Origin of the sequence: Paenibacillus sp. GM1FR (genome assembly GCF_002803315.1) — a bacterium.
GTDB classification, from domain to species: domain Bacteria; phylum Bacillota; class Bacilli; order Paenibacillales; family Paenibacillaceae; genus Paenibacillus; species Paenibacillus amylolyticus.
This window is the reverse complement of record NZ_MKZL01000033.1, coordinates 115344-488391: the sequence shown is the minus strand read 5'-3', so window position 1 is coordinate 488391 and position 373048 is coordinate 115344. Positions and strand designations below refer to the sequence as shown.

At 45.5% G+C, this 373048-nt stretch carries 279 protein-coding genes, 1 pseudogene, 1 riboswitch and 1 other annotated feature (1 of these 282 running past the window's edge); of the genes and pseudogenes, 64 read left to right on the top strand and 216 right to left on the bottom strand.

The window, feature by feature from the left end; all coding sequences use genetic code 11:
* Positions 1 to 175: 175 nt before the first annotated feature.
* The 9 genes from PAEAM_RS22100 to PAEAM_RS22060 all read right to left on the bottom strand — a co-directional run bounded on the left by PAEAM_RS22100 (position 176) and on the right by PAEAM_RS22060 (position 18284).
* On the bottom strand, positions 176 to 2968 hold the full coding sequence (locus PAEAM_RS22100; protein WP_100528984.1) for an alpha-mannosidase: 2793 nt from the start codon (positions 2966 to 2968) through the stop codon (positions 176 to 178).
* 18 nt (positions 2969 to 2986) lie between these two features.
* Positions 2987 to 3811 (bottom strand): carbohydrate ABC transporter permease, encoded by an 825-nt coding sequence (locus PAEAM_RS22095; protein ID WP_036608291.1) that lies wholly within the window; start codon positions 3809 to 3811, stop codon positions 2987 to 2989.
* Positions 3812 to 3833: 22 nt separating this feature from the next.
* On the bottom strand, positions 3834 to 4700 hold the full coding sequence (locus PAEAM_RS22090; RefSeq protein ID WP_100528983.1) for a carbohydrate ABC transporter permease: 867 nt from the start codon (positions 4698 to 4700) through the stop codon (positions 3834 to 3836).
* Between the two features lie 67 nt (positions 4701 to 4767).
* Positions 4768 to 6147, bottom strand: coding sequence for an extracellular solute-binding protein (locus PAEAM_RS22085; RefSeq protein ID WP_100528982.1), 1380 nt, complete (start codon positions 6145 to 6147; stop codon positions 4768 to 4770).
* A 78-nt stretch (positions 6148 to 6225) separates the two neighbouring features.
* Entirely contained in the window at positions 6226 to 7527 is a 1302-nt protein-coding gene (locus PAEAM_RS22080) for a glycoside hydrolase family 125 protein (protein WP_100528981.1), read from the bottom strand.
* A 223-nt stretch (positions 7528 to 7750) separates the two neighbouring features.
* Complete coding sequence (locus PAEAM_RS22075) at positions 7751 to 8923, bottom strand: GntR family transcriptional regulator (protein ID WP_347707900.1); 1173 nt, start codon at positions 8921 to 8923, stop codon at positions 7751 to 7753.
* 253 nt (positions 8924 to 9176) lie between these two features.
* On the bottom strand, positions 9177 to 14423 hold the full coding sequence (locus PAEAM_RS22070; RefSeq protein WP_100528979.1) for a S8 family peptidase: 5247 nt from the start codon (positions 14421 to 14423) through the stop codon (positions 9177 to 9179).
* A gap of 688 nt (positions 14424 to 15111) precedes the next feature.
* Complete coding sequence (locus PAEAM_RS22065) at positions 15112 to 16620, bottom strand: exosporium glycoprotein BclB-related protein (RefSeq protein WP_083669681.1); 1509 nt, start codon at positions 16618 to 16620, stop codon at positions 15112 to 15114.
* 203 nt (positions 16621 to 16823) lie between these two features.
* Positions 16824 to 18284, bottom strand: coding sequence for an alpha-L-fucosidase (locus PAEAM_RS22060; protein WP_076317989.1), 1461 nt, complete (start codon positions 18282 to 18284; stop codon positions 16824 to 16826).
* 122 nt (positions 18285 to 18406) lie between these two features.
* Here PAEAM_RS22060 and PAEAM_RS22055 point away from each other — a divergent pair, with 122 nt between their 5' ends.
* On the top strand, positions 18407 to 19252 hold the full coding sequence (locus PAEAM_RS22055) for an AraC family transcriptional regulator (RefSeq protein ID WP_076317990.1): 846 nt from the start codon (positions 18407 to 18409) through the stop codon (positions 19250 to 19252).
* Positions 19253 to 19279: 27 nt separating this feature from the next.
* Here PAEAM_RS22055 and PAEAM_RS22050 read toward each other — a convergent pair whose 3' ends face one another.
* Together PAEAM_RS22050 and PAEAM_RS22045 are read right to left on the bottom strand one after the other, a co-directional pair.
* Complete coding sequence (locus PAEAM_RS22050; protein ID WP_100528978.1) at positions 19280 to 20365, bottom strand: glycosyltransferase WbsX family protein; 1086 nt, start codon at positions 20363 to 20365, stop codon at positions 19280 to 19282.
* Between the two features lie 61 nt (positions 20366 to 20426).
* The gene (locus PAEAM_RS22045) at positions 20427 to 21419 is read right to left on the bottom strand and encodes a CgeB family protein (protein ID WP_133120473.1); all 993 of its coding nucleotides are present in this window, start codon (positions 21417 to 21419) and stop codon (positions 20427 to 20429) included.
* 287 nt (positions 21420 to 21706) lie between these two features.
* On the opposite strand from PAEAM_RS22045, the gene PAEAM_RS22040 reads away from it, so the two are divergent.
* Positions 21707 to 22114: a hypothetical protein gene (locus PAEAM_RS22040; RefSeq protein WP_243391428.1), complete on the top strand. Its 408-nt coding sequence runs from the start codon at positions 21707 to 21709 to the stop codon at positions 22112 to 22114.
* Between the two features lie 113 nt (positions 22115 to 22227).
* Here PAEAM_RS22040 and PAEAM_RS22035 read toward each other — a convergent pair whose 3' ends face one another.
* The 6 genes from PAEAM_RS22035 to PAEAM_RS22010 all read right to left on the bottom strand — a co-directional run bounded on the left by PAEAM_RS22035 (position 22228) and on the right by PAEAM_RS22010 (position 28837).
* Positions 22228 to 23574, bottom strand: a complete 1347-nt coding sequence (locus PAEAM_RS22035; protein WP_100528975.1) for a glycoside hydrolase family 30 protein — start codon at positions 23572 to 23574, stop codon at positions 22228 to 22230.
* 22 nt (positions 23575 to 23596) lie between these two features.
* Positions 23597 to 25240 carry a type 2 periplasmic-binding domain-containing protein gene (locus tag PAEAM_RS22030; protein ID WP_207765591.1) on the bottom strand — a complete coding sequence of 548 codons (1644 nt, stop codon included), beginning with the start codon at positions 25238 to 25240 and terminating at the stop codon, positions 23597 to 23599.
* A 37-nt stretch (positions 25241 to 25277) separates the two neighbouring features.
* Positions 25278 to 26165, bottom strand: a complete 888-nt coding sequence (locus PAEAM_RS22025) for a carbohydrate ABC transporter permease (RefSeq protein WP_017688674.1) — start codon at positions 26163 to 26165, stop codon at positions 25278 to 25280.
* Between the two features lie 15 nt (positions 26166 to 26180).
* Positions 26181 to 27170 (bottom strand): ABC transporter permease, encoded by a 990-nt coding sequence (locus PAEAM_RS22020; protein ID WP_200868492.1) that lies wholly within the window; start codon positions 27168 to 27170, stop codon positions 26181 to 26183.
* A gap of 119 nt (positions 27171 to 27289) precedes the next feature.
* On the bottom strand, positions 27290 to 28312 hold the full coding sequence (locus PAEAM_RS22015) for a LacI family DNA-binding transcriptional regulator (protein WP_100528974.1): 1023 nt from the start codon (positions 28310 to 28312) through the stop codon (positions 27290 to 27292).
* Positions 28313 to 28492: 180 nt separating this feature from the next.
* Positions 28493 to 28837, bottom strand: a complete 345-nt coding sequence (locus tag PAEAM_RS22010) for a thioredoxin family protein (protein ID WP_100528973.1) — start codon at positions 28835 to 28837, stop codon at positions 28493 to 28495.
* A gap of 118 nt (positions 28838 to 28955) precedes the next feature.
* Between PAEAM_RS22010 and PAEAM_RS31925 the strand changes: the two genes are divergently transcribed.
* Complete coding sequence (locus tag PAEAM_RS31925; RefSeq protein WP_017688678.1) at positions 28956 to 29093, top strand: hypothetical protein; 138 nt, start codon at positions 28956 to 28958, stop codon at positions 29091 to 29093.
* A 79-nt stretch (positions 29094 to 29172) separates the two neighbouring features.
* Here PAEAM_RS31925 and PAEAM_RS22005 read toward each other — a convergent pair whose 3' ends face one another.
* Together PAEAM_RS22005 and PAEAM_RS22000 are read right to left on the bottom strand one after the other, a co-directional pair.
* Positions 29173 to 29466, bottom strand: coding sequence for a DUF3817 domain-containing protein (locus PAEAM_RS22005; RefSeq protein WP_036608336.1), 294 nt, complete (start codon positions 29464 to 29466; stop codon positions 29173 to 29175).
* A gap of 205 nt (positions 29467 to 29671) precedes the next feature.
* On the bottom strand, positions 29672 to 30640 hold the full coding sequence (locus PAEAM_RS22000) for a LacI family DNA-binding transcriptional regulator (protein ID WP_100528972.1): 969 nt from the start codon (positions 30638 to 30640) through the stop codon (positions 29672 to 29674).
* A 157-nt stretch (positions 30641 to 30797) separates the two neighbouring features.
* Here PAEAM_RS22000 and PAEAM_RS21995 point away from each other — a divergent pair, with 157 nt between their 5' ends.
* On the top strand, positions 30798 to 32222 hold the full coding sequence (locus tag PAEAM_RS21995) for a glycoside hydrolase family 1 protein (protein WP_100528971.1): 1425 nt from the start codon (positions 30798 to 30800) through the stop codon (positions 32220 to 32222).
* 205 nt (positions 32223 to 32427) lie between these two features.
* Here the strand turns inward: PAEAM_RS21995 and PAEAM_RS21990 are convergent, their stop codons facing one another.
* The 5 genes from PAEAM_RS21990 to PAEAM_RS21970 form a co-directional block, all read right to left on the bottom strand.
* The gene (locus PAEAM_RS21990; RefSeq protein WP_100529002.1) at positions 32428 to 33003 is read right to left on the bottom strand and encodes a sugar O-acetyltransferase; all 576 of its coding nucleotides are present in this window, start codon (positions 33001 to 33003) and stop codon (positions 32428 to 32430) included.
* A gap of 38 nt (positions 33004 to 33041) precedes the next feature.
* On the bottom strand, positions 33042 to 33608 hold the full coding sequence (locus tag PAEAM_RS21985) for a sugar O-acetyltransferase (RefSeq protein WP_036670756.1): 567 nt from the start codon (positions 33606 to 33608) through the stop codon (positions 33042 to 33044).
* A gap of 218 nt (positions 33609 to 33826) precedes the next feature.
* Entirely contained in the window at positions 33827 to 34990 is a 1164-nt protein-coding gene (locus PAEAM_RS21980; RefSeq protein ID WP_036608348.1) for an MFS transporter, read from the bottom strand.
* 127 nt (positions 34991 to 35117) lie between these two features.
* A complete protein-coding gene (locus PAEAM_RS21975) occupies positions 35118 to 35870 on the bottom strand; it encodes a TrmB family transcriptional regulator (RefSeq protein WP_036670754.1) in 753 nt (250 codons plus the stop codon).
* Positions 35871 to 35957: 87 nt separating this feature from the next.
* A complete protein-coding gene (locus PAEAM_RS21970) occupies positions 35958 to 37994 on the bottom strand; it encodes a catalase (protein ID WP_481856125.1) in 2037 nt (678 codons plus the stop codon).
* A gap of 206 nt (positions 37995 to 38200) precedes the next feature.
* Between PAEAM_RS21970 and PAEAM_RS21965 the strand changes: the two genes are divergently transcribed.
* The 3 genes from PAEAM_RS21965 (at position 38201) to PAEAM_RS21955 (ending at position 40844) form a co-directional block, all read left to right on the top strand.
* Positions 38201 to 38461: a hypothetical protein gene (locus PAEAM_RS21965; RefSeq protein WP_074094912.1), complete on the top strand. Its 261-nt coding sequence runs from the start codon at positions 38201 to 38203 to the stop codon at positions 38459 to 38461.
* A 336-nt stretch (positions 38462 to 38797) separates the two neighbouring features.
* Positions 38798 to 39463 carry a potassium channel family protein gene (locus PAEAM_RS21960; RefSeq protein WP_100528970.1) on the top strand — a complete coding sequence of 222 codons (666 nt, stop codon included), beginning with the start codon at positions 38798 to 38800 and terminating at the stop codon, positions 39461 to 39463.
* The gene (locus PAEAM_RS21955; RefSeq protein ID WP_100528969.1) at positions 39447 to 40844 is read left to right on the top strand and encodes a TrkH family potassium uptake protein; all 1398 of its coding nucleotides are present in this window, start codon (positions 39447 to 39449) and stop codon (positions 40842 to 40844) included. Before PAEAM_RS21960 ends, PAEAM_RS21955 begins: the two co-directional genes overlap by 17 nt.
* A gap of 136 nt (positions 40845 to 40980) precedes the next feature.
* Here the strand turns inward: PAEAM_RS21955 and PAEAM_RS21950 are convergent, their stop codons facing one another.
* The gene (locus tag PAEAM_RS21950; RefSeq protein ID WP_100528968.1) at positions 40981 to 44718 is read right to left on the bottom strand and encodes an alpha-L-arabinofuranosidase C-terminal domain-containing protein; all 3738 of its coding nucleotides are present in this window, start codon (positions 44716 to 44718) and stop codon (positions 40981 to 40983) included.
* 385 nt (positions 44719 to 45103) lie between these two features.
* Between PAEAM_RS21950 and abnB the strand changes: the two genes are divergently transcribed.
* Positions 45104 to 47521 (top strand): arabinan endo-1,5-alpha-L-arabinosidase AbnB, encoded by a 2418-nt coding sequence (gene abnB, locus PAEAM_RS21945; RefSeq protein ID WP_100528967.1) that lies wholly within the window; start codon positions 45104 to 45106, stop codon positions 47519 to 47521.
* A 202-nt stretch (positions 47522 to 47723) separates the two neighbouring features.
* Here abnB and PAEAM_RS21940 read toward each other — a convergent pair whose 3' ends face one another.
* On the bottom strand, positions 47724 to 48278 hold the full coding sequence (locus tag PAEAM_RS21940; protein WP_100528966.1) for a helix-turn-helix domain-containing protein: 555 nt from the start codon (positions 48276 to 48278) through the stop codon (positions 47724 to 47726).
* A gap of 130 nt (positions 48279 to 48408) precedes the next feature.
* On the opposite strand from PAEAM_RS21940, the gene PAEAM_RS21935 reads away from it, so the two are divergent.
* Positions 48409 to 48990: a LysE family transporter gene (locus PAEAM_RS21935; protein ID WP_100528965.1), complete on the top strand. Its 582-nt coding sequence runs from the start codon at positions 48409 to 48411 to the stop codon at positions 48988 to 48990.
* Positions 48991 to 49043: 53 nt separating this feature from the next.
* Here the strand turns inward: PAEAM_RS21935 and PAEAM_RS21930 are convergent, their stop codons facing one another.
* Positions 49044 to 50021 carry an MBL fold metallo-hydrolase gene (locus PAEAM_RS21930; protein ID WP_100528964.1) on the bottom strand — a complete coding sequence of 326 codons (978 nt, stop codon included), beginning with the start codon at positions 50019 to 50021 and terminating at the stop codon, positions 49044 to 49046.
* A 199-nt stretch (positions 50022 to 50220) separates the two neighbouring features.
* Between PAEAM_RS21930 and PAEAM_RS21925 the strand changes: the two genes are divergently transcribed.
* On the top strand, positions 50221 to 51198 hold the full coding sequence (locus PAEAM_RS21925; RefSeq protein ID WP_100528963.1) for an alpha/beta fold hydrolase: 978 nt from the start codon (positions 50221 to 50223) through the stop codon (positions 51196 to 51198).
* Positions 51199 to 51285: 87 nt separating this feature from the next.
* Here PAEAM_RS21925 and PAEAM_RS21920 read toward each other — a convergent pair whose 3' ends face one another.
* The 5 genes from PAEAM_RS21920 to PAEAM_RS21900 form a co-directional block, all read right to left on the bottom strand.
* Positions 51286 to 51933 carry a protein kinase family protein gene (locus tag PAEAM_RS21920; RefSeq protein ID WP_100528962.1) on the bottom strand — a complete coding sequence of 216 codons (648 nt, stop codon included), beginning with the start codon at positions 51931 to 51933 and terminating at the stop codon, positions 51286 to 51288.
* 311 nt (positions 51934 to 52244) lie between these two features.
* Entirely contained in the window at positions 52245 to 53726 is a 1482-nt protein-coding gene (locus PAEAM_RS21915; RefSeq protein ID WP_074096886.1) for a DHA2 family efflux MFS transporter permease subunit, read from the bottom strand.
* A gap of 68 nt (positions 53727 to 53794) precedes the next feature.
* Complete coding sequence (locus PAEAM_RS21910; RefSeq protein ID WP_047842796.1) at positions 53795 to 54382, bottom strand: TetR/AcrR family transcriptional regulator; 588 nt, start codon at positions 54380 to 54382, stop codon at positions 53795 to 53797.
* A gap of 262 nt (positions 54383 to 54644) precedes the next feature.
* The gene (locus PAEAM_RS21905) at positions 54645 to 57899 is read right to left on the bottom strand and encodes a bifunctional cytochrome P450/NADPH--P450 reductase (RefSeq protein ID WP_100528961.1); all 3255 of its coding nucleotides are present in this window, start codon (positions 57897 to 57899) and stop codon (positions 54645 to 54647) included.
* A gap of 299 nt (positions 57900 to 58198) precedes the next feature.
* Positions 58199 to 59119 carry an NAD(P)/FAD-dependent oxidoreductase gene (locus PAEAM_RS21900; protein ID WP_100529000.1) on the bottom strand — a complete coding sequence of 307 codons (921 nt, stop codon included), beginning with the start codon at positions 59117 to 59119 and terminating at the stop codon, positions 58199 to 58201.
* A gap of 462 nt (positions 59120 to 59581) precedes the next feature.
* Between PAEAM_RS21900 and cyoE the strand changes: the two genes are divergently transcribed.
* Positions 59582 to 60511 carry a heme o synthase gene (gene cyoE, locus PAEAM_RS21895; protein ID WP_036608378.1) on the top strand — a complete coding sequence of 310 codons (930 nt, stop codon included), beginning with the start codon at positions 59582 to 59584 and terminating at the stop codon, positions 60509 to 60511.
* A gap of 117 nt (positions 60512 to 60628) precedes the next feature.
* On the opposite strand, the gene PAEAM_RS21890 is transcribed toward cyoE, so the two are convergent.
* The 4 genes from PAEAM_RS21890 to PAEAM_RS21875 form a co-directional block, all read right to left on the bottom strand.
* Complete coding sequence (locus PAEAM_RS21890) at positions 60629 to 62398, bottom strand: ABC transporter ATP-binding protein (RefSeq protein ID WP_100528960.1); 1770 nt, start codon at positions 62396 to 62398, stop codon at positions 60629 to 60631.
* Positions 62395 to 64140 (bottom strand): ABC transporter ATP-binding protein, encoded by a 1746-nt coding sequence (locus PAEAM_RS21885; RefSeq protein WP_100528959.1) that lies wholly within the window; start codon positions 64138 to 64140, stop codon positions 62395 to 62397. Before PAEAM_RS21885 ends, PAEAM_RS21890 begins: the two co-directional genes overlap by 4 nt.
* Before the next feature lie 137 nt (positions 64141 to 64277).
* Entirely contained in the window at positions 64278 to 65009 is a 732-nt protein-coding gene (locus tag PAEAM_RS21880; protein WP_100528958.1) for a Stf0 family sulfotransferase, read from the bottom strand.
* A gap of 445 nt (positions 65010 to 65454) precedes the next feature.
* On the bottom strand, positions 65455 to 66690 hold the full coding sequence (locus PAEAM_RS21875; protein ID WP_100528957.1) for an MDR family MFS transporter: 1236 nt from the start codon (positions 66688 to 66690) through the stop codon (positions 65455 to 65457).
* A gap of 328 nt (positions 66691 to 67018) precedes the next feature.
* On the opposite strand from PAEAM_RS21875, the gene PAEAM_RS21870 reads away from it, so the two are divergent.
* Positions 67019 to 68785: an ABC transporter substrate-binding protein gene (locus PAEAM_RS21870; RefSeq protein WP_100528956.1), complete on the top strand. Its 1767-nt coding sequence runs from the start codon at positions 67019 to 67021 to the stop codon at positions 68783 to 68785.
* A 137-nt stretch (positions 68786 to 68922) separates the two neighbouring features.
* Here PAEAM_RS21870 and PAEAM_RS21865 read toward each other — a convergent pair whose 3' ends face one another.
* Both PAEAM_RS21865 and PAEAM_RS21860 read right to left on the bottom strand, forming a co-directional pair.
* Positions 68923 to 71550: a PAS domain S-box protein gene (locus tag PAEAM_RS21865; protein ID WP_165790009.1), complete on the bottom strand. Its 2628-nt coding sequence runs from the start codon at positions 71548 to 71550 to the stop codon at positions 68923 to 68925.
* A gap of 271 nt (positions 71551 to 71821) precedes the next feature.
* The gene (locus tag PAEAM_RS21860) at positions 71822 to 74203 is read right to left on the bottom strand and encodes a polyprenyl synthetase family protein (protein WP_100528954.1); all 2382 of its coding nucleotides are present in this window, start codon (positions 74201 to 74203) and stop codon (positions 71822 to 71824) included.
* Positions 74204 to 74245: 42 nt separating this feature from the next.
* On the opposite strand from PAEAM_RS21860, the gene PAEAM_RS31920 reads away from it, so the two are divergent.
* On the top strand, positions 74246 to 74416 hold the full coding sequence (locus PAEAM_RS31920; protein ID WP_155985036.1) for a hypothetical protein: 171 nt from the start codon (positions 74246 to 74248) through the stop codon (positions 74414 to 74416).
* Here the strand turns inward: PAEAM_RS31920 and PAEAM_RS21855 are convergent.
* The 3 genes from PAEAM_RS21855 to PAEAM_RS21840 form a co-directional block, all read right to left on the bottom strand.
* Positions 74391 to 75188 (bottom strand): sulfite exporter TauE/SafE family protein, encoded by a 798-nt coding sequence (locus PAEAM_RS21855; protein ID WP_100528953.1) that lies wholly within the window; start codon positions 75186 to 75188, stop codon positions 74391 to 74393. The two genes, PAEAM_RS31920 and PAEAM_RS21855, sit on opposite strands and share 26 nt — an antisense overlap.
* A gap of 488 nt (positions 75189 to 75676) precedes the next feature.
* Positions 75677 to 76432 carry an SDR family NAD(P)-dependent oxidoreductase gene (locus PAEAM_RS21845; protein ID WP_047842788.1) on the bottom strand — a complete coding sequence of 252 codons (756 nt, stop codon included), beginning with the start codon at positions 76430 to 76432 and terminating at the stop codon, positions 75677 to 75679.
* A 324-nt stretch (positions 76433 to 76756) separates the two neighbouring features.
* Positions 76757 to 77227, bottom strand: coding sequence for a DUF6376 family protein (locus PAEAM_RS21840; protein WP_133120472.1), 471 nt, complete (start codon positions 77225 to 77227; stop codon positions 76757 to 76759).
* A gap of 141 nt (positions 77228 to 77368) precedes the next feature.
* Here PAEAM_RS21840 and PAEAM_RS21835 point away from each other — a divergent pair, with 141 nt between their 5' ends.
* The gene (locus PAEAM_RS21835; protein WP_047842786.1) at positions 77369 to 78337 is read left to right on the top strand and encodes a bile acid:sodium symporter family protein; all 969 of its coding nucleotides are present in this window, start codon (positions 77369 to 77371) and stop codon (positions 78335 to 78337) included.
* 120 nt (positions 78338 to 78457) lie between these two features.
* Here PAEAM_RS21835 and PAEAM_RS21830 read toward each other — a convergent pair whose 3' ends face one another.
* Positions 78458 to 79309 (bottom strand): aldo/keto reductase, encoded by an 852-nt coding sequence (locus tag PAEAM_RS21830; RefSeq protein WP_100528951.1) that lies wholly within the window; start codon positions 79307 to 79309, stop codon positions 78458 to 78460.
* Positions 79310 to 79481: 172 nt separating this feature from the next.
* On the opposite strand from PAEAM_RS21830, the gene PAEAM_RS21825 reads away from it, so the two are divergent.
* Positions 79482 to 80000 carry a MerR family transcriptional regulator gene (locus tag PAEAM_RS21825; protein ID WP_047842784.1) on the top strand — a complete coding sequence of 173 codons (519 nt, stop codon included), beginning with the start codon at positions 79482 to 79484 and terminating at the stop codon, positions 79998 to 80000.
* A gap of 278 nt (positions 80001 to 80278) precedes the next feature.
* Here the strand turns inward: PAEAM_RS21825 and asd are convergent, their stop codons facing one another.
* The 6 genes from asd to PAEAM_RS21795 form a co-directional block, all read right to left on the bottom strand.
* Positions 80279 to 81364, bottom strand: a complete 1086-nt coding sequence (gene asd, locus PAEAM_RS21820; protein ID WP_100528950.1) for an aspartate-semialdehyde dehydrogenase — start codon at positions 81362 to 81364, stop codon at positions 80279 to 80281.
* Positions 81365 to 81533: 169 nt separating this feature from the next.
* Positions 81534 to 81811, bottom strand: a binding site (T-box leader).
* Between the two features lie 191 nt (positions 81812 to 82002).
* A complete protein-coding gene (locus PAEAM_RS21815) occupies positions 82003 to 82848 on the bottom strand; it encodes a class I SAM-dependent methyltransferase (RefSeq protein WP_100528949.1) in 846 nt (281 codons plus the stop codon).
* A 149-nt stretch (positions 82849 to 82997) separates the two neighbouring features.
* The gene (galU, locus tag PAEAM_RS21810) at positions 82998 to 83870 is read right to left on the bottom strand and encodes a UTP--glucose-1-phosphate uridylyltransferase GalU (protein ID WP_100528948.1); all 873 of its coding nucleotides are present in this window, start codon (positions 83868 to 83870) and stop codon (positions 82998 to 83000) included.
* Between the two features lie 57 nt (positions 83871 to 83927).
* Positions 83928 to 84320 carry a GtrA family protein gene (locus PAEAM_RS21805; protein WP_036670733.1) on the bottom strand — a complete coding sequence of 131 codons (393 nt, stop codon included), beginning with the start codon at positions 84318 to 84320 and terminating at the stop codon, positions 83928 to 83930.
* Positions 84313 to 85299: a glycosyltransferase family 2 protein gene (locus tag PAEAM_RS21800; protein WP_100528947.1), complete on the bottom strand. Its 987-nt coding sequence runs from the start codon at positions 85297 to 85299 to the stop codon at positions 84313 to 84315. Before PAEAM_RS21800 ends, PAEAM_RS21805 begins: the two co-directional genes overlap by 8 nt.
* A gap of 55 nt (positions 85300 to 85354) precedes the next feature.
* Positions 85355 to 87508, bottom strand: a complete 2154-nt coding sequence (locus PAEAM_RS21795; RefSeq protein ID WP_243391433.1) for a glycosyltransferase family 39 protein — start codon at positions 87506 to 87508, stop codon at positions 85355 to 85357.
* Positions 87509 to 87733: 225 nt separating this feature from the next.
* Between PAEAM_RS21795 and PAEAM_RS21790 the strand changes: the two genes are divergently transcribed.
* Together PAEAM_RS21790 and PAEAM_RS21785 are read left to right on the top strand one after the other, a co-directional pair.
* Positions 87734 to 88417, top strand: a complete 684-nt coding sequence (locus tag PAEAM_RS21790) for a response regulator transcription factor (protein ID WP_091031055.1) — start codon at positions 87734 to 87736, stop codon at positions 88415 to 88417.
* Positions 88417 to 89934: a sensor histidine kinase gene (locus PAEAM_RS21785; protein WP_100528945.1), complete on the top strand. Its 1518-nt coding sequence runs from the start codon at positions 88417 to 88419 to the stop codon at positions 89932 to 89934. Before PAEAM_RS21790 ends, PAEAM_RS21785 begins: the two co-directional genes overlap by 1 nt.
* Before the next feature lie 604 nt (positions 89935 to 90538).
* Here the strand turns inward: PAEAM_RS21785 and PAEAM_RS21780 are convergent.
* Positions 90539 to 91249 (bottom strand): SDR family NAD(P)-dependent oxidoreductase, encoded by a 711-nt coding sequence (locus PAEAM_RS21780; protein ID WP_036670728.1) that lies wholly within the window; start codon positions 91247 to 91249, stop codon positions 90539 to 90541.
* A 102-nt stretch (positions 91250 to 91351) separates the two neighbouring features.
* On the opposite strand from PAEAM_RS21780, the gene PAEAM_RS21775 reads away from it, so the two are divergent.
* A complete protein-coding gene (locus PAEAM_RS21775) occupies positions 91352 to 91711 on the top strand; it encodes a MerR family transcriptional regulator (RefSeq protein WP_036670727.1) in 360 nt (119 codons plus the stop codon).
* A gap of 116 nt (positions 91712 to 91827) precedes the next feature.
* Here PAEAM_RS21775 and PAEAM_RS21770 read toward each other — a convergent pair whose 3' ends face one another.
* From PAEAM_RS21770 to PAEAM_RS21750, 5 genes are all read right to left on the bottom strand, one after another.
* Positions 91828 to 92409: a GNAT family N-acetyltransferase gene (locus PAEAM_RS21770; protein ID WP_100528944.1), complete on the bottom strand. Its 582-nt coding sequence runs from the start codon at positions 92407 to 92409 to the stop codon at positions 91828 to 91830.
* Between the two features lie 44 nt (positions 92410 to 92453).
* Positions 92454 to 93029: a GNAT family N-acetyltransferase gene (locus tag PAEAM_RS21765; protein WP_100528943.1), complete on the bottom strand. Its 576-nt coding sequence runs from the start codon at positions 93027 to 93029 to the stop codon at positions 92454 to 92456.
* Positions 93030 to 93194: 165 nt separating this feature from the next.
* Complete coding sequence (locus PAEAM_RS21760; protein ID WP_100528942.1) at positions 93195 to 93494, bottom strand: hypothetical protein; 300 nt, start codon at positions 93492 to 93494, stop codon at positions 93195 to 93197.
* A 159-nt stretch (positions 93495 to 93653) separates the two neighbouring features.
* Positions 93654 to 95417 carry an ATP-binding cassette domain-containing protein gene (locus PAEAM_RS21755; RefSeq protein WP_100528941.1) on the bottom strand — a complete coding sequence of 588 codons (1764 nt, stop codon included), beginning with the start codon at positions 95415 to 95417 and terminating at the stop codon, positions 93654 to 93656.
* Positions 95402 to 96256 carry an ATP-binding cassette domain-containing protein gene (locus tag PAEAM_RS21750; protein ID WP_100528940.1) on the bottom strand — a complete coding sequence of 285 codons (855 nt, stop codon included), beginning with the start codon at positions 96254 to 96256 and terminating at the stop codon, positions 95402 to 95404. Before PAEAM_RS21750 ends, PAEAM_RS21755 begins: the two co-directional genes overlap by 16 nt.
* Positions 96257 to 96368: 112 nt before the next feature.
* Here PAEAM_RS21750 and PAEAM_RS21745 point away from each other — a divergent pair, with 112 nt between their 5' ends.
* Entirely contained in the window at positions 96369 to 96959 is a 591-nt protein-coding gene (locus PAEAM_RS21745) for a biotin transporter BioY (protein WP_100528939.1), read from the top strand.
* A 145-nt stretch (positions 96960 to 97104) separates the two neighbouring features.
* Here PAEAM_RS21745 and PAEAM_RS21740 read toward each other — a convergent pair whose 3' ends face one another.
* From PAEAM_RS21740 to PAEAM_RS21720, 5 genes are all read right to left on the bottom strand, one after another.
* Entirely contained in the window at positions 97105 to 98574 is a 1470-nt protein-coding gene (locus PAEAM_RS21740; RefSeq protein WP_100528938.1) for an Msr family ABC-F type ribosomal protection protein, read from the bottom strand.
* A gap of 488 nt (positions 98575 to 99062) precedes the next feature.
* The gene (locus tag PAEAM_RS21735; RefSeq protein ID WP_100528937.1) at positions 99063 to 100952 is read right to left on the bottom strand and encodes a beta-glucoside-specific PTS transporter subunit IIABC; all 1890 of its coding nucleotides are present in this window, start codon (positions 100950 to 100952) and stop codon (positions 99063 to 99065) included.
* A gap of 211 nt (positions 100953 to 101163) precedes the next feature.
* Positions 101164 to 101994 carry a BglG family transcription antiterminator LicT gene (gene licT / locus PAEAM_RS21730; RefSeq protein WP_047842771.1) on the bottom strand — a complete coding sequence of 277 codons (831 nt, stop codon included), beginning with the start codon at positions 101992 to 101994 and terminating at the stop codon, positions 101164 to 101166.
* Between the two features lie 292 nt (positions 101995 to 102286).
* Positions 102287 to 103729, bottom strand: coding sequence for a 6-phospho-beta-glucosidase (locus PAEAM_RS21725; protein ID WP_100528936.1), 1443 nt, complete (start codon positions 103727 to 103729; stop codon positions 102287 to 102289).
* A 428-nt stretch (positions 103730 to 104157) separates the two neighbouring features.
* The gene (locus PAEAM_RS21720; protein WP_100528935.1) at positions 104158 to 104988 is read right to left on the bottom strand and encodes an amidohydrolase family protein; all 831 of its coding nucleotides are present in this window, start codon (positions 104986 to 104988) and stop codon (positions 104158 to 104160) included.
* Between the two features lie 260 nt (positions 104989 to 105248).
* On the opposite strand from PAEAM_RS21720, the gene PAEAM_RS21715 reads away from it, so the two are divergent.
* Together PAEAM_RS21715 and PAEAM_RS21710 are read left to right on the top strand one after the other, a co-directional pair.
* The gene (locus PAEAM_RS21715) at positions 105249 to 106976 is read left to right on the top strand and encodes a cellulase family glycosylhydrolase (protein WP_100528934.1); all 1728 of its coding nucleotides are present in this window, start codon (positions 105249 to 105251) and stop codon (positions 106974 to 106976) included.
* 131 nt (positions 106977 to 107107) lie between these two features.
* The gene (locus tag PAEAM_RS21710) at positions 107108 to 108007 is read left to right on the top strand and encodes a manganese catalase family protein (RefSeq protein WP_100528933.1); all 900 of its coding nucleotides are present in this window, start codon (positions 107108 to 107110) and stop codon (positions 108005 to 108007) included.
* Between the two features lie 187 nt (positions 108008 to 108194).
* On the opposite strand, the gene PAEAM_RS21705 is transcribed toward PAEAM_RS21710, so the two are convergent.
* The 19 genes from PAEAM_RS21705 to PAEAM_RS21615 form a co-directional block, all read right to left on the bottom strand.
* Positions 108195 to 110177 (bottom strand): sucrose-specific PTS transporter subunit IIBC, encoded by a 1983-nt coding sequence (locus PAEAM_RS21705; RefSeq protein ID WP_100528932.1) that lies wholly within the window; start codon positions 110175 to 110177, stop codon positions 108195 to 108197.
* A 26-nt stretch (positions 110178 to 110203) separates the two neighbouring features.
* Positions 110204 to 111679, bottom strand: a complete 1476-nt coding sequence (locus tag PAEAM_RS21700; protein WP_100528931.1) for a glycoside hydrolase family 32 protein — start codon at positions 111677 to 111679, stop codon at positions 110204 to 110206.
* 147 nt (positions 111680 to 111826) lie between these two features.
* Positions 111827 to 112810, bottom strand: a complete 984-nt coding sequence (locus tag PAEAM_RS21695; protein ID WP_100528930.1) for a LacI family DNA-binding transcriptional regulator — start codon at positions 112808 to 112810, stop codon at positions 111827 to 111829.
* Between the two features lie 245 nt (positions 112811 to 113055).
* Positions 113056 to 114729: a ribonuclease J gene (locus PAEAM_RS21690; protein WP_100528929.1), complete on the bottom strand. Its 1674-nt coding sequence runs from the start codon at positions 114727 to 114729 to the stop codon at positions 113056 to 113058.
* A 158-nt stretch (positions 114730 to 114887) separates the two neighbouring features.
* The gene (gene rhaA / locus PAEAM_RS21685) at positions 114888 to 116159 is read right to left on the bottom strand and encodes an L-rhamnose isomerase (protein ID WP_074094867.1); all 1272 of its coding nucleotides are present in this window, start codon (positions 116157 to 116159) and stop codon (positions 114888 to 114890) included.
* Positions 116160 to 116178: 19 nt separating this feature from the next.
* Positions 116179 to 118248, bottom strand: a complete 2070-nt coding sequence (locus PAEAM_RS21680; protein WP_100528928.1) for a bifunctional aldolase/short-chain dehydrogenase — start codon at positions 118246 to 118248, stop codon at positions 116179 to 116181.
* A 179-nt stretch (positions 118249 to 118427) separates the two neighbouring features.
* The gene (locus tag PAEAM_RS21675) at positions 118428 to 119360 is read right to left on the bottom strand and encodes a glycoside hydrolase family 5 protein (protein WP_370739085.1); all 933 of its coding nucleotides are present in this window, start codon (positions 119358 to 119360) and stop codon (positions 118428 to 118430) included.
* 409 nt (positions 119361 to 119769) lie between these two features.
* A complete protein-coding gene (locus PAEAM_RS21670; protein WP_100528927.1) occupies positions 119770 to 122109 on the bottom strand; it encodes a beta-galactosidase in 2340 nt (779 codons plus the stop codon).
* Positions 122110 to 122160: 51 nt separating this feature from the next.
* Entirely contained in the window at positions 122161 to 125499 is a 3339-nt protein-coding gene (locus tag PAEAM_RS21665) for a DUF5107 domain-containing protein (RefSeq protein WP_100528926.1), read from the bottom strand.
* 173 nt (positions 125500 to 125672) lie between these two features.
* Positions 125673 to 126383, bottom strand: a complete 711-nt coding sequence (gene treR, locus PAEAM_RS21660) for a trehalose operon repressor (RefSeq protein WP_076249494.1) — start codon at positions 126381 to 126383, stop codon at positions 125673 to 125675.
* Between the two features lie 127 nt (positions 126384 to 126510).
* Positions 126511 to 134013, bottom strand: a complete 7503-nt coding sequence (locus PAEAM_RS21655; RefSeq protein ID WP_100528925.1) for a fibronectin type III domain-containing protein — start codon at positions 134011 to 134013, stop codon at positions 126511 to 126513.
* 155 nt (positions 134014 to 134168) lie between these two features.
* A complete protein-coding gene (locus tag PAEAM_RS21650) occupies positions 134169 to 135191 on the bottom strand; it encodes an SDR family oxidoreductase (RefSeq protein WP_100528924.1) in 1023 nt (340 codons plus the stop codon).
* 96 nt (positions 135192 to 135287) lie between these two features.
* A complete protein-coding gene (locus PAEAM_RS21645; protein ID WP_017688751.1) occupies positions 135288 to 135713 on the bottom strand; it encodes a cupredoxin domain-containing protein in 426 nt (141 codons plus the stop codon).
* A 205-nt stretch (positions 135714 to 135918) separates the two neighbouring features.
* Positions 135919 to 136872 carry an EamA family transporter gene (locus PAEAM_RS21640; RefSeq protein WP_017688752.1) on the bottom strand — a complete coding sequence of 318 codons (954 nt, stop codon included), beginning with the start codon at positions 136870 to 136872 and terminating at the stop codon, positions 135919 to 135921.
* Positions 136873 to 136978: 106 nt separating this feature from the next.
* Positions 136979 to 137089, bottom strand: a riboswitch (purine riboswitch).
* Between the two features lie 147 nt (positions 137090 to 137236).
* Positions 137237 to 139456: a DEAD/DEAH box helicase gene (locus tag PAEAM_RS21635; protein ID WP_100528923.1), complete on the bottom strand. Its 2220-nt coding sequence runs from the start codon at positions 139454 to 139456 to the stop codon at positions 137237 to 137239.
* Positions 139453 to 140796 (bottom strand): ATP-binding protein, encoded by a 1344-nt coding sequence (locus tag PAEAM_RS21630; RefSeq protein ID WP_036670698.1) that lies wholly within the window; start codon positions 140794 to 140796, stop codon positions 139453 to 139455. Before PAEAM_RS21630 ends, PAEAM_RS21635 begins: the two co-directional genes overlap by 4 nt.
* Positions 140797 to 140802: 6 nt before the next feature.
* Positions 140803 to 142350, bottom strand: coding sequence for a TerB N-terminal domain-containing protein (locus PAEAM_RS21625; protein WP_243391432.1), 1548 nt, complete (start codon positions 142348 to 142350; stop codon positions 140803 to 140805).
* 239 nt (positions 142351 to 142589) lie between these two features.
* Complete coding sequence (locus PAEAM_RS21620; protein ID WP_100528921.1) at positions 142590 to 145130, bottom strand: diguanylate cyclase domain-containing protein; 2541 nt, start codon at positions 145128 to 145130, stop codon at positions 142590 to 142592.
* Positions 145131 to 145446: 316 nt separating this feature from the next.
* The gene (locus PAEAM_RS21615) at positions 145447 to 146043 is read right to left on the bottom strand and encodes a biliverdin-producing heme oxygenase (protein ID WP_100528920.1); all 597 of its coding nucleotides are present in this window, start codon (positions 146041 to 146043) and stop codon (positions 145447 to 145449) included.
* A gap of 258 nt (positions 146044 to 146301) precedes the next feature.
* Here PAEAM_RS21615 and PAEAM_RS21610 point away from each other — a divergent pair, with 258 nt between their 5' ends.
* From PAEAM_RS21610 to PAEAM_RS21595, 4 genes are all read left to right on the top strand, one after another.
* Positions 146302 to 147099, top strand: coding sequence for a Nif3-like dinuclear metal center hexameric protein (locus PAEAM_RS21610; RefSeq protein ID WP_100528919.1), 798 nt, complete (start codon positions 146302 to 146304; stop codon positions 147097 to 147099).
* Positions 147100 to 147624: 525 nt separating this feature from the next.
* Complete coding sequence (locus tag PAEAM_RS21605; RefSeq protein ID WP_036608521.1) at positions 147625 to 148050, top strand: DMT family transporter; 426 nt, start codon at positions 147625 to 147627, stop codon at positions 148048 to 148050.
* 45 nt (positions 148051 to 148095) lie between these two features.
* A complete protein-coding gene (locus tag PAEAM_RS21600) occupies positions 148096 to 148794 on the top strand; it encodes a Crp/Fnr family transcriptional regulator (protein ID WP_036670692.1) in 699 nt (232 codons plus the stop codon).
* A gap of 14 nt (positions 148795 to 148808) precedes the next feature.
* Positions 148809 to 149297 (top strand): DMT family transporter, encoded by a 489-nt coding sequence (locus PAEAM_RS21595; RefSeq protein ID WP_100528918.1) that lies wholly within the window; start codon positions 148809 to 148811, stop codon positions 149295 to 149297.
* An 85-nt stretch (positions 149298 to 149382) separates the two neighbouring features.
* Here the strand turns inward: PAEAM_RS21595 and PAEAM_RS21590 are convergent, their stop codons facing one another.
* The 4 genes from PAEAM_RS21590 to PAEAM_RS21575 form a co-directional block, all read right to left on the bottom strand.
* Positions 149383 to 150099, bottom strand: coding sequence for a YebC/PmpR family DNA-binding transcriptional regulator (locus tag PAEAM_RS21590; protein WP_100528999.1), 717 nt, complete (start codon positions 150097 to 150099; stop codon positions 149383 to 149385).
* A 278-nt stretch (positions 150100 to 150377) separates the two neighbouring features.
* On the bottom strand, positions 150378 to 152099 hold the full coding sequence (gene cysI / locus PAEAM_RS21585) for an assimilatory sulfite reductase (NADPH) hemoprotein subunit (protein ID WP_100528917.1): 1722 nt from the start codon (positions 152097 to 152099) through the stop codon (positions 150378 to 150380).
* Between the two features lie 53 nt (positions 152100 to 152152).
* Positions 152153 to 153988, bottom strand: coding sequence for an assimilatory sulfite reductase (NADPH) flavoprotein subunit (locus PAEAM_RS21580; RefSeq protein ID WP_100528916.1), 1836 nt, complete (start codon positions 153986 to 153988; stop codon positions 152153 to 152155).
* Between the two features lie 219 nt (positions 153989 to 154207).
* The gene (locus PAEAM_RS21575; protein WP_051449752.1) at positions 154208 to 154585 is read right to left on the bottom strand and encodes a winged helix-turn-helix transcriptional regulator; all 378 of its coding nucleotides are present in this window, start codon (positions 154583 to 154585) and stop codon (positions 154208 to 154210) included.
* 189 nt (positions 154586 to 154774) lie between these two features.
* Between PAEAM_RS21575 and PAEAM_RS21570 the strand changes: the two genes are divergently transcribed.
* Positions 154775 to 155335, top strand: a complete 561-nt coding sequence (locus tag PAEAM_RS21570) for an NAD(P)H oxidoreductase (RefSeq protein ID WP_036608534.1) — start codon at positions 154775 to 154777, stop codon at positions 155333 to 155335.
* Between the two features lie 169 nt (positions 155336 to 155504).
* On the opposite strand, the gene PAEAM_RS21565 is transcribed toward PAEAM_RS21570, so the two are convergent.
* Positions 155505 to 160730, bottom strand: a complete 5226-nt coding sequence (locus PAEAM_RS21565; protein WP_100528915.1) for an S-layer homology domain-containing protein — start codon at positions 160728 to 160730, stop codon at positions 155505 to 155507.
* 450 nt (positions 160731 to 161180) lie between these two features.
* Entirely contained in the window at positions 161181 to 162737 is a 1557-nt protein-coding gene (locus tag PAEAM_RS21560) for an ABC-F family ATP-binding cassette domain-containing protein (protein WP_100528914.1), read from the bottom strand.
* A 197-nt stretch (positions 162738 to 162934) separates the two neighbouring features.
* Here PAEAM_RS21560 and PAEAM_RS21555 point away from each other — a divergent pair, with 197 nt between their 5' ends.
* Complete coding sequence (locus tag PAEAM_RS21555) at positions 162935 to 163408, top strand: SET domain-containing protein (RefSeq protein ID WP_100528913.1); 474 nt, start codon at positions 162935 to 162937, stop codon at positions 163406 to 163408.
* 230 nt (positions 163409 to 163638) lie between these two features.
* On the opposite strand, the gene PAEAM_RS21550 is transcribed toward PAEAM_RS21555, so the two are convergent.
* From PAEAM_RS21550 to PAEAM_RS21525, 6 genes are all read right to left on the bottom strand, one after another.
* Positions 163639 to 164259: a DUF1349 domain-containing protein gene (locus PAEAM_RS21550; protein WP_235193804.1), complete on the bottom strand. Its 621-nt coding sequence runs from the start codon at positions 164257 to 164259 to the stop codon at positions 163639 to 163641.
* Positions 164260 to 164304: 45 nt separating this feature from the next.
* Entirely contained in the window at positions 164305 to 165651 is a 1347-nt protein-coding gene (locus PAEAM_RS21545) for a dihydrolipoyl dehydrogenase family protein (RefSeq protein ID WP_100528912.1), read from the bottom strand.
* A 50-nt stretch (positions 165652 to 165701) separates the two neighbouring features.
* Positions 165702 to 167216: an osmoprotectant update ABC transporter permease/substrate-binding subunit OpuFB gene (opuFB, locus tag PAEAM_RS21540; protein WP_100528911.1), complete on the bottom strand. Its 1515-nt coding sequence runs from the start codon at positions 167214 to 167216 to the stop codon at positions 165702 to 165704.
* Positions 167209 to 168183, bottom strand: a complete 975-nt coding sequence (locus PAEAM_RS21535; protein ID WP_100528910.1) for an ABC transporter ATP-binding protein — start codon at positions 168181 to 168183, stop codon at positions 167209 to 167211. The genes opuFB and PAEAM_RS21535 overlap by 8 nt, the downstream gene beginning before the upstream one ends.
* Before the next feature lie 222 nt (positions 168184 to 168405).
* The gene (locus PAEAM_RS21530) at positions 168406 to 169266 is read right to left on the bottom strand and encodes an ergot alkaloid biosynthesis protein (protein ID WP_207765590.1); all 861 of its coding nucleotides are present in this window, start codon (positions 169264 to 169266) and stop codon (positions 168406 to 168408) included.
* A gap of 132 nt (positions 169267 to 169398) precedes the next feature.
* A complete protein-coding gene (locus PAEAM_RS21525; protein ID WP_100528909.1) occupies positions 169399 to 169983 on the bottom strand; it encodes a TetR/AcrR family transcriptional regulator in 585 nt (194 codons plus the stop codon).
* Between the two features lie 167 nt (positions 169984 to 170150).
* Here PAEAM_RS21525 and PAEAM_RS21520 point away from each other — a divergent pair, with 167 nt between their 5' ends.
* Both PAEAM_RS21520 and PAEAM_RS21515 read left to right on the top strand, forming a co-directional pair.
* Complete coding sequence (locus tag PAEAM_RS21520) at positions 170151 to 170513, top strand: iron-sulfur cluster biosynthesis family protein (protein ID WP_076214772.1); 363 nt, start codon at positions 170151 to 170153, stop codon at positions 170511 to 170513.
* A gap of 463 nt (positions 170514 to 170976) precedes the next feature.
* Positions 170977 to 171750, top strand: a complete 774-nt coding sequence (locus tag PAEAM_RS21515; RefSeq protein WP_100528908.1) for a M15 family metallopeptidase — start codon at positions 170977 to 170979, stop codon at positions 171748 to 171750.
* Between the two features lie 134 nt (positions 171751 to 171884).
* On the opposite strand, the gene PAEAM_RS21510 is transcribed toward PAEAM_RS21515, so the two are convergent.
* Entirely contained in the window at positions 171885 to 172124 is a 240-nt protein-coding gene (locus PAEAM_RS21510) for a hypothetical protein (protein ID WP_243391427.1), read from the bottom strand.
* 130 nt (positions 172125 to 172254) lie between these two features.
* Here PAEAM_RS21510 and PAEAM_RS21505 point away from each other — a divergent pair, with 130 nt between their 5' ends.
* Complete coding sequence (locus tag PAEAM_RS21505; protein WP_100528907.1) at positions 172255 to 172887, top strand: nitroreductase family protein; 633 nt, start codon at positions 172255 to 172257, stop codon at positions 172885 to 172887.
* A 268-nt stretch (positions 172888 to 173155) separates the two neighbouring features.
* On the opposite strand, the gene PAEAM_RS21500 is transcribed toward PAEAM_RS21505, so the two are convergent.
* Positions 173156 to 174316 carry a leucine-rich repeat domain-containing protein gene (locus tag PAEAM_RS21500; protein WP_100528906.1) on the bottom strand — a complete coding sequence of 387 codons (1161 nt, stop codon included), beginning with the start codon at positions 174314 to 174316 and terminating at the stop codon, positions 173156 to 173158.
* A gap of 166 nt (positions 174317 to 174482) precedes the next feature.
* Between PAEAM_RS21500 and PAEAM_RS21495 the strand changes: the two genes are divergently transcribed.
* Positions 174483 to 174941, top strand: coding sequence for an AraC family transcriptional regulator (locus PAEAM_RS21495; protein ID WP_100528905.1), 459 nt, complete (start codon positions 174483 to 174485; stop codon positions 174939 to 174941).
* 84 nt (positions 174942 to 175025) lie between these two features.
* On the opposite strand, the gene PAEAM_RS21490 is transcribed toward PAEAM_RS21495, so the two are convergent.
* The 3 genes from PAEAM_RS21490 to PAEAM_RS21480 form a co-directional block, all read right to left on the bottom strand.
* Complete coding sequence (locus PAEAM_RS21490) at positions 175026 to 176270, bottom strand: aminopeptidase (protein WP_036608587.1); 1245 nt, start codon at positions 176268 to 176270, stop codon at positions 175026 to 175028.
* 241 nt (positions 176271 to 176511) lie between these two features.
* Entirely contained in the window at positions 176512 to 178053 is a 1542-nt protein-coding gene (locus tag PAEAM_RS21485; RefSeq protein ID WP_100528997.1) for an acetate--CoA ligase, read from the bottom strand.
* Positions 178054 to 178370: 317 nt separating this feature from the next.
* Positions 178371 to 179375 (bottom strand): aldo/keto reductase, encoded by a 1005-nt coding sequence (locus PAEAM_RS21480; RefSeq protein ID WP_100528904.1) that lies wholly within the window; start codon positions 179373 to 179375, stop codon positions 178371 to 178373.
* Positions 179376 to 179576: 201 nt separating this feature from the next.
* Here PAEAM_RS21480 and PAEAM_RS21475 point away from each other — a divergent pair, with 201 nt between their 5' ends.
* Positions 179577 to 180422, top strand: coding sequence for an AraC family transcriptional regulator (locus PAEAM_RS21475; RefSeq protein WP_100528903.1), 846 nt, complete (start codon positions 179577 to 179579; stop codon positions 180420 to 180422).
* Positions 180423 to 180491: 69 nt separating this feature from the next.
* On the opposite strand, the gene PAEAM_RS21470 is transcribed toward PAEAM_RS21475, so the two are convergent.
* The 13 genes and pseudogenes from PAEAM_RS21470 to PAEAM_RS21410 form a co-directional block, all read right to left on the bottom strand.
* Positions 180492 to 180890 (bottom strand): Asp23/Gls24 family envelope stress response protein, encoded by a 399-nt coding sequence (locus tag PAEAM_RS21470; RefSeq protein ID WP_100528902.1) that lies wholly within the window; start codon positions 180888 to 180890, stop codon positions 180492 to 180494.
* Positions 180891 to 180918: 28 nt separating this feature from the next.
* The gene (locus PAEAM_RS21465) at positions 180919 to 181998 is read right to left on the bottom strand and encodes an AI-2E family transporter (protein WP_100528901.1); all 1080 of its coding nucleotides are present in this window, start codon (positions 181996 to 181998) and stop codon (positions 180919 to 180921) included.
* A 35-nt stretch (positions 181999 to 182033) separates the two neighbouring features.
* Entirely contained in the window at positions 182034 to 183491 is a 1458-nt protein-coding gene (locus PAEAM_RS21460; protein WP_100528900.1) for a sensor histidine kinase, read from the bottom strand.
* Positions 183469 to 184176 (bottom strand): annotated as a pseudogene (locus PAEAM_RS21455) (response regulator transcription factor). Before PAEAM_RS21455 ends, PAEAM_RS21460 begins: the two are co-directional and overlap by 23 nt.
* Before the next feature lie 234 nt (positions 184177 to 184410).
* Entirely contained in the window at positions 184411 to 185856 is a 1446-nt protein-coding gene (locus PAEAM_RS21450) for a 4-hydroxyphenylacetate 3-hydroxylase family protein (protein ID WP_100528899.1), read from the bottom strand.
* A 173-nt stretch (positions 185857 to 186029) separates the two neighbouring features.
* Positions 186030 to 187988, bottom strand: a complete 1959-nt coding sequence (locus PAEAM_RS21445) for an ABC transporter permease (protein ID WP_100528898.1) — start codon at positions 187986 to 187988, stop codon at positions 186030 to 186032.
* On the bottom strand, positions 187963 to 188733 hold the full coding sequence (locus PAEAM_RS21440; protein WP_076318070.1) for an ABC transporter ATP-binding protein: 771 nt from the start codon (positions 188731 to 188733) through the stop codon (positions 187963 to 187965). Before PAEAM_RS21440 ends, PAEAM_RS21445 begins: the two co-directional genes overlap by 26 nt.
* A gap of 313 nt (positions 188734 to 189046) precedes the next feature.
* Complete coding sequence (locus tag PAEAM_RS21435; protein ID WP_100528897.1) at positions 189047 to 190030, bottom strand: sensor histidine kinase; 984 nt, start codon at positions 190028 to 190030, stop codon at positions 189047 to 189049.
* Positions 190027 to 190731 carry a response regulator transcription factor gene (locus PAEAM_RS21430; RefSeq protein WP_047842720.1) on the bottom strand — a complete coding sequence of 235 codons (705 nt, stop codon included), beginning with the start codon at positions 190729 to 190731 and terminating at the stop codon, positions 190027 to 190029. Before PAEAM_RS21430 ends, PAEAM_RS21435 begins: the two co-directional genes overlap by 4 nt.
* A 41-nt stretch (positions 190732 to 190772) precedes the next feature.
* Positions 190773 to 192113, bottom strand: a complete 1341-nt coding sequence (nagZ, locus tag PAEAM_RS21425) for a beta-N-acetylhexosaminidase (RefSeq protein WP_243391426.1) — start codon at positions 192111 to 192113, stop codon at positions 190773 to 190775.
* A 398-nt stretch (positions 192114 to 192511) separates the two neighbouring features.
* Positions 192512 to 193615: an NADH:flavin oxidoreductase gene (locus PAEAM_RS21420; RefSeq protein ID WP_100528895.1), complete on the bottom strand. Its 1104-nt coding sequence runs from the start codon at positions 193613 to 193615 to the stop codon at positions 192512 to 192514.
* A gap of 334 nt (positions 193616 to 193949) precedes the next feature.
* On the bottom strand, positions 193950 to 195263 hold the full coding sequence (locus PAEAM_RS21415) for a hypothetical protein (protein WP_100528894.1): 1314 nt from the start codon (positions 195261 to 195263) through the stop codon (positions 193950 to 193952).
* A gap of 181 nt (positions 195264 to 195444) precedes the next feature.
* Positions 195445 to 196494: a 2,3-butanediol dehydrogenase gene (locus tag PAEAM_RS21410; RefSeq protein ID WP_100528893.1), complete on the bottom strand. Its 1050-nt coding sequence runs from the start codon at positions 196492 to 196494 to the stop codon at positions 195445 to 195447.
* Between the two features lie 386 nt (positions 196495 to 196880).
* On the opposite strand from PAEAM_RS21410, the gene PAEAM_RS21405 reads away from it, so the two are divergent.
* Complete coding sequence (locus PAEAM_RS21405; RefSeq protein ID WP_076249529.1) at positions 196881 to 197918, top strand: LacI family DNA-binding transcriptional regulator; 1038 nt, start codon at positions 196881 to 196883, stop codon at positions 197916 to 197918.
* Between the two features lie 177 nt (positions 197919 to 198095).
* Here the strand turns inward: PAEAM_RS21405 and PAEAM_RS21400 are convergent, their stop codons facing one another.
* Positions 198096 to 199064 carry a D-2-hydroxyacid dehydrogenase family protein gene (locus tag PAEAM_RS21400; protein WP_100528892.1) on the bottom strand — a complete coding sequence of 323 codons (969 nt, stop codon included), beginning with the start codon at positions 199062 to 199064 and terminating at the stop codon, positions 198096 to 198098.
* Between the two features lie 80 nt (positions 199065 to 199144).
* Positions 199145 to 199726, bottom strand: coding sequence for a TetR/AcrR family transcriptional regulator (locus tag PAEAM_RS21395; protein WP_100528891.1), 582 nt, complete (start codon positions 199724 to 199726; stop codon positions 199145 to 199147).
* A 241-nt stretch (positions 199727 to 199967) separates the two neighbouring features.
* Here PAEAM_RS21395 and PAEAM_RS21390 point away from each other — a divergent pair, with 241 nt between their 5' ends.
* Positions 199968 to 201188 carry an MFS transporter gene (locus PAEAM_RS21390; protein ID WP_100528890.1) on the top strand — a complete coding sequence of 407 codons (1221 nt, stop codon included), beginning with the start codon at positions 199968 to 199970 and terminating at the stop codon, positions 201186 to 201188.
* 1 nt (position 201189) lies between these two features.
* Here the strand turns inward: PAEAM_RS21390 and PAEAM_RS31915 are convergent, their stop codons facing one another.
* The 13 genes from PAEAM_RS31915 to PAEAM_RS21330 form a co-directional block, all read right to left on the bottom strand.
* A complete protein-coding gene (locus PAEAM_RS31915) occupies positions 201190 to 201351 on the bottom strand; it encodes a hypothetical protein (RefSeq protein ID WP_155985038.1) in 162 nt (53 codons plus the stop codon).
* A 32-nt stretch (positions 201352 to 201383) separates the two neighbouring features.
* The gene (locus PAEAM_RS21385; RefSeq protein WP_100528889.1) at positions 201384 to 201839 is read right to left on the bottom strand and encodes an SRPBCC family protein; all 456 of its coding nucleotides are present in this window, start codon (positions 201837 to 201839) and stop codon (positions 201384 to 201386) included.
* 162 nt (positions 201840 to 202001) lie between these two features.
* Positions 202002 to 203087, bottom strand: coding sequence for an HD-GYP domain-containing protein (locus PAEAM_RS21380; RefSeq protein ID WP_100528888.1), 1086 nt, complete (start codon positions 203085 to 203087; stop codon positions 202002 to 202004).
* A gap of 283 nt (positions 203088 to 203370) precedes the next feature.
* A complete protein-coding gene (locus PAEAM_RS21375; protein WP_100528887.1) occupies positions 203371 to 205206 on the bottom strand; it encodes a UbiD family decarboxylase in 1836 nt (611 codons plus the stop codon).
* A gap of 217 nt (positions 205207 to 205423) precedes the next feature.
* Positions 205424 to 206761 (bottom strand): sensor histidine kinase, encoded by a 1338-nt coding sequence (locus PAEAM_RS21370; protein WP_165790007.1) that lies wholly within the window; start codon positions 206759 to 206761, stop codon positions 205424 to 205426.
* 2 nt (positions 206762 to 206763) lie between these two features.
* Entirely contained in the window at positions 206764 to 207432 is a 669-nt protein-coding gene (locus PAEAM_RS21365) for a response regulator transcription factor (protein WP_100528885.1), read from the bottom strand.
* A 29-nt stretch (positions 207433 to 207461) separates the two neighbouring features.
* Entirely contained in the window at positions 207462 to 209426 is a 1965-nt protein-coding gene (locus PAEAM_RS21360; RefSeq protein WP_100528884.1) for an ABC transporter ATP-binding protein/permease, read from the bottom strand.
* A gap of 385 nt (positions 209427 to 209811) precedes the next feature.
* A complete protein-coding gene (locus tag PAEAM_RS21355) occupies positions 209812 to 211767 on the bottom strand; it encodes an S-layer homology domain-containing protein (RefSeq protein ID WP_100528883.1) in 1956 nt (651 codons plus the stop codon).
* Between the two features lie 90 nt (positions 211768 to 211857).
* Positions 211858 to 212916: a dockerin type I domain-containing protein gene (locus tag PAEAM_RS21350; protein ID WP_100528882.1), complete on the bottom strand. Its 1059-nt coding sequence runs from the start codon at positions 212914 to 212916 to the stop codon at positions 211858 to 211860.
* Between the two features lie 192 nt (positions 212917 to 213108).
* Positions 213109 to 214401: an amidohydrolase gene (locus PAEAM_RS21345; RefSeq protein WP_100528881.1), complete on the bottom strand. Its 1293-nt coding sequence runs from the start codon at positions 214399 to 214401 to the stop codon at positions 213109 to 213111.
* 77 nt (positions 214402 to 214478) lie between these two features.
* The gene (locus PAEAM_RS21340; RefSeq protein WP_036608638.1) at positions 214479 to 214772 is read right to left on the bottom strand and encodes a hypothetical protein; all 294 of its coding nucleotides are present in this window, start codon (positions 214770 to 214772) and stop codon (positions 214479 to 214481) included.
* Positions 214773 to 214846: 74 nt separating this feature from the next.
* Complete coding sequence (locus PAEAM_RS21335) at positions 214847 to 215944, bottom strand: saccharopine dehydrogenase family protein (RefSeq protein ID WP_100528880.1); 1098 nt, start codon at positions 215942 to 215944, stop codon at positions 214847 to 214849.
* On the bottom strand, positions 215928 to 216635 hold the full coding sequence (locus PAEAM_RS21330; RefSeq protein WP_100528879.1) for a class I SAM-dependent methyltransferase: 708 nt from the start codon (positions 216633 to 216635) through the stop codon (positions 215928 to 215930). Before PAEAM_RS21330 ends, PAEAM_RS21335 begins: the two co-directional genes overlap by 17 nt.
* Positions 216636 to 216764: 129 nt before the next feature.
* Between PAEAM_RS21330 and PAEAM_RS21325 the strand changes: the two genes are divergently transcribed.
* Positions 216765 to 217871, top strand: coding sequence for a helix-turn-helix transcriptional regulator (locus tag PAEAM_RS21325; RefSeq protein ID WP_243391425.1), 1107 nt, complete (start codon positions 216765 to 216767; stop codon positions 217869 to 217871).
* A gap of 237 nt (positions 217872 to 218108) precedes the next feature.
* Here PAEAM_RS21325 and PAEAM_RS21320 read toward each other — a convergent pair whose 3' ends face one another.
* The 6 genes from PAEAM_RS21320 to PAEAM_RS21295 all read right to left on the bottom strand — a co-directional run bounded on the left by PAEAM_RS21320 (position 218109) and on the right by PAEAM_RS21295 (position 225403).
* Entirely contained in the window at positions 218109 to 219122 is a 1014-nt protein-coding gene (locus tag PAEAM_RS21320) for a FecCD family ABC transporter permease (protein ID WP_100528877.1), read from the bottom strand.
* Positions 219119 to 220144 carry a FecCD family ABC transporter permease gene (locus PAEAM_RS21315; RefSeq protein WP_051447083.1) on the bottom strand — a complete coding sequence of 342 codons (1026 nt, stop codon included), beginning with the start codon at positions 220142 to 220144 and terminating at the stop codon, positions 219119 to 219121. The genes PAEAM_RS21320 and PAEAM_RS21315 overlap by 4 nt, the downstream gene beginning before the upstream one ends.
* Positions 220145 to 220261: 117 nt before the next feature.
* The gene (locus PAEAM_RS21310; RefSeq protein ID WP_100528876.1) at positions 220262 to 222229 is read right to left on the bottom strand and encodes an AraC family transcriptional regulator; all 1968 of its coding nucleotides are present in this window, start codon (positions 222227 to 222229) and stop codon (positions 220262 to 220264) included.
* 287 nt (positions 222230 to 222516) lie between these two features.
* Positions 222517 to 223404 (bottom strand): membrane protein insertase YidC, encoded by an 888-nt coding sequence (yidC, locus tag PAEAM_RS21305; protein WP_100528875.1) that lies wholly within the window; start codon positions 223402 to 223404, stop codon positions 222517 to 222519.
* Complete coding sequence (locus PAEAM_RS21300) at positions 223341 to 223691, bottom strand: hypothetical protein (protein ID WP_235193801.1); 351 nt, start codon at positions 223689 to 223691, stop codon at positions 223341 to 223343. Before PAEAM_RS21300 ends, yidC begins: the two co-directional genes overlap by 64 nt.
* Positions 223692 to 223783: 92 nt before the next feature.
* Complete coding sequence (locus PAEAM_RS21295) at positions 223784 to 225403, bottom strand: DUF4153 domain-containing protein (RefSeq protein ID WP_165790006.1); 1620 nt, start codon at positions 225401 to 225403, stop codon at positions 223784 to 223786.
* Between the two features lie 134 nt (positions 225404 to 225537).
* Here PAEAM_RS21295 and PAEAM_RS21290 point away from each other — a divergent pair, with 134 nt between their 5' ends.
* The 5 genes from PAEAM_RS21290 to PAEAM_RS21270 all read left to right on the top strand — a co-directional run bounded on the left by PAEAM_RS21290 (position 225538) and on the right by PAEAM_RS21270 (position 233462).
* Positions 225538 to 227343: an ABC transporter substrate-binding protein gene (locus PAEAM_RS21290; RefSeq protein ID WP_100528873.1), complete on the top strand. Its 1806-nt coding sequence runs from the start codon at positions 225538 to 225540 to the stop codon at positions 227341 to 227343.
* An 87-nt stretch (positions 227344 to 227430) separates the two neighbouring features.
* Positions 227431 to 228015: a P-loop nucleotide/nucleoside kinase family protein gene (locus PAEAM_RS21285; RefSeq protein ID WP_100528872.1), complete on the top strand. Its 585-nt coding sequence runs from the start codon at positions 227431 to 227433 to the stop codon at positions 228013 to 228015.
* Between the two features lie 310 nt (positions 228016 to 228325).
* Positions 228326 to 230362 carry a serine hydrolase domain-containing protein gene (locus PAEAM_RS21280; RefSeq protein WP_165790005.1) on the top strand — a complete coding sequence of 679 codons (2037 nt, stop codon included), beginning with the start codon at positions 228326 to 228328 and terminating at the stop codon, positions 230360 to 230362.
* 128 nt (positions 230363 to 230490) lie between these two features.
* On the top strand, positions 230491 to 232830 hold the full coding sequence (locus PAEAM_RS21275; protein WP_165790004.1) for a sensor histidine kinase: 2340 nt from the start codon (positions 230491 to 230493) through the stop codon (positions 232828 to 232830).
* The gene (locus tag PAEAM_RS21270; RefSeq protein ID WP_100528869.1) at positions 232827 to 233462 is read left to right on the top strand and encodes a response regulator transcription factor; all 636 of its coding nucleotides are present in this window, start codon (positions 232827 to 232829) and stop codon (positions 233460 to 233462) included. The genes PAEAM_RS21275 and PAEAM_RS21270 overlap by 4 nt, the downstream gene beginning before the upstream one ends.
* A gap of 135 nt (positions 233463 to 233597) precedes the next feature.
* On the opposite strand, the gene PAEAM_RS21265 is transcribed toward PAEAM_RS21270, so the two are convergent.
* From PAEAM_RS21265 to PAEAM_RS21215, 11 genes are all read right to left on the bottom strand, one after another.
* Complete coding sequence (locus PAEAM_RS21265; RefSeq protein WP_100528868.1) at positions 233598 to 234563, bottom strand: sugar phosphate isomerase/epimerase family protein; 966 nt, start codon at positions 234561 to 234563, stop codon at positions 233598 to 233600.
* Positions 234564 to 234854: 291 nt separating this feature from the next.
* A complete protein-coding gene (locus PAEAM_RS21260) occupies positions 234855 to 236573 on the bottom strand; it encodes a hypothetical protein (RefSeq protein ID WP_100528867.1) in 1719 nt (572 codons plus the stop codon).
* 243 nt (positions 236574 to 236816) lie between these two features.
* On the bottom strand, positions 236817 to 237689 hold the full coding sequence (locus tag PAEAM_RS21255) for a carbohydrate ABC transporter permease (RefSeq protein ID WP_100528866.1): 873 nt from the start codon (positions 237687 to 237689) through the stop codon (positions 236817 to 236819).
* A gap of 38 nt (positions 237690 to 237727) precedes the next feature.
* Positions 237728 to 238630 (bottom strand): ABC transporter permease, encoded by a 903-nt coding sequence (locus tag PAEAM_RS21250; protein WP_100528865.1) that lies wholly within the window; start codon positions 238628 to 238630, stop codon positions 237728 to 237730.
* Between the two features lie 110 nt (positions 238631 to 238740).
* Complete coding sequence (locus tag PAEAM_RS21245; protein WP_100528864.1) at positions 238741 to 240342, bottom strand: extracellular solute-binding protein; 1602 nt, start codon at positions 240340 to 240342, stop codon at positions 238741 to 238743.
* Between the two features lie 394 nt (positions 240343 to 240736).
* Complete coding sequence (locus PAEAM_RS21240; protein WP_133120471.1) at positions 240737 to 241111, bottom strand: hypothetical protein; 375 nt, start codon at positions 241109 to 241111, stop codon at positions 240737 to 240739.
* A 237-nt stretch (positions 241112 to 241348) separates the two neighbouring features.
* Entirely contained in the window at positions 241349 to 243592 is a 2244-nt protein-coding gene (locus tag PAEAM_RS21235) for a helix-turn-helix domain-containing protein (protein WP_100528862.1), read from the bottom strand.
* Between the two features lie 21 nt (positions 243593 to 243613).
* Positions 243614 to 244837, bottom strand: a complete 1224-nt coding sequence (locus tag PAEAM_RS21230) for an MFS transporter (protein WP_243391424.1) — start codon at positions 244835 to 244837, stop codon at positions 243614 to 243616.
* A 49-nt stretch (positions 244838 to 244886) separates the two neighbouring features.
* Positions 244887 to 245939: an ROK family protein gene (locus PAEAM_RS21225; protein ID WP_100528861.1), complete on the bottom strand. Its 1053-nt coding sequence runs from the start codon at positions 245937 to 245939 to the stop codon at positions 244887 to 244889.
* A gap of 36 nt (positions 245940 to 245975) precedes the next feature.
* Positions 245976 to 247181, bottom strand: a complete 1206-nt coding sequence (locus PAEAM_RS21220) for an ROK family transcriptional regulator (RefSeq protein ID WP_165790003.1) — start codon at positions 247179 to 247181, stop codon at positions 245976 to 245978.
* Positions 247182 to 247853: 672 nt separating this feature from the next.
* Positions 247854 to 248693, bottom strand: a complete 840-nt coding sequence (locus tag PAEAM_RS21215; RefSeq protein ID WP_017688839.1) for a YitT family protein — start codon at positions 248691 to 248693, stop codon at positions 247854 to 247856.
* 374 nt (positions 248694 to 249067) lie between these two features.
* On the opposite strand from PAEAM_RS21215, the gene desA reads away from it, so the two are divergent.
* The 3 genes from desA (at position 249068) to PAEAM_RS21200 (ending at position 251958) form a co-directional block, all read left to right on the top strand.
* On the top strand, positions 249068 to 250126 hold the full coding sequence (desA, locus tag PAEAM_RS21210) for a Delta(5) desaturase DesA (RefSeq protein ID WP_036608678.1): 1059 nt from the start codon (positions 249068 to 249070) through the stop codon (positions 250124 to 250126).
* An 87-nt stretch (positions 250127 to 250213) separates the two neighbouring features.
* Positions 250214 to 251362 (top strand): sensor histidine kinase, encoded by a 1149-nt coding sequence (locus PAEAM_RS21205; protein WP_100528859.1) that lies wholly within the window; start codon positions 250214 to 250216, stop codon positions 251360 to 251362.
* Positions 251359 to 251958 carry a response regulator transcription factor gene (locus tag PAEAM_RS21200; protein ID WP_036608692.1) on the top strand — a complete coding sequence of 200 codons (600 nt, stop codon included), beginning with the start codon at positions 251359 to 251361 and terminating at the stop codon, positions 251956 to 251958. The genes PAEAM_RS21205 and PAEAM_RS21200 overlap by 4 nt, the downstream gene beginning before the upstream one ends.
* 181 nt (positions 251959 to 252139) lie before the next feature.
* Here PAEAM_RS21200 and PAEAM_RS21195 read toward each other — a convergent pair whose 3' ends face one another.
* The 7 genes from PAEAM_RS21195 to PAEAM_RS21165 all read right to left on the bottom strand — a co-directional run bounded on the left by PAEAM_RS21195 (position 252140) and on the right by PAEAM_RS21165 (position 263995).
* Positions 252140 to 253051, bottom strand: coding sequence for a hypothetical protein (locus PAEAM_RS21195; RefSeq protein WP_076327843.1), 912 nt, complete (start codon positions 253049 to 253051; stop codon positions 252140 to 252142).
* Between the two features lie 44 nt (positions 253052 to 253095).
* Positions 253096 to 253836 carry a polysaccharide deacetylase family protein gene (locus tag PAEAM_RS21190; protein ID WP_100528858.1) on the bottom strand — a complete coding sequence of 247 codons (741 nt, stop codon included), beginning with the start codon at positions 253834 to 253836 and terminating at the stop codon, positions 253096 to 253098.
* A 469-nt stretch (positions 253837 to 254305) separates the two neighbouring features.
* Positions 254306 to 254809, bottom strand: a complete 504-nt coding sequence (locus PAEAM_RS21185) for a ferritin (protein WP_036608705.1) — start codon at positions 254807 to 254809, stop codon at positions 254306 to 254308.
* Between the two features lie 156 nt (positions 254810 to 254965).
* A complete protein-coding gene (locus PAEAM_RS21180) occupies positions 254966 to 255085 on the bottom strand; it encodes a hypothetical protein (RefSeq protein WP_017688846.1) in 120 nt (39 codons plus the stop codon).
* 100 nt (positions 255086 to 255185) lie between these two features.
* Positions 255186 to 255443, bottom strand: coding sequence for a YolD-like family protein (locus PAEAM_RS21175; protein ID WP_036608707.1), 258 nt, complete (start codon positions 255441 to 255443; stop codon positions 255186 to 255188).
* Positions 255444 to 255596: 153 nt separating this feature from the next.
* A complete protein-coding gene (locus PAEAM_RS21170) occupies positions 255597 to 257288 on the bottom strand; it encodes a DUF11 domain-containing protein (protein WP_100528857.1) in 1692 nt (563 codons plus the stop codon).
* Positions 257285 to 263995: a DUF7507 domain-containing protein gene (locus PAEAM_RS21165; RefSeq protein WP_100528856.1), complete on the bottom strand. Its 6711-nt coding sequence runs from the start codon at positions 263993 to 263995 to the stop codon at positions 257285 to 257287. Before PAEAM_RS21165 ends, PAEAM_RS21170 begins: the two co-directional genes overlap by 4 nt.
* A 232-nt stretch (positions 263996 to 264227) precedes the next feature.
* On the opposite strand from PAEAM_RS21165, the gene PAEAM_RS21160 reads away from it, so the two are divergent.
* Positions 264228 to 265367: a GGDEF domain-containing protein gene (locus PAEAM_RS21160; protein ID WP_047842681.1), complete on the top strand. Its 1140-nt coding sequence runs from the start codon at positions 264228 to 264230 to the stop codon at positions 265365 to 265367.
* Positions 265368 to 265470: 103 nt separating this feature from the next.
* Here the strand turns inward: PAEAM_RS21160 and PAEAM_RS21155 are convergent, their stop codons facing one another.
* Both PAEAM_RS21155 and PAEAM_RS21150 read right to left on the bottom strand, forming a co-directional pair.
* Positions 265471 to 265992, bottom strand: a complete 522-nt coding sequence (locus tag PAEAM_RS21155) for a hypothetical protein (RefSeq protein ID WP_100528855.1) — start codon at positions 265990 to 265992, stop codon at positions 265471 to 265473.
* Between the two features lie 71 nt (positions 265993 to 266063).
* Complete coding sequence (locus tag PAEAM_RS21150; protein WP_100528854.1) at positions 266064 to 267704, bottom strand: sensor domain-containing diguanylate cyclase; 1641 nt, start codon at positions 267702 to 267704, stop codon at positions 266064 to 266066.
* A 461-nt stretch (positions 267705 to 268165) separates the two neighbouring features.
* Here PAEAM_RS21150 and PAEAM_RS21145 point away from each other — a divergent pair, with 461 nt between their 5' ends.
* From PAEAM_RS21145 to mnhG, 6 genes are read left to right on the top strand one after another with little or no spacing between them, the layout of a single operon-like run.
* Positions 268166 to 271120, top strand: coding sequence for a Na+/H+ antiporter subunit A (locus tag PAEAM_RS21145; RefSeq protein ID WP_100528996.1), 2955 nt, complete (start codon positions 268166 to 268168; stop codon positions 271118 to 271120).
* Between the two features lies 1 nt (position 271121).
* Positions 271122 to 271460: a Na(+)/H(+) antiporter subunit C gene (locus PAEAM_RS21140; protein WP_036608715.1), complete on the top strand. Its 339-nt coding sequence runs from the start codon at positions 271122 to 271124 to the stop codon at positions 271458 to 271460.
* Positions 271453 to 272931: a Na+/H+ antiporter subunit D gene (locus PAEAM_RS21135; protein WP_036608717.1), complete on the top strand. Its 1479-nt coding sequence runs from the start codon at positions 271453 to 271455 to the stop codon at positions 272929 to 272931. The genes PAEAM_RS21140 and PAEAM_RS21135 overlap by 8 nt, the downstream gene beginning before the upstream one ends.
* 6 nt (positions 272932 to 272937) lie before the next feature.
* The gene (locus PAEAM_RS21130) at positions 272938 to 273414 is read left to right on the top strand and encodes a Na+/H+ antiporter subunit E (RefSeq protein WP_036608718.1); all 477 of its coding nucleotides are present in this window, start codon (positions 272938 to 272940) and stop codon (positions 273412 to 273414) included.
* Positions 273414 to 273698: a Na(+)/H(+) antiporter subunit F1 gene (locus PAEAM_RS21125; protein ID WP_017688855.1), complete on the top strand. Its 285-nt coding sequence runs from the start codon at positions 273414 to 273416 to the stop codon at positions 273696 to 273698. Before PAEAM_RS21130 ends, PAEAM_RS21125 begins: the two co-directional genes overlap by 1 nt.
* Positions 273682 to 274074, top strand: coding sequence for a monovalent cation/H(+) antiporter subunit G (gene mnhG / locus PAEAM_RS21120; RefSeq protein ID WP_017688856.1), 393 nt, complete (start codon positions 273682 to 273684; stop codon positions 274072 to 274074). The genes PAEAM_RS21125 and mnhG overlap by 17 nt, the downstream gene beginning before the upstream one ends.
* A 134-nt stretch (positions 274075 to 274208) precedes the next feature.
* Here the strand turns inward: mnhG and PAEAM_RS21115 are convergent, their stop codons facing one another.
* From PAEAM_RS21115 to PAEAM_RS21090, 6 genes are all read right to left on the bottom strand, one after another.
* Positions 274209 to 275324 (bottom strand): rhamnogalacturonan acetylesterase, encoded by a 1116-nt coding sequence (locus tag PAEAM_RS21115; protein ID WP_243391431.1) that lies wholly within the window; start codon positions 275322 to 275324, stop codon positions 274209 to 274211.
* A 108-nt stretch (positions 275325 to 275432) separates the two neighbouring features.
* Positions 275433 to 276452 carry a dienelactone hydrolase family protein gene (locus tag PAEAM_RS21110; protein ID WP_100528852.1) on the bottom strand — a complete coding sequence of 340 codons (1020 nt, stop codon included), beginning with the start codon at positions 276450 to 276452 and terminating at the stop codon, positions 275433 to 275435.
* Positions 276453 to 276643: 191 nt separating this feature from the next.
* Positions 276644 to 278890 carry an MMPL family transporter gene (locus PAEAM_RS21105; RefSeq protein ID WP_100528851.1) on the bottom strand — a complete coding sequence of 749 codons (2247 nt, stop codon included), beginning with the start codon at positions 278888 to 278890 and terminating at the stop codon, positions 276644 to 276646.
* 114 nt (positions 278891 to 279004) lie between these two features.
* Entirely contained in the window at positions 279005 to 280159 is a 1155-nt protein-coding gene (locus PAEAM_RS21100; protein WP_100528850.1) for a type III polyketide synthase, read from the bottom strand.
* A 233-nt stretch (positions 280160 to 280392) separates the two neighbouring features.
* The gene (locus PAEAM_RS21095; protein WP_076217035.1) at positions 280393 to 281013 is read right to left on the bottom strand and encodes a flavin reductase family protein; all 621 of its coding nucleotides are present in this window, start codon (positions 281011 to 281013) and stop codon (positions 280393 to 280395) included.
* A 169-nt stretch (positions 281014 to 281182) separates the two neighbouring features.
* Positions 281183 to 282181, bottom strand: coding sequence for an ABC transporter substrate-binding protein (locus PAEAM_RS21090; protein ID WP_100528849.1), 999 nt, complete (start codon positions 282179 to 282181; stop codon positions 281183 to 281185).
* 232 nt (positions 282182 to 282413) lie between these two features.
* On the opposite strand from PAEAM_RS21090, the gene PAEAM_RS31910 reads away from it, so the two are divergent.
* Complete coding sequence (locus PAEAM_RS31910; protein ID WP_165790002.1) at positions 282414 to 283064, top strand: hypothetical protein; 651 nt, start codon at positions 282414 to 282416, stop codon at positions 283062 to 283064.
* A 137-nt stretch (positions 283065 to 283201) separates the two neighbouring features.
* Here PAEAM_RS31910 and PAEAM_RS21080 read toward each other — a convergent pair whose 3' ends face one another.
* Positions 283202 to 284437, bottom strand: a complete 1236-nt coding sequence (locus tag PAEAM_RS21080) for a multidrug effflux MFS transporter (protein WP_100528847.1) — start codon at positions 284435 to 284437, stop codon at positions 283202 to 283204.
* Between the two features lie 6 nt (positions 284438 to 284443).
* Positions 284444 to 285187: a GTP pyrophosphokinase gene (locus PAEAM_RS21075; RefSeq protein WP_036608962.1), complete on the bottom strand. Its 744-nt coding sequence runs from the start codon at positions 285185 to 285187 to the stop codon at positions 284444 to 284446.
* Between the two features lie 245 nt (positions 285188 to 285432).
* On the opposite strand from PAEAM_RS21075, the gene PAEAM_RS21070 reads away from it, so the two are divergent.
* Both PAEAM_RS21070 and PAEAM_RS21065 read left to right on the top strand, forming a co-directional pair.
* On the top strand, positions 285433 to 286317 hold the full coding sequence (locus PAEAM_RS21070; RefSeq protein WP_100528995.1) for an alpha/beta hydrolase family protein: 885 nt from the start codon (positions 285433 to 285435) through the stop codon (positions 286315 to 286317).
* Positions 286318 to 286402: 85 nt separating this feature from the next.
* A complete protein-coding gene (locus tag PAEAM_RS21065) occupies positions 286403 to 287119 on the top strand; it encodes a YoaK family protein (protein ID WP_047842669.1) in 717 nt (238 codons plus the stop codon).
* A gap of 127 nt (positions 287120 to 287246) precedes the next feature.
* Here the strand turns inward: PAEAM_RS21065 and PAEAM_RS21060 are convergent, their stop codons facing one another.
* Entirely contained in the window at positions 287247 to 288143 is an 897-nt protein-coding gene (locus PAEAM_RS21060; protein WP_100528846.1) for a LysR family transcriptional regulator, read from the bottom strand.
* A gap of 138 nt (positions 288144 to 288281) precedes the next feature.
* On the opposite strand from PAEAM_RS21060, the gene PAEAM_RS21055 reads away from it, so the two are divergent.
* The 3 genes from PAEAM_RS21055 (at position 288282) to PAEAM_RS21045 (ending at position 291638) form a co-directional block, all read left to right on the top strand.
* A complete protein-coding gene (locus PAEAM_RS21055; protein WP_100528994.1) occupies positions 288282 to 288986 on the top strand; it encodes an O-methyltransferase in 705 nt (234 codons plus the stop codon).
* Positions 288987 to 289063: 77 nt separating this feature from the next.
* The gene (locus tag PAEAM_RS21050; RefSeq protein ID WP_100528845.1) at positions 289064 to 290374 is read left to right on the top strand and encodes an MFS transporter; all 1311 of its coding nucleotides are present in this window, start codon (positions 289064 to 289066) and stop codon (positions 290372 to 290374) included.
* A gap of 148 nt (positions 290375 to 290522) precedes the next feature.
* Complete coding sequence (locus tag PAEAM_RS21045) at positions 290523 to 291638, top strand: AbrB family transcriptional regulator (protein ID WP_243391423.1); 1116 nt, start codon at positions 290523 to 290525, stop codon at positions 291636 to 291638.
* A gap of 128 nt (positions 291639 to 291766) precedes the next feature.
* Here PAEAM_RS21045 and PAEAM_RS21040 read toward each other — a convergent pair whose 3' ends face one another.
* From PAEAM_RS21040 to PAEAM_RS21030, 3 genes are all read right to left on the bottom strand, one after another.
* Positions 291767 to 291970: a hypothetical protein gene (locus PAEAM_RS21040; protein ID WP_017688872.1), complete on the bottom strand. Its 204-nt coding sequence runs from the start codon at positions 291968 to 291970 to the stop codon at positions 291767 to 291769.
* Between the two features lie 77 nt (positions 291971 to 292047).
* On the bottom strand, positions 292048 to 292311 hold the full coding sequence (locus tag PAEAM_RS21035; RefSeq protein WP_100528844.1) for a YkgJ family cysteine cluster protein: 264 nt from the start codon (positions 292309 to 292311) through the stop codon (positions 292048 to 292050).
* Between the two features lie 100 nt (positions 292312 to 292411).
* Positions 292412 to 293260, bottom strand: a complete 849-nt coding sequence (locus PAEAM_RS21030) for a chemotaxis protein (protein WP_100528843.1) — start codon at positions 293258 to 293260, stop codon at positions 292412 to 292414.
* Positions 293261 to 294066: 806 nt separating this feature from the next.
* On the opposite strand from PAEAM_RS21030, the gene PAEAM_RS21025 reads away from it, so the two are divergent.
* Together PAEAM_RS21025 and PAEAM_RS21020 are read left to right on the top strand one after the other, a co-directional pair.
* Positions 294067 to 294918, top strand: coding sequence for a chemotaxis protein (locus PAEAM_RS21025; protein WP_100528842.1), 852 nt, complete (start codon positions 294067 to 294069; stop codon positions 294916 to 294918).
* Between the two features lie 674 nt (positions 294919 to 295592).
* A protein-coding gene (locus tag PAEAM_RS21020) for an IS5 family transposase (RefSeq protein ID WP_100528841.1) occupies positions 295593 to 296356 on the top strand; the annotation gives its coding sequence in 2 pieces (ribosomal slippage) (positions 295593 to 295934 and positions 295937 to 296356; 762 coding nt in all).
* Between the two features lie 152 nt (positions 296357 to 296508).
* Here PAEAM_RS21020 and PAEAM_RS21015 read toward each other — a convergent pair.
* The 23 genes from PAEAM_RS21015 to PAEAM_RS20910 all read right to left on the bottom strand — a co-directional run bounded on the left by PAEAM_RS21015 (position 296509) and on the right by PAEAM_RS20910 (position 328139).
* Positions 296509 to 296811, bottom strand: a complete 303-nt coding sequence (locus tag PAEAM_RS21015) for a hypothetical protein (protein WP_100528840.1) — start codon at positions 296809 to 296811, stop codon at positions 296509 to 296511.
* Positions 296812 to 297861: 1050 nt separating this feature from the next.
* A complete protein-coding gene (locus PAEAM_RS21005) occupies positions 297862 to 304224 on the bottom strand; it encodes an RHS repeat-associated core domain-containing protein (RefSeq protein WP_100528838.1) in 6363 nt (2120 codons plus the stop codon).
* Positions 304225 to 304293: 69 nt separating this feature from the next.
* Positions 304294 to 305466: a dockerin type I domain-containing protein gene (locus tag PAEAM_RS21000; protein WP_100528837.1), complete on the bottom strand. Its 1173-nt coding sequence runs from the start codon at positions 305464 to 305466 to the stop codon at positions 304294 to 304296.
* A 656-nt stretch (positions 305467 to 306122) separates the two neighbouring features.
* Positions 306123 to 306269, bottom strand: a complete 147-nt coding sequence (locus PAEAM_RS31905) for a hypothetical protein (protein WP_165790001.1) — start codon at positions 306267 to 306269, stop codon at positions 306123 to 306125.
* Positions 306270 to 306496: 227 nt separating this feature from the next.
* Positions 306497 to 306622 carry a hypothetical protein gene (locus PAEAM_RS32550; protein ID WP_279303099.1) on the bottom strand — a complete coding sequence of 42 codons (126 nt, stop codon included), beginning with the start codon at positions 306620 to 306622 and terminating at the stop codon, positions 306497 to 306499.
* A 95-nt stretch (positions 306623 to 306717) separates the two neighbouring features.
* Positions 306718 to 306888 (bottom strand): DUF262 domain-containing protein, encoded by a 171-nt coding sequence (locus PAEAM_RS32750; RefSeq protein ID WP_165790000.1) that lies wholly within the window; start codon positions 306886 to 306888, stop codon positions 306718 to 306720.
* A gap of 70 nt (positions 306889 to 306958) precedes the next feature.
* On the bottom strand, positions 306959 to 307975 hold the full coding sequence (locus tag PAEAM_RS31620; protein WP_165789999.1) for a VWA domain-containing protein: 1017 nt from the start codon (positions 307973 to 307975) through the stop codon (positions 306959 to 306961).
* A 45-nt stretch (positions 307976 to 308020) separates the two neighbouring features.
* Complete coding sequence (locus tag PAEAM_RS20980; protein ID WP_207765588.1) at positions 308021 to 308209, bottom strand: hypothetical protein; 189 nt, start codon at positions 308207 to 308209, stop codon at positions 308021 to 308023.
* A 55-nt stretch (positions 308210 to 308264) separates the two neighbouring features.
* Positions 308265 to 308606, bottom strand: a complete 342-nt coding sequence (locus PAEAM_RS31895; protein ID WP_100528835.1) for a hypothetical protein — start codon at positions 308604 to 308606, stop codon at positions 308265 to 308267.
* Between the two features lie 40 nt (positions 308607 to 308646).
* Positions 308647 to 308817, bottom strand: coding sequence for a hypothetical protein (locus tag PAEAM_RS31890; RefSeq protein ID WP_165789998.1), 171 nt, complete (start codon positions 308815 to 308817; stop codon positions 308647 to 308649).
* A 25-nt stretch (positions 308818 to 308842) separates the two neighbouring features.
* Positions 308843 to 309073 carry a hypothetical protein gene (locus PAEAM_RS20970; RefSeq protein ID WP_133120469.1) on the bottom strand — a complete coding sequence of 77 codons (231 nt, stop codon included), beginning with the start codon at positions 309071 to 309073 and terminating at the stop codon, positions 308843 to 308845.
* 183 nt (positions 309074 to 309256) lie between these two features.
* Positions 309257 to 311275, bottom strand: coding sequence for a PTS system trehalose-specific EIIBC component (gene treP / locus PAEAM_RS20965; protein ID WP_100528833.1), 2019 nt, complete (start codon positions 311273 to 311275; stop codon positions 309257 to 309259).
* A 28-nt stretch (positions 311276 to 311303) separates the two neighbouring features.
* The gene (gene treC / locus PAEAM_RS20960; RefSeq protein ID WP_100528832.1) at positions 311304 to 313025 is read right to left on the bottom strand and encodes an alpha,alpha-phosphotrehalase; all 1722 of its coding nucleotides are present in this window, start codon (positions 313023 to 313025) and stop codon (positions 311304 to 311306) included.
* 296 nt (positions 313026 to 313321) lie between these two features.
* Positions 313322 to 314677, bottom strand: coding sequence for a C4-dicarboxylate transporter DctA (gene dctA / locus PAEAM_RS20955; protein ID WP_036670619.1), 1356 nt, complete (start codon positions 314675 to 314677; stop codon positions 313322 to 313324).
* Positions 314678 to 314915: 238 nt separating this feature from the next.
* Positions 314916 to 315608 carry a metal-dependent hydrolase gene (locus tag PAEAM_RS20950; RefSeq protein WP_091016906.1) on the bottom strand — a complete coding sequence of 231 codons (693 nt, stop codon included), beginning with the start codon at positions 315606 to 315608 and terminating at the stop codon, positions 314916 to 314918.
* 98 nt (positions 315609 to 315706) lie between these two features.
* Positions 315707 to 317419 (bottom strand): glycoside hydrolase family 13 protein, encoded by a 1713-nt coding sequence (locus PAEAM_RS20945; RefSeq protein WP_481856122.1) that lies wholly within the window; start codon positions 317417 to 317419, stop codon positions 315707 to 315709.
* A gap of 310 nt (positions 317420 to 317729) precedes the next feature.
* Entirely contained in the window at positions 317730 to 318188 is a 459-nt protein-coding gene (locus tag PAEAM_RS20940) for a VanZ family protein (protein WP_100528830.1), read from the bottom strand.
* 45 nt (positions 318189 to 318233) lie between these two features.
* Complete coding sequence (locus PAEAM_RS20935) at positions 318234 to 319103, bottom strand: effector binding domain-containing protein (protein ID WP_100528829.1); 870 nt, start codon at positions 319101 to 319103, stop codon at positions 318234 to 318236.
* Positions 319104 to 319366: 263 nt separating this feature from the next.
* The gene (locus PAEAM_RS20930; protein ID WP_036608763.1) at positions 319367 to 321799 is read right to left on the bottom strand and encodes a glycogen/starch/alpha-glucan phosphorylase; all 2433 of its coding nucleotides are present in this window, start codon (positions 321797 to 321799) and stop codon (positions 319367 to 319369) included.
* Positions 321800 to 322227: 428 nt separating this feature from the next.
* On the bottom strand, positions 322228 to 323331 hold the full coding sequence (gene glgD / locus PAEAM_RS20925) for a glucose-1-phosphate adenylyltransferase subunit GlgD (RefSeq protein WP_036608765.1): 1104 nt from the start codon (positions 323329 to 323331) through the stop codon (positions 322228 to 322230).
* A 26-nt stretch (positions 323332 to 323357) separates the two neighbouring features.
* The gene (locus PAEAM_RS20920) at positions 323358 to 324527 is read right to left on the bottom strand and encodes a glucose-1-phosphate adenylyltransferase (protein WP_036608767.1); all 1170 of its coding nucleotides are present in this window, start codon (positions 324525 to 324527) and stop codon (positions 323358 to 323360) included.
* Between the two features lie 519 nt (positions 324528 to 325046).
* Positions 325047 to 326198, bottom strand: a complete 1152-nt coding sequence (locus PAEAM_RS20915; protein ID WP_036608771.1) for an iron-containing alcohol dehydrogenase — start codon at positions 326196 to 326198, stop codon at positions 325047 to 325049.
* Between the two features lie 246 nt (positions 326199 to 326444).
* Positions 326445 to 328139 (bottom strand): M3 family oligoendopeptidase, encoded by a 1695-nt coding sequence (locus tag PAEAM_RS20910; RefSeq protein WP_100528828.1) that lies wholly within the window; start codon positions 328137 to 328139, stop codon positions 326445 to 326447.
* A 666-nt stretch (positions 328140 to 328805) separates the two neighbouring features.
* Between PAEAM_RS20910 and PAEAM_RS20905 the strand changes: the two genes are divergently transcribed.
* Together PAEAM_RS20905 and PAEAM_RS20900 are read left to right on the top strand one after the other, a co-directional pair.
* On the top strand, positions 328806 to 329507 hold the full coding sequence (locus tag PAEAM_RS20905; protein ID WP_165789997.1) for a DUF3153 domain-containing protein: 702 nt from the start codon (positions 328806 to 328808) through the stop codon (positions 329505 to 329507).
* Between the two features lie 117 nt (positions 329508 to 329624).
* On the top strand, positions 329625 to 329837 hold the full coding sequence (locus tag PAEAM_RS20900; protein ID WP_017688899.1) for a cation:proton antiporter regulatory subunit: 213 nt from the start codon (positions 329625 to 329627) through the stop codon (positions 329835 to 329837).
* Between the two features lie 50 nt (positions 329838 to 329887).
* Here PAEAM_RS20900 and PAEAM_RS20895 read toward each other — a convergent pair whose 3' ends face one another.
* Positions 329888 to 332635: a PAS domain-containing hybrid sensor histidine kinase/response regulator gene (locus PAEAM_RS20895; protein ID WP_165789996.1), complete on the bottom strand. Its 2748-nt coding sequence runs from the start codon at positions 332633 to 332635 to the stop codon at positions 329888 to 329890.
* 210 nt (positions 332636 to 332845) lie between these two features.
* Between PAEAM_RS20895 and PAEAM_RS20890 the strand changes: the two genes are divergently transcribed.
* Entirely contained in the window at positions 332846 to 333670 is an 825-nt protein-coding gene (locus tag PAEAM_RS20890) for a protein-glutamine gamma-glutamyltransferase (RefSeq protein ID WP_100528826.1), read from the top strand.
* Between the two features lie 187 nt (positions 333671 to 333857).
* Here the strand turns inward: PAEAM_RS20890 and infC are convergent, their stop codons facing one another.
* The 17 genes from infC to PAEAM_RS20805 all read right to left on the bottom strand — a co-directional run bounded on the left by infC (position 333858) and on the right by PAEAM_RS20805 (position 353393).
* Positions 333858 to 334349 (bottom strand): translation initiation factor IF-3, encoded by a 492-nt coding sequence (gene infC, locus PAEAM_RS20885; protein ID WP_091031425.1) that lies wholly within the window; start codon positions 334347 to 334349, stop codon positions 333858 to 333860.
* 120 nt (positions 334350 to 334469) lie between these two features.
* Positions 334470 to 335402: a manganese-dependent inorganic pyrophosphatase gene (locus PAEAM_RS20880; RefSeq protein WP_100528825.1), complete on the bottom strand. Its 933-nt coding sequence runs from the start codon at positions 335400 to 335402 to the stop codon at positions 334470 to 334472.
* Between the two features lie 445 nt (positions 335403 to 335847).
* Positions 335848 to 336600: a metallophosphoesterase family protein gene (locus PAEAM_RS20875; protein WP_100528824.1), complete on the bottom strand. Its 753-nt coding sequence runs from the start codon at positions 336598 to 336600 to the stop codon at positions 335848 to 335850.
* A gap of 99 nt (positions 336601 to 336699) precedes the next feature.
* Positions 336700 to 337707: an LLM class flavin-dependent oxidoreductase gene (locus PAEAM_RS20870; protein WP_036670607.1), complete on the bottom strand. Its 1008-nt coding sequence runs from the start codon at positions 337705 to 337707 to the stop codon at positions 336700 to 336702.
* A gap of 234 nt (positions 337708 to 337941) precedes the next feature.
* Positions 337942 to 339879, bottom strand: a complete 1938-nt coding sequence (locus PAEAM_RS20865; protein WP_100528823.1) for an LTA synthase family protein — start codon at positions 339877 to 339879, stop codon at positions 337942 to 337944.
* A 115-nt stretch (positions 339880 to 339994) separates the two neighbouring features.
* Positions 339995 to 342370, bottom strand: coding sequence for a putative PEP-binding protein (locus PAEAM_RS20860; RefSeq protein WP_165789995.1), 2376 nt, complete (start codon positions 342368 to 342370; stop codon positions 339995 to 339997).
* Positions 342371 to 342631: 261 nt separating this feature from the next.
* Positions 342632 to 343666 (bottom strand): fibronectin type III domain-containing protein, encoded by a 1035-nt coding sequence (locus tag PAEAM_RS31615; protein WP_133120467.1) that lies wholly within the window; start codon positions 343664 to 343666, stop codon positions 342632 to 342634.
* Positions 343667 to 343899: 233 nt separating this feature from the next.
* A complete protein-coding gene (locus PAEAM_RS20850; protein ID WP_100528821.1) occupies positions 343900 to 344505 on the bottom strand; it encodes a hypothetical protein in 606 nt (201 codons plus the stop codon).
* A 219-nt stretch (positions 344506 to 344724) separates the two neighbouring features.
* Entirely contained in the window at positions 344725 to 346194 is a 1470-nt protein-coding gene (locus PAEAM_RS20845; protein WP_165789994.1) for an AraC family transcriptional regulator, read from the bottom strand.
* Positions 346195 to 346550: 356 nt separating this feature from the next.
* Positions 346551 to 347549: an ABC transporter substrate-binding protein gene (locus tag PAEAM_RS20840; protein ID WP_100528819.1), complete on the bottom strand. Its 999-nt coding sequence runs from the start codon at positions 347547 to 347549 to the stop codon at positions 346551 to 346553.
* Positions 347550 to 347727: 178 nt separating this feature from the next.
* The gene (locus PAEAM_RS20835) at positions 347728 to 348102 is read right to left on the bottom strand and encodes a hypothetical protein (protein ID WP_100528818.1); all 375 of its coding nucleotides are present in this window, start codon (positions 348100 to 348102) and stop codon (positions 347728 to 347730) included.
* A gap of 22 nt (positions 348103 to 348124) precedes the next feature.
* Positions 348125 to 348787: a 3'-5' exonuclease gene (locus PAEAM_RS20830; RefSeq protein WP_100528817.1), complete on the bottom strand. Its 663-nt coding sequence runs from the start codon at positions 348785 to 348787 to the stop codon at positions 348125 to 348127.
* Between the two features lie 60 nt (positions 348788 to 348847).
* Complete coding sequence (locus PAEAM_RS20825; protein ID WP_243391422.1) at positions 348848 to 349426, bottom strand: histidine phosphatase family protein; 579 nt, start codon at positions 349424 to 349426, stop codon at positions 348848 to 348850.
* Positions 349423 to 351645 carry a class I SAM-dependent methyltransferase gene (locus PAEAM_RS20820; RefSeq protein ID WP_100528816.1) on the bottom strand — a complete coding sequence of 741 codons (2223 nt, stop codon included), beginning with the start codon at positions 351643 to 351645 and terminating at the stop codon, positions 349423 to 349425. The genes PAEAM_RS20825 and PAEAM_RS20820 overlap by 4 nt, the downstream gene beginning before the upstream one ends.
* A 67-nt stretch (positions 351646 to 351712) precedes the next feature.
* Positions 351713 to 351889, bottom strand: a complete 177-nt coding sequence (locus PAEAM_RS20815) for an aminoglycoside phosphotransferase family protein (protein ID WP_279303100.1) — start codon at positions 351887 to 351889, stop codon at positions 351713 to 351715.
* Between the two features lie 158 nt (positions 351890 to 352047).
* The gene (locus PAEAM_RS20810; RefSeq protein ID WP_036608804.1) at positions 352048 to 352494 is read right to left on the bottom strand and encodes a RidA family protein; all 447 of its coding nucleotides are present in this window, start codon (positions 352492 to 352494) and stop codon (positions 352048 to 352050) included.
* On the bottom strand, positions 352491 to 353393 hold the full coding sequence (locus PAEAM_RS20805; protein ID WP_100528814.1) for an AraC family transcriptional regulator: 903 nt from the start codon (positions 353391 to 353393) through the stop codon (positions 352491 to 352493). The genes PAEAM_RS20810 and PAEAM_RS20805 overlap by 4 nt, the downstream gene beginning before the upstream one ends.
* A gap of 127 nt (positions 353394 to 353520) precedes the next feature.
* On the opposite strand from PAEAM_RS20805, the gene PAEAM_RS20800 reads away from it, so the two are divergent.
* Both PAEAM_RS20800 and PAEAM_RS20795 read left to right on the top strand, forming a co-directional pair.
* Entirely contained in the window at positions 353521 to 354810 is a 1290-nt protein-coding gene (locus PAEAM_RS20800; protein ID WP_036608810.1) for a Gfo/Idh/MocA family oxidoreductase, read from the top strand.
* Positions 354811 to 354980: 170 nt separating this feature from the next.
* Positions 354981 to 356636 carry an MGH1-like glycoside hydrolase domain-containing protein gene (locus PAEAM_RS20795; RefSeq protein WP_100528813.1) on the top strand — a complete coding sequence of 552 codons (1656 nt, stop codon included), beginning with the start codon at positions 354981 to 354983 and terminating at the stop codon, positions 356634 to 356636.
* Positions 356637 to 356794: 158 nt separating this feature from the next.
* On the opposite strand, the gene PAEAM_RS20790 is transcribed toward PAEAM_RS20795, so the two are convergent.
* Complete coding sequence (locus PAEAM_RS20790; protein ID WP_047842639.1) at positions 356795 to 357139, bottom strand: hypothetical protein; 345 nt, start codon at positions 357137 to 357139, stop codon at positions 356795 to 356797.
* Positions 357140 to 357262: 123 nt separating this feature from the next.
* Between PAEAM_RS20790 and PAEAM_RS20785 the strand changes: the two genes are divergently transcribed.
* Positions 357263 to 357685, top strand: a complete 423-nt coding sequence (locus PAEAM_RS20785) for a hypothetical protein (protein WP_036608832.1) — start codon at positions 357263 to 357265, stop codon at positions 357683 to 357685.
* Between the two features lie 199 nt (positions 357686 to 357884).
* Here the strand turns inward: PAEAM_RS20785 and PAEAM_RS20780 are convergent, their stop codons facing one another.
* The 13 genes from PAEAM_RS20780 to PAEAM_RS20720 form a co-directional block, all read right to left on the bottom strand.
* Positions 357885 to 361058 carry a bifunctional cytochrome P450/NADPH--P450 reductase gene (locus tag PAEAM_RS20780; protein WP_100528812.1) on the bottom strand — a complete coding sequence of 1058 codons (3174 nt, stop codon included), beginning with the start codon at positions 361056 to 361058 and terminating at the stop codon, positions 357885 to 357887.
* A gap of 299 nt (positions 361059 to 361357) precedes the next feature.
* On the bottom strand, positions 361358 to 361912 hold the full coding sequence (locus PAEAM_RS20775) for a glutathione peroxidase (protein ID WP_100528811.1): 555 nt from the start codon (positions 361910 to 361912) through the stop codon (positions 361358 to 361360).
* A gap of 215 nt (positions 361913 to 362127) precedes the next feature.
* Positions 362128 to 362853, bottom strand: coding sequence for a LutC/YkgG family protein (locus PAEAM_RS20770; RefSeq protein ID WP_100528810.1), 726 nt, complete (start codon positions 362851 to 362853; stop codon positions 362128 to 362130).
* Complete coding sequence (locus PAEAM_RS20765; RefSeq protein ID WP_100528809.1) at positions 362843 to 364363, bottom strand: LutB/LldF family L-lactate oxidation iron-sulfur protein; 1521 nt, start codon at positions 364361 to 364363, stop codon at positions 362843 to 362845. The genes PAEAM_RS20770 and PAEAM_RS20765 overlap by 11 nt, the downstream gene beginning before the upstream one ends.
* Positions 364360 to 365088 carry a (Fe-S)-binding protein gene (locus PAEAM_RS20760; protein ID WP_017688927.1) on the bottom strand — a complete coding sequence of 243 codons (729 nt, stop codon included), beginning with the start codon at positions 365086 to 365088 and terminating at the stop codon, positions 364360 to 364362. Before PAEAM_RS20760 ends, PAEAM_RS20765 begins: the two co-directional genes overlap by 4 nt.
* A gap of 145 nt (positions 365089 to 365233) precedes the next feature.
* Complete coding sequence (locus PAEAM_RS20755) at positions 365234 to 365995, bottom strand: DeoR/GlpR family DNA-binding transcription regulator (RefSeq protein WP_100528808.1); 762 nt, start codon at positions 365993 to 365995, stop codon at positions 365234 to 365236.
* 1 nt (position 365996) lies between these two features.
* A complete protein-coding gene (locus PAEAM_RS20750; protein WP_100528807.1) occupies positions 365997 to 367490 on the bottom strand; it encodes a rhamnulokinase in 1494 nt (497 codons plus the stop codon).
* A gap of 235 nt (positions 367491 to 367725) precedes the next feature.
* Positions 367726 to 368241 carry a DUF2500 domain-containing protein gene (locus PAEAM_RS20745; RefSeq protein WP_243391421.1) on the bottom strand — a complete coding sequence of 172 codons (516 nt, stop codon included), beginning with the start codon at positions 368239 to 368241 and terminating at the stop codon, positions 367726 to 367728.
* 110 nt (positions 368242 to 368351) lie between these two features.
* The gene (gene pepF, locus PAEAM_RS20740) at positions 368352 to 370154 is read right to left on the bottom strand and encodes an oligoendopeptidase F (RefSeq protein ID WP_100528806.1); all 1803 of its coding nucleotides are present in this window, start codon (positions 370152 to 370154) and stop codon (positions 368352 to 368354) included.
* A 321-nt stretch (positions 370155 to 370475) separates the two neighbouring features.
* A complete protein-coding gene (locus PAEAM_RS20735) occupies positions 370476 to 370835 on the bottom strand; it encodes a winged helix-turn-helix transcriptional regulator (RefSeq protein ID WP_062833989.1) in 360 nt (119 codons plus the stop codon).
* 267 nt (positions 370836 to 371102) lie between these two features.
* Complete coding sequence (gene hxlB / locus PAEAM_RS20730; RefSeq protein WP_036608850.1) at positions 371103 to 371666, bottom strand: 6-phospho-3-hexuloisomerase; 564 nt, start codon at positions 371664 to 371666, stop codon at positions 371103 to 371105.
* A gap of 4 nt (positions 371667 to 371670) precedes the next feature.
* A complete protein-coding gene (hxlA, locus tag PAEAM_RS20725; RefSeq protein WP_036670570.1) occupies positions 371671 to 372303 on the bottom strand; it encodes a 3-hexulose-6-phosphate synthase in 633 nt (210 codons plus the stop codon).
* A 380-nt stretch (positions 372304 to 372683) separates the two neighbouring features.
* On the bottom strand, positions 372684 to 373048 hold the final stretch of the coding sequence (locus PAEAM_RS20720; protein ID WP_076327805.1) for a lactonase family protein. 718 nt of this gene lie beyond the right edge of the window; only the last 365 of its 1083 coding nucleotides appear in the window; its start codon lies beyond the right edge, outside the window; the stop codon is at positions 372684 to 372686.

The window sequence follows — 373048 nt, the reverse complement described above, 5'->3', positions numbered from 1 at the left end:
TTCTTCGGTATACGTGTGAAATGTTTGTCCTTTTTTGGCCATAAAAATATCCCCTCCAAGTGTCACTTGAACCCTCATGATAACATGAAGGTTTTTTCAAATGTCTACTTAAAGGGGATAATACCACACTACCGTGAACAGAAGGTTTTTATAGTTATGATATTCAAAAATCAACTCACCGTAACGTATACCCTTGTGTAACAATCTTGTACCCCGATACCGTCTGGCTATGCCCCTCCAACTTGCCCTTAACCCGTTCCAGCACATCGCTCTCATAAACGGAGGCAGTTTCGAATCCAGTTTGCACGTTCAACTCAACGGGTTCGGAGTTTAGATTATACCAGCGAGCAATCAAATCTCCGGTTTCCTCTGCGATCTTCAATGTGGAGAAGGCTAGTGACGAACCTTGTGCATTCCATGCCAGCCATTGCTTCGACAGAGGCAGTTCCACCTTGTACCCATCGGCACCGGCATGACTTTCTCGCTCAAATGTATACGCAAGTGCCCCTTGCTGTACAGTCGTCCACGGAATCGGATACACGTATGCGGATGCACATGCACCTGACTGTGCAGCATCGCCCGCAAATGGAATAATCGCATATTCCACACTCTGAGGTCCCAGACATTGGGCTTCCGGTGTTTCAAACACACCCCAATCTCCCAGTTCCGAAGAGGCACGCAGCAGCGTAACTGCAATCGTACTGCCCTCTTCATGCTGTAAAATCTCGTATTCATTCAGCCCTTTGTTTGCAATCATCAAGCCATGATCACCATCGGTCACATGTACAAACGCTTGCTGATGCTGTGCATTACTTGGATTCACCCATTCCTTTGCCGGTGTATTGGAACGTTTGGCAATTTCAAAGATGGAATCTGCATAATGCTCCTCTGTCACCAGTCCGGATGGAAATAATGCACGCAGTCGATGATCCTTGGCCTGATTGTTAAAGTCAGATTTTACCTTGACCATATTACTGCCCGCTTCCAACGTATACGTTGTCGTAATCACCAAGGGAACAGTGTTCTCGACTCGCTGTGCCTTCCGTTCTGTAAAAGGAACCATTTGGCGCTTCTCCAGCTCAAACAGTTCATCTGCTCCAGCAGGAATATCCCAGCGTAATACACTTTGCATAACTGCCCGATACGGAGACTGCTCCACAATCCGCAGGTCCGCCTTCAGATGCTCCGTGGTCAGCGTTGTCTCTCCCTCGGGTTGACGGTAGACATATTCATTGCCGATATCACCGGTATTCTCATATGAATTCAATCCCTGGTATACAGCACCTGAGACCTTATCTTCAATCGTTGCCGTACCATTCTCTTCAACCGTCACCCGCAATTGACCGTTCTCCATCATCATTCCCTGAACCTGGATGAGTTCGCTCATATCGGGCACTTCAGCACTCTCTGCTTGTTTCTCCACTGGAATGAGAGCATACGTCTTATAGCCCAGAGAAGGTGCATCCACCACCTGGAAAGTCACTCTTACTTTACGAGCCATATAAGGCTGTCGGAAGCGATCCTTTGGAAGTTCATAGCCGAAATGCGCACCCAGATTCTTGATTTCTGCCGAATACGTGCGTCCATCTGAATCGACCAGCTGATACGCTGGTAACGCAGCCTCTTCCAACTTTTGCGCAAGGGCTTGAGGATGAGGACCTTCCGGGAAAAATGCTTTGTCCACAATCAGGTCCATCTCAATGATTCCATTTCGATTCCAACCACTCGTGTTGAACACAGTGAACGGCACCGCTTCCTCTCCCCAAGCCTCAGCAGGTTGCACATGAATGGACTCAGCAATCGCCTGCGCACTCTGGGAAACCAATTTCTCTGCAAGCTGTCTGCTCTTGGCGAAGCGGGTCACCATCTCACGGTGAACCTCATCCACACTGCATCCGCAGATGCTATCATGCGGGTGGTTCTGCATCAGCATCTTCCATGCATGTGTCAACAGATGGTGCGGATAATCCTTTACCCCAGCTATATGGGCCATGGCGGCGAGTGGTTCGGCTACTTTTTCAAGCAACGTCTGCCCCTGCTGATTCAACTGTTTCAGATAAACCCTGGCAGATGCCGTATTCACCAGTGTTCCCCAACCATCCGTGTGCTGACTGCGAAGCTCGCCTTCGATAGTCGCCAGATGCTCAGGAACATCTTTCGTAACCGCCTCAATGTAATCGTCAAAATTGGAGTGAATAAATTCAACATCAGGATACAACGCAGCCGCCGTACGTAAAGCCTCAGGCAGATCCGTCTGGATTGGCTGATGATCACAACCATTCATGAACAGCAGATGTGAAGTCGAGGCAAACTTCTCGGCATCCTCCAAATTTTTATCCCAATATACTTCGGCTTTCTCCCGATCAACCGGAACTTCCATCCCATTACAGTACCAGTTCGCGAACAAAATGCCGAGTACTTCCGAACCATCCGGCGAACGCCAGATCATCTCGGAATAGGGAGATTCGTAACTATCCGCATCAACCACGGCATTATTGAATCCGGTAGGCTTTACCCCGCGCCCGAAGATTGCGTTATGAATGTCCGCCTGTTGCAGAATCTGCGGTGCCTGTCCCATATTTCCGAACGAGTCTGGGAAGTATCCCGTCTTGGATATCACACCCAAAGGTCGAGCATCACGATGACCGATGAGCAGATTGCGCAAGTTGGCCTCGCCGCTGGTCAGAAACTCATCCTGTAACACATACCATGGACCAAAATGGATGCGTCCTTCACGAATATAACGGTCGAGCCTCTCCTGTTGTTCGGGCCGAACCTGCAAATAATCTTCACGAATAATCGTCTGACCATCCAGATGGAAATAGCGATATTCCGGGTCCTGATCGAGCGTATCCAGCAGTTTATCCATCAGCTCAATGAGCAGTACATGATGGTGTTCATAAGGCATATACCATTCGCGGTCCCAATGGGTATGCGAGATGAGATGTGCCGTCTTTTTGGTTGTCATGTTACGTACCTCCTGTCATTAACCTTTGGTTGCCCCGCCCATGCTGAATCCTTTGGACATGTAACGCTGGGAGAAGATATATAGCACAACCGAAGGCATTGTATAAAGTAGTGAAAATGCAGCCAACCTGCCGTATTCAACCATACCGTGGCTGCCGAAAAATTGATAAATCGTGACCGATGCCGGAAGTTTCTCCGGTGTCTGGAGCAGGATGTATGGCACGAAGAAGTTGCCCCAACTTCCCGAAAAGGTAAATATCGCTATCGTTGCAATACCCGGCAACATCAATGGCGCCACGATTCGTCTCAAACTACTCCACACGGACGCTCCGTCAATCCATGCCGATTCTTCCAAATCGATTGGCACCGAATCCATGAAGTTTTTCATCATCCAGATGCCGTAAGGAAGTGAGGATGCGGTCAGGAACAGCATCGTGGCGATGATGCTATTTTGCATTTTGAAGAACAGAAACATTTGAAATACCGGAACCATCACGGCAGTAATCGGAAGAGCTGTCATGAACAGAATCGATAACAAGAAGCTTTTTTTGAATCTCATTTCATAACGGGATAATGGATAAGCAGCAAGAACCGATACCAGAACAACCAATATCGCTTGCCCTCCCGACAGAATCAGGCCTACACCGAATGAACGAAGATTGCTCGAATCCCCGAGTACATCCTTGAAATTTTGAATGGTCCAGGTACTGGGCATTTTGATGCCCTGTTGCGCGTTTGGGTCAAATGAAGCCAGAATGATCCAGAGCAGCGGCAATAAAAAACAGAGCCCTAGAAAAACTAGAATCCCGTACTGGATTTTGCGTTGAAGCCCATGTTTGACCATAGGGATCGAACCTCCTTTATGGTTACACTTTCACTTTCATGGATCGCATGTAGAACAGGCTGGCGATAATACCGATGAACAACAGAACCAGAGATATGGCTGTGCCGTATCCAAACTGATAGTTCACAAAGGCCTGATTGTACATGAAGATCGGCAAGGTTTGTGTCGAAGTACCCGGGCCACCACCGGTCATCGTATAGATCAGCGTGAAAACACCCAGTGTCTGTAGAGTAACCAACATCATGTTGGTCACGATGGACCCTTTTACCATTGGAATCGTAATGTGTCTAACAATCTGGAACCCGGTGGCGCTGTCAATAATCGCAGCTTCTTCAACTTCCTTCGGGATATCATCCAGTGCCGACTGATAGACCATCATCGAAAAGGCTGTGCCGTGCCAGATATTTGCGATAATTACACTCACCATAGGGAAACTGAACAACCAGGAGACTGGATTCGCCCCAAACCAGCCGAGGATCTGATTCAATGAACCATTGTCACTGAAAAAGGCGACCATACAGAATGCCACAACAATCTCGGGTGTCACCCAACCGGCAATGACGATGATGCCGATGACCCGGCGGAACGTCACATTTTTCTCCTTCATTAGAAGAGCCAGGATGAATCCAAGCAATACCTGACCAATCACTGCGGAGAAGATGAGAAATACCATGGTGCGCCAGACACTAATTCGGAAGTCCGGATCATGGAACATATTAATGAAATTCTGGAATCCAACAAACTCCAAACTCTTGGCTGCCGCCCCGGTCAGAGCCATATTCGTAAAGGCAAAGCAGATCGTCAGAATGATGGGAACAATGAAAAACACAAGTAATAACAGTACGGAAGGCATTAGAAACAGAAATGAGCCTGGTGCTTTCCTTTTCATAAGTCACTCTCCATTCGAACCGGAAAAAGGGGAGATTATGCCTCCCCCTCCGAATATATCGATATCCTTATTTCTCTTCGATGCTGTCCGCGCCAAGGGAACGGGATACATTGTCCTTCAATTGCGTAACTCCCTCTTCCGGCGTCAGCTTGCCAGAGGCAATACTCTCAACAATGCTTTGCAATTGTGCGGATACCGCTGCATATTGATCGTTCGCTGGACGGAAGTGGGCCACATTCAAGAGTTCCTGTGCTTCTTTGGTATAAGGACGATCCGTATAACCTTCAACTTCTGTGGAATCATTACGTGGGCTGAGGCTGCCTTCCGCTACTACACGAGCAGTCGCATTTTCCTTATTCATCAGAAACTCGATAAATTTCCAAGCCTCTTCCTTGTTTTTCGCCTGTGCAGGAACAGACCAAGCCCATCCTCCAGACATCGTAGTTGCTCCAGGTTCTTCCCCATTTTGTGTTGGGAATGGTGCAAAGCCTATTTTCTCTTCAACGTTGGCGATTGGAGCAGCACCGTTCTCGGCCCATGTCGAACCTGCCCAGCTACCATCTACAGCCATCGCCAATTTGTCTTGCGGGAACTGTTGCTGGAATGCAATACTGCCAGCTTGTCCATTCAGGGAAACCTGCATGGTTGGACCTGTTTTATCCGTGTTAAACACTTGATCTATGAATTTGAAGGAATCCAGCAGCCCCGGGCTGTTCACGACCCATTTCTTGCTGGTGTCGTTATACAGCGTGTCCGCCGTACCATAGAGCAGCATTTCCAGTGTTTGCATGGTGACACCTTCACCGTTTGCTTTGCCCACGATCATATTAAGTGGTGTCACACCCGGCAGTTTTTGCTTGATCGTACGTGCTGCTTCGAGTACTTCTGCCCAGCTTGCAGGTTTGAACGGAACTTCAAGTCCCGCCTGTTGAAACAGTTCCTTGTTGTACCAGATTCCGCGTGTATCCGAGGTAGCCGGAACGCCGTACACTTTGCCGTCTTCTCCGGTAACCCCTGCCTTCAGGTTGTCGATGATGTGTTCTTCCCAATCGGGCCATCCCTGAACCTGTGTATCCAGCGGCTCCAGATATCCCGCAGCAGCATCGGATTTGATGATGGATGTATCTTCAGCAATGACATCCGGTGCCGTATCCGGGGATTTCATTTGCAGAACCATTTTGGACGTATAATCGCCTTCACTTGCCAGTACAGGCGCAATGTTGATTTTGATATCCGGGTTTTCTTTTTCAAATTGATCCACCAAGCCTGATTGGAAAAACTTCGTAAGTGTATCTTCAGATCCTGAAGAACGGAACGATACAGTTACTTCCTTCTTGCCATCACTGGTTGTGCCTGTGCTTGAGCTTCCGCCCGAACAGGCTGTAGTAAGAATGAGCAAGGATGTCATGACTGCTGCTACCGGCATTTTCAATGATATTTTTCTCATGATTCGCTCTCCTCTTGTCGGAATTTAACGAACTCCGAACGTTATAATGTACTCGCAGGTTATCTCTTGCTTCCCTATCTATTTCTGTACGCGGAATCCGCAATAATCCATAATCAGTTCACTAAAGAGCATGTTGGACCACGAAAACCATGGACGTGTATATTCATGTGGATTGTTGGCCGAAAAGCCTTCATGGGTCAGTCCGGTATCCGCATCCGTCTTATGGATAAGCTGAAGCAATCGTAGTTTTTCATTGCGATCCTCTGTAGTCAGCCCCTGCATCGATAAAGCGATATGCCAGATGTACCCTTCCGGTGTATGCGGACTACCGATTCCCGCTGCTGCTGTTCCCTCATAAAAATACGGGTTGTGCGAGGAAAGAATGAAACGGCGTGTATTCTGATACACCTCGTCGTTCTCCTCCACATATCCGAGATAAGGTAAAGACAGCAGACTTGGCACATTGGCATCATCCATCAGATTGTGATTTCCTTTCCCATCCGTTTCGTACGCATATATGGTTCCATATTCCGGATGTTCAACGGTGCCATAATCCTGAATACCTTTGTTGATCTCTTGCTCCAACTGCTTAGCAGTCGCTGCCAGCGTTTCATCCTCGAACACCGCTTTAGCAATTTCCTGTAGATATCGAAGCGCCACAACAGCGAACATATTGGATGGAATCAGATAACCATATTCACAACGATCGTCGCTGGGACGGAATCCCGACCAGGTCATGCCTGTGTAGGCTGTTTCAGTACCTCGTCCCTCTCGGGTGAGCGTATCGGTCTCGGGAGCATCCAGACGTTGGAACGTGTAGGGTGATTTCGTCTCATGATGTTGCTCCACTTGCCATAACTGCATGATGATCTGGGATGCTTTACGGAACGTATCATTGAATTGAGTTGTTCTTCCCGTGTTCTTCCACAAGAGATAACTGAGCTGAATCGGATAAGCCAGTGAGTCGATCTCATACTTCCGTTCCCAGATCCAATCATTCATCTGCGTCAGGTCTTCCTGATGTCCTTTTCCACTCTCCGTCTCATTAAAAGCGTTTGCATAAGGGTCCAGGAGAATATATTTCAGTTGACGTTCAACCAGTCCAGCGATCATGTCGGCAATATCTTTATCCTCTGAAGCGAGAAGCAGATAAGGTCTGACCTGAGCGGCAGAATCACGTAACCACATGGCAGGAATATCTCCCGTAATCACAAAAGTTGTTCCATCTTCTTTGCGCTGAATTGTAGTCGCCATCGTATTGGTAAAACAATTTTTGAACATTTGGTTGAGTTCCGGATGGTCCGGCATACGTTTGTTAACCTGATCAATCATGTCGTATATTGAGGGAGAAATTTCTTGATCATCTCTGGGTGTCAGCATGTTGTCCTCCTTATGTAATCCAGTTTGTTAACCGCTTTCATCATCCTAAAACGAATATAATGTTATGTCAATATATTTATTTGTATATTAGCATGTTATTTTAATTTAACGACACTAAATAATATACCATTTGAAGCAATTATCCCCATTTTATCCGCACCAAAAAGAGGCCTCGTTTATACGAAGCCCCTGATTGAACACAATGAATATTAAGTTGTTATAATTAACCCTTTTGTTTCACCATACTCGTTGACTTACCCTTCACCAATCGGGCAGGTAAAACAACTCTGTTCACTGTCATTTCGTTGTTCTGCATACTTTGAAGCACCATCTCGAATGCCTGTTTTCCCATATCAAACTGGCTTTGTCTCATATGGGTTACACGGCTTCCTTCGGCAGCGTTTGGACTGTCAAAGCAAATGATGGACATATCTTCCGGGATTCTCAGACCAAGCCGATCCGCTGCCTGTTCTGCAAGTAAAGCAATATGATACTCCGCAGCAAAGAGTGCAGTAATCTGGGGGTATTTCTGTAAATGTTCCACCAATGTCTCCACATCACGGACCTCGACTTGAGGATCAAACACACTTGGCAGTGTCGAAAGAAAAGATTCTAACCACAGTTCCCTGTTCACCAGCACCCCTTGATCATGATGAGCCTCAATGATTCCTTCAATTCGTTCTTCAATCGGTGTAGTGTTCGCCGGAGGCTGCGTCAGAAAAGAGATGTGTCGGTGACCGAGGTTGAACAGATAATTCGTCCCTTCTCGCGCCGCGCCTACATTATCCGTACTGACAGATGAAGCCGGAATTCCTTTCAAGTACCGGTCAATCAGGACAAACGGGAATTTGTTAACGACCAGTTTAAGAATCTCATCGCTGAAATATTCACCCTGTGCCGGGAAAATAATCAATCCATCCACACCCAGTTCCAGCAGTTCCTGAATGCTCTGTTCCTCCTGCTCGGGAATCCCGAAGGAACGTCTAAGTACGAGAAAACAATCATGCTCTCGCGAAGCTTCTTCCATACCATATAACAGTTCTGTACCATACATGTCACTGAAATTAGTAATGACCAGACCAATGAGCAGCTTCTTCTCTGGATCTTTAACCGAAGCACGCAGAGCAGGTCTGTTAGGTCTTTCCTGTAACATATCTGCTGTGTCGGCTACAAAAGAACCCCGTCCCGGCTGACGAACAATTAATTGTTCACTCGCCAGCATCTCAAGTGCTTTTTTAGTTGTAATCCGGCTCACTCCGAATTCATCACATAATTCCTTCTCCGAAGGAACACGCTCACCCACTTGATATTGATGAAGCTGTATCCGTTCGCGCAAGGATTCAAAGATCTGTTCATACATCGGCTTGGATGCCGAGTCTTTCCCCAATACAAGCACCTCCATAAATACCCATACTTCTCATGTTCTACATCCTAATATATCATGTTATATCATTAATGTGAAGAAAGAGGCAACTCACCTGCTGACATGTGAGAGCAAAAGAAAAAGCATCCCAATGGATGCTTCATTAATCTTAGGCTCAGATGTGAATCGAGACAACAAAAAGCCGACAAGCCCTGATACGTCGGCTTATCGGCTTCTTGCTTAGATGGTCAAAATGCAGTTATCGTCCAAGTCATACTTTGCATAATTAAGGTTGCAGACCCTCAGCGGACGGTGGACCTACTTCTGTTTCAGTCTCTTCAGGGCTCGAATCTGGTTCTGGAACGGATTGTTCTTGTGCTGCGCTGACGAACAATCGTCCAGCTGCTTCCGCCTCTACTTTGTTGCCTGCTGCATCCTGAGCTCGAATCACAATGACTCCACCATCCAGAACAAGGGATGAAGGTGTTGTGTACGTACCCGTGTAACGACCAGGTTCAGTCTCTACCAATGGAATCTCTCCTGCCCCTTGGGCATCCAGATTCAAAGGTAACTGAATACGGAAAGATGCTTGCAGACCAGGTTTACTATCAAATGAAACGGTAACACTCTCCCCTGATGTGATTCGAACATCCTCAGCCGGAGTAATATTCGTAAGTTCTGGCGACGCCGTTTCCACATAGACGGTGCGGGTTACGGTTGTTTTGTTACCAGCGATATCGGTTGCTGTAATGGTTATTGTGTTCTCGCCTTCATTGACCAATACACGGTGACTGAAACTTCTGTCTTTACCCACTTGTAGGGTTTGTCCGTTAACGGTTACCTTATCGAGGAATTGTTCCACGACATTACCCGTTACGTGAACCACTTCTGCATTGATACGATCCCCTTGAGCTGGCGTGAGAATCGTCAATTGTGGTTTGGTCTGATCCAGAATAATGACTACGGGGAGTGAACGGTCCGTTGTTTTACCGTCTACCACTGCCTCCGCAGTAATCGCATTAATGCCAGAACGGAGCTTCACACCGTATGAGAACTTCCCATTTGCCACCGTTGTGGTGCCAGCCAGATCCTTGCCGTTGTAGATCTTGATCTGAGCTCCAGATGCCGGAGACGTTCCCGACACAGTGAAGGTCGATTGATTCGTATACGTGTTTGCAGGTACTGTGAGCACAGGTGCATTTACCGGATATCTCACGACTGCACGAATCATGTAATTGCCTTCTTCTACCGGTGAAGTACTCCATGCTCCGCTTACACGCTGCCAGCTTCGACCAGCATTCGTGCCATTCTCATCGGTAGCGAGTCCCGGAGCACTTGTTCCGGCTACGCTTTGTACATACACGATATAGAAGTCACCCGTTACAATGACCGGTTCCGGGAATTCAACGGTTGTCCATTGATCGTTACGAAGTGCAGTACCGTCGAATGGTCCAGCCAGCTGTCGTCCTGGAGCTCCACCCGCACCCGATGCATCATATACGGCATATTGGAACGTTGTACCTCCAGGCACAGGCCACTCGGTGTTCCAGAATCGGAACGATGCACCTGTCAGTTGAGCGGTCTCCAGCTCTGGTGTCATTCGAACTGCCCAAGCGTTATCCGCAGCGTTAAAAGCTCGTGCGTTCTCTGCTGATCCATCATCATAAGCAATTTCCCCTGGGAAACCGATGAATGGTTTCAAGGCAACATTTGCCTCTGCTGTCCCATTACCAGGTACAGTTACAGTTACGGTTTTACTGTAATAATCCGCAGCCCGGATGGACAGGGTATAACTTCCTTCCAATACCTGAATATCGAAGCTGCCATCTGAACCTGTGCGAACTTCACCTACCTTGGCATCTTCCACCACGAGAACGGAAGCATCAGCCAGTGGTTGTCCTGTCCGCTCATCCGTTACTACACCTTCAATCTGTCCATGCGGGATTGCCTCCAGATTAAAGTTGGCTTTGGCACCATTGCCATCCGTGATCGTTACCTGCTGTGTTCGAGGATAATATCCATATGCTTCAGCTTTTAACGTGTAATCACCTGCTACGTGTGTGAAGTTATACTTGCCTGTAGCTGGATCTGTCTTCACCGAACGTCCGGTTTCCAGTACGGTAACCGTTGCACTTGCAGGCAGGCTTTGTGGATTAACCGAACCTGTTCCTGGTTTTTCAACTTCCGGTTGTTGCTGTTTCGTTTTGTTAAATTCCGCTTTGTCTGTCCGCGAAATTTTGTACCATGGATTATCATAGGACGGTTTCGGTTTGTCATTGTTAAGCACAACTGCACTGTCCTCCGTTACCGTCTCCGCAGCAACACCCAGTACACGGAAATCATCAATGAACCAGCCTGTCTTCACAACACTGTTATCTGAGGTCAGGCGGAACCGGAATTGAACTTCATTACCGGTAAGTGCATCCAGATCATAAAATACAGGTGTCCATTGTTTACCGTTGGTACTATGTGAGAATTTGCCCAGTTCTGACCATGTGGTTCCACCATCCTTGGTGACTTCCACATACCCGTAGTCATATCCACTCTCAATCTCGTACCAATGATTAAACGTAAGTGTTCCTTCGGACACATCCGTCAAATCAATGACCGGAGATACGAGTGAATAGTTGGAGCCACTCTCGTACGTATTGTCGAGATCAGTCGCCCAGACATTCGGTGGAGAAACCGCGCTGGCAGGTCCCGTTACCGGAATACCGCGTTCCCACTCATCTTTGGTTCCTGAATGAGTCCAGCCATTATCATCACTGCCATCGAAATGATCGATGTAGATATCCTGAGGCACCTCTACTGTAATGGAGACCTCATTCGATTTGTCGCTTTCATTGCCACTATAATCAAGTGCGGCAACAGTATAATAATACGTCGAATCTGTCACCGTAGCCGTATCTGTAAACGTTGTTCCTGTTGCAGTTCCAATGGATTCATAACCTGCACCTGCGGTTGTGGAGCGATATACGATATAGGATTCGAGATCCTCATCGCTCGGACCCGTCCAGCTCAAGGCTACATTACCAAGAATATCGGCCGTCGCAGATAATCCGGCAGGCGCACCCGGAGCAATCTCATCCAGTTCTTCTACAGCGAAATCATCAATGTACCAGCCAGCCTTTTGCAATGAATTATCGCTCGTCAGATTGAATTTGATGAACACCTGCTGTCCCGCGTATTCGCGAAGATCCACATATTGTGTCTTCCAATTGCCACCTGTACCCGTGAAGGTTAACAGTTCTTGGAACACATAATCGCTATCCTCGGAAGCGATGTATACCTTGCCGAAGTCGATGTTATTCTCCAAGTCATACCAGTGCTTGAAGGATAACAATGCCCCTTCCGGACTCTCGGTGAGATCAATTGGCGGCGCAAGCAGATATGCATTGCTATTCGCCACATAAGTTCCTTGCAGATTGGTTGCAATCACCTTGTCACCGGAGTAGGCACTTCCAGGACCACTGCTTGGTGCTCCCCATACCCAGGTACTTCCGGTTCCGCCAGTCGTGAATCCAAGCTGATCTTCTTCAAAATCCTGAAGGTATCCTGGCTGAACACCATTGGACACAGCCACTTTGTATACCTGACTTTCGAATCCGTTGTTACCGTAGTCGTTCACACGGATATAATACTCCACACCTTGCGGTTCAATAAGAAAAGCAGGGATTGTCGCTGTATACGTCCCATCTTTGTTATCTCCAGCAATCCGGTTCATCGGTAGATAAACGTACTGGTTGGTGCCTGTCGTTTTGGCAAAAGCCTCGACGGAGACTACTGCGACGTTATCTGTCACATGAGCCGTTAGTGGTATATCAATGCCTGTAAAGGCAGAATTAACAGGGGTATGTGCCAGTACCGGCTCTTCCAGATCATCTCCGGCCGTAACCACTCTGCCGGATACCGTGCCAATTCCTTCGAGTACAGACCCCACAGCATCAAGGGCATTAATAATGCCGTGACCGTAGCCGTTATTAGGAGATGTCGGATACTGACTATCCGTTCTCGGCGTGGCTGTATCTGTAATGATCTGCTCCAGCTGATCCACCGTAAGGGAATGATTGGCCTGAAGCAGCAGTGCAGCAAGTGCAGTTGTATGCGGGCCTGCCATGGATGTTCCGTTCCAGCCTCCCTCATATACTCCGCCCGGAACTGATGAACGGATATTCACACCAGGTGCAGATACTTCCGGTTTGATCTCACCATACGGGGATGGGCCCAGCAGGGAGAACGAAGCCAGATTTCCGTTGATATCGGTTGCTCCTGTAGCAAAACTTTCAGGATAGTTGGCTGGGTTAGCAACAGAACCAGGTCCGCCCGGGTTACCCAGTCTCACATTTCCTGCGGAGAATTCCGGGAAAATCTGAGCATCACGCCAAGCTTGGACCATAGGACGGAACCATTCATCCAATCCTGCGCCTCCGCCCCACGAGTTGTTAACAACATCCGGTGCAAGTTCAGGATGCAGATTGCCTTCCGCATCCACCGGAGCGATCAACCATTGTCCGCCATCCAGAATAATGGCATCTGTTGTTTCCGGATTGAATATCCGTACACCAATCCACTTCGCACCGGGAGCAACCCCGATCTGGTTGGTACCATCTGCTTCGGAGCCAACCATCGTACCCATCGTGTGCGTACCATGCCCGTCTCCGTCCGCAGGGAGGGAAGCATTACTGTGCGGATCATACCAGCTCAGTTCGGGATCAACGATATTGCCCGAAGCATCCAGTCCCCGCCATTTGCTGCGAAGCGCCGGGTGGGTATAATCCACACCGCTATCCAGATTGGCAACAACAATCCCTGTTCCATCGATGCCCCGATCCCACACGGCTGGCGCATTGATGTAATCCAGGTTCCATTCCACGTTCTCTGTCGCAAGCTTGTCCTTTGCAGCAGGCTCTTTGTCTTTGACTCCGACTGAAGAGTCTTTAGTTGGCGTTTGGACAACATCTTTGCCTGATGCCGCATTCGCTGGTTCTTTACTCACTTCGGCTTTCTGTAAGTATCGTGTCTCATTCGGTAGAATCTTCTCCACCTCAGGCAGCAGCGCAATCTGTTCCATGACTTCTTTCGTACTCGTTACTGCCAATGAATTGACAATAAAATAGCTTTTATATTCTTTGACCTTACCCAGGTCAACTTCCTTTTCCAGATAAGTTTCCAATGGATATTGTGTACGCGAGGCCGTTTCTCGCAGAGAGCTGACAACCGAATTACGAACGGACAGCTTTGTGGCTGAAGCCGTTTGTTTGGCTATGGTCGCCTTTTCAAGGGCCTGTTTGGAGACTGCTGCTGTATCCACCTGTTCCTTCATTTTCACCAGATAGGTCACATATTCACTACCATCAAATTCTTTGGTCAACTTTGCGTTTACTTTGGACTCCGTAACTTTGGCAAGTCCAGATTTCATATCCAATTTGGATGATGTGGAGTTTTCAGCTGAAACCGGATGAATGATCGAAAATGCAAGGAGAAGCGAGAGCCCCATGGAGATGGGCTTGCGTAACCGATTAATCTTTATCAGACTTTTCCACTCCTTTTACCCGGTTTTTTAATTTAGTCTGGTACATATGCCCTTCTCTGCAGAATGAAACGGTAAATTAACCTTTATTGCGGATGAAATAGATGCCCTGGATTTCACATAAAGCCTCACCTCCTTTACAGGTCTGGTTAGGGAACAATATGAGTCAGAAGAGATAACAGATCAGTCTATGTTTTTTTACTTGGAAGTTTAGGAGATTGAATGAATTGGATTAAAACATGTGAGTAAATAATTTGGGTGTTTGAATAATGCAATGAGAGTGAATGTCTATAAGCATTCATGTGGAAGGGTAATCTGGAGCGTTAGCAGAACGCTTGCTAAGGAGTGGTGGATATGACTTTCGATCCTGATTCGGGTGAGTAGTTAAATATTTTAATTACATATAATAGTCGATTAGGAATTTAATTGGATTTTATTGGTATAGTATAAAGTCATTATTCGATATACACAAGCACTATATTGAAAAATATAGAAAATAAGTCTATTTAATGCTTTTATGTGTCTGATGTCGCTTACGTATTTCAGCTTATTTTTCGTATTCATGCATTTTTTTGATGAATAATAGTTTGTAGTAGTTCTATACAACCAAGACCTGACACTCAAAATTTCAAATCAAGAAAAAGAACGACATGAGAACTCTCATGTCGTTCATCTCAAAATTTATATCTCATCATGTAATGTTCACGCCGCCACTTGCATACCCGACAACCGTATTCACAAGTGTGAGTCCGGCTGCCGTTGCCGAGAACACCAGTAGCAGACGTGTCTGTGCAGTCACAGGTATAGTCAATCCGGTTGTTATGCCATTGGAGATACTACCCAAAGCAATAATACCGGTGAGTGGAGGTGCCAGTGTAACGACCGCCCCCGGAACCGCAGTAAATGCATTATCAGGAGTAGGTGAACTGAATAATTGCGCAGTGATGGTCACTGTTGAACCGACCAAGGCCAAGGCTGCTGTGGTACTGAAATAGGCAGCAATCGAAGTTATAACGCCATCCCGTGGGACAGAGAACGCAAAGTTAATGAGTGGTCCGACAATCGTTCCCGTTAAATCAATCGTGCCACCCAGAATGCTGACTCCTGTTGCCGAGCTGCCGAAACCGATAAGGCTTGTCGTTCCAACCAGTCCACCAAGAATCGTTGTTAATATGGCAGGTCCGCCAGAAGCAAACGGTATGATGGCTCCAGAACCCGTAGCCCCAGTAACACCAGTGCTGCCAGTTACTCCCGCAATCCCAGTTGCGCCGGTAGCCCCAGTTACCCCTGCAATTCCGGCTGCACCCGTATCTCCTGTCACACCCGTTGCCCCGGTGACTCCCGCAAGTCCAGCTGCACCCGTATTCCCTGTGACTCCGGTGGCTCCTGCTACGCCAGGATCACCTGTTGCTCCTGTAACGCCCGCTGCCCCAACAGCTCCTGTACTCCCCGTTACACCTGTCGCTCCTGTTGCGCCACCTGCTGGGCCTGCCGCACCCGTTGCTCCAGTAACACCTGTTGCACCTGCTGGTCCCTGGGCACCAGCAGCTCCCGGTGTACCAGCTGGACCTACACCACCCTGAGCACCAGCAGCGCCAGCCGGGCCTTGTGGACCAGGTACGCCCTGAGGACCCGCTGGTCCTGCAGGTCCTGCCGGACCTTGACTGCCTATGTTTCTAAGCCCTGTTGTGATAGCCAATTCGGTCGCACGGATCAAAATGACCAGTTGATCTTTCTCAGCCGAATCGATATTCCCCTGTAAAATGACAGATAGGAGCACATCCAGCAATTGCTGCAAATTGGTTCCCACACTGATCGGAGAAAATGGAACGGCCTCTGCAGATACAATGGTAAGCTCCAAGATCGCTTCGAGATCTGCCTTGGTTCCCTTTTTCAAATCCGAGCAATGAACCAGAGCCAGTAATTTACGCAGTACCTCAATCAGAAGTGAAACATTGTGAGGCGAGGGATTGGCAAAAACCTGTACAATTGCTCCCTTCAACTCACCAATTAATTTGAGAAGGAATTCAGCTTCTTTGTCAAAACACTTATGATGGTGGTTATTGTGATGATGATTGTGGTGGTTATGATGGTGCTCGTGATGGTGTTCTTTGTGCTGCTCTTGGGGATGGTCACAGTCCTCAGCTTTTTTTTTCTTAAATCCGCTCCAACCATATCTGATGCGTTTCTTTGGTTTCATCTTTTTGCAGATCCTCCTTAGTGAGTCTCAATCAATCCATTACAGGCGAACATCACTGGTTTGATGATATCAGTATATTAGCAAGCAAGAATTTCGTGATTATTATATGAGTAATAGCCCAACCAAAAGAGCGCTATCCGATGAGTACAATACTCCTGGATGCGCCCTTTTTATATTTACAGTATTTAATTTATCTTTGTTGATTAGTCCAATTTAATTTTGAAAACAATAGGCGCATTACTTTTCACAGTTGTCGTTGTGATCATCAGTGCGTCCGCTGTTCTCTCCCATTTCGGTTGTTCCTCGTAACCAAGTACCTGAATATCTTGAATGACCCCTTGAAAATGGTGAGAATTTTCCTTCAGGGATTTAATCTGCACCACCCCGTTATCTGGATAGGCAAGAACCGTGGCATACAGATCGCTTTCTTTTAACGTAAACCGTATATCTTCACTCGTAAATATCTTCGTATCCCCATCCGTGAATTGCCCTTCCTTCACCTCTGTCGGACCCTCGCCAAACGTACGCCAGAATGACGTGTCATAGATCGCTTCCCCATTCACTTCCAGCCACTTGCCAATGCTCAGCAAAATCTCACGATCTTCTTCCGGTATGCTGCCGTCTGCTTTGGGTCCAATGTTCAGCAGTAAATTTCCGTTTTTGCTTACAATATCGACGAGATCCCGAATGATCTCTTCAGCCGTTTTATAGTTATTATTTTCCGTATAACACCATGAGTTTTTAGCAACAGCTGTATCCGTTTGCCAAAAATAGGGCTTAAGCTCAGCGAACTGTCCCCGCTCCACATCCGGAACGGCACTACCAAACATGTAGGCCTCATGTTTATAATTGATAGCTACAGGCACACCCCATTCTTCGCCTTTGTTATAATAATAGGCAGCAAATTTTTTAAGATAGGGTTTGAACGCAACCGTTTGAATCCACCAATCAAAATAAAAGACCTTTGGCTGGTATTGATCGACCAGTTCACAACAGCGAATCAACCAGTCCTCCAGATACTCCTCGGTTGGAGGTGAGTCATACAAGTCGAAGTGATCCTTGGGTTCAGGCATGGCAGGCCAATAGAAATCCCCACGCTCCAGAGGTTCCTTAATATCTGAATCAAACTCCTTCCCATGAGACATGAAGAACCAGTGCTCGGCGCGGTGAGACGACACGCATAATGTCAGCCCCTGCTTCTCGTATGCAACCTTCATCTCACCCAGAAGATCCCGTTTGGGCCCCATTTCATATGTGTTATAGTGAGAGATAGAGCTTTTGTACATCTGAAAACCATCATGGTGCTCTGCCACAGGCATAACATATCTGGCTCCAGCCTGTTTGAATAACGTTGCCCATTCGTCTGCATCAAACTTCTCTGCACGAAACATCGGAATGAAGTCTTTATATCCAAAGTCCTTATGAGGTCCATACACCTCAAGGTGATGTTCATAAGCTTTGGTGCCTTGTATGTACATATTTCGCGAATACCATTCGCTATCATAGGCCGGTACAGAATATAGCCCCCAGTGAATGAATATGCCGAATTTCGCTTTTGGGTACCATTCTGGAACTTGGAAGGTGCTAAGCGAACTCCAGTTGTCCTTGAATTTACCGCTCTCAATCGTTGCTTCAATATGTTGCAAATATTCGTTTTTGTCCATGAGATGTTCTCATCCCTTCTGTTATTGTCTGTAGTTGTATTGTAGTGCTACGGCCGAAAGATAGACATGCAGAACACTAACTTTTAGATGGACAATAATAACCTTGTATGGAGATGAAAAGTATGAATCACCAAACTTTGCTTACGAACTACCTGTCCAATCTCCAAGTCGAATTATTCATGGTCAATTACAATCGGTGCGATACGGATTGGCGGGATCTGGATTACACGCCCGATTACAGCAAGTTTTATTTCATATGCGAAGGTGAAGGTTGGCTCAAAATTGGGGATGAGGAGTATTATCCTGCGCCTAATCAGCTTATTTTAATGCCAGAGGGGATCAAACAGTCTTACTCTGCCATTAATGAGAGTCCTTTTCTCAAATATTGGTGTCACTTTAGCGCAAAGGTTGGGGGAATCAATTTGTTCCAAATTCTGAAATTCCCACACATCTGTACGATAGATCAACCTGAGTTGATTCAAGCAATCTTCAGCAGTATCCTTACATATGCAAAATCCGATGAAGTTTATGCCCATATGATGGCCAAGAGCAAACTGACCGAGTTACTATCCCACTATTTAATGAATCTGGATCTGGATCAGATCTCTTTTATTAACGTGCCTGTCATGGAGAAACTGTCCACCATTCTGGCTTATATTGATTCCAACATCGAAGAGAATATTTCGGTTCAGGATCTGGCCCAGATCGCCTACATGCATCCAAATTATTTCATTCGATTCTTCAAGCAGCAGATCGGAGTTCCTCCGATCCTCTATATTACTGGCAAAAAAATCGATAAGGCCAAGGAGTTACTGGCCTGCACCCCGAACACAATCACTGCCATCGCCGAGCATCTCGGTTTCAGTGATTTGTATTATTTCTCCAGACAGTTCAAAAAGCATACAGGGTTAACTCCAACGGAATACCGCAAACAACAAACGGTACTTACAACGAAACATGGTCTATAAATAAGCCAAAGCAAAGAGAGAGTTCCCTCATTCGGAACTCCCTCCTATAGACTTGTTTCTGTTCGATTCATGCTGAGTTACTTTCTTGAGTTCGCTCAAATAAGCATAACCATAGTTTTGATCCGGCTCAAGATATGCCCCTTCCGCCCACTCATTCCAGGCATTAACAAAAAGATATTCACTTTTGTACAGCGTCCTCGCTCGTTCCATCTGTCTGGACAGATACAGCCCAAACTTCTCTGGGGTGGCCCCGAGCGTACTCTGTCCGTCAACACCTCTCCGCGGTGTATTATCCCAATTGACAAAAGCACCTGGATAGACAATTTCTCCGTTACGGTGTGGTGTTCGTTCGAGAATGGAGGACCATACCTTGTCGTAATTCACAGCAATATGCTGCTGTCCCTTGATGTTCATTTCGATCCAGATTCCATTCATATGTCCATGTGCAAACGTATAATGCGGTTCAAATTCCATACTCGCATCAAAGACCTGACGATTAAATGTAGGGAATCCACCAGTGGTCTGCACAAAATGAATCCCTTTCAGGCCATGCTTCAAAGCCAATTCACGCCAAAACTGAATCATTTCCTCACATTGCGGAATACTGGCTGGTCGATAGATCACAAACAACGGCTTACCTTCCACTCGAATATATCGTTTGTCCTTAAATACTTTTACCAGATAATTAAAATGTTCTTCCCAATCCTCTCGATCCCCATAATTCTGGGCCATGAGAATATCGGATTCTTGCCCATCCCATTTTCTTGTCCATGTCTCATTGGCCCAGGACAAGCAAAAAGGAAAATCAGGCTCCCCACTATCCAAAATTTCATTCACTGGTTTTTCCAGCAAACGCTTGCCTTTGAACCAATAATGATAATAACAAAATCCATAAATGCCATGCTGTTTAGCCGTTTCCGCTTGCCACTTTCGTACATCTGGATCGGAAAGGTCATAATATTTCCCCTGAAATGGCTGTTTAGGCTGATGATGACCCGAATATAAAGGCGCGGCTTTTTTTACATTCGTCCATTCGGTAAAACCGTCCCCCCACCATCGGTCGTTCTCCTCAATCCGGTGAAATTGGGGCAGATGCAGAGCAATTACCTTCAATCAGAACTCCTCCAATGCAGCAACATGATGCAGCCTACGCTCCTGTGATTTTTGGGATGATTTATATGAAAATGATATCCAGCAGTCGCAATGTTTTTTGTAGATGGGATTGATTATATTTCATGTATGCCAGAGCATGGCTAGCGGCCAGTCTCCTTGCATCAACACTCTGCCAGTAATGTTCAAACTTCTGAGTGAGTTCTTCACAAGAGTTGTATTGTTGAAAGTTACTAAGGTCAATCCCGTTGCTCTGATTCACAGATGGTCCTATGAGTTGAAACGTCCCACATGCGGCAATTTCCATCACGTTTTTGATTGATTCGCCACGATGAATAACCAGTTTGCTTCCGTTATATAACATCTGACGAGCTTCATTCGTATGAACAGGCTTGAAATCCCCGATCTGTGCCCAACCCTTTCCATCTACCCGAACCTTTTTGTTATCCAAAAGACCCGATTTGGCAACAGCGGTGACGATGCCATCCGATTCTGCATCCCCGATGATATAAACATCCGATTCGTACTCCGAGGGAACAGCTTGCGGACAGAATATATGTGGATCAGGCGGCATGAACAGTTCATGACTACCAGTGCTTCCCAAATGATGCTGATCATCGCTTATTTGCGTTGAATGTTGTGTAAACACGTGATCAAAAATCGGTAGAATAGTTTCGCTTTGATTCACTTGTTGATCGGCAGACAACCAGATGGCCTTCTTCACGGTTGATGTCCTTAATGCTGTAATATTCTCATCCGGCAAGTTTTCTTCGCTTCCGATGACCATAATTAGGTCAACATCATTAGAAGACAAGCAGGCTGACACGGATTCGATATATTTAATCTCATTCACATTTCTCACGAGATGTTTCAGACTCTGTTCAATCAGGACGCAATGTGATGACATTTCTCGGTCATTACAAGGAGTAATAAGAAGCACATTTAACTCCTTATAGATCACTTTTGGTACTTCTCGGGTAGGTATGCTTCCCACCTGCATCATTTTCAGCCATTGCTGATTCAGTTCCAAATGCTGTACTTCCATATGTTTACGCATGGATTTGAGTTTCCTGTTCAGAACCACATTCATCTGTCTCAGGAATAACCGGTTCGCATCATGAACTGAACGTTTCTTTTTCGCGGACTTAACCTGCGTTCTTGACTTCTTTCGGATAACAAACCCTCCTGTTCCATGCGAAAACATTCTCTGCCTACAATATGCACGAAATAGTGTTTCGCTAACTCTTTATCTGCAAAAGGGGCTTTATCCCAAGTATATAATGTGTAGCCACCCGGATCATTCCAGATCTTGTCCTCATAAAATATAAGAATACTATATAGGAGATGATATCTTTGCCAACATTTGATAACATCCTTGTCACCGGTAATCAGACCATTAACCAAGATCTGCAAGTTAATGGTAATCAAACCGTTGGTGTCGATCTAAACGTCAATGGCAGTCAGACCATAACAGGCAGCCTTCAAATCAACGCCAGCTCCTCGATTGTCAACCATTTGGGTGTAGGCGGAGTGATTGAAGCTGGAGATAGCGTTAAGGCCGCTACACAATTAATGGCACTTAATCAACCTACTCTTCCAGTCTCCCTCCCCGTTTTGCAACAATTCAGATATTACAATCCTGGTGTTGCAGGTCAACCCGGTCTGGTCTTAACAGGGACAGCTGGCAACCAATATATACTGTTCGTTGATGAGAGTAGTGGGACACCCCATCTCGCTATTCAGCCCGTATAATATAACCCTGAATAGATGAATTTCACCAAAAGAAGCGATATCCGAGTACATTCCGGATATCGCTTCTTTTGGTTTCTTTTCTGATGAAGCCTACTTATAACTCCATCCATTTATTAATCTGTGATCAATACGGACATGACACTCTTGCTTTCCAGCTGGAACTTCATCAATACATCGTCGCGTAGCTTAACCTGTATGTTACCCGTCTTCTCCCCATCATTGAAGAGGACTAGAGCTACGGAACCATCGGCATTTTTAAAAGCCACAGAACAAATTCCATCATAACTGGATGTTGATTCGATCCGAACAGCCTTCGGACGGATCACAGCACTAAAATGAGCCAGAGCATAATAATCAAGTGTATACGTAAGTTCCTTTGTTTGCTGATTCACCTGTACGATGCCACGGCACGTACTTTGTCCAAAGCCAGGGACCGTAGGACCGTTGTTCTCATCAAGTGCCATATTCCAGAGTACAAATGACTTGCTGTAATTACGAAGAATGTGGATTCCCGTTCGCATCACATTCGAGAAGGCTTGCTCAAATGGCGGAATCCACTCCCCGCCTGAGCCTTCAGTGAAATGCACTTCTTTACCTGCAAAAGCTTCATAAACCTTCGTTTGAGCGGAAGCATCGCCCCCGTACCAGTGCCAGGCCACGCCGTCCACTTCATCTCCCGCTTGTTCAAGTACAGTCAGGGGATAGTCCGGTTGATCCCAGTTGTGATCGTAACAGAGAATCTTGGTTTGAATATTGTTTTGCACAAAGGCTGGTTTAAGATGGTTTTTGATAAAATCTGCTTGGGCCTCGGCTGGCATCAACATACCAGGATAGTGCCCGGGTTCATAAAGCGCCTCATTCTGTGGTGTAATGGCATGGATCGGTAATCCATGCTTGCCATACGCTTGAATGTATTTCACGAAATACTCAGCATAAACGGGATACCATTCAGTCTTTAATTGTCCGGTAATCATCGATCCGCTCGTTTTCATCCATCCCGGTGCACTCCATGGTGAAGCAAACAGCTTCAGTTCAGGGTTCAATGCCAACGCCTTTTGCGTTAAAGGAATAACGTCCTCTTCATCATGTGCAATGCTGAATTGGGTTAATTTCGGGTCTACCTTCTGTTCTGGCATATCGTTATAACTGTATATCGTTCTCGCATAGTCCGAAGCGCCCATCGGGTTTCGGAGGACCGAGAGCCCAATACCTTTCTCTGGATGGAACAGCCGGGTCATAACCTCTTCCCGCTGCTCCTCACTCAAGATTTGGTTGATCAAATAGGCAGATGAATCGGTAAAAGAAGCACCAAATCCGTCCATCTCCTGATACGTTAACTGATCATCCAGATGGATGGTCGTTGTCTCCTTATCAGCATCCAGTGGTTTCAATTGCTCCTGGGATAGAGATACGAACAACTCTTCTTCACCCGTGGATTTGTACATTTTGAAAGTTGTCATAGGATTCTCCTTTGTATTTCTATTATTGAATGCCTAGTTTCTCTTTGTTCAATTTCATCTTTTCACTGCGTACCTTAACAATCTCTTCCCAACGGTTCTCACCTAAAAATGACTTGTAAGAAGCCAGTGCATTGTCATACGAGGCATCATCTTTGGAACGTACCATACTGACCAATGTTGTATTCCACTTCGTATTGATTGCTGACAACGCACGAGCTTCAGGTGTACCTTGATCCGGGCTAATATTCTCCAGAATGAAGTGTGGTTTCAGCTTGCCTTTACCCCATTCCTGCATCTGTTTAATCGCTTCCGGAAAAGCATCTGCACTGATTGCTTTGTGGCGGTCATGACCAAAGAACATAAATTCACCCATCCGATAATCCTTTTTGAATTGATCCGCATTATTGAGTTGCAGGTCTTTCACTGCTGGCAGCAATTCTACACTACCGTCGGCTTTGGTTTGGTAGGTTTCCCCCTCGATCCCGTAATTCATAAGTGTCTGTCCTTCTTCACTCAGCAAATATGTGAATATCTGAATGGCCTTGGCCGGATCTTTACAGTCCTTAGAAATGAAATTGATCATCCACCCGGTTATTCCGGATTGATTCAATGTTGGTGCATTGCCTTTGGTACTCTGCGGTCCATCGATAGCAACATATTCTTTGCCTGGATTGGCACTCATGTAGATTTGCAGGTTTCCTCCTTGTTGAGGTGTACCGTCAAGCAGCATGGTCGCATATTTACCGGACTTTACTTTTTCCTCAAAAGCCGTACCATCATCCGCAAAACTGTCATCACTGATATTGCCGTCTCTATACACGGTGTTCAATGTTTTCAACCACGTGAGGTAATCTTCATCCAGATTACGATCATAGAATTCTCCTGATTCGGTCTCCAACGGAACGCCGATGAAATCTTGTAACGTATCCCCTAGTGAACCTGTTCCTTCACCAATGGAGTTGAATCCAAACGGGATCAGCGCAGGGAACTCTTGCTTAATTCGTTTCATCACACTCTGGAATTCTTCTGGCGTTCCAATGACCGGACTACCCAAAGCTTCGTACACATCTTTACGAATGATAAATGCAGTTTTGGCAGGAATGTTACCGCTATCATAATCCTCCTGTGTATTGGAATAGTTCGGGTAACCATAGGTTTTACCATCCGCCAATTGGAACCAGTTCAATGTATCGGCAGCCGCTACTTTATTGAAGTAAGGATCATATTTTTCCGCCAGATCGTTCAGCGGCATCGCCCAGGTTGCAGCTTTTTGTACCACAGGAGAATTGGAGTCAAATACAGTCAGCAAGTCAGGCATATCTCCACCGGCGAAAAAGGTATTTAACTTGGTATCATCACCTGTGATGAATTTAATATTGATGTTCAGATCCTCTTTGATTTTCTTGGTAACAATGTCCTTGCCAAAATCGGTGTTCCACCAGTCCGCATTGACGTACCATGTCAGGTCGGTAGCCTCTTCCTTTTTATCCAACTGCCAAGCTGGCTTTTCCGGGTCGACCGTATAACGATCTTCAATGGATACCCAGTTCCCTTCACTAGAGCCACCCGATCCACCACTGCAACCTGTAATCATAAGTACGGCTGTGAGCAGTGTTGCGAGCAATCTAATCCCTTTTTTGCCTGATGTCTTGTTCAACTTCAACATATTTTTGTTCCTCCTCAAAATGGGGTATTGGTTGCTCCTATTCCTTGACTGCTCCGAGCATCATTCCCGAGATAAAGTATCTCTGAACGATGGGATAGATCAGCACGATAGGGAGTGTTGTAATGACAATGGTGGCTAACTGCACGCCTTTGGTCGTTGTTTCAATAACAGCTGAACCCCCGACATTTTGCATGGATTGTGTCTGGGACTGTACGATAATCTCGTACAACATCATCTGGAGTGGATACAGTGACTGATCGGTAATGTATAACTTGGTTGTCATGAAGTCGTTCCATTGCCCCACCCCATTAAATAGCGCAATCGTAGCCATGGCAGGCATGGAGAGTGGAATGAAGATTTTCAGGAAAATATGCCAATCGCCTGCGCCGTCAATCTTGGCCGATTCTTCCAGAGAATCCGGGACATTCCGGAAGAAATTCATCAGAATCACGACATCATAGAAGCTGAATAACGCCGGGATAATGTACACCCAGAAGCTGTTAAGCAGGCCAAGTGATTTGATTAACAGATACGTCGGGATCATGCCACCGGAGAAGAACATTGTAATAACACCCATGGCAACGTATAATTTACGGCCTCTTATGTACTTTTTGCTCAGACCGTAACCAACCATGGCACAAAAGAACACATGTGTAACAACGCCAATCGTTGTTTTGGACACCGATATGAAGAAGGCCTGCCAGATGCCCTGATCATTGAATACAGCTCTGTAATTCTCCAGCGAGAATTCCGGTGACCAGAAGATGAACCCACCTTCCGCCAACGCTTTGCCTGAGCTAAAGGAAGAGATGATGACATTCCAGAGCGGAACCAGAATAACGATCGTACAGATGATTAACAAAATCATATTTAAGGTATCAAAGATCCGACTATCGAGATCTTCTTTTGCCACCTTTCCATTCACGCGGGATGCCTCCTTCTACAACACAGATTGATTATCGTTTAATTTGCTTGTGATTTTGTTTGCCGTGACGAGCAGAATGACAGAGATGATGGAGACACCCAAGCCAACGGCCGTTGCATATGAAAAGTCACCCTGAGACATCCCCATACGGTAGACGTACGAATTGATGACTTCCGCTTTATCGCGGTTCTGGGAGTTCATGAGAACCAGGGTCTGATCCAGATTTGACCCTAATAAACCGCTTACAGTTAAAATCAGATTTAGGCTTATGATTGATTTCATGTTGGGCAATGTGATATTCCAGATCTGTCTAAGACGGCTTGCACCATCAATTTTGGCAGCTTCATAATACGTTGGGTCAATCTTTGCCATGATCGCCAGATACAGAATCGTTCCCCAACCTGCTTCTTTCCAAATATCCGATAACGTAGCAATCCACCAATACTTGCCTGCATCCAGCAAGATGTTCTGCGGTTGCGAGATCACCCCCAGGCTAAGTAACAACTGATTAAATAAGCCCGTTGTTGAAAACCAGGTGATCAGCATTCCCCCAAGTACGATCCAGGACAAAAAGTGAGGTAAATATGAAACCGTTTGCACAAACTTCTTGAATCGTCCGCTGTTTAACTCGTAGATCATGATCGCGAGAATGATCGGAATGACAAACCCGATACCTAATTTCAAAAAACTGATCCCCAGCGTATTCACAACTGCATCCCAGAAGTATTTATCTGATAAAATGATTCTGAAATTATCGAGCCCTACCCAAGGAGCGGTAGCAAGCGTATCAATGACCGTGTAATTTTTGAAGGCAATTGTCAAACCGTAAATCGGGATGTAACAGAAAATAATCATAAAGATAATGCCTGGGATAATCATCGATTGAATCTCCCATTGTCTCCGATAATCGACTATGAATTCTTTAATCCGTTGCCCGATGGGTTTCTTCCCATTGGGACTGATCGCATTTTTACCGGTTGAAGTCTCTACGGCTAATTTATCCACGTTTTTTTACTCCCCTCCATCATGCATACATGTTTATAAAAACGTTTTTATTTTTGGACATAAAAAACCCCTTTGTTTTTATTTATGTAAAAAAAGACCGGAGAAGAAGCTGAGTCAACTTATGTGCGGTAGTCTTTCCGGTCGATCTTCACATGGCTTGAACCTCTCACCACCAGCTCACCCGTCAATTTCTGTGCAGCCCCTTGTTCTTTCTCCTTGATCATACCCACCAGTTGATTGATTGCCAGGATACCCTGTCTTGCAATTTGATTTCTTACCGTTGTAAGCGGTGGGGAAAAATACTGTGCGGTATCAATATCGTCAAAACCCACGACACTAACATCTTGAGGCACTTCAAAGCCCTCAGACTTCAACGCATGCATACAGCCAATTGCACTCAAGTCATTCCCTGCAAGAAATGCATCAGGTCGCTTGCCGGGGTGCAAATGAAGAAAAGATTTTATCGCACTATACGTGCTCTCCTCCTCAAAATACCCTTGTATAATGTAATCTTCATCGATTGGAAGCTGGTATTCATGCAAGGCAGCCAAATAGCCGTCTCTACGCTGCACACTGTCAAACATCGTGTCCACACCCGAAATATAAGCAATTTTCTTGTGCCCCAGCCCAATTAAATACTTGGTAGCTTCATAAGCCGCCACGTACGAGTCAAAAATGACACTTCCCATCGTATCGCTCTGATAGACCCGATCCAGAAAAACCGCCTTGATCTTGTCTTTCTCCATGGCGATAATATCTTGCTCATCAATCCGAAGCTCTTCGTAGATAATGACACCATCCACCCGACGGCCCAAAATATTACTCATAATAACGTGTTTATCCTTGGTCACAAATACATTCAAACCATACCCAAGACGATCACATTCGCGAGACATTGACTCAACCAGCTTATAGAAATACGGACCCGATACACTTGTAGTGAAAAAACCAAGCATTTTGGTTTGACCGGACTTCAACAGCTTGCCATTCAGATTGGGCACATAATTTAAACGCTCTGCCACCTTAAGAACATGTGATTTTGTCTCCGGGTTCAAGACATCCACACCATTTAAGGCGTTGGAGACCGTAGATATGGATACGCCCGCTTCCCTTGCTACATCTTTAATCGTTATCTTTGCCATAAGTTTTGTTCCTTTACTATAAAAACGTTTTTATAATGTTTAAATTATCATAAAACCGTTTTCATGGCAACACTTTAATTTGCGAGTTCAAACATTATGTACTTTATTCATAGCTATATACCGCTGCGGGCGCAAAAAAACGGCTCATGTATGAGCCGCCGTTCATGAAGGTTTAGCTTTCTATTCCTCATCCTGTTTATACATGGAGTAAATCTGTTGCAGCTGCTCTTCCAGACGTTCCAAGCGAACAAAACGATCCGCTCGAATATATTCCTTCTGCTCCACAAGCATGATCATTGTTGGAACGGTAAAAATAAGAAACTTGGATGCAACCTCTTCCACGTCGTTAGCATTAATGTGACCCAGGTATACCGATGGATAAGGTTCAAGCAACGCCCTGATCTTAGGAAGTAAAGCGTGACATACACTGCACTCTGGACGAGATACATACAAAAAAACCAATTCATGTTGTTGAATAACTTCTTCAACCATTTCTATGGATGTTAACTCATGAATGTCTTTCATAGAAGCTCAACCCTTTCAGTCATTCAATAGCTTGCTCATTTAAACTTTTTCTTTTCAAGTATAGCCTATGTGCGTTAGAATCAAATGGAATATATCCCCATATGAAAGAGGTTATGGTATGAAAAAATCATTCTTATTTCTGTTCACTGCCCTGGTTGTTGTTACTTCCTTCTCGGCGTATACACCTGTGTCGAATGCCTCAGGCGATATTGGAGTCAGCTTATTGTCCGATCGTCAGCAAGGTACAGTAAAGTAGAACTTGTACAGAAAGTAACAGGCGACAATTCGGATAACATCTGAATTAGTCGCCTGCTTTCATTTATTTTTATTGATTTTTATTTCCAATCTCTCTTTCGAAGATAAGATTCGAATACAAAAGTACCAAACGGCAGTAGACCGGCGAGTCCACCCATTAACCAGCGTGTTATCTTCCACTTTTTGACCAGAGCCAAATGCACTAGTGCAATAAGATACAAAGGAAATAAAATACCATGAATCATGCCCATTACGGCTACAGCGGAAGAGATATCTGCAAAATATTTCAGAGGCATAGCAATAAAAATCAACAGAAGTAAGGATACACCCTCCCATATGCCCGCAATTCTGAATCGGCCTGTCACTGTCTTCATAAAGTCCATTCTCACCTTTCATGCTAATCGTTTGTGAAATATGTAACTTGTAACATGATACAAAAACCTCACGCCACATCTCTGTACAGATATGTCGTTCTGAAGCTCATATTCAGTATAACGTATGTGTCAGATTCGAAGATGCTTCAAATTTGAATAATTATTGAATCCATAAAACCAGATTCCCACATCAGGTCTTACGGATTCAAGTCGTCTCACGCTCAATCAGCTGGTATGTCAGCTGTTCGGTCTGTAACTCCGTTTTACCCAATACGGCCCACAATTGATGAAAAGCCTGGGTGGCTTGCTCCGCAATCGGATTGTGTATGGTCGTGATTCCAAGAACACGGGAAAGCTCGATATCATCAAACCCCACAATGGAGAGTTGTTCCGGTACCTGAATTTTCCTTCTGCGTGCTTCACTAAGAATGCCGATGGCTGCATAATCATTTGAACATAATACGGCCTGTGGAAGTTCTGGCCCCTCAGCCATTCTTCGCATCGCTTCTTCGCCATCGGAGGAGCTAAATACGGAATATTGATATGCTTCAGTCCACACATGCAACCCTCTGCTCTTCATGAAAGATTCATAGGCTTCACGGCGGCTCTGGGTATTCAAACTTTCAGCCCTTCCAAATACATTTGCAATTCGGGTGTATCCTCTCGAAACCAGATGCTCCAGAGCTAACTTATACCCTTCTGCCTGATCCATAGCAACAGACGGAATCTCGTCATTCCCCATTCGCTGCCAGGAGACAATCGGACCGTATTCCATATACGCCTTTAATTTCCGAGGATCATTAACACAAGCAATAATAACTAGCCCATCGACTCGTTTACTGCGCAGATCTTCGAACGCCTGCAATTCAATCTCCGGATCTCCACGGGATGTATAGATAATCGTCTGAAACCCAAAATCCATGGCTGTATCAATGAATTGATTCATGAAGGTAAGAATGATCTCACCTGTGGTAGAGGTCACAATTCCAATCTGCTTTGTTTGCCCTGTCGATAACGATATCGCATTCCGGTTGGGAATATAATTCAACTGTTTCATAATATCCGTTATGATCTGTCTTGCTTCATCACTAACATGCGGAGAATGGTTAATCACTCGTGACACTGTCGCTTTTGAGTAACCAGACCGCTTCATAATTTCATCAAACTTGGACATCGGAGACTCCCTTCTTGCTAACGAACTATAGAATAATAGTATGCCTCAGATCTGGGTCAAAAGTAAAACTTGACGTGTAACCCGTTACAACGTTTAAGCTTTTTTTATGTCATATATGAATCATCTTAATATCAATTTGATGAATGGAGCGATACACATGAGTAATCATACTTATCAATTCCCGGAAAATTTCCTGTGGGGTGGCGCAATTGCAGCCAACCAGGCTGAAGGTGCATACAATCAAGGCGGCAAAGGATTATCTACTCAGGATGTAGCTCCCAAAGGCATCATGGGTCCAATCACGGAAGAACCAACCGAAGATAACATGAAACTGATCGGTATAGATCTGTATCATCGCTACAAGGAAGATGTGAAACTGTTTGCCGAGATGGGCTTCAAGGTATTCCGTACTTCCATCGCCTGGTCCCGTATTTTCCCAAAAGGGGACGAGCTGGAACCAAATGAAGAAGGTCTGCAATTCTACGACGATCTGTTTGACGAGTGTCACAAATACGGGATCGAACCACTGGTTACGCTATCCCACTATGAGACACCTCTTCACTTGTCCAAAGAGTACGACGGCTGGGTTAACCGAAAAATGGTTGGATTCTACGAGCGTTATGTAACTGCCGTATTTAAACGTTATAAAAACAAAGTAAAATACTGGCTTACTTTTAACGAAATCAACTCCATTCTCGAAGCGCCATTCATGAGTGGTGGTATCTACACACCTAAGGAGAAGCTTAGCAAGCAAGATCTGTATCAAGCGATCCATCATGAGTTTGTAGCCAGCGCTTCCGCTGTGAAGCTCTGTCATGAGATCATTCCTACGGCACAGATTGGTTGTATGATGCTCAGTATGCCTACCTACCCGCTGACACCGAATCCGGACGATATGATCAAAGTCATGGAATTCGAGCACAGCAACTATTTCTTCGGTGATGTACACGTAAGAGGTCGCTACCCTGGTTATATGAAACGTTACTTCCGTGAAAATGGAATCGAGATTCAGATGGAAGCTGGCGACGAGGAAATGTTGCTGAACACAGTAGACTTTATCTCTTTCAGTTATTACATGAGTATCTGTCAGACGGCAGATCCGGACAAACAAGTCGCAGGTGAAGGTAATCTGCTTGGGGGTGTACCTAACCCTTATCTGCCAGCAAGTGAATGGGGATGGCAGATTGACCCGCAAGGATTGCGTTATGTCCTTAACATGTTCTATGACCGTTATCAAAAACCACTGTTTATTGTAGAAAATGGTCTTGGTGCTGTTGATGAGTTGATCACGGGTGCTGACGGCGAGAAAACAGTTGAAGATGACTACCGCATCCAGTATCTAAATGATCATCTGGTTCAGGTTGGCGAAGCCATTGAAGATGGCGTTGAAATTATGGGTTATACTTCATGGGGTTGCATTGATGTTGTCAGTGCGTCTTCTGCCCAGTTGAAAAAACGTTATGGCTATATCTATGTTGATCGTCATGACGATGGATCAGGAACACTCGAACGTTATCGCAAGAAATCCTTCCATTGGTACAAAGAAGTGATCAGCAGTAACGGGAAAAGTTTGCAGCGTTAAGGCTTTTAAGCAAATGTAACAGATACCTTCTTCTATCCCTCAGACATATCACATGAAAAAGTGTCGGTCATACGATACCTTGGCATGTTTTCTGTCTGGGGATTTTATTTTTATTTTCAAAAAGAAATACCCAATGATACACATCGGGCATTCTTATTAGCGACTATCACGTTGTTCACTAGATGTTCTTCACTACATCCCTGCTCTACTTTGTTTTGTCTTCCTCCGTTATCTTGCGAAAGACCCTGCAAGGATTACCCGCAGCAATCACACCAGACGGTATACTCTTGGTCACTACGCTCCCTGCGCCGATGATCGTATTATCTCCAATCGTCACACCGGCAAGAACTGTCACACCGCCACCGATCCATACATTATTGCCCACCGTGATGGGCCCAACGATCTCCAGACCTTCATTGCGCTGCTCAACATCATAAGGGTGGCCTGCTGTATAAAATCCGCAATTGGGAGCAACAAAAACGTTATCTCCAAAACTGATTTTGCCTCCATCCAGCATGACAATATTATGATTGCTATAGAAGTTCTCACCAATTTCAATATTATAGCCGTAATCACATACAAATGGCTGTTCAATCAGGAAACGATCCGTCGTTTTCCCCAGCAGTTTCTTGATTAACGCTTCTCTTTCATTGATCTTGGCTGGATGAAGCTGGTTATAATCGTAACAAAGTCCTTTGGCATGTAAACGCTCTTCAATTAACTCTTGATCATAATTGGCGTTATACAAGAGCCCCAATTGAGATTTCTCTTTTTCAGTCATCATTTCGTAAGCACTTCCCATCTTCTATCTAAAATAAATTAAAGCTCAATCTCTCTAATAATTCTAGCAGGATTACCGCCCACAATCATATTATCCGGAACATCCTTTGTAACCACAGACCCGGAAGCAATGACCACATTATCTCCAATGGTAACCCCCGGATTAATAACGGCTCTGCCACCAATCCATACATTATTGCCAATCGTGACTGGCTTGCCATATTCTGCACCCGTATTGCGTTCATGCGGATGGAGTGGATGAGTAGCCGTATAGATATGTACATCTGGTCCCATTAAGCAATGGTCTCCAATACGAACTTCACACACATCTAATATCGTACAGTTAAAATTGCTATAAAAATGATTGCCTACATGAATGTTATATCCATAATCCACATGAATATTAGGTTCCATGCCCAGGTGTTCACCTGTAGATCCCAGCAGTTCCTTCAATAACTTGGTGCGAAGCTCACCGTCCGTTTCCGTCGTTTGATTGAACGTCCGCGTCATTTTCCTTGCATACTCTCTGTCCTCAGACAATTGAAGATCCGAAGCCATGTACAGCTCGCCATCCAGCATTTTTTGTTTTTCCGTCTTCGTAGTCATGATCACCGCTCCCTCATTACACATCATGTAATTCAACATTAAATAATACTTTTAAAAACTCTTTTAATTATATAGATTAGTATGAATAAAGCAAGTTTTGCTCGATATGAAAATGGTTTATTCTGCTGACGCGTACTCTAGCGAAACAGTAAAAAAACCTCTACACCCATTAGACTATGGGAATGCAGAGGTTCAAGCTTTTGTCCAATTTCTTTATTCTAAGCAACCGCCTGAACGGTTTTTTCCTTAACGCTAATGGCATAGATGGCAGACACCAAACCAAGCAGTATCAGAACAGAACCAACCCATCCAGTATTTAGAATCGATGAGTGATCGATCACCATGCCGCCGATATAGGTACCCAGTGCAATACCTGCATGGGCAATACCTGAGTTGGTGCTGATTAGCGTTTCGGCTGTTTCCGGCGAAGTTTTGATAATGAGACTATTCTGCACAGGCGTAACGGTCCAGCTCAGTGCACTCCAGATGCTTAACAATAACAAGAAGGCGATCAAAGGCAATCCCACACTGAACGGAATGACAGCCATACTCACGATAAAGGGAATCAGCACAATGATAATGGCTTTAGCAGGATGCAGACGATCGGATAACATGCCACCTATGCCTCCACCTGCAACAGCGGCGATCCCAAACATCATATATATAAAGGTAACCATCGTTGCGCTGGCACCCAGCGTTTCTTGCAAGAATGGCGTGAAATACGCATATAAAGTCAAATGACCCGCAAGCACAAGCAAAGTTGTAGCATGGATTGCCAACATTTTTGGATTCCACAGTGCCGTAAGCTGTTTCTTCAGGGATACAGCAGGAATAGGCTGTACACGATCCATCGCAATCCAGATGGCCACCATTACCACTGCTGTGAGAATAGCGATCAACATAAACACCTCACGCCAGCCTGCCAAGTTACCTACAAAGATTCCAAGAGGTACACCCAGGATAAGTGATGCACTACCTCCCATAGTAATGATCCCCACGGCGCGTCCTTTATACTGTGGTTCCACAATGCGAGCTGCAAGGGTCAGGGAGAGCACAAAAATAAGTGAACCCGTGGCGGCTCCGAGTGCTCTGCCCGCCATCAGCATATAAAAACTGGAACTAAATGCAGAGATCAGATTACTGATCAGAAAAACAAACAGCGTACACATATATACCTTTTTACGCTCGAATCTGGCCGTCATATTTAATAAAATCGGTGCAGACAACGCATAGACAAGTGAGAAAATAGAGATTAAATACCCCGCTTTGGCCAGGGAAAGATGAAGATCCGTAGCAATCAGGTCCAGAATTCCGCCCAAGATCAGTTCAACGGTTCCGACCACAAATGCTGCGATAGCGAGCACATATACTTTCTTATTCATTTTTGAATCCTCCTCAAAAAGTTACAACTACGATAGTAACCCATAAGAATGAAAGTTTCAATAGTTATTTTCATGATTGTTTTCAAACAAAGATATAACAAAAAAACTATCCTCCGAGAGAATAGTTTTAATAGATCAACCTGGTGAGCAGTTTCTCGATTTCAGCATCCTGTAACAGTTGGTCACCGTATTTTTTTGTAATCTGAGTAAGGGCAACATCATGGTAGAAATAATCAGTCATCGCTTTGACAATCGGTTTGGACATCGTCTTGATCGCTCGCCATGAATCGTGCTCCACACCGGCAAACAGCAAATACGCATGATCCACAATAAGCAGCTGTGAAGGTTCTGGCGCATCAAGCAATGGAATCAACGAGTATATCCGGTTTAAGGATGTCTCCATTCCCCCAACGGCAAGCACTTCAACGTACACGCCCTGCTTTTCCTTCTGCTCCAGCAGTTCACGATATTTCTCCATTCGCTCATTCCAGGCCAGAAAAAGAATTGATGAATCTGCTTCCTCGATCAGCTGTTCGATATTTGATGCGATGGACGACTCATCTTTTAACGTCCAGATATGTTCATCGGTGAATGTACGTTTGATTTTGTAACTCTTCAATTCCTCAATATCTTTCTCAAAATCAGCTTTGATCTTATGAATAATGGACTGAAGATCCACAGCCATATATAGTTTTTTCTTCCCATCCATCGTTGTCAGCACCGTTCCCTTGTCGATCAGACGGTTGAGCACTTCATAGATTTTGGCTTTTGGAACGTTGGAGTAATTTACAATCGATGTGGCATCAAGCGGTTCATCCTGCGCGAATATAGCCTCGTATACCTGACTTTCATATTGTGTAAACCCGAATTTCTGCAACATGGTTTGGATCGGCGCATCCCTTCTTAGTGTGTCTGGTCTATCTAGTTTAGACGCATGAACTTCCCATGTCCAGTTTATTCCACGTGGCTATGTCCGATCCCAAAAGCGCTGCTGGGTCATCGCTTGAATGAATTGCTCTGCAAACGCCGCAGGCTGCTGTTCCACAATGACGCCAGGTTTGCCTATAATGCCGACCGGCTGGATCACCGCTGCACCCGTCGGTGTAGCACCGATCGGTTTGAAATGATTGTACGTTTCGATCGCATAGGATCGGGTATATTTCTGAACATAATCGATTTCCTGCTGTCCTCCAACAATGAACAGACCATCATATACCAAGGGCGAGCCGGTCAAAAAGCTGTCGTCCACCTTGAGCTCCACATTCCCCGTTCCACGCACCACACCCTGTCTTTCATGTACAATGACCGATTGAAGTCCCGCTCCCTTAAGCTCTTCCAAAATGTATTGTGTGCTCGGGCCATCGAACCCTTCCCCAACAATCACTCCGACACGCAATGTCTTGGGAGAAAACACCGTATTTGCCATGCTGAGCGCAGGTGACGACTTCGTCACTGGAGATTCAGGGACGTTAGGTACATTGACTCCGAGTTCCACGGCCAGAATAGTCGCCAGCTCCGTGCTGATATGACCTAACATATTGACAACCTGCTGACGGATGGAAACGTCCTTTACCTTCCCAAGTTCAAACGTGAGTGCTTGAATAATATGGCTTCTCTCCAAGCCTGTCATGCTATTCCAAAAGAGACGTGCTTGCGAGAAATGATCCAGGAAGCTGGGTGCCGTTTTCCGTTCTTTAAGACCTTGCACTGGGGAAGGATATGTCACAAATCCCCCTTTTGTACCTGGTACAGTATGAGGCGAGTTATTGGCAAGCGAATTTTCATGATAGGCGACTCTCCCCCGATCAATCGTATACCGGGAAGCGCCGTCTCTCTGGTTGTTATGTACAGGGCATACAGGGCGATTGATCGGCAATTCCTGATAATTCGTACCCACCCTTGCCAATTGTGTATCCGTATACGAGAACAGTCGGCCTTGAAGCAGTGGATCATTGCTGAAGTCAATGCCACGTACAATGTTGCCTGGATGGAAAGCCGACTGTTCCGTTTCTGCAAATACATTCTCGACATTTTGGTTAATCGTCATTTTGCCAATGATTTGTACCGGAATATCTTCTTCAGGCCATAATTTCGTTGCATCCAAAATATCAAAATCAAATTTGAATTCATCTGCTTCTTCCAGTACCTGTAGTCCGAGTTCGAACTCTGCGAAGTTGCCTGCATTTATATTCTCCCACAGATCTCTGCGATGAAAGTCCGGATCTGCACCTCCCAGCTTTTGAGCTTCATCCCAAACAAAAGAATGCATGCCAAGTACGGGCCTCCAATGAAATTTCACGAATCTGGATTTGCCTTCATTGTTCACCAGTCGGAAGGTATGTACTCCAAATCCCTGCATCATTCGAAAGCTTCGCGGTATCGTGCGATCCGACATAATCCACATGACCATAGCAGCCGACTCCTGGTTATTCGCAATGAAATCCCAGAAGGTGTCGTGTGCAGTAGAGCCCTGTGGAATTTCATTGTTAGGTTCCGGCTTTACCGCATGAATCAAATCCGGGAACTTAACTCCGTCCTGAATGAAAAAAACAGGTATATTGTTGCCAACCAAGTCAAAATTGCCTTCCTCAGTATAAAACTTCACGGCGAACCCACGTACATCCCGATTCGTCTCGTTAACCCCTTTGGAACCGGCAACTTCGGAAAAACGCACAAACAGCGGTGTTTTCACACCGGGGTCCTGAAGAAAATGAGCCATCGTTAACTCTTCAAGTGATTCATATAACTCAAATTCACCGTAAGCTCCATATCCGCGGGCATGCACAACTCTCTCCGGGATGCGTTCCCGGTCAAAGTGAGACAGTTTCTCACGCATCAGAAAATCTTCAAGCAGCGTGGGTCCGCGATCCCCCGCTTTTAGCGAGTTGCTGTCATCTGATATTTTAACCCCTTCGTTGGAAGACATCTCTTTGCCGTTATTATCCCGTAGAAAGGTATTTCTTTGCTCAATCTTTTTATTCTCATCCATAGGTTCCTTGCTCATCCCAATCACCTCCAGAATATATGTATGGGATTGAAAATGCATTTATGAGTATCTGTTATACCTATGGATTGATGTGAATTCCACAGGCACTAGATATAAATGGAAGGTGTTAACCCCATTTATTGCTCATGACGTCTTTTGTCTAGCACCTTCTACATCACATTGTCATTTACTATAGAGAATCTAATAGAAAAGAGATGATTAGTATGGCTCGTGTCAATGCTGTTCCGCAACCGGATCTGGTATTAATCTATTGGTCAAGAAATCCGCTCGTCCCTGGTTCTGCGCGCAGAATCCAAAGTGTACGTGTGATTGGTAATACGTCTCCATGTACATTCACACTGGTTCCCGGTGCACGGCTAATCAATGCACTGAACTGTTTGCTGGACAATGATATTGGATTCAAAGTGGTCTATCGCCATAAAACGTCGGCAATCAGTGGCGTTCTGTTATTAAAACGCAGATAATCAGACCCGAAAAAATGGTGCCTCTCCTTATGGGAGCGCACCATTTTTCATTTTTTTGAATTAAACAGTTTAGTCTCTATCTTTATACAATCTAGCGATTTGTTGCCCACCTTAAACCGTTCAACAGCATATCCAAAAAAAGAAACGAATTAGTTGCAATTCTATTCTTAAGACATTAGAATGAACTCTTTTGGAGATATACATAGACGTAGACATTTTGGACCAAGGTTTGCTAACTACGTTATGAAACCTTACAATCCTGTGTACGTAATGTAATATTTACCTATTAAGATATAGAGGAAACCATTATTTATTTTGATTACAATGAGGGATATTATGAAAAAACAGTTTATGGTACTTGGTCTTGGACGATTCGGTTCAAGCTTGACACACACACTCATTAAAAATGGACATGAAGTGCTCGCTGTAGACAAGAGTGAAGCTCTTGTTCAGGAAATTTCAACAATAGCTACCCATGCCGTTCAGGCAGACTGTACTGACAAATCAGTCCTTATTGAACTTGGGGCAAGCAACTTCTCTCACGCCATTGTCGCGATCGGTGAAGATCTGCAAGCAAGTATACTGACCACTCTGTTATTGAAAGAACTTAATGTGCCCAAAGTAACAGCCAAGGCTAAAAATGACAACCACGGCAGTGTGCTTAGCAAGATTGGTGCTGATCAAATTGTTTACCCGGAACGTGATATGGCTACGAGGCTGGGGAATCAGCTTAGCTCAGACAACATTATTGATTCCATTGAATTGTCTTCAGATTATAATCTGGTCGAGATCAAAGCTCCCCAAAGTATGAGTCAGAAGACACTTCTGGAACTCAACATTCGAGCTGAATATGGATGTACCGTTATCGCCATCAAAACGGGGAATAACTTAAATATCTCACCCATGGCAGAAGACATAGTCCGTGCGGGAGATATGCTCCTGTTAATAGGCAGTAACGATGACATTCGGAATCTGGAGAGTGATTATGAACCAAAGAAATAAACGTGTAATGAAAACTTCAGCCCTAACGAACATTGAATCAATTGTGAACAAGTTGAAAAATAATATGAGCCCTCCTCAACTTATCATGATCATCTTCTTCGCTCTCATCTGGATTGGGGCCTTATTGCTTGCACTTCCGCTATCTTCTAGTACCGGGACATCCATTGGTTTACTTGATGCCTTGTTCACAGCAACCTCTGCTATCTGTGTAAACGGGCTGATTGTTCTGGATACAGGGACAGTCTTCTCTACATTTGGACAGATCATCATCATGGTTTTGATTCAGGTTGGCGGGTTGGGGTTCATGACACTAGGTGTAATGGTAGCCATTATTCTGGGGAAACGGATTGGCTTGAAACAGAGGCTCCTTATTCAACAAGCCACCAATACATCCTCTGCTCAAGGTCTGGTTAAGCTATCCATGTATATAGTGCTTATAGCCTTTGCTTTTGAAGCTCTGGCTACAGTGGTTCTTACACTGCGCTGGCAGAGCGATTTAGGATGGGGACAAGCTTTATATTATTCCATGTTCCATTCCATCTCTGCCTTCAATAATGCGGGTTTCTCTCTTTGGAGTGATAGCCTTACTCCATTTGTTGGCGACCCGGTCGTTAATCTTACGGTCATTACGCTCTTTGTCATTGGTGGCTTGGGTTACATTGTGGTTGTGGATATATTCCGCAAACGTTCATGGAGAAAGCTCTCCTTGCATTCAAAGATAGTATTAATCGGCAGTTTTTCTCTATACTTGTTCGGATTCATCACCATCTTCTTAATCGAGAGTTGGAATCCTGCTACGTTCGCTGATTTATCTTTCGGTGAACGCATATGGGCTTCTCTATTTCAGGGTACTGCTCCTCGAAGCTCCGGATTCAATACCATTGACATTGGAAGTATGTTGGCTACATCCCAATTTTTCATTATTATCCTAATGTTCATTGGGGCTTCTTCTGGCGGAACAGGCGGAGGAATTAAAATCAATACTTTTGTGGTTCTTGTTCTTGCAACCATTCAGACATTTCGGGGTGGTGGGCAAATTCATGCTTTTGAGCGTAAAATTGCGGAAGAAACAGTGATGCGCGCACTGGCTGTTGTCTTAAGTGCCCTTGCCTTTGTACTTGGAATCTCCATTTTGTTATCCATATCCGAAGGCATTCTTGAAAATCATTTTCTGGATGTTCTGTTTGAAGCCACTTCGGCTTTTAGCACTACAGGACTATCAATGGGTCTGACAAGTGAGTTGAGTGTTGCCGGTAAAATTATAGTCTCTATTACGATGTTTGCAGGACGATTGGGACCATTAACTCTGGCTTTTGCATTGGCACAGAAGAAACGCACATCCAAAATCGGTTATGCAGAGGATCATGTCCTCATTGGTTAACATACGACTGAGAACATGTTAATCCTATTGCGGAACAATGATTGCTTTTTATTTCCCAACCAAGTTTCCTAGCAAAACGCCCCCTTAAGCAAACGACAGTTGTCTGCTTAAAGGGGCATTATTTATATATTTTTCTTTACAGAAGATTCATAATAAGTACATTTACCGAATGAGCAGGCAAACATACAATCGCTGATTCACCATTCAGCTTGATCTCCTGTTCTTGGGGAACCACTTTCTCATCATTCTTCTGATTCACATTCGGAATATGCACCAAATGATCTTTTCCAGTAAGTGTGATCAGTCTGGCTGAAGCATTAACCTTCAGATCCTGAAGGCAAATCCGGGTTGATTTATCTACACCATCTGCATTCACCAGTTTCACATACACATGCCCTGCGTCCTTCGTAACAGAGTGGAATACTTCCCGGTTGTAAGCTTCCAGCTTGTAATCCAGAACCTTGCTGGTATTACGTCCGTCTGTATAGGAGCAAACCAGATTTTTTCCTGTATCTCCACCATAGTTAACCGTGATTGTATAATGGGTTCCATTCTCGAGTGGTTCATAGTTGGCCGCTCTCAGGTTACCTGCTGCCGAGCTGGATGAATAGTCTCCCAGTGTATAACCCTCAATCCCTTGTTTGTACACCTTCACGCCTGTTGCGTTCCCGCCGTAACTAATTGCGTACTCAATGACATCCTTGTTCTCAGGCGAGATATCCGTCAGTCCCACACCGATGTAAAAACCATCCTCACCTGAAATTCTTTCAGCCTCAACGTGAACTTTGTAATTGGTCCATTCGTCATTCAGCAGATACAATCCATTCAATCCACTTGATTGTGCCTTCAAAATGAGTCCTTTTCCTGCGGTTAACGCATATCCTTCCGATCCGGGAATCTGTCTCCATGCCTCACTAGGCTCTGTACGTTCCCTGAAATCTTCATCAAACATCAAACTGCCATCCACATTGGACGTCACTGTAACTCGTTTCACCACGATGTCTGCATGACCCGTTGCAATCTCGATGCCGCCACGCGGAATGAGATTCAGCGGTTTTCCTTTGCTATAGGTGGAGAATGAAGTCTCAAGCACCTGATCCCCTACATATTTTGCAAAAAGCTGCTGTACATAATAATTCGGTGTATACCACACGGTTTCATCATCAAACCAGATGCAGTCTGGCGTCCAACGGTAAGTACCGTCCGTTAGTACTTTGTTGAACAATGGCGCATAGGCAGCCAAACGAACAACGTCTGCATTATTTTCAAATCCAGTCATGATCGCAGCTTCTGCGACCGCTCCTGCCAGCGTGTTTTTGTCCGTGGAAGCATATTCTCCAACAAATACTTTGGATGTTTCTTTCCAATCGATACTTCCGTCTTCAAGGTAAGCCCGGTCATAATAGTTGTATCGATCTACGTTGTTCAGCAAATATTCATTGGAGCGGTAGTAGTGCTCATCTGCGATGGTGTCCATGTAATTGTCCTGATTCTCATACCAGGTTACGGTCTCCTCAATCACCTCAGCACCATCTGCAAAAGCAACCTGAGCTGACCCGGTGAGGTACCCACTAAGGAACTTCCATCCTTCCTGGTACGCATCATCATCCGCCTGAGCACCAACCGTCGAGATAATGTGCAGCTCATGATCAGGATAGTTCTGTTTCATGTACTCATCTATTGAATGTTTGAATACTTCGAAGTTGGCAAAAAATTCAGTGCCCCAGTTCTCATTACCTACACCCAGATAACGAAGATCAAACGGTTCAGGATGGCCCATCTGGCTTCGTACAGCCGCCCATTCGTTGTGTTCAGAGTCTGTACTGAGCGCAAAGTCAATCAGATCTGTAAAGTTGCGGATATAATAATCCCTTAAAGCGCCACCCGCAGGGTGAGCATAATCCGAGCGTGCCTGACACAACACACCGCAAGCCATGACTGGAACCGGAGCGGCATTCAGATCTTCCGCCAGTTGGAAGTACTCCATATAACCGAGGCCCATCGTCATCATGTAACCCCAGACATTGTAATTTTCTTTGCGGAGCTCAACCGGACCCACAGAATCCTTCCAGTCATATACGTTATCCCAGATAAAAGATCCCTCCGAGATACATCCTCCCGGAAAACGCAGGAACTTCGGATGCAGATCTGCGAGTGCCTGGATTAGATCTTTTCTCAATCGATAGTTCGGGTTACCTGTGTAGTTAGCATGTGCCGTAGCCGATATTCCCTCTTCTGTCGGATCAGCTCCCCATACATTCTGAGGGACTAGGGACACCATATCGATGGAGATGTCACCTGCAAACGTAAGTGCCAGTTGACCAAGTACAGTCTCCGTTCCGATCAGAGACAAACCGTATTTCTTCCATGTGTTCCCGCCTTCAACATGCAGCGTTACCGAATCACTGATGGAAGTGTCACTTCCATCCTGCAATTGAACAGTGATCGTTCCTGCCAATTCTGCTTTTGCCCATACGGTAAAGTCATATGATTCACCCTGCTTGATGGACATGGCACAATGCTGGTTGGAGTCTGAGAATCCACGATTCCGAATCGTAGCCCCATCCTGAACCGTTACATAATAAGCATTTACTTCAGGGTCTTCCACGTTACAGTGAACGTTTAGTCCATCCGTATGCTGTACGCGCATTTTCTCGGTGTCGCCTGACCAGGCAAACAAAGGTTCACGATTTCGTCCTGTCGAACAGCCACATTCTCCAGAGTCATGCGAGTATGTATCAAATGCAAAAGACTCAAATGATCGATTCTGAACAAGCTCTGCATAGATTCCGCCATCTGCCGCGTTGTTAATATCCTCATAGAAAAGCCCATACATGACTTCACTGATGTCAGCCACCTTCTGATCTCCATGGATGGTGACCGTATAAGGCGGAAGATGGGCTGGCACAACAGACACGTCAAAGCTTTGGCTCAGCTTACGATCACCTCTGTTCAGAAGCGCACGGAGCGTAACCTCTTGTGCTGATGTGATCACCTGAACCTCTCCGTTCTCAGACAGAACTTCTGGAGCACTGGAGCTCCATTCAACAGACACTTTACCACCCAGCAAGTCTGCGGGTAATGATACATCCTTGGTGATGATTCGGTTGGGGAAGGACAAGTACTTGTCCGCCGCAAGCTTCACAATCGCTTCATCTGTCAGTGATTCACACATCACTTCAATGACTTCATCCATGGTGAGTGCTGCCCCATAGATCCGAAAGTCGGATAACGAACCTGCAAAATCCACATCCGCTGCATACTGGGAACGTGCAATATAATTCTGGCTATAATTCTCAGGATCGGTGAACGTATCAAACCATTCGCGCAATTTGGCATAATTGCCACTGGATGTCTGACTGATCGAGCCGTCTGCGGCCTTCTCCCCATTCACATATACAATCGGACCCGCACTGCTCAACGTTCCCCCTTGGCTGCCTGCTACGGAGAGTGCGATATGCAACCATTCTCCGCTTGCAACTCCTCCACTTGGGTGGACAACCAGATTATCGCCGGCATATAACGTACCCAGAAGCTGACGTGTCAGAAATAAATACGGACCCTTCTCCCCTTTGCCAAAGTCAAAAATGCGTTCCCACACATTAGACCCCTTACCAAGAAACACCCAAGTGGCAATAGTAACTCCTGTGTTATCGCTTACATCACGAAGCAGATTCGAGGGTAATTGCAAATAAGAAGTTCCATTCGCTCCCCCGTTGAAAGTCACCGCCGTTCTGCCTTTCAACTCGGATATCACAGGCGGGATCTCGCCTTTGGTTATACCATCATGGCCCTTACCGGAGCTGTCCTTCCCGATCTGAACGTTATCTTCAAACCTGTATTGTGCGATTAGTTGATTTTGATATGTGCTCATGTTCTTACCTCCTATGTAGTTGGGAATTGTCGGTTCACGCTTTTCATTCGTATTAATATAAAATGATTGATAAATAGTTAAACACATTTCTTAAACGTAATAATATCGCATCACCGATCCCCATTTCAATCCTAAATTTGAGAAAGACAACTGGTTTATTTGAATGTAATGACCTTTATCGGCTCTTCCCGTCTCTTATTTATATTTAATTTTACTCTTATAAACATTACATTTATGGTTTACAAACATATAAATCAATTGATAATATAACAAATGAAAGCGCTTGATATAATGAAATGCTCAAAGGAGGTCTGCCGAACCTTTTATCGTGTGTTGCCAAGTATCGGTTGATTTTTCATTCCGGGAAATAGGAAAGGGGAAACGTATGAAACGTTATTGGGTTCGCGTACTTAACATTTCTGTACTAAGCACCACTTTACTTACTGCAACAACTTTGGCACCGGTCTCGGTGTTCGCAAATGGTTCAGGGGAAACCGTGGGTAACTCGCAGAGTTCCACCACACCTATCGCTAATCCTGCTCCAACATTTAAAAATGTTTCCGTTCATGACCCTTCTGTCATTAAGGTGGATGATACGTTTTATATTTTTGGTTCGCACCTGCAAGTAGCTAAGTCCAAAGACTTTCTGAACTGGGATCTGGTCGCCTCCGGCGTTACAGATAACAATCCTGTTGTCCCCAATGTAACCCAGGAATTCGCTGAAGCGTTGGAGTGGGCGCAGACGGATACGTTATGGGCAGCAGATGTCATTCAATTGGCGGACGGCAAATTTTATATGTATTACAATGCTTGTAAAGGGGACTCTCCGCGATCAGCGCTCGGCATTGCCGTCGCAGACAATATCGAAGGCCCTTATAAGGATCAAGGCATTCTGTTGAAATCCGGCATGTGGGATCAGATCAGTGAGGATGGTACCATTTACGATGCAACGATTCATCCCAATGTGGTTGATCCGGATGTCTTTTATGATAAAAACGGCAAGTTATGGATGGTGTATGGCTCGTATTCCGGAGGGATTTTCATTCTGGAGATGGATGCAACGACAGGTAAACCGCTGCCAAATCAAGGTTATGGCAAGAAGCTGACCGGGGGCAATCATAGTCGTATTGAAGCACCTTATATGCTCTATAGTCCCGAAACCGATTATTATTATCTGTACCTGTCTTACGGTGGACTAGGTGCTGATGGAGGATACAACATTCGTGTTGCTCGCTCCCAAACACCGGATGGGCCTTTCCTCGATGCGGAAGGAAACGATATGATCAACGTTAAAGCGGATAAGGATAAACCATTGTTTGATGATCGTTCTATTGAGCCTTTTGGAGTCAAATTAATGGGGAACTTCCTGTTCGAGAGACAGATCGGTGATCCGGGCACAGGCCTAGGTAGCGGCTATGTATCGCCAGGGCATAACTCTGCTTATGTTGATCCGGAGACTGGCAAACAATTTCTCATCTTCCATACCCGCTTTCCAGGGCGTGGCGAAGAGCATGAAGTTCGCGTACACGAGATGCATATGAATGCAGATGGTTGGCCCGTTGTTTCTCCGTATCGCTATGCGGCCTTGGGAGAAGATACAACGCAACTGACAACTCAGGAGATTGCTGGTCAGTACCAATGGGTGAATCATGGTAAGGACATCACGGCGGACATCAAGCCATCCCAGACCGTTCAGTTCACGGCAGATGGGCAGATTCATGGTGCCGTGACAGGAACATGGAGTCTTGGTGCAGACAACAAGGTTCAGATCACTTCGAATAACGTTGTGTACAAAGGCGTTTTCACACATGAATGGAATTCGGAATCTCAAAGTACGCTTCTGACCTTTAGCGCGCTCTCATCCTCCGGAATTTCCATCTGGGGAAGTCAAAGTGTTGAACGGAGTGATCAGGACATTGTAGATGCGGTGAAAAAGGACCTGAGCATTAGCAATACGGATCACGTGTTCTTCAATCTGTCTCTGCCTACCAAGGGAACAAGTGATGCAGACATTACGTGGAAAAGCTCCAACACTTCGGCTCTATCCTCTACAGGTGTAGTGCAGCGACCACGCGCTGGTAAGGGTGATGCCAAAGTGAAATTAACCGCAACGATTCGTAAAGGAACTGCGGTAAACTCCAAAACGTTTAACGTTATCATTCCACAGCAAGCGGTAAGCCCGTTGCTCGGGGAGTATACTTTTGAACACAAAAAACTTGCCAAAGTCGCACAGGATTCCAGTAAAAATGGATATCACGGACAAGCCTTTAACGTGGTCAGTTCTGCTGCAAGTGGCAAAAATCAGGCTGCTACATTCAATGGGGTAGACAGTTACATTCAGTTACCTGGACTCATTACAGATACAACGGATTTCACGTTTAGCGCCTGGGTCAATTGGGACGGTGGCGGGTCCTGGCAGCGTATTTTCGACTTTGGAAATGGCTTGACTAGACATATGTTCCTTACTCCCTCCCAACATAATGGGGCATTACAATTTACCATTCATAATGAGGGACGGGATCAGAGCCTGATTGCAGCAAAACCACTGCCTTCCAAAGAGTGGGTTCATGTCGCTGTAACCCTTCAGGGTGATGTGGGTACTCTGTATGTGAATGGTACATCGGTTGCAAGCAGCTCTGAGATTACTTTTAACCCAAAAGATCTGCATGTAACGGAAGCTTATGTAGGCAAGAGTCGTTATACGTCTGATCCGTTCTATAAAGGCAGCCTGGATAATGTAAAAGTGTATGATAAAGCATTAACAGCCAAGGAAATACAGCGTCAGGCCAAAGAAAAACCATAAGTTAGAGTCCCCTTCGCTAGAGGTTGGGGGCTCCATAGTGCACACATCAATAAAGCAGCCAATGTTTTGAACTGAACCCTTTGTGAGACACGACTAACGAGGGAGTTGCAGTTCATTACATCAGGTTGCTTTATTGTCATTCCTTTCATGTATGCATTTATTCGTTCATCGTTCGTTACATTCACAGATGGATCTTTGCATCTCACTTCGAATAATGAATGACCATGTTGAATTTGTTCGACTTAGCACCGGAGTTAACGTAGGCGTGAGGCTTGTCCGCTCCAAAACGGATCGACTCCCCTGAACTCACCGTATAATCTTCCGCCCCTACTCTAATCGTAACTTCACCTTCAAAGACCGTAATAAACTCTTCCGTACCTTCGATATGCGGTTCAGCTTTCAACTCAGACTTGGGGTCCATCTCCATCATATATATTTCAAAGCGGCGTCCTTCTTCAAAAGGAAAATGCGGATAAATCCGAACCCTTCCCTCATCCTCCATCAATACTTGAATATCATCCCCCGTTACAACGGTTGTATCTGACTTCGGCTCGTGAATCAAAGCAGTAAAGGAAGTTTTCAGGCCATTAGCAATCTTCCATACGGTTGCAATGGATGGATTGGATTCACCACGTTCAATCTGACCAAGCATGGTCTTGCTAATACCAGACATTTCGGCGACCTTGTCCAGACTGAGTTTTCTTTGTTCCCTAAGCTGTTTCAGGTTCTGAGCAAGAATACTATTAATGTTTTTCAAAAATCCATCCTCCTCATTTCATAATTTTGTTGTGCTATATAACGTACATATTGTACAATGATAAAGACCGTACGCTATAACGTACATTTGAGGTCATTATATCACACAACTAAGAAGACGTGGAGGAACCATGAACATTATACCTTTAGTGACCTATGCAATCATCGCTTCATTTACACCCGGACCCAACAACATCATTTCCATGACGCATGCCAGAAATCAGGGGTTCCGCAAGACCCTTCCGTTTATTAGTGGAGTTGCAGCCGGCTGCCTGCTAATTATGTTTCTGTCCAGTTATTTCAACCTTATTCTTCATCAATATATTCCACGGATCACACCCGTCTTAAACGTGTTAGGATGTGTGTACATGCTCTATCTGGCGCTCAAAATCATGCGAAGTAAACCTGCAGATGCGCAAGAAAACAAGGTCAATCATTATTCATTTCTATTTGGGTTCACTCTGCAATTCATTAATCCCAAAGTCATTCTGTATGGGCTTACTGCCATATCCGTTTTTGTTCTGCCTCTTGGGCAGTCCCATGTTCATTTAATTGTATTTTCCTTGCTGCTCACCTTCATCGGGATTAGTGCCAATATGACCTGGGCGTTCGGTGGCATGTTATTCCAGAGCTTTCTATTAAGATACGAGCGTCCTGTTAATATCGTCATGGGTATGTTGTTAATTTACAGTGCACTATCAATCCTGATGTAAAATGCAATAGAAAAAGCGTCCACTCATTTGATGAGCTGAACGCTTTTATTTTTTTATCCTAATTCCGGTCTCCACCATGGATGTGTAGGGTAATGCTCCGTATGAAGCACAACCTTCTCGCCGATTTTGGGAGTTGCAATCTTAACGTTCAAAGCATGTGCAGCCTTCGTGATTCGTTCAATCGGTTCATTCCAGGCATGATAGGCCAGCGTAAATGCGGCCCAATGAATCGGGATAAGCAACTTACCTCCTACATCCAAATGCGCTTGCACCGTTTCTTCCGGCATCATATGAATATTGGACCAACGCTCGTCATATTGCCCGCATTCCATCAACGTCAGGTCAAATGGACCATATTTACTGCCAATCTCCTTAAAATGAGGACCATATCCGCTATCCCCACTAAAGAACACCTTCGTATGTTGTCCAGCGATAACCCACGAACACCATAAGGTAGAATTACGGTCGAATAATCCTCTGCCAGAGAAATGTCTTGCTGGCGTGCAAGCGAATGTTAAACCTTTGAACGATAACTCATCCCACCAGTTATGCTCGGTAATCTGTTCCGAAGGCACACCCAGTTGAATCAGTCGACGACGTACCCCAAGCGGCACGATAAATCGCTTTGTTTTATCCTTCAATCTGCGAATGGAGTCATGATCCAGATGATCATAATGGTCATGCGATATAATGATTGCATCCAGTGTTGGGAAATCTTCCGGTTGAATCGGTAGATTGGTGCTGTATCGTTTGGTACCCACCCAGGATACGGGGGATGGACGATTGCCCAGCATCGGATCAAAGAGCAATCTGTGCCCTTCAATTTCGAGTAAAAAAGCCGAATGTCCGAACCATGTAACCTGTGGATTATCGGATGCACTGAAGGTTTCAGCAGGTTCACATATCTCCATAGGCATCGTGCCAGATGGCCTCCGCTCTACATTGCCTCGCATGGAATCTCTCAATATACTGATCAGGGACTTGAAGTTCATGCCTGCCGATGTCGGGAGCTGATTTTCGTATTTTGTCATTATACATACCTTCTGTTCTATATAATCAATCTAGGTTCAATATTTGGAAGAGAACTATTCATATCGTAGCTATATATTAATTCATTGGCTGTTGATATTCAATTTTTGGCTAATTAAGATAGAATTAAGACTCTGTTTTCTCTCCTATAAGATTGGGCATATATGATAGAGAAAATACATGGAGAGTATGTGAGAGAACATGAAGAAATGGCGCAAGAGATTAGTTAAGTTTTTGATATTCGACCTGGCGATAGTTCTGTTGCTTCTGGGTACTGGCGTGATCTACCAACAAGTGGGTCTAAGGCAGGATGCCAAAACACTCGTCCCCCCTGGTAAGCTGTACGAAGTCCATGGAGACAATATGCATCTATATACTGGTGGAGAAGGCGATGTAACAGTCGTACTCGCCTCTGGCTGGGGGACCGCTAATCCCTATGTAGATTATTATCCATTATATGAAAAGCTTGCTCCCAACACAAAATTCGCTGTATATGACCGATTTGGCTATGGATATAGCGATCAGACCGATAAAAAACGTGATGTCGATACCGTAGCTGAAGAATTACATGAGTTGTTGCAGGTATCTGGACAGAAGCCACCTTATGTATTAGTTGGACATTCACTCGGCTCGCTGGAAACCATTCGTTTCGCACAAAAATACCCGGATCTCGTCAAGGGTATCGTCATGATTGATGGCGGAAGCCCCGAATATTATTCGAATGACGATGACTCTTTGGCAGACACAATTGGTGGTTTTGCGAATAAATTCCGTATCCAAACCGGACTATTCCGCCTCTCCATGCAATCTGACATGGTTGTCGAAACTTCTAATGCCAATCGTAATGAACTGAAACTTGTACCCGATGATCTGAAAAAATTGGATACAACTGCGCTGTTGCACAACTATGGTAATGTGAACACGTTGGATGAATTACGTGAAATAGCTGCCAATGCCAAAGTGGTTGTAGATCACAAGCAAACCTTACCGTTTCCACTCACCATACTGACGGCTGATTACCTTGGTGCAAGTGAACCCGAATGGGATAAATCCCAAGTAGAATTCAAATCCTGGTCAGATGATTCTAAACAGGTAACCATTAAAGATACCGATCATTACATCCATCAATATCGCCCTGATATCGTTGCGGATGAGATATTGGCCCTGGTAAAGAAGTAACGTACACTCTGCAAAAGTAAGACTATGTTATATCATAAAAGAAACCCCAAAGATTCTCTAATATCTTTGGGGTTTTAAGTATATGATTTATTGTGCTATCGCTAGTCTTGGCCGTTGGGACCTGAAATCGCTGAAAGCTTGTTCGATCTCTAATGAAGTCAACTGGTGACGATAAAAGTACTGTTTCATCGCCTCCATTTCGGTACAATCGCCATTGTAGATGTTATCAATTCTTCGAATGACCTGGTTATATAAGTTCTCACGTCTGGAGTTTACAGGCTCACACAACCAAAAGTTCATTCTCTTCACATGACCTGTCTTGGTCCAGTGTAAATTCTCATATCGGATGACATCCCAGTCCCAATATCCAGCATGAATCTGCTGAAGTTCCGTCGTAAACATATCGTATATCAAGTTGGGAGGAATGTGTCCATAGGTTACACGGTACTCTTTCAGTTTGAATGCTTCAATCCACTCTGTCAGGGTGTACTCACCTGGTGAATACGCATACAATTTGGGTGCATAAGGATTACTCTGCAATGCCCTAAGTGCCTCACTTTCCATCTCCCCATCCAATCTTGCACGTGAAGCATATACCTTGAGACAATAGTCTTGCAATCTATATACAACCGAGCGATTACTAATAAGCGAAGCCTGTAGAGTGAGATGGCCGTTTTTTTCGTAGTGCAACAGCATCTTTTCAATGTTATTACCAATGGGATTGATGATGATCATAATGAAGTCTCCTTGATTAAAAATAAAATATAAACCGTTTTCGAATTGGTTAAAAATTGTACTATTACATTCTATATTACCCTTTTATATTAGTATGAACATATACAATTTTGCCGTAACATGAAGTATTTGCTCTGAAATTCATTCTTTAAACCGCCGTATTCCGGCTACATTTTTACTCTAAAGGCTGTAACCCGTTTCACGTCAACACCAAAAAAGATAGAATAAATTACGCAAAAAAGCGATGCGTCCTTAAAGTTAGGGGCACACCGCTCTTATACAATATCTAATTATTATTGTTAGTTAATGGATTAATGCATAGGACCTTGTTGTCCTGGCGTTGATCCTACTTTGACCCGTTTCACAAAGAGTGAAGTAATCAGACCGATAATCGACAGAACTAATGCGAATACAAAAGCATTCTGTACACCTGACGTGAAACCTGCCAGTTGATTTTCTGGACTTTCCGGATTCGCCACTCCGCTCAAAAAGCGGGATTGTCCTGCGCTCAGTATACTTACCGCAACAGCCGTACCGATCGCTCCGGATACCTGTTGCAATGTATTCATGATGGCAGTACCGTGAGGATAATACTCACGTGGCAATTGGTTCAGACCATTCGTCTGTGCAGGCATCATAATCATCGAGATTCCGACCATCATGAACACATGCAGCGTAATAATTTTGGCCAGTGTTGTTGTAGGTGTAATTCCAGTGTACATGAAGAGTACAACCGTTACGACAGCCAGACCAATAATCACAAGCCACTTCGGACCAAACTTGTCAAACAGTCGGCCCATGACCGGAGACAGTAAACCATTCAGCAGACTACCCGGCAATAGAACCAGTCCGGCAGTTAACGCTGTAACGGCCATACCTTGTTGCAGATACATTGGCAGGATCAGCATGGATGACAGCATCATCATCATACAGATGAATATCAGGATCAAGCCAATCGTAAACATCGGATATTTGAACGCTCGCAAATCCATCATTGGCTGTTTCATTCTCAACTGACGGATACTGAATAACAGCAAGGACAACACACCAATAACGAGAGTGGCAACAACGACCGGACTCGTCCAGCCTCCGCCAGTTTCTCCATGTCCCCCTGCACTACTGAAGCCGTATACGATACCACCAAAACCAAGGGTAGAAAGGATAATGGACAGTACGTCAATTTTGGGCTTGGTCAATTTCGAAATATTTGGCAAGAACAACAAGCCGCATACCAGTGAGATAATGAAGAACGGCAAGGAGATCCAGAAGATCCAATGCCAGCTCAGATTAGCCAGAATCAGACCGGAGATACTCGGACCGCTTGCTGGTGCAAACATAATAACCAAACCAATCAATCCCATGGCAGCACCACGTTTTTCAATCGGGAAAATAACCAATATGGTGTTAAACATCAGTGGCAACAATAGCGCTGTACCTATCGCCTGCAGTACCCGTGCCACCAACAGAATTTCGAAGCTAGGTGCAAGTGCAGCAACAAATGTTCCTGCAATCGAGAAAATCAAAGATGTTGTAAACAGCTGTCTTGTGGTAAACCACTGCAACAGCATACCGGATACCGGTACCAGGATTCCCAACACAAGCAAGTAACCTGTAGTTAACCATTGAATCGTTGTAGGACCTACTTCCAGTAGAGCCATAAGTGGCGTCAATGCCACGTTTAATGCCGTTTCTCCAAACAGACCAATAAAGCCGCTCAGCAGCATTGCGAACAAAATCGGAAATACCTTGTATTGCTTTGTTTCTTGTTGATTCTGTGCAGAACCAGCCTTCATGGAAACCTCCACGATCCCATCCTCCTCAAACGTATCAAACTTTCTTTTTCTCTGTCTCTTGGTATAAATTATTGAATCTGTTTGGCGTTCTTCGTCACAACCGACAAATACTCAGCAGCCGTCAGCAGAGGCTGTTTATCCTGATTCGTCAGGCTGATAATCAGTGCTCCCTCCATCAAAGAAATGATCAGAAGTGCCGTCTCCCGCGCCTTCTCTTCACCAACGCCATCCAGAATCAGATGTTTCTTAATGACATCCTGCCAATCTGCAAACACACCCTGACATGCAATACGCAACTGCTGACTAATACACGATGTCTCCACAGCTGCCCAGAAGCTGAATGGCAGAAATCCGGTAAACCCGGCTGCTTCTGTTTCATGAGCCAAATCATGAATAAATCTCTGAATGGCATCCCCCGTATTGTCGTGGGCTGCAAATGTTTTCTCAAATGTCTGCAAGATATGTTCATTGGCTTTTTGAATACACTCGTGCGCGAGCTCTTCCTTGCCTTGCGGGAAATAATGATACAACGACCCTTTCGGCGTACTACTCTCTTTGATGATCTGATTCAGACCGGTCGCATGATATCCTTGTGAAAAAAACAGTCTCGCTGCTGTGCTGACAATAGACTCTCTAGCATTAGACTTTTCACTCAACGAAAGCCACTTCCTTCAAATAATTATAACAATCGGTCTATATAATTAAACTCGTTCAGATAAGGACTGTCAATCATTTTTATTTCAAATTTTAATGTAAACGCTAACAGTTCAGGAGTGAGAAAATGAACCGAGCGACGGCTCATGGTCAGATCATCATAACAGCCGCTAATTTGGAGACAAAGCTCCAGATTAAGCGGCTGTTTGTTAGCTTGAGTATATTAAGGACTGTATATTAGTAGATATTGGAGTCATCTCCGTCTTAATGTACCTCCTCATGCACAGCTTTAGGAGTTTCACTTGTTCGTTTATTACCTGCCCACACGTCTTGCACGTAGCGTCCTTCGGCCTGAAGCTGAATGAGCCAGTCTTTCGCTTGCTGCATCGTTGCTCCCTGCACCTTCTGATATGCTTGCTGTAAAGTCTCTTCTACCGCAGGGGCCATCTGGCTTCCTTCCCCGCATACGTAGAGTTTTCCTTTGCTCATCAGCATGTGAATCAACTGTTCGGAATTCTCCTTCATCAGATGCTGTACATACGTTTTGGGCTTGCCATCCGCACGAGAAAAAGCAGTGTGTAGTTTAACGATCCCTTCTCGCTCGTATTGTTCAAGCTCCTGACGATATATGAAATCTGATTCATTCCTGCACCCAAAGAATAAATGCGCCTCACTCAGTGGCAAACCTCTCTGTTTCATGACCGCTCTCGCCTGGAGGAAACCTCTGAACGGTGCAACCCCCGTCCCTGGTCCCACCATGATCATGGGAACATCAACCTCTTCCGGCAGATAAAATTCGGATTCAGGTGTACGTACAAACATCAGAATATCTTCTCCGGATTGACAACCAGCGAGGTACGATGTAGCAACTCCCAGATATTCGCCCTTACCACTCCATGCAGGTTCTCTTACTACCGATACGGTTATACTCGCTTGCTCGGAATTCAGGCTTGGCGAGCTGGATATTGAATAATATCTGGGCTTAAGCGGAGGCAATAGTTCAAGGAACCTTTCGAAAGGCAGCTCACACGCCTCATACTTTTCTAGCAGGTCCAACATGGTGATTCGATTGGCAAGAATATAATCCCTGTAGCTGTTTTCGTCCAACATGCCTTCCAGTTCGCTCTTATGAGGTGGACATACCGTATGATTAGCTAACTCCTGCAACTGTGTTCTGGAGACTGGTGTCTGCAATTCCACACAATAAGCGAGCAACTCATGAATCTTGACGGGTCTGTTCAGTGGTAGGTGTGTAAGATGGCTGACGTCCGAAGTTAATTGGATCGGAGTATCCCCACGTAGTCCGAACCGACTGAGTATCCGATCCACGTTCTGCTTCTGATTGCTAGGCAACACGCCGAGATGATCGCCTTCTCTATAACTCATGCCTTCAGGCAGTAACACTTCGATGTGACGTGTGCTTCTTCCACTTCCCAGCGCCTGAAGCTCTTTATTAACTACAACCGTGGCATAGCTGGCATCATAAGTTCGTGCAAGAGGCATATCCGTTTTCTCACGGACAAACTCCATTTGAAGTCTGCTTGTGCTTGGCTTGGAGGATTTTATTGCTTCCTCGCTAATCCCCAAGACACTCAACACCTGTGGCCACAACATATGCTGCCACGCCTCGACTTGTTTCTCCATATCACCTCCGGCATCGGCTTCACCGCGGTATAACAGTCTTTTACCTCCCCATTCTTCAAGCCTCTCATCTATTATTCGAGGAATGCTCTGGTACGTCCCGGACCAACTCCGATCTCCACAACCCAGAACGGCATAGTTTACATCCCGTGCTTCCTCTGACTCTGCTCCCTTCAACCAGTCTACAAATGCCGTAGCATTTTGCGGAGGTTTACCGTTATACGAAGCAGTGACGATGAGAACGACACCTTGGCGAGGTATGCGGCCAACCCACTCATTCAGAGTGGCTGCTTCACTTGGGATTCCATACGAACGACCTTTTTCCACAAGCTCTCGGGCAATGCCTTCTGCCGTTCCCAGATTGGAACCATATAACACCAGGAGCGAAGGCTCAGCATCTGCTTCAACGGCCAGGATTTCTCCCATCAGGCTGTCACTTGCTATATTTTTATGAACAACAGGAGCAGGTTTCTCTTCCACAAATCTGGCAGACTTATTCACCTTTTGTGAGACTTCGCGCGCTTTCACCTGGATCCGGAAGTCTCCCGGCTTCAATGTCAGTGTCTGTTTAACATCTAACTCATAGTTGCTATAATCGATCAGTTCAAAATGTTTGAGGACCATGCCAAGCACAAGTGTTGCTTCATATAAAGCAAACTGCATGCCGATACACGCTCTCTCCCCATTACCAAAAGGTTTATACGCATGATGAGGCACTTTCGTCGTATCTTCAAATCGCTCTGGACGGAATAGTTCCGCATCCTCTCCCCAGGCCTCTCTGTCACGGTGTAGCTGGGGCAGAAGAATACTGCAACTTTCCCCTTTCTTCAAGGGATATTTGCCACCTATGACGGTGTCTTCTTTGGCATATACGTCAAATCCCGGGGCTGTTGGCCAGAGACGTAACGATTCACTGAGAATCATGCGAATATAGGAAAGCTGAAGAATTTCCTCGTACTGTGGTGAGTCACTGACCAATATCTGATCTACCTCGTCATACGCCTTTTGAAGCGAATCCGGATTTTTCAGTAGAAAGTAAAGAGCAAAAGATAACAAACCACTCGTGGTTTCATGTCCGGCAATGAGAAACGTAATAATCTGATACCGGATGTTCTCATCATCCAGCATTTCTCCAGTCTCCGGATCTTTGCCATTCAACATACGTGCGAGCAAGTCGACCTCTTCGGGTGCTGAACTCGCTTTACGTTCCTCTATAATCTGATCTACCAGAGAGAACATCGTCTGAATATCCTCCTGGAACTGTCGTTTGGTTTTCACCATAAGCAGATTCTGAATTTTCAAACGGGAACTTTTCTGCATAGCTTCATTTAATGCCCGAACCATGCTTTCAATAAAAGGACTGTGGTCCTGTCTGTAAAAACTGTTAAACCGATAATTGAATCCACATAGTCCAATGGTATCCAACGTAAGGCGTGTCATATCATCCGCAACATCAATCGTATCGTTGGAATTGAGGCGTGCCCACTTGTTGATCAACTGTTCGGCAATATCAACCATCATGGGATGATAACCTTTCATGGCCTGTTTGCTGAAGGTGGGAAGCAGGATGTTATGGGCTTTTTTCCAGTTGGGCTCCGAAGTTCTGCTTGTAAATAAACCATCGCCTCCAAAGGCACGTACATTTTCGAGTTCATTGTATACATATTTGTCAAAACGGGACACATCGCATAACTCCGCGACAAGATCTGGTCCAGATACGATTAAACCGGAATAACCAGGAACGGTAAGTCTATATATTGGTCCATGCTGTTCAGCCAGGACACCTAGCGACAGCGTTGGTTTATCTTTATCTATCAAAGGCAGATTGCCAAGGGGCCCATACATTTTGGGCTGTGGAATGTAAGTTGCATCACTCATGATGATCACCTCTTAACTGTACGCCGTGGAGCAAGGTATTCGTTAGCCATGTGATGGCTGTTCCGCTTTCATTCATAAGTGATCTCTCCTTTGTTGATTTTATAAATGATAGTAATATGTATCATTTGATAATACAATAAACCATAATTGATTTAATATCAAATTTTCTTCCGGCTGAATTACTTTTAATTGAACCGTTCAACGTTTAAATTGAATAACAACAAATAGAGGATTGCATATGCAATCCCCTACTGTATGAACCAATGACGCTATGATTTTATGACGCTTTTTAATGTATTCTAATGATGACTTGGCTCATCCCACTTCTCGAAATTCAATTCATTATTAATGCTTACCGCAGACAATGCCCCCAGAGACGCAGCCGTGATTGCCTGATACATCTCGGATGCTGCATCACCAGCACTGTATACACCCGCTACGGATGTTTTGCCCGAAGCATCAACGATAACCGTTCCTGACTCTGTAATTTCACAACCGATGGCCTTTGGCAGTTCTGATCCGGTAAATAGTTTCGGTTGGAAGAAGACAGCCGTGCATGGGATCACTGTACCGTCATTCAGTACAACTTGCTGTACCATCCCTTCTTCAGAGTTAATGGATTGAATCGGTGCATCGAATACAGTAACATGATGCTGCTCCAACTCTTCACGCTGCTCATCGGTTAAGGAATCTGATCCATTCGTACAGATCGTATAACGATCTGTCCAGCCGGATATGACTTTTGCCATATGTAATGCCTTATCTCCACTAACGATGATGACCAGCGCTTGGTCTCTTAACTCCCATCCATCACAATATGGACACACAAACGCACTTTTACCGTAAACCTCTGTTAATCCGTTGATATCCAAGGGCAGGTCTTTCTTACCTACTGCAAACAAAATCTTTTTCGTGCGATAGCTTACCCCCTGAGTAGTCTTAACTACAAAATCACCATCGCTACCTGTTATCGTTGTTGCTGTATCGGATGCAAATTGAACTGAAGGATACGCTGCAATCTGTTCTTTGGCAGCTTTCCGGAATTCACGTGGACTTGCCCCATCTCTTGTCACAAACCCATGAGTCTCCCTTGTAACCCAGTTACGCGGTGTCTCATCATCAATGACCACAACGTTCTTGCGGGCCCTGCCAAGTACTAGGGCTGCATTAAGCCCCGCTGGTCCTCCACCAATAATAAGTACATCCAAAAGTTGATTCATATTACTCATATTATACACCCTTTCCAGACATTTAATATCTCTAATTAAGATTTAAAAATAACCTCCGCTCTCTCTTAAGAAAGTAATATCGGAGATTTACAAGAACACATTTAAACAAGACTATTAAAGATATCTTATATCTACAATAAACAAAACCTAACCATTTTGCAACATATATCTTTAACTACCTTCTTCAATCCAGCCTGTGTGAGTTGAATAAAAGATTATTTACACTTACACTACAATGACAGAACAAACTTTAAATCACTGTTATACCCGGATTTTTGGATTCTCTCCTGTAACACAGAAATTATTATTTAACAATTAAAAACAACCTTGTTTTTAAATTGTTCACAATCAAATGACATTATTTTAAATACTAAAACGTTAATTAAATCACATAGTGTATTGAATGGTATAATAGCGACATAATATATAAGTATAGATATAGGAAGTGAGTTCTTGAAAACATTGAACAATGGTTCACAGACCAATATCAGCCTGGAGTATAGCTCGATTCCGAAAGTATTCTTCGATACGATCAAAATCGGAATCATCAAGTCCAACCTGATCGCCATGTTTGCGGGTTTAAGTTTGGCTTTATATGTATTTGATGCTTCAATCTTAGCTAATATTGTACCAATCATCCTTTCCTTTATTGGGTCTTCTCTCATTATTGGAGCTGCAGGAGTGTTTAACAACTTGTATGATCGTGATATTGATGCGATCATGGAACGTACGAAGAAACGTCCTACCGTTACGGGACGCGTAGATACCAAGTCGGGTCTAATTCTCGGTATTGCAATCACCATCATCGGGGGCATCATGTTGTACATCGCTTCCCCATCCGCTGCTGTATTTGGTATTTTGGGTCTGTTGCTTTACGTGTTCCCTTACACGATGTGGACCAAACGTACAACGATCTACAACACGGAAGTGGGAAGTCTTTCGGGTGCTGTGCCTCCACTCATCGGTTGGGCAGCCATTTCACCGGAACTGGGTCATTTCGAGATCTGGGCATTGGTCGTTACGATGCTCTTATGGCAAATGCCTCACTTCTACGGGATTGCGATTCGTCGTTTTGACGAATACAAAGCTGCTGGTGTTCCCATGCTACCCGTTGTTAAAGGCATCAGACGGACATACATTCAGACAAATGTGTATCTGGTACTGTTACTGATTTCCAGCTTTTTATTCTGGCCGATGAGTCCATTTGTCGCTATTGTGGCATTTCTGGTTAGCTTGGCCTGGCTCATTCTTAGTGTGGCTACCTTTGATAAGAAAGAAACAGAGAAATGGTCCAAACGGATGTTTATCTTCTCCATTAACCATATCACTATTATCTTTCTGGTCATCATTGCGTATTCCTTGATTGCTCAAATGATGAGATAAAAATATTACCATCGTTACACTCGTTATAACGATAAAAAGCCTTACAGACTGTACTCTTTCAAGGAGTCGTCTGTAAGGCTTTTTTGCTTTTTTATTATCTTTTCTAAATTTTCAAAGCTATCCAACTTTGGCGGGGGTTTGTTCCCCTTGCCACAGCAGCTGCATCTCTTCATTGGTGGCAAGCAATTCGGCTAAACTTCCCTCGGCTTCAATGCGTCCATCTTTCATCACGATAATGTGATCTGCTTTGGAAAGTGCTGCCCTGCGGTGAGAAACTGCGATGCATGTGACATCCGGCTCTTGGAACAGCCCTTCCCATACTTGTTGTTCTGTCTCCACATCCAGTGCACTGGACAGGTCATCAAAGATAAACAGGTCCGCCTCCGTCATTAACATGCGTCCTGTGGCCGCGCGCTGAATCTGCCCGCCTGACAGCATCACCCCTCTTGGACCAACCGGGGTCTCAAGCCCCTGATCCAGATGTTTGATATCCTTCTCCATCACAGCCAGACGAATGGCTTTTTCAAGGGCTTGCTCGGTGTTACCCTGTTTGCCCTGGACGATATTTTCTTTCAACGTATCACTGAACAATCTTGGCACTTGAGGGGTATACGCGGCTCTAGGCGGCATCAGGAATGTGGCTGGATCAACAGCTGCTCCATTCCAGTGAATGTCCCCTTTTTGTTTGGGTAACAGTCCAAGAAGTGTGCGTACAAGCGTTGATTTACCTGATCCGATCCGTCCCGTAATCACAAGAAATTGTCCGCGTTTCAGACGAAAACTGATCTCTTCTATGCCATTTTCAGAATTCGGATATTGATAAGTCAGCTTATTCACCTCAAGAGATTGCAACTTCTCCTTAGGGTCCCTCTGTTCACTTACAAGTTCCGGCGGATCTTCATACAGATAGATTTCCCTCGAATCCATGATCTGGTCTTCTTCCCCTGGGCGGAATAGCTTACGCATACGATCATAGGATACCTTGAGCCTTTTGTGCTGAAACACCATATAACCAAACAGTGAAATGCTAAATCCGATATTGGCCAGATAACTGGTGAATAAGGCAAAATCACCTACGGTAAAGTTACCTGCTTTCATCTCAGCTGCACACATCAGTAGAATCAATCCGGTACAGATACTTAGAACATACTGATTCATCGATCTCATCCACTGCTTGAACAGATTGTCTCGAAGTGCAGCCTGGCGACGATCTTCATTCAACTGATTGAAACGTAAAGAGACATTCTCTTCGGCCTGACCCAGTTTCAGAGCTTGCACAGCTCCAAATGTTTCCGCAATAAAACTGGTAATTCGCCCAGTCGCTTCACGATTAACCTGTGCATACTTCCGAGCCCGATTCCCGGACAGGTTGTTAAGTAAGGTCACGACCACCAATGGTAACACGGCAACCAATGTGATCTGCCAATTAATGTTCGCCATAATGACGATAGACACAACAGCAAATACAAGTCGTCCCCAGAAGTCCACCCATGATTCTACATACTCGACGACTTCATCGACATCATCCCGAAAGCGACTCATCGCCTCCCCTGGTGAAGCCGGAAGATTACGCCCAGGCCAGCGCATGATTGCTGCGAGCATGTTGGTTCGCAAAATCGCCTGAACATGATACAGATACGTGACCCATGCATAAAAGGCTACAAAAAATGTGCCTACCCGTGCCATTCGGACTAAAGCAATAAAGACAAGCGGCACAGCAAGCCACATGTAGTCATTAGAACCCGCTGTTGTCCGATCAAAAAACCACTGCATCCCAATACCAATAGCTAACGGCAAGGAATGAAATATACACCATAACAATCCGTTGATTACAAATAACAAAGGCCTGAATCGAAACAAACGGCCTATAAATCCTGCTACAGTCATGCCAATTCCTCCTCTCGGCCTGTAATCAGCAGTCTGGCATAGTGAGATGCAGGGTTACTGGCAAGTTCTTCTCTCGCTCCAAACTCCAGTACCTTCCCATCACCGAGCACCATAATCCGGTCAACTTTCTCCAGCGTAGCCAGTCGGTGAGCAATAATCACTCCTGTGGATTGTTTCATTAACTGGTCAATTGCAGATTGCAGCATACCTTCGGTCGCAGCATCTAGACGCGATGAAGGCTCATCCAGAATAACCAGACTCGGTTCGGTCAGGAATACGCGGGTTAAGGCAAATAACTGTGCTTCCCCTGCCGACAATGAAGCTCCGCCTGCAGCCAAATACGTATTAAGTCCTTCTGGTTGTGAATTAATCCATTGGCTAAGTCCAAGGCGATCCGTCGTCTCCTTGATCATCTGATCCGATACATCTCCATTGAACAGGGTCAGGTTATCACGCAGCGTGCCATCAAACAACTGCACATCCTGTGTCACCATTCCCACCCTGCGATAGAGCGCTTGTAGAGAAAGCTTCGTGATATCCGTCCCACCTACACGGATCGTACCCCGATCCAGATTGTACAGGCGGAGAAGAACACGACTAAGACTCGATTTACCGCTACCTGTGCGACCGATGATTCCCAGACGTTCACCAGGTTTGATAGCAAAAGTAATGTCCTGCAATACCGGTTTATCCTGGTTATAACTGAAGTGCACCTGACTGAATTCCAGACCAAGAGGTCCTTCCGGCAATTGCTCCTCTGTACCCTCTTCAATCACACTTTGCATGGACAACAGCTCTCTGGAGCGCAGCATGCCGGATTTTGCTTTTTGGAACTCCTGCACCTGATCTCCAAGCATTTCAATCGGATCATTCAGCATCTGCGTATATTGATAGATCAGAAATAATGTTCCGATACTAATTAGACCTTCCATATAATAATGCACACCCAGCAAAAGCACCGCAGTGACCGCCAGTGCGAACAGAACTACGGTGGTATTCCACGGAATAACTCGTAGCAGCCAGGCTTTTCTTCCCTTACGGAATACCGTGCGCATCGTGCGGTAAAAGCGGTTCATCACATACGGCACATGACCATTCGCTTGCACATCTTCAATCCCGGCAATACGTTCTTCAATTAATCCGAACAGAGAGGCACTTGCCGCCCGTTCATTTTTGGAAGAGTCCACGCCCAGATTTCGGATGAAGACCATGAACAGGATCGATAATAATGTGAACACGGTCATAACCAAAGCAATGGGCACATTGACGCTGAACATGAACCCGAGAATTCCGGCCAGCAGTACAAAACTCCCGATCACTTGCACAATGAACATTGCGAAAAAATTGGAGATACTCGTTACGTCACCATCCACACGTTCAATCATCTCTCCAGGTGTTTTCACATTATGAAAACGCATATCAAGACGCAGGCAGTGCTTCAGCAGATCTCCGCGCAGTTGATTCGTGGCCCGCCAGGCCACATCGTTCCCCAAATAACTGACCGCTACCGTGATGAGTTGATTAAACACGGCAACAACCAGAAATATTCCTGCAAGCTGAACAAGATTGGTGAGGACTCCACCACTTGCTGCTGTATCGATAAATCGTTTGATAATCTGTGGATTCAAGAGCTGAAGCCCCGTTGATGTGAGCAACATGATCAAAAGCACGGCCAGCCGTCCTTTGACTGGTTTTAGATAGCGCAGCAGCCAAGACATGGAGCGTTTCTCTGTTTTGGGCATAACCCCTCACCCCTTCGCATAACAATTCTATTCCGTTTTAGTAATTCAAACCACCTTTGTTCCTCACTATGATGAATCATACATAATAACAATAAATGCAACATTTCCTACCCGCGGATGAATCTTTCCAAGTGTGTTTACCATCTTACATTCTCCCATTCTCTCTGGCATTCTTCCCGAAATCGTTGTACCCATTGTTCAGAGATCTCATCTGCAATCGGGTCAAAGGAAGGGGCTGATACCGTAACGCCGTCCGATTGAACATCCAAAAACGCTAACACATCCATGACGGTCCCCTCATAATCTTGTATAAAATCCTCATAAACAATTGTCAGCGGTTCAATGCCTGATTCGGACAGGAAATCTTCGATTGCAGCTTCGCACATGTTACTCTCAACAAGCAGATGTTTAATCGCATCAAAGTTATATTGATCTGCAATATCTTGTATGTGAGGGCGATCTCCATGCTTGCGATGCCACTCCCCCGAAACAATGGCTCTCCACCACGACACCGCCAATCTGACTTTGTTGCGACGTGTCATGTATATATGCTTGTTACAATTCGGAAACCCTGTACTCCATACCTCAGCTCGCGATAACTCTGGTGGCAGATGATAGAGACTACGGAAAGCGTCAATCCATCGTTGTTCAAAATTAATCTTTATGCCAAACACACCGTTCGACGTTGTCCCATGGCTCCAAATATGCTCCAGATCTTCATGCTTCAAATTATCTGGACTTTTAAACTGATAATGCAGCCATTCGCTCGGATAACCGGCTACACCTGTAGAACTTAAAGCGTCACCCAACAGAGTACTGCCCGTACGTTGGGAGAACCAAATGGTATAACTTTGGGCAGGTTGCTTCATATGGTTACCTCTCTTTCTTCCCTTAAAGGTATTTTCATTGCAAAAACCAAAACAAATTCTCCTTTCCATGTGAACAAATTGGGTGGAATGCATGCAAAAAAGCCATAGATGAACTAATGTTCATCTACAGCTTGTAGCCAAAAGAGATCGAATGAAATGCAAAGCATTTCCCGTATCTCCTCTGCATCGCAATAATGATGAGCGTCCACGACAGAGGTGCACAAACATGACTGTCCCAACGCGATCATTGCAAAAAAATTGGATTAATGTCACTATGCTCATGCGTATTCAGTTATCGATTCGAAATCTGTATAGGCATAAACATAATCATCTTCCCACCCGTTTCACATATTTGTTGTTTATTGTATTCGCTGGACTAACATCCGTCAAGATAATTTTAACTGAATTGTTATTTAATTCATGCCATTAAACTTTTCAATTCTCGCTACATATTTAATGATGTAGGCTCTGTTTGTTTTTCTCTAACAACAAGACGTCGATGTGCGATCAGAAGAAAAGGTACTCCCAGGGCAGTCGTCAGTGCAATCGGTAGAAAAACAGCGAAACCATTCTCCGCTCCAAATTGACTTAATAACACCCCGCCCATGACAGGAGCAATGACACTACCGATATTATTGAATCCGATGGTACCGAAATACGTCCCTTTCCATTCCGGCTTTGCAATCCGGTCAATGAGCATATCCATCATGGTGAACAACAACACTTCCCCAATGGTAAATAGTATGACACTCATCATCATCATGAGTACACCTTCAGCGATTCCAACCATCATCAGACTGGTTGCCACCAGCAAGTTACCCACAATCAGAGGAACAAGCGGTGGGAAGTTTCGGAAGGTTCTCACAAGAGGATACTGAATAATCAGTACCGTCACGGCATTCAGGGATAGCATGTACGAGAACATCTGACTTCCGTTCTCAAAGATCGGGCTCCTCGCCAAGTACTGTGCCAACGTAGAACTGAAGTGTCCGTAACCCAGCACACAAAATGTGGTACCAATCAATACCGGCAGAAATACCCGGTCGCGACCAGTGGTCATAAGTGCTTCACGCAAACGTGGTGCGGTTGCCTGATGACGCTCTGGCAGATTGGCATGCTGTAGCTTGAATTGGAGAAATAATACAAGTCCATAGGCTATGTATACCAAGCCGGAAATCACAAACGGAAACGTTGATTCTGATGACCCCAGCTGAAATCCGATAATTGGCCCAAAGACCACACCGAGATTAATTGCAGCATATCTGAGGTTAAACACCAGCAATTTGTTCTGCGGAGAAGTAATATCCGATAACAGCGCTCTGGAGGTGGGCTCAAATACTGCGCGGCATAATCCGTTTAACGTATTGGCAACAAAAAACACCCATAGATGCTCTGCTGCTGAAAAAATAAAAAACACACCTGCCCAGCTAAATACCGAGATTAACATCACGATTTTGCGCCCGATCCGGTCCGAAATATAACCTCCATAAAAGCTGACCATTACACCTGCCAGCGAGCTAACCGCCACAGTAATACCGGTCTGGGTCGGTGTAGCATCTAGTACACGTGTCAGATAGATGGATAGAAACGGGATACTCATTGACGTCACAAGACGTCCAAACATGGTTCCGATAATGATCGTCCATGCCAAGGGGTGGATTTGCCTTAAATATTGCTTCATGCGAACTTCTCCTATTCTTTCTAAGTGCTTCAAAAGCGAACTTTTTGAACAACCTCTACTAATTCGTGTTCAAAAAGTTCGGTTTTCAGTACCGAGAAGATGGGATTAAGCTAGAAATGGAGTAGCGGAGCGTAGGGAAACTACGTGAGCAACGGACATTTCGGCTGAATTCCATATTCGATGCTGATGATGCCTTTAGGCATCTTTCGTAATCAAAAGCGGACTTTTTGAACAACTTCTACTAATGTATAATTGTAAGGATAAAAGGGGGAAAGAAAAGTGTAAACATATGATCACACTTTTCACCTTTAATAGAGGAGTCATGGCCATGGATACCCTGCATACACACTTTATAAGGCTCGCTGGGGCCGAACAACTTTCATTCAAACTTCATGAACCTGTAGCGGTAACGATCGATAGCCTGTCCGCTGCCTTGTGCTGCACCCCCCGCAATGTGAAATTCATTCTCAGAAAATTGGAGGAGCAAGGCTTCATCCACTGGCAACCCGGTCGTGGACGGGGACATCATTCGGAGTTAACGATGCTGCGTAGTATGAATGAAGCGTTGGAAGCGAGTTTTACCGAGCTTTTGGGTAAAGGCAAAATGAAAGATGCCATTGAACTCATCGGAACCGTTCAGATGGATGATACATTGCGAGAACAGCTCATGCTCTCCCTTCATCAACAGATGGGATTTCACGGCCACGATGAAACTGCCTCTGGTCAGGATATCCTGCGCATCATGAGGTCACGCCAGTTAGGTGGTTTGGACCCAGCCTTTGTTTATACTGCATTTGAAACCTACCTATTAAGCCAGGTCTGTAATACATTGATCACTTATGACGCCAAGACAGAATCATTCCTGCCAGCACTGGCGCACATGTGGGAGTGTAGCGAGGACCATCGCTTATGGACCTTCTATCTCCGGAAAGGTGTACGTTTCCACAACGGACGTATCATGACGTCCCGGGATGTTCAAGCGACATTGCAACGATTGATTGATGTACATAGTCCCTCCATCTGGTTATATCGGGATATCGAACGTGCGGAAGTAGCTGGTGATTACTGCATCAAGTTTGTTCTACATCGTCCTAATCGGTTTTTCTTGCATCTGTTCAGTTGTATTCGGATGACAATCCTGCCCTACGATTACAATGTAGCCAATACATTGGTAGGTACCGGTCCTTTTCAGATCTCTGAGCTGAATGAAGATGTGCTGGAGCTTACCGCTTTTGATGCGTACTACGGCATCCGGCCACATCTGGATCAAGTGCATTTCTGGTTTGTGCCTGACCTGAGTCCGAATGATCGCTATTATGATCTACCGGGTACAGATCGATTAAGTCTGGCAACAGGCTGTGATCAGACCAACAGTATCAATTATCCGGCGCTGGGTTGTCAGTATATGCTGTTCAATTTTCACAAGGAAGGCATCCATCATCATCCCTTATTTCGACAAGCCCTGCGTATCGTCTATGATTCGGTCGCACTTGTAAGAGATCTCGGCGGGAATCGGATCACACCGGCCAGCAGCTTTCTGCCTTGGAGAAGTGCAGCCCAAGACTGGACCGCTGCCTCTCTTGAGCATGCTCGTGAATTGCTGCATAACTGTGGGTACCAGGGTGAGAAGATAACATTATCGTATAAGCATAATAAGGATACAGACGTTGCGGAGTGGTTTCAGAGTCGTGCGCTGTCCATCGGAATGAACATCAGCATGCAAGCCGTTGTGGATTATTTCAACTCAGAGGAAACCACAAACGCGCAATTGATCCTCGCTGAAGAGATACTGGAGGAAGATTGGCAGTATGGCATGATTCATTTTTTCAAAAACCTGTCCAACCATTTTCATATGTGTATGTCTCCTGCATTCCAGTCTCTATTGGATGACAAGCTCGATCATTTTGCAAAGCTTCATCGGGCAGAACGTACTGCGCTCCTGGATGAAGCTGAAGCCTTGCTACGTGATCACTGCTGGATCTTGCATGGCTGTCACATGAACAAGCAGGCTGAACTGGATCAAAGCATCTTCGGCATGCAGATCGCAGAATTCGGATATATGGACATCTCCAAACTGTGGATCAAAAATCCTTAGGGATTTGTGCACAGTCGTATATGCGGCATACAGGAGTGGACCAAATCATGGAACAGCAAAAAAAGCCGGTAGCCTATTGACGATAAGCTAGCGGCTCTGTTGCCGATCCGTTTTTTAGTTCAATCAGAGATGAATATTTAGAGATTATTTTTGGTGTAATAGGTCTCCAGCACTTGCATAATGGACTCAATTTTAATTGGTTTGCTGACATACGCATCCATGCCTGCCTTCAAGCAGTTTTCCATGTCTCCTCTTACGGCATTTGCAGTCACCGCAATAATATATGGACAATCCTCAGAGGACTTTAAATCTTTAATCATTTTTGTCGCTTCGAATCCATCCAGCCTTGGCATATGCACATCCATGAAGACAATATCGTATGCATTGTGTTTGACCGCCTCAACCGCCTCAACACCGTCCGCCACATGATCCACGAAGTGCCCTTTTTTCTCAACGATTCTGCTAAGGACGAGTTGATTCACCTCATTGTCTTCTGCAATTAAAATCCGTAAGGCTGATGTTCTGCTCTTCTTCTGCTGTTGATCCAACCTGTTGCTCTCTTCACCGTTATTTAATTTAAATTGGGCGGTAAATATAAATATTGTACCCGGCTCATCGGATTCCTCGATCCAAATATCTCCCTGCATAAGCTCCACCAATTTTTTGCTAATGGCAAGACCAAGACCCGTGCCCTGAGGTTTGCGAGTCATGAAATTCTCCAGTTGGTAGAAAGGTTCAAATAATTGTTGTTTTCTCTCAACCGGAATCCCAATACCCGAATCCTTCACTTTAAAATAAAGTTGTACGGTATTGCCACACTGCTCCTTAATCCCAACGTCAATTTCGACGCCGCCCTCTGGAGTGAATTTAACCGCGTTGCCAATGATATTGGTAAGTACCTGTTTAAGGCGGTAGGCATCACCATACACCGGAGTTGGAATAGCATCTTCTACGCACATACGAACATCCAGCTTCTTTTCACGAGCCAGCGGTTTTACAATTTGCACCGTCTCGGTCACGATCTCTACGAGATCAAAAGGATCTTCAACCAGATCGGTTTTACCTGACTCAATTTTGGAAAAATCAAGAATATCATTAATGATGGCCAGCAAGGAATCTCCACTCTTCTGGATGATTTCGATATATTCCTTCTGTTCCCCGCTAAGTCCAGGAGTATCCAAAAGCAAATCCGTCATCCCAATTACACCGTTCATGGGTGTACGAATTTCATGGCTCATCATCGCAAGAAACTCACTTTTGGCCTTATTCATTCTCTCGGCTGTCTCTTTGGCCACTAGCAGCTTTTTCTGCTCCGTAATATCCTTTGCAATCAAGTAGTACCCGACATTAGAGTTATTAATAATAATCGGAGCAAGCGTAGCCAAGACTTCTGTCTCGGTTCCATCCGTATGGCGAACAGCATTGATTTCCTTTTCAGCCAACTCATTATTACTCCGCAGGATCAGACCCAGATTACTGGCTCCAATGAATCTACTTATGCTTGTGCCCATCATTTCAACCACAGGACAGCCCGTCATTTTCACCGCCACTGGATTCGCATTCATAATATTACCATCCATGTTAAACGAAATAATGGCGTCATGATTGTATTTCTTAAGCGAAGTATATCGCTCCACAGATTCCTGTAATTTAAATTCGATACGTTTCCGTTCAGTGATATCCTGTAGTGTTCCGTTCAGCTGAACTGGCTGCTGATATTCATCGAGCGTGATCAGCCCGCGTAAGTGGAGATACTTCTCATGTCCATCAGAGCTGATATGTTTGTATTCAAAATCGAGCGGTTCACCCTGTTTTACCCCTGTAATATGTTTTTGTAAAGAGGCTATATCTTCGGAATCCATAACATCAAAAACATCACTTATACGATATGGTTTGCAGGTGCGTTCAAGTTCAAAAATCTCAAAGATCTGATCTGAAAATGTAATATGGTCTTTGACCATGTCCCATTCCCAACTACCAATTAAGGCAATACGTTCAGCCTCTGCACTGATGTCTTTTTGTTTTTTTCGTTCGGATACATCTCGTCCAATCGAAAGAATCTGCTGTCCATGCTCAGCATCACCAAAGACCTTGTATGTGGTCTCGAACCACAGATAATGTCCCTCTTTATGACGGACCCTAATATTCAACAGATTTCCTTTAGTCAAGTCCATCTGTGAGATCCGTTCCAGATCTTGTGGGTGGAAATATGCATCATTTTTTTGACCAATTACTTCTTCTGGCGAATAACCCAATAAAAGTTGGACTGAGGGAGAGCAGAATCGACAAACGCCCTCCTGATCAGCAATATAGATGATTTCCTGAGCATGATCTGTAATAAGTTTGAACATTTCTTCACTATGCAGAAGTTTTTGTTCAGACATTTTGCGGTCAGTTATATCAACAATATGGCAAATGAAGTAAAGAGGTTCATCCGTAATTTCGCTACGAACTAATGAAACATGCAATGAAATCCATAAGATATTACCATTTTTATGGATATAACGTTTTTCATATTTATACTCTTTAGATTTACCTTCGAATAGCTCCCAGTTATACATCACATCTTGTGGTGAATCATCCGGATGCGTAATATCCTGGTAGGTGAGCTTCGTTAATTCCTCATAAGTAAAACCCAGCATACAGCAAAATGCGGGGTTCACTTTTCTCCATTCTCCTGTCGGAGCAACGAGTGCAATTCCAATAGGTGCTTGGTTGTAGATCTGCTCGAACAATTCGTGATGGTCGACCTTTTGAACCTGCATTGTAAACTCTCCTTTTGGCATATAAACTCATGTTATAAATAGTCGAAAGTTGATTTTTAATTGGAAGGAAGTTGTTCCACAAAGGATCGGTTCGTTTTAAAATCACAATACCAGCTTAGTACCCAAAAATTCAGTTATCGAAACATATCTTTTCAAAAGTTTGGTGTCTACAAAGTCAAACAAGGCCTGGAATCCATTCATATGGAATCCTGACCTTTGTCGTTATATATCATAATAAGTCATGTGTTGTAAGGGAATGCGAGAAAATGGGTCAGCGCTCCCGCCCAACGAGATAATCCAATAGGTGTCTCAGGAAGGGGATAGGTTTCGGCATCTCGTTCAATGCATCTGTAGCAAGACAATAATGCTCCCACATCGCTTTCTTCGCGCCTTCATCACCCAGAATAGACACAAAGGTTGAATTGTTGTTCCGCACATCCTGACCTGCAGGTTTCCCAAGAATGAGGTGATTTCCCTCGAAATCCAGCAAGTCGTCCTTGATCTGGAAGGCGATCCCCGCATGATAAGCGAACTTTTTCAGCGTAGCCATCTCCGGTTCCTTCACTTGGGCAAGTATGGCTGGCATGACCAGGGCAGCTTCGAAGGCAATGCCTGTTTTGTAAAAACAGATCATGTTCAACTGCTCCAGCGTCAATGCCTTGCCTTTGGAATTCAGATCCATGGCCTGCCCCATACACATATCCTCTGCTTTTTCAGCCGAATACTGAATGAGTCTGAGTACGGTCGCCGCATCAAAGCGATCCAATGAGGATTGCTCCCCAATCGCCTTCTGGATAAGAAATAGACCCGTAAGCTCTGCTGTGGCACTATTGTGCACCTGGTGCAGCGTAGAACGTCCACGCCTTGTCGAAGCATTATCCTGCGTTGGCAGATCATCAAAGATCAGGGAAGCGGTATGCATGTACTCCAGAGATCTTAGCAGCGGAACGATGGATGATTCATGAAGACCATACTCGCGCACGCCCATAACCCAAGTTAATATCGGACGTAACCTTTTTCCGTCGCCTTGCAAACTGTAATTGGCTGCATCGATCAGTGTTTCTTTCATCTCATGAAGGCCACCGGGCTTCGCAATCTGCAACTCCACATTAATCTGTTCGCGAACCGTTCGAATGGTCTGTTTGAACTCCTCTTTCTCCTGCTTGTCATTTTTCAATTGAAGCACAACCTGATCCCGTAACAATTTATCAAGGAAATCAACGTCATCTGCTTTTCGCACCATCTGTTGAACCAGTTGATTGAATTCAGGCTGCCCAGAGGCAAAGATCGTCATCACTTCATCATATTTCTGCTGCCCCAACCGTTCTTTACAACGTTTCAGACCGTTAATGGCACGATCCAGTATGACCTCGCGGGTCTTGGCGTCCGAGTTATATACATCATGGATTAGATGAGAGATGACTGCCCAATACAATTCATATGGATTAATCAAGTCGGGACGCAAATCTCGGTACTTCAAATAATACGTATACGGAGTTACTGCCCCTTCTTCCATATCGTCAAACATATCGGCAAAATCATCAGCCAACTGATTATATATCCCGTAATAGAACGTCCGCAGATCGAATCCTTCATCTACTGGTGCACTGAGAACAGACCGGACGATTAATCGGGAAGAAGAAGATTTGATAATAATCGGAATGTACAATTCTTCATTCGAATAATTCGCATTGGCTAATTTCTTGTTGCGATCGATCTCCTGAGACTGAAAGAACACATAGGATTGCTCTAAAAACGTGCGCTGTTTCTCTGGATGCTGGTAGTTCTTGATGTACTCAAATGCTTCCCGAAGCTCCGAATGTACATATTCAATTACTTCAAGGTTGCTGCCTTTCCACTCCCCCAGATCAGGGACGACCCCGGTAAGAAGTGCATCACGTATCATCAGGGAATATTGTTCTTTTTCCTGAACAGTCAAAGCTTGAGAATCCAACAGATCATCCACAAATGGATACGTCAAACCGTACGAATAACCAAGTCGAATCGCCGCATCAAATCTCCGGGCACGTTCTTCAGGTGGTGTCTGCTCATTCATCTCATCGTCCACATGAAGGACCACGCCGAGAATGATCTTGATGAGCTTCCGCTGTGCCTGCTCTGCATCCAGCTCCTTCGGGATGTTGGATGCTACGTTTTTTAATTTGTTCATCACCCAGATGACAGCGGATTCTATGTGCTCTTTCTGTCCCCACCGGTACAACGCAGCCAGACTGATATAATCAGTCTGTCCTTTGCGCCCAGTGGCAGAGCGCATAAAGTATTTTTTGGTATTCTGGACAACGTTCTGAATTCGGGTCTGCGTACCCGGAGAATCAAGGGCTTGCCCCAGATCTCGCATATAAATATAGGAGATACTCCGATCCAGGTAATCATCCAGCTTTCCTGTCGTATTCAGCCAGTGGATATATCTATGAACATCCCGGGGATCCGGTTTTCTTTTGGTAGGTGATAAAAGAGAAAGCCAGGCAAAACGATGAATATGTTTCTTTTGCCATACATGAATATCTTGGGTAAGTGCTGTCGTATACGTATTATCCATAAGTTGCTGCCTAAGAGAGGTGAAATACTGAGATGCTTTCTGCTCAGCTAGCCGATATCCTGCATCAGCCTGTTCTGTAAGTACGTTAATCATAGGGTGGATACCTCAACTTCTATTAATGTTAAACATGTATCCATGAAAGGAGATGAGGTGCTCCATGGACGAAAACTGAACTCATTTGATCGTGTATCCAACGCTTCAGCTCATGTTCATAACCTTTATACGGCGATCCAACCGTTTGGTTACGAAATCGTCATTGTTCATTCCCATATACGTGATTTTACAGAATGGATGACCAGACTTTGACCGCTGTGATGGCGATAAGTACGATTAATGCATATCGAAGTACCCTCACATTGATCATCGAACTAACCCGTGAACCAAGGGATGCCCCCAGCAGACTACCGATCACCGTATAGATGATGGGTTCCATCGGAATGTCTCCACCCGTAATTTTACCTATAACGCCGCCAATGGCGGAGATAAATACAATCGCCAGTGAAGAAGCAATCGTCGTTCGTACGGGAATGTTGAGAATCGTCAGCATGATAGGAATAAGGATAAAGGCACCACCCGCACCAACAATTCCTGATACAATACCTACTGCAAAAGCAGTGCCTGCTGCAATCCATCGGTTAAACACCAGTGGAGCTGAGGTATCAAGCTTTCCCTTTCCGGGAATCAGCATAAGCACAATCGCCATGATCGCCAGAATGCCATAGATCAGATTAATAACCCTTCCGTCCAGATGACCGGATATGAACCCGCCGATCAGACTGCCAGCAAGAATGCTGGAGCCCATGTATAGCACCAAACCGCGGTGAACGAACGCCCCACCACTTCTACCCGTTTTTACTTTTCTGCGGAATGCAATCACACCGGCAAGTGAAGCGAAGAACACTTGAAACATACTAATCGACGATACCTGATGTGCTGAGAACGGCTCCAGTCCCATCCAGGATGGAACATATAACAGCAGTGGATAATTGATAATGGCCCCACCAATACCCAACAAACCGGAGAAGAATGAACCGACCAGACCCAGTATAAACATGATGACAAAAAGCAGAAGATCCATCGGTTATGCGCTTCCTTTCGTGCAATATAAATCTCATTTCGATATCACTCAAAAGTGCTATACACAGCGAATATTATCCGTTATAATAAAAACCAAGTAAATTAATCCGAAATGAGTGATTAAGCATGTTTAACGTGTTGAAGACTCTTTTTGAAAATAAATGTCCACAGTGCAATGAAAAATTACAAGTTCATAACGATGCGTTATGTTCAACCAAAACTTGTTCTCAATGTCATTACAAAGAAGAGAGTTATGGCTCTCTCGGAGTTCGAATTGTATATGACACACCACAAAATGATAAAAAGATACAACCTTGCTAATTGTATCACGATCTCTGAATTTTCGGGATAATTCGACAAACTTATTTCCGTCTCATATGACAAAATTACTTTATAATGAAAACAAAAACGGTGCAAAACGAATAAATCGTTCTGCACCGTTTTTTTTCTGTTTTTTTGAGATGAGTTCTCTTAATTATAGAAGGTTATTTATTTGGTTTTGAAGCTGAGGAATCCATCATCTACGGCTACGGTTGTACCATTAACTGCACTGGCTGCATCACTGAACAGGAATGTAACCACACTGGCTACTTTCTCGGGTTGAATAAGCTCTCCACGCATATGTTGAGTAGCAAGCGCATCCTTCATGGCTTGGTCATCACCCAGAATCGGTGTTTCGATAAAACCAGGTGCTACACCAACTACACGAATTCCATGCTCAGCAAGTTCCAATGCACCGGATTTGGACATCATAACAACAGCAGCCTTGGCTGCGTTGTAGTTGAAGCTACCTACTGCAGCAACACTTCCATAGATCGAAGCTGTATTTACAATGGTACCCTGTACATTCAATTCAACCATTTTTTTCGCGCCATAATACATACCATAATATACACTGTGCTGATCTACATCAATGACTCTGTGATAGGATTCCGGGTCCATCTCCAGAAATGGCTTCACAAGTCCAATACCTGCGTTATTGAAAATACCGCTTAACGTACCATATTGCTCTACGGTCCAGTCGATCAGGGCTTTGATCTCGTCCCCTTTGGATACATCCACTTTGTACGCGCCCGCTGTTCCGCCTGCTGCTTCAATCTCTGCCGCAAGCTTCTTCGCTCCGTCTTCATTATAGTCAGCGACAACAATAGTCGCACCTTGATCCGAAAGTTGAAGTGCTGTTTCTTTACCAATACCACTTGCTCCACCTGTAATAATGATTACTTTTCCATTGTGTTGAGTCATGACTCAGCTCTCCTTTGGCAAAATAGTTTTAAGTGCAGCTCTAAACTTATAGTAAGTAACTATGTTTTATTAATCTATATGTTCATCATACGCCTCTGTCACAACCTTGTCAAACCATAGATCATCTTCACATCAATATGAGATTAATGTCATATACATTTCCTATTCACATGATATAGTCTAGCTCCTGTGATATTAAATATGCATGAGTTTTTGGAAAATAAAAAAGCGAGCATAACGGTAATTCAATCATTCCGATATCTCGCCCTTATAAATATGAAAATTTCAAACTGTGTTGTCTTCCATATTGAAAATTAATTCAACTTATTCACCCTGAAGTCCGCTTAGCGGATCTTTCAAATTATTGATGTTCGTGATCAGTTCAGGAATGCCTGTCTTCTCCCAATTTTCTGCCGTAAAACCTTGTTCTGCAATTGTATTCTCGAAATTGTCCACGACTTCTGTTAATTGTGTATTGTAACTAACCAGATTTTCATGAATACTCTCTCCTATTGCAGGAGCAGTCAACTGAGAAAATTCGCTTGCTTCTGCTTGGATCAGATCGATTTTCTCCTGAATCTGCGTTGTAATCTCCGGATTATTCACCGCACCCGATGCGAGCTCTTGCAGATCAGCCCCGGCGTTTGATACCTGTTCTATATAATCAGTAGCCCCACTCACATAATTTAAACTTTGATTAGCTTGTTCCACGACAGAACAGGCCGAAATCAAAAGAATACTTGATGCAATAAGGCCTGTCATCATTAATGTGTTCTTTCTTTTTCTTATAAACATGATCATCTCCCCTTCTCCTAATCGGAATCCTTGTTCCAAGTCCATGATACCTGTTCAGACTACTTCATTGCAAATGGGTCTGCAGCCAACGTTATTAACATGTATAATAGTAAAATCACACGGTAAAGGGATGTCATGATTATGCTTCAAGCTTTGAACCAACGCTTGAACCGCATCATGCCACTGATTACCCCAATCAGCATTATTATTGGCGTGTTATGCGGGAGTTTTCTTTCTTCTTATACCTTTTTATCCCCTTGGCTTTTTGCGTTCATGACGTTCGCTGGAAGTATCAGTCTTGGGATACGGGATTTTGTGAACGTGCTGAAGAAGCCGTTCCCCCTGTTTGTATGTCTGTTTATTTTGCATTTGGCGATGCCTCTAATTGCTCTTGGTATGGGTCATCTGGTTTTCCCTACAGATGCGTACACCATAACGGGCCTTGTTCTGGCAGCCGTGATTCCGACAGGAATAAGCAGCTTCATCTGGGTCAGTATCTATCGGGGCAATATCGCACTTACGCTATCCATCATCCTGATTGATACCATGCTTGCTCCTTTTGTAGTGCCCGGGGTGTTATCCCTGTTAATCGGCACCAGTGTTACACTGGACACAGCAGCCATGATGAGCAGTCTGTTTTGGATGATTGTTGTACCATCCCTGCTCGGTATGCTGCTGAATGAGTGGACAAAAGGCGCCATTGTCCCGGTCTGGGGACCAAGGTTGAACCCGTTATCCAAATTGTTCATGGCATCTGTCGTTGCGATTAACGGATCTGTCGTTGCGCCCTACTTGGCTGATTTCAACTGGAAGTTGGCTGGTCTTGCGGTCATCATCATTTTCCTGGCATCATTCGGTTATGCGCTAAGTTACTTCATCGCCCGATTGCTGGGCTGGAACGAGGCCGATCAGGTCGCTCTCGTATTCAATGGAGGTATGCGTAATATCAGCGCAGGTGCAGTACTCGCTGTTTCGTATTTTCCGCCACCTGTTGCTGTCCCGGTTGTGCTTGGCATGGTATTCCAGCAGATGCTCGCTTCCCTGACAGGTTATCTGCTCGGTCGTCGCTCTCAGCTTCTGCATAAGTCGGATAAGACATCCGCTGCCTAACAAAATATTGGAATGTTAAAAAACGCCGACATGATTGTCGGCGTTTTGATTTGTGTTGCTTTTATTACTTCAAGTGCTACGATAATGCTACGTTTCGTAAACCTAGCAATCAGTTCTTGGCTACAAATCCACTTTCATATTGCCCAGCATCTTGGCAACTTCAGGATTATCAATCTTCATGAATAGACTTTCCTTGGTATCCAGTGTGGAAATGGTTGCAATCTCTTCCGGGCTTAGTACAAAGTCGAAAATATCGAAGTTCTCGATAAGCCGCTCTTTGCGTACTGATTTTGGAATAACAACAACATCCCGCTGCACAAGCCAGCGCAGTACAACCTGGGCGACGGATTTGTTATGTTTCTCGGCAATGGAAACCAAGACTTCGTTGCTGAATAAATTGTTGCGACCTTCGGCGAACGGGGACCATGACTGGTGCTGTATCCCCTGTTCTTTCATGAAAACAGCGCTGTCGACCTGCTGTTGAAACGGATGCGTTTCGATCTGATTGATGACAGGCACAACTTCGTTGTGGACGATGAGGTCCATCAGGCGGTCAGGTAGGAAGTTACTGACACCGATAGCCCTGATCTTGCCCTCACGGTATAGTTCTTCCATCGCATGCCATGCGCCGTAGTAATCCCCAAACGGCATGTGAATAAGGTACATATCCAGATAATCGAGCTGCAGCTTACTTAACGATTTGGCAAACGCCCGCTTGGCACTTTCGTATCCTGCATCCTGAATCCAAAGCTTTGTCGTGATGAAAAGTTCTTCCCGCGCTATGCCACTGCGTTTAATTGCACGTCCAACCGCTTCTTCGTTTAGGTAACCGGCAGCGGTATCAATTAGGCGGTAACCGGCCTTCAGCGCCTCATATACCGTGTTCTCACATTCATCAGCATCGGGAACCTGGTAGACACCAAAGCCAATAATCGGCATTTTCACTCCATTGTTCAAGGTTACAGTTTGCATATTCAATTCCTCCTATGGTTCAATTGTGAATCGCAAGTGGTCACGTATTCCTGAAATTCAGCAACAAAGCGAGGATTCCACTTCCGGCCGACTTGCGTTACAATAACCCTAGCTCCTTCGTCTTACACGAAGTCAAGCGGTCTCCAATATTTTTTTAGAAGGAGGAGTACATATGTATACTGTCCAGGATGCTGCCCAGCTTACGGGACTCACAGAGCACGCTGTTCGCTTTTACACGGATAAAGGCTTGGTTCCGAGCATTCAACGCAATAAAAATAATATTCGGGTGTTTGATGAAGAATCCATCAATTGGCTACATGGCGTCAAATGCCTCAAGCAGACAGGTTTACCGATTGAAAATATTAAAACATACGTCGATCTCTGCCTCGAAGGTGATTCAACCGTTTCGCAGCGATTCGCACTTATGATGGAGTATAAGGAAGCGGCGCTGATTCAGCTTGAAGAGGCTAAGAGCCGCGTAGCCCATTTGGAAGAGAAAGCACGTCAATATCAGGCCATTTTGGAGCAGCGCATCCCGGATATGACCAACCCGGTCAATTGGGAAACCAAGCGTGACGAAGAAGGGAGTTGTCCTGCATCCCGTTTAAAAAGTCGCAGTCTTCCTGAAGCCGAGGTTTCGGCTCAGTGCCCAGCAGCTGCTATGAAGCAGCAAACTAGCATAGTATCTTAAACTTCACATGATATAGCTCACGTATGTTCTAAACATATAGGCTATTTCTTACATTATGTATATCTAGATGAGCCTGAGTAAAAAACGCCGACAATCATGTCGGCGTTTTTCGTCACTATAACCCTCTACTGTAATTTCTGCAGTAATCTCTGTAATTACTTTAATCTAATCCTACCCATTATACGCTCCCTGCCCACAATAGAAAAAAACCATCAACGAGTGATGGTTTTACTCTAATCATTTTCAGAAATCTGTTGCTGCTCATGATGCCTTTATGCTTATTTCGGTTGAATATATCCTTCGGCTTTAAGCAGTTCTGCGATCAGAACCGCACCACCTGCCGCTCCGCGGAGCGTGTTGTGGGACAATCCAACGAATTTGTAATCATAGAGTGAATCTTCGCGCAGTCGGCCTGTGGAGACACCCATTCCGCGTTCGATGTCACGATCCAGTTTTGTCTGTGGTCTGTTCTCTTCTTCAAAATACGTAATGAACTGTTTTGGTGCACTTGGGAGAGCCAGTTCCTGCGGACGGCCTTTGAACTGCAACCAACGTTCCAAAATTTCGTCTTTACTTGGTTTTTTCTCGAAGTTTACAAACACGGTCGCAAGATGTCCATCCGTTACTGGAACACGAATACATTGTGTTGTAATTAATGGAGCCGATGCTTTGACGATCTGATTGTTCTCGATGCTACCCCAGATCCGCAGTGGTTCCTGCTCACTCTTCTCTTCTTCGCCACCGATGTATGGAATGACATTATCAAGCATATCAGGCCAGTCCGTAAAGTTTTTACCTGCTCCGGAGATTGCTTGATACGTGGAAGCAACAACCTGAGTCGGGTTGAACTCACGCAAGGCGTGCAGTGCAGGCACATAGCTCTGAATCGAGCAGTTTGGTTTTACAGCAATGAATCCGGTTTTTGTGCCCAGACGTTTGCGTTGAGCTTCAATCACGTCCAGATGTCCCGGGTTAATCTCAGGGATTACCATTGGTACATCTGCTGTCCAGCGGTGAGCGGAGTTGTTGGACACGACAGGTGTGCCTGTTCTAGCGTAAGCCTCTTCGAGCGCTTGAATTTCATTCTTTTTCATATCAACCGCGCAGAAAATAAAATCAACCTGGCTGGCAAAAGCCTCAACCTGGGAAGCATCCTGAACAACGATTTTCTTCACAGCTTCCGGAATAGGAACTGCGAGTTTCCATCTACCTTGTACGGATTCTTCATATGTTTTACCTGCCGAATTGGCGCTTGCAGAAATAGCTGTTACTTCAAACCATGGATGTTGATCGAGCAGGTCCACAAAACGCTGACCCACCATTCCTGTTCCTCCGACGATACCAACTTTCAATTTTGCTGACATTCAATCATCATTTCCTTTCGGTTTAAGTGATTCTTCTCTTCAAATCAATTTCATTACTCACTAAAAACGTATTATGAAATTGACTTCCTAATTAACACTATTCAGACAATTCCAAAGCGTGTAGTCACACCCCGGAAAAACCAAAAAATCCCATCCCCAAGACAATAGTCTCAGGGACGAGATTGAACTCTCGTGGTACCACCCAGATTCGCCAATATGTCACCATATCCGCCTCTTCAAGTAAAGGTTTACAACCATCTTGCTAGCTGTAGACCGTTCATACTCTAGCTCTGTAACAGGAGCTCCTGTCACACCATCCCTTAAATGCTAAGTTCCGATGTGCTGCTCTGAGTCTTTATTCAATAAAAAGTTCTTTGCTCCTTTTCAGCTGCCGGAGCTCTCTTTGAAAGAATGATTTTTATCTACTCGTCTCTTCGTCGCATTTGATATTGCGATTATAATATCAAAATTACTGTGATGAAGTAAACACATTTTTTTAAATCATGGAATTTATATGTTTCCAGCGGAGCTGAACTATTCAATTACCGCAAGAAAAATTTCAGCTACATGCGGTCAATCTTCTGTGATAGCACGTCGATAGACATCTTTATTATAACATACTACAAATGGTTATTTCCTTACTGCTTTTTGGCAACCATCGCATACGTTCCCAGTGGGCTCCCGGGCCCCGAGGCATGATGTGTCTTAAGTAATTTCAGTTCGGAAAGAAGAAGTGTCTTTACTTTGTCCGGGATCGGAAGCATTTTCAGTTCCACAGGCGCTTCTGCCAGTGTCATTTCGGTTTCCCAGCGACCGTCCTGCAGCTCAGGAGAATGGATCGAAGTCTCTTCCTTAATCGTCCAGCCTGCCGCAGAGACAAGCTCTTGGATGTCCTCCGGTGTAAAGAGCGTGCGCACATTGGAGAAGCTGTTCTCCTTGTAACATTCGACCTGGGACTGAATCAGAACGGATAACCAATGTGAGAGCTGGCTCACATCTGTAACTCGGGCATCCCATTCTGCAAAACATAACTCATGTCCCCACGTCCTAACCTTGCTAAGAATCTCGGCGAGTTCGTCAAACGATTTCAAGTACCAAGAACAATGGGAAAGTACAATAACATCAAACTCATTCTCGGTGAATTGAACCTGATCACTTAAAATGTCAAAATCATAATCCATTCGAATTCGATCACCCAGTGGAGATCTCCGCAGCTTGGCTGCCGCTTCGCCTACGGTCAGCGGTGTACCATAATCCTCTGGTGCAATATCTACACCATGAACGTACCCGTTCTCCCCCACCAGATGTGCAAGCACGGCCGTTGTATCTCCCTGACCACACCCGATTTCCAGAACCCGGCTGCCTTCCTGTATCCCCCAAAAGAGTCCCAGTTTCATCCGATGCTCGGTCTGAATGTACTGAATGGCGGCGTTGTCCTCCACGTCCATATACTTAATAAGTTCCCTGATGATAGATTCATTCATGATTCCTCACTCCTCAAAGAGCAACCTAAACTTCTTGCTAATTGTAGCGTTACTGGAATAATTGTACAACACTAGAGTCTATGACAGAACCATGGCACGGAGGAGAACTCGTCCTATAGCAGATCTAAACCTCTGCTACATATCAATTCCTATGCCAACTGAGTTGCAAGCTTCTGAAGATAGGGTGTCAGCATGGGCTGTAATTCCTTGCGCAACAGCCCGATCTCCAAGATCGCCTGAATATATCCGAATTGATCGCCTATATCGTAGCGACGCCCCTCCAGTTCAAGGGCCAACAGTTCCTCCACCTGACTTACTTCTTTCAAGGCATCCGTTAACTGATATTCCCCTCCAGCACCTCTCTCGATCTGATCCAGAATAGGAAAGATGGAAGGTTTCAGAATGTATCGTCCCATTACAGCTGTTCGGGATGGCGCTTCTGCAAGGGAAGGTTTTTCGACCAGATTGGTGACTCGGTGAACCCGGTCCTCTGCACCATTCGAATCAATGATGCCATATTTGCTCACATTTGCCGCGTCTACCTGACGGACACCAATGATCTGGTTGCCTGTTTTTTCATAGAGATGAACCATCTGTGCAAGTGCAGGCGGATCAGACACCATAATGTCATCTCCGAGCAATACAGCGAAGGCATCATCCCCTACAAATTGCCGTGCACACCCAATGGCATGCCCCAGTCCCAGCGGTTCTTTTTGACGAATAAAATGAATATTTGCCATCTCGCTGATGGCCTGCACCTCTTCCAGTAAAGACTGTTTGCCCTTGGCATATAAAGAGTGTTCAAGTTCAACCGATTTATCAAAATGATCCTCTATGGATTTTTTGTTACGTCCAGTCACAATGAGGATATTCTCAATGCCTGATTGTACTGCTTCTTCAACAATGTATTGGATGGCCGGTTTGTCTACAATCGGTAACATCTCTTTGGGCTGTGCTTTGGTCGCTGGCAGGAAACGGGTTCCGAGACCCGCTGCCGGAATAACTGCTTTTTTAATTCGCATATCATCATACACTCCTTTCATTTGCTTCTTATAACCAATATTGCACGCTGTGGGCAGCTAAGTAGCGATACGAAACACCCAATATCTGCTGGCCATATAGTTCAGAACCATCCCCATCAAGGTCGCCAGGATTTTACTCATCACGAGACTCCAACCCAGCATATCTTGCAAAGTCATCAGTATGAGAGCGGATAACGCGAGAACGATAAGATTAGTGATTAGAAAACGAATAAGTTTCGCTCTATCGCCACCTCCTCGTGCCGTATCTCGAAAAGTCCACCTGCCGTTCAGCCAATAACTGTTCGCAACACCGCAGCTGTACGAGATTACTTGAGCCATCAGAACCGGTACACCGACCACCGCAAGTAAAGCAAACACCACCGCATCCACTGTCGTATTTGCAACACCCACAATACCGAACTTGAAGAGTGTCACCAGACGCTTAGTCATGATGAGCAACTCGGACTGTCAATTGGGATTTTGCTTGCTGGCCCTCGGCCTGCACCACATCTCTCACAATGTATAGCGGACGCGCCTTGGTCTCATCATAGATGCGGCCCACGTACTCGCCCAGAATGCCCAGCATGATCAGGATGAATCCGTTAAAGATCAGCATGATACTCACAATGGATGGCCATCCCTTAATCGTTGAATCCGTAAAGATGGCCGAAATAATAACCGTTAACATATAGATGAATCCACCAACCGACAGGATCGCACCTACATAACCTGCGAGCTTGAGCGGTTTATACGAAAATGAAGTAATGCCGTCCAGGCTTAGTTTCAACATGCGTTTCAGCGGATATTTTGTTTCACCTGCCAGACGTTCATCACGTTCATATTCAATCGCAGTCTGACGAAATCCGACCCAACTGACCAACCCCCGCACAAATCGGTTTTTCTCCGGAAGACGTTTCATCTCATCACATACTTTGCGGTCAATCAGGCGAAAATCTCCGGTGTCTACCGGGATATCCGTATCCGTTGAAGCACGAAGTACACGATAGAACAGACTTGCCGACCATTTCTTAAAGCGAGTTTCCCCACTTCGTCTGGTGCGACGGGCATATACGACTTCATAGCCCTCTTTCCATTTGGCGATCATATCCAGTATCAGTTCGGGAGGGTCCTGCAGATCCGCATCAATAATAACAACCGCATCCCCCGCTGCATAATCCATACCTGCTGTTATCGCAATCTGATGTCCGAAGTTACGGGCAAAATCAATCAGTTTCACACTCTCGTCCCAACGGGCGTAATCACGGATCATCTGTGCACTTCGATCCACGCTGCCATCATTAACAAACAACAGTTCATAACTCTCTCCTGTGCTGCCCATGACCTTCTTCAGACGCCGATAAGTCTCCTCGATCACCGCTTCCTCGTTATACATGGGAATAATAATGCTATATCGGTACGCGTGAGCCATGTTTGTCCCCTCCCTTTTCCAATGGACTTCGTTCATTCGAGATATTCATTTCAGTTTATAATTTCACTTCGTACAAGGTGGTCTGTCCGCCGAATCCAAATCCGGCTCTGTTTCCGGTGTCTCCGTTATCCGCAGATCCGTTGTCGGTGCCTGTCTGCCATTCTGACGTTGGAATCTCGGTTCCATGTTCTTTGATCCAATCGCTAATTTCCGAGTTTCCTCCTCGGCCACCCATGCCACCAACCATGAAGTATTTCACTTGCCCGCTCTTGACGAGTTGCTCCAGTTCCTCTGTTGTGTACACCGGGTCTGATCCGGAGAAACCTCCAAGCGTAATGATCGCTGCTCTTTCATCGATGATATAAGGTGCTGCCTGATTATAGTCCGTAGTGGCGAAGAGATACGTTTCGCCTGTATTGTGCTCTTTCAGATAATTCAGTGTAGCTGCATCGACTTCTTCGTTACGGTTGCCCATTCCGCCGCGTCCACCCGTTGAAGGCATTTCTGTGCTTCCTGCACCGTTACCCATCGGCATGCCCATTCCTGCTCCACCAAACATACCATTGGAACCAGTAGGTCCTGCTGCCGGAATCATGCTGTTGCCACCATAAGTTATTGGGGTGAATGCCCAGTAGATTGGACCGATCAGCATCACCATGAATCCCGCGATAATGAAGCCCTGTTTCCATTGATGTGTGCGATGAAGCATAACGATCAGGATGATCGTGACCAGAATGCCTGCGATCATTTCACTAATGGACCAGCCTGCACCAATCGTATCGTTGTACACCTGCATGATATACCAGCCGAACAGGGGCGTCAGCAGCACGGACACCGGAAGCAACCATGCCTGCCAACCATTGCGATCACGATATGACTTCCACATTGCTACAAATCCTGCGCCAGTCAGCGCCGCAATTGGAGGTGCAAGCATAATCAGATAATATTGATGGAAGAAACCTGCCACACTGAAAAAGGCAGCAACGGGAAGCAGCCAGGCTAGCCAGAACAAGGCTTCCTTGTGTTTATTGGTTATATTTCTCCGTCTTAATCCTGCAAATAGGGCAATGCATCCAAGCAGCACAACTGGCAACAGCCAGCTAGCTTGACCTGACAGTTCAGTCTGGAACAGACGCAGAGGACCTTTCTCCCCTGTACCAAACATGCCGCCCATGCCACCGCCGAAATCTCTTCCGTTTGGCATTTCCATATCATTTGGCATCTGCCCGTTCGGGAAATTGCCATTCGACCCATTCATGCCGCCCATGGCGTTCAAGCCGTTCGAACCATTCATATTATCGTTATCCGTTGCATTGACATCTTGCCCAGCGCCAGGAACACCACTGTCTGTCTGATTAGGACCTGAAGACAAGTCTCCTCGATTGCCACGATTATTTCCCTGTCCCATACCATTTGGCATACCTGCGTTACCTGCAGTATTCTGCTGACCCGTTAGGCGAGCCAGTCCATTGTATCCAAAGGCGAGTTCCATGACCGAGTTTGTCTCACTGCTGCCGATATAAGGCCGCTCGTCTTCGGGGATAGAATCCACAGTGACCGCCCAGGATAAGGAAACGACCGCCAGAACCGCTGTGCTGCCGATCAGCAGGATGATCTTCCTTCTCCATTTCGCCTGAAATGCCAGCAGATAGAACAAGTAAAAAGCCGGGAGAATCATGTAGGCTTGAAGCATTTTCATATTAAAGGCTACGCCTATTAACCCAAAAGCAACCAGAATGCGCCAAGTACTGCCTTGTTTGCTGCCTTTGAACAAAAACCATGAACCCAGCAGTAGTGTAAACACCAGCATGCTGTCAATATTGTTGGTCCGGCTGACTGCCGCCACAACAGGCACAGTTGCCATCGCAATTGCCGAAATTCGTGCTGCTGCAAGACCATATGTAGGTTTCACCATGAAATAGATCAGGAGCACCGAACCGATTCCCGCTAATACCTGCGGCAAAATAACGCTCCATCCGTGCAATCCAAAGACATAGGCAAAGACCGTCTGAATCCAGAAGACAACAGGTGGTTTATCTACAGTGACCGAGCCTGCCGAGTCTAGTGAAGCATAGAAAAAGTTATGGAAGTTGCTGAGCATACTCCCAACGGCAGTCGTATAATAGGAATTGGCATATTGATCGTTCCAGATGCCGTACCCATTCAGAAATGCCGCCAGTAATACAATCGGCAGAAGGACAAGATCCATCCTTCTTTTGGTGTTATTCAATGTTAATCACTCCTTCAAAGTTCTTCATGTCTAGTATTGTGACATGCCAAAATAAAGCTGGGATGAGTGCCCGCTGAATGTTGTCTGAGGATAATTCACAATCCTTTCAGCTAAATTTCAGTTTGGCAAGCGATAATACTACATACAGTCCCTCCGAAGTGAGGGAGAAGTCTAGATGAAACGGGCAAGGAGAGAAAGCACATTATGAAGCTTAGCAGCGGAATTAAAATACTATTGGCTGATGATGAACCACATATTTTACAATTTCTAGATCTTGGATTAAGCAATGAGGGCTTTGATGTGCGCACCGCACCCGATGGAGCGGCTGCGCTTGAGTTGGCGCTTGAATTCAAGCCACATATGGCTATTCTGGATGTCATGATGCCAGAGATGGATGGATTCGAAGTGGTCGAGCGTCTACGTAAGACCGGTGCCGAGGTTGGCGTAATTATGCTGACAGCGAAGGATGAAGTCGAGAATCGGGTTAAGGGCCTTTGGCTAGGTGCTGATGATTACATGATCAAACCCTTTGCCTTTGATGAGCTGCTCGCCCGTATTCAGGCCAGACTGCGGAATCAATTTCCTTTATTAATAGGAGCCGTCACCCACGGTCCTTTCCGAATTGATGATCAGCGCAAAGAAATCACCTATCAGAATCAGGTCTTGGAGTTATCTCCTACCGAATACGAACTGTTAAAATTTATTGTGCTTAATCATGGGATTGTACTGAGCAAAGCGACCATTCTGAGCCGGGTTTGGGGGTATGATTTTGGCGGGGAAGAAAATATTGTGGAGGTTTACGTTCGTTCCTTGCGCGACAAACTCGGGGATAAAGAGCATAAACTCATTCGCACGCTTCGGGGTGTCGGGTACAGGGTGGATCTCTGATGAACTCGCTGCCTAAGAAAAATAAACTTCGTATAAGACGTCTCCACCACTGGATATGGCCTCGTTCATTACGATCTCAATTGCTCTCACGTTCTCTGTTCGTGCTTGCTGGGCTGTTATTGTTAATCGGTATCCTGCAATTCTGGATCATGGAAAGCTTTCTCTACCGGAATCAGGCAAAAACCATGGAAGAACAGCTCATGTCCATGCCCCCGGTTTGGCTCGGAATGCAGTCACGTAACGGCTCTTCCAACAATCCTTTTGGTGGACAGGCAGGAAACGGGTCTGGTAATCGGGTGTTGTTTATTCCTGACCGTTCACTGGCCCTGTTTGATAACCAAGGTACGTTCGAGGATATTTTTGGAGAAGACGGTCTGAAAGCCCCTCAACTATCAACCGTTGAATATCAGGACATTACAGATGAGTTGAAAGAACAAAAACATATTCCCTACCGGATCGTCACGGATAGCCAAGGGAATGAGCAATTGATTGTATTTGCTTCACCCGGTCCACGCAATCGCGGTTTACCAATGGTCCAGATGGGCACGGCTACAAAGCCACTGAGAGACTTGATTATTAAACAGCTTCTAATCTTCCTCATGTTATCGCTGTTGGCCATGGTAGCCGGTCTGATTCTATACACTAAGGTATTACGCCGGACGCTGGTTCCCCTATCTAACATGGTGAATAAAGTACAACAGATCGATGCAGGTAGCCTCGCAGAACGCCTTCCCGTCGTTCAGGGACAAGAAGAAGTGGATCAGCTTGCAGTTTCATTCAATGGCATGCTTGAAAGACTGGAGAATTCGTTTGAAGCGGAGCGGGAATCGAAAGAGCAGATGCAGCGTTTCTTGTCTGATGCTTCTCATGAGCTTCGTACCCCGCTCACCTCCATTCACGGTTTCATTGAAGTTCTACAGCGGGGTGCAGCGACCAATCAAGATCAATTGTATAAAGCACTGGACAGCATGCACGGCGAATCCGTCCGAATTAACAAGCTGGTTGAAGATTTACTGTTACTAACCAAGCTGGATCAGGCTCCAAAGCAGGAGCGGGAGGTCATTCAGCTGGATAGTCTGCTTCTCGAAATGCAACCACAACTCGCCATGATGGCTCAGCAAAGATCCATTCATCTTGATCTGACGGCTGAAGTGTATGTACTTGCTGACGCTTACAAGATGAAGCAGGTGGTGTTGAATCTGTTCCATAATGCGGTGCAGCACACCGATCCTGAGCATGGAGCCATCTCCATAACGTTATATGCCACGCACCATAAAGCTGAATTGTCAGTGAAAGATAACGGCACAGGCATTGAACCTGCACATCTGCCCCATATCTTTGAGCGATTTTATCGCACAAGCAGTTCTCGTTCGCGCAAACAAGGTGGCGCAGGTCTCGGTCTAGCCATTACCCGCTCGATTGTGGAGTCGCATAGTGGGAAAATTACCGTACAAAGTCAGGTAGGCTTGGGAACTGAATTTATGATTTTGCTGCCGCTGCATAAGGCTGATGTCTAGGCTGAACTTCGGCTGCAAGCTGGCTATAAGTTGGCTATACGCAGCTTTGCGTAAGATCTACTTGATCATTACTCATGCTCTAGGCAGGCTCTCCAAACGATGCTCATCTTCCATTTTAATTCCGGCTTTTCATTGCATGACGAAATCCCCCACTCATTTCGGTTAAGAAATGAATGGGGGATTCTTTTTGTATCCGATTGATAGAGTGTAAAGTAGTAGCTCAATTGGGTTCAGGCTAACGAATCCGAGACGTCTTATTCAAGCATTTTAAGCGTCCGCAGAGATCTAATGAACCTGAGCCACGTTATATTAGAATAAACAGCCGTTTACTGCGTTTTTCTAAGGGGATTTCGGGAAATAGCGTGTCTGATGTTCTTTACAATTTAAGAAACGTACCTAAAGGCCGAATAAGACGTCCTGGGTTCGTTAGAAAATTGTCTAGGCATTGACTAAGATTAGCCAGGATCAGCTATCTTGGACCTCAAGACTTTTGAGACAATGGTATCAATCATCGAATAGCTTGCCTAAGTTTGAATTTGAGTTTGGGCTTGAAGGCATTCTCTAAAATTCATCCCGTTCTATCGTTGCTTTTGGCAACGGTGGATTACCAAGGGTATACGCCATTTTCATCTAGGAACTCCCCATTATGACGTTTACCATCCGTTGCATAGCCCACGATAATCGCAGCGCCGGCTTCTTTTGATTTACCGCCTTCGGCATTGCCGTTAAGATCTGTTGATGTGAATCCGGGCGTTACTGCAAAGACTTGCGCCCTGCTGTTTTTGACTTCATAAGCCATCGAAAGTGTCATGGCACTGTTGGCCGTTTTGGATGAATTATAGTCGAAGGCATTTAAAGTAAATTCCGCATTTTGCATATGGTCCAGAGAAGCCATGTCAGTTGATACATTAATGATTGTGCCTTCATTATCTTTGATTAATGGGAACAACCGCTGATTCAAACGGAAGGTGCCGAAAAAGTTCACTTCAAAGGCGTTCCGTAGATCCTCCTCTTTTGTATCCGTAAAGGAATGAGAGAAAGCACCCGGCATACCCGCGTTATTGATCAGAAGATTTATTGCAGGATAACTCTTGTGAATCGTATCGGCTGCCTGCTCAATGCTCTTCAAGTCGCACATGTCGATCTGTACAAATTCTACATCTAACCCCTTGGAAGTTAATTCTGAAACAGCTCTTTCAACCCGTTCAACACTACGTGCGCCGAGGATAACTTTCCAACCTGCTTCACCCAACTGCTTTACGATTTCATATCCAATTCCTTTATTCGCTCCGGTTACAAAGACAGTCTTTTTCATGCGAATCCTTCTTTCCATAATTTGATTTATATTTAACAATGTATAAGTTACTATGCTACACTTAGTGTAGGTCAAATTATTTTTATAAAAAGGGGGATTAACATGTTAACGATTGGAGAAGTAGCAAAAAAAGTTGAAATCTCCATTGGAGCGATCCGCTTTTATGAAAGAAAGGGACTGCTGAAACCTGCTGCACGAAATGATCAGAATAACCGTCTTTATTTGGAGGATGATCTGAACTGGCTGGTTTTTATCAAATGCCTTCGCGAAACCGGGATGAGTGTGGAAGACATCAAAAAGTATTATGATCAGGTCAATGAAGGAACCTCCACTTTGAAGGAAAGAACCAAGCTGATTGAGGATCAAAAGCAAAAGTTGCTGAATGATATTGAGGAGAAAAAAGCGCAGCTTGTTCATTTGGATAACAAACTGGAGCGCTATTATCGAGGGGAAAATTATTAACAGAAACCTTGTCCTATAAACTAAATGACAGAAAAAATCAGGCAGCCAGCAATAACTGTCTAACCTGATCCGAAATTTTCATATTATAGCTATTTTCAATGAGGATAAACGTTCAATCAAAAATGACCTTTGCCCTTACACAGTTGATAATGGTTATAGGATTCATTCTCGATCTCGATCAAATTTAACCGTTCAAAATTACATTTCTGTATCACCTTATTGGATGCTTGATTGGTAGTCAAAGCGATGGCATTTAATACTTCCACGTTTGTATATTCAAATAAATAATCTGTCATTCCTTTGAGCGCCTGCGTTGTGTAACCACGATTTCTGAAGTGTTTCGAAATACCGTACATAATCTCCCGATTGGGTGCTGGCAGTTCGTCCTTGATCCCTGAGCAGCACCATCCGATAAACTCATCATTTTCTTTGAGTACGATAGCCATACGTAAACATAACTCTCCGATATCCCCTCCCGCCACTACAGCTTGTTTAAAACGCTGATTCTCAGGGATTTCATATTCGGTGAGCCACAGGGTCCTATCTTCAATCGTAGCGTTCCATCCAGGTAGGAATTCATACACCTCAGGTTGCCACGTAATTTCTTGCAGTTTCTTCAAATCCTCGAGTCGATACTCACGTAAATAAATATCCTTGCAATTGATGATTAATTCATCGGTTAGTATGGGTTGGTTCATAGTTCCTCCTACTACACACTTAATTTCAGCTTATTAGCTTTACTTCAAACAAGCCCCTCTTTTTCCATAAACTCATCTTTGGTCAATCCAAAGAGGATCAGATCTTGGTATTTTCCATCCATATAGATCACCTGGCGACGCACACCTTCCTGAACACATCCAAGTTTTCTCATCATTGCTGCGGAAGGTTCATTTCCTTGGAGTACATAATCATTAAATTTGTTGAGCCTGCGCTCGAAGAAGGCATAGTTCAGCAAGATTCGAACGGCTCTGGTTCCGTATCCTTTTCCTCGATGATCCCTGTCAATTTGAATGCCAATGCTAAAGGTACCGTTCCTTTCATCAATGCTGTTCAGATTCACACCTCCGACATTTTCACCATCCATATTTACAATTGTAAACATGATCCTTCCTTTGGTTAAAGAAAAATCAGAGAAGTTTTCCGTGAAACTCTTCGCTTCAACATGGGTTGGCGGCAACTCTACTGCACACTCCAATAACCGACGGGCAGGTGTATCAAAGCGGTTATAATAATGATCCTCCCAATCTTCTTCACGCAAAGCACGTAGTCTGATCTTATCATCCTGCCAGAAATACTGACTATAATCGATCTCTCTCATTCCAAGTCCCCCCGCATATTCAACCAAATTTTTACTTCGAGTTACAAATATAATAACCCATATTGTGGAATTGGAGGAGATTTGTTTTCATTAAACACAACGAAAATAACCCCCGAACAGGAAAAACCTGTTGGAGGCTACGCTCTATTTTATATCAAAATCTCATTACGATTCTTCCGTATATTGAGGCTTGGATAAGTTGTCCGGAACCGTTTCGTCAAAAACATCCTGACCTGGATAATCCCGTACGTCTCCCTCGTGAAGGTCATGATTTTCATAATCAAAACGATGTGCAGACCGCTGGTCCACGCGCCACGGTGAACTTTTCCCAAGAGACTCGGATAGTAAAGATGAACCGTAAGGGCCCTCCGGGAATTCTTCGAGTGTGATATCGTTCCGCTGCGACTCCACCGTAGACACATCGGTATATTCTTGCCGTTCTTCACGCAAAAACTTATCTTTCATCGTTTATCCCTCCTGATCCACTTCTTATGATCAACGTCCACTTATTGTGAGCGAGGACAAACGCATTTATGCATCATTATTGGAAAAGACTGCGTTTATGGTTCTAATCCATCGTCTTATTCATTACCGGATCCATCACAATCATTATCGCCATCACAATTAGCGAATCCATATTAAAAGTACAAAAACAATGAGGCCAGCCATGCTAATCCAGGTATCACGTTTGGACCATACCAATAACGATGAACGTCCTCCGAGCGTAGAGTGCTCTCTAACTTTACGCATTTCCATCGCAATGGTCATATCCTCTGCACGTTGGAACAGTGCCATTAACAAGGGAATCACCATCGGACCAAGGTCGCGAATTCGCACGGTATTTGGTCTTAAAGCTGCCTTTCCACGTGCCCGCACGATCAGTGAGAATCGCTGCCACTCACTCCAGATCATCGGGATAAATCGAAAGATTAACGATACAGCAAGAGCAAACGAAGCTACGGGCAACCTGATCTTTTTACCGATACCGAGTACCCAGTTCAGCCCTTCTACCATTCGCCCATAAGGTGTCGTCAACGAAAACCAAAGGCTTGCCAATGTGACGATAAACAATCGATATACATTCAGCAAAGTACCCTCCGCCTGCATCAGGGAAAAGCCAAAGTGCAGACCTCCTCCCTCTGTTGAAAGAGTTGTCCCAGATAACGCCGTTGAGATGATGAAAAAGAATAATAATGGCTTCATTAACTTCATACATCCAGCCAAAGTCTGACGCGGGAGCACGGCAAGTGCTGCTACTACCGGCACCAGTGTTAACGTCAATCCCAGCCATCGCTGTTGAAGCATAGCTGCGGTGACTAACAAAATATACAAAATCCATTTCAGACGTGGGTCCATGACGCCATATAATCCGCCTGAATGAGTCAATGTGTTCGGAAGAAGCTTTGGATCATCCTCAATTTTAATGGACGACAGCATCCGTGCTTCTTTTTCATACTTCATTGCATCGCTCTTGACTTCCAGCGTTACCGTCCCTGCTACTTCTTTCGATTCGGTTTGAATCTGTAACTCAACTGACTTGGACTGAACAATACTTTCAGCCATCTCTTCTGCCGTCATCGCGGTCAAAGGCAGCTCAAGACCCGCTTCTCTTAACTGCTTTGCCAGTCTCATCGATGGTGGCAGTCCAATCCCTGTCTGCTCCAGCAGTTCAGGCCTTTTGTGAAGTTCTCTCGGCGTAAGATCAGCGATTAGACGGCCTTCCTGCAACAACAATACTCGATCCGCACAAGGCAAGAATGTATCCAGATCATGGGTTGCTACCACGCCCCCACCACCTGCCAGACGATGTTGCTCCAATACATCCAGCAAAAGCCCGACACTTTGCGCTTCCAACCCGGCGCTCGGCTCATCCAGCAGAAGCCAGTGTGGATTGGTCACACTTCCGAGAGCAAGTCCAAGCCTGCGCTTCTCTCCCCCACTTAGAGCAAATGGCGACCTGTCCAGATGAAAACGTCGGTCCAACTCCGAGGTTACTGGCGGGTCCCATTGCTTCAGTGCTTTTGTGATCTGCTCTTGTTGCTGTTTCTCTGAAAGTCGATAGGGATGCAGAGAATATGTGAATTCACGCTGAATACTTCGGGCAAACAGTTGTTGTTCCGGAAATTGAAACAATAGTCCCATTTGCAATAAAATCGACTGCGGCACTTTTCCTTCTTTCCAGAAAGGAGTGCCATCCAATGTGATACTTCCTGCATCGGGCGGTCTCAGACCAGCCAACGTCTGTAGTAAAGTCGTTTTTCCTGAACCCGTACAGCCCAGCAGCAAGGTGATTTCCCCACTGTTCAACTGTACACTCACATCTTCAAGCAGGGCACGTTTGCCCGATTCTGATGCTTCTATACTTATATTGGTCAGCTCAATCTCCAACGTGCGACCTCCTTAGCCAGTTGCTCGGGTCGCAGTGGCATGGCTTCTGGCATCATACCTTTTTGCTTGAGCAATAACGCAGTTTTTACAGTAAAAGGAGGGTCCAACCCTAACCGTTCACAGGGAGATAGCTGTACATTTTCCCAAGTAGCCTTCTCATTCGTCTCTTTTTCATAGTAAAAGGACTCCGGCTCCCCGTTGTACACACAACGTCCCCTCTCCATAGCAATGATTCGATCACACAGGGTTGCTTCCTCCAGATGGTGTGTAATCCAGATCACCGTTGTACCCCGCTGGGTAATCTTCTGAACGATGGCCTCGATACGGTCTCTTGCTCCCGGATCAAGCATGGCTGTTGGCTCATCCAGAATCAATATATCCGGTTTGGCTGCGAGTGCTACAGCAATATTAAGCAGTTGTTTCTGTCCACCGGATAATTGTGAGACAGCCTTCTCCGGGGGATATTGAAGTCCTACGGTATGTAATGCATCCTGCCGGCGCTCCAATTGCTCTCCTACAGAATCCATCAATGGTGACAGCGCAAAATGAAACTCCTCTTCAATCGTATCGCCAAGTACCTGTGCATCCGGTTGCTGCAATACACCCCGAACGGTAAGTTCATCCGAGATATCCCGTACCCCTCCAGATAGTGGAATGAATCCAATCAGTAGTCCAGCGAGTGTGCTTTTTCCACTGCCATTCGCCCCTACAATACTAATCCATTCTCCTTGGTGCAGCGTAAGTGAGACCCCATCCAGTGCTTTTCTCACCTGACTACCTTCGGAAGCATAATGCACTCGAACATCTTCTAATGTAATTATAGGCAGGTTGCCTTGCATCGTAAATTAGTCCTTTCCCTTTCTATTGTTATGTGGTACGATCCTAATCGTTAACCATATTTATATAATTGGTTAACAATCATATTACCAAAATGGAGAGGATTGTTCAAACATGAAATTATCTTTGCGAGGCATTGTATTCAGCGCACTTATGGCCGCAATTTTAGTACTTTTTGGTTACATAAGCATTCCCATTGGCTTCTCCCCAGTACCGATAACATTACAAACTTTGGCTGTCATGCTGGCCGGAGGATTACTTGGTCCACTCTATGGTTTTCTAAGTGTCACGATGGTTGTTCTGCTCACCGCTCTTGGATTCCCCTTGCTACACGGGACCGGAGGACTTGCAGTACTGCTTGGACCTACCGGAGGATATGTGATGATGTGGCCATTCTCCGCATTATTGATTGGATTGTTGCTTGCACGAATCAACATCAAAGGTGTCACAGGATTCATGCTCGCTTTTGTTGTATTTGAACTATTTGGTTCACTGCTCGTGTATGTATCGGGCGTCCCTTGGCTTGCTTATGCTTACAAAATGGACCTACCTGAGGCCATGATTCAAGGGTTTTATCCTTACATAATTGGGGATCTGATCAAAGCTGTATTTGCTGCCATCATCATTGCGCCCGTGCGCATGGTTTTCCCACCTCAACGCCTCACAGGTAACATGCATTCCACGGTTATAAAAGCGGACTCTTAATAGAAGCTCCATATCCTATTAGATCACAAGCCTCCATATTCTAAAACAAAAACAGCCAAAATCACTTTGGCTGTTTTTGTTACTTCTCTTCCTCGAAGGTTGTTCTGTCATCGGAGTGATCCGTGTAAATCTTCTTTAGTTCAACTTATATATTCACCTGAATTAATTGACGCTCTGTAATCTGAAATTGTTGATCCGCTGTATTTTCAATAAACCTCTGATCATGAGATACATACAGAATTGTTCCTTCATACGCCTTAATAAAACGCTCCAACGCTTCCAATGCATGCATATCAAGAAAATTCGTCGGCTCATCCAACAATAGAATGTTATATTGTCCAAGAAATAAGTGACATAATTGAAGACGAATCGCTTCTCCTCCGCTTAATGTCCCAACATTCTTCAGCAAGTCATTACCTATAAACTGCATCGCATGCAACGCACTTCTGAGCTCTGATTCCTCATATTCCGAACGATTTTTCAAGAATTGTAATACGGTCTCTTTTGTCGTAAAACGATAGCTCATTTGCTGAAAATAACCGAGCTTTGCTTTTGGAGACATTGTGATCTGATCTCCCACATGGAAAACATGGTTAAGCAATGTGCTTTTCCCGCTGCCATTGGCTCCGGTTATCGCTATTTTTTGTTTTAATGGAACCTGAAAACTTACATCCTCCAGCAATACGTTACCTTCCACTTCGAGTGTAAGGCGATCTGCCATAATCGGAAATCGATTGTGCAGCTCCAGTGTCTTTGGCTGACGGAAGATCATAGGCCGATCCTCTTGCACCGCTTTTACCTCGTGAAGTTGTTGCATCCGCTGTTCAATCGCTTTGGCTGCGCGGTGCACCGCTTTTTGACTGGTGCCTTTGGATTTGGTTTCAACCATACGGTTTGTTTTTGCCTTGGATTCTTTTTTGGACATGCTTCCGGCCTGCGTTATTTTCTCGGCTTTCTTCATCTTTTCCCGAGCGGCCAGCTCCAATCGTCTTTTCTCCTTGGAAAACTGCTCATGGGCCTGGTTTTGTTGTTCACGCTCCAGCCTCTTCTGTGCCTGATAATCACTATAGTTGCCGGAATATACGCGAACCTCACCTTGATGGATTTCCCAGATCGTGGTCACCAGTTCATCCAGAACCGCACGATCATGACTGATCAGCACAAGCGCTCCATAATAATAACGCAATTCATCCAGCAAAAATGTAATGCCCGCTTGATCCAGGTGTGTTGTTGGTTCATCCAGTAACAGTACTTCATGATAATGAGTGAACATTTGAACCAGTTTTAGACGGGTCTGTTCTCCACCACTCCATGGCTGATCGTGTTGAGGTATCGCTAATTTACTGAGTAAAGCCCCGTCAACTTCGATACTTTCGTTAGACTGGGGCGGTTCCACTTGTTCCAAATAACCAAACTCTGCAAAACGTTTTATCTTTCCGACTGTTGGCTGGATCTGTCCCGCAATGAGTTTCAACAATGTACTTTTACCCTGACCATTACCACCCACTACACCAATGCGATCCAGTTGATGCACAGCCAGTCGCTCAATGTTCAGTATTACTTTATCCATATAGGTCATCTCAACCTGTTCTAATTCAAAACATATCTTTTCCATATTCGCTACCTCCGAAATAAGATTTATTTCGTATCGATAGCGAAGCACGCTTCTATCGATACGAGCTTATCGTGCCAGCTCGTATCAATAGAACAGTAACGTCATCATAGCGGTTACCCCCAGTAGTCTGTATTGAGCGCCTGTACCTAATTATTTACCTGATTAAGATAATCAGAAGAAAAAACAAAGAATCACAGGCCACGGCCTGTGATTCAACGTAAACGGGAAAGCGAGTATAACACTTATTTTTAGGTCAGGATGATTGAAAATGACAGACTGATCCCGTTTACTCTGAACCAATAGTCAGAGCCTTTGAACGTATTCAATTACCGATTCAAAGGAAGGAAGCGCAGTCTCATTGCATGTGTCATATTCAATAATCCACCTTTCATTATCATGTATAGATGTACAATTCTAATTATAATTTTCCAATTCCACCATGTCAACGGAACGATGAAAACACGACACCATCGGATTAGTACATCAATCTACTTTTGTTCCTGGCTATTACCGCTACTTAATTTTAGTAGAAGCTCCTGGCTATGAACCTGACCTGTAGCCTGTGGAATCACTTCCTCGTAGTTGGCGGAATTCGTTACGATAATCGGCGTTACTGTGTGGTAACCAGCAGCCTTAATCTGTGCAATATCGAACTCAAGCAACAGATCTCCCGCTTGGACCCGATCGCCTTCTTTGATATGGGAAACAAAATGTTGCCCATCCAATTTAACGGTATCAACTCCCACGTGAACTAATATCTCAGCACCGGTGTCTGATACTACAGCCAAGGCATGTTTTTTCTTGAATGCAACGGTAACTGTGCCGTCAAAAGGTGCTACAACTCTGCCCACAGTTGGCTCAATCGCAATCCCTTTACCCATTGCTCCCGATGCAAAGGCCGGATCTGGAACTTCCGACAATTCAACAATCGTTCCTTCGATTGGGCTAAATACATTTTCGTCTGAAGCATTCGTTGCACGAACAGATTGCTGATCGGATGTCGTAGATTCGGTTTTTATTTCTTCTTCAACCGGATCTTTGAAGCCCATGATGTACGTCAGTACAGCCGAAACAACAAACGATACTACGATACCCAGAATCAATCCTGGGAAACCTTGTCCACCTGGTCCGTAGAAGATTGGCAGGGTCAGCAACCCTGGTGCACCGGATGCAAATGCCAATGTGCCCGCTTGACCAATGATAGCTCCACCAACTGCACCACCGATTACCCCTGCAATGAATGGGCGTTTCAGTGGTAATGTTACCCCATAGATAGCCGGTTCCGTAATACCGAACAGAGCCGTCAACGTGGATGATCCCGCCAGCGTTTTCAGTTTTTTGTTCTTGGTTTTCAACATAACCCCAAAAGCAGCGCCCGTTTGAGCAAAGATCGAAGCTGTCGCAGCTGGTTTAACACCATCCTGTCCATACACTGCAACGTTGTTGATAAATACCGGAATCAGACCCCAGTGTATTCCGAAGATAACGAGCAGCTGCCAGCTTGCACCCATAACGGCTCCTGCGAGCAATGGACTGAATCCAAATGCGGCAACCAGTCCAGCTGCAATTCCATTACCAACGTATACGCCAAATGGTCCGAATACAAGCAATGTCAGTGGTACCATAATCACTAGCAAAAACAATGGCGTAACAAAGTTTTTCACACTATCGTGAAGTGTCTTATTAAAGAACTTTTCCAACTTGCTCATAACAATGACAGCTAAAATGATAGGAATAACTGTAGATGAATAGTTCATCAAGATGACAGGGATACCGAAGAAATCCGTTGGTGTTCCCTCTGATTTCAACGTGACGATGGACGGATAGATCAGTGCTCCTGCAATCGTCATCGCAACAAACATATTTCCCTGGAATTTACGTGCTGTTGTAACCGCTAACAACAGAGGCAGGAAGTAGAAGAGACTATCTGCTGCTGCATACAGGATTGTATATGTTGTTTCTGTCGTTTCCAGCCATCCAATATTGCTTGCAATCAACAATAACCCTTTTAGAATACCGGCTCCCGCCATAACACCCAGAAGTGGTGCAAAGATGCTGGATATGATATCGATAATACCCCCGAGTCCTTTGGCTGCTTTGCGAGGTTTTTCTTTATCTGACGAATCGTCCAGAATGTTACTGATCTGTCCAATGGCACTATAGACTTCAGGCACCTTGTTACCAACAACCACCTGGAATTGTCCTCCATTTTCTTTGACTGCGATGATGCCTTCTGTTTTCTCCAATTTGGCTTTGTCTGCCTTGGCATCGTCCTTCAATACAAACCGTAATCGTGTTGCACAATGAACCAGCGATTCCACATTTTTCTCACCGCCAACCAGTTCTACAATCTCTTTGGCCAGTTTCTCTTGACTCATGATCTGCACCCCCACTTTTTCTCAAACAGGCCTCTTACCGATTTTTTTGCACGCAAAAAACCTAAGCCTTGAGCAAGGGGACACAATGGTCCTGACCTTCTCATGACTTAGGTTTTGCCTGCATAACCAGTAACAATCCCAGTTAAATCGTATTCAATTCCTGTTAATCACATATTATTATAATAAAACCATTTTTGTCAACATTTAAATATTATCGATTAACCACTCGTTCGATATGAACCGTCAGATACAACTTTTCTTCATTGGTCAACTCATGGTTGTATTCCTTTTTGACAAACAACTCAATTTTCTCCGTGCACGCTGCGGCATCCGGATGTTTCTCCTTAATCATGTCATAGAAATGATCATAGTTGTTGTCGTAATGCGTACCACTGAGCACACGCTGGGAGAAGAACTTCAGATGTGTGATAAAGCGAAAATAACTGAGAGAGTCCTCATCAAATTCCATTTTGAAATGATATTTCGCTATATTAATAATCTGCTGGATAAACTTCGTAATATTCATCGTTGTAATAACTTCTTCGTTCATCTCTGCGTTAACAATATGAAGAGCAATAAAAGCGGCTTCATCGGGTGGAAGCTCAATATTCATTCGGGTATTGATCTGTTCCAGCGTCCTCAGGCCGAGTTCGAATTCGGACTTGTACAACTGTTTGATCTCCCACATTAATGCGTTCTTGATCTCCACGCCTTCCCGATAACGTTCGATGGCGAAGTTAATATGATCTGTAAGAGATACATAGATGTTCTCATTCAGCTTTCGGCCCAGATTCTCACGTGCATACGTGATAATCTCTTCCACAATTTCAATCAGTTCCATCGGAACTTCCCGCAGTAGCATTTTGAAATTATCGGAAGTTTGTTTGTTTTTCAATGCAAATACTTTCTGGATGCGGGTCTCGTCTACTTTATCCCCCGGCTTTTTCTTAAAGGCAATCCCACGTCCCATCACCACAAGCTCTGCTCCATCCGCCTGATAGATGCTAATGACGTTATTGTTGATAACCTTTGCTATTTTCACTTCAATCCCCCCGTCACGTTCCACTCTCTTGGCAGTTATACATCGTCTTTTGGGCATACAAAAAAAACCTGAAGCATCACAAAATAAACAAGACATGGTGGTCTGCTTTTTTTGGTGCTTAGGTTTTGCCTACTTCGAGTAGTAACAATCCCAGAAACGATATAATTGCGTCAAGTATAGCGCGAACCTGACTATATGTCAACGCTTTCAATGTGAGGACAATCGGAAGTTCCGTGAATTTATGGTCCTTCCGATTGTTTGATGTCTGAACTAATCCAATTCACCTTTTTGACTACGCGTCACCCAAGTTTGTTCCGTTGGATTCGATCACATTTTTGTACCACTCAAAACTCTTCTTCTTCAGTCGTGTCAGCTCACCTTGACCTTCATTATTACGATCCACGTAAATGTAGCCATAACGTTTTCTCATCTCACCTGAGGAGGCACTTACAATATCAATAGGTCCCCAGCTGGTGTAACCGATGATGTTCACTCCATCCTGAATGGCCTCACCCATTTCAGCTACATGTCGTTTCAAGTAGTCAATCCGGTACGCATCATCCACTTCACCTTCCGGTGTAACCTCGTCATTGGCACCAAATCCATTCTCAACAACAAACAGCGGCTTCTGATAACGATCATGTAGTTGATTGGCGGTAATACGGAATCCTTTGGGATCAATCGTCCAGCCCCACTCGGACTTCGCCAGATATGGATTGGCTACCGAGCCAAATACATTACCACTGGTCATATTTTTGATAACTTCCGGATCGGTACTAGTTGTACGACTTGAATAATAACTGAATCCGATATAATCTACGGTATGATTCTTCAAGATTTCCGCATCACCCGGCTGCATAACAATGTTCAACTCGTGATCTTTGAAGAAACGTTTGGCATAACCCGGATATTCCCCACGTGACTGCACATCGATGAAGAAATAGGACTCTCTATCTTTTTCCATACCCTGGAACACATCTTCCGGATTACAAGTATACGGATAGAAGCTTCCTGCGGCGAGCATACACCCAATCATTGCACCAGGAATAATCTCATGACATGCCTTGACTGCCAGTGCACTTGCAACCAGTTGGTGGTGAGCAGCCTGATATTGAATTTCCTTGATGTTATCCCCATCATTAAACGCCAGCCCCGCTCCAAGGAACGGAAGATGTAACAGCATGTTGATCTCATTAAATGTCATCCAGTATTTCACCTTGTCTTTGTACCGAGTGAATACCGTTGTAGCGTAAGTCTCGAAAAGAGTTACCAGTTCACGACTTCTCCAGCTGCCGTACTTCTCGATCAGATGCACAGGCACATCGAAGTGAGCCAATGTAACCACAGGTTCAATGCCGTTTTTCAACAATTCATCAAACAGGTTATCATAAAATTGTAATCCGGCTTCATTTGGCTGTGCATCTTCTCCTGTCGGGAAAATTCGTGCCCAAGCAATGGAGACACGCAGTGCTTTGAATCCCATTTCGGCAAATAAAGCAATGTCTTCAGGGTAACGGTGATAAAAATCGATTGCTTCATGTGAAGGATAGAACTCGGTAGCAAGCGGCGTAAAAGCTGGAACATTGCCTTTCATAATACTTCTGCGGTTCTCTCCTGTCGGAAGCAAGTCAACGATACTCAGCCCTTTACCATCTTCCAGATACGCGCCCTCCGCCTGATTGGCAGCAATGGCTCCACCCCACAGAAAGTCTTTAGGAAATTTAAAATTCGTCATCATCATTCTCCTTCCAAATATGTAATTCAGCTATCCGCTCAAATCCTGAAAAATATTAAAAAGATAAAATATTTAAGTTGAACTACACAATTACACATAAACGGAGAGGACAGAAAAAATCTGGAGAAGCGAAGCGTTCGCCTTTATCACCGGATTTCCCCTTTAAAAAGGGATTCAAAAAATCTGGGGATAACAGCGATTGGAAGATTGTTCTGGCCGCGCAGTCGTCTCGTGTAAAATCGGTTGTTCAACTTAAATAGAAAAAACCCGAACCAGCCTGGGTACACGATTACGTGTAAACAAGCCAGCTCAGGTTATGCCCATATCGGTAACATTCCCAGATCATGATTATGCGGATTGGATAAAACTTTAGCAAGAATCAGAACAGTTGTCAACTTCTTGAAACCGGGTTAGGTTCGGATTGCCCACTACGATATTTGATAGAACGCAGCACATGTGCCCCCAAGAATCATCTGTTGATCTAGTATAGGTAAGGCATTAATGTGAGAATTAATAAGACCATATACTTCAGAATACGTAGCTGAAACGTTGCTCACAGGCCAGTCGGACCCAAACATTAACCGTTCTGCACCAAAGGCTTTTATGGCGATATTCAGATAGGCTGTAAAATCCTTTGGAGTCCAATTTGCCCAGTCTGCTTCCGTCACCATCCCTGAAAGTTTACAGTACGCATTGGGTTGTGCGGCCAATGACTCAAGCGCTTCTTTCCAGGGTGAGAGTATACCTGATTTTATGTCGGGTTTGGCTAGATGATCAAGTACAAATCGCTGTTCAGGAAACGCCTTAACCAGTTCAACGGCATAAGGCAGTTGCTCCTTGGACACCAACAGATCATAGGCCAAATCATACTCCTTAAGCAATGAAATTCCGCGCTGAAAGTCTTCTCTCAATACATACTTCAGATCAGGTTCATCCTGTATGACATGACGTACGCCCTTCAGATACGGATTGGACGCGAACAATTCAAGCTGATTCCGAACTTCATCCGAACAAAGGTCCACCCATCCGACAACACCTTTGATACATTCATGCCGATCTGCCAACTGCAGAAGCCACTCGGTTTCTGTCAGTGATTGTCTGGCTTGTACCGCAATACATCCATCCAGTCCGGATTGGACCAATAAAGGTTCAAGATCTTTTGGAAGAAAAGATTGACGAATGACTTTCATCTCTTCTCCAATCCATCCGTACTCGGCGACGTTGTATTCCCAAAAATGTTGATGTGCATCCAGCTTCATATTAGATCCCTCCCAGGGTATTTAAATCTAATTATCATTAAAAAGCAATCACTGATTTTCACATGATTTTTATTCCAATTGTGCAGGTATTGTCCAATATTAAATCATGATATAGTAAATTACGAAAACGCTTTCAGTACATAAATCGGTGGTGATTCTAGTATTAAAGAAGTGAATTTTTGTTTGCGTTGAGCTCTATTTCCACCCTGCTTAACCGCTATTCACGTTTAACCATTCTCTATTCGAAGGAGACTATATTAATGAAAAAAAACCGCAAATCAGTCCTTTCTCTTACGCTTGTGACTGCCATGATTCTATCTCTATTCTCCTCGGCTATGGCTTCAGCTGCAACTGACAACAGCGAACAGACCAGTGCATCACCCGCTCCAAGCAAAATGCAAACCTATGTAAACGCCATGGAGCCTGGCTGGAATCTGGGTAACTCTCTGGACGCCGTTGGTGAAGATGAGACAGCCTGGGGCAATCCGCGCATTACAAAGGAACTAATTCAATCGATCGCAGCTGAGGGCTACAACAGTATCCGTATCCCTGTGACCTGGGAAGCCCACATCGGTGACGCACCCGACTACACAATTGATTCCGCTTACATGAATCGGGTTCAGGAAGTAGTAGACTGGGCGCTTGATGCGGATCTCTACGTCATGATCAATCTTCACCATGATTCCTGGCGCTGGATCAGTTACATGGAGAAAGACCATGACAATGTGCTTGCACGTTACAACGCTGCTTGGACTCAGATTGCGGACAAATTCAAGGATTCATCCGATAAGCTTTTGTTCGAAAGTGTTAACGAACCACGTTTCTCTGAAGGCGGCACAACAGATGCAGCGATTGGATATCGCATGCTGGACGAGTTGAATACTTCTTTTCACAAGATCGTAAGAACTTCGGGTGGAAACAACGAGACACGTCCACTTGTGCTTCCAACGATGCATACCTCTTCCGCTCAGCCTGATCTGGATGAACTGAATAAGACCATCCAAAAATTGAATGACAGCAATATTATTGCAACCGTTCACTACTACGGGTTCTGGCCATTCAGTGTGAACATCGCAGGTTACACCAAGTATAACGAGGAAGTACAGAAGGACGTTACCGACACTTTTGATCGGGTATACAATGCTTTTACAGCGAAAGGCATTCCAGTTATCGTTGGTGAGTATGGCTTGCTTGGGTTTGACCAGCACACAGGTGTCATTGAGCAAGGCGAAAAACTGAAATTCTTCGAATTCGTTGGACAATATCTGCGCCAAAAACAGATGACAACGATGTTGTGGGATAACGGACAACACTTCGGACGCACAAGTTTTACTTGGTCTGATCAGGAATTATTTGATACCATGGAAGCCAGTTGGACAGGTCGCTCATCCACAGCCGAAACGGACCTCGTATATCTTAAACAAAATGAAGCCATTCAAGATAAGAAGGTAAAACTCAATCTGAATGGGAACAAATTCAATTCGTTGAAAAATGGCACCACGCCTCTTGTAAGAGGTAAAGACTATACGATCAAAAAAGATGTACTTACGTTAAAATCCAATCTGTTAACCAAATTGACAACCTCTGGTGATTTGGGCGTAAATGCTACACTCACGGCTGGATTCAATGAAGGTGCTGACTGGAACTTTAATATCATTAAATATGACACACCTAAGTTGAACGATGCAACAGGTACAACCAGTGCATTTGCCATTCCGACTACGTTTAACGGGAACCAACTGGCAACGATGGAAGCAACATATGCAAACGGAGAGAACGCTGGTCCACAGAACTGGACTTCATTCAAAGAATTCTCCTACACATTTAGCCCAGATTACGAACGTAATGTGATTGAGCTGAAACCTAACTTCTTCAATGAAACCAATGATGGCGAAGTCACGCTTAAGTTCCATTTCTGGAACGGAGATGTGCTGACGTACAAAATCACGAAAAATGGAACCAGCGTTGTTGGTGTAACTTCCAAATAAGAACTCATCTAACGTTCTGTTCAGAGCTTAAAGCTCTGGCAGAACGTTTTGTTTTTGCTTCACAATTGATCGAATAACGTACAAGTGGCCCTTCATACTTTTACAGTAACTAGGACTGAGGGGGAAATGTCATGTTTAAACGTGTAGACCGTCTTGCCATCGAACTACCCATATCCAATAATCCGGACCCTAATGGAGCTAGTGCAGTTCAGGAGTTGCTTGGTGGAAAGTTCGGGGAAATGTCAACATTAAATAACTATATGTTTCAGTCATTTAATTTCAGAGGTAGATCCAAGCTGCGTCCATTTTATGACATTGTTGCAAGTATTACTGCGGAGGAATTCGGCCATGTCGAACTTGTCGCCAATACGATTAACCTGATGCTTGAAGGTTCCACTTCACCAGGCGCCCCGGACTCTACCCCGCTACGTGTAGGCAAAGACGCACGGATGACGTCACATTTTATCGAATCCGCTCAGACAGCGCTCCCTTATGACTCCATGGGAAGACCCTGGAATGGTTCATATGTCGTGAGCAGTGGCAATCTGATCTTCGATCTGCTGCATAATTTCTTTCTTGAGTGCGGAGCCAGGACCCACAAAATGAGAGTCTACGAAATGACCGACAACAAAACAGCCCGAGAAATGACAGGTTATCTGCTTGTACGCGGCGGTGTGCATGTTCTTGCGTATGCCAAGGCACTGGAAATTGCAACGGGTGTGGATGTAACGAAGCTGTTCCCTATTCCGCGACTGGATAACAAAGCTTTTGAAACGACACGTAAGTGGGAAGCGAAGGGTGAGCACCGCAGGTTGTACACGTTCAGCGACAAGGATTATCAGGGCATTGCCCAGATCTGGAAAGGGACACACCCAACAGATGGCGGTAAACTGGAGGCTTTTGCAGGCTTGCCGGGGTATGGAGGGCCAGTACCTGAGCTACCTGATCTGCCGGAAGAATTTGCGCCAGGGATATCCGCGGAAGATCTAATGCAGATTGCAGAGCGACTGAAACGTCACGCTGGCCTGTAGTATCACGATTAACGTTTGTTTTTCATAGGGCGTCGATTGGATAACCGTAAACTGGTGCTGCCTCGTGTACTAGAACTTTTTATTTAATTATATTATTGATGATCTGTTTCTTTAATTTCATACGATTGTACACAAAAAAAGGGAAACGGGAGAGTTACATCTCTACCATTTCCCTTTTAATGTGCCACTATTGTGGCTCAGTAAATTTCACTATCAGTACCGCTTCTCCATTGGCTTGCACACGACCGGTTGAGGCTGCTGTAGCAGTTGCTATCGTTTCGTTTCCACTTGGGATCAACACAGGTGTAATCACCGGCAGACCCGCAGCCTGAATGACATCCATGTCAAATTCAATCAACAATTGTCCTGCAGTTACACGATCTCCGCTATTCACATGCGCGGTAAAACCGTTTCCTTTCAGTCCAACCGTATTAATTCCGATATGAACCAACATCTGTACACCCGTCTCATGCTCCAGAATCACCGCATGTTTACTCTTGTTCATGACATGTGCGATGACTCCATCAAACGGTGCGTACACTTTTCCTTCTGATGGCTCGATGGCAATGCCCTCACCCATGTGTTTTTCCGAGAACGCCGGGTCAGGAACCTGCTCCAGAGCAACGACGGTACCGTTCATTGGCGAAGCGATTTCGAGAAAATCTACCTTAGGACGATTGCTTGTAACGGCATCGGTAACTGAATTAATACGCGGATTAGAGTCCTCTGCTTTAACTTCAGTTGATGTTACTCCACTGTTCTCATGGCTCACCGATTCTTCTGCGACCGGTTGATCCTTATATCCGAAGAACCAGGTAAGTGCAAATGCAATCGCCATGGCAACTACGTTGGACAAGATATACAACAGCAGTTGGCTGTTCAGATAGAGCAGTGTACCAGGAATAACCGTTACAGCCATGCCTGTACCCTGCAGATGGAACAAGGAAGCGATGAAACCACCTACACCACCACCAACAAGTCCCATAATAAATGGTTTCATATAACGCAAGTTAACTCCGAAGATCGCTGGCTCCGTAATGCCCAGAAATGCGGACAAGGAAGAAGGTAATGCGAGTGCTTTGAGTTTCATATTTTTGGTCTTCAGACCGACTGCGAGACAAGCCGCTCCTTGTGCTGCCATGGCACAGGTAATGATGGCGTTGAACGGATTGAATCCCGTTTTCTCCAGTAGCTGAATCTCCAGGAAATTAAAGATGTGATGTACACCGGTAACAACAATAATCTGATGGAAGAATCCAATGATAATACCTGCGATGCCAAACGGAAGATCCAATACGGCAGTTGTTCCATGCAGCACCCACTCTTCCAGGGAATGGAACACGGGACCAATCGCGAATAGTCCAAGCGTAATCATGACTGTCAACGTAATAAAAGGAGTCAGAATTAAGTCCAATGCCTCGGGTACCCGTCTTCTTAGTACCTTCTCAAACTTGGCTCCAATCAAACCTACAAAGAACGCGGGCAAAACCGATCCCTGATAACCCACGACAGGTATAAAACCGAACATATGCAGCGGCTGTGCTGATCCATCTGCTACCGCGTAAGCATTGGGTAATGCAGGATTGACCAGCATTAACCCCAGTACGATACCAAGTACCGGACTTCCGCCAAATACGCGGAATGCGGACCACGCTACAAGTGCAGGCAGAAATGCAAATGCCGTATCCGTCAGGATCTGAGTGAACAACAGGAAATTGGCCGAGATATCATCCGGTGTTGCACCGAACAATGCCAGAATTTCATTCTGGGTAAGTAATCCGCGCAATCCCATGAACAGTCCTGTAGCTACCAGAACGGGAATGATGGGTACAAATACGTCACCAAACGTGCGGATAGCCCGTTGAAAAGCATTTCCTTCTTTTTTCCCCTGACTCTTCACATCGTCCTTAGACGTTCCTTCGATGCCCAGCTTCTCAACCTCTTCAAAGATTCGATTCACTGTTCCCGTACCAAAGATAATCTGATATTGACCTGAGTTGAAAAAGGCGCCTTTCACCTTCTCGATGTTCTCGACCGTTTTCTGATCAATCTTTTCTTTATCTTTCACCATGATGCGAAGACGTGTTGCACAATGTGCAAATGATGCGATATTCTCTTTGCCCCCGATGGCATGAATGACTTCCTGGGCAATCCGTTGATTCTCCGACATGTTATCTCATTCCTCTCACGTAATACTTAATAATGCCATTGAGTTGCTTCAAAATCAGCTTTGCCTCCGCGTGCAAAGAAACGAATGTCCACGCTGTCCCGGCTTGGGAAAATGCGGCTGGTAAAGACCTCTTCCCCATCGTTCACAAAGATCTCGACCGAGGACGAATCTACGAACAGATGGAACTTAATCACTTCCGCAGTAAGTGTGCACTGCCGTACAACGCCATTCTGCTCTGCCAGCTCGGTACCAGACATGGTACGATCCAAGACAACTTTCTGCTGAATCCGATCATACAGAAGAACCGTTTTTTCAGTTCCATTTGCCCGGAATTCGATGCCTACAACCTCTGCTTCTACATGGCTTATCTCACATATCAGCTCATAGGCAATCCCATTAATACCAGTGAAAGATCGACTCTCATTGTCAATTGTTGCGCGAATATGTGTGTCTTTATCCTGCTGACGTAATTGCACCATCTCTGCAACCGGTTGTTGGATTAACTTCCCGTCTCGGAGTGATAACTGCCGAGGAATGGTGAGGCAATGAGCCCAACCGTTATCGTCTGTCGGATATTCCAGATCGGGAAGTCCCATCCACCCAACCAGAATACGTCTTCCGTCCGGGCCCTGCATCGTCTGCGGCGCATAGAAGTCGAATCCACGATCCAGTTCCTGAAATTCACCATGATTGAACTCTCTCGTCTGGAGATTGAGCGGCTCACCGATCAGATAACCGGATTGAAAAATATTCTGATAATGATCTCCCGCAGCGTCTAAGCCTTGTGGGGAAAAGACAAGTACACCTTTCCCGTCTATCTCCATATAATCCGGGCACTCCCACATGTAACCAAAGGAGGTTAACTGCGTGCGAATTTCACCAAGAAACTCCCAGTTGTTCAGATCAATGGAGCGATACAGCACTGTACATCCCGTCTCATCTGTTCTCTGCGCACCAATTACACCATAATACGTGTCTCCTTGTTGCCACACCTTGGGATCTCTGAAGTGTTCCGTGTATCCGTCTGGCACAGACGAGATCACGGGATCATTCAGTTTGGTTACTGAACCGCTTTCATCCATAACTGCCAAGCATTGATACGGATGTCTGACCCAAGCCTCATCCCTCGTATTGCCTGTGTACAGCAAATGCAGCTTGCCGTCTTTTTCAATCGCACTGCCAGAATAAGCTCCGTGTGAGTCATATCTGCCACCCGGTTCGATTCCAATCCCGACATTTTCCCAGTTCACCAGATTCTTCGAGCGAATATGATACCAGTATTTCATGCCATGTTCTGTCCCAAGTGGAAACCACTGATAGAACAGATGATAATAGCCTTGATAATATGCAAAGCCGTTAGGATCATTAAGTAGACCTGTTATCGGCTGAATGTGATAACTTTGTCTCCAAGGACATACGGATATCTGTGCTTCAAGCTTTGCAATCTCTCCAGGCTCTGCTTGCTCAATTCGTCTGTAGCGTTGCTCTCTAGTCATTTTCATAGCTGTTCTCCATTCAAAATATAGGAACCGGTTCCATTAGGCGCAAAAAAATAATTCCATATGGCACTAATGCCTGCCCGTGTTCGCATATCCGCATTGGATATTCACAGTGGAACCGGTTCGATGGAATTATCATAAAGGATGTTTTTATAATTTGTCAACGCTTTCTCGAGGAATTAGTTCTACGTCCAGTGTTGTTCGTTCCTCCACCGACTCGCCTTTGACCAGTCGAATAATGTGATTCGCCGCTACTTTCCCTGCCTGTAAATAATGGTATTTTACAGTCGTCAGCGTGGGGTGAATCATCTCCGTAATATCATATCCGCCAAATCCCGTAACAGACAAATCTTGCGGTATGCGGATTTTATTGGAGAATGCAATCTTCATCACACCCAGTGCGATATTATCCGTGGCCCCCACGATGATCGTTGGTGTGGTCTCTTTCAGTATGGCTTCAGCGGTAACGATGGCTTCAGCCATCTTAAAGCTTGTCTCATAATACTTCACTTCACATCCACCACACTCGGCGATTGCTCGCTGGAATCCTTGTTTACGATAGATTCCTACCGCCCGATCCTTCTCGCTAACCCCCATATACACGATCTTGCGGTGACCCTGTTCGACGACATATCTGCCCATCTCATAACCTGCCTGATCATCATTGTGAACCAGACTGTGCAGTTGCTCATGCTGCTGCCCTACCAATAACACCGGAATCCGTATATCCTCAACGGCCTTCAGATGTGCTTCAGTCACTTCAGCAGCCAGCAGAATAATACCCGACACCTTCTGTCGTGCAAAATCATAGATGGCATCAATCTCGCGTTGCATATCCTGACTTGTATTTGCGATCAGCATCTGATACTGATTACTCCGCAGTTCTTCATCAATTCCAATCAATGTCTGGGATGTTGCAAACGAATCAAGACGTGGCACAACCGTACCGATGATACTGGTCTTCTTAGCCTTCAGACTCTGTGCAAATGTATTGGGAACATAGTTGTATTGTTTGATAATACGCTCAATCTTCTGGCGTGTATCCTCACTAACCGATCCGCCATTCAGGAAGCGAGAGACCGTGCTTTTTGCCACACCTGCCATCTGAGCGATATCAGAAATCGTTTTATTCATAAAGACTCCTCTTATTTCTATTAGCTAGTTTACCTTTTATTATACTTCGAATCGCAAACCCATGGCGAATTTGATTCAACTCCATTTATCGTACATCTATTGTACATTCCCAATGTAATAGCAAAAGCCCGATGGTAATGTGACGTACATACCGAAGTATGATCCGACATTCATCAGGCTGTTTAGCTTCCATATACATGTTTGCACAGACGATCAGGGCAAGGATAATCCCTATCTCTGTTGACTCAAACCTCAATAATAATAGGCAAGATCATTGGTCTTCTCTTTGTTTGAGCGTAAATATAGTGACCGATCTCGTCTTTCAGCTTTCTTTTGATCACATTCCACTGATTCACCCCAGCCCCGGTCAACTCATCCATCCGGTTTAGAACAAGCTCATGGATCTCATGCATGAATTCTTCCGAATCCTTAACAAATACAAACCCTCGGGAGATAATTTCGGGTGACGTGACCATCTGTTTCTCCGTTTTGCTCAGTGTAGTCACAATCACCAGCATGCCATCGGAGGATAGTTGCCTGCGGTCACGCAGTACAATATTGCCGACATCACCCATGATCAGACCGTCTACGAGACTATTTCCTGATGCAATTTTGGGACCCAGCGAAGCAATGCCGTCTTTGTACTGGACCATATCCCCATTATTCACGATAAACACATGATCACGCTCTATACCTACGGATTCAGCAAGCAGTCTGTGTTGATACAACATGCGAAACTCACCGTGGATCGGAATCAGATAATCCGGTTTCATCAGAGTAAGCATCAATTTGAGTTCTTCCTGACTGCCGTGTCCCGATACATGCATCCCAGCTGCACCACTTGAACCATATATCACACGTGCTCCAAGAACATACAGGTTATCAATTACATGTGCAAGATTTCGTTCATTGCCCGGAATGGCTCCGGCAGCAATAATGACCGTGTCCCCGGCGTTAATTCTTACGTGAGGATGTTTACCGGATGCCAAACGTGACAATGCTGCCATCGCTTCTCCCTGGCTACCGGTGCATAATACAACAACTTGTTCTGGTGGAAACTGATCCGAATCGATAGCTTCAATCAACAATCCGTCAGGAACTTTCAAATACCCCAATTCACTGGCCACCGATACCACATTCACCATACTTCTGCCCAACAGTGCCAGTTTGCGGCCCGTCTCGAATGCTGCATTCACAATCTGCTGTACCCTGCTGACATTCGACGCAAAGGTCGAGATGAATACTTTTTGTTTTGCACGGATAAAGGCATCCAGAATGTGGTCTCCCACAACACGCTCGGAAGGTGTAAATCCGGGTCTTTCTGCATTGGTACTCTCGGAGAGCAAAATATGGACACCCTGTTTGCCAATCTCGGCCATACGGTGCAGATCAGGGAAAGGTCCATGTACAGGCGACATATCAAACTTGAAATCTCCGGTATGCACAACATTGCCTGCTGGGGTCTGAAAAAAGATACCAAGACAATCCGGTATACTATGGCTGGTTGCAAAAAAAGAAACCTCGATCCCTCCCAGCGTAATGCTGGAATGAGCATCGATCGTATGCAAGTCGGCTTTGCGCAGCAACCCATGTTCTTTCAGTTTAAGTTCGATCAGCCCACGAGTGAGCCTGGATGCATACACCGGGATGTTCATTTGTTTTAACAAATAGGGAATGCCACCAATGTGATCTTCATGTCCGTGAGTAACCACAAGACCCCTCACTTTATCCAGGTTCTCCAGCAGATACGTTACATCCGGAATGATCAGATCAATACCAGGCAATGTCTCATCGGGAAACTTCGAACCACAGTCAATCACGATGATGTCCTGATGGTACTGGATGAAATACATATTCTTCCCTATTTCATTCACGCCGCCAAGTGCAGCGATATAAAGTTTGTTGTGGGCTAGATTCAACTCTGTTATTCCTCCTCTGCGTGGCAATCGTATACGATACGGATCTATATTCCTAGTATGGAAGCAATCGCCTCAGTTATGCATTTCAGCGTGATTATGCCAAAAAAACCACCATGGAATTTTCATTCCATAGTGGTTTATACGAAAAATAAATGCGGTTACACCAATGATTTATCACGCTGTAGTAATACGTCTTGTTCATAGGTTTTGATATCGGTGATCCACTTTTCACGAACTGGTACGCCTTGCTGAGCACAATAGTAGTCCCAGATCGCGCCAAACGGATAGGATTTGAACTCTTCCGTTAAGGCAAGACGCAACGTGTAATCCCCTTCCAATTCGGCTTGTTTCAAGGCATCCACTGGTTCGAGCATCGCTCGGAGAAGGGCTTTGATCGTGTTGCGAGTCCCCACAACCCATGCAGCTACACGGTTAATGCTTGCATCAAAGAAATCCAATCCAATATGTGTGGTCGCAAGCAGATCATGTCGAACCAGTTCACGAGCAATTTCCAGCAGCTCATCGTCCATAATTACCACATGGTCACTATCCCAACGCATCGGGCGGCTTACGTGAAGCAGAATGCCACTTGTAAACAAAGACAAGGACGACAGTTTATTAGAAATAACCTCTGTTGGATGGAAATGACCCGCATCCAGGCAGATTAACGTATCATTTTGCAAACCGTAACCCATATAGAATTCATGAGAACCCACCACATATGCTTCCGAACCGAGACCAAACAGCTTACTCTCTACCGCGTCCAGGTTGTGCTCAGGGTTAAGTGGTTCGCCGAATACTTCATCCAGCGATTCTTTGAGACGTTTGCGTGGTGTCAACCGATCAACCGGATTATCTTTGAATCCGTCCGGTACCCATACATTGGTTACACAAGTCTGACCAAGCTGTTCCCCGAAATAAGCACCAATCCGGCGGGACGCCTTGCAGTGATCAATCCAGAACTTGCGAATTTCAGGGTCTGGATGACTGAGCGTGAACCCGTCACTTGATTTTTCATGGGAAAAACATGTTGGGTTGAAGTCCAGACCGAGTCCTTGTTCTTTGGCCCATTTTACCCAGTTCTCATAATGCTTTGGCTCAATCTGATCCAGTTCAACCTGCTCGTCTGTATCCGTGTAAATCGCGTGCAGATTGACCTTATGTTTGCCGGGAATCAGAGCAAAAGCTTGCTCCAGATCGTTACGAAGTTCTACAGGTGTGGTCGCAGCCCCCGGATATTGACCTGTAACGGAAATACCACCTGTTAACTCTCCATCTTTGTTCAGAAAACCTTTGACGTCGTCGCCTTGCCAGCAGTGTACGGATACTTTGATCTCCGCGAGTTTGTTCAGTACCTCGTCCGTATCAATTCCGTGCTGGGCATACAATGCCTTGGCTGCTTCATACGCTTGCTTGACTTGGTTATCCATCCGCAAGAACCCTCCTAATTTAACGTGTAAATGCTGCCGGTACACCGCCATCAATGGTCATCATACAACCGGTTGTTTTTTCGGATTTCGAAGAAGCAAAGAATGCGATTCCTTCCGCAATATCTCTTGGATAGATATTCACGAGTAATGTCGTCCGTTTGCGATAATACTCTTCCAATTGATCCGGTTCAATTCCATATGCCGCTGCACGTTCGTTTCTCCAGGAACCGTTCCAGATCGCTGAACCCTGTAGAATGGCATCTGGAAGAATCGTGTTGACACGAATGCCATACTCTCCACCTTCTGCTGCAATACAACGTGCCAGATGCACTTCCAGCGCTTTCGCTGAACTGTAAGCAGAAGCACTCTTACCTGCATACACCGAGTTCTTGGACCCGATAAATACCATGCTTCCCCCAATACCCTGCTGTTTCATCAGCTTGAACGCTTCACGAGCCACGAGGAAATACCCTGTACCCAGAACATTCATATTCAGGTTCCATTCTTTCAGGGATGTTTCGTCAAATGGGCTGGATGTGGCTAATCCGGCATTGTTCACGATGATATCCACTCCGCCATACTGCACCACAACATCTGCATACGCAGATTGAACGGCTTCCTCATCGGTTACGTCCATTTTCAGCGCATAAGCACGATTCGCACCGTACTGATCATTGATTTCCTGTGCTACCTTCTGTGCGCCCTCCAGGTTGAGATCAGCGAGCACCACATGTGCGCCTTCTGATACCAATCTGCGTGCTGTTTCACTTCCGATACCGCCTGCTCCACCTGTGATAAACGCCACTTTGCGTGAGAATTCGGTTTCTGCCGGTGCCAAAGACAATTTGTACAATTCCAGCGGCCAGTACTCCACATTGTAAGATTCGTTTGCACTGAGTGATACGAATTGGCCCAGGCTAGTAGCTCCACGCATAACGGCAATGGCTCTGTGATACAACGCTCCGCTTACTTGGGAAAGCGCCCAGCTCTTGCCTGTATTGATCATGCCCACACCTGGAATCAGGATAACGCGTGGTGCCGCTTCGAACATGACATCACCTTCGTTTTTGTTGCTCTCAAAATAATGTTGATATTGCTCTTTGTAGGCCGCGACACCTTCTACCAGCTTGGTTTTTAAACCTTCAATATCTTCCGCATCCGGTGTCCAATCGATGAACAGAGGTACGACTTTGGTATGTACCAGATGATCCGGGCAAGCTGCACCCACCTGTGACAATTCCGGGGAATCTGCTCCGCCCACAAAAGCAAGTACGTCCTCTTGATCATCAAAGGACAAGATCATTTTTTTGCTATCCGATACCGCTCCACGAATCGTTGGCATTACACGTGATACGATCTGACGACGAACATCAGCGGCCAGTGCCGGGTGTTTCACACCACCAAACAAACTTCCTTCGTTCACCCGAGCTTCGATGAATGCTTCGGCTTCATTGATGATCTTGATGGTCTGAGCGTAACATTCCTCGGATGTTTCTCCCCAAGTGACAAGTCCGTGTTTTTCCATCAGTACGAGTTCGGCATTGGGATTCGAGAATACGCTTTCAGCAATCATTTTAGATAACGTAAACCCTGGACGTACATAAGGTACCCATACAAATCGATCACCGTAGATCTCTCTCGCCAATTCCTTGCCGTTATGTGCACAGCACAAGCTGATAATGGCATCCGGGTGCGTATGATCCACATGCTTATATGGAAGGAATGCATGCAGCAGAGTCTCGATAGAGGCACGTGGGTGCTTGGCATCAATCATGCAATGTCCCAGATATTCAACCATCTCTTCATCCGACATGGATTCACGTTCAATTAATGGTCGAATGTCTTCGAGCCCAAGTCCGGTAAAATGTTTCGCTTCCATGGAACCCAGATCAGAGCCGCTTCCCTTCACATACATTACTTCTACATCACGACCACGAAAATCCTTCACTGTCGTTTTGGTAGACGTATTACCACCGTAGATGTTACATACACTGCGATCAGTCCCAATCAGATTGGATCGGTAAACCAACTGCTCAAGTCCTGTTGTTTTCTCAGTTGCCTGCGATGCATTCCATAAACTCTGTACCATTTGTTTCCCTCCGATAATGTTTGTTTTATTCCTAATCCGAGTTTAACATCTTTGTTTTATTTTGAAAACAAAATATTTTAAAACCAAACGGAAATATTCAAAAGTCATTATAGATTGAACTATTTTATTAAAAAAACACCCTGACGTAACCGTCAGAGTGTTCCTGTTTCAACGGCGGATTAGAAAATCCCCGCTTTTTGAGAAGTGTTTTTAATACCATAGGTATCATTAACTACGGTGTTGCCAAAGCTCGTCAAACTTCCGTTCGGACCTGTAGCCATGTCCAGGTAGTTCAGACCAGAACTGTTTCCATACCAGGACCAGGCCAGCCAGCCCACCCCTTTTTCCTGACCATATCTCATGATGGCATACTCGTCCACATCACCGTTTGTGTGATATCCCCCGAATTCACCAATGATCAGAGCCAATCCTTTGTTCAGCACATTCTCCATATTGGCTTTGACCGTTGCAGCATCTTTGCCAGCATACTCATACATATGAATGGAGAAGACGGTATTTTTTTGAGAATCGGCTGCAAATACACTTTGTCCATAATCAACGATGGATTGAGGGAACTGTCCCCATCCGGCTGCATCCACAATTAGCGTATTTTTAATTCCCGCATTTCGGAGTTTCGGAATGGCTTTTTTGTAACCATCAGCCCACGCACTTCCATTCCACGTTCCATACCATTCATTGGCGATGTTGACGATGACCCGATCTTCTTTGCCAATCAAAGCTTCCTTAATACTAATCCAATAGTTCACCGCCGCATCCAACGAATTATAATCATCTTTCCCTGTGGCGTCATGGACCTCGAGTACAGCTATCATTTTATTTTGGTTAACCACATTAATAATATTTTTAACAGCGTTCAGATCATCTTTGGTGTACAGGCTACCATTCGAAAGAACAATGCGTACCGTATTGGCACCTGTTTTGGCGATTGCAGGGATAGCGGTATTCAAATCATTTTTGAACCAGGAATGTCCGTGATTAACACCTCTCATGACAAAAGCCTTGCCTGTGGAATCATACAACTTGTTACCGCTTACATAAAAACCTGTAGCAGCAGATGCTTTGGGTGCTGCACTCCCTAATACCATGAACATGAGAGCAGCAATAACCGTAAAGATTGTACACTTTTTCAGATTAACCATTCGTTTGGAACCTCCTGTATTTGTTTTTTTTATTTCAATCAACCCTGCTCTAGGCAAGAAGTTAACTAAAATCGTTGGTAATAGAAGTTTTTTTTTATTAAATAAATAACAATTAACTTTATCTAATTTACGTTAATTAGTTTAAATAAACTTTATCGTTAAGGTTATGAAGTTATAATAAATTGAAAACGCTTACCAGTCAAGATCTTTTTACCATGATTAGGAATCATTTGTTTTTACATAACACAGCAAAAAAGGCTCTCTCCCCTCACAATCGTTCGGAGAAAGAACCCTCTGTATTATTAACGAAAGTTAACTCTGGTTTAAGTCTTGTTTATCTGTTGTTTAACTCCTGATTTGACTAAGCATCTTCCCTAACACCCGTCAGTACCAACCCAACCCGATACTGTGGTCTCACCCGAATTTCATTAAACTTTCCAATCTCCACGCCCTCAAACCGCTCCACATAAGCCTGATTCACATAACTCTCAGTCGTCCCTTTTCGAATTGGGGTTATAGACAGACGAAGCGCGTGATCAGCCAACAAATGACGGGATTGCTTCAAACCAAGCATCCAGCTGCGTCCATAGTGAATATGATCCGTTAACATCTGATGATGAATATGTGCTGCTGCAACGTCTCCTTCATAATCAATCTCAATCCACACGTCATCTACTTGTTCCGGCCACGCTGTGTCCAATCTCAGTGTTGCTGCATACTCTTTCGGATAATCAACCTCTACAGCAGGCTCGTAAGGCGAAACTTGGAATGTATACGTACCGAATATTCCCTGCTTCAACTGGGATGACACAGCATATTTCGAAGCTGAAACATACTCTGGAGCCGGATAAAAGGATACCTCCATCTCTGGTTGCTCCACGGATGTACATAGGAGCATCTCATTCTGTACATACAGATGACTGCTGCTAATTACAAGTCTTTCTTCTCCGCCCACACGGAAACGGTAGGCATGTAATGCCTCTTCACGGGTCAATGTAATGATTCGTATGACCATACCGTCCGATGTTGTGATTCGCAGATGATGGTCCTTGCCAACAATCGGATGTATCACAACTTCATTCCCCTGCTCTGATACTGTACCTTCGGGCATATCCACATTTGTAACAGATGTTGCATCAACAACATACTCAGGCGCCATACCTTCATGGGCATAAAAGACAGCCGTAAGCTCCTGATTTACCATGAATCGGGTCAGTGGCTGAACGGTAGCACTAATGATCTTCATTCCATTCAGATTCATATGGAAAGGCAGAATGGCTGCCATGCCGGATTTCAGCTGTATCGTTCCTTCTCTTGGATAAAAAGCAGTCCCTTTGCTGGTATGCAGCTCCAATTGGATATCACGATCAGGCATCGCCACATGATCCTGATAATTATTCATGAACAGGAATCCGGAGCCAGCTTGTTGGCGAACAGACCAACGCATATCCATCGTGTTCTCCGGTGTTATCGCATGTTGACCATCCGGTACAACACAGCCCATTGGTGCAAGTAACTCACCATATGATTCCAGGAACATGGACAAGGTACGAATGCGGTCATACGATTCACCAACACGTCCAAATTCTCCGAGTGGCGATTGGTAATCATACGTCATTTTCGGCAATGCCTGCTCGTTCATATATGAATTTTTGCCTATCGGATTAGTCCCTCCGTGATACATATAATACCCAACCAGATTGCTGCCGTTCGCAAGTTTCACAATGGTCATCGCCTCGACACTGTCCGCATCAACAACCGGCCGAGCGTGATAACTGACCTGCATGCCTCCAGCAAGCTCGCAGTACGCAGCGGGGTACTCCAGACTGTCATAATCCACTTCTTCCACAGGATTCATATGCAGATCCCGGAATAAATACTCCCGGCTTGGAGGCTGATTGGGAATCCATGGTGTGTACGCATAACCCGCTAGCATAGGCAATGTTCCTTCTTCAGGCACCGCAGCATTGCCCCAGGCCGTGGCAGTATAGAACATCGGCTTCATACCGACTTCTTCGGCAATATCGCGAAGCATCTTCAGATGTTCTCGTCCATCCCGACCGGAGGTAATGTATTTTTCGCGGGTATATCCCCAGGCATCCATGGGTGCGCCAGCGTGCATATACTCATTTTCCAACTGTACCCCGATAACAGGGCCACCCTCCTGATAAAAACAGCCGTTGAGCTGACGGGCAATCTCCCGATATAATCGCTTAGCGTAATACAGATATCCTTCATCGTTCGACCTGACTTCGAATGGATAACTGAATAACCAATCCGGCATTCCACCATTACGCACTTCCCCATGACAGAATGGACCAATTCGCACGATCAGAGGCAGCTCATGTTTGCCACACAGATCCACAAAGTGCCGTAAATTCAGATTTCCTGACCAATTGAATTCGCCTTCCTGCTCCTCGTGAAAATTCCAGAAAACATAGGAAGCGACAATGCTCACCCCGCCTGCCTTCATCTTCAGTAATTCTTCTTCCCACTGCAAGTAAGCGAATCTGGAGAAATGAAACTCACCTACCACGGGAATATGGGGTTTAGCATTACGAGTCATATAATAGTTTGTAAAATCATACGATTCCCCTCGTGGGCTTTTGCCGCCACTGCCAGTCATGCGACCCACACGAATCTCTTTATCTTCCGCATCCAATATAAAGCGAATATGGCTACCTGCTATATTATCATTCATGGATTATATAACTCCTTCGATATAAATGGGATGTGTTGAAACGATTATCAATTATCGATGGATGATTGCCCCTTGATGATTCGGGTTTTTCTCCAGTACCCGCTCCAACTCAAGTTCAGCTTCACTTATCCGCCCCAACCCCAGAAGACCCAATGCCCGCATATACCGGCAATGTTCTTCATTTCGCTGATCTAAATCGTCGTCGAATACCAGAAAATCGGGCAGAGATACCGCAAAATAATCCATTCGGATATGATCATGCATATGTCTTTCCGCATAGTCAATGAGTTTGTTAAACCGTCGGTTTGCTTCCTTCACATTGCCAAGCTTCTGCCAAGCCAGACCCTGATAATAGATGGATTCCGGCGGTTGATCATTATAAAACATCGCGCTTGCCGGTTCATTCAAACCGATGGATGCTTTGTGGAAACTTTCCTCTGCCGACTGATTACTCTTCAGTTGCTGGTAGGCACAGCCAAGATAAAAGTAAACTGGGTTGTCTCCGGCTCCCTCCAATTTACCTTCACCTAAGTTCTCCGGGTAAACCAAAGCCTTCTTCAACAATTCCATTGCTAGTTCAGGTTGTTGTTTCTCCAGTTTTCGCTTCGCCAGTTCCGTCAGTGCCATAACATATTGTCCTGTTACCTTGCCTTCTCCACCCTCCCATGGATGAAACCGCCGGGTCTGAAGGGCATTCCATGCTTCTTGATGACTACCTTGCATATTCAATAAAGTCACCCACTCAATATAAAGATCATCACGGTGGTGAACCAACTCCATATGTTGTTCCAGCAATTTGACTCGATTCTCGCAGGAATACCCTATCTTCTTGTGCAATTGATCCAACTCGTAGAAGATTCGGGCATCCTGTGAATCCAACCGGAAAGCTTCCTCTAATGATGCCAGTGCAAGATCGGGGCGATTCAGCTTGTTATAATAAGCCAGTCCCAGATTCCGATGTACAGTCGAATATGTAGCATCCACCTCGCGTGAAGTTTCCCAATGGGTAATTGCTTCCTCGTAGCGTTTATGATCATATAACCAATTTCCCAGGTAATAGTGAGCACGCGCATCATTCGAATCCACTGCCAATGCATCCTGAAGCACCGTGAATTCAAATAACGTATTAGGAAAACAATAATCCGTTGGAGCAGCTTTTCCCTGCTTTTTACATTCTCGGGCCTGCTCCACATCCCCCAGCTGACGATACAAGTAAGCCTGAACATAACCAACCATAGGATACGGCTGTGCAATTTCGGATTCAACATAAGAGAGTACCGTCAGTGCTTCTTCCCACAATCCACAATCCGCGTAGTCTGCGGCTAGATTCAGATAATTATAAACGTCTCCTCGCATCAGACGATGGAAATGCTCACGTGTTTGCCCCGCTTGTTCTCTCTCTGAAGGTGCAGTTGCTCCGCTGTAGATCAGGACTAATTCATGTGCAGCTCCAAATTCAACCGGGTCCAGTTCCAATGTCTCACGCGCATATTGAATGGCCTGTTTATTTTGACCCAATCTACGTAACAGAGCCACCTTCAGATGGCGAGCCTTATAATTTCTGGTGTTACGAATCAGCGAACGTTCGATGTGATCCAAAGCTTCGATGTACCGATGTTGCCCCGTATCGATCTGAGCAAGCATGTAATAACCTGTATCCTGATACTGTGCAGACCATACGGCTTTATACAGGGCTGCGTAGGCTTCTTCCTGTTTCCCCTGTAATTTCAAACTTAGACCGAGTTGGTAAAATGCTTCACTATCATATGGATTCGTATTTTTCCACGTCAGCGATTGAATGGCCTGTCTGAAATGCTTCTCTGCATCTTGGAACAACCCTCTACGCAGCAGCAATGTGCCATACGCTATGTTTAGACGAATATCCGTTGCATCACGCTTTAACCCTTCCAGATAATAAGGTTCCGGTTCATACGTGGCATGCCGATATTGCTCCAAATGAAGACCAGCCAGATATAGTTGTTCATTCGTACGAATCTCGGATGGTAGCGGGAGTGGTGTGGCCGGATCTGGAACTTCCTGAATCTCAGAACGTTCAGGTTGATAGGCTACAAGTACTTTTCCTTCCGCAGTTCGAACACTTAACTTCACCTGATGCCATTCATCTTGTCCGCTCCACGGGAATGAAGATTTATATAGTTCCGTAGGTGAGATATTACATCTCTCATGGAGATATATCGTGGTTGGACCTATCGCTTCAACGGTCACTTGTTCAAAAACCGACGTCGCATATACCATTACGGTTACCCTTCCGGTCGTTTCGTCCATTTCCAGATTAACCGCTGCATCAATCGTTGCATTTTTGACCATACCAATTCCTTTATACGGCATAAAATACTGCGAGAATGATTTCGCTTCATAGGGCTGTAACCATGTAAAATCAGGCTGATTATCGGTATAGATCCCGGTCATTAATTCAATATAAGGTCCATCCTCGTCCGTTAACTGACGATCCCAGGCTTGCCCGAATTCCCCGTTCCCCCAGGTCCATTGCTTTTTGCCCGGAGAAGTATGATGATTGGCTACATGCAACAAACCAGCCTGAACCCCGTGGTCATATCCGCCTACAAAATTATAATCCGACTTATACGCCATGTAGGATGTTGGAACCGGTATATTTTTGTATCGTGAGATATCCACACCTTCGGAATAGTCCATCTTGTAATAAGTGCCGGTTGCGATTGGAAAGCGGGATACATCCCGTTTTCCATGGTCCAGCACAGCCGTTACATCAGGTGGAAACACGGATTGCGTATGATCGTTGACAGCTACAGCCGGGTTGGCCCACCATAAAAAAGTTTGGGGTGCGCTGGTGCGATTGTATACCTCGGCATGGATTTCAAGATAGGCTTTGCCGGGATGTAATGTGAAGCCAGCGGTCATTTTGGTACCATACATGCGGTCAATCTCACCCACCCACACGGTAGCGCTTCCATCTTCATTACTGCCAAATGTATAATCGACTGGACCAAACGTGTTGGGCCGATGATGCTGTGGCCAGTTGAATTCAATTCCTCCGGAAATCCATGGCCCTGCCAGACCCACGAGCGCAGGTTTAATCACTCGGTTATAATATACAAAATCGTAGTTGTTGGTCCGGTCCAACGCACGATAGATACGTCCACCCAATTCGGGCATCATCTCAATACGTACATATTCATTTTCGAGAATAACTAATCGATACGACTTCATTTGGGCTTCATCTTCAATGCTGTCGATCACGGGATGCGGGTACACCTTACCAGAACTCCCCTGATAGATTCGCTTTTCAAGAAACATCGGATTTTTGTCCGGTTTACCTGTACCATAGGTTGGAATATCTCTGGTTTCTTCCCATATGCGAACATTTGATTTCGCTGTCACGTGATTCAATTCCCTCACTCCTCGGCCTCGTATATATTGTGATCATACGCTCCGACATGCAGGAAGAACATTGACATTAAGCGGTTCTTGATGGACGATCTTCGGATTCCGCCATAACCAAAGAGAGTACCGATCCACTGAATAATGCAGTGAAAGGTACTCTCTGATCGATCTTGATTAACTTATCTGCGACGTGCAAAATCCACAAATCTGAACTTGTCCGGTCTGTGCCTCGACTCCGTATACTGAAATTGACTGGCATCCTCCAGGTACACCTGGCTCCTCACCACAACCACATTATGGAACCCTTCAAGGTCAAGTAGTTCCCTGTCCTCGGCGGTGGGTTCTTCCACCAAAATCTCTTTTTTGGCAAACGAAATGGAAAGTCCCAGCTCTTGCTCAATGTACTGATAGATGGAATCATTACAGATCTCTTTGCTGAGCCCAGGAACAAGCCGCTGGCTAATGTAATCTTTGTCCAGTATGACATGCTCTCCATCCACTTTGCGCACACGTCTGATCTCCCAGACCTGTTCATTCAGACCAAAGTTAATCTTCTTGTGCAACGCCTGATCCACCTGCTGCTCCTCGAAAACCTTCACATACGTTTGAGCACGATGTCCCATTTTTTTGGCCAATTCCTTGAAGCTAACCAGACCTGAGATGGGAAAATCGATCTTGCGTATATCCAGTACAATCGAGCCCTTGCCTTGAATCTTCTGAATATAACCTTCTTCATACAACATTTTCAATGCTTTGCGAATAGTCTCTCGAGACGTTTGATAACTTTCCGATAGATCCAGTTCCGATTGAAGTAACGTCCCTGCCTCAATCTCTCCGGTCCGAATACGATCTGCAATATCTTCATATATCCGGATAAATTTATTATTCATTATTCATCACCATTGTTCATTACCCTTTTTTTATCATATTGGCAACCATTATAGCATTAAAAACCAATCAAGCGGTAATGTCGTTACTGCCGATGATTGCAGTATCACATGTAAGAATCAATTCAATCTAGATATGACGATCGAACGCTGACGCTTTCTCCACTTGATCTGTACGATTCTCATCCATAACTTGAATCAGCTTATTTAAACGGAAGATCAGCGCTGCAGCTTCGGATCTGCTTAAGTGCTGCATGGGACGGAAGCTGCCGTCTTCATATCCGGTAATCATGTACAAACCTGCAAGTTCCTGCACTTCTTCTTTGGCCCAATTAGATACATCAGTCTGGTCGGTAAACGCTCTTGGGGAAGTCAGCGGTTCCGGTCTGATTTTACGAACAACATTTGCTATAATCTTGGATGCCTGTTCCCGTGTCACCAGCGCATGTGGAGCGAATTTGCCGTTTCCCATGCCTTGAACCATCTCATGATGAACGGCTGCCTTAATCTCAGGAGCAAACCAATCCTCATCGTTCACATCCTGAAATCCATGTTGTTCATTAACCGTTGTGTCCACACCCATCAGACGCACGATTAATGCAGTGAACTCCGCACGGGTGATCGGACGGCGTGGCTCGAAGCGAGTTTCACTTACACCTTGAATGATATTTTGTTCCGCCAGCCAGGTGATCTGATCTTTATTGAATGTTTGGCTGATATCAATAAATTTGATAATTTTTTTCACAGGTACATCAGGCTGCTCAGAGGTTTCAGGTTGTGAACTCACCTCATCGGTTTGTTCCGATGTACCGTTTGGACTCGGGGTTGCACCGCCACCGCTCCAGGCGGATGGTGGATACGGAAAAGTCATGGCTGCTGCCCGTTTTCTTTCACTTTTTTCACCTGCTGAATTCTCCGTCCATACTTCCACCTCATAATGCTGCTCGGCATTCAGTCCTGTCCATACATGACTGCGCTGCGTGCCACGGTAGATCTCACGATCTTTATGGGTGATCACAATCACCTCATTTATTGAATCCAGTTCCCAAGTTAGCTTAATCGCACTTGTGCCTTGCGCTACGGCTGCAACTGTCAGATCCTCGGAAGGCAACGTCTCGAATTCCGGAACCTGGAGCGCCTCACCCTCACCTGCCTCATTAAATGGAACGATTGCAAAGTCAGTATAACGCTCGGCACTGTTTAATTCAGACACATGTATGGATGTCTCCGTTGTTGTTCCCACAAGCTCTTCGTTTCGATAAACTCGATAACCCCCAGCACCAGGAATCAGTTCCCATACAATGTCTGCACCATACATGGAACGCCCCTCTACTACAGGAGATGAAGCAGCACTACCAGGCAAAGTCATTGCATGAAGGTAATAACCACCATCACTACTGCCGGAGGCATTCATGGCCTTCACTGTATAGATATAGTTCACGCCCGGTTCGAGTTCCTTGTCGTCATAGAACAGTTCGTCTGCAGGAACACGAGCAATCTCTACACCGTCACGCTCAATGATAAACTGCTCGGCACCTTCGACCCGGCTCTGTTCCAATAGAAGACGAATGTGGTCCTTCGCCGAATGATACTCCACTTTGACCGGAGCTGCTGGCTTGGTCAGGACAGAATACGCCAGCTTCTCCGATGCATCTCCTTGATCATTCTCTGTGTAGATTTCAATCGAGTACTGTTTGCCTGCATCCAGTTGATCAACAATAAACTCTTTTTGTTTGCCTCGGTATACTTCTGTACCATCCAGTAATATAACGAAAGTTTCGTTCCCATAAGGGAAGTTCCATTCCAGTTTGGCGTGATCTGTCTCCGGATATATCTTCATTTCCAGTGAATCCACATGAGGCAAGGTGTAAAAAGGAGTCACGATCATTGGACTTCCTGAACCAGCCGTATTATAAGGAATAATCTGTACCTGATCATATCGGGTTGCACTCTCCAGATGAGTTAATCTCACCTCTGTGATATCCCCTTCTTCAATCGTGGTGAACATCTGATCTCCGATACGTATGTTATTTCCCTCCGCACCTTGTACCTTTGGCCAAGAGATCAATCCCTCCTTTTCCCCAATCATGCTTGCATGTAAAGGTTCGTTTATGGTCGCAGGCAACGTTCGTAAGTAAACTTCGAAACCGGAATCACTCTCTCCCGTTGCATTGGATGTTTTGATGGTATACGTGTAATGCTCTCCTGGTGTCAGTCCCTGATCTTCAAATGAAGCTTGATCTGCTGGAACCTTTGCGACTTCAACGCCATCCCGCATAATAATGAATTGCTCTGCTCCCCGTGTGGAGCTTCCAGTCAGGTCCAGTACCGCAGTCTGATCTGTAATGTGGGTTATACCTGCCGTCTGAGGTGATATAGGTTTCGTTAAAACTTGAATCTGAATAGACTCTGACCGATGACCATCTTCATTAATCGCAACAAGTTCGAATTCATACGCTGTGCCATCCAGCATGCTATTGAGATGTACAGAGGGTTCAGACACGCTCTGTATATCTCCCGTTACCCGATTACGAATCTCATATGCAGCCGCTCCCTTAACAACATCCCAAGCCAGATCCACCGCATGTGTTCCGGCTTCAACTGTGATACCTTCTGCAACCAATGGCAACGTTTGAGTCATTATACTGAAAGTAAGCGGCGCACTCGTTCCACTCGCATTGACTGCCCGAATGACATAAGTGTATTTCGTTCCCGGCGACAGATCCTTGTCTACGAATTGGGTTTCACTCGAATCCATCTGAGCGATCTCTCTTCCATCCCGTTCAATGACGTAATGATCTACCCCTTGGACACCTGTGTTACTGAAATCCAGACCTAGGCTGTTTTTTGCCACATCATATACTGCAACCTTAACGGGTTTCTCAGGCAAAGTCAGTAGAGATACATCCGTCGCTTCAGAACGAGTCTCCTGTCTGTTGACTGCCCATAGTTGATAGTGATGCCACGTTCCATCCTGGAGCCCTGTAATCGTTGCTTCATTCTCCATTCCTCTATAGATCTCCTTGCCATTCTGCTCAATCACGTATTCAGCGGCACCTTCCACGATAGACCAGGAAACTTTTGCACGATGTACTCCTGGATCAACAAGTACTTCGGCAGGCGACACAGGTTTGGACAATCGGATGAGCTGCGCTGTCTCACCTGGACCAGAAGCATTTGTAGCCTGAACTTCCAAAGCGTACTCTGTACCTGGCAATAATCCCTCAACCGTGTAGGCTAGTTCTGATGTTCTGCCCACTTCTGTTCCATTGATTTTCACAATATAGAGATTTGCCGTACCTACAGCTTGCCATGCAAGTCCCATACTTGTCTCACCAGTCGATGTGACATTCAGTCCTTCCGGCCTGCTAGGTAAAGTAAGAATTGTACTACTGGTGGATGCACCGTACCCGGCAGCATTGCCCGCCTGTACTTCATAGGTATACTCACGACTGCTTGACAGGTGGTGAACTGCGAGTTGTGTATCTGATATCTCATGGCTCTGTCCATCGATGACCACCCGATATTTCGTTGCCCCAGCTACAGGCTCCCAGCTCAATATTGCTCCCTGTTCAGTTACTTGAACAACGTGAAGTCCCGACGGGCTCTCTGGTAGCGTTGTTCCTGATACCGAACTGTGCATCCCCTGTCCACTTCCGTTCACTGCTTGTACATCCAGTTGATAAGATGTTCCTGAACTCAGTCCCGCAAAGTTCCATTCTTGGGTTCCGGCAGGAACCGTTCCCGACTTCTCTCCATTCAACCATAACTCATAACGATCGGCTCCACGTACTGTTTCCCAATTCAGACGAAGACTCCCTGTGGAAGCATCTGATATCTGTAAGCCGGACACCTGCCCAGGTAAAGTCTTGAGCAAAGGTAATCCTGCCAACGGTCCTGGTCCTGTCTCATTTCCGGCAATTAACGTATAGCTGTACTCCGTTCCGCTATCCAGACCCGAGTCCAGATACTCCGTCTGCTCTCCTTCATATATGGCTGTTCCATCGCGTGTAAGACCATAATACGTTGCAGAAGTCACTGTTTCCCATTTTAATGAAATATCATGCTCCTGAATTTGAACGGCCATAAATTCACCGGGCACTGCCGGCAGTGTGAGAAATCCAGTTCTACTACTACCACCTGCTCCGCTTTCATTCATTGCCGTTACCGAGATGTTATGAATGGTTCCTGGAACGAGGTTACTGACATAGGGAAGGCTACCAGAATCAGATACCGTCTGATCAAATACGGTGGCACCGTCCGAAGTAGTCGCGATGATGCGGTAAGCATCTGCTCCTCGTACTGAATCAAATTGAATTTCGGCTAAATTGGGCTGTGAATCTACTTTTCGAATGTGCAACGTTCCGGGAGCTGCCGGGGTAGTTAACACTTGAGCGCTTACTGCATCACTTACTCCGGTATGGTTTCTCACTCTAACTTCATATTCATAGACCTGACCACCACTTAGGGAGTGATCGATTATACTGTGGTTAGGATAATCGAGTGTCCATGACTGCCCTGTAGTTTTGTTCGTTATCTCATACTGATATCCATCGGTATACCTTTCCCCAGTTGGCAAATCCACTGTAAGTTCAGCTGAAGTCTCAGCGATTTGTGTCGTTTTCACATGAGTCGGTTGCTGGGGCTTGCGTTGAATATGGTAAGGTGATGATGTTGTCTCATATGTATTCCCTGCTCTGTCCATGGTTTTCGCATGGATGTACCATATACCTTCCGATTCGATGAATATTTTATGCTGGTCAGAGCGAGCTTCAAGCCAATGCTCCGGTGATTCTGCACTGTTCGTAACTTGATAGAATCGTTCCAGTTCCTGAATGCCTGAGTGGGCGTCGGCATACTGAATGGTAGTGGATATATCCATGTCCGTCCAGCCATGTCCGTTCGGGGCAAATATTATCGTTGGAGCCATCTGATCCACATAGGCGATTCGACTCACTTCCTTGCTCACATTACCAACGGTATCTCTTGCTCGGGCCCGAATGGTGGTAGCGCCGTTTGTACTAACTGTACCGCTACTTCCTGTCATATACGGGGCATCATTCATGCTGTATTCATAGGATATCGCTTGTTCATCCACACTTCCAGCGATAGTGAATTGCACATGTTCTTTACTCCATCCAGAATGACTTATACTAATCACCGGCTCGGTTGGAGCTGTCGTGTCGATTCGAACTGTAGCCTGAGCGGACGTGCTTATGTTGCCTACACGGTCAATTGAGCGTGCATATACGATCGTTTCTCCCTCATCGGTAACCGCCACTTCGCCCGTGTAATCGATCCAAGGACCTTCTTTGTTAAGTCGATATTGACTCTTGGCAAGCCCACTGCCTGCATCTTCACCACTGTTTATTGCAAAAGTTACATCCTGATTCGTCCAATTCTCTTCATTTAACGTAATCGTTGGTTGCTCAGGCCCAGTCTTGTCGACTCTGGCTGTTGCCGAAGTGGAAGCACTGACATTGGCGGCCCGATCAACACTTCTTGCGTAAATCTCGGTTATCCCTTCTTCACTTAGTGTAAGAGGAGCCTTGTAGTCGATCCATTCTCCCTCACTTCCCAGCTTATACTGTGTCAGACTAATGCCACTTGCTTCGTCCGTACCCTCCGTTAATGTCACGATTACCGCCGCTTTTGTCCAATCGGGCGGATTCAGCGAGATGACAGGTGGCGTTGGTGCCGTCCGATCTACCCTAGCTGTCACAGCCGTTTCCTGTCCCGTATTACCAAATGCATCAATACTGCGTGCCATAACAGTTGTGTTGCCTTCACTGCTTACGGTAAACGGAGCGCTGTATTCACGCCATTCTCCTGCCGGACCAACTTTCACTTCAGTCTTCTGAGTTCCGCTCAAAGCATCCTTACCTTCTTCAACCGTGACCAGAACATCTTCCTTGGTCCAAGTGGATGGAGTGACTGTAACGGAAGGAGCAGTTGGACCCGTTGTATCCTTAATCATCTCTCCAGCGGATATATACGGGGTCTGTATCCCTTCGCCATTCAGCGCCGCCACAAACACTTCATATTTTCCGTCCGCGAGCCCGGTCAGGGCAAACGCTGTACGTGTGGACGTTGTTGTTCCTGTTACAAGGACTTGCCCGCCTGGACTGCGTATTTCCGTTTTGTATTGGGTGCCCGCAGGGTTACTATTATTATTCCAACTCGCTGTAACTGAGTTGCCTGATTGTGTCACAGCCGCAGCAGCGGGTGGATTCGCCAATGTATATTTGGTGGATGGACTGGAGTACCCCGTGAAGGAACCACTTGAATTTTTGGCCCGTACTGCAAAAGAATAACTGGTATTCGGAGTGAGTCCAGTCACCTGCCGACTGTTTGATGTACCTGTATCCACGATCTGATTCGTTGTCATATTTTTCAGTTCATATGTAACGGATGCATCATTCGCCTTCTTATCCCAGTTGACCGTCAAATTATTAGAATTAACCAATGTGTATGTCGGCGTTCCGGGCACAACAAAACTTCTTACTGTAAAGTTAATGGTTCCTGCTGAGGACACCCCACCTTTGTCATCCATGACCCATACTTGCAACGTGTGCGTACCATCTGGCAGGGTGTCAGGCAATTTGTAATTGGTGTTGAAAGACTGATTCGAACCCGTCGCGGTCATCTGGGTCAAAATGTTCTCAGACCCACCATCAATGGACCATTTCACGGTCAACAGGTCGCCTACATCCGTATCTCGTGTTGTACCAGAGATCTGAAGTTGCTCGCCTTTGTAATACGTTTGCCCCGAAGAAGGAGCCGTTAGTGTAAATGAAGGCGGAACGTTCTGAGGGCCGATTCCCACGATCGTTGAAAATTTGCGTGAAGCCTGATTCGCTGTTGCTTTGGCATTCCACCAGAATTGCGCGGCTGTATCACTAGCCGTAACGGTCTGGCCTGGAGTGAATGACGAAGGTGAAGAACCCCCTGTTAGCTGCGCATTGTCCGGACCACTGTACTGTCCCATGTATATGCGATCTGCATTCACAACATTGTACGTATTCGTATAAAAAGCCGTGACCTGTACACCGCCGCTGTAATTGCGCCATCCATTCTCGATGACTTCAAACGGAGATGCATCATTGCCATTCACCATCGTATCCCAATAAAATGTTCCACCCAAATTCAGTGCCGTTCCGCTACGGTTAATGGCTTCCAGTTCAACCTTCATGTACCCACCTTGTGAGGTAGCATTAACGATAGATACACGCAAAATATATTCCACATTGTCCTTTTGCCGGGACATTTCAATCACATTATTGTTAATTCGGTAATAATTCAGCGGCAATGTTTTGAAGTTCACGGGAGATCCGTTATGGTCGATAATGGTGGATACATTCCCTGTATCACCACCGTAAAATACATTTGTGTTTGGTAGTAATACAATTCTGTATTTACCATCACTGTTCATCTCTACTTTCACCTTGGATGACTGTACAGCCTTCATGCTGGACGTATCGGATACAATCCCGATTGTTTCAACTGTTTCAGCCATTACCGTGGCTGCACCCCAATCAAGCAACAGGGCTTGAGGTGATAATAACGCAAATGCCAGCACCACTTTGGTTAGCTGTTCCGCTTGTTTCTTCACACGTTTTCCTGATTTCTTCAACGTCTACTCTCCTTTTTGGCACACAAAAAAGGGAGGCACCCCAACAAAGGAACGATGTCCTAAGTTGGGGTGCCTCCCCTAACAAGTGTCATTTTTTCTTGATTATAACGATTAAGCGCATGAATGTAAACACTTGATCATGAACGCCTTACTTCTCATTTCTCATCTCTGATCTTTAATAACGCTTCGTCCAATGCGCCAACGACCTTGTCACACCATACATCAAATTCCGGATCTTCGGTCTGTAATTCAGGATGCGCCAGAATATGCTCAATCGTACGTCGAATGCCCTGATCGGCTCTTGTCGTTGCTACAAATTCCGGAACAAGCCGTTTCAGCTTGCTGTTATCAAACACAACGGTATTGGCTTTGTCACCCAGCAATCCGCCGCGAAGATCCTGATCACTGCATGCTGCCAAGAACTCGGAGGGTACATGTACCGCATGAAGCTTAACGCCCAACACGCCGGCTATAATCTCATGAATCTGATTCCAAGTGACGGATTCGTCCGAGGTGATATGTACCGATTCACCAATGGCATGGATATTACCCATCAGCCCGATAAACCCTTTGGCAAAATCAGTATTGTGCGTAATGGTCCACAGTGAGGTGCCATCTCCATGGATGATAACGGGTTTTCCTTCACGGATACGCTTGAGAACCTGCCAACTGCCTTGAGCACCATGAACACCGAGAGGTACCGATTTGTCGCCATACGTATGGCTCGGACGCACGATGGTCACAGGGAATCCATGCTCGCGGTATTGTTTCATCAGATAGTCTTCACAGGCAATCTTGTTGCGAGAATACTCCCAATATGGATTCGATAAGGGCGTACCTTCCGTGATCTGGTAATCAGCCAGAGGAGTCTGATACGCTGATGCTGAACTTATAAATATAAACTGCTTGGTTTTATCCTTGAACAAACGGTAATCTCGCTCCAATTGAGACGGTACAAAAGCGATAAAATCCGCCACAACATCAAATTCCAGATCAGCTATCAGTTCCGCTACACGTGCCTCGTCATTAATATCCGCTTGAAGTACGTTGACTTCACTAGGTAAGTCATCGTTATGATTGCCACGATTAATTAAATACAGTTCACAGCCTTGCTGTGCAAGCATCTCCGTAATGGCCGTACTGATGGTGCCTGTCCCTCCAATAAATAGCGCTTTCATTTCGCCACCTCCTGATCGATTTTACCCACTTTTCCATGATATCACGCACCAAAAAAAGGAGCAAAGCTCGGTGACCCGAAACCTTGCTCCTTCTGCTTATACGACCTTAATCGTTGCATATATCATGTACATGCCGCAATGGATCTCATATTCTCCCTTGGGCAGATCTTTGTCGACCGTATAATAATTGGGTCCCTTTTGCATGTATAGATCCATGCCAAGCTTTTGTGATCCCACTGATTTCACATGTGTCACCGACCGGGTCAGAATAAAGTTGATTTTGGTCGGTACGCCAGCTTTCACCTCGATAACGTCTGGTCCAAAACCATCGTTGCTCACGTCCACATCAATGACTTCATATCCCTTCAAATCCTCCGGAGTCTCAGCTTGTGCTGTTACTGCACTTCCCGATCCCGGGGATACGTCTTTGCCCATAAAATAAACCAAAAATGATCCAAGCAGTACAACAACGGTCAGACCCAGCGTTAACCAAGGCCATGTTTTTCCAAACCAGCTTTTCATATAAACACTCCTCATTCGATGTCCCATCAATATTCAATCAACAGACGGATGTATTCATTAAGCATACCTGATTCGCATGACAATGAAAATGACCCCTCTGGGCTATTGCGATTGAGCCATATTACCTCAATAGAAAAAGCCTGATTTCTCAGGCTTATCTACGGGTATTCCCGTTCATGCTTTGCAATATCCCTTTTTATATAACTCAGGAATAGATCGGTGTATTTCGACTTCGTCTCATGCGTAATTTATACAACTCTGGCAGGGCTACACCAATGAGCACAATAATAACTCCGAACCACTGCAATCCGCTGACATGCTCATGGAGCACGATTGAGGATAACAATACTGCAATTGGAAGCTCAACTGCACCAAGGATTCCGGCCATATCACCACCAATATGCGGAACGCCGATAGCGAACAGTACTGGTGGAATGAATGCCCCGAAGAATCCAAGTAGCAATCCAAATACAAGCAACTGGCTCCAGATCAATCCGTTAAAGAGGAATGTCGGTGGGAACAAAATGCACAGCAGGATCAATCCGCCTGTAACCATCCACGCACTGCGGAAGGCTGGATGCGCTGAAGGAACCGCTTTACCGCTGAACAAGACAAACAGGGAATAACTTACGGCTGCCATTAGTCCAAGAGCAATACCCAGACCGTTGAACTCACCCAATCCTTGTTCCAGGAAACCCGCTGCCAGCAAAGTTCCACCAAACAGAATGATCAACGTCAGGAACGTGACTTTGTCTGGACGTTGACGTTTGCTTATCGCCTGAATCAATACACTAATCCAAGTGAACTGGAACAACAGGATAATGGCAAGTGAAGCCGGAATGTAACGCAAAGACTGATAATACACGAGACCTGTAATTACGGTTGGTGTTCCAGCAGCCATCAATATCAGACGTTGTTTCCACGTCAACCGCTTGAATACCTGTGCCACGGCTCCTGATGCTTTGCCATTTGCCTGTGACTTACGTTTTGTTCTAAATTTTGTGTATAGCGCCAGCATCCAGGATAGAAGAAAACCCGTGATCAGCTGTGCTCCCACAACCTCTCCAAGTTTATATCCTTCGCCGTACGCCAGAACCACAATCGTGGATAATATGCCATAGCTCATCGCTCCCGCGAGAACGGACAGATAATATTTCATTGTGAATAAACCTCCTGATGATAAGAAAAATACGCCCGCATGTTGGTTCATGCCAAGGTCACAGACACCATCTAAATGCAAAAAATCCTAACTACGAGCAAGGAATACATTGATTCCTTGGCATCGTAGTTAGGAAGTATAGGCTTCCCGTAGAGACCCTCGCCCTGTGTACACTTTCGGCCTGCGAGGTTATACGAAATGATATATGCAATTTGATGTAATTCGTGTGTGACGACTTTTCATATATTACATGGGAGGTGAGATGGTGTCAACCCTATTCCGTATAAAAAGTTGAACTAAATTATTACACCGAGTCGCTTCGATCGCTGTACCATTCTTCGAGTACTCTGATTACGTAAAAACGTCATGTCCGATTGAAGCCTGAGGAGTCCCACTCCAATGTTTGCTGTAAACCTGCCTTCAATCCTTCCAGATCCAGCCCATCTACGGCAAAAGCCTCACGGATCAAAGGCGGCGCGACAAATTCATCATACTTGCCCAGATAAGGCGCTTCATCTTCAGCCAGTAACGCAGATGCGTCTTCAGCCGTTCGACATTCACTCATGATCTCGGCTAACAATGTTCGTTCGTCGACCTTGCCGGATACTACAAAATAATATGGCTCCATGGGCACAACCGAACGCAAGGCAAGTTTCTTGGACAGATTATGCTTCATCAGGCGCTCCAATGTACGGAATGATTTACTTCCCACCCAAGGAAGAACGTACATCGAATCTCCCCCTGCCGGAATCACGACCTGCTTTAACAGTCCGCTTTCACGAGCTAGGCGGCGCGCCCGTTCAAGTCGATTGACGGCTTGTGGTGACAGATAGGGATAGATGGTCGAGTCGGACAACACTTCACGCATTTTCTGTACTACCGACGTATGAATATCTCCTCCCGCTCCAAGCCATAACGTATCTACCTTACCTTTTGCAGACTTCACATACACAGCCTTGTGCTTGTGATCAACCTCTTCCACTTTCCACAGTTTTCCTGCGAGCGAGAAGCAATAGCCAGGTGGGGGCACGGTTGTAATTGAACCAATCTCTTCTGAGCCGTTTAATACTTTATGTTCCTCATCGTCTTTAAACACGGCGTAGAAGCGATAATTATTCACAATTTTCTCACCTGTCAGACCGATGATCAATGTTCGATCCTCTGTCCATTGCAGATGATCCGTCTCAATGAGGTAATTCAGGAATACCTGATATTGATCAGGTCTAATCAACGCAAATGGAGCCAGCGAAAGGATGGCTTCTGCAAGATCTCTCGGCTCCGCCTCCCCCATACTTTTCAACATGCTCATCGTCTGATGATAGAGCACACCTATGGGCATTTTGCGGGCTTCAAGCGGCTCGACCCATTTCGTTTTTACATAGAGTTCGATAACAGCAATCGCACGCATCAACGTCCACGGCATACGTGCTGGCAATTGCGCTTCCTCGTCCTCTTCCTCCGGACATACAAAAAGCATCTCCGAAGCCATGTCCTCTCGTCTCCCTGAACGTCCCAGACGCTGTACAAAGCTGGACGCACTATACGGTGCACCGAGCTGAACCACACGTTCCAGTTCGCCCAGATCGATGCCCAGTTCAAGCGTGACCGTTGCCGCAGCAACCGCGGGCCCCGATCCGGTGCGCAGGGCAGCTTCCGTCTCTTCCCTCAGCATGGCCGAGATACTTCCATGATGCACATGGAACACATCACGCTCTTGCCTGCGAGCCGCGACTCGCCGCATCTCAAGAATGGTGACTTCAGCATCCGTTCGGCTGTTGGTGAAGATCAGCGCTTTTTTACGATGTGTGCTCTCATAGATGAAGTCGTAGTACGCTTTACGTGCGTTATGAAGCTGCTCCGCCTGCTCCTCGTCCTGTGCATCTGGAAAGGAGAAATGTTCCACCCGCAGTCGCAGCTTGCGGCCCCCCGGTGAAGAGACCACATCCACCCCCTGCTGCGTTCCGGCAGCAAGCCAGGATGTAGCCGCATCATAGTCACTAAGTGTAGCCGACAAACCCACTCTTCGCGGTGCACAGCCAGCCATACGCTCGATTCTGGCAAGCTCGCTGAGTACTTGAATGCCCCGATCCGCTCCCATGAAAGCATGCACCTCATCGATGATGACATATCGCAAGTCATGAAACAGCGCCGGGATTGCATTCGGTCGATTCATGAGCAGACCTTCCAGCGATTCTGGCGTTATCTGGAGCACACCGGACGGATTTTTCATCAGTTTTGTTTTCTCCGCCTGAGGTACGTCCCCGTGCCAATGCCAAACCGGAATATTTCCTTCGGATAACAGATCCTTAAGACGTTCGAATTGATCGTTAATCAGGGCTTTCAGAGGTCCAATGTACAAAATACCAACCGACTTGGAAGGCCGTTCATACAGCTCGGTCAATGCAGGAAAAAAAGCCGCCTCCGTTTTGCCGGAGGCCGTTCCCGCCGCAATCAGCATATGATGCGGGGTATGAAAACAGATATTGCAGGCCTCAATCTGGGCAGGACGAAGCGACTCCCATCTTTTTTTATATATAAATTCCTGAACAAACGGCGCCAGCCGATAGAACGGATTATCACTCATAATTCAAACTCCGCCAGAAAGTCGTCCAGATCATCTGTATTCGCGGAAGCATCTGCCCCTTTACCCGTTTCCTGAGGTTTGGCAACCCGCTCGCCAAGTAATTGAGTATAAGTCACTTCAGGATTCTGGTGTAACGTATGCAGAACATCCATAAAGTCTCGTACTACTTCACGCGTGGTCAGCAATTCATCCGCACCCAGCCGGTTCACCGCCGTTTGCATAAAATCAACCAATTGTTCATCCGTCAGACTTGCGCTGTATCCAAAATGCAGGGCATGAATCTGCCGCAGCTTCTGGAGCAAAATCAGAATCTCTTCATGCGATAACATCGCCAGCTTCAGGATCGGACCTGTGTAATTCGCATACGCTTTGGCTGCATAACGACCATCAATAAGCCTGGAGCGAAGCGCTTCATAGCTGTATAGTCCGCGCCGTTCATCCTCCACAAATTGCGGGGTACCACCTACAAATATGCCCAGGTGCTCCGCTTTGCCCTGCATCGTATCATTGAACATGGTCAGCAATTTCTCATAGTTGCTTTGACGGGAGACACTGTTTGTAATTTTGTACAGATTCACCGCTTCATCAATGAACAACAACAATCCTTTGTAACCAATGCGCGCTGTGAATTCAGACCACAATTTGAAGTAGTCATACCAGTTATCATCGTCAATAATGACCCCAACAGCGAGTTCTTTTTTCGCTTCCGTTTTGGTTGCAAATTCTCCTCGAAGCCAGCGAAGGGCCGCCTGTTTGCGATCATCATCAGCCAGCTTGTACCCGTTCCAGTATGACGCCAGTACTTTGGCAAAATCAAAGCCGTGAACCAGATTCTGCATCTCCCCCGTCACTGCATAAATCTGTTTCTCTACCTCAAGCGGCAAAGCGGGATCATCCGGGCGCAGGTTCTGACTCTGCATCGTGGATTGTTGCAGCCCTGCGATCCATTTTTGCAAAATCGGCTCCAACGCTCCCCCATCCGGGCGTGTGCGTGTAGACAGACGAGTCATCAGTTCGCGATATGTCGCAAGTCCCTGCCCTTTGGTTCCCACCAATCGACGCTCAGGTGACAGATCCGCATCCGCAACAACGAAGTCACGATCCATCGCATAGTTACGAATCATTTGCAAAAGAAAGCTTTTACCGCTGCCGTAACGACCCGTAATGAGTTTAAACGCTGCGCCTCCCTCGGCAATATTATCCATATCCCGCAAGATGGCTTCCACTTCCGGTTTCCGACCAACAGCAATCTGCTCCAGTCCTATGCGCGGGACAACACCAGCTGTCAATGAATTTACAAGCGCGGTGGTCAGCCGCTTTGGTATTTTAAGTTCTGTCACTGCGTATCACCTCTTCACATGTTCGAACACATCTATATAATCAGGAACAATCCGATCACCATCAATCAGAAGATCACCGATCGTTTCCATAGCCACATCATTAATTTCATCCAGCAGAAGCGTAGGCATCGTTCCATATTGCTCAGCCAGACGCATCAGCTCCGTATCTGGACTTGCGCCAAGTAGAACATGAATCGTCTGTACCTGCTGAGGGGAGAGTTCCTTGGCAAAGAGCAGCCATTCTTCATCCAGATCAGCCTCAGCAGACTCGTCCCACTGCAACCTAATCGATTCTACTTGCGCTCCTGTTGCAATCTCTTCTGCGGATGGCTCCGACTCCATGGAACCTTCAGTTAGAGCAATCTCATCCCTTGCTTCTAGCGCATCGAATGGATTACTTGTAACAATTGCGTTGTTAACCTCTTCATCCTTCACTTCAGAAGGGTGATCATCCTCAATTGTAAGCGCCAATCGCACGTACTCACTTTCCTGCTGTAACGACGCCAATTTCTCTGTATCAATACGAATCATTGGTTGCTCCACAGTCTCAGCCTGCTCGATCGCATAAGCCTTGTCCAGGTAACGTTCAATCAGATTTGCAAGTTCGGGTTCAAGAGTCTGTCCTCGCAATCTGCCTCTGAATCCGAGCCGTTCACGAAGTTTATTTTCAGTACATCGATAGATCCGCGTAACCATCTGCACAAATTCAGCCTGTTCACCTATGGGCATATATCTGAACGATACCGATCTTCCATAGATCGAATCATCATAGACTGCTTTGCGAAACAGAATGCGCTCCATCGTGCGTTCATCGTTAGGATCACACTCAGGCAACAGTCCAACTTGTCGCGTACGTTCCAGGTACGAATCAACCAAGGCCATGACCCGCGGGATGTACTGCTCCATCACTTCTTTGCCGCCATCTCTGTAGAATTTACTGAGCGTAATATCGTAATCATAATATCTTTGCAGCATATTCAGCGATATATCCGATACATTATCCTGTAAAATGCGTTGCAGCTCCCTATCCAGCATCTCTGCTGGCAGGTATCCGCCCGAAAGGCCCATGACCTCGGATAAGGACATCTCCATCTGATGGACCAGCACATAATCGACCATCCACTCTTGCATATATATATTTAATTGGGGCAGCCGTTCACGGTAGTTCACCCATAGCTGCTTCAATTGATCATAACCATCCTGAGGATTCTGCCAGCCAATGCCGTTAATTAACTCGTAGATATGAACAAATAGATAGGACAGATCGGTATCCGGGTATCTCCCCTGACGTACTTCCTTCCTCCAAAACATATACCACTTGCGCTGGGCTTCATTCATCACGCCATACGTTGGCCAGTAACTCATAAAGGGAACCCACGGGGATACATCCCCCTCCATCTCTGCCCACTGCTTTGCTTCCTCTACAAAACGTTTCTCTGAGGACAATATGCCTCCACGATGCTGCATCGTATCATGTGCAGACTGCACAATGGTTGAACGATCGGGAACCGGAACTGTTGCTGTTTCAGGTTCTTCACTCAGATCTATCTCCATAAATTCCAATTGTCTTGAGTTGTCTTTCATAGAACGTTATCTCACCCTCCTCCAAGACAGAATACGAACAAGTGTATCCATAGGGATCATTATATCACTTGTCCTGTGTCTGCGGTGACGAAATTTAAACATTCCTGGACACAAAAAAGAAGGCATTTCTGCCCTCTTTTCATCATGTCTATTTAACTCTTTTCAAATAATGATTGTATCGTTTCAAATCGAACGTTGCACAGGCGTAATCACACGACAATTGCGCGATTTTTGCCTTCACTTTTGGCTTGAGCCAGCGCTCGACTCGCTTTTTCGATCAGTTCGGATGCATTGGAATTCTCATCTGGTACCTGTACTGCACCACCGACACTAACAGTGACGACTCCACTCGGACCGGATGATTCCCTTTGAATCTGTAGAGCCAGCACATGTTGTCTGATCTCTTCTGCAAGTTTAGCTGAATATTGTGACGTTGTGCTCTTCAATTTCAGCATAAATGTGCCTCCGCGAAGACGAGAGATCTGCGCCTCATGCTGTTCGCTAACCACCGTAAGCACCTCACCGATCCATTGCAGACACAAGTCGCCTCCTTGAAGGCCGTATGCTGCATTATACGAACGGAAATCATCAATATCTATAATGAGCAGTCCAAGACTGCATTTTTCCTGTAAACAGTCATCCCAGTCATCTTGAAGCTGTGACTTGAACACTGTCTGGATCGGCATATCCGTTAACGGATCAGTCCTCAGATAACTCTGCAGCTGGCTCGTCGTTTCGGTGTAATTGTCCTGTTCATGGTGAGACGTTCCACTGTGCAGTAGGACCATCACAGATGGCTTACCCGCATGCGTAACAGAAGCAAGTGTAATTTCAAGCAACAATGAGGTACCTGCTGCTGTGGTGAAATAGGACTGGCTGGTAATCAAACTTGTGTTATTGTGCTTTAATTCCTCAAAATTCTGTTGCAACGTCACTCTCGTTTGCTCAGGTACAAACGCCCTGAAGTCCTTGCCCATCAGGTTTTTGGAACTCTCGAACCCAAGCAGCTCGGCAGCCTTCGTATTACAGTAGATAATCTGACCGTCAGTCAAAGTAAAAAATGCCACGGGCGAGTAATCCATTAACTGCAAATAACGCTGTTCATTTTGTCGCAAAATACGAGCATTCTGCAGCGCTTGTTCTTCAGCCTGAACCAACTGGTTCTCTGTCTGCCGACGTACAATGGTTTTGAGTAAAGGTAACACGCTCAGCTCTTTGGATGTCCAAGGATACGAAGTTGATTTTACAACCTCACGCCATTTCTCGAATGATTTACGAGGAGATAACCGCATGCCATCATCTGTCTTTAACACTGCCTTCGCGGGGTCACCCGCCCAATCAACAACCTGGACGACCTCAGGTCGGAACCAGAGCATGTAGTTATGCTGTCCAGGCGAAATGGCAACATAAATAACTCCGGAAGCCTTATCCTGATAAGCTTTGGATGTTTCATACTCTGCACTCAGCTTCGACGTATGATAACTATAATCCTCGGACTTTCCTGCAAGCCAACCTGCCAGTTCACGAATCTGTCCGCTGTTCGGAGTTTCACCATACAACAACAACTTGTCCTGGTAACAGATTGCTGCTCCGGCAGCACCCATCAGGTTTAACACCGTCTCTTCTTCTCCCTGTAATTCCTCAAGGACTCGGGTAGGACTTGTGTTACCGATAAATATGTTGGCAATTCGTGAAGCGGCTTCACGTGATTGGATCTCTGCTTGATAATCATCGAGTTGCTGACGCTGGAACAATTCATTCGAGAAAAACGCACCCAGAAAATTGCACAGATTCCGTACGCGATGGGGTACATATCTGGCCGAATAATGATGGCATGTGATGAGTCCCCACAGTTGATTGTTATGAATAAGCGAGATCGTAACGGTCGCACCTACACCCATATTATGCAAATATTCGATATGAAGAGGAGATACGCTGCGCAGGACCGAAAGACTCAAATTTAGCGGTTTGCCTGTGAGCGGTTGGAGCATAGGTACAATCTCGACGGGTTTATAATCGACATTCACAATGGTTCGCAGCCAATTGCGAAGATACAATTCCCGAGCCTGTTTTGGAATATCCGAAGCCGGATAGTGGTGTCCAAGGAATGGTTCGAGTTCTTGTTCACGTGCTTCAGCAATTACTTTACCGTTCCATTGCTCGTCAAACTCATAGATCATCACCCGGTCATAACCGAGCATTCCCTCCACCTGTTCAGCCGCAATCTGACTTGCTTCCACGCGACTATCTGTACTTTTGATCCGACCAAAGAAACGGGATATCCATTCAAAGTCGGTAGTCTCCATGTCCTCTTTTTCATAAAAAGGCTCAATTTCCAGAATAAGCAGACCTTCACTTTCATGAAGAACAGAAGAAAAGATCCGGTCTTCACCGGATACCTTAATGGTCAGATCCATGTAATGCAAATCAGAGGTTACAGCTGCATTGAAGCTGCTAGCCAAAAGTTTGCGTACATCTTCCTTGCCAATCAGATTTTCCAAAGGCATGTCCAGAACGTCTTCATAGGCAATACCCAGATGGTCCTCCGTATTTTGGCTACACTGAACTATTGTTGGCGTATGACTGGTATTGATGGCCAAAAGAACACCATGAGGTTGAATAAAGCCGGGGATATGAATGGGTTCTTTATCACAGTTATTCAGATCTATAGGATCATTCGTGTAAGTCCCCTGATGAAGCAGTGTGCGGTTTAACAAATTTTGTTCTTTCTTGGACTTCGGTTCGGCCATGGCCAGGAAAATCCCCTCTCATGATGTTATATAAGTTGAAATAATGATTATTTACATTGCACTACGATGACAGAATAATCTTCCAATCGCTGTTATCCCCAGATTTTATCGATTCCCTTTTCTAGAGGGAAAAATCCGGTTATAAGCGTATGCTTCCGATGCAGCTTTCTTTCAGAAAGCTTTGGGCGAACGCTTCGCTTTTCCAGCTTTTTTCTGTCCTCTCCGTTAGGTGTAAATGTATTATTTCAACTTATATAGATACCTTTTAAATGTGAAAAAATCTGCCCTACAGGCGTTTGGGTTGATGAAAGGGATGTTACTTGTCCGTATTAATCCACTGGTCCAGTAGTCGGAAAGTCTCTGATGCACTATGCACCATATTGTCATGATCTTCTGGAGCACTGATGGACTGCTGCAGCAACCCCGTAAACTCGCTCCATCTTGTTCTTGTCTCTGAGCCGTAAGCATTGAAATATTCCAAACCACGATCAGCCTCAATGGGCAGGAACTGCGACAAACGCTTGGTCATGATTTGTCCACCGTTCGTGGACCCCTCAATTACATACAGGTATCCAAACAAACGGGCAGGTGTTGAAATATCCGGCAGTTCTTCACAGAGCGGAAGTTGGCTGATCTCTTCTTCACTGGCACCCAGATTTCGTAAATCTTTCTCCAACAGTCCAGCCTTGCCTCTAATCTCGATATCCAATCCCGTACTTCCCCAGAAAGGCTGTTGTAAAGCCTGATCTTCCAGCGGTTTCAGGAATCCATAAAATTTCTCTAAATATGTTCTATATTCTTCTATTGTCACAGTTTGATTCATAATGGCTTTTGCATAAGGGTTCTGTTCTACTTGTCTGTGATAATGAGCTGTCTCGCTCTTCAGACGTTCCATAATAGTTGTTGCTGTCATCGTAGTTATCCCCTTTCACAATCTGTTACAAGCAAAGACTCTATGTAAGTATACTTATTCTTGTTTGAGAAAACTATATGAATCCACATCCGTACTCAGCCAATACATTTCTCCGTTGTTATTTTAACTGACTGTAATCTGTATGTTTTAGTATTAACCGAAAACAATAAAAACGACCCTATAATCTGGAAAGCAGTAGATTTCAGATGTCAACATGGTACACTAACTTTATATCCTGTCATTGGAGGAATGCATTCTATGGATCTTACAGTTCAAGACGTTGTACTTCATCTCACAGATAACATTGAACTGCCGGAAAACACGGTAGATCAGCTCATTACGGGCTCACTTGATCGTAAGGTCAAAGGCATTATCATTGCTTTTATGCCCACACATTATGTTATTGAACAAGCCATACAGGAAGGTGCAAACTTGATCATTGCGCATGAATCCCCCTTCTACAACCATCACAGTTATACGGATTGGCTTGCAAATGATTCGGTTTATGTGGACAAAAGAAAGTTGATCGACGAAGCAGGCATTTCCATCTATCGATGTCATGATATCATCCACCGCTTCCAACCGGATGGCATTACTGAAGGACTGATTCAGGCCTTGGGGTGGTCCTCTTATGTGGAGCAACGACTACCGGAAGCAGACGTCCTTTCTTTTCCGGAAGGACGCACCGCCCAAGCTATTGCTCACCATGTGAAAAGTTCCCTGGGCATCGATTATGTACGCGTTGCAGGCAATGCGGAAATAGTCTGTAGACGCGCAGCGGTACTGGTAGGTTTTCGTGGTAATGGACATGTGACGATTCCTTTGATTCAGAATGAGCAATTGGATCTCATCATTGCAGGAGAAGGATTTGAATGGGAAACACCGGAATATATCCGTGATGCTGTGCAACAAGGCAAGTCCAAGGCAATGATCATGATGGGGCATGCCGAGAGCGAGGCTTCGGGAATGAAGCTATTAACAGACAGGTTGGCAGAACGTTTTCCCGAATTGTCTGTTCGTTTTATAGGCGAGAAGCCTGTGTACACTGTGATCTAATAGGATCATTTGATTTGTATGGAGAGGATCACGATCTTCTAGCTGATTGCTTCTAATTTTCATTGCCTATCCTACCCTGGAGCTTTGGATACTTTCTATGCTCCGGGGACGCTGGGCAGACTCTCGTTTCATTTCTTGGATAGCTAACGAACCTGACACCCTCTATTGAGCGAATATTTGCCGATTTTCAAAAGTAACGAATCTTAGACACCCTATGCCTCCATTCCCCCTGTTTTACCGCCCATTTCTACCCAACATAGCCCATTTAACGTCGCTGAGATTCGTTAGATTTCTCAATTCAATCGGATCAGTACAATAAGGTGTCACTGGTTCGTTAGATTATGATGAAAAATGAGTACTGAGCACATATGCCACGCATTTCTTCAAGCCCCATCTGGATTTCCCGAGTTCTTTATTGTACTCTAGATGCTGTGACTTCAAAGCTCAGGACATTTGTCCTTGGCGTTCAGAGTTAATTTATCATTTAATAATAGAAGTCGAAGTGATTGAATAAGGAGCGTACATATGAGAGGAATTATTTTTGCATTACTGGGCGGCGCGTGTATCACGCTCCAAGGGGTTGCCAATACTCGGATTAGCACCGACATGGGTACATGGCAGGCCGCTACGATTACACAACTGACGGGATTCATCTTAGCGGCGCTGATCCTAATGTTTGTTAGAGACACCAACCTTCAAGGACTCAAACAAGTAAAACCTATGTACTTGGCTGGAGGTGCTTTTGGCGCCGTCATTATTTTCAGCGAAGTGACGGCCATTCAGCAAATTGGGGTTACATTCACGATCTCGGCTCTGCTCATTGCTCAGCTGTTCCTGACTTTTCTGGTGGATAGTAACGGATGGTTCGGCGTGGTTAAACAAAAGATGAAACTGCCGCAATTTCTAGGCATTGCCTTAATGGTGACTGGTGTCATTATTATGAAACTATAGTTTTTGGAGAAGGATTGAAACATATCGTCGGGGGTGAATCACAGCGTGCAAGAGATCCATAACGAGCAACAATTAATACAATATCTGAAGCAATATCAACTCGAAACTGTATTTCACGAGCCCCTGCGTACACATATGACGTTATGCCACTTTGAGAAGTGTGAACTGATCTGTCGTGAAGGGGAAACTTCCGAATATTTGTACGTACTGGTCGAGGGTAAAATCAAGATTTTCACCACCTCCGCTCAGGACAAAACGCTGGTGCTTTGTTTCAAAACACCGCTTGAAGTTGTCGGTGACATAGAGTATGTCCGTGAAAGCGATATTGTTAATACGGTTCAGGCCGTGTCACCTGTGGTGATGCTTCGCATTCATTATCAATGGCTTGCTGAGCTTGCCAGCGATTATGCACCTTTACTTAAATTTTTGCTTAAAATCATCTCTCACAAATTCTACATTGACTCGAATTTTTCCAATTTCAACCTGATGTATCCCGTTGAGGTTCGTCTAGTCAGCTACCTGCTCTCCATCTCAACAGAAGAAGCGGGCAACGTCGTTCATGAAGAGCTGGACGCGTTCAATCTGACCGACATCGCGAATCTGATCGGCACCAGTTACCGACACCTGAACCGGGTCATCCAGAAGCTCTGTGCAGACGGGTTAATTGAACGACATCAGGGATTGATTATGATCAAGGACCGGGCGGGTCTACGTGAAATAACAGGTCACAACATTTATGAATAAGGAGTTCGACAACCATGTTAATCACAGGTATTTCGCTTGCACTACTGGCAGGTGCACTTGTCAGTCTGCAAACGATTTTTAATAGCAAAGTCAATGAACGTACCGGTTCATGGTCTACAACAACGATGGTGCTTTTCACTGGATTCATTGCTTCGTTCCTCATCTCTCTGCTGGTAGAGGGCAAGAATACATTCAGCTTTCAGCATATGCAACCCTGGTACTGGCTCAGTGGAGCCATCGGCGTTGGCGTGGTCTTCTGTCTCGTGCAAGGGATGAAGCTGCTTGGTCCCACGTATGCCATCTCAATTGTGCTAACATCCCAACTGAGCTTTGCTCTATTGTTTGATTCCATGGGGTGGCTCGGTCTGGAGCAAATTCCTTTTTCGTGGAATCAGCTGCTTGGTGTACTTGTCATTGTTGGGGGAATTATATTGTTCAAGTTCGGTGGGGGTAAATCGGAAAAATCAGAGCAGTCCCCTGGAACGTTGCAGTCTGACTCGTAAACGAACAAAAAAGAGTGTCCGTCCAATCCCATAGATTGGTCAGACACTCTTTTTATACAATCAAACCACGTATCGTCTCGTTATCTTAAACAAACTCTACGTTATGGTAAACCTGCTGAACATCTTCAAGGTCCTCAAGCGCATCGATCAGTTTCTCGAACTGAGCTTGTGCATCCTCTGGAAGTTCAATATGGTTTTGCGCGAGCATGGTCAGCTCGGCTACTGTGAATTCAGTAACACCCGCAGCTTTGAATGCTTCTTGTACAGCGTGGAATTGATCCGGTTCTGCATATACAATTACAGCTTCGTCTTCGTCCACGATATCACGTACATCCACATCTGCTTCAAGCAGAAGTTCCAGTACTTCCTCGGAGTTTTTGCCTTCTATACCGATAACCGCTGTTGGATCAAACATGTAAGCAACTGAACCACTGACACCCATGTTGCCAGCGTTTTTGTTAAACGCAGAGCGCACTTCCGGCGCTGTACGATTCACATTGTTGGTGAGTGCATCAACGATGACCATCGCACCATTCGGTCCGAAGCCTTCATAACGCAACTCTTCATAGTTCTCATCCCCGCTGCCTTTTGCTTTTTCCATCGCACGATCAATGATGGCTTTGGGTACATTATACGTTTTGGCACGTTCCAGCACGACTTTCAGTGCACGGTTCGCTTCCGGGTCGGGTTCGCCCTTCTTGGCAGCTACATAGATCTCAACGCCGAATTTAGCGTAGACCCGGCTCGTGTTTGCATCTTTTGAAGCTTTCTTTTCCTTGATATTATTCCACTTACGACCCATATCGTTTCCGCTCACTTTCAACATGTAATCTGCTTTCTACTATGCCATTATATCTTGTTGAGCGTACTTCAACAAGTTAATACACACGAAATAATGGGAATAACTGCGGTGATTATCCATCTCCATTTGAAGATTAACCTTAGTTTATCCTCTTATAAATCTCTCAGCAGAAACTAACGTTACCTCTATTCACTCCATATATAGCAGACAAGAAGCACCCCATAAAGGAATGCTTCCGCCCTAAATCAGTCCTAATTTCAGTTATCTTACCCGGTCAATTAAGCGTGAAATTGTCGACCATCCAACACTTCAGGAACATAACCTGCACGAATGACAAAGTCTCCGAAATGTTCCCCTTCATTGCGCTCTTTGGCATACTGGTTCACCATTGGAGTTAATGTGTCCAGAATCTCGGTTTCGCCAATGTTTTCTTTGTACAGCTTATTCAAGCGATGTCCGGTGAAGCTGCCACCGAGATACATGTTGTATTTACCCGGCGCTTTACCGATAAATGAAATCTCCGCCAGCATCGGTCTTGCGCATCCGTTCGGGCAACCCGTCATCCGAATGACAATCTCTTTGTCTCTCAGCCCGGCTTCGTCCAGTACAGGCTCCAGTTTGTCGATCAGGGACGGCAAGTAACGTTCGGACTCAGCCATCGCAAGGCCGCAGGTCGGAAACGCAACACAAGCCATTGAACTTCTGCGCAACGCTGAGTAATGCGCACCATCGGTCAGATTATACTGCTGAATCAGCGCTTCGATCTTTTTCTTCTTCTGGCTGCTAATATTACCGATGATCAGATTCTGGTTCGCAGTCAGACGGAAATCACCCGTATGCACTTTGGCAATTTCACGTAAACCCGTCATGAGAGGATATCCATCAACATCCTTTACACGACCATTCTGAATGAACAGCGTGTAGTGCCATCTGCCATTATTACCTTTTACCCAACCATATCGATCTCCGTTAGTCTCAAAATGATACGGACGTGCCGCATCCAGTTTCCATCCCAGACGGGTGGTCAGCTCTTCGACAAACCACTCCACACCACGATCATCCAGCGTATATTTGAAACGAGCATGTTTACGAACTGCACGATCTCCATAATCACGCTGAATCATAACTGTTTTCTCTGCAACATCAATCATTTGCTCCGGCGTACAGAAACCAATGACTTTGGACACCTGAGGATACGTTTTGGCGTCACCATGAGACATCCCCATGCCGCCTCCTACGGAAACGTTGAAGCCTTGCAACTTGCCGTTCTCCACAATAGCAATAAAGCCAAGATCCTGTGAATAGACGTCCACATCATTGGATGGTGGTACAGCAATACCGATTTTGAACTTCCGTGGCAAATACACTTTGCCATAGATTGGTTCAACTTCTTCGTCCGAGTCCTGGGAATCAACCACTTTCTCTCCGTCCAGCCACAGCTCATGATAAGCCCTGGTGCGAGGGTCCAAATGATTGCTCACCTGACATGCCCACTCATACACTTCAGCATGCACATCAGATTGATTCGGATTCGGGTTACACATCACGTTACGGTTTACGTCACCACATGCAGCCAGTGTGCTTAACAACGAATCGTTCACTTCGCGAATGGTGTTTTTAAGATCCCACTTCAGTACGCCATGCAGTTGGAAAGACTGACGTGTGGTCAGACGAATCGTCTCATTCGCATATTTATGCGCTACCCGATCCATCATCAACCACTGCTCCGGGGTTACAATCCCACCGGAAGCACGCACACGTAACATGAATTGGTATGCAGGCTCCAGCTTGGATTTGTGACGCTCGTTACGCAGGTCACGGTCATCCTGCATATAACTACCGTGGTGTTTCATCAGACGGTTGTCGTCCTCTGGAATAGCCCCCGTGATACGATCAGCCAACGTTTCGGTCAGACTTCCGCGCAAGTAATCACTTTTGATCTTTATATCTTCCACATCGCTATTCGTGCGCTGTGGGTTAAGTAAGTTATTATAAACCATGCTGCTTTCTCCTCTCGTCTCTGCGGGATGGTGCAATCCGGCTGGGCCGGTGATTAATAGACGTCCCGCTGATAACGTTTCTCCTGCTGTAACCGTGTCAGATATTCCGATGCCTGCTCAGGCGATAAACCGCCTTCTTGTTCAAGAATCGTGGTGAGCGCAGCATGCACATCATGTGCCATTTTTTTCTCGTCACCACAGATATATACGCTTGCACCTTCCTGAAGCCACTGGTACAGTTCTTTGCTGTGTTCCAGCATGCGATGTTGTACATACACTTTCTGTTCCGTATCACGTGAAAAGGCTACATCCATCTTAGTGAGCACACCATCTTTGAGCCAACGTTGCCATTCCGTCTGGTACAAGAAGTCCGTGGCGAAATGCTGATCTCCGTAGAACAGCCATGTCTTGCCCTCTGCTCCTGTCTCTTCACGCTCACCAAGGAAAGATCTGAACGGCGCAACACCTGTACCTGGGCCAACCATGATGATCGGTGTATCCGGGTTCTCAGGCAGCTTAAAATTCGGGTTATGCTGTATATATACAGGCAAGGTGTCGCCAGCTTCGATTCGTTCAGCCAGATGTACCGAGCATACACCATAACGTTCTCTGCCACGCGCTTCATAACGTACTGACCGAACGGTAAGATGAACTTCATCCGGGAAAGACTTCGAACTACTCGCTATGGAGTACAGACGTGCTGGAATTTTGCGAAGAGCAGCTACAAATTCTCCGGCAGGAATCCCTTTCAGATTATAATCCTGAACCAGATCCAGCAGATCACAGCTATTCATGACTGTACGGAATTCGGAATCATCTGCAAGTAATGCCGTTAGGCCACTCCCAGGATTCAGTTTCGCAAGTTGTTCCACGACCGGTTTCGTCACAGCTGTAATTTCAAAATAACGCAGCAACGCTTCGTGTACAGATACCTGATCGCCGTTTTTATTCACGGTCACGCGTTCATCGGCATTCCATCCCATGGCTGCAATCAATTCATCTACAAGGCGCGGATGATTCTCAGGGAATACCCCAAGGCTGTCACCTGGCTCGTAATCCAGGCTGGAACCTTCCAAAGACAACTCAATGTGGCGTGTTTCACGGTCCGATCCTCTGCCATTCAGATTGAGATTCTCCAACACTTCAGCCTTGAATGGATTCGTGCGATCATATTCGGATTCCCCGCCGCTCACCGCAGCTGTAACAGCCTCCGTGGTTACCGTACTCGCACCAGTAAATGTACTGCTTAAGGATGCCAGTACTTCATTCATCCACTCCGCAGCTGCTTCATCAAAATCAACATCACAGTCCACGCGTGGTACAAGGGCTGTACCACCCAACTCCTGCAACCGATTATCGAAGTCCTTACCTGTCTGGCAAAAGAACTCATAGGAGGTATCTCCCAGAGCCAACACCGAGTAACGAAGTCCTTCAAGCTTCGGAGCCCGTTTGCTGTTCAGGAATTCATGCAGCGGAATCGCATTATCCGGTGGTTCGCCTTCGCCATGCGTACTGACGATGATGAGGAGATTTTCAATTTTCTTGAGTCCGTTCGGTTTGAAATCTCCCATCGATGACAACGTTACCTGAAGACCTTGCTCTTCAAGTTTCTTGGCCAGCTTTTTCGATAGGCCACTGGAATTCCCGGTTTGTGAACCAAAAAGCACAGTAACTTCCCGGGATACTGGCGGAGCACTGACAGGTGCAATACCTGTAGCTGGTGCAGCCTGTACCAGGTTAGCTGGAGCCGCTATTGTCGCGCTTGCCTGAATTGCTGCAATATATCCGCTCAACCAAGTACGTTGTCCATCGGTCAATGTAGGAATAAGACGATTAAGCAGTTCAACTTGTTCTTGATTAAAAGGGCTGTTTGTCACTTGAAGTTCCACTGTTTGCCACCTCGCGCATTGCTTCGATTTTAATTCCGACTAAAATCATCACATTAATTTAATTTCTTCTCTCTAAAACCTAACACACCGGGTGTTGAGGGTCAATTTCAATGATTTTATAGCATTTATCAGTTTCGCTGATAAAGGACAAAAAACAACAAAAACCCTCCTTTTTAAATCAAGGATGGTTTTGTTATATTTTTAAATTTGACAGCCAGCTCAAGTTGAAGTTGAAAGTGGAGTATAGTCACTAAAATGATTTCCCAGCACTCTGCTTTTATCTCCGTATACTTTGTCCAAGTGATTCTCTCCCCATAGACATATGCGGTCAATGATGTCCTGCAGTGTCAAGCCGTACTCTGTCATCTCATACTCTACCTTGGGCGGAATCTGGGGATGAATGATCCGATGGATGATTTCATTCTTTTCCAGTTCACGCAGCTGCTGGGTTAAGACCTTCTGGGTAATGCCAGGAATGGCTCTGCGAAGTTCGCTTGTACGTTTTTTACCTGATATCAGCTGATGCAGAATAAGAATCCTCCATTTTCCACCGACCAATTCCAGCATCGCCTGCACACCACTCTCATATTTTTTCATTTCTTGTTCCACTTGTACTCCCCCATAATTCACATATATGTATATCCGTTATTAAAAGTAACCGAAGAACCCCAAAGTATCTACAGCACTCCCAGGTGCGTACTTCTCAAGAAGATGTCTTGAAACTTATAATAACATTGGTCAGAATGTTTAACCAAAATAAAAAGAAAAAAGGATGGTTACTCCTACATGAAAGTTAAACTGGTCGTTACTCACCCAAGACAGGATTCCCTAACATTTGCCGTGATGAATCGTTTTATAGAAGGTATGCAGGAGAATTCCCATGAAATCGATATCCTCGATCTATATCATGACGGATTCGATCCCCTATATCGTGTAGAAGATGAGCGAGACTGGCAAAATCCCGATAAACAGCATGCTCCTGTGATTCGCAAAGAGCTGGATCGTGTGCTTGCGGCTGATGCCATTGTATTTGTTTTCCCGATCTGGTGGTACAACGTTCCCTCCATGCTCAAAGCTTATCTGGACAAGGTATGGAACATGGGGCTGCTGAACAAGGCAAACTCCAAAAAGGCACTGTGGATTGCACTAGCTGGGGGAACGGAGGCTTCATTCCATAAATACGACTATTACAACATGATTTCCAACTATCTAAATAATGGGATCGCAGGCTATGCGAGAATGCAGGAATCCCGAGTCGAATTCCTCTATGAAACCATTTCAGAATCCAAAGAACATATCGAAGGCTTGCTTGAGCAAGCATATCAAATCGGCAAACATTACAATTAACAATTCGCAGATATTACAGATAACAACTGCAAAACGATAGGAGGTTACTCGTTCGTTGAGTAACTGACTTTTCGCCCATGACGGGCGTACAATCAAGAAGGCTTACTCCAACCTGGGTTCCAGGTCAAAGTAAGCCTTCTTTTTCACACGCTACGATTCTGATGTATCATCATTTATTCCATACCAGTTTGCCCATCATCGCATATAACAATGTAGCCGATTCGGCTCGGGTCGCTTCGGCAAGTGGTTTCACCTCACCGTTGTACCCGTGGGCGATACCCAGATTCACAAGTAATGCCACACTATCCCTGGCATAGGAGCGAATCTCGGAAGCGTCACGGAAACGAGTAAGGTTATCTGTTACAGTCGTCTCAGAGTCAACCAGTCCAGCCGCCGCAAGTGCTCTCACTGTCAACGTCATCATCTCCTGACGAGTGATCGTCGACTCTGGCAAGAAGCGCCCGTCACCGGTACCACTGGTGATACCTAGCGAACGTGCAGCTGTAACTGCTTCGTAGTACGGAGCATTTTCGTTTACATCAGAGAACGCATTCCCGGAAGAAGCATTCAAGCCCAGCGCATCCATCAACCATTGCATGTATTGGCCACGGGTCATTTCCTGTTTTGGATGTAACTGCGTGGAATCACCGCTTGCCTCTGTACCAATTACACCTCTAACAGCCAAAGCCTCCATTGCTTTCTTGGCCCACTGCACTTCTGCAAGATCTGTGAATGTCTGCTCCACAGGCACAACAGCATAATTTCCTGTGAGTGATGTGACGGAAAATACAAGCTGCCCGCTTTTTTGATCGTAGTAACTTTGCGGCAATGGGGTTGCCACACCGTTCGCTCCAATGGCAAATGCTACAATCCGATCCTGCTGAGCATTTTGTGAGGATTGGAAAGGCAGACGAAGTATTAACTGACTTTCCGATGGCCATGGTTTACCATCCAGTTGAAGTTCAAGCTGGACTCCATATTGCGTGCCAAGCAGATCTGAGACTGTTTTTGGCAGCTCCGTTCTGACCAGTCGGATTGATGCAGTCCCATCACCAACGATATCCTTCGTTAACAGTGTCGCAGGGAGCTCCAACATCCCCAGCTCTGTAACAATGTTGAACACATGTGACTCACCCTGATCTAACAACGCAGAGGCAGGCAGAGATACTTCATATGCCGTTGCTCCCGAAACCGGCTTCAGCCGAAGTTCGACCAAGCGCAGACCAGCATCCGTTGAAGGGGCAACTTTAAAAGCATCTTTAATCGTTGAAACATCTAAGTTGGAATGCACTACCCCCTTCTGATCAGACTGTCCCTGCAACTCCAGAACAGAACGGTCCTTCTCCGGTTTAGGTTGTGGTACCGCATTCTCTGCACTTGAGTTACCACTTCCGGATTGTCCACCATTGCTGGATGAACCAGAACCATTTCCTGGATTTCCACCGGAATTGCCACCTGAATTACCACCCGAACCAGGGTCCGTGCCTCCAGGGGAAGAAACAGATGCTGGCACCTTCACTGTCAACGGTATAGTCAGGGCTCTACTGTCGTCAGAAGTTCGAGTAATTTCCAACTCCAGTGTTACCGTTGTTTCCTTAGATGGTGGAACAATCGTTCCATCGGTTTGAATGACCGACGGTACCGAACTGGAAGCGATCTTCACCGTGAAACCTTGCGGCACGGAAGGGAACTTCAGTTTTTTTGCACCTGCGGAAGGCTGTTCCAACGCTGTAATGCTTGTGGCTACATCAGCAGCGCTCTGCTGAGCCGTGTGAACCTGATAAGTGGAAGATACACCTCTTAAAGATTGCCCCGTGGCATCCAAAGCTTCCACTTTGTAATAATATTCCGTGCCGGGGTTCAGTTCACTGTCCGTGTACTCCCGCCCATTGCCACTATAGACCACCTTGTACTCACCTTGCTCACGATCTGAGCGGTATAGCTTGTAGCTTGCTGCACCAAGATGAGCATCCCAGTGAAGCGTTGCGCTCGTTGAATCCAACGCATCAGCATTAAGACCAGCACTATCATTTGCAGGTGGCGCGGCGTCAGGTTTAACGATCATAATCCAGCTAATCATCGGGTCCTGCGATGCCGTATTGCGCACGGTCAACTCCAGTTTGTTGTCGGACACGCTGATGCCTTTGTGGGCTCTAACGCTGGCAGGCGTAAAAGTAACTGCACCGGTATTGGTGCCATTGATGATGAAATTCGCTCTGCGCGATGTATTGCTCCACGGATCGTTGAATCCGGCGTACACATCGTATGACCCGTTTGGCACATCAAAGCTATAGGTTAAGTCCGTGCCTTTAGGAGAATTGCTGACATTTCCACCGTTCAGATAACGTACGGTCGAGAATATATCCCCGCCATTCGAACCGGATGCCAGTGCATCTGCGCTGACATAACCCCAATTACGTCCCTCAGCCGGAGCGTACATCTGATCCGCCGTTTCCGGGTTCGCAAGCGTTCCCTTCATATAATCACCCATGAGACTGTAATCAGCCGTTTCGTAACCCCCGCTGTTCACAAAATAAATTGTATTCTCTGGAATGACATTTAGGCGAACTGCCTGCTTTTTGTTGTTATATTCCGGTGTGGTTACCTGTAATGTGAGCGGTCCTGGCTTGGCAAAATCTTCTGCCGTCATGGCCCGGTAATCAATCGTCCATACTGCTGGCGTTGATACCAGTGCTCCACCGTCGCGCACATTCAATGTTGTTGGCAGGGATGGTACTTTGCCTAGCGCCACGGCTTCTGGCAACGGATCAGCAATATCAACCTTGCCCATCGAATTCAGCAGATCAGGTGTCCAGCTGTTATACCACTTGATCGCGATGTCGGAGCCTATTCCAAACTCAATTGGCAAGAACACGTATTTTGCAGCATCATTCGAGAAATTGCCACCATTCCACGTATCCCCCACGTAAATGAATTTGCCTTTTTCCGGATCAACCGGTATGACGGAAGTCGTCTGTGTGCCAAATGCCTTGCCTGGATCAGGATCGGTTGGCAACGTGCGCACGAACGGATTGGTCTGTGTTGACCACGGGCCAAAAATGTTATCCGCCACCGTCACTTTGTTTTCGTTAGGGGCCCAACCGGAAGCTCCGGAAGTCAAAATATAATATTTCCCCTGATACTTGAACATCGCCGGTGCTTCACGTTGCCCTCCCGGGAACACACGCACGTAATCTACGCCGTATTCCGCCTGATAGGTGGAATCTCGTGCCGGATTGCCTTTGTCATCCGTTCGTCCTTCCTTATGCCACCCTGTTACGTCACTGTAGTCTTCATTCAGTTTGGAGATATAGAGCGTCAGGTTTTCCTCACTGGAGTAGATCAGATAGCCAGTGCCGTCATCGTCCTTGAACAACGTCATATCACGTGCCATACCCTTATCGGTTGGGAAGAAATCTTTCTCCCCTTCGGGAGCTCTGTCCATCCGGTAACTCTTCTGATACACAAAAGGCCCTGTTGGAGAGTCGCTGATCGCATAACCGGCCCGCGCCTTACCATAATTCGCATTATCGTTATAGGGGTCTTTGTCGCCGTCCATGTGGGCCCACATCACGTATTTCTTCGTTTTGTCGTTGTAGATGACCTTTGGTCGTTCAATAATCCGTCCTTTGCGGATATCTGCCCAGATATCCACGCGGTCTTCACGCCCCGCATACAATTCGGAGATCAACGGGTCATTGTCAAAATCATCCATGGATTGAAGCGTCGTCAGAGCCATGCCTCGGTCCGTCCAGTTCATCAGATCCTTGGATGAATACACACGCACACCAACAGCTGGCCATCCGCCCGTGTGGTATTCACCATACCAGTAATACATCTCCGTCTGTTCATCATAGAAAAAGCCTGCCCCATGCGCATCAATCGGCTTACCGTCCAGATCCGGCCACAGTTGCCCTGGTGTAATGCTTGTGCGAACTGTGGCAACACCAAGCGGTGCGGATGCTGGAGAAGTTACGCCGTCCACGGTCGCCTGAATGATGTAAAAATATCCTGTGCCCATCGTCAGACCACTATCGTTAAACGTGTTTTCATTGCCACTATAGACCTGCTGATACGTACCCGTAGCACTAGTTGAACGGGACACGATATACGTTACATCAGATCCAGGCAAGTCATTCCACCCCAGAGAGATTGATGTGTCCGTCACAGCTGTGGCAACGAACTCTGCTGGAGAGTCAATAGAGTATGTCGTGGCTTCTGCAACAGTAGCCGCTGACTCCCCAGCTGCGTTATAGGCCGTCACACGATAGCTGTAGCTGTTGCCAGGCTCGAGTGCATTATCTGTGAATGTGAGCCCTTTCCCTTCGTATATCTGCTCGTATTGCTCACTGCCAGATTCGGCCCGAACCACGCGATAACCAGTTGACTTGTCCACGGCGGGCCAAGATAGCTTCACACTCGTGGCATTGAGTGCTTCGGCCTTTAATTCGCCCGGAGCCTGTGGTGCTGCGGCTGTCGTCCGAACTTCCAGCGGAGCAGTCCATAATGATTCGGTTAGGCCTCCGTATTCATAAGCGAGCCTGTAATAATACACCGTATCCCCGCTCAATCCTTCATCCATGTGTTCCAAAGTTCCGGTACTGGTTACCAGAGAATAACCGCCTTCAGGCGTAGAGGAACGATACAAGCGATAGGCTGATGCTCCCGCGATTTCAGACCATTGCAGTGAAACCGAAGAAGCCGTCTGCTCAGCAATAGAGAGCTGAATATCGTTCCCTGGCGGCTGCTCGGCAATGGTCACGTCATCTGCATGTACCGACTGCCACTTATTTCGAATGCCAACTGTACCTGACCCGTATGTAGGATCGACCAGATCAAATACCAACCGATCGGAGCCGTTTTCCGCGATATACCCGCGAATGGTGGTACCTGATAACACCACTTTGAGCGTGTACCATGTATCTTTGGCAAAAGCATAGTCCACCGTTTTCAAAGTTGTGTCTGATCCGTTCACCCGTTTGGAGAAAACGAGTTTATTATTGGGAACCTGCATTTGAAAATAGTAAAAGTTGCTCTTATCCTGAAACCGCGGCAATATTCCGGGATACCCCTGACCGGCTCCCGTGTAAAAGCGCATGGACACGGTCATGTCCGACATGGAGTCTCCAGTAGAGATGATGCCTTCATTGGTATCGCTCTGGAAAAGCGTGAAGTTGGACGTATCTGTCGGGTCCGCGAGTACTTCCCAATTGCCTGAGCTTACGTTCCACGCAGGTGATTCCGTGTAATTACCATCCGAAAAATCGTCCTGCAACAACGTGGCGGGTATACTGCTCAGATCGGCATACGCCTTACTCGGCAGCATCAACGGTCCCGAAGACAGCGCAAGTGTTGCAGATAACATAAATATCATGGGTTTCCTGAGTTTATCCAATGTTCATTCTCTCCTTTGGCGTGAAAGATGAAAGCATGGTTCTTGTATGCGCGGTGTTGTTCAGCCTATCCTCAGCAACCAGTGGTCAGTAACGAGCTTTTGTCCACCTCCTTATTTTAATGAAACCGGTTTCATCGGAGTGTAAAAAAAGACCCGTCTTCCCTTCTAAGTGCAATGATACCCATACGGAATACCGTGTTTTCTTTGCCCCTATGCAGTGAAACAGGTTTTTAATATATAAATGTAATCGCTTTCCTGAATTATATTATTGCCTTATTCAAGCTGTCAACTGTGAATTGGGCTCAAACATTTTTCGTTAAAACCACGCAAAAAAGGCGCGAGTTCTGCTTGTTCTGCAAGCAAAATTCGCGCCTTTTCTCACGCTTCGAGCTTGTTCGCAAGCTCGCACATGATTCGTAATCAAAAGCGGACTTTTTGAACAACCTCTATTTAGAATACTTTTGTTGTCCACGACTCACAGTTCCAGGTCTCCGTAACGACATCACGGTAGAATTCCGGTTCGTGGGAAATCAGAAGAATACTGCCTTTGTAAGCCTTGAGCGCACGTTTCAACTCTTCCTTGGCATCAACGTCCAGATGGTTTGTTGGCTCATCGAGCACAAGCAGGTTGGTTTCATTATTGATCAGCTTACAGAGACGCACTTTAGCTTTCTCGCCACCACTCAGTACAGCTACCTTGCTCTCAATGTGTTTTGTAGTCAAACCACATTTTGCAAGTGCAGCACGCACCTCGAATTGGGTATACGAAGGAAACTCCTTCCAGATCTCTTCAATACACGTATTGTAGTTGGCATCCTTCATCTCTTGCTGGAAGTAACCAATCTCCAGATGTTCACCGCGTTGAACGGTTCCTTCCAGAGCTTGAATTTCACCCAGAATACTGCGCATCAGGGTTGTTTTACCAATTCCGTTCGCACCAACGAGGGCAATCTTCTGTCCACGCTCCATACGCAGATCCAGTGGTCTGGACAACGGTTCGTTGTAACCAATCACAAGTCCTTTGGTTTCAAAAATGAGCTTGCCGGATGTTCTTGCATCACGGAAGTTGAACTGCGGTTTCGGTTTCTCCTTGGCGATCTCAATGACATCCATCTTGTCGAGTTTCTTCTGTCTGGACATCGCCATATTACGTGTAGCTACACTTGCTTTGTTCCGCGCTACAAAGTCCTTGAGGTCAGCGATCTCTTGTTGTTGGCGTTTGTAAGCCGACTCCAGCTGCTGTTTTCTCATCTCATGCACTTCCTGGAAGTGATCATAATCGCCCACATAACGAGTTAGATTCTGGTTCTCCATGTGATAGATCAAGTTGATTACACTGTTCAGGAACGGAATATCGTGAGAGATCAGAATAAAAGCATTCTCATATTCCTGCAAATAACGTTTCAGCCATTCGATATGCAATTCATCCAGATAGTTCGTAGGCTCATCGAGCAGCAAAATATCGGGTTTTTCTAGCAGCAGCTTGGCAAGCAATACTTTGGTACGCTGTCCACCACTCAGGTCATTGACGTCTTTATCCAGACCGATATCCGTCAGACCCAGACCACGTGCGGTTTCATCCACTTTGGCATCGATCATGTAGAAATCCTGGTTTGTCAGTGTATCCTGAATCGTACCCACGTCTTCAAGCAGTTGTTCAAGCTCCTCCGGTGTAACATCGCCCATTTTGCCATACATATCATTCATTTCCTGTTCCATATCAAACAAGTACTGGAACGCGCCGCGAAGTACGTCACGGATCGATTGGCCTTTGTTCAATACAGCATGCTGGTCCAGATAACCAACACGCATCCGTTTGGACCACTCCACCTTACCTTCATCCGGCTGAAGTTTTCCTGTAATAATGTTCATGAAGGTGGATTTACCTTCACCATTGGCCCCGATCAGACCAATATGTTCGCCCTTCAACAGGCGGAATGAAACGTCGTTAAAGATAGCACGGTCACCAAAACCGTGACTTAATTTTTCTACATTTAATATGCTCATTCATGACACCTTTTCTATATAGACTTAATTCTTTGTATATTATAAGCGTTATATCCTGCACAACTCAACGCCATATTAAAAATTATTCCACCTTTTTGTCTGAAATTTGCCTTATATGAAAGTATGGGTTAAAATTTTGCCTTAACGAATTACTATTATATAGAACGGAGCTCTTCGAAGAGCATCAGGTGAAGATTATGATTGAAGTGAAACAATCCAAGTTGGGTGATGGTGGTGAGTTTAACCGCGGGGTATTTGCTACCGTTGATATTGCCAAAGGAACGCTTATCCATCAGGCACCCGTTGTGCCTTACCCAAATGAAGATCATGAGCATGTCGAAAAAACGATTTTGGAAGATTACGTGTTCGAATATGGGGCGAATCATACCGCAATTCTGCTCGGTTACGGCAGTCTGATCAACCACTCTTATGAACCTAACGCTACTTACGATATCAACTTTGATAACCATACCTTTGACTTCTACGCGTATACAGACATCAAAGCTGGCGACGAAATCGTAATCAATTACAACGGTGAGGAAGACAGCATGGACCCGTTATGGTTCCTGGACGATTACGAGGAGCGTATGCTTGAGTTCAATAAGTCCAATGATGATGAGGGTGAAAAAGAGACTGAACCCCATTCCCTGGATACGGACACGAGTAAATAAACGTTAAACTCAAGTAAAGTTCGCAAGCACTCTATTGTATGTGCGAAAAGAACTCACTGTACCCGGTGAATGATGAAATGAGTAACTGGAGACTTTTCACAGTCCAAAGTTTAAACACACAAATAAGCAAGTCCTCCGTTAATGGAAGACTTGCTTATTCATGTTGTCTTGCTTTTTAAGCCAGATACACCTGTTCATGTTTTATTGTTTATCGTGCATCTTAACTTGTTTTAATCCGTAATCGGCGGATCTGTATGCAAGTCTTGATCGGGTGTCGTGGATCTCCACTTGGTAAAGGCTACCTCGAACCCTGCACGCTTTGGTGAACACAGAAATGGACCTGCATGTTTGTTCGTTGGATAGGCAAACCGTGCAACCCGAATTGTACGCCAAGGATGCTCATCTGTGCGAGCACGAATGACAACAGCCTCATTACTGTAGGAGGCTCTGATTGTTACGATTCGTCCACCCCACTCTGGCACAGGAGAGAGTGACCAATCGGAATACGTATCCGTCACGACGGCTCCAACATGTGCCACACCATCATTGACCTCAACTCCGGCCTTGATCCATTGGTCTTCTCCGTACCATAACATTAATCCCGCCTGGTCATATAATTCGGTGAATGAGCTTAGATCAAACGATACCTCAATCGCTTCCGTTCCGTCCCATGGAGCAAGCATGGCGTGTCCATCCCGATGACAGAACCCGTAGAATGTGTTCTCCCAAAAGTCACTGCCTTCCCGAGCTTCCACAACGAAACGATCCCCATCCATCCGTGCAGCAACGGGTTCCTTAGTCCACTTGCCTTCATGAAGCCCAATAAAATCCGATGACATCGTTATTTTCATCCTTTCTTCCGTCCCAAAGGGGGGTTCATCCTCACTTCATCACTTCTAAATTAAAGAACCCAGATCCGATGCAGCAGTAGGATATGCAAAATTCATGGTGTTTAACTGATCAATAGTCAGATTGAACTGAATCGCCATTGCAAAAAGGTTGATCAATTCTTCTGTTTTGCTCCCGAGCACATGCGCACCCAGAATACGCCCGGTTGATTTGTCGATCACCACTTTGGCCATGGCAAATTTTTCATGAGTTCGCTTGTAAGTATACCATTTCGACATATCATTTACCTGCACCTCGTAGCCCTCTTTCTTGGCTTGTTCCGTGCTCATACCTACAGCTCCAAGGGCAGGGACAGTAAACACAATAGAAGGCATCACTTTATAATTTGGTTTGTGTTGATTTCCCTCCAACAAATTGAACGATACAGCCCGGGATTCCTGACCTGCTAACGGGGTTAAAGGCAACCCTTTTGTATCCGTTACATCGCCAGCAGCATACACTCTCGGATTACTTTCACTTTGCAAGTACTCGTTCACCGTAATCCCCTTTTTGCTGTAGCTGACGTTGGCTTTCTCCAATTCCAGCCCATCCACATTGGGAACACGCCCCGCTCCATGAACGACAAGTCCGCACTGCCACTGGTGATCTGCACCATTACGCGTGCCATGAACGACATAGGCGTTCCCCTCTTGCCGTATGGACTTCACCTCCGCGTTCAAGTGAACATGAATGCCGATCTCTTTTGATTTTTGCAACAAAGATTCTACAAGCTCCACATCAAACGACTTCAGAGGCTGTTCACTCCGATGCAGGATATGGACTTCCGTCCCGGCTCTGGCCGCAATATGCGCAAACTCAAATGCAATGTATCCACCGCCTACCAGAACTAATCGATCCGGCAGCTGTTCCAGATCCAGAAAGTCATCACTATATAGAAGATGCTCCGAGCCCTCAATCTCAAGTGGCGCAGGTCTTGCACCGGTAGCAATCAGGATGTGTTTGCCATGGAGCACTTCTTCTCCAACTTGAATATGGTCTTCATCAATAAATGAAGCTTTACCATGGAACGTATCCATTCCGGCCTGTTTGAATTGATCTTCACTTGCTCTAGGTATGCTCTCGGTAAAGGTGCGTTTAAAGGCCATAAGTTCAGACCAGTTGATGGTCGCCTGTCCCTGAATTCCTTTTCCTTGCATCCGTTCATTCCAGTCAATCAGCTCAGCCGCTCCAGCCAGCACTTTCTTGGGATCACAGCCACGCAGTGCACACGTTCCGCCGAACTCACGTTCATCAATTACAGCAACTCTCCAGCCAGCTTCAGCGCAACGGGTGATAACAGAGCTTGCCGCGCTTCCTGTGCCAATTGCAATCAAGTCATACGTTTCTTGTGTCATCATGGTTCCTCCTCATCCTTTTGGTGCATCTATTGCAGGGATGCCTGAAGTTACAGCAATCCAGCCTGTTTAAGGTACTCTGCTGCAACCTGTTCAGGATTCGCTCCCTCTACGTTCACGTCATAGTTCATCTGACGCATCTCGTTATCCGTAATTTTGCCAGCAAGCTGATTCAGCACCTCAACCAGTTGTGGATATTGATCTGCCGTTTCTTGACGAAGCATCGGCGAGCCTTGATACGGTGGGAATAACTCCTGATCATCCTCCAGCACAACGAGTTCATACTGTCTCAACTCACTGTCTGTGGAGTAAGCATCAACGAGATTGATATCTCCGCGCTGAAGAGCACCATAGCGAAGCTTGGGTTCCATTGTTGCAACGTTCGGGAATTCAATCCCATACTTTTTCTGTATGCCAAGGTATCCGTCTTCCCGATCCGAGAATTCCAGCGTGAATCCTGCCTTTATCTGCTGTTCCACCGGTTTGAGATCCGAAATGGTCTTGAGATTGTATTGATCTGCGATGTTCTTTGGAACGGCCAACGTATACGTATTGTTGTAATCCATAGGGTTCAGCAGCACCATGTTGAATTGGCTTAACATTCCGTCTCTTGCTTGTTCGTAGACCTCTGTTCGATCCGTACTCACAGCCGTTTCCTTCATAAATTCGGAGATGGCTGTCCCAGTGAATTCAGGATAGATATCAATATCACCCGACTTGAGTGCATTGAAAAGGAATGGTGTTTTGCCCAATCCGGGTTTTAGTTCAACGGTCAGGTCTGTGTCTTTTTCGATTAACAATTTGTACATATTAATGAGAATTTCGGGTTCGGCCCCCAATTTCCCGGAAATGACGAGATCCTTCTGTCCACCACGTGCCACGAAGGGAATGGTAATCACAAGTATCGCGATTATTGCCAGCGAACCAAGGGTAACCAATGTTTTCTTGAAGGATAACCGCTGGAACTGACGTAATAGTACATCAAACAAAATCGCCAGCAAGGCGGCCGGAATGGCTCCAAGGATGATCAATGCGGTATCGTTCCGATCAATGCCCAGCAAGATTAATGCACCCAAACCTCCTGCGCCGATCAAGACAGCAAGTGTCGCCGTTCCTACAATAAGCACCATAGCGGTCCGAATTCCGGCCATAATGACAGGCATCGCCAGTGGCAGTTCCACTTTGATTAGACGTTGCCAACTATTCATGCCCATCGCATTCGCTGCTTCCACCATGGAAGGATCAACTTCGGATATGCCTGTGTACGTGTTGCGGAGTACGGGAAGCAGTGCATACACCACCAGTGCAATGATTGCAGGAAGTGTGCCTATGCCGAATAACGGGATGAGCAGTCCGAGAAGCGCCAAGGACGGTATCGTCTGCAACACAGCCGTAACCCCGATAATGGGTTCAGCCACTTTTGGTTTGCGTGTCAGGTATATACCTAGCGGAATAGCGATGAGGACAGCAAAGAACAATGCGATAAATGAGATCTGAATATGTTCCAGCAGAGCAGACAACAACTGACCTTTGCGCTCACTGAACACCTCCGTGAATCTACTCATGTCCTTCACCTCGTTCCTGTAACTGAACAGACCAGTATTTCATCAGATCAACTCGACTGATCTCGCCAATAATCTGGCGGTTACGTTCAACCAGCAGATGGTCATGGTAAGCCATGATATCAACTAACTCCGTCAACGTAATGGATGCAGGAACGGCAGTTTTAGCTGATTTTGGCACATGACCCGGTGAGAGTGGTGACATGATGGATTCGAGATCAAAATCAGATTGTGAACTCGTATCGGTGTTAGGACTTCCAACAAATTCACGTACGAAATCATTAGCTGGCTGTCGGATCAGTTCTTCCGGGGTGCCTACCTGCAAAACCTGTCCATCCTTCATAATGCAGATGCGATCCCCCAGCTTCAACGCTTCCTGAATATCATGGGTGACAAACACAATTGTTTTTTTCATCTGACGCTGGATATCCAAAATATCATCCTGTAATTTCTCCCGACTCATTGGATCGAGTGCACTGAACGGTTCATCCATCAAAACTATCTCGGGATCGGCAGCGAGTGCACGCAACACACCAATTCTCTGCTGTTGTCCTCCGGATAACTCGGACGGTTTACGCTCACTGTACGTATCTCCGTGCAAACCCACCATGTCCAGTAACGTATGTACACGCTCCTTAATTTGATCTGACTTCCATTTTCGCAGTTCAGGAACAACTGCAATATTTTCGGCAATTGTCATATGCGGGAATAGTGCAATCTGTTGCAGCACATATCCTATATTCCAGCGCAATTCGTGAATGTTGTATTCATCGATTGGGCGTTCATTAATGCGCACTGTTCCATCTGTTCGTTCAATCAGGCGATTGATCATTTTGAGCATGGTGGTTTTGCCACATCCACTCGGACCAATCATGACGAACAATTCTCCCTTGTTAATGTTGAGGTTAACCTGACGCAAAGCCGTTGTTCCATCAGGATATTGTTTTGATACATTTTCGAACTGAATCATTCGCTCTCTTCGCCCCTTTATCTAGGGCGTGTTTCAGACACGCCCTAACATTCATCTTCATCTATTTCCCCAAAAGTGTGTTCGTATAATCACTGCTTTCCTTAGTGTCCTTTGTTAGGGAGAGATCCATATTCGAATTAACGATGTCAACATGCTGGTAGACATGCAAAAAGACGGGCACTAGGCACCGTCTTCTCATTGAATATGAAAATATTTCTTCTATTATTCCCATACTTCCATATGATTTTGAATAAATTGCTCGAATGAAATCGGGCTAGTCCCCGTTATTTTTGTCACCGTATCCGTCGTTTGATCTTCTCTCCCCTCCTCCCGGATAGGCACATCCAGTCCTGCGAGGGCAGCAGCGTATTCTTCTGACATTCCTGCGCGAATCATGCTGTTCCTCAATTCATCATCGGACAAAGATTCATGCTGGATAGACTGACCCACTATACGACTAATGATGTCGGAAACCTGTCCATAGGACAACGTCTCCGGCCCTGTAATGATATGCTCCGTATTATGAGGAACAACATCTGTCAGAGCATGGAAGGCCACCGCCGCGATATCATCTGCACTAACAAATCCAATTTTCCCGTCACCCGTAGCACTGTATATTTTCCCGAGTTGTTTCATCGTCTCCCGATGCGGCCCCTCCGTAAAGTTCTCCATAAAATAGGAAGGCTGTAATACCGCCCACTCAGGAGCATGGGCTTTTAAATACTGATGTACTTTGCCAAATATAGGACCATTCTCATCGATCGAAGCACTGCCAAGCAAGACAAATCGCTTAATTCCGCTCCATAATGCTTCCTTGATGAACGGAATGATGGCATCTTCTGGGTTCATATCCATGACTGGCATGACAAGGTACACCTGATTCACATTTTTCAGCGCCAGCGCATATGTCTCGGAATCATACCAATCAAAATAGACATAATTATCGGCAGAACCAGAAAGAGATGGTTTAGTTCTTCCTGCCAAACGCACCGGATAATGATGCTTTTGAAGTATGGCCGCAACACGGCTTCCTGTCTTTCCATTAGCTCCGGTAATAAGTGTCAACGGTTTATCATTGATCATGCTTGTTTCCTCCTTCAGTTTGTTTGGTGTTCTTTTTCCAGACCAATCGGTCTATAATAGTCAAAAAATAAACGCCTTAAGCGTCCATTTTCAAGAAAACGTAAATAATTCTTACTCAAATCATGTAAAACGTTAATCCAAAGCCCTTAGGGTCATCTGTACAAAATCTCGTAGCGCTTCTGCGCTTGCACCGCTCTTCGCTGTAAAGGTCAATGAGAGTCGGGAATAATTAAGAAAACGGGCAAGCCCGGGCAATTCTTCCTCAGCGTGCCTCAATTCGCCACTCCTCTGGCCTCGTAACAGCGCAGTATGGAAAACATCTTCCATTTGTTGGTTAGTGGTGTGAATAAAGACCGCGATTTCGTGATTTTGTGGTGCCTGTTCAACCGCGCTATTAATGATGAAACATTCATTACGACGTTCGTTGTCTGTCAACACGTTAACCGCTTCGTTGAACAACTCGGTCACGCCTTGCCTCACACTTGTACATTCATTTAATAGTCTGATTCCCGCTTCTGTCTTCTGCTGAATATAGAATTTAAGAGCAGAGACAAATAAATCATGTTTAGTTCCGTAGGTGTCATACAGGCTCTGCCTCGCAATGCCAAGTTCACTCAGCAGTAAGCTCAAAGATGTACCTTCATAACCGTACGCTCCAAATACAGACGTTGCTTTTCTTAGCACAGTCTCCGTGTCGAACTCCTTGGCTCTTCCCAATTTAAGACCTCACCTCCCTATTCATTAACTAAAGAATACCTTTTCCAGACTGATCAGTCAAGAAAATAAAGGCTTTGATTTTTGCCAAAGTGGTATAATGGGAATAGAAGCTGAATGAATTCTTTTACCACTTACAACCATGACCACATATAAAGGAGTGTACCTATATGTATATTCAAATTACAGATTTGGCTGCAAAACGATTAACGGAAAGCTTGAATGACCAACCTGGATATTTCAAAGTGATCTATGACTTGGAAGGTTGCGGATGTAACGGAGTTATCGCTATTATCATTGTTGATGAACTTGCGGCTCTCGACGCGCAGATTGAAACCAATCTGGTGCCATTCTATGTTGATCCGAAGCAGCAGCTAAACCTTGAACAACACATGAAGCTGGATACAGAAGAGAATTATCCTTCTTTCAAATTAAGCAGTGATTCTGGTGTGCTCAGCGCCAACGTTCGCGTCCGTGACACCCGTGCAGTAACTGCGGGAAGCTCCGGTGGATCCGACGCCTGCATGTTGTAATACACTCTCCAGCATACTTGAAGTAATCTAGCATTATCTCTCTTCACATCAAAAGCCGTTGCATCTAATGCAACGGTTTTTTTAACTTTCTTTTCCTTATATGCCTCTATCAGAGTTGCAAAAAAGACTCTATAAAAGATGAACTAAACATTTACACGAAACGGAGAGGACAGAAAGAACCTGAAGAAACGAAGTGTTCGCCTAAAAGCTTTCTGAAAGAAAGCTGCATCGGAAGCATACGCTATCACAAGATTTTCACCATTATAAAATTGAATCAAAAAAATCAGGGGATAACAGCGATCGGAAGGTTGTTCTGTCATCGTAGTGTCCAGTGTAAATATCTTTGGTTCAACTTATATAGCAAACTTTGTTTACAACTCGGAAACAATTGGAGAACCTATGGATATAATCCTCTAGTATACTCGGTATATAGATTCATATATTCCGAGGAGGAACACACATCATGAAATCTTTTACTCGTAAATCCATCATATCTACAATTCTCGTAGGCTCTGTTGTAGCAGGTTCTGCCTTTACTACGTTTCCCATCACTTCAAGCCTGAATTCCGTCGCGTCTGCGGCAAGCTCCAGCTTCACTCAATTTCTGCATGATAATGCACCTGGTCGTACGATCAAAACGATTAAAAATGTGGCAACTGTGACCAATGTGTCCAGTACGGTTGTACTTGTCAATAAAAAGAGAAATCTACCTTCAACTTATGCACCTCAAGATTTGGTTGTACCTAATATTCCTTTTAGCTTCTCAGGTTCCAGTCCGAAGAAACAAATGCGTAAAGTGGCTGCAACCGCGATAGAGAAATTATTTGCCGCTGCCAAAAAAGACGGCATCGATATCAAAGCGGTGTCGGGCTATCGCTCGTATGCGACTCAGAAATCGATCTTTGACCGTAATGCCAGCATCAAAGGTGAAGCTGTTGCCAATAAAACAAGTGCTCGGCCAGGACAAAGCGAACATCAAACGGGTCTAGCCATGGATATCTCCAGCGCTTCGGCTGGTTATGATCTTCAGCAAAGCTTTGGCAACACCAAAGAAGGCAAATGGCTGAAAGCCAATGCCCACAAATACGGCTTCATCATCCGTTATGGCAAAGATCAGGAGAAATTGACTGGTTACTCCTATGAGCCATGGCATGTACGTTATGTTGGGGTATATATTGCTGGTGAGATTACCAACCAGAAACTTACGCTCGAGCAGTATTTGGAACGTGCCAAATAAGGCAAGTTTGAACCCAAAGCTTAGACAGTTATGTGATTAGATAAAAGAAGCGTGACTATAGATAACATGACTGAAGGAGAAGATGGGGCCGCAACTGGCCCTCTTCTGCTTCAATTTTTCATTTACACACTTCATCATGTCCCAACGATTTTTCTAAAGACCAGTGGCAGTCTCTTCAGACCTTCTGTTCCAGCCCAAGAGCCTACTCCAGCAAGTATTACATTATGGCACAAATAAAGTGCGACATTGTACACGATAGGGCCTAGAATAATCTCCACGACTACAAAACGTTTTAACGTCGAAGATTGGATCACATATACCCGAAATTCATGAGGGTCATGTCCTCCCATATACTTTGCGATCAATGCTTTCATGAATCACCTCTAGTGCTTTATTTTAGCGTATGGCAGACAATCCTTGTCTTATTCTAAAATAATACTTACATAAAGTAACTAAGTGTGTTATAGTCAGTTTATAAATCATACATAAGCGAGGGAAACTACCATGAGTTCGTTGGAGAATCTAGTCAAAAACCGTAGATCGGCCGTTATTTTTGAAGAAGGAATTGAAATTTCGGATTTGGAACTGCAAGAAATGTTTGCCCTGAACAAATTTGCACCATCTGCCTTTAACCTGCAACACACGCACTATCTTGTAATTAAAGACGAGGAACAGAAAGAGAAAGTCTATGAAGCTTCCCAGCAATATAAGGTAAAAACAGCTTCTGCGGTCATCGTGGTATTGGGCGACGTCAACGCGCATCATCATATCCGCACGATTAACGAAGGCCTGCTGAACCTGGGCGCTCTTACTCCGTTCCAATACGAGCAGGAATCCCAAAGTGTCACCGAATTTTACGAATCTCGCGGCAGATTCTTCCAACGTGAGGATGCGATTCGCAATGCCAGCCTGTCTGCCATGCAATTGATGCTGATCGCTCAGGATCGCGGTTGGGACACTTGTCCAATGATTGGTTTTGACTCGGAAGAACTGCAACGGAGTCTGGAAATCCCTAACCATTACGTACCGGTTATGCTGATCACCATCGGCAAAAAGTCGGAAGCCAAACAGCGCCCACGCGGTTACCGTAAACCGATTAACGAATATGTTAGCTTTAACAAAATGCACGCTGAATAACATATAATATAACCAATTATATAAGTTGAACTAACATTTACACGATAACGGAGAGGACAGAAAAAACCTGAAAAAGCGAAACGTTCGCCTAAAAGCTTTCTGAAAGAAAGCTGCATCGGAAGCATACGCTATCCCCGGATTTCCCCTTTAGAAAAGGAATGGAAATAAAATCTGGGGATAACAGCGATTGGAAGGTTGTTCTGTCATCGTAGTGTCAGTGTAAATAATCTTTAGTTCAACAAAGCAAAAAAGCCACGATCTCGTGGCTTTAATACGTTTCATAGATCAACGTATCCAACATGTGAAATTCATCGTCAAACTCCGCATATATGTACAGTCGACCAGCAGGTGTATCCCCCGCATCATAACCCAATCGGAAATATTGATCTCCCTGAAATTCTGCATCAGCCAAAATCAATGCATTGATATCTTCGTCCGGATGACCCTCGGCAATGGTTTTAAGTGCCTGCTCACCTAGCATGTCCCACCGTTTCCACGTCTCTTCCATATATGGGGATAAGTCCTCCATCTCTGTCTTGGTTGAAACCTGTGCAGTGACTACCAGTTCTTTATCCTGAATAAGTAAGTTCATCTGATAGTTGGACATCGAGACGTCATACTGAAACAACCCCATACCGGGAACTTCATAATTGGATTCAAACATTAGATTATCTGCATACTGCAGTCTTTCCAGCTTGGGATTAGCGCTATAATCCAACTCGTTTAATTTGTTCTCGGAACAGTACAACTCTTTTAGTTGTACGTTATGGCGAATATCCAGCTTGCTAATATGGTTGTTAAAACAACGGACACTCTCTAAAACCATATTTGAACGAAAATCCAACTGTTTGATATGGTTGTGGTTACAACGAAGTTCAATCAAGTTTGGACAACTTGTTACATCAAGTTCCAACATATAATTGTTGGCGCAATCAAGTCGCCGCAGTTGCTTATTGTGTTCAAGTTCAAGTGAGAAAAGAGCGTTATAACTGCAACTAAGTTCCTCCAACTGCTCAAGGTGCTCCGAAGCCAGCTCCGATAACATATTCCAATGACACTCCACCATTACAAGCCTGGAATTATGAGAAAGATCCAATTTGCGAAGTCGATTAAAACTGCAATCCAGCACCTGCAATTCCGAATTGGAGCGGAGGTTCAGTGTAAGAAGCTGATTCTCTCTGGAACGTAATATCCTCAGCTTGTGATTCTGAGCTAGATCCAAACCGGTCAATTGATTATAGGCACAATCCAGCTCTTGAAGACCCCTGAAATACTCGATTCCATCAAGATTGCTAATATTGTGATTTGAGAGTTCTAATATCTCAACCTCACAAACGTCACTCTCCTGAATGAAATCCCGCTGCTCACAAAAACGATCCAACACAACTTGCCTGAAATGTTCATCCGTGAAGGCATAAGTAATATCCATGTCTAACGCCTCACCCTCTCGTTTTGCTCTATTGGAACAGTCTTCCAACATATTATCACTATTCTATGAGTTTCGTCACCGGGATTCAACAATTACCTAAGCAAATTTTTTTATACCATGTTAGCATCCAATATGTAAGAGAAATCGTACAGAGAGGAAGATTTTCATGGAAATGTATATCGAAAACCTCCCGTCATATCGTATCGCCTATGTGCGACAAGTTGGTCCGTATGGGCCTGCCAATGCTCAAGCGATGAATACGCTGAAACAATGGGCAGACAAAAAACAACTGCTTCATGAATCAGCAATTTTATTCGGTATTCCACAAGATGACCCGGCGAGCACACCTCCTCAGAACTGCAGATATGATGCCTGTATTGTTATCACTGAATCTGAACGTCTGGAAGATGAGTTTGTTGAGATAGGCGAGTTATCAGGCGGAGATTATCTCATCTGTAAAGTGAAGCACACGGCAGAAGCTATTCAGCAAGCATGGAATGTGATCATCCCTCATTTACAAACAAGTGGTTATCGGATGGACAACAAGCCGGTTATAGAACGATATCGTTGGGAGCTGCTCAATCAGCATTATTGCGAGATATGTGTGCCTGTAAGACCCGGGTAATCCATGTTACGAGGAAAAAAAGTGACTTCAAGTTGAAGTCACTTTTTCGTTCAGTAATATTACTGCTACTAACTAGATTAGAAATTAAAATGCCCAGTTGCCTTTACGGAATACCGGCTCGATTGTACCATCCTGTAACTCACCATCGATATCCAGCTCAGCGGAACCGATCATGAAATCAACGTGAGTCAAGCTCACATTACACTCATGCTTCAGCAACTCTTCGTTCGACATGGTTGTGCCATCTTTCATGTTGAATGGATACGCACTTCCCACAGCCAAGTGGCAAGATGCATTTTCATCAATACCCGTATTGTAGAAAATGCGATTCAGGTTGGAGATCGGAGAGTCATGTGGTACGAGTGCGACCTCACCCAGATAACGTGCTCCTTCATCGGTGGCAAACAGGTTCTTCAAATGCTCTTCACCGGATGCTGCCGTAAACGCTACAACCTGTCCATCCTTGAATGTGATTCTCATCTGGTCTACCAGTTGCCCGTTCAGGTTCAAAGGCATGGTACTGCTGACATATCCATTCACTCCGCTGCGCTTAGGCATGGTGAATACTTCTTCAGTCGGCATATTGGCGACCGTGTACACGCCTTGTTTATTTTCGCTACCACCGCCACCCCAGATGTGGTTGTGGACCAATTCAATTTTCAAGTCTGTACCTGGCGCACGGTAATGCAGGCTTTTATAGTTCTTTTTGTTCAGGAGATCACTCATGGTATTCAGGGTATCCAGGTGTTCTCTCCAATTTTGTACAGCGTCTCCGCCATCTACACGGTTCATTTTGAAAATCGTTTCCCACATCACGTTGATTCGGTCTTCTTCCGGGATGTCGGCAAATACTTTGTTCGCCCAAGCCTTGGTCGGTGCTTTGATCAGACACCAGCTAATTTCATGGTTGCGTGTGTATTTGGCATATCCGCGACGTGCGTGTGCAGCTGCCTTAGTAGCACGGGAAACGCTGTCGGAGTCAATTCCGTTATACAGTTCAGGATCTGGAACTTTGATCGTCAGGGTAGCGCCGCCTGCTTCTGCAAACTTCTCCATCATATCCGCTTTCCAGGCTGGATAGTAGTCAAAGCTGTCATTGGAACCATGCTCAAAACGACTGCGGGTAATGTTGTCGTCATCGAAGTCCACTTGTACATAGTTGGCACCAGCCGCATAGGCTTTTTGCACAATGAGACGTGTGAATTCAAGCGTTTCGATCGGTGCAGTAACGAGCAGATCCTGTCCTTTTTGAATATTCACGCCAACTTTAACAACTAGTTCTGCGTATTGTTCCAATGACTTTTCAAAGGTTTGTTCAAATTGACTCATGGTTGTGTTCACTCCTGTTTCATATATTATGACATGGTTTGCAAGTGACTTGGAATCTGCTGAGTGGCCGTTACAGCGAAGGATCGTTCTTTAGATCGTCGTTGTCTCCAAATTTTCTTCATCGTATTTTTCAAAGGTTAAAATTCGGAGACAAATACGACCGCTTTCGATTCTGCAGAATCGATTCCTTCTCTTTCACTACGCAGGCACAATCCCCAAAATTCCATCTATACAAAATGATCTAACTATTACGTTTTTCTTGTTCGCGCAGTTCGATCCGGCGGATTTTACCAGAGTTGGTCTTTGGCAGATCCGTAACAAATTCGATCTTGCGTGGATATTTATAAGGTGCTGTAATTTCCTTGACGTGGTGTTGCAGTTCACGCATCAGTTCCGGTGAAGCCAGTGAATCGTCTCTCAACACGACAAAAGCTTTTACAATATTGCCACGGATCTCATCCGGACTTGCAACCACCGCACATTCCTTCACACTGGCGTGTTTCATGAGTGCTTCTTCCACTTCAAATGGTCCAATCGTGTAACCCGAACTGATGATGATGTCGTCACTGCGACCTTCAAACCAGAAGTATCCTTCTTCGTCTTTGCGTGCACGGTCCCCTGTTACAAAATAATCGCCACGCTGACTCGCTTCCTTCCGTCCCTCATCCTGATAATAGGACCGGAACAAAGCTGGCATCTCTTTGTGTACCGCGATATCTCCTACTTCACCCGGAGGCACAGGTTGTCCCTCATCGTCAATAATTTCAATCAATCCAGGTGTAATTGACTGACCCATCGAGCCAATACGTACAGGCGCATCTTTGAGACTGCCGATTAACAACGTGCTCTCGGTCTGTCCATATCCGTCCCGAATAGTCAGGTCAAAATGACGCTGGAAGATTTCAATAACTTCCTGATTGAGCGGTTCACCCGCTGAAACAGCACTGCGCAGATGAGACAGGTCATAATGTCCAAGATCATCTGCTTTGGCCATCAACCGATATTCTGTTGGTGTACAGCAAAGGACATTAATCTGATGTTCCTGCATCAGTTCCAGATAACGCTTGGGCTGGAATGATCCATTGTAGACCAGTCCAGTCGCGCCTCTTCCGAGTACCGACAGGAACGGGCTCCAGATCCATTTTTGCCAGCCAGGTGCAGCCGTTGCCCATACGGTATCTGAAGGTTGAATATCCAACCATAATGAAGAAGCGATCCGCAGGTGGGCATATCCCCAACCGTGGCTATGTACAACTCCTTTGGGATTACCAGTTGTGCCCGAAGTATAAGCAAGGATAGCCGTATCATCACGATGAGTCTCCACCGCAGCCATCTCTTCGGGTTGATTCTGCATTAACTGATGCACATTGACCCAACCTTCAGCAGGTACGCTAACTTCTTCATTCGGTGATGCCACGATGCGATATGCCAGTGACGGCAGATCCGCGTCCATCTTTTCCACTTCTGAGGTCGTCTCGGACCATACAATAACAGCCCGCGCCTCAGAGTGACGCAGACGATATTCCAGATCTTTTGCCCGTAACATCTCGGAGGAAGGAATAACGGCAATCCCCAGTTTAAGACAAGCAATATAAATGACATAGGCAATAATACGGCGTGGTACCATGACCAACACCCGATCACCCTTCTCTAGTCCAAGTTCACGCAAACCTCCAGCAAGACGATTCGCCTGCTTGAATAATTCACCATACGTGATCTCTTCCAATTCTCGTTGATCGCTGAGCCATCTAAGTGCAATCCGGTCTGATGGATGATTCTCCATCTCGGATGTCAGGTTATAGCTTTCAGGCGAAATCCACTGTTCAAAGTTCAAATGGAGCCTCTCCTTCGTAGTTCAATTGTAAAGCTTCTATATATTATACCCTAAATCCTAGGACCAGGTGCTATGAACTAGGTTCATTCTGAAAAAATAAACATAGGTCAATTAATGAACTATTATAATAGATCTTATCCTATAAAGAAAATGACATATACAAAATGGCGCCTTCCTGATTGATCAGGTAGGCGCCATTTTCATTCTTCATTTATATTACATTAGTTTTACCTAACTATAATTTTCACACAGCTGTACTGTGTACGTTACCACGGATAATTACCCATTCCGTCCAAAATGCTTTCGATCTCATTCAACTCTTCCGTTGTCAGATCCGGTGCCTGAAGGGCAGCCATGTTTTCTTCAATCTGGGACACACGACTTGCACCAATCAGTGCAGAGGTTACACGGTTACCACGCAAAATCCAGTTCAGAGCCAGTTGAGAGATCGTCTGCCCTCTTCGCTCCGCAACCGCCTGAAGTGCATCGAACTTGGCAATCCGTTCGTCCGTATATGCTTCTTTTTTCAAATTTCCTGTTGGATTGACGCGTTCTTCCTTGATCTTATCGACATATTTATTCGTCAACTGACCGCGCCCGAGTGGACAGAACGCAATGGAACCTACGCCTTGCTCATCCAGTACGTCCTGCAAACCGTCTTCAATCCAGCGATTCAGCATCGAGTAGTTTGGCTGATGAACCAGACATGGCGTACCCAGACGACGCAGAATGGTTACCGCTTCTTGTGTCTGTTCTGCATTATAATTGGACAAGCCTACATACAGTGCTTTACCTTGCCGCACGATATGATCCAGCGCCGTCATCGTTTCTTCCAATGGCGTGTCCGGATCTGGACGGTGATGATAGAAAATGTCCACATAATCCAGTCCCATCCGACCAAGACTTTGATCCAGACTGGCAATCAGGTTTTTGCGGGAGCCCCACTCGCCGTAAGGTCCATTCCACATATGGTAACCTGCCTTCGAGGAGATGAGCAGTTCATCCCGGTAAGGACGCAGATGTTTTTTGTAAATCACGCCAAAGTTCTCTTCCGCTGATCCTGGAGGTGGACCATAGTTATTAGCCAGATCGAAATGGTTAATTCCGAGGTCAAAGGCACGCAAAATCATTTCTTCCTGAATATCCAATGTACGGTTGCCACCAAAGTTCTGCCATAGACCCAGCGCAATTTGCGGAAGTCTGATTCCGGATTTGCCGGAACGTACATATTTCATCTCATCATATCGTTGTTCACTCGCAGTATAGGGCATCGTTATTCTCACTTTCCTGTAAGGTTTGTTGAATTCCTTTTCATCTTAGACATTTTCCTGGATAAACGATATGGCATTTCACTTTGAACATATGGAATAATGATTGTTATCTATATATACTAATGTTAAATAATTAATCTTTTCAGCTATTTAGTATGTTAAAATGCAAGATGAGACGAAATCGTACAGGAGTGAATACCCTTGATTACGTATATGTTCAAAAACAATCATTTTCAGGAGCTTCAGCTCCTTCATTATGGAACCGAAGCCTGTACACCAGGTCACCACTTTGGCCCTGCCATGCGAGACTATTATAAAATTCATTATATTTTGAATGGCAAAGGCACCTTCGAAGTTGGTGGCAAAACGTACACCCTGCACAAAGGTCAAGGATTTCTGATCGTTCCACATTCCGTCGTGCATTACGAAGCAGATCAGGATGACCCATGGGAATACAGCTGGGTTGCTTTTCAAGGCAGCAATAGTCCAACCTTTTTACAGCAGGCCTGTCTGTCCGAGCATCACCCGATCTTTGAACTGGGTAATGAGGATGACGAGATGCGATCCTGCCTGCACCGAATGATCAATTCCCGCAATACCCATAAAGGCTGGGAGATTAGCATGACTGGTTTACTGTATCAATTCTTCTCTATTTTGATTGATCAGGCTAATTCAGAGCATCTTCAACCCATGCCGGATTATTCGAAGGAAACGTATGTAACGCAGGTAATGGACTTCATTGAAATGAACTATGCCAATGCCATTACCGTTCAGTCCATCGCCGCCCATGTCGGTTTGCAGCGCAGTTACCTGTGCTCTCTGTTCAAGGATCAGATGGGAAGCAGCATCCAATCGTATCTGGTCCTTTATCGGATGCGCAGGGCAGCCGAATTGACCCTTGATCCCGGTCTGACCATTGGCGATATTGCCCGTTCTGTGGGCTACACCGATCAATTGCTTTTCTCTAAAATGTTCAAAAAAGTGATGGGCGAAGCTCCCACCTACTACCGCAAACATAAAACAGCACCCTCCCAGTTAAGTTGTTAATTGGGAAGGTGCTGTTTTTGTTAATCGTTTATCCTTACAAACGTTATTCCTTACATTCTTTTCATTGGTTTATACCGTCTCCGGCATGGATATGCCAACAACTTGCACTTTGATTTCATCGACCATGACGCCGGCTATTTGTTCTACAGCCTGTTGAACATTATGTTGAAGTTCACGGCAAACCTCGTGCATCTTGTTACCATATTGAATGTTGATGCGCAGCTGGATGGTTGCCTGATCGTCTTTGACGTGTACGTCAATCCCTTTTTGCAGACTCTTGCCGCTGATACTCTTGGCAATGCCTTCAGTCAGTCCAACGGACATGGAGGATACACCAGCCGTTGATTGAGCGGCCATTCCCACGATCTTGGATAACACATCGTTCGAGATGTGAATGGTACCCATTTGAACAGATTGAGGTGCAATATATTCAGGTTCATTATATTGTTTTTCGATAATTTCAGACATGTGCTCCACTCCTTCGAATAATTAAATTCTATGCATTCTGCCATTTGTCCTTGAAGAACATGTTATAGATTCGAACCAAAAGAATTTTAACGATCATATAAACCGGGATAATAATCAGGATGGCAATAATTCCACCCAGGTCGCCTGCACCCAACACCAGAATGATGGTCGTGAGCGGGTGAATATCCAGCTTTTTGCCGAATACGTACGGTGCAACCAGGTTGTCCTGAATCTGCTGAGCGACGAGAATAATAATCAGAGACCAGATGGCAACCGATGGTGATACCACGAGACCCATGATCACAATAGGTACGGACGAGACAATCGCTCCGATAAACGGAACAAAGTTCATGATGACCGCAATTACCGTGAGCAGTAATGCGTACGGCAGTCCAATGATCAAGAAACCGATATACATCAGTACACCCAGCGCCAGATTGACCAAAACTCTTCCCACGATAAAACCACTCAACGCCTGATCAATCTCAATTACGACTTCACGGCTGTCATTCTGGAAACGTTTCGGTGCAATATGTGCCAATTTACGGCCAAATTTCTCGCCTTGTAACAGCATATAGAACAAAAGGATCGGTAGTGTAAACAAGATGATCGCAAAACTGGAAACAAGTGAGAAGAATCCACTTACGTAGTTGGTTACAAAGTTAAATCCTTTGTTGATATACTCCGTGATCTGGGAGAAAGGTGTCGAGCCCTCAGGGAACAAAGCCTGAATGGCACCATTTTGCTCCAGATCTCTCAGCTGGTCACTTAATGAATTAATTAAACTTGGTGCGTTATCGACCAGATTGAACAGTTGCTCACGTAACGATGGCCATAAACCAATGATGAAGAACACTCCCAGAATAGCAATAACCAGATAGATTAGCAAAATACTTAGCGTGCGATTTATTTTCTTTTTCTCCATATAATTCACAAGCGGCCTTAGCAGATAATAAAAGAACACCGACAACATCATCGGCACGGTAATAACCGTGATCATCGTGACGAGCGGCTGAAAGATGAAGCTTACACGTGATAATAAATAGATATTAACCAATATCAGCGCCAGTGCAATACTGAACCGGACAAACGTATTTACTTTGAACAAAATATTTCCCTCCACATGGACATTTCTTCTCTTATTTAATTTGGAATCTCAATGGTAAACACGGTGGTCTCTCGCCCACGCCGGGAAAGAATCAGCCGTCCGCCCATTTTCTCCGTATTACGTCGTGCGATGGACAAACCAAGTCCGGTGCCTCCGGTCGCTGTCCGCGCCTCATCCCCTCGTACAAACGGGTCAAAGATCGTTGACCATAGTTCTTGAGGTATGCCCACTCCGTTATCTGCCACCTCTATCACCACATGGGTATGAAGCGGAATGAGTTCGACGCGCAGTTCGGTCCCGATTGGATTATAAGACAGAGCATTGGTAATCAGATTCTGGATGACTCTGGATAACAGCTCCGGATCGTACCTCGCGTAGATCACCTCATCAGGAACAAGTACATGAAGGACAAACTGTTTCTGTTCAATCTCCCCATAGGTATCCGCCATAATCTCGCGCAGGAATTCTCCAATCTCTCTTCTCTGAATATGCATGCGAAAATCGGGCGAATCCACCTTGAGCAACTCCAGCATATTCTGTATCATACGTGCAACTTGAACGGACTTGTTATAGATGTATCCCAGATATCTTTGCTGCCTGTCCTTGTCCTCCCCACGTCCTTCCACCAATGCCTGCGCATATCCCTGTATAGATGTTATCGGTGTCTTCAGATCATGTGATAAATCTACAATCAGTCGCTGTTTGCTCTCTTCGGCGTAACGTTTCTCCGCAGAGGTGTTCTCAATGACATCCGCCATGTAGTTAAAGGTCTCACCAATCTGGACAAACTCTCTCTCAGCTGAAATCGACATCCGTGTACTATAATTCCCCTGTATCATCTGCGTAAGACCCGAGGAGAGGATACTGAGTGGTTTTTTGATTCTCCGTGCGACCCAGTAGCTGTAGACAAAGATCAACAATAAAACCAAACCGATGCCAATCATAATGTAAAAGGATAATGGATGCTTCAGATTGGTAATCAACTGATTATCATTAATCCTTACGCTGACCAGATCACGTGGGATCTTCAGCAACACATACGTTGCCGCTCCTTCTGTCGAAAACGGAGTGATGGAGTAATAGTACGGCTGGTCGCTTCGGTTCTCCAATCCAGCATACAGATCGGTTTCACTGTATTGCGTGAACGCATCTTGCTTGTCTCCCACATGATGAATGACATTGCGATTCGCATCCAGAATTTCAATCCAGCCGCCGCTATCCTTGAGACGTTGAATCTCTGTGTCTTTGCCTTTCGACACCGAACCTCCACCGGAATAAAATTCGTTCTCCAGCTCTGCTACATACACGTGGGCTTCAACATTCAGATCCGGATCAACCACCTGATCCGAAATGCGAAAATCCACGACATCAAGTGAAACCATAAGGTACACAATCAATACCAGTAATAGCAAAAAGAAGTTGAACAGCAAGAAGTCCAAAGTCAGGGATGTCTGCAACAGTCGCTTTTCTCTAGCTTTCCATGGGCGCTTCAATTTTGTATCCCAGTCCCCTTATCGTTTTGAGATATTCCGGTTGTCTGGAGTCACGCTCGATCTTCTCCCGAATGTTGCTGATATGTACCATAATCGTGCTGTCCTCGTGCGCATAATAGTCGCCCCAGACCGCTTCGTATATTTTTTTACGGGTGAACACTCGGCCAGGTTGATCAAGCAACAATTCCATAATTTTATACTCTGTAGAGGTCAATGTTACAGGACTTCCTGAACGAAAAAGGATACATTGGGATCGATCCAGCGTCAGATCACCTAATACCAGATTCTGTTCTTACGCTTCGGGGATCTCCGCTGCATCAAATTGATTAACTCTTCTGAGCAACGCCTCTACTCTGGCGACAATCTCAAGCGGGTTGAACGGCTTCGCTATATAATCGTCTGCCCCAAGTCCAAGTCCAAGGATTTTATCGTGATCCTGACTTTTAGCGGATAGGAACAGTACAGGCATGTGATATGTAGCTCTGATCTGTTTGATCAACTGCAATCCATCCATTACAGGCATCATGATGTCCAGTATGACCAGATCGATCTGTGTTGAACGTATGCTTTGTAATGCCTCGGCTCCATTCACCGCAGTTTTAATGGTATAGTCCTTCTCCAGATAGAGTTGAAGCAGTTCAACAATCTCTGGTTCGTCATCTGCAATTAATACGGTGTATCTCATGTTATTCCTCTCATTTCCTATACTCTATGCCTATCTCTACATTATTACTATATACTACGTCTCTTAATTCAACCTAAATCATTTCTAAAGATAATCTAAATAAATAGAAATAGAGCCCTGGCTCATGCCAAGGCATTAACTAAAAAAGGGCTGTTTTCAGCCTACATTCAAGCTTTTCGTTCTTCATTCAGGCTTTTCAATCTTCATTTGGACCATTTGTATTAGATCATCAGATCAGTCCTTAAGCGAACGTAGCCAAGGCTCCACTTTTCCGAATAAACGTTCCTTGTCATACTGCACATATTGGTTCGCCCGATTGCGCACGGGATCACCCGCGTAGAAACGTTCATATAGATCATGCCTTGCTCCGAGTGGACTTCCGGTCAGCTCCCATGCGAGTTGAAAGAGACGAATCTTCTCCGCGGCTTGCATCGTTACTCCACCAAGATATTTGCCTAACAAAGAACCCATCATTTCATTAGTCTCAAACGTACCTGAAGGAATCTGAATCAGACCACCCGCAGCAATGGTCTTCAAAATCTCCACCGCGCGGGGGTAATAGCGATTGCCCAGATTACGTGCGGTTTCAATATATTTGAATTCCGGCAACCAGTTGCCCAATGCATCCGGCTTAGACTGTGCTTCAGCAGCAATAATCAGTCCCTCGATAGTCTGCATCTGACTGATCAGCTCTCCAAGTTGTTCCTGCACATTCAGGAAAGAGTCCACCCCAATCTCCTTGGCAATGGATGAGGTCACGGCTGTAATAAACTCCAGTTTCGAGTGTAATCGAATGACACTCTGATGGTAGGCCAGACTGGCCGAAGCTGTATTGCAGCGAATCTGCCATACGGCTTCAGGGTTATTGTGCAGTAATACATGTTCCCAGGGCACAAATACATCGTCAAAAAATAATACGGCATCCATCTCATCATACTGCGCACTGAGTGGATGTGATTTATCTGTATCTTTTGTGGCAAAAGATTCACGACACATCATGTGCAAGTCCGGACTGTCCGCGGCTACAATTACCATATGGGCCAGCTCTGGCAGGTGGCCTGGAATTCGTTGAACGGGATAAGCAATGATATCATCGGCATAAGGCGCTGCTGTTGCCACCATTTTGGCCCCGCGGATCACAACGCCCTCTGTATTCCTTTTGACAATTCGCAGCATGGCATCCTCATCTTCTCCAACAGGCAAGGAACGATTAATCTGTGGGTCCCGCTGGACAATTGTCAGGAATGCATCTTTTCGTTTGGCTTGTGCAAAATAATCCGATATTTTGTCTGCAAATGCCGGGTCATGCGCTGTCATCTCATGTCGTGTTGCATACCAACCGGTCAGCCTGGATCGGGCATAATCAGACAATCGACTCATCACCCCATACGTCCGATCGGCCCACAGCCGAAAAGCATCCGCCCTGCTGTTCACGTCAGGAAGTGAACGAGGCACAAGAAAAGAGCGATGCACGTAACTTCCCGTCTGTTCGTCCCAATAGGCCACGGTTTCCCTTGTCTCCGGGTCATCCACCAGATTAAACAATCCTTCTATGGTTTGAAGTGTTCCCTGAAAGGCCTGATGCCCAGTTACCTGGATACGCTCTCCGTCCAGCCATACATTCCGCTCATCATTCAGACGCTGAATGTAAGCTTGTCCACGAGACATCGTGATACTCATGATATGTCCTCCCTCTCAGGCACCGGCCTGACATTTCTGTAACTCCATCCTTCTAACTGCTTGAGAAACTATGTAATGATACATTCTGTATCTAACAAAATAGTACTGTGCCAGAGATAGAAAAGTCAACAGACACCGAGCGAAGAGTCCGGTGTCTGTTGGGCCATGCTATTTTATACTAATTTGGAATACATGTGACGCAGATACCGCCAGCGAACGAGTGCAAAATACAAAATCTGCATGGAAGCAAACACCAAGAAGATGCGCAGGCTGTATCCAAAGACCGAGAAATCAACCAGTTGCTGCAACGCCACAAAGGCAACCGAACTGTGGATGACCGCCACCAGAATCGGCAGGAAGAACATAAGCAATAGCTGCCTTGTTACGATCTTACGGAGTTCGGGACGACTCAGTCCCATTTTGCCAATCATGCGATACTGCGCTTCATCCCGTTCTAGATCTGCGTAAAGTCTGAAATATGTGAAACTTGCTGCAAAGGTGAAGAAAACAATGCCGATCAGGCCGCTCAAAATTAGAATGATGCCATTGGTCTGCTTGGAATTAAGCCAATCCACCACAAGCGCGCTGACCTCGTAATAACCTTTTTCGGAATGATCATCTTGAATGGATTTGATCAATTCAGGAGCAAAGCTGCGTGTACTCATCCAATCTTTTACGACAAATTGCGTCGTTCGCATGGAATAGAAACCTTCAGGCATCCCCACTTCCTCGTTATACGCCGGTCTCAACTTCTCAAACAATTCGTTGGTTACAACGTAGAGATTAATTTCATTTTGAAAAGGAATCACAATATCGGTACCAGGTGTCACTAGCCGAATCTGTTTCGACCGATTATCAATCTCCAGATTGACCTCCGCCCCTGAGAATCCTTGTTCGGCCTGTTCACGGTACTTCTTACGAACCGCCAAATTGCTTGGTGTCATAAATGACTCATCGACCTGTTTCAACGTACGTTCTTCGTACCCAAGTGCCTTCGCCAGACGGTTATAATCACTCAGTTTGATAATCCTTCCATTATTATTTTCAGGTATATGAGCATAACTGCCCTTCACGTAGGGAACTTGATGATCAATCAACGCTTCTTCAATCTGCCGAATATGTCGCTCGGAGTTGGGAGTATCCCATATATTCATATAACTGAATGCGTACGGATTCGACATGGACGACAACCCCGGGTCAGCAATAGCAAGCATGGTGCCAATTCCCGTAAATGAAGAAGCTGAAATGATACTTACCATGAAAAACATGATGGCGTTATCTTTCATTCGATAGGTAAGTTCAGATAGGAAGAGCAGATTGGTTTTACGGAAAAACAACCTTGGATTTCTTTTCAGTGCCCGAATGATGTATACACTGAGCTGCGTGAACAGAAAGTACGTACCTGCAATAACAACCACGACACTTGCGAGTAATAACGGAAAGGAGAAGCTTATCCATACAAAAGTGAATACTCCTGCATAACCCCCGCCAATCAACAATACGGATAACAAGGCGAGTAGACGTGAGGCTTTGGGTTCCGGTTTCGGTTTTTCCTCTGATTTCACAAGGTCAATGAGAGTTCCTTTGCGGATGAGCAAGGATGATGACATCGCGATCACAACAAACAGCAGCAGAAATGCACCTGCCGTCAGGGCAATGCTTTTTAGCGGAAAATAGAATCGAAGACTGTTCTCAACAGCCAGCATGGAGCCACAGATCAGCAGGATCAATTTGCCGAAAATAATTCCGAGTCCAATCCCGGTAATGATGGAAGCTAATCCGATACACATGTTCTCCATAAACAGGAGCCGGTTCATCTGTTTACGTGTCATGCCTATGATCAGGAAGATACCAAATTCCTTCTTGCGCGTCTTCAGAAATGAACCAACGGAGTAGAGCAGGAACAGGAATGAAAAGATGAATATAATGATCTCTGCAATCACAAACCCCTGATTTGCAAGCAACGTAACCGTCCCACTTGATCCCTTTAACCCTGCTTTCAAATCAGGATGGAACAGGAGCAATGCGTAAGTAAAAAAGATCATAACGGAAAATGTACTGCTCAGAAAATGAGCCAGATAAATTCGTTTATTCCGAACAACGTTATTAATGGCGAACTGGCGAAAATTCATGTCCTGAACCTCCCATTAGGGATAATACATTAATAATCTTCTGGTAAAAGGCTGCGCGATTATCGCCGTAGTGAATTTCATTATACAGTTTGCCATCCTTGATAAAGACAACCCGACTGCAATAACTTGCAGCTACTGCATCATGAGTGACCAGCAGCATCGTAGCCTGATCCTCCTGATTGCGAGTTTCGAGAATCTCCATGACATCTCTTGCCGCCTTCGAATCCAGGTTACCTGTTGGCTCATCGGCCAGAATCAGCTTCGGGGAATGGATAAGCGCTCTGGCAATGGCCGTACGCTGTGCCTGTCCTCCTGATATCTCATATGTCCGTTTGTTCAGAATACCCTCGATCCCCAGCTTGCTTGCCAGATGTTCAACACGAGTGTTCATCTCTGCTAGCGAAACACCGTCAAGAGTCAGTGGCAGCACAATGTTTTCCTTGACTGTCAGTGTATTTAACAGATTGAACGATTGAAAAACGAATCCAAGCTCTTTGCGCCGGAACAGCGCGAGTTCGTCCTGATTCAATTCAAACGGATTCTTCCCTGCAATCCGCAGTTCGCCTGATGTTGGATGATCAATGGTTGAGATCATGTTCAGCAGTGTTGTTTTGCCACTACCGGATGGTCCCATGATGCCAACAAACTCACCTTCCTGAATACTGAGGTCAATACCTGATAATGCTTCATAAGATACGATGCCTTTGTAGATTTTACTGATCTGTTTCACAGAACAAATCTCCATGGTTACAACTCCTTAGTGATATATGAATTCAAAATCAAGTTACTTTTCATGCTGTGTGCATGCGTATTGTGCGTGGCCTTTCCTGTACTCTTATGACTATAGTCTATCGAAGTTTCGGCCATTCTCCTATGGTTTAACCTTTCATCAACATGACAATGTTGTAAGGTTGCATCATGAACATCAAAAAGACGCCTTCGCCCCGATCAGGCAATAGACGTCTATACTTCAACTTACACTGTAATATATACTCCACTCACACTTCTTCAACAAAAATACAGAACTCACGTCCCAATCTTATCTTCAACCTGTCACTTCAAGAGTTGAATGTAATTCGGACATTCGTTCCTTCGCCGTACACAGATTCAAGATCAATCCTATGATTCATCCGTGTTAACACTTCTTTGGCAATATACAGCCCCATGCCTGTGGACTCTTTGAAATGCCGCCCGTTCTCCCCGGTGAAGAAAGGCTGGAATACCCGGTTTAGATCAGACTTCGGAATTCCGATGCCCTGATCCTGCACTTCCAGTATGATGGAGCGTTCGGCTTCATACGCACGCACATAGATCTTTTGCCCGCTGCCCGCGGAATATTTGATTGCATTGGACAGTAACTGTACCAAGACAAAACGAATCCACTTGGCATCGGATTGCACAACCAGCGCAGAATCGATATGTATCTCTGGATAGACGTGATTGCGGATGAAGAACCGTTTCAGCTCATGGATCGCCTCTTCCCCAGCGGTCCTCAGTATCACAGGTTCCACACTGAAATCCTGTTCGAAGGTATCCAACCTGGCCACATACAGCACAGTCTCCAAACCTCGCCTCATCTGGTCCGCTTCCTCCCGAATGCTTACGAGCCGAGGATCATCATCTTCCTGACCTTCCACGGTCAACTCAATAACGGATAACGGTGTCTTCATCTGATGGACCCACTGGTTCATGAATGTCAGATATTCTTGCTGCCGTTGTTCCAGCCGATGAAGATGAGCATGATACTGGCCGTATTGTGAATCCAACAACTTCTCCAGCGCCAGTGATAAAGGACTTGTTTCGTTCAATGGTACAAATTCCTTCAGCGAATCCATCGACCGTGACATCCGGGTATAAAAGGAGCGATGTGAATAATAACGATACACCAAATATCCGATGTATAAAAACAATCCCAACGCTACGGCATAAGCAGCCGTGACCCAATCGTTGTAACCGTCATACCAGAACACTGCAACAACGGTGAACAAGATGGCAACAACCCAGCACGTTAAAGCGAGATGTTCTCGTATAAACAATCTCATGATGGTGAAGAGGCCTTCCAGGTATTGTTCAATCGGTAACCCGAACCTCTGACCGTTTCCAGTGCGTCCGTAATACCAAGTTCGGCTAATCGTTTACGCACCCGAGTAACGTTTACGCTGAGTGTATTGTCATCCACAAAAGAGTCATCCCACAGCTTCTCCAAGATTGTCTCTCTGCTCACAAGCTTTGGACTGCGCCGCAGTAACGTTTCCAGCAGAATCGTTTCCTTCTTCGTCAGCTGTACTTTGCGATCACCAAGCTGAATCTCCAGTCTTTCCAAGTACACGACCAAACCGTCCAGTTCCACCTTGCGTTCTTCATCACGAGCAGCATAGTCCCCATATACCCGGCGCAGCTGACTTCGAATTTTTGCTATAACAATCTCATGCTCAAATGGCTTCGTAATATAATCATCCGCCCCGTTCTCCAGTGCCATGACCTGATCCATCTTCCCACTCCTTGCGGAGATAAATAAAATGGGGCATGTAGACAGCGTACGAATCTGGCGGCACCAATAGAAACCATCGTAACTGGGCAAGTTGATATCCAGAAGTACCACATGTGGCTGTACCTGCTCAAACTGTTGCACAATCATCTCAAAATCCTCGACCAGTACGGCCCGGTCCCCGTAGCGTTCAATATGTGATTTCAATAATCCCGCAATCTTGGGATCGTCCTCTATTATCATAATGGTATACATTATTGGATCTCACCTCTGGCAAAATCATAACACAGGATTTATTATCTAGCATCGATTTGCTTACGCCAATCCACAATATCTGCATTCAATTGCTTCAGGTCTCCGGAAGCTTTCTGATCATCGGATAACTTGTATTGTTGCTTCAATGCCAGGATACGATATACACTTTCATCAATTCGGGACTCGGTGATTTTGCCTGACTTTACTGCACTTATTAGCGTATCAAAAATCGTCTTGGCACTCTCATAACTGTGAGCTACCAACAGAATGTCACTTCCAGCTTTGACAGTTGCTAGGGCTGCCTGGTCCAACTTGTAGTTCTTCGCGATTGCACCCATACTCAGGTCATCTGTGATGACGACACCATCATAATTGAACTTCCCGCGCAAATGTTCACCTATAATGACATCCGATAAGGAAGCCGGATGATCCGGGTCCAGCTTCGGGAACAAAATGTGTGCAACCATGACCGCCTCTACCTGCTCCTTCACTGCGGCCTGGAACGGAATCCATTCAAGCTTGGCCAGTTGTTTTTCCGTTTTATTCACGACAGGGAGATCGAGATGGGAGTCCACGGACGTATCACCATGACCCGGAAAATGTTTCACTACCGGAATAATGCCTTCACTACGTAATCCCTTCATCTCTGCAATCCCCATACGTGACACCAGTTCTGCCGAGCTGCCGAATGAACGATCTCCAATCACCGGGTTCTTCGGGTTACTGTTCACATCCAGTACAGGCGCGAAGTCCATATTAAAACCCGCAAGCTGAACCTGTCTCGCCAACAATTCGCCCATCGTTTCAGCAAGCGCGCTGTCTTTCGTCTCGCCTACTTTTCTACTGGAAGGAATGGATTCCACCGTCTCTGGCATACGACTGACTTTGCCGCCCTCCTGATCCACACTCATGAAGATCGGTACCGGGTTGGACTGATTTACTTCCTTGATGGATTGTACAAACTTGGCTGTTCCCTCAAGTGTCGATACATTGTTGGCATAGAAAATAATGCCCCCTACCTTTTGATCCGTAATCATCTGTTTGGTTTGATTATCCAACGTTGTCCCTTGAACACCGGCCAGTATCATCTGTCCAATCTTCTCTTCTAACGTTAATGAACTGAGTTGCTCCTGCACCGGATCGACTTCTTCTTGCGGTTCCTCTTGCACTTCTTCCTGCGGTGGAACGGTATTCTGCTCCGGCGATGAGGAAGATTGCCCTGAGTTAGAGCCAGCGTTCGATCCGGTATTCGAGTCCGTTGAGGAGGAAGGTTTCTGTGCTTGGCCACATGCCGATAAAAGCAGAACGATCCCCAGCAGAAGACACATCATATGCAGTGGTTTTCTCCATTTATTGTTCGAGTTGTACCTATAGTTGTGCAAGGATATTCATCCTCCTTATGTAATGTCATCTTGGCAACCCTTGGGTTCAGGCCTAACCTTATCATAAGGTGGTGGATTTTCAAAATGAGCACTTCTGAGGATTGAATCGTTGTGATGACATATATGCAGCGAAAAAAATGGTTGCTATAGAACCTGAGATGTGGAACTTAATGGTGTTGTGACTAGGCGCGTGTGCGATGTATGTGGAGAATAAAAAGGAGTAACGGTGCAGAAAATGATTTTCTATTGTGAATTTTTCATATGTTGAAATTATTAGTATAGACAAATCGAAAAGCCGCCCAAAGGCGGCCTATTTGTTCGTTTTTGTTTTACTTTTCGTTGTAAATCGTTGCCGTTCAGTGTTAGTTCACCTTTCACCAAACGTTATTAGGCTTCTATTAATGGAGTGTTTGCAACACTTCTGTTGTAAATGGAATGATTTCGGATATGCGATCTTCACGAACTTTGGCAGGCCATTCCGGATCACTAAGCAGAACACGACCCAAGGCGATCAAGTCAAATTCATTGTTCTCCAACTTCTCATTTAATTGATCCAAATAGGCATCACCTGTTCCCTGGTTCTCGGTTGCTCTGTCTACGAATTCAGCTTCAAGACCTACCGATCCAACGGAAATAGCTGGTTTACCCGTTATTTTTTGCGTCCAACCCGCAAGATTCAGCTCAGATCCTTCGAATTCCGGTAACCAGAACCGGCGTGTAGAGCAATGGAATATATCCACGCCAGCAGTACTAAGTGGGGCCAAGAATTGCTCCAATTGTTCTGGCGTCTCCACCAGACGTGCCTCATAATTCCCCATCTTCCATTGGGAGAACCGGAGCACAATTGGGAAATCAGAACCAACCGCCGCACGACAAGCTTCAATCACTTCAACCGCAAATTGGGTTCGCCGTACCAAATCACCACCATAATTGTCGGTCCGTCGATTCGTCTGCTCCCAGAAGAATTGGTCAATCAGGTATCCATGGGCTCCGTGCAGTTCAATGCCGTCAAACCCGATTCGCTGTGCATCCGCTGCCGCTTGGGCAAATGCCTGTACAAGACCTTGAATCTCCTCTTCCATTAATGGTTCACGTGATGGTTCACCTGCCATGCTAACCCCTGACGGACTTACAGGCTCAGCTTCTGCGTTAGGCAAGTCACCGGAACGACGTGCTGTACCCACATGCCACAATTGTGGCATGATTTTGCCACCCGCTTCATGTACTGCTTTCACTACATTAGCCCATCCTTGCAACGAATCTTCACCATGGAATAATGGAATACTCGCTCCACTAACCGAAGATGGATGATTAATGCCTGTACCTTCCGTTATGATGAGCCCCACTCCACCTGCTGCTCTGCGACGATAGTATTCAGCAACTTCTGGTCCAGGTACGCCCTCTGGTGAGAATCCGCGAGTCATGGGTGCCATAACGATTCGATTAGACAATGTTAGCTTGTCCGAGGTGAAAGGTTTGAATAATGCTGAAGGTACGTTCATAGTACATTGCTCCTTTGCAATTGGAAGTGTGGAACTCCGCATCCACATGAAATGCGACATGCTTTTGTATATTGTAACACGTGTAATCCAGTTGACTGGTTTAGGATTATTTCTCTATCCATTTTATAGTTTCTTAATTTTATTTTCAAATTTTCGAAGTTGGGCGTTCAAACTACTCTTATAGAAAAAAAAAAGAAAGCTACCTTACGGCAGCCTCTGTTGGATCACACTACCGAAGCAGTCTGATATACACTCTACTACATCTTAAAGTATTTTCCCGGTCACCAATAATGTGGATGTAGCATAGTATATAATCCATAATCTTCCTTCCAATTTAATTAGCATTCACGGGGATATCACTGCGATTCACTCGAAGCAATTTCCCTGATGAAGTTGATAACACATCCGGATCGGTACCCAGACCAAAGTAGAAGTCACCCTCGTTCTCTTCGAAAGACTTGGCATAGGTGTCTTGGTTAAAACGTAAAATCTCATTCCATGTGGTCAGATCCGTGGATTGGTAGACCCGATTGATATACAGATTGGCACTTTGGCGAGTATACGTAAGCACATACACCTTGCCTTCTCGCAACAGCACATCGGTTGGGAGCGCCTTGGCATCCGGGAGATTAACTCGCCTTGCCTGATTGATGTCGGTCATGACATTCAAAGATTTGGGCAGCAGCTGCCCATCATTAAACACGCCACCTGCTATATAGAGCAACTTGTTATTGAAGTTAACATTTTTGCCTATTTTATTATAAGGAATCGTGCCCGTTTGATAGGTTAATCCAGGCAGCATTTTGTTACCATAGATGACAACATCCCGTTTCTCAAGATTTTCATTAATCTCCAAAATATTAGTTTTGTCATTCCATATTTTATTGGCAGGATACATCATGCCAGATGCATATAACTTGCCATTAAGATGGAACATGGTATAAGCCCGGAAACCAAACGTATTAATAGTCGCATATTTCTGCCAAGTTTCACCTTCATTATGAGAGATTAGTATGGTTGGTTTGGACTCCGTACCCAGCGCGGCAAACATCTTACCCTGATACGATGCCAAATCGTATACGTGTACACCCAGCGGCAGATTGCGATATTTGGTCCACACCTCTCCATCCAGACGATAGAAGTTACCCAGTTCCCACTGTTCACTATCGGAATCATTGCCAGGAATATATAACTTGTCGTTTAGTACTCTGTAGATATCAATCTGTTCCTCATCCACATACATCTTCGTTGATGGCAAGATGCTCGGGTTGCTATTCGTCACTGACTGGGTCTTGAATTTTGCATTCGCTGTATCATAATAAATGACTGGAATAGGGCCTGAATTAGGAGCTACGCCCAGATTGCTACTATTTCCGTGGCCCAAATATATCTTGCCGTTGTACAGTTGCATGTCCCAGACGTTATTAGCATATGGTGTTTTGGTAAAAGGTCTGCCTAGCAGTTCGATCTTCGATGTTACATCGGCTGAACTGAGCGGTGCATTCGACACCTTGGCAAGCCCACGTTCCGTCGCAGGGGGTTGACTCGTTGACGTGGTGTTTTTTGGCTTGGAGTTCCCCATAAGCATCCAGCTCATTCCTGCGACAATGGTCAAAATTACGGCTGTCCATTTTGTATGTCTCTGCATGTCCGCTTCCTCCTTCATTTTTTCATCATCATTACCTTCACACCAAGATGATACAATTTGTATCTTTTTATACTATGTAAAACCACCCGCACATGCAACAAATTGCGCCCTATTTATACAAAAAAAGTAGACAATCACATCTGTTGATGTGCTGTCTACTTGTTCTTAATGTCTGTGATTTCTATTCAGCTTTTACCAAAATCTTAACCTGATTTTTCTCTTTCAACAGTGCTTCAAATCCATGCTCTACCACTTCATCCAACGAAATTCGTTTGGTCACCAGCTTGTCAGCCGGGAAGAAACCTTTATCCATCAGACTGATAACAGCCGGGAACACATCGCGATAACCAATAATGCCATTAACTGTACGTTCTTTCATGACAATTGAGTTCGGGTGAATCGGCGCTTCCTGTTCAAAAATACTGACGATCATCAACTCTCCACCAATACATGTCGAATCGATGGCTTGTTGCAGAACACGTGGAACACCGGTTACTTCATAAGCTACGTTAACGCCACCTTGTGTACGTTGATGGATCTCTTCCACGACATTAAACTGCGTTGGATCAATCACAATGGCACCGAGCTCTTCGGCTTTTGCTTTCCGTTCATCCGATAACTCCACTACATAAATATCCGATGCTCCCGAAGCTTTAAGCGCTTCGATGACCAGTAGTCCGATTGGGCCTGCGCCAAACACGGCTGCTGTATCTCCCACTTTCAGCTTGCTTTGGCGCACAGCGTGAAGTGCTACAGCTGAAGGTTCAACCAACGCACCTTGCTCATACGAGATTGAATCCGGAATGGCATGTACCATGTTTTCTGCAGCAGTTACATACTCGGAGAATCCTCCTCCGCCTCCAGCGAGTCCAAGGAAACCCATCTGATCACACAGATTGTATCTGCCCTGTTTACAAGCCTCGCAGTGTCCACATGCATAGATGGGTTCTACCACAACACGATCGCCCGCCTTGAAACGCGTAACACCTTCCCCTACTTCAACCACCTGTCCTGAGAATTCATGCCCCATAACTATAGGCGCTTGTTCCCCTGTTAGCGGATGCGGTGCTTGAGCGGGAATGAAGATTGGACCTGCTGTGTACTCGTGCAAATCACTGCCGCAGATACCGCACCATTCCACTTTTATTTTGACCTTTCCTTCTTCAGGCTGAGGTTCATTAATATTTTCGAGACGTAAATCTTTGACTCCATGCCAACGTAATGCTTTCATTCATTTCATCTCCCAGATCATAATTTGTGATATAATCGGAAACGTTTCCGTAAATTAAATATGTCACATTTTAGATACGCTGTCAAACATATTTCTCCACTAATATGGCTATTTCATGATCATATCGAGTTCACTTAAGAATGCTCGCACTTTAATTCAAGTGATCTTAGCGGTATTACAAACGATGTAATCCTTGTTATTAACATATATCATGGCAAATATTATTGTAGTCCCATTGAAATTTAATCAGGCCTTGCCATAAATCTGGCCCATTCACGGGATACTTCATTGTTCAAATGTTATAATCAAGTTATATAACTATCGTGAAGTTCATACATATTCCTAATAATTCGGAATCGTTTCCGATAAAGTGAGGTAACCGTACATTGAGGAAAGAACAGAAACTTACGATCAAGGACGTTGCAGAGCGTGCCGGCGTGGGCATCGCTACCGTATCCCGGGCCATCAACAATTCAGAAGGCATCAGCAGTAAAACACGGGATAAGGTGATGCAGGCCATTGAAGAACTGGGGTTTGTACCCAACACCTCGGCACAGAGTCTGAAAATCCGGCAAACGCACCAGATCGCTCTTGTTGTACCCGACATACGTAACGCCATCATTCCGGAAATCTCCTGGTCTGTAGAGCAAACGGCGAAGCAGCATGGGTACCATGTCGTGCAGATCAATACGGCAGGCAATGCCAGAACGGAGCTTGAAACCATTCGTAATGTCAAAAAATTGCATGTGGACGGACTGATCTTCATGCCTCTGGCGTACCCCAAAACGTTACCCGGACTGATTGATAAGGCGCCGCTCCCTATCTCCATGATTAATTACGGCAAGAAACTGGAACCGGGTATGAAAGCAGATATCGTCTCTCTCTCTCAACCTGAAGGCAAATTGGTGATGGAACATCTGTTCAAGATCGGTCGAACTCGAATTGCATATGCGGGAGCACCGAAGGACATTATTGAAGAACGCTTTCGTGCGTATGAGCAAGCCGTAGGCCATGTGGACATTTCTCTCGTCTACTTTGGTGAGGACTTTTCATTAAATACAGGTGCCAATGCTGCAGATTATTTTTACGGACTGACGCATATGCCAGATGCCGTCTATGCCATTAATGATATGGTTGCCATCGGATTGGTTAATCGGTTCAAGGAGTTAGGGGTTCGTGTACCTGAAGATGTGGCTGTTGTGGGTGTGGATAACAATCAATGGACAACCGTCACGTCTCCTCAGATTAGTTCCGTGTCCATTATGGGCGAAGAAGTCGCCAGACTTGCTACCGAGCTGTTGTTAAAACGAATTCGGGAGATGAGCACGACCGATTACGAACACATCCAGTTTGAACCGCGCTTAATCGTTCGTGAATCAAGCGTCGCCATGATTCATTCCTCCCAGCGAGGACAACACAGTTAAATTTGGTGAGGGGTATGGGCATTAGGATAGAATATATTTTACGGCTATCCCTTCATTTGTTCTGTTACACAGATATACTAAAAAGGTGTTGCTCAGGTCTAACTCTTTCCTGGCAGCACCTTATTTGTCGTTGATTCTATATAACTATAGCAGAGTCATACTCCGCATACGTTCATTCTAAGAAAGCAGTTGTCTGATCGGTGTTCCCTTCAGGAACATCGCTATATTCTCTACGGTATGATTATAATAGATCTCATAATTGCCACGAGTCACATAACCCAGATGCGGTGTGGCCAGAACGTTGGGCAATGTTCGCATCACATGGTTAACGGGGAGCGGTTCCTGCTCATATACATCCAGACCTGCACCAGCAATCACACCACGCTGCAATGCCTCCACCATAGCTTCCTGATCGACGATGCCCGCTCGCGACGTATTGATGAGTAGCGCACTCGATTTCATTAGTTGAAACTCGGCTTGTCCGATCAGATTCCGCGTACGATCACTCAATACTAGATGAATGGATACGATGTCGCTCTGTGCAAGCAATTGCTCCTTGGTCTCGGACCAGATCACACCATGTTTTCCGGCTTTTTCTTGTGTCAGATTCTCGCTCCAGGCCATCACATTCATACCAAATGCTTGTGCGATCTCAGCCATGCGAGTGCCTATTTTGCCCAAACCAAGCAATCCAAGTGTCCTCCCATGCAAATCCAACCCGACCGTGCTCTGCCAGTTTCGATTGGAGCGAAGTGCATTATTTTCCGTAACCAGTTGTCTGGACAGCCCCAGAATCAGTGCCCATGTAAGCTCCGTCGGCGGATTAGAGCTTCCCTCAGTTCCACACACAATGATGCCGTTCTTCTCAGCAGCCTTGAGATCTATCGACGCGTTGCGCATACCACTTGTAATCAGAAGTTTTAGCTTAGGGAGCTGCGAAATGACCTTCTCTGGAAACGGTGTACGCTCCCGCATCAGGACCACAATATCAAAATCCTGCAATTCCTGAATGACTTTTTCTTCCGAGCCCATATAGTTGTTGAATGTCTGAATCTCCACCTGATCCATCAACGGCCCCCAGTCCGCCGACGTCAGCGCAACGTTCTGATAATCATCCAAAACGGCACAACGCAACTTCGTATTCATTTCTGATCTCCTCCTATATCTGCTCAATTCTTGTATATATTGTAGCAACTCCGCATCACTTTAAACAGAATAATTCCCTATTAATGTAACAAAGACAGCGTAACTTGGATGCTCTGCTCTACAAATAAGCGGTCTGGTCCTGATTTCATCAGAACAGTCAGTCCAATCATGGATACAACCAGAGACTGTGCGACCGCACTCGCGTTCATGTCAGTAGACAACTCCCCGCTCTGTTGCCCTCGTTCTATCGTTTCTTTGAAAAGAACACCCAGGTACATCTGATGCTCCCGTGTAAGGACAGCGAATTTGGGATCATGTGGAGCCAGCTCAACCATCGTATTAATGCAAAAACAGCCGTGACTAGGCTCGGTCACAATCCCCTCTGCTCCAATATGTTCAAACAATCCACGAAAGGCTTCCCGCACGGAGGAGCCCTGTTGAAGTCTGGCTCTGACTTGAGCCGCGTGCTGAGTGGTATACCTGCGAAGTGCTGTTTCGAATAATTCCTTTTTATCGCCAAAAGCCGCGTACAGACTGGGACGTTGTATGCCCATTGCGGTCGTCAAGTCATTTAAAGATGCCGCTTCGAACCCTTTGTCCCAAAACGTATGCATCGCTGCATCAAGTGCTTTATCCGTATCAAATTCCCGTTGTCTAACCATACAATTCACCTCTTTATGTATCGATCAGTATGTTTATATATTTTAACCTCACTCTTATTACAAAGTCAAAACCTAATAACCGGAAAGGAGTTTTTAGCTATAAATGAATCGAAAAGTCTGGAATAGAAGCGATCGCATACCCTCACCCAATTCTCTATTGACAGAATTCACGCAAATAAAGTATGGTTATTCCGAAACATAACATACTGATCAGTACAGAATAGAAAGGTGACATCCATTTATGCAAACTTCTTCTCCAGATGCACAATTATCCAATAAGGATCGTCCTGCCATGTCACGGTTAGTTGCTCTTCTTTTTGCCGTGTGCAGCGGACTTGCGGTCGCCAATATCTATTATGCTCAGCCTTTACTGGACTCCATCGCTCAAGAATTCAGCCTCTCTCCATCATCCATAGGGATCGTCATCACAGTGACTCAAATATGTTATGCCTTGGGGCTGTTCCTTCTTGTTCCGCTTGGTGACCTCTTAAATCGTCGCAAGCTGATTATCATTCAAATGCTCTTCTCTGTACTTGCACTAATTCTGGTAGGCACCTCACAGTCCAGCTCCCTCTTATTCACGGGCATGGCTGTCGTCGGTCTACTCGCGGTCATTACGCAAACGCTCGTTGCCTTTGCTGCACACTTGGCAGCTCCTTCCGAACGTGGTCGCATTGTCGGTCAGGTAACCAGCGGAATCGTCATTGGCATTTTACTTGCACGAACGGTTGCAGGTACGCTGAACGATTGGTTCGGGTGGAGATCGGTATATCTCTTCTCCGCCAGCCTTACATTACTCGGAATTGTCGCCTTATTTTTTGTTCTCCCAAGGCAACAATCCCCACAAGTAAAACAAAGCTACTTCCAATTACTCGGTTCCGTCTTGCAACTGTACCGTGAGTTGCGTGTGTTACGAGTACGAGGTGTGCTGGCCATGCTGATTTTTACAGCCTTCAGCATCTTATGGACTTCTATGGTACTGCCACTAAGTAGCCCTCCACTGTCCCTGTCTCATACAGTCATAGGTGCATTCGGTCTCGCAGGAGCGGCGGGAGCATTGGCTGCTGCCCGTGCTGGTAAACTTGCCGACCGGGGCCTTGGGCAGAAAACAACCGGTGTCGCTCTTGTCATTCTGCTCTTGTCCTGGCTACCCATCGGTTATGTCCATCATTCTCTCTGGTTTCTGATCCTGGGTGTTATCCTGCTCGATCTCACCGTGCAGGCCGTACATGTTACCAACCAGAGCCTGATCTACGAAGTTCGCGCCGAAGCACAGAGCCGCCTGACGGCAGCTTATATGATCTTTTATTCCATCGGCAGTGCAATCGGCTCCATCGTTTCTACCCAAGTGTATGCATGGGCGGGCTGGACAGCCGTTTGCTGGTTAGGTGCTGCTGTTAGTGCAGCAGCCCTTGTGTTCTGGATGATCGATCGTTATATGCATCGGAATCTCGATCGTTGAATTAGTCCAGTTTATTCCACACCACAATAAAGAGAGTTGCCAACGGACCAAATAACAGGGAAATCAGAAACCAGTTCCGACCACTTCTGTTTTTTCCCTGAGCCAGTCCGGCATTAATCAAGGCAAGTGTGCCCCAACCCACAAAATATTCATTATCCATCAAATGTCTTCTCTCCTCTATCCATTTAATTCTGGCTACTGCTCAAGCATATCTTTGAGCTTACGATTACGATCCTCTAGAAATGCCTGCATGTATCTCTTCAGCACAAGTCGTTCGGTTGCCCATCCCAGCAATCCAAGTGGAGCTTCGAATCGAAGTGTGTCTCTCATGCAAGTCATCTGATCCCCAATTACGCTGAAATGATGTTCATGTCGCATGCTCTTGAAAGCCCCTTTCTCCATCTGATCCACAAAGAGGAAAGGTCGTTCAAACTGCACAATTCGGGACTTCAACTTCTGTCTGACCCCAAAATGAGTAGCCTGAAATGTAACGGTATCCCCTGCTCCAATTCTTCCTGTGGTTACTCCTGCAACTGCTCGCTCTCTTGTATGTTGCCAGACGGTCTGAGTATGTACATCAATATCCCGGGCATAGTCAAAGCATCGTTCAATCGAGGCATGTATCCTAATCTCGGTTGTCACTTCAATCATGGCGATCGCTCCTTGGCAGGAAAAATAAGGTCTTTGCAAAGTATACGCTTGCTTCCTTGGTCGAACAACACATCTAGGATGATATAACAAAAAAACGGGTCCCCTGTCTTCGTACAGGAGGCCCGTTCTCAATATAAGTAAGGAATACAGATCATATTTAGATTAGATAAGCAATTCATTAATGGCAAGCGTACGCTCTTTGGAGAGATCGCGATATTCTTCAGACTCCACTTTGATGAGTGGTTTGAAAATATCGGACGTATTGTTCATGACAATAACACCTTTTTCTCCATTGCTGAGCAGTACCTGTTTCCCGATGAAATTAGGAAGCAAATGTTGCATCAATGCCTGAACCGGTTTTTCATTCAATTTACCAAATCCCATTCCATAGATATCTCTAAGGTTGTTGATCAGGTTTGGATTGCTTCCTCCGTGGTTCCCGGATCTCATGCCTATATAGATATCCGCTACAGATACAATCTGTGTATATGGATGAATTTCACTTTTCTCAAGTTGCATCGGATAACCCGACCCATCTTCCCGTTCGTGATGTTGCAGAGCAACCAGTGCTGTCGCTTCATCCGTCATCGAATTTTTGATAATTTCATGGCCATATATAGTGTGACGCCGCATTTCAAGCTGCTCATCAGCCGTCAACGGTTCTGTTTTGTTCCGAATCCGGTGGGAAACTTTGCACTTTCCAATGTCATGCAGATAACCACCGCGACTAATCTGATAACTCTCCTTCTGAGAATATCCAAGCCAATTCGCGAGGTAGAATGACAACAATCCTACCTGGATTGAATGTGTATAGTTATTGACGTCATCCCGCTCCAGCATCATCAGGAGATGAACGACATCTTTCTGCTCATCCAGTCCTTCAACCATCGGTTGCAGTGCATCATCCACCATGGTGGCGTTGAACTTGCCAACGGTCAGAGCTTCGAGAAAAGCATTTTGATAATTATGTACAGTCTGAATAAATTGGGACTTCAGCTCTTCTTCAGGCGGTTCTTCCTTCGTAGTTATCCCCGAAGCATGCTTTGCGGCTGCTGCAAAAAATTCTGCTTCAGTGATTTCCTCTTCGCGTGATTCAATATCTACATAATCTACACGGTGCTGCATAAGCAAGGTGATATCCTCACCTTTGATCACAGTTCCCTTCCCGAGAACGTGTAATCCTGCATCGCTGAATGTATCCGCAGTTAGACGGTCTCCGTCTTGCAGGTTCATAATATGGATTCTCAAATCGGTATTCCCCCTGAACAATTCATTATAGTAACAGCACCCAACGGAACGGGGCCACAAAAATACCTATACTTCTTTATATCGTTATAATTCTTCATTTCATACATAGTTCAAACGACCTTAATCACAATGGTAAATACGAACGCCTAAGACTTTATCCTCACTCCAACATCCAAATTAGTCCCGGTTTTAAACTTTTACACACTTTTGTGCCTCATTGCCGTATCAGAGTAAGCCAAAGAAGTTCAAACGCTCCGTTTGAACTTCTCCAAGACTTCTCAAATTAGATTTTGATCGAACCCAGGCTAGCACCTTTAACAAAAAATCGTTCAATGCTCTTCTCGACCGAAGCATCGGGAATCAGCGGCGGTGCCTGATGGGGTTTGGTACGTGCATCAATAATCACCTGATCACAGCCCCAATGCTTGTGGTCATATCCGCTATTAACCCCGTACATGTCATGTGAAGGGTTGCTGCGAGTAAAGGTTGCCCATAAGAAGTTGCCGAGGTTAGCACTCAGGAACGAACTGTCGTCACATAAAATGATCATCGGACACGAGTCCAGACCTCCCTGTTCTTTCAATAGAGAAGTGAATGCTTGCATCTCCTGTGCTGTATCCGCATAACTCGTAAAGGCCGATGTCTGGATCGAAACGATACCCGGCATGATGAGCTGTGGATTCTCATAACCACGAATGTTTTTCAAAGACTCTGGCACTTCCGTGCACAACTCTCGAACCTTGTCGCCATAGGCTGCAAAAACAACTTTGCTTCCGCTGTTCAGTCCTGTACCCGAATAATCGAGTGTATCAATCGTTGTATGGGTATGGAAATGAATATCCCGCTGCATATCCATACGCTCCAAGATATAGGTCAGGAATTCAACTTCCTTGTGGGTATCCAGAGGTTGCTGATCCTCAGCAGTAATAAACAGGTACTTCGCAAGACTAAGCTGACCCGTACCCAAAATACGATTGGCAATCGTAAGCAACTCTGTCGGCTGCTTCACCGCCTGATACGGCGTGTAACGTTCACTGCCGATGGCAAACAGCAATGGATGGACCCCTGCCGCATCGACCGCATGCACTTCTTTGACACCTGGAATCTCCTGTTTGATCGCGTCTCCAGTAATCTCATGAATCAAATCACCAAACGCCGTATCCTCTTGCGGTGGACGACCAACAACGGTAAACGGCCAGATGGCATTAGGTTTGGCATAGACTTTATGCACACGCATTAGCGGGAATTCATGTGTCAGACTGTAATAACCCAGATGATCACCGAACGGCCCTTCGGGTTTTGTCTCACCTGGGTAGATATCACCCGTGATGACAAAATCAGCATCATTACTGATGCAATATCCGTCCTTGTAACTGTACCGGAAGCGACGTCCAGCGAGCAAACCGGCAAATGTCATCTCACTAAGTCCTTCAGGCAAAGGCATAACTGCTGAAAGTGTATGTGCAGGTGGACCCCCAATGAAAATACTAACTTTCAGTGGTTCTCCCTTTTTCACAGCTTTGGCTTGATGTATACCAATTCCGCGATGAATCTGATAGTGTAATCCAATTTCCTTGTTCATTTCAAAATCATTGCCATCCAGTTGAACCCGGTACATCCCCAAGTTTGAATTCATGATTCCTGGTTTGTCCGGATCTTCCGAATAAACCTGTGGTAGCGTCACAAATGCCCCACCGTCCATAGGCCAATGTTTGATGAGCGGCAGATCCGAGATTTGAATCTCTTGCGCGGACACCGGCAGGCTTATAGATTTCTGTTTTGGCAGCGCCTGCCACGCAGCAAGACCTGTTTGGACATGCTGAAATGGCGTCTTAAGCGCCTTCATGGGATCGTCACGAACTGCCATGACCCGTTGTACGCCTTCCAGCGTACCGCGGAACATGAACTTGCTTCGTTCCACCGTGCCGAACAGATTGGATACGGCCTGGAACTTTGAACCTTTTACATTTTCAAATAACAACGCCGGGCCTTTAGCCTCGTGCACTTTCATGTGGATCGCTGCCATCTCCAGATGAGGATCAACCTCTTCTTTGACCCGAATCAAATGACCATGCTGCTCCAGATCGTTAATACAATCTTCCATGTTGCGATATTTCATTGGATGGCTCCATTCTCTGTATGATTAAATTAATTAAGTTCATAGATTCACATAACGTCTCTTCTATTTTATCAAATGATCCACTGCTAAACAAAACTATATGTGAAATTTTGTCGCAAATACAGATATCAAAAAAAAGCAATCTGGCAGCAATCTGAATCCTGAACGCACAGGAACCGATTGTTACCATATTGCTACTCTCTATTTTCTGGCTTCCTTAAGATGTAGGTGTAATGGTCGATCTGGGGATCGTGACAATAAACTGTGTACCTTTTCCTACTTCGCTCTCTACATCAATTGTACATTGATGCAATTTCAAAATTTTAATGACAATGGACAAACCCAATCCATTCCCTCGAAGCGAGCTGCTTCGCGCTTTGTCCACCATGTAGAATCGATCAAAGATATACGGGAGAGCTTCCTCAGGTATTCCTTGTCCAGAATCTCTAATCAATACCTTCACAAATGAAGATGACGTCTCAATTTCAACATGAATGGCACCTTGTGGACCGGTGTATTTGATCGCATTGTTTATTAAATTTTGCCAGACCTGATCAAACAAATCTTTGTCCACTGTGATCTCGCAGGGCAACAAATCCAATTCGATCTGTATGTCCTTCTGAGCCCACTGCGGCTCTGCCAGTAAGATCGCCCTTCTTAATTGTTCATCTACCTGGAATGTGGTGAAATGAACCGGATGATGCTCTGAATCCAGCGAGGCTAGCCGAAGCAGATTATCACTGAGCCTCGATAAGCGCAGCGTTTCTTCATATATAATATCCAAATGCTCTTTCTGCTCTTCTAATGGAATAACACCATCTTGTAGTGCTCTGGTGAATCCTCTAATTGATGTGAGCGGAGATTGCATTTCATGAGAGACGTTGCTGACAAAGTCATCACGAACCGAATCGATTTTTTGCAACTCACTGGCCATATGATTAAAGCTCTCCATCAGTTCGCCAAACTCATCCTGATTATTATGTTTCAAGCGGACCGACAGGTCACCTGAGGACATCTCCTTCGCCGCAACCGTTAATCTCTTAATCGGTTTCACAATATACCCGGACATGAACAGGATTAATAAGCTGCCAATGACCAGAACCGTTAACAGTGAGGTTAAGAGTGTGTTTCGCAGTGTATGAAAAAGAGATGAGAAATCACTTTGAATCAGAAATGTGCCGATCCCCTCGTTTGTTCCGGGAACACCTATGGTCGCGATTCCATCTTTACTGGACAGAAAAATGGCATCCGTTGTACCCGCCTCGAATAACGAATGCACTTTGTCCTCTGGCAAGGAAGATAACACTTCACTTTGTTCATTCACGGGAGTGATATTTAAGCCGTAGCGAGCAAAGATACCTAAGCTTGATTGTACTTTTTCCGGATCATCAATCAGGTTAATCAGTGTAGCGAGATCTTGAGCAAAGGTAACCATAAAACGATTCGGTGTCTTTTCCTGGGACCCGTTATTTATCATAAAGGAGAGAATTAAACTCACCAGAACAATCCCGATAAACGTAGCTACGATGCGAAGTCGCAGGCTTTTCCTAAACATTTTCATGCCCGCTCCAGCCGATAACCGAGTCCTCTTATCGTTGAGATCACTAACTCAGGAACATGTTCAAGACGTTCCCTTAACCGTTTGATATGTACATCAACTGTACGCTCATCTCCTTCGTAATCGATGCCCCATATGTCATCTATAAGCTGTGTACGTGTGAATATTTTCCCTGGCGAACTCGCCAGAGAAAATAACAATTCACATTCCTTCTTTTTCAATTCGATAGTTTGTCCATCCGCAATGACCATCAAGTTGCCCAAATCAATCGTTACACCGCTGATCAGAATCATGTTTGATGAACTTTTGTTATATCGTTTCAGTAACGATTTTACACGTAAGATTAACTCCACAGGATCAAATGGTTTAACCAGGTAATCGTCTGACCCTGCATTAAATCCTCTGACTTTGTCCTTGGATTCTCCCTTGGCAGTCACCATCAGGATGGGAATATCCAGATAAGACCGAATATCTTCCGTCAGTTCAATGCCGTCTATTCGCGGCATCATCACATCCACAATCGCCAGATCAACTTTTGTATGAGAGAGGATATCTAACGCTTCTTGACCGTCTGGTGCTTCCAGCACGGAGAATTGATTCTTTTCAAGATAGATTCGGATTAATTTGCGGATATGGGAATCATCGTCCACCACCAGAATTGTGTTCATGTAGCCATTATCCTTTCCAAAATTGATATTTATTCGTATCGTAAGGATTCCATCGGGTCCAGCTTCGCCGCTTTTGATGATGGCATCAAACCGGCAACAATACTAATCGCTGTACTTACCACGATACCAAACAAGATATAATATCCCGAAAGATTAATGAGTTTGGCTCCAAACGCATTGTCCAAAAGAATGTTTAATACATAACTAATGATCACTGCAAAGATTACCGCAATAATACCACTAAATACGCCTAATAAGGCAGATTCGGAGAAGAATATTCGCTTGATATCTTTCTTTCTTGCTCCAATCGCTCGGAGAATTCCGATCTCCTTTGTCCGTTCCACGACACTAATATAGAGTACTACCAGTATCATAATACCGGATACGATCAACGAAATACCTGCAATACCCGCAAGTACAATGGAAGCCATACTTACATATGTGGTGATATTCTCCATGACCTTGGCCATTTGGGAGCCTGCGAAACCAGCGTTTACAGCAGCTTCATTGATATCATTTACATATTTCATATCGGTTGCATAGGCGTTAACCTGAATTGGTCCAATCGTTATTCCTTCGTCCGCATACATTTGCTCCAACGTCTCTGATGAAATGTATCCCGGGGATTGCTGCATTGGAGATCGTGGATCTGCCGCTTCGTAGATCCCTGAGATCGTTACTTCTTTCTCCAAAGTCACTGGTTTATTATTACTATCCATCTCATTGATATATAAAAACACGGACTTGCCGATCATGGTTTCAGCTTGATCATTTCCGCTTAATTGTTTCGCTGTATCGAGAGGTAACAGCATCTGATTTTCTACCGGCAGAACACCAGTTGTCATCAATGCTGGATCAAAAGCATCCGTTAACGTTGTTAACTGTGTGAGTCCTACACTTTGTTTTTCATTCACCATCGTGGATTTGCCTGTAATGGTCGTGATCGTCTCTACATGATCCACATTAGGAAAATTGCGAATCGTCTCAACATCAGCTTCGGTGAACGGTTCACCTGGTGCCATCAAGGCCTCGGGGCCTTGCATATCCTTGGCTTCTTCACTCGGCTTGGTTATATCCACGAGCAAAGGGTCCATACTTGAATTGATTTCGTCATTCATATACGTCGTTATTCCATTCCCCAAGGAGAGCATCAGGAGTACGCTTAATATACCTATAGATCCACCCAATGCTACCAATACATTACGCTTGCCGTTGAGTTTCATATTTTTGAGTGCCATCTTGAATGAAGCAAGCAAGCTCAGGCTCCGGGAAGAATCCTGACCACTCTCGTAAACAGCCGTAGAAGGATCTTTCAGGTGAATATCATCACTAATGCGCCCCTCTTCAACCTTCACAATACGTGTACCGGAGTCAGCGACTTTCTGCGAGTGAGTTACGGCGATCACCAGCATTCCCTTTTTGGCTATACTGTCGAGCAAAGCGAGGATTTGATCTCCGTTTTCCCTGTCCAGAGCACCCGTCGGTTCATCTGCAAGAATAATGTCCGGATTGTTGGATAATGCCCGTGCGATGGAAACCCGTTGCTTCTGCCCCCCGGATAACTGGTTAGGACGTTTGTTCAGATGATCCTTCAGTCCGACCTCTGTCAAAATATCAACGGCACGTTTATTGCGATCCTTCTCATTGGTATCCGTCATTTGCATCGCAATCGTTACATTTTCGAGGACAGACAGATGCGGGATCAGATTGAAATTTTGAAAGACAAAGCCGATATTATTCTTCCGATAATCATCCATTTCCTTCTCTGTCATAGCACTTAAGTTCTTGCCACGAACAACGACGTCCCCTTCATAGTCGGAGTCCATACCACCAATAATATTCATCAGTGTCGACTTACCACAGCCAGATTCGCCGAGGATGGAGACAAATTCCCCTGTCTCAAAACTTAAGTTCAAACCGTGGAGTACCGGAACTCTTTCTTTTCCATATAAGGTGTATGATTTCTTCACATTTTTAACCTCTAGTATTTTCATATGGATCTCTTCCTCTCCTGATCATGCACGATATCTATCTATTTGATGTTCATATCGTAACAAATCAGTATGAACTGATAATGAACTGGACCATCGCACCTACAAGAGGTTGTTCAAAAGAACTATATACAAAAAAACCGAATCCTTAGATATAAGGACTCGGGTTGTCTTATTTCGTTATTGCATTTGATAATATAAGTTAAACTAATCATTTACACGATAACGGAGAAGACAGAAAAAACCTGAAAAAGCGAAGCGTTCGCCTTTATCCCCGGATTTTCACCTTCGGAAAAGGGATTCAAAAAATCTGGGGATAACAGCGATTGGAAGGTTATTCTGTCGTCGTAGTGTCAGTGTAAATAATCTTTAGTTCAACTTATAAAGTTTAGATTAATCCCGCTTTTGCAAGTAACCTTTTCACAATCGCCGCCGACTGTGCACGACTAATGTCTGCATCTGACATCAGTTTACCATCACCACCTTGTACCAGCTCTTGTTTAATCGCCGATGCAACTGGCTCTGCTGCCCAAGCCTGTACTTTAGCACTATCGCTGTATGTGCTAAGCAGACTTGTTGTCTCTGACGCGTCGGCCTGTGCCAGACCGACCAGTTTCATCGCACGTGACACAATAGTCAGCGCTTCAGCACGAGAAATTTCGCTATTCGGACGGAAGCTGTCGTCAGCATAACCTGAGATTAGGCCGTAGGACACAGCCGTCTGAACCTCATCCTCATACCAGCTACCAGTCTTCACATCTGTGAACGATGCCGCTTCTGTACTGCGCGGGGAGTGCAGCCCCAAACCTCTTAACAGAACAGCCGTAAACTCTGCCCGTGTAATACTCCGGTCTGGCGCAAACACGTTCTCACCGGTGCCTTGTACGATCAGACGGGATGCCAGATCCTGTACGTCATCCCGACTCCAGTGACTTGATACATCGCTGAATGTTGCCGGATGATAGATCAGAGCGTAAGTGCTGTTCGTCAAGCTGTTAATAATAGCAGAATCTTGCACGTTACCTTTGATAACCTTGGTCGGTACATGCAGAAGGCTGCCATCTGGCTGAAGCACAACTCCTGTCGTGATCTTTGAACCATCGACACCCTCTGGCAAAGTAATGGAGCGCTCTACATAAGAGTTGAAACGATCTACATTAACTTGCTGTCCATTCCAGATCGCTTTTACTTCAAAATCAATCGGAGCTGCGATCACCGTTGTGTTCTCCAGCTTATCCGCTGCAGCCTGAATTGCTGTTTGTTTAGATGTGGCACTAGGCACAATAGCGATTTGGATTGTGATATCTTCCAATGGAACCGTGCTTCCGAATTGGTTCAGAATCTGATCCACCTGAATCTGGTTAGCTGGAAGTGTATACGTACCGCTATCAGTCTGAATGACAACTTCGGCATTACTTCCTTCCATTGTTTTGACCAACTTGCCGTTCAGTTCACCAACGACCGCACCCTTGCCAGTACCTGTAATAGGCAGCAGAAGCGTTTTTAGTCCACTTCCAATCTGATTGATGACTTTTTCATTATCCACATGAACCGTGGTGGTAACCTGATTGTTTACCGTTGATGTGGTGGCCGTTGCAGATTGTTCTTGTTTCTGACCGTTCACATAGATGTCTACGCCTTTAGTTACCGCTGGAGTCGATGGAACTGGGGTAACGACTGGTGAAGTTGGTGATACACTTCCTCCTCCTCCTCCACCTGAAGAGTTACCAGGATTCGGTGTAGGTGTCGAACCGGAATTGTCGCCACCTGAATTTGCTGCTGTAATTGTGATTGTTCCACCAGACAACTGAGCACCACTATTGTGTTCTACATTTGTAAAATGCCAATGTTCTGAATCAGTTTGATCTACGGATAGCTGTTTCGTTCCAGGCGCCGCATTGCTTTTGGCTTTGATTTCCATATCAAATAATTGGGTTTCATCTACAATTGAGTGGTCACCCCCAGTAAAATCAACCCAGATGATCCGTACCCAGCCTTCCCCATTATTAATTTGGTACTGGAAGTCTGCTACACCATCTTCATTTGGGGATGTGCTGATGACGTTGACAGATTTAGGCGTGATCCGAACAATTTCCAGTGCAGACGTATCATAATCAATCTGCATATTATAAGCTTTCACCCCGAAATAGGACTTCTTCAATGCAACAGGTACATGAACGGTCTGCCCTGCCTGTACGCTCACATTTGCAAATTGTACTTGTGATGGTTCTGCCGGCTCTGCCCCAGCTATACTCGGGAATACGATAGACGAGAGTAGCGTCAGTGCAATGAGACCTGACATTGTTTTTCTGATTCTAGGACGTTTCTTTTTCGGTTGAAACATGTGATAGCCTCCATGTCTGTATCAATTGATAGATCGTATGGTAAAGATAGAAAATGTATTGTTATTCGTTATCTAAAATAAAAAATTGAATTAATCAAGGCGTTGTATTTTTTCTTTTCCAACAATGTATACTTTTCTAGGCTCCGTATTCGAGTCCCAAGTGGACTGAGTAATAACTTCGAGCACAAGATAATAACCTTCGTCCTCATCTTTAACGGTATACTTTGCTCCTGTTTCCCCCTCGATTGGCACCATATCTTCTCTCGAAGCTTCTGTTACGCGGTACCACTGGTAAGAAGGAGTATTAATGTAATCATTGTAATCAATATCCATTATATAATGACTAACGCCAATTTCATTTCCAATTAACATGGCATTCTTCAATTCACCATTTAGTACATACGGCGCATCATCTACTTGCTTAAAGGTCAACACATAGTCATTGTTTTTTCCACCAAGTGTTTTGCCTTTGTATCCTATTAACAAAGCATCCATGTCCCCCAGAGTGGGTTCCGTATTACGATCTACATCCATTCGGTTCATCTCTACATAAGAAAAGCTGCGGCGAGTCATCATGTTACGAATATAATTGAAAAGGTCTACGGCATCCAAAGAATTCACTTTTCCGTCTGCATTTACATCCCCTTTTTTACTAATGTAAAGTTCAATGTTATCCGTAACAGTCTCTGGTGCACCAGAGATCATATAATTCGCTTTCAATTCGATGTTGATTTTGCCGCTTTGGCGAGGAATAACCACCAATGTACTGACAGGCGTTGTCATATTCTCATCCTGTCTCGTTTCTACATACGCCTCAGCGATGCTGTTATCACTTGAGCTGGCTGTAGGCGGGCTATACTCATCGGATCGAAATTGTGTACTTAGATTGATTCTGATGATATTATTGGTGGTTACCTCAATAGGCACTTCGGGCACAAAAGAAGGATTATCTTGTGCCGATGAATAACTTAACCAGTTAATGCCATCGTTAAGAACAGGTTGTGAAATCTTAATCTCTGGACCAATGACTCCTGCGTTAGCCTGCGGGAGCGTTCCACCTATAGGCAATGCAATGCCCAATCCGAGTGCAGTCAACATGCTTTTTTTCAATATCGGCTTAAGCTGTTTTTTGTTTTGTTTCCCCTTCAATTCATGTTCCTCCTCGTATACATTTCAAATTTGAACAACTACATGCTCAGTATAACGAGTCATTCTGAACCGATTCTGAACAGGACCATGGAACTATTTCCAGTTGTAATTCGACAAAAAACGCTATGGAGTATGCCTCCATAGCGTTTTGAACACAAATCATTTTCCAGTTCGGATTATATTCACCTAAAATTAAATTCCCTCAACAATCCGTTTGGCTCTAACCTTCACCTCACGGTAAAGTTCATCCTCATCGATCGTGAGCAGCTTTCTGCCTCTCATGAGGATCTGACCATTCACGATCGTGGTGTCCACGTCCGCCCCATTTACGCTGTAAGCCAGTAACGCTTCTACCTCATGTACCGGTTGAAGATGTGGTTTCGCCAGATCGATCAGGATCAGATCAGCTTTGCACCCCACCTCAAGCATCCCCACTTCATCCTGTAGACCAAGTAGACTAGCACTTCCGCGTGTAGCCATGCTTAGTACGTCCTTGGCTGGCAAGCGAGTTGGGTCGCCATAATCCAGCTTTTGCAGCCAGGTTGCGGCTTTGATCTCCTCGAACATATCCACGGTTGTGGCACTTCCCGATCCATCCGTTCCGATTCCAACGTTAATTCCCTGAGCCAACATCTCGGTAATTGGAGCAATTCCACAGCCCAGCTTCAGATTGCTGACTGGATTGTGTGCTACACCGCCGCGCATGCCCTTCAATCTGCCGATGTCCCTGCGATTGAGGTGCACACCATGTGCAAGCAACACATGTGCCTGTTCGAACATCCCCGCCTCTTCCAGATACTCTGTCGGTGTCATGCCATAGCGCTCACGAATCTTCACAACTTCTTCCTTCGTCTCAGCCAGATGAATATGTAGCGGGATATCCTCTGTGACAGCCATGGCAATGACTTCACGAAGCGGCTCCATGGGACAAGTGTAGGGTGAGTGGGGTCCATACATGGTTGTAATCCGCCCATCGGCCGCTCCAGACCAACGTTGTACAAGATCGATCGCCTCCTGCAATCTGCGCCCCCCATCATCCTCCATGAATACCATCCCACGTGTAAGCGATGCCCGCATCCCCGTTTGCTTAACCGCTTCTGCAATCTCATTCATATGAATGTACATATCCGCAAACGCAGTGGTACCCGTACGGATCATCTCGGCGATGGATAACTTGGCACCCCAATAGATGTCTTCCGGGTTCATCCGTGCTTCAGCAGGCAGCATTTTGCGTTCGAGCCAGTCCATCAGCTTCAGATCATCCGAGAATCCCCGGAGCAGACTCATCGGTGTATGTTGGTGGGCATTAATCAGTCCTGGCATGGCAACCTTATTGCGTCCATCGATAATCTCATCTTGCGGTTGAGGCAGAATGTGTTCAGCAATATGCGTAATGCGATCACCCTCAACACGAATATCCCCCGTAAAGGGGGCATCGGCATCTTTCATCGTTAGGATCGTAGCTTGCTGAATCAGTATACTCATTACATTCACGGCTCCTCTGAATTGGTTATGGTCATTCCATATCCGAGGGTAAGCCTTCACGTAACGGCAAGGTCAAGTCATTTTAATTTTTGGATCGTCATCTTTCTGAAATGTTGTATAAAAGGTTTGGGGTCGATCTCGACCATATATGGATATACTCCTGTGCTTGTGTGCAAATAGAAAAATCCACCTTCATCACCCATACGACGAAATGACATATCAAACACTTCCGTGATGTTGAACTCGCGGTATTTGGTCACGATTTTATCTGAATACAGAATCATGGAGCGGGCATTCATCTCAATCTCTTGGGCGAGACCCGTCACTTCTCTCTGTACTTTGTAATAAGGTAATACAGCAACGCAGTTCATGATCTCCCTCCATTCATGCCATGATTATTGTTCCATCATAGCAGATCGGAGGTTCTCAGCAAAAGAACATGAAACTAGGTGATCTTGGTCATCACCTTTAGTGGCGTATGAAGTGCATCCTGAATGTCTTGCAGAGAGAGACACTGTTCAATATGAAACACACCATGTGGCAACTCTGTTTTATACACACGTTCTGCCACGGCTGCAGCTACCGCTGCTGTTGCATCTGCTTCCTTTGCACCGACCAGTAGTTGTTCGACGCGGATTTGCTCACCATTTTCCCATCCTACGGCATCGACCTTGACCGCATACATCGGCTCTCCCCCAGGAATAAGGCCAAATGCCTTAACCGTTCCATTCCGAATAGACGGGATACGCAGTAACGAAAACAACCCTGCACGTTTGGAGATTGCCATGGATCCTGTGATCCAGCGGGAGTCCAGACAGAGCCTGGTAGATACGGTTGGAATACGTAACGTCCGAGCAACCACATGCTGATCCGAAAAGTTAAACCGATAGGCCTTCCGCTGCCCTAGTTTTGCTCCAAAATCAATACGTTTGCCATCTCCGAAACTTTGTACCTCAGCAGGTTTGCCCTTTTTCATCACTTGGTAAGTGGCATTCATCTGATCAACGGTCCACTCCACGGCAGCTTTTCCGTGCTTCTCTCCAAGTCCCAGCATTACGGTAATGTCTGCTTCCTCCACCTGATCCATATGCATGGTCGCTTCGCGCACAAGCAAATTAGTCACTCCAGGTGATAATCCAACGCTAAGGATCGCGGTCGATTTGGAACGTTGCATTTTGGTGTGCAGCTGTTCAACCTGAGCGAGAAAATCATATTTTGCAGAAATATCAATATAGTCGGTTCCGGCTTGTGCGCAGGCTTCAACAAACCGGGTATCGCTCTGATCCACACACATGATGACCAGCTTCACAGGCCTTAACATGGATGGCTCTACAGGTCGTGTTACATCCAGTTGAAGCGGTAGCACAGCACCACCTGTAGACCTGCTGAATTCTTCCGCACGGTTCATGCGTGTACCCGCAGCCCAAACTTTACCCGGGAACAATTTCCCCAGTTGAGTACATATCATCTGCCCCACTTGACCATAACCACCAACCACCCAGATCTGATCTTTCATAGGCTTCACGTTAGTTTCGAATTGCATAATACCCCTCCACCCAGAACGCCCCGAAGTAACGTGTAATATGTGAGAAACCGCATTCGGTCAGTAGCTGAGTCATCTCTTCAGAGGATATTGGATCGGATTCACGGCCCAGGGAAGCAGCAAAGCGCTCCCACTCTTCAGGAAGGACGCCCACACTCAACATGTGATCCTTCCAAGCTTGCATCATGATTGGATGTGCAGGTGAACGAAGATCGGCATTTACAGCCGCAATGATCAGTGGTGCACCCGGTTTAAGTCTCGCTGCGAGGCTGGTCAGAAACGTTCTCTTGGCCTCCATCCCCTGAAGGAAATGTAACATGAGCATGCTTGTCGCCCCATCATATACATTATCCTCCGGCAATTCTTCAACCGTGAAAGGTCGCAGCTTCACTCTGGAACCGATGCCTGCTTCCGCGACTCGTTTCTCAGCAAGTTGCAGCATGGGCTGTGATGGATCTAATCCAGTAAATGTCCAACCGGCATGACGTGATCCGAGCAGAGCAATCTCTTTTCCCCCTCCCGCTCCGGCAACAAGGATATGAATATCGTTGTTATTCGCGAAAGATGCTGAAAGCAGCCGTTCCATTAGATCATGCATATGAGAATAACCCGGAATTTTCAGGGCTATCGATTGTTCGTAACGATGAACATCTGCTGTTTCCCAGCTCATCGGTGATGGATTGTGATTCATGGACACCGCACTCCTCTTGAATTGAAGTTAGACTTGACTCGTTGTTCGTCTAATTTCATTATAGAAGGATACGGCGAGCCTACAATCCCAGAACATTGGGATATGCGCACAGAGAGAGGAGTAATCTTGTTGACATCACGTATTGATCGGAACCACAGACTTATCACTTCTCTTGAAAAAGGAACCTGGACCTCACATACCTATCGGGAAGCTGTTCTCAAGCAGATCCATACGGTTATACCTTACGATGCATACTGTTTCACTACCGTTGATCCTCTGACTCTTCTCTCCACAGGAGCCGTGACAGAAGATGGCATTGAGGCCATTCATGATCGGTTATTCATCAATGAATACATGGAAGAAGATATACATAAATACGCTGAATTAATTCGCAGCGGTGAGCATACAGCTACACTTCATACGTCCAACTTACAGCTTGAACAAAGCCCTCGATATATCAACATTCTTCAGCCAGCGGGGTTCAGTGATGAACTACGTGCTGTATTGGTTAGTGGAGACGCTTGCTGGGGATATTTGACCCTATATCGTAAGACAGAAAGTGCTGTCTTTACAGAGGAGGAGCGGTGGATGATTCAGTCCTGGACCGCTTCTATTGCATCGATGCTGCGGTCCACGAGCTTGACACTGATCGATGAGATCACGAGTGAAAGTCCCGAGGAACCCGGAATTTTGATCACCTCAGACACGTTCCAGCTCTTATCCCTGAACGCCTCCGCTCAATATTGGCTGTCCCAATTGCGCATGCTGGAACATGTAGGGCCTGATGTTCTGCCCCGTCCGGTACGTGCAGTGAGTTCCCACCTGCAGCGCAAGAATCGGGCAGATCTGGCCGTGGATACTCAGATCGCTCCCGAATCACCCTCCAAAGTTTGCATCCAACTTCCGGATGGGCGTTACCTCATACTTCATGCTAGTCTCATGCAACAGCTTACAGGGCCGGATCAGATTGCTATCCGTTTGGAGCAGGCGATGCCACAGGATTTACTGCCCTTGCTCGCTGAAAGCCATGGATTATCCAGTCGAGAGCGGGAACTGCTCGGATATGTTCTACGTAGCTATTCGTCCAAGGAAATTGCTGCTGCGATGCATATTTCCGTCTACACGGTTCAGGATCATTTAAAATCCATTTTCGCCAAAACCAAGGTATCCTCACGTCGCGAGCTCATCTGGTATTTCGTTTCCCGTTTTCAGCTGTCGGATGAACCTGCCATATAAATCTTGAATAATTCTCCAGTATCAAATTAACTATCAAATGAGAAAAAATCAAAAGATGCCAATACGATATCCTCGTAATGGCATCTTTTTCTATAGCTATTGTTTAAAAAGCATAGCGGTAATACAGGGTAACTTCGATGTTTGAACTTTTGATATCGTGCATTCTGCTTTAAAATGCAGCGCACAGTCCTGCCAAGCCGTTTTCCACAAAAAATTCCGACTATATTATTGATTGTGTTATTTGGCTTTTGCTAGTAAATAAAGAAAATACGGAACACTAATGACTGTAATAACGATTCCTGTTGGCACATCTCCTACGAGGCTAACCGTGCGCGTAATCGTGTCAGCCAACACCACGACTAGTCCCCCAGCCAAGCTGGCAGCCGGAATGAGCAATTTGTGATCGGGACCGACCAGTTTTCTGGCCATATGTGGAGCGATCAATCCAACGAAAAAGAAGCTGCCTCCCACAGCTACACTGCCAGAGGATAAAGCAACAGCAGCGATTGACAACCCCAAGAACTGTCGCTTCACGGAAACACCAAGCCCCTGTGCTGTCTGATTGCCCAAATGGAGGGCATTCAGTATGCGAGCCTTGTAAAAAATATAGCCGAGTAAGATCAAGACCCATGGTGTCAGTATGGAAATATAACCCCAATCATCGCCCCATAGGCTCCCCGCCAGCCAATACAGCATGAAGTTCATCTGCGAATCATCCAGCTTGAGTGTCAAGAAGGTCGTCAGCGCCCCGTACCCGCTTCCTAACGCGACCCCGGTCAAGATCAAACCGATTGGCGAGATGTCTCGTCCGCGGCGATACGATAATAAGAAGATCAAACCCGCTGCCAATAGTCCGCCAACAAAAGCCAACAGAGGCAGAGCAATAAAGGAACTCTTGCCTGTGGATGCAATGAATACAACGAAGAACAGGACAAACAAACCCGATCCCGAACTAATTCCCAGTGTTCCCGGACTAGCCATGTCATTACGCAGCAAACTCTGCATCACGACCCCCGCCGCTCCCATTCCCAGACCTACCAAAATCGAAAGTACAATTCGTGGCAAACGAAAATCAAACACAATCAGATTTTGCTTATCGGTACCGTTTCCTATGAGAACGTTCAGCACTTCTAGCGGTGAAAGATTCATTTTGCCAGAATTCATGCTAATGATCGCAAACACAAGGATGAGCACCATAAGCACTACATTGATGATAATGCCTCGTTTCATCGTATGACGCCGCTTGATCATTCATATTCCCTCCTTTGTCTTCGAGCCAAGAAGAGAAAATACGGCACACCAATGATAGAAAATATAATGGCAATCGGCGTTTCGAACGGTTTATTGATCAAACGTCCAGCCAAATCAGCCGATACGGTCAGCAACGCACCATATAAAGCCGCTGCCGGAATAATGTATCGATAGTCGACACCTACCATATATCGCACAATATGCGGGGTGATCAGACCCACAAAACCAACAGGGCCAACGACAACAACAGCCAATCCAGTCAGCACAAGTACAATAATTGTCGACAAAATCTTGACCAGTCCGCTACGAATGCCGAGTCCACTTGCCACATCATCTCCCAAACTGAGCAATGTAACGGAAGGGGACAGCGCCAGTGCCAGCAGTATACCCCCAACAAAGAGCGGTGAGATAATCAGCAATTCTCCCCATTTGACCCCCGCTGTGCTACCCGCCGTCCAGAATGTCAATGCTCGTCCCAAATCATAATTGATTGCCAAGTACTGACTGAGTGCGCCAAACAACATTGAAATAGACAGACCTGCCAGTACAAGCCGCTGAGGCGTCATTCCGCGATTGCCCAGTGACGCGGTAAAGTAAGTCATACCGGTGGCGATCGCTGCTCCCAGACAAGCGAACAACATCATCTGCCAATACGAATAACCCGGCAGAAAGGCCAGGCATAGTGCAATTGCAAATGCTGCGCCAGAGCTAATCCCCATCAGCCCGGAGTCGGCCAGCGGATTACGCGTTGTCCCCTGCATGATAGCGCCACATACCGCAAGGCTGCACCCAACGATCAGATCAGCTACGGTACGCGGGAGACGCATGGTTTGAATAATTTGATGTTCAGTGAGCATTGGATCAAATCGGAAAATAGCCTCCCATACCGTTGCTAACCTCATATCAGCAGCACCAAACATAATGGATGCCGCCGACATGAGAACCGTTAATCCAAGCCCTATTACCATATACATGGTGAAGTTCATCGCCCCACGGCGTTTTTGTTCAGGCTTGCTTTTCATCTCGTTTCCCTTTCATCACCTATTTACAATCCAAACGAATATGGATATTAACGTCCATAAATTCGACTGGTCATGTTTGAAAATTTGGAGTGCTCAATTAAAATTTCGTTCTAACTCTTATTTAGCTAATGCTAGCAATTGACTAACAATATAATCAATCAATGCACTGGAAGTCATTACGTCGGTGGACCAAGATAGCGAAGAATCTACCTTTACGATCCGATCATGTTGCACAGCAGGTATGGCATTCCACACTGCATTATCAGAAGCAACGTTTCCATCTCCTAAGAAGATCATATAATCCCCAGAGTAAGCGGGTAATACTTCCATGGAGACATCGCCCCAATATTTATCTGCATCGATAATATCCGTTTGGACTTTTGAAGGTGCCTGCAATTGAAGTTCATCGTAAACAAGCTCGCCAACGGCATGCTTGGCTCCAGCTATGTAGTTACTTTTATCACTGAATTCTCCAACCGTAGTGGTTACATCGGATAGGCCCGCATTCTGAAAAGCTAGCTTTGCTTCTTCAATTTTTCCGGTATAAGCATTCAAAACATCCTTAGCCTCTTCCTGTTTGTTCAAAACATCGCTAATAAATTGTATCCGCTCTTCTGTAGTCATATCACCATAGGGAACATAAATGGTGGGGGCAATTTTGGATAAATCATCATACGACTCATCACTCCATGCCAAAATGATAAGATCCGGCTCAAGCGTCATGATATCTTCCGGCTCCATGGCTACTTTTATGGAGTCTGTAATCTGGTTAGCATAAACAGGCTCTGTCTCTCCCCGTGCAGCTCTAGCCACACCTAAAGGAGTTACACCTAGGGCTACCACATCACCAACCAAATAATCGACTACAACTCGCTGAGGGTTATCAGGTACCTCAACATCACCCTTAACTGTGGATATCGTTCTGGTCTGCGAGACTGCTTCTGAAGCTTTTGTCTCCGACCCTTCTTGTTGTGTCGCCTGCTGTGTCTGCGCAGGTGTTGTATTTGCCGTTCCCCCATTATTCGCTGGCGTCCCTGACGTACATGCCGTTAATAACAGCATCATGCTTATCGCCGCCGCCAAAATCATTTCTTTACTTCTTAATGTTCCAAACATCGTTGATTCCCCATCTCTATAAGACTTGACTAGACTCGCTAGTTCCCTCTCATCGTAAGGGAGATGAGAATCATTATCAATACCATCAACCTGCATGGATAGTGCGTTTATTTTCCGATAATCACTTGGCGTCATCTTGTAATGCTTCTTAAACATGCGGAACAGGTTTTTCTCATCTGCGAAACCAGCTCCAGTTGCGATTTCTTTAACCGTCGCTTCTGTATGTTTTAAGTCATGACAGGCTGCTTCAATCCTTCTCTGAATGAGGTACTCCTGTAAGTTCATCCCTTCCCTTTTTTTGAACAACCGCGTCAATTGTCCACCACTGATCCCAAACATATCGGCAATTTGCTGAAACATGATCGGCTCCCTGTAATGTTTATCGAGATACACCTTGGCAGAACAGGCTGGATCTGGCTGGAGATACCGAATCTCACCACCCTCCAAATCCCTGAACACCTCATGAATCAATTGATATAAAAAACTTTTGGCCTGTAGCTGATCCATCGCCTTGCCACGTTTCCAGCCATTCATCATCCGTTGGAACCAATCGCGTAGCAAGATGGGATTACTTGGCGTATAACCAAACTGTTGAACAAATGGATTTACTTGCTCCAGTAATTGTTGCAGATGTTTCTTGAAAAAGAGAGGTGATTCTGCTCTATAAAACACCATAAAGGTCTTCACCATCTCCTCTTTAGGCGTAATACTGAGCAGGCTCCCCTTCCCGCCGTGAACTAAACCGAAGCGTTCCAGTGCAAATGTGGTTTCATTCAGTTGGATTTGCGCTTCACCCCCATATGCATAGATAAACATGCTACTAGGCATTTTATATTGCTCCAACGGGTATTGTGACGCTACATTCTGAAAGCGTACATCTATTAATGTAATAATCGAACGTGTCCAGATACTGGCCATCATATCAATCATCTCCGGTGTAAATCCCTGTCTTGCTTCTTCCTCTTGCATCTATCCGCACTCCTCGTTTCACTTTTTCCAATGTATACATCACTCAATAATTGATATTGATTATCAATATCACATTTGATCAGGTAAGTATATATCATTAAGTGATATTGGGGAACAGGCAGTCGACGTTATGCTTTCCATCCGCTTTCGTAAAAAACTAAAAAGGAACACCTGATAGTACAAAAAAGAAGCCTGATCCATACGGATCAGGCTTCTTCATTATGTTTATTGTATTTAACAAGATTACGTAGTCACCATGTTTCTCTTGTCACCTGCGACCAAATTTATTAAGACTTTGCAGGTTTCCGAGAAGGTTTGGCGGAGCTGGAATTTTTATTCTTTTTCTTACTTACTTCCACAACCACAGGCTCCTGTGGGTGCTCCACCGGGTACATTTTGCGGAACAATAATGTCTGTAGTACCAGGAATGAACCCCCAACTGTCCAGTAGAGCGGCATCGCTGCCGGAGCTGTAAGAGAAAAGAATGCCATCATCAATGGGGAGAGATAACCCATAATGGCGAACTGTTTTCGCTGCTCAGGCGCCATATTGGCTTGTGATACCTTGGCTTGAATCAGATATATGACCGCGACCACCACAGCGAGTACGTAGTCCGGCGCTCCCAGTTTGAACCACAGGAACGAGTGGGAGGACAACTCCGGTGTAAGTCGGATGGCTGTATAAATACCTGAAAGTATAGGCAACTGAATGAGCATCGGCAAGCAACCAATGTTCAGCGGATTGAACTTATGTTTCTTGTATAGCTCCATCGTTTCCTGAGACAGCTTTTGCTTATCAGCAGGATCATTTTTGCCTTCATATTTTTTCTTGAGCGCATCCATCTCGGGTTTCATGGCGTTCATGATGACTCGTGTTCCCTGCTGGGACTTGGCTTGACGCATCATCAAGGGCAACAGTGCTAAACGAATGACCAGCGTAATTACAATAATCGCAACCCCGTAGCTTCCGTTAAATATGGTAGCAATATGCTGAATCAGATACGACAGTGGAAATACAATGTAGTGATTAAAAAATCCCGGTGTCGATGAAGTAATCTCCGACACGTTGTTGCTGCATCCGGCAAGCAGCATGACTGCAAACAAAATGGCAATCAGGCCATAGATCCGTCCCTTGCCCGAAGTAAAAGTGAATCCCTTGTTGGTCTTATGTTCCATATATATCCTCCTCGTTGATTTGTTGACCAATCGTTCAACGAGGAATGACAATCTGGTTCATCTTCATCGGGCGCTTCTCTTCGTCTAATCATGCGGCTCCAGTCTTCCTGTCTATGCTGTCTGTCCAAACACAGGGCGGGAAGAACAGGTTCAAGTCCACCACCGGCGCCACCTTCCATCCAGTACTCCGTCATGCCACAGTGAAGATGGGCAATATAGGCATAACTGACGGTGAAGATGAGTCCAATCGAGAATAAATATGGTAATAACTCCTGCAGTTCAAACAAGGGATTCACCCCCTTTATAGGTTAGTTTTTATATTATAACACTTACATATTGTTTTTGCATAAATCCGTACGTGAAAACAACTACTATTCAGCTATTCCGTTCTCAATTTGGACAACTCTTGCTCAGCTCGGTGTCTTGCCACGTTATAAGAAGGCCATGAACGATCTGATGCATCCTCGTCCAAGTAGGCTTGACGTTCCAGCATTTCCCTCTTAAGATCCGGATACTCCTCCTGAGCAAACTCTCGAAGTAACGGAACTGCATCTGCCGACAGACTTGCCAGATAGGTTGCATCAATATTGCCAGTTTGATGATAACGTTCAATATTCAGCTCGGCAATCCGTTTATCCATGCCCACATAGTTGACTGCAACATAAGCTGTGAGCGCCAGCACGATATACCAGCGGATCAGCGGTATTGATGTGTACCGTATACGAAGGCCAGCAATCAGCAACAGGAGTGCGAGGAAGATCATGAATGCGTGTACCAGGAAGCGGATGTACGTATATCCATAAGCCTGCTCATAGAGATTAAGGCGCATAAACGCGGAATACAACATGATCGCCGAACAACTGACCAGAATCAGGAGAAGTACCTGATGCACAATCGAACCCACTTTGCCACTCGAACGGGTATACTGCAAAGCAACAATAAGAATAAAGAAGTTAATACCTGTGACGAGAATTAACTCTGCGAATCCACTTCTCGCATAGTCTGCGTAAGACAGATCTACCGGAAGATGCCCCTCTCCTGCACCAAACAGATACGAAAACTGTACAAGTACAAACAAAACGTACACACAGTTAATGACAATCAGCATCGTCCCCACAATGATGGGGTCCAATCTAAATGGTTCCCGATGAACCGGAGTGCGTTCGGGCTCGGGTGTAATCTTATTGGTAACCTGAACTTCAGTGGCCGGGTCCACAGGAGAGAATATATAGTTGTGATCACGCTTATCAACCGTGGATACTGCTCCATTTTTCCAATGTGCGTTCGCTCTCTTCTCTGCCTCATATTGCATTGGCTGTACAAATCCCCATACATAACCGAACAGCAATACACCTGCGATGACAATCCAGATGATTCTCGGTATCCCTGGAGTAAAAGCCAATTGATTCAGCCACTCCGGAAAACCGGCTAAATACTGATCAAAGACCCCGTCAGCAGAGGACAGTAATGCAACGACTACAATGAGGATAGGCAAGGACGCCACAAGACCAATGAGTACTTTGAAAACAACTGTTTTCTGGGATTTGCCCATGCCACGCCCGCCTGCTCTCACAGCAATAGCAGCAACAGTCCCCCAATGACGTATAGCTTGAGGTAGCAAGTGGTCAATAGCCGTACCAATCAAGCCAATCTCCCACCACTGCTTCTGTTTTCTGCCCATCAGATACGTCATATGTAAGATAACTACGCCAGGTATGACCAGAAAATTAAGAACATACAGCAGTTCATTGTCGTATAACAGAAACGTTAGCGACAACAATAGCACTACAGCCGCTACAAAAGCATCAATGAACTTGAAAGACCTCATGCGATCCCTTGCAAACAGATACATGAACACATAAAAGAGAATTACAGAGATAGGATACGATACGCCAATCTCATTACCATAGAATAAATACTGGTGAATGATCGCCAGCATCCATGCAGACAGTAGCGTGATTAGAGCGCGTTGCGGTGAAGCCATTATTTTATCAATCATGGGAAAAACCTCCATTAACCTTTCTATGCTATATTCTAGATGATAAAATAGGAATATAAATAGAAATTAAAATCGACAAAACTTCTTATTTTAGAGGAATACGTCAGAGTTCACCTCCAGGAGGGAATCAACACTTGAAATTACATCAGCAATATCTGCTGTTGCATCGCCATTACGGTCACCATACAGAACATGAACTTACACTCGCCGATCTCGCTGAGTTGTTAAATTGTACACACCGCAATACGTTAACGATTGTCAAAAAGATGGTTGCCCATGATTGGATTCGTTGGGTTTCCCAGCGTGGCCGGGGTCGGCGTTCTTCACTGACTTTGCTTGTTCCGGCTGATCAAATCGCCGCAGAATATATGATGCAGGCCATGAATCGCCGGGAGTTACAGGAAGCTGCCGAGCAGGTGAGCGCATTCTCCAGTTCAACAATCATGCAGGATCATCTAAACCAGTGGTTGCTTGGGTATTCAGGACATCATACGGAAGCCGGCACCAATAATGAGCAGATTGATACGCTTCGGTTGCCCCTGCGCCAACAGCTTCATGCCCTTGATCCGCTGTTCATTAATCTATTAGCTGAATCCTTTGTTACCAGCCATGTCTTTGACGGGTTGGTTCAGCGGGGTGAACAGGGAGAGATCCTCCCATGTCTCGCTCATACCTGGGATGTCAGTGCAGACCGAAAGACCTGGATCTTTTATTTGCGAAAAGGTATTACATTTCACGATGGTCAGTTGTTGACAGCCCATGATATTGTTCATACGTTTGAACGGCTGCAATCTACAGATCGCCGGACACTGTACCGTGATGTAAGTAAACAGATTCTATCTATTGAAGCGGTCGATTCCTTAACCGTGTGTTTCCAGCTTAAAGATCCTCATGAATTGTTTTTGTCCTTCCTGACAACAAGTCGTGCGGCGATTGTACCCTCACCAGGAACAAACGAACATAATATGAAGCATTCGAGTGATGTGCATGGGATGCAAAAACCTGTTGGAACGGGACCGTTCAAGGTCACCGCCTGGGATGATCACTTGTGCAGACTTGAAGCATTTTCATCATATTTTCAAGGTAGAGCACATATGGACCGGGTAGATATCCTGCAGATTCCGTGGAGTGCCTCGACAAAAATGGACGATAGCCAAGATATCGAAACTCCGTTCTTTCATCTTGTTCATAATCCGTCTTCGTCTGCGGGTGCAGACTGGACACAGATTAGTGCAGGTGTAATGGTTCATAAATTACTCACGTGTAATACACAAAAAACCGGACCGTTAAACGATCCGGAAGTAAGAGCACACCTTCAGTCATGCCTTGCTGGAATGTATAGAGATGACGGACATTCAGATAACTCTGAGGTCGTCGTGCCTGATTTTAGTGCGGTGAATACCAAGAAAGTCCAGGTCCACTCGGAGGGATTTAGCGATATATTGATAAGTTCCGTATCCTCCAGTCCCATCTCCTTGCACATTGCAACCATTCCACAATATCGCAGAGATGCCCAACATCTGGCGTCCATACTGGAGCAGTGCGGTTTCTCCTGTACCGTCCGAACCGCTACGATGGAGCAGTTCAAAGGAAATCTGCGGCTGGAATCTGATCTGATTCTCTTCTCTCTCATTCGGGACAGGGACGAAGAACTGCGCAGGTATGATCTTTACTCCACGTTGTCTGAGCATCTGGAAGATTCTACTCGTATAACGATCCATGAGATCTTGCAAACCATCATCGCCTCTCCCATCGCTGCGGATCGAACTCGTGAATTAGACCGCATTGAGCAATTTTTGGTTGATCAGAATTTACTGTTCCATTTATCCGAAAAACCAGTAGAAACCGCTTATCTGCCTTCAGTACGTGGTCTATCTTTCAACAGCCAGGGCTGGGTGAACCTGCGTCATATCTGGTTTCCTTCGCAGGTGATGAAGTGAGATTGTTATGGATTGTGCTAAAATAAGCAAATGATATTAGCTCACATCTTACACGCACTTGCACCATACTAAGGAGGCATTACATTCATGAGCAAACTAATTTTCTTTCTCGGCGGGGCCGGAAGTGGCAAAACCACCCTTGCCAAAGCCCTTTCCCGTAAACATAAAGCAGCTTTCTTTGATATGGATATTCTGCTTCGTCCCGCGGCTGAGGCGATCATGACCCTTCAGGGACTTGATCCATCTGATCGGGATTCACCGGAATACAAACGGCTGTGCCGTGATCTTGGGTATCGCATTACGATGGACGCCGCTCTGGATAACGTTCAGTTGGGTATCGATACGATCGTTGTGGGGCCATTTACCAAGGAAATCGGTTCCCCGGATTGGATTGCTCAGGAACTTGCACGAATTGGACATACCCTGGATGATACGGATGTGCGTGTGGCCTATATTTATCTTGAGAATGAAGCGTTGTATCACAAACGAATCTCAGCAAGACAATCCCCACTAGATGAAAGGAAGTTAGCCAACTGGGATGCCTTCACAGCTTCTCTCGTCCGTAAAGAAGTAGCTTGGCCCCTCCCTGCTTCATCCGTCGCTTATATTGATAATTCAAGTGATGATCCTGCGATTGCCTATGCTGAACTTGAACGACGGATGTACGAGTAGTTTTATAAAATCTACTTCCCAATTCCTTTGCCCGATGTCGCTTTGCATGGAAAATAAAAAGACGAAACAAAAAGAGGTATTTGTCGAGACCCCCATTGGGTCCATCATGACAAATACCTCTTTTCATATATTTAAGATCATTCAAAACTTACTCTTCATCCTCAACAATTGCGGGATCACGCAAAAAGGTTTGCGGAAGTCCTGCCATAATAAGTGCGTACTACGGAATCGCCATTACATTCAAACTGATAGATTATAGATGTACTTAAATGTAAGAGAACGAACATATCTCAACTCAAAGGAGAATTTCATGAAATCTCACGTAGCAACATGTCCAACTCAACAACAACAGAGCTACAAATCAAATCCTAATTGGAAACGTGCCGTAGCCAACATCCTCCTGGTTGCATCTCTGAGTTTCACCACAATAACCAGTGTATCGGCAGAGAGCAGCCTCCCTCTTCCTCAGGTAAGCCCTCAGGAAACTGAATCGTTCATCAATCAATTCTTCGCCCAACCTGAAGTGAAGTCTGCTCTGAAAGGTGCGGTAGTCACCGTTGTTCACGATCAACAGATCGTTTTGAATAAAGGATATGGTTATGCCAATGTGGCAAAACAAATCCCCGTCGACGCCGACTCCACTCTATTCCGTGTAGCCTCCATCTCCAAAACGCTGACAGCAACCGCTATTATGCAATTGACCGAGCAAGGTAACGTAAAACTTAATCAGGATATCAGCACATACACAGATGGTCTTAATCTGACCAACCATACCGGAACAGCGTTAACATTGGATCATCTGATGACCCACACCAGCGGGTTTGATTTCACAGATGTAGCAGCTATACCCAGGGAGTTGAATCATTCTTATCCGCTTGAGCAATTCATCCAGGACAACAAACCGTCCGTTGTTCGCAATCCAGGAGAAGTTTTCCGTTACGACAACTACGGTTATGCACTCTTGGGCTACATTGTTCAGAAACAGTCCAAACTTCCGTTTGAAACTTATGTACAACAGCATATATTCAACCCTCTTGATATGTCGGATAGCCATTTTACACTAAGCAAAGACACGCTGAGTAAACTCGCAACTCCTTATAGCGCTGAAGGACAGGAACTTCCGCAATATCCCAATGTACCGGACAGCTCCCCTGAGGGCGGATTAATTACGACTGGACGGGATATGGCTCACTTTATGCTTGCGCATCTCAATCAAGGTTCGTACCAGGGTGCACGTATACTCGAACCGTCATCCGTCCAAGCAATGCAAACGCTGGATGTGTCCATACACCCGGATATACCTGGCACAGGTTACGGATTCGAATCCACCTATTCGCAGTATAATCATGGACGTAAAGTCGTGAGTAAAGCAGGTGATCTTGACGGATTCCACTCCAATCTGTGGCTGTTGCCTAACGAGAAGACTGGACTATTTATCGTCTCCAACAGTGATGGACCAGATGTGCGAGAAGCGCTTTTTCAAGCATTTATGGATCATTTTTATCCGAGTAATGAGGTCCAAGATGTCAATTATAGCGTACCCAGGTCTTCACTCCGTACCTATGAGGGACTATATCGGGATATCCGTTTGCCTGCATGGTTATATGATATTTCAGCAACAGAGAAAGGTCTTCAGGTTATAGATGCTTATGGCACTCACACTTTAACACCCATTAAGGACATGTTGTTCATGGATGAGGAAGGCAAGCTTGCTGGTTTCAAAAAAAATCAGTCAGGTGAACTCACGTATTTCTATTACAACAAATCAGATAGCTGGTCCGAGAAATTGCCAGAAGCCAGACCTTATGAAGATGTGCCAGAAGACCATCCCTATGCTCCGTACATCTATCGTTTAACACAGATTGGCCTGTATTCACAGGATCAATCCCTATTTGAACCAGAGAAGCCTGTAAGTCGTGGGGAGTTTGTAGCACAGGTTGTGGGTATAAGCGGAATGTCCATTTCAGCTCAATCACCAAAATTTAAAGATACCCAATCAAGTCCCTATGCCCCCTACATTCAAACAGCCCTTGAACTGGGTATTGTGCAAGGTAATACCCGTGGATTGTTCCATCCTGACCAAGCCATAACAAGGCAAGAGGCCGCGGTGATTATTTCGAGAACGGCACAACAACTCCTTGGTGCACCTGCGGTAGCTGCCGATCTCATCGGTTCACAGGATCGTTGGGCTGAAGAAGGTGTCCAGTTTGTGGTTGCTCTAGGTCTCTACGGTCCGGAAGTATCTGTATCCAGCACCGGTGCTGTGGATTATAGATCGAAGCAACCTATGCTCAGGCAGGAATCATCAGTTTTGATGTACAAAATGTTAGGCACTCTGCTACATTAACATAGAGTGATGCTCGGCAAGCCATGTCATTGCTACATGGCTTGTTTTTCCACTTCATTTTACCAATGATACATTTTATAAGAACGGATGATTTTACCATGCGACCAGGACTCTCATTACATAGATTCATGAAAACTAAATTTAATATCGTGTGGTTTGTAACAATGTTGTGCTTTATAGTGACAGCCACGTATATCCATATCTCTTCATTTATGAATCCTTATATCGGACTTTCGTTGACACCAAATGCCTCCAATTCTTGGGCAGTACATGATGTAGATCCGCAAGGTTTAGCATATACATCCGGAATAAGATCGGGTGACACCATTATCTCGCTGGAACCCAAAGGAGGAGTCCGGTTTCTCCATCAAAAAGGTGTATTCTTAGTGACTGAAGCCTACACCATCGGCGTTGAGAATTCTCACGGTCAGGCATCCGAACATACAATGAAGCCTGGACCACGTGAATGGTTCAACATCGGCTTCTCATCCATAGTAGAATTATTGCTATTGTTGACCGGAACCTATGCCTTGTTTAACCAACCCGGTTCACGAGTGATGCGCCTGTTCTACCTCCTTAACCTGTCCATGGCCATATGTATACTGACGATATACACATCCCAGTTGCCTTTATCTAATTATATTCTGGCCTTTTGTGCGGCATGGTTACCTTACTGTCTAACTGCTTTTTATGTGTCTTTTGTATTCCGTACCCGTCTGCATCGTTTCCGATGGTTATTAATCATCAGCAGATGTATTGCCGTTGCCTACTCTACCGGCCTTGCCTTTCTGTACATCAAGCAGTGGATGATGACCGATGTTCAGTTCAATCAAGGCATTACTACCGTCAGTACTCCTGTTGCACCGTCTGGTCCAACCAATCTGCTCAACTTTATTCTTTGTGCAACCCTTCTGATCTTAATCTGGATGACATGGGTTTATCGTAAAAGCTACAATCGCAAGGAGCAGAACCAGCTATTGCTCATGTTAACAGGAATACTTGTTAGCCTGATTCCCTTCATCATCTGTTTTGCTATTCCAACCCTGCTTCAAGGTGAACCATTATTGCCTGTAGAGTACACATTAATTGGATTTCTGCCTTTATCATGGATGTTCACTTATGTACTTGTACAACGGAGTATGCTTGATCTCAAACTGGTTATGCCAAGATTGATAATTCATGGACTATATGCTTTAATCGTATTTTTACTGTTTCTGGCTGCTTCTCACCTGCATTCGTTAATTCATATCAGCTTGCTGTTTGTCTCGTTTTTGCTGATCACTTGGGTGTATCAGTACACGCTCACACGCTCACGCAAGAAAAACAAACTTAACAAAGACTGGCTGGAACACCAGCAACTGCGGTTGACTGTGCGAATGGCTGAGCAGCAAAACATGCGGGACATGATTCACGTGTTTGCCGAGATGTTCCACAAGATGCTGGATATTGAAGGTGTAATTGTCATATGGATTGATGATAAGCACAGATATTCTCAGGAAGGTACAGGGGTTTTTGCTTCCATTCAGAATATAGATAACCAGGCGTTGGATATTAAAGTTTTACGACAAAAATATGATTTGGCACAGGTTTGGGAGCTGTCGGGTGAGCCCACTACGGAGACGATAGGATTTCTGGGCATTGGTCACAAAGAAAATCGCACCCTTTTTTCAGCAGAGGAACAGGATATCATTGATAAAGGCAGGCTGGAAGCAATTCGAATGCTCGTCAATGGCAGACTCTTATCCGATCTGCAGAAGCGATATGAACACCGTGTAGACCAGACAGTTTTTCATGAACACCAGATACGCCGTCATCAGCAGTTCAATGATATTATGATGGAAGCCCAACAGGCAGAGCGTATGAAAACCTCATATTTCCTTCATGATCAACTGCTTCAAAACCTGATTTTCCTGTCTCGTGATTTGGAGGAATTACACGATACCGGAGAGACGCATAAGGATCAAACGGCTGTTTGGCTGGAGTGCCTGTATGCTTCCCAGAGAGATATACGTCAATTGTGTGATGATCTCTACCCTCATATTATGGATCGAAGTGATCTTGAAGAAGCGTTGCAATGGCTCATACGTACACTTCAAATGCAAAGTGGCATCAGCATGGAACTAAACTACAACGCCCTCTCTGAAGAGTTAAAGTACGAACCTCTGAAGTCCACCGTCTTTCGGACGATCCGTGAACTCATCATGAATGTGATGAAGCACGCACAGGCGTCGTTCTGCTCTATTCAGGTACATACAAGGGATACTGACTTGATTCTCCAAGTAGAGGATGATGGCTTGGGATTTAATGTTCATACCACATTTGATACTGCAACAGGGCACTTCGGTTTGATATCCATACAAAGCAGCATTCAGCATCTCGGTGGAGAATTCACCATATATTCCAACCTTGGCAAAGGAACCTCAATCAACATCCGTTTGCCTTTAACCAAAGGAGCAACTGAACAATGAGCGAACCCATTACAGTCGTACTGCTTGATGATCACCCCCTGGTCATGGAAGGTCTCAACAACCGCTTAAACCGCGAACCCGGCATAGATGTACTGAAAACATTCAGCGATCCATTGCTTTTTTTATCCGAAGTAGAGGCGTTGCGACCAGATGTTGTTGTGATGGATATCCGCATGCCCCAGCTTGACGGGTTCGAGGTTGTGAGAAGATTGAAAGATCAATACGGGTTATCCGTTAAAATCATACTGTTATCCGGATACAACTATCACGAATTCCAGTTAAAAGCTTATGATCTGGGCGTCCATGCCTACTTGTCGAAACAAGCAACGTATGGACAGATTATCAACGCCATTCACCAGAGTATGTTGGGTCATGTTCTTATTCCAGAGACCATGTTATCCCCTAATCTGGAGGAATCACTCACGGCAACAGAACGGGAAGTGCTTAATCGTATTGCACTGGAGATGACCAATAAGGAGATCGCACAGGATCTGGCTATTAGTCAACGTACAGTGGAGTATCATATAACCTCTATTACACAGAAATTTGGTGTGAAATCTCGAATTGGTGCTGTAGTCAAAGGCTATCAGGCAGGGATTCTCGGTGACGTAACACTCCCTGAGAAACGGTAAAAACATGTACCCGTTTAAAAGAACAACAAAAGAGCGGCAGAACACCCTCTAATACAACCTGAGGTTTGTTCTGAACCGCTCTATCTGTTGGTTTACTTTCCTATAAGGTGCATTCATGTTTGATGCGTGTGCTCCCTATCCGCGCTGACGCGCCGCATGACGTTCAGCAATACGAGATGTAATTAATCCGTGACTTTCATCGATCTCTTCCGGTGTACATGCGGCTTTTAATTCATATACTTTTACCGGCGAACGATCAATGATATCCAAAAACGAATCAAAAAATGTCATGTCTTTACTATGGATGTATGGACACCAATGATCTGCCAACCCTACGGTTTCATGAATATGCACGCCAACCACGTGATCAATCAACGCGTTAGCCTCACTTACATTAGCGTACAGCCCCATTCGATCCATCATCATGCCGTGACCAATATCGTACCAGAGACCAAGGGGCGCGCCCTTCATTTGTCCAATAATCGTTCCCGCTTCATGCAATGTCGGCATCTGATAACAGCGTGAACGGGTCTCAATACCGAAATTCACCCCGTATCCCCGCTGCTCCGACAAGTTACATACCTCTTCCAGACTCTCCTGAATCCGGCTCAGATAATGTGCGCTGCCATCTTCCCGCTTCTCCAGCATCTCTTGCCATAAAGATTGATATGCTGGTGAATCCGGTCCTTGATCGTGGTATATCTTTTTCAACGCTTCATCTATATTATATTCAAACGGAACCTCACCGGGATGTACAACGACAGCCTTGGCCCCATAACGATGTGCGTACTCGGCTGAGCGAAGTAACAGCTCAATCGCCCGTTTGCGGCGCGGTTCATCATCGAACCCAAGCAGGACGGAATCCGTCCCGTAGTCGGGATCAGCCACATGCGGGAATGTATTATGCACACTGGATACACCGATCTCGCCCCGTTCAATCATCGGTTCTATCGTCTGCAGCATCTCTTCCGTTACGTTGTAATTCAGTTCCACCTGTTTGAATCCAAGAGACTTGATCTCCTCGATCATGCCTTGTCCGGTCGTATGACGTTTGATATTCCAACATGTTGAGAACGAATATTCCTGTTTGTCCGTATACATATGATTGGTCCTCCTGTCTCTCATTCTATCGCCCATTCATATTCCATTTATCTCTATCTATATAAGTTGAACCAATACACTTTATACTAGATCACTCCAATTGCAGTACCATCTTCTGATCGCTGTTATCCCCAGATTTTTTTGATCCCCTTCTCCAAAGGGAAAAATCCGGTGATAGCTTATGCTTCCGATGCAACTTTCTTGCAGAAAGCTTTCAGGCGAACGCTCCGCTTCTTCAGATCGGTTCTGCACTCTTCGTTCTCGTGTAAATGTTCAGTTCATCTTATATACCTATTTATTCCTCAATCCGTTGTCTTCACGGAGGGTGAGTTCAAATCTCATCTTGTTTGCCGTCTTTCCAGGCACATAACGATAGATGATCTCCGCATGATTCACGTACATTAACACGGATGGTTCAGGTGCTTCAGCCTTCACGGTACACGTAAGTCCTGGGAACTGCCATAACGCTGTTGTAATATCCTCCTGACGAAGGGATGGCCCTCTGATTTCAAAATAAACGTCGATTTCTTCAGCCGTATCCAGCTCCACATCAATGGTTAACGAATCTGGTGTGAGATCCGCATCAAACGTTACTCCGCGCAGATGACTGTTCCACCCCTCGCCTACCTCACGGCGGATCAAGCGAAGATAATAACGCTCCCCCGTCTCTGTCTGCCAGTGGATCGTGGCTGGATGCATCTGGCCATTCGTATTCACACTTCCCGACATGGCCCCGATCATCCGATCCTCACCAATCCAGGCTTTGGCTGTACACAAATTCCGATTGGTAGTTGGATCATTACGCTCACACAGTTCCATGAACCGCTTCTGCACAAGCCGATCTTCTTGATGAGCCTTGAAATACGGCACGGCTTCAGCGGGCACATCCACCCCAAGGAGCGCAATCAGTGGATCATGGCCTGACTCACAGTTGATTCCTGCTAGATATTCATACCCTTCTCCAAGCAAGAGATAGATAAAAACACCGATCGAACTATGCTCTCGCATCTCCATGTCGTACGCCCGGGAGAACGGGCCGGAGAGATTCTCCAAGTTGGCATTATAATATAGCGCAATGTTATTCCACAGCCCATGTTCAATCCGGTGTCCAATTTCGATCAAACGTTCCGTGAGTCCATACTTTCGATACATGCCAAGCACGGACAGATCCACTCCGTAATACGTTGTCGTATTGAACTCGGCGAATGTACCGTTGTATTGTTCGAACTCCTTTATCAATCCCTCCGCCTGTTCATCCGAATGCCGAATCCATTCTGTCCGGTTCAAGCGATGGCCGTAGTAGTGGGTAATGAAAATATGCATTAACTCAATATTCGTATTCATGGGAATTACGTCGGATAACCTGCGTTCTATTGACCCTTGGACAGCCAACTCCATCGCATGGTCCATCCGTTTCATGAGTGTCTCCGGCAGTAGTTCGGCGAATTCGGCAGTTACGACCACACAGACACAAGCGATAAACTCGCGCCAGTTGGGATCATAGCTGATCCAGACCGGTGGCAGAACCTGATTCACTGCCGAATAAAAAAGGTGTTTCAGTTGTTTGGGGTCTGCTGCCTCTGTTAGCAGAGAACCCTCTTCCTGTAGTTTATGGATAAACTGCGCAGACACCTTCTCAAAGGTGCGTTCCAGGAAATAGGCCGTGCCTGGCGCAAAAGATTTCCAAGCATAGTGACCCGCTGGTGGATGCACATCAGTTGGTCGGGTCGCGAAGGTTCCGTGATAGATCTCATCCGGAGCGTCATATTGAACATCGAGCACCTTGTGGAACACCCGCATCGCGCGTTCCACATCACCAGGCTCATTTCGAATCAACAACCCAAGCGCATAATGTGCACTGGCTCGTGTGCTGTGCTGCGATGAATCCTCTTCTTCGAAACTACGAAGCAGATCCAGTTCCTTATCATAGAAGCTATCCATCATCGTCATGGACTGATTTACAAGATACTGTTGCTCTTTCGACATCTTCTCTACCATTCGTTGTGTCATGTCATGGACCTCCCGAGACTATAGGTGTGTGTTCAAAAAGATCAGTTTTCAGTACCAAGAAGATGGAATTAAGCTAGAAATGGAGTAGCGGAGCGTAGGACAACTACGTGAGCAACTACAATGTTTCCGAAGGAAACATACTTCGTAAGCCTCCCGCTTATTTCGGCTAAATTTCATATTCGATGCTGATGATGCCACTAGGCATCATTCGTAATCAAAAGTGAACTTTTTGAACAACCTCTATTAACCTTTTACAGCACCTACCATTACGCCACTGATAAAGTACCGCTGCAACCACGGATACACAAGCAGGATCGGTAACGTTGAGAATATAACGCTGGCTGCTTTCAGACTCTCAGGCAGGACTTGAACAGCACCAATACCTTCGTTCTGCATCAGTTCTGTAATCTGGTTTTGCTGAATCATCTGATACAATTTCAATTGCAAAGGGTACAGCTCTGGCTTGGTAATATACATGAGTGCATCCTGGAAACCATTCCACCGTCCTACCGCGTAGAATAGGCTCAGTGTCGCCATAACCGGAAGGGATAGTGGCAAAATAATGCGCATAAGTGTTCCAAAGTGGCTGCTTCCATCAATGCCTGCTGCTTCTTCCATGCTTTCGGGAATACCTCTGAAGAAGGTAATGAGGATAATCATATAAAACGGACTAATCAATCCAGGCAGAATAAGTCCCCATGTGCTATCGAGTAGATGTAGATTTTTGATCAGAATGTACTCGGGGATAATGCCGCCACTGAAAAACATCGTCACCACAATGACAAGCATGAACCACTTGCGCCCTTTCAGATTGCTCTTCGCCAGTGGATAAGCTGCTGCAATGGTCATCACCATGCTTAGCACCGTACTCAGGACGGTCAGCCAAATGGTATAGATGAGGGAACGAATCATTGATCCATCTGCAAATACCTTGGTATACGCCTCAAAGGACAATTCTTTTGGGAAAAAGGAAACTTCTCCTGAACCGATCGCCCGGTTGGAACTGAGGGAGATCGCAATAATATGAATGAATGGTGCAAGACACACCACCATCGTAATGATAATAAGAATGACGTTTACCGTGTTGAATATTCGATTCGCCGTGTTTTCAGACATCTCACTCACTCCTTACAGATCATATGTGAATCAATCCACTACATAATGCTCTCATCGGTTAATTTCTTGGACGTATAGTTCGCTCCGAGTATGAAGACAAGTCCAACTAATGCCTGGAACAAACCTACAGCTGTTGCGAGCGTAACCTGACCAGATTGTAAACCGACACGATAGACAAATGTGCTGAGCACATCCGAGTATTCACGTACAGCCACGTTACCGATTATAAACGGTCGGTCGAAGCCGATAGAGATCATGTTGCCGACATTGATGATCAATAAGGTAACAATCGTTGTTTTGATGCCTGGCAAGGAGATGTGCCAGATTCTGCGTAGCCGACTTGCTCCATCCACTTCTGCGGCTTCGTAGAGTTCCCGGTTAATGCCCGTGAGAGATGCCAGATACAGAATCGTACCCCAGCCTGCACTCTGCCACACGCCTACCGCAAGATACGTAAAGAGCCAATAGTTTTTGTCTGAAAGGAAAGGTAATGGATCAAATCCCATGCTCATTAAGATATTGTTAATGAAACCAGATTGCGTACCGAATACTTGAAGTACGATCCCTCCAATAATAACCCACGAAATAAAGTGAGGATTGTATAGTAAGGTCTGTGCCAACTTTTTGAACCAGGCCTTCTTCAGCTCGAACAATAAGATGGCCAATATAAGTGGTGCTGGGAAGGAAACCAGTAGATCCAGCATGTTAAGTACTAACGTGTTGCGTAATGCCGTGTAGAATCCCTGATTTTGAAACACTTCTCTGAATGCATCCAAGCCAATCCACTCACTACCGGCGATCCCTTGAAAGAAGTTAAAGTCCTTGAACGCAATCTGCACGCCATACATTGGCCCATACTTGAAAATAATGAAGTAGATCATGGGCAGTAGGAGCAACGCATATAGTTGCCAGTTTCTGCGGAAATAGATGCTTGTTTTCATATACCTTCCCCCCATGTCATTCAGATTCTTCATCAAGGCGATGTTGCCATCGCCCTAATGAAATCCCTGTTCTTTGTTGTCATACACATTAGATGTGATCTCTACTCTACTTATTTCATCGCTTTGTAAGCTTCTGTACGTTCATCCAAGATTGCTTGACCACCGCTCGCCATGTAGTCCTTCATCATGCTGTCATACGTAGCTTCAAAATCAGCGGGTTTGGAAATGGTTGTTTTCACGAAAAACTCCATAAACTTGTCTTTCAAGCCGTTACCGTAACGTGCTTCTGCGTCAATCGGTTTGGAGAAACGTACCGGTTGAATGGTGTCCGTGTTAGAGATCGCTACCGACTTGCGCATATCATCCCGATACTTCGACTCTACCTGTACGACATAAGCCTCTTCATTTTTCTTGTCATCTCCAACGTATTTACCGTTCACGATAATGGCAATGTCACCGGAATTATAGATACGGCCTGCAATTTCAGGAGAAGCATCATCTTTGATCAGTGGTACCCCATCCACAAGTTCATAGTTCTCGTTTTCAACACCGAATTGCAGGTCGAACAGGTTGTTGCCCGAAGCCATCCAATCCAGATACTTCATCGCGGCTTCCGCATTTTTGCTCGATTTTGGGATCATGACATACATCGCATTGGGTACATATGCCGGTTTGGCGAATTTGCCTTCGGAGTTTTTGAATGCATCAATCGGTGTCATCACTGCACCCGGTTGATTGGTTTGCAGGTTTTTGTACGTACCGGAGATATAAATCTCCCCTGCATCCTCGGTGTAGAATCCAACTTTGCCGTTAGATACATCTTCCCACAGCTTTTTCTTGTCTTTGTCGAGTCCAAAGTCCTTGCTCATTAATCCTTCATTATAAAGTGTGTTCATATATTTCAGGGCGTCCTTGAAACCAGGCAACAACGTTGGATAGTCATTGGAACCCAGTTGTTGCGTTAATGTATATTTCTGTTCTTCCGTCAGCGGTTCAATGAATGACCAGATCAGTGGTTCATATTGAGCCGAGGCAATGGACATCCCCATCGGAATAAGTCCTGTACCGACTTTACCCGGATCTTTTTCCTTAAAGGCCTTCAGTGTTGTATGCAGCTCCTCAGCTGTCTTAGGGGAAGGCAATCCGAGTGCATCCAGCCAGTCCTGACGAACATAGGATGCGTACTTGCCAAGTACAAGACGTTTACCTGGAACCGCAAACTGTTGTCCATCGTATTGACCGTAGGCCAGCGTTTCATCTCCCAGGAACTTCTTCAGGTTAGGACCACTTTGATTGATCAGATCCGTAAGTTCGGTTAGACCTCCTTGCTCTGCATACCGGTTGAATGTTCCTGAATCGTAGGTAAATACGATATCAGGTACTTCAGAGCCACTCGCCATCAGAACGTTAAGTTTCTGTACTTCCTCCGAGCGTGGTACCGGAACAAACTGAACATCGATGTTGTTTGGGTCACCAAACTTCTCTTGAATGAAGCGAGTCAGATAACTGTCCGAAATGGTGTAGCCCGCCGGAGTGTTTCCCCGATCGAAGATTTCTACTTTCAAAGTCGTTTTTCCCCCCGAGCTCGACTCTCCAGATGAAGATGTTGATTCGCTTCCTGATGAACATGCAGATAATAATAGAGTGAATGCTGTTACCACTGCGAGGATTGAACTTGCCTTGCCTGCCTTACGTCTTTGAAATAATCTCATCTGACCTTTCCCCTTTCGCACACTCTCTGAATGGATTCACATGATTGCCACTCCACTTTGTTCATCCCATTTTGTTGCACCTGTGAATGTCACTAATCATTACATACGATCTGATATTTAGACAATAAACTATTTTCAAAATGTGAAATTCACGTTTTTTACGTTAAATACCGCGATATATAAACATGTTTCCTGACAATATACAATTTTCACACCTTTAATGTTAACTATAATAACATATTATGTTGCATTAAGATCGATTTCTCATACCTAATCTGGCATCACCCAGCTTGCAATAATCTTTTTTCCATTAAATCTCTCTTCAAAAAATGAAAAAGAGACCACATCTTATGTGATCTCCTTGTTTAGCAACACGTGTAGAACGATTCCACGACTAATTCCTCGGCGGAAGATTAAACTTCATTTGACCAAACAACGTATCGATGGCATTTCCCGCAAATTGATCGATGACATGTTCGTTGGTCGTGTCCGTATGTTCCAAAATCAACACATTATACTTCTCATCATAATGCATTCCGCCCAAAATAAATCGTACTGGAATGTTCTGAGCTGCCCCTGCCTTCGAAATGGCCTGAATAAGTTCGGATTCATGCCTTTGTTGACTTGTCGTGTAGGTACCAACAGGTATAGTTATCGTATATGACGAGTCATCTACATGAAATGTAAATGTGTTGTTCCTTGCTGTAATGGTAACCCGTTTACTGATATCTACTGATCCCCATACTTGCTGACCGTGTTTGTACATCATTTTCACTCCTGCCCTATTAATCTATGAATTGTCATAATGCTAGTATAGGACATTCGTAAAATTCCTTAACAACATACCAGCTACACTGGCCTAAGATCGTGGTTAAATACCAAAAAAATCTCCTGCAAAGGACGATAAGGGACGAAACCTTATTGCCTCATACAGGAGATTTCATAGATATCTCTAGGATTATTGGATTTTACCCGATACGCGAATGTTCTAACACGTGCAATTCCGTTATTGATCCCCTTGTTTTCCACTCTGCTTGCGGTAGTCCCCTGGTGTCAGGCCCATAATCCGTTTAAATACTCTGCCGAAAGAGATGGCATTGGCATAACCCACTTGAAGAGCAATATCCTGAACAGCCATATCGGTTGCAGACAACAGACGACAGGCCTTTTCGACCCTCAGTTTCACCAGAAAATCAACAAACTTCATCTCAAACTCTTCCTTGAACAGATAACTCGCATATTTGCCCGAGATCTGGAACCGATCACTCAGATGTTTCAGCGACAGATCCGGATCATCAAAATGCTCTTCAATATAAATCCGGAGCTCGTTGATCATCGCGCGATGACTTTTTGTTTCATTTACAGATACATAATTGCGATAAACCTCTTTAAGCCACTCCTGCAAAATCTCTTGAATCCCCTCCAGTGTCTCCACCTGCTGGATATCACTGCGAAGACGAGTCAGAATTTCCTCGGCAAATTGGCTTTGCAACCGCTCAGACAGCTCCCCGAATTCACGGGACAACATCTGGATTAACGCCTGCAGCAACATGCGAATATCGTTATCTGTAATCTGATCTTCGTTAAACGCAACAAACATCTGATCCAGCTGCGTTCGCCAACCATCACCGGTTAGCCTGAATTCACGGACAAAGTCTGCGAGCATCTGCAAATACTTGTACGATTGCAGCTCAATACGATCCGGCAGTTGCTCACTGAGAACGATCGCATCTTTACCAAGGGTAAGTCTATGTTGCAAACCCGCATCTGCACTCGCATAGGAACGAGTAATCTCCTCCCAGCCCGATACGGTTCGTCCAATTCCGAACGTAAACCGTAGGCGGAAGTGTTCCGCAATCCACATATGCATCTGCTTAGCCAGATCCATAAGTAATTCACGGTCCAGTCCTTCCTGCTCATCCGATGCAATCACCACAATAAGCCTGCGGTTCCCAAACCATTCAGCCCAACCGCCGAACTGGGTCTCATTCTGCACAAGTTCTTCCACTACGTTCATAAGCGCAATCTTCAGAATATTCTGATTGGTCGAGAGATCGTCACCATTCATCTCCGCAATGAGGACAGCAACACTCTTCGGTTCCATGAATCGTTCCTCTAGCGGTTGCAGATGGCGAAGTCGCTGACGGAACGAATCCATCCGCTCCCCTTCCATCAGATCAACAAGCAACTGTCTGCGATGAATCAGCAAGTTTTCATGATGTTGTTTCTCATAGTCAACCGTCTGAGCAATCAGATGTTCCAGCGCACGGTCAATGAGGGCCAGTTCATCTTTAACGGATGGAGCTGCTTCCTCCTCCTCGGCACGTGGCTGTAACGCCTGAATTCGATTCATGATCAGCTGGATGGGGCGTGTATTTCTTCGAGTAATGTAGATTAGTCCCGCCACCGCACCAACAATCGTTAATAAACCAATACCGATCCACACATAAGAAACAAGGGATACCCATGAATACAGCTGTCCGGATTGAATACCACTCTCAAAGACCAGACCAAGCTTGTCCGCAGTCACACGATTAAGGATTTCACCTGCTGAAGGGTCCATTTGATGCGCGGTATAGATCAGATTGTCGCTTTTATCCCGAACCTGAAGAACAGATAACTTTTCATTGGTCATGTTATCAATCTGCCGGTCCACTGCATACATGCGGATGGTAATGACGAGCAGTCCTTCCCCGCCCCACGGTAACGGAAGCCACTTATTCATGCTAATCACCTGTGAAGGTACGTCGAAGGAACGTTCCTTATAATCACGTGGCAGGTTCCAACCGAGGTACTCCCGATCTTTCAAGGCTTGCTCAATATAGGCACGATCTTCGAAATCTTCCAAACGCATCATGCCTCTGGGCGTAAGAATCTGGGAATCGGACATGCGATAGAGATAAATGGATTGAATCATATCCTGCTGATCCAGCATACGTCCCAGCCCACTTGCCGCATCATAGATGAACTGACTCGATAATTGTCCCTGGCCAGCTTCCAGAAAGCGACTATATGTTTTGTTTGCACCAATGTCTTCAAGCAACCGAAGTTCAATGTCGCTTAGTGAGCGCTCCAGTGTATCCACGATATAGCGGGTGGAGATCATGTCAGCTTTTTGTGTTTCGTTACGTGAGAGTTCGTTGACAATCAGGAAGGAGAGAAAGATCAGAATGGAAATCGTAAGCAGAAAAATAGGAAAATACGAATACATCAACTTGGTGTGCCAATTCCGCTTCAGATTTACTTTCATAGGCTCCAACTCCTTCCATCTCTATTCTAATGAGTATGCTCTTCTCTGTTCTTTGGCCTGCCTGCTGACGATATACAGAATCACTGATCCTAGTGCCGCACTGATCGTGCAAGCCAGATACATCAGTGATGGACCGCCGGAATCGAGTAAATATCCGTTAAGCATATTACCAACAATTCCGCCCAGGCCAGCAAACACCATGTTAAATAAACTTTGTCCTGTGGCCTGCATTTCCCGTCCCGTAACCGATGCCACATATTCCACTGCTGCGATATAAAAGAATCCGAAGGATAACCCATGCAGCACCTGAACGCCAATCATGACCTCAGGTGTCGGCCATAGCCATTGTATCCCCCAACGTAACATATACGCCCCCGCTGCAAGCAGCATCGTGCGTTCATGCCCCCATTTTCGGAGTATGAATGCCGCTGCCAACATGGATGGAACATTGGTAATCGACGCAAGCAACAACGCCGTACCTGTCATGGTCACAGAACCGCCAGCCATCTGAAATGAAATAACAAAAAAGGAGTTAAACGCAGTGAGCGTTTGGTTAACCAGGAAACAACCTGTTAGAAATAGAAGGAATGTCCGGTTTCGGAGCAATCTTGCCAAACCTACGGAGAAGGTTACCGAGGACGAGGATATACTCGTCTGCCGGGGGAGTGTACTTGCCAGTATAGCGCTCAGAATGTTAAACAGGAGAAATGGCAGCCATAACATGTGAATGGAAAACTGGGAGAGATACATCCCTGCGGCAAATCCCCCAACTCCCGTTCCTATGCTGCCGAAGAGTCGGATCATGCCATATGAGGTGTTCGCGGCTCTCGCGGCTGTAACCGCATAGGAGTCAGCAACGGGTATTTGAGTCACTTGGAATATAGTGCATAAAGTATAAATCAATATTAATATAAAGTACACTTGAATATTGTAGAAATACGCTAACGATGCAGGAACAAGCAGGCTTATCACCAGTACGAACCGTGTCTTTTTAAACTTATCTACCAGAATTCCCCATATTGGTTGAAGAATAATGGATACGAGTGTGCCAAACGCCATAATAAATCCGGTTTCTTTACTGGAAAAACCTTGTGCTACCAATATGGGATTAATGTACGGGTTAAACATCCCCCCGGCAAGCCCCATAAACAGATATAGGCCCTGTAATTGGAGTAAAACACGTTTTGCATCATTGGAATCGGCTTTTATTTTCTCTGTGTAAGCCTTCATATGTCTACTTCTCATCCGGATCTCCATCCTTTATTTCTGTAGTTGCTTCGCCTATTCTCTATTTTTAAGTGCGTGTCAGACTGGACCTGATTGCAGCCAATGCCCCGATTGCTCCTGCTTTGTTCCCCAGTTCAGCTACAGCTAGAAGTGTAGGCAGAACAGTGTAACGTTGGAGGCGTGTGCGCACTTCGTTTAGATAATAGGATGGGTTGGATGCAGCCACGCCACCACCGATCACTATAATGGAAGGATTGAGTAAAGCCGTAATATTCGCCAGACCTCTCGCCATATAACGCATGGGTAGTTCCAGAATCTCCAGGGCAGCAAGATCTCCCGACTCCGCTGCTTTGAATACATGCCTGGCTTCAATCTGTTCCGCTTCCCCTCCTGCCAGACTCATGATCAGGGATAAGGAACTTCCCTTTCCAGTAGCAAAATAACGCCTCGCTTGTTCGGTAATTCCCGTACCTGAAGTCACTTGCTCAAATACGCCAAAGGAATCCGCATCCGCAACGTAACCGGTATGAAGCCCTTCGTCTCCTGCAATGAAATGCCCAATCTCACCTGCTGCTCCATTCTGGCCGCTATAGAGCTGTCCATTCAGGATAAGAGCAGATCCAATGCCTGTTCCAACCGTGACCATTACACAGTGTTGATGTCCCTGTGCTGCCCCTTGATCATATTCTCCCATTGCGGCCATATTCACATCATTATCCAACATGATATTCCCGCTGTAATACTTCGCAATAACAGGGCGAATATCTAGCTCAGGCCACTGAAAAGCGGGAGCATTTCGCAGTATCCCCTCCTCTTGCAGAATCACACCAGGGAATCCCAAGCCTGCACCTTTAAGTTGATCCAGACTGCATCCAACTTCGCGGCAGAATATTTCCAATTCAGTGAATAACCATCGGAAGAACTCATCCGGCTGATCACTGGCAAGCGTAGGCAAGATACGTTCATGAACTTCATTTCCAGCCTGTTGTGATGACAAGAGCATTAATGTTTTGGTGCCTCCAATGTCAATACCTGCAATCCAGCCGGATAGATCACCTCCAACCGTACCATTCTGATTGGTCTGATAATTATTACTTACGTTTTTCACGGATTCTGTCATGCCTTTTCCCTCCTCACATGTTGTATATCCAATCTCTTATTCCATGGCTTCCTGCTGAAGGTTCAGCATCGTTTGTTGTATGGCCACCTGTACCGCGCCAGTGACAACAGCCTGCTCACCAAGCTTGGAACAGATTAACTGTGGTTGCACAGGGAATTGCTCAGAGATGATCTGCCTCAGTAAAGGCAATAACACATCACCGTTCCCTCCTACCCCTCCGCCAAGCACAATGAGATCTGGAGCAAGCACAACGCTAATCTGACGCAGAGCGGAAGCAATCTTCTGGCTGTATTGTTGTAGAATGTCTAACGCCTCTACTTCTCCACTGCGCGCAGCTTCAAATAACTTCTCGGGAGTCAGGTGTCTGTGAAGATCATCTGCACCCGAATCAGCAGCCTCCAATAATAGTTCATCATGCTGATCTAGATAATCTTTCGCCAGTTGCATCAGACCATCAGCGGACAGCACTTCCTCCAGACGTCGGCCATCGTCCACCAGCATCTCCGCGATTTCTCCAGTTAAGCCACCTAAACCTCGAAGCAGTTGGCCATGTACCATGATGCCAGCGCCCGTCCCTGTGCCGATGGAGAAAAAAACAAACAAGGGATATCCTGCTGCTGCACCACTCCGATACTCCCCAAGGGCTGCAAGATTCACATCATTTTCCAGAATAACTTCACAGGGAAAAGCTCCTGACAACGACTCTAGAGAGAAAGCTTCTTCCAGACCCGCTAACGGGTCCACAATACGATTGATACGCCCTGATTCAGGCAACACTACGCCTGGTATACCGAACCCGATGCACTGAATCTGATCCCAGTTCAGATGATTCTCATCAAGCAGTTCGTTCATATGGCTTCGAAGAAGCTCCAACATCGTCGCTTCCGCTCGCTCATAAGCTTCTTGAACAACCATGGGATATGTTCGATAGGCAATGATCTCTCCATTCAGATCGGATAATGCAATCCGAATACGAGTTGCGCCGATATCTATACCACAGACATAATAAGCCGTTTCGTTGAAACGAATGAGGGTTGCTTTTCGACCCTGAGCGTTGTCAGCTGGCCCCATTTCCCTCACCAGATTACGGTCAATCAGATGTTCGACTGCCAAAGATACTGTTGGTTTACTAAGTCCGGTCTGACGGCTGATATCCGCTCTCGACATGGTTCCCTGAGTTATGAGGGCATCCATGATAAGATTTTCATTCAGATTGCGGATATACTGCGGTGTGCCAGCCATGTTATCGCCTCCTCTTATAGTTAGCATTTTTCATAATTCGATTAAAGTCGCTCTCGGGTACAAAATATAGACGAATAACACCGTTTCGATCTATATCTTGCTGATTGTAAAACGCTCTTGGAAATTATGCTAAATGCTTAGTTAGTTAGGTTTGTTAACAAATTGATTAAATTCAATATATCATCGTGTTTGGTAGGTGTACAGCTTTTTGTCATTGCACTCTTTTAGTAGAAAGTTTTACTAGAAAGAACCAACCTTCACCTGTAACACAGAAGCCTAATAAAGGAATTATTATACAATAATAGACGTTTATACATTTCCGAAACAGTGACACGCTCATAGAATACCTTATCACGATCAGGGAGGTTTTAATATGTATAGAAAACATCATAAATGTCATCATCCAAGACCAAAGTGTTTTTACAAAAAAATTACGAAAACTTGTGTTACCAAAGTTAAATATGTCCCTACAAAGTGTAAAAAACACTGTCATGTCACTGTTGAATATTGCGGAGTCAAAAAAAGAAGACATTACTAATACTCTTTTGCCCTTCTCTTCGGAGAAGGGTTCTTTCTTATTGAACTAGATTAATACCGGATACCATTAACCTATCAAAAAAGTTGCGGTGATATTTCACCGCAACTTTTTTCTTCCTTATATACATATATTCATCAAGTTTTAGAGAGTTCAATAAATCCTTCACCGAAAACATCACGCACGTCATGAATGGTGATAAAAGCAATCTCATCTTCTGCTCGGACAATCTTCTTCAGCATAGAAACTTCCTGCTTGCTAATCACAATGTATAGAATTTCTTTCTTATTTTTTGTGTAATAGCCATGACCGGACAGGACGGTTACTCCGCGATCCATCTTCTCAATGACTTGCTTTGCGATTTCATCCTGTTTGGAAGAGATAATCATGACTGCTTTTTTCGGATTGAGCCCTTCAATAATGAACTCCATTGTTTTCGTTCCGACAAACAGCAAGACAATTGTACACATTAATCCTTGTGGTCCAATGATGAAGTATGAGGAGAAAGCCACAATCAGATCGAAGAACAGAAGTCCGTAACTGATATTCCAATCCAGATATTTGTTGGCAAGTCGGGCCAGGATCACTGTCCCCGCCGTTGTGCCTCCCACTCTAACAATCAAGCCAATACCAAGACCGGCAAATAATCCGGCAAAAATGGTATTGATCCAGAGTTCATCCGATGCAATCGTCCAACTCTCCGTCAGATGCAGGAACAACGAGTTGAATACCACTGCAATAATCGTATATACCGTAGTCGTTTTATCAAGAAACCGATATCCCACAATTAACAAAATACCGTTCAGGATCAAGTTCATCAGTCCAGGGGACCATTCAAACAGGTAATACAAAATAATCGTGATACCCGTGACGCCGCCTTCAGCCAAATCGTTCGGGATGACAAACAGGTTCACCGCCAGTGCAAACAGAAATGCACCTGCCATAATAAATAGGATATCCGTAATTCGTTTCTTCATTATGCATTCCATCCAATCCATCAGAAATCAACCTAATCGACCCGTCTCATAAGTTGTCATAATCACTCAAGGATAGATTTTACCATGCTCACAACAAAATTTGTATACATAATACAAATTGTTGCGTAATTTGTGCAAAGGAATTTGTAAAACCTGCTCTTCTGACCTTCGCAGAGCTATTGAGCATCATACACCCATGACAAATGTCATGGTCCGTCATTGATATTCATCATTACAGAAGGCTGACGTTTATGACTTACTGTCATGTTCGGATTGTTTTACAATGATAAAAACGCTTCCTACAGGAAAGTCTAGCGGGAAACGCCAAGTTGTAGCTGATTACAGTTATAACGATTGAAGGAGGACACAATTTTATGAACAGATCAAAAGAAATGGCCTTAAAAAAAGAAGTTACCCCTTACGAAAAAAATGATCTCAGACTAAGTATCCGCCAGTTAATCAATACATTGCTCCCACTCTTCTTGTTATGGGCTGCAGCTTACTTTAGCTTATCGGTTTCCTACTGGCTGACCTTCCCGATTGCCTTGGTGGCATCCGGATTTGTACTGCGGACCTTTATTATTTTCCATGACTGCTGCCATGGTTCATTCTTCAAGAGCAAACGCGCCAACGATATTCTCGGTACCATTACTGGTGTATTAACAGTGACACCCTATCAGCAGTGGAAAAACGAGCATTCTATCCATCACGCAACAAGCAGTAATCTTGACAAACGTGGTGTAGGTGATATCTGGGTTATGACAGTTGACGAATATAAAGAAGCTTCTCCTTGGGGTCGTCTCTTCTATCGGATTTATCGTAACCCGTTTGTATTGTTTTGTATCGGACCCATTTACGTGTTTCTGTTGGCTTACCGTTTTAACCGCAAAGGTGCTAGACGTAAAGAACGTATCAATACACACCTGACTACCGTATTAATCGTAGTGCTCTATGCATTCATGTCCTGGTTAGTCGGATGGCAGGCTTTTGTAATGGTGCAGGCACCTATCTTCTTCTTCTCCGGTTTCTTTGGTATCTGGTTGTTCTACGTCCAACATCAGTTCGAAGAGACGTATTTTGAACATGAAGATGAGTGGAGTTATGTAAAAGCAGCTGTTGAAGGCAGTTCTTATTACAAATTGCCAAAATTATTGCAATGGATCAGTGGTAATATCGGGTTTCACCATGTGCATCACTTGAGCCCACGTGTACCTAACTATTTCTTGGAAGAAGCACATAACGCAACACCACCTTTGCAAAAAGCAACGACTATTACATTACGTTCCAGTCTGGTTGCCCTGCGCTTCCGTCTGTGGGATGAAGATTCTAAACAGTTTATTAGCTTCAGACAGCTCAAAAAGCTATCCCGCAAGCCGTATGTTCAACCGCCTATCCGAGTAACCAATCCAGCGGGTCTGACAGAGAAGCCTTAACTCTGTCGGATTCGTTTTCTTGTGTTCAAGCCATAGTCATGCTACAGTCATGCTAAAGTTGAGTACAAGTGCAAGGAGGAGAATTACATTCAAAAGTGGATGCAAAATTTTTATAAAAAAACAGGGTTGAACCTTTATGTATGGCTCGCCTTTTTCATCCTGCCATTCTATTTTATATCGCAATATTCTAAATTATGGACGATGGTAACCGGCATCATTATTATCCTCGTTTTCTTCGTCTGTTACCTGCTCGCCTTCATCACCAAGGGCTGGCAGGTGTACATGTGGATTGGAATGCTTATTGCCATATCCATTACGATGACGATCGCCTATGATTATGCGTATTTCTCATTGTTTCTTGCTTTCTTTATTGGGAATATTAAAAATAAAGCCGGTTTCTTCACCCTCTACTCGGTGAACCTGGGAGCCAGTTTCGTAACCATTAATTACGGTTTCATTAATCAGAGTTCTCTGTTGGTGAGCCAACTCCCGTTTGTATTCATCAGCTTAATGGCCTCCATCCTGCTCCCAATCAGTACGTATAACAAAAACAAAACTGAACATTTGGAAGGCCAATTGGAGAATGCGAACAAGCGACTTGATGATCTCGTGAAAATGGAAGAACGCCAGCGTATCGCTCGCGACCTGCACGATACACTTGGACAGAAGCTCTCTCTGATCGGTCTGAAAACCGATCTGGCGAGGCGGCTGCTCCGCAATAATCCCGATCAGGCCGAGATTGAATTGAACGACCTCAGACAAACGGCAAGTACAGCTCTGAAGGAAGTCCGGGAAATGGTCACCACCATGCGTGGTACACAATTGGTCGATGAACTGTTCCGGGCGGAGCAGATTCTGAAGGCCGCTTCGATTGAATTTGTGCTGGAAGGTAATCCGAAGTTACAGGATACGTCACAATTGAATGAAAATGTGCTCGGTATGTGCTTGAAAGAAGCTGTCACGAATGTCGTCAAACACAGTCAGGCAACAACCTGTACTATCATCATTAAGGAAACACTAGCGGATAATGTAGTAACCGTTCAAGATAACGGTGTTGGAATAGAACGAACTCGCAAACAGGATCGGCGCGGAACAGGAATTTTGGGCATGAAGGAACGACTTGAATTTGTGAACGGATGTCTGGATATTCGCTCTGCGACAGACATCCCGGGTACAGCGATCATTATTCATGTTCCGAAACTCGTTCACAAACCGATAAAGGAGGCAGAATCATGATTAGAATTGTAATCGCGGAAGATCAGCGCATGATGCTCGGCGCCTTGTCCTCCCTCCTCAATCTGGAGGAAGATATGGAAGTCGTCGGACGTGCCAGCAACGGCCAGGAAGCCCTTGCCCTTGTCCAGGAGCTTGCACCAGACATCTGTCTGATGGATATAGAAATGCCCGTGAAAAGCGGCCTTGAAGCTGCAGAAGAACTCAAAGGAATGAGCTGTAAGGTCATTATCCTGACCACTTTTGCCCGGACCGGATATTTCGAACGTGCCCTAAAGGGCGGTGTCCGTGGTTACCTGCTCAAAGATAGTCCAATTGAAGAACTTGCCGAATCGATCCGCCAAGTTATGAATGGCAGACGCATCTTCGCTCCCGACTTGGTAGATGAAGCTTATGTAGAAGAAAACCCCCTGACAGAACGGGAGAATGCCGTACTAGGCCTCATGGCAGATGGGAAAAACACCAAAGAAATCGCCGGGCATCTGTTCATCACAACGGGCACGGTGCGTAACTACATCTCCATTATTCTCAACAAGTTAAATGCCAGTAACCGCATTGAGGCCATCACTCGCTCCAAGGAAAAAGGGTGGTTCAAATGAAAGCACCGCTTTAACCTATTGAAACAAAAATAAGCATGTACCCCGGGCTACATAAGCTGCGATAACATGCTCAAAATAAAAAGCTTGGCCCAGCAATTTCTTCCTGGGCCAAGCTTTTTTTAGGTGTATCGTAACAATCCCACACTCATTTCTTCTACATTGCAGGATAACCGTAGAATACTTAAGATTTCACAGATACAACCATGCCAAGAGCTTCTAATGGCACTTGATCGGTCTTAAGCTGATGAATTTGGTTACCGTCCTGCCATGAGACCGTTACATGAACAGACTGTCCACCACTTGGATATTCAACCTTGATATACCCTTTATCTTTAGGTACAGGCAAGGTATGTAACTCCAGGTACTCCACCATTTTTTTCGCTATGCCCGGATTATTCATTTCATCTTCGGATACCGAACGAATTTCCAGCGTCCATCTACCTTCTTGCCAAGTCAGATATTGACTGCCTGCGGCACCTTCACTCATACCTTTGATGCCATGTCCCAGATCCACAGCCATATCTGCTGGAATATCTTTCAGGTCCGTCTCAGGGAATATTTCTGGCTGATCCGGGTCCTTATAGGTCTTCACTTCATAGGAAGCCAGTACAGGTATCTTACTGTCGGATGCAGTTAAAGATTGATCATTAATGGCAACAGACTGAGTGGTAGCGTAGAAGTTTACCTTAAATGCATCAGCAGTATTGGACAGTATTGCCGCCCCCAAAGATGTACCCTTGTCCAATGAAAATGAAGTGGGTAACGCTGCATCCTTCATCTTCAACTGGTTGCGAACTTGTTTGATCACATCATTCACACCTGAATGACCAGTGGCAACTTGGTTGTCATTTGCCTTCGATCCTGATGTGTCTTCATTATCTGTTGTGCCCGTATTCTCTTTGGTTCCTGTTTCATTTTCATTAGAGAAATCAGCACCACCGCTGCCGGTCTCGGTCTGCTCCCCCACTGTTGTCGTTGGTGAAGAACTATTCTCTGATGATGCTGTATTTGAATCCGGTCCGCCACATCCTGCCAAAGCAAGCAAAACCGCTGTCGTTACTGGAATCGTGATCCATAATGGCTGTTTCTTCATGATGTGTACCTCCTTCGTTGTAGCCAATCTAAAAATTCAAAAGATTAACGCTTGTCGTTCCAGAAGTTAACCGGCTGTACTTTTTTGCTTAATACTTCAAAACGATACCCTTCTGACTTCAATGTTTTTAATACTTGCGGTAATACTTTCAGCGTTGCTTCCTGGTCGTGCATAAGCACAACAGGTGTTGTTCCGCTCTTTTGCACATTGTGAATCTGCTTCATTACACTGTTATAGACTTTCTGGTGATCTTTCTTGTATTTCCAGTCTTCCGAATCGACATTCCAATCCCATAGATGGAATCCACCCTGGCCCAGCAGTACATTACGGAATGCCGGTTTGAGATAAGGTTTACTACCATATGGCGTCCGAACGAGACTTGTTTTAACTCCGGCAACCTTGTTCAGACTTGCATTGGCCTGTTGCATCTCTTTCAATCCGCTATATGCAGATTTATAGAATTTGCCTGGAACGTGAGTCACACCATGCAGACCCCATCCATGCCCGTCAGCTACGATACGTTTGGTAGCCTTCTGAAATTGCTCCATTTGAGGTCCCAGCATGAAAAACGTTGCTTTCGCATGATATTGATCCAGAATATCCAGTAACTGACCCGTATGAGCGGTTGGCCCATCATCAAACGTCAGGTATATGATTTTGGAATTTGCTTTGCTTGCACCATCCTTGGATGCAGCTGATTTGGCAGATACCGACTGCGGCAATAATAGTGGAATGATTAGTAAAATAGCAAGTGTGACCATGATAGATTTACGAATATGTAGCATAATTAAAAGTCTCCCTTGTGTGTTATATTTCCCCGGGTGTCCATGTTTTTCTACCTTCATCCCTTGGCGATTTATCCTAATACTATCAAAGATAGTGGCTCCTGTTCTCGCTCCAAAGGCTACGGTAGAGTTACACTTTTGTCAGATAAACCTAAAATTTAATACGAATTTGATAGATTTGCGCAAAATAAGATCCCGGCAGGATAGATCAATTGTGACATATCCTCTATTACCCACATTCAGAATTTTGATAGACCTTTACTCCAATTCAAGCAAATCTATACAATCATTCAATCTGTACATGCAAAAAAACCTGCACAAGTGCAGGCTTCTTTGTCTTCAATAAGCATATGGCATCAAACCATCATCCCTTGCAAGGAGATTGCCCCCATTGCTTTCAGGATCATTACCTCATGCTGTATGTAAATGGTGTTTTGACGCTGGAATCTTCTCGACTCCCATCGTGCATTTATTCAGCAGGAGCAGTGAACGAACGTTTGCCAAACTCGGCATCCAGCATGTAGAAGGCATTGCTGTCTTTTTCAATGCGGCGCAGCTTCTGAATAATATTGTCAAACAAAGCTTCCTCTTCAACCTGCTCATCAATGAACCATTTCAGGAAATACATCGTTGCATGTTCACGTTCATTCAGAGCGATGTCAGCCAGATTGTAGAATTTTTTCGTGTTTTGCTGTTCATGAGCATAACCATGCTCAAACACATCCAGCATCGAAGCATATTCATTCTTCGGTTCTGGCAAAGCCTCAAGTGTGGCACGTTGCCCACGATCATTCAGGAATTTGTATATTTTCATGCCATGGAATCGCTCTTCTTCCGCTTGCACGATGAAGAAGTTCGCAAATCCATCCAGACTTTTGCTGGAACAATAGGCTGCCATAGCCAGATATACATGAGCGGAATAAAACTCAAAGTTCATCTGTTCATTTAAAGATTCTGTTAACGTTTGGCTCATAATCAAAACACCTCTTTCTTTCTCTAGGGATGGTTATATTCTAACATAACGTAAGCAGGACTTACACCGATTTTCTACAAAATTCGCCAAGGACTGAACGAACAAAAAAGCTCTGCCGCGATGGCAGAGCTTCTTTCATTCTTTAGAGATATGCAATTATACCAAGAACGCTTTGGAGATGATAACCAACAGGATGAACAGAACCAGAATGGCACCTACAGAAGTGAAACCTCCGTATCCGTAGCCTCTTGTTTCTCCACCTAATACTTCGCTCATTGACCGTACCTCCTCTGCAACAGGTATGGGTTATCTTATGCAGGAAGAACGACTTTGACAGGGCGGATGCCCTAATTATTCAGATTGCTGTTTTTTTCGTTCAGTACCGGGGAGATTGCACACGCATGATATCCAGAAAAGGTACCTTCGCTGTGAACTCTTCTTCGGTATACTCTACATGCACGAGTCGTGTACGGGAGTCCATTTTGACGATGACTCCTTGCACCTGATCTTCTTTGCCCCATACCGTCAACAGTACTTCCGAACGTTCCCGAAAAGCTTCAACCAGCTGGTTTCCCAACTCTTCGAGTTCAAACTCATCCCGTGTAGGTCTTTTTGCTACTTTTGCTTTTGCCAATGTGGCTGCCTCCTCTACTCCGACGTCCCGATTCCACGGGTTGATTGCCGAGTTCATATTCAATTAGTATACCATTCATTTACGTTCGTGTAATCTCATGGCAACCAGAATGAGCAAATTCCTCAGGCAAGTTACCGTTAACCGTGATACCTCCTATTCTTCTCTATACTCCACAATGATGCTGTACTCATTCGATCGGGTTTCGCCAGCCCGTTTTTGTCCATTCCATTCATACGTGTACCTGGCAATCAAGTCTCCTTGCAGCGTCCCCACCTTCTCAGAAGCTAACTTCGCTACATACGAGATGTTCTTTTCCGTTCCAGGCTCAATCACGCCCACATGCAGAACCCGTGGTGTGGAATACTCTGATATGCTCAATTGGAGCTCACCCGTAGCTTGACCAAGCCATCTGGCACCCTCAGGTAAAATGCTCCCAAGTTGTACACGTGCCGGCAAATTACCCGTATTCCCCACACGTACCTGAAAAGTGACGGTACCTCCCTGCTCGACCAATGTGGGTGTCACTTGAACATAAGCCTGAATTATCGGCGCTTTCAATTCGACCACAGCTTCATTGGATGTAATCATCCGCTGCACTGACCGTGAATCTGGCAATCGAAATGTATACATCAGGCTAGCATGATTCACATACCTGTAGTCATCAGGCATCGATTCATCTCGATCTGGAAGTTTCGCTTCGAACTGAATATTCAGAACCGACCGGGCTGTCAACGTCCCCAGATTAAGACCTTTAGCCAGGTTGGTTCCGGGACGTTTAACCCCATTCCAGCGCAGACTGCCTTCGACAAATGTCACACCTGTTGGCAGTACATCCAGGAGAGTTCCATCCACCGCATAACTGCTTGCATTGGAGACGGTAATATTATATTGGACGGCATCACCCAATGTGGCCGTTACGGGGAGCACACTTTTCACCACAGAGACCTGGGGCTGTATCACTTCCAGAGTAACCTGATTGGAGTAGACCATCTCCTGCTGTCCTGCCGAGATATACGCCAGTACAGCTACACTTGATATTCCGTTTGCATCGCTTCCCCCAATAACCTGAACCCGATATTGTATTCTAATTGAGCTTCCGGGCAAAATCTCTCCAAGTTGTATGCCCGTATCAGGCGTTACTTGTGGCGCAAACATTTCATCTACGATGACACTCGCAGGTATAAAAACAATACCTTGTGGCAAAGAAATCGTTACTTGGGCATTGGTGGCTGCAATAAAACCCGGATTGCTCACGATGACGGTGTACATGACAATATCCCCTGAGAAGGTATAGATGTGATCCGCCTGAAAGGAGATCTCCAGCCGGGATGAGACCAGATTGACCTCCACGATATTGGATTGTTCCATACCTGTAACCGTTCTGCCTTCCGGTGTCAAAAACTCATAGTTAACCTGTGCCTGATTCAGCAGCTTCAGTGTCTCAGGTAAACGCAAGATTACAACTTGGAAGTGGTATCGCAACGTGGCTCCGGGCGCGATTTCGGCTGGAGGCAATCCTCTCTCCGGTGATGCTCCCGGTAACGGAATACCATCACGCAGTACACTGTTGGGAAGCAGTGCCGTCTCTGCAGATAGCTGATCCAATAGGTACACTAGGGCCGTAAGATTTCCGGTGTTAACAATTTCAACACGGTAGATAAGAGACTGCCCCAAGGCAGCTTCCATGACATTGCAGACTTTTCTGACTTCAAGCCTGGGGCCGATCCACGGTGTTACAACCGTATTCGAATAGGATACCTGTTCCAGTTCAGTCGCACCCGAGCTGAATCGAACCAGGGACTGATTCTTTAGCCAGTGGGACAACGGACCGGAAGATTGGCTCATATCACCACAACCTCTACTCTGAATGTAACCGTAACGGAAGCACCCGCAGCAATCGAACCAAGCGTGATGCCTGTATTCGGATTCCCTGTTGGTCTTGGCACACCATCCACCGTAACACTTCCTGGCACAAATACTGTACCGACAGGTACCGGGTCAACCATGACCACATTATTAACCACTTCAATGCCGCTATTGGTTACTACAACCGTATAGGTGATTACATCACCAACAACAGCATCAATGGCACTTGTACTTTTGGCAACAACAACATTTGGTGCAGATACCGGGATAACCAGTACATTCGAAGATACGGTCCCCGTCAACAGACGGCCATCGGGTGGACTAAATGTATAGTTGGCCACCGCCTGGTTAACCAGTTGCTGATCCTGCGGCAACGTATCTACAGTCACCTCGAGGGTAACCGTTACAATAACCGTACCTCCGGACGGTATGGTACCCACAGCGATACCCGTCTCCGGATTGGCACCTGGCTGTGGAACACCATCAATCAGAACACTATTGGGAAGCAGTACGGCTCCATTCGGTATATTGTCCGTTAATGTCAAACTTGCATCCAGATTCCCGCTATTGTTAATGGCAAAAGAATAGGTGATGGTGTCACCAATCGTTGCATTGGAAGTGCTCCCCGTTTTGGTTACGGCAATAATAGGCTGATATATTGGTGTTACAACCGTATTGGAATACGCTGCTCCCGAGAAAACACCCGATGTGAAACTTACGGAAGACTGACTGCTCACTTGTGGTGGTGTTGGAAGCGTATTGACCCGCACTGCATACGATACCGCTATCGATGCTCCAGGGGCTAAACTACCAAGGGCTATGCCCAGCGCCGGGTTTGCCGAGGCCCGTGGAACGCCATCTACCAGGACGCTGCCAGCAACAAATGTTACGGCCGGACTGATGGGATCGGTTAACACAATATTGTTTACAGGGTCAATTCCTTCATTGGTCACAACCATTTCATACACAATCGTGTCGCCTACCACGGCATCAACTACCGAAGCCGTCTTAACTACACTCACGTTCGGAGCAGATACTTGAATGTTGAGTGCGTTGGACGTAATCGTGCCTCCAAGTGTTCTTCCATCAGGTAATGTATACGAAAATGTCGCAGAAGCCTGATTGGTAATGGACTGGCTCAAAGGTAACGTCACAATCACAACGGAGAAGGTAACTAGTGTTGTTGTGGAAACGACACCAAGCGGAATACCCGAGGCTGGATCTGCACCTGGTGCAGAAGCCCCGTTAATAATAACGCTATTTGGAACAAACTCTGTTCCTGCCGGAATGGTATCCGTTAACGTGACAGATGCCCCATAGTTCCCCGTATTGGAAATGGCGATGCTGTACACAACGGTATCCCCTACCGTTGCTATCGTCTGATCTCCCGTTTTGACTGCCGCCAGAATAGGTTGAAAGACCGGAGTTGTAACCGTATTGGAGAATGTGGTCGCTGAGAAAGCCCCTGATGTAAAGCTGACCGTGGACTGATTGTTTAACACTGCACTTGCCGGAAGCGCCGTGACCTGCACACTAAATACAACGGTTACCGTAACGCCAGGTGCGATGGAACCAAGCGTTATTCCCGTAGAAGGATTGGCACCAGGGCGCAGAACACCATCGACAAACACGCCGGTTGGCGCAAGAACGGTACTTGTCGGCACTGCATCCGTGAAAACCACATTGTTGACCGTTGCAATTCCGTTATTGGTTACAGCGATGCTATACGTTACGATATCACCAACTGATACCGCCGTTGAAGTTGTGGATTTGACGACATCGACATCCGGTGCCGATACGGTAATGGTCAACACATTGGATAGAACAGACTCCGTGATGTTCCGCCCATCCGGCAATGTATATGATAGAGCTACCGAAGCCTGATTCACCAGTTGTTGCGGACTTGGCAGCGTATCAACAACTACTGAAAAGGTAATTGTGGTGGTAGCTCCTGGAGCCACATTGCCTGCGGGGATGCCCGTTGCTGGATTTCCTGCTGGCAGCGGTTGACCGTTCACAATAACGCTATTTGGAACAAGGATGGTTCCGGCTGGAAGGTTATCTGTCAGGTTAATCTGGGCTCCAAAGTTTCCCTGATTGTTCACGGTTATCGTGTAGCTGACTGTATCCCCAACGGTAGCATTTTGTGTACTGGCTGTTTTTTGCGCTGAAAGAATAGGCTGGTACACCGGAGTGACCACGGTATTTGAAAAGGTTGTGCTTGAGAATGTACCTGAGGTAAAACTGACCGTAGAGCGATTGCTCAACTGATCACTTGGCGGGATCGCGTCGATACGGATACTGAATGTGACCGTCGCGGACGTTCCGGGCCCCAATGTACCAAGGGGTACCCCACCTGCCGGATTGGCTCCGGGTTGCGCAACCCCATTCACTGTGACACTCCCTGTAACAAAAGAGGCTCCAGCTGGAATCGGGTCTGAAAACTGAATATTGTTCACCGGTGCAATTCCGCTGTTGGTCACCAGAATGGAATAGGTCACCGTATCGCCTACCGTAGCCGCAGTGGAAGCTGTGCTTTTGACAACAGCGACGTTTGGTGACGAGACCGGGAACGTGAGTGTATTCGAAGTGGCTGAGCCAGTCAACGTCCGCCCATCTGGAGGTGTAAATGTAAAGGATGATGTAGCAAAATTGCTAAGCTGCTGTGGGGATGGAAGTGAATCCACAACAACGGCAAACGTGACAACAGCCGTCGCCCCCGCTGCTACAATGCCTACCGGAATACCTGTTCCTGGTGTTACTCCCGGCTCTGGCACACCGGATACAACCACACTGTTGGGTACAAAAGTAGTCGCAGAAGGAATGTTGTCTGTGAGAGTAACATTTGCTTCCAGATTGCCAGCATTGCTGACCGTTACCGTGTATACAACCGTATCACCTACAGTTGCATTTACGGTATTTGCTGTTTTGACAAGTGAAATCTGCGGTTGTATGACCGGAGTCTGAGTGGTATTGGACGATGATGACCCTGAAAATGAACCGGATGTGAAGCTGACCGTCGACTGATTGTTAATCTGCGAAGGAATCGGCATGGTAATCGTCACCTCAAAAGTTACGGTAACCTCGGCTCCTGGAGCCAACGTACCGATTGGAATGCCGGCGGTCGGATTGGAGAGCGGGAACGAAGTCCCGTTCACAATGACACTTCCGGGTACAAATGGGGTATTCGAAGGAAGAGGATTGACATATACCACATTATTAACGGCTACTGTGCCGTTATTACGAATAACAGATGTGTATCGAATGACATCTCCGACTACGCCGTACTCTACATTGTCACTGTTGACAATCGTAACATTGGGCAGAGACACTGGAATAGTGATGGTGTTTGATGACGAGAGACCGGCAATCGTTCTCCCACTTGGGAGTGTGTAGGCAAATGAAGCAACCGCCTGATTAATTAACTGCCTTGCATCTGGCAAACTGGTAACCGTCGCAACAAAGGTGACCGTTGCACCTGAGCCCGCAGCAATCTCTCCTAGACTGATACCCGACTCCGGGCTGACTCCAGGTGTAGGTACGCCATTAATAATGACACTATTTGTGCTGAATACTGCTCCTGCTGGAATGGGATCTGTCAAGGTAACCGTTGCAGCTATGTTACCTGTATTGTTAATTTGGATGGTGTAATTAAACGTATCGCCTACAGTCAAACTTGTTGTACTTGCTGACTTCACCACTTGGATCACTGGCAGAAATATGGGGGTATTTACTGATATAGAAGAAGAAACACCGTTAAAACTGCCTGATGTAAATGCTGCATTGGCCTGGTTACTAACCAAACCCGTAGATGGAACGGAATTCACTCGGGTCTGATAGGTCACAGTTACACTGCTTGAGCTATTCAATGAACCCACTGCGATTCCCGCAACGGGGCTTGCGCTGGGAACAGCAGATCCATTAATCGTGACACTACCCGGGACAAATTCAGAGCCGGATGGTGCATCCGAAATCACCAGATTTTGTACTGCACTAATTCCTGCGTTTGTTACAACAACGGTATACGTAAGCACATCCCCAACTGTCGCATCTGGTGTGTTTACTGTTTTACTAAGAGAAATATTGGGAGCCGATGCAGATATACGAACGATATTGGATAAGCTGCTGCCTGAGAGATTCCTTCCACTTGGAAGCTGGTACGTATAACTTGCTGTCCCTTGATTCTCCAGTGTCGGGGGAGTCGGAAGTGTGGTGAGTGTAGCGCGAAACACCACCGTAGCCGCAACTCCCGGCAGGAGGCTGCCCAGTGTTATTCCGGTTAATGGGCTTGTTCCAGGACGTGCAGTACCATTCACAGTTACCGAATTCGGGACAAACGTCAGCCCCGCTGGAATCGTATCCGTCACATTCACTTGAGTCGCTATATTCCCACTGTTCGTGACCACAAGTGTGTATGCAATCTGATCCCCCAGTGTCGCATTGGTTTGGCTTGCCGACTTGTTGATACCAACAACAGCTTGGTATACAGGGGTTGTAATGGAATTGGAGTTGGAAATGCCCGTGAACGAACCAGAGCTATAGGACACTACCGCTCGATTGACTAACGAACCTGAAGCAGGCAGAGACTGCACATTCACCTGAAACGTCACCGTCGCAGAACTTCCGGCCGCCAATGTCCCAATAGAGATACCACTGCTCGGATTCGCAGACGGTACGACAGTTCCCCTTACGGTTGCACTGCCGGGAACAAAAGTTATTCCAGCAGGGAGCGCATCTGTAAGTACCACATTGTTAATCACCTGAATACCGCTGTTGGTAGTAACTACGGTGTACGTGAAGGTCTCCCCGACAGCAACATCGGTAACGGATGCTGATTTTACCGTGGTCACATTGGGCAATGTTACCGGGATCGTTAAGGTATTCGAGGCGATGTTTCCCGTGATCGTCCGACCATCAGGTGAATTGAAGGAATAAGAAGCTGTCGCCTGATCCACAAGAGTCGGCGGTGTCGGCAAGCTTGTTACAAGTACCTGAAAAGTCACGGTATTGGCACTTCCTGCCGCGAGGCTCCCCAGATTAACGCCGGTAACCGGATTGGCGCCAGCAATCACATTTCCATTCAGACGAAAGCTGCCTGCTACATATGAGCTACCACTTGGAATGTTATCCCTCAATGTAACGTTGGCAGCAACATTCCCTCCGTTGTTCACTTGCAGTGTATAGGTTACCAGGTCACCCACCGTGGCATTGGTGGTACTCGCCGATTTCACAATGGACAGGTTTGGCGAATAAACCGTAAGGGTGGAGTTGTTGGAAGGAATAACTCCGGTAATGACCGGCCCCCCTGCTACACTTTGAAATGTAAAGGCTGCATTGGCCGAATTCACCAGTTGCAGGATGCTTGCATCCTGACCGATGAGTACTCGATAGGTTACAACAACACTGCTGGATAAAGTTAACGAACCCAACGGAATGCCTGCCGTCACATCAAGTGTTGGACGGGATACACCTGCAACCGTGACACTGCCCGGAATAAAAGTAAGACCTGCAGGAAGTGAATCGGATAAAACAACACTGGCCGCACTCGCAGTGCCTGCATTGGTAACGGTAACCGAATATAGAATACTATCCCCGGCAACTGCACCGGCGGCGACCGTTGCCTTAGCCAATGTGATCTTGGGTGCATTAATATCAACTTGAATTGCATTGGCGTTGACAATGTAGGCATCCCCCGAGGTTGTTAATGTCAACACCGCAGATGACTGGTTATTGATCAGTCTTGCTGAAACATCCACATTGGTAATATCCCAGCCTTGACGTCCACCGATAATATTTGTACCTGGAGCTCCGTTGATCTGATTTCGTGTCCCAAACGTTCCTGTTGTATTAAGCGCTCCGGTATCTCCGTTAATCTGAGAAGCAAAAAAGTTCGCAGCTAGATTATTGGGCCCGGACAAAGCAACCGATGTAGCTGAGGTTGGCCCGAATAATGCCTGGTCACCGGTCCGGTTCGCGTCGCCCTCCTGCGCACTGAACAGTATTCTTCCTCCCAATACACCGGAAAGGGGCGTTGCAAATCCAGTCAGTGTGGTAACAACAGGTGGTGAAGTGGATTGAACGAGTACGCCCCCGGCACGCAAAGACATGTTGCGAAAAGGCAGATTGGGATTCTGATAAATGACTCCAAGTGTCCACCCCGCATGATTGGCCGTGGAATCATTTGTAATAACTATAGTCCCTACCACTGCACCGGTGATATATGTACCTGCTCCCCCATTTTGTACAAGTGTGGTCACGTTGGCGGAACGTACATAGCCAGCAGCACCGCCCCCCAGATCGAATTGATTGTAGGTAAGTGGATCAGGGGTAACACTGGAAGTCCCTGCGGGTGTAATAAACGTAACAGGATTGTTAATGGCAGCACTCAGATTGACTGTACCATTGATGTAACTGCCGCCCCAGATCAATTCTGCATACAGAACGGTACTTCCAGCAGGTAGTGTAAGAATGGCTGCTGAACTGTTGCTCTGATACAGGCTTGTCGTTCCCAGTGGATAGGTGCCGTACTGGAGGCTGGTGTTGGTTGTGATAAAACCTCCAATACTGTCCTGTGTTCCGGGAACCCCCGCTGTTTCCGAACGACTCAGTCCAAGCGTATTTCCTGTAAATGTAATTGCTCCCGTAGCATTAACGGTTGAACGAACGACAAGAGGAATGAAGATCACCTCCCCTTCATCAATGATTTCCTACATATGGAACGGAGCCATGTATATAGTCTATGAGTGTATTGTTGAGTTTTGTTTGTCCTCCATAAAAAGTTTGTGACAACTCGAAACTTCTGTGAGTCTTGTTCTCTCATAACAGTTAAATACATTTGCGTTTTGTTCATTGTGATTTATAATTATCATATACGAGAGTAATTCTGTCGTACCATTATGATGCAGTCAGCGGTGATATATGAAAGGTTTCCATACGCACAATAGTCACATTCCAACAGAGTACGAGTTCAAACATTCCAAATGGATCCAAAAAATGCTCCATGCCTACTGGGTTGTTACGATTGCACATTTCGCCATTCAGATTGGCTGTTTCCTGTTTCTGGAGTACGATCGCACACCTACAGATTTCTTGATGAATGTCCTCTTCTGGCCTACAGCCGTCAGCAGTTCATGCATTTTGTTCGCAAGTTGGGTTGATCGGCGCTTCAGTTCATATTCCTTTTACACCATGTCTATAGCCAGCACGGTTATCGCCTGGACGATTATTCATGTCAATTATGACATTCGGATTATATTAGCAATCTGTCTGTTGCCCATCTTTGCTTCGGTGCTGTTTTTCAGTAAAAAAAGAGTCTGGATTGTCTTTCTGATGCAGATGACTGGTTACTTTCTGGTTTTGTTCGATCCGGCCTACCGATTGTACCTGTCTTCATTTGACATGGTATCCATTCCTGCTTTTCTAATCCTAGGTACATATGTAGCACAGGTTATCGTAACCAGCGGCGTTGAGGTGCTCGACGATCTTCAGGCCAGCATGCTTGCCAAGCAGGACCTTATTGTGCGAAATGCCATTATGACCAAACAGTCCAAAACAGACGGTTTAACCAACCTTTATAATCAAAGTTCATTTAAGGATTATTATGAAAAAGCATTTGAGTATGCCAACAGTGGCATGAGTCTGCATCTGGCCCTGATCGATATTGATGACTTCAAGTCCATTAATGATACGTATGGTCATCGGGTTGGAGACATTATTCTGGAGAAAGTGTCCCTGATCATTCAGGAAACCATTACCTCAAGTGATATTGCAGCACGGTACGGGGGCGAAGAGTTTGCCTTATTGATGTTTGAGCAATCTTTCAAGCAGGCTTATGCCTTGGTGGAACAGATTCGTCAGAAGATTGCCTTGATGGGCCATCTGGAACTTGAAGGAGCTTCCATCACCGTGAGTATCGGTCTCAAAAGCTACAGCCCTAATCTAACCAAAGACAAATTGTTCGAGGAAGTGGATGCCTGTCTGTATGCCGCGAAACGAACAGGTAAAAATAAAACCGTAACATCACTTGATCTGACTTCGTCCTTGGCAGAGAAAATATAAATAAAAAAGTTGTGCTGTACACCCGAATTCCGGTTTGTACAACACAACTTTTTTTGGGTCTGAATATGATCAGCACGCCGATCTTCTTCATACATCTATGTTTTCATTCCGCCCATTCCCAGCGATGGCGATTTTGCTCCAGCATCGGATGCAGGTATTCGGACGATCCATCAATGATGAGACGCAGCTCTTTGATCCAATCCTTGAAGGAATCAAATGAAGCAAACATATTCGCCATCTCTATCGTCAAATACAGAAAGTGAGGGGCTGGATATTCCGCAGTGATATGGCGCAGCGCGCTATCCACAGGTGTATATTTCTTTCTCTTGCCCTCAAGCCCCTCCACACGTATACGTGAAGTTGGATGTTCCCGCCGCCACTCATGCAGGCGGTCTTCTCTTTTATAATATGCCTGTATCGAATCCTTGCTCATTCGCTTAAACGTGCTCTCGTGTAAAGGATACAACACAAGCTGTATGAATGAACGGGTATCTACCGTTGCAGCGGCGCGCTCGAGTTGCTCATCAGTCACATGTTCAAACGAGTCATAAAAAGTCAGTGTGCCTTTGCGGCTGGCCGCCGGTGGCTCATAACCATAAGGTACAGATGTATATTTTCCAGACATTTCACCCCTCCTTGTTTATACGCACATTCGCACAAAGGTGATTGGGATAACCCAGCTCATGTTATTATACGCTAACGATCTTGCTTCAACTCGGAATAAAATGTCATTCTGTTCTTGCCTGCACGTTTGGACTCATACAAAGCTTCGTCCGCCATCCGAATAATCTCACTTGGGTTGTCGCTGTTAGTTGGATATTCGGCACCTCCGATGCTACATCCAATTCGAATTCGCTCGTATTCGATAATAAACGGCTTGTTCAAGCTTTGAATGATGGCTTCTGCATAAGCCATGGCTTCTTCCCTCGGATGACTTCCAACAGACTGAAGTACAATCAGGAATTCATCTCCGCCCAATCGGACTGTTATCCCCTTCACCTGACCAAGAGCAGACAGTCGCTGGGCCACTTTCTGTAACAGCACATCTCCAGTCTGATGTCCAAGTGTATCGTTGACCCGTTTGAATCCATCGAGATCCAGATAGAGAAAAGTCAGCGTGTGATTTTCACTTTCGGTCTCCAGAGACTCCTCCAGATACACTTCAAGGGCAGTGCGATTTGGCAGTCTAGTCAACTGATCAAAATGCGCCAGATTCTGCATCACGACCAGCTCTGAGTTTTTATTCATAAGAGAGGTCAGCATATCCCGAAGCGAACGGGACAACACTTCAATCTCCTTAATCCCCTTAATCGCAGGAATCTCAAGCTCTTCCCCTGCACGCAGTCGATTGGCTACTCTGGTAAGACGCACAAGCGGGGCAGAGATCAGACGTGAGACAACCCAGCCAATCAGTGCAAACAGCACGGTAACGGCGAGTCCAGACCACACATTAAACCACATCAGGTCAAACACAGACGCAAAAGCAGATGACTTGACTTGACGAATGACTACGGTCCAGCCTAATCCGGGATAATCCAGATGACCCTGGCTGTAGGCAAACCCTGTCACATATTCATTACCGTCAGGCCACTTTTCAATGGACCAACTGCTCTTGTTGAGCTGGGCCTCTTCAATGCCAGGCAATACTAACAGTTTACCGATCCATTCCTTCGGCCCGAGCAGCACTGTATGTTCCTTTTTGCTAACGATAAAAAATTCAATGTCTTTTTCTTCCCTTTTCAATGGGGCAAGTATGGATTCCTCAACCTCCTTCGCCCATTCCCAGCTTAAATGTGCAGCGAGCACACCTTGAATCATTCCTTTGTTATCCTTCAGCGGAAAACTGATATCGACAAATTGCAACGGCTCTCCCGTTGGATTCGGAAGCAGCTTGGCAAGAAGTACTGCATTATGCACATCTCCAATGAATTTACCCTTGATTCCCTCCTGATACACAGGTCGCTCTGATAAATTTCCCCCAAGCAAGATACCATCCGTAGCAGCTAACACTTTTCCCTTCGGGTCCATGAATCCAACCCATGAGAATGAGGGAAAGCTATCTTGTAACTGATCCAGCAGCATCTGAATCTCATCAGGTTGGAATTCATCTTCCAACGAAGCCATTCGGCCCAGCAGGTCCAGTTCACCCGCGCGAGCGGACATGAATCGATCCAGCTTGTCCGAAGCCTGTGAGGCCGTGCCTGTAAGCGAGTGACCAATCTCAGTCTCTACAGCAACAAATGACTTTTGGCTAAAAATAGACCCAATTGTCAGAGTAACCAGCAAGGATAACACAGCAAAGATGACTGTAAGCACAGTTCTAATTTTGAATGACATTACTTCCTCCATTACACGGTGAAACCATCTTGCTTCTCAACATAACTATGCTGTAAAGAGTACACGGAATGTCACCTCGGACGTGTCTCAAAACTCGCTGAAGTGCATCTTTTACCGCCTTTTCGCCCCCTGCTGCGTCACTTTCCCTTGACGTGCCCCGGCACGCCTGCGGAAAACTTCCTGGCTTGGAACGAAAATTCGGCAAAATCTGCTTCTTCGGAGTTTCAGACACTCCCTAATCGTTTTCATATTTATCGGAACTTGGGTGTTTTTTTATTATACATGCCCATACAATATTATACTGAAATCTGCACCGTGTTTCTTCCATTCAAAGAATAGACACGATTCTGTATATACATACTTGGGTTATGAATATAGAGAGCAAGCATATCCTTCAAAGGATCATGCGCCTGTATGTCACAGAGAGAGTAATCGAAATACTACACATTGGGGGTGTAATGTTGAGCCTGCTTCATGTTGCTGTTATTCTGCCTTTTGCCGCTGGCATTCTTCTTGCCATGCTGCATCGTTTCTTCCGTAAAAACCATTTGGGATGGCCGGTTCTCCTTGTCCCGGCACTATTATTTGTATACTTTGCGAGTCTCATACCCGCTGTGTCACAGCGCAATACCGTATCCGGAAATATCCCGTGGATCCCTTCACTGGACATTGGATTCAACCTGTATCTGGACGGTCTGAGCCTCATGTTGACACTGCTAATCACCGGAATCGGTGTCCTCGTTGTTCTCTACTCCATCTTCTACATGGATATGAAAGAAGCGCTGAACCGTTTCTACCTGTATCTGTTGATGTTCATGGGAGCCATGTTGGGCGTAGTGCTGTCTGATAATATGATCGTGCTCTACGGATTCTGGGAATTGACCAGTATTACGTCATTCCTGTTGATTGCATTCCATTACAAACGTAAAGCCTCGACTTCAGGAGCACAAAAATCATTCCTGATTACGGTATTTGGCGGTTTCGCCATGCTTACCGGATTCATGATGATGTATCTCATTACCGGAACATTCAGTATTCGTGCAACCATTACAGGATTGGGTCAGTTTCAGGAAAGCGCACTATTTCTACCCGCACTTATCTTGATCCTGATTGGAGCTTTCACCAAGTCAGCTCAGTTCCCGTTCCATATCTGGTTGCCGGATGCCATGGAAGCTCCGACACCTGTTAGTGCCTATCTTCACTCAGCCACCATGGTCAAGGCCGGACTGTACGTTGTCGCACGGTTTACACCAATCTTCGGTGGACAGGGACTCTGGTTCTGGCTCGTTACTGGCGTTGGTCTTCTGACTTTGTGTTATGGATCATTCCTGGCGGTGAAAAAAAACGATCTCAAAGCGATTCTTGCCTATTCGACCATCTCTCAACTTGGTCTGATCATGTCCCTCTTAGGGGTTGGATCTGCTGCTCTCTACTTCGGATATGGCGAATCCTCTGCGATGTACACTGTGGCAATAACCGCTGCGCTACTTCACCTGTTTAATCATGCAACCTTCAAGGCCGCTCTGTTCATGGTCGTAGGGATTGTTGATCATGAAACGGGTACACGTGACATACGGAAGCTCGGTGGACTTGCTTCATTCATGCCAATCACATTCACCGTGGCATTGATCGGCTCACTTGCCATGGCGGGTATTCCGCCCTTCAACGGATTCCTGAGCAAGGAGTTATTCTTCCAGGCGATGGTGGAAGTCACGCATCTACGAATCTTTGGACTTGGGTCCTGGAGTGTTCTATTGCCGGTATTCGCTTGGCTTGCAAGTGTGTTTACCCTGATCTATGCGCTTATTATCGTGTTCAAAACATTCCTCGGTCGTAGCCAAAGCGAGATCCCTGCCGAGAAACTGCACGAAGCGCCCGCTGGCATGCTCATTCCGCCTGTTGTTCTAGGTGTTCTTGTCGTTGTATTCGGACTCTTCCCGAATCTGCTGGCCGGATCACTGATTGAACCGGCAATGGCCGCTGTGCTTCCATCCCTCTTGAATGGGAATGAGCGCTTCGATGTACATTTCTCCCTGTGGCATGGATGGACTCCGGAACTAATTATGACAATCGGAGTTGTGATTCTCGGAATCACTCTCTACAAGCTGTTGCCACGATGGAGGAATATTTATGAGCATTATCCACAAGGATTAACAATTAACAATATGTACCACGTCGTGCTGGATAATCTTCAGCATTATGCACGCAAATGGACGGAAGCCTATATGAATGGCTCGGTTCGAAATTATCTCGTTTACATTTTCTCATTCACGGTCGCGTTGCTGGTCTATGCCTTCTTCCGTTCAGGAGAAAATATTAGCTGGAATCTGCAGGGCAATGCACCTTTCTCATTTTATGAGGTGGTACTGCTAGTCACGCTCATCGGTGCTGCAGTTTCGATTCCTTTTGCCAAGAACAGACTGTCAGCAGTCATTATGACCGGAGCGGTTGGTTACCTCGTAACCCTACTGTTTGTACTCTTCCGGGCGCCAGATCTGGCGTTGACACAGATGATTGTTGAGACGGTATCGGTTGCACTGTTCCTTCTCTGCTTCTACCATCTGCCTGAGCTTCAACGTGGCAAATCAAGCCGCAGTTATCTCACGGTAAATATGATCGTAGCGATTGCAGTCGGGATCGTGATGACTTTTGTTGCATTGGCCGCAAGCGGAACAGCCTCACTGGACAGCATTTCTACTTTCTTCCTTCAGGAAGCCTATGACTCAGCTGGTGGTAAAAATGTCGTGAACGTGTTGCTGGTAGATTTCCGTGGCTTCGATACGTTATTGGAGATTATGGTGCTTGGCGTTGCTTCGTTATCCATCTACTCCATGATTAATCTGAACCTTGAAGCAAAAGATCTCGGAGCCCGCTTGAAGTTCCGTAAGAAGGACGAGAGTCAGGATTCCGAACCTGCTCTAGATGATGAAGCGGACAATACGAAAAAGTATGGTAACCGGGAACGCAGCTCATCCTCGTGGGATACTGTCCCTTTGCAGAGTAATGATGTATTGCTGCAAACGACCACCAAGGTTGTTGTGTTCATCATACTGACGTTTGCCATGCACCTCTTCTTTGCAGGTCACCACAATCCGGGCGGAGGTTTCATCGGCGGCTTGGTCACAGCGGCAGCGCTCGTATTGATTGCCCTGGCATTCAGTACGGATACGATACGCAAAGCGTTACCGGTTGACTTCCGTATGCTAACAGGAATCGGATTGGGTATAGCTTTACTTACGGGTGCGGGTTCATTTATATTCGGAGTCCCGTTCCTAAGTCAAACCTTCGGTTATTTCGAACTTCCTTTGCTGGGAGAAACAGAACTCGCCACGGCCATGCTGTTTGATCTTGGCGTGTATCTCGCTGTCCTGGGTGTCACCATGACCATCATTCTACAGATCGGGGAGGATCGCTGATATGGAAATATTGATGTGTGTAGCCGTTGGCATTCTGTTTGCGGTTGCCGTCTTTCTAATCTTGTCGCGGAGCCTGCTCCGTATCGTACTTGGCATGTCCATACTAACCCATGGCGTGCATCTGCTGTTGATCACCATGTCACGTCTTAAAACAGGGGCACCACCACTGCTTGGGGAGATGGCTGAACGTTATGTCGATCCTCTTCCTCAGGCTTTGATACTAACTTCGATTGTTATTAATTTTGGACTCACTGCGTTCTTCTTTGTTCTCTCCTATCGTTCTTATCTGAAGCTGAGAACAGACGATATGGAAGAAGTAAGGGGGCGCCCATATGAATAATCTCGTCGTTCTGCCCATTCTGTTGCCTCTGATTACAGGTGTTCTGGCTCTGCTATTTTTCCGGAAAACGAATATCCAGCGGATCATTAGTGTCATTGGACTTTTGTTTACAGCAGCGGTCTCAACGATACTCATTACGCGGGTAGCTCAGACTGGAGTTCTAACGCTTAATATGGGTGGATGGGCACCTCCCTATGGTATTGTGCTTGTTGCGGACATGGTATCGGCGCTACTTGTCGTTGCCGCTTCCATCATTGCACTGGCGTGTCTGCTGTATGCGTTCCGCAGTGTGAACAAGGAGCGGGAAGAGCACCACTTCTATCCGTTCTTTCATTTTCTGATCGCGGGCGTTAACGGTTCATTCCTAACCGGAGATCTGTTCAATTTGTTTGTCAGCTTTGAACTGATGCTCATCTCTTCCTATGCACTGATCGTATTGGGAGGTACGGAAAGACAGCTTCGGGAAACGATCAAATATGTCTTGATTAACATCGTTTCTTCAGCTCTTTTTGTCGCTTCCATCGGCTTCCTCTATTCCATAACTGGCACACTGAACATGGCAGATTTGTCCGTCAAAATTGCTGAAGTGGGACAGAGCGGAGTCATTACCTTAATTGCTGTTCTCTTTCTGATCGTATTTAGCATCAAGGCCGGACTGTTCCTGTTCTTCTGGTTGTCTGGCTCTTATGCGGCACCACCTGCTGTTGTCACTGCATTGTTCGCAGGATTGCTTACAAAGGTTGGCTTGTACGCGATTGTGCGAACATTCACACTGATCTTCTATCATGATCCTGATTTCTTCCATGCACTAATCGGATGGATGGCTGGAGCAACGATGGTCCTGGGTGTCATCGGTGCGATCTCATACCGCGATGTAAACAAGATTCTCATCTACAACGTGGTCGCAGGTGTAGGGTTTGTCGCTTTTGGTATGGCTGCGGCCAGTCGCCCTGCACTGGAAGGTCTGCTCTTCTATATGCTGCATGATATGTTGATCAAAACATTGCTCTTCCTGCTCGGCGGTGCCTTGATCGCTGTTGCCGGAACATCCAAACTCGACAACATGGGCGGGCTAATCCATCGCTATCCGCTGCTAGGCTGGATGTTCTTCATTAGTGCACTTGCCTTGGCAGGTTTGCCGCCATTTAGTGGATTTCCAGGGAAGTTGCTTCTCTTTGAAGGAGGCTTGCAGGCAGGCTTGTATGGTCTTACCGGCATTGCGGTGCTTTCGAGCTTGTTGATGTTATATTCGGTACTACGCATCTTCATACAAGCGTTCTGGGGCGAACCGCCTGCCGGGGTTACACGACGCCCTTACGCGGTGAACGGCCTTCTGATCCCTGCCGGAATTCTGTTTGTATTCATCATCGTAATGGGTGTGGGGGCTGAAGGCATGTTCCAATTGACCTCCCGCGCAGGCGATATTCTACTGCATCCCAATATTTATATTGATGCCGTATTGAAGGAGTAGATGTCTATGGCCTTTCAGATTGTACTGAATCTTATCATTGCTTTTGTATGGATGTTTCTGAACAACGCCTGGAATGGTGTTGGTTTTCTCATAGGTTACCTGCTCGGACTGCTTCTCATCGGGGGGATGCGCAGATTCTTCCCCCAGCGCTTCTATATTGTGCGAGTCTGGGCCATTTTCAAACTGATTACTCTGCTATTCAAGGAACTGGTGCGAGCCAGCATTGAGGTTATACGCCAGATTATCAAGCCCAAGTTAGATATAAGGCCCGGTATTTTTACGTATAAAACTCAATTGTCCTCGGATTGGGAAGTTACTCTGCTCTGCTTACTCATCTCATTGACACCAGGTTCTCTGCCGCTTGAGATCTCGGGTAATCAACGTAAACTGTTTATCCACGCACTCGATATCAAGGATGAACAGAAAATGAGAGATGATATCCAAAATACATTTGAAAAAGCAATTATGGAGGTGACACGTTAATGTTATCCTCACTGTTGTTCATCTCATTGCTCATTCTCTCCTTAGCCATTCTGGGTTGCTTGTACAGGGTGCTGCGGGGACCATCCATGGCTGATCGGATCACGGCACTGGATACCATCGGTATCAATGTGATTGCGATCGTTGCCGTTCTGTCGATGATGCTGCAAACTCAGGCCTATCTGGATATTATCTTGCTGATTGGCATTTTGGCTTTTCTAAGTACAGTGGCATTTGCACGTTATATTGAACGGGGGGCGGTATTCAAAAATGATGGAGATCGTTAAAGTAGCCGCTGAAACAGCTATAGGTCTACTCGTACTGCTCGGTGCATTACTCAGTGCACTCAGTGCATTCGGACTTATTCGTCTGCCTGATGTATATCTACGTGCCCATGCCGCAACCAAAAGTATGACACTTGGCGTGTTCTGTGTATTAAGCGCTACATTTTTCTACTTCTGGTATTTCGATAACTATATCAGCGCCCGCTTGTTGTTAGGTATCCTGTTTGTATTCATCACGGCTCCGGTCGCCGGACATCTGAACGGACGGGCCGCCTATCGCACAGATGTACCACTGTGGGAGCAGAGCGTGCAAGATGAACTGGAACCCTTGTTAAAAGGAAAAAAAGTGAACCATGAAGCCAAGGATATGATGGAGTAATCCCCAGTCTAGGCATAACAAATACCCCCGAGGATCAGCCGCCCGTTTCGCGGCATGTTCCCGGGGGTATTTGTTTATTTTGCATACACGGATCATATCAAGCACTGATTATGCAGACTGATTAAGTAGTAAAGTCAGAATCCATTCAGTCCCTGTCTTCTCAGGTCCGCAGCCACAATACGTGCAAGCTCCGCAGCCCCTTGACGATTCGGATGCAGACTATCCCCTGTCATATACAGAGCAAGTGTTGCCGCAGGACCAATGGACGTGAAATAAGCAGAACTTAACTTATTCAGTTCAACCAGGGGGACTCCCTCTTCCTGAGCGAGTGCACGTGTGGATTGATTGTACCAGCGGTTCTCTGCTTGATGTACATTGGCTGTATTAAAGTCTGTTGCCCGGCCCTGAGGCGTGGAGAGGATAACCGTTGCTCCTTTGTTCTTCGCCTTACGTACCATATCCCGCATAATCTCTTTGAACTGCGCCTCCGTTGTATTATTCTTGGCATTGGTATCGTTAATTCCGAATTGCAAAATAAAATAATCTCCCGGCTTGATATACTTGAGAATCGCTTCCATCTGGCCATCATCGCGGAAACCTCTCGCAAATTGACCACTTGCCGCCATATTTCGAACCTGGAAGGTGGCATTGTTCACATAGGACGGAAACAACTGTCCCCAACCTCCTTGTACACTGCTACCCAGCGGATAGTAATTACAAACTGTTGAGTCACCACCAATGTAGATTGTGCGGTTGGTAACGGTCTGATTGGATAACTTTCGGATTTCGAGTGCACTAAGTGTGAAGGCGGTGCCTGTCTTTCCTTCTGTAACCAGCAGGTTTAATTGACCGTCAGTCACCGGAATTTGAAACTGGTCCGTTGCCCCGTTGCCTGTCATATTGATGATCTGGTAGACACCTTCTGCAGCCACGCTGGCTCTGGAAGTATTACCCAGGATTACTTTAACTTCATATAGGCCATTGGACAGATTCACATTGAAGGTATTGGTGCTCTTGGTGCCGTAAGTCAGAAACTGTACAGCGTCACTCTTAACCCCGCTTCCTGAGGCAGACACATTCCTCATCTGTGCAGGTGTGTTGAAGCCATAACCTTTCGTAGGCGTATAAGCATCTCCTGCGGACACGCCTGTGTAACCGCTCTCAACACCACCCGAACCAAAATCAAATCTGTAATTGTCCGTAGCCGCTTCGGCGACTTGCCCTCCACTGCTTCCCAAACCGATGCCCATTGTACTCGCAAACAGAACAAAACAGAGCAGAAGCTTTACCGATATTGACCATTTCATCACTTAATTCTCCTCTCGAATCAGAATTATATTAGTTGACGATCCTCAGTTTCACAGAACTTGGTCAAGCCAGTCATAAGCCTTCGCTCCGCTAATCTCATGTCCACCGGTAAAGAAATCCGCATCCAGTGAGTCTGCTGCTCCCGCCTGCTCATATATGTGTGTCAAACGGGCATACGCCTCTCTCGCTGCATGGATTGGGAACACCTGATCATCACTTCCAGCTTCAATAAAAAGTGGCCTAGGCACAATCAGGCCGATGAGATCCGGCAACTCCGCTTCACGCAGGATACCTGGCACATAGTTGTCGAGACAATGGTTCCGATCCAATATGCTACCCTGGAATGTATTTGCATAACCGCTTACCACAGTTGCCCTGAACCGTTCATCCAACGCGGCTGTAAATGCGGTCACCAGCCCACCGCCCGAGATACCCATGCTTCCAATTCGCTCCAAATCCACTTCTGGCCGAGTCGATACATAATCCAATACACGTGTTGTTTCATACACCCTATGACCGGCGAGGGTCTTCCCCACCATGAGCAGATGCGCAGCAATCTTCGTACAGGAGCTTACCCCTGGTGGCGCATCGCGGTCCTCTTCCAGTCTTCGATCACCAAATCCGAGCAACTCTGGAGCCGCAACCACATAACCACGCTTCACAAGAGCTACTGCAAAGTCCTTGTGTAATCCGGGCTCGCTTGTCCGTAGTGACCCATCCGGTTCCATACCCGATATCTCTCGGCTACCGTAGCCATGCCCATGACAAGCAACGATAGCAGGTCTCTTTGTATCAGTAACGCTTCCATCACCAGGAATTAATAAATATACAGGCATGCGAAGTCCTGCATAGGTCGTAATTTCAATCCGCTCCCGAATATATCCGTCACATGTAATGCGCTCCAGTAAGACAGGATTCAGTGCGGCCGCCATCGTGGGAAAACCTCCCAGCCGTTCTTTCACGCGAGTACGTAACTGACTGCGCCATAACTCCAGGGGTTGATCTGCATGATACGCGGAACGACCACGAAGATTCGTTTGTTGTTGTAGATAGGCTTCAATATCAGACATGGGCCTGTGTCCCTCCTGTTTTTCATAGGATAACGTAGATAAAAGACTGTTATATGGAATTAATCCCATCCATTATAGAACATCTATGTCACCCATGAATTGAACATGTTTGCCTGTTTTGAATGGAATCACATGATTTCTAGCCAAAAAAAGGATATCTCCAACCTAAAGACAGGTTACGGAAATATCCTTCATTTTATCTGACCTGGCAGCCACCAGTTCCACCTGCCCATTAATTTCATCAATGCAGGTACCAGTATTAGACGGATTAATGTAACGTCAATCAACACCGCTGCCGTGATTCCGATCCCTAACTGCCTCACACCTGCGACTTCAGCAAAGGCAAACGGCACAGTCACCGCAAGCAGAATGGCCGCTGCGGAGGTGACCAGACGACCTGTAGAAGCCAATCCCTGTTGGACAGCCACATCACTGTCTCCGGTTCGTCTATACACTTCCTGAATACGGCTCAGCATAAACACACCATAATCCATGGATATGCCAAACACCAATCCTGCAATGAATACCGGAATCATAATGGCAATGGCTGACGGCTCCATACCCAGATGTCCTTCATTGAACACCCACACCAATATGCCAAATGAAGCGGCTAAGCTGAGCAGATTCATCAGAATTGCCTTGATTGGAATGAGCATCGATCGGAATGCCGCCAGTAACACAAGATAATTGGTGACCAGTACAAATACCAGCACTTTGGGCAGTTGACTTGTGACTTCCTGCATTATTTCATACTGCTTGGCAGCTTCCCCACCATAACGTAGTTTTACGTTGTTTAAACCCCGTGTATGATCGCTATTCCTTATTCGTTCAAGCCAACCTGCAACCTGTTCCGAACCAGGCTCCCCGTGCACGGTGGCTATCAATCGTATGGAATGGTCAGAGACCGTTGAACGCAGCCATGTCGTCCTTGTTGACTCCTTGCCTTCTATGGAAGGAGTGAGCGCCGACGGTGGAATTTGAAAAAGGCTCTGCGAGTCCGTTTGATTCGGCTGTAATAGGCCCCATGGTGAAACAATGTTCAATACGTCTGAGTCCTGCAGTAGTTGACGGGCTTTGTTGTGGGCCATCTGCCAGTGAGAGGCAGTCAACAGTTCCTGCTGTCCGCCAATCACAATCTCGATGGCGGAGGTATTCTTTTGCCCCAAATCATGTTGCAACTGCTCTGCTGCTTGGCGGGACTCCATTCTCTCTGGCAGTGAAGAGGCATCCGGGACGGACAATTCCAACCGGGTCACTGGATAAACACACAGGAGCAGCACAACCGTACCTCCAATGGCCATACTGACTGGTCGTTTCATGACCATCGCTGACCATCGATGCCAGACCGAGCTTCTGGGTAACGAATGGACTAACTTTCGCCTGAAGACCCGACCCGCAGACAGTGACAGCAGAGCTGGCAGCAGCGTAACATTTAACAGTAGCGACAGGAGCAGAACAATAATGGCCCCCAATGATACACTTAGAAACATTGGCAGTCTGATCCAGAGCAGACCCAGCAGTCCAAGGAGTACACAAGCTGCCGAGAACAACACCGCTCTGCCTGCTGTACGTAATGTTCGCTGAAGAATCTCGCTCCGCAAAACCTCGCTCTGCATATCCAGGCTATTGCTCGTAACGTTAGCTTTGCCTTCATCTTCATAGGCCCGCTGAACTTCTTCCCTGTACCTGCTCAGGATGATCAGGGCAAAGTCTATACTCAGTGCCATGCCCACCATGGGAATCACATTAATGATAAAGTTGGACAATTCCAGATGATAACCAAGGAGTGTCGTGACTCCCATAGCAGTAATCACACCACTGATCCCCATCATGACAGCAATCAATGCAGCATATAGCCCCCTGAATGCAAAACACAAAACGATCAGGGCAATCGGCAGGCCCACCATCTCTGCCCGTTCCAGATCACGAAAGCTCAGATGATTGACATCCTGCTGCACGACTGCCTTCCCCGTCAATTGCACCGTACCTGGACCGTCTGTTTCCAGCACGGCGCGCAACTGCTCCAGTGGGGGACCCATCTGATGCGCGGGCACATCCATTTTCACAAGGGCATATGCCCTTTGGTCTTGCAGCGTCACTCTTTCACTAACATCCAGAGGGGATGTGATAGAGGTTACCGCAGGCAACACTTGAACCTGTGTCAAACGATCCTTGATCCACTGCCTGAACTGTAACGGCGAGGTATTTTCCTTTTTCTCAAACACCAGAATAACCGGATCAGCGGGAGATCCGAATTCATCCTCCAGAACAAGTTCAACCGCTTGCGCATCCCCGTGAACCCGTTTTAATCCGTGATCCTGAACAATGTCAGGTAACTTCCACGCCCAGACCGTTGACATCCCGATGATAAATACCCAGCAGAGAATAATGAACCGCGGATATCGGCTGATGAAGGCAGCAAGTCTGCGATAACCCATACCTAAGCTCCTCTGCGATCAGATTAGTCATTCGATTATATTCATCGGTAAGGGTAAGATCATAAGCACATTCATACACTTGCGGTGTATATCTCCTTCACTCGGGTTCGCGAACTATTGGATGCCATGATTCACAGGTGTTCTGTTCGCTATGGGGGCAGGGATGTATGTAAAAGGAAGTAACTCTGCTGTCAGTCCCGGGCCAAAGGCCAGCGCTATCCCACTGGAATGCTCTTCCTTCTGTCTGTAATCCTCGCGGATGGCTTGAAGAACAAAAAGAATCGTCACGGACGACAGGTTGCCATAATCCCGCAGGATGTTTCGGCTGTAGGAGACCTGCTCATCTGTCAACTGATACAGCTTCTGAACGGCATCCACGATGCCTCTGCCTCCCGGATGGATCGCCCATATTTCCGGGAAACCGCTCCCCTCCAGCAACCGTTCTACCTCTGGACCGAGATGCAAACCAAGCAGCTTCGGAATCTGTGGTGACAGGTAGAGATCAAAGCCTGTATTGCCCACTTCCCAGATCATTTCTTCTGCACAATCCGGGAGCAGCGTTGAGTGCCCTCGGCCTAGTCGAAAACATTCATTGCGGTCTGTTCCAGACGCACCAATAACACAGGCAGAGGCGCCGTCTCCGAAGAATGATGCTGCATACAGGTCGTCCCGTTTGGCAGATGGCTGAAAGTGAAGTGTACATAGTTCCACACACACGATGAGAACTGTAGCCTTCTGATCTGTCGTTACAATGGAATTCGCCAGTTGGATCGCCTTCAGACCAGCTGCACATCCTTGAAACACCAGTGGAATCCGGTTGATCTGCGGTGACAGTTCAAGCTGTTGGATCAGCCGAACATCAAGTCCGGGCAGGAATTGCCCCGTGCAACTCACCGTAATGAGATGTGTAATTTCCGAGGAGGTTACGTCTGCATCCTGAATGGCCTGTCCGGCCGCCTCGAGACCAAGTGGAACAGCAGCAGCTTTGTATTTGCCCATACGCTCGGATGTAGTCGGAACCTCGTCCGCATTGGTAAAGGGTAAATATCGGCAAGAATCAACAGGCTCAAGCAGATTCGGTTCACACGTATACCGAGTCTCTACACCGCACTGATTAAAGATTCGTTTGGCCCACCTTCTCGCATCTGGCTCATGTTCCAGCGCTTGTGCGAGACGGGCAGACACATCCTTTTGCTCAATACGGTGGGCAGGCCACGCCGTTCCTATTCCCATAATACTTGCCCCAGTATTTGCCTCAAGCTGGTTCATCGGCTTAACCCCCTTATAGTACGTGTTCAAAATTAGGCTTTTTAAACAACCTATATATAAAATAGGTTCATATGACATATGTGCAGGATATAGTACAAGTCTATTCACTACCTGTCCTGTTTATGTTCATATTAACAAGCAAAGGCGGACAACATATGCGAGTTTCGCACGTGCTGTCCGCCTTTGCTACCGGATTAAACCCGTTCCTATATTACATATTCGATCTGTGAGAACTATTCAGGTCGAATCACCGTGAATCTCTCCCCAAGCTTGGCATAATCATTACCCGCCAGTCGGCTGACTGGTTTCAAATGATCCATCAGGATATAGCCCTTGTCCGGATTGTAGACTTGTTCGCTGAAATGATACTGCACAATGCGTACCAGCAGCAGGTCACTCACCGGTTTGCCCTCATCATTCGTGATCGGAATGTGCTGATACAGCTCACACTCCATCCGAATGAGTGCTTCCTGAATTCCTGGCACAGCAACCTTGGTACTTGGCACTGTAGTCAGTTTTGTCCGCTCAAGCTCACTTTCGTGGGGTTCCAGTATAGCTGCTGTCTCATTCACTTCTGTTATGATTGCTTCATCACAGATATGCACGACCAGTTCTTGATGAGCAAGCACATTACGTGCAGTATCTTTCATGATACCGTCTTTACGTGCAATGGATATGGATAACAGCGGTGGGTCCGAACTAACCACATTAAAGAAACTAAAAGGCGCTGCATTAATTACACCATTCTCATCTGAAAGTGTCGTCACAAAAGCAATTGGACGTGGTACCACCGAACCACTCATCAGTTTATAGTTGTCTCTTCCCGTTATTTCACGTGGATCCAATGTATACATATGTAAATATCCCCTTCCAAGCTCGTGAAGCAAATGACAACTCTACTTCATGATACAACAATGCTTCTACTTCTTTATTATATATCGTAAAATGCTAAATTAACAAAAAAACTCCCTGGTGCCCACTGCACCAAGGAGTTTGAACATGCCATTTCGTATTGGCTATTTCTTATTTAACGATGCTGTTCTGAATGTCTTCCATAATTTGAAGATTCGCTTGAACTCCGCTGTACAACCAGCTACTGGACCGGGTGAATTCAAAGACATTACCTGTCTTTACAGCAGGAATGCTCTGCCATACGGCATCTTTCAGCGCTTCTGAGCCTGCTCCCTTGTCACTGTTCACCAGGAATAGATAGTCTGTGTCCATTTCCGCGATCTTCTCCAATGAAATCTCAGACCAGTTACCCGTTGCCTTCGCAGATGCTTCCTTCACAACATTAGGCTCTGCAAGTCCAAGTTCGTTGTACATCACTTCACCACTGGAAACATTGTTGCTTACAACATAAAACTTGTTATTGAACAACCACAACGCTGCGGCCGACTTTGTTCCTCCAGTAACAGCAGTTACTTTTTCTTTGATTTCCTTTGCCTTGGCATCATAATCGTCAAGCGCCTTCTGCGCTACATCCGATTTGTTCAGAAGCTCGCCGATCTTGAGCAGAGCCTGACGCGAGTCCTTGTTGACCTCATCTCCGAGTACATAAGTAGGGGCAATTTTGTTGTACTGTTCGTATTTCTCCCCTTCAACTGTACTTTCAGAACCCATAATAATCAGGTCTGGTGAGAAACTGGCCATGGCTTCAAAAGGTAGATCACTTGCAATACCAGGTATACCATTCAGATCGGTTTGCAGATAATCCTGCAAACCACTGCCGTTGTTGATGGCCCATTGTGCTGCTGGCTTAACACCGAGTGTAACAAGATGGTCTTCCAGATAAGACGCGATGATGCGCTCCGGATTTGCGGGAATTGTTACTTCGTGTCCCATTGCATCTGTTAATGTGCGCTCTGTAGCGGCTTCTGTTTGTGTCTCAGTCTCCGTTTTTGTATCGTTCTCTCCTGCTGCTCCGTTCTCTGCAGGCTTCGCTCCACACGCGGCCAACCAGATGGACATAACCATCACCGTCATTAGAAGCATGATCATCTTTTTATTTCTCTTAAACACTTGATATATCCCCTTTCAATTCATTATAAAAACCTTATTCGGCGTTATTGTGACAGATTTCAATGTTCAAAAATATTGACACTATTATTGATACATATAATATCCGTATGTACATTTGTCCGATTCCATTGACAATGATAATTGTTATCAGTTCAGTTGTCAATTCGATTATACGGCGAGGTGATCATATAAATCTTTTTGGCGGCACTCACATATAGGCGGATGCCGCCATATGCTGATTGCAGAATACGACGACAGGAAGGATGTTCAGTACATGTATTACGAATATAACCCTTATCTAAATTATGGAGAAGACCGTTCCTTTCAATTGCCTCCCCTGTTCCCAGGAGGTGGCGGTGGCGGCACACCGGGTGGTCCGACGTTTCCTGGTATACCTGGCGGTCAAGGCTCCTATCCTCCATACATTCCAGGCGGAGGACCCGGTCCATATATCCCCGGAGGCATTCCAGGTACAATCCCGGGTACAGCACCGGGCGTACCTGCGCAACTGACTCAAGGCAACCTGCCCACCCTACTTAGTGCCTATCCTCGTCCGGTAGGTCAGCCTCCGGCAGAAATGCTTTTTCTGTATAACCTGATCAAAAGCAGCCCGGGTCTGCTTCCGCTCTTCCTCCAGCAACAGCCGCAAAGCCTCACTCAAGCGGTTCAATTTGCACAGACTGGTGCAGCGGCACCTCGAGAGAACGAAGAACGTGCACTGCCCAACTTTTGCTATAACCGGTGGTCCCTTGTCTTCACATACAATGATGTCTACCTGATGTGGCCTGCGATTAATCTGTTTGGTTTTGTGGTGGGGTACTTCTATCCATTCCTCACGCCAGGTATACTGTCCAATACACAGATTTTGTTTGCGCTCTGCTAAACCTGTCCTTACCTACAGCAAGAGCCCCACTTGGAAGCATAATTCCTTCCAAGTGAGGCTCTTTTTCGTCCTTTTATCCAGATGCACCTTTACATTACTAAGGCTCCATAAACGCAAGGTGTACAGAATCAGTACATTTAACTCAACACTTGATCGTTCTGGCACTTCCTGCCTTTACTGACCATTAGGAAGTAAATCACCAAGGCACCGAGATCCGCACACGCAATAACGATTCCCATTGGCACAGCTGTGCCTTCTCCCCCGAGACCTACGAGGGGAGCGACAATACCTCCGAACAGGAACGTCATCACACCAATAAGCGCAGAAGCACTGCCTGCCGACTTCTCCTGATTGGCCATCGCCAAGGCAAAGGACGCGGTATTGACCAACCCAACACTGGATACCACCAGAAATAACGGAATCAGTACAGAGATTAGATTACCTCCAGCCAGAATGGCGATGAGCAATGAAGTTCCTCCGAGCGCCGCGGTTAGCAGCCCCGCGATTAACAGGCGATTCTCTGATACCTTTCCTGCAAGTCTACCGGCAATCTGACTGGCCAGAATAATGCCTAACCCGTTAATGGCGAAGCATACACTGAACATTTGCGGGGATACCCCGTATATTTTCTGAAGCACAAACGGTGAACCTGATATATACGCAAACATGCCAGCTGCTACAAACCCTTGGGTTAACGCATAACCCATAAACTGACGATCCCCCGCGATTTGGCGAAACGTAATTAATGTCTGCTTCAATCCCCCGCTTGATCTGCGATTGGAAGGCAATGTCTCTCCAAGACCGAAAATGACAGCCAACAACGTCAGTATACCGATGAGGCTAAGCAAAATAAATACGCCGCGCCACGATGTATACGTCAACAATTGTCCACCAATGATTGGTGCAGCAATCGGGGCTACGCCGTTAATCAGCATTAACAGGGAGAAGAACCGTGTCAGTTCCGGGCCCGAATATACGTCTCTGACGATTGCGCGCGAGATGACAATCCCTGCTGCTCCAGCTACACCCTGAATGAACCGCAGCACGACAAAAGAGCCCATCGTCGGGCTGACCAGGCAAAGTATGGAAGCGATCGTATAGAGCACAAGCCCTGCAATGAGCGGTGTTCGCCGACCACGTACATCACTTAGAGGTCCGGCAAGCAACTGTCCAACCGCAAGTCCAATCATACACGCCGTCAGACTGAGTTGAGCATACGAAGTAGATGAACCAAACTCATCAGCCAGCGTGGGCAATGCGGGTAAATACATATCCAGGGACAACGGCCCGAAGGCCGACAATGTCCCCAGAATTAAAGCCATCCGTACACGAGATGTGGAGTTTGTGTTCAATGAAGCTGTTGTACTTTTCATCAAATACTACTCCCCGCTACCCAGCAGCTTGAGCAGGTTGGACGGCAGTGTGAACTGCTGATTGTTAATAATAATACGGCGCAATTCTTCTTCATCCCGCTCGTTATCGGCGTCCTTAATCTCCTGAATTTCCCGGTGAAGTCGCTCCATCTGTTGATCCAGCGCATTTGCCGAATCTGCCGCACTCTTTAACTCTCTCGTCAAATGCTCGGGAACATCCTTATTGTATTTATAAAAAATCTTATGCTCCAGACTCGCCCAGAAATCCATCGCGATTGTACGGATCTGGATCTCCACACATGCTCGTTCCTCACCATTGGACATGTACACAGGCACTTCCACCAGAAGGTGAAGGCTTTGGTAGCCGTTTGGCTTTGGATTCTCGATGTAGTCTTTGACCTCCAGTACACGCAGATCACTCTGGTTGCACAGCATATCCTTAATGCGATAGATATCCGAGATAAAGGAACATGTAATCCGTACCCCGGCGATATCCTTGATATTTTGCTTGATGCTCTCAAACGTTAACTCATGATTTTTGCGGAACATCTTGTTCATAATGCTCTCAGGTGATTTCAGTCTGGACTTTGTATGTTCAATTGGACTGTAATCATGCAAAGACTGGAATTCTTCCTTCAGGACTTCAATCTTGGTCTCCATTTGATCCAGAGCAAATTTATAGATCATCATAAATCTGGTAATTTCATATTTGAATTTCTTGAATTGATCAATTGGATGTGGAGCGTTCATCATGGCTTTCTCCCTTTCTTTCTGCACACTAAAATTAGTTTTATGAATATGAGAACAAGCGGTCAATCCACATGTCTCCTGAACCATTATAAATCATATGGAGCCAATAAACGAATTTCTCACATTTGGGCTGGCGATTCAGCCTGGAAGGTATGGGAACTTATTTTACGCGCATCCTATAGAAGCATCCCTGTCATTTGGCCTGTTATTACCGATGAAAGAGGTTGATTTTCCTGCTCTATCAAGTGACGTATTCATCCGATACACTTCGGGTTAAAGCTTATTTATACCTGCCACAAGGTTGTTCATTACCTGATATCACAACATATGAAACTTCTCATCCCGGCTCTATCTCCTCTGCCTTTCCAGACTTCGCTTCCATACATAAGCCTCTACATCTTCATCTGCAACCGCTCGCCAGCCATTACCCTGCTGCAACAATACATGATATCGCACACACACAGGAACAATGGCCTGTGCTGATCTATTGTCGCGGCGGACTTGGCAGCTATGGCGGGGTAAATACCGTTTGGCTTGAGCAATTTGTACATAAAGGTTATATCGTGTTCGCCCCATCCTATCGTGGCAACGAAGGCGGTGAAGGTCGTGACGAGTATGGCGGGAAAGATGCCGAAGATGTGCATGCCGCTTACCGGTTGATACAGCGTTTACCCTTTGTTGACCCAACTCGCATATCGTTAATGGGGTTCTCCCGTGGAGCCATTAATGCTGTACATACCGCAACTGCCTATAATGAGGGACCGGACAAAGTACATAAGTTAGTTCTTTGGAGCGGTGTCTCCGATGTGGAACGCACTTACCATGAGCGAACCGACCTGAGGCGCACATTGAAACGGGTGCTAGGTGGTTCCCCACGCACGGTTCCAGAAGCTTATCTCGCCCGTTCTCCCTTGTCGAAAGCGAACAAACTATCTTGTCCCGTGCTAATCATGCATGGTACATCAGATACACAAGTGAATTATAGTCACGGAACCCGAATGTATCACTGGCTTAAGCGGCGAGGTGCAGACGTCACATTTCACGCTTATGGCGGGCAGGATCATCATTTTCACGAGAAAATACATGAGTCAGCGGTGAACAATATGTTTGATTGGCTCGCTGCACCTTAAGTCTTGCGCGATGAATTTCATTTTGAAGATGCATGGGTTATGGCTGTATACTGGAGGGGCTACGTTTTTTGAAAGGACGGATAAGATGAATCAAAGCACCCTCCAAAAATACGCCATGTTACTTCTCTGTATGTCTGCCGGAATGGTGGACCTGATCGGATATCTGGGACTGGGGCATGTGCTCACAGCCAATATGACGGGAAATATTGTTTTGTTGGGTATTGCCATTGCCCGTGCTCAGGAATTTGTCGTGCTGCGGTCATTGCTTGCTCTCATCGGTTTTATTGCTGGCAATGCCATTGCAGCACATATGGTTGGACCTGTGCAGACCAAAAATGGCTGGTCTTCTAAGGTCACAGCTGTATTTACTGTTGAAAGCATATTGCTCCTGCTGTTCGCGATCGCCATGATTAGTCCATTTTCAGAACAACTGTCCTATCTGTTAATTGTCATCCTAGCCGTTGCAATGGGGATGCAAACAACTGCGGCACGCCGCATTGGCATTGCTGGCATCTCAACAACCGTGCTCACCAATAATTTGGCCGCTGTGGTTGAGGATACCGTAAACATCCTCAAAAAGCTGCGACATGCCAATATCCGATCGTTAACCAAAGCCTTGTCCACAGATTCCTACCTTCGTGCAGGTGCTGTTGTCATCTATTTGATCGGCGTCATTGCAGCCGCATTGTTATTCCACCGTGTGCCCATGATTGCAGTCTGGATTCCTGTCCTGATCATTGGCGGCGTAACCCTATACGCCCGATTACATGCATGGGGAACTTCACAACAAAGCGAAAGTTAATAAAAGTTAATAGTAGAAGAAGTAACCTGTCCATGTTCAAGTGGCTGTTCAAAAGTCCGCTTTAGGGTACTGAAAACTGGTCTTTTTGAACATGGACTTTAAGTTATTTTAAGTACAATCACGCTATTTATTTCATCAAAGCAGCTTCTTGGCGGATAAGCTTGACCAGATGCTGTGCAGCAGGTGATAATACCTCCCCGGCTCGTGTACATACGGCAACCGTATTTCTCAGCTGTACACCTCGAACAAATACACGTGCCAGCCTGCCTTGCTGCACATCTTCGTTCACAACCAAAGAAGATATAAAGTTGGCCCCATAACCTGCCTTCACCGCACTAATCGTTTCGTTCAGTCCGTTGAACTGAAGCGCAATGCGGGGAGCGGCCAGGTTATTTGTTGTGCAAAGGGAGACAAGTCGCTCACGCGTGGCACTGCCTTCTTCGCGCATAATGAACGGTTCTGCCATCATCTCATGTAGCTCGATTTCTTTGCCCGCATACGGATGGTCAGGGTGCACAACAAACCACATCTCATCGTCAAACAATTCATCCCATTGGACACCTGCATGTGTAATGCCACTTCCACCATACACTGCAATCTCTGCCTCATAACGAAGTAATTGGTCAAAAGCCATCCGGGTGTTGGTTGTGCTCACAACAATCTCCACATCCTCGTGCATTTGCTTAAACCGCGCAATCCAGCCCGGCAACAGAAAATTTGAAGGCAAGTAGGTTGCCGTAAGACGGATCAGTCCTTTCTTGCCCTCCCGAAAATCCTGCACAAAATTCTCGACATCCTGCTCCAGCATGAACAGACGTTCCGCATAACCTGTCAACTGTATCCCCGCATCCGTAAGCACCAGTCTTCTTCCCTCCGAAACAAAAAGCTGAATTCCCAATTCACGTTCAAACTTCTTCACCTGAGAAGATACCGCAGGTTGACTAATATTTAGTTCCTCTGCGGCACGAGTGACCCCGCCATATCTCACGATGGCATAAAATAATCGTAATCCATGCAGATTCATGTTTACACCTCTTCCACGTCAAATACATAATCTAAAGTTATATTAACATACATAATATATATTTTATTTATATATCCACTCCATTTATAGTTGAAATATGAAATCCAATACAAGGAACAAGGAAAGGAACATGTGAAGATGAAAAATATAAATACAACCGAACTACAGCATACCTGGACTCAAGTCGACGACTACATGAATGATCTGCTGATTCCATCAGATTCCCTACTGGAACATACACTGCAAAGCAATGCCGAAGCTGGACTCCCTGCTCATGACGTAACACCAAATCAAGGAAAGTTACTTCAGCTCCTGCTGCAAATCCAAGGCGCATCCCGTGTACTTGAAATAGGCACATTGGGTGGATACAGTACCATCTGGATGGCAAGAGCGCTGCCTGAACACGGACGCATCGTCTCACTGGAATCGGAATCACACCATGCAGACTTGGCCCGAGCCAATCTCACACGAGCAGGACTGATGCACAAGGTTGACCTGAGAGTTGGTCCTGCCCTAACCACCCTTCCCGATGTTCAGGAAGAATACAGGGAACCGTTTGATATGATCTTCATCGATGCTGACAAACCGAGTAATCCCGATTATCTGAGATGGGCCCTGCGACTGACTCGGACGGGGAGTCTTATTATTGGTGATAATATCGTCAGGGACGGTGAAGTGATCCGCACAGACAGCACAGACCCCAGAGTTCAGGGCGTTCGATCATTCCTGCAGTTGATCGCGGATCACCCTCGACTTGAAGCTACAGCACTGCAAACGGTCGGTAGCAAAGGTTACGATGGATTCGTCATTGCTCGTGTGATTGATGCCCCTGAACCAAAATAAACAGTGGTCAATTCTTCCGCAAATTCCCCTTTCCTGTTAAACTGGAATCACTGCACAGGCAGACTGGGGGGAACCACTTGAGAGTTTTACAACATATTAATGATGAAATTCGCGGCTGGTCCCGCAATATTCAACTGTTTTTCCTGGCTAGCATTCTGTATCAGATCGGAAATGGCATGTTCTCTGTCTTGTACAATCTGTACATTCAGGGTCTGGGCTATAATGATACAATGAACGGCCAGATTGTAAGTATTCAATCACTCGCAACAGCCATTATGTTTGTTCCTATCGGTCTATGCGGTGATCTGTTCAGCCGCAAGCGATTACTCATTACCGGGGCGTTATTCAGCGGAATCTTTCTGATCGGACGCTCCTTCGATTATTCGGCTACAGGACTGATCTGGTTCGCGGTATTCTCTGGCCTTTTCGCTGGGGTGTTCCAAGTACTAGCCATTCCTTATCTGGCGGAAAACGTCAAAAAAAGCCAGCGGCTGAAAATGTTCAGTTATTATTCATCTCTTGTGCTCGCTTCCCAGGTTCTTGGTAGCCTGGGTGGCGGTGTATTCGCAGATTTGTTACATACGGCAGGACTCGCCAAAGTAACCGGATTGCAGACGGTTTTATTTGTCGGTGGTGCAGCAACACTAGCTGCATTTATTCCACTGTTATTTGTAACCGAAGGCAAGGCTGCTCCGCAGACCACAATTCCGGCGCAACCCGTTCTTCAACCCAATGCAGATCTAAAAGAAAGTTCAACAAATACCCCAAGCACGGACGATTCGATCACCAAGAAAAAAGATTCCCGACTGATTGGTCAGTTTATAGTGACTCAGTTGTTAATTGGATTAGGTTCCGGACTGGTTGTACCGTATCTGAATCTGTATTTCACCAATCGATTCTCGGTTTCTCTGAGCGGCATGAGCTTACTGATTGCACTTGGTCAGATTATGACGATTGTATCCATGCTGATTGGTCCTACCTTGGCGGCAAAGGTCGGAAGCGTAAGAGCCGTTGTCATTTTCCAGGTCATGTCGCTACCCTTCCTTCTATTAACAGGCTTCACCAATCTGTTGTTCATCGCTTCGCTCAGTTTCTTATTCAGACAAGCATTGATGAACGCAGCCAATCCCATTCATTCAGCGATACTGGTGGATCGGATCTCGGACAAACGCCGCGGCATTGCCAATTCACTGATGCAGACCTCGTTCATGATTGGATGGGCGACCATGGGACCCGTTCAATCCTATCTGGTCACCACGTACGGAACGTATTGGGGTTACGCGATCACTTTCAGCATCACAGGCTGTCTATATGTTATTTCATCACTGATGTACTTTGTAATGTTCAGAGAACCCAAACCTTCCGCTACGGCTCTCGCAGGATCTTAATGAGTTGAACAGTAGCAGTCTGGTTGTTCCGCAGATAACGCAACGTATCTCATCATCAGGAGTGATCACACATGAACATGAATCCTTCATTAAACCTGAATGCATACCTGAATCTCATACCACCTCATTCAACCGGTAGGCTAAACGGATGGAACTGATGCGCAAGCTTGGTTCCCACGTTGTCTTTCGGTTTTTTCTTAGTCTGGGTGTCTCTGTTCTTGGCGGATTGCTGTTCACAGTCATTCATACACCGATCCCGTGGTTGCTCGGGCCAATGGTATTTATGCTGCTTGGCTCCCAAGTCGCCAAATGGCCGCTCATGTGGCCTGCCTCCATTCGGGACTATGGCATTCTGATTGTTGGTTATTCGATTGGACTCACCTTAACTAAAGAGGCACTGCACGGCATTTTGCAACAACTTCCCATGATGCTTCTGATGACCTTGCTGTTAATCGGATTGTGTGTAATTACGGCCTACATCGCTTCAAAGATAACCGACTTTGACTTCCCCTCCCTCCTGGTTGGCAGTATTCCAGGAGGACTATCCCAGATGGTGTCCCTTGCAGAAGAGATGAAATCCATCAATCTGACGCTAGTTACCTTTTTGCAGGTGACCCGGCTGATCATGATTGTCTTCTGTGTTCCGTTCCTGCTGTTCAGTCCGTGGATTGGAGGTACCGCAGGTGGAGGTTTGGATCATCCGTTCATTGACGTAGCGACGTGGGGTTCCCTTTTCCCGGAGATTCTTGTCTATGCTCCGCTCTGTGTAGCGGGTGCATGGGTTGCACGCAAACTCCGATTTCCGACGGCCTTTATGCTGGGTCCCATGATTGTCATGTGTGTCGTTCAATTAAGTACATCGATGCACACACCCAGTCTGCCAACCTCCCTCTTAAACGTATCGCAATTGATGATTGGCAGTCACGTTGGATTGATGCTCAAGCCAGAACAGTTGCAACGCAAGACACAGACAGTCACGCTAGCGGTGATGAGTAGTGTACTGCTCATTGTTGGTGCGCTTGGATTGAGTTATCTGTTAATGAATGTGTTCTCCCTCTCCGCGGCAACCTCACTACTCAGTATGGCCCCTGGCGGGATGGATCAGATGAGTATCATGGCACATGAAGTGAATGCCGATCTTTCGGTTGTATCCGGGTATCAATTGTTCCGCATCCTGTTTATCTTTTTCATCGTCTCTTCCGTACTGAAGATGATTCTTGTACATATGTTAAAAGAAAAGAAAGCAGATCCCTCACTTCAATGATCATATTTCGCCCCGATCCCATGCCAAAGAGAGTATCCATTTGATGCCACATCCTGCGGATACTCTCTTTATTTGTACAGACTTAACTTCAACATTTGGCTTCATTCAATTTTAAGCATAATGACTACTTATGAATAAATTCGGTTGTACATCCAGCCTACAATGCCCACCGTAACCACTGTTGCCCCAATAATAAATGCATAATAGCCAATCTTACTTTTGGACTCCGAAGTCTGATGGTCATAATAATCGGAGTTACGTCGATAAAACCCCATCCATAACTCTCCGATCATATTCACTACGACCAATACAAAACGTTTAACAAGCCCCATTGTATTCGCGTCTCCTCTCTCTGATCAACCTTCTTCCCTATTAAGTATAATTATCCCAATTCATTAAAACAACCTACTCATATTACCTTTGGTGCAGTTTCTTGCTCCAACCAGGTTAGAATATCAAATGCTTCCTGATCGGTGCTACCACACATCACTTCCTCAGCTTGCAATCCACTGCATACCGCAGGACGATCTTTTTGGCCAAAAATTCCGCAGCGATTATCATCGGTAAGCTGCACACAACGTACACCTGCCGGCTTGCCATGAACCATGCCCGGTATCGGTGATGATATGGAAATCGCGATACAACATGCGGCACAGCCTGTCCTGCATTCCATACATATTCCCTCCTGATTAAAACTTATAGTACTTACAATACGTGTTCAAAAAGACCGGTTTTCAGTACCAAGAAGATGGGATGAAGATAGAACCTCTTAATTATGAACGATTTATCCAAGTCCAGGTTCGTGCCAGTCCCTGAGCCATTCTCCGATTCATACTTCGATTGGAAAAATACCCTCCATGACTTAGCGGGTTCCAACTCATAGCCACGCCGCCAGAGTTCACTTCAATATCTTCTTTGACCGCTTTCTCATAAGCGGGATCAATGGGGCGTAACGGATAACCCAGAATATCATCCCGATCGTAGAAGTTCACCCACTCCCCTTCCAGTCCGGCATAATACAGATTCACATGGGAAGAGGGCACCTGAATTGGGCAACTAAAGTCATGGTAACGTAAACTCCATAAGGGCAGGGTTGTACCAAAGGAGTAAAAATTGGTCAGCGTATCCCCCCGCTCCAGAGCCGAGTTAACATCCACAACCTCAGGAACACGACTGGACGGATATTGCAGATCGTAGAAGAAGTTACTGGCGATTACGGCGCCCAAACTATGGGCAACCACACAGAGCGGAGCTTCCGGTCCATTACGCTGTGCAAGGGTATGCATCGCCTGATTCAACGTTCGATGTACGGCATCGTAGTTATGGCCTTGATTTTCCACCGGTTGATAAGCAACCGCATCAGCCAGGTAGTGGATGACAAATCGGCGCAACGCCTGAAAGTTCAATCCCTGAGAGCTGACGAGCTGTTGAAAAAGTGCCTCTTCCCGCTCCTCAAATACATCCGCCCAATATACAGGTTCGATATCCAGCATCTGTTTGGAGGCTCCAGGCAAGACCATTACCTTGTCCAATTCCTTATACAAACAAGCAATCAGCTTGTCCGCGTACCCATCCTTCCGCATACCCAGCCCATGAATGACCATCACCGCAATACGTGTCATGGCTCTCCTCCTCATCGATCTAGGAACTCTTTCTCCACCATATGAACGCCACGACTCGAACATGCCTGAAGCTTGCTTTGTCAGAAGAACCTTTCCACCCACCATTATTTTAAAAATGTGATTCTTCCATTTTATATACAGTTTACCATGATCGTCATGAAAATAACGATCTCACTAGAGTAAAGGGTTGGATTCAACCCAGCCCCTCCTCATCAAACCGTACGTGAGGTTTTCCCTCGTACGGCTTTTCGATGTTTGTCATTCATCGGCATGCGGATCACAATAACGTTTTTAGTCCATACATATTGGCAATATACTTGAATTCAGCTCCTGTGCTATCTCTTCTTCGCATAGCACCGGGTTAATCGGTTTCAATGCATTATCTTTCAATCCATGCCATTCCCTTTACGCCGGAGGGTTCTTCACTGTTGTCCCAAGTTCTGCACAGCTTCCTCGGCCTTCGTCCATTGTCACAAGACTCGGCTCCCTCTTTTCCCCTTCGTAGGGCCCTTTTGACGACGTGGCAGGATTCACTTGATGTTGCGGCCTTGGTTGTCGCTCGCCCGGGATCTGACCGATTCTTTTGTCGATGCGCTTTTACACACATATCTCGCCATGTGCAAGCGTCCTGGCTACAAAGGTGGCTTGGCCCCTCCTTTGATTGGACTTTCACCAACTAGATAATGCGTGCATCTGAGTACGTACATAATAATTATCACAAAAGGTAAACATAAAGAGAGCCAACTTAAATTACATAATTGGGTCTTTTTTTGTTTAAAATGCTGAAAACGAGGAGATGTATGTATATGTCACAAAAGATAGCAGTCATTGTTATACACGGCTTAGGTAAACAACATGAGGATTTCGCAACAATATTCAGTGATAATCTACACAATACCTTTACTACAGTTAGTGGAATGAAAAATCCTGAGTTATGTATAGAAATTAGACCGGTGTGGTGGGCATCTGTTTTTGCTGAGCGCGAGGAAGAGTTAAAAAGGAAGTTAGTAGGAGCACCATATAATCTCCGATACGAAGAACTTAGAGAATTCATGATTCATTATTTGGCAGATGCTGTTGCATACCAGCCTTTAAGGGACGGTGGAGAACAAAACTACGACGCTGTGCATCATACGATAAGCAAGCAACTGAATCGCATAAGTATCGAAGTTGGGCCGGATACTCCTCTCTGTGTGGTTTCACATAGTTTAGGTAGCGTGATCGCTAGTAATTACTTTTACGATCTGCAAAACGCTAAGGAAAAAACAAAAATAATTGATCCTAGTTCCCCTTTAGAACGAGGAGAAACCTTATCGCTTTTCTATACTTGTGGAACTACCCTCCCTTTATGGAGTCTGCGTTATACTTCCTTTGATCATCCAATCCAAGTACCAAGCAAGGATTTTTTAACCATGCATCCGAATATAGCTGGGGAATGGATCAACTTTTATGATAAAGACGATGTCCTTGGATTTCCATTGAAAAGCATACATCCTGAATACGATAAAATCGTTAAGGAAGACCGTGATGTGAATGTGGGGACTATAATTGACCGATGGACTCCCCTTTGTCACAACGGATATCTCCACAGTAATAAAGTGATAAGACCCATTGCAGAGGGATTACATAAGATCTGGCAGCAGATTAATGGACTTTGAATAAATCCAAGTACATTACCTTTTGAAGGGATCTGTTTCAAACAATCCACCTAAAAAACAACCCCAATCTAATATATAACGATTGGGGTTTGTCTAAACTAAACATCCTCTTTAATTTATCAATCCAAATTAGTAATCATAAGATGTTGGCGTTCCTGCTGGGAATGGATCGGGAGCTGCTTCTAGAACTTGCACAACATCACCAGATTTAATGGGTACTACTTGATCCACAAATTAATAATATAGCTAAAAATAACATAAATCTATTCATAAGCGCTCGCAAAAGTAATTCCTGCAATTTGAACCTGTCCACACTCTGTAAATTCAGGTTGTGTTTCAATCAATCCGTAGACAACATTGGCTGCCCATTGTGATAATTATCTTCATCAACTTGATGTCAGAATTAACCCTCACAATTCTATGTATTCTTCTTTACCAACCTTACGAGTAAACAAATTGACGATGACCATGTATGAGAAGCAATAATTTTTACTTTGTTCTCTCACAGCCGCTATTCATAGGGTAATAATGCAATCTATTGTCTCCTCCCTCCTATATAATTGCTATTATAAAATCAACAAAAACAGAAAAATTTCCTTTTAATTCAAAAAACTTTTCACTAGGGCGTGTCTTCAAACTGCTTAAAATGGTAATAGATAGGTTAATTAATTTAGATGAATACTCGATACGAAATAAAAGAGACACAATGGCAGCGAGTCCAAGATTTGTTTCCACCTGAACGAAAACCACAAGGAGGACGTCCCGCATTGGACAACCGAATCATGTTAAATGCAATGCTTTGGGTTGCTCGTTCAGGCGCCCCATGGCGTGATTTACCCGATCACTTTCCACATTGGAAATCCGTCTACACCCGCTTTCGACGTTGGCAGAAAGCGGGGATTTGGGACGCGGTGCTGGAGCGTGTTTCCTTGGATGCCGATGAGGAAAGCATCATGATTGATGGCACGATTGTGCGTGTTCACCAGCATGGATCGGGCGCAAAAGGGGGCAAGGCAAGCAAGCGATCGGACGTTCCCGTGGTGGACTAAGCACCAAAATTCATGCCGTGGTCGATGCGCTAGGCAATCCACTTCGTTTTGAATTAACGGGTGGTGAAGCTCATGACTCCGTCCAAGGTTATGAGCTTCTTCAAGCGATGAAGCTGACGAAAAAGCAAGTATTGGCCGATCGAGCGTATGATACGAATGCCATTAGGACGCTTTTAGACGAACAAGAAGCGATTTCAGTGATTCCAAGCAAGAAGAATCGCAGAAAGATTCTACCTTATGATCGAGTGGTCTACAGAGAACGTCATTTAGTGGAGTGCTTCTTCAATAAAGTGAAAAACTATCGTCGCTTGGCCACTCGCTACGATAAATTAGCGTGTACGTTCAAGCCTTTTTTGACTCTGGCATCCATTATGGTGTGGCTTGCCTGAGTTTGAAGACACGCCCTAGTTTAAGCCAGTGAGAAGTTTTTTTATTCCACGTCTATGAGAGATCTACGGATAAGAGTGAGAAAATCCCCTCATCTATCAGCCACGGGTTAAAACAATACTACTAGAAATAGAAAGTTAATTTCAAACCCTTGCTAATCCCCTAATACAAATGCAATATCTTCAAAATACCTTTGTAGTGACAAGTTTTTATTTGTAATCACTTTATTAACTAATTCATGAGGCCAACGCTTAAACGCGGGATTACCACCTATGTTATCCACTCTCGGTCCGTTATCTGCATCATTCTTCCATTCGCCACCGAATTGATTGGTAATTATCTCACCATAACAGTAACTAATAAAGTAAATATCTTGCTGGGAAAGATCACTTGTAGTAAGTTGATCCAGTATTCCAACAGCCTCGGAGTTATTAATATCAATTTTGTTTTTTTTCATAAATTCTTGAATAGAACTGTTCCAGCTTTCATCTAAATAATTTGGAGTAGTGGATGGGATCAATTGAGTATTTTTAGTAAACCATGGTAGCGCATATTGCTCTATAATTTCCCGAAGATTATGAAGAATCCTTCTTAATTCTTCTTCATTTTGATATACGTACCATTCGTGTACTTTACGCTCCGCAAACTTAGTACTACTTACGGATTTTGAACCTGTTTGAAAAGTACAGCGAATAGCATTTGGTTCCCAATTGCTTTTATCAATTTCAATATAATCTTTGACATAACTACTAAAATTATTTCGTCAGAGCTAGAGGATAAATTAAAGGAACTTTTATTAAGGTTCATATTCTTCCGCCCTTCCTACAAAATTGGCACTATTGAAATACTTCAAGGGCCTGGGACACCACCCTAACGTTGTTTTTTCTTTTTTAAACTACCGTCTGGATTCAAAGAGTTATTAGGAGAGTGCTCTATAGAAAAAATCTGTTTAAGTATTTCGAGCTATTCCACATTTACACAATGACATTGAGGATAGTTTCAGACTTTGCTTTGAAAAGTAGCTTTTCAGTCTGACAATGCTAGTATGCGATTTTTGTTCGTTCAGAGCAAGGGTTTACCCCAAGCTTCCGCCTCTCGTCAGCCCCATTTTCCTCTGACTAACAGTTGCAACTTACACCTGTAGGAACTTGCACACCATGTTGTCTCTCATGACAGATGCACTAAAAAAAGACCACACAGAGAGATTACTCTTATGCGGTCTGTAGTTTTAATAAATTTACACTTTGATTCCAATTTCCAAGAGCTGAATTTCCGAATTCCAATTTGATGGTTTAGGTGTGTATTTAGAATACCATGGAGTCCCCAACTCAATCCATTGGCGGCGATGTTCTTCATGTGTAGTTCCACTGTCCAAATCATCTACCCCAAATTGAAAACCGCAGCAACTACAAATTTCAAAACTCCCTGCAGACGGATTATTGTCAACATAGGGCGGCTCATCAAGCCCTTGATATCCACAAACTGGGCACGTATACATTTTCCCACCTCAATTTCCCTGATTATTATAGTATCTCAATCCGCCAGAGGGTTTAAAGTACGTTTTAATATATCCATCTCTGGAAATTGATAAAAACTCATTTGTATTTCTATTATAAATCAGTGTTGCTCTATCGCTCAATCGAGTTTTAGTAAGAATATTAGTTCCATCGGCAATAGTGCCAAAAAGGTCTCTCGCTCCTTGTAAATAGGCCGCTTTGGTTATAGGACCAAATTCACGTCTCTCAATTACATGTTTTTGAAAATGTTCATCGAGAAGACTGGTTGATCTAAATTCCAATCTCATTGCTCTTCCAACAGGACCAAGTGCTGCTAAAGCAACATCTATTTTACTTGAAGGAACAAGAAAAGTAGATGTTTTAAAATAAATACCAAATCCTATAGGATCACTCTTCGCCCAGGCTTCAACACCTTGACCTGCTATTTGTTTTACGACAGCTTCTGGAATTGAACTGTCAGAAGACTTCATTATATTTGCTTCAGACACACCCGAAGCTCTTAATTGATTTCTTAATTTATTCGTTTCATTTGACCAATACGTCATACTTTTAGTATTTTTAACCGCTTTAGCTTTTTCCCATTGCAATTTCATTTCATTAATTGTCCAGTTAGCAGTAAGCCCTGTCGACCAATTGCCTGTGGGGTCCCAATTGGTTAACGGATTATTCTCAACATACGAATACAAATTTTGACTAAGGGGCTCATCAATCTCTCCCTCATAACTGTCTTCGTTAATGAAACGTCCCATTGCTGGATCATACCAACGTGCTCGCAGATATTGTAGGTTGGTCGCATCATCCCATAGTTCACCCGCATAACGAAATGGATTGTGGACATTCTCTTCTTTGAAAAGAATATTTCCCCAGATATCATAATCATACTGATTCAGTAGTTTTCCATTCTCATCTCGCAGTTCAACAATATCTCCATGCCCATTGGTTTGAACGTAAGCCTTATTACCATCAGCGTATACAATTGCTTCCAGCCTCGCTCCACGAATATAGGTAGCTTTTAGCTCAGGCTTACCATTTCGTACTTCAGCTTCAGCAATAATCTGTGCGCCATCATCATAATAGTACCGAGTAGTCACACCATTTTCAGTACGCTCAACAAGCAAATTGTTTCCGTTGTACTGGTATCCGACTTTTGTCGTGTCTGTGGTGACTTGACTCAAACGGTTGCGGGTATCGTATTGATACTCACTGTTCACCGCGTTAACTTCTTTGTCCGACTGCATCGTTAGGCGATTGCCTTGTTTATCATAAGTGTACTGCTCGTTATTACCACTTGCCGTTACAATCCGATCCAACTGGTCATAACTAAAATCATCCTGTACACCATGCTGTAGACGCTTCGTAATATTTTTGTTGTTGTCATAGCTGTAGTTGTACAAACCCAAGGATTCTCGGTCTCGCACTTGCTCCAGCCCCACCAGATCAAGACCGTTATACGTTTTGTGATTATTTACACCATTTTGTGATTGAGACGATTTAAATAGACCATTTTGATAATATGTGTACTGCGCATCAGGTGCGTCCTTCACCGTACCGACAGATTTCATTCGGTTCATCTCATCATACGTGTAGTAGACGATATTTCCAAACGGCTCCTTCATCTCCGTGCGATTACCATTCAGATCATAGGTGAACTCGGTTGTAAGTCCATCCGGATAAGTCAAGCGTGTCAATTGCTCCGTTGCCGAATCATATTCATACCCCGTAGTGCCCGTGCGATCCGTCATGCTTATACGTTTACCTACGGCATCGATAGCGAAACTGATTGTTTCATCTGAGCTGATTTTACGGATTAGGTTACCTCGTAGGTCATATTCATATGTGAACTCGTTACCATTACGGTCAACATATTTAGTAAGGTTGCCACCAGGTGCATAATAACTCCTCGTGCTATTTCCTGACTTGTCCTTCGTCTGGATACGGCGATTGAGCTGATCATACGTGTTCTCTTTGATGTTACCCGCTGGATCAATTGTCTTGAGTAGATTACCCGCCATGTCATAGCTGTATTGCGTCTGTTCTCCATTGGCGCCGGTCACTTGGCGAAGCTGGCCCAAGACATCATAACTTAATGCAGTCACGTTCCCATTGCCATCCGTTTTCTCCAGCGGTTGACCGCTGATGTTATCGTATTTATTTTTCTCCAGTATTCGGAGAACCTGATCAAGCTGTGTTTTCTCTTCCGTTTTGATGCCTTTGCCCCACTTGTCGTAAGTAGCAACTTGCATGTAACCTTCGGCATCGGTACTTGTCGCTGTGCGGGCCACATCATCATATTTCATGGATGTGGACGTGCCATCGGCTCCGGTTATCATCACCACACGGCTCCAGTTGTCATACGTATTACGTATGCGATTACCCAGTGCATCATCTGTCCAAGCAGGTCGACCATATGGGTCATATCCGGTACGCTGAGATGCCACATAACTGTTCCCTGAGAAATAACCGCTCTCGATGGCCTGACCAAGTGAATTCCATTTGTTCAATCGCTGTTGACCCAGCTCATCCGTAACTCTGATCGTATTGTTAATATCATCGTAATCCGCACGGAGCTTAGTTTCATCCGTTTGCGTCACCTCAATGGTACGACCAATCGCATCCACACGATACTTGGTTGTACGCTGCTCCGCATCCGTGGATGAGATTAAATCACCGGTAGTCATATCATATTCTGACGATGTACTTACTGGTGTTATTTTGCCATCCACATCGGTCACCATCATGCTTAGACGAGTGGGAAATGCCTTTTGATAACGGCTATCATATTCCAGTGTAGCATTTCGTTCCTGTTTGCCATCCGAGATTCGTTGAGTTAACAAGTTGCCATAGGTATCATAGGTGTAGTCAGCCTGTGTTAACAGTTCACCACTGGCATTGTCTGTACGATTTACGATTTGCTTGATATTACCGACATTATCCCGTGTAAGTGCCGTATATTTCTTGTTGGTCGCATCCACCATATCGGTTACGCTCGTTAACCAGTGTCTTGTATCATCATACGTACTGGTAGTAGTGCGTCCTGTTGCATCCGTTACTGAAGTGATATTACCGTAGTCATCCAACTGTAAGATGGTTGTTAAGACGTCTTTAGCCTGGTTATCCGTTAAGGTAGTTACCGTTGGTGTTGGTGCAGCATAACTACGTCCTTTGACGGTTTTACCATAGGTATTCGTTGTTGTTTGTGTCTTACCCTCTGCACTAACAATGCTTCCGTCCAGATAGAACTGGGCTGGTGTGTCATTGTTAATAAAATCTTTACGGTAGTTGTATTGTGTGTTGGTTAATCCATTACTCACAGAGACAGCAAAGGTTGTGTCCTTTGAAAAGGTTGTTCCTATATCTGAAGTGTAGCTGTACGTCTGACGGTTGAAATCCTCTGTTGATCCATTTTCATACGTAATCTGATCTTTACGAGAAAGCACACGATAAGCATCATTAAACGAATCTTCACCAATGTAACGCTTAACCGTCCCGTTCTCATATTCATAGAACGTTTTGGCACCCGTGTTGTGTTGCACAGATGTAAGCAAGGCATACGGATTAAGCGCCGCACGTTCAGGGCTAAATCCAGGCAGGTTAAACTTGGCATCCGCCAGTTTGTAAGAATACGTCGTTTTTCGTCCTAGCGGATCAATGACAGAATCAAGCAATTCTATACCATTTTTCGTCTGTTTGTTGTATGTGACTGTACGATTTCCCTGTACTATTGTTACAGATGAAGACGTATAACTGATACGAATCGTATTACCTATAGTGTCCTTCACTTGGGTTAACAATTTGCTGTTATACGCCGAGTTATTTTCATAGAGAAATTGAACATCATTTTTCTGCCCATCGGAGATCTGGAGTAGACGTCCATCCGCTGAAAAATATTGCTTGGTTATTCCATCTGAAGAAGTCACGACGAGAGATGAGGTTTCTCCATTTACCGTTGCCGAGGTATCCGGTTTCACTGCAATACCTTCCCAGTCGTACCCTTTAAGCGTATTACCTGCAATTTCGTAGCGGCCACCATCTGCCATGTTCATATACGACTTGCCATTCTCTGTTTCAATGTATGGTAGTTTCCAAGACCATCCTTTGCCTAGTGGTGCTCGTTTGTCCGCAGCGGCAGGAACCGTTTTGTTATAGTATGTGACATCAAAGTTACTACCCACTTGATAAGCTCGTATCTCAGCAGATGGACTAGAAGCAAGATAATAGTTGTAACTACTATCCATTGAAGTAGAGATCCCTATTCCAGCATTACTATTTACGTTATTTTTCAAATCGTTAACTGCTGACCAATCAGGTGTACCATCGGTGTATAGCGTGATCGATTCAGCCGGACCTTCTGTTACTTCCTGCTCTACCCACGGCTGCTCTCGCACGGAATAAGCATAACGATACTGATATGGAGCCTTACCTGCAATCCAAGAGTCATAACGTTGTTGAGAGTATTGCCCAGGCTTAACGACACTTCCGACATAAGATTGAGAATATACTCGGGTGTCTGATTCTGGAACGGATACAGACCCGTTATAACGTGCTTCCCATGTTTTAGTACACACATAGTTCGCTACCGATTTATCTGGTGATGGACAAGCTTTCGTAGCCGTTACCGAGGAACGGGTAAGCGTAATTGTTTTGCCCTCGACGGTCGCTGTTTTCGTATCTGGACATGGGCTACCTGAACCTGTCTGAGTCCAGACACCTTTGGAGTCATATTTTCCTGGAATGGAGTTCGTGCAAGTCTGCGTTGGAGCAGTAATTGTACGTGCAGGTTGATATTGGCCAGAAATGACCTGAGCACTGCCTGATTTGTTCAGAGTACCGCTAAATCCACCCTGATTGTAACTTATACTCGAAGGTAGACTACTCAGACTTCCACTACGGGTTTGTTGCTCGGTACGGCTTTCCGATGGATTCCAAAATGCGATTTGAGTACTTGCCGCTTTCCGAGCATCGGCTTCGGTCGTATATGTACCTTGCAGGATAGTCGGCGTTTCCACTACAATCGTGTCATTATCTTTGAGACCATCGCCATTGTAGTCTTCCTGAACCCACTTGTTAAGTTTATATTTAACATGATATTTGGTAATGATTTTTTTCTTCACTGCCTGGTAGGTGAGAAAATAATTGTAGACCGGATACTCATATGTATTCGTTCCCACGGCCGGATCATAAAACTGGGCTGAATTCGAGTTATATTGCCTTTCCAATGAAAAAGACATCCCTGCACGTCCAGGCAAAGACGCATCGACATGCTCCAACATAAGGCCACCACTCATCGTTGAAATGGTTTCTCCGTTTTCACCCACGGTATAAGGAGCCTCGTTAAACGACTTTTTACTATAGACTGGTGCTTTTTCAGCAATATGTTTCCCTGGATCTGGGACACTCGTTTGTCCTGCAAGTGGTTTTACATCTGATTTTGATTTTTGCTTCGATTGTGATGATGACTCGGATTGCTTTTTATTTGTAATTGAAGCATCATTGTTCTCCTTAACCTGTCCCTTTTCAGGCACAGATTTTGAAGATTTTTCTGAGATATTCTTCGATTCTGATTTCGGTTCCATCGACATAGGAGATGTGCTTACTGCACCTCCTTGTGATGATGGTGTTTCCTTGGTCTCAGCAGCCGGCTTTCCTTCAAGGGTAGAAGTGTTCTCGCTTGAAGAAGGTGCTGTCGATTCTTGACCTACATCCTGATTCGTTTGAGGTGCGGTGTCATCATCAGTTGTAGTTTCTGTCGGTGGTGCTGTTTCTTCAGTTCCTTCAGACTCATTTTCACCTTCCGATTGATCATCTGGATCAACCTGTTCTTTTTCCTCATCCTCAGCGTTTTTGTCTTCCTCTTCTTTCGGTTCGTTTTCTTTCTCAAGGTCTGTATCTGGCGGGGCAGTCAGTTCCTCTTCAACTGCGAACGTTTCATACCGCTGCATAATACTGGATTGGTCGGCTTCCACACCCGTGAGTGGCGTTTCTTCAGCTAGAGCTGAATCCGTATAAACATCACTCGTGACCGAAGCCGATTCATTAACTTCCTGTGGACGTACGGCTTGCAAGGCTTCGTCGAATCCAATCTGTTCGTCTCTAGCTTTATATAAAGCACTAATGACTTCATTCAAGGTATAACCCTGATCCAGATAGTCCTGGATAAAGCCTTCTGTTTTGTCAAATTGCTCTGCAATCAGAGAAATAGACTCCAACGGAGAAGGATTTGGGCCTGTAGAAACTTCTTGTTCATTTTGCTCTTCAGCATATGTAATCGCTGGTATCCAGTTTCCAAAAAGTCCTGAAAATACGGACACGATAAGCAGAATGGATATATATTTTTTTGTAATAGATTGCTTCAACTTGTTCTCCCCGATCAGATAGTGTGAGTTTCAAACTGCTACTATACTATTTTTAATATGCTGTGGTTCCTAAAAATTTGTAATCGTTTTTTTGATCAAATTACCGTTGGCATCATACGTGTATGCTATCTTTTTCCCAGAGGGCGTTAGGATGCTATTCAAGCGACCAGAGGAATCATAATTATATGTGTATTGTTTGAATGCTGTTTTCTTTATCAAATTACTTGGCTCAGACTCGTCTCCTTCACTATTTTTTGAACGTACTAGGAATGTGTATGTCTTCTGTGGATCAAGAAAATTGACCACCTGGCTGGTCTCATTTGTAGTTGAAACTAAAACGTTGTCCTGATAAATGTTGAAACCTTTTGTTCCCCCATTCAGCTCATCTAGTGCCTTCCATGATAATTTTATCGAAGTTTGATTAAGTATTTCTAACTTCAAATCTTTAGGTACTTCTAGAGAACTATTTCCAGATGAGTTACTAACAGAAAAACTTAAAATATTTTTGACATCAGATTCATCAATAATTCCGTCGTTGTTCATATCAGCTAGAATAATCTGCTCCGGTGTAAAAGTTATTTTTCCTTTTAAGTACTTAGTAACCATTAAAGCGTCATTAGCAGTTACCGCTCCGTTTCCATCAACATCACCTTTTAATTCCCTCTTATATTTGGTCACTTGATTACTCAGATCAGACTCGCTCCCTTCACTATATTTTGAACGTACTGTGAATGTATAGTTCTTCTGAGGATCAAGAAAATTGATTATATAATTCGTTCCATTAGTAGCTCCAATTAGAACATTATCCTGATAAATATTAACTCCAACAACATCTCCATTAACTTCTTTTATATTATCCCATGATACGATCACCGAAGTATGACTGAGTATCTCCAATTTTAAATTCTTTGGCACTTCTGGCGTTTTTTTTTCAGTTTGGGTTCCAACGTGAATGCTCAGAATACTTACGACATCAGCATTATCAATAATTCCGTCGTTGTTCATATCAGCTAGAATAATCTGCTCCGGTGTAAGAGTTATTTTTCCTTTTAAGTACTTAGTAACCATTAAAGCGTCATTAGCAGTTACCGCTCCGTTTCCATCAACATCACCTTTTAGAACAGCCAATTCTGCTGAATGAACTTCATCTAAAAGCAAAGAAAATGAAAACAAAAAAATAATACATGTTAGGAAAACCCTCCTGCTAAACTTTAAAATTAATAATTCTCTTCCCTCATCCATATCACATTTTCCCCTCTGTAATGATAAATTGAATATTTTTACATATTTTAATTTTAGCCTTCTCTTTCCTACTCCTCTCTACTTTGCCTTTATTGATTAATATATAGCTATCTTATTATCAATTATTTTATATAGATTAGAAATAGGCATTTTTTGTTTTATTTTGTCTTATATTGTCGAAAAAAAACCTATTTTACATATAGGAAATAATAAATATTATGTAATAATCCTTTTCTTGTAGTATGTAAATGATGTAATATATATACACATATTAAATGGAACTATACAATTTTATATAAGAACTGATGATTTTCACTTTGATCTCAAACATAGATTAATAAACACTGTGTAATAACGCAGACCCACATACCTTTTCTTTTATAAAATTCAACCCCTTTTTTAACGAAAAAAACCTTACTAGCTAAGTCAGTAAGGTTACCTCTACCAATATTAAAACCACTGAAATTCTTACTGAAGATAAAAATATATACATAAATACCTATATATTATTCAAAATTTGTTCCAGATAATTCCATCTGTAAGGGGGATTGCTTCATATCCTCCGTCATTAAACTAAGCCTTTTTCGATTAACGCCTTACTAGTCGCACCTTTCTGGCAAGCTGTCCGTACAGCGTATCTACAGAATAACGGTCAATTAATAATGATTCAGTCCATGCTCCAAAATGATCCTCAGACCGTCATGCTGAATCGCATAGTCCACTACTTGAAATAGACTACCAACATGAACCTTTTTCAACACATTACGTTTCGCTGGATCCCAATTACGAAAAGCTGCATCCATATCAAATCCGTTGCCGGGGCTGGAACTTCTTCCAAACTTAAATAAACTTGTTTAAGCTTGACCCACTGAAATCCATGTCCTGGTTAGAGGCTGAAGCAATGAACTGCCAGATGAATTGTTCATCCAAATACCGATTACGATCAGCTTTAGTAAAGCCATCCTCTCAAAGAACAAATGCTGCGCAAGTTCCTAAAACGGTTTCCCTTATTGCAGGACTTAATTTCAATCTAGTTTTCTCTGTAGATGTTAATGACAGACTGATTGACACTATAGAACATCTCTTCCACTTCTTCAAGTGTACATTCACTAAGCTCGGTCACCGTGAAGTTGTACGTAAGGAATTCAAATTGCACATCATAAGTGTCATGTCGTCTACAGGCAATCGACTCACCACTAAAATCCACTGTTCCATTACTCAACTTGTAATGGTAACGAAGAAAACAGACTCCTAACGCTGTCTGCCATCAATAACCCAGATATACCCGTCTCCGTTATTCCAAACTAGAACATTTGGGATGTAACGATCCCTAATAACAGAATCAACCATGTACGAACGTCGATCATTCTTCCATACGCTGTTCCGTTGGAATGGCAAATCAAATCGAATAAGGTCACGCATATTTAAAAGGCTTTTTGTTGTTCTCTGAACACTTAATAACAGGACGCAGCGTGCATGTCCTGATATTTGGTCAAATATCAAAAGCTTGCTGTATAGATTGATCCTCAAATGACCAAGCTCGAACAATTCGATCAGTAAATCCATCTACTCCATGAATGGACTCTTTGCCCAATAATAAGGATAAGACAGAAAATCCTTTTTGTTCCTTCAAACTGCTCCATGCTTTTAAAAAATCATTATTTACATGGGCTTCCCCATCAGTAACAAAAATGATATCTGCTTGGTTAAATCGACTTTGTTTAATGACTTCGCTTGCTTTATTTAAGGGTTGTACAAAATTCGTACCTCCATCAAGAAAAACAGTTGCAAGCTGAATCATATCTGGAACTTCAATTTTCCCTCGTTCATAGATGATGGCATCAGAAGCATGTGAGGAAAACGGTATCCATGCAAAATCCCTTCTCTGTTTCCGGGCAATGCTCATGAGAGCCAAAGCAAATCCCTTGGAGATCGTATCCTGGCCCTTCATACTACCAGATTGATCGAGACACAGGATAATGGGCCCTTTACCGAGATGTTCTTTTCCCTTGGTGTCATACTGAAGTGCCTGTCCTTCCGCATATCGGCGTAAAAAATCCATTTTGCTAATGGGGCTGGCGTAACTGCCTAGCTCCATCGGCAGCAGTTGCTCAATGTCACTTCCTTGCCGAATTCCATTCCTATCAATCGCGTCCTTGTGTTTATATCGCTGTTTGCGACTGGCAATGACCTTCATTCGTCCTGTCCATTTTGCGATTTCCTTCAAATTCTTATTATGACTCAATTTTTCAGCAAGAAATAATTGCTCTTTTAAAGGAACCTTCTTCAGCTCACTGTCACTACTTCCAGCCTGTATTCCACCTAACATGAAGTTCACATTTTCTTTAGTCTCTATCGCTTCATCTGAAGCCTGAGCAAGTATTTGTGATAATTGAGAACCGTTCTGATTAAGTGCTGCGGATAAAGCTTCTGTAGCTTGCTCTTTCACCCATCCAAGAACGTTTTCATTGTATTTCGTTGTGCCAATGGCTGCTGCCAGATCATCCAAGCGAGTAAACTCACGAAAATCCAGATATCCTTGATCAGTCATGTTCTATTTCACTTCCACTCCAACCATGTCAGCTTGCAAAATCAAATCGTTTTGTTTGGCGCTATAAATTTGCGCCCATCCTTCGTCATAACTGTTAAGCTCCAGCTTGGCCTCGTTATAACCTTCAATCAATACTCTTTTCAACTCTTCAATCATGTGTAATTTTGGCAATTTAAATAACCTCACTGACATTCAGTGAGGGTGCTACTCGAACGGATCAAGATCATCTTCATGTCCATGCGTTGATTCATCCTGAGAGGAACTGCCTTCTGGCTTCGTTCCTTCCACATGTGGATATAGGAGGGAACGCGGGAGTTTGGTCAGCCAAGCCCGTAGGAACAAACTTCAGTTTGGAAGAAAGCTTGTCTTCCGACCCAGGCTGCTCTGGATTTAACATCGGCTGATCTAAAATTTTAGGCTTGTGTTTAAAATCAAATTTAAACGCCCACAACTTTTTTCTTACCTCCCATTCTCGGCGCTCTTTCCAATCACGGGGAACAAATGAGCCCTTACCATTCTTCTGCGGCAACGGTGTTCCATCATCCAGTAGCCTTGCTACGTAATGAAATTTGGGTAAGCCATCCATCATCTGTGTGTAAAAAATTCGATCTTCCTCTTTTTCCGTATCTCTAGATTTTCAGGCAGCAGATATTTGTTAATAAAATCTGCTGTTTAAATGTGCTTGGCCTGCTGATAATCTGCTTTTTACCAAACTCCCTGCTAAATCCGAGCGCATCTTGATAAGCAAGGCCACCAAAAGCAATTTTGTTTCGGCAGCTTGTTAAGATGGACTGCTTCATGGCTTTAGCATTGATTTTCCCCGCTTCAACCTCCAGTTGGCCTGGGGACTGTAGCAATTATTCCGGCTGTCCGATATTCTGCTGCAATGGATAAGAACAACTCCACATCTGGATGAATGTATCTGGAGTATTCATCCACAATCTTAATATGTGGTACGCGCGTGCGCTCCGTTCCTAGTCTCCGAAACGTTCCGCTTTGCAAGTACATGACAACAAACTGTCCAAAGGCATCACTCGCTTTACGTAGTTTACCCATCGCTCTATTTACTGCCAACATGCGCTTTTACACACAGATCTCGCCATATGCAGCGTCCTGGCTACAAAGGTAGCTTGGCCCCTCCTTTGATTGGCTTTCACCAACTAGATAATGTGTGCCTCTGGGCACGCTAAAAAAAAAGGAGCTGCACATCATGCAGCCCCTTCATGTTGTTGTATTCAATTAACCTTTCAGATGAACCTTCAACACACCATTTTGATTAGATGTAACATCACCTGTCGTGACTTCCACCCGTTCAACCATATCTTGACCATCTGGAATGATAATCGGTGTAATCAGCGGGTATCCCGCATCTTCAATTAACTTACGATCAAACTCCAACAGCTTTTGTCCAGCTTTTACATGTTCGCCAGCTTCCACATGCATGTTGAAGCCTTCACCTTTGAGGGATACCGTATTAATCCCGACATGGATCAGAACTTGTAATCCACTCGCGTGTTCAAGAATCACTGCATGTTTACTTTTGATCACATGAGCCACCTGAGCATCGAACGGAGCAACAACGACGTTGCCGGAAGGTTCAATCGCTACACCTTCACCCATCTGTTTCTCGGCAAAAGCCGGATCAGGTACTTGCTCCAGTGACACGGCCTGGCCTGTTAAAGGCGCCATGATTTCCAGTGTATTCACTGCCTCGTCCCCTACTTGAGCTGCACTACGTGTGCGCTGGCTTGGATCTGTTTTTGCAGTTGAAGAGGTAACACCCGAAGCAGACTGCGACGTAGCCGCTTTAGGCTCATTAACGGTTTCATTGCTTGCACTACGATCTTCTTTTCTCAGTTTGGCTCTACCAAAAAGGACGGTCAGTACAAATGGTACAACCAGGACAATCGCCATGCCGATGAAAAAGACGCCCCATTTGTCAGGGAAAATCGACAGGAATCCCGGTACGCCACCTACACCGATGGAGGTTGCCTGAACATTATTCATCGTCAGCAGCACACCACCAATCGCGGAACCGATCATACCAAAGATAAACGGATAACGGTAACGGATGTTAACACCAAAGATCGCCGGCTCAGTTACCCCGAGGAAGGCCGATACCGAGGACGTTGCCGCAAGTCCTCTCATTTTCTTTTCACGCAGGACAAGCATCATCGCAAGTGCCGCCGAACCTTGTGCGATATTGGACAATGCCAGCATCGGCCACAGGAACGTACCGCCTTGACTACCAATGAGCTGAACATCGACCGCGAGGAACGTGTGATGCATACCGGTGATAACGAGCAAAGCGTACAGACCACCGTAGATCAGACCACCCAGCGCCGCGTATGAATCGTATACATAGATCAAGCCAGATGTAATTGCATTTGCAATAGCAAATGTAACCGGTCCAATAATTGTAAATGCCAGGAATCCGGTAATCAGCAACGTAACTGGTGCAACGACCAGCAGTTTGATCGAATCATGTACCCTTTTATTCAGGAAAATTTCCATCTTCGCAAGCAGATAGGCCGATACCAGTACTGGCAGAACCTGCCCTTGATAACCGATCTTCTCAATCTCCCAACCGAACAGATTCCATGTTGGCACCGTGCCATTATTCACAGCATCAGCGTAACCATATGCACTCAGCAGATCGGGATGTACCAGAATGAGACCCAGCACGATCCCGAGCAGCGGACTGCCGCCGAACCTTTTTACAGCTGCCCAACCAATTAGAGCCGGCAGGAACGTGAAGGCTGTACTTGCGATTGTATTAATAATGGACGCAAGATCCTTCCAGGCTGGATAAACATCCACCAGTGATTTTCCATCAAAGAAAATGCCTGGGCCTGTCAGAATATTGTTAATCCCGAGCAAAAGACCTGCCGTAATGATTGCAGGCAAGATCGGAATGAAAATATCCGAGAGTGTTTTGATCGCTCGCTGGATTGGATTTTGCTTTTTACCAGCAACCGCCTTCACATCATCCTTGGAAGAACGATCTCCCCCGGTAATCTGAATCATCTCATCATAGACTTTATCCACCAGACCAGGCCCAATAACGACCTGAAATTGTCCTTGGGAAGAGAACTGTCCTTTGACCAGATCATTCTGATCCAGACTTTCAGTATCCACTTTACTCTCATCGTACAAGGCAAACCGGAGTCGTGTAACACAGTGTGTAGCAGCTTCAATATTCTCTTTGCCACCGACAGCCCGGACGATCTCCTCAACCTGTTTTTTATCGATTGCCATAGTGTCACTTCCTATTTATAAAATGTGATTAGTCCTGTTGTGGCACAAGCCACATATAGGATGCATACGGACTGAGAGAGATTTCCTGCGTCAGCACAGGGGCTGCCTCCGTATTTCCTATGAGTAACTCTGCTGATTTGCTTGCAATGTGATCATTCCAGACCGCTTCCGGAAGCGAGAACGTGACGTCTCGTTTACTGAAGTTGGATACAACAATCAGGGTTTCATTTCCATTGGTCCGTGCGTACGCGAATACATCCGGATGTGCATCGTCCAATTGTTCATACAGACCGTCGATCAGCACGTTAACCTGTTTACGTAGGGCAATCAATTTGCGGTAGTGGTAGTAGATCGAATCTGGATCAGCCAGCTGCTGTTCCACGTGAATGGAAGGATACCTTTCATCCACCTTCAGCCAAGGTGTTCCGCTAGTAAATCCGGCGTTTTTACTTCCATTCCATTGCATCGGTGTGCGGGAGTTGTCCCGGGAACGTTCCTTTACAATGTTGAAAGCTTCTTCAGCGGATTTGCCTCGTTCTTCCTGAAGCAGGCGGTACATGTTCGTTGATTCGATATCGCGGAACTCGCTGACGTCATTCCAGACCGGATTCGGCATTCCGATCTCTTCACCCTGGTAGACATAAGGTGTACCTTGCATTCCGTGTATCGTTGTTGCAAGCATCTTCGCACTCTCGGCACGATAATCACCATCATCGGCGAATCGGGATAATGCCCGCGGCTGATCATGGTTATTAAGGAACAGCGCGTTCCAACCTCCACCGGCTTGCATGCCTGTCTGCCACTCACTAAAGAGCTGTTTCATCGCTTCGAAATCATACGGCATCAGTTCCCACTTCTGACCATTCGGATAATCCACTTTCAGGTGATGGAAGTTAAACGTCATCGAAAACTCCCGGGAAGCCGGGTTCGAATATTGGATACAATGTTCCAGTGTTGTGGAAGACATTTCCCCTACAGTCACCATGTTGTAAGGCCCGAATACTTCATCGTACATCTCGGTAATGTACTCATGCACACGCGGTCCATCCGTGTAGTATTTGCGTCCATCACCCGGTGAGACGCTACCATCATCATCCGGGAAACGCTGGTCTTTGGAGATCAGGTTAATCACGTCCATACGGAAACCATCCACACCCTTATCCGCCCAGAACTTGATCATATCCCGTACAGCTTTGCGTACTTCTTCATTCTCCCAATTCAGATCTGCCTGCGTTTTATCAAATAAAGTCAGGAAATATTGTTCCGTCTGTTCATCATACTGCCACGCGGGCCCACCGAACTTGGATTGCCAGTTGTTTGGCACACCGCCATCCGGGGCAGGATCTTTCCAAATATAATAATCCCGATACGGATTATCCTTGGAAGAACGGGATTGCTGGAACCACTCATGATCGGTCGAGGAGTGATTCACCACGATATCAATCATCAGTTTCATATCACGAGCCTTCAGACCTTTCAGCAATTCGTCAAAATCCTCCATCGTTCCATAATCCGGATTAATCCGATAATAGTCCGCTACGTCATACCCATTATCATGCTGCGGAGATACATATACCGGCTGCAACCACACAATATCGATACCCAGATGCTGCAAATAATCAAGCTTCTCGGTTAATCCACGAATATCTCCAGTACCCGATCCGGTTGTATCATTAAAACTCTTCGGATATACCTGATACACCGTTGATGTCTTCCACCAAGATGACGGAGTTGTGTTATTAGAACTCATGTTAACGCCTCCAATAAATTGTAATGCTCTTATGTGATGTTCTCGGCTAACTTCATATCTATATTACATAAGTAAACATGTATATACAAGTTGAAACTATAATATGTATATTCTCCGTCTCTTCTACACATTCCCCATAAATCTTTCCTCTGTAACATTTATTTTGGAACCTGCGTTCGTGAACCCAATGATATCTGTATTGGGACAACAAGAAACCGTCTGTTCTTCCCACCATTGGTGCGGGCAACAGACGGTCTAATTGGGTTGAACTTGGTTGAAATTTTCAAAAACGCTTCTTACGACATCTCCGGTGAAACAACGGCTTTCCCTTGTTTTTCCTGCATATTCAACTTCAATAGAGATAGTGCAGCTTGCTCTTCCCTTTCCAGTTCAGCGGCACTGATCTCACCAGAGAGTACGGCACGCATTCGCTTTTGATCCAGCAGACCTTCCCATTTTGCCACCACAAATGCTGCGACACAGTTGCCCATCAAGTTGGTGAATACACGCATCGTATCCATGAATCGATCTGCACCAAGCAGCAGAGCAACCGCTGCTACCGGAAAAGCATTGACAGCCACTGCCGTTGCGGACAGGGCCAAGAATGCGGAGCCAGGTACTCCTGCCATGCCTTTGGAACTTAACATCAACACCAGTAAAATCGTAATCTGCTGCATCAATGTCAGTTCAATCCCTACGGCCTGAGCAACAAAAACCGTGGCCAAGGATAAATAGATCGAAGCGCCATCCAGATTAAACGAGTACCCTGTCGGCACTACAAGACCCACAACCGCACGATCACAACCCGCCTTGGTTAGTTTGTCCATCATACGTGGCATCACCACTTCTGATGACCCGGTTCCAATCGCCAGCATCACTTCAGAACGGGTATACTTCACAAATTGCAGGAAATTCAGCCCAGTAATCCACCAGGCAGCCAATGCCAGCATGACCAAAAACAGCAGCGCTGCCCCGTAACAGGCCAGAATCAGCAGACCAAAGGAAGACAATGTGGATGCCCCATAGGCACCTACCGTGTAAGCCATGGCTCCAAATGCACCAATTGGTGCGAGTTTCATGATATAACCGATGATACGGAACACAATGCCGAGCAAGTTCTCAATCAGCGTCAGTACATTCTCTTTTGCCTTACTCTCCGTTGCTGCCAGCGCAACCCCGAACAGGCATGCCACGAGCAATACTTGCAGAAGTGCATTTTGTGCAAAGGCATCTACAACACTTGTCGGAATAATATTCATGATAAAGTCTACCGTATGCGGTAACTCGGAACCATTGGTTTTTGCTTCAATGCCGCTTGCATCTATGGTTGAAGGGTCCACGTTCATTCCGGCACCGGGGCGAAGCAGATTGGCTGTTCCCAATCCAAGTACCAGCGCCACTGTAGTTGCAATCTCGAACCACACGATGGCTTTCAGCCCGATGCGACCTACCGACTTCAGATCACCGATTTTGGCAATGCCTGTTACAATCACCATGAAAATCAGTGGTGCGATGATCATCTTGATCAATTTGATGAAACCTGTTCCGAGCGGTTGCAGCAAGCTACCCAGATCCGGCCACAGGATGCCTACGCCAATCCCGATGATTACCGCTACAATAATTTGAAAAAATAATGATTTCATAAATGACATGAACGCTCCCCCTGTTTGCGGTCAATTCGGATTTCCGTTTGGTTTCCGTGTAACTTTTTATATCATTCTAAAAGGGAGTTCAACAATGGAATTTCAATGTTTTTGTCATTTGTACCAACTCTATTGGTGAAAATTGAACCTGAAACCGAAAAAAGACGAATATCACGTCAGTTATCTTGACGTGATATTCGTCTTTATCCATAAATCCATTTATTATTGAACAGCGGTTAAATGTGCATCACAGGGTAATAGATTCTCCGGGGGCTAGCACACGTCCTTCCAACCCTTTTGCAGCCAGTTGTTGCACGAAGTGTTCTGCATCCTGACGAATTACCGGAAACGTATCATAATGAACCGGAATCGTCAGTTTGGCATTAAACCATTCGGCCGCTTGCAGCGCATCCTCAGGTCCCATGGTGAAATGTCCACCAATCGGCAAGAAAGCTACATCAATATCATGACGATCACCGATCATTTTCATATCCCCGAAGAGACTTGTGTCTCCGGCATGCAAAATCGTTTTACCACCAATATTAATGATATATCCAGCAGGCAAACCTGCATACATGATCCGTTGTTCTTCTTCGAGCACAATCCCGGAAGTATGGAACGCCTGAATCATTTTGGCTTGAGCAAAATCAAGATCTACCGTTCCGCCCATGTTCATGCCGAGTGTATCCAGACCTTTCCAAGACATATATGTAGCCAATTCCACAATAGCCACAACTTTTGCGTTATTTGCTTTGGCAATAGGCTCAGCATCGAGGATGTGATCCATATGTGCATGTGTCAGCAACACAACATCGGTCTTAATATCTTCAGGCTTCGTGACGGCAAGCTCGTTGCCACGCAGGAAGGGATCAATGATCAGAGACTTTTCTTCTGTGCTCAGCTGTACACTGGAGTGACCGTGGAACGTAATATTCAACAACTTGGATTCCTCCCGACATATGTTTTGATTATTTTGAAAACCACTATTTATTATAAATCATACCTCTTCACCAACGCAAAATCACGCTAGCCTCCGTGTCACCGCTGCTTACGATATACTCTTGCTTCATACGGCTGAAGCTGAATCGCACCTTCATCGGTAGAATAACGTCTGCTCACATTGCTGATGATCAGCTTGGCATGCTCGGAAGTCCAACCTTCCGGCCAGTGCATCTCAGGTTCATGCCCACGGAAATTCAGAATCACCAACATCTGCTCATCATCCAGCGTTCGTGTATAGGCATAGATATCCGGATCATCCGGTAGCAGCAGTTCATACGCGCCATAGATAAGCACTTTATGTTGTTTGCGAAGGGCAATTAACTTACGGTAATAATGCAAAATGGATTGCGGATCACTTTCGGCATCAGCCACATTAATCTCAGGATAATTATCATTCACCTGAATCCACGGCTGACCCTGGGTAAAACCTGCATGTTCCGTCTCATCCCATTGCATCGGCGTGCGGGCATTATCGCGACTCTTCAGCCAGATCGCCTGCATGACTTCATGCTTCGACTTACCTTGACCAATGTAATGATTGTAATAATTTTTGGTCTCGATGTCCCGGTATTGTTCGATATTCGGGAAAGCCACATTGGTCATGCCGATCTCTTCTCCTTGATAGATGTAGGGGGTCCCTTCGAGTGTAAGCATCCATGTCGCCAGCATCTGAGCAGAACGCACCCGATATTTACCATCATCACCAAAACGGGAAACCGGACGTGGCTGATCATGGTTGCCCATATAATTGGCGTTCCAGCCTCTACCATGCAAAACCGTTTGCCACCGGCTCATGATTTCTTTGAGATAGGTCAATTTCCATTCCTTATAGTTCCACTTACCAATTCCGGAGGATTTGGCATCGATAAACATATGCTCAAACTGGAATACCATATTAAGCTCATCACGATCCGTCCCGACATAAGCCAAGGCCTGCTCAGGTCCAAGTCCTGAAGTCTCGCCAACTGTCATGGGTCCGTAGGGTTTCAGGATCATGTTATTCAGCTTCTTCAAGATCGAGTGTACCTGTTCCAGGTTGGAAAAGAGCTGATACGCTGGAACCACCGGCAGATTATCCGGATTGTGGGCACTTGGCAGACCCTCTGCCTTGGCGATATGCGCTACTGCATCGAAACGGAATCCGTCGACCCCTTTTTCCAGCCACCAATGCACCATCTCATACATCTCTTCTGCCATCTGTGCATTGTTCCAGTTGAGATCCGGTTGTTGTTCTGAATACAGATGCAGATAATATTCATTTGTCTCAGGATCATGCTTCCACACCGAACCCCCAAAATAGGACTCCCAATTATTCGGCACCTGCCCATTTTTGCCTGAACGCCAAATATAATAATCCCGCTTTGGATTCATCTTTGACGAACGCGATTCAGCAAACCAAGCATGTTCATCTGACGTATGATTCAGCACCAGGTCCATCATAATCTTGAGACCACGCTTGTGTGCCTCTGCCAATAATCGATCAAAATCCTCCATCGTGCCATACTTGCGTAAAATGCCGTAGTAATCTCGGATATCATATCCGTTATCATGTCCTGGTGAATCGTAAATGGGACAAAGCCAGATCACATCTACGCCCAAATTCTCCAAATAATCGAGCTTCTCATAGATCCCCTGCAAGTCGCCATATCCATCTCCGTCCGAATCCTTAAAGCTGCTCGGGTAAATCTGGTATACCACACTCTCTTTCCACCAAACGATATCGCCCACCTCGCTCTCATCATTGTTCAATATATAAATTGAACGAAAGAATATTTACACTAGACACTCCGATGACAGAACAACCTTCCGATCGCTGTTATCCCCAGATTTTATGAATTCCCCTTATAAGGGGAAAATCCGGTGATAAAGGCGAACGCTTTCGCTTCTTCAGGTTATTTCTGTCCTCTCCGTTTCGTGTAAATGTTTAGTTAAATTTATATATAATCTCTGCTCACGATATAAATAAGCCGTTAATATGTTTTATCCGAAATGATTCCCTTGTAAACATTTGAAAGGTATCTTATGCAAAAAGACCCGGTCATGGACCGCGATCTGCGGTTCAATTCCGAGTCCTATTTTGTGAACATAAGACTAACTTAAATCCGACGTAACCGATCCAGGCACCAATCGTGTTCAGAATAATGTCATCCACATCAAACGAACCTACACGTGTAATCAATTGTGTGACCTCGACACCCAGCAGAAGCAAAACAACTGTAGATGTAAATGTCAGGAACGAACGACACCTCCGAAACAACCATGGAATCCAGATACCCAGCGGAATAAACAATACGATATTGCCAAACAGGTTTTTGACCCAGGTATCTGTATTGTACCTCTCCCTCTCCATAAGAAGTGGACGAATCGTCTCGAAGGGTACGAGATTATATTGATAATACATGCTAGGTGTTCGTCCACTGACAAACAGTAAAATGCCCATAATCAGTATGTAGAGCGCTGCCATGCAAGCAACAATGGTCAGCATCCACTTGGAGCGGAGCCACGACTTTTCGTTCATTCATCCATCCGTCCTCCGACCTTGAATTCCGCGAAGCGGTAAGGTCTATTTTAACGGGATATAGATCTTCATGTCCAGTTGTTCAGGAGTTGATTTCCAGACATCCGTCACTTCAAAGTCCGGCCCTTCCCTCCGTTCATAGTTAGACTGCGGCAGCCAGCTGCCATAGATCATTCTCCGAATATCCTGCCCTGAGCCTTCAACGGTGAATTCTGCATATAAGCCACCCGGAATTTCAATCGAAGTAAAACCGGGTTCAAGTACCTGTGATGCTCCACTGCTTTCTTCACCCACAATAAAAGAAAATGCTCCATTCTCTTCAAAATGACAGGCCACACCGTAAGCCATATCAGGGCGTGTCCTCTCCGGGATCGCCATGAATTTCTGTTCCATGCCAAAATCGTGATAAAATCCGGGTATTTCAGCATAATGCTGATTGTCATTCAGGTTGGTCTTATATTCATGGCCGACAATCCAGTTCGGTTCCCGCGTGACCAGACGGGGTGTGTTCATGTGGAAAGTTCCATCAAGCCGAGTTCGATAATCGTTAAAATCAATGCTCTGTTGCATCTTCAGAAGAGACAACTGATCCACTTCCAGCTTACGTAGCTTCGCCGGTGTCATTCCAAAGTAGGCTGAAAATGCACGGGTAAATGCCTCTTGAGATTGATAGCCAAAGCTCATCGCAATGTCCAATATGCCTTCCGATGTGCCCCGCAGCATCCCTACAGCTTCCGTTAATCTGCGTCTGCGCACGTATTCAAGTACCGTGAATCCCGTGATCGCCTGGAATAAACGCTGAAAATGAAACGCCGAAAAGCTCGCAGCAGCGGACGTCTCTCTGATATTAAAATCATCTTGCAAATGCTGCTCCAAATACTCAATAGCAAGTTGAATTCGTGTGTAATGATCCATAGTGACGGCTCCTCTATCTAATTCAAAATATCAAACGATTTCTTATGTAGTATGACTGAGATCCAGATCTTTTTTTTGATTTTGTGTGCGAACTTGTATGACGAAAGATACACGAGTTGCGGTTCTCTTCAAGTTGAATGACACTATGATACACTGATGCCAAAATCCCCTTGTTCTACAAGGAGATGCTCTCTACGCTGGTTGATTTACCAGCAGAGATAGCTCTTGTGAACAAGGGGATTTGTTTGTTTAACAATCTATTCTTAACCTTTCCAGTTCCCGGACACGGGATGAATACCCCAGATATCTGTCGCATACTCACTAATGGTACGATCACTGGAGAATATGCCGGAATGTGCCGTGTTTAATATCGCTTTCCGAGTCCAGCCCGGAATATCCCGATACGCCTGGTCAATCGCAGCATGCGCGTCGGCATAAGCAGCAAAATCACGCAATACAAAGTATTCATCACCATGGGCCAGCAAGGAGTCATATATATCCCAGAACTCCCCGTCACGATAACAGAATGCACCTGGATGCACCAGTTGCTCCACGACCTCGCGAATGCGTTCATCGTGCTGCACAATCTCATTCGGACGATAGCTGCCGGAACGATAATACTCAAGTACTTCGTCTGCACGCAGACCATAGATGAACATATTTTCTTCCCCAACCTGCTCCGCCATCTCCACGTTGGCTCCATCCATCGTGCCAATCGTTAAAGCACCGTTCATCATAAATTTCATGTTGCCCGTACCGGAAGCTTCCTTACCTGCGGTTGAGATCTGTTCACTAACATCCGCAGCGGGAATGATCTTCTCTGCAAGAGAGACGGAATAGTTTTCGAGGAAAAATACCTTCAAGCGGTCATTCACGGCCGCATCCCGATTCACCGTGTCAGCCACGTTGTTGATCAACTTGATAATTTTCTTGGCAAAATAATAACTCGGCGCTGCCTTGGCACCAAAGATGAACGTACGTGGCACCATATCAAACGAAGCATCATTCTTAAGCCGGTTATACAGATGCATAACATGCAGAATGTTCAACAGTTGACGTTTGTACCCGTGTAGTCTCTTCACCTGTACATCAAAGATGGAATCCGGATTCACTGCTGTCCCGGTATGATCCAGAATATACGCAGCAAGCCGCTCTTTGTTATCCCGCTTAATTGAACGGAACTGCTCCTGGAATGATGTATTATCCGCAAAACCAGCCAACTGGTCCAGCTTGCCCGGCTCTGTTATCCATTCGTTACCGATTGTATCCGTAATCAGATCAGACAGTTTCGGATTGGCATGCATCAACCAGCGGCGATGGGTGATACCATTCGTTTTGTTATTGAAACGCTCTGGATACAGTTCATAGAACGGAGCCATCTCGCGCTCTTTCAAAATCTCGGTGTGCAGAGCAGCAACACCATTCACGCTATGACTGCCTACAATCGCCAAATGCGCCATCCGTACCTGATCGTTTGCAACAATCGCCAGATGCCCTATGCGATCCTGATCTCCCGGATACCGGTCCAGCAGCATGCCACAGAAGCGTTTGTTGATCTCTTCAATGATCATGTAGATTCGTGGCAGCAGCCTGCTGATCATGGATACAGGCCATTTCTCAAGCGCCTCACTAAGCGTTGTATGATTGGTATACGATACAGTACGGGTTGTGATATCCCATGCTTCATCCCAGCCGTACCCCTTCACATCAATCAGGATGCGCATCAGTTCTGGAATAACCAAGGTTGGATGCGTATCATTAATGTGGAAGGCCACTTTATCAGGCAAACGATCATACGGTAGCTCCAGCTTGTTGAACGTACGCAAGGCGCTCTGTACACCTGCTGAGCACATGAAGTATTGCTGCTTCAATCGCAGCAGCTTTCCTTCGTACTGGGAATCATCGGGATACAGGAATTCCGAGATTGATTCAACCGATCGGCTATAATCCAGATAACCGTAGTAGTTCGAAGGGGTGTCGAGTGAAGTCTCGCGCTTTGGCTCGGCACTCCATAGACGCAATGTATTCACATGGGTTTGACCATAACCGATGACAGGCACGTCATAGGGAATGGCGACAACCGATTCGGCATCTTTTGTAACAAACTGATATTCTCCATCCTGCTCATGAGCTTCTACTCGGCCCCAGAACTGTACTTCCACCTTTTTGTCTGGACGGCGGACTTCCCATTCATTGCCCTTATCCAGCCAATTGTCGGGTAGCTCTACCTGATTACCATTGATGATTTTTTGCTCAAACAACCCGTATTTATATCGAATCCCGCAACCATGTCCTGCATATCGTAGTGATGCGAGTGAATCCAGGAAACAGGCAGCGAGTCGTCCCAGACCTCCGTTACCGAGTCCTGCATCCGCCTCCTGTTCTTCTATCTCCTCCAAGGAGAAGCCCAGCTCAGCTAAACTGTCACGCACCAATTCCAATTCATTCACATTCAACAGATTGTTGCCGAGCAGACGTCCAATCAGGAATTCCAGCGAGAAGTAATAGACCTGTTTATCCTGGCGCTGCTTGAACCCCTGATTCGACGCTGCCCAATCCTGGCCTGCATATTCACGAATCATGCTTCCCAGTACATGGTACACGTCTTCCTGTGTTGCTTCTTCAATCGGTTTGCCCAATTTGCTGACCAGATTCCGTGTAAATATACTCTTGAACGTTTCCTTGTTGTCAAACAAAAGTAGGTTCCTCCCGGGGAAATCCTGCAGGATGGTGGCGGTTCATACAAATTGAACTAGAGAATATTTACACTGGACACTTCGATGACAGAATAACCTTCCGATCGCTGTTATCCCCAGATTTTTTTGATTCCTTTTAAAATGGGAAAATCCGGGGATAAAGGCGAGCGCTGCGCTTCTTCAGGTTATTTCTGTCCTCTCCGTTTTGTGTAAATGTTTAAGTTGAATTTATATAATCAAGGGTAAAATTTGAAGCCAAAGGCGAACGCTACGCTTCAGAATCGATTTCGTCCCCTCCACTACGTTTGCATGCTGGTGAGAACTTTCGAAGATGCAATTCATGCGTCGAAAGTGTATGAACCTTAAATCCATCCTACAGGATTTTTATTTTATATATATTTATAGAAGATATCGGTTACGTGTGGGCATTAGATAATAGTACTTTTCGCTAAAATGTATGGATTCGACGGGTCGCCGATCAGCGTCTGTCCTCCGGTCAGCTTCACGTCTTTATCGAGAATGACGTTCTCAAGTACCGTCCCCTCACCAATGTAACATTTCTGCATGATGATGGAACCTTTTATTTTGGCACCCTTGGCCACCTGTACCCCACGGAACAGAATGCTGTCCTCCACCTCTCCACCTACTATGCAGCCATTCGCGAGAAGTGAATGTTTAACATCGGCGGTATCCAGATATTTGGCAGGCGCTTCGTATTTAATTTTGGTCTGGATCGGATCTTCCTTGAACAGTTGTTCATATTGCCCTGTGTTCAGCAGATCCATACTGTTGCGATAATAACTGTCAATGGAATTGATGACTGCGTGATAGCCATCATATGCATACGCAGCGATATTCAATCCATCCGGATTTTTTTGAATCACATCCCGGAAGAAATGGCTCTCGCCATGATCAATGCAACGTTGCACCTGGCGCAGGAACAATTCTTTTTCCATGATGAAAATTTCTGTATATATATTCGGGTGATTAGCGCTTTGGTGAATGTCCACCACGTTACCGTCCCCGTCATGTTCAACTTTGACACAGGCGTCATGTTCAGGCAGCAGCTGATCTACTTTTTTGCAAACCAGTGTAACGTCCGCTCCTTTACTGATGTGATACCTGTAGACATCCTGGAGGTCTGCTTTGGTCACATGGCGACTGCCCGCATGCACAACATATTGTCCTGCCCCTCTGTGGAAAAAGTCCAAATTGTTATGGAAATGTTGCAAATCCCCTTGTGATGTATCTGTTGGATCGTTCCAGTCTGGTGGCAAAATAAACATGCCACCATGCTTGCGATCCAAATCCCAAGGTTTACCGTCACCAAGATGATCCATCAACGAGCGATATTTTCGCCGTACAAATACACCAATACTCTCAATGCCTGCATTCATCATATTGGATAGAACAAAATCGATCAGACGGTAACGCCCGGCATAAGGCACCGCGGCTCCGCAGCGAAAATACGTCAATTCCTTCAATTCTTCAAGTTCATGGTCAAGGTTAATAACTCCGATCAATTGTTTCATCGCATGCACCGTCCTTTTGACTTCAATTAGGCCTTGCTAGTTATTCCTTGGCGAAGCTGACGTTCCAGTTCTTCCTGATCCACGAGCAATATATCACTCTCATCTTCCGGTGCAGGCGAAATCTGTGTTCCATCCGGAATAACCAATCCTTCTGCGATAATAGCTCGGTAAATGCGCACATTTTGCCCGATTTTCACTCTTGGCATGATCACCGAATCAATGACCGCACTGTTCTCACCAACTTCAATTCCATAGAACAGAACAGAATGATTGACCTCACCATGCACTACAGTACCTTCACTAATAATACAATTCCGCACCTTGCCCGAAGGTGAGATGTATTGTGCAGGTTGGTTCGGATTACGTGTGAAAATACGCCAGTCCGGATCATTCAGATTAAACGGTGTGTCTTCATCCAAAAGGTCCATATTGGATTCCCACAGACTGCGAATGGTACCAACGTCTTTCCAATAACCTTCAAATGGATACGCATATAAGGATTTTTCATTTTCAAGCAATAAAGGAATAATATCTTTACCAAAATCATAGGAGGTGGATGCCTGTTGTTCATCCTGGATCAGGAAACGTTTCAGTACATCCCACTTGAAGAGATAGATACCCATGGAAGCCAGTGTGCTCTTGGGCTCAGGAGGTTTTTCTTCAAATTCATAGATGCTGTAGTCATCGTTGGTGTTCAGCACTCCGAACCGGCTGGCTTCTTCCAATGAGACATCAATGACCGATATGGTGCAATCCGCATCTTTTTCTTTGTGATACTGGAGCATTTTTTCGTAGTCCATCTTATAGATATGATCCCCTGACAGAATGAGCACATGCTCAGGATCGAATTGTTCAATAAAGTTCAGGTTCCGGAAGATCGCATCCGCTGTACCCCGGTACCAGTTGCTACCGTCTTCACGTTCATGTGGAGGAAGTACATATACCCCGCCGTTTTTTCGATCCAGATCCCAGTCACTGCCAATGCCAATATAGGAATGTAAGACAAGTGGTTCATATTGGGTCAATACACCCACTGTATCAATACCAGAATTAGAGCAGTTACTCAGCGGGAAATCAATGATTCGGTACGTGCCCCCAAAATATACAGCTGGCTTAGCCAGTGATTTGGTCAATCCTTTTAACCTCTTACCTTGCCCTCCGGCAAGTAGCATCGCTACGACTTCTTTTTTCGCCATCATTACAGCCTCCTCCACGTGCATTCGTTCTGATTCATTTCAGAGCCCATAATCGATATTCTGTTGTGTGGACACTGTTGTCTTGATTAGGAGCTTGCTGTACAGATGTGTAACCGGTGAATCTTTGTTGCAGTTGAACTTCTTGGATTGTAAAGCCTGAAATAGAGATGATGCTGGTGTAGAATTGCTTGACTGTCTTACAGAGGTGAATGTTAGATGCAGAACTTAAGGTGTAGCTCGTGAACAATGAAATAGACTACTCCTATTTAACATTAAACACGAAACGGACTGGGGAATCTTACTGGAAAACATCGACATCAAGTTGCGGGTAAGATTACCCTTTCTCGTGCCGCTGTTATTCATATTATATTCGATAATAGAGAAGCAAAATCCTTTAGTTTTTGTGCAAACATTAAGTGGAAAAATAAGTAAAAAGAATGAGTTCACATGACAAAAAAGCCGACTTTCGATCCCGGCTCATTTTGTCTGTTATTTTGGTGTATCCGTTCCTGAAACAGTCTATATAATTTTACGGAACAGCTCCATCACTTCATCCTTGGACGGTTGATATGGATTGCCTGGTGCACAGGCATCTTTCATCGCGTTATCGGCAAGCAGTTCCACATCGGGATCTTTTACACCCAGTTCAGACAGTTTCTCAGGAATGCCGACTTCCTTCGATAGCTGACGTATGGCCTCAATGACGTAATCGGAACACTCCTCATCACTTCTACCCTTCACATCCATACCAATGGCCTTAGCAATATGACGGAATTTGCCGGGTACATGCTTGGCGTTCAACTCTTCCACATAGGGGAGTAACATTGCGTTACAGACACCATGCGGCAGATCATATACGCCACCCAGTTGATGCGCCATCGCATGGACATAACCCAGGCCCGCATTATTAAAAGCAATCCCGCCAAGGAAACACGCATACGTCATATGTTCCCGCGCTTCCAGATCACTGCCGTCTCTCACGGCTCTTGGCAAGTATTCAAAGATCAGTTCAACAGCTGCTGCAGCTGTCGCACTTGTCACTGTAAATCCACCTGGTGTAACCATCGCTTCTACGGCATGTGTCAACGCATCCATTCCTGTGGCCGCTGTGAGACTTGCAGGTTTGCTGAGCATCAGCTCAGGATCATTAACCGACAGGGAGACCAGACTGTTGCGGTCCACCATCACCATCTTTACTTTACGTTCCTCATCTGTAATCACGTAGTTAATTGTCACCTCGCTCGATGTGCCAGCCGTTGTGTTAACAGCCACAAGTGGCACAGACTTATGTTTTGATTGATGAAATCCTTCATATTCACGGATATGCCCACCGTTCGTAGCTACAATGCCAATGCCTTTGGCAGCATCCTGCGGTGAACCTCCGCCTATCGATATAATGGCGTCACAGCCATGATCCTGGAATACTTGTAGTCCATCATGTACATTCTGACATGTTGGATTAGGCTGAACCTCATCATATACTACATAGTCTAACCCTGATTTTCTTAGTATAGACAGTACCTGTTCAGCAACGCCTGAAGTAATCAATTGACGATCACTTACAACCAGCGCCTTGCGGATACCCATCTGTTCAATCATCTGACCTGCTTCTTGTAAACAACCTCTACCCATCAAGTTCACGGGCGGAACATAATATGCATGTGTTGCCATTTGAACCAGCCTCCTGTAACCCCTGATTTACTATCTTCATTGTAACTGAATCCGTTTTCAGATATAGTGAAATAAATCACAATGAAACCGATAAATGTTACACTTGCGGTTGATTTTTCCCCGTAATGAAAAAGACGACCCAGACACCCGAAGGTCTCCAAGCCGTCTTACTTATCTATCTTAAAGCTTTATCCACTACTTATACCTTACCGAAGGTACTTACACTAAAAGCATCCTTACGAAGGCTTACAGCGCCTTATCGTTCACGCCGTCAAGCCATGCCTCAATCTCCCCAATTACGGAGGATACACAGCCATCCTCGAATGGTGAGTTCAATCCAGCCAGTTCAACCAATCCAGTGAAGGACAGGCTTCCTCCCGCTTTGCACAATGTCAGATAGTCGGCCCATGCGGACTTAATGTCCTCATTGCTGCGTTTCCAGAACTGGAATGCACAGATTTGTGCCAACGTGTAGTCAATGTAATAGAACGGCGATGAGAAAATGTGACCCTGTTTATGCCAGAAACCACCTTGCTCCAAATACGCATTATCTTTGTAATTGATGTGTGGCAGATAGGTCTTCTCAATGTTGCGCCATGCCTGCTTACGCTCAGTTGGAGTTGCATCCGGGTTCGCATACACAAAATGCTGGAATTCATCCACAGCTACACCATACGGAATGAACAACAGACCGGAAGACAGGTGATCAAACTTGTACTTGTCCGTATCTTCCTTGAAGAACAACTGCATCCACGGCCATGTGAAAAACTCCATACTCATGGAATGAATCTCAGCCGATTCATATGTCGGCCAGTTGTATTCAGGCACTGCAAAATCACGGCTCTCATACACCTGGAAAGCATGACCTGCTTCATGTGTCAATACATCAATATCACCGGAGGTACCGTTGAAGTTGGAGAAGATAAACGGCACTTTGTAATCGTTCAGGAACGTACAATATCCGCCGCCCTGTTTACCTTTTTTACTTACCAGATCCATAAGCTCGTTTTCGGTCATCATCTGGAAAAATGCATCCGTCTCTGGTGATAATTCAGCGTACATTTTTTTACCATTATCAATAATCCAGTCCGCGTCACCTTTAGGTGTCGGGTTACCCGTCTTGAAGCTGAAACCCTGATCGTAATAATACAGCGTATCCACATCAATCCGATTACGCTGACGCTCTCTGAGTTTGGTCGCCACAGGCACGATATAATCACGGACTTGTGCACGGAAGTTGGCAACCATCTCGGCGTTGTAATCCGTACGGTTCATACGATCATAGCCAAGTTCCACATAGCTTGGATATCCCAGTTTCTTCGCGATCTGTGTACGTACTTTAACCAGTTCGTCGTAAATGCGATCGAATTCAGCTTCATGTTCAGCCATGAACGTGTATCTGGCTTCCGAAGCACGCTCCCGCATGGAGCGATCCGTGGACAGTTCAAATGGATGAAGCTGTGGCAACGTGCGCTCTTCACCTTCGAACGGAATTTTGGCCGATGCGATCAACTGATTGTATTCTGTGGAAAGTTTGTTCTCCTTCTGGAGCTCTTCAATAATTTCCGGGCTGAATGTTTTCAGTGAAAGATCCGCCAGTTGGAACAGCTGTGAACCCCATTTTTGTTCCAACTCGTTGCGGAATTTGGAGTTAACCAATGCACGGTAAAAATCCGTGATATATTCCTGCACAATTGGTGCATTCTCATCCAGAAATTCGTTCTCCGCCTTGTAAAACTCATCATTGGTATCAATGGAATGACGGATGTAGACCAATTGGGCTTGTGTCTCAAAATCACTGCGCAGCGCGTTAATCTGATCCATGAACCCACTCTGTTCTTCAACCGTTGCCGCAGCTTCAAAACCGCTCAACAGCTCACGGAAAGATGTCTTGATGTGTTCCAGATTCGGACGTGTATACGTATACTCACTAAATTTCATTTATGTACACCCTTTCCTGTTTGGCAGAATTTCGGGAGTATCCCGAGTTAAACTACCCCCTATTATACAAAAGAGCAGCTAAAAAATCCCATAATTACGAAAAATATTTGTCCATCGGTCAAATCGTGCAACATGAATGGTTACAAATATTACTTACTTATGTAAGGTCAGTGCCTCAAAATTTTTCCCCACACTAATAAGCCCGCCTCGCGTTAGCGAAGCCAGCTTATAGGTTGTCTCTCTTCTTTTCACATTTAAACAATACTAATACTAGCTTTGGTCTTTATCCATAATCTGATAGAACCAGCCCATTCCGACCATGCCCACGACCATAATAACGGCCATAATAATGATATATGTCATGAATGTAACCTCCCTGCTTCCGTATATTCATCACACTACTACTAGTGTACACGGTGAAGCGCCGTTTGAATTGACCGAACATTGACAAAAATACGAAATCTTTAATTTTAATAAATGGATTATTTCCCCGATCACACTAAATCATACGTACCTGGCTGCACGGTGCAAAGTTTCATCCGCCATACTTACGGTGTATACTATACTTCTATGAAATGGAATTTGGATTTTTACGCAGAAAGGTTGAAAGACATGTCAACTCGCATTCCCTTACGTCAGCTATTTCTTACTGTTTTATTAGCCCTTATGTTATCTGTTTTGACCGCCTGTGCTGATGGAGAAGCCCATCTAACGGTGAATATGGATGGATCAACGGATCTGGATCTCAATCTCAACGTAAAGAACTCCGCTCTTGGAAAAATTGGACAAGACAATCTCATGCCTCTGATCGCAGATGCATTGAATCGAAATAACTTCCAGGCAGAGGTTTCGGAACAGGGAGATCAGAAACAGCTCACAGCGACCAGCCATTATGAAAAAAGCAATAAAACCAGCTTTGATACGTCCAAGTTACCACAAGGGATCAAGGTTGAACAATCAACTTCCCCCGGCTTCTTCACTTCCAAGATGCACATTACAGCAGAAGCCGATCTCATGGAGTCCATGCCCGATGGTGAGATCAAAAATCAAATTAACAAGGTGCCTAGCTTTCTTAAAAACCTCTTGTTAAAAGATGTTAACTTTGACTTCAAGTTGTCTTTGCCCATCAAAGCAGCCGATTCGAATGCGGATCAAGTGGAGGATGGCGGAAAAACGCTCATTTGGCACGTTTCACCCCTCCAGATGAATAAACTGGATCTGACTGTACAGGTTCCCAATATCCGGAATATCATCATCATTGCAGTCATTGGTCTATTATTAATTGCTGCTCTGCTCATTTGGTTTTTTGTTCGTCGCAGGCGGGCCAGACAGCGCCACAGTGCAAGATCACATCGCGGAAAAAATTAATTCTTCACACCAATTTTATTTGTGACTTGCCAAACGGTGTTATGGATAGTAGAATACATCCGTACTGTGTGAACGGTTAATTTTTTATTAAGCAAAGCTAAAGAGGTGACAGGTTTCATGAATATCCGCGAATGCCCACTACCTGGTATCGGAGTTAAGTACCAGTTTGATACAAAGGGCGGCCATCAGTTAGTCATTATTGTGCATGAGGACGGACGCCGTGAATTATTCTCCGTTGATCCACAAGACAACGAAGAACTCACTCTGATTGCAGATTTGGAAGATGACGAATGCGTGACTCTCTCCGGTTTAATCGGAGGCTGGTCGTAAATGACAGAATAACCTGTACCTTGAATTTCAAGGCGCAGGTTATTTTTCCGTTACGTTACCCTTTGAGAGCGGATATATGGAACCCATGTATTCAGTACACGGCTAATCTCTGTGGAATGAAACGGTTTGCTGATAAAGTCCTGCATCCCGCATTTCAGACACTCCTCACGGTCACCGGCGCCTGCAAAAGCTGTAATCGCTGCAATAACCGGTATTTCTGGGTGGGTCTGTCTGATGTGGCAGGTCGCTTCAATCCCATCCATAACGGGCATTTGAATATCCATAAACACCAGGTCATATTGAATCTTGTTCAATGAATCGACGGCCTGTGCACCATTCTCAACAATATCACATACTCCGCCAAACTTTCGCAGCATCTCCTCCAACAGATGACTGTTGACCGCTTGATCCTCAGCAATCAAAATTTTGATGTCATGGGCAAGACTCGCTCGATCCAATTGCAGTTCATCATTCGTGGTGATTTCGATCGGGTCATTACTTTCCTCTAACCACCGCTCCACTACGAGGGTGAACTGGAATTCTGCCCCCTCACCGATCTCACTCTGTACTCCAATCGCTCCGCCCATTAACTCCACCAGTTTTTTGCTGATCGCAAGGCCTAGACCTGTCCCGCCAAACTTACGATTGATGGCCGGATCAAGCTGTGAGAAGGATTGGAACAACTGATGCTGCTTTTCTATTGGAATGCCAATCCCCGTATCTCTTACCTTAAAGGTCAACATCAGGTTATCCTGACCATGCTCATCTGAGAAATCAGCACCTACGCTCACCATAATACGGCCCTGCTCTGTGAATTTAACGGCATTACCCACCAGATTGATCAAAATCTGCCGGATCCGTGTCTCATCCCCTCGAATGCGTTCAGGAATGTGATCCGACACTTCACAATAGAGTTCAATATTTTTCTCTGATGCCTTCAGTGCAAACAGCTCGATCACCCCACCCAGCATCGCCTTAATATCTACAGGTGCTCGCTCAAGATCCATTTTGCCTGCTTCGATTTTGCTGAAATCCAAAATTTCGTTCAAAATGTACAAAAGGGATTCGCCGCTATCAATCATGATTTCCGCAAAACCTTTCTGTTCATCATCCAGCTCGGTTTCCATTAACAGATGGGCCATGCCCATGATGCCGTTTAATGGCGTACGAAGCTCATGACTCATGATGGCGAGAAACTCGGACTTGGCCCGGTCTGCATGCTCTGCTGCTTCCTTGGCACGTATGATGTCCTTAACAGATGTCATATCACGGAAAACCAACACTGCTCCGCGGGTTCTACCCTGATCCATAATCGGCTTCAATTGGAACTCCGCCAGGAAACTGGACCCATCCTGTCTCCAGAATACGGATTCGGTACGTGGCAGACCTCGTCCCTCACGAACAGCCTGTAGAATTGGTGTATCCTTGGATGGGTAGGGGATGCCTTCGCTCTGCATTTGGATCATCAATTGCTCTAGTGCTTTGCCATTCAATTCACTTGGACAGAAGTTCATGATCTCCGCAGCGGCCGGATTGGCAAAATTCAGATTCCCTTCCAGATCCAGTCCAATAACACCCTCAGACATGCCATTCAAAATCAATGCCCGTTCATAACTAAGATTCTCGATTTCCTCGACGTAACGTTTGGACTCAGTAATGTCACTCGTAATCCCGTAGATCCCAACAACTTTGTCCTCAAGTATAATAGGAACATTAATCACATTTGTTTCAATCCGCTGCCCATTTTTGTGAATTAAACCTATCTCGTAGCTCTGTGCATTGCCCTTCACCGTTTCCTCAAAATGATATCGAGTCTTCTCCAGATCCACAGGATCAATGAGGTGATCAAAAGGCCGACTCAGCAGCTCCTCCTTGGTGTGTCCTGTCAACTGTTCCTGACCCATATTGGCTTTCAGCAGATTGCCTTCCAGATCAAGAGAAGCCACACCTAGGGGATTACAGTCAAATAACGATCTGTACTCCTGCATGCTTAACTGTTGTTGCTGGCTGGCTGTGATATCGCGGGTTACGGCGACCATCTCCATTAATTCACCTGAATCGTCATATACATAGTGCGTAATCGTATCTGCCCATACCGTAGATCCATCCTTATGTAACAGGCGATAATTGAGCCGTTTGGGAGCCAGACCCTTTCTCTGCTCTTCTACGTACGCTTCAACCAAAGGCACATCCTCCGGATAGATAACAAATGTTCCCGGCTTACCTATAACTTCTTCCAACTCATAGCCCAACATGGTTTTACATGCATTTGATACATATTTAAATGTACGACTTGAATCGGCATCATGTATTGCAATCAGGTCTAGTGAAGACTCCGCCAGCAGGCGAGAGATGCGACTGCTCTCTTCCAATTGCTTACGTTGCACAATGAGGATTTCCTCTGCATCTTTTTGTTTCGTAATGTCAGCAGCCTGTACCAACAGATACAATGGCTCACCATTCGTTTCATCCCTAACAATGCAAGCTCTAATGGTTGCCCATAATAACGAACCGTCCTTTCGTTTCAGACGAACCTCCGTCTCGTACATCGGACTTGTTTCATGAGTCATTTCCCAGAACTTGCTGCGGAATTCCTCCATATGCAGATCTTCTTCGTAGATCATATGTATGACCGAAGTATCGATCAGTTCATCTTCACTGTATGCAAGCATCTCGCAAAATGCAGGATTAAGCTGCAACCACCGTCCATTTACATGCGATGCGACAGCAATGCCGATTGGTGCGTGCGTATACAATTGTTCGAACAGAGATCGGCTCTCTGTAATGGATTTCGACATTACATGTCCTCCTTTATGAGAATCTGAATGTATTCCGTATGAATAGATAGACCTGAACATAACTTCATCTATAGAGTACTACCCCAAATGCCATGTTTGATAAACGAGATCGGGCAAAATCCCTGCTTGAATCGACATATACTACACAATACCCGTGCTCTCCCGATTATACAATGTTGAATATTCGAATAGGAACGGAGGTTATGGATCATGATCATTGTTGCTAATCAACCCGTCCAGCTGAACCGCTCGGAATGGTCTGATTTTGAATGGTATTGGTTACAGCAACTCCAGAATCGTCCAACGAGGTATGTGTACCAATCCATGGATCATCTTCGATTTGAATGGGACTTGAGGGGCTCTCTCGTGGAAGCCGCGGAAGGACTGGATCGAAGCGGTGTGAGTTTTGCATCCTTTGAAAAATCCAGATGTAATCCTGCCTACTGGAATCGTAATGCGGAAGGTGGGTTTGAGCTAAGATCAAACGTGACCCCCGCCGAAGGCATCCGGGATATCTGGAGGAATGGACACTTATATGCTTTTGAATGTGCAACAGCTACCGTTATTGTGCTGTATGGTGGCGTGCTGGGAAGCATTCGCGAAGACGCCTTTAATTCCCTGTTTCGCAATCTGTTACTCTTTGACTGGCATTATGACAGTGACCTGCGATTAACCGAAAAAAACGGTAGCGAAACCGCCCTGCCAGGAGATGTGCTGTATTTCAAAAATCCGGATGTTTCTCCGGAAACCCCCGAGTGGCAGGGAGAGAATACGTTCATGCTGCGCGAGAACTTGTATTATGGTCATGGCATTGGTATTGCAAGTGGCGAAGAGATTATACGTACCCTGAATCAGTTCCGCGTTCCAGGTAGTCGAGTCTCCGCCTACTTAATGGATATGGTGATCTATCCGGACTTCTTTTATTTATCCCGATTCGCCAAAAACAGCCAGAATAATATTGCCGCTGGTTCTACGCCCGTATTACCCGGACAGTTATATGTACGACTTGGTGGCAGCCGTTATTTACGCAGCTGAACTACTGAAACGGAAACGGATTTTGCATTAAATTGCGAACAATACCTCAATCCAAGTGATGACAAACAAGCCCAATACAGTAGCAGTTAACCTGCCACCTCATTGGGCTTTTTTTACATCCAAAAAATCATTACTATATCGACATTCGCGTTACCTTTGTGCTACATCGAAGATCGCACCTGGCCGTTTACGCATTCGGGTCCAGTTGCACAACAACCTGTTTACCACTTACCTGAACACCTGTTGTTTTACTACCGAATTCAGCCAGCGATTTGCTCAGTTGCTCAGCCCACTCCTTGCCTGCAACTCCTTCTTTGGCTCCATGCACCTGGATGACGAGTTTTACCGAATCACCCTTCTTCAGAATGCGCTCCGCCTGAGATTGCTTCGTATCCCGGTCATGATCCTCCATCGCAAGGTTCAATCGAATTTCCTTGACTTTACGTTTATCGGGAGATTTACTCGCTTTTTTCTTCGCCTGTTGCGCTTCTGCTTTGGCTGCTCCAGCTCCAATCAGCTTGCATGGTGGTGGACTCGTCATCAAGGACAAGCACACCAGATCCACTTTATGCTGCTTCGCAAGTAGAAGTGCTTCCTGCGTGGACATCACACCCAGATCTTCACCATTCAGGCCGGTCAGCTGCACTTCGGCTGCTTTGATCTTTTCATTTTTGATCATGATTCTTCCTCCTCTACATCAAAAGCCTGTCCTGACCATTTACGGATCAGAGCAGGCTAGGATGGTGTTGCTACTTATTTGTAATACGTATTAGCGTACAAATACGCCAATCGGTTTGATTTACAGCGTGTTGAATGCTTCCGTCAGAACCGGTACAATTTGTGATTTGCGTGATACTACGCCTTTCAAGATAGCTCTGCTATCAGACAGCGTCACATTGTAGGCTTTCTCCACTGCTTTAGTGGATGTACCATATGCCAAAGCTACGGAATCGTTGTTCAGAATGTCTGTTACGACAAATACAAACAGGTCGAGACCTTTACTGGAGATAATCGCATCAATAGCTGCTTCAAGCTCAGGTTGCTTCACGAGAACATCATTCACGTCAACAGCATTAACCTGTGCAATTTCCACTTTGGATTGACCCATTACGAATTCTTTGGCATCCAGGGAAATCAGTTCAGCAATTGTTTTTTGGCTCAGATCCGCACCGGCTTTCAGCATGTCCAGACCATAAGTGTCTGCATCTACACCAGCAATGGCAGCCAGTTCACGTGCAGCGGCTACGTCCTGCTCTGTGCAAGTCGGGGATTTGAACAACAGGGAATCGGAGATAATGGCAGACAACATCAGACCAGCAATCGGTGCACTCACTTCAATACCATTTTCTTTGTACATTTTATTCAAAATGGTTGCTGTACAACCTACAGGCTCTGCACGGAAATACAGAGGTCCGCTTGTCTCAAAGTTAGCAATACGGTGATGGTCGATAACTTCAACAACAGTCACTTCCTCAATATCGCTTACACTTTGCTGACGCTCGTTGTGGTCAACCAGAATAACTTTGTTTACTTCATTTGCAGCGGTTTTAATCAGACGTGGTGCTGCAATTTTGAATTGATCCAGTGCAAACTGGGTTTCACCATTGACTTCGCCGAGACGAACTGCTTCAACGTCCTGACCCAATTTTGTTTTGAGATCCGCATAGGCGATTGCCGAACAGATCGTATCCGTGTCGGGATTTTTGTGACCGAAGATTAACGCTTTTTCCATATTCATAGCCCTCCGTCAATTCTGATTTATATAAGTTTAACCAAAGAATGTTTACACTTGCCACTCCGATGACAGAATAACCTTCCGATCGCTGTTATCCCCAGATTTTTTGATTCCCTTTTTAAAGGGAAAATCCGGTGATAAAGGCGAACGCTCCGCTTCTCCAGCTTTTTTCTGTCCTCTCCGTTCTCGTGTAAAAAGTTTAGTTGAACTTATATAGAAAATATATGTCATATTTCAATCATACCCTACTGATTATAGCGCTAATAAGGCTTAATTCCAATCCCTTTACAGCGAATTAATTGCAAATCATTCTCAGGCAAGTGATTTTGGAAAATAGCCAAACTTGGTTCATTCCCCTCAAGTCGATATGGTATGTATCCTATTTATTCCATCGTACAACCTTATAAATTAGCATACGAAACTCTGATACGCAACGAAAACATTAAATCTCAGGCTCTTCCGCGCTCTGCCCTTGCCGTACAAAAAAGGTCTGTAGACTGCCGTCTTCGCTAATCTCCAGCAGGTTCAATTGTGCTCCGTAGGCACAACCACCATCAATGCCAATTTTGTCTCCGCTCGGGTCAAACCAAATACCTGTCTCATCATGCAAATGCTTCACGGGGGTGTGTCCAAATACGACTGTCTCTCTAATCGTCGTTGGTCTGGAATAGAATGATTCACGAATCCAGATGAAGTCCCGCTCGGACTGGCTTCTCCAATCCTCGATATCCGGGTTGATCCCGGCATGCACAAAAATATAACCCGGAATCTCGTACACCAGCGGAAGCTGTTCCAGAAAACGAAGATGGTGTTCATAGTGTGTACGTATCCACTTTTTAGCTTCAGCATAAGCTTCCCAATCTATCTGTTGCTCATCATAAGTAAGCTCCAGATCCAGATAACTTGCCATCGTCTGTAATCCACCATTACGGATCCAGTGTTGATCATATTGCTCAACATCCTGGGTTAACGCCTTGACCATCATGGCATCGTGATTGCCTTTGATCACCATAATATGGTGCTGTTGCTGAAGTTGCATAATCTGTTCGATGACCTGTTTGCTGCTTGGACCGCGATCCACATAATCACCGAGTAAAATCAATTCATCCTGCTGCGGATTATAATCTGCAAGCTTAAGCAGTGCATTAAATTCATCATAACAGCCATGAATATCACTAATGACACATCTGCGCATGTGAATCTCTCCTCTCCCTGATCACGCAAGAGTATAACCGGAACCTTGCATGAGCAAGATTCCAGTCTGTTCAGAGTAGTTATTCCCGCTTGCTTACCATTAGTCCTGCTTGAGTCCAAAGGCTTCTGCAATCAAGCCGAATGAGCGCAGACGTGCTTCAAACGAATGGACCGCTGATGCAATAATGACTTCATCTGCTTCATGGCGTTCAGCCATTGCGGTAATTTTATCTTTCACCTGATCCGGTGTTCCCACGATGGAAAAAGAACGACGTTGACGAATCTGTTCCATCTCCATCGCTGTGTATGGATAGTTGTTCACCGTCTCCAGAGATGGGAATGAACTTTGTTCAAGACCTCGTCCAAGGCGTAAGAAGAAAAGCTCATTGCTGCGTGCAAGTTCAGCAGCTTCTTCCTCTGTCTCCGCGCAGAATGCCGAGACAGCAATCATTGAATGTGGTTTGTCATTCAGGATGGACGGCTTGAAATGTCTGCGGTAATGTTTCATCGCTTCTTCGCCGCCTGGTGTTCCGAAGAATTGGGCAAACGCATACGATGTCCCTTGTGCCGCAGCAATTCTTGCACCTTCGGAGCTGGAACCCAGCAACCACACTTCTGGTACCGTGGGAACCGATGGTCCGGCTACCAGGGATGCAAACCGATGATCCTCAGGCAATTGCTCGTGGAAGTATCCGCCCAGATCCGCGATCTGTTGTGGAAAGAATTGTACATTCGATGATTTCCCCTCATTCAGAGCTCTGCTGGCAATCGGCATGCCACCTGGTGCTCTGCCAATCCCCAGGTCAATCCGCCCCGGATGCAAAGCTTCCAGCAGACGGAAATTCTCTGCAACCTTATAGGCACTATAATGAGGAAGCATAACGCCACCGGAACCTACGCGAATTCGATCCGTATGTGCAGCCACATGTGCAATCATAACTTCAGGACTGGAGAATGACAGCGCACCACTACCGTGATGCTCCGACATCCAGAACCGGGAGTACCCCAATTGATCCGCATGTTGTGCGAGTTTCACCGTTTCCTGCAACGTATCCTGTACACTTCGTCCTTCATTGATATGTCCATGTTCGAGTACACTCAGTTTCATATATATTCAATCCTCTCGTCTGTTAGGTTCATAAGTACTGTGAATATGAGATCTGCGAATATTACGCGCTTTTGCTCACTTCATTCTTGCTCATTCCATTGTAACATTAATTATTACAGTTTCAAACTTTAGTTATCCTCTTTATTACCACACTTGTGCAAGAAACATGTAAAAAAACGCCACCAGCTTCTGAACTGGTGACGTTTTTGATCTGACCTATTGCAGAAAATTAATTTATGGTGCACGTTTCGGTAACAGCTTCACATACTCGTCAGACAGTTTCATCAGGCTGAGCACATGTTCATAATCTGCACGATAGGGTTCCAAATCCGTTACCGTCTCGTATGTCTTCAGCGAATAGGCTGTTCCATCGTCAAAGCCTGCACCCGGAATAAACATGATGTCATTGTTGACAAATGACCCCGTCGGCAAGTAATACCGGATACCAAAGGCATTGTGGTCCATGTTGAGCAGATCATGTCCGAAGGCAGTGAATTTCTCATCCTGGAGCGAAACTCCCATCAGATTCATGATCGTTGGCAGCATATCCAGCTGACCGCCAGGCTGCTCGATCAATTGTCCTTTGGTCTGTTTCGGCGTGTGGATCATGAACGGGATGTTGAATCGACTTACTTTACCGTCATAAGGGACGCCCAGATTGGCCTGAATCTGCTGTGTAATCTCTTCGTCAGCAGGCAGACCAAAGTGGTCTCCGTAGAGCACTAACGTTGTGTTATCCCATAATCCGTTCGCCTTCAACTCATTAATGAGTTGACCGATGGCATAGTCCGTATAATTGATCGCTTGCAGATAATCGTGAAGCAGTTTGTTCGTAATAGTCGCAGGAATCGTGATGCGTGCACGATCAGCGGGAACCGTAAACGGCGAGTGGCTCGATGCCGTAATGAACTGAGCATAGAACGGCTGAGTCGCAGCCTGATGCGCAGTCATTTTTTCCACACCTACACGGTACAACTCTTCATCCGATGGTCCAAAGTCATTGAATCTGTCATTCTCGAAGCTGGGCTTGTCGAAGTAACGAGTGAATCCGAGTGCCGGATACATTTTGTTCCGGTTCCAGAAGGTGACGTCATTGACGTGGTACGTCTCTGACTCATATCCCTCTTTCCCCAATAATTTGGGAAGACTCGGCAGTTCGCGGTCACTATACCCTGCTGACATGGGAACAACTCCGGTTGGATAGATAGAGGTGTTCGACATGAACTCCGCGTCTGATGTGTTTCCCTGTCCGATCTGTTGGAAAAAATGAGAGAAATAATAGCTTTCTTTGGCCAGATCATTCAGTACCGGCGTTAACTCCTGACCGTCTAATGAAGCATTAATCGGGAAATTCTGAAAGGACTCCAGTTGCAGTACGATCAGATTGCTGCCTTTGGCCTGACCAAAATATTTGGCTTTCACGGCTGTACCATCACTTGGTTTATCCTGATACGGATACTGGCTAACCAGCTCATTGATCTTGGCAATTGTTTCGTTAATGTTACCATTTGCAATGGCCTCATTTTCTTTGCTCGTCAGAATGGCAGACGATACCTGATAGTTCAGGAAACCGAGATTTTCGGCCCGCACCAGCTCATTATCAATCGTTTCACCTTTGACAATAAAACTGCCAGACAGCACGATGCAGAATGCAGCGGTAAGCGCAACGCCGAGCTTGCCCCAGTAACGTCTGCGAATTCTGCCAAACGTCAAACCGCTATCGCGGTAACTGCTGTGGTTACGCCCGCCAGCACGTCTGCGCATAATCAACCATATTGGCAATGCCAGTACGATGTCTGCAAAAAACAGAAAGTGCTCAGGTCGAACCAGTGGTCCGATACTTCCCCGCACTTGGGCAACTTGCCCCAGCTCACTTAGCGCGGTATAGGTGGGTACCGAACTGAAATGAACGTTATACAGCGTAGCCGCGAACAGAACCAGAGAAAACAGAATATTGAATCCTCCGTATACTGCTCGCTTCCAGCCTTTGGGCACGATCAGATCCAGCAGGCATACCACAGTTAGTGCACCTAATGCGTCAGTTAACAGACCGATGCCGGACAGACCCTGGAAAAAGAAATACCGCAGCAGTGATAACTTCAGCAGCATAAGAATGAATAACACGGCGAATAAGGTCCGTGATGAAGTTCGTTCATTTTTGGAATTATACATGGTCGCTTTCAACCCTTACCCTGAAATTTTACGTTCATTTTACAAAACGCATATTTCAGTATAACAGTTTTCTGGTTGCTATTCCATGGAAGTTCCGTGTAGGACAGGGTGATCGTTACGCAATTGTAGAGATATCCGTGTTCTGCGTGTCCGCTCCCTCTCTCTGTTCCTTAATGGCTGCTTGTGCAGCAGCAATTCGTGCATAAGGGATCTGTTCAGGCAAACAGCTTACGTAATCCAGACCAATGCGGTGGCAGAACGTAATCGACTCCAGATCCACAACATTTTCTCCGCAGATCCCTGTCTTCAGATGAGGTTTTCGAATTCGACCTTGGACGACCGCCATCTCAATCAGTTGTCCGACTCCCTCAATGTCCAGTACATGAAATGGATTATTCGTTACCGCACGAGAGTCCGTATCACGTTGAAGGAGAAGGAGCCGCTTCTCAGCTTCATGGCGACTATATCCAAATGTCATCTCTGTCAGCTCATCCGTGCCAAACGAGAAAAAGTCAGCCTGGCGAGCAATGTGAGTCGCCGTCAGCGCCGTTCTCGGAGCTTCGATCATCGCCCCCACTCTATAGAGACAATGCCGCTTCTCCTCACCAAGCACTTGGTCAGCCACATGATCCACCAGATCTCTCATCACCTGAAGTTCATGCACATGACCGATCTGCGGGATCATAATCTCGGGACGTACCCACCAGCCTTGCCGGATGCCTTTCACCGCTGCGCGGAATATCGCTTCCAGCTGCATATCAACGATCTCCGGGAACACCGTACTCAGCCGACAAGCCTGTTGCCCCAATGTCGGATTATGTTCATGCAATTCACAGACTCTGCGAATGACACGCTCCAGTTCCTCCAGTTCATTCTGATGGTCTTTTTGCTCCTGCCACTCCTCTGCTTGTAACCACTCACGTCGTTTCTCCAACACTCCCAGATCCGGTAACAGTTCATGCAACGGCGAATCGAGCAAACGTATCGTTACCGGGTATCCATCCATCGCTTCGAATATCTGTTCAAAATCAGACTGTTGCATTGGCAACAGACGCTCCAACCCACGCCTGCGTTCGGATTCACTGTCTGCCAAGATCATTTTTTGTACAAATGGTAACCGCGCAGGTGATAACAGCATGTTCTCCGTCCGGCACAGACCTATCCCCTCTGCCCCTAGTAGCCGTGATGTCCTGGCATCCAGTGGATGATCTACATTGGCCAGTACCTTCAACTCTTTCACTTCATCAGCCCAATTGAGCAGTAGTTGCAGATCTGCTGATAAAAGTGAATCTGAGTTGTTATAAGGTGGAGATTCATCATTAGTTACTGGCTGGATCTGTATGGGCAGATGCCCATTGCTCGCTTCGCTGATAGAAGTAGGATTGGTGTAAAGCTTCTGCACTTCCGTGATATGCGCAGGTTGGATGCGAAGAAGTGCATCCTCCTTGGTGATGAGTCCTTCATGGACAAAATCCACAGTACTCCTCAGTGTGGCTATGGAGGATAATCGTGCGGGCTGGGTCTGCACAACATACAACGCGCCGGATTTAATCACAAAGGTGATTTCCTGCACTTCTCCTTTATGCGTCTCCAGCTGGCTACCTATCTCCAGCAAACTTGTGTACAGCTTAGGTTCGTCATTCCGTAAACGCTCTAGGCCGTGATCTGTTTGGCTGGCGTTCCCGGTTGGGACGTATTGTCCTGTAATTCCCTTTTCACCTGTAAGTGGGTTACACGTATATATTGTTCCGGCCCCGCTTGATTCTCCACATTTTCCATGCATCATCGTCTGTATAAGAACAGGAGCGCTTTGCTCCGAAGAGATGTAATATGATTTACGCATGATCTCGTCCTGAGATCTGGATGCTTTAATACGCTGTGAATGATATACCGAACGTACTGCTTCTTTGAATTGAAGTTGAACATCTTGAGGAAAAGGGTTACGCCCCTCCTCTTCAATTAAATATTTAAATTCGGTAATGGTTAATTCAAGTTCCGTTTCATCCCGACCCTTGACGTGACTCGATATTTCTGTGAAAAATTCAGACGGAATTGCATATACCAGCTGTCCATATTCCTTTAAGTAATCTAGATAACATTGGAGTGCATACAACCGATCACCGGTTTGACGTGCGAGTCCTTCCACAGTAATATCATTCAGACCAACATTGAGCAGTGATCGTGTCGCAGTTGCTGAGGCTCGATCCTGGTCCGTACGTACCGCGAGTAGTAGCGGATTCTCCGAATGTCCGAAGAACTTCCCGGTTTGCTGTTCCAGATGCCGGATCGCGTTAATAATCTCTTCCTCTCCTTCACCGGAAAGATGTCCAAGACGGGTACAGAACTCGCGACAGCATTCCGTTGTGACCACAAATCCGGCCGGGACAGACCACCCTGCATGGATTAGCTCTGCAAGATCAGCCCCTTTACTGCCCATTAGCCCTTTCATCTCTGCCGTACCTTCTTCCAACAGAATTACCCGTTTTGTCATTACAGCTCTCCCATCCGCCATTCATGGCTATGCTTGAAGACTTCAAACCCTGCGTTACAGATCAGCCTTCACTCTAATGGTATGTCACAATCGTTCAGTCAAGGACATCCGCTTTTGCATTTTGTGCTCGTTATCCTGTTTTTTTGTAAACGTTACACTAAAATAAGATGAAACAAGCCTTTCGGGTAATTGTATTGGCTCATTCATCACTGGGAAGCAAAAAGAAGCCCCTTCAGCTAAGCTGGAGGAACTTCACATTTTTTAGTATTCACTTACCTCAAACGTCAACACCCGATCAAACAGGATATAATCCTTCCGACTCTTAAATGGCCCTTTGTTGTTGTCGTGTTTATTGATCGCATACGATGCTTTTCCGCTTCCAGCTTGCTTGGCTTCATACCAGTCGATGAAATCATTTACTTCTTTCAAGCTTAGGTCGAATTCCTTCTCCAAGCCCGTTGTCATGGTAACGACGAGAATCGCACGGTCGCCAGGAGGTTGTTCTGGTGTTGGAGTGTCGGTCTCCTTCTCATTCACAGCTAATACAACTTCATTGGAAATTACGGTTTCCACTCCATTAAATATGGCAACAATTTGAAAGTAGTAAGTTTTACCGTATTCTAAATTAGGCACTTGGTAAACTGAACTTTCTTTCCCTTCAATTGTAACCGAATCTTTATAACTCCCTGAATCAGTACCATATTGCAGTTTATATCCTGTTGCATCATTTATTGTATTCCAATTTAAGGTGGCAGTCGTTCCTTTAACGGAACCATTTAATCTAATATCTTCTAAAATACCTAAAGTTATCTCATCAATTGCCAACCAAGAAGACCCGCCTTCTCCATCAATCTTTATTCCTTCGTATTTTCCTTGTGTAACTTTAATTGGCGGAGGTGTGTTGAACCTTTCTGATAATGATTGTGTTTCTTTTTGACTTATAGCGGTCCATTTTCCATCCTTTAGACCATATATTTGATATGAAACCGCTCTAATAGGCTCTGCTGCAGTGCTAATATGAACAAAGTTTAACTCAGTTGGCTCGGGAAATTTAAGCTCTATGCTACCATTATATGTACCAGCATTCCATTCGTTTTTTAATTTCCTATCAATTACATTTTTCGCAACGTAAATAGAATACTCACTACTTGCCTTAACTTCAGTTCCTGTAGGTGGAGAAAATCCAAGCATGCCATCTACCTTATTACTCAATGGAGATGCCGCTCTTGTTGTCGACTGAGAAAACAACAGTACTATAAGCAAAACAGTCATAAACGCCAAACAATTTTTTTTCATCGTTAATCTCCTTATTCATTATTCTTGAACTAACTATAGCGACCTTCCAGATTAACGTCTAAACATAAACTTGCTGATCTATAAATATCAGCTAATTTCTTGAAATTTTATTTTTTATTGGATTTTACACTTCACAAAATACTCGTTTCTATTCATAAAAACTGAGTTTAATTACATTGCATCTAATAAGATACATAGAGATACGAAAAAAAAAGCCTTATGTATAATTGAAGTTAAAGTACCCCCATTAATTGTCTGAAATCATTCTCTAACTCTTCTTTCAAATGAGGTATGGATGCATTTATAGAGTTCCATGCATCGTGCCATACATCTTTTTGTCTTACTTGCGAGTCTTCAGTGCCGTCTATTAATGAATCTCTCATAGCTTCTATAATACGCAAGGACTCCTTAATTAGCATATCTATACTTTCGCAAGTAGAATTACCGAAAAATATCTTATTAAGCTGATAAAACCTCAGAAATTCTCCAACAGCTTTGTATGCCTCTTTTGCTCTATCTTCAAGGTTTAATGGCCCTATGTACTCTTTTGGCCAAAAAGTTTGCACCAACCAATGCTCCATTTTCACTAAATGGCTATACATAATTTTTATCACTTCTGCCCGATCATTATGCAATTTAATATTTCTAATTTGATGCAACTGCAACTCTCTTTGAATTTCATACTTATATTGCTCCACTGATTTATTTAATTCGGATTTGTGGGATTCAACATTTTTATTGAGCCAACTAGAAAATATGGACTTTGTAAGCCAACCAGCCCCACCCACTATCACTGCAGTTTGACCTATTTGAGTAAAAACTTCAGATACAACATCCATAAACTCATCCTTTCAAACAAAATAAGAGGGCCGCCATCAAAATACTGACAACCCCTTTTACCATTGTCTTCGGAATTATTTTTCCCAAACTACCACACTTATCCTTCTGCTTTCGGGTCTCTCATGTCTCCATTTACCTCGCGGAACACTGCTAAGAAATAGCGTCTTAACCCTATGACATTTCTTCCATCTTAAATTGGTGCACCAGGATGCGATCCCTCAAGCCATAAACCTCAGTACATCCTCAATCTTCTTCCCATGTGAGATCACACCGTAGTTCATCCAAGACATGAAATCCACCTCATACACATTACCGCTCTTCACCGCAGGCAGACGTTTCCATTCATCCCTTTCGAGCAGTTCGCGCTCATCTCCTGGTTTAGCAGAATTTCCAGTGTCAAATGTAATCAACAAATGATCCGCATGAAGCTCACTTAACTGGTCCAATCCAATGAAAATCCTCCGCTCTTGTCTTGTCCATTGCTGCACACGGGAGTGCGGAGTCAGTCCAAGATCCTGATAAATTACAGGTCCGACATAGCCCTGCTGATCCCCATAGAGAGTAATATCAGACGCGGATATACGCAAAAATGCCACCGTCTGACCACGCATATATCGTGCTAACCGACTCTTAGCTTCCATTGCCTTGTCCTCATACGCACCAATTACATCTTGAACCCGATTCATCTTTCCCAACACATCGGCTGTTGATCTCAAGACGGAGCGCCAATCTTCTCCCAGATGTTCCACGTAAAACGTAGGTGCTACCTGCTCGAAGCGGTCCAGATTCCATCGATCATATCCCTTGTCCAGCATGATAAAGTCCGGTACATTACCCAGATTAAATTGAGCATCCTGCTGGCTTACATCGAATTCGGGTACGTCATCCAATCCCAAATAATGCTGCCTGCCCCAAGAATGATGCGAACATTGCAGTACAGGTTTTACGCCAAGAGCCAACACAAAGTCCTCCAGATACGGAGCAAAGACACGAACCTCTTGACGGTGATGACGGCGGTATAACCCAGGTGAAATACCAGAGTATTGCTTAAATCGGCGACCAAAATAATACTCGCTGCTGAATCCCACATTCTGTGCAATTTCATGGATGCGATCATCCGTCAGCTGCAATAGTTGCTTCGAGCGTTCAAGCCGAACCGCATTTACATATTCAAGCGGGAGCTTGCCCGTAATCCTTTTGAATTGCCGAGTGTAGCTAGCTCTGGTAAGACCAATATCTGCCGCGAGCTCATCCACGGTTATCGTCTGATCGTAGTGGTCGCCAATATAACGAATTGAACTTTGAAGACGGGCACGGTCATCAGGTACTTCTGTTTCGGGGGCACTCTGGCGAAGCAAGGCACGGAACCACTCCTGGAAACGAAGCTGTACCTCCCATTGCTCCAGCCAATCGCCAGTGACCTGTTGACGCAGTATTTGTTCCAAGGCTTCCAGACAGGAACTCCACGGACTGAAGCTGAGTTGCATAAGCGGCGGTAATAATGTCGGAGAATCTGGACTTTGGGAAAGTTCCTGCTGCTCCTCCGTGTTTCTTCTAGACAAAGCGTTCGAAATATCTTCTTTTATCTCAGCCACCATTAGATCAAGCTTATAATACTGCAATTCACTTCCTGTCCAAGGAGAGCCTTCTATCTTAATAGATGTTCCAGCCGGAACAAACATAATCATTCCTTTTTCCAGATGAGATTCCCGATCTGAGCAAACCATTGAACCCTTCCCAGACGTTACAACAAATATGGCGTGTGAAGACGACATTCTGTATAACAAACGTTTATCGATATCAGATTTATGGTGATCTACGTATTCCATATGTTGAAGCGTGCATAGCCAGGGCATGGGAATCCATTGTATTATCGTGGGGCACATGTTCATCTTCCTTAACTGAGAATTATTATCATTTAAAATAGTGTATACGAAAAAAGAAAGCTCTTCAACCCTGGCTGAAGAACTTTCTTATGGGATCATGCTCGAATCAATTTCATGACTCACTAAAAATGGATTAAGGTCTTATGAAATTGATTCACTTATGGAGTCATTTTTTCCAACAGATCATCAATTTTCATGGAATTTGCTGTAATCGCACCTGATTGCCAATGTGCTCTTTCCATGATATACACCTGATTGTTCTTAACCGCTGGAAGCGACTGCCACAACTTGCTGTCAAGTACCTTCAAAGCTTCCTTGTTCTCAGGGGATGACCATTCTCCATTGGAAGGGAAAATAATAAGATGATCCGCATCAAGTTGCGGGATGGCCTCCTCAGACAAGATTTCCTGATATTCTTCCATCTTGCTAACCAGAGGATGAGGTGTTAGACCAAGCTCGGAATAAATAAATCCGGTAAATCGATTCTTCACACCGAACAACGCCAGTGTGTCATCGTTAACATTCAGCCGGACAACTGCGACAGTCTCGTTTCCAACCGCTTCCTGCAGCTTCGATTTGGCATCTGCAATCTTGGCCTCAAATGCCGTAGCAACTTCTTCACCCTTTTCCGGTTTACCCACAACATCGGCAATGGTTTTCAAAATTTGATTCGAATCCTGCAATACGCTCTCAGGCAGACGATACGTCGGTGCCACCTTGGAATACATCTCATATTTCTCCATATCCACTCCACCATCTACAATGATGAGATCCGGATCATATGCCAACAAAGCTTCAATGCTCCCTGTGGTGTCAAATTGCGGAACATCCAGTCCTAAATAATCCTGTACACCCCACAAAGGATGATACCACTGCACTACAGGTGTAATATCGAGCGCCTTCAGATAATCCTCCACATATATTCCAGCAATCCGCTGTGGTTGAACCGGAATCGTCACATCTCCAAATTCATCCTGTACAACCCGTGTAGCAGGCTCTGTCTCGGTTTCAGTAGTATTTTCTCCAGAAGCTGCACTTTCAGTTGCAGGAGTCTGTTCCGCATTCGTAGCGGTATTTGTACTACATCCTGAAATAACCAGACCCATGAGCAATAATGTGATCGCCCACCCTTTGAAACCTTTAACTAAACCTACCATGTTACCCTTCACCCCTATGTGATCTGTTGATGTAACCGTGAGAACATTTCACATATAATGATTATCATTCTCACCGATTGCTTAGGTGAATTGTACCTTATGCCTCAGCCGACCCACAATGTACATTTGATGCTGTTTTTTTATACAAACGAAAACACCACTGTTGGTCCTCCCCCGCTTATCGCAGGGGCAACCTGCCTTGACGATAACTTTCCAGCAGCTGATCCACAAAGGAATCGTTCGCCGTACCTTGTAACAATGCAGCACCAATTAAACCCATATCATCACTCACATACCCCGCTAACTCAGGTTCGCCGGTGAGAGCTAAAGTCTGTTTAAACGCCTGTTCCCTGCATGCGCGCAGCACCTCTTCTTCAGCTACCGCGGTATCTTGAGCCCATCGTACAAAAGCTTGCATCCACTCGTCAGCAAATGCAGAGGCATCCCTTTCATCCAGGTAAACTTCCACATCCAGTCCTTCGAATGTCTGATGGGTCAAAATCCGTCCTTCGTTAATATCCAACAGTAGCTTCTCCACATCCGTTCTGCTCATTGATCTCCCCTCCAGTTCCTTATCATGTCAAATACATTTCAGGTATAACAAAACGCTTCATCATTCGATTAGGATCGGCTGTAAAATGATCCAATTGAAATCCCTCATATTCACTAAGGATACTTTCAAAGATACGAGCAATCACACCACAATCCGCCAAAGCATTGTGTCTGTGAATTCCATCTGTATTCAAATCGTAATACCGAATCAGAAAATCCGTAGAGACGACCTCGTTAATCTCAGGATGAATGTAAGTAAACATCGCTTTTGTATCCAACACCGGGTTAGTCAACATCGGGAGACCATACTCATCACAATGCCGCTTCAAGATGGGCAGATCATATTCATATCCTGCTTGTGTTACAAGCACGTTATCACCAATGAATTCCTGAAAGTTCTGAAATGCTTCTACGAACGACGGAGCCTCCAACATTTCCTCATTCGAAATGCCTGTTAATTTCGCCACAGCTTCTGGTATAGGTTTGTTCGCACGTGCAAGTGATGAAAATGTTGTATTACATTGTTGTCCTCTTTGGTAATGCATCGCACCAAATTGAGTTACACTCTCCACCACAGGATTAATGCCTGTACCTTCGAGATCAAATATGCAGTACATTCTATCCTGTAATGGAGATACGCTTAGATTTTCAATAAAGTATGTATCAGGCAAAAGCGTAATTTTCATCCGCCAACTCACTCCTCCCCACTATCATTCTGGTTAATGCATTTCTCTTATATAACTCTGTCACTCCCACAATCGGGTGACCTGGACCAACTTTTGCGTTCCATCAAACTGTAACTTATAGATGTCCGGCATCGTAGTCTTCTCCCAGAAATCATAACTGTAGGAAGAATCATAATGTTGTAAAATAAGCGTCATTACATCTCCATGGGTTCCGATGACTACCTTGTGATCCGCATGCCTATCCAAAATTTTCTCGATGACCGCTACTGCTCTTAGGCGAGCCTGTTCACCAGACTCCCCGCCTGAATACGCATACGTAGGATCACGGTACAACTGCTGCTTGGCTTCACGAAAATTATGATGCTTCACATCCGAACTCGACAACTGGCGTTCACGCAGATCTTCCTCCGTCACCACAATTCCACCTGACCAATCTGCCAGAATCTGAATCGTATCTACCGCTCGCCTGTAGGGGCTAGAATAAAACAGTTGAATCTGCTCCCCATGGAGCAGACTGGCAACCGTTCCCGCATCTTGATGACCTTGCTCTGTCAGTCCACGCTCGCGTTCCTGTCCTTCAACATATCGAGACTCCGCATGTCTGACAAAATACAAAAACGTACTGGCCTCACTCATCATCCATCCGCCAACCCTTTTTTCTTCTCAATGACAATCAGGCAGGTACTGTCTGGCAAAGGCGCAGGTTCACCATTTTCCTTCATGAAGATCATTCGTTCTCCAAGTGCTTCCGTGTACCCCTCCTGGAGAAAATGTCGGAACGTAATCATCTCGGCTTGTTCACCCAGCGCTTCTCGAATACAGTTCTCATAGGCTGTCGGCGTGAATATACCGAACTGTTCCTGAATTTCATGCACGTATGCCTCTTCGCCCCACGTATAGGTGTAGAGAAACTCCATTGCATCGTTGATCGGCAATACGACCTCATTGTCTGAGATCCGCTCATATTGAATTGCACGTCCTTGAAAATCCTCTGCATACCGCTCCAGCCAGCGCATCCCATCCGCTTCCAGGAAACGAATCCGGCGCTTCTGCGCCTCCGGCTCACTCATGATCCCATCCCGAATCAGAATTCTTCCTCCAGGTGACAGCACACGAAATGAACTTCTCAGCGCTGCTACAACCGTATCGGAATTAAATCTTCGACCTTCCAGTTCAATATATGAATATAATTCATGCAGAATGGATGAAAAAATAACCGTATCCACTGTGCCCGGCTGCACATATTGCTCCAGTTGCAGGGCATCGCCCTTCATCACTTGCCAGCGATGTCCCTCACGCTGTTTTTTGCGTTCCAGCGCTTCAATGACATTGGCTGAGATATCGATACCAATCGGCCCCACTTCCGGTTTTTCCTGCTCAATCAGATCCAGCAGAATTCCTCCACCTGGACCGATGTCCAATACCCGTTTACCAACGATATAGTCGAGCAGTACTTTTTTGTAATCACCGGAGCTGTTCATATCGGACAAATACGTCTCTTCGTTGTGGAAACGGTCATACGCATCCCGACGCAATCCGAACAGGTCAAATAACAGCAGTACAGCCTTATCGTATAACGGCGACTTTTCCGCTTCAATACAGAATGCAATCAGTTTCTCCGCCGCTGGAGAAAATTCAAAGGTCACGAATAATGTATCCGGCAGATCCGTATGACGTTCAATGCGATGGGTTAGATGAGGATAGACGATCTGCTCCCCTGCCACAATCTGTTCCCACGCATACTGTTCCAAATATTTTTCAATCATTCGTTTCTTGTAAATATTGAGCTTCTTGACGCCCTTGTAGTCGTAATACATTGTATTCATCAATGGTTCGAAGCTGATATGACGAACGATTTCAGATCGACTCTCCATGGATGTGGGATGCATACTTTCGCTGCGAAGCGTCAACAGGAACACTTTCACCATCTCCTGCAGCGAAAAATCCTGCATGGCCGACTCCACATACCATAATGTGCGATGAGCCAGCGGAGCCAGCGCCTGTTCTACATCCAGTTCCGTTTGGAGCCTGGCATAAGCCGTATCCATAGCTTCTCCTTGCCGAATGGATGAACTTCTTAAGCGGGATAACCGTTCCTTCACGCTCCAGTCCTTATGATTCGGTCCAGTGATAATCCAGCCTACAATTCGCTGTACCTCAGCCTGAACCTGATTCCATAACGCTCGATCAACGCCTGCAATAATGCACTCATTTAATGCCATCAGTATGGTGTGCAATTCATCTGTAGTGAGCCATCCTTTGACGATCAAGCCGTGAAGCGGAGCATTTTCGGCAAATGGAATCTCACCCCGTATGTATTGACCAATAAGTCCATGTGTAGCAATTAGAGTACGTATAATCTCATGCCTTGGAGTGTGTGTATTCAGCGCATCATGCTCGCTTATATCCACATTCTTACTTAAGGCATCGCCCGGAGAACCAGGTTGATTTATACTCGTCTCTTTGGTCTTACCGATGTCATTATCCAGGTGCTCTGCCACTGCGTATAAGTCATATAACTGAGCGGACCCCACATTGTGTACAAACAAGTTAACGCCCTGCTTTTGCCATACCCGCCGTTGCTCCCGTGATCCGGCCTTCGCCGTCTCTGACCAGATTAATACGTCTTCCAGAATTTCTCGCACCCAAAAAGAAACCTGAAGCTCCTCCAGTACGTGAAGTGTACGCTCGGTGTAGTCCAGCACCGGATTTGTGCCCTCAAGTTCGGCAATGGAATGAATGCGTTCGAGGTTAATATGGGGTTTCTCCGCTGCTGCCAGCAGTTGCAGCCATAGCTGCTGGGCTTCCGGCGTATTACCTGACTTGTATGATTGTATGGCCTTTAATGAATGCAGCATGAATATGTCCCCTCTCTTTCTCTACCCTTTTTATATAATATAGTTAGATTCGTTTATAGATTTTAAACTATTGTATAACTGGCTCTGTATCCTCCGGTAAAGTACCACTCATTAATATTACCCAGCTTCGAGCCACATCACCCGTAGGATCACCCGACATACCAGTCATCCAATCGATGACCCAGTATTGGTCGCCGGCCTCACTGAGCATAACATTATCGGGGTGAAAATCGCCATGACAGATCTGCTGTTAATCAGACAATGTTTTATTCTTTCTGGACGACATCGAGTGGAAGATCCATTTTATATAAGGTGCTCGAATCGTGAGGCGTTCCGTATGGAAGCTCTCGGGTATCGTTAACATAATCGGATTAAATGAAGATGAACCAATCATATATACATCTACTCCTCCACCTGAAATATGGAATCAATGATCAGCGGTAAATTATCCCTTACGGACACTGCACCGAGTACTGAACGAGCGTGTACCCCCTGATCCCCAAATACCTCCATCATCAAATCCGAGAATCCATTCAGCACTTTATGATGCTCCTGATACGAAGCGGACGCATTAATGAATCCCTGCACTTTAACCACTCTCTTCACCCGATCCAGTGAACCCAACACATCTCGAACGACAGCAAGCACCTCCAGTCCAGCATTCCGGGCAAAATCATACCCCTGCTCTGTTGTGAAGTCTGATCCCAGTTTGCCGCGTTCGGAGGTATCCGGTCCTTTCCCGGATACATACATGATTCCATTCACAATAACGGCATTAGCGTATTTCGCTGCGGGGGCGCTTGCCTGTGGCAAAATGATCCCCAGTTCATTTAATCTCGCTTCAATCATCGTATATTCTCTCCCTCTTTTAGGGTCCTCACGGAACCCGATTCCTTGTATTCCTGCCTATAAACTCTTGGTGATACCTGAACGGTACGTTTGAACATCTTGCCAAAATGAGAGAAGTTACTGAACCCCGCAAGCCAGGCGATGTCTGTAATGGATTCTTCACTTTCTCGCAGTAAACGCTGTGCTTCCTTCACCCGTAACAGATTCAGATAATCACTGAAGGTAAATCCCGTCGTTTGTTTGAACAATCGACTCAGATAATGCGGACTAATGCGAAACATGCCCGCCACCTCCGGTAATATCAGTGGTTTCTGATAGTTCTCATTCAGGTAACGTACAACTGCCTGTGTCTTGGGATGAAGAACCGGCTCACGATCATCAGAGCTTAACCTGCCCAGGTGTTGATTACGATAGGCATGGAGCAACAATTCAACAGCCCGGTGACGGAGCAACAGGTTGCTTCCAGGTTGAGGACGAAGCATTTCATCCACCATTTCGCTAACCATCCGTTCTAGAACCTCAGTGACTTGAGATGGAAACCTTACAATAGGAATCTCCCAACAGAAGGGTTCCTTCAAGCCTTCAACTAACTCGGGGGAAATAGCTATGGCTGCAAAAAGCTCAGGCTTCAAATACAGCACCATCCGTTCATGGTCAGGCATGCCACTCTCCAATGTTTTATGAACCGTATTTCGGTCAACAAACACCAGATCACCAGCCTTTACCCGATAGGTCCGGTCCTTAATGAAATAGATGCGCTCACCAGACAACAGGTAATACAACTCATAATGATCATGCAGGTGGTCATCCGTCATCGAGAAATATCCAATGCGACGATCATATTCGATGTGCAGTAAATCCGAGGGATCATGAAAATCTGCACTGAAAGGTTCTGTCATGTCGCCCTCTCTCCTTTCCATAAATTATAGCAAAATATGCGGCATTTGAAAGCGGTTACGCATAAAATGCGGCGAAAGAAGTACTCCCTTGTTATAGGCTAGAGCTATATTCAAGGAGGCGATAGACATGAGTAACAAGAAACGTTATGTATTAGTCGGAACTGGCGGCCGCGCCGAATTTTTTTATGGTGCTTTGACCCGGGATTATAGGGATACATCCGAGCTTGTCGGCTTTTGCGATATAAATCAAGTCCGCATGAACTACGCGAATCAACTATTGAAGGAAAAGTACGAGTATCCTGAGGTACCCACTTATCCTGCAGATCAGTTTGATCAGATGATTGAGAACGAGAAGCCTGACTATGTCATCGTAACCAGTGTTGACCGCACCCATCACAAGTACATCATTCGTGCGATGGAACTGGGTTGTGACGTTGTCACCGAAAAACCGATGACCATCGATGAGGAGAAATGTCAGGAGATTCTGGATGCTGTCAAGCGGACTGGCCAGAACGTAAGAGTCACCTTTAACTACCGTTATGCACCGCACCATACTAAGATTCGAGAACTTATTCTGAATGATACCATCGGGAAAGTCACTTCCGTTCACTTTGAATGGCTGCTGAATACCCGCCACGGGGCAGATTATTTCCGCCGTTGGCATCGGGACAAGCGTAATAGCGGCGGATTACTCGTGCACAAATCCACCCATCACTTCGATTTGGTGAATTTCTGGATTGGTTCGCAACCGGATACCGTGTTTGCATTTGGTGATCTGATGTATTACGGCAGAGAAAATGCAGAAGAACGAGGTGTAACGCAATTCTACAACCGGGCAACCGGCAACCCGATCGCAAAGGATGATCCTTTTGCACTGCATTTGGATTCAGACGCACATATGAAGTCCATGTATCTGGATGCCGAATCGGAAGATGGTTACCAGCGCGATCAGAGCGTATTTGGGGATGGCATCAACATTGAGGATACGATGGGTGTTCTTGTGAAGTATCGGAACAAAGCGATTCTGACGTACTCCCTCGTCGCCTACCAGCCATGGGAAGGTTACCGCATTGCCATTAATGGCACCAAAGGCCGGATTGAGATGAACATTGTGGAGCAATCCTATGTCAACTCATTGGGTGACAAGAGTAAAGAAGGTGCATTGATCGGTAAAACGTTGCGGGTTCTTCCAATGTTTGATGCGCCATATGAGGTTGAAGTGGAAGAAAAAGCAGGTGGACATGGCGGAGGTGACCCGGTTCTGCTGAATGATCTGTTTGGAGAGCCTGTTGAAGATCCGTATCATCGCGCTGCTAACCACGTGGACGGTGCCAGATCCATTCTGACGGGTATTGCTGCCAATCGCGCCATCGCGACGGGTTTGCCTGTCAACGTCAATAATCTGGTTCGTTTCTAAGTCCCCCAGGTCTGCACTACATTATTAATTTCATTTAAAGGCTGCGCATATCACGCAGTCTTTTTTATACTTTTATAATTAATCTGCACGCAAGTCGACTCGGACTTCTATAACGGGACCGTTCGTATTTTTGAATCGAATCAATAAGCAGACGCTGTGAGGAGGAACATATGACAGAAGAGATATTAAATCGGCTGCGCAACATTTCGATGATGGATCAAGTTCAGCCAGTTAAACCGGAAGATCAGCAGTTATTACAAGAATGGCATGCGTCGGGTATCCGGTTTGCGGCATCGGGCGGACAACTGGAAGCTACGTATTATGCAGCGGTGGAGAATTTGCTTGCTTGTATCCTGCCCATGGGAGACAACGACCCTATTTTACAAGAAGGTGGCATCTATCTGGGATGTTGGTTAGAGAGCACAGGTACCATCAATGCGCAGCTGCTGTCTCGCCTGCTGCCTTCCGTGTCCGAAACAACGTACCTCGCATTTGCCAAGCAGCAAAGAGCAGATGGATTGCTCCCGTATAAACTCACGGCAAACGGACCCTCTTTCCGGCAAATCCAGTTGGTCACTCCGCTGGCACGCAGTGTATGGAACCACTATCAGCTTCATGGCAATCATGGGAAGCAGTCGCCTTTCCTGAACACGATGTATAAGGCTATGGTTCGTTACGATGAGTGGATTGCACGCAACCGTGATACCCGAGGAACTGGCTGTGTAGAGGCCTTCAGTACGTTTGACACCGGACATGACTTATCCCCGCGATTCTGGCATGTTCCGGATACACCTTATATGAATGATGCTTCTGCCTATCATCCGGATTCTCCGATTCTGCCTTTTCTGGCACCGGATCTGACCGCCAATATCTATTGTCAGCGCATGTATCTGTCCCGTATGGCTGAAGAACTGGGAGAATCGGGAACGGATTGGAAAGCAAAAGCCGAGTCTAGCCTGGAAAGTCTCTTCCGTTATTGTTACGACGAACAGGATATGTTCTTCTATGATCGGGATCGCAATGACGAATTGGTCCGAGTCCAATCTGATGTGTTGCTCCGCGTAATGGCCTGCGAGGTGGGCGACCGTGAATTGTTCGATAACCTACTGCATCGCTACCTGTTGAATACAAGCAAGTTTTTTGCTAAATACCCGTTTACATCGATTTCGATGGATGATCCCAGATTTGATCCCTTTTCCTCCTATAACAGCTGGGGAGGGGCATCCAATTTTCTAAGTCTGATTCGGGCACCTCACGCATTCGAGTATCATCATCGATATGTGGAGCTAACCTGGGTAATGCAGCCAATCTTGTCCGCTCTATCCAAAGATAAACGATTTGGTCAGGTACTAAGCCCATGGACGGGAGAACAAGGTTTTACCGAGACGTACTCACCCTCCATCCTCTGTCTCCTCGATTATGTGGAGCGATTATGCGGAATTATGCCTGTTGGATCGAATCAGCTCTGGTTTACCGGACTGCTCCCCATCGACATGGATCATGGTGAGATCGTATCTGGCAACACGGCTTATAGCCGAAAAGTCAACGGAGTAGGATATGAATTGGTCAACACCCCTGATCGCATGACGGTATATCTGGAAGGCAAGGTTCATCTGGACGGCCCGTCAGGGATTCGGCTTGTAACGGATCATAGTGGGCATCTGGAGGTAGTCATCGGAATGAGCGTTCGCACCGTTGAGGGAGAGCTCTTCTATCAAGGAGAGTGCATCCCAATTCGGATCAAAGGAAATGAAATGCAGCGTTACGCTGATGGAAGTTTGAGCACCGAGCGCGATATTGGCATCATCCATCCTACGTATCGTTAATTGTTTGTATGCAAAAAGCGCAAGTTGCCGAGGTTTACTTCCCCTGCACTTGCGCGTTTACATTCTTTATTTCTTATTCATAAGGACACAAGATAGAAAAATTGACTACTACTTCGGAAATCATTCTCTCTCTGGTTACAGAGGAGATGACTTTCACCTTACACCTTCCGGTTCCACGCCGGGTGACGATAAAATTCAATCGTATCAATATAATTTACCGTGAACTGCTGTTCCACATCCGACAAGTTCAACAGTTTGCGGTCGATTTGCTTCATCCCCATGACCACATCATGCCTTAGCAGGTCCATCGCAATTTTGCCTACAAATCCGCCTTCCATCTCTTTATGCTTGGTACGAAACTCTTCATTGTAGATCAGTTCAGGTGTGAATGCCGCTTCGACGAAAGCATTAACGAGCGTAAGCTCATTGCCCTCGATCTGCACTGCTAGATAATAATTGCCACGCTCATCCTTAATGAGGTCTTTATACATCTCTACGATCATGTGAATCACTCCTCTATTATAAAAGAAACCCCGTTAGCCTTAACGAACATGGGCTATCAAACGTACACCTTCCGACCCCGTTCCTTCATATACTAGGTACAAATGGCGAACGGAGGAATACTTATGAGCTGGCAGCATCTCCATACTGGAAAAACACTTCAGCAGCGCCTGGCAGAACTCCAGGGGCACCTTGCAGAACTGAATACTCCACTCTCCGGGTTGGAACCGGGACGTATTCGTCGTGTCTATCCAAGGCAGTTTATCAAAGTAAACCGGCAGTTATTCATTCCACTTAGTCTGAATTCCATTCGGGTATTCGATATTCCTCGAACACGGCGAGGCGTCAGAGTGGGAATCCGCACGACTTTCCCTTCCAGGAATGCATTTAACAATATCAGACTTGTGGGCGTGGGACTGGATTATCTTGAACTCCAGGGAAAAGGCAGAGTCCCTTCCCGTATATTATTTCCTCTCTCCAGCGTCGAGTCGATCTATCGGCCAACCACCGGAAGAAAAAACCTGAAACGGCCTTGTAGACGGAAGTAAAGCTGGTTCTTTTCGCAAGCCATACAATGGTTCCCAAATGTCTGCATACGGGTGCTCCCTTCCAATATATAATTATAACCCATGCAACCACTTATCTGCTGAAGAATCATTTTATGTCAAAAAGCGGTGAGAACAGAACTGCTTCTGTATCTCACCGCTCAGCCAGTTACGGATCAAGCTTACCCTTCACATGTGTACATCAGATGCCTGTCCATACATCCTTGGCATAACGACCTTCCTGCTGAAGCTGATTAAGCCAATCTTCTGCTTGCTTCGCGGATTTGCCATGAATATCAGCGTATGCCTGCTGGAGTGTAGCTTCCACATCAGGTGCCATCTTGCTGCCATCACCGCAGATATACAGATGCGCACCCTCTTCAAACAAAGGAATCAGATGACGGGCATCGTCTCTCATCAGATGTTGTACATAACATTTCTCCTCCCCATCTACACGGGAGAAGGCCGTATGAAGTTTCACAAGCCCTTCTTGCTGGGCTGCTTCCAATTCATTTTTGTACAGATAATCATGCTCGGGATTCCGGCATCCAAAGTACAGGTGGGCTTCGCCAACCTCACGACCTTGTTCCTTCAATACGTGCCTTGCCTGCAAGAAACCTCGGAATGGAGCAACACCTGTACCCGGACCTACCATGATAACGGGAACCTGTGCATCCTCCGGCAGTTGGAAGCCGGATTCCGGTGTCCGCGTGAACATGACGATCTCGTCACCCGGTTTCAGGTTAGCCAGATAGTTGGACGCAATTCCTTTGTATTCTCCCTGCCCACTCCATGCAGGGGCACGCACAACACTAACCGTAATACTCGCTTGATCGGGCTGAACACGTGGTGAACTGGAGATCGAATAATATCTGGCTTTTAGTGAAGGCAATAATTCAAGGAAACGCTCAAACGGCAATTCACATGCCTCATATTTCTCCAGATAATCCAGCATGGAGATCCGTTTGTTCCGAACTTCATCCATATACACAGATTCATCAAGCAGCGCTTCAAGTTCTTTCTTATGCGGTGGACATACGGTGTATGCTGCCATTTCTCTCAACTGCGCACGAGTTGCCGCCTCCTGAAGCTCAACGCTATGACTGAGCAGATCATAGAGGTTCACCGGTTGTTGCAGCGGTAGATGCGCGGCACTCCGACCGGATGCATCCAGAACAAGATGCTCCGTTCCGGTGAATCCATAACGACGCAATACACGTTCCACAAGTTCCGGTGGATTCTGTGGCAGAATGCCCAGATGATCCCCTTCCTTGTAGGTTATGCCTTCAGGCAATTTAATCTCCAGGTGACGTGTGCTTCGTTCACTGCCCGCGTCGTGAAGCTCCCTGTTCTCAAGTACTTCTGCCACATGTGCATCATACGTATCCGCAAGCGGTGTTACGGCGAGCCCACTGACAAACTGTACAGATAGGGAACTGCGTTCGCTATTGGAGCTTGTGTTCAGTTTCAGTCCCATCGTTCGTGCGAGATCTGGCCATAATTGCTCTGTCCAATCCCCCACCTGTTTCTCGAAATCTCCACTGGCATCTGACTCACCCAGCGGTGATAACCGCTCTGCTCCTCTGGAAGATAACTGTTCATCTATTAAACGCGGAATACGCTGATAGGTGCTGGCCCAGTTGTGGTCACCGCATCCAAGAACGGCGAAACGCACTCCTTTGAATTCATTCGCATCTGCATGTTCGATCCACTCGACAAACATCTTGGCATTACTTGGCGGCTGACCATTATAGGATGCACTGACAATAATGACGGCACCCTCCTTTGGCAGTTTGCCAACACGATCATCCAGCGTAGCAACCTCACTCCGGAAACCCTGATATCTGGCGGTATCTGCAATTTCACGTGCAATGCCTTCAGCGGTACCCAGATTGGAACCGTACAGAACAAGCATCGGTGTGTGGTGGGCATTGGTTGCATCCGGCTCCGTTCTTTTGGCAACCGGCTTTGGTTCTTCAACCGCTACACCCGGAACGGCCATGACTGGCTGCCCACCACGCGCACGTACACGAATTGTGAAGTTATCCGGTTTAAGCGTCAGCGTTTCTTTCACTTTTAACTGATAATCCGAATGATCTATGAAGTCAAAATGCTTCAACACCATGCCCAGTACCAGCGTTGCTTCCTGAAGTGCAAACTGCTGACCAATGCAGGCCCGTTGACCGTTACCAAAAGGTTTATAGGCATCATGCGGCACTTTGCTCGGATCTTCGAACCGTTCCGGGCGGAATTCCTCGACATCGTCTCCCCAGGCTTCGCGGTCACGATGCAGCTTGGGAATAAGTACACTGACGCTGTCTCCTTTTTGCAAAGGATATTGACCCGCAAGTACCGTGTCCTCTTTTGCATACAGGGAAAATGCCGGGGCCGTAGGCCATAACCGCAGTGCTTCATTCAAAACCATGCGAACATACTTCAGATTGCGAACCTGGTTGTACGTGGGAACCGGATCTTTCAGAATCTGATCCACCTCAGCTTGTGCTTTAGCCAGCGTATCCGGATTCTTCATCAGATAATAAACGGCGAAGGATAACAGTCCACTTGTGGTCTCATGTCCAGCAATCAGGAATGTAATAATCTGATAACGGATATTCTCATCATCCAGCGTTTCTCCTGTCTCTGGGTCCTTGCCGCTGAGCATATGGGACAACAGATCATCTGCGCCTTCCTGCGGTTTCTCTTTGCGTTCGGCAATAATGTGATCCACCAACGAGAACATGGAACGGATATCCTGTTCAAACTGTTTCTTTTTGGTGATCATCAGCTTGTCTTGCAGACGCAGTCGCTGCAATGAACTCATGGATTCGTCCAACGCACGAACCATGCTCGTAATGAATGGATGTGGTTCTTCCCGATAGAAGCTGTTAAACCGATAGTTGAACCCACACAGGCCAATCGTGTCGAGCGTAAGACGTGTCATATCATCCGGAACGTTAACCGTCTCATCCGGGTTCAATCGTGACCATTTCTGAACCAGCTGCACAGCCAGATCAATCATTTTGTTGTGATATCCCTGCATCGCACGTTGACTGAAACTTGGCAGCAGTACGTTATGGGCTTTTTTCCAATTCGGCTCCTCGGTCCAACTCGTAAATAGCCCATCTCCTGCAAAAGCACGAACCTTCGCAAGGGGTGCCCACACCCGTTTGTCGAATTTGGATTCATCTGTTACCTCAGCGACCAGTTTGTGACCGGAAATATACAATTCACTCCGCCCCGGGTATTCCATACGAAAGATCGGTCCATATTCTTCAGCCAGTTTCACCAAAGATTGCACCGGCTCTTCAAAGTTCAATTGCGGCAAGTTGCCCAGTGGGCCAAATGTTTTTGGTTGAGGCACTGAAATTGGTGGCATGACACTCACTCCTTCTTTCCAAGTTAAGAGTTCTACAACTAAAAAATAATGACTTGATTTACAGACGCGATTACACTTACTCTTCAGATCAACAGATTCAAGTTATTTTTTGCACATTTTCATATTTCATCCAGACAACGATAAAACCACAATAGAACTAACTGACCAAAATGGTATATTGGTCATTTTTGATTAAAAAAAATGGAGGCCTTCGTTATCTTCTTTTACCCTAACATTTCCAGTTCTAATCTTCAACAGTCCCAAAGTCATAGGACCTCAGGACAGGGATTAGGGTATACTTATGATTTCTTCAACAAATTCTGAATAACTGACTCCATCTCTAATGGAGCTACTGTCGTTTCATAACGGCCATGGACGTTCCCACTGCGATCAATCAGGAATTTGGTGAAATTCCATTTGATGCCGTCACCTTGATACAATTCTGGATGCTTCTCCTTCACAAAGGTGTCCATCCACTGTCCTTCCTTCGTGTTCAGATCATAACCTTGAAATGGCGCTTCTTCAATCAGATAACGGAACAACGGATGCATCGATCGCCCAACGACCTCAATTTTCTTCAAGATCGGAAAGGATATCTGAAACTGACTTCTGCAATACTCGGCTACCTCAGTGTTATTCCCAGGTTCTTTGTCGTTAAACTGGTTGCATGGAAACGCCAGAATCTCTAGCCCCTGATCACCATATTTCTCATACATCTGCTGAAGTTCACTGAATTGCCGGGAGTAGCTACACCGACTTGCTGTATTCACAATAAGCAGAACCTTCCCTTTAAAAGCAGAAAAATCACCGTTGTGTCCATCCATAAACGGAACTTGGTAAGAAAATATACTCATCTGTATTCATCCTCCTCTTTCTCTTTTATATCTCATATGAACTCTCTCTTGAAATGGATTATACACCTCCATTATTAATAGGTGAAATATATAATTAATATAATTTTAATAGCTTTTAACTATAGTAGGTAAAATAAAAAACTGTCCTTAGCAGTTAAATCCTGCATCTCGGACAGTTATCAAAATCATGATGCGCCATCACACTCAACACACCGTTAACCCATTATTAGACCATATACAATGCCTGGTCCGTGTACCCCAATGGTTAAATCATTTTCAATATCGGAAGAGCGGCTTGGCCCGGAAATAAAGTGGATGCCTGCTGGAAGATTCTCTTTCCCCGCTTCGTCAAATCGATCCAGCGTCTCACCCAGTCTGGTGTACAGTCGATCTACTGGAATAATGATGATGAGTACCGTAGGCAAGAGACTGACTGAACGACCTTTTTCCGGTGAAGAAAGCACAGTGACCGAGCCTGTGTATGCAGTCGCATAATCCGCCATGACCACACCGATATCAGCCTCAGCTGCCCGGGCCTTCCAGTTCTCATCCGCTTGACTATTCCACACTGAGATCTGTACATCCGGTAACTGCTCTTCCAATCCGAGATCCTGTAACGCCTGTTCATTCTGACGAATGATATACCTGGCACTCAGTTCATGAGATTTGTTGGCTATAAATTGAGATACTTCTTCCATGTTCTGAACCCGGGCGATGTGTGCGCCTACACTCACAAAGTTATCCGTAAATGCTTGAATACGCTTCTCTTCATCCCATTCCAGTTCAGTCCAAAAGTCGGGTGCTCCCCGAAAGGGTTGGGTCGGTGCATGGCGTTGCCTTGGTCTTCTCAATTTCGAAGCAATGTCATTCATGAACTGCTCCTGTTTCTCAATGGACTTCTTCTCCAATTGTGCAAGCCATTGCTGATGTTCAGTGACCATGCTTAGTACCCTCCCCTTCTTCTCGCTCACGAATAATCTGCTCCATACGGCTGCGAACGGAAGAATCCATGGCCGGTTGCTCCTGGTTCAGTTCCTGATCCAGCTTGTTCCATTGTTGCCGGAAGGATTTCCTGGCGAGGCTTGGCGCAACCCGATAATTGTTCCAGCCTTTAAGTGGACCCAATTTGAGTGAAATGCCGTTGTTGCGTACAACTGCCTTCTGCCCGATCTGTCCCAGACGTATGGCCGCACTGAAACGTTTGGAATTGGAAACCACGGCGGCAAAACCCTTCATGCCCATGCTCTCCATTTTGTTTCCATGGCCGTCTTCCACTTTACGCCTACGTAGATAAACGAGCATATCATGCAATGGAATTTTAACTGGACATGCTTCATAACAGGCTCCGCACAGACTCGAAGCACCCGCAATATCATTCCATTCATCAATGTTGCCATTGAGTGCAGGAGTCAGTACTGCGCCAATCGGACCACTATATGTTCCACCGTAGGCATGACCTCCAATATGGCGATATACCGGGCAAGCATTCAGACAAGCACCGCAGCGAATACAATTCAGCAACTCCTGGAATTCAGGATCACCGAGCTGTAAGGATCGACCGTTGTCCACGATAATAATGTGCATTTCATCCGGTCCATCCGCATCCGCTGTTCGGCGAGGACCTGTGATGCCTGACATGTACATCGTTAATTTCTGACCTGTTGCGGAGCGTGGCAACAAGGTTGCCATGACCTCCAGATCCGTCCACGACGGGATGATCCGCTCCATGCCCATCAGTGTAATCTGCGTTTTCGGAACAGTAGATACCATACGGGCATTGCCTTCATTTTCGAACAAAACCATGGAACCTGTCTCTGCAATCGCAAAATTGCAGCCGGTCATGCCGATATCTGCTTCGAGGAACTTCTCGCGTAGCTTTTTGCGAACAAATCCGGCAAGTACCGTTGTGTCCGGCTCCAGAATTTCACCCGCTTCCTTCGATAACAACTCTGCAATCTGGTAGCGGTTCTTATGGATGGCTGGAATGACAATATGAGATGGCGCCTCGCCTGCCAGCTGAATGATGTATTCACCCAGGTCGGTCTCGATAGCTTCAATGCCCGCCGACTCCAACACATGATTGAGATGTACTTCTTCCGACACCATCGATTTGGATTTCACCACCGTAGAAGCTTGATTATGCGCCGCAATATCCAGCGCAATTGCCGCTGCTTCCACCGATGTATCTGCAAAATGAATATGAACCCCGTTCGCACGGGCGTTGTTCACAAATTCATTCAGATAATAATCCAGATACGCAATTGTATGCAAACGAATCTGACGGCCACGCTCCCGCCATTCATCCCAATTTCCATGTTCTTCTGAGGCAGATTTCTTCCCGTTACGCAAACGTTCTGTCGTGAATTTGACTGCTTTTCGCAGAAAATCATCATTCAAGGCCAGTCCGGCACGTTCTTTGACCGTAGTATCCATGACTCCCGGTTGGCTCATCCTGTTCGCACCCCCTCATACAGTAGTTCCGCCAGATGCATTACACGCACCGGTTCATTCCGATAACGCAGATTACCTGCGATATTCATCAGACAGGCCATGTCCAGCCCCACCAATACTTCGGCTTGCGTCTCTTTGACATGATCAACTTTCTCCGTCACCATCGCTCCTGAAATATCGGACATTTTAATGGCAAACGTCCCCCCAAATCCGCAGCAATCCTCCGCGAATGGAAGTGGAACCAATTCCAGTCCTTTTACCTGAGAGAGCAGCGCCATCGGCTCATCCTTCACACCCAGCAGACGGCTGCCATGACAGGATGGATGATAGGTTACTTTGTGCGGAAAATGTGCGCCCAGATCGGTTATCCCGAGTACCTGAACGAGGAATTGAGTAAACTCATAGGCTTTGGCTTCCAATCGTTTTGCCTTCTCCAACCATACTGGTTCATCCGCGAACAGCTCGGGATAATGATGAATCATATACGTACACGATCCCGAAGGACATACCACAAAATCACTGTCGTCAAACGCTTCAAGAATCGTTTTGGCCGCTACCCGAGTCTCATCCCAGTACCCGCTATTGTAGGAAGGCTGACCGCAGCAGGTCTGCACCGGCGGGAAATCCAGCCGAACGCCATGAGCGGCGAGCAATCTGACCATGGCTTCCCCCACTCGGGGATAGATGGCATCGCTGAGGCAGGTAATGAATAAGGAGACCTTCATAATTACACGCTCCTATTAACTGATTAGTAGATAAATTGACTAAGAATATTTACACTGGACACTCCGATGACAGAATAACCTTCCGATTGCTGGTATCCCCAGATTTTATGATTTAGTTCAATTTATATAGATAAAATCTAAAAGATTAAACCGTGATGATACCAATGTCGTATCCGCTCAAACGATCTGTCTGTTCAGCCTCCAATGGCTGATCGGTAACGATCATATGGACTGCATTTAACCCGGATACTCGGGCAAAAGCACGGACACCAAATTTACTGGCATCTGCAAGTAAGATGACCTGATCGGATATGCCAACCATCTTCTGCTTCAGCCTTGCCTGGAGTTCATTGGATTCACTGATTCCTCCACCTTCGAGATGTACACCTTTGCACGACATAAACATTTTATCCACGTGATACGTTTCCAAAGAACGCTCCGCCAGCGGCCCAACAAAAGATAACGAGCGCGATGCCAGCTGGCCCCCTGTTGAGATGACCTCAACCTTGTCACGGTTGCTGAGTTCAGTAGCGATTTGGATCGAGTTGGTTAAGACCGTCAGCGGGAAATCCGGCATATTCGCTGCCATATAACCTGCCGTTGTGCTCGCATCCAACAGAATGCGATCACCCGGATTAATCATCGCCAGAGCCGCTTGTGCAATCCGTTTTTTCTCTTCCGCATGGGTTGTCTCCCTGATCCGGTAAGGGATCTCCGGTTGATCTTCCTTCACACTTACTGCACCACCGTGAGACCGGCGCAGTCGTCCTGCCTGTTCCAGCCGATCCAGATCCCGCCGGATCGTTTCCTCCGTCACCCGGCAGCGCTCACTAAGCTCGGATACACGCATACTGCCCTTTACATTCACCATCTCCACAATCCGGTCATACCGCTCGGCTGCCAGCATGTTACACCTCACTCCCCGCTTGTGAATTAGATGAAGCCGTCACACGCAGAAATCTGCCATAAGCATCTTCCCAGATTGATCCGTCCTGCGGCTCATACACAGTTACCGGAAATGAATCACGAATGGCCTTACGAGCTTCCCAGATATCTTTAAAAGCTCCGCTCGCCATCCATTGCACAGCCATATTCCCGATGGCACTTCCCTCTGCTGGACCTGCCCATACCGGCTTACCAATGGAATTTGCAGTCCACTGACATAACAGGCGGTTCTGGATGCCTCCACCGACCATATGCAATCCGTTGAACGCCTGACCCGACAATTGCTCCGTCCATTCCAGAACTCTTCTATACTTCAATGCAAGACTCTCCAGAATTGCCCGGGCAATAGCCCCCTGATCCTCTGGTACCACTTGCCCTGTATCACGACAATACTGACGTATACGCGTCGTCATATCTCCTGAAGGCATGAACAGTTCATCATCCGGATCAAACAAACTGGCAAATAGGGGTGCCTGTTCCGCCCTTGCCAACAACGCATCATAGCTAATTCCCTGCCCCTGGCGCTCCCACTCCCGCATGCTTTCCTGCAAAATCCATAGTCCCATAATGTTCTTCAGCAGACGGAATGTTCCGCCCGCCCCGCCTTCATTCGTGAAGTTCAAGGCCAGACTCTCTTTACTAATTGCAGGATGATCTATCTCCGTACCCATCAGGGACCAGGTTCCACAACTCAGATAAGCAAATGAACGTTCCGTTGCAGGAACAGCCACAACAGCTGAACCCGTATCATGCTCCGCAACAGCGATCACAGGTATCGGGGACAATCCCAGATCGTTACAGATACTGCTTCGCAATTGTCCAACACGGGTACCTGGCAGCACGGCTTCACCAAACAATTTCTCCGAAATACGAATATGTGCCAACAACTCACTATCCCACTGCCCCGCTGATGGATTGTATAATTGTGTTGTGGTTGCATTCGTGAACTCATTCACCGCTTCCCCTGTCAGGAAATAACGTAGCAAATCCGGAATCATGAGAAAACGCTCTGCTTCATGAAGTAACGGGGAACCGCTGCGTTGAAGCGTTGCCAATTGATACAGGGTATTAAAGCTAAGAAACTGTATCCCTGTACGTTCGAAGATTCGCTGAGAGGTCAGCTCTTGGCGTACCTGATCCATCATGCCGTTAAATTGTGTATCACGGTAATGATACGGGTTACCAAGCAACTCACCATTACTGCCAAGCAAACCAAAATCAACGCCCCAGGAATCGATCCCCAGGCTCTCTGGCTTTTCTCCCTGCTGTTTCACCAAGGTAAGCCCCTGCAACAATTCATGATGCAATCGCAGAATATCCCAGTGCATCCGCTCGCCAACCTTCACTGGTTCATTCTTGAACCGATGAATTTCGCTTGTTTCGATCCCACGATCATTCAGATGTCCCAGTAGCGCTCTCCCGCTCCCAGCGCCCAAATCATAAGCCAGCACACTCACCGCGCTTCACCAACCTTTCGAACCAATCCTATTTTCCAAACCGTATCACTTGATTCAGTCCGTAACCCTGTACTTTATTCTGTATTTGTTGTTTGTTTGTTTTTGTTTAATACTGTTTAACTTTATTTTACGAGTATATCACCATTGTAAGCGTTTGAATACCCTTCGGTTTTTCTTTCTTTTGGGTATAGCAAAAACGACTCTCTCCCACCTGGGAGGAGCCGCAGTTCTTCTTTCACGTATAAAATTGACCTTTGCTTACCCCCGACTGGGGTTGTACATCTCTCTCAAAATGCTTGAAACGTGTCCCCTGATACGTCAGCATCCCTCGATCATTTTCCACCATCATGCCATAATGGTTTCCGCCAACAATCAGTTCAGTGCGCTCCCCATTGTCGAATTCAAATGTAACATAATACCGGGTAGTCGCACTGCTATCGCCGCTTCCACCTGAGACTTCCGTTCGTTTAGCCACCACTGTTGAGTGCAGGGTTAACAAGGCTGCTGCGTTATTTGACATCCCTGAGCGTATGCCTGAAAAAATAACAAAAACAATGACTCCCGCAATGATGAGAAATATGGCACCAATGAAAATCGAAGCAAATGCATTCATTGCAGCAAACTCATTAAATCCCGAAAAAAAACCACCCTGATTGCCTTCAAAACCTGGTACTCCATTCATGTCGTCAAACACACCAAAGCCATCTACGCTTAATCGGCCCATCGATGAGGACACGCTTGTTAACGCCATTCATCATCGTTCCTTTCCCCTTGCAAAAATAAGATGCACCGCCCCCACGCAAGGAAGGCGGTGCATGCAGACAACCCGTTCTGCCTTGTCCATATACTATATGAACCAGATCAGGAATACAGACGTTCAAGTTCGTCGACCAGACTGCCGACATAAGCAACCGCAGAGCGAATCGGCTCAGGTCCGGACATATCCACACCCGCAAGTTTCATTAACTCCTGCGGTGTGAGACTTCCACCAGCTTTGAGTGCATCAAGCCAGCGATCTACCGCAGGCTGTCCTTCTTCACGAATCTGCTGTGCAGCCGCTGTGGAAGCCGTCAAGCCTGCCGCATAGGTATATGGATATAGTCCCATATAATAATGAGGTTGTCTCATCCACGTGAGTTTAGCCCCTTCATCAATTACCAGATCAGGTCCCCAGAATTCGGAAAGGATGTCTCCCTTGAGTTGACTTAACGTCTTTGCCGTAATGGGCTCATCATTGGTTGCGCGTGCGTACACCCTGCGCTGTAATTCACCTTCCAGCAGATGTGTAACGAAGTTATGGTAATACGTGTTCAACAATTGCAAAATGACCCAGCGACGCATTCTCGGATTATCGGAACGCTTCAATAGATGATCGGCCAGCAGCATTTCATTCATGGTCGACGGCGCCTCAATGAAATAAAGAGATGGCCGCGTATTCGTGAGCCGTTGGTAACGTCCCGCAAGCATGAAGTGGCCTGCATGCCCCACTTCATGGGCAAGTGTAAATGCTCCGCGCATATTGTTCGCCCATGAAATTAAGATATAGGAGTGTGAACCATATATCGAGGAGCAAAATGCCCCTGTTGATTTGCCTGCGTTATCTGCGTAATCCACCCAGCGATCACTGAATGCGCGCTCTACGATCTCGCCGTACTCCGGCCCAAGCACATCAAGTGCTTCTCGAATGAGTATGCACGCCTCATCATATGTAATGGCAGGGCTAAATTCAGGATCAAGCGGCGCCTTCAGATCACAAAACATCAGTTTGTCCAGACCCAGCTCACGTTTCTTGAGAGCCGCCAGTCTGCGCATATGAGGTGCGAGTTCCTGCTGGATAATATCCAGAATATTATTGTACATCTCTTTGCTCACTTGCTGTGGGCTGAGAAGCATATCTGTAACATCGTCGTAACCACGCAGCCTGGATAAAACAACCTGTTTCTTCACTTCGGTTGCATAACCTTCTGCGAACGTATTTTTGTAATCATTTAATGTCGAGCTGAATGCAGCATAAGCAGAACGGCGCAGCTTTGTATCAGACGACATCTCATAATTATTTTCATAGAATGACCAGGACAGTGGACGATTATTGTCCTCTCCATCAAGAGCATCGTCAAACGTCATGTCTGCCAGTTTACCGCGCAGATAGATACGGTATGGCGAATCCAGTACCTCTCCTAATGAAGCGAGTACCTTCTCGGTCTCAGGCGTAAGCCGATGTGCTTTTTCTCGAATCAAACGCTCCAAACTGCGCGCATACGGCTCCAATTCCGGAAGCTCTTCAAGATAACGCTCAACTGTTCCCTCCGGCAGATCAACGATCTCCGAATTGACAAAAGACAAGGACGACGACAGATTTGATAGGATATCTCCTGACTTGGCTGAATTCTCAATATTCACCGGATTCGTGCTGTCCTCTGACTGCTTCAAGCGGGCATAAGAAGCCGTCTTGCTGATCCGCTCCTGCAAAGCTTCACGCGCATCCAGACAAGCCAGTAATTGTTCAGCCCCTTCGCCCAGACGTCCTTTGAACGTTTCGATCTGGGCAGCAGCCAGAGGAAGTGATCGAAGCTCCTGCTCCCACTCTACATCGGTTACAAACAAGTCTTTCAGATCCCAAGTCGTTTCTGGGTTTACCTCAGCACGTGTACGTATTTTTTCCATCTTTAGTTGTCATCCTCCTTGCATTTTCCAATATCTCTCATCGTATCATATTCCGCGCATCTATACATGACAATGATTACTCCTTATTACTCCGCTGGCAGAATAGCCTTTCGATCGCTGTTATCCCCGGATTTTTTGATTCTCTTTTTTAAAGGTGAAAATCCGTTGATAAAGGCGAACGCTTCGCTTCTTAAGTCTATTTCTGCCCGCTGCGTTTGGAGTAAACTATTGATCCACTGTCCAAAATTTAAAAGTAACTAAAAAACCGCTGGTTTATGGAAGTATCCATTTACCTGGCGGTTCATTATAGAACTTACTTATTTAGCTTTCTTTCCAAATTACATTTTCACCGTAATTTTTACCCCAGTTATACATTGCGTGCAGGACGGGCATCAGGCTTTGACCGTGATCTGTCAACGTATATTCCACCCGAGGAGGTACCTCTGCATATACCTTGCGTTCAATCAGTTTGTCTTCCTCCAGCTCACGAAGCTGGTTGGTCAGCATCTTCTGGGTAATATGAGGGATTAGGCGTTTCAGTTCACTGAAACGTTTGGTGCCTTCCAGACCCAAATGCCACAAAATAATCAGTTTCCACTTGCCACCGATCACCGCAAGGGTCAATTCTTTCTCACAGTTGATTTCTTTCAGATTAATCCGTTCCTTGACTTCGGCTGCCATGGCTCCGAGCCCCCTCATCTTCAATCTTATATCGCGTATATTACACATATCACGGGGACACTTCACACGAGGTAAGTTTTCCGCTCCATGCATGATGTAATAAGTACATTCATTCGATACAGCTATCTATTAATTCTACTACAGCCTGGTCGGGATGCAAAGTTTAACTGTAAATCAAGGATAAAACCTATACAGATGAATGATTATGTATCGCAGAAAAGACCAGAACCCTTCATAATCAAAGGATTCCGGTCTTTCATCTATTCACTATTCCAGGTTCGCGTGGCGGCCAAACATATCCGCTCCGGTCATACCCTTCATTTCCATCATCGTAAGGATGAGAGCATCCATGCCGATTAACAGTCCTTGTTCGAACAACGAGCCCATCGGCTGAATGGTTACTGCCGCTCCGGAAGTTGCTGTGTCCTCTTTGGCTGAAGCCGGGAGACGCACTACCGTAGTTGCCAATTTCCCAATCGTGGACTCTGGCTTAATCGTAATGAGACCTACAGGCGCACCAGCCTGATTAGCCTTTTGAGCCATGGCCACCAGACTGCCTGTCTCTCCTGAGCCAGAGCACAGCAAGAGGAAATCTTTCGAGCTGATCCCAGGTGTTACGGTTTCGCCCACCACATATACACGAAGCCCCATCTGCATCAGTCTCATGGCAAAAGCCTTCCCCATAAGTCCTGACCGGCCTGCTCCTGCTACAAAAATCTGTTCCGCAGCCAGAATGTGCTCAGCCATCGCTTGCATCTCTGCATCGTCGATCTGGCTTAACGTACGTTCCAGCTCCTTCAAGATGTCAGCTGCGTACTGTGTTTTGCTCATCTGCTTACCCTTGTTTAACGAGACGTTGCATTTCAGCTGCAACTGCCGCTTTGTCTGCTTGTCCTGTGATACCGCCACCTACAATAACCAGATCCGGTTGTGCTTTGATTACTTCTGGCAATGTTTCCAGCTTGATTCCACCAGCGACAGCCGTTTTAGCATTTTTCACAGCAGCTTTGATCGTTTGCAGATCTTCGAACGGGCTTTGTCCTTCAGCTTGTAGGTCATAACCTGTGTGTACACAGATGTAATCTACGCCAAGCGCATCAATTTCACGAGCACGTTGTTCCAGGTTAGGCACGTTGATCATGTCCACAAGAACTTGTTTGTTTTGTTTCTTCGCTTCTGCTACTGCACCTTTGATCGTACTGTCATTGGTTGCCCCAAGCACAGTGATTAGATCCGCACCAGCTTCAGCTGCTTTCATGATTTCATAACCACCAGCATCCATGATTTTAAGGTCTGCAAGAACTTGCAGATTAGGGAATGCTTCTTTCATTGCTTTAACCGCGTGCAAACCTTCATTAATAACGATTGGAGTACCAATCTCAACGATATCAATATATTGTTCAACCTCTTTAACCAATGCGATACCTTCAGGGATATTTACCAAGTCAAGCGCCAATTGCAATTTCATCATTTATTTCTCCTTTGTTGTTCAAATATGATTCGTTCCTGTAAAAATAATAATCAGATATTTAGCCTGCACCAATTTGTCTGTTCAGATGCATGCAGTGTTTGTTTTGGCTACTCACTCATTGTAGACCCTGACTATCCATTCAGGAAGTACGCACTTTGAAGTGGGGTAGTTACTTGCACGATACTATTGATAATTGTTCGTTGTTAGGTGAACCTATATAGAATTAATGCTCTATTCCAATCCACACGCTTACAGCTGAACAGCAGCCTAATCTTCCAATTATATATTCAATATAAAAGACCCCGCCACATGGCAGGGTCTTTATCTTTATCGTTTCATTTTCAATCCAGCCAAAGCTGGTTTAGAAATTTATCATTTTACAGATATACAGGTTTCACGCATACCGGCTTGGATACACCTGTGCTGTGACCAGTGTATTTCAGACGTCCGCTCTCCTGATCTACCGTGAATGTCACGAGGTTGTTCGTATCGCGGTTAGCTGCAATCAGCAATTTGCCGTTAGGTGTCAGCGCAAAGTGACGCGGGTGCTCACCTTCAGCAGATACATGCTCAACCAGTGTCAGGTGACCTTTGTCTGCATCTACTGCAAATACAACGATGCTGTCATGTCCACGGTTAGAACCATATACATAACGTCCATCATTGGAAACCGTGATTTCGGCTGTTGTATTCTCTTTGCCATCATATCCATCAGGCAATGTGGATACAGTAGACAATTCAG

Coding starts and splice junctions, on each gene's coding strand:
- PAEAM_RS20875 (WP_100528824.1), bottom strand. CDS start 336,600: ATGCGCAGATGTGTCATTAGTGATATTCATGGCTGTTATGATGAATTT.
- PAEAM_RS21480 (WP_100528904.1), bottom strand. CDS start 179,375: ATGCCCTATACTGCGAGTGAACAACGATATGATGAGATGAAATATGTA.
- PAEAM_RS21470 (WP_100528902.1), bottom strand. CDS start 180,890: ATGTCTGAAATTATCGAAAAACAATATAATGAACCTGAATATATTGCA.
- PAEAM_RS21960 (WP_100528970.1), top strand. CDS start 38,798: ATGAAAAAACAGTTTATGGTACTTGGTCTTGGACGATTCGGTTCAAGC.
- PAEAM_RS21845 (WP_047842788.1), bottom strand. CDS start 76,432: ATGACTCAACACAATGGAAAAGTAATCATTATTACAGGTGGAGCAAGT.
- PAEAM_RS21250 (WP_100528865.1), bottom strand. CDS start 238,630: ATGAAAACAAGCATCTATTTCCGCAGAAACTGGCAACTATATGCGTTG.
- PAEAM_RS21055 (WP_100528994.1), top strand. CDS start 288,282: ATGAAAAATATAAATACAACCGAACTACAGCATACCTGGACTCAAGTC.
- PAEAM_RS21825 (WP_047842784.1), top strand. CDS start 79,482: ATGTATACTGTCCAGGATGCTGCCCAGCTTACGGGACTCACAGAGCAC.
- PAEAM_RS21045 (WP_243391423.1), top strand. CDS start 290,523: ATGGAACTGATGCGCAAGCTTGGTTCCCACGTTGTCTTTCGGTTTTTT.
- PAEAM_RS21705 (WP_100528932.1), bottom strand. CDS start 110,177: ATGTCGGAGAATCAACGGATTGCCCAGGAAGTCATTCATGCCATCGGG.
- PAEAM_RS21925 (WP_100528963.1), top strand. CDS start 50,221: ATGAAGAAATGGCGCAAGAGATTAGTTAAGTTTTTGATATTCGACCTG.
- PAEAM_RS21710 (WP_100528933.1), top strand. CDS start 107,108: ATGTTTAAACGTGTAGACCGTCTTGCCATCGAACTACCCATATCCAAT.
- PAEAM_RS21195 (WP_076327843.1), bottom strand. CDS start 253,051: ATGAAGAAACAGCCATTATGGATCACGATTCCAGTAACGACAGCGGTT.
- PAEAM_RS21790 (WP_091031055.1), top strand. CDS start 87,734: ATGAAGCTTAGCAGCGGAATTAAAATACTATTGGCTGATGATGAACCA.
- PAEAM_RS21915 (WP_074096886.1), bottom strand. CDS start 53,726: ATGAAGGCTGGTTCTGCACAGAATCAACAAGAAACAAAGCAATACAAG.
- PAEAM_RS21370 (WP_165790007.1), bottom strand. CDS start 206,761: ATGTTTAGGAAAAGCCTGCGACTTCGCATCGTAGCTACGTTTATCGGG.
- PAEAM_RS21515 (WP_100528908.1), top strand. CDS start 170,977: ATGAAATCTTTTACTCGTAAATCCATCATATCTACAATTCTCGTAGGC.
- PAEAM_RS21695 (WP_100528930.1), bottom strand. CDS start 112,810: ATGAATAAAACGATTTCTGATATCGCTCAGATGGCAGGTGTGGCAAAA.
- PAEAM_RS21795 (WP_243391433.1), bottom strand. CDS start 87,508: ATGGATCTTGTCCTTCTGCCGATTGTATTACTGGCGGCATTTCTGAAT.
- PAEAM_RS21905 (WP_100528961.1), bottom strand. CDS start 57,899: ATGAGTGATGCAACTTACATTCCACAGCCCAAAATGTATGGGCCCCTT.
- PAEAM_RS20785 (WP_036608832.1), top strand. CDS start 357,263: ATGAGCTGGCAGCATCTCCATACTGGAAAAACACTTCAGCAGCGCCTG.
- PAEAM_RS20840 (WP_100528819.1), bottom strand. CDS start 347,549: ATGGTAGGTTTAGTTAAAGGTTTCAAAGGGTGGGCGATCACATTATTG.
- galU (WP_100528948.1), bottom strand. CDS start 83,870: ATGCGAATTAAAAAAGCAGTTATTCCGGCAGCGGGTCTCGGAACCCGT.
- PAEAM_RS20915 (WP_036608771.1), bottom strand. CDS start 326,198: ATGGCAACACATGCATATTATGTTCCGCCCGTGAACTTGATGGGTAGA.
- PAEAM_RS21955 (WP_100528969.1), top strand. CDS start 39,447: ATGAACCAAAGAAATAAACGTGTAATGAAAACTTCAGCCCTAACGAAC.
- PAEAM_RS22055 (WP_076317990.1), top strand. CDS start 18,407: ATGAATCACCAAACTTTGCTTACGAACTACCTGTCCAATCTCCAAGTC.
- PAEAM_RS21225 (WP_100528861.1), bottom strand. CDS start 245,939: ATGACAGAATCCGTGAAAAACGTAAGTAATAATTATCAGACCAATCAG.
- PAEAM_RS21970 (WP_481856125.1), bottom strand. CDS start 37,994: ATGAGCAAGGAACCTATGGATGAGAATAAAAAGATTGAGCAAAGAAAT.
- PAEAM_RS21095 (WP_076217035.1), bottom strand. CDS start 281,013: ATGTATACATTGGATCCACGTGAAATAACGGGAAGAGACAACTATAAA.
- PAEAM_RS21000 (WP_100528837.1), bottom strand. CDS start 305,466: ATGGATGAGGGAAGAGAATTATTAATTTTAAAGTTTAGCAGGAGGGTT.
- PAEAM_RS22000 (WP_100528972.1), bottom strand. CDS start 30,640: ATGTCCAAGTTTGATGAAATTATGAAGCGGTCTGGTTACTCAAAAGCG.
- PAEAM_RS21180 (WP_017688846.1), bottom strand. CDS start 255,085: ATGAGCGAAGTATTAGGTGGAGAAACAAGAGGCTACGGATACGGAGGT.
- PAEAM_RS21860 (WP_100528954.1), bottom strand. CDS start 74,203: ATGATTAACGTACTTACAGAACAGGCTGATGCAGGATATCGGCTAGCT.
- glgD (WP_036608765.1), bottom strand. CDS start 323,331: ATGAAACAATTGATCGGAGTTATTAACCTTGACCATGAACTTGAAGAA.
- PAEAM_RS20865 (WP_100528823.1), bottom strand. CDS start 339,879: ATGTATAATTCCAAAAATGAACGAACTTCATCACGGACCTTATTCGCC.
- PAEAM_RS21355 (WP_100528883.1), bottom strand. CDS start 211,767: ATGTTTCAACCGAAAAAGAAACGTCCTAGAATCAGAAAAACAATGTCA.
- rhaA (WP_074094867.1), bottom strand. CDS start 116,159: ATGGATAACCAAGTCAAGCAAGCGTATGAAGCAGCCAAGGCATTGTAT.
- PAEAM_RS21415 (WP_100528894.1), bottom strand. CDS start 195,263: ATGCAGAGACATACAAAATGGACAGCCGTAATTTTGACCATTGTCGCA.
- PAEAM_RS20910 (WP_100528828.1), bottom strand. CDS start 328,139: ATGAAATTTAGTGAGTATACGTATACACGTCCGAATCTGGAACACATC.
- PAEAM_RS21635 (WP_100528923.1), bottom strand. CDS start 139,456: ATGAGTGATAATCCGTTCTATCGGCTGGCGCCGTTTGTTCAGGAATTT.
- hxlA (WP_036670570.1), bottom strand. CDS start 372,303: ATGAAATTGCAATTGGCGCTTGACTTGGTAAATATCCCTGAAGGTATC.
- PAEAM_RS22085 (WP_100528982.1), bottom strand. CDS start 6,147: ATGAGAAAAATATCATTGAAAATGCCGGTAGCAGCAGTCATGACATCC.
- PAEAM_RS20920 (WP_036608767.1), bottom strand. CDS start 324,527: ATGGCGAAAAAAGAAGTCGTAGCGATGCTACTTGCCGGAGGGCAAGGT.
- PAEAM_RS20980 (WP_207765588.1), bottom strand. CDS start 308,209: ATGTCAGTGAGGTTATTTAAATTGCCAAAATTACACATGATTGAAGAG.
- PAEAM_RS31895 (WP_100528835.1), bottom strand. CDS start 308,606: ATGATGGATGGCTTACCCAAATTTCATTACGTAGCAAGGCTACTGGAT.
- PAEAM_RS21750 (WP_100528940.1), bottom strand. CDS start 96,256: ATGCAAGGCAACCTGCCTATAATTACATTAGAAGATGTTCGAGTGCAT.
- PAEAM_RS21330 (WP_100528879.1), bottom strand. CDS start 216,635: ATGAATCACAATCCATCACCGATGAGCTGGGAAACAGCAGATGTTCAT.
- cysI (WP_100528917.1), bottom strand. CDS start 152,099: ATGGTTTATAATAACTTACTTAACCCACAGCGCACGAATAGCGATGTG.
- PAEAM_RS21280 (WP_165790005.1), top strand. CDS start 228,326: ATGAAATCTCACGTAGCAACATGTCCAACTCAACAACAACAGAGCTAC.
- PAEAM_RS21545 (WP_100528912.1), bottom strand. CDS start 165,651: ATGACACAAGAAACGTATGACTTGATTGCAATTGGCACAGGAAGCGCG.
- PAEAM_RS20895 (WP_165789996.1), bottom strand. CDS start 332,635: ATGTCGAAATCCATTACAGAGAGCCGATCTCTGTTCGAACAATTGTAT.
- PAEAM_RS21675 (WP_370739085.1), bottom strand. CDS start 119,360: ATGTTCATGGTATTAGGGAGTGCAGCACCCAAAGCATCTGCTGCTACA.
- PAEAM_RS21485 (WP_100528997.1), bottom strand. CDS start 178,053: ATGGAGAATCATCCATCAGACCGGATTGCACTTAGATGGCTCAGCGAT.
- PAEAM_RS21030 (WP_100528843.1), bottom strand. CDS start 293,260: ATGACACGTATTGCGGTGATGGTCATTCATGGGCTGGGTATGCGGAAG.
- PAEAM_RS21060 (WP_100528846.1), bottom strand. CDS start 288,143: ATGAATCTGCATGGATTACGATTATTTTATGCCATCGTGAGATATGGC.
- PAEAM_RS21785 (WP_100528945.1), top strand. CDS start 88,417: ATGAACTCGCTGCCTAAGAAAAATAAACTTCGTATAAGACGTCTCCAC.
- PAEAM_RS20795 (WP_100528813.1), top strand. CDS start 354,981: ATGACAGAAGAGATATTAAATCGGCTGCGCAACATTTCGATGATGGAT.
- PAEAM_RS21160 (WP_047842681.1), top strand. CDS start 264,228: ATGAAAGGTTTCCATACGCACAATAGTCACATTCCAACAGAGTACGAG.
- PAEAM_RS20905 (WP_165789997.1), top strand. CDS start 328,806: ATGTTATCTGTTTTGACCGCCTGTGCTGATGGAGAAGCCCATCTAACG.
- PAEAM_RS21625 (WP_243391432.1), bottom strand. CDS start 142,350: ATGGAGATAGATCTGAGTGAAGAACCTGAAACAGCAACAGTTCCGGTT.
- PAEAM_RS21900 (WP_100529000.1), bottom strand. CDS start 59,119: ATGAATCAACTTTTGGATGTACTTATTATTGGTGGAGGACCAGCGGGG.
- PAEAM_RS21620 (WP_100528921.1), bottom strand. CDS start 145,130: ATGGCCGAACCGAAGTCCAAGAAAGAACAAAATTTGTTAAACCGCACA.
- PAEAM_RS21270 (WP_100528869.1), top strand. CDS start 232,827: ATGAGCGAACCCATTACAGTCGTACTGCTTGATGATCACCCCCTGGTC.
- PAEAM_RS21125 (WP_017688855.1), top strand. CDS start 273,414: ATGTTATCCTCACTGTTGTTCATCTCATTGCTCATTCTCTCCTTAGCC.
- PAEAM_RS20820 (WP_100528816.1), bottom strand. CDS start 351,645: ATGCTGCATTCATTAAAGGCCATACAATCATACAAGTCAGGTAATACG.
- PAEAM_RS21490 (WP_036608587.1), bottom strand. CDS start 176,270: ATGAGTCAATTTGAACAAACCTTTGAAAAGTCATTGGAACAATACGCA.
- PAEAM_RS21570 (WP_036608534.1), top strand. CDS start 154,775: ATGAAAGTTAAACTGGTCGTTACTCACCCAAGACAGGATTCCCTAACA.
- PAEAM_RS21295 (WP_165790006.1), bottom strand. CDS start 225,403: ATGATTGATAAAATAATGGCTTCACCGCAACGCGCTCTAATCACGCTA.
- PAEAM_RS20870 (WP_036670607.1), bottom strand. CDS start 337,707: ATGAAACTGAGTGTACTCGAACATGGACATATCAATGAAGGACGAAGT.
- PAEAM_RS21805 (WP_036670733.1), bottom strand. CDS start 84,320: ATGACTAAGCGTCTGGTGACACTCTTCAAGTTCGGTATTGTGGGTGTT.
- PAEAM_RS21835 (WP_047842786.1), top strand. CDS start 77,369: ATGCTTCAAGCTTTGAACCAACGCTTGAACCGCATCATGCCACTGATT.
- PAEAM_RS21140 (WP_036608715.1), top strand. CDS start 271,122: ATGGAAATATTGATGTGTGTAGCCGTTGGCATTCTGTTTGCGGTTGCC.
- PAEAM_RS21285 (WP_100528872.1), top strand. CDS start 227,431: ATGAGCAAACTAATTTTCTTTCTCGGCGGGGCCGGAAGTGGCAAAACC.
- PAEAM_RS21315 (WP_051447083.1), bottom strand. CDS start 220,144: ATGAAAAGCAAGCCTGAACAAAAACGCCGTGGGGCGATGAACTTCACC.
- PAEAM_RS21615 (WP_100528920.1), bottom strand. CDS start 146,043: ATGACAGCAACAACTATTATGGAACGTCTGAAGAGCGAGACAGCTCAT.
- PAEAM_RS21170 (WP_100528857.1), bottom strand. CDS start 257,288: ATGAGCCAATCTTCCGGTCCGTTGTCCCACTGGCTAAAGAATCAGTCC.
- PAEAM_RS21875 (WP_100528957.1), bottom strand. CDS start 66,690: ATGAAGCAATATTTAAGGCAAATCCACCCCTTGGCATGGACGATCATT.
- PAEAM_RS21375 (WP_100528887.1), bottom strand. CDS start 205,206: ATGAAATATCGCAACATGGAAGATTGTATTAACGATCTGGAGCAGCAT.
- PAEAM_RS21100 (WP_100528850.1), bottom strand. CDS start 280,159: ATGAACCAGCTTGAGGCAAATACTGGGGCAAGTATTATGGGAATAGGA.
- dctA (WP_036670619.1), bottom strand. CDS start 314,677: ATGTCATTTATGAAATCATTATTTTTTCAAATTATTGTAGCGGTAATC.
- PAEAM_RS21440 (WP_076318070.1), bottom strand. CDS start 188,733: ATGGAGATTTGTTCTGTGAAACAGATCAGTAAAATCTACAAAGGCATC.
- PAEAM_RS21725 (WP_100528936.1), bottom strand. CDS start 103,729: ATGACGAATTTTAAATTTCCTAAAGACTTTCTGTGGGGTGGAGCCATT.
- PAEAM_RS21065 (WP_047842669.1), top strand. CDS start 286,403: ATGAATCAAAGCACCCTCCAAAAATACGCCATGTTACTTCTCTGTATG.
- PAEAM_RS21920 (WP_100528962.1), bottom strand. CDS start 51,933: ATGATCATCATCAATCCCATTGGTAATAACATTGAAAAGATGCTGTTG.
- PAEAM_RS21255 (WP_100528866.1), bottom strand. CDS start 237,689: ATGTCTGAAAACACGGCGAATCGAATATTCAACACGGTAAACGTCATT.
- PAEAM_RS22015 (WP_100528974.1), bottom strand. CDS start 28,312: ATGGCAAAGATAACGATTAAAGATGTAGCAAGGGAAGCGGGCGTATCC.
- PAEAM_RS21520 (WP_076214772.1), top strand. CDS start 170,151: ATGTATATTCAAATTACAGATTTGGCTGCAAAACGATTAACGGAAAGC.
- yidC (WP_100528875.1), bottom strand. CDS start 223,404: ATGGAACATAAGACCAACAAGGGATTCACTTTTACTTCGGGCAAGGGA.
- PAEAM_RS22100 (WP_100528984.1), bottom strand. CDS start 2,968: ATGACAACCAAAAAGACGGCACATCTCATCTCGCATACCCATTGGGAC.
- PAEAM_RS21215 (WP_017688839.1), bottom strand. CDS start 248,693: ATGAAGAAACGAATTACGGATATCCTATTTATTATGGCAGGTGCATTT.
- PAEAM_RS21985 (WP_036670756.1), bottom strand. CDS start 33,608: ATGACTACGAAGACGGAAAAACAAAAAATGCTGGATGGCGAGCTGTAC.
- PAEAM_RS21495 (WP_100528905.1), top strand. CDS start 174,483: ATGGAAATGTATATCGAAAACCTCCCGTCATATCGTATCGCCTATGTG.
- PAEAM_RS20745 (WP_243391421.1), bottom strand. CDS start 368,241: ATGGCGTTAACAAGCGTGTCCTCATCGATGGGCCGATTAAGCGTAGAT.
- PAEAM_RS21200 (WP_036608692.1), top strand. CDS start 251,359: ATGATTAGAATTGTAATCGCGGAAGATCAGCGCATGATGCTCGGCGCC.
- PAEAM_RS21880 (WP_100528958.1), bottom strand. CDS start 65,009: ATGAAGCAACCTGCCCAAAGTTATACCATTTGGTTCTCCCAACGTACG.
- PAEAM_RS31890 (WP_165789998.1), bottom strand. CDS start 308,817: ATGAAGCAGTCCATCTTAACAAGCTGCCGAAACAAAATTGCTTTTGGT.
- PAEAM_RS22080 (WP_100528981.1), bottom strand. CDS start 7,527: ATGCTGACACCCAGAGATGATCAAGAAATTTCTCCCTCAATATACGAC.
- PAEAM_RS20760 (WP_017688927.1), bottom strand. CDS start 365,088: ATGAAGGTCTCCTTATTCATTACCTGCCTCAGCGATGCCATCTATCCC.
- treC (WP_100528832.1), bottom strand. CDS start 313,025: ATGAGTTCTAATAACACAACTCCGTCATCTTGGTGGAAGACATCAACG.
- PAEAM_RS20755 (WP_100528808.1), bottom strand. CDS start 365,995: ATGCTGGCAGCCGAGCGGTATGACCGGATTGTGGAGATGGTGAATGTA.
- PAEAM_RS31925 (WP_017688678.1), top strand. CDS start 28,956: ATGAAAAAATCATTCTTATTTCTGTTCACTGCCCTGGTTGTTGTTACT.
- PAEAM_RS21530 (WP_207765590.1), bottom strand. CDS start 169,266: ATGATCAATGATAAACCGTTGACACTTATTACCGGAGCTAATGGAAAG.
- PAEAM_RS21240 (WP_133120471.1), bottom strand. CDS start 241,111: ATGATGTACAAACACGGTCAGCAAGTATGGGGATCAGTAGATATCAGT.
- PAEAM_RS21555 (WP_100528913.1), top strand. CDS start 162,935: ATGATTGAAGTGAAACAATCCAAGTTGGGTGATGGTGGTGAGTTTAAC.
- PAEAM_RS31615 (WP_133120467.1), bottom strand. CDS start 343,666: ATGAAAAAAAATTGTTTGGCGTTTATGACTGTTTTGCTTATAGTACTG.
- PAEAM_RS21360 (WP_100528884.1), bottom strand. CDS start 209,426: ATGAAAATACTAGAGGTTAAAAATGTGAAGAAATCATACACCTTATAT.
- asd (WP_100528950.1), bottom strand. CDS start 81,364: ATGTCAGCAAAATTGAAAGTTGGTATCGTCGGAGGAACAGGAATGGTG.
- PAEAM_RS21155 (WP_100528855.1), bottom strand. CDS start 265,992: ATGTCTGGAAAATATACATCTGTACCTTATGGTTATGAGCCACCGGCG.
- PAEAM_RS20775 (WP_100528811.1), bottom strand. CDS start 361,912: ATGAGTATATTTTCTTACCAAGTTCCGTTTATGGATGGACACAACGGT.
- PAEAM_RS21610 (WP_100528919.1), top strand. CDS start 146,302: ATGGATCTTACAGTTCAAGACGTTGTACTTCATCTCACAGATAACATT.
- PAEAM_RS20770 (WP_100528810.1), bottom strand. CDS start 362,853: ATGGTCACTGAACATCAGCAATGGCTTGCACAATTGGAGAAGAAGTCC.
- PAEAM_RS20860 (WP_165789995.1), bottom strand. CDS start 342,370: ATGACAAAACGGGTAATTCTGTTGGAAGAAGGTACGGCAGAGATGAAA.
- PAEAM_RS21980 (WP_036608348.1), bottom strand. CDS start 34,990: ATGAATAAGAAAGTATATGTGCTCGCTATCGCAGCATTTGTGGTCGGA.
- PAEAM_RS21110 (WP_100528852.1), bottom strand. CDS start 276,452: ATGTCTGATATTGAAGCCTATCTACAACAACAAACGAATCTTCGTGGT.
- PAEAM_RS20800 (WP_036608810.1), top strand. CDS start 353,521: ATGAGTAACAAGAAACGTTATGTATTAGTCGGAACTGGCGGCCGCGCC.
- PAEAM_RS21965 (WP_074094912.1), top strand. CDS start 38,201: ATGGCTCGTGTCAATGCTGTTCCGCAACCGGATCTGGTATTAATCTAT.
- PAEAM_RS20890 (WP_100528826.1), top strand. CDS start 332,846: ATGATCATTGTTGCTAATCAACCCGTCCAGCTGAACCGCTCGGAATGG.
- PAEAM_RS21015 (WP_100528840.1), bottom strand. CDS start 296,811: ATGAAAAAAAACAAAATTGATATTAATAACTCCGAGGCTGTTGGAATA.
- PAEAM_RS21775 (WP_036670727.1), top strand. CDS start 91,352: ATGTTAACGATTGGAGAAGTAGCAAAAAAAGTTGAAATCTCCATTGGA.
- PAEAM_RS21230 (WP_243391424.1), bottom strand. CDS start 244,837: ATGAGAAGTAGACATATGAAGGCTTACACAGAGAAAATAAAAGCCGAT.
- PAEAM_RS21870 (WP_100528956.1), top strand. CDS start 67,019: ATGGATACCCTGCATACACACTTTATAAGGCTCGCTGGGGCCGAACAA.
- PAEAM_RS21865 (WP_165790009.1), bottom strand. CDS start 71,550: ATGCAGGTTCAAAAGGTCGACCATCACGAATTGTTCGAGCAGATCTAC.
- PAEAM_RS22060 (WP_076317989.1), bottom strand. CDS start 18,284: ATGGACAAAAACGAATATTTGCAACATATTGAAGCAACGATTGAGAGC.
- PAEAM_RS21185 (WP_036608705.1), bottom strand. CDS start 254,809: ATGAGCCAAACGTTAACAGAATCTTTAAATGAACAGATGAACTTTGAG.
- PAEAM_RS22045 (WP_133120473.1), bottom strand. CDS start 21,419: ATGCGTAAACATATGGAAGTACAGCATTTGGAACTGAATCAGCAATGG.
- abnB (WP_100528967.1), top strand. CDS start 45,104: ATGAAACGTTATTGGGTTCGCGTACTTAACATTTCTGTACTAAGCACC.
- PAEAM_RS21700 (WP_100528931.1), bottom strand. CDS start 111,679: ATGAAAATGACTAGAGAGCAACGCTACAGACGAATTGAGCAAGCAGAG.
- PAEAM_RS20880 (WP_100528825.1), bottom strand. CDS start 335,402: ATGGAAAAAGCGTTAATCTTCGGTCACAAAAATCCCGACACGGATACG.
- PAEAM_RS20805 (WP_100528814.1), bottom strand. CDS start 353,393: ATGACAGAACCTTTCAGTGCAGATTTTCATGATCCCTCGGATTTACTG.
- PAEAM_RS21720 (WP_100528935.1), bottom strand. CDS start 104,988: ATGAAGCTGGATGCACATCAACATTTTTGGGAATACAACGTCGCCGAG.
- PAEAM_RS21930 (WP_100528964.1), bottom strand. CDS start 50,021: ATGACAAAATACGAAAATCAGCTCCCGACATCGGCAGGCATGAACTTC.
- infC (WP_091031425.1), bottom strand. CDS start 334,349: ATGATCAAAAATGAAAAGATCAAAGCAGCCGAAGTGCAGCTGACCGGC.
- PAEAM_RS21780 (WP_036670728.1), bottom strand. CDS start 91,249: ATGAAAAAGACTGTCTTTGTAACCGGAGCGAATAAAGGAATTGGATAT.
- PAEAM_RS21115 (WP_243391431.1), bottom strand. CDS start 275,324: ATGGGCATCGGTTTGGGAAGCAGTGGAGGGCAAGTCGCCGAAGCGGCT.
- PAEAM_RS21275 (WP_165790004.1), top strand. CDS start 230,491: ATGAAAACTAAATTTAATATCGTGTGGTTTGTAACAATGTTGTGCTTT.
- PAEAM_RS21430 (WP_047842720.1), bottom strand. CDS start 190,731: ATGTATACCATTATGATAATAGAGGACGATCCCAAGATTGCGGGATTA.
- PAEAM_RS21990 (WP_100529002.1), bottom strand. CDS start 33,003: ATGACTGAAAAAGAGAAATCTCAATTGGGGCTCTTGTATAACGCCAAT.
- PAEAM_RS21680 (WP_100528928.1), bottom strand. CDS start 118,248: ATGGTACAGAGTTTATGGAATGCATCGCAGGCAACTGAGAAAACAACA.
- PAEAM_RS21640 (WP_017688752.1), bottom strand. CDS start 136,872: ATGAAATATTATCTGTCCGTTCTCGCGGGAGCGATGAGCTATGGCATA.
- PAEAM_RS22065 (WP_083669681.1), bottom strand. CDS start 16,620: ATGAAACCAAAGAAACGCATCAGATATGGTTGGAGCGGATTTAAGAAA.
- PAEAM_RS21320 (WP_100528877.1), bottom strand. CDS start 219,122: ATGATCAAGCGGCGTCATACGATGAAACGAGGCATTATCATCAATGTA.
- PAEAM_RS21535 (WP_100528910.1), bottom strand. CDS start 168,183: ATGATTCAGTTCGAAAATGTATCAAAACAATATCCTGATGGAACAACG.
- PAEAM_RS21745 (WP_100528939.1), top strand. CDS start 96,369: ATGAAATTATCTTTGCGAGGCATTGTATTCAGCGCACTTATGGCCGCA.
- PAEAM_RS21150 (WP_100528854.1), bottom strand. CDS start 267,704: ATGTCATTCAAAATTAGAACTGTGCTTACAGTCATCTTTGCTGTGTTA.
- PAEAM_RS21885 (WP_100528959.1), bottom strand. CDS start 64,140: ATGCCCAAAACAGAGAAACGCTCCATGTCTTGGCTGCTGCGCTATCTA.
- opuFB (WP_100528911.1), bottom strand. CDS start 167,216: ATGAGTAGATTCACGGAGGTGTTCAGTGAGCGCAAAGGTCAGTTGTTG.
- PAEAM_RS21670 (WP_100528927.1), bottom strand. CDS start 122,109: ATGAATGATAATATAGCAGGTAGCCATATTCGCTTTATATTGGATGCG.
- PAEAM_RS20850 (WP_100528821.1), bottom strand. CDS start 344,505: ATGGATGTTGTATCTGAAGTTTTTACTCAAATAGGTCAAACTGCAGTG.
- PAEAM_RS22095 (WP_036608291.1), bottom strand. CDS start 3,811: ATGGTCAAACATGGGCTTCAACGCAAAATCCAGTACGGGATTCTAGTT.
- PAEAM_RS20780 (WP_100528812.1), bottom strand. CDS start 361,058: ATGCCACCAATTTCAGTGCCTCAACCAAAAACATTTGGCCCACTGGGC.
- PAEAM_RS31905 (WP_165790001.1), bottom strand. CDS start 306,269: ATGGATGCAGCTTTTCGTAATTGGGATCCAGCGAAACGTAATGTGTTG.
- PAEAM_RS31920 (WP_155985036.1), top strand. CDS start 74,246: ATGAAAGGAGATGAGGTGCTCCATGGACGAAAACTGAACTCATTTGAT.
- PAEAM_RS20830 (WP_100528817.1), bottom strand. CDS start 348,787: ATGAAAATTACGCTTTTGCCTGATACATACTTTATTGAAAATCTAAGC.
- PAEAM_RS21840 (WP_133120472.1), bottom strand. CDS start 77,227: ATGTTTATAAGAAAAAGAAAGAACACATTAATGATGACAGGCCTTATT.
- PAEAM_RS20735 (WP_062833989.1), bottom strand. CDS start 370,835: ATGGCAGCCGAAGTCAAGGAACGGATTAATCTGAAAGAAATCAACTGT.
- PAEAM_RS32750 (WP_165790000.1), bottom strand. CDS start 306,888: ATGCGTGACCTTATTCGATTTGATTTGCCATTCCAACGGAACAGCGTA.
- PAEAM_RS21890 (WP_100528960.1), bottom strand. CDS start 62,398: ATGACTGTAGCAGGATTTATAGGCCGTTTGTTTCGATTCAGGCCTTTG.
- PAEAM_RS22010 (WP_100528973.1), bottom strand. CDS start 28,837: ATGAAAGACATTCATGAGTTAACATCCATAGAAATGGTTGAAGAAGTT.
- PAEAM_RS22040 (WP_243391428.1), top strand. CDS start 21,707: ATGATATCTTTGCCAACATTTGATAACATCCTTGTCACCGGTAATCAG.
- PAEAM_RS21235 (WP_100528862.1), bottom strand. CDS start 243,592: ATGAAAGTAAATCTGAAGCGGAATTGGCACACCAAGTTGATGTATTCG.
- PAEAM_RS21575 (WP_051449752.1), bottom strand. CDS start 154,585: ATGAAAAAATATGAGAGTGGTGTGCAGGCGATGCTGGAATTGGTCGGT.
- PAEAM_RS21260 (WP_100528867.1), bottom strand. CDS start 236,573: ATGACACAACGAATGGTAGAGAAGATGTCGAAAGAGCAACAGTATCTT.
- PAEAM_RS21760 (WP_100528942.1), bottom strand. CDS start 93,494: ATGAAAGATAAGTTTTTGCGTGAAGAACGGCAAGAATATACCGATGTG.
- PAEAM_RS20940 (WP_100528830.1), bottom strand. CDS start 318,188: ATGAACGAAAAGTCGTGGCTCCGCTCCAAGTGGATGCTGACCATTGTT.
- PAEAM_RS21995 (WP_100528971.1), top strand. CDS start 30,798: ATGAGTAATCATACTTATCAATTCCCGGAAAATTTCCTGTGGGGTGGC.
- desA (WP_036608678.1), top strand. CDS start 249,068: ATGAACAGATCAAAAGAAATGGCCTTAAAAAAAGAAGTTACCCCTTAC.
- PAEAM_RS21390 (WP_100528890.1), top strand. CDS start 199,968: ATGCAAACTTCTTCTCCAGATGCACAATTATCCAATAAGGATCGTCCT.
- PAEAM_RS21435 (WP_100528897.1), bottom strand. CDS start 190,030: ATGAGATTGTTTATACGAGAACATCTCGCTTTAACGTGCTGGGTTGTT.
- PAEAM_RS21080 (WP_100528847.1), bottom strand. CDS start 284,437: ATGAAAAGTACAACAGCTTCATTGAACACAAACTCCACATCTCGTGTA.
- PAEAM_RS20835 (WP_100528818.1), bottom strand. CDS start 348,102: ATGAGCAGAACGGATGTGGAGAAGCTACTGTTGGATATTAACGAAGGA.
- PAEAM_RS21935 (WP_100528965.1), top strand. CDS start 48,409: ATGAACATTATACCTTTAGTGACCTATGCAATCATCGCTTCATTTACA.
- PAEAM_RS21265 (WP_100528868.1), bottom strand. CDS start 234,563: ATGTATACGGACAAACAGGAATATTCGTTCTCAACATGTTGGAATATC.
- PAEAM_RS22005 (WP_036608336.1), bottom strand. CDS start 29,466: ATGAAGACAGTGACAGGCCGATTCAGAATTGCGGGCATATGGGAGGGT.
- PAEAM_RS21855 (WP_100528953.1), bottom strand. CDS start 75,188: ATGGATCTTCTGCTTTTTGTCATCATGTTTATACTGGGTCTGGTCGGT.
- mnhG (WP_017688856.1), top strand. CDS start 273,682: ATGATGGAGATCGTTAAAGTAGCCGCTGAAACAGCTATAGGTCTACTC.
- PAEAM_RS21245 (WP_100528864.1), bottom strand. CDS start 240,342: ATGAGATTATTTCAAAGACGTAAGGCAGGCAAGGCAAGTTCAATCCTC.
- PAEAM_RS20970 (WP_133120469.1), bottom strand. CDS start 309,073: ATGGGTAAACTACGTAAAGCGAGTGATGCCTTTGGACAGTTTGTTGTC.
- PAEAM_RS21975 (WP_036670754.1), bottom strand. CDS start 35,870: ATGTTGCAGAAATTCGGGTTTACACAATATGAAAGTCAGGTATACGAG.
- PAEAM_RS21340 (WP_036608638.1), bottom strand. CDS start 214,772: ATGAACTGCGTTGCTGTATTACCTTATTACAAAGTACAGAGAGAAGTG.
- PAEAM_RS21560 (WP_100528914.1), bottom strand. CDS start 162,737: ATGAGCATATTAAATGTAGAAAAATTAAGTCACGGTTTTGGTGACCGT.
- PAEAM_RS21075 (WP_036608962.1), bottom strand. CDS start 285,187: ATGAACGCTCCACATCCAATTGATCAATTCAAGAAATTCAAATATGAA.
- PAEAM_RS21800 (WP_100528947.1), bottom strand. CDS start 85,299: ATGGCTCACGCGTACCGATATAGCATTATTATTCCCATGTATAACGAG.
- PAEAM_RS21650 (WP_100528924.1), bottom strand. CDS start 135,191: ATGAAAGCGCTATTTATTGGAGGGACAGGCACCATCAGTACGGCCATT.
- PAEAM_RS21190 (WP_100528858.1), bottom strand. CDS start 253,836: ATGCTACATATTCGTAAATCTATCATGGTCACACTTGCTATTTTACTA.
- PAEAM_RS31910 (WP_165790002.1), top strand. CDS start 282,414: ATGCTGATTGCAGAATACGACGACAGGAAGGATGTTCAGTACATGTAT.
- PAEAM_RS21385 (WP_100528889.1), bottom strand. CDS start 201,839: ATGATTGAAGTGACAACCGAGATTAGGATACATGCCTCGATTGAACGA.
- PAEAM_RS21135 (WP_036608717.1), top strand. CDS start 271,453: ATGAATAATCTCGTCGTTCTGCCCATTCTGTTGCCTCTGATTACAGGT.
- PAEAM_RS22090 (WP_100528983.1), bottom strand. CDS start 4,700: ATGAAAAGGAAAGCACCAGGCTCATTTCTGTTTCTAATGCCTTCCGTA.
- PAEAM_RS21025 (WP_100528842.1), top strand. CDS start 294,067: ATGTCACAAAAGATAGCAGTCATTGTTATACACGGCTTAGGTAAACAA.
- PAEAM_RS21770 (WP_100528944.1), bottom strand. CDS start 92,409: ATGAACCAACCCATACTAACCGATGAATTAATCATCAATTGCAAGGAT.
- PAEAM_RS21410 (WP_100528893.1), bottom strand. CDS start 196,494: ATGAAAGCATTACGTTGGCATGGAGTCAAAGATTTACGTCTCGAAAAT.
- PAEAM_RS21420 (WP_100528895.1), bottom strand. CDS start 193,615: ATGAACGTACCTTCAGCATTATTCAAACCTTTCACCTCGGACAAGCTA.
- PAEAM_RS21590 (WP_100528999.1), bottom strand. CDS start 150,099: ATGGGTCGTAAGTGGAATAATATCAAGGAAAAGAAAGCTTCAAAAGAT.
- PAEAM_RS20810 (WP_036608804.1), bottom strand. CDS start 352,494: ATGATTGAAGCGAGATTAAATGAACTGGGGATCATTTTGCCACAGGCA.
- PAEAM_RS21765 (WP_100528943.1), bottom strand. CDS start 93,029: ATGAGAGAGATCGATTATAGTCAGTATTTCTGGCAGGATGATAAGATC.
- PAEAM_RS21500 (WP_100528906.1), bottom strand. CDS start 174,316: ATGGATATTACTTATGCCTTCACGGATGAACATTTCAGGCAAGTTGTG.
- PAEAM_RS20845 (WP_165789994.1), bottom strand. CDS start 346,194: ATGATTATGTTTGTTCCGGCTGGAACATCTATTAAGATAGAAGGCTCT.
- PAEAM_RS22035 (WP_100528975.1), bottom strand. CDS start 23,574: ATGACAACTTTCAAAATGTACAAATCCACGGGTGAAGAAGAGTTGTTC.
- PAEAM_RS21550 (WP_235193804.1), bottom strand. CDS start 164,259: ATGAAAATAACGATGTCATCGGATTTTATTGGGCTTCATGAAGGCAAG.
- PAEAM_RS20765 (WP_100528809.1), bottom strand. CDS start 364,363: ATGAGCCAACCGGGAGTCATGGATACTACGGTCAAAGAACGTGCCGGA.
- PAEAM_RS21645 (WP_017688751.1), bottom strand. CDS start 135,713: ATGAAAAGCTGGTTTGGAAAAACATGGCCTTGGTTAACGCTGGGTCTG.
- PAEAM_RS20900 (WP_017688899.1), top strand. CDS start 329,625: ATGAATATCCGCGAATGCCCACTACCTGGTATCGGAGTTAAGTACCAG.
- PAEAM_RS21035 (WP_100528844.1), bottom strand. CDS start 292,311: ATGGAATGCAGGACAGGCTGTGCCGCATGTTGTATCGCGATTTCCATA.
- PAEAM_RS21595 (WP_100528918.1), top strand. CDS start 148,809: ATGTTAATCACAGGTATTTCGCTTGCACTACTGGCAGGTGCACTTGTC.
- PAEAM_RS21450 (WP_100528899.1), bottom strand. CDS start 185,856: ATGAGTATCACGATGTCTCGTGGACAAGCTTACATTCAGCGTCTGAAT.
- PAEAM_RS20790 (WP_047842639.1), bottom strand. CDS start 357,139: ATGATCGTAGAGATGTATAAAGACCTCATTAAGGATGAGCGTGGCAAT.
- PAEAM_RS21505 (WP_100528907.1), top strand. CDS start 172,255: ATGAGTTCGTTGGAGAATCTAGTCAAAAACCGTAGATCGGCCGTTATT.
- PAEAM_RS21365 (WP_100528885.1), bottom strand. CDS start 207,432: ATGAACACAATTCTGGTGGTGGACGATGATTCCCATATCCGCAAATTA.
- PAEAM_RS21950 (WP_100528968.1), bottom strand. CDS start 44,718: ATGAGCACATATCAAAATCAACTAATCGCACAATACAGGTTTGAAGAT.
- PAEAM_RS21220 (WP_165790003.1), bottom strand. CDS start 247,181: ATGGCTGGCACACCGCAGTATATCCGCAATCTGAATGAAAATCTTATC.
- pepF (WP_100528806.1), bottom strand. CDS start 370,154: ATGGAAAAAATACGTACACGTGCTGAGGTAAACCCAGAAACGACTTGG.
- PAEAM_RS21395 (WP_100528891.1), bottom strand. CDS start 199,726: ATGGTTAGACAACGGGAATTTGATACGGATAAAGCACTTGATGCAGCG.
- PAEAM_RS22030 (WP_207765591.1), bottom strand. CDS start 25,240: ATGTTGAAGTTGAACAAGACATCAGGCAAAAAAGGGATTAGATTGCTC.
- PAEAM_RS21105 (WP_100528851.1), bottom strand. CDS start 278,890: ATGGGTTATCGCAGACTTGCTGCCTTCATCAGCCGATATCCGCGGTTC.
- treR (WP_076249494.1), bottom strand. CDS start 126,383: ATGAATAATAAATTTATCCGGATATATGAAGATATTGCAGATCGTATT.
- hxlB (WP_036608850.1), bottom strand. CDS start 371,666: ATGAGCAAAACACAGTACGCAGCTGACATCTTGAAGGAGCTGGAACGT.
- PAEAM_RS21040 (WP_017688872.1), bottom strand. CDS start 291,970: ATGGGGCTTGTTAAACGTTTTGTATTGGTCGTAGTGAATATGATCGGA.
- PAEAM_RS20935 (WP_100528829.1), bottom strand. CDS start 319,103: ATGGATCATTACACACGAATTCAACTTGCTATTGAGTATTTGGAGCAG.
- PAEAM_RS21830 (WP_100528951.1), bottom strand. CDS start 79,309: ATGCAAACTGTAACCTTGAACAATGGAGTGAAAATGCCGATTATTGGC.
- PAEAM_RS21510 (WP_243391427.1), bottom strand. CDS start 172,124: ATGAAAGCATTGATCGCAAAGTATATGGGAGGACATGACCCTCATGAA.
- PAEAM_RS21605 (WP_036608521.1), top strand. CDS start 147,625: ATGAGAGGAATTATTTTTGCATTACTGGGCGGCGCGTGTATCACGCTC.
- PAEAM_RS21335 (WP_100528880.1), bottom strand. CDS start 215,944: ATGCAATTCGAAACTAACGTGAAGCCTATGAAAGATCAGATCTGGGTG.
- PAEAM_RS21740 (WP_100528938.1), bottom strand. CDS start 98,574: ATGGAAAAGATATGTTTTGAATTAGAACAGGTTGAGATGACCTATATG.
- PAEAM_RS21400 (WP_100528892.1), bottom strand. CDS start 199,064: ATGAATACGAAGTTGCGTTGTGCCGTTTTGGATGATTATCAGAACGTT.
- PAEAM_RS21345 (WP_100528881.1), bottom strand. CDS start 214,401: ATGAGTATACTGATTCAGCAAGCTACGATCCTAACGATGAAAGATGCC.
- PAEAM_RS20825 (WP_243391422.1), bottom strand. CDS start 349,426: ATGATGAGTGAGGCCAGTACGTTTTTGTATTTTGTCAGACATGCGGAG.
- PAEAM_RS21735 (WP_100528937.1), bottom strand. CDS start 100,952: ATGAGTCAAGAGAAACTGGCCAAAGAGATTGTAGAACTGGTTGGCGGT.
- PAEAM_RS21310 (WP_100528876.1), bottom strand. CDS start 222,229: ATGCAAGAGGAAGAAGCAAGACAGGGATTTACACCGGAGATGATTGAT.
- PAEAM_RS21445 (WP_100528898.1), bottom strand. CDS start 187,988: ATGAATTTTCGCCAGTTCGCCATTAATAACGTTGTTCGGAATAAACGA.
- PAEAM_RS21815 (WP_100528949.1), bottom strand. CDS start 82,848: ATGAATGAATCTATCATCAGGGAACTTATTAAGTATATGGACGTGGAG.
- PAEAM_RS21715 (WP_100528934.1), top strand. CDS start 105,249: ATGAAAAAAAACCGCAAATCAGTCCTTTCTCTTACGCTTGTGACTGCC.
- treP (WP_100528833.1), bottom strand. CDS start 311,275: ATGGCAATCGATAAAAAACAGGTTGAGGAGATCGTCCGGGCTGTCGGT.
- PAEAM_RS21130 (WP_036608718.1), top strand. CDS start 272,938: ATGGCCTTTCAGATTGTACTGAATCTTATCATTGCTTTTGTATGGATG.